The sequence below is a fragment of the Acidovorax sp. 100 genome (genome assembly GCF_003688355.1).
Lineage (GTDB): Bacteria > Pseudomonadota > Gammaproteobacteria > Burkholderiales > Burkholderiaceae_C > Acidovorax > Acidovorax delafieldii.
The window spans coordinates 2,782,864-3,234,905 of record NZ_REFD01000001.1 but is presented as its reverse complement, the minus strand read 5'-3'; the positions used below and the strand labels follow the sequence as shown (position 1 = coordinate 3,234,905).

Below are 452,042 nucleotides of genomic sequence, written 5' to 3'. Positions count from 1 at the left end.
GTGATCGTCGTCAACCTGGTGCTGGGGCTGATGACCCCACCCGTGGGCCTGAGCTTTTTTGTCGCGTCAGCCGTCACCGGGGCCAAGCCCGGAAAGATGTTCATCGTCACGCTGCCGTTTTTCATCATCAGCTGCGTGGCGCTGGTGATGTTGTCGCTGTTCCCAAGCCTGTCGCTCGGTTTGCTCAAGTAGACCGCCGCCCAGCAAATCCCCCGTCCCCTCCCAAAGTTCTTTCACACGGAGTTCACCATGACGACCCAGCCCGCCCGCACCCCCGCTGTCACCCGCCGCCATTTCATTCAGCGCCACGCCGTGGCCGCTGCCACCGTCACGGGGCTGGGCTTTCCGGCCCTGGTGCGTGCAGCCGATGCCAAGGAGTTTCGCCTGGGGCTGATCACGCCCGCAGGCCACTCATGGAACCGCGCTGCCGTGCAGTTTGGCGAGGCGCTGAAGAAGGAAACCGATGGCCGCCTGAGCGTCACGGTCTTCCACTCGGGCCAGCTGGGCAACGAGGCGGCGATGATGCAGCAGCTGCAGTCCGGCGCGCTCGACATGGGCTGGATCCAGGCGGCCGAGCTGGGCTCGCGCGTGTCCAGCATTGCAGCCATCAATGCGCCCTACCTGGTGCGCTCCACGCCTGCCGTGGCCAAACTCGTCAAACACCCCTCCGCCACCAAGCTGCTCGAAGTGCTGCCGCGCGAAACCGGCACCATTGGCCTGGGCTGGGGCATTACCGGCATGCGCGCCGTGTTCTCCACCAAGGACATCAACGTGCCCACCGACATCAAGGGCATGAAGCTGCGCATCAACCCCACGCCCGTGTACCGCGACTTCTATCAAATGCTCGGCGCCGCGCCCACGCCCATCCCCACGCCCCAGGTGTTCGACGCCATGAGCAACGGCCAGGTCGACGGGCTGGAGGCGGACATCGAGTTCTCGTGGAACCAGCGCTTCGACAAGGTGGCCAAGGCCCTGCTGCAGATGAACGCCCTGTTCATGCCGTTCGCGCCGCTGGTCTCCGGCCGCATCTGGCAAGGGCTGGATGCCAAGGACAAGGACATCATCCGCAAGCTGGTGGCCCAGTCGCTGGATGCGCAGATCAACGACATCGTGACCACCGAGGCCGGGCTGATCGAGAAGTTCAAGGGCACATCCATCGCCTTCAAGACGGCATCGTCGTTCAACCCCGACGGCATCATCCAGGAGTTCGACAAGCTGTGGCTGCCCAAGGCGCCGCAGATTGCCGAGCTGCGCAAGGCGGGCGCAAGCCTCTGACAGTCCGCAAGGGTCACCGGGGCCGCATCCCATAAGATGCGGCCTCCCGCAACGTCCTTCACGCCCGATGACACTCCGCCGCCCCTCCCCTCAGCAAGACCCCGCGCCCAAGCGGCGCGCGGCGGACGTGGCCTACGACGCCATCGAGACCATGATCTCCACGCTGCAGCTGCAGCCCGGCAGCCCCGTGGTGGAGGCCGAGATCGCCGAGAGCACGGGCCTGGGCCGCACTCCGGTGCGCGAGGCGCTGCTGCGCATGGTGTCCATCGGGCTCATCGTGCAGCAGCCCCGGCGCGGGCTGCTGGTGTCGCACATCGACCTGGCCGACCACCTGGACGTGATCCAGACCCGCCGCGTGCTGGAGCGCCTGCTGGCCTCCAACGCCGCACGCCGCGCCACCGCGCCGCAGCGCCAGGCCATCGTGCGCTGTGCGGAAAACATGGTGCAGGCCGCAGCGCGCGGCCACCTCGACGACTACATGCTGGCCGACCATGAGCTGGACCTCGTCACCCATCAGGCCAGCCAGAACCATTCGGCCGTCAAATGCGTGCAACCGCTCATCGTGCAGTGCCGCCGCTTCTGGTACGCCTACCAGCACGAAGGCGAGGTGTCAGAGGGTGCCCGCGCGCACATGCAACTGGCGCAGGGCATTGCCAGTGGCGACGAGGCCCAGGCCGTGGCGGGCGCGGAGCAGCTGATGGAGTACCTGGAGCGCTTTGCGCGGCGCATCATCGACCGCTAGGGACCCTCTGCACGAATCTCGCTGGCCAAGTGAGCGCAGCGGATCGGGAGGGGTTGCAAGGCGCAAAACGCAGCAATAGCCGTTGCTATTGCGAGTATTTGCAACGCTGCAGACCGCCCGAGCCCGCTGATGCACACGACGCGGTGATTCGTGCAGAGGGTCCCTATGGACCAGCCCCCCGGGCCACGGGCAGTTGCGTCAATCACTATCTATTTGATAGCAATCCAGGCATATTGCACTAGCGCATCCGCCCCAAAACGCTTCAAACCGCGTACTCAGGCCAGGGAACTGCCCTGTTCCGCCACCTGCTGGCCCATCTCGATGCGCTGCTCCAGAAAGCGCCACATCCGCTCGTCCTGGCTGAACGCCACGTTAAACCGCAGCCAGCCCGTAGGCCGGGGCTCCACCAGAAACAGCTGACCCGGCCCGAGCATGATGCCCGCACCGGTGGCCTCTTTCGACAGTTCGGCACTGTCGGGCAGGTCGGGGTGCCGGGCCCACAGGTACATGCCCGCCTCGGGCTCGTGGAACAGCTCGAACCCCAGGTTCAGCAAGCGCCGCCCCACCGTGCGGTGCGCCTCGGCCAGGCGTTCGCGCAGCGACTTGAGGTGCTTGCGCCAGCGTCCATCCGTCACCACACCAAACGTGATGCGCTCGGTGATCTCTGACGAGGTCAGGCCCGAGATCATCTTGAGCTGCACCAGCTCGTCGAGCAGGTCACGCCGCGCCGCCAGAAAGCCGGTGCGCAGGTTGGGCGAAATCGTCTTGGAGAAGCTGCCCAGGTAGATCACGCGGTTGAGCTGGTCCAGGCTGGCCAGCGAGGGACGCACACCGGGGTCCATGTCGGCGTAGATGTCGTTCTCCACCAGCATGAAGTTATGCTGCTCGGCCAGTTGCAGCAGCCGGTGCAGGTGCGCCACCGATGCCACCGAGCAGGTGGGGCTTTGCAGGCGCGGCTGCGTGAAGAACACCGTGGGCTGGCGCTCGGCCAGCAGAGCCTCCAGGGCGGGCAGGTCGTAGCCGGTGGCGGTGCGCGGCACACCCACCACTTGCGCTCCCGCAAAGCGCAACATGAACAGCAGGTTGGGGTAGCCGGGGTCGTCCACCAGCACCACATCGCCAGGCTTGACGAGACGACGCGCCACCAGGTCCAGCGCCTGGCTGGAGCCCTGCGTGAGCAGCACCTGGTCGGCGTCCACCGCCAGATGGTGCTCGGCCAGCGACTCGGCCACCACCATGCGCAGCGCCATGTGGCCGTGCGGCAGGCCATAGCCGTCCAGTTCGGGCCCGTCGGACGACAGCTGGCGCATGCTGCGTTTGACCGCATCGCCAAACAGCCAGTCGTGCGGCAGCCAGCCGCAGCCCGGTTTCATGGGCAGGTTGCGGTTTTCAAAAATTTGTTTGAGGTACCAGCGCGCATCAAAACGGGGCACGGCCCGCTCGGGCGCACCAGTGCCGGGCGCAGCGCCCTCGTCGCCCCGCCGCTTCACAAAAAAGCCCGCATTGGCCCGCGACACCAGCCAGCCCTGCGCCACCAGGCGGTCGTAGGCCTCGACCACGGTGAACACGCTCACGCCGTGCGCAGCGGCAAAAGCGCGGATGGACGGGAGTTTGCTGCCGGGTTTGAGCACCTGCCCGGCGATGAGCCCCCGCAGACCATCGACGATCTGGCTGACCAGAGGTGTCTGGAGGTCGGGGCTGAGAGTGAGCATCAGGGGAGCAAAAAAGGGGGCGAATTGTGCACTGGGTTGGCGCACACCAAATCAGGGATTGCCTGTACAGGATTCTAGACCTGCACAGTGCGCGCCAAACAGCGCTGCGCTGTACATGGACGGGCCGTGGCGTGGATTCCAGAATTCGCCCCATTCCTGGTTTTCATTCCCTTTTTTGTCCTTCACAGCCACCGCCCACACCATGCAGCAAGACCGCCATTTCACCAACGCCGCCCTCCTCACCCGCCGCCACGCCGCCGTGGCCCGGGGCGTGGGCCAGGCCCATGAACTCTTCATCCACAAGGCACGCAACGCCGAGCTGTGGGATGTGGAGGGCCGCCGCTTCATCGACTTTGCCGGTGGCATCGCGGTGCTCAACACCGGCCACCTGCACGCTGGCGTGATCGCCGCCGTCAAGGCCCAGCTGGACCTGTACACCCACACGTGCTTTCAGGTGGTGGCGTACGGACCCTACGTGGAAGTGTGTGAGCGCCTGAACACGCTGGCCCCCGGCGCGTTTGCCAAAAAGAGCCTGCTGCTCACCACCGGCGCCGAGGCCGTGGAAAACGCCATCAAGATCGCCCGCGCCTACACCAAGCGCCCTGGCGTGATCGCCTTCACGGGCGGCTACCACGGCCGCACCAACCTCACGCTGGGCCTCACCGGCAAGGTCGTTCCGTACAAGGTGGGTTTTGGTCCGTTCCCGGGTGAGACCTACCACGCGCTGTTCCCCAACGCACTGCATGGCGTGAGCGTGGAGCAGGCGTTGCATTCGGTGGAGCTGATCTTCAAGAACGACATCGAGCCCGAGCGCGTGGCCGCCTTCATCGTCGAGCCCGTGCAGGGCGAAGGCGGCTTCTATGTGGCCCCGCCCGAGTTCATCACCGGCCTCAAGGCCCTCGCAGACCGGTACGGCATCCTGCTGATTGCCGACGAAGTGCAGACCGGCGCGGGCCGCACGGGCACGTGGTTCGCCTGCGAACAATGGCCGGTGGCCCCCGACCTCATCACCACCGCCAAGTCGCTGGCGGGCGGCTTCCCCCTGTCGGGCGTGGTGGGCCGCGCTGACGTCATCGACGCGCCTGCAGCTGGCGGCCTGGGCGGCACCTATGCGGGCAGCCCGGTGGCCTGCGCGGCAGCCCTGGCGGTGATCGATGCGTTCGAGCAGGAAAACCTGCTGGCCCGCAGCCAGGACATGGGCGCGCTGCTGGTCAGTGCCCTGACAGCAATGGCCGCCAAAGTACCCGCCATCGGCGACGTGCGCGGCCTGGGTGCCATGGTGGCGATCGAGCTGTTTGAAAACGGCGATGTACACCGCCCCGACGCCGCACTGACCAAAAAGGTCGTGGCCGAAGCCGCGCGGCGCGGGCTCATCCTGCTGTCCTGCGGCACCTACGGCAACGTGATCCGCATCCTGGTGCCCCTGACGGCATCGGACGAACTGCTGCACGAAGGCCTGGCCATCCTGGCCGACAGCTTCGCGGCTGTGGGCTGAATCCCTTCTCCCTTGATTGCCTCCACCACCATGAACCACGCAGAACCCCTGGTCCGCTTCAGCGGCGTGCAAAAAACCTACGACGGCGAACAGCTTGTGGTGCGTGCGCTGGACCTGGACATCCAGCGCGGCGAGTTCCTGAGCCTGCTGGGGCCTTCGGGCTCTGGCAAGACCACCACGCTGATGATGCTGGCCGGCTTCGAATCGCCCACCGCGGGCGACATCCTGCTCGATGGCAAGCAGATCACGCGCACGCCGCCGCACAAGCGCAACTTTGGCATGGTGTTCCAGAACTACGCGCTGTTCCCCCACCTCACCGTGGGGCAGAACGTGGCTTACCCGCTCACCGTGCGCAAGGTGCCCAAGGCCGAGCAGGCCGAACGCGTGAAGAAGGCGCTGGACATGGTCCGCCTGTCGGGCATGGCCGACCGCCTGCCCGCACGCCTGTCGGGCGGCCAGCAGCAGCGCGTGGCGCTGGCCCGCGCCCTGGTGTTCAACCCCCAGCTGGTGCTGATGGACGAGCCCCTGGGAGCCCTGGACAAACAGCTGCGCGAGCACATGCAGATCGAGCTGAAAGAGCTGCACCGCCAGCTGGGTGTGACCTTTGTGTACGTGACCCATGACCAGGGCGAAGCCCTGACCATGAGCGACCGCGTGGCGGTGTTCAACGAAGGTGTCATTCAGCAGTTGGCCGATGTGGAGTCACTGTACGAGACCCCGTCCAACCGCTTTGTGGCGGGTTTTGTGGGCGACAGCACGGTCATCACCGGTACGCTGCAAGGCAATGGTACGGCGTGGGCACTGCAGTTGCCTGACGGCCAGCGCCTGCCCGGCCTCAATGTGAACCACCTGGCACCCGGCGCCCCGGCCGAGGCCTGTATCCGCCCCGAGCGCATTGCGCTGCATGCCGCCAGCGCTGCGCCCCAGGCCCCCGCCCTGCGCGCCACGGTGGCCCGTGCCATCTATTACGGCGACCACCTGCGCCTGATGTGCGACATCGGCGCCGGCCAGGCGCAGGCCACCGTCAAGCTGCCGCTGATCCGCGCCGACGCCAACCCGCACCCCGAACCTGGCGATGCGGTGCTGCTGGAGTTCCCCACGGAGTCCGTGCGCATCTACGCCCCGCCCACCGTTCACTGAACCGTATTTTTTGTTCCCCGTCCCCTTCCCTCAACCCCTAGGAAACCGCACCATGAAAAACAAGAGCCTGATCGCCTGCGCTGCCCTGTCTGCCTGCCTGGCCCTGCCCAGCCTGGCGCAGCAGCAACTCACCGTCGTCAACTTCGGCGGTGCCAACGCCAATGCGCAAAAGAAGGCCTTCTACGAGCCCTACGAAAAGGCCGGCAACAAGATCGTGGCCGTGGAGTACAACGGCGAGCAGGCCAAGGTCAAGGCCATGGTCGAGGCCAAGAAGGTGACCTGGGACGTGGTCGAGGTCGAATCGCCCGACGCCGCGCGCGGCTGCGATGAAGGCCTGTACGAAAAGCTGGACTACAGCAAGATCGTGCCCAAGGCCGACCTGCTGCCCGCTGCGGTGAACGAGTGCGCTGTGGGCATCTTTGTGTGGTCCACCGTCATGGCCTACAACGGCGACAAGCTCAAGACCCCACCCACCAGCTGGGCTGACTTCTGGGACACCAAGAAGATCCCGGGCAAGCGCGGCATGCGCAAAGGCGCGCGCTACAACCTCGAATTTGCGCTGCTGGCCGATGGCGTGAAGCCCGCCGACGTGTACAAGGTGCTGGCCACCAAGGACGGCGCCGAACGCGCGTTCAAGAAGCTGACCGAACTCAAGCCCAACATCCAGTGGTGGGAGGCCGGTGCCCAGGCGCCCCAGTTCCTGGTCGCAGGCGATGTGACCCTGACCACGGTGTTCAACGGCCGCATCGACGCCGCCAACCGCGAAGGCCGCAACCTCAAGATCTACTGGCCCGGCGGCATCTACGACCTGGACTACTGGGCCATCCCCAAGGGCACACCCAATAAGGATGCTGCTGTGAAGTTCATCGCCTTCACGATGCAGACCCCACAGCAAGCCGCCTATGCACAGAACATTGCCTATGGCCCGGCCAACACCAAGGCCCTGGCGTCGCTGGACAAGAAGGTGCTGGACGACCTGCCCACCTCGGCCACCAACGCCAAGGAGGCCCTGCAGTTCAGCGTGGGCTTCTGGGCCGACCAGGGCGAGGCGCTGGAAAAGCGCTTTGCCGCCTGGGCCACGCAGTAAGCCTGCGCCCGACCGCCTGAGCCATGAGCCCACACCAGCAGCAGACAGAGCCCACCACCATGCAAGCCCACTCCGGCGTGATCGCCATGAACGCCCCTGATATGGCCCCGCACCGCGCACAGGACAGCCACGCCCCCGGCGCGCTGCGCAAAGCCCTGGCCCGCGCCGAAGTGCGTCGCAAATGGCGGGCGTTCAGCCTCACGCTGCCCTTGCTGGTGTTTCTGCTGCTCACGCTGCTGGTGCCCATTGCCGCGCTGCTGCAGCGCGCGGTGGAGAACCCCGAAGTGGCCAACGCGCTGCCCGGCACCATGCGTGCCCTGGACGGCTGGGACCGACGGGACGCACCACCGGCGTCGGCCTACGCCGCGCTGGTGGGCGATCTCGCCCGCCTGCCCGACCGTTCGGACGCTGGCGCCCTGGCTCGCCGGCTCAACTCCGAGGTGCCGGGCGCACGCTCCATGGTGATGGGGGCCTACCGCGACCTGCCCTTTGAAGGTTCTGCCGACGCCATCAGGGAGCGCCTGCTGGGCGCCGACCCCCGCTGGGGCGAGGCACCCTTCTGGCGCGCCATTGCCAAGAACGGCGCCCGCTGGACGCCCGACTACCTGCTCGCATCGGTGGACCTGCAGCGCGACGCACTGGGCCAGGTCGAGCGCATGCCCGAGGAGCAGCGCGCCTTTGGGGGCATCCTGCTGCGCACGTTCCACATCAGCCTGGTGGTCACACTGGTGTGCCTGCTGGTGGGCTACCCGCTGGCCTGGTGGCTGGCCTCATTGCCTGCGCGTTCGGCCAACGTGCTGATGATCCTGGTGCTGGTGCCTTTCTGGACCTCGATCCTGGTGCGTGTGGCCGCATGGATCGTGCTGCTGCAATCCGAAGGCCTGGTCAACCGGGGCCTGATGGGCCTGGGCCTGATCGAACAGCCACTGGCACTGCTGTTCAACCGCACAGGCGTGGTGATTGCCATGGTGCACATACTGCTGCCGTTCATGATCCTGCCGCTGTACAGCGTGATGAAAAGCGTGCCGCCCACCTACCTGCGCGCGGCGGTGTCGCTGGGCAGCTCGCCGATTGCCGCGTTCTTTCGGGTGTATGTGCCGCAAACCTACCCCGGCATTGGCGCGGGTGCGCTGCTGGTGTTCATCCTGGCCATTGGCTACTACGTCACGCCCGCACTGCTGGGCGGGGCCGATGACCAGATGCTGAGCTACTACATCGCCCGCTACACCAATGTGGAAGTGAACTGGGGCATGGCCTGCGCGCTGGGTGCCCTGCTGCTGGCAGCCACGCTGCTACTGTATGGCGTGTACCGCCGCATTGGCAAGGCCGAATTGAGTCTGGGCTGATCACTCCCTCCTAAGCTGAAAGTCGCTGACCATGTTTCGCCTGCCCCAATTCCCCCTGTACGCCACGTTGGCCGACAAGCTCGGCTGGTGGGCCGTGCGCGCGCTGTGCGTGTCCGTGCTGGTGTTCCTGCTGGCCCCCATCCTGGTGATGGTGCCGCTGTCATTCTCCGAAAGCTCGTTCCTCGCCTACCCCATCCACGGCTGGTCGCTCAAGTGGTACCGCAACCTCTTCGAGTCGGCCGAATGGGCCCGTGCCACGCGCAACAGCTTCATCGTGGCGCCCGCAGCCACGCTGATTGCCACTGTGCTGGGCACCCTGGCCGCCGTGGGCCTGTCGCGGGCGGACTTCCGGTTCAAGGGACTGCTCATGGCCATCCTCATTGCCCCCATGGTGGTGCCCATCATCGTGGTGGGCGTGGCCACCTACCTGTACTTCGCGCCGCTGGGCCTGGCAGACAGCTACTTCGGCCTCATCATCGTGCACGCAGCCCTGGGCGCACCCTTTGTGCTGACCACCGTGCTGGCCACGCTGGCGGGCTTCAACCACAACCTGGTGCGCGCCTCGCTGAGCCTGGGTGAGACACCGCTCAACACCTTCTTCCGCGTCACGCTGCCGGTGATTGCGCCGGGCGTGATCTCCGGCGCGCTGTTTGCGTTTGCCACCTCCTTTGACGAAGTGGTGGTCACCCTCTTCCTGGCCGGGGCCGACCAGTCCACGCTGCCGCGCCAGATGTTCAACGGCATCCGCGAGAACATTTCGCCCACCATTGCCGCCGTGGCCACACTGCTCATCCTCTTCACCACCAGCCTCTTGCTGGCGCTGGAGTGGTTGCGCACGCGCAGGGGCTGAGCATGCGCCACGCTTTTGTGAAGCACGCCCTTGGGGTGTCGTGTGGCCTGGCCTTGACCGTAAGCCCCGCGCTCGGTCAGACGCTGACGGTGGCCAATTTTGGCGGCGCCAATGCCAAAGCCCAGCAACTGGCCTTCTATGCGCCTTTTGAAGCCACCCCCAACGCCAAGGGTGCCAAGGTGCAAGGCGTTGAATACACGGGCGACCTGGCCCAGGTGGGCGCCATGATCCAGCGCGGCAAGCCTGAATGGGATGTGGTGGAGGTGGAATCCGCCGACCTGGCAAATGGCTGCGCCGCAGGACACTTCGAGCGCATTGACCGCACGAGCGTGCCCCACGCCAGCATGCTTCTGCCCGGCACGGTGCAAGACTGCGGACTCGGGGCCTTCGTCTGGTCTACGGTGCTGGCCTTCGACAGCCAGCGGTTTGGCAAGGAAGCACCCAGGAGCTGGGCCGACTTCTGGGACACCAAACGCTTTCCCGGCAAGCGCGGCATGCGCAAAGGCCTGCGCTACAACCTGGAGATCGCACTGCTGGCCGACGGCGTGCACCGCCGCGATGTCTACGCCCAACTGAACAGTGAAGCCGGCTTGGCACGCGCGCTCAAGAAGCTGGAACAACTCAAGCCCCACATCGTGTGGTGGGAGTCGGGTGCACAAGGGCCGCAGAACCTGCTCGACGGCACGGTCGGCATGACAACGGCCTTCAATGGCCGCGTGGCTGCAGCCAATGCAGCCACCCAGTCCTCGCGCCTGTCCATCGTCTGGATGGATGCGATCTACGAGATGGACTACTGGGCCATTGTGCGGGGCACGCCACGGCAGGCGATGGCGCTGGACTTCATTCGCTTTGCCACCTCGGAGACTGCGCAGCTCACTTTTTCGCAGGCGATTCCCTACGGCCCCACCCACATGGGGGCCATCCTGCGCTATGAAGAAAATCGCCCCCGATCTGCAGAACCGGTAGGAGGTGGCTCAGCGCACACCCCGTTGGTCGACTTGTCGATGGCCCCCAGCGACCTGCCCTCCGCCCCCTCCAACCTGCGCAGATCGCTGGCTTTTGACGCCAGTTTCTGGCGCACGCACGGTGCGTCGGTAGAGCGCCGTTGGGCAGGAGGCGCACCATGATCCGCAAAACATTGCAATCGATCGCCGCCATGAAGGTCTGGGTGCGCCTGATGTGCACGCTGGGCTTGCTGCTGGCCCTGCTGGCGGGTGTGGGCCTGGTGGCAGCGCAGCGCATCCGCGTGCTCCATGAAACGCTGGACCACTACACACGCAATACCACGCCATCGCTGCAGGCCGTCAAGTCCTGGCAGGAAAAGCTGGCCGCCATCCGGATATTGCAGGCACAACACCTCATGACCGTCTCTGCCGCCGAGATGGACCTTCTGGAAAAGGGCATTGACGAAGCCCATGCCCAGCTGCGCAGCAGTCTCGCTGAACACGAGAAGCGCCTGACGGGTGAAGAAGACCGTGCCTTGTGGATGGCGGTGACCGACGTGACGCAAACGGCCATGGGCTACTGGGACAAGCTGCGCGCCGTATCGCGGGAGTCGCTCTCCGACCCCGCCCGGGCAGAAGAAGCGCGGCGCCTGTTCACCGGCCGGTCGCAGCGGTTGTTTGCGGCCAGTGCAGCGGCGGTGGAACAGCAATGGCAGTTCACCACCGACGCAGCGATCGCGTTGGCGGCCAAAGGTCGGGCCACCTATGTGTTCTCCATGGCCCTGCTCGCGGGCAGTTGCACCTTGGCGCTGCTGCTGGGCACAGGCCTGGCCGCGATGGTCATCCGCTCCATCACGCGGCAATTGGGGGGCGAGCCGGTTGATGTGGCGCACATGGCGCTGGTCATCGCCCAGGGCGACCTGAGCGCGGCAACTTCGGCCGGGTCGGCGCGCCCCCTGCCGGGCAGTGTCATGGCGGCCATGGACACCATGCGCGGCCACCTGGCGGCCCTAGTCGGCGATGTGCGCAACAGCAGCGAGAGCATCGCCACCGGCTCGGCAGAGTTGGCCACCGGCAACCTCCACCTGAGCCAGCGCACGGAAGAGCAGGCCAGCCATCTGCAGCAGACCGCCGCTGCCGTAGCGGTCTTGACCGATTCGGTGCGGGACAGCACAGTCAAGGCAGAGCAAGCCCACCGCCTCGCAGACGGAGCCTCTGGCGCAGCGGCAGACAGCGGACATGCCGTGCAGCAGATGGTGGCCACCATGGAGGACATCTCCACGTCGTCCAAGACCATCAGCGACATCACGGCAGTGATTGACGGTATTGCGTTCCAGACCAACATCCTCGCGCTGAACGCTGCTGTGGAAGCGGCGCGTGCTGGCGAGCAAGGTCGGGGCTTTGCGGTGGTGGCCACCGAAGTGCGCTCTCTGGCCCAGCGCAGCGCCGAGGCAGCCCGAGAGATCAAGCGGCTCATCCACCAGAACGTGGACAAGGTGGCACAAGGCCACCAGCATGTGCAGCAGGCAGGGGCTTCGGTGCACGCCATCGTTTCGCAGGTGCACGACATCAGCGCCATGATCGGTGACATGCACCACGCGATGACGCGCCAGTACGAAGGCATCCGCGAGATCAGCGGCACCATGGCACGGTTGGACGAAACCACCCTGCAAAACGCTGCCCTGGCGGAACAAGGCACAGCCGCCACCCAGAGCCTGCAAGGCCAGGCAGCGCGTCTGGCCGAGTTGGTTAGTATTTTTCAGTTGCCCAAGGCCCCTGCAACGCAGGCGACACTCGCCCGTACTGCCCGTGATAGCCTGTTCGTCGCCCCGCATCCACGCGCCGCACTGCCCGCACTTTGGCACTGAATTCGCCCTCTTTCTGCCCTTATTTCACCTGCATCCGGAGACCCCCATGGACATGAAGACTTCCCCCCTCGCACTGCTCAACGACCCCACGCTGCTCAAGACTGACGGCCTCATCAACGGTCAATGGGTGGCGGGCAGCAGCCGCTTTGACGTGAACGACCCAGCCACGGGCCTGAAGCTGGCCGACGTGGCCAATCTCGGTCCGCAGGATGCCGAGGCCGCCATTGCCGCCGCAAACGCCGCCTGGGGCCCTTGGAAGACCAAGACCGCCAAGGAGCGCAGCATCATCCTGCGCAAGTGGTTTGACCTGCTCATGGCCAACCAGGACGACCTGGGCCGCATCATGACCGCCGAACAGGGCAAGCCCCTGCCAGAAGCCAAGGGCGAGGTCGCCTACGGCGCGAGCTTTGTGGAATGGTTTGCCGAAGAGGCCAAGCGCATCAACGGCGAGACCCTGCCCCAGTTTGACAACAACCGGCGCCTGCTGGTGCTCAAGCAACCCATCGGCGTGTGCGCGGCCATCACGCCATGGAACTTCCCGCTGGCCATGATCACCCGCAAGGTCGCGCCTGCGCTGGCTGCGGGCTGCCCCGTGGTCATCAAGCCGGCCGAGCTGACGCCGCTCACCGCCCTGGCCGCCGCCGAACTGGCCATCCGCGCGGGCATTCCGGCCGGTGTGTTCAACATCCTGCCCGCAGACAGCGACAACTCGATTGCCATCGGCAAGGTGCTGTGTGCGAGCGACGTGGTGCGCCACATCAGCTTCACGGGCAGCACCGAAGTGGGCCGCATCCTGATGGCGCAGTCGGCCCCCACGGTCAAGAAGATGTCGCTGGAGCTGGGTGGCAATGCGCCCTTCATCGTGTTCGACGACGCCGATATCGACAGCGCCGTGGAAGGTGCCTTTGCCAGCAAATACCGCAACGCGGGCCAGACCTGCGTCTGCACCAACCGCTTTTATGTGCAGGAAGGCGTGTACGACGAGTTCGTGGCCAAGTTCGCCGCCAAGGTCAAGACGGCCAAGGTGGGCAATGGCTTTGAAGCCGGTGTGAACCAGGGCCCGCTGATCGAGGAAGCCGCGCTGGCCAAGGTGCAGCGCCACGTGGACGACGCGCTGGCCAAGGGCGGCCAAGTGGTGGCTGGCGGCCAGCGGCTCAAGAGTCTGGGCTCCGGGCAGTTCTTCGAGCCCACGGTGGTGGCCAATGCGTCGGCCGACATGCTGTGTGCCCGCGAAGAAACCTTTGGCCCGTTTGCGCCCGTGTTCAAGTTCAAGACCGAGCAGGAAGCCATCGACGCAGCCAACAACACCGAGTTCGGCCTGGCCAGCTACTTCTACAGCCGCGACGTGGGTCGCATCTTCCGCGTGACCGAGGCGCTGGAATACGGGATGGTCGGTGCCAACGTGGGCATTCTGGCCACAGAGCACGTACCCTTTGGCGGCGTCAAGCAGTCGGGCCTGGGCCGCGAAGGCTCGCACTACGGCATGGACGACTATGTGGAGATCAAATACCTGTGCCTGGGCGACATCCAGAGCGGCCAGTGAGCGGATGCCAGGGAGCTGTCGCTTCGCTCTGCCGGTGAATAGCTATTATTTTTATAGCATTACAGGCAAGTATCTCTAGCGCTTCGAGCCCAAAATATCTGAAAGCGCAGGTGCATTGCGTCCCTGCGCGCTTTGGCGCCCCAAGTCTCTTGCGCGTCTGCAGCGAGGGGCTTACACGCAGCGGTAGATCACTTCAAAGCGACTGACCTGGGCCGACAGTTCTGCCCCCAGGCCATATCGTGCGCAATGTTTTTCGGCCGCATTGAGGGCTCCGTCAGGGCCCAGCGTTGAATTTTCCCAGTTGATGGATACCGACTTCCCGTTGCCAACAACAACGAACGGCGCGGGGGGTGTGTAGGCGCAGCCAGCCACACCTGCGGCCAGCACCGCCCGCCAGAGCCAAGCCGTCAGAGTCATCGGTTTCATGTGCGCGTCCATGCGGCCCGCAGTGTATCGGATAGGACTGCGGGGTGGACTCAGCGTTGTTGCAGCCCCCCGCTCAGCCACAGCCGCTTGATCTGCAGACCGGACCACACCGCAAAAAATACGGACAGCCCAAACACCCAACCCGACAGCGCACCCGCCATGCCGCCGGACAGCAGCGTGCCAATGGTGCAGCCCAGCCCGGTCATCGCCCCCCAGCCCAGGAACACGCCGCCCGACAGGCCCCGTACAGCATCGCGCCACGTGGGCCAGCGCGGCACGAACTGGCGGCTGGCTGTAGCTGCCACGAACGCTCCCGCCACCAGGCCCACCAACAGCGCGGCATTGGGGGCAAACCAGGTGGCCTGCGGCACGGTAGCGCAACCCGCAAATCCATCGAGCCCATCGAGCCGGTCTGGAATCCAGCCCTGCCCTTGTGCCCACTGGCGTGCGGCGCTGCCCAGCGTGGCTGTCACGCCCAGGGGTCGCATGCGCACAATGGCAAATGTGCCAATCAGCCCCACGACCAACCCGCCTACCCAGTAGTGCCAGCGCCCGGTCCACAGGTTGCGCCACACGGCACGCAGTCCTGGTACGGCAGGGACTGCACCCGGCGATGATGATGCGGCGGCCTCCTGCGCAAAGCCCCGCCAAAGCCAGGCAGCCACCAGGGCCAACCCGACCAGTTGCACCAGCAAGGCGCCGCCATACCCCAGGTGGGCAGGCAGCCACACCACGGGCGCATCGGCCACACTCTGGCTGTACAAGGGGTTCCAGGTCTTGAAACCCAGGATGAAGCCCAGTGCCGACCCGGCCAGCGCGAACGGCGATACCGTGGCCCCCTCGGCCAGCCGGTACCAGTGCGCGCTGATGCACGAGCCCGACACCACCATGCCGATGCCAAACGACAGCCCAGCCGCTACCAGCACCCAGCTCACGGGGCCGATGTGCATGTCGGGCGGAAGCTTGCCCGGCTGGGGCACCGGCAACCAGCTGCCCAGCACCACGGTGTAGCCCACCACCCCCACCGCCAGCGCTAGCACGATGGCCAGCAGCCCGCGCGGATTGCGGTCTTCAAACCAGTCGCGCGCGTGGCAGTAAAAGCAAAAGCGCGAGCGCTGCAGCACGAGCCCCAGCACCGCGCCCGTGAACAAAGCAAAGACGAGCGTGCGCCCGCCTGGCAAGCCCTGAACCGCCTGGGCACCCCAACCCAATGCCACCAGCGCTGCGAGCGACGCCAGGGCTCCTGCGCCAGAGAAATTGATCTTGGATGTCATTGCACCGCACCCATAAAAAAAGCCCGCACCAGGCGGGCTGTAAAGGAGACCCCCTACCAAAACTCAAAAGATCTCTTTGTTTTGCATTGCACCTTCTTCCCAAAAGGTTCTGTCGGTCAGCCCAATCACTTCGCGGCCCAGATGGTGCCCGCCGGGTTGGTGATGGGCACGCCCACCGCATTGCCGTATTCCGTCCACGAACCGTCATAGTTCTTGACGCTGTAGCCCAGGATCTTGGACAGCGCAAACCAGGTGTGGCTGGAGCGTTCGCCAATGCGGCAGTAGGTGATGATGGGCTTGCTGCCATCCACGCCCGCGCTGGCGTAGAGCTTTTTGAGGTCCTCGGCGGACTTGAAGGTGCCATCCTCCTTGACCGCCTGGCCCCAGGGCACGTTAGCCGCGCCGGGGATGTGGCCAGCACGGATGCTCAGCTCGGGCACCCCGGCCGGGGCAAAAATCTTGCCCGCGTATTCGTCGGGCGACCGGATGTCCACCAGCTTTGCATTGCTCTTGCCCTCTACCGCGGCCAATGCATCGGACAGGCGGGCCCGCAGGTCGGTGTTCACCTTGGCCACCCGGTAGCTGGTGGTTGCAAACTCGGGCACGCGGTTGTTCAGCGGCTGGTTCTCAGCCTCCCACTTCTTGCGGCCGCCGTCGAGCAGCTTCACGTTCTTGACACCATAGATGTCAAACACCCACGCGCCCCAGGCAGCAAACCAGTTGTTGGTGTCGCCGTACAGCACCACCGTGGTGTCTTGCGAAACGCCCGCCTTGGACAACAGGGACTCAAACGCCTCCTTGCTCACGATGTCACGGCGCACCCGGTCGTTCAGGTCCTGGTGCCAAGAGAAGTTGACCGCACCCGGCACATGGCCGCGCTCGTACAGACCTGGGTTCACGCTCACCTCCACAATGCGCACCTGCTGGTTGTCCAGGTTCTGCGCCAGCCATTCGGTGGTGACCAGAGGGCCAGCGGGGATGGGGGTGGCAGCGAGCAAAGTTCCACCGAACAACGCTATGCAGGATGCCAAGGAGGCACGCATCCAGCGGCGTCCAAACCATTGTGATGAGAGAGTGCGTTGGGTTGTCATTGGCATCCGTTCCTTTTCTTTGAAGTGCCTGTGCAGTGCAGCAGGTGGAAGGAATTTAGAGCCCGACGCGATCACAACCAACCAACATGTTCGGCTATGGATATGCGTTTTGCACGCTTGCACAAAGCGCTTGCCAGACGGCTGGCGGATGCTGCCTATAATCCGGAGCGTCGCGGGTGTAGTTCAATGGTAGAACGGCAGCTTCCCAAGCTTCATACGAGGGTTCGATTCCCTTCACCCGCTCCAAATCAATAAAACCTGCCAGGCAGCAATGCCTGGCAGGTTTTTTCATGGGCTGATGTCTTTCTGTCGATGCTCTCTAGCCGCCGAGCTTTGGCACGGCACGGTCCGATGCAGGCACATGCATACGCGCCGTTGTCGCAACCTGGCCCAGGTTGAACCGCGCAATGGCCTCAACCATCTGCTGCGCCTGCGTGCGCAGGCTGCTGGCAGCCGCAGCCATTTCCTCCACCAGCGCCGCGTTCTGCTGCGTGGTCTGGTCGAGCTGTGTGACAGCCTCACCCACCTGGCCAACTCCGGCGGTCTGCTCGTTACTGGCCGCGCTGATTTCAGAGACCATGTCGGCCACGCGCTGGATAGAGCTGACGACTTCCTGCATCGTGGTGCCCGCCTGATCGGCCAGCACCGAGCCCTGTTGCACCATGGCGCTGCTGGCGCCAATCAGCTCCTTGATGGCCTTGGCTTCAGCTGCCGTGCGCTGGGCCAGGTTGCGCACCTCGGCGGCCACCACCGCGAAGCCGCGACCTTGTTCACCCGCGCGTGCTGCCTCGACCGCCGCGTTGAGCGCCAGGATGTTGGTCTGAAAGGCGATGCCGTCGATCACACCAATGATGTCGGCGATCCTCTGGCTGCTGTTGTTGATGTCCTGCATCGTGCGGACCACTTTGGACACCACCTCACCACCCTGCTGGGCAACCCGACTAGCCCCCACGGCCAGTTGGTTGGCTTGGCTTGCGCTGTCGGCGTTGTGGCGTATGGTGGCGCCCAGTTGCTCCATGCTGGCCGCCGTCTGCTCCAACGCACTGGCCTGACTTTCGGTACGGCCTGACAGGTCCTGGTTGCCCTGTGCAATCTCCGTACTGGCAGCGGATACGCTGACGGCACTGGTACGCACCGTGCCCAAACTTTCCACCAACCGGACGCGAAAGCCTTCCATGGCCTGGGCCAGAGAGCCGATTTCATCGCGCGACCGGACGGACACCGCGTGCGTGAGATCCCCCTGCGCCAGATAGCCAAGGGCTGTGCTTAGCTGCTGCACGGGGGCACCCACCAGCCTGCGCGTAGCCACCAACAGCACCACTGTGAGCAACGCGAGTGCCACCGCCACACCCAGCCAAAGCCAGGTGAGCACGCCGCGCGCCTCACTCATCATTTCTGTCAAAGGTGCCTCGGCAACGATGACCCAGCTCCAGGGTTTGTAGTGCTCAACCGCCACGTAGCGGGTGGCGGTATCACTCTCACCGCTGCGACGGGGCGACCAACCGGACTCCAGATCGCCAGAGGACTGAACCGCAGCCAACGACGCCAGCCAAGCCTTTGCGTTGTCGTCCTTGTCATCCAACTTCAGGGACTTGCCCGCGCCGGGCAACCCGAAAACACTGCCCCGTGCGGGGCCCGATGAGAGATTGACGGCATACACAGCACCCGAGGTAAACAATTTTTGTCCCGCCATCACGGTGTCGAGCTTGCCCAGAATGGCACCCATGTTGGAGCCAATGAACAGGATGCCGATGGTGCGAGTCCCGTCGCGGATGGGCTCATACACGGTCATGTACTCACGGCCAAACAGGCTGGCACGGCCGATATAGGTTTTGCCCTCATTCATGAGGGCATAGGCCGGGTGCTTACGGTCCAGCAGGGTCTTGTAAGCTCGCTCACCATCCTGCTTTTTGAGGGATGTGGTCACACGAATGAAATCGTCGCCGGTGCGCGCGAAAATCGTGGCCACGGCTCCCGTGCTGTCCTTGGAGAATCGGTCCACCACTTCAAAGTCGCCATTGACGGAGGCCCCCTGGAAAGACAGCACCGCCTCGGGCTTTCCATCGGCCCCAGGCGACTCTGCGACGGTGAATTGACCTGGGAAATTTGCCTTGAACAGGGTGAAGTCGCGCTTGGCCTGCTCTTGCGCCGTTTCATCAAAGGTCTGGACCAAAGTGCGTACCTGGGCGGCGTATTGCATGGCATCTCCACGCGCGAGGCGACCGAAGTCTTGCCAGAGCAGGGTACTGACGATGCCCATCGTGGCCAACAAAACCGCCAACAGACTGAGCAAAGCCGTCAAGGACAGCTTGAAGGCGACGGAATGGCGGGAGCTTGAGGGAATCATCTGGTGCTTTTGGGTAATTTATGCATCAACGTGCATACGGAGAACCAAAGTACCCGAAGTCGCGCAAAAACAAAACCATCGCCAGTGCAATGGCCTTTTCAGGCATAGGGAAAACCCTTGCAAAAAGCCACCGCAACAACAGCTCGCTGCAGCAGACACAGACGTCGTCATGCAAGTCTGCGTCGAGGTCCCAGCGTGTTCAAGGCAGGCTCAGCGCCTGTCTGCTTTCAAAAACCCTTTGTCCCCCAGTGACGGGATCCACAAACTCCAGAGACCGCGCCAACAGCTGCAGAGGCCGCGAGTAGTCGCCTTCGGGCGGGTCGTTGACGACGGGATAAAATGGGTCGTTGCGCAGTGGCAGCCCCAGGGCCGCCATATGCACGCGCAACTGGTGGCGCTTGCCAGTGACGGGCGACAGCAGGTACCGAGCCCAGTCGCCTGTGACCTCTAGCACCTGGATATGGGTGTAGCTATTGGGCTCGCCCGACACCTCCTGCATACGAAAGAACTGCGGACTCTCCTCCAACCGGCTGCGGTGGTCACGCGGGAAGGTCAGGTCGGCGCGCCACGGTGCAACGGCCTCGTAATGCTTGATGATCTGCCGGTCGCGGAACAGCGCCTGATACGCACCGCGCGTTGCCTGACGCACTGACAGCATCACCAACCCAGCCGTATCACGGTCAATGCGGTGCAATGGCGAAAGCTCGGGCAGCCCCAACCGGCGTTTGAGGCGTACCAGCAAGGTGTTATGCAGATACCGGCCTGAGGGCGTTACCGGCATGAAGTGCGGCTTATCTGCCACCACCAGATGCTCGTCCTGGTACACCACCGCTTCACTGAACGGCAAGGCGGGCTCGGAGGGAAGGCTACGATAGTAGTAAAGGCGCAGCCCTCCCTCAAAAGCCCGATCAGGCAACACGGCCCGCCCGCGTTCATCCACCACGACACCCGCCTCCATGCGCTCCTGCCACCCTTCACGGGATACGGCCGGCAGCCGCTCTGTCAAAAAATCCAGCATGCTGCCCTGCCCTCGCACAGGCAGTACCACGCAGCTGGGGCTCACCCCATCGCGCACGGGCAATACATGGGGATGGCGAGGGTTGTGCATGGCGTGCAAATTCTAGGGGGTTGGTCGGCGTCAAGATACGCCAGTCCCGACCGGGGATAGCGCTTCACCCGCGCATACAGGTGGAGCACAAAGCCCATGCAGAGCAGCGCTGTAGGACAAGCACGCCAAAAGGCCTGTTGACCAACGCAATCGACGCAAATTTGCGTTCTGCGGGCTAGCATGGCTGCTCTATGACAAGACCCCAAACGGACCAGCACACCACATCTGCACGCGCAACGGCGACGGCAATGGCACCAGCGGGAGTGACTTCAACGCCTCGCCCGAGGCAGGGCCAGAGCAGGGTCCGCATTGCCTGTGGCGTAGCGGGAGTCATGGTAGGACTGCTGCTGATAGGCGCTGTAACGCTGAGCCAGTGGGATTGGAACCGCTCCAAACCTTGGATCGACCAAACCCTCAGCGAGGCAGCCGGAAGACAGTTTGCGGTGGAGGGCGATTTATCCGCATCCTGGCACTGGCCACAGCCCCTTGAAGAAGGGTGGCACCGCTGGGTTCCCGGCATCACTGTGCAGGGAACCCAGCTGGTTCTGCAAGACCCGCCAGGATTTGCCCGTCCTGGCAAAGCCGCAACGCCCCAAACCACGGCACGCGCCGAGATGGCGCGCGCATCGCTCAAGCTTTGGCCACTACTGGCGAGGCAAGTGGTCATTGATACCCTGGAGCTATCTGGCCCGGACATCTCCCTCGCCCGCCTGCGCGACGGCAGCAACAATTGGACGCTGCTCCCAAAGAGGGATCCCGATGACGCCACGCCGCGCTGGGCGTTCAGCATTCATCAGCTATCGGTCCGCGGGGGGCATTTGGCATATAACGACGCCAAGCAAGACCTTGATCTGACCGTCCGCGTCGACACCCTGAGCGAAGGGCAGACAGTCGTTGCATCGGGGAATGCTGCATCGCCTGCGTCCGGCACGGCGAGTGCCTCTAGCACCCCAGTCTATGGCGTGCGCTTCGACCTCAAGGGCACGCTGGGCAAGGCGCGTATCGAGGGTCAGGGTCAGGCCGGCTCTGTGCTCTCGCTGCGCGACAAAGAGGTGAACTACCCCCTGCAATTCACCGCCAAGGCGGGCAGCGTAGAAACAGCCGTTCGGGGCATTCTGGCAAACCCTGGTGCGCTGTCAGGGATGGATTTCCAAGTCATGCTCAAAGGCGCCAGCATGGCAGACCTGTATGCACTCACGGGTCTTGTCCTGCCCAATACGCCCGCATTTCAGACCCAGGGACGATTGCAGGGCAGTCTGCAACCAGGCCGTGCTGTATGGGACTACCGTGACTTCACTGGTACGGTAGGCCAGAGCGATCTGCACGGCAATCTGCGCTTCGTGTCGGCTGCGCCACGCGGCAAACTTTCAGGCGCCATCACATCCAATCAGTTGCGCCTGGTGGACCTGGGACCAGTGCTCGGTACAGCCACCACGGCGACTGCCCAGCCTGGCCGCAATGGCAAGGTGCTGCCCAACGCTGCGTTTGCCACCGATCGCTGGAGCACCATGGATATGGATCTCAAGTTCGCGGGGCAGCGTGTGATCCGACCCAACAGCCTGCCGCTGGAGGACCTTAGCGTGCATGCCGTATTGGACGATGCCGTGCTGCGCCTGGAACCCTTGCATTTTGGTGTGGCCAAAGGCCAGATTGAATCCAAACTGGTGCTGGACAGCCGCAAACGACCGCTGACGGTACACATGGACACCCGCGTGCAAAACCTGCGGCTCGCTGCACTGTTTCCCGAGGTGGAACTGACCCAAAAAAGCCTGGGGCGACTCGATGGCGCCATGGCGCTGAATGGCCAGGGGAATTCCGTAGCGCAGTGGCTTGGCAGCAGCAGCGGCGAGGCCCGCCTGTATGTGCGCGATGGCACTCTGAGCCGCGAACTACTGGACCGCGCTGCACTCAACGTAGGCAGCATCGTGGTGGGCAAACTGTTTGGCGACAACAAAGAAGTGCAACTGCGTTGCGCGGTGGCAGATCTGGCGGTGCGCGAAGGCCTTGCCACGGTCCGCACCGCCAAGCTGAGCACCAACGAGGCGGTGGTGGATGTCACGGGCACCATCGACATGGCAGAGGAACGCCTGAACCTGAGCGTGAAACCAGCGTCGCTGGAGTGGAAGTTCTTCTCGCTGCGCACTCCGCTGTACGTGCGCGGCACGCTGGGCAAACCCGATGTGGGCGCAGAACCAGGCCCCCTGCTGTTGCGCGCCGGGGCAGCCATTGCCGCTGCGGTGGCCGCGCCTGCCGCCTTGGCATTGTTACCTGTAACGGTACCCGGAGCTGACGACGACGCGCAGTGCGCGCCCTTGCTTGCTCAGGCTACACAACCGGTCAAGGCAGGGCGCGCTGGCGCGCCGGTCGCACGCACGCCATCACGCTAAAAAACAGTTCAACACCGCCTCTGCGGGTGTGTGGGCCCCAGCGGCCATCGCCAATGAAAAAGCCCACGGCGTGAACCGTGGGCTTTTTGTGGATCTGCGAGGACCCGATGTCATTCGGCCGTCGCCTCTTCAGGCTCTGCAGGCTCGGACTTCGCTGAACGCTCCTTCTTTGGCAAAGGCTGGATATCCAGCAGCACATCGGGTGTTTCTACACCCTTGTCGTCCTTCTTCATCTCGATATCCACGGTCAGGCGTCCCCCTTCCGTCAGGCGGCCAAACAGCAACTCATCAGCCAAGGCGCGGCGGATGGTGTCCTGGATCAGGCGCTGCATAGGGCGCGCGCCCATCAGCGGATCGAACCCCTTCTTGGCCAGGTGCTTGCGCAGGGCATCGGTGAAGGTGACCTCCACCTTCTTCTCGGCCAGCTGCGTCTCCAGCTGCAGCAGGAACTTGTCCACCACGCGCAGGATGATCTGTTCATCGAGCGCTTTGAAGTTGACGATGGCATCCAGCCGGTTGCGGAACTCAGGAGTGAACAGGCGCTTGATATCACCCATTTCATCGCCCGCCTGCCGCGGGTTGGTAAAACCAATGGTCGCCTTGTTCATGGTCTCGGCGCCAGCGTTGGTGGTCATAATGATAAGCACGTTACGGAAGTCGGCCTTGCGACCGTTGTTATCCGTCAACGTGCCGTGGTCCATGACCTGCAGCAGCACGTTGAAGATGTCCGGATGTGCTTTCTCGATCTCATCGAGCAGCAGCACCGCGTGCGGCTTCTTCGTGATGGCTTCCGTCAGCAGACCACCTTGGTCGAAACCGACATAACCTGGAGGCGCGCCAATCAGGCGGCTCACGGCATGGCGCTCCATGTACTCGGACATGTCAAAACGGATCAGCTCGATGCCCATGATGTAGGCAAGCTGCTTGGCCGCTTCAGTCTTGCCAACGCCGGTGGGACCGCTGAACAGGAACGAGCCGATCGGCTTGTCGCCCTTGCCCAGACCCGAACGCGCCATCTTGACGGCACTGGCAAGCACTTCCAATGCCTTGTCCTGGCCAAACACCACGCTTTTCAGGTCACGTTCCAGCGTCTGCAACTTGCCGCGGTCGTCATTGGACACGTTGGCAGGCGGAATGCGCGCGATCTTGGCCACGATCTCTTCGATCTCGGCCTTGCCAATGGTCTTCTTGCGCTTGCTCGGCACCATGATGCGCTGGGCCGCACCGGCTTCATCGATGACGTCGATTGCCTTGTCGGGCAGGTGGCGGTCGTTGATGTACTTGGCGCTCAGTTCTGCCGCAGCCTGCAGGGCAGCTGCAGCGTACTTCACGCTGTGATGCTCTTCAAAACGAGACTTCAGCCCCTTCAGGATGTCGATGGTTTCGGCCACGCTGGGCTCCACCACGTCCACCTTTTGGAAGCGGCGCGACAAGGCAGCATCCTTCTCGAAGATCCCCCGGTACTCCGTGAAAGTGGTCGCACCGATGCACTTGAGCTGGCCGCTGGACAGCGCGGGCTTCAGCAGGTTGGAGGCATCGAGCGTGCCGCCCGAGGCCGCACCCGCACCGATCAAGGTATGGATCTCGTCGATGAAAAGGATGGCGTTGGGCTTGTCCTTGAGCGACTTGAGCACGCCCTTGAGGCGCTGCTCGAAGTCGCCACGGTACTTGGTGCCCGCAAGCAGCGCACCCATGTCCAGGGAGTAAACCGTTGCCTCGGCCAGGATCTCGGGCACATCGTTTTGCGTGATCCGCCAAGCCAGGCCCTCGGCAATCGCAGTCTTGCCCACCCCTGCCTCGCCCACCAGCAGAGGATTGTTTTTGCGGCGACGGCACAAAATCTGGATCGTACGCTCGACCTCGTAATGGCGGCCGATCAATGGATCGATCTTGCCATCCTTGGCGGCCTGGTTCAGGTTCTGGGTGAACTGCTCCAACGGCGACGCCTTTTCGTTACGCTCACCACCACCGCCCTCTTCGCCCTCGGCCTGATTCTCGGCCTTAGCGGGCTCGGGCGGCTCGCCCTTCTTGATACCGTGGGCAATGAAATTCACCACATCCAGACGCGTGACACCTTGCTGGTGCAGGTAGTACACGGCGTGCGAGTCCTTTTCGCCAAAAATTGCCACGAGCACATTGGCACCCGTCACCTCTTTTTTGCCGTTGCCCGTGGACTGCACGTGCATGATGGCGCGCTGGATCACGCGCTGGAATCCCAGCGTAGGCTGGGTGTCCACCTCGTCGGTACCCGCGACCTGCGGGGTGTTGTCTTTGATGAAATTCGCCAGCGATGAACGCAGATCATCGATATTGGCCGAACATGCGCGCAGCACCTCCGCTGCGCTGGGGTTATCGAGCAATGCAAGCAACAGATGCTCCACGGTGATGAACTCGTGGCGCTGCTGACGGGCCTCAACAAAGGCCATGTGCAAGCTGACTTCCAGTTCCTGGGCAATCATGTGAACTCCTTTGTGCTTGCGTGGAAGGGATAACTTTAGATCGGGACAAAAGACCTGTTATTCAACAGGCTCACTGACACATTGCAGTGGGTGGCCCGCCTTGAGGGCGGCGTCAAGCACTTGCTCTACCTTGGTGGCTGCCACATCGCGCGAATAAACGCCGCACACGCCTTTGCCATCGAGGTGGATCTTCAACATGATCTGGGTGGCAGTTTCGCGGTCTTTACTGAAAAACTCCTGCAGAACCACGATGACGAACTCCATGGGCGTGTAGTCGTCGTTCAGCATGACCACCTGGTACATCTGCGGCGGCTGGGTCTTTTGGGTGCGCCTCTCGAGCACGACCGAACCGCCATCATCCCGCGCAGGCCGGGTCACGGGCGGCGCGGTGGGGGGTGAAGGTGGTTTTGTTGCCATGAAAATCATTCTAGCGACCCGAACAGGGTGCCGCTGCAGGAGAAGCTGGTTGTTGACCAGGTATTTTTCAACCCACGGCTTACAGAAACTTCTGCGGGGAACTCAATCACTCGTACACCACATTGGCGGCACCGGCACCCACTTGGGCGGTCCATGCCGCCAACGCAGCATCGCTGGGGTAGAAACGCGCGTTTTCGCCCAGTTGCAACTCTGCCACTGCAGCAGCATCGTCCGACTTGCACCGCACGCCCATGCGCACGCGCAACCCGTGCACCAACTCCCCTTCGGCGACCTCTTCGCGCAACGGCGGAAACTCGCGCACCAAGCGCGGCACATCTGGCGCCTTATCACCCACGGTCACATGCAGGTATTTGCCAAACCGGCAACGCGCACCCGCCAGGTCCCACACCTGCTGCACCTTGACGCGCAGGCCGCCACTGAAGTGGTCCAGCTGCAGCCGGCCCATCATCACTACAAACTCATCTTCCTTGAGCTGATTGCGGTAGGTATTGAGCAACGCCTCATCGGCAGAAGCCTCAATCACAGCGGACTTGTCGTCCAGCTTGAAGAGTCCCAGCCTCCCGCGTTGCCCGTTGATGACCCGAAAGTCGCTGATGATGCCGGCGAGTACCTGGGGCTCACGGCTGTCAAGCAGCTCATCGATCTGGGTGCGCACAAAGCGGCGCACCTCGGTGGCCACTTCATCAAAAAGATGGCCAGACAGGTAGAACCCGACGGCGGTTTTCTCCAGCGTAAGCCGCTCCTTGATACCCCAGGGCGTTGCGTCCACCAGATCGGGCTCTTGGGTGCTGGAGCCATGGGCATCATCACCCATCATGTCAAACAAGCCGCCCTGATTGACGTTAGCCAGCGTTGCGGCAGCAAAGTCAAAGGCCCGATCAATAGAGGCCACCAGGGCCGCCCGGTTGAGATGGATCGAATCAAAGGCACCCGCCTTGATCAGGGCCTCGACCGTGCGCTTGTTCATGCGGGCCTTGTCCACTCGCACGCAGAAGTCAAACAGACTTTTGAAGGGCCCTTTGGTCGAACCCTGGGGGCCTTCACCGCGCCCTTCACGGGCCGCGACGATCGCTTCGATCGCCTGCTGTCCAGTGCCTTTCACCGCCCCCAGACCGTAACGGATGATCTTGTCGGTGACTGGTTCAAACCGATAAAAGCCCCGATTCACGTCCGGCGGCTCGAACGACAGCCCCATCTTGTGTGCATCCTCGAACAGCACCTTGAGCTTGTCGGTGTCGTCCATTTCCACAGTCATGTTGGCGCAGAAAAACTCGGCCGTGTAGTGCACCTTGAGCCAGCCAGTGTGGTACGCCAGCAGGGAGTAAGCAGCCGCGTGTGACTTGTTGAAGCCATAGCCCGCGAACTTCTCCATCAGGTCGAACACCTCGTCGGCCTTCTCCTGGCTGATGCCTTTCTCCGCTGCACCCTTGCGGAAAATGGCGCGGTGTTCGGCCATTTCCTCGGCCTTCTTTTTCCCCATGGCACGCCGAAGCATGTCGGCGCCACCCAAGCTATATCCCCCCAGCACCTGGGCGGTCTGCATCACCTGCTCCTGGTACACCATGATGCCGTAGGTCTCGGCCAGCACCGGCTCTACCAGCGGGTGGGGGTAGATGACCTCTTCCTTGCCATGTTTGCGGTTCACAAAGCTGGGAATCAGGTCCATAGGCCCCGGCCGGTACAACGCATTCAGGGCAATGAGGTCTTCCAGTCGACTGGGGCGCGCCTCTTTCAACATGCCCTGCATGCCGCGGCTTTCAAACTGGAACACTGCTTCGGTCTTACCCTCAGAGAACAGTCGATAAGTGGGTCCGTCGTCGAGGGGAATATTTTCGAACGCGAAATTCTCCTGGCCCTTGTGCCGCTTCATGATGAACTCGCGCGCAATTTCCAGAATGGTGAGCGTGGCAAGCCCCAAGAAGTCGAACTTCACCAAGCCGATGGCTTCCACGTCGTCCTTGTCATACTGGCTCACAGCGGACTCGCTGCCCGGCTGCTGGTACAGCGGACAAAAATCGGTGAGCTTGCCAGGCGCGATCAGAACGCCACCGGCATGCATGCCGATGTTGCGCGTCATGCCCTCAAGCTTTTGCGCCATCTCGATGACGGTCTTGACGTCTTCTTCCTTGCGCACGCGCTCGTAGAGCATGGGCTCCAGTTCCAGCGCATAGTTGTTCTTGTCGCCTTCCTTTTTCACCTCAGGCGGATAGGCCAGGGTGTAAGACATGCCAGGCTTGCCGGGCACCAACTTGGAGATGCCATCACAAAATGTGTAGCTCATGTCCATGACCCGGCCCACGTCGCGGATGGCCGCCTTGGCCGCCATCGTGCCGAAGGTAGCGATCTGGCTCACGGCGTTCTTGCCGTACTTGTCCTTGACGTAGTCAATCACCCGGTCGCGGTTGGATTGGCAAAAGTCAATGTCGAAGTCGGGCATCGACACGCGCTCCGGATTCAGGAACCGCTCGAACAGCAGGTTGTATTGCAGCGGGTCCAGGTCAGTGATTTTTAGCGCATAAGCGACCAGCGAACCGGCGCCGGAGCCACGGCCGGGCCCCACTGGGCAGCCGTTCTGCTTCGCCCACTGGATGAAATCACCCACGATCAGAAAGTAGCCCGGGAACCCCATTTTAAGGATGGTGCCCAGCTCGAACTCCAGGCGCTCGACATAGCGCGGGCGCTCCTTGTCCCTCTCAGCTTCGTTAGGAAAAAGATGTTTCAGGCGCTCCTCCAGCCCTTCGAACGACGCGTAGCGGAAATACTCGTCGATGGGCATGCCGTTGGGCGTCGGAAAATCCGGGAGCTGCGGCTTGCCCAGCACCAGGGTCAGGTTGCAGCGTTGTGCAATCTCGACCGTATTGGCGATGGCCGATGGCAGGTCGGCAAACAAGGCCTCCATCTCCGCCGAGGACTTGAAATACTGGTCGCGGGTGAACTTGCGGACACGACGCGGGTTTGCCAGGATTTCCCCCTCGGCGATACAGATGCGCGCCTCGTGGGCCTCGTAATCATCGGGCTCGGCAAACTGAACGGGGTGGGTCGCCACCACCGGCAGGTTCAACCGGGCAGCAAGCTGAGCGGCTGCCACCACATGGGCTTCATCGTCGTTTCGGCCGGCCCGTTGCAGCTCGATGTAAAACCGGTGTGGGAAAATGCGCGCCAAGCGCAACGCAACGTCGGCGGCACCTGACTCATCCCCCTTCATCAGCGCTTGCCCTACCGGACCCGCCTGCGCGCCAGACAGGGCAATCAATCCCTCTGACAGCTCTTCCAGCCACGTCCAAGTGCTCAGCGCCAGGTTCTTGACGATATTGCGCGTCCAGGCCCGGGCCAGCAGCTCCGACAGATTCAGATACCCCTGGCGACTCTGCACCAGGAGGATAAGGCGCGATGGGACACCTCCCGCCTCGCCTTCAAGAAAGATTTCTGCACCCAAGATGGGCTTGACACCTTTACCTCGCGCTTCCTTGTAGAACTTGATCGCCCCGAAGAGGTTATTGAGATCGGTGATGGCCAGAGCGGGCTGGCCGTCCTTGGCGGCCGCTTTGGCCACCTCGTCGATGCGATTGGTACCGTCAACGACGGAGAACTCGGTGTGCAGGCGCAAATGAACAAACATGCAGGCATTGTAGAAACCCCTGCGACTCTCCAACAGGACTTGCGTCGGCAGCGCCTTGGCGCTGCTGGCGCCACCAGTACAATGCTTTTTCGTGCCTGAAATGGCGCCGAAGGCTTCCGTGACGAGTACGCCAAGCGCACTCCCCTATGACTGAACCCTCGGGCCTTTTTTTGTGCACCTTTTTCCTTCTTTGCTGAAAGCTGCTTGCGATGCTGCGTGCCCCACTGCCCCTTGTTTCCGCCCTGCTGCTGGCTGGTTTGCTGGTTGGCTGCTCCAGCACCACAGTTGATAAAACGGCAGGCTGGAGTCCCAATCGCATCCACTCGGAAGCCCAGGACGAAATGAACAGCGGGGCGTATGACAAGGCCGTTCCTCTGCTGGAAAAGCTGGAAGGCCGTGCGGCAGGCACGCCACTGGCACAGCAGGCCCAGATTGACAAAGCCTATGCCCACTACAAGGCGGGCGAAAAGGCGCAAGCCGTCGCAACGCTGGACCGCTTCATGAAGCTGCACCCTGCCAGCCCTGCATTGGACTATGCGCTGTACCTGAAGGGCCTGGTCAACTTCAACGACAACTTGGGTCTGTTCTCATTTATCTCGCGCCAGGATCTATCAGAGCGTGACCAAAAGGCGGCCAAAGACTCCTTTGAAGCATTCAGCGAACTGGTCACACGCTTTCCTGAGTCCCGTTATGCGCAGGACTCGCGCCAGCGCATGACCTACATCGTCAACTCGCTGGCCCAATATGAAGTACATGTGGCGCGGTACTACTTCCAGCGTGGCGCCTATGTGGCTGCCATCAGTCGCGCGCAGGTCGCATTGGCAGACTACCAGGGCGTGCCCGCGCTGGAAGAGGCGTTGTACATCCTGATCCAGTCGTACGACGCGCTCGGAATGACCCAGCTGCGGGACGATGCACGCCGCGTGATGGACAAGTCCTACCCTCAAAGCGCCTATCTGAATGGCGGCGTCAAAGGCAAATCGGATCCGTGGTGGAAGGTTTGGTAAGCGCCATCAGCGCAGACTGAAACTCTTCTGGCGATTCCAGCCTGCGCATGGGGGGCAAAGTCGCCAGCAAGCGCTTGCCATAACCCATCGTGATGAGGCGCGTGTCGCCCACCACCAAAATACCCCGATCCGCTTCATGCCGGATCAAACGCCCGGCACCTTGCTTGAGTGCCACCGCCGCCTCTGGCAGAGCGTAGGCAGTGAACGCTTTGCCACCAGCCATTTCGATGTGTTGGGTGCGAGCCTCCACCAATGGATCTCCCGGGGGCGGAAAAGGCAGCTTGTCGATAACCACCAGTTGCAGAGCATCGCCTGGCACATCAAACCCCTCCCAGAAGGAAGCCGAAGCCACCAGCACGCAACCCTGCCGCCCGTCCGATGCCCCTTCGCGAAACCGCTCCATCAGGCGCCGCTTGGGCCACTCGCCCTGCACCAGCACCTCCAACGTGCCTGAAGCCTGCCAACGTGCTTTGAGTGCGTCGCCAATGGTGCGCAAGGCCTTGAGCGTGGTGGTCAGCACCAGCGTGCGCCCGCCCAGCGGCTCGGCGGCCAGTGCAACCCAGTCAGCCACGCTACGGCTGTGGGACGGATCTGCAGGCGACGGCAACTGGCGCGGCACATACAAAGCCGCCTGTCGCGCATAGTCGAAGGGGCTGGCCACCCGAAGGATGCGAGCATCCGTGAGCCCAGCTCGTTCGGTGAACCAGGTCAACGCCTCGTCCGCACCCAGGGTCGCAGAGGTGAAAATCCACGCCCTGCCGGCGTTTGCGCCAGGCTCCTCGGGCCAAGCTTCGCCGTCCAAGGTTTCAGCGGGCGACGCCAGAATCCGGGTGCGCATGGCGTCTGCAATGTCCAGCGGGGACTCGATCAGGCGCAACTGGTTACCCACATCGAGCCAACGCACCGCATCGGCCTGGCACGGGCCTGAAAACCTGGCCAGCCGGGCCAATAGTGCACTGCCCCGTTCGTACAGGCGCTCCAGATCGGGGGACATTTCGCTCACGGTGTCCAGGGCCTCCAGCGCCTGTGCATACGCAGAGGCCAGTGCGCGCAGCGCGGACTGCCATACGGCGCCCGAGACACCTTCGGGAGCCTCCTCCGTCCAGCGCAATCTGCCCCCTCCCGAAATGCCATTCAGCCCCTGGAAAGCAGCGGTACCCACGACCAGACGGAGGTCCCGTGCAGACAACTCCAGAAGCTGCGCCAGGCCTGTCCAGTCAGCCAGACCTCGCGCATGCTGCAGCCCGGCTATCAAAAGGTCACGGGCAAAGTCCAACCATTGCCCCGTGGAAATCTGCGTACCCAAGAACTGCACGCCAGTCTCATTGATCTGGTGGGCCTCATCAAAAACGACCACACGCACCGTCGGCAGCAACTCGGCCATGCCTGACTCGCGTACCGCCACATCCGCAAAGAACAGATGGTGATTGATGACCACGATGTCCGCAGCCAACGCCTCGCGCCGCGCCCGATGAACATGGCAATCCCGAAAACGCGGGCAGGAAGACCCCAGGCAGTTCTCACGCGTCGAGGTGACCAGGGGGATCACGGGCGATCGCTCGTCCAACCCTGTCAGCTCGGCCAGATCGCCGGATACGGTCTGGCGCGACCAGTCCTCCACCTTGGCCAGCACGCGGGCGACGCCTCGGTCCAAGGCCTGAGCATCCTGCCGTGCCTGCTCCATGCGGTGCAGGCACAAGTAACTAGCGCGCCCCTTGAGCAGGGCCATGCGAACGGGCAGCCCCAGGATGCGCGCCAAGCGGGGCAGATCGCGGGCGAACAACTGGTCTTGCAAGGCCTTGGTCGCGGTAGACAACAGCACCCGCTCGCCACTCAGCAAGGCCGGCACCAGGTAGGCAAAGGTCTTGCCCACTCCGGTGCCTGCCTCCACCACCAGCGCCCCTCCCTCTGTAATGGTCTGGGCCACCGCAATGGCCATCTGGGTCTGACCGTCACGCGGTTGAAAATGCCCATCCGCCCTCGCCAGCACACCATCGGGGGCAAACACCTCGGGCACCATGGCCTCCAGTGACATCAGGCGGGCTCTTGCGGTTGAAGTTGCCGCTCCAGCCGCTCCATCGCGTCACGCAACACGAGTCGGCGCTTTTTGAGACGGCGCAGGGTGAGTTCGTCGGGTGCCGCTTCGGGCTTACACCGGTCGATGAGTGCGTCGAGATCGGCATGTTCCATGCGCAGCTCGATCAACTGACGGTGGGGAGAGTGCAGGCTGGGTTTCAAGGCAGGAGGCCATGGGCATGGCAAAAATGCCACAGGCGGGCGGATAATACGCGCTTGGCCCGCTTTCCACGACAGGCGTTCGCGTAGGCGCCCCCACAATCTGCAGCATGACCAAAGCGTTTCGCCTCATCGCCTCCACCGGCATCCACAAGGGTGACCGCGAATACCAGCAAGACCAGGTGGCCCTGATCTCCCACGAGCGGCACAACGGCTGCGTTCTGGGTGTGGTTGCCGACGGGATGGGCGGCCGCAGCGGGGGGCGCAAGGCATCAGACCAGGTCATGATGACAGCACGGCAACTGTTCGAGCGGTACTCGCCCGACACCGATGACCCGGTGGCAATGCTCAAGAACATGGTTGAAGAGGCCCACATTGTTATCCGGTTGACGGCCATATCGGCAGAGCAGGAACCTCACAGCACCATCGCTGCGTTTCTCATCAATCCCCGGGGCGACTGCCATTGGGTGCATGCGGGCGACTCGCGCATCTACCACTTTCAAGGCTCACGGCTGGCATTCCGCACCAGCGACCACTCTTATGTGCAAGCCCTGGTGGACCGGGGTGAGCTGACGGAAGCCGAGGCCAACAACCATCCTCATTCCAACATTCTGGTGGGTTGCCTGGGCACAGAGAGTGACCCGCCCATCACTACCCACGTCATTCCGCAACTTCAGCCGGGCGATGTCTTGCTGGCCTGCAGCGATGGGGTTTGGCACTACTTTTCTCCCACCGAACTGGCATCGGTGGTCGATTCGCTGTCGCCCCGCGAAGCGACGGAGTTCCTGATTGAAAAAGCCCGCTCCCGGGCACGCGGAGGCGGCGACAACCTGTCGCTGGTGGTCGTCAAGATCGAAGCCCTGGCCGAAGAGAAAAAGATTGCGCGCCTGACGCCGCTGGACACGGGTCGGCCCTGAGGGTATTGTCCGCACCACCCATCGGAGCGTCGACGGGTGAGCGCAAACCCATCGAGCAACCAGCAGGTAGTCGCCGCTACCCTATCGTCAGCCACTCGGCCACTGATTGCTTGGCTCGGCGGCCCTTCCAAACTCAGCGAGGCGCAGAAGCAGCAGGCGCTGGCAAGGGCGCTGCAGGCTTGCGGCGCTGAGCCAGGGCATCAGCTTGAGATTTTTCGACCCGCGCGCGGCGCTCCTCCGCCGCTTGGAGCGCCTGGGCATGTTTGGCACGCGATTGGGCAGCGCGCTCGGCAGTCCCCGCAGCGCGGGCCGCCTGTTCACTGGCCTGAACCTGGGCACGGCTATTTTGTTGCTGCGCGCGTTGGTGTGCGTCCTGGTCCCGCTGTGCCTTGGCAACATCCGGATCGGCGGATGGCTTGCGAACCTGCGCGTCAGCGCGTTTGCTCGCTGGCGGTACGGCCATTTGCTTGTCTTCAATGGCCCGCAGGCGCTCCGCCGCTTTCTCCCTGCGCTCGGCATCGTTGAGTTCAATTTCCTGCGCACGCAATCGGTCGTGGGACTCCCGAGCCTTGGCACGTACACCGCGCAAGCAATCCTCCACGGCAAAACGTTGGTAGCACACCGCCTCATCCTGCTGCCGCCGGGCCGTCAGTGCCTCGCGCTCCATTTTGATTCGGTCACGCTCCACTTTGCGATGTGCAGCGGTCGACGCGGATGCGGCATCTACTTCTACCCCCGTCGCGGCCCAGGCCGGGGCGACCAGCACAGGCAGTGTTGAGCAAGCCAGCGCCAGCACTACCGCCAAAAAGCGACCACCGGTCTTGTTCATGTCAACCCCGTATCCACCATGCGGCGCTCCAGCGCCAGAAACTCCTTGGACTGCATCTCGTTGAGCCGGGACACTGTGCGCGGAAATTCGTGAGCCAAAGGCCCTTCGGTATACAACTGCTCGGGCGGCACAGCCGCCGACAGGATGAGTTTGACCCGGCGGTCGTACAGCACATCCACCAGCCAGGTAAAGCGCCGCGCAGGCGACGCCATGCTCACAGGCATGTAAGGAACATCGGACAGCAACACCGTGTGGAACTGCGTTGCAATTTCCAGGTAGTCGTTTTGCGATCGAGGACCACCACACAGTGTCTTGAAGTCAAACCACACCACCCCGCCAGCCTTGCGACGGGCGCGAATTTCGCGCGCCTCGATATGCAGCACGGGGTCTTCATCGTGCACTTCAGCGAGTTGGTCGAACGCCTGGTTCATCTCGGCATCCGCCTCTGCGCCCAGTGGCGTGTGATACAGCTTTACGTGCTCCAGCGTACGCCGGCGGTAGTCGGTGCCGTTGTCCACATTGACCACCTCCAGCCGCTCGTTGAGCAGTGCAATGGCGGGCAAGATACGGTCGCGATGCAAGCCACCGGGGTAAAGGTCGTCAGGCTTGAAATTGGAAGTGGTCACGAAGCCAACGCCGTTGTCGAACAACGCCACCAGCAATCGGTGCAGGATCATCGCGTCCGTGATGTCCGCCACATGGAACTCATCAAAACAGATGAGCTTGTAGCGTTTGGCAATGCGCTCGCCCAACACATCCAGCGGATTGACCGTGCCCTGAAGGGCTGCCAGTTCGCGATGCACTTCACGCATGAATTCGTGAAAGTGCAGGCGCACCTTTCGCTTCAGGGGCACAGCGTCAAAAAAGCACTCCATCAGAAAGCTCTTGCCGCGCCCCACCCCGCCATACATGTAGACACCGCGGGGAATCTCCGGGCGGTTGATCAGCTTCTTGATCGCGTTGGAGCGCCGAGCCTTGTACTGGGCCCACTCGTCAGCACAGCGCTGCAGGGCTTCCACTGCTCGCAGCTGGGCGGGGTCGCTTTGATAGCCTTTGGCGGCCAGCTCGGCCAGGTAAGCCTGTTTGACGGTCACTTTGCGGTTGCTCTGATACTACAAAATTGATAGCTGCAAGCGCATGTTAATCATACGCTTGCAGCCGATTGAGACCCAATATCAGAAGTTCAGCGTGCGCTTATCCACCGCCAGCGCTGCTTCCTTGGTGGCTTCGCTCAAGCTGGGGTGCGCATGGCAAATGCGTGCGATGTCTTCGCTGCTGGCCTTGAACTCCATGGCGACCACGGCCTCGGAGATCAGCTCGCTGGCCTGTGGACCCACGATGTGCACGCCCAGGATCTCGTCGGTCTCGGCATCCGCCAGCATCTTGACCATGCCGGTGGTGTCGCCCAGCGCACGTGCGCGGCCATTGGCCAGGAACGGGAAGCTACCCGCCTTGTACTTGACCCCATCGGCCTTGAGCTGCTGCTCAGTGCGGCCCACCCAGGCGATCTCGGGGCTGGTGTAGATGACCCAGGGGATGGTGTTGAAGTTGACATGGCCATGCTGGCCGGCAATGCGCTCGGCCACGGCAACGCCCTCTTCCTCGGCCTTGTGGGCCAACATAGGGCCGCGCACCACGTCGCCCACCGCCCAGACGCCGGGCAGATTGGTCTTGCAGTCAGCATCCACCACGATGGCGCCGCGCTCGTCGAGCTGCAGACCAACAGCTTCGGAGTTCAGGCCAATGGTGTTGGGCACGCGGCCGATGGAGACGATGAGCTTGTCCACGTCCAGCGACTGGGCTTCGCCCTTGGCGTTGGTGTAGGCAATGCTCACACCCTTTTTGCCGGTCTTGATCTCGCCGACCTTCACGCCCAGCTCGATCTTCAGGCCCTGCTTGTCGAAGGCCTTCTTGGCTTCCTTGGCGATCTGCTCATCCACCGCGCCCAGGAAAGTGGGCAGACCTTCGAGGATGGTGACTTCAGCACCCAGGCGGCGCCAGACCGAGCCCATTTCCAGGCCGATCACGCCCGAGCCGATGAGGCCGAGCTTCTTGGGCACGGCGCCAACGCGCAGCGCGCCATCGTTGGACAGCACCAGCTCTTCGTCAAACGGCGTGCCGGGCAGCGCACGGGCGTTGGAGCCGGTGGCGATGATGATCTGCTTGCCGGTCAGCGTCTCTTCAGCGGCACCTGCCACCTTGATCTCGTAACCGCCTTCGGCAGCCTTCACGAACGAGCCACGGCCATGGAAGAAGCTGACCTTGTTCTTCTTGAACAGGTACAGGATGCCGTCGTTGTTCTGCTTCACGACGGTGTCCTTGCGGGCAATCATCTTGGCCACGTCCATCTTGACGCCAGTGGCGGTGATGCCATGCTCGGCAAAGTGTTTGTTGGCATGCTCGAAATGCTCGGACGACTGCAGCAGGGCCTTGGAGGGAATGCAGCCCACGTTGGTGCAAGTGCCGCCCGGTGCGGGGCCACCCTTTTCGTTCTTCCATTCGTCGATGCACGCGACATTGAAGCCCAGCTGGGCGGCGCGGATGGCGGCGATGTAGCCGCCGGGGCCGCCACCGATGACGATCACATCAAATTGTTTGCTCATGGGAAATCTCGTTCAGTCAGTTGGAGAAAGACCCACCGGCGGGCAGGACCAGAGGCCGGGCCACGCGGGTGGGTCGATACAGTCAGGGGATCAGATGTCGAACAGCAGGCGCGATGGGTCTTCCAGCGCGTCCTTCATCGCCACCAGGCCCAGCACGGCTTCGCGGCCGTCGATGATGCGGTGGTCATAGGACATGGCCAGGTAGTTCATCGGGCGGATCACGATCTGGCCGTTTTCGACCACGGCGCGATCCTTGGTGGCGTGCACGCCCAGGATGGCCGACTGGGGCGGGTTGATGATGGGGGTGGACAGCATGGAGCCGAACGTGCCGCCATTGGAGATGGAGAACGTGCCACCGGTCATTTCTTCAATGCCCAGCTTGCCTTCCGCAGCCTTCTTGCCGAATTCGGCAATCTTCTTCTCGATGTCGGCGAAGCTCATCTGGTCTGCATTGCGCAGGATGGGCACGACCAGGCCACGGGGAGAGCCCACGGCGATACCGATGTCGAAGTAGCCGTGGTAGACGATGTCGTTGCCGTCCACCGAGGCGTTCAGCACAGGGTACTTCTTGAGGGCATGCACAGCAGCCTTGACGAAGAAGGACATGAAGCCCAGCTTGGTGCCGTGCTCTTTGGTGAAGCTGTCCTGGAACTTCTTGCGCAGCTCCATCACCGGAGCCATGTTCACTTCGTTGAACGTGGTCAGGATGGCGTTGGTCGATTGCGACTGCAGCAGACGCTCGGCCACGCGGGCACGCAGGCGGCTCATGGGCACGCGCTGCTCGGGGCGGCCACTCAGGTCTTCCTTGCCAGCGGGCGCTGCCACCTGGGGCAGTGTCTTGGAGGGCACACCGGTGGGGATCACGCTGGGGGCTGCCACGGCAGCCTTGGCGCCACCGGCCACAGCGGCCAGCACATCGCCCTTGGTCACACGGCCATCCTTGCCCGAACCGGCCACGGCCGACACAGACAGGTTGTTGTCGGCGAGCAGCTTGGCGGCGGCAGGCATGGCCACATCGCCCTTGGAGCCACCGGCAGCGGCAGCGGCAGGAGCAGCAACAGGCGCTGCGGCGGCAACAGGAGCTGCTGCTGCCGGAGCAGGAGCCGCGGCACCAGCCTTGCCTTCGGTGTCGATCTTGGCGATGAGCTGGTCGGCAACCACCGTGGCGCCGTCGCCCTGGATGATTTCAGCCAGCACGCCAGCGGACGGTGCGGGCACTTCGAGCACAACCTTGTCGGTTTCGATCTCGATCAGGATCTCGTCCACGGCCACGGCCTCACCGGCCTTTTTCTTCCAGGTCAGCATGGTGGCTTCGGCCACGGATTCGGACAGCTGGGGGACTTTGACTTCTACGATAGCCATATCAATTCTTTCGGAATGGGGTTTTGTTCTGTTGTCGGGTCGCAGCTGGCCTTACTTGGTCAGGACAAAACCCTTGAGCTTGGCAAACGCGCCGTCCACCAGCGCCTTTTGTTGTTCCTGGTGCAGGTGCGAGTAACCCACGGCTGGCGATGCCGAAGCAGCGCGGCCGGAGTAGCCCAGCTTCTGGCCTTCGAGCATGTTCTCGTGGATGTAGTGCTGCACGAAGAACCAGGCACCCTGGTTTTGCGGCTCGTCCTGGCACCACACCACGTCGGTAGCGTTGGGGTACTTCTTCAGTTCAGCGGCAAACGCCTTGTGCGGGAAGGGGTACAACTGCTCGACGCGCAGGATCACCACATCGTCGGCCTCCTTCTCTGCGCGCTTCTTCACGAGGTCGTAGTAAACCTTGCCAGAGCATGCGATCACGCGCTTGACCTTGGCAGCCTTCTTGACGATGGCTTCATCCTGCTCAGGAATCACCGTCTGGAAGCTGCCCTTGGTGAACTCGGACAGCGGCGAGGTCGCATCCTTATTACGCAGCAGCGACTTGGGCGTCATGATGATCAGCGGCTTGCGCAGATCACGCACCATCTGGCGACGCAGCACGTGGAAGATCTGGCTGGCCGTAGTGGGCTGCACGATCTGCATGTTGGCGTCGGCAGCCAGTTGCATGAAGCGCTCCAGGCGGGCAGAGCTGTGCTCTGGGCCCTGGCCTTCGTAGCCGTGGGGCAGCATCAGGGTGATGCCGTTTACCCGGCCCCACTTCACTTCGCCGGAGGCGATGAACTGGTCGATCACCACTTGGGCGCCATTGGCGAAGTCGCCGAACTGCGCCTCCCAGATCACCAGTGTATTGGGGTCGTTCGACGCATAGCCGTACTCGAAGCCCAGGACGGCCTCTTCGGACAGGATGGAGTCGATCACAACAAACGGGGCCTGGTTGTCGGCCACGTTCTGCAGCGGCACGTAGGTACCAATGTCCCACTTCTCGCGCTTTTGGTCATGAATCACGGCGTGGCGGTGCGTGAACGTGCCGCGGCCGCAGTCTTCACCGGACAGGCGCACGGGATAGCCGCTGGCCACCAGCGAGGCAAATGCCATGTGCTCACCCATGCCCCAATCCACAGGGATGTCACCACGGCCCATGGCCGCGCGGTCGTCATACACCTTCTTCACCAACTGATGCGGCGTCACGCTCTCGGGGATGGTGGTGATCTTCTCAGCCAGGCGCTTCCACTCGGCCAGAGGAATAGCCGTGTCTCCAGCATCGGTCCACTTTTTGCCCAGGAACGGGCTCCAGTCCACCGCGTACTTGCTCTTGAAGTTGGTCAGCACGGGATCGACCGTGTGCTTGCCCGCATCCATAGCAGCGCGGTAGGCCTTGACCATGTCGTCGCCCAGTGACTCGCCCAGACCCTGCGCCGCCAGCTTATCGGCGTACAGCTTGCGTGTGCCGGGGTGTGCGCCGATCTTCTTGTACATCAGCGGCTGCGTCAGAGCCGGGGTGTCCTGCTCGTTGTGGCCCAGCTTGCGGAAGCAGATGATGTCCACCACCACGTCTTTCTTGAACTCCATGCGGAACTCAAGCGCGAGCTGAGTGGCCAACACCACGGCTTCCGGATCATCACCGTTCACATGCAATACGGGCGACTCAATCATCTTGACGATGTCGGTGCAGTACAGCGTGGAGCGGGTGTCACGTGGATCGGACGTGGTGAAGCCGATCTGGTTGTTGATGATGATGTGCACCGTACCACCCGTGTAGTAGCCACGGGTCTGGGCCAGCGCCAGAGTTTCCTGATTGACACCTTGGCCTGCAAAGGCCGCGTCACCGTGCACCAGCACTGGCAAAACCTGCTTGCCGTGTGGATCGGCACGGCGGTCCATGCGAGCACGCACAGAGCCTTCGACCACGGGGTTCACGATTTCCAGGTGCGAGGGGTTGAATGCCAGCGACAGGTGAACCGGACCGCCGGGGGTCGTCACATCCGAGCTGAAGCCCTGGTGGTACTTCACGTCACCCGCAGGCAGGTCTTCGGGAGCGGTGTGATCGAACTCAGCGAACAGGTCCTTGGGCATCTTGCCCAGCGAGTTGACCAGCACGTTCAGGCGGCCGCGGTGGGCCATGCCGATCACGATTTCTTGTACGCCCTTGGCGCCTGCAGATTGGATGAGTTCATCCATCGCAGCAATAAAGCTTTCGCCGCCTTCCAACGAAAAGCGCTTCTGACCCACGTACTTGGTGTGCAGGAAGCGCTCCAGCCCTTCAGCAGCCGTCAGGCGGTCAAGGATTTGTTTTTTCTTGTCAGCACCAAAGCTGGGCTTGCTGCGGATCTTTTCCAGCTTCTCCTGCCACCAGCGCTTCTGGTTCTGGTCGGTGGCGTACATGTATTCAGCGCCGATGGAGCCACAATAGGTCTCACGCAGCGCGTTGATGAGTTCACGCAACGTCATCGACTCTTTGCCGAAGAACGTGTTGCTGGTGTTGAACACAGTTTCCTGATCAGCGTCGCTGAAACCGTAGAACGAAGGCTCCAGTTCAGGAATTGCGGGACGCTCCGTGCGCTTGAGCGGATCCAGATCGGCCCAGCGCTGACCCACATTGCGGTAGGCGGCGATCAGCTGCTGAACTGCGGTACGCTTGCGGCCCAGCTCAGAGTCGGCGCCCGTCGCAACCACAACCTTGGTGCCGCCTTGCTTGGCACGCTCGGCAAAGGCATTGATGACAGGCAGATGGGGAACGTCTTTGGCGTTGCTGCCATCCACGGCGGGGACATGCTGCAGCGCGTCAAAGTACTCGCGCCACGTATCTGGCACGCTACCGGGATTGGCGAGATAGTTCTCGTACATCTCTTCGACATAGGGCGCATTGCCGCCGAAGAGGTAAGTGTTGCCTTGGTAGGCTTGATAGACGGATGTCGTATCGCTCATATTCCGCTGACCTCCGCTTTCCTTGGGAAAGCATTAGCTGGTTGAGAAACCTTCCGCGACACGGCTGAACCGGTTGGCGGATGCGACTGTGGCTGGGGAAGGGCCTTGGTACGGGCGCCATTGTGCCACCGAACCGAAGTCCACCCCCAAAAAGTGGATCCAGACCATCGCCGCACAGCGCAAGAAGCTGCGCCGATCAGCGCCTCGCGTACATTCCGGGTATCCCATTGCAAACCCCACTCCATGCCGCATCAACACCTCCAGGACAAAGCCTTTTTGCTGCTGCTCACCCTCGTCACCGTCGCGTTCGGAGCGATCCTGTGGCAGTTTCACGGAGCCGTTTTCTGGGGCGTCATCCTCGCCATTCTTTTTGCTCCACTGCACCGCAAACTGCTGCGAAAAATGCCCAAGCGGCCCACGCTCGCGGCCTTATGCACACTCGGTTTGTGCCTTGTGGTGGTGATCTTGCCGATGACGGCCATCACGGTGTCGCTCATTCAGGAGGCCACCGCAATTTACGAACGGGTACGCTCAGGCCAAATCAATTTTGGGCTGTACCTGCAGCAGGTCATTGCTGCACTGCCAGCTTGGGCTGTCGGCCTGCTTGACCGCCTCCAACTGACCAGCGTAGGCGAGTTGCAGCAAAAGCTCTCGTCCTTCGCGGTACAGGCCAGTCAATTCGTTGCGACACAGGCGCTGAGCATCGGTCAAAACACCCTGGAGTTCATCGTCAGCTTCGGCATCATGTTGTACCTGTTGTTCTTCCTGCTGCGAGACGGAGCCAGTCTGGCACAGCGTATCGGGCAGGCCACCCCCCTGGAAGAAGCGCACAAGCGCCAACTGGTCGGTAAATTCACGACCGTGATCCGTGCCACGGTCAAAGGCAACATTGTGGTGGCAGCTTCTCAAGGCGCGCTGGGCGGCATGATTTTCTGGATCTTGGGCATCCAGGGACCGGTGCTGTGGGGGGTGCTCATGGCCTTCCTGTCCCTCTTACCAGCTGTGGGCGCCGGGCTGATCTGGGTGCCTGTGGCCATCTACTTTCTGGCAACAGGCGCTGTGTGGCAAGGCGTGGTGCTGACTGCATTCGGCATCTGCGTGATCGGACTCGTGGACAACATCCTACGCCCCATCCTAGTGGGCAAAGACACCAAGATGCCCGACTACATCGTGCTGATCTCTACACTGGGCGGCATGGCCTTGTTCGGACTCACTGGGTTTGTGATCGGTCCAGTGATAGCTGCACTGTTCATGGCCAGTTGGGACCTTTTTTCACCACCGCCGGAGACGGACGCACCCACCCGGTGATGCACCCCCAGCCTCGGCCACGTGTACCAGTCAGGGGCAACGATGGGCTTTGACTGGCGCTATAAATGACCGCAAAAAACAAAAGCCTCCCAAGGGAGGCTTTTGGCTGAAAACACATTCAATGATGCGCTTTGAATCGGGTGGTAGGACGTACAAGATTCGAACTTGTGACCAACGGATTAAAAGTCCGCTGCTCTACCAACTGAGCTAACGTCCCGACCGATTGCAGCTATCGTGTCGATTGCTGCAAAGCCTTGGATTATAGCGTCTTTTTTCCAGCCGATTTGGAATTGGTTGCAAGTTTATCGAGCACCCAGCCTGCGGCACATTGGCCGAAGGTCGCGGTCACAGCGACCACCGAGCCGTAGCCGTGGCAGTTCAAAGAACCATCGCCATCGATATTGCAGGAAGCATCTGGCGGAGCTACGGCCTCACGGCTGAAAACGCAGGTGACCCCGATCTTCTTGCCCTCCCGCGGTGCGCCGTGGTGTTTGCGCAGCTGATAGCGCATTTGGGCCAACAGCGGGTCATGGGTGGTCAGTGCGAGATCATCCACATCCACCTTGTGCGCATGCCGCTTGCCCCCTGCTGCACCCACGGTGATGTGCAGCACCCCATGGGCCTGCGCCCATATGGACAGTGCAGTTTTGGCTTTGATCTGGTCACAGGCATCAATGAGAGCGTCTACGGGCGTTTGCAGCAAGGCCGGCCAGTTTCCAGGCTCCACAAACTCCTCCACGCAATGAACGATGCAGTCCGGGTGGATTTGTGCGATGCGATCACGCATGGCCAAAACCTTGGCCTGTCCCACCGTATCGGTGAGCGCATGGATCTGTCGGTTGATGTTGGATTCAGCCACATGGTCCAAGTCGATCAGGGTAATTTGCGCGACGCCGCTGCGCGCCAGGGCCTCTGCGGCCCACGACCCGACTCCACCAATACCAACCACGGCCACGTGCGCGGAGCGAATTCTGGCTGCGCCCTGCACTCCGTAGAGCCGCTGAAGCCCACCAAAGCGGCGCTCCGAAGCGTACTCCGCACCACCATCTGGCGCAGCCTGCGAGGCAAAAGCCACATCACCCGCCATCACTTGAGCCGCGACAGGCGTTCTTTAGCGGCCACAGCGGCCTCAGACTGCGGATAAGCCCGGATGAGGTCTTCCAGTGTCTTGCGCGCGGTGCGTGTGTCTTTGAGCTCAATCTGGCAATTGGCGATGGACAGAGCTGCCTCAGGCGCACGGGCGTGCGTGGGGGCGTCGGTCAGCATTTGTTTGAAATTGCCGATGGCTTCTTTGTACTCACGCGTAGCGTACTGGGCATTTCCCAACCAGAAACGCGCAGAGGGCACGTAGCCGCTGCGCGGATACTGCCGCACAAAGCCCGCGAAAGCGACACTTGCATCAGGGAATTTGCCGGAGCGAAAGACAGCCAGAGCCGCCTCAAAATCCCGCTTTTCGGCAGGATCTGCCTGGAAATCGCGGCCATCCACATTGACCTTGATGGGCTCGAACTGCCGCAATCGCTCATCCACGCCCTGCGCGATGTCTTTCTGCCGACGCTGCAGTTCACCGACATCGCGCAACAGCTGCTCGTTCTGGCCGTTGAGTTTGGCTTGCTCGGCGCGCAAGGTCTCGATCTGCGTCTGCAAATCCAGCAGGCTGCGGCGCAACTGAGCGTTTTCTTCGCCCAGCTTGCGCACCTCTTCGGCAGAGCGCTGCTGAGACAACTGCAGACCATCAACGCGCTGTCGCATCTCCAGGATAGCCCGTCGCGCTTCGCCGTCTTCGAAGATGGCGGCATGGGCAGAAGACAGCGACACGGCGAGCAATGCCGCCGTGACCTGCGCCCGCAACGAGAAAACCGGTGCAGCGGATGTCATTAACGGTACGACAGTTCAGCGCGGCGGTTCTGGGCGCGTGCATCTTCGGTAGCGCCTTGGGCTGCTGGCTTTTCCTTGCCAAAACTCACGGCCTCGACCTGGCTGTCAGGCACGCCCAGCAAGCCCAGCGAACGGCGCACTGCTTCTGCACGCTTCTGGCCCAGTGCCAGGTTGTACTCGCGGCCACCACGGTCATCGGTGTGGCCTTCGATCATGACCTTGCGGTTGGGGGCCGCTTTGATGAAGCGGGAATGCGCTTCAATCAGCGACTGGAACTCAGGTTTGATCACGTAGCTGTCGTAATCAAAGTACACGACGCGCGCGACCCCCACGGGGCCTGCACCGTCACGGCCGGACTGGCCGAGGTCCACGCCCGCCACGCCGCTTTGCGAGGTATTGCCGGAGTTCGCACCGTTGTTGGCTCCACCCATGGTGGAGGTGGCATTTTTGTCTTCGACCGGCACATCATCCAGCTTAACGCCAGAGCTGCAGCCCGCCATAAGAGCGGCAACGGTGAGGGCAAGGGTAATACGTTTCATCATCCAAATTTCTCCTGAAGGCTTGATAACTGAAAGTGCAGATAAGTTCATTGCTTTTGGAACGGGCCCCAGTCCGGCTCGCGGATGTCGCCCGCCTGACCGGCGAGACGCGCCTTGATCTTGCCGTCCAGGGTGGTGGTCATGAGGGCTTCACGGCCCTGCTGTTGGGTCGCGTAAACAATGAGCCGGCTGTTGGGCGCAAAGCTGGGATTTTCGTCCGCCGTCGTATCTGTCACCGCATTGACGGTGCCCGTGGACAGATCCATCACATGCAGCTTGAATGCGCCACCCACGCGGGAGATGTAGGCCAGCCAGCGACCGTCGGGACTCACGCTGGGCGAGATGTTGTAGGTGCCAGTGAAGGTCACGCGCTCCGCATTGCCACCGGACGCACCCACCTTGTAGATTTGCGGGGCACCGCCCCGATCGCTCACAAAGAAAATGCTGCGGCCATCGCCCGAGAACACAGGCTCGGTATCGATGCCTGCGCTTTGCATCAGGCGGCGCGGCTCGCCGCCGTTGGCATCAATGGTGTACAGCTGCGAGCCGCCATCGCGGCTCAACGTGACTGCCAGCGTACGGCCATCCGGCGCCCAGGCTGGCGCACTGTTGGAGCCACGGAAGTTAGCGATCAGGCGCCTGCGACCTGTGGCCACATCGTGCACATAGACCACCGGCTTGCGCGACTCGAACGACACATAGGCCAGTTGCCCCCCGTTGGGCGACCATGCAGGCGAGATGATGGGCTCGGGGCTGGACAGTGCGGACTGGGCGTTCTCGCCGTCGGCATCCGCAACCCAAAGGCTGTAACGGGGGCCGGTTTTGGTCACATAGGCAATGCGCGTCGAGAAGATACCGCGCTCACCCGTGAGCTTTTCGTAAATGAAGTCGGCAATGCGGTGCGACACCAGGCGCAGGTCGCCCTGCGTGACCACAAAACTCTGTCCGCCCAGGTCTTGGCCCTTGACCACATCCCACAAACGAAACCGCACATCAAAACGCCCATCGGCCAAACGCGTGACGCTGCCAGTGGCCAGCGAATCCGCACTTTTCTGGCGCCACAGTGCGACGTCTGGCCGCGCGGTTTCGTCCAGCGCTGCGCCGGAGGCGTCAATGGCGCGGAACTGCCCGCTTCGCTCCAGGTCGGCCTGAACGATGGACGCAATTTTTTGGGGCGATTGCGCCTCGCCCCGGAACGGCGCAATGGCGATGGGCAATTGGGTCAGCCCAACGCCGGTGACCTCCACACGGAACTGAGCAAGCGCTGGAATGGATGGTGAGGCGATGAGTGCGGCCAGCAACTGGCGGCGCAGGGGAAGCAGCGGAGCTGCGGAAGATGGGTGTTGGGAGATTCGATCTGTGGTCATTGGCATCCAGCAGTGGCCGAACAAGTGCCGAAAGGGCAAACCCGAATGTTACACACAGCGGCGAGCCCCCTGTGACAAACTGTGCGCGACACACCGTGCCGGACAGGCTGCGCATGGCACAAACGTAGAATCCGGGCGACATGCAAGCCACCGACACGGGCACCAAGCCCGCCACAGCCCCTACTCCCCCCACAACCTTGATGGCGCGCCTGAAGCGGCTGTCGGTGTACTTTGGCGACCAGCGAATGGCCTGGAGTCTGGCCATTGTTGCAACCTTGGTGGGTGCAATCACCGAACCCCTCATCCCTGCCCTGCTGCAGCCGCTGCTGGACAAGGGCTTTACCCAAGGGACCTTGCAGCTGTGGATGGTGCCCCTGGCGATTCTGGGGGTTTTCTTCGTCCGCGGCGTAGCCCAGTTTGTGGGTCAATATGCACTGGCGCGCATCGCCAACGAAGGCATGCTGACACTGCGCCAGGCGCTGTTTGATCGTGTTCTGGCCGCAGAGATGGGATTGTTTGCGCGCCAGTCGGCCAGCGCCCTCTCCAACACCGTGGTCTATGAAGTGCAGACCGGGGCCACGTTGCTAGTGCAGGCCCTGCTCGGCCTGTCGCGCGATGGCTTCACGCTGGTCGCGCTGCTGGTCTATTTGCTGTACCTCAACTGGCAGCTCACACTGATTGTTGCCGTCGTCGTTCCGGGGGTCGCCTGGATCATGAAGACCCTGTCGCGACGGCTGTACCACTTGACCAAGAGCAGCCAGCAGGCCACGGATGAGCTGGCCTATGTGGTCGAAGAAAACGTGCTGGCGCATCGTATGGTGCGCCTGCATGGCGCGCAAGGCGGACAGGCGCAGCGTTTTGCCGACCTGAGCCGCAGCCTACGCCGCCTGGCCATCAAGTCCACCATCGCCTCCGCAGCCATGACACCGCTGACCCAGTTGCTGGCCGCCGCTGCGCTGTCGGTGGTGATCTGCATTGCGCTCTGGCAGAGCCGGGGTGCGGTCGATACGAAGGACGTGACCGTGGGCGGGTTTGTGTCCTTTATTACGGCCATGCTGATGCTGATCGCGCCCATCCGGCGCCTGGCTGATGTGGCCAGCCCCGTGACCAGGGGTGTAGCAGCTTTGGAACGCGGCCTTGGGCTGCTGGGCGACACGGGCGCAGAAACTGGTGGCACCTACCGCAAGGACCGCGTGCAAGGCGCACTCACGCTGAGCAATGTCACTGTATCGTTTGGCGCCGACCACGCCCCCGCCCTGGACGAGGTCAACCTGCAGGTGGCCCCGGGCGAGATCGTGGCACTGGTGGGGCCCTCTGGCGCCGGCAAGACCACGCTGGTCAACCTGCTCCCGCGTTTTGTCATGCCTTCGGCGGGCACCATCGCGGTCGACGGGCATGCCTTGCCGGACTGGGACCTGCCCTCCCTCCGGTCGCAATTTGCCATGGTGAGCCAAGACGTGGTGATGTTCAATGACACCATTGCCACCAATGTGGCGCTGGGCCAGGCCGTGAACGAAACCCGGGTGCGGGAATGCCTGGCTGCCGCCAACCTGACGGAGCATGTAGAAGGTCTGCCGCAGGGCATCCACACGGTGGTGGGACACAACGCCACGCAGTTGTCAGGTGGGCAGCGTCAGCGGCTGGCCATTGCGCGGGCCCTGTACAAGGACGCCCCCATCCTCATCCTGGACGAGGCGACGTCTGCCCTGGACACCGAATCGGAACGCCTGGTGCAAGAGGCCCTACAGCGCCTGATGCAGGGCCGCACGACCCTGGTCATTGCACACCGGCTGTCCACCATCGAGCATGCCGACCGCGTCGTGGTGATGGAGCGCGGGCGCATCGCCGAGCAAGGCACCCACAGCGAGCTGATGGCGCAGGGTGGGCTGTATGCGCGGCTGCAGACACGCGCCGCATCGGGCACAGGGACCATCGCCGAGTAACTAGGCGCGGCACGACCGGCGCTGGCCTTCGCTGACTTCTAACCAGTCCCGACGGCCCTCTTTGCACCAGCCCGCAATGTGCTGCTGTCGCCAGCCTTGGCTACCACTTGCCCCGGTTGGGCTGGCGCTTCCGAATAGCCGCAGCGATTCTCTCCGCAGACTCGGTACGGCTCACGCGCAAGGCGAAATCGGCGGCGGTCAAGCCCAGCTGGTTCTTGAGCGTAGGGTCGGCCCCTTCATCCAGCAGCAATTGCACGGCCTCGGTAGATCCGTAATGCGCCGCCATCATCAGCGGCGTGGTGCCGTTGGGCGATGCTGCATCGATGTAGGCGTGGTTTTCGAGCAGCAATGAAATGATCACGGCATGCTGCGGCGAACCTGCCGATGCGGCGTAGTGCAATGGTGTCCACCCCGTCTTGTTGACATCGGCATCGCGCGCGATGAGCGCCTTGACGGCCTCCACGTTGCCCTTGATGGCAGCCATCATCAACGGGCTTTCGTCCTTGGCATTGCGGGCCTCCACATTCAGCCGACGGGATGCCAGCAACGCAGCAACGGCCTTGTTCGCGCCGTTTTGCAGGGCAATCATGAGCCCCACCTGCCCCTTGGGATCACGGGTGTTCGGATCAAACCCCCGGCGCAGCAGCGCAGTGATTGCATCACCGTCATCGCGCAGGACGGCCACAAAAAAGTCTTCATAGGCACCGGCCCAGGCCCGGAGTGACACCAGGCCCAACGCCACGGCGGCCAAAGCAGAACGTCGTTGCAGGCTCATGCCATCACCTCAGGGAACAAGCGGTCGAAATTGCGGCTGGTGGCCTCCGCCACCACCTCCAGCGTGAGGCCCTTGGTCTCGGCCACCTGCCGGGCCACATGGGGCACATACGACGGATTGTTGGTCTTGCCACGGTAGGGCACCGGGGCCAGGTAGGGGCTGTCGGTCTCGATGAGCATGCGGTCCAGCGGCACAAAGGCCACCACGTCGCGCAGCTCCTGCGCGCTCTTGAAGGTGACGATGCCCGAGAACGAGATGTAGTAGCCCCGATCCAGCGCGGCGCGCGCGACCTGCATCGATTCGGTGAAGCAGTGGAAAACGCCGCCCGCCAGATTGCCTGCGCCATCCTCGCCCTCTTCCTGCAGGATGGCCAGCGTGTCGTCGGAGGCACTGCGCGTGTGGATGATGAGGGGCTTGCCACAGGCGCGCGCCGCGCGGATGTGGGTGCGGAAGCGGTCGCGCTGCCACTCCAGGTCGGCAATGCTGCGCCCGCCCTTGCGATCTTCCATGCCGTAGTAGTCCAGGCCGGTCTCGCCAATCGCCACCACGCGGGGCAGCGCCGCGCGGTCCAGCAGATCCTGCACGCTGGGCTCCGTCACGCCCTCGTTGTCGGGGTGCACGCCCACCGTGCTCCAGAAGTTGTCATGGGCCAGGGCCAGGGCGTGCACGCCCTCGAACTCTTCCATGGTGGTGCAAATGCACAGGGCCCGGGTGACCTGCGCCTCGGCCATGGCCTGGCGGATGGCAGGCAGCTGGCTGACCAGTTCCGGGAAGTTGAGGTGGCAGTGCGAATCAGTGAACATGTGATGAAAAACAAAAAAGCCGACCAGCCAGCGCGGGTCGGCACGGGGGCGGCGGTGGCGCGGTCAGATCGTCTGGGTAGGACGGTCGGAGCCCAGCGCAGTTCCCAGCAATTCCTCGATCTTGGCCTTGAGCTGGCGGGATTTTTCGTCCTTGGGGAACTGGATGCCTACGCCCTGGGTGCGGTTGCCTGCAGCACGGGCCGGTGTCACCCAGGCCACGCGGCCTGCCACGGGGTAGCGCTGCGTGTCGTCGGGCAGGGTCAGCAGCACATACACATCGTCGCCCAGCTTGTAGTCGCGCTGGGTGGGCACGAAGATGCCGCCTTCGGCAAAAAAAGGAATGTAGGCGGCGTAGAGAGCGGCCTTTTCCTTGATGGCCAGCTGCATGACGCTGGGACGGGGCGCGGTGGATGGACTGCTCATGGGTGGGTGTGCGGCTTAGTGTCTGGAGTGTAGGGTGTTTCGCGCCTGGGCGACAAGCGCCTCCAGCATGAGCCCGCCATTGAACGGGTGGTCTGCCGTGCGCGCCGCCTTGGACAGTGCGCGAGACCAACGTGTGAGCGCACCCAGTGGCGGCGTCTTGGGCAGGTCGGCCTGTGCAAAGTACCGCGGCGCGGCGCCCACGCTGGCGGCCAGCAGGTCGTGGCAGAGCTTTTGCAGCGCATCGATCACCTGGGCCGGGGCCCAGTCGCCCAGCGCCGTCACATCACCCCGCGCCACGGCCTGGGGCAAGGCGGACCAGGCCTGCGGGCTGCGGCCCGACTGGGCCAGCGCTAGGGCGTCCTCGGGCCGCCCGCCTGCTGCACGCAGAAACGACACTGCCGCATCCCGGGCCACGCCCTGGGCCTGCAACCAGGCCAAGCTGTCGGCCTCCACAGGCCAGACCATGGTGTGGCCCAGGCAGCGGCTGCGGATGGTGGGCAGCAGTTGGTGCGCAGCCTCGCTGGCCAGCACAAAACGCACGTCGCCCGGCGGTTCTTCCAGCGTCTTGAGCAGCGCGTTGGCCGTGACATGGTTCATCTGCTCGGCGGGGTAAACCAGCACGGCCTTGCCTTTGCCACGCGCCGAGGTGCGCTGCGAAAACTCCACCGCATCGCGCATGGCCTCCACGCGGATCTCGCGGCTGGGCTTGCGCTTTTTGTCGTCAATGTCGGCCTGGGCCTTCTCCGACAGGGGCCAGCCCAGCGCCATCATCTGCACCTCGGGCATCAGCACGCACAGGTCGGCATGGGTGCGCACGTCGACGGCGTGGCAGCTGCCGCAGTGGCCGCAGGCGCCCTGCTCTGTCGGCGCATCGCACAGCCACGCGCGCACCATTTCCAGCCCCAGGGTGTATTGCCCCAGACCCGACGGCCCCTGCAACAGCCACGCGTGGCCGCGCTGGGCCAGCAGGCTGGTGCGCTGCGCAGCGATCCAGGGCGCCAGGGCCACGGCGGTCTCGCTCATTGCGCCCCTCCCTGCGTAGCCACCATGATGGCAAGCCAGCCCTTGCGCACAAACACGCTGGTGAGCTGCTGCCACACGCGGTGGCGGTCCTGCGCCGCATCCAGGCGCGCAAACCGCTGCGGTGCAGCGGCTGCGCGGTCTGCATAACCCTGTGCGACGCGGCGGAAGAACTCGACCGGTTGGGCCTCGAAGCGGTCAGGCACACGCGCACCGGCCAGCCGCTCGGCCGCCACCTCGGGCGCCAGGTCAAACCACACCGTCAGATCGGGTTCACGCATCAAACTGGTCTCAGGCGCTAGTCCTGTCTGCGCCAGGCGCTCCAAAGTTGATAGCACACCCAGATCGAAGCCCCGTCCCGCGCCCTGGTAGGCAAAGGTGGCGTCGGTGAACCGGTCGCACAGCACCACGTCGCCACGGGCCAGCGCGGGCTCGATCACGTTGCGCAGGTGGTCGCGGCGGGCCGCAAAGATCAGCAGGGACTCGGTAAGCGCATCCATCGGGTCGTTCAGGACCATTTCGCGCAGCTTTTCGGCCAGCGGCGTGCCGCCGGGCTCGCGGCTCACGGTGACAGTACGGCCCTGGGTGCGGAAGGCCGCGGCCAGGCCTTCGATGTGCGAGGACTTGCCCGCACCGTCGATGCCTTCAAACGTGATGAACAGACCGGGTCGTGACATGGGCGCCTTGGTTCAAGAAACTGTTTACTGCTGCCCGCGCTGGTAGCGGTTGACGGCGCGGTTGTGCTCCTCCAGCGAGGCACTGAAATGGCTGGTGCCGTCGCCCTTGGCCACAAAGTAGAGCGCGCGCGTGGCCTGCGGCTGCACGGCGGCCAGCAGCGAGGCCTTGCCGGGCATGGCGATGGGCGTGGGCGGCAAGCCGGGGCGGGTGTAGGTGTTCCAGGGGGTGTCGGTCTGCAGGTCGCGCTTGCGCAGGTTGCCGTCAAACTTTTCGCCCAGGCCGTAGATCACCGTGGGGTCGGTCTGCAGCAGCATGCCCACCCGCAGGCGGTTGACGAACACACCCGCGATCTGGCCCCGGTCGCTGGCCTTGCCAGTTTCCTTTTCGACAATGCTGGCCAGCGTCAGCGCCTCGTCCGCCGACTTGAGCGGGGTGTCGGCCGCGCGCTGGGTCCAGGCCGCCTCCAGATGGCGGTCCATGGCGTGCATCGCCCGGCGCAGCAAGGCGATGTCGCTGGAGCCTTTGGCGTAGGTGTAGGTGTCGGGGAAGAACCGCCCCTCGGGCGCCACGCCGGGGCGGCCCAGCTGGGCCATCAGCGCCTCGTCGGTCAAGGCGGCAGCATCGTGTTTGATCTGCTCTTCCTTGGCCAGCGCCTGGCGCACCTGGCGCCAGTTCCAGCCTTCAACCAAGGTGAGTGCGCGCAAGGCCTCTTCGCCCCGGGCCAGCTTTTGCAGCAGGCTGATGGGCGTGGTGCCGGGCGGGATTTCGTAGTTGCCCGCCTTGATGGCGCGGTCTTGCCCCGAGACACGGAACCAGGCGTAGAGCAGGCGCGCGTCCGTCTTCACCCCGGCCGCCACCACATCGCGGGCCACGCCGCGCGGCGTGGTGCCGGGCTCGATGGCCAGCTCCAGCGGCTCGGGGCCCACGTCGAGCGGCTGGTGCAGCCACCAATACGCAGCGCCGCCCAGTGCGATCCCCACCAACACGATCAAAGCCAGTAAACGTCGCACAACCCTGCTACCAATATGTATGAATCAGGGCATCATAATTCAGCGATGACCTACCCCTTGAATGGCATAGCCCCCCTGTCCCACCTCGGCGTGATTCGCGTGGAAGGCGAAGACGCTGCCAAGTTTCTGCACGGCCAGCTCACCCAGGATTTCGCCCTGCTGGGCATGGACCAGGCCCGCCTCGCGGCCTTCTTGTCGGCCAAGGGCCGCATGCAGGCCAGCTTCATCGGCTTCAAGCGAAGCGCCACCGAGGTGCTGCTGGTCTGCAGCCGCGACCTGCTGCCTGCCACGCTCAAGCGGCTGTCGATGTTTGTGCTGCGCGCCAAAGCCAAGCTGACCGATGCCACCGCCGACATCGCCCTTTATGGTGTTGCCGGAGACGCTATCAACTCCGTAGCTGGCAGCGCCCAGCCTGCGTGGACCAAGGCCGATGTGGGTGCCACCACCGTGGTGCACCTGTACCCCGCCGACGGCACCCCGCGCGCCCTCTGGGTAGCCCCCGCCACAGAGCCCGCGCCCGCAGGCCCTGCGCTGGATGCCACGCTGTGGCTCTGGAGCGAAGTCATCAGCGGTGTCGCCACGCTGACCACGCCGGTGGTCGAAGCCTTTGTGCCCCAGATGCTCAACTACGAATCGGTGGGCGGCGTGAACTTCAAGAAGGGCTGTTACCCCGGCCAGGAAGTGGTGGCGCGTAGCCAGTTCCGTGGCAGGCTCAAGCGCCGCGCCTACATTGCCCATGCAGCAGCCGAGGTGGCGGTGGGCGCCGAGGTGTTCAGCACCAGCGACCTCGAACAACCCTGCGGCACCGTGGTGCAGGTGGCCGCTGCGCCGGGCGGCGGGTTTGACACCATCGTGTCGCTGCAGATCAGCGCTGCCCAAGAGGGCTCGCTGCAAGTGGGCGCAGAAGGCGGCGTGGCGCTGTCGCTACTGCCCCTGCCCTACCCGCTGCTGGATGATATTTGAGCCAAATCGGGCACAGGCGCTAGTCGAACATGCCCGAGTAGCTCCCCTTTTAATAGCAAACCATCAAAGCTTGCGGGCCATGGCGATGTGCGCAATGCCTGCCTCTTCGTACGGCTCGCCCACCACCGTGAACCCCGCGCGGCGGTAAAAGCCCTCGGCGCTGCGCTGGGCGTGCAATTGCACTTCGGCATCGCCCCGGGCACGCGCCGCGTCCACCAGCGCATCCAGCAATTGGCGGCCCCACTGCGCACCGCGCACCGACCGGTCCACCGCCATGCGGCCGATGCGGCCCACGCCGGGTGCGTGCTGCAGCAGGCGGCCCGCAGCGACGGGCATGCCCAGCCGGTTGTACAGCACAGCGTGGCGCGCCGAGATGTCGTGCCTATCGGCCTCGACCTCGGCCGGGATGCCCTGCTCGTGCACAAACACATCGGTGCGTACGCGGCCGGCATCGCGGCCCAGGGTGTTCCAATCGCCGGTGCGCACTTCGGCCATCTCGGCGCCCGCTTCAAAACCTTCAAAGATCGCACGCAGTGCGGGTGGCACCGGGCGCGAGGTCTGCGTGGCTGGGTCGGCAAACACATAGACCAGCTCGGCAGAGATCAGCAAGCGGTCACCACAGAAAATGCCCGCCGTGAACAGGCACGACGAATTGCCGATGCGCGCGCATTGCAGGCCCACGTCCAGCGTGTCGTCGAGCCGCGCCGAGGCGTGGTACTCCACCGTGGCCTTCTTGACATACATCTCGCCGCCCAGCGCCAGCATGCTCGCCTCGTACGGCAGCGCCAGCGCGCGCCAGTACTCGGACATGGCGGTATCCACGTACATGAGGTAGTGCGCGTTGAACACGATCTTTTGCATGTCCACCTCGGCCCAGCGCACGCGCAGGCGGTGGAAACAACGGAAATCACTGCGTTGCATGGGTTCGTTTACTCCAGATGAAAAGCCAGGCGCAGCGCGCGGGCTGCGTCGGCATGGGCCTTGCGCGCTTCGGGGATGGCGCGGCCCATCTTGATGAATTCGTGGGTCACGCCCCGGTAGATGTCCAGGTCCACGGGCACGCCCGCCAGGCGGAGCTTGTCGGCATAGTCAACGCCTTCGTCCACCAGCGGGTCGCATTCGGCCAGGCCGATCCACGCGGGTGCCACGCCCTCCACGTCCGGCGCCAGCAGCGGCGCAAAACGCCAGTCCTCGCGCTCCTCGCGGGTGGTCACGTAATGGCCAAAGAACCAGCTGATGGCGGGCTCCTCCAGCACCAGGCCGCGTGCAAAGGTGGCGTGTGAAGGCGTGTCCTGGTGCGCCGCGCAGCCGGGGTAGATCAGCAGTTGCAGCGCCAGCGGCAGGCCCGCATCGCGCGCCAGAATGGCGTTGACCGCGGCCAGCGTTCCCCCCGCGCTGTCGCCCCCCACGGCCAGGCGCTGCGGGTCGGCACCCAGGCGCTCGGCGTTGGCAGCCAGCCACTGCAGCGCATCCCACGCATCGTTGCTGGCCGTGGGAAAGCGGTGCTCCGGCGCCAGCCGGTAGTCCAGCGACACCACCATGCAACCCGCCAGACGCGCCAGCTCGCGGCACAGAATGTCGTGCGTGGCGATGTTGCCAATGGTGAAGCCGCCGCCGTGCGTGTACAGCAGCACGGGCAAGCCCTTGTCGGTGCTGGGCGCGTACAGCCGTGCGGGCAGCATGGCGCCGTCGCGGGCCGGGATCTGCAGGTCCTCCACCCGCGCCAGTGCGGCCTTGGGCACCTCCAGCACATCCGCGCCCGCCTGGTAAGCGATGCGTGCCTCCTGCGGCGTGCGCGTGTGCAGCGGTGGGTGCCCCGCGCGGGCCATGCGTTCGAGAACGCTGCGCATCTGGGGGGTGAGACGGGTGTGGTGGATGTGCAGGTCGGTCAACGGTTGGGGTCTCGGCAAAAAAACAAAACGGCCCGCACGGCGGCGGGCCGCTCATCGGTGGCTTACTTGAAGGTCACGCGCACCGGTGCGGCGCCGGGCAGGCCATCGTAGGTGGCCGTCACCGACAAACCGGCCTTGGGTGGCAGCAGGGGCGAGAATGAGCCCAGGCTGATCAGATCGCCCGGCTGCATGGCTAGGCCTTCTTGCGCCAACGCGCCCGCCAGCCACACTACGGCATTGAGCGGATGCTCCAGGATGTCGCTGCCCTTGCCACCGCCCAGGCGCATGCCCGCACCATCGGTCAGCGATACGTTCATGTCGGCCAGGGCCTGGAGCATGGCAAAACGCTCGCCCCGGTACGCCGGCACGGCAATCGGGGCACCCGCCACGCCCAGGCGCGCGCCCACATTGATGGCGGTCACGCCCGCACCGTTGAGCTTGGGCGGCGCCTGCACCATCAGGTCGGGCAGCTCGATAAAGGGAATGATCTGGTCCACGGCGTTCAGCACGTCCATGGGGGTCTTGGCCTGGTTGATGGCGGCGCTTTTCACGCGCACCAGCATGTCGGCCTCGTACAGGGGGCGGGCACCGAAGGCTGCATCCACCGTGGCGCCACTGGGCAGCACCATGCCCTCGTAGAGCTTGCCCCACACGGGCTTGTCGGTGTTGAAGCGCTTTTGCACGGCGGGGTTGGTCAGGCCCGCCTTGTAGCCAATCACCTTGCCCATGCGCTGGGCCAGCAAGGCGTTGACCTTGCCGCGTGTGCAGGAGCCGTCGGCGTCCGTCAGGTTCTCGGGGTTGGCTGCCGGGGTCTTGGCCACATAGTTGGCCACCAGGTCGGCGGCCTGCGCGTCCGTGAGGCACTGGGCCTGGGCGCTTGTTGTCACAGATGCGACGGCCACCAGGGCCGCCATCAGGGTTTGCTTCGTTTTCAAGGCTGTCTCCTCCTTATAAAGTGGGCTCAGAACCTTTTCAAAGGCTGGCGAGCTATCGTAATCGCTGGCACCCCCATTCACACATTCTGTTGCACCATGGCTTTCATCTACTACGTCACCCAGATCCAGTTTGAATTCGGCGCCGTCCAACTGCTGAAGCAGGAATGCGAGCGCGTGGGCATTACCCGCCCGCTGATCGTGACGGACCCCGGCGTGAAGGCCGCCGGCGTGCTGCAAAAGGCGCTGGACGCGCTGCCCGGCATGACGGTGGCCGTGTTTGACCAGACCCCCTCCAACCCCACGGAGGCCGCCGTGCGCGCCGCCGTGGACATATACAAGGCCCAGGGCTGCGACGGACTGATCGCCGTGGGCGGGGGCTCCGCCATCGACTGCGCCAAGGGCATCGCGATTGCGGCCACGCACGAGGGGCCGCTGACGCACTACGCCACCATCGAAGGCGGCTCGCCGCGCATCACCGACCGCGCCGCGCCGCTGATCGCCGTGCCCACCACCAGCGGCACGGGCAGCGAGGTGGCGCGCGGCGCCATCATCATCGTGGACGACCACCGCAAGCTCGGCTTCCACTCGTGGAACCTGGTGCCCAAGACCGCCATCTGCGACCCCGAACTCACCCTCGGCCTGCCCCCCATGCTCACAGCAGCCACGGGCATGGACGCGATTGCGCACTGCATGGAAACCTTCATGTCCGCCGCGTTCAACCCGCCCGCTGACGGCATTGCGCTGGACGGCCTCACGCGCGGCTGGGCGAACATCGAGCAGGCCACCAAGAATGGCAGCGACCGCGATGCGCGCCTGCACATGATGAGCGCCAGCATGCAGGGCGCCATGGCATTCCAGAAGGGCCTGGGCGCCGTGCACTCGCTCAGCCACAGCCTGGGCGGCGTGAATCCGCGCCTGCACCATGGCACGCTCAACGCCATGTTCCTGCCCGCCGTGGTGCGTTTCAACGCGCAGGCCGAATCGGTGCAAAAGGAAAGGCGCCTGGAGCGCATGGCCCACGCCATGGGCCTCCAATCTGCGGGCGATATCCCCGAAGCCATCCGCGACATGAACGCCCGCCTGGGCCTGCCCACGGGCCTGGCCGCCATGGGCGTGAACGAGGCGATGTTCGACGACATCATCAAGGGCGCGATGGCCGACCACTGCCACAAGACCAACCCGCGCATTGCCGCCCCCGAGGAATACCGCGACATGCTGGCCCAGTCGCTCTGAACCCAGCCGCGTCACCCTCTGTACCTCCGCCGCGCACCCTGGGCGCGGCAGCCGTCAGGCGCGCATTGCACGTGCTGGCAGCTCCGCAGTTTTACAAAACGTCACACATCAGCAACACCGCGCCGGGAGCGCGATGCAAAACCACGCTCACAACTTCTCACAAGATAGACTCGCCGCTGTCAACAATTAATTAACCATTCATTACCACTGGGGTTGTGGGGGAGGACCACCGTCAATGCGCACCGGAAATCTCACCACCTGGCTTCTGCGGGGCACCTACCCCCGGCTGTATGTGTCCATCGTGGCGATCATCCTGCTGGTCACTGGGGTGCGCTACCACTACCTGCTGGCCGCAGAAACCGACGAAGCCCTGCAGCAAGGCTCTACCGAACTGCGGCGCGCCAGCGATCCTTTGCAGCTGCGCCTGGCCGCCGTGCCCGCGCCCGATGCCGACACCGTGACCCGTATCCTGACCGAGGGGTTGGCGCAGGCAGCGCCGGCAGTGGCGTCCATCAAATGGCAGGCCGCCGACCAGCCCGCCATTGAGGTCACCGCCCTCCCCTACCCCGCCAATGCTCCGAAATGGTTTACCGATTGGCTGGACCTCTCCGCCCCTGTGCAGCAGTCCGGCCTCGCGCTGGCAGACGGCACATCGGGCCGACTGACGGTGACGGCCCACCCGCAGCCCCTGGCGGACCAGGTGTGGGCCACGGTGCTGGTACAGGCACGCATCTCGGCACTCAACATCTTCACCATCTTCTTTCTGCTGACGCTGCTGCTGCGGGCCAATGCCCGCATGCTGCAGCGCCTGGCCCAGGCCACCGACGCGTTTCGCCAGGGTTACCTGAGCACGCGCATGGAGGTCACCGGCACGCTCGAATCCCGTGCCATGGCCGAGACCTTCAACGACATGGCGGGCAAGGTGCAATCTCTGGTGCTGTCCTTGCATGAAACGCAGCGCCAGCAAAGCGAGCAACTGCACTTCACCCGCCAGCTGATCGATGCCCTGCCCCTGCCCGTGTTTGTGCGTCATGCCGACGGCACCTACCTGGACGCCAACCGCGCATGGCAGCGCCTGTTCCAGTCACAGCCAGGTGCTGACGGCGCTGCAGGGGCCAGCCTGCCGGCCGAACTGGCCCCGGAACGGTCGGCCCGCATCGCCAGCGCGCACGACAACGAGATCCGCATCCGCCCCCCCCACCAGCCCCCACTGGACATGGCCTATTTCGAAGCGCCCTTCACCAGCACCAACGGCGAACTGGCTGGCACCATCGGCACGCTGGTGGACGTGACCGAGCGCAAGCGCGCCCAGGAAGCCCTGCGCGCTGAAAAGGAACGTGCCGAGGTCACCCTCGCCTCCATCGGCGACGGGGTCATCACCACCGACCTGGGCGGGCGCATCGAGACCATCAATGAGGCCGCACAGCTCATGACCGGGTTCACGGCCGATCAGGCGCTGGGCCGGCAGCTGGACGACGTGTTTCGTCTGTACGAAGAGCCCGCCAGTCGCACCGCCAGCGCGGCCGCCGACCGCGACACCCAGCCGGGTGGGCTGCAGCAGGCGACCTACGAGGTGCTGATCCACCGATCGGGCGAGCGCTATGCCATCGAGTACACGGCAGCCGCCATCCGCGAAGGCAGCGGCCACGCGGCGGGCTGCGTGCTGGTGTTCCGCGACGTGACCGAAACACGCAACCTGCGCCACCAAATCTCGTGGCACGCCCGCCACGACGCGCTCACCGGTCTGTACAACCGTGCGGCCCTCGCCGAAAAGCTCACACACGCCCTGTTCGTGGCCCGCAACAAGCAGCTGCTGCTGGCGGTGTGCATGCTGGACCTGGACCACTTCCAGGCCGTGAACGACACCTTTGGCCAGCGCGTAGGCGACCGTCTGCTCAAGGAAGTGGCGCGGCGCCTGGGCGCGTTCATCACGGCCCACGAAGCCGTGGCCCGCATGGGCGGCGACGAGTTTGTGCTGCTGCTCGGCGAACAGCCCGATGTGCCCGCCATCGAGGCGCGCCTGGCCGTGCTGATGCAGCAACTGGCCGCGCCCTATGCGATTGACGACCGCCTGGTGAACATCACCGTCAGCATTGGCGTGGCCGTGTTTCCGCAAGACGACGCCAACCCCGACACCCTGCTGCGCCATGCCGACCAGGCCATGTGCCAGGCCAAGAGCTTCGGGCGCAACCAGCTGCACGTGTTCGACGTGCAACACGACCACGCCGTGCAGACCCAGCACACCCGCCAGACCCGGGTGGCCCGCGCACTGCACGCGGGCGAACTGGTGCTGCACTACCAGCCCAAGGTCAACCTGCGCACGGGCGAGATCATCGGGCTCGAAGCCCTGCTGCGCTGGCAACACCCGCAGGAGGGGCTGCTGGGCCCGCAGCACGTGCTGCCGCTGGTGGAGGACACGGACCTGCAGGTCGAACTGGGCGAATGGGTGCTGCGCCAGGCCTTGGCGCAGATGCGGGTATGGAGCGATGCAGGCATGGGTTGGGAGGTCAGCGTCAACATCGCGGCGCCCCACTTTCACCGGCCCAATTTTGTGCAGCGGCTCAAGGACATCCTGCACACCTGCCCCGAGGTGTCTCCCTCGCGGCTGGAGCTGGAGATCCTGGAATCCGCCGCGCTGGAAGACATGCAGTACATGCGCCGCATGATGCAAAGCTGCCAGGCCCTGGGCGTGCGTTTTGCGCTGGACGACTTTGGCACCGGCTTTTCGTCCCTTTCCTACCTCAAGCGCCTGCCTGCCGAGACCATCAAGATCGACCAGTCGTTCGTGCGCGGCATTCTGGAGGACGGCGACGACCTCACCCTCGTCCAAGCCATCGTGGCGCTGGCGGCTGCGTTCCACCGCCATGTGGTGGCCGAAGGCGTCGAAACCGCCGAGCACTGCGCCAAGCTGCTGGAGCTGGGCTGCGAACGCGCGCAGGGGTACGGTATTGCCAAGCCCATGCCTGCGGCCGATGTGCTGCCCTGGGCGCGCGACCACGCTGCACGCCATGCGGCCCGGGCGGTGCAAGAGGCAGCGCGCCGGTCTGCCTCGACCTGAGCATCCGGCAGCCAGCGCAGCGGTCCCGGCGGGTGACGATGGCGCTGCGGCCCCGCCGCACTACAACGGCTGCACCGCGCCCATGTCCGGCCGCTCCAGCCATTCGCGCCACTCATCCACCAGCTGCTGGCTGGCGCGCGTGGCCGTCAGCCACGCCTGCGCCCGGGCACGGCTGTCCGTGCCGTAGTGGGTGAAATCATTGCGGTCGGGCAGCTTGGCATTGGGCAAGCGGCGCACCCAGTCCGGGTCGGGCGACAGCACCACCATGTTGTCAAGCGCGGACGTGGCCTTGTGGCGCCACTTCAGCCCCTTGTCCAGCCAGCCCGGCACCACGCGGTGCTGGAAGTGGGGGTAGAGCACGAGGCTGCCAGCACCCGCGCGCAGCGCCTCAGCCGCAGTTTTTGAGCCTTTTCCGCTGGGAGCGCTAGTGCTTATTGTCTGAGCAGCTATCAATTCAGAAGCAACACCATTCGGCAAGCCATAGGCAAGATGCAGGTGGTAGTCGGTGATGCCGCCGTCCCAGTAAGCGCCCCGCGGGGCGCCCGGGATGTTGTGCACGGCCTGCAAGACAAACGGGATCGAGCAGCTGGCCTGCAGCGCCTGCATGAAATTGTCTGCGTTCAGCCCCACCTGCCGGGTGCGGTAGTCGGTCGTGGCAAAAGGCAAGGCCGCACCCGATGAGGAAAACACCACCCGCTCCAGCCAGGCCCCCATCGCCTTGCGGTGCACGGTGTTCGTCACAAACGCCCCCAGATACCCCAGCGGTGTGCCCAGCGCATGCTCGCGCCCCAGCACATGGCGGCCCCGGGACGTGACGATGTGCAGGCGGTAGCGGGGGTGGCTGAGCACTTCCTGCACCCGCCCGCCGTAGAAGGCCTCCAGGTTCTGGCCGAACCGCTCACTCACATGGGCGGCCGTGGGGCGCTTTTTGCCGGGTGGCAGCTCGTAGTCCTGGTGGATGTAGTCGTGCTCCAGCCGCTCAAAAGCCGCCACCGATTGCTGCAGGCAGGCCGTGGCCATGCGCCAGGCGCCAATCGAGGCGCCCACCAGGTGCACAGGCTGATCGGAGCGCGGCAGCCACTCCCCAAAAATGAACCGGTCCATCGGCCCCAGGATCAGTCCCTTGGGACCGCCAGCCGCTGCCGGGATTACGCCCACGTCAGCGGGCCGCAGGCCCTGTTGTTCCAGGTGTTGGCGGGCGCGGGGGCCGGCGTGGATGCGCAATGCTTTCATGGCGCTGATTGTCGCAAACAGCTGCGGTGAGACGGCCCACCATGGACATCGGCCGGTGGCTGCCTCTCCATGCCACCCCCGCTACGTTGGCGCAGGGTAACTAGACGATGAAATCCGCCGCCGCATCCGGTCGGGCGGTCCAGTCGATGGGGTCTTGCTGCAGCACCATGTCGATATCGAGCCCCAGGGCCAGCCCCACTTCGCCGGGGAAGGACACCGCCAGCTCTTTTTCGTTCAGCTCGGCCTCGCGCGCGCGGGCGCGCCAGGCGGCCAGGTGGATGACGCCCGCCAGGGGTTCGTAGACCTTGTTGTCAAACGGTGCGTGCTGGTGCTGCAGGGCGTCAATCACCACCTCGGGCAGTTGCCAGCGGCGCGCGCAGCCCGCCGTCACCTGGCCGTAGCTGTAGCCAAAGATGCGTTGCTCGATCTTGTCGCGGCGCAAGTCAAACGGGGCTACCAGGGTGTTGACCGACTGGGCCTTCTCGGGGTCCGCCAGATGGATCACCAGCTCGCCCAAGGCATGCAGCAAACCGGCGGTATAGGCCGCGATCTGGTTGTGGTGAACGATGCCAGCGAGCGACCGCGCGAGCTTGGCCGTGTTGAGGCTGTAGCGCCAGAACTGCTGCATGTTCACCCCGGGCACCGAGCGCGACGTGGTGCCCAGCGGCGCCGACGTGACCAACGTGCGCAGCTGTGCGGTGCCCAGCAGCGCCAGCGCCTCGGGGATGCCCGCGATCTGCCCGGGCAGCTGGAAGGTGGGGGAGTTGGCCAGTTCCAGCAAACGAGCCGCGAGGGCAGGATCGGTGCCAAACAGCTGGTTCAGGCGCCGCAAGCTGGGTTCGTTCTGGGCCAGCTCGCTCATCAGCAGCGCCACGGCGCGCGGAAGGCTGGGCAGTGCCACAGGTTGGGCCAGCAGTGCGTTCAACTCCATGGGGTAAGGCGCCGGTGGTTGGTTCAGGTGCTGGCGATTATGGGCCCCTGCACGGCCAAAAAACCACCGGCGGCACAGCCGGCTGCGTCAGCGGCCTTTGGCCTGTTGCAACTTCGCAAATGCCGACGCCATGGCCGACTGCTGCACAGGCTCGGGCCCACGGCGCTGGGGTTGTGCGTAGCCACGGCCTGCGCCCTCAAAGCGGTTGTCACGGGGTGCGCCCCGGTCGCCGCCCTGGCGCGGTGGCGCGGCATCCAGCTTCATCGACAGGCCGATGCGCTTGCGCTCCACGTCCACTTCCATGACCTTGACCTTGACGATGTCGCCGGTCTTGACCACCTCGCGCGCATCGTTCACGAACTTGTGCGCCAGCTGGCTCACATGCACCAGGCCGTCCTGGTGCACGCCCAGGTCGATGAAAGCGCCAAACTGGGCCACGTTGCTCACCGTGCCCTCCAGAATCATGCCTTCCTTGAGGTCCTTGATGTCTTCCACGCCGTCGTTGAAGCGCGCCACCTTGAAGTCGGGGCGCGGGTCGCGGCCGGGCTTCTCCAGCTCGGCCAGGATGTCCTTGACAGTGATCACGCCAAACTTCTCGTTGGCAAACAGCTCGGGCTTCAGGGTCTTGAGCATGTCGGTACGGCCCATGATCTCGGCCACCGGCTTGCCAGTCTTTTCCATGATCTGCTCGACCACCGGGTAGGTCTCGGGGTGCACGCCCGTCATGTCCAGCGGGTTGTCACCACCGCGAATGCGCAAGAAGCCCGCGCTCTGCTCAAAGGTCTTGGCACCGAGCCCGGCCACATCCATGAGCTGCTTGCGGCTCTTGAAAGCACCATTGGCCTCGCGCCAGCGCACCACGGCCTTGGCCACACTGCCGGACAGGCCCGACACGCGGCTGAGCAGCGGCACGCTGGCCGTGTTCAGGTCCACACCCACCGAGTTCACGCAGTCCTCCACCACCGTGCCCAAGGTGCGGGCCAGCTCGCTCTGGTTCACGTCGTGCTGGTACTGGCCCACGCCGATGCTCTTGGGGTCGATCTTCACCAGCTCGGCCAGCGGGTCTTGCAGGCGGCGGGCGATGGAGGCCGCACCGCGCAGGCTCACGTCCACATCGGGCATCTCTTGCGACGCATATTCGCTGGCGGAATAGACCGAAGCCCCCGCCTCGCTCACCACCACCTTCTCGATGGCGCGGTCGGCCTTGGCGGCCATCTTGATGAGGTCAGCGGCCAGCTTGTCGGTCTCGCGGCTGGCTGTGCCGTTGCCAATGGCGATCAGGTTCACGCCGTGTTTTTCCACCAGCTTGGCCAGGGTGAACAGCGAGCCATCCCAGTCGCGCTTGGGCTCGTGCGGGTACACGGTGGCCGTCTCCACCAGCTTGCCCGTGGCATCCACCACGGCCACCTTCACGCCGGTACGGATGCCTGGGTCCAGCCCCATCACCACGCGCGGGCCGGCCGGTGCGGCCAGCAGCAGGTCGCGCAAGTTGTCGGCAAACACCTTGATGGCGACCTTCTCGGCCTCGTCGCGCAGGCGGGCGAACAGGTCGCGCTCGGTCGAGAGGCTGAGCTTCACGCGCCAGGTCCAGGCCACGCACTTGCGGATCAGGTCGTCGGCCTTGCGGCCCTGGTGGCTCCAGCCCAGCTGCAGGGCGATCTTGCCTTCGGCGATGCTGGGCTTGCCGGGTTCGGGCTCCACCGGCAATACCAGCTTGGCTTCCAGAATTTCGAGTCCGCGCCCGCGAAACACAGCCAGCGCGCGGTGCGAGGGCACGCGGCCGATGGGTTCGTCGTAGTCGAAGTAGTCGCGGAACTTGGAGACCTCGGGGTCGTTCTCGTTCTTGCTGTCCACCTTCTTGCTGCGCAGCAGGCCTTCAGCCCACAGCCACTCCCGCAGGTTCTGCACCAGCGCCGGGTCTTCGGCCCAGCGCTCGGAGAGGATGTCGCGCACACCATCCAGCACAGCGGGCACGGTAGAGAAATCGGCACCGGGCTTGCCGTCATCCAGCACTTCGGGTGGCTTGGTGAACGCCGCAGCTTCGACGGCGGGGTCCAGTGTGGGGTCGGCAAACAGCTTGTCGGCCAGCGGTTCGATGCCGAACTCGCGGGCGATCTGGCCCTTGGTGCGGCGCTTTTGCTTGAACGGCAGGTAGATGTCTTCCAGCTCCTGCTTGGTCGGGGCGGCCGCAATGGCGGCACGCAGTGCATCGGTGAGTTTGCCCTGCTCGTCAATCGCCTTGAGCACGGCCACGCGGCGGTCTTCCAGCTCGCGCAGATAGGACAGGCGCGCCTCCAGCTCGCGCAGCTGAATGTCGTCCAGCCCGCCCGTCACTTCCTTGCGATAGCGCGCAATGAAGGGCACCGTGGCACCGCCATCGAGCAGCTCCACCGCTGCGCGCACCTGTTGTTCACTGACTTTGATTTCTGCGGCCAACTGCCGAACGATCTGCTGCATGGGTGGGGCGGACTCTCTGAGACTCGGTCAAACAAAAAAGCGAAGCGCGCGAGTTTGCCACAGGCGGTTTTGGCAGCCCTTAGACCGCTCGGCGGATTGTTCCCAATACTGGAACAGTTAGTTTGCGACTGGGTGGTTTTTCTCTAAACACCATCGGCGTACAGTTCAACCCATCGATGAGCCGAACCCGCAAGGCGACTCACCGAACCCGGTTCAGGAATGGTTTTTGACCCGGCTTTTTTGAGACGCTTTTTCAACTTCAAGGACTTATCCATCATGAACAACACCGCACGTTTCCTGTCTATCGCCGCTGTCGCCGCTTTCGCCGCTTTTGGCGCCCATGCCGATGAAGCCGATGGCTCGCAATTTGCCCTGAAGTTCGATACGAACCGCACCCGCGCTGAAGTGCAAGCCGAAGCTGTAGTGGAAGCCAAGACCCACAACATGGAACCCGCAGGCTCGCGTGTGGTGACCTACCAATCCACCGCTGACCGCGCTGCCGTGCGTGCACAGGCTGCTGAAGCCGTGCGCACCGGCCAGATCCCTTCGGGCGAATTCAGCGCCATGTAATTTGGCAGACCAACTGCTTGGGTTGGATTGAAGCAGTTGCGGGACTTCCCAGGGTGGTGGCACTTCGCGCGGTGCGGGTGCTGCTGCCATGGGGAGTGTTAACTGAACCGCAGGGGCGGGCAGGCAAAAAGGGCTCCTTTTGGGAGCCCTTTTTGTTGTTGGGCCGCATGGACTTGCGGGTGGCCACACGCTCGGCACGGTCAGCCCTTCATAGAATGAAGGACTGCTAGCACATCGCTCCATGTCCCTTCCCCCCTTCCCCATCCGCACCGAATGCCCTCCCGGCACCTGCGTGTGCGACCGGGATGCGCTACTCCAGACACCGGGCAGCGATGTGCGCATCCTGATGCTCACGCGCAGCGAAGAAAAGAAGATGCTGGAGCGCCTGGAGAACCTGGGCAGTCTTGCCGACCTGCGCAGGATGCAGGAGCGCATGGAGCAGCAACTGGGCATCCGCCTGTCCATCACCCAAAGCCCGAACGAGGTGCGCAGCCTGCGGGGCATTGCGATCCTGGTGCACGAACAGCCGGGCCTGTGCCGCAAGACACGGCAGGCCATCCCGGCTGCCATCAAGAAAAGCATGGACACCCATCCCCAGATCACGTTTGACCTGCTGGACGAGAGCGGGCTGTTTGGCAGCTCGTAGCGCAACCTACCCCGCCGTACCGCACCAAACCGCACCACCGCAGCGCATGCAAGACGATCTTTTTGGCGACACGCTGCCCAAGCCCCCGCCGGCAGATGTGCCGGCCAACGGGCCATCGGCACCATCACCCACGCAAGGCACTGAGTCCACTGCACGGCGTACCCGGTCTGGCACGGTAGCCCCCGTTGTTCCGGACGATGCTCTGAAAGCCTTGGCTGCCGCCCTGCCCCGCCAGTTGCGCCTGGGCACTTCGTCATGGACCTACCCCGGCTGGAAAGGCCTGGTGTGGGAGGGCGAGCATTCCGACACGCAGCTGTCCAAACAGGGGCTGGCCGTGTACGCCCAGCACCCGCTGATGCGCACGGTGAGCATCGACCGCAGCTTCTACCGGCCGCTCACGGTGAGCCAATACGAGCGCTATGCGTCGCAAGTGCCCGACGACTTCCGGTTTGTGGTCAAGGCGCCCAGCGTGGTGACGGATGCACTGGTGCGCAGCGAAGACGGACGCGGCCGCCAGCCCAACCCGGCGTTCCTCAGCCCCGAGCTGGCCCGCAGCGAATGTGTGGAGCCGGCGCTCCAGGGCCTGGGCCACAAGCTGGGCGCGCTGGTATTCCAGCTCAGCCCCCTGCCGCTGGCGCAGCTCGATCGCATGCCCGCCTTGCTGGATCGCCTGCGTGCCATGCTGCTGGCCCTGCCCCCGCTGGCACCACTGGCGCCCGATGGGGTGATTGCCGTGGAGGTGCGTGACCCCGAGTGGCTGACGCCCGACTTTGCGGCCGTGCTGCGTGAAGCGGGCGCCACCTATTGCCTGGGGCTGCATGCCAAGATGCCGCCGCTCCACGACCAACTGCCCCTGCTGCGTGCGCTGTGGCCCGGCCCGCTGGTGTGCCGCTGGAACCTGAACCCTGTGCACGGCCCGTACGGCTATGAAGACGCCGAGCGGATGTACGAACCTTACGACCGCCTGCACCACCCGGACCTGGACACCCGGGCGGCACTGGCCGCAGTGATCGCAGGCATCACAGGCCGTGGACAGAACGCCTTCGTGACCATCAGCAACCATGCCGAAGGCTGTGCGCCGCTCACGGTGCGGGGCGTGGCGGAAGAATTCGCTCGGCTGGCGGCCAGGTAAAACCCGACCCACCCCGCTTTATTGCTCCGGCGCCTGCTCGATGCGGTTGCGGCCGCCTTGCTTGGCACGGTACATCGCGCGGTCCGCGCGTCGTACCAGCTCTTCGGCCAACTGCTCGCGCTGTGGCGCCATGGTGGCCACGCCGAAGCTCACCGTCACGATGCCCCACGGCGCACCCTCGTGCGGCAAGGCCAGCGCCTGGATGGCTTGCTGGATGTGCTGGGCCATCTCCAGGGCGACCCGGGCATCGGCGCCAGGCAGCAGCACCACAAACTCCTCGCCGCCAAAGCGCGCCACCAGGTCACCGTCGCGCCGTCCCCCGGTCTGTGCCAGCGTCAGGGCCAGGGATTTCAGGCAGGCATCGCCCGCCAGATGGCCGTAGTGGTCATTGAAGTGCTTGAACACATCCACGTCCAGCATGATCAGCGACAGCGGTCCGTGGGCCCGTTGTGCGCGAGCCCATTCATGGGCCAAGGTCTGGTCAAAATGGCGGCGGTTGGCGATACCGGTCAGGCCGTCGGTGTTGCTGAGCAGCTGCAGCTGGTTGTTGGCCTGGGCCAGTGCCTGGGTGCGCTCATCCACCAACGTCTGCAGCTCCTGGTTGCGCTGCTGTAGGCGGCTGACGGGGTACACCTCGCCGTCTCGGGCCAGTCCATACGGGATGGAGATGCTGCTGTGCGCAATCTTCCAGTCGTCACCCTCTTGCCGAAAAACGACCACAAGACGAGCGGTTTCGCTGGCAAACAGCGGGTCGGGATGGGGCAAATGAATATGAAAAAACGCGGTCATGGCCAGCACATCGGCGCCCAGTTCCTGCGGGAACAGGTCCAGCACCTCGATGCCGATGCGCCCGGGCACCTGCGCAAAGTCGGTCTGCGTGATGTCCACCCATTCGCTGCGGGTTTTGATGAGCTTGTCGCTGCTGCCCGCAAAGCCGCTGAAGTTCTCGCTGAAGCGATCCACCAGCCGGGCATCGCGTCCGGCATACATCTCGATGTACTCGTCGAAGAGCATGCGGATGAGCCGTTGGCGATCTGGAGACATGCGACGGTTCCTCAGCGAAGACAGTGACATTCGGAAAACAGTCCAGCAAATGGCGCTCACTGCAGCGGATGCTACGGACAAATGTAACACTCGCAACCGCCATCTTGAGGCCTGCTGGCGCTGCGTCTGACAGGTCTCTATGCGCTGCCAGACGGTGATGAAGAGGTGCTGCGTCCAGACTGGGTCACTGTCCTGTCCACCCTGCAGAAGCTGGCGCCATGCTTTTGCGGTCTATGGCAGACACACCGGCGCGGCGCCAGTGCTGAGAGGTGCTCGCCCCACGCCGCGCGGTGTCGCCATCTGGCGGCGCATATGGGCCGCAAGCAAAGACCGTACGTACGGGGCAAGGTCTGGACAGCATCGGGGGCCCACGGGGCGCAGTTGAATGAAGCAATCCATGCAATCGCCAGCGGCCGATTTGTCTAAAAACCGTCGGGCAACCGCCGCTCGGTACCAGCACGGCAAAAGTCAGCGCCGGTCCATCACTGAACTACGAATTTTCAGAAGACACGTTGAACGCCCACCACCGTGCGCACACACCGCTCAGGCAACCTGGGCGGCCTCGCGCAGGCTGTCCACCAGCGCCCGCAGCCCGGCCAGGTAGGAGTGGGGACCGAAGCCCTGCACCGTGGCCTTGACGGCGGGCGAGATGATGGAATGCGCGCGCCAGGCCTCGCGCGCGGCGATGTTGGACATGTGCACTTCGATCACCGGGAAAGGCATGGCCTTAATGGCATCGTGCAGCGGCACGCCGTGCTGTGTCAGCCCCGCAGGATTCACGAGTGCGCCCTGCGCCACATCGATGTTGGCGTGCAGGAAGTCGATGAGCGCGCCTTCGTGGTTGGACTGCACGATATCGAGCTCCACACCCAGCTCCGCAGCGAGCTTGAGCAAACGCTCGTTGATCTGGGCCAGCGTGGTGGTGCCGTAGATGTGGGGTTCGCGGCGCCCGAACAGGTTGAGATTGGGGCCGTGGAGGATGAGGATTTTCATGGGGTGTTCAGGGTTGGGAGCGGCTGACAAAGCTCAGCGAAGCGGTTCTGGCTAGGCGCTGCGTCGCAGGCAGTGCGAATAGCACGACAAGACGCAGCAACGACGCCAGAAGAGTTTTGCCAGGCGCTCTTACTTGCGGATGCGGGCGAGTTCGTCGTTGTAGAGCTTCACAATCGCCGGGTCATAGGTGGCCGCGAACTTCTCGATCACGGGCTTGGCGATCTGCTGCATGCGGGCCAGCTCGGCGGGCGTGATCTCGTTGTAGGCCATGCCTTTGGCCTGCAGGTCACCCACCGAACGCTGCGCTGCAGCGCGGCTCACCTGGCGCTGGTAGCCACGCGACTCGTTGGCAGCGTCGTGCATCATCTTCTGCTCGGCAGGGGTGAGCTGGTCCCAGAACTTCTTGCTCACCAGCACGATGTTGGCGGCGTACACGTGGTTGGTGGCGCTCACGTACTTCTGCACCTCGAACATCTTGTTCGACAGGATCACGGCATAGGGGTTCTCCTGGCCGTCCACGGCCTTGGCTTCCAGCGCGCCGTACAGCTCGGCAAACGGCATGGGCACAGGGTTGGCCTTGAAGGCCTTGAAGGTCTCCAGGAACACCGGGTTGGGGATCACGCGCAGCTTGAGGCCATCAAAATCATCGGCCTTGGTGATAGGGCGCCTGCTGTTGGTCACGTTGCGAAAACCGAGGTCCCAGTAGCCCAGGGCCACCAGGCCCTTCTCGGGCAATCGGGCGATCAGCGCCTGGCCCAGGGGGCCGTCGAGCAGCGCATCGGCCTGCGCAAAGTTGGCCACAGAAAAGGGAAAGTCCACCAACCCGAATTCCTTGACGATGCCGGCCAGCGAGGTGGTGGCCGGTGCCGACATCTGCTGCACACCGCCCTGCAACGCCGACTGCTGCTGCATCTCGTTGCCCAGCTGCGAGGCGGGGAACTCCATCACCTTCATCTTGCCGCCGCTCTTGGCCGCCAGCAGTTCGCCAAAACGCTTGACGCCAAAGCTCACGGGATGGTCGGCATTGTTCAGGTGTCCGAAGCGGATCACGCGCTCCTGCTGCGCGGCGGCGGGTAGCGCCATCAAGAAGGACAGGCCAGCGGCCGCCAGAAGGCAAGCAGTTTTTTTCACAGGGACTTCTCCAACAAAAAGAGACCAGCAATGTGCACACCAGGCCCGGAGTGCATCGGGGACTGCATCGTATGAATAGAGTGGAAACTGTTTCCACAGTAGAAACCCTTTAACAATTTTTGATACATTGCGCCCGAAGAACCAGCGCTTGGGTATCCTGGAAAAACCGGTCCACGATCACGAAGAGCCCCCGCCATGAGCAGCATCCTTGAACGCAGTTTCAGAGTCCTGGAGCACCTCGCTCCACACCCTGAAGGCAAGGCCCTGTCGAGCCTGGCCTCCGAACTGGACATGCCACTGAGCGCCACGCACCGCCTGCTGGCCGAGTTGATCCGTTGCGGCTACGTGCGGCAGGACCAGAGCCAGGGCAACTACATGCTCACCATCAAGCTGGTGTCGCTGGGCCTGGGCTATCTGAGCGCCACGGGCGTGGTGGACATTGCCCAGCCCCTGCTGGACCGGCTGGCCGCCGAATCTGGCGAACTGGTGCGTCTGGCCGTGGTGGATGGCGACGCGCTGACCTTTGTGGCCAAGGCGCAAGGGGCCGTGCGCGGCCTGCGCTACGACCCGGACATGGGCCTGTCGGTCAACCTGTCGTGCAGCTCGGCCGGCCATGCCTGGCTGTCCACGATGAGCGATGAAGAGGCCCTGGCCCTGGTAGCGCGCCAGGGCTTTGGCAAACCCGAGGACTACGGCCCCAACGCCCCCACCACCGTGAAGGCCCTGCTGGCCTACCTGCGCACCGCACGGCAGCAGGGTTTCAGCACCATCGTCGAGGTGTTTGCTCCGGCCATGACGGCCATGGCCGCACCCATCCGGCAAGGCAACGGCCCGGTGATCGGGGTGGTGACCATTGCGGGCCCGCTGGTGCGCCTGACGCCCGAACGCATGCAGGCCCTGGGCCCCGCCCTGCTGAACACCACGCACGAGCTGGCCATGGCCAGCGCGGGGTCGCCCCTGCTCAAAAAGCGCGGCTGAACCCCTTCAGCCCCTGGGTGCAAACAGCGCCAGGGTCTCGTGCGCAAAGGCGCCCTCGATCTCCAGCATGCGTATCTTGGTGGTGGCGCCGCCACCGGCCGAAAAACCGCCCGTCTTGCCGTTCGCCGCCAGGATACGGTGGCACGGCACCACAGGCGCAAACGGGTTGTGGCCCAACGCCTGGCCCACGGCACGCGCAGCACCCGGCTCGCCCAATGCGGCAGCCATCTCGCCATAGGTCATGGTTTTGCCGGGTGGAATGCGGCGGGCCAGTTCGTACACGCGGGCGTGGAAGGGAGGCACGGCGTCGAGCGCCAAGGGCACATCACGCAGGTCGTCCTGCGCACCTTCAAGCAGGGCCACCACGCGTGCTGCCCAAGCTGCCACATTGGGTGGCATCGCACCTTCAGCGAGCTGCGGAAACCGGCGCTGCATGCGGGCACGCGTTGCCACCTCGCCCGCGTCTTCCGGCAACTGCACCCCCACCAGCAGCGCCCCCCGCCACGCAATGCCGCAGTGGCCAATGGCCGTGGGGAACAGCGCATAGCCGCCTGTGGGGCGGTGCGCCGTGTCGTTGGCGTGCAGCTCTGCGGCCATTTGCTACTCTTTGGATAGCATTCAGGGCATGTAAATCAAGCGCCTCTGGCTTAATCAGCCCTCAGCGCTGCCCGCAACTGTGCACCCAGCTCGGGCTTGGCGGCAAACGGGTCGGTGGGGTTGCGGCCTATCATCACGTCTTCCATGCGCGTCTGCACCGAGGCCAGGGCCTTGGGGTGGCTGTAGATGTAGAACTGGCCCTGGGCGGCGGCGTCGAAGACCTTTTGCGCGACCTCGGAAGCAGTCACCTTGCCACTGCCCACGGCCTTGTCGCTCATGGCCTGGCCGATGAGCTGGCTCTTGGTGGGCTTTTCGGCAGGCAGGTCGCCGGGGCGGTTGCGGTGGCTTTGGTTGATGCCGGTGGGCACAAAGAACGGGCACAACACGCTGGCGCCGATCTGGTCAGTGACCAGCGACAAATCCTGGTAAAGCGTTTCCGACAGGCTGACCACTGCGTGCTTGCTCACGTTGTAGATGCCCATGTTGGGCGCCGCCAGCAGGCCCGCCATGCTGGCGGTGTTGATGATGTGGCCGCGCCAAGTGGGGTCGGCCTTGGCCGCTGCCAACATCATGGGTGTGAACAGGCGCACGCCGTGCACCACACCCCACAGGTTTACGCCCAGCACCCACTCCCAGTCCTTGACCGAGTTTTCCCACACCAGGCCGCCCGCGCCCACGCCTGCGTTGTTGAACACCAGGTGCGGTGCGCCAAAGCGCTGCTGCACGTCGGCGGCGAGTTGCTCCATCTGGGCGGCGTTCGACACGTCCACCTTGCGCGCCAGCACCTGGGCGCCTGCGGCCTGCATCTCGGCCGTGGCGGCGTCGAGCGCGTCCTGCTGCACATCGACCAGCACCAGGTTCATGCCCAGGCGGGCGCCAATGCGCGCGCATTCCAGGCCAAAGCCCGAGCCTGCACCGGTGAGGACGGCGGTTTTGCCGGCAAAGTTGTCGATCATGTTTTGTGTCTCCTAGTGGTTATCGATGGATGATGGGGTGCGGTCGTGAAACACGGGACGGCTTTTATGCCGACACACGGCTTCGGCCAACGCCGCCCGAACACGCAGAGCGCATCGGGCGCAATGCGATCAAAAAGGCTGCCGTTGTTCAGGGCGCCACCGGCCGCAGCACGTAGCCAATGCGGGGGAAGTGAACGTGCACCGTGCCCGCGCGCGGATCGGTACGGCGCAGCGTGTAGCGGGTGCGGGTGGCGGCAATCAGCTCACCTTCCGTGGGCTCAGTGCCAAAGCTCTCGGCGGCAATCGTGACCTGGGTACCCAGCGGGATTCCGTGCTCGTCCTGGAACACGTCGTCGGTCAGCGGCAGCGGCTCCATGCCCGCGGCCACGGTGATGGCGTCAGCGGCACTGAACTTCTCCATGCGGCCGTGGCCCAGCGCAGCGATGCGGTCCATCCACTCCAGCACGGCGGGTGTGGCGGCAAAGATGTCGGCCATCACGGGCACACACTGGCGCGTGAACCACAGCGGGTGGTAGGCCGCAAAGTCGGCCAGGCAAGGCTCGGCGCCGAACAGGAAGTCGTGTTCCTCGGCCATGTGCGCAATGCGCCGCAGGTACGAGCGGTAGGCGGCCGTGGCATCGGCCGGTCGCAGGCGCTGCATGCCCGCGCTCATCTCGCGGCGGTCTTCGCCAAACACTTGCGCAGCCGCCGGCGGCAGGTTGGCAAACAACACGGCGGCGCCCTTGGGCTGCAGGTTGTAGGCCATGGCAGCCCAGAACAGCGTGGTGTCGGCCCACTGCGCAAACACGCGCGACACGCCTTTCAGATGCGGCGGATACAGCACGGGTTCGGGATGCTCATGCTCCAGCACATCGCAGATCAGGGCCGAGTCGCAATAGATATCGGCGCCGATCTGCAAGAACGGCGTCTTGCGATACCCGCCGGTCAGCGCCACCACATCGGGCTTGGGCATGACGCTGGGGATGATGACGGACTTCCAGGCCAGCTGCTTGAAGCCGAGCACCGCACGGATCTTTTCGGAAAACGGGGACGAGGGGTAGTGGTGCAGGATGAGGTGGGACATGGGTTTCTCCGCAAAATTCTGTGGGATGGCTCAGGCCGGAAGTGCGCGGTCCAAGATGGCGTCAAGGTTGACACCCGCGCCCAGCGTGCCAAAGCTGTAGCCCCAGTCACCAGAGAGGCGCGAGTCGCAAAACGCTCGGAACACTGCGCCGGGCGCACTGCGCAACAACAGGGCCGCCTGCACTGCCAACGCTACATCCTGGGCCAGTCGCCGGGCCTCGGCCTCGGTGGTCATGGCGTCTACACGCAGGGGAAGTGCGCCGGCCAGACGGTCCAGCGCCGGGTGGGCGCCGCGTGCGGGTGCCAGTTCGGCGTCCAGCGCGGCAGCGGTGTCGGCGCGGCGCACGGCGCGCATCAAATCCAGCGCCATGATGTTGCCCGCGCCTTCCCAGATGGAGTTGAGCGGCATCTCGCGGTAGATACGAGCCATCACGCCCTCGCCGCCCTCCTCCACATAGCCGTTGCCGCCCAGGCATTCCATGGCCTCTTGCGCAAACACGCTGCCGCGCTTGCACACCCAGAACTTAGCGACGGGCGTGAGCAGGCGGGCCATCACGGCTTCGTGCTCACTGGTGGCCTTCTTGTCGAAGGCGCTGGCCAGGCGGATTGACAGCGCGGTGGCGGCTTCGCTCTCCAGCGCCAAATCGGCCAGCACATTGCGCATCAGTGGCTGTTCAATCAGCTTCTTGCCAAAGGCCGAGCGCTGGCGCGTGTGGTGCAGCGCAATGCTGAGCGCCTGCCGCATGAGGCCGCTGGTGCCCAGCGCGCAGTCCAGCCGCGTCATGGTGCCCATCTCCAGGATCTGCGCCACACCCCGGCCCTCTTCGCCCACGCGCCAGGCCATCGCGCCGATGAACTCGACCTCGGAGCTGGCATTGGCGTGATTGCCCAGCTTGTCTTTCAGGCGCTGGATGCGGATCGCATTGACCGTGTCATCGGGCAGCACACGCGGCAGGAAGAAGCAGGTGAGCCCGCCGGGCGCCTGCGCCAGGATCAGGAAGGCATCGCACATGGGCGCCGAGAAAAACCATTTGTGGCCGGTGATGCGATAGCGCGCGCCCCAGGCATCGTCGCCGTCGTGGACAGCCTGTGTGGTGTTGGCACGCACGTCCGATCCGCCCTGCTTCTCGGTCATGCCCATGCCCATGGTGAGCGCGGATTTCTGCGAGAACAGCGCCAGGCGCGGGTCGTACTGCGTGCTTGCCAAACCCTTGCTCCAGTCCGCCCATACCGCTGAATTGCCTCGCAGTGCCGGGGTCACGGCGTAGCTCATCGACACGGGGCACAGCACCGAGGGCTCGGCCTCGGTGAACAGCATGAAGCCCGCCGCGCGCTCCACATGCGCGTGGCCCGTGTCCTGGCGCGACCAGGGCGTGGCATGCAGACCGTGGCGCAGCGCGGCGCCCATCAGCGCGTGGTAGCTGGGGTGGAACTCCACCACATCCGTGCGGTGGCCAAAGCGGTCGTGCGTGCGCAGCTGGGGCTTGTAAGTGTTGGCCAGGCGCGCGTGGGTCAGCATGTCGGCTGAGCCCATCTCGGCGCCCAGCGCGGTGAGGCCCTCCACGCGCAGGCCAGGTGCATGCAAGCTCAGCGCGTCCTGCAGCGGCTGGTTGGTGGTGAACAGGTTCACATCCGCCCACGGCGTGCTCTGGTTGAAGACGTCATGGGTACGCGCCAGGGTGGCGGTGGGCAAGGTCATGTCGGCTCCTTCACGGGTGGGCTGTGTGACTGGTCGAAGGGGCTGCGGCTGTGTCAGCCCGCCTTTCGCAGCATTTCAATGTGCGGGATATGGTCTTCCAGGTATTCGTCGGAGACCGCCTCAAAACCCAGGCTGCCGTAAAAGCCCCGCAGGTGCGCCTGCGCACTGATGCGGATGCCCCGGTCCGGCCACGCCTGGCTGCAGCGGGCAATGCCCTCCTGCATCAGCGCCCGGCCTGTGCCGTTGCCGCGCGCCTCCTTGGCGGTGACCACGCGGCCAATCGAGGGCTCGGGGTAGTTCACGCCCGGGTCCACCACGCGCAGGCAGGCTTGCAGCGCACCCGCCTCGTCGTAGCCCAGCAGGTGGTAGGACTTTTTGTCCGCTTCGTCCGGGTCCTGGTAGGGGCCCTGCTCCAGGATGAACACCTTGCAGCGCAAGGCCAGGGCGTCATGCAGCGCATGCACGCCCAGGTCATCGAAGCGGGCCCAGGTCCACGTCAGCATCATCAGATCAGCTTGACCAGTTGCTTGCCAAAGTTCTTGCCCTTGAGCAGGCCCAGGAAGGCCTCGGGCGCAGCAGCAATGCCTTGGGCAATGGTCTCACGCGGGCGCAGCTTGCCGGTGCCGACCAGCGTGCCCAGCTCCTTGAGGGCATCAGGCCAGACCTCCATGTGCTCGCTCACGATGAAACCTTCGACCTTCATGCGGTTGATGAGCATGAGCGCGGGGTTGGCCATGGGCAGCGGTGCGCCGTCGTAGCCGGCGATCATGCCGCACAGGGCGATGCGGCTGAAGGCGTTCATGCGCAGCATGACGGCGTCCATGATCCAGCCGCCCACGTTCTCGAAGTAGCCATCGATGCCGTTGGGGCACGCTTCCTTCAGGGCCTTGGACATGGCCTTCACGTCGCTGTGGGCACGATAGTCGATGCAGGCGTCAAAGCCCAGTTCTTCCACTGCGTACTTGCACTTGTCGGCACCGCCCGCAATGCCCACCGCGCGGCAGCCACGGGCCTTGGCGAGGGCCGCAAAAGCGCTGCCCACGGCGCCCGTGGCGGCGCTCACCACCACGGTGTCGCCTTCCTTGGGCGCAATGATCTTGACCAGGCCGTACCAGGCCGTGACACCCGGCATGCCCACGGCGCCCAGGTAGTGCGACAGCGGCACATGGGTCGTATCGACCTTGCGCAGCGCGCCGGGCTGGTCGGCATTGACCACGCTGTATTCCTGCCAGCCGCCCATGCCCACCACCTTGTCGCCCACGGCGTACTTGGGATGCTTGCTCTCGGCCACTTCACCCACGGTGCCACCGATCATGACTTCGCCCAGCGCCTGCGAGGCGGCGTAGCTCTTGCTCTCGTTCATGCGGCCGCGCATGTAGGGGTCCAGGCTCAGGTAGTGGTGGCGCACCAGCACCTGGCCGTCCTGCAGCGCGGGCGTGTCGGTCGCGACCAGCTTGAAGTTGCTGGCCACCGCTTCGCCCTGGGGACGGTTGTCGAGAACGATTTGTTGGTTGCGTGGCATGGAAAGCTCCTTCAGAAAATTAAACACTATGTTTTTGATAGCTGCCAGCACATATATCCATTGCGCTTGCAGGCAAAAAGGCTTTAAAACCTGTTGGCGACCTCAACCACTGGCTCAGTCGGTGGAGATGACCTTGAGATCATTCACATTGCGCCCGTCCACCGGCAGGCGCTTGACGTACTTGAACGTGCCGGTGGCGTGGCAGCACACCTTGCCTTGGGCGTCGTACACCGTGCCCTCGGTGAACGCCATGGTGGCCGTGCGGTGAATCAATCGCCCCTTGGCCACCAGCGGCCCGCGCGCGGGCTGCATGAAGCTGGTCTTCATCTCGATGGTGACCACCCCCATGTCCGGCGTCACGCTGCGCGCGGCCGTCGCCATGGTCACGTCCAGCAGCGTCATCGACGCGCCACCGTGGGTCACGGCAAACGAGTTCAGGTGCTCAGGCTTGGCTTCGTAACGCAGCTCGGACTCGCCGTCCTCCATGCGGTGCAGCGTGAAGCCCAGGTGGCTGACAAAGGGGATTTCGACACCAAAACTAATCAAGGTTTTTTCCTTTGGAAATGTAGGTCGCAACGGGCGCGGCGCAGGCGAGGGACGCAGAGCAAGGGCCGCCCCGCAGCGATTGCGTCGTCCCCCTTCCCGAATCGCTCAGCGATTCGAGAGAAGGGGGAAGCGGCGCAGCCGCTCAGGGGGATGTTCACCCTCCAGTCACAATGCTCACGCCGCCGTCCACCGCCAGCCATTGGCCGGTGATGTGCTTGCCCGCATCCGACGCATACAGCGCGCACAGGCCCTTCAGGTCTTCATCATCGCCCAGGCGACCCAGGGGGGCGTGGGCAGCCAGCGCTTCTTCGCCCATGGCCTTGAGTGTGCCCACCGTCATCTTGCTCGGGAAGAAGCCCGGGCAGATCGCGTTGACGCGGATGTTGTAGGCCCCCCATTCGGCCGCCAGCGCCCGGGTGAAGTTGATCACCGCGCCCTTGGAGGTGTTGTAAGCAATGGTGTTCATGCCCTTGGGGTTGCCGCCCAGGCCGGCGATGGACGCCACATTGATGATGCTTCCGCTGCGGCGGCCGATCATGCTGTGCTTGGCGATGTGCTGGCTCAGGATGAAGTACCCACGCACGTTGAGGTTCATCACCTTGTCCCAGGCCTCCACGGGGTGGTCTTCAGCCGGAGAGCCCCAGGCCGCGCCTGCGTTGTTGACCAGGATGTCCACATGGCCCAGGCGCTGCAAGGTCTCGTCGGCCAGGCGACGGATGTCCTCTTCCTTGGCGCAGTCGGCGGCAATCCAGCGCGCGTCGATGCCTGCGGCTTGCAGGTCGGCCGTGGCTTCTTCCAAGTCAGACGCCTTGCGCGAGCTGAGCACGATCTTGGCGCCCGCCTCGCCCAGCGCGTGGGCCAGTTGCAGGCCCAGGCCGCGCGAGCCGCCGGTCACCAGGGCGGTCTTGCCCGTCAGGTCAAACAGTTGTTGGATGGTGCGTGTCATGTGAATGTCTCCTTGGATTTTTGCCAGTCGATGGATGTTCTCGGACCACAGCCCGGCGCTGGGATGCGCCAGCCAGGGGGTGGAATACAGGCAGCCATTGTGCGGCGCCAGAAGGCTGCATTGTGTCGCCGCCGCGTCCGCTCCGCACGGGGCCGGCCAGGTGGCTACAGCGGTGCCGCAGCGTCAGCCCTGGGGGTCGGCCTTGAGCCGCGCACGCACGGCGATCAGCACCACGCCCACGGCAGCCACCACGCCCCCGCCCACCATCAGCACCCAGCCCGTGGCCGCATCGGTGCGGGCGGTGGCAATGCCCAGCACCAGCGTGAGCAGGCCGCCGTAGATCAGCACCCAGATGAGCTTTTGCAAGCGCTGCAACGTGCTCAGAGCCGCCATCAGAACGCCTCTTCAGGAAAGCTGGCGCAGGTCGCGTCGCGCGTGCTGACCACTTGAAGCCAGGCGCCGATCTTGGGCAGCTCGTAATGGAAAAAGAAGCGCATGGCGCCCATGCGGCCCACGCTGGCGGGCTGCGCCAGGGCTGCATCGGCCGCCAGGGTGGCCAGCGCCACGTCCAGCCACACCCAGGCCAGCACCGTGTGGCCAAAGGCCTGCATATAGGGCACGGCGTTGGACAGCGCATCAGCGGGTTGGCCCGTGGCCCAGGCGGCCTTGGTGGCCGCGCCCACGTCCTGCAGCGCCTTGCCCAGCGCGTTGGCGTGGGCAGCCAGCGCGGGCACCTGGATGGCGCGCTCGATGGTGGCGTTGATGCGCCCGGCCAGCAGTTGCAGGCCACGACCGCCTTCCATCAGCACCTTGCGGCCCAGCAGGTCCATGGCCTGGATGCCGTGGGTGCCTTCGTGGATCATGTTCAGGCGGTTGTCGCGCCAGTACTGCTCCACCGGAAAGTCGCGCGTGTAACCGTAGCCACCGTGGATCTGGATGGCCAGGCTGTTGGCCTCCAGGCACCATTCGCTGGGCCAGCTCTTGGCGATGGGGGTCAGCACCTCCAGCAGCAGGCGGGCTTCGTCGGCCGCAGCGGCATCGCCCGTGTGTTGCTCGTCCACCAGCCGCGCGCAGAACAGGTTGAGCGCCAAGGCGCCCTCGCCATACGATTTTTGCGCCAGCAGCATGCGTTTGACGTCTGCGTGCTCGACGATGCGCACCTGGGGCTGGGCGGCGTCCTTGACCACGGCAGCCGCGCCGTCCTTGGGGCCCTGCACGGGCCGGCCCTGGGGTCGGTTCTTGGCGTAGTCCAGGCTGGCGTAGTAGCCGGCCAGGCCCAGCATGGTGGCGGCCATGCCGATGCCAATGCGCGCCTCGTTCATCATGTGGAACATGCAGTGCAGGCCCTTGCCGGGCTGGCCGACCAGATAGCCAACGGCGCCTGCCTGGCCATCCACGGGGTACTTGCCCTCGCCAAAGTTCAGCAGCGTGTTGGTGGTGCCGCGCCAGCCCAGCTTGTGGTTCAGGCCCGCCAGCGCCACGTCGTTGCGCACGCCGGTCAGCTGGCCGTTGGTGTCCACCAGCTTCTTGGGCACGATGAACAGCGAGATGCCCTTGGTGCCCGGCACCAGCTTGCCGTCTGGCCCCGGGATCTTGGCCAGCACCAGGTGCACGATGTTTTCGGTCAGCTCATGGTCGCCCGAGCTGATCCACATCTTGTTGCCCTTGAGGCGGTAGCGGGGACCGAGCGGGTCGCTCTCAAAGCCCTCGCCATCCGGCACGGCGCGTGTGGCCACGTCGGACAGGGACGAGCCCGCCTGTGGCTCCGACAGGCACATGGTGCCCGACCAGCGGCCGTTGAATTCATTGAGCGCAAACACCTGCTTTTGCAGGTCGGTGCCATGCACCATGAGCAGGTTGGCATTGCCCGAGGTCAGCAGGTTGGACCCAATGCTGATCGAGGCGGCCGCGAAAAAGCTGTTGGCCGCAGCCTCCACCGTGTAGGGCAGCTGCATGCCGCCAATGTCGTAGTCCTGCGCGGCGCTCAGCAGGCCCGACTCGGCGTAGGCGCGCCGTGCTTCGTAGGTGGCTTGCGGCAGCACCACACGCAGCGTGCCGTCGGGCTCGGTCTCGGTGCGGGGTTCTTCGGTGTCCACCACGCGGTTGAAGGGCGCGTACTTCTCGCGGGCGATGCGCTCGGAGGTGTCGAGCACGGCATCGAAGGTCTCGCGGGAGTGGTCTGCAAAGCGCTCGCGGGCTTGCAGCTTCTCGGCGTTCAGCCACTGGTAGAGCAGGAAATCGACGGTGGGACGTAGGCTCATGGCATTTCAGGGTTAAAACAGCCCCAGGCGCAGATAAATCATGCGCCAGCAGCTATCAAATAAGGAGTAAACGGCGCAGGAGTGAGGAGGAACATGCTCCCATCCCTTGCCAACATCAGGCGCCAGCGGGCGACGGTGCCGCGTCTTCGCGCGGTGGCAGTGCGGCAATGGTGCCTTGCGCCACGGCGCACAGCTTTTCGGTGCCTGCCTGCACCACCAACACATCGCAGCGGCACACCGCCTGCGCACGGCCATGGTGCACCGCCTGCGCACGGGCGATGAGCAGTTCGCCCACCGCAGGGCGCAGGTAGTTGATCTTGAACTCGGAGGTCACCACGGGCACCCGCATGGCGGTGCCTCCCGCGTAGGTCAGGGCGTTGTCGGCCACATAGCTCAGCACGCCCCCGTGCACAAAACCATGCTGTTGCAGCAACTGGGGCGTGATGGGCAGGTGCAGCTCGCATTGCCCTGGGGACAAGGCATGCAGCCGCGCCCCCACCAGGATGCTGAACGGCTGCGATGCCAGTACCTCACGCCCCATGGCCAGGAAGACCTCGGGCGACACCACGACATCGGGGATGTCGGTGCGCGGTGGCGACGAGGCCTGCCCGGACATGGCTTACAGCACCTCGAAAATGCCCGCAGCGCCCATGCCGCCGCCAATGCACATCGTCACGCACACCTTCTTGGCGCCACGGCGCTTGCCTTCGATGAGGGCGTGGCCCGTGAGGCGCTGGCCCGACACACCGTAGGGGTGGCCCAGGGCGATGGCGCCGCCATTCACGTTCAGACGGTCCGCCGGGATGCCCAGCTTGTCGCGGCAGTACAGCACCTGCACGGCGAAGGCTTCGTTCAGCTCCCACAGATCGATGTCCTGCACCGTGAGGCCCAGATTCTTCAGCACCTTGGGCACGGCAAACACGGGGCCGATGCCCATTTCGTCAGGCTCGCAACCGGCCACTGCAAAGCCGAGGAAACGGCCCAGGGGCTTGAGGCCCTTCTTGCTAGCGTACTCTTCGCTGGTGATCACGCAGGCACCGGCGCCGTCAGAGAACTGGCTGGCATTGCCGGCCGAGATCAGGCCACCGGGCAGTGCCGACCGCAGGCCACTGATGGCCTCCACCGTCGTGCCTTCGCGTGTGCCTTCGTCCTTGCTCACCGTCACTTGCTTGGTGATCAGGCCCAGCGTCTTGTCAGCCACACCGGCCGTCACGGTGATGGGGGCGATTTCTGCATCGAACAAGCCGTTAGCCTGAGCGGCACAGGCCTTTTGCTGGCTGCCTGCACCGTACTCGTCCATGGCTTCGCGGCCGATGTTGTAGCGCTTGGCCACCTGCTCGGCGGTCTGCAGCATGCTCCAGTAAATCTCGGGCTTTTGCTTGGCCAGAGCCAGGTCCTGGATCATGTGCAGGTTCATCTCCTGCTGCACGCAGGAGATGCTTTCAACACCACCGGCCACGAACACATCGGCTTCGCCAGCGATGATGCGCTGGGCGGCCATGGCAATGGTCTGCAGGCCCGAAGAGCAGAAGCGGTTGACCGTGACGCCGGAGGCGGTGATGGGCAGACCGGCCTTCAAGGCGATCTGGCGCGCGATGTTGCTGCCGGTGGCGCCTTCGGGCGTGGCGCAACCCATGATGACGTCGTCCACGTCTGCACCGTCGATGCCGGCGCGCAACACGGCGTGCTGGACGGCATGGCCGCCCAGGGTGGCGCCATGCGTCATGTTGAACGAACCCTTCCAGCTCTTGGCGAGCGGCGTGCGGGCGGTGGAAACAATCACTGCGGAGGTCATGTGAATTCCTTTGATTCTGTAGATGGGTGCACGCGGCTATTTACTGGAAGGCCTTGCCTTCGGCGGCCAGCTTGGCCAGCAGCGGAGCGGGCTTCCAGAACGCTGCGTCATCCAGCGGGTTCTTGGCAAAACGGTCCATGGCCTGCACCACGTTGAACAGACCCACTTCGCTGGCGTAGTGCATGGGGCCGCCACGATGGATGGGGAAACCGTAGCCGGTCAGGTACACCATGTCGATGTCGCCGGACTTGCTGGCAATACCGTCTTCCAGGATGTGCGCGCCTTCGTTGACCAGGGCGAACACCAGGCGCTGCACGATTTCTTCGTCCGAAATCTTGCGCGGCGTGATGCCCAGCTCCTTGCGGTGGTCTTCGATCATCTTGTTGACCAGGTCGCTCGGGATCGCGTCGCGCTTGCCGGCCTGGTAGTCGTACCAGCCTGCGCCGGTCTTCTGGCCGAAGCGGCCCAGTTCACACAGCTTGTCGGCCGTGCGGCTGTACTTCATGTCGGCGCGTTCGACGGAGCGGCGCTTGCGAATGGCCCAGCCAATGTCGTTGCCCGCCAGGTCGCCCATGCGGAACGGGCCCATGGCAAAGCCAAACTTTTCGATGGCCTTGTCCACCTGCTGGGGCGTGCAGCCTTCGTCCAGCAGGAAGCCAGCCTGGCGGCTGTACTGCTCGATCATGCGGTTGCCGATGAAACCATCGCACACGCCCGAGACCACCGAGGTCTTCTTGATCTTCTTGCCGATGGCCATCACCGTGGCCAGCACGTCCTTGGCGGTCTCCTTGCCACGCACCACTTCCAGCAGCTTCATCACGTTGGCAGGGCTGAAGAAGTGCATGCCCACCACGTCCTGCGGACGCTTGGTAAACGCTGCGATCTTGTCCACGTCGAGCGTGGAGGTGTTGGAGGCCAGGATGGCGCCGGGCTTGGCCACAGCGTCGAGTTGCTTGAACACGGCTTCCTTGACGCCCATCTCCTCGAACACGGCTTCGATGATGAGGTCGCAGTCCTTGAAGTCGTCGTAGCTCAGCGTGGTGCTCAGCAGGGCCATGCGCTGCTCGTACTTGTCCTGCTTGAGCTTGCCCTTCTTGACCTGGGCTTCGTAGTTCTTCTTGATCGTGGCCACGCCACGGTCCAGGGCTTCCTGCTTCATTTCCAGGATCTTGACGGGGATGCCGGCGTTCAGGAAGTTCATGGAAATGCCGCCACCCATGGTGCCCGCGCCAATCACGCCCACCAGCTTGATGTCGCGCTTGGGGGTGTCGGAGGCCACATCAGGGATCTTGCTCGCCGCACGCTCAGCCATGAACAAATGGCGCAGTGCACGCGACTCGGGCGTCCACATCAGGTTGATGAAGATTTCGCGCTCGACCAGCATGCCTTCGGCGAACTTCTTCTTGGTGGCCGCTTCGACCGCGTCCACGCACTTGGCGGGCGCGGGGAAGTTCTTGGCCATGCCCTTGACCATGTTGCGCGCGAACTGGAAGTACGCGTCGCCTTCGGGGTGCTTGCAGGGGAAGTTGCGCACCAGGGGCAGCGGGCGGGCATCGGCCACGCTCTGGGCAAACGCCAGGGCTTCTGCGGCCAGCGATTCGGCCGACGCGGCCATCTTGTCAAACAGCTTCTGGCCGGGCACGGCGCCGATCATTTCGCTCTTGACGGGCTCACCGCTCACGATGAGGTTGAGCGCGGCTTCCACACCAATCACGCGGGGCAGGCGCTGCGTACCGCCTGCGCCGGGGATCAGGCCCAGCTTGACTTCTGGCAGTGCAATCGAGCAGCCAGGCGCCGCAATGCGGTAGTGGCAACCCAGGGCCAGCTCCAGCCCGCCACCCATGGCCACGCTGTGCATGGCGGCCACGACGGGCTTTGCCGAGTTTTCAATGGCGGCAATCACCGACAGCAGGTTGGGTTCTTGCAGCGACTTGTCGGTGCCGAACTCCTTGATGTCGGCGCCGCCAGAGAACGCACCACCGGCACCGGTGATCACGATGGACGTGACCGCTGCATCGGCATTGGCACGGCCAAGGCCGTCCACGATGCCCTGGCGGGTCGCCAGACCGAGTCCGTTGACGGGAGGGTTGGCCATGGTGATCACGGCAACGGAGCCGTGGACTTTGTATTCAGCGGTCATGGTGCTGTTGTTCCTTGGAAAGTGAAAAAGAACGATCGTGCGTTTTTATTGTAGAGACTTCAAACCCATTTGGCGTGTCAATTTGTCCCGGGCGGGACAAGGGGGTTTCAGACATTCCCTAAAGAGCACACTCCGACAGGCAAAAAAAAGAGGCACCACCGAAGACAGGGCACCTCTGCAGATCGACATGGGAGCAGCTTCTCAGGCTTCACCATGACCTCAGTCGGTGAAGCTGGCGCGCCGCAGGCCAGCGCCCCCGCGCAAGGGCCGCCCCGCCGCGCTGGGGGCGTCCCCCCAATGGGGGGAAGGCGCCGCCAGGCGACTCAGGGGGGGCTTCACACCTCAAGCCATTCCTTGCGGATGTAGTTGTCTGCCCGCAGGCTGTCCGGTGTGCCCTGGAACACGATGGAGCCGTGGCCCATCACCAGTGCGCGGTCCGAGATCTTCATCGCGATGGTCAGCTTCTGCTCGATCAGCAACACCGAGATGCCGCGCGACTTGATGGTCTGCAGGTACTGCCCCACCAGCTCGACGATCTTGGGTGCCAGACCCTCGGTGGGCTCGTCGATGATGATGAGGTCCGGGTCACCCATGAGCGTGCGGCACAGGGTCAACATCTGCTGCTCGCCGCCCGACATCACGCCCGCCTCGGTGTGCTGGCGCTCCTTGAGTCGGGGGAACATCTCGTACATATCGTCAAACGACCAGCGGCTGTTCTTGCCACTGCCCTTTTGGCCGAGCATCAGGTTCTGGTGCACGGTGAGGTTGGGGAACACATCGCGGCTTTCGGGCACATAACCCACCCCCAGGTGGGCGATCTCGTAGGCCTTCCTGCCATTGAGGTCCTGCCCCTTCCAGTTGAGTGTGCCCTCCCAGTCCACCAGACCCATGATGGCCTTCGCGGTGGTGGAGCGGCCCGAACCGTTGCGCCCCAGCAGGGCCACGATTTCACCGGGTTGTACATCAAAGGTCACGCCATGCAGCACATGGCTCTTGCCGTAATAGGCGTGGAGATTTTCGATTTTCAGCATGTCAGTGTCCCGCCCCTTGCTCGTCCGCAACGACCGAGCCCAGATAGGCCTCTTGCACGCGCTGGTTGGCGCGCACCTTGTCGGGCGTGTCAAAGGCAATCACCTCGCCGTACACCACCACAGCGATCTTGTCGGCCAGGCCGAACACCACGCCCATGTCGTGCTCCACCGTCAGCAGCGTGCGGCCTTCGGTCACTTCCTTGATGAGGTGGATGAAGCGTGAGGTCTCGGTCTTGCTCATGCCGGCCGTCGGTTCGTCCAGCAGGATCACATTGGCACCGCCCGCGATGGTGATGCCAATCTCCAGCGCGCGCTGCTCAGCGTAGGTCAGGTTCATCGCCAGCGTGTCGCGCTTCTTGTCGAGCTTGATCATCTCCATGAGCTGCTTGGCGCGCTCGTTGGCATCGTGCAGGTTCGACAGGAAGCGCAGGAACGTGTACTTGTAGCCCATGCTCCACAGCACGCCGCACCGCAGGTTTTCGAACACCGACAGCTTGGGAAAGATGTTGGTGATCTGGAAGCTGCGCGAGAGCCCGCGCCGGTTGATCTCGTACGGTGCCATGCCGTTGATGCGCTGGCCATTCAGGATCACATCGCCGCTGGTGGGCGCAAAGCGCCCGCTGATCAGATTGAACAGCGTGGACTTGCCCGCGCCGTTGGGGCCGATGATGGCCACGCGCTCACCGGGCGCGACGGCCAGGTTGGCGCCACGGATGATCTCGGTCTTGCCAAAGCTCTTGCGCAAGTCGCGCAGTTCGAGCGCATAGGTTGCGTTGTCAGCCGCCATGGTTACAAAGCCTCCCCGCGCTTGATTTCATGTTCTATTTCTTCCTGGATCCTGCTCCACTGGCGCACAAATTGGCGGCGGCAGAGTTCGAACAGGGCAAAGCCCGTCACCATCACAAACACCGCGCCAAACCAGCTGGTAAAGCCCTTGGCGTTGAGGGTGGCGCCCAGGAAGGTCAACTCTGGCCCCAGCGCGGCATTGAGCTGCAGGTGGTAGGTCATCTCGATCATGCAGGCCGCGCCCATCACACCCACCAGAGCAGTACCGCCCAGCGCGAGGTAAGAGGTCCACAGCTGGCGCAGCTTGCCAAACTTGGCCAGGCGCAGGTTCATCATGATCAGGCTGGCCACGCCACCGGGCGCATACATCACCATGAACAGGAACACCAGGCCCAGATACAGCAGCCAGGCCTTGGACAGCTCGGACAGCAGCACAGAAGCCAGCACCAGCAACACCGCACCAATGATGGGGCCGAAGAAGAAGGTGGCACCGCCCAGGAAGGTGAACAGCAGGTAGCCACCCGAACGCACCACGTTCAGGCTGTCGGCGCCCGTCACGATCTCGAAGTTGATGGTGGCCAGACCACCACCAATGCCGGCAAAGAAGCCCGCGATGATGAAGGCGAAGTAGCGCACCCGCTGCGTGTTGTAGCCAATGAACTCCACACGCTCGGGGTTGTCGCGCACTGCGTTCAGGATGCGGCCCAGCGGTGTGCCGGTGAAGGCAAACATCGCCGCAGTGCACACGAAGCAGTACACGGCGATCAGGTAGTACACCTGAATGGCAGGACCGAAGGTGATGCCGAAGAACGACTGGCCATACACGCGGTCGGTGGTGATGCCGCCTTCGCCCCCGAAGAACTCGGGGAACATCAGCGCCATCGAAGCCACCAGCTCGCCAATGCCCAGCGTGATCATGGCGAATGTGGTGCCCGACTTCTTGGTCGTGACGAAGCCCAGCAAGATGGCAAAGAAGGCCCCCGCCAGCCCGCCCACGATGGGGATCAGCACCAGCGGAATGCTGAAGCTGCCTTTGCTTGCCATGTTCATGGCGTGGATGGCTATGAACGAACCCAGACCGGTGTACACGGCATGGCCGAAGCTCAGCATGCCGCCCTGCCCCAACAACATGTTGTAGGACAGGCAGATGATGATGAGGTAGCCGATCTGCGAGAGCATGGTCAGCGCCAGGCTGCTGCGAAACAGCATGGGCGCCACGATCAGTGCTGCGGCAAACAGCGTCCAGATCACGAAGCGCCCGACGTTCCAGGGCTTGAACCGGTAGTGCGACGTGGCACTGGAGACAGGATGAGTGGTTGAATTCATGGCATCAGTCCTCCCGCGTGCCCAAAAGGCCCTTGGGGCGGAAGATCAGGATCAGCACAAGGAACAGGTACGGCAGGATGGGCGCCACCTGGGAAATCGTGAGCTTGAGCAAGGGATAGCCAAAGGTCTGGTCGGTCACCGCCACACCCACGGCCTTGAAGACGTGGATCAGCGAGTAGTCCAGCGCCACGGCAAAGGTCTGCACCACGCCGATCAGCAGCGAGGCAATGAAGGCCCCTGCCAGCGAACCCATGCCGCCCACCACCACCACCACGAAGATGATGGAGCCCACGGACGCCGCCATCGCAGGCTCGGTCACATAGGTGTTGCCACCGATCACGCCCGCCAGGCCCGCCAGCGCGGCACCGCCACCAAACACCAGCATGAAGACACGCGGCACGTTGTGGCCCAGCGCTTCCACCATTTCGGGGTACTTCAGAGCCGCCTGGATCACCAGCCCGATGCGGGTGCGTGTGAGCAGCAGCCACACCGACAGCAGCATCAGCAGCGCCACCAGCATCACAAACGAACGCGACTTGGGAAACTGCGTGCCGTACAGCGAGAACAGCGGGCCCTGCAATTGCTCTGGCAGGCCGTAAGGCACCGTGGAGCGACCCCAGACCAGCTGCACGACTTCCAAAATCAGGTACGACAGCCCGAACGTGACCAGCAGCTCGGGCACATGGCCAAACTTGTGCACCCGGCGCAGGGCGTAGCGCTCGAACGCAGCCCCCAGCACAAACACCACAAGCGGTGCCAGCACCAGCGCAGGCCAGAAGCCCACCACCCCGGAGATGGTGAACGCGAAATAGGCACCCAGCATGTAGAAGCTGGTGTGTGCGAAGTTGAGCACGCCCATCATGCTGAAGATCAGCGTGAGGCCGGAACTCAGCATGAACAGCAGGAGCCCGTAGCTCACGCCGTTCAGCAAAGAGATCACGAAAAACTCAGGATTCATTGGAATTTTTCATCACGGAGGGAAAAAAAAGGCCCGAGTACGTCGGGCCTCGAAGTTCTGGCGCCGAAACGCCAGCGCCGGATTTAGGGGCGCTTCATCTGGCACGACGTGGGCGTGCTGGCCACGTAGGGCTCGTAGTACTTCAGCGGCACGAAGGTGTAGCCGGTGTTTTCCGAGTCGATGGGGTACTTGCCGCCGGCCTTTTCCCACTTGGAAATGAACAGACCCTGCTGCAACTGGTGGTCGGTCTTGCGCATCTCGACTTCCCCGTTGAAGCTCTTGAACTTCATGCCTTCAAACGCTGCGGCCACCTTGACGGGGTCGGTGGACTTGGCTTTCACGAAACCTTCGGACAGCATGGTGAAGGCGTGGTACACGGCGCCGGTGTACATGTCGTCGTTGAACTTCTTCTTGTAGTCCACCACGATTTTGTTGAGCTCGCCCGGCAGGTTCATGTGGGCGTAAGCCACCATGTAAACGCGGCCTGCAGCGGCAGAGCCCATGGCAGTGGGGCTGCCGGTGACGGAGCCGTAGTAGGTGTAGAAGTTGACGTTGTTCAGGCCCGCGTCGTTGGCGGCCTTGATCAGCAGTGCCAGGTCAGAACCCCAGTTGCCGGTGATCACGCTGTCAGCGCCCGACGCCTTGATCTTGGCGATGTAGGGCGAGAAGTCGCGCACCTGGGCCAGGGGGTGCAGATCGTCACCCACAAACTGCACGTCGGGGCGCTTGCGCTGCATCATCTCCTTGGCGAACTTGGAGACCTGGTGGCCGTGCGAGTAGTTCTGGTTGATCAGGTAGACCTTCTTGACCTCTGGCAGGTCCTTCATGTAGGTCGTCAGCGCTTCCATCTTCATGGAGGTGTCTGCATCCAGACGGAAGTGCCAGTAGCTGCATTTGCTGTTGGTGAGGTCTGGGTCCACGGCAGCGTAGTTCAGGAACAGGACTTCCTTACCGGGATTGCGTGCGTTGTGCTTTTCGAGCGCGTCCATGATGGCCAGTGCGGGACCAGAGCCGTTGCCCTGCACCACGTAGCGCGCCCCCTGGTCCATGGCCGAGCGCAGGGCGCTGGTGGTTTCCTGCGGGCTGAGTTTGTTGTCGATGCCGATGATTTCAAATTTGACGCCGGCAGGGTTCTTCTTGTTGAACTCTTCAGCGATGAACTGGAAGCTCTTGAGCTGGTTCGTTCCCACGGCTGCCATCAGGCCAGACAGGGGGTCGAGCCAGGCGATTTTGACCGTCTCGCCCTTTTGAGCGAAGGCCCCGCCAGCGCTTGCCAAGATTACCGAGGCTGCTACAGCCTTAATAGCGAACTTCATGCTTTTGTCTCCTTGTAAATCGACACAACGCAGCGTACCGCGTTGCAACAAAGCGATGCTCAGGGATTGCCCCTACCAGCGTCGCACACGTGACTGGCGCTGCGCTCCCCCGAGCGCGCACCAGCCTGGGGCAGTGCAAAAAAAGGCGCTCGCAAGCGATGCGCGCACATGCATTGCCCCACCCTGATCACAGGCCGGGAAGCTTGTAATCCTTGAGCTGCTCACGCAGCTTGGTCTTGAGCATCTTGCCGGTGGCACCGAGCGGAATGGCATCGACAAACACCACGTCGTCAGGGATCTGCCACTTGGCCGTCTTGCCTTCGTAGAAGGCCAGCAGCGCTTCGCGCGTCACCTCTGCGCCAGGCCGCTTGACCACGGCCACGATGGGGCGTTCGTCCCACTTGGGGTGTGGCATACCCACACACGCTGCCATGGCAATGGCGGGATGGGCCATTGCAATGTTCTCGATGTCGATGGAGCTGATCCATTCGCCACCGGACTTGATCACGTCCTTGCTGCGGTCGGTGATCTGCATGAAGCCGTCGGCGTCGATGGTGGCCACGTCACCCGTGGGGAACCAGCCCCTGCCCTGCGCGTCGCGCACCAGCGGGTCACCGCCCTCGCCCTTGAAGTAGCTGCCCACGATCCAGGGGCCCTTGACCAGCAGATCGCCATAGGTCTTGCCGTCCCAGGGCAGCTCGTTGCCGTCGCCACCCACGATCTTCATGTCCACACCATAGATCGCACGGCCCTGCTTTTGCAGGATCTTCATCTGCTCGTCCTTGGACATGACGAGGTGTTTGTTCTTCAGCGTGCACAGCGTACCCAGCGGGCTCATCTCGGTCATGCCCCAGGCGTGCAGCACCTCCACACCGTAGTCTTCCTTGAAGGCGTGGATCATGGCGGGCGGGCAAGCCGATCCGCCGATCACCGTGCGGCGCAGTGTGGAGAACTTGAGGCCCCCAGGCTTCATGTGGCCCAGCATCATCTGCCACACGGTAGGCACACCCGCCGCATAGCTGACCTTCTCCGCTTCGATCAATTCGTAAATCGACTTGCCATCCATCGCCGGGCCGGGGAACACCAGCTTGCAGCCAGTGAGCGCGGCCGAGTACGGAATGCCCCAGGCATTGACGTGGAACATGGGCACCACGGGCAGCACCGAGTCGCGGGCCGAGAGGCACATGACATCAGGCAGCGCCGCAGCGTAGGCGTGCAGCGTGGTGGAGCGGTGGCTGTACAGCGCGGCCTTGGGGTTGCCTGTGGTGCCGCTGGTGTAGCACATGCTCGATGCTGAGTTCTCATCGAACTCAGGCCATGCGTAGTCCGAAGACTGCGCACCAATCCAGGCTTCGTAGCTGGTCAGGCCGGGGATGCCGGTGTCGGCCGGCAGCTTGTCGGCATCGCACAGGGCGACCCATTTCTTGACGGTGGGACATTTGGCGTGCACCGCCTGCACCAGGGGCAGGAAGGTGGTGTCAAAGCACATCACCTGGTCTTCTGCGTGGTTGATGATCCAGGCGATCTGGTCGGGGTGCAGGCGTGGATTGACGGTGTGCAGCACGCGGCCCGATCCGCTCACGCCGAAATACATCTCCATGTGGCGATAGCCGTTCCAGGCCAGCGTGGCCACCCGGTCGCTGAACTGGAGCTTCAGGTCATCCAGCGCGTTGGCCAGGCGGCGGGCACGTGCGGCGAGGTCGCGGTACGTGTAGCGATGGATGTCCCCCTCCACCCGTCGGGACACGATTTCGGCGTCGCCGTGGTGGCGCTCTGCGAATTCGATCAGCGACGAAATCAGCAATGGTTGACTCTGCATCAAGCCCAGCATGAATACTCCTTGGATGTTGTAGTGAATGGAACGGTCATCGTAGCGCGCGTACCGGCGTCCGGGTGTCGCCCGCGTCGTGCCCCCGCACGCCGCTGGGATGAACCCACACGCGCCGCACCACCACACTGGCATGGCATCGGCGGCGGGATGGTTGCGCTGTCGCTGGCCTCCGTGAACCGCAGCGGAGTGTGCGCCCGGCGGGCATGGCTGCCAACACTTGTCGTCCCACTGACAAAGGGCAAGGGAATACCCTGAACCGCTGGCACCGCTGCAGCGACAATCGGGCCCATGCTTTGCGCTGCCCCTTCTGCCCAACGATTCATTGCCGCCCAGCCCTGGTTCGCGGGCCTGCCTGCTGCCATGCAGGAGCGGCTGCGCGAAGAGGTGTTTGCCGAGCAGGCCGACAAGGGCGCGGTGATGATGCCCGCCGGCAGCGCCGTGCGGGGCTGGCATGCCGTGCTGTCGGGTCTGGTGATGCTGCAGAGCCCCACCAGCAAGGGCCGGTCGTCCGCCTTCATCGGCGTGCCTGACGGTGAATGGTTTGGCGAGGGCTCGGCCATGAAGCCCGAGCCCCGCCGGTACCACGTGGTGGCACTGCGCCCCACCACCCTGCTGTGCCTGCCCCTGCCGCTGTTTGCCACGCTGCGCGAGACCAGCCTGGCGTTCAACCAGTTCCTGGTGCTGCATCTGAACATGCGGCTGGGCCAGGCCATGACCATCATCGAAGCCGGGCGCACCCAGTCCACCGAGCACCGCGTGGCGCTGTACCTCAGCCGCCTGTTCTGGCGCAGCACCCGGCGGCTCAACCTCACGCAGGAAGAGCTGGGCCAGCTGGTGGGCCTGTCGCGGCAGACCGTGAACAAGGTGCTGCAGTCGCTGGAGGGCATGGGCATTGTGTCGCTGGACTTCGGGCGCGTGGCCATCGTGGACGACGAGGCGCTGAACGCATACCTCGCCGCCACGGCCGCGCACTGACCACCCGCATTCGGCCGAGGTCTGTTCGACATCTGCAGCGTGAGAGTCATTGCACGCTCAGGCGCACCGCCTTCTGGTCTGCATCAAAGATGAACTTGCGGGGCCACGGCTGCCAGGTCTGGCCCAGCGTGGCGTTGTTGGGATCGCCGGTGTGCACAAAGGCGCGCAGGCTGTCCATCATGGCCCGCGACAGGGCCAGGCGCCCCGGCTGGTTGGCGGTGCTGTTGGTCGCCTTCGCAAACACCGAGGGACCGAAGTTGCCAAACACAAAGGGGAGGTCGAACGCATGGGCCACGCCGTACACATCGTTCCACGGTGCGGGCTGCTGGGCCCAGTTGAACTGGTAGTTCCACACATTGCTCTGCTGGCTGCGCAGGGCGTTCAGCAGGTTGTCGCGGCTGGCGCCAATGAACACATTGCCCAGCATCTGGGTGCGTGCGTTATAGCCCGTGCCCGGGGCTGTCACCGGCAGGTAGGACGCATCCAGAATGTCCGCCGCAGTGAGGGTGGTGGGGGCATCGGGGTCGAAGCGCTGCATCATCGCAAAGCGCTCGGCATCGCCGATCTTCATGCCGGGCTTGCCGCCCAGCAGCACCAGGAACGGGGCAAACAGCTTGCCCTCCTCGGCCGTGTAGCCGGACAAAACAGGCACTTTCTGATAGCGGCCCGCAGAAATCTCCGTGATCGGATCGGCCGGAAGCACCACACCGTCCGGGATCGGGCCAGAACCAGTCAGCCCCTTTGCCAGCACCGTCTGCAAAACGACCCGCGCATCCTTGCCACGCAGGTAACTGGCCACCTGCGTGGGGGGCCAGCTGGCCACCAGGGCCTGGGCTTCGGGCAGGCCAGGTGCCAGGCCATCGGCCACGGCCAGATGCGCCAGCAACTGGCTGGCCTGTGTGGCGTAGCGGGAGACCGGGTTGAGTGTCGGAATGGACCCGGCGGGCAGGTTCGACGCCAAGGAGATCCCGCCACTGATCGGTACCAATTTGTGGAACAGCCCGGTGGCCTGCGGAGCGGTCAGCAGCGCCAAGGCATTGATGGCCCCCGCCGACTGCCCCATCAACGTGACGTTGCCCGCATTGCCGCCAAACCGGGCGATGTTGCCCTGGACGAACCGCAGCGCCTGCACGACGTCCAGCAGCGCGTAGTTGCCGGTATAGGTGCTGCCGCCTCCGCTGTTTCCATTGCCGTTGTTGCCGGCATGCAGGGCGGGCAACTGCAGATACCCCAGCACATCCAGCCGGTAGTTGGCTGTAACCACGATGGCATTGGCCGACTTGGCCAGCGCGGCGCCGTCGTACACCGGGTCGGCGGTGTAGCCCGAGATGGCACTGCCCCCGTGGATAAAGACCAGCACTGGCAGGTTGTCCTGCGCGGTGGCCGGACGCCAGATGTTGAGGGTCAGGCAGTCTTCGCTGCCCAGCGGGGTGTTCAGCGTCTGGCCAATCGTGTCGTCAAAGCGGTTGTTGGCGCCCGGGCCGTAAATGCGGCCCATCTGCAGGCACGCACTGCCAAACCGGGTGGCGCTGCGCTCGCCCGTCCAGGCGGCGGGCTCCGCGGGCGGCTGCCAGCGCAGGGCACCCACGGGGGGTTGGGCGTAGGGAACACCCTTCCAGGCATAAGTGCCGCTGGTGGCGCTGTCATCCGTGCCGCGCACCATGCCATAGCGGGTTTCGCGCAGTTCGGGCGGCGTACCGCCAGAACCACCACACGCCGTGGTCATCACAGCGGCGAGGCATGCTGCGCCCCAGCGCAGGCTCTTTGCAAAATAGGCCATGTTGTTTGTCTCCTTCGGGGTTTTCAGGAATGGGGCGGGCCTGCAGAACGCATCACACTCGCGCCTGGAACCGACCTCGGCGCCCATTGTGGAAACGCCCGGCCCACAACCCACTATCGCAACCACACCAAAACAGTGACTTCAGAACACCACCCGCGCGTAAACCCTGAGACAGGGGCCTGCCCATGAACCCACTGCCGCAGCGCACAAGCTCTGCCGCCTGGGTGCGCGGCATTGCGGAGTTGTTTGCAGCCGAAGGACTGCCGGTGCAAGCCCTGTGCGCGCAGGCCGACATCGACCTGGAGAGCCTGCAGCACACCCACACCCGCGTGGACGTGGACCGCGTCAGCCGCTTGTGGGAGGCCGCAGCCCAGCACTACGATCGCCCGGGGCTGGGCCTGGACCGCCAGCTGGCCGCGCGCTACGGCAAGCTGGACCTGGTCGGCCACGCACTGGCCTCGGGGCCCAACCCTCTCGAAGGCTTCAGGCACCTGGACCGGCACATGGCGCTGATCTCGGACGCCACCACGTTCTCGATGGAGCGAGACCCACGCGGTTACTGGATGGTGCTCAACCACATCGGCGCCTCGCGCCCCATACCGCGACAGCGGGTGGAGTTTGCGGTGCTGACCCTGCTGACGCTGTGCGATTGGCTCACCCGGCGCGACCTCACGCCCCTGGCTGTGGAGCTGGTCACCCCAGCGCCAGCCGACGACACGCGACACCGCGCGGCATTTGGCGTGCCCCCCCGCTTTGGCCAGCCGGTGAACCGCTTTCTGATGGCCGAAGCTGACCTGCTGCAACCCATTCCCACCCACAACCCGAGCCTGTGGGCGCTGCACGAACAACTGGTGGAGGCCGAGCTGGGACAACTGGGCCCGTTGGGCCAGTCGCTGGTCAGCGCCAAGGTGCGCACCGAGATATCGCGCGTGCTGCACCTCGGTGAACCCCGGCGCGAGGACGTGGCTGCGCGCCTGCACCTCACCGATCGCACCTTGCAGCGCCGGCTGCAGGCAGAGTCGGTGAGTTTTCAGCAACTGCTGGACGACACCCGCAGCGAGCTGGCCCGCCAATACCTGGCCGACCCGCGCCGCAGCCTGGCCGAGGTGGCGGACCAGCTGGGTTTCAGCGACCAGAGCAACCTGTTTCGGGCCTGCAAGCGCTGGTTTGGCATGCCCCCAGGCCAATACCGCCAGCAGCTGCTGCAGCCTGCGTCAGGCCCGGCCTGCCTGACGGCGGCTGCGTTGTTGTAGCGGTCGCGATGCAGGCCCTCCCCGCCCTGCCATGGCCCTGTGGGCGCCGGGGCATCCGGCCTGCGAGACAATCCAGCCCATGACCCTGACTGCCGACAGCGACGCCCACACCGACCTCGGCCTCGCCTGGGACCACCGCTTTGCCGCGCTGGGCACCGACTTTTTCACCGAACTGCGCCCCACCCCTCTGCCCACGCCCCATTGGGTAGGCACCAGCCCCGCCGTGGCGCAACTGCTCGGGCTGGATGAAGCCGCCGTGCGCAGCGATGAGGCCCTGCAGGCCTTCACTGGCAACCGCCTGCTGGCAGGCTCGCGCCCCCTGGCCAGCGTGTACAGCGGACACCAGTTTGGCGTCTGGGCCGGTCAGCTGGGCGATGGGCGCGCCATCATGCTCGGGGAGACGGCTACGGGGTGGGAAGTCCAGCTCAAGGGTGCAGGCCGCACGCCCTACTCTCGCATGGGCGATGGACGTGCGGTGTTGCGCTCCAGCATCCGGGAGTTTTTGTGCAGCGAAGCCATGCACGGACTGGGTGTGCCAACATCGCGCGCGCTGTGCATCACCGGCTCGCCCGCGTACGTCCGCCGCGAAGAAATCGAGACCGCTGCCGTCGTCACCCGCGTGGCACGCAGCTTTGTGCGTTTTGGTCATTTCGAGCACTTTGCTGCCAACGGCCAGGAGGCCGCGCTGCAAACGCTGGCCGACTACGTCATTGACCGCTACTACCCCGAATGCCGGGACAGCACCGACCTGGCAGGCAACCCGTACGCCGCCCTGCTGCAGGCCGTGAGCGAGCGCACCGCGCGCCTCATGGCGCAGTGGCAGGCCGTGGGTTTTTGCCATGGGGTGATGAACACTGACAACATGAGCATCCTGGGCCTGACGATTGACTACGGGCCCTTCCAGTTTCTGGACGCTTTTGTGCCCGGCCACGTGTGCAACCACAGCGACTCGCAAGGCCGCTACGCCTACAACCGCCAGCCCAATGTGGCGTACTGGAACCTGTTTTGCCTTGCACAGGCGCTGCTACCCCTGATCGGCGACCAGGATCTGGCCAAGCAGGCCTTGGAGTCGTACAAGACGGTTTTCCCAGAAGCCTTCATGGCCCAAATGCGCGCCAAGCTCGGGTTGGTGGAGTCCAGCGATGGCGATGGCGCACTCATCGACGGCATCTTGCTGCTGCTGGCCCAGAACGGGGTGGACTACCCCATCTTCTGGCGTCGCCTGTCGCACGCGGTGGGCACCCAAGGCATGGAGCCCGTGCGCGACCTGTTTGCGGACCGCGCAGGCCTTGACCAATGGCTGCTACTATATTCAGAGCATTCGAGGCATATGGATGTAGCGCATCAAGCCGATTTGATGCTCAAAACCAATCCCAAGTTCGTGCTGCGCAACCACCTGGGAGAACAGGCCATCCGTGCGGCGAAACTTGGCGACTTTGGCGAACTCCAAACCCTGCAGCGGCTGCTGGAGCGCCCGTTTGACGAGCACCCCGGGCACGACGCCTACGCCGCCTTCCCGCCCGACTGGGCGTCTTCCATCGAGATCAGCTGTTCATCATGACCCACCCTATCCAGAAGACAGATGCCGAATGGCAAGCCGTACTGCGCGAAAAAGGCGCCGAACCCGTGGCCTTCCAGGTCACGCGCCATGCCGCCACCGAGCGCCCCTTCACCGGAAAGTACGAAGCCCACTGGGCCGACGGCAGCTACCACTGCGTCTGCTGCGGCGCCAAGCTGTTTGACTCGGTCACCAAATTTGACGCGGGCTGCGGCTGGCCCAGCTTTTCCGAAGCCATCCCCGGCGCCATCACCGAAATCGTGGACCGCAGCCATGGCATGGTCCGCACCGAAACGGTGTGTGCACAATGCGGGGCGCACCTGGGCCATGTGTTTGAAGATGGCCCAGCGCCCACCGGGCTGCGGTATTGCATGAACTCGGCCTCGCTGGACTTCGAGTCCGGCGACCGCTGAAGCCCGGGACTCCTTGCTGACTCCATGAAAATTCTGATCGACTTTTTCCCCATCCTGCTGTTCTTCGGGGCCTACAAGTTCTACGGCATCTATGTGGGCACCGCCGTGCTCATGGCGGCCACGGCCTTGCAGATGGCCATCATCTACGCCATCGACCGGCGCCTGCAGACCATGCACAAGGTCACCCTGGTGCTGATCCTGCTGTTTGGCACGCTCACGCTGGTGCTGCAGGACGACCGGTTCATCAAATGGAAACCCACAGTGCTCTATGGCGCTATGTCGGTGGCCCTGGCGGTGGCGCTCTGGGCGCTCAAAAAGAATTTCCTCAAGATGCTGCTGGGTAGCCAGCTGGACTTGCCCGACGCCGTCTGGCAGCGGCTGAACGTGGCCTGGATCATCTACTGCGCCTTCATGTCCGCCATCAACGCGTACGTGGTGATGAACTTCAGCACCGAAGCCTGGGTGGACTTCAAGCTGTGGGGCTATGCGTTTCCGCTGGTCTTCCTGGTGGCCCAGGGCATCTACATTGCGCCCCACCTCAAGGGCGACGAGCCCACCACCTGAACGAGTGTGAAGCCCATGAACTCCATCGCAGACCAGATGCACCAGACACTGGCCGACCGCCTCACCCCCAGCCACTTGGAGGTGCTGGACGAAAGTGCCGCCCACGCAGGCCATGCGGGTGCCAACGGCACGGGATTCGGCACCCATTTTCGGGTGCGAATTTCGTCACCTTTCTTTACAGGACGCTCCCGCGTGGCCCAACACCGCCTTGTGTATGATGCGCTGCAAGAATTTATTGACCAAGGCGTTCACGCCCTCGCCATTGAAGTTCTCTGAGCCGGCCCCAAGTCAACATCTGCCGGATTTCAGTCGGCAAACAACCCCTCATTTTTTGGATTCCGCATGAAGAAACAGCTCCTGTCCGGCCTCGTCGCCGCTGCCGTGCTGGGCACGTTGGCCCTGCCCGTTTCCGCCCAGAATGTCGCCATTGTTAACGGCAAGGCAGTTCCCAAGGAGCGCGTCGAAGCGCTCAAGCAGCAGGTCGAACGCTCGGGCCGCCCCGTGACGCCCGACATCGAAGGCCAGATCAAGGAAGAAGTCATTGCCCGTGAAATCTTCATGCAGGAAGCTCAAAAGCGCGGCCTGGAAACCTCGGCAGACTACAAGGCCCAGCTGGACCTGGCACGCCAGGCCATCCTGATCCGCGAACTGTTCGCCGACTTCCAAAAGACGAACCCCGTCACCGACGCTGAAATCCAGGCCGAATACGACAAGTTCGTGGCAGCCAACAGCGGCAAGGAATACAAGGCCCGCCACATCCTGGTGGAAAAGGAAGCCGACGCCAAAGCCATCATCGCGTCCATCAAGAAGGGCGCCAAGTTTGAAGACATCGCCAAGAAGCAATCCAAGGACCCAGGCTCCGGCGCCAAGGGCGGCGACCTCGACTGGGCCAACCCATCGAGCTACGTGAGCGAGTTCACCGAAGCGCTGGTCAAGCTCGAAAAGGGCAAGATGACCGAAACGCCCGTGAAGAGCCAGTTTGGCTGGCACATCATCCGCCTGGACGATGTGCGCCAGGCCGAGCTGCCCAAGCTCGAAGAAGTCAAGCCCCAAGTGGCGCAGCAACTGCAGCAGCAAAAGCTGGCCAAGTTCCAGGAAGACCTGCGCGCCAAGGCCAAGGTGGAATAAGCCACCCGCCTCCCAGCCGTCATGGCCACAAAAAAACGCGACCTCGGTCGCGTTTTTTATGGCTCGGCCTGTTTAGCAAGGCCTGACAGATCGACGAGGCTCAGGTCCGCCCCATCAGCCACACCACAGCCATCAGCTGGCCGATCATCACCGGTTGGTGGAGCATGTAGTAGCTCAGGCTCCATCGCCCCAGTGTCGCCAGAGGCCGCACCACCACGGGTAGCTGCCATTGCAACCAGCCCCTGCGCGCGCGCATGGCCCATTGACCTGCAGCGAGCCCCCACCAGATCACACCCAACCACGGCAACACGGGCACATAGTCTTCCGTGAACGGCTTGCGGGACACCAACCCCAGCCAATTCAGGGCTCGCCCATTGAACCAGGGTGCGGCATCGGCCCATACCCCCGCCAGAAGCTGCTGCGCAGCCCACGGCAAGGCCACCGCCACCAGTCCGGCCAGCCACAGCCAGCGCCCCCACCCTGCCGTACAGCGCGCAATGAGCAACATCACCGCCATGCCATGCAGCACACCGAAATAGATGAAGCTGGCCGGAAACATCACAAACGACCCCGCGGACACCAGCAGCGCACACCCGGCGATCTGCACCCAGCGGCGCCCAAACCGGTGCCAGCCCTGCCCCTGATGCAACGCAATGGCCTGGCCCAGTCCCGCGCAAAACAGGAAAAGACTCACGATGAAGGTGCGCTGCGTGGTCCAGAACGGATCCACACGAAAGTTCTGTGACCACAAGCCGAAGTGGCTCAGATCAAAACAGAAGTGGAACACCGTCATCCACACCATGGCTACGCCCCTCAGAGCATCGACCGCGTCGTATCTCTGCACTGCAGGCAGGGCAAGCGCTTCGGACTGGGGCAACGGTGCGGCAGCGGCTTTAGGGAGCACAGAGAAGGTCATGGAGATACCAGCAAGCACCGTGCGCGGTAAACGGCAGGGGCGGTGCGAATGGGAGCCAACCGGCGATGGCCACAATGGTACGTAGATTCCGCGAGCCTGCTGGAAACGAAGGCGGTGAATAGCCCATTTCCGCTCGCCCCCGAGACCCCGATCGCCTCTGCGTTGAAAGGCACCAGGCGGGGCAAGAAAAAAGGCCTTGCAGCATTTGCTGCAAGGCCTTCAAACATTGGTCGGAGCGGCGGGATTCGAACTCGCGACCCTCTGCTCCCAAAGCAGATGCGCTACCAGGCTGCGCTACGCTCCGACAGCTCGAATTCTAACCCGCCAATTCCCCTGTTTTTGGCTCATCGCCTGCTTTTTTGACTTTTTTTAGAAAGTAGCAGGGCGAAGAGATCGCAGGAGGGAGCGGTCGCGCGAACGCGACGTGGCAAGAGACGAACCAGAAAAAACTATAAAACCGCCTCGGTCTGCCACGGACCGAAAACGGAAAGATCAGCGGCTGGAGGAAGGGCCAGGACCGCGACCGGCGAGGTGGCGGAACGTGATGCGGCCCTTGGTCAGGTCGTAAGGCGACATCTCCAGGGACACTTTGTCACCCGCCAGGATACGGATGTGGTGCTTGCGCATCTTGCCGCCGGTGTAGGCAATCAGTTGGTGGCCGTTGTCCAGCGTGACGCGAAATCGCGAGTCGGGCAAGACTTCCGTGACGGAGCCCTGCATTTCAATGAGTTCTTCTTTGGCCATGTGTTTCTCTATCTCTTCAAAGCAAATGTTCTGTGGTCGGCGCCTGAGCGGTTTTATTGCATTCACCACGGCAGCTGCAGCGTTGTCGAAACTCGACACACGGTGCATGGCGGGCGGTGGGAGTCGCTGCACCCAGGGCGCAGATCAGGCAGAGGGCCGGGAGACGGCTTCAATGAACAGGCGTCAGCGCTGTGCAAAGCCTGTCAATTGTACCGCGACAAGCTGTGTTTTGCCTATGGGACACCCGGTCTGCCCTGTGGTGCGGGCGCAGCGCTCCCAGCCAGAACCTCGAAAACCATCCGCTATCGGCCTTGCACCGCCGAGGCCAGGGTGCGCACGAGGTCGGTCTGGGTGATGATGCCAACGAGGTGATCTACATCATCCACGATGGGAATGTGATGGTGTCCGCCCTGCGAAAAGAGCGGCACGAGGTCCATCGCATGCTGGGCCGAGCGCGCCACCTGGACAGGGTGGGACATGATCTCGCCCACTGCCTGGGGTTGCCCACCACGCCCCATGACCAGTGTGCGCAACCGCTGCCCAAGCCCTTCATGGGTGTCCAGGTTGGCCAGCCGCATGAAGTCGGCCACCGTCACGATACCAATCACCTGGCGCTGCGCATCCACCACCGGCAGCGCCTTGATTTGCTGCAAACGCATCAGGGCCCACGCCTCCTTTAGCGACACGCCGGCCTCCACAGCGTGAGGCGGACTGGACATGATGTCCGCGCAGCGCAACTCTCCCAGGGTTCTCTGGAAAGCTGCACGGCCCGCCAGGTGCAACAACCCCTCTAAATCTGCCCGGCTCACGTCGAGCACCTGGTTGTAATGGGCCAGCGCCGCATCGACATCCGACGCAGTGAAAGCGCCCTGACTCGTTGCCACCCGCGGCGTGACACGCTGAGGATGTGGGTAGCGACGGCCTGTCAAACCGTTGTAGACCACGGCGGCGATCAACAGGAGTACGACGTTGAACAACACCGGGAATGCCGCAAGGTGCCACCCATCGCCAGAGGTCAACACCACGTACAACGCCATGGCCCCACCCGGAGGATGCAGACAACGCAATGGCACCATGAGCGCGATGGCCAGCCCCACTGCCACCGCCCCCGCCAGAGCCTTGTCCGGAATCAACGCACAGCAGACCGCCCCCACCAGCGCCGACAAGGTGCTGCCACCCAACACAGGCCAGGGCTGCGCCAGCGGGCTGGAGGGCATGCCAAACACCAGCACGGCACTGGCGCCCAGAGAAGCCACCATCCACGGCCCGGTGCCATTCCCCTGGGCCCACCAGCGGCTGAGCCATGCCGTGAGCAGCACCCCGATCACCGCGCCCACCACAAAGCGAAGGCGTTCTTTGCCATCAATACCCAGCGGGGCGGGCCAGAAATGCCGCAGCCATTCGGCCAGGCGCGCCACCAATGGCGGCCGGGACGGTACAGAAGGAGAAAGGTCGGAGGGGGAAGAAGGAGGCATACAGAATAAAAATGCGGATACAACCGCAAGCTGCATCAACTCGGCGCAGACTGGATGGTGGCGGGCGCCGTGCAGTCAACACGCTATCACCCCGGCAAGACGTCCTTCCATATGCGACGGGCCGATGATCAGCCCGCGATTGTGCAGGCAGAGCCATGCTGCAGGAGCGCGGGAGGTCATTGGTTCGATGGAACACCTGGCACCGGTCGGTGCCGCTGCCGACTCCCTGCTGGAAACTACCTACAACGCAGGCTCAAATCGGCCACCCGAATCCAAAAAACACGATCTATACTGCACAAAAATTCAATACATGCATTTTAATTCATGTTTCAAAGTTACCCTCTGGCTGCGGCAGCCATCAACGTTCGCAGCCACGTCACGCGGATTCGTCAGGCCTCTAGCAGCGAAGACAGAGAACCCACGGAAGCCACGCCCCATGCACGCGGAACCCCACGCCAGCACCGGTACGGGTAACCCATAGGTATTCACCACCGAACGCTTGCAGTAAATTACTTTAAGCCTAAACAAAGGAGACAAGCCCCATGACCACCCGCCGCCTCGTCATCAGCCGCAGTGCCGCCCTCGTTGGCGCAGCATCCACGGGCCTGCTGCTGCCCTCCATCGTGCGTGCTCAAAGCGGCAAGGTGCGCGTGGGGTTCATGTTGCCCTACACCGGCACCTTTGCCCAGCTGGGCGTGGCCATCGAAAACGGCGTGCGCCTGGCCATCGACCAGCAAGGCGGCAAGCTCGGCGGCCGCGAGATCGAATGGTTCAAGGTCGATGACGAGTCCGAGCCCAGCAAGGGCGTGGAAAACGCCAGCAAGCTGGTCCAGCGCGACAAGGTGGATGTGCTGATTGGCACTGTGCACTCGGGCGTGCAGATGGGCATCCAGAAGGTGGCGCGCGACACCGGTGTGCTCAACCTCATCCCCAACGCGGGCGTGCACGCCGCCACCCGCGCGCTGTGCGCGCCCAATGTATTCCGCACTTCGTTTAGCAACTCCCAACCCACCCTGGCGCTGGGCAAGGCCATGGTCGAAAAGGGCCACAAGAAGGCCGTATGGATCACCTGGAAGTACGCTGCTGGTGACGAGGCGTTTGAGGGCTTCAAGGAAAGCTACACCAAGGCCGGCGGCACCATCGTCAAGGAGCTGGGCCTGCCCTTCCCCAACGTCGAATTCCAGGCGCTTCTGACCGAGATCGCTGCCCTCAAGCCTGATGCCGTGGCCTGCTTCTTCGCCGGTGGCGGCGCGGCCAAGTTCATCAAGGACTATGCGGCGGCCGGCCTCAAGGACAAGATTCCGCTGTACGGCTCGGGCTTCCTCACCGAGGGCGTGCTGGACGCTGCCGGCCCCGCGGCCGACGGCATCATCACCACCATGCACTACAGCGATTCGCTGGACACGCCGCGCAATAAGCAGTTCCGCTTGGAATACGCCAAGGCCTTTCGCAGCCAGCCCGACGTGTATGCCGTGCAAGGCTACGACACCGGCCTGCTGCTGGTGCAGGGCGCCAACGCGGTCAAGGGCGACCTTTCTGCCAAACCGGCCGTCATCAAGGCGATGGAAAGCGCAGTCATCGACAGCCCACGCGGCAAGTGGACGATGAGCAAGTCGCACAACCCCGTGCAGGACATCTACCTGCGCCGCGTCGAGAACAAGGAAAACAAGGTGATCGGCGTAGCCGCCAAGGCGCTGGCCGACAGCGGCACCGGTTGCAGGATGGGATAACCCCCCTGAGCCGCGCGCCTTCCCCCCGCTCTCGCAGCGCTGCGCGCAGCGGGCGGGGGACGCAGCCCCCCGCTGCGGGGCGGCCCTTGCTCGGCTGCCCTCCATGGGGCCGCGCCAGTTACCAACTCCACGGGTACAACGCCCGCACAAAGCCCCTTTCACCAGTGGCTACCAGCCACATCGGCAGGCCGCCAACATCACCACAGTCATGGACTTCGCCACCTTTCTGATACAGCTGCTCAACAGCGTTCAATACGGCCTGCTGCTGTTCATGCTGGCGGCCGGGCTCACGCTGATCTTCGGGATCATGGGCGTGGTGAACCTGGCGCACGGCAGCTTTTACATGCTGGGTGCTTACCTCGCGTATTCGCTCTCAGGGCATTTCGGCAGCCTGGCGTTGGCCATCGTGGGTGGCGCGCTGCTGTCGGTGGTCTTTGGGCTTGCGCTTGAATGGCTGCTCTTTCGCCACTTCTACCACCGCGACCACCTGGACCAGGTATTGCTGACCTTCGGGCTGATCTACATCTTTGAAGAACTGCGCTCCATCCTGTGGGGCGACGATGTGCACGGCGTGCCCATCCCCCAAATGCTCGACTGGTCGATCCCGCTCACCGACACGCTCTCCTACCCGGTCTACCGGCTGTTCATATCGGGCGTGTGCATCGCACTGGCTGTGGCGCTGTACCTGCTGATCTCCAAGACGCGTTTGGGCATGAAGATCCGCGCGGGCGCCTTCAACCGCGACATGGCCGAGTCGCTGGGCGTGAACATCAAGCTCATCCATGCCATCGTCTTCGCGCTGGGTGTAGGCCTGGCGGCCGTCGCGGGCATGGTGGCTGCACCGGTGTCCAGCGTGTACCCGAACATGGGCTCGTCGGTCCTCATCATGTGTTTTGTGGTGGTGGTGATTGGTGGCATAGGCTCAGTACGAGGAGCACTGATTGCGGCGCTGCTGGTGGGCCTGGTCGATACGTTTGGCAAGGTGCTGCTGCCGCAGGCAGCGGGCATGCTGGTCTATATGCTGATGGCGGCCGTGCTGCTGTGGAAACCCGAAGGCCTGTTTAAACAATGACTACCCCCACGCTCGTCACTTGGTGTATCTCACTGCCCCCCAAGGGCGCCTTCGCTGCCTTGGGGCGGCCCGGCGGCCGCTCATGAGCACCCCGCGCGCCAATATCGAAGTGCTGCCGCGCAGCGTGCAGTTCGCCCTGGCATTGGGGCTGGCTGCGTTGCTGCTGTTCCCTGTGGTGGGCAGCGACTTTTACGTACAGATGGTCACCCGCATGATGATCATGGCCATCTTTGCCATGAGCCTGGATCTGCTACAGGGCGTGACCGGACTGGTATCACTGGGCCATGCTGCGTACTTTGGCGTGGCGGGCTACGCCCTGGCCTTTCTCACCCCTGCAGACATACCGGTCAGCCTGTGGTGGTCGCTACCGCTGGCCGTGGCTGTGTCCGGCCTGGTGGCACTGGTGATCGGGTTCTTTGTGGTGCGCACCCACGGCATCTACTTCATCATGGTCACCATGGCTTTTGCGCAGATGGTCTTCTACCTGTTCTTCGACAACAAGGTGCTGGGTGGCTCGGACGGGCTGTACATCAACTTCCGGCCCGATGCGTCGCTCTTCGGCTGGCTGCCGTTCGATCTGGAGGGACGCAAGACCTTCTACTACTTCACGCTGGCGCTGGTGGTGCTGGTGTACGTGCTGCTGCGCCGCCTGCTGTGGAGCCCGCTGGGCCGCGCGCTGGCGGGCATCCGCATCAACGAGCACCGCATGCGCGCCATGGGCTTCGGCACACGGGGCTACAAACTCAGCGCCTTCACCATCGCCGGGGCGCTGGCAGGCCTGGCGGGTTACCTGTGGGGCGCGCAGACCGGCTATGTGAATCCTGAGCTCATGGGATTTCACATGAGCGCGCACGCCATCATGATGGTCATTCTGGGCGGCATGGGTAACTTCGCAGGCGCCATCGTGGGTGCGTTTGCCTTCGAGTACCTGCTGCACGTGTTCAAGGACATCAGCAAACACTGGCAGCTTCTGATGGGAGGCTTCATCGTGCTGGTGGTGGTGGCCGCGCCGCGCGGGCTGCTGGGCATGTTTGCGCAGCGGAGCGCAGCCAAGGCTTCGGAGGGATCGCACCATGGCTGAAGTCCTGTTGTCTGCACAGAAGGTCACCAAACGCTTCGGCGGCCTGGCTGCCGTCAATGGTGTCTCGGTAGACCTTTGGCGGGGCAAGATCCATGCGGTGATCGGTCCCAATGGCGCTGGCAAGTCCACCCTGACCAACCTGCTCTCGGGCGACCTGCCTCCCACCTCGGGCCAGGTGCTGCTGGGCGGCACCAATGTGACCGGCTGGGCACCCGAACGCATCTCGCGCCAGGGCCTGGGCCGCAGCTACCAGAAGACCAACATCTTCCTGCCGCTCACCGTGCACGAAAACGTGCGCCTGGCGGCCCAGTCGCGCGATGCACAGCAGCCCTGGAACCCGTTGCGCTGGTGGCAGGACACCCGCTCGGACACTATCAAAAACAGAGCAACCAGCGCACGTCTTGAAAGCGCTATCGAGCTGTCCGGTCTCAAAGACCGGCGCATGGCCATTGCGGGTGCCATGAGCCACGGCGAGCAGCGCCAGCTGGAAATTGCCATGACCCTGGCCACCGAGCCGCAGGTGCTGCTGCTCGACGAGCCTCTGGCCGGCATGGGGGTGGCCGAGGCCGAACGCATGGTGGAGCTGCTGCAGCGACTCAAGCCTGCCCACGCCATGATGCTGGTCGAGCACGACATGGATGCCGTGTTTGCGCTGGCCGACCGCCTGACGGTGATGGTCAACGGCGAGGTGATTGCGCATGGCACACCGCCCGAGGTGCGCGCCGATGCCACCGTGCAGGCCGCCTACCTGGGGGAGGACCACTGAGATGACCACTCCATGGATCGATGCCAAGGGCATCCACACCTTCTACGGCAGCAGCCACATCCTGCACGGCATTGATTTCACCGTGGGCCGGGGCGAGACCATCGGCCTCATGGGCCGCAACGGCATGGGCAAGAGCACCCTGCTCAAGTCGCTGATGGGCCTGGTCAAGCCTCGCTCGGGCAGCGTGGCCGTGGCCGGCCGCGACATGACTGGCAAGCCGCCCTACGAAGTGGCCCGGCTGGGCATTGCCTACGTGCCCGAGGGCCGGGGCATCTTCGGCAACCTGAGCGTGGTCGAGAACCTGCAGATGGCCGCCCGCGCCGGCACGCGTGGGCAGCGCGACTGGACCTACGAGCGCGTGCTGGAGACCTTTCCGCGCCTGAAGGAGCGCCTGGGCCACGGCGGCCAGCAGCTCAGCGGTGGCGAACAGCAGATGCTCACCATCGGCCGCGCGCTGATGACCAACCCCGACGTGCTCATCCTCGACGAAGCCACCGAGGGCCTGGCGCCGCTGATCGCACGCGAGATCTGGCGCATCTGCAGCCTGATCAAGGACAGCGGCATCAGCAGCGTGATCGTGGACAAGAACTGGAGGCACGTCACGCAGATCACCGACCGCAACATCATCCTGGTCAAGGGCCAGGTGGTGTTTGACGGCAGCTCGGACGCACTGCATGCGCAGCCCCTCCTGCTGGAGCAGTACCTCGGGGTATGACCCTGCGCGGGCGATGGCGCACCGCCGATAGAATCGTCCGCTTTCGTCTTTGAGGGGTTCGCCCGTGTCTGATCGCCTGGCAGTTCTGCCGCAATACCTCCTGCCCAAGCAGGCACTGACCACCCTGGCTGGCAAGTTCGCATCGGCCCGCCTTGGCGGCCTCACGACCTCGGTGATCCGCTGGTTTGTGGGCCGCTACAACGTCAACATGGCCGAGGCGGCCAACCCCGACATTGCCAGCTACACGTCGTTCAATGACTTCTTCACGCGGGCGCTCAAGCCCGGCGCCCGCCCGCTGGCCTCAGCCGACCTGATCTGCCCTGTGGACGGTGCGATCAGCCAGTTTGGCCCCATCGCCAAGGACCAGGTTTTCCAGGCCAAGGGGCACACCTACTCCACCACCGCCCTGGTGGGTGGCGATGCGGCCGCCGCAGCCCGTTTTGACAACGGCCACTTCGCCACGCTATACCTGAGCCCGCGCGACTACCACCGCATCCACATGCCTTGCGCGGGCGAGCTCACGCGCATGGTGCATGTGCCGGGCGACCTGTTTTCGGTCAATCCCACCACGGCACGCGGCGTGCCCGGCCTGTTCGCGCGCAATGAGCGCGTGGTGTGCTTTTTTGAATCGGCCCAGGGCCCGTTTGTGCTGGTACTCGTGGGCGCCACCATCGTGGGCAGCATGGCCACCGTGTGGCATGGGCAGGTGAACCCGCCGCGCACCGGCACGCTGCGGCAGTGGGACTACGCCAAGGGCCAGGTGAGCCTGCAGCAAGGTGAGGAAATGGGCCGCTTCTTGCTCGGCTCCACCGTGGTGATGCTGTTCCCACAGGGGCCGCTGCAGTTCAACCCGCAGTGGTCGCCCACGCGCCCCATCCAGCTGGGCGAGTCGATGGCGCAGTGCACTGGCGGCTGACCTTCAGCCCATCAGCCCAGTAGCCCTTCGGCCGGGGCGCCGCGCTCACAAACGGTCTGGCGCGCGCGTGAGCCGGAAGGCGGTGGGTGCTAGGTGCAGCGCTTCAGGGTGAACGGGGGATTCATGCCCCACCAGATACACCATGAGAGAGTTGCGGCGCACCACCACATGGCTCACGGTTTCGCGCTGGTGGTTCCATTGCACAAACGCGCCGGGCTTGAACAGGGGCATATAGTAGTAAGCGGTGGGGTCCATGGGGCGCGGCTCCTCCCGCTGCAACGGGCCCTTGCGTGAATGCGGGCCCTGACGGCGGTCCATGGCGGACCGACCAGTTCATACTAGCACCGATCCCTCCCGCCGCGGGGTGCCCATTTCAAACTGATTGCGCTGCCGCAAAGGCCAGCGTGGCCTGCAGCATGCGGCGCAGGTGCGGCTGCACGCCTGCAGCCACATCGGGCAGATAGTCAAACGGCAAGGCTTCTTGCATGTAGCTGCACTGCGTCATCTCCAGCTGCACCGCGTGGATGTTCTGCGCGGGCTGCCCATAGTGGCGCGTGATGTGCCCGCCCTTGAAGCGACCGTTGAGCACTGCGGTGTAGCCCTGGGCCTCTTTGGCGATGGACAACAGCTCCTGCGCCAGCGCCGGATCGCAGCTTTCGCCGTTGGCTGTCCCCAGGTTCAGGTCGGTCAGCTTGCCTTCAAAGAAGCGCGGCAGCACCGAGCGGATGGAGTGGGCGTCCCACAGCACCGCCACACCATGCTGCGCGCGGATGCGGTCCAGCTCGGCACGCAGTTGCGCGTGGTACGGCGCCCAGACGGCATCGCGGCGCGCGGCCACCTCGGCATCATCGGGCACGTCGCCCCGGGCATAGATGGGCGTGTCGTCAAACGTATCGACCGGGCACAGGCCGGTGACACTTTGGCCAGGGTAGAGGCTGGTCCCATCGGGCGGGCGGTTCAGATCGACCACATAGCGCGAGTGCGTGGCCACGAGGATGGACGCGCCCAGGTCCTTGGCGAACGCATAGAGGCGCTCCATGTGCCAGTCGGTGTCGGGCACCTGGCGGGCCTCATCGGTGAAGCGCGCAGCCAGCGCTGGCGGCACGTAGGTGCCCGCATGGGGCATCGACACCAGCAGCGGCGCGGTGCCGGGGTAAAGGACAAAAGGAGGTGGAGAGGTATCTGTCATCACAAGCTCAGGGGTAGGAATTCAATCGGACGCGTCAATCGGGTGCAATGGTGGCCGAGCGCGCGGCCACGAACGCATGGGCCGCTGCGTCATGCAGCGTGTGCCGACCGCTGGCGATGCGCCGCTGCCCCGCCACCCACACGCTGTCGATGGCCGAGGTGCGGTGGCTGCCAAACACATGGGCCGACAGCATGCTGTGCGCAGGCAAATCGCGCAGCGCCAGGTGCTGCGAATCCAGCGCCACCAGGTCGGCCTGCTGGCCCACGGCGAGGCCACCAATGGCACGGCCCGCTGCCTGCGCCCCGCCCTGCACGGCCTGCAAGGCCATGGCCGTGGCCACCTCGGGTTGCGCAGCGGTGGCCAGCACATTGCGCTGGCGCAGCGACAGGCGCTGGCCGTATTCGAGCATCAGCAATTCCTCGGCCGCATTCACGCAGGCATGGCTGTCCGAGCCCACGCCCCAGCGCCCGCCGTGCTGAAGCCACAGCGGCATGTCGAAGATGCCATCGCCCAGGTTGGCCTCGGTGGTGGGGCAGATGCCCGCCACGGCGCCCGTGCGCGCTGCGTCCTGGTACTCCTGCGGGGTCATGTGCGTGGCGTGCACCAGACACCAGCGCTCGTCCACGGGGGCGTTCTCCAGCAGCCACTGCACCGGGCGCTGGCCGCTCCAGGCCACGCAGTCATCCACTTCCTGCGTCTGCTCGGCAATATGTATGTGAATGGGCGCCTGCGCATTGAGTGCCGTGAGGCCCTGTACCGCAACTTCCAGACTGCCGGGCGGCACCGCGCGCAGCGAGTGCGGCGCCAGTCCCAAAACGGCCGCTTGCGCTCTTGCAGCGGGTGCAAGGCGCTCCAGCAATGAGAGCATGTTGTCCGTGCTGCGAATGAAGCGGGCCTGGTCCGCACGCGGTGGCTTGGCACCAAAACCACTCGTCTGGTACAGCACCGGCAACAGCGTGATGCCGATGCCCGCATTCTGCGCCGCACGCAGCAGGGCCAGCGAGAGCGTGGCGTCATCGGCATAGGGCGTGCCGTCCTGGTCGTGGTGCACGTAGTGGAACTCGCACACGCTGGTGTAGCCCGCCTCCAGCATCTCCACGTACAGCCAGGTCGCAATAGCCTCCAGCGACTCGGGCGTAATGCGCGCCGCAAAGCGGTACATCAGGTTGCGCCAGCTCCAGAAGCTGTCCTGGCTTTCGCCCCGGTATTCGGTCAGGCCCACAAACGCGCGCTGGAAGGCATGCGAGTGCAGGTTGGGCATGCCGGGCAACACGGGGCCCGGGGCCATGGCGGCACCATTTGGCTGGGCGTTGGGCGCGACGGCAGTGATGCGCCCTGCCCCATCCCATGTGATCAGCACATTGCGCGCCCAGCCCGTGGGCAGCAGTGCATCGGCGGCGAACAGTTGTTGCGTCATGGCATGACTCCGTGAATGCGCCCTTGCCGCACGATGGTGCAGGCAGGCTTTTGGCCCAGCCAGTAGGCCAATTCGGCCGCCTCGCCCACCGGCCACAGCACAAAGTGAGCGGGCCTGCCGGATGCGATGAGGCCGTGGGTGTCTTGCAGGCCGAGCGCGCGTGCGGCGTGGGTGGTGATGCCCGCCAGCGCCTCGGGCACTGTCAGACGGAACAGCGTGCAGGCCATGTTGGCCATGAGCAGCAGGCTCAGCGCGGGCGAGGTACCCGGGTTGTGGTCGGTGGAGACAGCCATGGGCACACCCGCTGCGCGCAATGCCGCGATGGGCGGCAGGTGCGTATCGCGCAGCGTGTAGTAGGCGCCAGGCAGCAGCACGGCCACGGTGCCTGCGGCTTTCATCGCAGCGATGCCGTCGGCCGACAGGTGCTCGATATGGTCACACGACAGCGCACCGTAGCGCGCAGCGAGTGCCGAGCCGCCCATGTCGGACAGTTGCTCCGCATGCAGCTTGACGGGGATGCCGAGCTTGCGCGCGGCCTGGAAGACCTGCTCGGTCTCGGCCAGCGTGAAGGCGATGCGTTCGCAGAACACATCCACGGCATCGACCAGGCCTTCGGCGGCCAGGGCGGGCAGCATCTCGTTGCAGACAAGGTCGGTGTAGTCTTGGCTGCGCCCAGCGTATTCGGGCGGCAGCGCATGCGCGCCGAGGAAGGTGGTGCGCACCGTGACGCCAAAGGCCTCGCCCAGGCGGCGGGCCACGCGCAGCTGCTTGCGTTCGTACTCCAGCGCCAGTCCGTAGCCGGACTTGATCTCGATGGCACACACGCCCTCGTCCAGCAGCGCCTGCAGGCGCGGCGCGGCCAGGGCAAAAAGCTCGTCTTCGCTGGCCTCGCGCGTGGCGCGCACCGACGACACGATGCCCCCGCCCGCCTTGGCTACCTCTTCATACGTGGCACCCGCGAGCCGCATCGCGAACTCGTTGGCGCGCTGCCCACCGTACACCAGGTGGGTGTGGCAATCGACCAGACCGGGGGTGGTGACGGCGCCCCTGCCGTCAATGCGAGGCAAGGCCGCAAAGGCTGCTGGCACATGGGCCTGCGGGCCCACCCACTGCACGGTGCCGCCCTGCACCACCACACACGCCAGCGCGCCCTCAGGCACCGGCACATCCGTCGCCCACAACGCGGCCACGGGCCGCAGGTTGGTCCACACGCCATCGGCACTGGGTGCGGAAGATGCTGGCGGGACAACGCCCTGCTTGTTGCTACCTGCTGCTGTGTTCATGGATTGATTTGCTATTGTTTATATAGCTACTAGCGCATATTCCACTAGCGCTTGCAGCCCATTTGACCCAAATTATGGTGCAGAGCCCCTGCGTAAGGCCACCCAGGCCAGCACGGGTGCATCGTCGGCAGACCCACCGCTTTCGGCGCGGCGCACAGGGGTGATCGACGGCGCTGCTTCGCCCCCTTCGTTCACCCACCACAGGCCCTGCCCCGCTGCCAACATCCGCACTTGGTGGGTATCGCAGTCCTCGCATCGCCAGGTGCCCTGCAGCACCATGCACAGGCCCGCTGCAGCCCCCTCAGCGGGCGGCGGTGCATCGCGCAGCACCTTCAGTTTCCCGGTCCACTCACCCCGGCGCAGCATCAGGTTGAAGTCGGTGGAAACACCGCCCAGCATGCGGCAGTCCACCGGCTCTTCGCCGGAGAACGCAAACGGCTCCCAGCGGTTCGTCAGCGCATGCTGCCAATGTCCTTCTGCGCCTTGCAGATGTACGCCATCGCCATCCAGCAACATGATTTGCCGATCCACCCCCACAAACGCCGAGAACGGCCCGGGGCTTGCAATGGTGGCAACGCTCACGCGCCATGCAAAGCTGTCCATGCCCGCGCCGGGCGGCCAGCACGCCAGCTCGCGTGTGCTGCCGCCGCCGTTCTTCCACGGCACTGGGGGCGTGGAGGCCAAGTCCAGAAACTGCTTCACGCGCCTTCACCCTGCGGCACACCGTTCCCGTCCACCAGCAGCGGGAACAGCGGGTGGTCCATGGCTGCCCCAGCGGGCAGCTGGTCCGCCAGCCCCGGGAACTCGGGCGAGGTCTTCCACGGCCTTGGCGCGTGGCGCGTGTCGTCGCCCAAGAACCGCACCGAGAACACGCGGCGCCGGTTGGGCCCCTCCACCCCGCCGGACGCATGCAGCGTGAGCATGTGAAAACACACCACGTCGCCCGGCTCGATCTCCCAGCCCACGATGGGAAAAGCGTCGCGGTCGGCCTCGACGTTGGGCAGGTCCTGCAGGCTGCCTTCAGGGAACCACTTGGCCTGGTTGTCCATGAAGGTGCGCGGCATGAGCCAGGGGCCCTTGTGCGATCCCGCCACAAATTCGAGCGTGGCTGCGCGCGACACTGGATCGACCGGAATCCACATGCTCACGTTCTGCCTGCCTTCGATGTTGTAGTAAGGCTGGTCCTGGTGCCAGGGCGTCTTCTGGCGCGTGCCAGGCTCCTTCACCAGCACATGGTCGTGGTACAGCCGCACAGTGCGTGACTGCATCAGGCGCTGCGCGAACAGGGCCAGCGGCGTGTCGCGCACAAAGCGGCCAAACTGCGGGATGTCCTGCCAGTTGCAGAAGTCCTCGAAGAAGCGGCCCGGGTCATCCGGCCTGCTGGCCACCTTGGCGCGCGGGCTGGGCGCGGCCAAGTTGGCATCGATGCCGTCACGCAGCAGCGCTACCTCTTCAGGCGTGAGCAGCTGCTTGATGCAGATGGCGCCGTCGCGGTCAAACCGCACGATGTCGCCGGCGGTCAGGCGCTCCTGCAAGCGCTGTTGAAAGTGCTGTTGTTGGCTCAGGTCACTGGCAGGTGAAACCGGGTGCATACGAGCTGTCTCCTTGTAGGCTATTGACCGTTGTCGTCCATCACGCACACCCAGCCTCAGGCGCGCGTGAGCACCGCCTGCAGAAAGGAGCGCGTGCGCTCCTGCGTGGGGTTGGTGAAGATGGTGGCAGGCTGGCCGGACTCGATGATCCCGCCGCCATCCATCACCACCACCACGTCGCCCACCTCGCGTGCAAAGTCCATTTCGTGCGTCACGACCATCATGGTCATGCCTTCGCTGGCCAGTAGCTTCATGACTTGCAGCACCTCGCCCACGAGCTCCGGGTCCAGCGCCGACGTGGGCTCGTCGAACAGCATCACGCGCGGCTCCATGGCCAGTGCGCGGGCAATGGCCACGCGCTGCTTTTGCCCGCCCGACAGACTGGCAGGCATGGCCAAAGCCTTGTGCGCCAGGCCCACCTTGGTCAGCAGGGCCTGTGCGCGCTCTTCGGCGTCCTTGCGCGAGAGGCCGCGCAGCTTGCGCGGGCCCAGCGTGACGTTGTCGAGCACCGAAAGGTGCGGAAACAGGTTGAACGACTGGAACACCATGCCCACTTCTTCGCGCAGGGCGTTCAGGTCATGGTCGGGCAGCATGCGGCCGTCCTGCACCAGCGTGCGTCCGCAAATTTCCACGGTGCCGCCTTCGGGCTGCTCCAGCCCGTTGCAGCAGCGCAAAAAGGTGCTCTTGCCCGAGCCACTGGGCCCGATGACCACCACCACCTGCGACGGCAGCACGTCAAAGTCGATGCCATTCAGCACCACGTGGCTGCCAAACGACTTGCGCAGTCCGCGAATGCGCACGATCGGCTCGGCGGATGGGCTTGCTCCGGTCATCACAGAATTTTTCTTCATTGCACCATCCCCCCGGCACGCAGGCGCAGCTCCATGCGGCGCAGCACTAACGAAGTGACACCCGTGAGGATGAAATACACCACCGCAATCGCCAGGTACACCTCCAGCGAGCGGTACGACACGCTGATGATCTTCTGCCCTTCGTGCATCAGGTCGTGGATGGTGAGCAGCGACACCAGCGCCGAGTTCTTGATCAGCGCGATGAACTCATTGCCCAGTGGCGGAATCATGCGCACCACGGCCTGTGGCAGCACCACGGTGCGCATGGCCAGGCCCGAGGACATGCCAATGGAACGCGCCGCCTCCATCTGCCCCTTGTCAATGGACTGGATGGCGCCGCGCACCACCTCGGACACATAGGCGCCCGAGTAGATGCCCAGGCCGATCACGCCGCACACAAAAGCGGGCAGCAGGATGCCGAACTGCGGCAGGCCAAAGAACAGGATGAACAGCTGCACCAGCAGCGGCGTGCCGCGTATCGCGGCCACGTAGGCGGTGCACAGGGCGTAGACCACGCGGCGCTTGGGGTTCAGGCGGCCAATGCCCACCAGCAGGCCCATGACGCAGCCCAGCAGCAGCGAGGCAGCCGTGATTTCCACAGTGACCAGCGCACCCGCCAGCAACTGGGGCAACCCGGCCCAGACAGGAGAAAAATCGAGTTCCATGGCTCAGTTCGGCAACGTGTGGCTGCGGTTTACTTGGCAGCGCCGTTGCTGAACCACTTCTTGACGATGGCCGCATAGGTGCCATCGGCCTTGAGCTTGGTGATGGCACCGTTGACGGCCTTCGTCAGCTCAGGCGTGTCCTTGCGCAGGGCCATGCCGTACTCTTCAGTGGTGAGCTGCTCGTCGAGCACGCGCAGGCCAGGACGGGTGCGCACATACTGGAACGCGGCGGGCTTGCCGGTCACGGCAGCGTCGGCGCGGCCGATGTCCACCAGGTTGAACATCTCCTGGTTCTTCTCGACCTCGACACGCTGCACCTTGGGGAATTTCTCGGTCAGGTACGCCACCGACTTGGTGCCCACCTGCACGCTGACCTTCTTGCCGTCCAGGTCGGCCAGCTTGTTGATGGCCTTGTTGTCGGCCTTCACCATCACCACCAGGCCACCGGCATAGTAGGAGTCAGTGAAGTCCACCACCTTCTTGCGCTCGTCGGTGATGTAGATGGCCGAGACCGCCATGTCAAAACGCTTCGAGATCAGGCCGGGAATCAGGCCCTTGAAGTCGATGTCCACCCACTCGACCTGCTTGCCCATGGTCTTGGCAATGGCCTCCACCAGCTCGATGTCGAAGCCCGTGCGTTTGCCGTTTTCGACAAACTCCATGGGCGGGAACGTGGCATCGGTGCCCACACGCAGGACGTTGTCCTGGGCCTGTGCACCCATGGTGCAGAAGGCTGCGGCGGCCAGGCTGGCCAGAAGAAGGTTGCGGCGAAAATTCATGGGGAAAGCTCCTGAGGAGGGGTGAGGGAAAATCAGGGAGAAGTGAGTTGGCGGGAGATGCGCGCTGCGGCGACGACGGCCATGCCGGTGAGTGCGGTCTCCTGACCCTGGGCCCGCAAGATCGGGGCCATCAGGGTGATGGCCCCGGCGGCCTGCCGGGGAGAACCGAACACGGGCACGCTGACGCCCCAGACACCGGCATCCACTTCGCCAGAGCTGACGGCGTAACCCGCCTTGGCAATGCCCTCCAGCTCGGTCAGCGCCGCCTGGCGCTCAGCAGTGTCTGCGCCGTAGTGCAGGTCCAGAATGGCATTGCGCGTGGCCGGGGCCACATGGGCAAGCAGGCACTTGGCGGAGGCACCCGCGCGCAGCGGCACGCTGCGCCCTTTTTCAAACGAGCAGCGCAGGGCCTGCGTGCTGTCCACCATGTCCAGGCACACCACGCTGTCATTCACGGCCACCACCAGCCCCACACTCTCGTGGGACTGCCGGGCCAGGGCCTGCATGTCCGGCCGCGCGTGGTGCACCAGATGCGACGCCATGTCAAAGCCCAGGGCCAGTTGCAGGCTGAGCGGCCCGGGCGCGTAGTGCCCGCTGCTCTCCAGCACAAAGCCCCACAGCTTGAGCCGCGCCAGCTGCCGGTACAGCGTGCTGCGCGCCAGGCCCGTGGCCTCCACCAGCTCGGCAGCCGACATGGGCTGCCCGTGCTGCGCCAGCACCGCCAGCACGTGCAGAACACGGTCGGCGGCGGCAACGGAGGTGGGTCCACGGGTGGGCATGGACTCAGTATCAAAGGATTGCAGCGGCATTCAAACCCAACATTCCCAACGAATGGGAATGCAGTTCCCTTTTTTCACATTCCTGTCATTCCCTCCCTCGCCCCTTCACTTCACCATGGGCAGCTTCAGGCCCTGCTTCTTGGCCGTCTCCACCGCCAGCTCGTAGCCAGCATCGGCATGGCGCATCACGCCGCTGCCGCAGTCGTTGACCAGCACATTGGCAAGGCGCTGGGCCGCAGCTTCAGTGCCGTCGGCCACGATGACCATGCCCGAGTGCTGCGAGTAACCCATGCCCACGCCCCCGCCGTGGTGCAGGCTGACCCAGGTGGCGCCGCCCGAGGTGTTGAGCAGCGCATTGAGCAGCGGCCAGTCGCTCACGGCGTCGGTGCCGTCCTTCATGCCTTCGGTCTCGCGGTTGGGGCTGGCCACGCTGCCGGTGTCCAGGTGGTCGCGGCCGATCACGATGGGCGCCTTGAGCTCACCGTTCTTCACCATCTCATTGAAGGCCAGGCCCGCAATGTGGCGCTCGCCCAGGCCCAGCCAGCAGATGCGTGCCGGCAGACCCTGAAAGGCAATGCGCTCGCCCGCCATGTCAAGCCAGCGGTGCACGTGCTTGTTCTCGGGGAACAGTTCCTTGATCTTGGCGTCGGTCTTGCGGATGTCTTCCGGGTCACCCGACAGGGCCACCCAACGGAACGGGCCCTTGCCTTCGCAAAACAGCGGACGGATGTACGCAGGCACAAAGCCGGGGAAGTCGAAGGCGTCCTTCACGCCTTCGTCAAACGCCACCTGGCGAATGTTGTTGCCGTAGTCCACCACCGGGATGCCCATGTGCTGGAAGTCAAGCATGGCCTGCACATGCACGGCGCAGGACTTGGCAGCGGCCTTCTTCAGCACCTCGTGCTGTGTCACGTCCTGCTGCGCGGCGCGCCACTGGGCCACCGTCCAACCTGCGGGCAAGTAGCCGTTGACGAGGTCGTGGGCCGAGGTCTGGTCGGTGACCAAGTCGGGCTTGAGGCCACCGGCCTTGGCACGGCGCACCAGCTCGGGCAGTATTTCTGCGGCGTTGCCCAGCAGGGCAATCGACACGGCCTCCTTGGCCGCGGTGTGCTGCTGGATCAGCTCGAACGCGTGGTCAATGTCACGCGCCTGCTTGTCCACATAGCGCGTGCGCAGGCGGAAGTCGATGCTGCTTTGCTGGCATTCGATGTTGAGCGACACCGCGCCCGCAAAGGTAGCGGCCAGCGGCTGCGCGCCGCCCATGCCGCCCAGGCCAGCGGTCAAGATCCAGCGCCCTTCGAGCGAGCCGCCAAAGTGCTTGCGACCCGCCTCGGCAAAGGTCTCGTACGTGCCCTGCACGATGCCTTGCGTGCCAATGTAGATCCAGCTGCCGGCCGTCATCTGGCCGTACATGAACAGGCCCTTCTGGTCCAGCTCGCTGAAGTGTTCCCAGTTGGCCCACTTGGGCACCAGGTTGCTGTTGGCCAGCAGCACGCGGGGCGCGTTGGCATGGGTCTTGAACACGCCCACGGGCTTGCCGGACTGAATGAGCAGGGTTTCGTCGTCGTTCAGGTCCTTGAGCGAGGCGAGGATCTGGTCAAAACACTCCCAGTTGCGCGCGGCACGGCCAATGCCGCCGTACACCACCAGGTCCTGCGGGCGCTCGGCCACCTCGGGGTCGAGGTTGTTCTGGATCATGCGGTAGGCGGCCTCGGTGAGCCAGCTCTTGCAGGTGAGCTGGCTGCCGCGCGGCGCGCGGATCACGCGGCTGGCGTCGTGGCGGGGGTCGGTGTTGGAGGCGGCGGCGATGATGGCGTCGTTGGCGTTCATGGTGGGCTCCTGTGAATCAAGGGGTATGCGTAGAGAAAATCAGGCGAAGCTGGGCAGGCACTGGGTGAGCGCTGCAGGCCAGGTGGACTGCTGGGCCCATGCGCGCATGGCTTCGATGTCGGGGGCGAGGTAACGGTCCTGCTCCAGGTAGGCCACGCGCTCGCGGATGGCGGCGAATTGCGCTTCGATCAGCGGAGAGGATTTCAGGGTGCGGTCGAATTCCATGCCCTGCGCAGCGGCCATGGCCTCGATGCCGACCATCACCGCCGCATTGCGCACCATGTCGCCCAGGCGCCGCGCGCCGTAGGTGGCCATGGAGACATGGTCCTCCTGGTTGGCCGATGTCGGCAGGCTGGTCACGCTGCTGGGGTTGGCCAGGCACTGGTTCTCGGCCGCCAATGCGGCGGCGGTGACCTGGGCGATCATGAAGCCCGAGTTCACACCGCTGTCGAGGATCAGGAAGGCGGGCAGGCCTGACAGGCCTGGGTCCAGCAGCAGCGACAGGCGACGTTCAGAAATCGCACCGATCTCGGCCACGGCCAACGCAATGATGTCGGCCACAAAGGCCACGGGCTCGGCGTGGAAGTTGCCGCCTGAGATCACGTCGCCGTTGTCGAACACCAGGGGGTTGTCGGAAGCCGCATTGGCCTCAATGGTCAGCACGCGCGCGGCGTGGTGCAGGTTGTCCAGGCACGCGCCCATCACCTGCGGCACGCAGCGGATGGAGTACGGGTCTTGCACGCGGCCGCAGTTCGGGTGCGAAGGGTCGATGGCGCTGCCGTCGAGCAGCGCACGCACGGCAGCGGCCACGGCGATCTGCCCGGCCTGGCCACGTGCCTCGTGAATGCGTGCATCAAAGGGTTTGACCGAACCCTTAATGGCTTCGAGCGACAGGCAGCCCGCGACCAGCGCGGCGGCAAAGACGCTCTCGGCGCCAAACAGCCCGGCCAGTGCAAGTGCGGTGGACACCTGCGTGCCATTGAGCAGCGCGAGCCCTTCCTTGGGGCCCAGCACAAACGGCTGCAAACCGATGGAGCGCATGGCCTCTGCCCCCGGCACCACCTTGCCGTCCACCTTGGCCTGGCCTTCACCAATCAGCACACAAGCCATGTGCGCCAGCGGCGCCAGGTCGCCCGACGCGCCCACCGAGCCCTTGGCCGGAATCACCGGCAGCACGTTGGCGTTGGCCAGGGCCAGCAACGCATCCACCAGCTCGGGGCGCACGCCCGAGTGGCCGCGCGCCAAGCTCACGGCCTTGGTGGCCAGGATGAGGCGCACCACGTCGTCGGGCAGCGCATCGCCCGTGCCCACGCTGTGCGACAGCACCAGATTGCGCTGCAGCTCGGCCAGGCGCTCGTGCGCAATCTTGGTGCTGGCGAGCTTGCCAAAGCCGGTGTTGATGCCATAGACGACCTGGTCTTCATCAACGATGCGCTGCACCGTGGTCAGGGACTTCTGCAAACCCGCGCGGGCCGACGCATCGAGCACCAGTTGCACGGGGCCCGCGTGGATGCGGCGCAGCTCGGCCAGCGTGACGCGGCCGGGGTGCAGGGTGAGGGATGAAGCGTTGTGTGTCATGGCGTTGATCCTGTATATACAAGTAGGTACAAGCAAAAAATAAACAGCGTTAATTTGTTCTTCAAATCCTGTCAGCCAATCCCGCTACGGGTGAAACTGCCACGGCACCCGCGAGAGACGCCGAGCAAGGGCCGCCCCGCAGCGAGGGTGTAGTCCCCCTTGAGGGGGAAGGCGCGAAGCGACTCAGGGGGTGCTTCATATTCAACCGGCGACGGGATTGCCGTCGGCGCGGAAGCGGCTGCCCAGGCGGTAACGGGTGGCGGGGTGCAGGCAGCGCACCACGGTAATGGGCACGCCGCGCGACCAGGTGCGGCGGGTGAGCAGCAGGCAGGGCTCCTGCGGAGACATCTCCAGCAGCGCGGCCTGCTCGGCGGTGGGCATGACGGCATCGACCACATGCTCGATCTGGTCGAAGGGCACGTTGCGCACCAGGTATTCGGAGGGTTGCAGCAGTGTGAAGTCCTGCGCGACGAACTGGGGCACCTGGCGCGGGTTCACGTGGCGGTCTTCCAGTTGTACGGGCAGGCCATCTTCACGGTGGATGCACAGCGAGTGGAACACCGACTCGCCCGTGCGCAGGTCCAGCGCGGCGGCCACCTCCAGCGTGGCGGAGGTGCGTTCCACCGTGAGCACGTCACAGCGGTAGTCGTGCCCGCGCTGGCGGATTTCGCTGGCCAAATTGGCAATCTGCAACAACGTGGACTGGGGCTTGTCCTCGGCCACAAAACTGCCCACGCCCGCCACACGCACGATGCGGCCCTGCTCCACCAGCTCGCGCAGCGCGCGGTTCACCGTCATGCGCGAGATGCCGAACTGGGTGACCAGCTCGTTCTCGGATGGCAGGCGGTCGCCCGCGCGCCAGATGCCTTCCTGGATCTTGCGCGAGATGTGGTCCTTGACCTGCTCGTACAGCGCCATGGCTTGCGCGGGTGCAGCCACGGCGACCACCGCCTTGGCGGGCGTGGCGCTGCGCGGGGCAGTGGCTGCAGTGCGGCGGGAAGGACGGGCGCTCATGTGTGGATGCGGGGCTGGTGCAGGTTCAGATCAGTGCAGGTCCGCCGCCATGGATTCAGCGCGGATCTCTTCGGTGAGGCGCGCCTTGAGGTCCATGAACTCGGGGCTCGTTTTGATCGTGTAGTGGCGCGGGTGCGGCAGGTCCACCGCCAGCTCGGTCTTGATGCGGCCGGGCCGGGCGCTGAACACGGCCACGCGGTTGGCCATGAAAATGGCTTCGTCGATGTCGTGGGTGACAAACAGCACCGTCTTGCGCTCGGCCTCCCAGATGCCCAGCAGTAGCTCTTGCATGAGCACGCGAGTCTGGTTGTCCAGCGCGCCGAAGGGCTCGTCCATCAGCAAAATCTTGGGGTCGTTGGCCAGCGCGCGCGCAATGGCGGTTCGCTGCTGCATGCCGCCCGACAGCTGCTTGGGAAAGTGCTGCTCGAAGCCGCGCAGGCCGACCTTGGCGATGAAGTACGCGGCGCGTTCCTTTTGCTGTGCCTCGGGCATACCGCGTTCGCGCAGGCCAAAGCGGATGTTCTGCTCGATGGTGAGCCAGGGGAACAGCGTGTAGCTCTGGAACACCATGCCGCGGTCGGCGCCGGGGCCTTCGACAGGCGCCCCATCCAGCAGCACGCGGCCGCTGGTGGCATGGTCCAACCCCGCCACGATGCGCAGCAGCGTTGACTTGCCACAGCCCGAGGGGCCCAGGATGGTCACGAAGTCGTTGTCCTTCACCTCGAAATCGACCGGCTGCAGCGCCTGCGTGCGCTGGCCTTTGGCAGTCTCGAAGACACGCGAGACGGCTTGGATGGATACGCTGCTCATCGCACAAAACTCCAGGCAAACAGACGGTGGTTGAGCGCCTTGAAGGCGAAGTCGGACACCAGCCCGATGAGGCCGATGATGATGATGCCGAAGATGATCTGCCCGGTGTTGAGCAGCGACTGGCTGTCGGTGATCATGTGGCCGATGCCGCTGGACGAGCCGATCAGCTCGGCCACGATCACATAGGTCCACGCCCAGCCCAATACCAGGCGCAGGGTCTCGGCGATCTCAGGCGCCGCGCCAGGGATGAGCACGCGCGTGACGATGCCCTTGTGGCCCGCGCCCAGGGTGTAGGCAGCCTCGACCAGATCGCGCCGCGCGCCGCCCACGGTGACGGCGACCATCAGCGTGATCTGGAAGACCGAGCCGATGAAGATGACAAGGATCTTCTGCGCCTCGCCGATACCGGCCCACAGGATCAAGAGCGGGATGAAGGCAGACGCAGGCAGGTAGCGGCAAAACGACACGAAGGGCTCAAAGAATGCCTCGATGCCCTTGTACGCGCCCATCGCAATGCCCAGCGGCACGGCAATGATGGCGGCCAGGATGAAGCCACCGACCACACGCCAGATGGTCATGCCGATGTCTTTGATGAAGCCGTACTCGGTGAACAACAGCCAGCCTTCCTTCACCATGGTGACGGGGCTGGCCAGGAAGGTGGGCGACACGAAGCCGCCCAATGTGAAGAACGCCCACACCGCCACGAACAGGGCGAAAAAGGCCAGCCCGAGCATCCAGCGGGCGCTGCTGCTCACAGGCTCCAGCGGGGCCAGCGAGCGCCGGCGCGCGGGGGCATGTGGTCCGGCTTTTTGCTCGGGTTTTGGCTCGGTAACGGACAGGGGTTGCACGGCGGACATGGAGCGCTCTTCTTCCGTCTATTTACTTGATGAAGCTCGCGTCGAAGGTGACGGCCAGGTCTTCAGGCGCCTTGCGGATGATGCCGGCCTCCAGCAGGATGGCCGTGGCGTCCTTCATGAACGTGGTCAGCTCGCCCGCAAAGAACTTCTGGTTGGCGGCCTTGTCCTGCCAGCGCAGGAACGACGACGACTTGGCAAACTGCTCGCCCGTCTGCTTGACGGCGGCGCCCATGATTTCGTTGGATTTGGCCGGGTCGGCCTTGATCATGTCCAGGGCCTGGAAGTACGAGTTGGCCAGTGCCTGTGCGGCCTTGCCGTTGGCCTTGAGCCAGGTGGGGTCGCAGCCCACGGTGTCCATCACCATGGGGTAGTCGAGCGTGGTAGCCAAAATCTTGCCGGCCGCAGGGTTGTCGCGCACGGTGGACAGGTAGGGCTCGTAGGTCATGGCTGCGTCGTTCTGGCCGGCTACGAAAGCCTGCGCGGCCGCCTGGGGCGACAGCGTGGTGGTCTTCACGTCCTTGAGGCTCATGCCGTTCTTGCTCAGCATCCAGGCCAGGCCAAAGTACGGAGCGGTGCCGGGCGCATCCACGCCGATGGTCTTGCCCTTGAGGTCGGCAAAGCCCTTGATGTCGCCGCGCACCGCAATGCCGTCGGCGCCGTAGGACTTGTCCATCTGGAAGATCTGCACGATGGGCACGCCGTTGGCGTTCCAGGCGACATGTGTTTCGACCGTGGTGGCGGCGCACTGGATGGACTTGGAGGCCAGGGCCAGGTGGCGGTCCTTCTGCGGAATCATCTTGATCTCCACATCCAGGCCGTTCTTCTTGAAGATGCCAGCCTTGTCGGCCAGCGTGAGCGGTGCAAAACCTGTCCAGCCGGACATGCCCAGCACAATCTTGGTGTCCTGCGCCTGGGCCGGTGCGGCCAGGGCCATCATGCATGCTGCTGCCGCTGCCAGCGACGTCCATTTCACAACCGATCGAGTCATCATCTGCTCCTGTTTGAAGAAAGTACCTTGGCCCTGCCCACCGGAACGCACCTGCGTACCGGAAGCCATGATGACAGTTTCAGCATACCTGTATATACAGGGTAAACACTGAAAAATCCGACTCATGCGAGGGGGTGTCGATCTTCAGCAAGAACGGGGCCAGGGAGGATGGTGTCTTCTCTGGTGGTCCAGGGCACCATAAAAAACTCCTGATTTGATAGCTATCAGGTCAATAAACACCTGCGCCACAGCACAAAAAAGCCATCAATTTGCGTTGAGAAGCCGGACATGGCCGCTTGCAGGCCCACTTCCCCATTGCACCAGGCCTGTGCGCTGGCCTGGCCGCATCGGTGCGACGCCACCCGCCAGCGCAGAGGCCAACCTGTCTATGCCACCGGCTTGCGACCTATTCCACCACGGGCAAACGCACGGTGACCGACAGGCCGGGCTCTGCATTGCGCATGTGCAATTGCCCGTCGTGCGCCTGCGCCACCAGCCGGCACAGGTACAAACCCAGTCCGACGCCACCGGTGGCACGCTGGCGTGCGGTGTCCGGGCGGTAGAACGCCTGGGCCAGATGTGGCAGGTGCTCAGGAGGCACACCGCGCCCATGATCACGCACCTCCAATTCCAGCACCCTCCCCTCATCCGCCAGCCGTAAATGCAGCTCAGGGGGGAAGGCACCCGACTCACTGTGGCGCAGGCTGTTGTCCAGCAGGTTGCGCAGCAAAAGCCGCAGGCGGGACCGGTCCAGCCGCACCGAGGGCAAGTCCGGCGCCACGTGCAAGGCAATGTCGGTAGCCCCGGCATGGCGGGAGCACAGGTCGGCCACCACTTCGCGCGCCAGCTCGGTGACATCGGTGGGCTCGCGGTGCAGCGCCGCATGGCGGCCCGCCAGGCGCTCGCTTTCCAGCAGGTCGGTGATGAGGCCGGCCATTTCACCCAGGTCGCGCATGAGCGCCAGGCGCTGCGGCTGCACATCGGTCGTTTCGGGCAGCAGCTCCGTGTTCAGGCGGGCCCGCGTGAGCGGGCTGCGCAGCTCATGGCTCATCGCCAACAACAGTGCGCGCTTGGCCTCCAACATCTGGTGGATGTCATCCCCCATGGTGTTGATGGTCTCGGCCAGCTGGCCCAGCTCGTCCGGCCGGTGGGCATGCCGCACCGGTATGGGCTGGGCAAAGTTGCCGTTGCCAAAGCGCTGCGCGCCCTGGCGGATGTCGTCCAGCGGACGCAACAGATGCCGCACATATACATAGGCCAGCGCCGTGAGCAGCAGCAGCACGGTCAGCGTGCCCCACGCAATGCGCGGGCGCTTGTCCCAGGACAGCGCGTTCAGGCCGAACTCGATATGGTGCCCATCTGCCGTCGTGCGGCGCAGCAGGCTGTGCCCGTTCTCGTCCCCGGTCCAGCGGTCTTCCTGGCGGACCTTGTCGCTCACCCAGTCGGGGTTCTGCTGATCGGGGTGCGATGCCCAGTGGATCTGCGGCCCGTCGATGCGCAAGGTCAGTGGCAGGCGATTGGCAATCGCCTGCGCGCGCTCAATGCTCGGCGGGCTGCCAATCTCGGCGGCAAGGCGGTCCACATAGTCCATCAGCAGCGGCCGCGCAGCCTCGCGCCAGCCTACGGACACGGCCTTTTGCACCCCGCCCATGAACGTGACCGCCACAGTCACGGCCAGTGCCATGAACACCAGCACCAGCCGAATGCGCAGCGAATGCCCTACCGCGTGGCGCGCCCGGCGGTGCCAGGGGCAGTTCGGGTCGTGAATGGGAGAACAAATCTGCTTCATGGGGCAGCGCGGCGCAAAGCCAGGGAGTAGCCCACGTTGCGCAATGTCTTGATGCAGTCCAGCGGCTCCAGCTTTTTGCGCAACCGGCTCACTACGATGTCCACCGCGCGGGTGTACAGCTCGGCCTCATGACCACGCAGCTGGTTCAGGATGTCGTCGCGGCTGAAGACCTTGCCGGGCTCGCGCGCCAACAGGTGCAAGAGGTCGAACTCCGTGCCGGTCAGCTCCACCACCACACCATGGCGCTGCACACTGCGGCGCGCTGCGTCGATGGACAGGCCCTCGAACTCCAGCGCGCCCACGGCAACGCCCTGCCCCGGTGCCCTGCGCCGACGCAACACCGTCTGCAGGCGCGCCACCAGTTCACGTGGCTCAAAGGGCTTGGGCAGATAATCGTCAGCCCCCAGCTCCAGCCCCACCACCCGGTCCATCACTTCGCCGCGCGCGGTCAGCATCACGATGGGCAGGTCGCCCTGCTTGCGGATGGTGCGGCACAGCTCAAACCCGTCCATTTCGGGCAGCATCACGTCGAGGATGGCAGCGTCAAACCCGCCGACCGTCAGCTGTGCCAAGCCATCGCTGGGCCGAAGTGCATGAACGAGTTCCAGTTCAAAACGCTGGAAGTAAGTGGCCAAGGGAGCGCCCAACTGCGCGTCGTCGTCGATCAACAATATGCGATGCATGAGCAATTCTCACACCGTCAGGCGCGCTCCCCAAGGGCGGTATCGACAGAAGCGCCAGCCGCACACAATGCGCGGTGTCGCACGATGAGTCGCCGCAAACGGCCCTGCGCACCGGCATGGAGCGCATCAAAATGGTCGGCAGCCGCCAGCAAGGCAGGCAGCGTGTGGGCCGCCACCGAGGGCTGGCGGGCGACCAGGCCCATCGCATGCTCGCGGTCAAAGCGCGGCCCCCAGACCAGCGACATCAGCTCATCGTGAGGCTCTGGCATGCCCGACAGCAGCGCGGGCCCGTGCACACGAACGCCCTGGGCGAGGCGGTGGATAGGTTCCAGCGTGGGTGACATGCAATGCTCCCCGCCCATCACCCGCGGGCCATCCAGCCCTTGCGACGCTGCATCAGCTCGCGCACTTTGTGCTGCTGGTCAGGGTTCAGGCTGTCATAGAAGTCAGCCATCGCATTGACCACCGCGGGACTGTGGGCCTGCACCGCACGCGTCTTGTCTTCGAGCAGGGACTGCGCCCGCACCCGATCAAACTTGTCGCCCGCCACAATGGCCTGCACCTCGGCACGGGGGTCTGCCGTCTTGCCGACGAACGCTGCGCGCTGGGCTTCCAGTTGATCGGCCAAGGCATTGAGCTTGGTCTTTTGTGCCTCGTTCAGATCCAGCTTGCTGCTCACCCGGTCCACCATCTTGCCGCGCACTTCCGCCATCTTTTCCGCAGTCATCGGGCCACGCTGGTGGTGCCCGCTGGAGCAGGCCGTCAGCCCACCCACCGCGATGGACGCACCAAAAATGCCCATCAGCGTTTTCTTGATCCAGGGTTTCATGATGCTGTCCTTTCAAAGACGGTATGGAACATGACCCTGATGGTGCGCGCAGCGGCCTGGAACGTGGTCTCGAGCCAGTTTCGGTTTATTTCATTTTGTTTCTTGGGCGGTGTTGGCGAAGCACGTTGACAGGTGTTTGACTGCGCGGACGGCAGCGTTTTAGCCGATTTGGTCAGGGGTTTACAACGCGAAGCCGGGGATATACAGCCACTGCGGATTGCCGTTGAGGGACATGGTTCAAAGACGTCACGTCTCAGAAGCCAGGGGGTGCATCGAATCGTTCGGTAAGGGCGAACGGAAGCAACTATCCTTGCGCGGCAGTACAAAATCAGCGGGAAAAGAAAAACCCCCAACCGTTACCGGTTGGGGGTTTATGTTTGGTGGAGCTGGCGGGAATTGAACCCGCGTCCGCAAGCCTTCGTCAGGCAGATCTACATGTTTAGCGGTCTGATTTGGATCTCGCTACCCATGTCGCGCAGTCGCACGCTACATGGGCCGCCAGCACCCTATTTTCTCGCCTCCACCCAAGGTACCCGGATGGAAGCCAGCCCATGTAATTATCCTTGCAGCCGGGAGGCACTGATTGCTCAGAACCCCCTTGCCCAGCCCATCGGCCAACTGTTGCAAGGCTCACTGGCAATTAAGCAGCGAGTGCGAAACGTTCGTCGTTTGCAGTTAGTTTGTTAAATCGAGATTTACGAGCGTGACTCAAGCTCGACATGCACCACACTGATCCCGAACCCACGTCGAAACCAGGACAGCCCCTAGGCTTCCTATTTTAGGCGTTCGCGAGCAATTGCAAGAGCTCACTGGGAGATTTAATTGCGGCGTGCGCGCCCCACCCTGCAGGGTCGGTCTTGGCGCCCAAATAGCCGTAGATGGCGGCCACTGTACCCATGCCTGCCGCCAGACCAGCCGCGATGTCACGCTCGTCATCACCCACGTAAATGCACTGCTCCGGCGGCACACGCAACCGCGCAGCCGCTTCCAGCAGGGGCGCAGGATGGGGCTTGGCGTGTGACGTGGTGTCGCCACTGACCACTGCCGAAGCGGTGGCAAACAGCGGCATGGCCTGGGTCAGGGGTTCGGTAAAGCGGGCAGCCTTGTTGGTGACCACACCCCACGTCATGTTACGTTCGAGAATCTGGCGAACCAATTCAGGCACACCTTCAAAAATGGTGGTCTGCTCGGTCATGCGAGTTTCATAGTTCACGAAAAACTCTTCGCGCATGACGGCAAAGTCTGGGTGATCTGGCCCCATGCCAAAGGCTTCTGCCAGCATGCCACGGGCCCCTGCTCCCGCCATAGGGCGATATCGGGCCGAGGGCAGCGAAGGCAGGCCTCGGTCGGTGCGCATTTTGTCTGCGGCCGCCCCCAAGTCTGGTGCGCTGTCGATCAGAGTTCCATCCAAATCAAAAAGGACTGCGCGAATGCCATGAAAAACGGTAGCCATATCAGCCCAGGCGACGCGCGGCAAACAGGTAATTGACGCTGGTGTTGGCGCTGAGCCAATAGCGACGCGTGAGGGGGTTGTATTCCAGGCCCTTGGTGTGCAGAACATCCAAGCCCGCACTGCGACAATGCCCTGCAAGCTCGCTGGGGCGGATCATCTTGGCGTATTCGTGGGTACCGCGCGGCAGCATGTTAAGCACGTATTCCGCGCCCACAATGGCCAGCATAAACGCCTTGGCGTTGCGATTGATGGTGGAGAAGAAGACCCAGCCCCCGGGTTTGACCAACGTGGCGCACGCGCGGACCACCGAGGCGGGATCCGGAACATGCTCCAGCATTTCCATGCAGGTCACCACATCAAAACCAGCAGGTTGCTCCAAGGCCATCGCTTCAGCGCTGATTTCACGGTACTGCACATTTTGGGTTCCAGCCTCCAGAGCATGCAACTGCGCCACGCGCAACGCCTTGGTTGCCAGGTCAATACCCAGCACATCTGCCCCCTTGCGCGCCATGGAGTCGGCCAAAATGCCACCGCCACAACCCACATCCAGCACGCGTTTGCCGGTCAAGGCGCCCAGGCCGTGAATCCAGTCGAGCCGCAGCGGGTTGATCTGGTGCAAGGGACGAAATTCACTGTCAGGGTCCCACCACCGGTGGGCCAATTCGGAAAACTTGGCCAATTCGGCCGGATCTGCATTGACGGTTTCGATCATGTCGCTGATTGTCCATGAAGGGAGAGCACGAAAAGCCCTGGACGCAAAAAAGCCCCGCGAGCGGGGCTTTTTTGTGAAGCAATCCGAAGATTACTGAGCGGCGCGGGTGCCAACCACTTCGATTTCCACGCGACGGTTCTTCGCACGGCCTTCGGCGGTCTTGTTGTCAGCCACGGGTTGCTTTTCGCCCTTGCCTTCGGTGTACACGCGGTTCTTTTCGATGCCCTTGGACACCAAGTAAGCCTTCACGGCTTCAGAACGACGCACCGACAGCTTCTGGTTGTAAGCATCAGAGCCGACGGAGTCAGTGTGACCCACAGCAATGATCACTTCCAGATTGATGCCCTTGACCTTGGAAACCAGGTCGTCCAGCTTGGCCTTGCCTTCTGGCTTGAGCACCGACTTGTCGAAGTCGAAGAAGGCGTCAGCAGCGTAGGTCACCTTGGTGGCGACTGCAGGAGCTGGTGCGGGAGCGGGTGCAGGGGCGGCAGCAGGTGCTGGAGCAGCAGCAGGAGCTGGTGCAGCGGCAGGAGCGGGAGCAGCGATTGCGCCGTCGCAGCCAGGAGCTGCCGTAGCAGGCGTCCAGTTGGCATCGCGCCAGCAGTATTCGTTGGTACCGTTCTTCCAGACCAGTTGGCCAGAAGCATCGCGCCAGTTGTCAACGGTTTGTGCGCCAGCGGCGGTTGCGAGCGCTGCAGAGGCAAACAACATCGCCACTTTGTTCAGTTTCTTCATGGTTCTCCTCTTGGGGAAAAAGCCGCAGCCGCGCTGCGAATCAGGACGCCTGGGGTGACCACCACCCTAAGCGTTCAAACGATTGTGCCATACGTAACAGGGCAAAAGCTGCGCGCGCTGGTCGGGGCCCGTAGGACAAAACCTGAATTGCTTCGATATGTTGCGCCGTCGCTACACGGTCTTACGCCTAAAATGGCTCTCCTTTGCCGCCCCCGCCGTCCCAATGACCCAGTTTGCCAAAGAAACCCTGCCGATCAGCCTCGAAGAAGAGATGCGGCGCAGTTACCTCGATTACGCGATGAGCGTGATTGTGGGTCGTGCACTGCCCGACGCGCGTGACGGCTTAAAGCCTGTGCACCGCCGCGTTCTTTTCGCCATGCATGAACTCAACAACGACTGGAACCGGCCTTATAAAAAGTCGGCTCGTATCGTGGGCGACGTGATCGGCAAATACCACCCGCACGGGGACTCTGCGGTGTACGACACCATTGTGCGGATGGCGCAGGACTTCTCGTTGCGCCATATGCTGGTGGATGGACAGGGTAATTTCGGATCCGTGGACGGCGACAACGCTGCGGCCATGCGATACACCGAAATCCGCCTGGCCAAAATCGCGCATGAAATGCTGGGAGATATTGACAAGGAAACTGTCGATTTCGGCCCCAACTACGACGGCAGCGAGAAAGAACCGCTGGTATTGCCCAGCAAGCTGCCCAACTTGCTGGTGAATGGATCGGCGGGTATTGCGGTGGGTATGGCCACCAACATTCCGCCACATAACCTCAACGAAGTGGTCGATGCGTGTCTGCACATGCTGCGCAATCCCGAGACGACCATCGATGAGTTGATGGAAATCATCCCAGCCCCAGACTTCCCCACCGCCGGCATCATCTACGGCATCAACGGCGTGAAGGATGGCTACCGCACCGGACGCGGCAAGGTGGTGATGCGTGCCAAGTGCCACTTTGAGGACATCGACCGCGGCCAGCGCCAGGCGATCATCGTGGACGAGCTGCCCTACCAGGTCAACAAGAAGACGCTGCAGGAGCGTATGGCCGAGCTGGTGCACGAAAAGAAGATCGAAGGCATCAGCCACATCCAGGACGAGTCGGACAAATCCGGCATGCGCTTGGTGATCGAACTCAAGCGCGGTGAAGTGCCCGAGGTGGTGCTCAACAACCTGTACAAGCAGACGCAGCTGCAGGACACGTTCGGCATGAACATGGTGGCGCTGATTGACGGCCAGCCCCGCCTGTGCAACCTGAAGGATCTGATCAGCGTCTTCCTGCAGCACCGCCGCGAAGTGGTGACTCGCCGCACGGTGTTCGAGCTGCGCAAGGCACGCGACCGTGGCCATGTGCTGGAAGGCTTGGCCGTGGCCTTGGCCAACATCGACGACTTCATCGCCATCATTCGCAACGCGCCCACGCCGCCGGTGGCCAAGGCTGAGCTGATGGCCCGCCCCTGGGACAGCAAGCTGGTGCGCGAGATGCTCACGCGCACGCGTGCCGATGGCGGTGTGATCAACGCCGACGACTATCGCCCCGACGGCCTGGAAAAGGAATTCGGCATGGGCCAGGACGGCCTGTACCGGTTGTCGGAAACGCAGGCCCAGGAAATCCTGCAGATGCGACTGCAACGCCTCACGGGCCTGGAGCAGGACAAGATCGTCGCCGAGTACAAGGAAGTCATGGCGGTCATCGAGGATCTGCTGGACATCCTGGCAAAGCCCGAGCGCGTGTCGGTCATCATCGGCGACGAACTCACCTCCATCAAGCAGGAGTTCGGCCAGCACAAGCTGGGCGCACGTCGCTCCATCGTTGAATACAGCGCACAGGATCTCTCCACCGAAGACCTGATCACCCCCACCGACATGGTGGTGACGCTGTCCCACACCGGCTACATCAAGAGCCAGCCCCTGTCCGAATACCGTGCCCAAAAGCGCGGTGGACGCGGCAAGCAGGCGACCGCGACAAAGGAAGACGACTGGATCGACCAGCTCTTCATCGCCAACACACACGACTACATCCTGTGCTTCTCCAACCGTGGCCGCCTGTATTGGCTCAAGGTGTGGGAAGTGCCGGCAGGCTCGCGCGGCTCGCGTGGACGCCCCATCGTCAACATGTTCCCGCTGCAAGACGGCGAAAAGATCAACGTGGTACTGCCGCTCACCGGCGACATGCGCAGCTTCCCTGCGGACCGCTACGTGTTCATGGCCACCAGCATGGGCACCGTGAAGAAGACGGCATTGGACGAATTCAGCAACCCGCGCAAGGGCGGCATCATTGCCGTGAACCTGGATGACGGCGACTACCTGATCGGCGCTGCCCTCACCGATGGCAAGCACGACGTGATGTTGTTCAGCGATGGTGGCAAGGCCGTGCGCTTCGACGAAAACGATGTGCGCCCCCTGGGCCGTGCGGCACGTGGCGTGCGCGGCATGATGCTGGAAGACGGACAGAGCGTGATCGCCATGCTGGTCGCCGAGGACGAAACGCAGAGTGTGTTGACTGCTACAGAAAACGGCTACGGCAAGCGCACCAGCATCACCGAATACACCCGCCATGGCCGTGGTACCAAGGGCATGATTGCCATCCAGCAGAGCGAGCGCAACGGCAAGGTCGTTGCCGCCACGCTGGTGCATGCGGACGACGAGATCATGCTGATCACCGACAAGGGCGTGCTGGTGCGCACCCGCGTGAGCGAGATCCGCGAACTGGGTCGTGCCACACAGGGCGTGACGTTGATCGCACTGGACGAAGGCTCCAAGCTCAGTGGCTTGCAGCGCATCGTTGAGAACGACGCCAATGTGACGGATGCAGAAGCTGATGGGGATGCAAGCCCGGACAGTGGCACTTCCTCCGCACCTGAAGCCCCCGACGCCTGACCACCGCAGGGCGTGAAGACGCTCCGCCAACGCTATCAAAAGCGAAGCATCAGGCGCTTATTGAATAAGCGCCTGATGCATTTTTAGCCCCTAACATGACACGCCCTTACAACTTCTCCGCAGGCCCTGCCGCCATCCCTACCGAAGTCCTGGAACAAGCCGCCGCCGAGATGCTGGACTGGCACGGCAGCGGCATGGGCGTGATGGAAATGAGCCACCGCGGCAAGGAGTTTCTGTCCATCTACGAAAAGGCGGAAGCCGACCTGCGCGAGCTGCTGGCCGTGCCGTCGCATTTCAAGATCCTCTTCATGCAAGGTGGTGGCTTGGCCGAAAACGCCATCGTTCCGCTCAACCTGTCGCGTGCCGGCGTGGTCGATTTTGTGGTGACCGGCAGCTGGAGCCAGAAGTCGCAAAAGGAAGCACGCAAATATGCGTCCGAAGTCAACATTGTCGCTACGGGTGAAGACACGGGCTATACCACCGTGTCGGACCCAGCTTCGTGGACGGTGAGTCGGGGCGCGAGCTACCTGCACCTGTGCAGCAACGAAACCATCCACGGCACCGAGTTCCACCAGCTGCCCGACCTCAAGGCGCTGGGCAGCGATGCGCCGCTGGTGATCGACTTCTCCTCGCACGTGGCCTCGCGGCCCGTGGACTGGAGCCGTGTGGGCTTGGCTTTTGGCGGAGCGCAAAAGAACCTGGGGCCCGCAGGCCTCACGCTGGTGATCGTGCGCGAGGACCTGCTGGGCCATGCACTGCCCGCCTGCCCCAGCGCCTTCGACTACAAAATCGTGGCCGACAACCAGTCGATGTACAACACGCCGCCCACCTGGGGCATCTACGTCGCCGGACTGACCTTCCAGTGGCTCAAGCGCCAGACCGAAGGCAGCCTGACCGGCGTAGCCGCCATGGAGCAGCGCAACATTGCCAAGGCCACGCTGTTGTACAACGCCATCGACCAATCGCAGCTGTACGTCAACAAGGTGGCGGCCAACTGCCGCTCGCGCATGAACGTCCCGTTTTTCCTGCGTGACGAAAGCCGTAACGACGCCTTCCTGGCCGGTGCCAAGGAGCGCGGGCTGCTGCAGCTCAAGGGCCACAAGTCCGTGGGAGGCATGCGCGCCAGCATCTACAACGCCATGCCATTGGCGGGCGTGCAGGCGCTGGTGGACTACATGCGAGAATTTGAGCAAAAGCACGCCTGAGCGCGCACCCGACACGACAGCAACAAAAAAACGGCTCCCAGAGCACGCACTGCTACCCCACCGTCCATGAACAATCCGCAAGCCTCACCCGACCTCGCCAGCCTGCGCGTGCAGATCGACAGCATCGACCAGCAACTGCTCACGCTGCTGAACCAGAGGGCGCTGGTGGCCGAACAGGTGGGTGAAGTCAAGAAGCGTGAAGGCACGCCCTTCTTCCGCCCCGACCGTGTGGCGCAGGTCATCGACAAGATCACCAACGCCAACCCGGGCCCGCTCAAGGGTGCGCACGTGGCGGCGATCTGGCGCGAGATCATGTCTGCCTGCCTGGCCCTCGAATCACCCCAGCGTGTGGCCGTGCTGGGCCCCGAGGGCACGTTCTGCGAGCAGGCCGCGATTGAATTCTTCGGCGGTGCCGCCGACCTGATGTACTGCGCCAACTTCGACGAGGTGTTCCACGCCACGGCGGCGGGCAGTGCCCAATATGGCGTGGTGGGCGTAGAGAACTCCACCGAGGGCGTGGTCACCCGCTCTCTGGACCTGTTCCTGCACACCCCTACGCATGTGGTGGGCGAGGTCAGCCTGCTGGTGCGCCACAACCTGCTGCGCACCAGCAACTCGCTCGATGGCATCGAAGTGGTGCTGGCCCATCCGCAAGCACTCGCACAGTGCCAGGCGTGGTTGTCCAAGCACCTGCCGCATGCCGAGCGCCGCCCGGTGTCCAGCAATGCCGAAGGCGCGCGACTGGCCACCACCAACCCGGCCTGGGCAGCACTCTCCAGCGAGCGTGCGGCCACCCAGTTTGGCTTGCACATCGTCTCCCACGCCATCCAGGACGACGCCTACAACCGTACCCGCTTCGCCATCATCTGCCTGCCCCACACGCTGCAGACGCCGCCTCCTTCGGGCAAGGATTGCACCAGCCTCGTGGTGTCGGTGCCCAACCGCCCCGGCGCCGTGCACGACCTGCTGGTGCCACTCAAGACGCACGGCGTGTCCATGACGCGCTTTGAGTCGCGCCCTGCCCGCACGGGCCAGTGGGAGTACTACTTCTACATCGATCTCGACGGCCACCCCGCCCAGCCCCACGTGGCACGGGCGCTGGAAGAACTGCGCAGCCTGTGTGCGTTCTACAAGGTCCTGGGCACCTATCCCGTGTCATCCTGAGGAGCAGCCGCCATGTTTGAACAATTGGGACTGATCGGCTGTGGGCTCATGGGAGGCTCATTCGCCCTGGCCATGAAGAAGGCCGGGTTGGTCAAACGCGTGGTGGGCTACAGCAAGTCGCCCTCCACCACCGACCGCGCCCGCCAGCTGGGCGTGATCGACGTCGAGGCGCCTTCCGCGCTACTGGCCGTGGCGGGCGCAGACATTGTGCTGGTGGCAGTCCCCGTGGCAGCCACCGAGGCCACCCTCAAGGCCATCAAGCACCTTGTCACCCCCCAGATGCTCATCATGGACGTGGGATCGACCAAGTCCGATGTGGTGCAGGCCGCACAGCGTTCGCTGCGGGACCAGGTGGGCTCCTTCGTGCCCGCACACCCCATCACGGGGCGCGAGGTGTCGGGCGTGGAACACGCCGAGGCCGACCTCTACAGCGGGCGCCAGGTGATCCTGACTCCCACCGAGCGCACCCTGACGGCCCAGCTGCAGGATGCCGAAAAGATCTGGACGGCCTTGGGCTGCCGCGTGACCAGCATGTCGCCGGAGTCGCACGACGCGGCCTTTGCCGCCGTCAGCCACCTGCCCCATTTGCTCGCGTTTGCAATGATGAACAGCATCACGGGCCAGACGCACGGTGACGACTTTCTGTCCCTCGCAGGCCCCGGATTCCGCGACTTCACCCGCATTGCCGCCAGCGACCCCAAGGTGTGGCGCGACATCCTGCTGTCCAACCGGGACGAGCTGATTGCCCAGTCCAAGCTGTTCCAGCAGGCCCTGCGCAACATCGAGCAGGCCATGGAAAAAGGCAATGCCCAGGCGCTTGAAGACATGCTGACCCTGGCCAGCGAAACCCGTGCGCATTGGCGCATGGGCGCGAAGAGAAAGTAACCCCCTGAGCCGCCTGCGGCGCCTTCCCCCAAAGGAGACGCACCCGGTGGCCCGGCAAAGCCAGCTCCACGGGTACAATGGGATGGACCTGCGCCAGTAATGACGGGCGCTTGCACCCAATGGACGAAAGATACCGATGTACAGCACCGCATTCCTTGATCTGCCCCCTCTGCAAGCCGCTGCAGGCGAAGTCCACCTGCCGGGCTCCAAGAGCATCTCTAACCGGGTGCTGCTGCTGGCCGCGCTGAGCAACGGCACCACCACCGTGCACGACCTGCTGGCGTCCGACGACACGCGCGTGATGCTGGACGCTCTGCGCCAGATCGGGTGCACAGTGGATAAAGCGGGCAGCACGGTGCGCATCACCGGCCTGGGTGGCCGCCTGCCCCAGTCTCCCGCCAAGCTGTTCCTGGGCAATGCGGCCACGGCCATGCGCCCACTCACGGCAGCGCTGGCACTGCTTGGCGGCGAGTTCGAACTGTCGGGCGTGCCGCGCATGCACGAGCGCCCGATTGGCGACCTGATTGATGCCCTGCGCCAGCTGGGCTGCCAGATCGACTACCTGGGCAACGACGGCTACCCACCACTCAGGATCGCCCACGGCCAGGGCGTGCCTTCGCTGGCGCTGGCAGAGCCCATCCGCGTGCGCGGCGATGTGTCCAGCCAGTTCCTCACAGCCCTGCTCATGGCGCTGCCGCTGGCGGCTGGCGCACAGGCCATCGTGATCGAGGTGGTGGGCGAGCTGATCTCCAAGCCCTACATCGCCATCACGCTGCAGCTGCTGGCGCGGTTTGGCATCGTGGTCGAGCACCAGAGCTGGCAGCGCTTCACCATCGCGGCGGGTAGCCGCTACCAGTCGCCTGGCAGTATTCATGTAGAGGCAGACGCCTCATCCGCTAGCTATTTCATAGCGCTTGGAGCAATAGCGACTAGCGCTACTGGCCAAAAAGATGCCAAATCCGGCATCAAGATACAAGGCGTGGGCCTCGACTCGATCCAGGGCGATATTCGCTTTGTCGAAGCGGCCCGGGCCATGGGCGCGGTGATCACCGGGGGCCCCAACTGGCTGCAGATCGAACGCGGCGCCTGGCCCCTCAAGGCCATTGACCTGGACTGCAACCACATCCCTGATGCGGCCATGACGCTGGCCGTGATGGCCCTGTATGCCGAGGGCACGACCACGCTGACCAACATCGCCAGCTGGCGCGTGAAGGAAACAGACCGCATCGCCGCCATGGCCACCGAGCTGCGCAAGCTCGGCGCCACGGTGGAGGAAGGTGCGGACTACATCCGCGTGACGCCTCCCGCCCAGTCCGCCGACTGGAAAGCCGCCAGCATCCACACCTACGACGACCACCGCGTGGCCATGTGCTTCTCGCTGGCCGCCTTCAATCCGGCGCGTCTGCCGGTGCGCATCGAAGACCCCAAGTGCGTAGCCAAGACCTTCCCGGACTATTTCGAGGCGCTGTTCTCGGTCGCCCAGGTCGAAACCTCTCACATCCCGGTGATCTGTATTGACGGCCCCACAGCCTCGGGCAAGGGCACGGTGGCGGCAGCGGTGGCGCAGCGGCTGGGCTATCGCTTCCTCGACTCCGGCGCGATGTACCGCATCACCGCCCTCGCCGCGCTGCGGGCGGGGTTCGCCATCGATGCGGACCACGAAGCCCGTATCGCCACCCTGGCCCAGACGCTGCCTGTGCGGTTTGAGGGCGGCAAGGTGTGGCTGGGCAGCGACGACGTGACCGAGGCCATCCGCACCGAAGAAGCCGGTATGAACGCGTCCCGCGTGTCCGCCCTGCCTGCCGTGCGCACGGCGCTGGTGGACCTGCAACACAGCTTCCAGCGCCTGCCGGGGCTGGTGGCCGACGGGCGCGACATGGGCACCGTGATCTTCCCCGAGGCTCCCTTGAAGGTGTATCTCACGGCCAGCGCCGCCTGCCGCGCAGAACGCCGTTATAAGCAGTTGATTTCTAAGGGTTTTTCGGCTAATATCGAAGACCTTCGCGCAGATTTGGAGGCGCGCGACGCCCGGGACAGTTCCCGCAGCGTTGCTCCCTTGAAGCCCGCGCAAGACGCTCTGGTCCTGGACAACTCCGATTTGACGATTGAACAAGCCGTCGAAAAGGTCTTGGCTTGGTGGCAGGAGCGCCAGCCCTTCGCAGCTTCTGCGCAGCGCTGACAACGTGGAGCCTTCGGGCTCCAGGCAGTGCCGAAAGGCCTTGCCACAGGCCCATGCAGCCCCCATCGCGCGTCAGCGCACAGGTTGTGTGGATCGATAACCTAACCCGCGGCTCTGCCGCAAAAAACCACCGCAAGCAGCTATAAAAACGGTAGCAATGGTGCTGCCGGAATCCTGTTTGTGGCAAGGAAACACATGTCCGAATCTTTTGCCGCCCTTTTTGAAGAATCCTTGCAGCGCACGGAAATGCGCCCAGGCGAAGTCATCACCGCTGAAGTCGTGCGCGTTGAGCACAACTTCGTGGTCGTGAACGCTGGCCTCAAGTCCGAAGCCTACGTGCCGCTGGAAGAGTTCAAGAACGACAAGGGCGAAGTCGAAGTCCAAGTGGGTGACTTCGTGTCGGTGGCCATTGGCTCCATCGAAAACGGCTACGGCGACACCATCCTGTCGCGCGACACCGCCAAGCGTCTGGCTTCCTGGATGAGCCTGGAAAAGGCCCTGGAATCCGGCGAATTCGTCACTGGCACGACCAGCGGCAAGGTCAAGGGCGGTCTGACCGTTCTGGTCAACGGCATCCGCGCATTCCTGCCCGGTTCGCTGATCGATACCCGTCCGATCAAGGATCTGACGCCGTACGAAAACAAGACCATGGAATTCAAGGTCATCAAGCTGGACCGCAAGCGTAACAACGTGGTGCTGAGCCGCCGCGCTGTGGTGGAGGCCTCCATGGGCGAAGAGCGCGCCAAGCTGATGGAAACCCTGAAGGAAGGCTCCATCGTTCAAGGCGTGGTCAAGAACATCACCGAATACGGTGCGTTCGTGGACCTGGGCGGCATCGACGGCCTGCTGCACATCACCGACATGGCATGGCGCCGCGTGCGTCACCCCTCCGAAGTGGTGACCGCTGGCCAGGAAATCACTGCCAAGATCCTGAAGTTCGACACCGAAAAGAACCGTGTCTCGCTGGGTCTGAAGCAAATGGGCGACGACCCATGGATGGGCGTGAACCGCCGCTACCCCCAAGGCACCCGCCTGTTCGGCAAAATCACGAACATTGCCGACTACGGCGCATTCGTGGAACTCGAACCCGGCATCGAAGGCCTGGTGCACGTGTCTGAAATGGACTGGACCAACAAGAACATCGCTCCCGCCAAGCTGGTTTCGCTGGGCGACGAAGTCGAAGTCATGGTTCTGGAAATCGACGAAGACAAGCGCCGCATCAGCCTGGGCATGAAGCAGTGCAAGGCCAACCCATGGCAAGAATTCGCACAGGACACGAAGCGCGGCGACCGCGTCAAGGGTCCGATCAAGTCGATCACCGACTTCGGCGTGTTCGTGGGCCTGGCTGCCGGCATCGACGGCCTGGTGCACCTGTCTGACCTGTCGTGGAACGAACCCGGCGAAGCCGCTGTTCGCAACTACAAGAAGGGCCAGGAAGTGGAAGCGATCGTGCTGGCCGTGGACGTGGACCGCGAACGCATCTCGCTGGGCATCAAGCAGCTCGACGGCGACCCATTCACGACCTTCGTGACCGTGAACGACAAGGGCCAGACGGTGACCGGCAAGGTCAAGACCGTGGACGCCCGTGGCGCTGAAATCGACCTCGGCGAAGACATCGTGGGCTACCTGCGCGCTTCGGAAATCTCCCGCGACCGCGTGGAAGATGCCCGCAACGTGCTCAAGGAAGGCGACGAAGTCACGGCCGTGGTGGTGAATGTGGATCGCAAGACCCGCAACATCCAGCTGTCGATCAAGCAAAAGGACATGGCTGACGAACAAGGCGCCATGGCCAACCTGAGCCAGCAATCGAGCCGCGAAAGCGCCGGCACGACCAGCCTGGGCGCCCTGCTGCGCGCCAAGCTGGACAACTCGGAAAAGTAAAGCGCTGACCCGTTAAACGGTCAGACAGCGGGCGCCTCGGCGCCCGCTCTTTTTTCAGCCAAGACTGCCTATGTCCCAAGATTCCATGACCCGCTCAGACCTCGTCGAAGAACTGGCCGCCCGTTTCGGCCAGCTCACCCACCGCGATGCCGAATACGCCGTCAAGACCATTCTGGACGCCGTGGGCGAGGCCCTGGTACGCGGGCACCGCATCGAGATCCGGGGCTTTGGCAGCTTCTCGGTCAACCACCGCCCTCCCCGCATGGGCCGCAATCCACGCAGCGGCGAGGCCGTGGCCATTCCCGAAAAGCGTGTTCCCCATTTCAAGCCGGGCAAGGCCCTGCGCGAAGCCGTGGACAAACGCACGGCCGAAATGGAAGAAAAGGCCCCGCCTGCCACAGGTACCCTGGGCAACTGATATTAAATTGATAGCAGCAAGCGTATGATTCACTAGCGCCTGCTGCCGTTTTGGCTTGTATTGGCCTCCGTACAGCAATGCGCAGGCCTAATGCGCCAAGCTCTTAGAATCGCCCCACCACTGGGGAGACCGATGAAATACCTCCTGTGGCTGCTCAAGGCAGCCATTTTTTTTACGCTCTTCGCCTTCGCGCTGAACAACCAGCAGGACGCGACCGTGCACTTCTTCTTTGGCACGCAATGGCGCGCGCCGCTGGTACTGGTGGTGCTGACCGCGTTCGCCGCAGGTCTGGTCGTCGGGGCCTTGGGCATGGTGCCGCGCTGGTGGCGCCACCGCAATGCCGCACGCCGCGCCCAGGCCGCAGTCGTTGTGGCACCTGCGCCCGCAGCGCCTCCCGCCACCAGCGCCACCCCGGCAGTGCCCCCACCACCTCCTGACCTGCCCTCGATCCATGGAATTTGACCTGAGCTGGATACTGCTGGGCTTGCCCCTGGCCTTTGTGCTGGGCTGGCTGGCGTCGCGGTTTGACCTGCGCCAACTGCGCGCAGAAAACCGGCGGGCGCCCAAGGCCTACTTCAAGGGCCTGAACTTCCTGCTCAACGAACAGCAGGACCAGGCCATCGACGCCTTCATCGAGGCCGTGCAGAACGACCCCGACACTTCCGAGCTGCACTTCGCCCTGGGCAACCTGTTTCGCCGCCGGGGCGAGTACGACCGCGCTGTGCGGGTGCATGAGCATCTGCTCTCGCGCGGCGACCTCTCCCGTACCGACCGCGAGCGCGCCCAGCATGCGCTGGCCCTCGACTTCCTGAAGGCCGGGCTGCTCGACCGCGCCGAAGACGCGCTGCAGCGGCTGGAAGGCACCCCGTTCGAGGCCCAGGCCCGCCTGGCGCTGCTGGCCATTTACGAGCGCTCGCGCGACTGGCCCCATGCCGCCAGCATCGCCCGCAAGATGCACGCCGCAGACCAGGGCGACTTCAGTACCCGGCAGGCCCACTACCTGTGCGAGCAAGCCTTGGCGCTGATCGCGCAGGGCGACCTGCCCGGCGCCCAGGCCCTGCTGGACCAGGCCGTGGCTGCCGCCCCCGAGGCAGCGCGCGCGCGCATCGAACTGGCGCGCCTGCAACGCCTGATGGGCCAGCCGGCCGCCGTGCTGTCCACCCTCAAAACGCTGGGCGAGCGCAACCCCGCCGCTCTGCCCCTGGCGGCCCCGCTGATGGTCGAAGCCGCAACAGCCACCGGCCGTACCCCGGAAGTCCACACGCTGCTGCAGGCCCACTACGCGCAAGCGCCTTCGCTGGACGTGCTGGAAAGCATCGTGGCCATGGAAGCTACCGACGAGGCCACCCGCTCGTCTGCCCGCCAGCGCTACGTGGAGCACTTGGACAAGGAACGCTCTCTGGTCGCCGCCGCCAAATGGCTGGCCACCGAAAAGCTGGAACACGAAGAATTCCACCCCCAGGTTCAACGTGCGCTGGACCATGCCGTCAAGCCCCTCACCCGCTACCGCTGCGCGGCCTGTGGCTTCGAGGCGCGCCAGCATTTCTGGCAATGCCCCGGCTGCCAGACCTGGGACAGCTACCCCGCACGCCGGGTCGAAGAACTCTGACCCAAGCCTTCATCCCCAACGCTGTAAGACCCTTGCCATGCTGAAAAAACTGCTGACCCTGCTGCTTGCCACGCTGCTCGCTACCGCCGTCTGGGCCGCCGTGGACGTGAACACCGCTACCGAGGCCGAACTCGACGGCATCAAGGGCATCGGCCCCGGCCTGTCGGGGCGCATCTTGCAGGAGCGACAGAACGCTCCGTTCAAAGACTGGGCCGACTTCATCGGCCGTGTGGGTGGCGTGGGCAACAAGAGTGCCGTCAACTTCTCCAAAGAGGGCCTGACCGTCAACGGCAAGAAGTACAGCGCAGCAGCCGCTGCCAAGGCCGAAGCCAAATCCAGCAAAAAGCACAGCAGCACCCAGGCAGCAGACCGCAAGGCCCGTGGCAGCGCTGACAAGGAGGCCGCAACGGCAACCACGCCAGCCACACCACCCGCCACGGCGACTGCGGCACCGGCCGCGCCAGCACCGGCAACCGGCGCTAGCAAAAACTAAGCACGCTTCACAAGCAGCACCCCCGCTCCAGCGGGCTTGTTTTTTTGCGGCAGGGCATGCGCGACAGCAAGGGGCGGGCAGGGTTTTTAGGCGCTGCCCCCAGGGCGTGTCCCCTTTCAATTCCCCCACGCGAAAGCCATCCAGGCCGTGCAGTGCCAGGCGCCCTGAGCGCCGTGTAGCTTGGCTACACAAGCGAAGGGCAACGACGCAATGTGCGGCTTGGCTGGCTTTCCCTTCGGGCTGGCGGCGCAATGCGGCGTCTGCTTTGTCGGGCATCCATCCGCATTGCACCGCCAGCGCGTGGGGGAATTGAAGGGGGACACGCCCTAGAATCAATCGCGCATGCCCCTGATCACGCTCATCCTTCTCCCCTTCATCGGCAGCCTGCTGGCAGCGGTTCTACCCTCCAACGCCCGCAATACCGAGTCCACCCTGGCAGGACTCATCGCCCTGTTCTGCACCGTGCAGGCGGCGCTCTACTTCCCGCAGATTGCAGACGGCGGCGTGATCCGGCAAGAGCTGGCCTGGCTGCCCGCGCTGGGCCTGAACCTCGTCATCCGCATGGACGGCTTTGCCTGGATGTTCTGCATGCTGGTGCTGGGCGTGGGCAGCCTGGTGGTGCTGTATGCGCGCTACTACATGTCTGCGGCCGACCCGGTGCCGCGCTTCTTCTCGTTTTTTCTGGCCTTCATGGGTGCGATGGCAGGCGTGGTTCTGTCGGGCAACATCATCCAGATTGCGTTCTTCTGGGAGCTGACCAGCCTGTTTTCCTTCCTGCTGATCGGCTACTGGCACCACCGCAAGGATGCGCGGCGCGGTGCGCGCATGGCGCTCACCGTCACCGGCACAGGGGGGCTGGCCATGCTGGCGGGCATGCTGGTGCTGGGGCACATCGTTGGCAGCTACGACCTCGATCATGTGCTCGCCGCCGGCCAGCTCATCCAGAACCACACGCTGTACACCACCGCGCTCGTACTGATTCTGCTGGGCGCGCTCACCAAAAGCGCGCAGTTCCCGTTCCACTTCTGGCTGCCCCACGCCATGGCCGCGCCCACCCCTGTGTCGGCCTACCTGCATTCGGCCACCATGGTCAAAGCGGGCGTGTTTCTGCTGGCGCGCCTGTGGCCCGCGCTGGCGGGCACCGAGCAGTGGTTCTGGCTGGTGGGCGGCGCGGGCCTGGCCACCTTGCTGGTGGGCGGCTATGCGGCCATGTTCCAGAACGACCTCAAGGGGCTGCTGGCGTACTCGACCATCTCGCACCTGGGCCTCATCACCTTGCTGCTGGGCCTGAACAGCCCGCTGGCCGCCGTGGCTGCGGTGTTCCACATCATGAACCACGCCACCTTCAAAGCCTCGCTGTTCATGGCCGTGGGCATCGTGGACCATGAAAGCGGCACGCGGGACATCCGGCGCCTGTCGGGCCTGCGCACCATGATGCCGATCACCGCCACCCTGGCCATGGTGGCCAGCGCGGCCATGGCGGGCGTGCCGCTGCTCAATGGCTTCCTGTCCAAGGAAATGTTCTTTGCCGAGACGGTGTACGTGAACACCACGCCATTGCTCGAATGGCTGCTGCCGGTGGCCGCCACGGTGGCCGGCATGTTCAGCGTGGCGTACTCGCTGCGCTTCACGGTGGATGTGTTCTTTGGCCCGCCCGCCACCGACCTGCCGCGCCCGCCCCATGAGCCGCCACACTGGATGCGCGTGCCGGTGGAACTGCTGGTGCTGGCCTGCCTCGTGGTGGGCACCTTACCCGCATGGTCGGTGGGGGCCTACCTGGCCGCTGCCGCACGGCCCGTGGTGGGAGGCGAGCTGCCCACGTACAGCCTGGCGGTCTGGCATGGGTTCAACACCCCCTTTGTGATGAGCCTGGTGGCGTTGGGCGGGGGCATCGCGCTCTACGCACTGCTGCGCTGGCAGCGCGAAAAGGGTGCCATCGATGCGCCACCCGTCATGCGCCGCATCAGCGGCCAGCGGGCCTTTGAGGCCACGCTGGCCTTGCTCAGCCTGATGGGCCGCAATGGCCGCCGCCTGCTGGGCACCGGTCGCCTGCAGTGGCAAATGCTGTGGCTGGTGTGCGCCGCGCTGGTGGCAGGCACCCTGCCCCTGTGGGCGCGGGGCCTGCCCATTGGCGACCGGGTGCAGCTGCCGCTGTCCCCCGCCTTTGCGCTGCTGTGGTTGCTGGGTGCCGTGTGCGCCGTGGCGGCAGCCTGGCAGGCCAAATACCACCGGCTGGCGGCACTGACGCTGCTGGGTGGCTCCGGGCTGTGCGTGTGCCTGACCTTCCTGTGGTTCTCGGCGCCCGACCTCGCGCTCACACAGATCGTGGTGGAAGTGGTGACCACCATCCTCATTCTGCTGGGCCTGCGCTGGCTGCCGCGGCGCGACGAGAGCCTGCGCGTGCCCACGCTGGCCGAAGAGCGCCGCACCCAGCTGCGCCGCTACCGCGACATGGCGCTGACGTTGGCCGCAGGGGGTGGCATGGCGCTGCTGTCGTTCGCGATGATGAGCCGCCCGTTCCCCGACAGCACCTCCACCTTCTTCCTGGAGCGTGCGCTTACCGAAGGGGGCGGCACCAACGTGGTCAACGTTATGCTGGTGGACTTCCGGGGCTTTGACACCTTTGGCGAGATCGTGGTGCTCGGCATCGTGGCCCTCACGGTCTATGCGCTGCTGCGGCGCTTCCGCCCTGCGCGCGAGGTGATGGACCTGCCGCCCCAGCAGCGCGCACTGCCCGCCGATGTGGACACCGACCTCGCCAACCCACGCCAGACTGCCGACACCGCCGTGGGCTACCTCATGGTGCCCGCCGTGCTGGTGCGGCTGATGCTGCCGTTTGCCACGCTGGTGGCGGTCTACCTGTTCATGCGCGGCCACAACGAGCCCGGCGGCGGCTTTGTGGCGGGGCTGGTGTTCTCGGTGGCCCTGCTGCTGCAGTACATCGTCTCGGGCACCTCGTGGGTCGAGGCGCATCTGCCGCTGTACCCGCGCCGCTGGATCGGCGTGGGTCTGCTCGCCGCACTGGCCACGGGCCTGGGCGCACTGGCCTGGGGCTATCCGTTTTTGACCAGCCACACGGCGCATTTTTCGCTGCCCGTGGTGGGTGAGATCCACGTGGCCAGCGCGCTGTTCTTCGACATCGGCGTGTTCACCCTGGTGGTGGGCTCCACCATGCTCATTCTCACCGGCATTGCCCACCAGTCGGTGCGCAGCCACCGCTACAACAACGCACGCGCGGCCGAAGAAGCCCAGGCCGCCGCCACACCTGGAGAAGGTCCATGGAACTGATACTGGCCCTGGCCATCGGCGTGCTCACCGGCTCCGGCGTGTGGCTGCTGCTGCGGCCCCGCACCTTCCAGGTCATCATGGGCCTGTCGCTGCTGTCGTACGCCGTCAATCTCTTCATTTTCAGCATGGGCCGCCTGGGCCTCGCGATTGACAAGGAGCCCGTGCTGCAACCCGGGGTGCCGCAAGACCTGGCCCACTATGCCGACCCCATGCCCCAGGCACTCACGCTCACGGCCATCGTCATCGGCTTTGCCATGACCGCCCTCTTCCTCGTGGTGTTGCTGGCATCGCGTGGTATGGCGGGCACCGACCATGTGGACGGCACCAAGGGTAAAGACGTGCAGGAAATGCCATGACGGGAGGCACGAGCATCACCGCATCGATCACCGCGTGGCTGATGCCACACCTGATCCTCGCGCCCATTGCGCTGCCCCTGCTCACGGCCGGGCTCATGCTGCTGCTGCGCGAGGAACGCCAGCGCACCAAAGTCACGCTCAACATCACATCGACCCTGGTCGGCCTGGTGGTGGCTGTGTTGCTGCTGGTGCAGGCCAAGGAGCCCAGCGTGCAGACCAGCCTGGGCGTGTACCTGCCGGGCAACTGGCCGGCGCCGTTCGGCATCGTGCTGGTCATCGACCGCCTGTCGGCCATGATGCTGGTGCTGACCAGCACAGTGGCGCTCGCCACGGTGCTGTTCTCGGCCGCGCGCTGGCACCGGGCGGGTGTGCACTTTCACCCGCTGTTCCAGTTCCAGCTCATGGGGCTGGCCGGTGCGTTCCTCACGGCCGACCTGTTCAACCTGTTTGTGTTCTTCGAGATCATGCTGGCTGCGTCCTACGGGCTGCTGCTGCACGGCTCGGGCCGCCCGCGCGTGTCGGCGGGGCTGCACTACATCGCCATCAACCTCGCCGCCTCTTCGCTGTTCCTCATCGGGGTGTCGATGCTGTACGGCATCACCGGCACGCTCAACATGGCCGACCTGGCCCAAAGCATTGCGGGTGTGGCCGTGGCAGACCGGGGGCTGCTGCATGCGGCCGCTGCGATTCTGGCGGTCGCGTTCCTCATCAAGGCCGCCGTGTGGCCGCTCAACTTCTGGCTGGTGCCTGCCTACAGTGCGGCCACGGCGCCCGTGGGTGCGCTGTTCGCGCTCATGACCAAGGTGGGCGTGTACAGCGTGCTGCGGCTGTGGACACTGCTGTTTGGCGCCGAGGCCGGTGAATCCGCGCTGTTTGGCAGCCAGTGGCTCATTGGCGGCGGCATGCTGACCATGGCCTTTGGTGCCATTGGCATGCTGGGCTCGCAGCGGCTGGGGCACCTGGCAGGGTTCAGCGCCGTGCTGTCGTCGGGCACACTGCTGGCCGCCGTGGGCTTCGGGCAAAACCTGCTCACGGGCGGGCTGCTGTACTACCTGCTCAGCTCTACCCTGGCCGTGAGTGCGCTGTTCCTGCTCACCGACCTGATCGACCGCTGGCGCAACAACGGTGCCAACCTGGCTCCGTATGAGCAGACCGACGACGCACCCTTTCTGTCGGCCGACCTGGTGCCCACCGAGGGCATGAACCTGGACGACAAGGAACAGGCGCTGATCGGCCAGGTCATCCCCGCCGCAGCGGCCTTTCTGGGCCTGGCGTTCATGGCCTGCACGCTGGTCATTGCGGGCCTGCCGCCCTTGCCCGGTTTTGTGGGCAAGTTCGCCATGATCCACGCACTGCTCAACCCGCTGGGGCTGGGCGCGGCCCAGGGCATCCGCCTGGGCGCTGCGGGCTGGATGCTGGTGGCGTTGCTGGTGGGCTCGGGGCTGCTGGCGCTGCTGGCACTCACGCGCGCGGGCATTCGCCATTTCTGGTCGGCCCAGGGCCGCGCGTCACCGCAGCTTTTGGTGCTGGAGGGGCTGCCCATTGCGCTGCTGCTGCTGGCCTGTGTGGCGCTGGTATGGCAGGCTGGGGCGGTGATGCGCTACACCCAGGCCACGGCCGATGCCCTGCATGCGCCCGGCACTTACGTGCGTGCGGTGATGACCGCTGCGCCCGTCGCGGCTTCGCCTGCGGCGATGCCTGAAACCACGCCACCGGGGGACAAGCCATGACCCAACCTGCTCAACCTGCGGCGTCCAACGCCCCCGCCATGCCGCCACGCCCGGGTCCATTGCGGCGCCTGGTGCCTGCCCCGCTGCTCTCGCTGGCGCTCCTGGGCCTGTGGCTGCTGCTCAACCGCAGCCTGAGCGCGGGCCACTTCGTGCTGGGCACGGTGCTGGCACTGGCCATCCCGCTGCTCACCGCCGGGCTGCGCCCGCTGCCGGTGCGCATCCGCAAGCCGGGCACCGTCCTGCGCCTGGCACTCACGGTGGTGGCAGACACCACCCGGTCCAACCTCGCCGTGGCACGTCTGCTGCTGGCGCCCGGCCGCAGGCGCCACCCTGCGGGCTTTGTGCACATCCCGCTGGACGTGCGGGACCCCAACGCACTGGCCGTGCTGGCAATGATCGTGTGCATCACGCCCGGTACCGCGTGGGCCGAGATTTCTCTGGATCGCAGCATGCTGTTGCTGCACGTGCTGGAGTTGGACGACCCCGCCGCGGTGATCGCTGAGGTGAAGCAGCGCTACGAGGCGCCCCTGATGGAGATTTTTGAATGACCCCCGTGCTGGACTGGGCCCTGCCGGCCGCCCTGCTCATGCTCGCGCTGGCCATGGGCTGCGCGTTGATCCGACTGCTCAAGGGCCCTTCCGCACAAGACCGCGTGCTGGCGCTGGACTGCATGTACTTGAGCGGCATGCTGGTGATGCTCGTGCTGGGCCTGCTCTACGGCAGCAAGAACTACTTCGAGGCCGCACTGCTGCTGGCGCTGTTCAGCTTTGTCGGCTCCATGGCCATGGCCAAGTTTTTGCTGCGCGGCGAGGTGATCGAATGACCGAAGCCGCCACCACCGCCACCGCTGTTCTTCCGCTGTGGCTGGAAATCATCGTGGCCGTGCTGGTGCTGGCCGGTGCCGCGCTGGCCCTGCTGGGCTCCATCGGGCTGCTGCGGCTGCCCACGTTTTTTGAACGGGTACACGCGCCCTCCATCATTGCCACGCTGGGCTGCTGGCTGATCATGCACGGCACCGTGCTGTACTTCTCGGTGGCCCACCGCAGCCTGGCGCTGCATGCTTTGCTGATCGCCGTGTTCGTGGCGATCACGGTGCCGGTGATGTCGATCTTTCTCATGCGCGCGGCGCTGTTCCGAGCACGGCAGACCGGGCGCGACGTGCCGCCCAGCCTGAGCCAACCCAAGGTGGGTGTGAACACGGAAGTCAAAGACGCCTGATCAACCACTCCTGATTTGATAGCTGTAGGCGCATATAAAACATGCGCTTGTGGCATTTCTGGCTCTTACTTCGCCCCCGACACACCAAACCCGCCGCCGCCGGGGGTGTGAATCTCGAACACATCGCCCGGCAGCATCTCTGCCTGGCCGATGTGGTCCAGCAGCTCCACCCGGCCATCGCTGCGCACCACCTTGTTGATACCCACGGCACCCGGCTGACCACCCGCCATGCCAAACGCGCCATGGTGGCGGCCGTTCGACAAGATGCTGGCCGTCATGGGCTCCAGAAAGCGCACACGGCGCACGCCGCCGTCGCCACCTTTCCACTGCCCGGCGCCTCCCGAGCCCTTGCGGATCTCGTAGCCCTCCAGCCGCACCGGAAAGCGAAACTCCAGCACCTCGGGGTCCGTCAGGCGCGAGTTGGTCATGTGGCATTGCACGACGCTGGTGCCACCAAAACCGCCCACCAGCTGCCCGTTGGCATCCCACACACCGCCCGCGCCGCTACCGCCCGAGATGGTCTCGTAGTACTGGTAGCGCGTGCTGCCAAAGGTGAAGTTGTTCATGGTGCACTGCCCCGCCGCCATCAGGCCCAGTGCGCCGTACAGCGCGTTGGTGATGCAGGTAGAAGTCTCCACATTGCCCGCCACCACCGAGGCTGGCGGATTGGGGTTGAGCATGCTGCCCGGCGGGATGATGACGTTGAGCGGCTTGAGGCACCCCGCATTCAGCGGAATGTCGTCATCCACCAGCGTGCGGAACACATACAGCACCGCCGCCATGCACACCGCCGTGGGCGCGTTGAAGTTGTTGGTCTGCTGCGGGCTGGTGCCGGTGAAGTCGATGGTGGCGCTGCGGCTCGCTGCATCCACCTTCACGGCCACGCTGATCTGGGCGCCGTTGTCCAGAGGCAGCGTGAACGCACCATCCTTCAGCCGTGTGATGACACGGCGCACGGACTCTTCGGCGTTGTCCTGCACATGGCGCATATAGGCCTGCACCACGTCCAGCCCAAACTCGGCCACCATGCGGCGCAGCTCCTGCTGGCCTTTCTCGTTGGCGGCGATCTGCGCGCGCAGGTCGGCCATGTTCTGCTGGGGGTTGCGGCTCGGGTATTCGCCGCTTTCCAGCAGCGCAATCATCTCGGCCTCGCGCAGCACACCGCGTTCCACCAGCTTCACGTTATTGATCTGCACGCCCTCTTCTTCAATGCGCGTGGAGAACGGCGGCATGGAGCCCGGCGTGGTACCGCCCACATCGGCGTGGTGGCCCCGGCTGCCCACATAGAACGTGGGCTCGGCCTCGTTGGCGATGTAGACCGGCGTAATGACCGTGATGTCCGGCAGGTGCGTGCCACCGTGGTACGGGTCGTTGAGCACGAACACATCGCCGGGCTGCATGCGGCCCGCGTTCTCGCGGATCACGGTCTTGATGCTCTCGCCCATGCTGCCCAGGTGAACGGGCATGTGGGGCGCATTGGCAATCAGGTTGCCTGCGGTGTCAAATAGCGCGCAGCTGAAGTCCAGGCGCTCCTTGATGTTCACCGAGTACGCCGTATTCTGCAGCTGCAGCCCCATCTGCTCGGCAATGTTCATGAACAGGTTGTTGAACACCTCCAGCAGCACCGGGTCCACCGTGGTGCCCACGGCATGTTGCACGGCGCGCGCCACACGGCGGTTGAGCAGCAGGTGGTCCAGGTCGGTCAGCGCGGCCTCCCAGCCGGGCTCCACGATGGTGGTGGCATTCTTCTCGGCAATGATGGCCGGGCCGGGGATCACGTCGCCGGGGCGCAAATCCTCGCGCACCACCAGGGCGGCATCGTGCCATGCAGGCACGCCATCGATGCCACCGGTGTACATGCGCACGGTGCTGCGGCGCGGCACCTCGCGCGCGGGCTGTAGCGTGTGGCGTGGCTCCACGGGCGCGTCGCCGGGCACCACGGCCTCGACCGACACAGCCTCCACCACCAGGCCCTTGCCCTGCATGAGGAACGCAAAACGCTGGCGGTAGGCGTTCTCGAACGCGGCGGTGATTTCGGCCAGCGAGCCAAACGGCACGATGAGTGCCGAGTCGCTGCCCTCGTAGCGCACATGCACGCGGCGGTGCACCACCGCAGTGCCCGCGCCCACCTGCTGGCGCTCCAGCTCGGTGCGTGCGGTGGTGGCCAGTTGCTCCAGCGTGGCCTCGATGCCGGGCAACGCCTCGGGCACGAGCTTGGTCTCTACGGCCTGCTCACGGATCACGTTCTGGTCCGCCAGGCCCATGCCGTAGGCGCTGAGCACGCCCGCCAGCGGATGCACAAACACGCGCGTCATGCCCAGGGCATCGGCAACCAAACATGCATGCTGGCCACCCGCGCCGCCAAAACACTGCAGCGTGTAGCGCGTCACGTCATAGCCGCGCGCCACACTGATCTTTTTGATGGCGTTGGCCATCTGCTGCACGGCAATCTGGATGAAGCCGTGCGCCACATCCTCGGCCTTGCGTCCGGTCTGGGTGGCGAGGTCGCCAAACTTTTGCGCCACGGCATCACCGTCCAGGGCCTCGTTGGCCGCGTGACCAAACACCTTGGGAAAGTGCGCAGGCTGGATCTTGCCCACCATCACGTTCGCGTCCGTCACGGCCAGCGGGCCGCCACGGCGGTAGCTGGCGGGGCCAGGGTTGGCGCCCGCGCTTTCGGGGCCGACGCGGAAGCGTGCGCCATCAAAGCCGAGGATGGAGCCGCCGCCAGCCGCCACGGTATGGATGCTCATCATGGGCGCGCGCATGCGCACGCCGGCCACCTGGGTTTCGAACTCGCGCTCGAACTCGCCTGCGTAGTGGCTCACGTCGGTGCTGGTGCCACCCATGTCAAAACCGATGACCTTGTCGTGGCCCGCAAGGCCCGCGGTGCGCGCCATGCCGACGATGCCACCGGCGGGGCCAGAGAGGATCGCATCCTTGCCCTGGAATACCTGCGCGTCCGTGAGGCCGCCCGACGACTGCATGAAGAACAGCTTCACGCCTGGCATTTCGCTCGCCACCTGGTCCACATAGCGGCGCAGGATGGGCGACAGGTACGCATCCACCACCGTGGTGTCGCCCCGGCTTACCAGCTTCATCATGGGGCTGGTGGCATGCGATGCGCTCACCTGCGTAAAGCCGATTTCGCGCGCGATGCGGGCGGCGGCTTCTTCGTGCGCTGTGTAGCGGTAGCCGTGCATGAACACGATGGCCGCGCTGCGCAGGCCCGCGTCGTAGGCCGCCCACAGGCGTTCCTTCAGGTGGGCTTCGTCCAGCGGCTCGATCACTTCGCCCTGTGCCCCCATGCGCTCCTGCGCCTCGATCACGCGCTCGTACAGCAGCTCGGGCAGCACGATGTGGCGGTCAAACAAACGGGGGCGGTTCTGGTACGCAATGCGCAGCGCGTCCTTGAAGCCCTTGGTGGTGATGAGCAGCGTGGGCTCGCCCTTGCGCTCCAGCAGCGCGTTGGTGGCCACGGTAGTGCCCATCTTCACGCACTCCACCAGTTCGGGCGTCACGGGTTCGCCGGACTTCAGACCCAGCAGGTGGCGAATGCCCGCCACGGCGGCATCCTTGTACTGCTCGGGGTTCTCCGACAGCAGCTTGTGCGTGACCAAGTTGCCGTCCGAGCGCTTTCCCACCACGTCGGTGAAGGTGCCGCCCCGGTCGATCCAGAACTGCCAGCGGGACAAAGGAGAAACTTGTTGGGACATGATGATGCTATCTAATCAATAGCTGCCAGCGCATTGAATACCTGCGCTACAGCTGCATTTCATTCAAAAGAACCGGAAACCAGGGGCAGGTTGTCACAGCGACGCTGCGGAGCGCGCTGCCTGGTCATACATGCCCGAGAGCACACGCAGCAAACGGGCCAGTTCGCCGATGTCGCGGTTGAGCGCGTCATCAGCATTCAAGGCATCGATGAGGCAGCTCTCGCGGATCTCGCGGTAGCGCTGCACATAGGCGCGGCCGGTGTCGGTGGCTGCGTAGGTGACTTCCTTGCCGTTCTTCTGCGAGGCGACCACGCCCAGGGTCTGCAGCTTTTTGAGCGAGTAGTTCACTAGGTGCGTGTCTTCCACGTTCATGATGAAGCAGATGTCGGCCAGTCGCTTGTCGCGCGCACGGTGCGTGACGTGGTGCAGCACCACCACGTCGAGCGGCGTCAGGTCCTTGAGACCCGCCGCCGCCATGCAGTGCACCACCCAGCGGTGGAACGCGTTGCCCGCCACGATGAGGCCGAACTCGAACTCGCTCATCTCTGCACTCTGCGCCGACACCAGATGCGCCGAAGACACGATGGGACCGGAGTCGGTTTTGGCCTTGGGCTTGGCGTCAGATTTCATGGCGGGTTCAGGCCTGCGGGTTCTGTCATTGGCACGGGATATGCATGGGGCATTGTAGGCAAGTCGATGGTAATTTGTTGGCAATTTGTCAGCGTTTAGGCAAAACACCTATCGCAATCGGATCGGCTTCCGATACAGTGATTTGTTACATCCAACCTTGTACATACAACCCTGCGGAGCAATATCCATGAAGCGTCGAATCTTCCCCGTGACCGCACTCGCCCTGACCCTGGCTGCGGGCCTACCTGCCACCTCGGTATTCGCCCAGACCAAGTGGGACTTGGCCGCCGCCTACCCTGCCACCAACTTCCACACCGAAAACATGGTGCAGCTGGCCAGCGATGTGGACAAGGCCACGGGCGGCAAGCTCAAGATCACGGTGCATGCCAACGCCGCGCTGTTCAAGGCCCCTGAAATCAAGCGCGCTGTGCAAGGCGGCCAGGCGCAGATGGGCGAGATCCTGCTGGCCAACTTCCAGAACGAATGGCAGCTGTTTGGCGTGGATGGCCTGCCCTTCCTGGCCGATAGCTACGACGCCTCCAAGAAGCTCTACGCCGCCCAAAAGCCCTTCCTGGAAAAGAAGCTGGCTGAGCAGGGAATGATGCTGCTGTACGCCGTGGCCTGGCCTCCACAAGGCATCTACACCAAGAAGCCGCTGGCCTCTGCCGCCGACCTCAAGGGCATCAAGTGGCGCGCCTACAGCCCTGCCACCGCCCGCATTGCCGAGCTGGTCGGCGCCCAGCCCGTGACGGTGCAGGCAGCAGAGTTCTCGCAGGCGCTGGCCACGGGCGTGGTCGAATCGACGATGACCTCGGGCGCCACCGGTGTGGACAGCAAGCTGTACGAGCACCTCAAGTTCTACTACGACACCCAGGCCTGGCTGCCCAAGAACGCCGTGCTGGTGAACAAGAAGGCGTTTGATGCCCTCGACAAGCCCAGCCAGGACGCGCTGCTGAAGGCCGGTGCCGACGCCGAAGCACGCGGCTGGGCCAACAGTGCCAAGGTCAACACCGACACCGTCGCCAAGCTCAAGGCCAATGGCATGGACGTGGTGACCCCACCGGCCGCCCTGAAGGCCGACATGGCCAAGGTGGGTGACACCATGCTCAAGGAATGGCTGGACAAGGCCGGCCCCGAAGGCAAGGCGCTCATCGACGCCTACCGCAAGTAAGCCCAGGCGCCCACGCACATGCGTCGTCTGCTGGACTTTCTGTACGACAGCGCCGCCGCCCTGGCGGCGCTTTTCATGGTCGGCTTGTTGGGGATGGTGCTGCTGTCCATTGCCAGCCGCCAGTTCCACTTCCACGTGCCGGGCACGGATGCCTATGCGGGCTATCTGATGGCCGCATCGGGCTTCTTGGCGCTCGCCCACACCTTGAAGCGCGGCGAGCACATCCGCGTCACGCTGCTGCTCAACTTTCTGAAGGGCGGCGCCAAGAAGGCGTTCGAGATCTGGGCTTTGGCCATTGCTACCCTGCTGGCCGTGCTGTTCGCGGTGTACAGCTGCAAGCTGGCCTGGCAGTCGCACGAGTTCCACGACATCTCCACCAGCAGCGACGCCACGCCCCTGTGGATTCCGCAGATCGCCATGGCCTTGGGCACGGTGATTCTGGCGATCGCGTTCCTGGACGAGCTGGTGCTGGAGATGATGGGCAAGCGTGTGGATGCCTCCTCCGGCGAAGCATTGCGCAATGAATAAACCCGGCACGACCTACCATGAGTGATCTCGCCATAACCGGCCTGCTCGTACTGTCACTGTTCCTGATCCTGGGCAGCGGAGTATGGATCGGGCTCACCCTCTCCGGCGTCGCCTGGATCGCCATGCAGCTGTTCTCCGCCCGCCCGGCGGGCGACGCGATGGCCGTGACCATCTGGGGCAGCGCCTCCAGCTGGACCCTCACCGCCCTGCCCCTGTTCATTTGGATGGGCGAAATCCTGTTCCGCACCCGTTTGTCGCAAGACATGTTCAAGGGCCTGGCCCCGTGGGTACAGGCGCTGCCCGGCCGGCTGCTGCACACCAACGTGGTGGGCTGCACCATCTTTGCCGCCGTGTCGGGGTCCAGCGCCGCCACCTGCGCCACCATTGGCAAGATGACGCTGCCCGAGCTGACGCGCCGCGGCTACCCCGAGCACATGGTGGTGGGCACGCTGGCCGGTGCCAGCACGCTGGGCCTGTTGATCCCGCCGTCCATCATCATGATCGTATACGGCGTGTCGGCCGAGGTGTCGATCTCGCAGCTGTTCATTGCGGGTGTGCTGCCGGGCATCCTGCTGGCGGCGCTGTTCTCGGGCTACATCATGCTGTGGGCATTGCGCCACCCCGAACAGGTGCCCGCCGCCGATGTGCGCATGAGCTTCATGCAAAAGCTGTCCGAATCCCGCAGCCTGATCCCTGTGGTGTTGCTGATCGCGGCCGTGCTGGGCTCCATCTACACCGGCTTTGCCACCGCCACCGAGGCCGCGGCCGTGGGTGTGGTGGGCTCGCTGGTGCTGTCGGCCGTGCAGGGCTCGATGACTTGGGGCACGTTCAAGGACTCGCTGATGGGCGCCACGCGCCTGTACTGCATGATTGCGCTGATCCTGGCTGGCGCCGCTTTTCTCACGCTGGCCATGGGCTACATCGGCTTGCCGCGCCACCTGGCGGAATGGATCGCGTCGCTGGGCTTGAACCAGGCCCAGCTCATCGTGGCGCTGGCGGTTTTCTACATCATCCTGGGCTGCTTTCTCGACGGTATCTCGATGGTGGTACTGACCATGGGCGTGCTCATGCCCACGGTGCAGGCGGCCGGCATCGACACCATCTGGTTCGGCATCTTCATCGTGCTGGTGGTGGAGATGGCGCAGATCACGCCGCCCGTGGGCTTCAACCTGTTTGTGCTGCAGGGCATGACAGGCCGCCAGCTGCCCTGGATCGCCAAGGTGGCCATGCCCATGTTCTTCCTGATGTGTGGCGCCGTGGCGTTGATCTATGTCTTCCCCGGCATCGTGACCTGGCTGCCGCAGCAGATGTCGGCACGCTGAACGCACCTGCCGCCAGCAGGCACAGCCAAGCGGGGCGCCCCCACCGGGGACGCCCCGCTTGGCGTTTTGAGGGATGGAGAGGAGCCAGTCCGACGCTCCAAAAATCCGGCGACAATGGCCCGATGTTGAACGTTCTTGCCATCTGCATCGGCGCCTGTGTGGGCGCACTGGCGCGCTGGCGCCTGGGTCTGTGGCTCAGCCCCGGGGGCCTCATTCCCTGGGGCACCGTGGCCGCCAATCTGGTGGGTGGCTATCTCATCGGGGTGTGCGTCGCTGTGTTCCACGCCATGCCGCAACTCGACCCTGTGTGGCGACTGGCACTGGTCACAGGATTCCTGGGCGCACTCACCACGTTCTCCAGCTTCTCTGCCGAAGTCGTTGAGATGCTGATGGTGCAGCGCTACGCCATGGCGCTGGGCACCACTGCACTGCACCTGCTGGGCTCGCTGGGCCTCACGGTGCTTGGCATGCAAACTGCTTCGTATTTCATAGCATCTCGCGCTTGATGCTCCTGCACTAGCACGTCATTTCGTCATCCATTCACGCCACACTGCATGGGCCCTCACCCGCTGCTGCCGGTGCCGCCCCTTTCTTCTCTGTTCATCTACCGATACGCGAGCCCCTCATGGAATCCAACACCCAACTCAACGAACGCCGCCTGGCCGATGCCTGGGCCGAGCTGCACAACCACGCTCACAACGGCAACCCGCTGCAGGCCGATGCCAACCGCATGGCCTTTGCCGACCCCGAATTCATGTTCCGCCGCGAAACCCGGGGCATCCGCTTTCAGCTCGAAATGCTCAAGCCCGACCTGGGCCAGGCCGAACAAGGCATTGAAAGCACCGTGGTGGTGTACGGCAGCGCGCGCTTTGTGGCGCCCGACGAAGCCGCAGCACAGCTGGCCGAGGCCGAAGCCAGTGGTGACGCCGAACGCGTGCGCCGCGCGCGCCTGGCCGTGCGCAATGCGGGCTATTACGACCTAGCCCGCCAGTTCGCCAAGCTGGTGGCCGACTACAGCGAACGCCAGCGCCCTGCCGACCGGATCTACATCTGCACGGGCGGCGGCCCCGGCATCATGGAGGCCGCCAACCGGGGCGCCCACGATGCCGGCGCACTGAACGTGGGCCTGAACATCGCCCTGCCTCACGAGCAAAGCGGCAACCGCTTCATCTCGCCCTCACTGTCCTTCAAGTTCCACTACTTCGCGCTGCGCAAGATGCATTTCATGATGCGTGCCAAGGCGCTGGTGGCCTTCCCTGGCGGCTTTGGCACGCTGGACGAGCTGTTTGAAGTGCTGACCCTGGTCCAGACCAAAAAGGCCAAGCCTGTACCCATCGTGCTGTTCGGCACCGACTACTGGAAGCGCCTCATCAACTTCGACGTGCTGGTGGAAGAAGGCACCATCTCTGCGCAGGACCTCAACCTGTTTCACTACACCGATGACCCTCAGGAGGCCTGGGAATTGATCCGGGCGTTTTACAAGCTCTGACGGCCAACATAAGGCGGGACGGGTGCCTGAAGCACCTACCTACCCCGCAGGGCTCTCTTCATGGTTTGCGCCCCATCAGCCAGGCCTGGCGAGAGCCTAGCCCCACAGCGCAGCCCACCACCCAGAACAGCCCTCCCACCCCAATCACGGCCCCCGCAGAGCCAAACAGCATGGGCATGAGCACGCTGGATGCGTTGATGGCCATGAGCCGCAGACCCAGCGCCTCGCCATGGCGGGCCGGCGGCGTGATCTGGTGCAGCAGGCTCATCACCATGGGCTGCACCGAGCCCAGTGCAAACCCGAGCAGCACCGAACACGCGCCCATGGCCAGCGCGCTGTGCAGCAGCGGGTAGACGCCAAACAGCACGGCCGTAGCGACCATGGCGCCCGCCACCACCACCCGTTCGCGCAGGCGCTCTGCCACGATGGGCATGAGCACGCGGATGACGGCAGCGGCAATCGCAAACGCCCCCAGGATGGAGCCAATGACGGACGCCGACAGGCCCCGCTCGTGCCCCAGCAGCGGGACCACGAAGGTGTGCACGTCCCAGCACGAGGACAAGATCCAGTTGACCAGCAGCAAGCGGCGAAACGGAGGTTCGTTCATCAGGTCCCACGCGCGCTGCGGGGGGCCGCCCGCGGCGGCAATCACGGGCGGTAGCTCTACCGTGTCTCGCACCCAGAACCAGGTGAGCAGGGGCAACACCGCCATCAGGGCAAAGGCGGCGCGATAGCCCTCGGTACTGCCCGCAGCACTGCCCGCGTTGTCGATCATGAGCCCCGCGCAGAAAGGCCCGATGAAGTTGGACACCGCAGGCCCGATGGCCAGCCAGCTGAACACCTGCTTGAGCTGCGTGGCGTCGTGCGCAGCGCGCCCCACATGGCGCTGCAGTGCAATGGTGGCGGCCCCGGTGGCGCCACCGGTCATCAACGCAGCCACGCACAACACCGGAAAGACGGGGAACACCAGCGCCAGCGCAGCCCCTGCCGATGCAAGGGCCACCGCGTAGCCCACGGGGCGCTTCAAGCCGTGCCGGTCCGCATAGCGCCCGGCGGGCAAGGCCAGAAAAACCTGCGTGAGTGCGAACAATGCCAGCAACACCCCCACGGCTGCTGCACTGTGACCCTCGCGCAGCGCCAGCAGTGGCGCTGCCAGTCGCATGCCTGCCATGCAGGCGTGCACGCAGATCTGCCCCGCAATCAGGCGCGCCAGGGCCCAGTTCACGGCAGGTCGTCCTCGGAATCCAAACCAGGCAATGCCGATGGACCGGCCCCTGCCAGCGGCACGGCCGTGTCGGGCGCAGGCAGGTCCTGCACATCCCGCAGCTTGCGCTGGATGGCGCGGGTGCGCACCCCCACCTCGTCAAACTTCTTGGCGGCGGCATCGATGGATTTTTTGGTGGCCTCGACCACATCGCCAAACTTGGCGAACTCGGTCTTGACCATGCCCAAGAGGCTCCACACCTCGGACGAGCGCTTTTCGATCGCCAGCGTCTTGAAGCCCATTTGCAGGCTGTTGAGCATGGCGGCCAGGTTGGCCGGGCCGGTGATCATCACGCGGCACTCGTTCTGCACGGATTCGACCAGGCCGGGGCGGCGCATCACCTCGGCAAACAGGCCCTCGGTGGGCAGGTAGAGCACGGCGAAGTCGGTGGTGTGTGGGGGCGACACATACTTGGCAAAGATCTTCTTGGCCTCCAGCTTGATCGACGTCTCGAACGCATTGCCTGCCGACTGAATGGCTGCCTTGTCCGCCGCGTCCTGCGCGTCCAGCAGGCGCTGGTACTGCTCCACGGGGTACTTGGAGTCGATGGGCAGCCACACCGGATGCTCGTCGCTCTTGCCGGGCAGGCGGATCGCAAACTCCACCAGCTCATCGCTGCCCGGCACGGTCTTGACGTTGCGCGCGAACTGGTCGGGCGTGAGCACGTTATCGATGATGGCGCCCAGCTGCATTTCGCCCCAGGTGCCGCGCGACTTCACGTTGGTCATTACGCGCTTCAAGTCGCCCACGCTACCCGCCAGGGTCTGCATTTCGCCCAGGCCCTTGTGCACTTGTTCGAGCCGGTCGCTCACCAGCTTGAACGACTCGCCCAGGCGCTGCTCCAGCGTGGCGTGCAGCTTTTCGTCCACCGTGCGGCGCATTTCTTCGAGCTTGGTGGCGTTGTCGGCCTGGATGGCGGCCAGGCGCTCGTTGAGGGCGGTGCGCAGCTGCTCGGCGTTGTGCTGGCTGCCCTGCACCAGCCCGGTGAGCTGCTGCGACACGGCGTCTTGCAGCACCGCAAACTGGTTCTTGATCTGAAAGCCGTTGGCTTCGAGCTGGTCCTTGAGCGCTTGCGACATCACTCCCAGCTGCGACTGGGTATCGCCCTTGAGCGAATCGAGCGTGAGGCGTGTGGCCGCATCCAGGGCCGTGAGGCGCTGCTCCAGCCGCGCCTCGAATACGCCAAAGGCAGCCAACAGCTCGGCGCGGCCGTTGCGGGATTCGGCCACGGCCTGGGCCAAGCGTTCGTCCACGGCGTGGCGCAGTGTCTCCAGCGTGGACTGCGTGGTCTGGGTAAAGCCACGCAGCTGCTGGCCCATGCCGTCCAGCGCGCCATCATTCTTGGCCACCGCAATCTGCGTCGCCTGTGTGGTTTGCTCCAGCGACTGCAGGCGTGCCAGCCACTCGGGCGGCAGGTCCACGCGGGGACGGCGCAACAAGAGCACCACGAGAAGGACCAGCGCCAGTGCCAGCGCCGCCAAGAGAACAAGTGTGTCAGTGACCAAGGTTTACTATGTTTTTGATAGCTATCAGCGCATGATTGACTAGCGCATCCGGTCGAATGGACCCAAAATCCCGCATCAGCGCAGGGTGGAGGGCTGATTCACCGGCGTGAGCGGCCCCCGCCCGTCAAAGAAGGCAATCAGGTTATCCGCCGCCAGGTTGGCCATGGCGCGCCGGGTAGGCACCGTGGCGCTGGCAATGTGCGGCGTGAGCACCACGTTGGGCACTGTCAGCAGGTCGGGGTGCACGCTGGGTTCACCCTCAAACACATCCAGCCCCGCCGCCGCAATGCGACGCTCGCGTAGGGCCACAGCCAGCGCAGCGTCGTCCACGATGCCGCCACGCGCAATGTTGACGAGCGTCGCCGTGGGCTTCATCACCGCCAGCTCAGCCGTACCGATGGTGTGGTGCGAAGCGGGCGTGTAGGGCACCACCAGCACCACATGGTCTGCGGTGCGCAGCAACTCATGCTTGCCCACGTAGGTGGCCTTGCATTCGGCCTCCAGCTCGGCCGACAGGCGCGAACGGTTGTGGTAGACCACCTTCATGCCAAAACCATGCGCCCCGCGCTTGGCAATGCCCTGCCCGATGCGGCCCATGCCGATGATGCCCAGCGTGCTGCCGTGGATGTCGCTGCCCGCGAACATGTCGTAGCTCCACTTGGTCCACTTCCCGGCACGCAGGTAATGCTCGCTCTCGGTCATGCGGCGGGCCGTGGCCATCAGCAACGCAAAGCCAAAGTCGGCCGTGGTCTCGGTCAGCACATCGGGCGTGTTGGTGCCCAACACACCCGCGGCGGTCATGGCATCCACGTCAAAGTTGTTGTAGCCCACGGCCATGTTGGCGCAAACCTTCAGGCGAGGCGCAGCGGACAGCAGCGCAGCGTCGATGCGCTGGCTGCCGGTGGTCAGCACACCGTCCTTGTCGGCCAGGCGCGCGGCCAGCTCTTGCGGGGCCCAGATCACGTCGTCAGGGTTGGCCTCCACGTCAAAGTGCTCGCGCAGGCGTTCCACGATGTCAGGAAAGATCGCGCGGGCGACCAGGATGCGGGGTTTGCTCATAAGTCTTCAATCTCCAAACTATTCGCAAGGCACGTCGGCCTATAAAAACTGGCGTGGACCAAGCCAGCGGCCGCCGAGCAAAGGCCGCCCTGCAGCGAGGGCGGCGTCCCCCTTCCCGCAGCGCGCAGCGGTGCGAGAGAAGGGGGAAGCGGCGCAGCCGCTCAGGGGGATGTTCACTATCTAAACCAGATGAAAGTCATGACGATAAAGAGCGGCACCAGAATGCCCCCCGACCACAGCATGTAGCCGAAGAAGCTTGGCATCTTCACGCCGCGGTCTTCGGCAATGGCCTTGACCATCATGTTGGGCGCATTGCCGATGTAGCTGTTGGCACCCATGAACACCGAGCCCGCCGAGATGGCGGCCAGCGTGGGGGCCAGGGTGGTCATCAGCACGGCCGGGTCGCCCCCGGCGGTGTTGAAGAAGACCAGGTAGGTCGGCGCGTTGTCGAGGAACGAGCTGAGCAGCCCGGACGCCCAGAAGTACATAGCCGGGTCAGGTGTTCCGTCCGGCCGCGTGACGGCGGACACCACGGCACCAAAGGGGCCATTGACGCCCGCCTTGAGCATCGCGATCACCGGGATGATGGTGAGGAAGATGCCCGCAAACAGCTTGGCCACTTCCTGCATGGGGCCCCAGCTGAACTGGTTGTCTTCATGCACCTGCTTGGGCGTGATGCGCAGGGACACCAGCGCCACGATGATCAGGCCCACGTCCCGCACGATGCCGGGCAGGCCCACCTCGGCCCCGGCGATGGTGAACGCCACCTGCGACTTCCACAGGCCGCTGAGCAGCACTAGCGCCACCACCACGCCCAGCAGCGCAAAGTTGGCCTTACCGTCAAAGCCGATGGCTTTGGTGTCGGGCGTGGGGTCGGCCCTGAGCACCTCTTCGCGCCGGTGGTAGTACCAGGAATCCATCACGAAAAAGATGGCCAGCAGCGAGCCCACCAGAAACAGGGTCTCGGGGAAAATGTGGCTCACCGTCCAGAAGAAGTCCACCCCCTTCAGGAAGCCCAGGAACAGCGGTGGGTCACCCAAGGGCGTGAGCGAGCCCCCGGCGTTGGACACGATGAAGATGAAAAACACCACCACATGCGCTGTGTGCTTGCGGTTGTCATTGGCGCGGATCAACGGGCGGATAAGCAGCATCGACGCCCCCGTGGTGCCCATGACGCTGGCGAGCACCGCGCCAATGGCGAGGATGGCCGTGTTGAGCGCCGGGCTGCCGTGCAGGTTGCCCCGGATGTAGATGCCCCCTGCCACGGTAAACAGCGCGGTGAGCAGGATGACGAACGGAATGTATTCGGCCACCAGCGCATGCACAAAACTCGCGCCCGCCGCGCCGGGGCCAAACACCAGCGCAAACGGCACCAGAAAAGCCAGCGCCCAGCCCGCAGCCACCTTGCCAAAATGGTGGTGCCAGAAGATGGGCGCCAACAGCGGCATCAAGGCAATCGACAGCAGAATGCCGGCAAAGGGCACGCCCCACAGCACCGACAGCGCACTGCCGTCAATATCGGCCGCCAGTGCCAGTCCCGGCAACGCCGCCAGTAGGCCGGCCACTGCCAGCCCGCGCGAAAATTTCATGGTTCTTGTCTCCGTCTCATTGCTAAAAATCAGGGGACGCAGGGCCATGGCACCTGCGGGGCACGGTCACACCGGCGAAGGGATATCAAACACCTGGCGCAGGTAGGCCAGGTACTTCTCGTCATCACACATGCCCTTACCCGGCGTGTCCGACAGCTTGGCCACAGGCTGGTCATTGCAGCGCGTCATCTTGATGACGACCTGCAAAGGCTCATGGGCAGGCGGGCTGCCGAGGTCATTGGTCAGGTTGGTGCCGATACCAAACGCCAGCTGGCAGCGGCCCCGGAACTGCTGGTACAGCTCGATGGTGCGCGGGATGGTGAGCGCGTCGCTGAAGATCAGCGTCTTGGTCAGCGGGTCCACGCGGTTCTTGCGGTAGTGGTCCAGCAAGCGTTCGCCCCAGGCGAACGGGTCGCCGCTGTCATGGCGGGCGCCATCGAACAGCTTGCAAAAATACAGGTCGAAGTCGCGCAGGAAGGCGCTCATGCCGTACACGTCCGACAGCGCAATGCCCAGGTCACCCCGGTATTCCTTGGCCCACATCTCGAAGCCAAACACCTGGCTATCGCGCAGCCGCGGGCCCAGCGCCTGGCAGGCCTGCAGATATTCGTGCGCCATGGTGCCCAGGGGGGTCACGCCCAGCTTCATCGCGTACAGCACGTTGCTGGTGCCCGCAAACTGCCCGGGGCCTGCGGGCGCACCTGGGCGGCGGTCCCCGGTGCCGAGGCGTGCCACCAGCACGCGCAGCACTTCCTCGTGCCAGGCGCGCGAGAAGCGGCGGCGCGTGCCGTAGTCGGCAATCTTGAGGTCGGACAGGCCCTCGCCCTGCAGCAGCGCAATCTTGGCGTCGAGACGGCGGCGGCCTTCCGGAAAGTCGGGTACCTTCTGCGTGTTGCGAAAGTACACCTCGTTGATGATGGCCAGCACCGGGATCTCGAACAGGATCGTGTGCAGCCAGGGCCCGCGGATGGTGATGTCGATTTCACCGTTGTGCTGTGGCACTACGGTGATGTACTTCTCGTTGAGCTTGAACAGGCCCAGAAAGTCCACGAAGTCGCTCTTGATGAATCGCAGCGATCGCAGGTAGGCCAGCTCGGCATCCTGAAACTGCAGGCTGCACAACGAACGGATCTCGTCGCGGATCTCGTTGGCAAACGGTGCCAGCTGCACGCCGGGGTTGCGGCACTTGAACTTGTACTCGACCTGCGCCCCGGGAAACTGGTGCAGCACCACCTGCATCATGGTGAACTTGTACAGGTCAGTGTCGAGCAGGCTGGTGATGATCATGGACAGGGCACGCCTCAGAAACCGCGCACGCTGGGCACGCGATGCTCCGGCCGCAGACCGGACGATAAAGCCGCAAAGTGTAGGCCATCACGGCGCCCGGTGCGCGGCACTGCGGGCGGCGTCAGCCAGTGTTCAGCCGGCGCTGTGCATTCAAGCTGTTCAGGGCCCAGGCGCACATTGCAGCTGCGCCTGACGCTATCAAATCAGCAGCTACGGTTTGCAGCCACTGATCAGCCGCCAATCAACGACCCGTCAGCCGGGCATGACCAGCGCCTGCAGCACATTGCGCAATGCATCTGGCACGGCCACCGGGCGGCGGGTTTCGCGGTCCACGTACACATGGATGAAGTGCCCCGCCGCCGCCGTCAGCGGCTCGCCCTGCGCAAACAGGCCCACCTCGTAACGCACACTGGAGCCCCCCAGCCGCGCGACGCGGATGCCCGCCTCCACCGTCTGCGGGAACGCCAGCGGCGCGAAGTAATTGCATTGGGTCTCGATGACCAGGCCGATGGTCTGGCCCGCATGGATGTCCAGCACGCCCTGGTCGATCAGGTGGGCGTTCACCGCCGTGTCAAACCAGCTGTAGTACACGACGTTGTTCACGTGGCCATAGACGTCGTTGTCAGCCCAGCGTGTGGTGATGGGGCGGAATACGCGGTAGGCGCTGCGCGGCTGCGGAGCCGGGCGGACCGGCGCGGAAGAAGCGACAGGAGACGAGCTGGCGGCAGAGGTCATGGCCGCACATTCTGCCAGCGCTGGTGGTACTGCCAGGCCACGCGCCAGGTGGTGAGCTGCGCCTGCAGTGTGTCTTCCAGGTCGTTGCCATAGCCGCCCGCCATCACGAACACCGTGGGAATGCGCCGCTGCCAGGCCCAGTCAAACACCCGCCGGTCGCGTGCCTCCAGCCCGTCGTGGGTGACGGCGAGACGACCCAGGCGGTCGCCCACATGGGGGTCGGCCCCCGCGAGATAAAACACCAGGTCCGGTTTGCAGCGATGGTCCAGCGCCTCCAGGGCCTGGTCCAGGGCGTGCAGGTAGTCGTCGTCAGCGCATCCGTCTGGCAGTTCCACGTCCAGGTCACTCGGCTCCTTGCGAAAAGGAAAGTTGCGTGCACCATGCAGCGACAGGGTGAACACGCTGTCGTCGCCCTGAAAGATATGGGCCGTGCCATTGCCCTGGTGCACATCCAGGTCGATCACCGCCACCTGCAGCGGCCAGCCCGATCCATCGTTCAGGTGATCGGCCTGTGCCTGCTGGGCAGCCACCGCCACATCGTTGAACACACAAAAGCCACTGCCCTTGTCGGCATACGAGTGGTGGGTGCCGCCAGCCAAGTTGCCGGCCACACCCTCGCGCCAGGCGGCGCGGGTGGCCGCCAGAGTAGCGCCCACCGAGCGGCGAGCGCGCTCTGCCATGGCAGGACTCCAGGGAAACCCGATCTCCCGCTGCGCGGCGGGCGCCAGCGTGCCCTGGGCAATGGCGTCGATGTACTGCTGGCTGTGCACGCGCACCAGTGCCTCATCCGATGCTGGTAGGGCTTCTTTCAACAGCACGCCAGGCAGGTGCTGGGCGATCCGGTCGCGCAGCATGCGGTACTTGGCCATGGGAAAGCGGTGACCATCCGGCAAAGGCAACACGAAGTGGTCGGCGTAGTAGGCGTGCATGACGCAATTGTGGCAAGCCGGGGATTTCTGGGTGATCGTGTCTAATTTGCTGCAGTGCAACAAAAAGCCCTTGCAATAGCGCTGCAAGTCCCTAAAATTCAACCCATGCTGCACTGCAACATGACCAACAGGTCAAGGTCAGCGCAGATGTCTGTGAACCACCCGGCCCCTTGGGCCCTCATTTTTAGGAGATATGACATGTCGCTGACCGCAGAACAAATCCTGGCATCCCACAAGGCCAACATCGAAACCCTGTTTGGCTTGACCACCAAGGCTTTCGAAGGCGTGGAAAAGCTGGTCGAACTGAACGTGACCGCTTCGCGCGCTGCCCTGTCCGAAGCCGCCAACCACACGCAAGCCGTGCTGGGCGTGAAGGACGCACAAGAACTGCTGGCCCTGCAAGCTGGCCTGTTCCAGCCCCTGGCTGAAAAGACCGCCGCTTACAGCCGCCACCTGTACGACATCGCATCGGGCACGGGCGCTGAGTTCGGCAAGGCTTTCGAAGCCCAGGCCACCGACGCACAGAAGGCTTTCACCAACCTGGTGGACAGCGCCGCCAAGAACGCCCCCGCCGGTTCCGAAACCGCCGTGGCCGTGATGAAGAGCGCCGTGTCTGCCGCCAACAACGCGTTTGAGTCGGTACAAAAGGCTGTGAAGCAAGCGTCTGATGTGGCTGAAGCCAACTTCAACGCCGTGGCCAACACCGCTGCCAACGCTGCCAAGACGGCCGCTCCCCGCAAGCGTTAATCGCCCTACCTGCGGTCTGGAGTGCAACCTCTAGGCCGTGTTCAGGGAATACCCTGATAATTCAACCCATGCGCTGCTGACCTTGTCTACAGCGTCTCAGTTGTCTCCTTGGATCCTCTCGAAACCCCCGTTTCAAGGATCCTTTTAAAGCCCGGTTTTACGACCGGGCTTTTTTTTGGCCTGACCACACACAGACCGCAAGCGTGGGAACGGGCCCGCGCGGCGAACCGATCTTTTTACGGTGGTCCGGCATCCACGGCATGCGGCCCTTGCGCCACCTCAAACCCGGACCCGAAATCCGGCCTTTGCGCAAGACATTGATCAAGAATAATTCGCGTTTGCTTTATCATTGACGCAGTTTCAACCCCGAAAGACGCAACCCATGTCGAAGACTGTGAAAGCCTTGCTGAGCGCTTGTGCCCTGGCCGCCGCTGCAGGCGCCGTGCACGCCCAGGAACAAGTGGTCAACCTCTACTCGGCCCGCCACTACTCCACCGACGAAGCGCTGTACACCGGCTTTACCAAGGCCACGGGCATCAAGATCAACCGTGTGGACGCGGACGATGCCGGCATCCTGGCCCGGCTGAAGGCCGAAGGCACCGCCTCGCCCGCCGACGTGATCCTTCTGGTGGACGCAGCCCGCCTGTACAAGGGCGAGGTCGATGGCCTGTTTCAGCCCATCCAGTCCAAGGTGCTAAACGACGCCATCCCCGCTAATCTGCGCAGCCAGCCGGCAGCAGACGGAGGCATCTCGTGGTTTGGCCTGTCCACCCGCGCGCGCGTCATCGTCTACAACAAGGTCAAGATGCAGAAGGCCGATGTGGACACCTACGAAGAACTGGGTGACCCCAAGAACAAGGGCAAGCTGTGCATCCGCTCCGGCTCGCACCCCTACAACCTGAGCCTGTTCGGCGCTGTAACGGAACACATGGGCGAACAGAAGGCAGAAGCCTGGCTCAAGGGCATGGTGGCCAACCTGGCCCGCCCACCCAAGGGCGGCGACACCGACCAGATCAAGGCCGTGGCTGCGGGTGAGTGCGACATCGCCGTGACCAACACCTACTACCTGGCGCGCATGATGCGCTCCAACAAGCCCGAAGACGTGGCTGTGGTCAACAAGGTGGGCGTGGTGTTCCCCAACCAGGAATCCTGGGGCACGCACCTGAACATCGCCGGCGGCGCGGTGGCCAAGCACTCCAAGAACCAGGCCAACGCCATCAAGTTCCTTGAATATCTGGCCAGCCCCGAGGCACAGAACTATTTTGCAAACGGCAACAACGAGTGGCCTGCTGCCAAGGGCGTGGCACTGGACAACCCGGCCCTCAAGGCCATGACCGGCGGCAAGCCTTTCAAGAGCGAGACCATCCCGATCAGCGCGGTGGGCGCCAACACGACCAAGGTGCAGCAGATGCTAGACCGCGTGGGCTTCCAGTAAGCTGCCCCTGCCCTCACCCACCACAAGCCCGGCCTGGTCCGGGCTTTTTTTCGCGTTCAGCACGGTGAGGAGATGCGCCATAATTGACGTTTACGTTAACGTCACTTACTGGAGACAACCATGGACATCCAAGGCAAGGTATTCATCGTCACCGGCGGCGCTTCGGGCCTGGGCGAAGGCACGGCACGCATGCTGGCCGCCCAGGGCGGCACCGTGGTCATTGCCGACATGCAGGCAGAAAAAGGCGAAGCCGTGGCCAAGGAAATCGGCGGCGCGTTCGTGAAATGCGATGTGAGCAACGAGGCAGACGGCCAGGCCGTGGTGGCCAAGGCCGTGTCGCTGGGCAAACTGGTGGGCCTGGTGAACTGCGCCGGCATCGCCCCCGCCGAGAAGACGGTGGGCAAGAACGGTGCGCATGCGCTGGCCTTGTTCAGCAAGACCATCACGGTCAACCTGATCGGCAGCTTCAACATGATCCGCCTGGCCGCCGAGGCCATGAGCAAGAACGAGCCGGAATCCACCGGCGAACGTGGCGTGCTGATCTCCACGGCCAGCGTGGCCGCCTACGACGGCCAGATCGGCCAGGCCGCCTACGCAGCCTCCAAGGGCGGCGTGGTCGGCATGACCCTGCCGATTGCCCGTGACCTGGCGCGCAACGGCATCCGCAACATGACCATTGCCCCCGGCATCTTCGGCACACCCATGCTGTTTGGCATGCCGCAGGAAGTGCAGGACGCGCTGGCCGCTGGCGTGCCCTTCCCCAGCCGCCTGGGCACCCCCCAGGACTACGCCAAACTGGTGCGCCACATCCTCGAAAACGACATGCTCAATGGCGAGGTGATCCGTCTGGACGGTGCCATTCGCCTGGCACCACGCTGAGCTGGGGATTGAGTTAAAGAGGCATGTCTGAATGCTACTCTTTCAATAGCACCTCAGGCATATTCCTCTAGCGCATGGTGCCTGTTTGGCACAAAAAGTCGTCCACAAGGGGCCCGGAAAGGCCGCAGGGCTACTGAGAGCCAAACACTTTGCTGATGCCCACCCGACCGCCGCGCTCACAACGCGGCGGTTTCGTTGTGGCGGTGGCTTACCTCGGTCTCCCACCTCCTCAACCCAAGACTGTGTGGCCTTGAGTGAGAAGCCCCTCCAAGTCGGCAGCTGGCACGGGGCGGCTGAAGTGGTAGCCCTGCCCGGTGTCGCAGCCCAGTCCCCAAAGCACGTCACGCTGCGCAGCCGTCTCCACGCCCTCGGCAATGGTTTCCAGGCCCAGGCTTTGCGCCAGACCAATGATGGCCCGCACGATGTGGGGCGCACTAGGGTCGTCGCCCAGGTGGCGCACAAATGACTGGTCGATCTTGAGCTTGTGCACCTTGAGGCGCTGGATGTAACTGAACGACGAGTACCCGGTCCCAAAGTCGTCGATGGACAGCTGCACGCCCAGGTCATACAGCTGCTGCACGATGGCAATCACCTGTTCTGGCGCATCCATGGCAATGCCCTCGGTCAGCTCCAGCTCCAGCATCTGCGGCGGCACCTCACTGTCGGCCAGTGCACGGCCCACCATGTCCACCAGGCCCGGATGACGGAACTGCACCATCGACAGGTTCACCGCCACCACCAGCTCGGTGTGACCCGCATCGCGCCACTGCCGCGCCTGGGCCAGCGCGGTGCGCAGTACCCATTCGCCCATGCCCAGAATCTGGCCGCTGCTTTCAGCCACCGGGATGAACTCGGCCGGGCCGACGACACCCAGCTCAGGGTGGGTCCACCGCAGCAAGGCCTCCACCCCCACCAGTTGATGGTCCTTCAGCCGGATTTGCGGCTGGTAGTGCAGCGTCAGTTGCCCCTGCACCAGGGCACTGCGCAGGGCGTTCTCGATCTTCAGCACCCGGAGCGATTGCGCCTGCATGTCTGCCGAGAAAAAACGGTAGGTGTCGCGCCCAGATTCTTTGGCACGGAACATGGCGGCATCGGCACGCTGGGCCAGGGTTTCAAAGTCGCTGCCGTCCTCTGGGTACATCGCAATCCCAATCGACGATGTCACCACCAACTCGTGGTGTTGCAGCTTGCAGATGCGCCGCACCTGCGCTTGCAGCCCGTCGGCCACGTGGGCCGCCTGCTGGGCATCGGTGAGCGGCAGCACGATGACGAATTCGTCCCCACCCTGCCGGGACACCGTGTCTTCGTCGCGCACCACCGACTGCAAGCGCTGCGCAATCTCGATCAGCAGCCCGTCGCCCACCTGGTGGCCCAGCGAGTCGTTCACGTTCTTGAAGTGGTCCAGGTCCAGGTACAACAGGGCCAGCTGATGGCCGCTGCGCTGCGTCAATGCAAGAGCCTGGCTGAACCGAGAGGCGAACATCGTGCGGTTGGGCAAGCCGGTCAGCGCATCAAAGTTGATCAGCTTGCGAATCCGCTCCTCGTCACGCCTGCGTTCTGTCACGTCCTCCTGCACAGCCAGGTAGTGGGTGATGTGGCCCTGCTCGTCCAGCAGGGGCGAGATGATGGCGGACTCGTTGTACTCGCCGCCACCTTTGCGGCGGTTCACAAACTCACCGCGCCACGGACGGCCAGAGGTCAAATGGGCCCACAGGTCGGCATACACACTCGCAGGCGTGGCGCCCGCGCTCAGCAGACGTGGGTTGCGGCCAATCACCTCCTCGGGGCTGTAGCCCGTCGTGACCGTGAACGCAGGGTTCACGTATTCGATGTTGCCGTCGGCGCCTGCAATGAAGATGGAGTTGGGCGCCTGCTCCACGGCATGGCGCAACTTGCGCAAGGTGTCCAGCATCTGCACCCGCTGGGAGATGTCACGCGACAGCACCACAAAGTGATCGTCTGCGTCATCGTCCATCACCTTGCGCGCCACGGACAGCTCAAACCAGTGCGGGCCATCCGGCAAGTCCAGCACATACTGAAAATCGCGGGCCAGGCCATGCTCAGCCGCCGCATCGATCGCAGCTTGCGCCACGGCCGCCGCTGCTGGGGGCAGGATGTCGTGGATCGACCGGCCCACCACCTCGCTGGCCGGCATCAGCAGCAACTCGGGCTGGCGCGTATGGATCTGTACGTAACGGCCATCGCGGGTCACTTCAAACATCAGGTCGGGCACCGCATCCAGCACGGCGCGCATGGCCTTGTCGGACTGCTTGAGCACCCGGTATGGCGCCTCGATGGTGCCCACAAAGATGGCCCGATAGAGGTAGTAGTACCCCACCACCTTGTACAAATGGCCCAGCAGATTGAAGGGGTCGGTCGCGATGACGTAGAACGTGAAAAAGAACTCGCTCAGGGCCATCACCCACACGGCAGCAAACAGCCTGGCCACATCAAAGGCGGCACGCTCCCGCGCCCAGCGAAGCAACAGCACCAGCGACGCTGCATACAAGGCGACCACACCGTATTCGGAGGCGATCTTGAACCGCGTCAGCCCTTGGGCATCGTAAGTCTGCGGGTACCACTGCGGAAACCAGAAAACGATGGCATGGACAACAGCCACCACGGCCAAGACCAAGGCCACCACCGCAAACCTGCCGGGGCCTGGATCGGCAACATCACCCGGCTCGCGCCAATGCAACGCGACTGCACCCAGGAGCGTCAACGCCCCCAAATACCGGGCGGGTAACCAGAAATTGATCCCCTTGGCCACCGAATTGAGCGTGATGTAGTCGGGCATGCCGGCAAAGGACAGCATGTGCGAAAAATCCAGGACCGCCACCCCCAAAAAGCCGCAGGCCAGAAGAAGGACGTTCCGCTGGGGATTCAGGCTGTGCGCCTTCCACCCCACCGCAAACACCAACGCCGACACGGCAATGGACAGCGTCTCCAGCACTTGGTGCAATGTGAGGTAATGGCCCACACGCTGTGGAGTTGCCACCGAAAAATAGGCCCAGGCTGCAATCACTCCACCCGTCAACAGGTAGAGCACCGGGGCTACCGCTTTGAAGCTGGCCAAGTGTTGTGGGTGAATCTGCAACCGAAGAAGGTTCATGGGCGCCTGATGGTCTCTGAGAGGCACCTGAGTGGTGCGGTGGCATGCAGACGATTCTTGCACAGGCCTCACCACTTGTAACAAACCTGGCCACAACCATACGGTTCAAGCGCGGCTTTCGTGGCCTGCGGGTCAGTTAAGTCATTCATCAAGGCATAAAAAAACCGCTGCAGCCTTTCGACTACAGCGGTTTATGCTTGGCGGAGTGGACGGGACTCGAACCCGCGACCCCCGGCGTGACAGGCCGGTATTCTAACCAACTGAACTACCACTCCTGGTAGATAGCTTTTGCTTGTATCTCTGACACAAGCCAAGCGCTACAACTTGGCGACCCCACGGGGATTCGAACCCCGGTACTCACCGTGAAAGGGTGATGTCCTAGGCCTCTAGACGATGGGGTCAAAACCTTGGAACTAACCGAACTGATACTGACAAATTTGGTGGAGGTAAACGGGATCGAACCGATGACCTCTTGCATGCCATGCAAGCGCTCTCCCAGCTGAGCTATACCCCCACGGAACTTCAATTGCTTGAAGACCCAGCCTGAATGACTTCAGGCCCTGGATTTGGCGGAGTGGACGGGACTCGAACCCGCGACCCCCGGCGTGACAGGCCGGTATTCTAACCAACTGAACTACCACTCCTGGCAGGCAGCTTTTCGCTTGTATTTATCAACACAAGCCAAGTGCTACAAACTTGGCGACCCTACGGGGATTCGAACCCCGGTACTCACCGTGAAAGGGTGATGTCCTAGGCCTCTAGACGATAGGGTCAAAACCTTGGAACTAACCGTTATCAAGCGACGTGGTGGAGGTAAACGGGATCGAACCGATGACCTCTTGCATGCCATGCAAGCGCTCTCCCAGCTGAGCTATACCCCCACTGAATGACTTCAAACACTTTGTATTTGTTGTCATCACCTGAGCCTTGAATTATAGACAGATTTTTAGCGGTTTCGCAAACGCGCTATAACTTTTTCACGTCCGACCAGTTCCAGCACAGCATCGACCGATGGCGTGTGGGCGGTTCCGACCGTCAGGACACGCGCAGGCATCGCCAGCTGGGGCATCTTCAGACCCTGAGCCGTCAGCACCTGCTTGAACGCAGCACTGATGGACGCCTTGTCCCACTCGCAGGCGGACAGTGCATCAGCCAGTGCGTCCAGAGCGGGAGCAATGGCGTCGGTGACATGCTGAGCGCGCTCTGCATCCACCGGAGTCACGTCGCCATAGAACACCTGCGCCCAGTTGGCAAGCACGACGGTGGTGTCGCACCGGTCTTTGAACAGCGCACAGATCCGGGGCAGACGCCCATCGGCCAGCGCCTCAGCGGAAACACCACGCGCCTGCAATTGCGGCGCAACCAGCGCAGCCAAAGCGTCGTCAGCCATGGCTTTCAGGTGCTGGGCATTCACCCAGCGCAGCTTGGCTTCATCGAACTGCGCAGCGCTGCGGCCCAGGTGGTCGAGGTTGAACCACTGCAGAAACTGCTCGCGGCTGAAGATCTCATCGTCGCCGTGACTCCAGCCCAGACGCGCCAGATAGTTCACCATGGCATCGGGCAGATAACCTTCATCGCGGTATTGCGTCACCGGCTTGGCGCCATTGCGCTTGCTCATCTTCTCGCCCTGCTCGTTGAGCACAGTGGGCAAGTGGGCATACACCGGGGGTTCCTTACCCAGGGCGCGGAAGATGTTGATCTGACGCGGCGTGTTGTTCACATGGTCATCGCCTCGGATCACGTGCGTGATCGCCATGTCGATATCGTCGACCACCACGCAGAAGTTGTAGGTGGGCGTGCCATCGGGCCGTGCGATGACCAGGTCATCCAGCTCATCATTGCTGATCTCAATGCGGCCCTTGACCTTGTCGTCCCAGGCCACAACGCCGCCCTGTGGGTTCTTGAAGCGCAGCACCGGCTGCACGCCTTCAGGAATGGCTGGCAAGGTCTTGCCAACTTCAGGACGCCATGTGCCGTCGTAGCGAGGCTTCTCCTTGGCAGCCATCTGCCGCTCGCGCAGGGCATCCAGCTCAGCCACGCTCATGTAGCAGGGATACACGTGACCAGCGGCCTGCAACTCTGCAAGGACCGCCTTGTAACGATCCATGCGCTGCATCTGATAGAACGGGCCTTCGTCGTGGTTCAGACCCAACCAGGCCATGCCCTCGATGATGACGTCCACCGCCGCCTGGCTGGAGCGCTCCAGGTCGGTGTCTTCGATGCGCAAAATGAAATCCCCCCCCGTGGCACGGGCAAACGCCCAGGGGTACAGCGCCGAGCGGATATTGCCCAGGTGGATAAAGCCGGTGGGAGACGGTGCAAAACGGGTGCGTATGCGGCCCGTGCTGGTGGCAGTGGTTTCAGTCATAACAATCAATGCTGGCCCTCCATGGGGCCAGTTCAAACTAGGATCAATCCGTCGGGCGCAGCCCGACCCGGCTAGGGCATCACGCGCACAACCGGGGGCACAACATCGCGTGCGATGGTCTGCGGTGGCTGCGCAAGCCCTTGGCTACGCTTCCTGCGCATTGGGCAAAGCAAGGCGCGAGGTATCTTCCTCGCCCTCCTCTGCACCTACGCGCCCCTCATTCAGGCTGGCAATCCCTTCCGCAGTGATGTCACCCGTCACGTACACGCCGTCAAAACACGACGCATCGAACCCGGCAATGGCACTGTTGAGCGCACCCACAGCCCTCTTCATGCCATCTACATCCTGATAGATGAGAGCGTCGCAGCCGATGGCCTGGCGAATCTCTTCGACCGTGCGACCGTGGGCCACCAGTTCGCTGCTGGTGGGCATGTCAATGCCATACACGTTGGGGTAGCGCACGGGCGGCGCCGCGCTGGCGAGGTACACCTTGCGGGCACCCGCGTCACGCGCCATCTGCACGATCTCGCGGCTGGTCGTGCCACGCACGATGGAGTCGTCCACCAGCAACACGTTGCGGCCTTTGAATTCGCTGCCAATCACATTGAGCTTCTGGCGCACCGACTTTTTGCGCACGCCCTGCCCGGGCATGATGAAGGTGCGACCCACGTAACGGTTTTTGACGAAGCCTTCCCGGTACGGGACGCCGAGCAGATGTGCCAGCTGGGTAGCGCTGGGGCGGCTGGACTCGGGGATGGGGATGATCACATCGATCTCGTTGGGCGGCACGGTGGACACCACACGCTTGGCCAAGGCTTCACCCAGGTTCAGACGGGCCTGGTAGACCGAGATGCCGTCAAGCACCGAATCGGGCCGAGCAAGGTAAACAAACTCGAAAATGCAAGGGTTGAGCTGCGGATTCTCTGCGCACTGGCTGGCGTGAACCTGTCCGTCCAGCGTGATGAAAATCGCTTCGCCCGGATTGATGTTGCGCTCGAACACATGGGAGGTGCCCTCCAGCGCCACCGACTCACTGCCCACCATCACGGTGCCGTCCTGGCTGCGGCCCATGGCCAGCGGGCGGATGCCGTGCGGGTCGCGGAAGGCCAGCAGACCGTGGCCTGCGATCAGCGCGATCACAGCATAGGAACCCTTGATGCGCTTGTGCACCGCACGCACGGCAGTGAAAACGTCCTCGGGCTGCAGAGGCACGCCCCGCGTGGCGCGTTCGAGTTCGTGCGCAAACACGTTCAGAAGGACTTCCGAATCACTTTCCGTGTTGGTGTGGCGGTGGTCCGTCTGGAACAGCTCGGTGCGCAGTTCGCGGGCGTTCGTCAGATTACCGTTGTGCACCAACACGATGCCGAACGGGGCATTGACGTAAAACGGTTGCGCCTCTTCTTCGCTGTAGGCGTTGCCGGCGGTGGGGTAACGCACCTGGCCCAGCCCCACATTGCCCGGCAGAGCGCGCATGTTGCGCGTGCGAAAAACGTCGCGCACCATGCCCTTGGCCTTGTGCATGAAGAATTTGCGGCCCTGCTGGGTCACGATGCCAGCAGCATCCTGGCCACGATGCTGCAAGAGCAGCAAAGCGTCATAAATCAGCTGATTGACGGGCGCAGGACTGACGACGCCGACGATTCCACACATAGTTGTATTCCATCCGTTTGCGGGAACAGCCCCGCGGTCATCCAACGGCAGCAGCTTCTGGCCGCTACCGCTTCGATCTCACGAAGGCAGATGCCTTCCAAATTCGTCCGGCAGCGCCGGTTTCAACCCCTTGAGCACTTCGGCCAAGACCGGCGCGCCCCGCGACTCCTGCCACCACTGTGCCTCGTGCACGGGGGTGATGCCAGCCACCACGGCCACAGCAAGCAACAAAACGAGGCCGCGCAACACACCAAAAACAGCGCCGAGGGTGCGGTCCGCCGGGCGCAGCCCTACAGCTTCCACCAGCTTCTTGGCCAGCCATGCCAGAAAACCACAGGCAAAAACCGAAGCCACAAACACCACGACAAAACCGGCTGCATACCGCAGCGACTCGCCCGACCCACCCATGGGCAACAAGGCCGCTGCATCGGCCGCAAACCATTGCGCCACAAAAAAAGACGCCACCCAGCCCAACACCGACAGCACTTCAAACACCAGTCCGCGCCACGCACCTATCAGCATGGAGGCCAGCAACACGGCCACAAACACCCAATCCAACGCAGCCATGGACAAGCGGCAGCCTGATCAATGTTTACAGGGTGAGCACCGACGCCGACAGGTCCAGCGACTTGATGCGCGCCGCCGCCTTGTCTGCCTCTGCCCGGTTGGTGAACGGACCCACACGCACCCGGGTGCGCTTTCCGTCCTTGGTGTCCACCACCTGCGTATAGGTCTTGAGACCCGCCCGTTCCACCTTAGTACGTGCTTCGCGGGCCTTTTCGGCATCTGCAAAGGCCCCCACCTGCACGATGAAGCGCGCCTCCTCGGCACTGGCGGCGGCTGGCGCCTCGGTGCTGCGGCCTTCCAACAGGGCGCGGGCACGTGCCGAATCGTCAGCACGTGCAGGCTTGGGTTCAGGGACGGGAGAAGGTGCGGGAGCAGCGGGCGGCTTGGCCTCGTGTTTCAACTCGGGCTTTGGGGGGGCAACCGCTGGGGCTGGCGCAGGTTTGGCCGCTGCTGTACGAGCGCTAGGCACCAGTTCTTCACCGTCCGCCAAGCCATTGGCTGCGGCAGTGCGCGAAGGCGCAGGCCGCTGCGCAGCAGCCGTCGGGGCTGGCTCTTGGGTGGAGGGTGCAGCAGGCTTGGCGGCGATAGGTTCAGCCACTGGCGCAGGCACCACCAGGGGAGCCACCTTGTTGCGGTCTGGGATCTCGATGGGAATGTCCACAGGGATAGGCCGTGGCTGGGTATCAAACAGCAACGGAAACCCGATGACCCCCACCAGCACCAGCACTGCAGCGCCAATCAAACGGTGCCGGGCGCGGCGGCGCATCACTTCGATGCTCTCAGCCTGTGGTGTGCGCGAGCGCTTGGACGGCTTTTCGGCCTGTTGCTGCTCACCCTGACCGGGCCACCGGAACTTGAAAAATGCCATGGACTAAGGACTCGTGAGGCGCTCAGGCGCCCATATGTTTGGCGTGCAAGCGGGGTGTTCCATTGATCAACACCCCACCCACCGTGTAGAACGAGCCAAAGACCACGATTCTATCAGCGGGGTCTGCGGCGGCCACCGCCGCTTGCAGGGCCTGCAGTGGGTCGGCATGCAAGCTGGATGCAACGTCCCGACGACCGCCCGCCACCATATGCACGGCATTCCACTTCTGCTGCAACACGGCGGCCGACTCAGCGCGCGGAGTGGGCAGATCGGTGAAATACCAACGGTCCACCAGAGGCCCGACCTTGGCCAGCATGGGCGCCAGGTCCTTGTCCGCCATGGCGCCAAACACCGCGTGGGTGACTGGGAAGAACCCCATCGCATCCAGGTTGGCCGTGAGCGCTGCCACGGAGTGCGGGTTGTGCGCCACATCCAGCACCAGGGTCGGTTGCCCCGGCACAATCTGAAAACGTCCCGGCAACTCCACCAGGGCCATACCGTTGCGCACGGCCTGGGCGGTCACCGGCAGCCGATCACGCAATGCCTCGAAAGCCGCCAGCACGCCCGAGGCGTTCACCAGCTGGTTAGCCCCACGCAGAGACGGATAAGCCAGCCCGGCATAGCGCCGCCCCCGGCCAGCCCAGCTCCACTGCTGCTTGTCGCCCGAGAAATTGAAATCGCGCCCAAAACTCCACAAATCGGCGCCGATCTCCCGCGCGTGATCCACCACGCTCTGCGGGGCCATGGGGTCGCTCACGACGGCTGGGCGCCCCGTGCGCATGATGCCCGCCTTTTCGCGGCCAATGCTCTCGCGGTCCGGGCCCAGAAATTCTGTGTGGTCGATATCGATGCTGGTGATGATGGCGCAGTCGGTGTCGATCGCGTTCGTGGCATCCAGACGCCCTCCGAGGCCGACTTCGAGAATTGCCACATCCAGCAACGCATGGCTCATCAAGCGCAGGATGGCCAGGGTGGTGAACTCAAAGTACGTGAGAGACACCTCGTTGCCGTTCTGGGTTCTGGCGCTCTCCACCGCCTCGAAATGGGGTACCAGGTCCGCCGCCGACACGATTTCGCCATGCACACGACAGCGCTCTTCAAAGTGCACCAAATGCGGTGAGGTGTACACGCCGGTGCGATAACCCGCCTGCAGCGCCACCGCTTCGAGCATGGCGCAGGTCGATCCTTTTCCGTTGGTGCCCGCCACCGTGATCACCGGGCACTCGAACCGCAGCGCCATGCGGCGGGCGACTTCGGCGACCCGATCCAGGCCCATATCAATGTTGCGGGGATGCAGCTGCTCGCAATGGCGCAGCCAGCCTTCCAGGGTGTGGGGTTTGGTTTGCATACAGCCGGGGATTGTCGCCGAGCCAGCATTCACCCCCGCGATTTCGAGGATGATGCGCGGCATGAATACCGCCATCACCGTCTACGGCATCCCCAACTGCGATACCGTCAAAAAATCCCGCACCTGGTTTGCAGAACAAGGGCTGGAAGTCCAGTTTCATGACTTCAAAAAGCAAGGCGTTCCCACCGAGCTGCTCCCTGGCTGGCTGAAGGCCGTGGGCTGGCAGAAGCTGGTCAATCGTCAAGGGACCACCTGGCGCAAGCTGGACGCAGCCACACAGGCATCGGTGCAGGACGACGCGAGCGCCAGTGCGCTGATGCAGCAACAAACCAGTGTGATCAAGCGCCCCGTGGTGCAGTGGCAGGACGCCCAAGGCCTGCATGTGACCGTCGGATTTGTGCCGGAGCAGTGGCCTGGCGGGCTGAATGGCGCATCCAAGGGCTGACTTGGGACGGGGAACGCGGGAAAATCGCACAAATCTTTACGCAGATTTACGGCGTCCGGGCCCCGAATTGACCTTGCGGGCCTAAACTTTTCTGCAGTCTGGTGCGTTATGTACCGACCCGAAAGGAGTTTCTCCATGAAAAAGATCGTCATTTTTTCTGCCCTGGCAGCCGTCGCCGTCGTGGCCAGCGCTCAGGAACAAGGCCGTGTGCTGTCTGCCACGCCCATCATTCAGCAGGTCGGCGTTCCGCAGCAGGTGTGTGGCAACGAGACCGTCTACAACGGCAACCGCACGACGGGCGCCGGCGCTGTGATTGGCGCGATTGCCGGGGGCGCGGTGGGCAATACCATCGGCAAGGGCAGCGGTCGCGCAGCAGCCACCGCCATCGGGGTGCTGGGTGGCGCCGTAGTAGGCAACCAGATCGAGGGCAACGGCCAGCCGCAATACCAGAACGTGCAGCGTTGCTCCACCGAGACGTACTACGAAAACCGTACCGTAGGCTACAACGTGGTGTATGAATACGCAGGCCGCCAGTACACCACCCGCACCCAAAACGACCCAGGCCGCTGGATCCCGGTGAATGTGCAGCCCGCTGGCCAGACCTATTCCACACAACCCGACCCGTATGCGGCCCAGGGTGTTTACAGCCAACCGGGTGTGGTGACCTCCACCTACCCCGTGCAGCCGGTGTACCAGGCGCCCCCCACCTATGTGACGCCCCCGGTGACGGTGATTGAATACGGCTACGACAGCGGCCGCCCCTACTACCCGCACCACCGCAACCCTTACTGGCGTTGAAGGCTGGCAGCGTGGCCGCACAAGCCAGTGAACAAAGAGCCCTTCGGGGCTCTTTTTCTTGGTGCAAGCGGCGGCGGGCATGGGTTTCGTTGGTTCGCACAGCCCAATGCGTCAGCACCCTGCCCTAAAATCGCGGGTTTCCTCCATTCCTACCCGCGCATCCATGACCACCGAAAAAATCGACGGCGTGTCCGTCACCACCCAGGCCAATGTGTACTTTGACGGCAAGTGCGTGAGCCACGGCATCACCTTCCCGGACGGCACGAAGAAGTCGGTGGGCGTGGTGCTGCCCGCAACGCTCACGTTCAACACCGGCGCCCCTGAAATCATGGAATGCGTGGCGGGCTCGTGCGAATACAAGCTGGCTGGTACCGACGCATGGGTGAAATCGTCCGCAGGCGAGAAGTTCAGCGTGCCCGGCAATTCCAAGTTCGACATCCGCGTGACCGAGGCCTACCACTACATCTGCCATTTCGGCTGAGATTTTCGGGCTGAAATTTGATTGATTTTGGCCTCTAGCGCTAGTCCACAATGCGCTGGCAGCTATCATTTTTGAAGAAAATTCCATGGCAACCATCCTTCAGAACCTCCCCCTCGGCCAAAAGGTCGGCATCGCCTTCTCCGGCGGCCTGGACACCAGCGCCGCACTGCACTGGATGAAGCTCAAGGGCGCCGTGCCCTACGCCTACACCGCCAACCTGGGCCAGCCCGACGAGCCCGACTACGACGCCATCCCGCGCAAGGCCATGGAGTACGGCGCCGAGAAGGCCCGCCTGGTGGACTGCCGCACGCAACTGGCCCACGAAGGCATCGCCGCCCTGCAGGCTGGCGCCTTCCACATCAGCACCGGCGGCCTGACCTACTTCAACACCACCCCCCTGGGCCGCGCCGTCACCGGCACCATGCTGGTGGCCGCGATGAAGGAGGACGACGTCAACATCTGGGGCGACGGATCGACCTTCAAGGGCAACGACATCGAGCGCTTCTACCGCTACGGCCTGCTCACCAACCCCTCGCTCAAGATCTACAAGCCGTGGCTGGACCAACTGTTCATCGACGAGCTGGGCGGCCGCGCCGAAATGTCGGCGTTCATGACCCAGGCCGGCTTTGGCTACAAGATGAGCGCCGAGAAGGCCTACAGCACGGACAGCAACATGCTGGGCGCCACGCACGAGGCCAAGGACCTGGAGTTCCTGTCCAGCGGCATCCGCATCGTCAACCCCATCATGGGCGTGGCGTTCTGGAAGCCCGAGGTCGAAGTGAAGGCCGAGGAAGTGTCCGTGACCTTCAACGAAGGCCAGCCCGTGGCGCTGAACGGCAAGGAGTTCAACGACCCCGTCGAGCTGATCCTTGAAGCCAACCGCATCGGTGGCCGCCATGGCCTGGGCATGAGCGACCAGATCGAAAACCGCATCATCGAAGCCAAGAGCCGCGGCATCTACGAAGCCCCCGGCCTCGCGCTGCTGCACATCGCCTACGAGCGCCTGGTGACCGGCATCCACAACGAAGACACCATCGAGCAGTACCGCATGAATGGCCTGAAGCTGGGCCGCCTGCTGTACCAGGGCCGCTGGTTCGACCCCCAGGCCATCATGCTGCGCGAAACCGCCCAGCGCTGGGTGGCCCGCGCCGTGACCGGCACCGTGACACTGGAACTGCGCCGTGGCAACGACTATTCGCTGCTGAATACCGAGTCGCCCAACCTGACCTACGCCCCCGAGCGCCTGTCGATGGAAAAGGTGGAAGACGCGCCGTTCAGCCCGCTGGACCGCATTGGCCAGCTGACCATGCGCAACCTGGACATCTCGGACACGCGCGGCAAGCTGGGCGTGTACTCGCGGGCGGGCCTGCTGTCGCTGGGAGGCAATGCCGCCCTGGCCCAGCTGGACAACGACCGCAAGTAAGGCAGCACTCGCCCCATGGGCCCCAAGCCTCCCAGGTTGCCACCGGGAGCAGCTTGGCGGCTCATTTGGAGCAAAAATGGCTGATAGCGCTCGTACAATTTGCCTCTCCAGCTATCAATAGATGAGCAAAAGCCACCCTTGGGGTGGCTTTTTCATGGGGGTCTCGTACCAGGCGCGACACCGGCCCTTTCGAGGCGCAGCGGTCGCCTCAGACTTCGCGCTACACCACCACCGGCTCGGGCTCCAGCCGGATGCCAAAGCGCTCGTACACACTCGTCTGGATGGCCTTGGCCAGGGTCATGACCTCGCCCCCCGTCACGCTGTCAGCGCCCTGCCCCCGGTTGACCAGAACAAGGGCCTGCTTCTCGTACACCCCGGCCTTGCCGATGGATTTGCCTTTCCAGCCGCAGGCATCGATCAGCCAGCCCGCCGCCAGCTTGATGCTGCCGTCGGGCATGGGGTAGTGCACGATCTTGGGCTCGCGGGCGATGATGTCGGCGCACTGGTCGGGCGACACGGTGGGGTTCTTGAAGAAGCTGCCCGCGTTGCCCACCACGGCAGGGTCGGGTAGTTTCGCGCGGCGGATGTCGCAGACCCAGTCAAAAATTTGCTGGGCACTGGGGTGTTCCACCCCCGCCTCGGCGCGGCGGCGCTCCAGGTCCAGGTAGCCCAGTACCGGCTTCCACGGCTTGGGCAGTCGAAAGCGCACATGGGTGATCACCGCCCGGCCTGCCAGACCCATGCCGCGCGGCAGCCCGCTGCCATCCTGCGCTTCGGAAGGTGCATGCTTGAAAACGGAATCACGGTAGCCAAAACCGCATTGCGCAGCATCCAGGCTGAACGACTGGCCCGTAGCCAGGTCGATGGCGTCGAGCGACTCAAAACGGTCCTGCAGCTCCACGCCATACGCGCCAATGTTCTGGACGGGCGATGCCCCCACCGTGCCCGGGATCAGGGCCAGGTTCTCCAATCCGGGATAGCCGTGCGCCAGCGTCCAGGCCACGGCGTCGTGCCAGACCTCGCCAGCACCCGCCTCCACGACCCAGGCCTTGGGCGTTTCATCCACCAGGCGCAGGCCCTTGATTTCCATCTTGAGCACGACGGACTTCACGTCACCGGTCAGGATGATGTTGCTGCCACCACCCAGCACAAATTTCGGTGCGGGCGCGAGCTGGGGGTCTGCCAGCACAGCCCGCAGATCGTCCACCAAGTGCACTCGCACCAGGGTTTGGGCGCGCGCGGCAATGCCGAAGGTGTTGCAGGGCTGTAAAGGGGCGTTTTTCTCGACTACCATTGGCCCGATTGTCGCACCCGGCCTTTTGGCTCCCCGCGATCCGCCCCCATATCTGCACCTGTTTTCCCCGAGATAGAGACCCACCATGCCATCTTTTGACACCGTCTGCGAAGCCAATCTGGTTGAAGTGAAAAACGCCGTCGAGAACACCGCTAAGGAAATCGCCACCCGTTTCGACTTCAAGGGCACCTCTGCCAGCATCGAGATCAAGGACAAGGACATCACGCTGATCGGCGATGCTGATTTCCAGCTCACCCAGATTGAAGATGTTCTGCGCAACAAGCTCACCAAACGCAGCGTGGATGTGCGTTTTCTGGACATGGGCGATGTGCAGAAAATGGGCGGTGACAAGGTCAAGCAGGTCATCAAGGTGCGCAACGGCATCGAGAGCGAGCTGGCCAAGAAGATCCAGAAGCTGCTCAAGGAAAGCAAGCTCAAGGTGCAAGGCGCTATTCAGGAAGACAAGGTGCGCGTGACTGGTGCCAAGCGCGACGACCTGCAGGCCGCCATGGCCTTGATCCGCAAGGATGTGACGGACGTGCCGCTGTCGTTCGACAACTTCCGCGACTGATATGAAGCGACACCCCGCTGAGGTCCTGCGGGCCCTCCCCCCGCTCTCGCAGCGCGGAGCGCTGCAGGCAGGGGGACGCCGCGAGCGCGGCGGGGCGGTCCTTGCGTGGCGGCTCTCACCAGGGCTGCGCCGGTATCAGCGCCTCCTCGCCCTGTGCATCGGGTTGCTGCTGGGCCCCACCTGGGCGCATGCGCAGGCTGTGGCGCTGGCGGGTGTACTGGGCAGCAAGGCGCTGATTGTGGTGAATGCCAACCCGCCCAAGGCGGTGGGCGCGGGGGATGAGTTCCAGGGGGTGAAAGTCATCGCCGTCGCCAAGGACGAAGCCACCGTGGAGATCCAGGGCGCACGGCGCACGCTGCGACTGGGCGAGGCGCCCGTGAGTGTGGGCGGACGCAGTGGCAGCGGCAAACGCATTTTGCTGGTGGCAGATGGCAGAGGCCATTTTGTGAACAGCGGCACCATCAACGGGCAGGTGATGCAGTACATGGTAGACACCGGGGCCTCCACCGTCGCCATCGGGCGGCCGGATGCAGAGCGTATGGGCCTCAACTACCAAAGCGGCCAGCCGGTGCGCGTGAACACGGCCAATGGCATCGCCCAGGGCTGGCGCATGAAGCTCGACTCCATCCGCATCGGTGACGTCGAGGTCTTTGGGGTAGAGGCCATCATCACCTCGCAGCCCATGCCCTATGTGCTGCTGGGCAACAGCTTCCTGAACGAGTTCCAGATGACCCGCACCAACGACCAGATGGTGCTCGAAAAGCGCCACTGACGCCTGTACACCCGCAATGTCCGCACACCCCTCCTCCACCCACGCGCACTCCGAAGGGGAGTACGAAGACCTGCTCAGCCTCTGGTCCGACCTGGAGTCGGCCCTGTCGGTGCTGCTGAGCCGGCCGCTGCAAGTGCAGGACTTTCCGGGCAAGGTGCGGCAGTTTGATGCCTGGCTGCAAGACCTGGTGGCGCACGACATCGACGCGGCGCTGTACCTGATGTTCCAGCACGCCTCCACATCCACCGTGGGCTACAGCGCATCGCACGCGCTGGTGTGCGGCACGCTGTGCCACATCATGGCGCTGGAGCTCAAGCTGCCGCAGCGTGAGCGCGACAGCCTGGTGCGGGCGGCACTCACCATGAACATTGGCATGACGACCCTGCAGGACGAACTGGCCGTGCAGCGCGAGCGCCCCACGGCGGAGCAGCAGGAGGCCATCAAGAGCCACCCCGAAGACAGCATGCTGCTGCTGGAACGCCTGTTCATCAACGATCCGCTCTGGCTGGACGTGGTGGGGCAACACCATGCCAGCATTGCCGAACGCGTGCCTTTGGCCAACCAGGAGCCGATAGACCGGCTCACCCGCATCCTCGGCACCATTGACCGGTATGCCGCCATGATCAGCCCGCGCAAATCCCGCGCCGGGCGCAGCGCCACCGATTCGGTGCGTGCCATCGTGGGACAAGAGGTGGACCAGCGCGACGAGGTCAGCTACACCCTGGTGCGCTCCATCGGCCTGTGCCCCCCAGGTACGTTTGTGAAACTGGACAATGGCGAAACCGCCATCGTGCTGCGCCGCAGCGACAAGGCCAACCACCCGCTGGTGGCCAGCCTGCTGGACAGCACCGGCAACCACCGCAGCCAGCCCAGCCTGTACCAGACCGCGAGCGGCAAGCCCCGCATCCAGTCTGCCCTGGCCCGGTCCGCAGTGAGCCTGGAACTCAACCACCGCACCATGGTGCGGCTGGGGCTGTACGCCGCCCAGCACAGCGCAGGGTTGCGCGGGCTGGTGACTGCGCCCGGCGCGCTCTGACACGGGGCACGCGCCCAACCGGGCGCGTGGCTTTATCAGTGTTTGGCCTTGGCTTTTGCGGTGGGCTTTGCCTTGGCGCTCTCTTCGCCCTCGGCAGGTTTCGCCTTCTTGCTGCCCAGGCGTGATTCCGTGCCGGCAATCAGGCGCTGGATGTTCTCGCGGTGCCGCCAGGCAAGCAGCAGCGCCATCACCACGATCGAGGCGGCAATCGTGCCCTCGGCATACCAGACCACGCCATCCACCAGCAGGTAGTACACCGGAGCAAACGCGGCGGCCACCAGCGAGGCGAGCGACGAGTACCGGAAGAAGAACGCAATGATGAGCCAGGTGGCCGCCGTGGCCAAGCCCAGCCAACCGCTGATGCCCACCAGCACGCCCAGTGCCGTCGCCACGCCCTTGCCGCCTTCAAACCGGAAAAACACTGGCCACAGGTGCCCCAGGAAAGCGGCCAACCCCACCAGCGCCACGGTGCCGTCTTCGAGCCCATAGGGGTGGCCAAACCACATCACCAGCGCCACGGGCAGCCAGCCCTTCATCGCATCGAGCAGCAGGGTCACGATGGCCGCCGCCTTGCTGCCCGAGCGCAGCACATTGGTGGCGCCGGGGTTCTTGCTGCCATAGGTGCGTGGATCGCTCAGGCCCATGACACGCGTCACGATGACGGCAAACGACAGCGAGCCCAGCAGGTAGGCGGCCACGGTGGCAAGAACGGGATAGACGGCGGTCAAAGCAACTCCTTGGAAATCAAATGGTCAGCCTTCTGACGGGCTGTATCGCGCGGCGGCCTATTCTGCCAGCGCGCACTGCACCGGTTTGGCGCCCAGCAACTGCACACACACCTGCGGGTCCAGCTGCACCAGAAAGCCCCGGCGCCCGCCGTTGATGGCAATGCGGGGCAACGCGAGGATGGTTTCTTCGATATAAACCGGCATGGTGCGCCGCGTGCCAAACGGAGACGTCCCCCCCACCAGGTAGCCACTGTGCCGGTTGGCGACCTCGGGGGCACAGGGCTCGACCGACTTGGCGCCGATCTGGCGTGCGAGGTTCTTGGTGGAGACCTTGCGGTTGCCATGCATCAGCACCAGGAGCGGCTTGGCGTCCTGGTCCTGCATGACGAGGGTCTTGACCACGGTGAACGGGTCCAGACCCAGCACCTCGGCGCTGTGCATCGCGCCGCCGTGCTCCAGGTACTCATACGGGTGTTCGGTGAACGCCACCTTGTTCGCCTTGAGCAGCTGGGTGGCTTGGGTCTCGGAAACGTGTTCTTTCTTGGCCATGGTGTGGTGCGGATAGGGCACCGATGGTATCCGTATCCAAATGTGAGCGAGCTGGAATCTGCGGCAATGTGTCAGAACACCGAGGCAGGCGCTGCGGCGGCCTTGCGGCGCCGCCCGACCTTGCGCTTGCCGTATTCCTCGATGGCGATCACCAGCGCTTGCGTGAACTGCTGCACCAGGGCGGACTGGCTACGGCCCTCGGCTGCCAGCACCTGCAGGCGCCGTTGCTGCAGCTGGGTTTCGTCAAATGGCCGGGCAGCCAGCAGGCCCGCCTCCACCCATCGCGCCGCCGTGAGGTAGCTGGCCAGCACCACATCCTGCCCGCTCAGCAGCGGCAACAAGGCCGACGAAAAATTGCTCTCCACAGCGGGCACATAGCGAAGGCCCTGCACCGCACAGCTCAGGTCAAACAGCTGCCGCCCCGTGGTGTTGGCGGCCCCCAGCAGCAGTGGGTAGCGCACCACGTCAGCCACGCTCACACTGCGCTGGCGCGCCAGCGGGTGCTGTGCGGGCATGACGGCATAAATGGGTGCGATGGCCGAGTGCAGCACCTGCAGGCCCTTCTCGGGCGCCGTGCTGTACTTCAGCGCCAGATCGGCCTCGCCGCGCAGCACCAGGGCCGACACCTCCTGCGGCACGGCCACCTGCAACTGCAGCTGCACCTGCGGGTGCGCCTGCCGAAACCCGCCCATGACCAGCGGCATGAAGGCTGCCGCAAACCCTTCGGTGCAGGCCAGCCGCACCCGCAGGGCACCTTGGGCCGACAGATCCTGCAATTGCTCGACCAGCTCCAGCGCCTGCGCATCGTGTGCACTGGCATGGGCCAGCAGGCGGGTACCCGCCTCGGTCAGGTTCATGCCGCGCGCCTGGCGCTCGAACAGCACCACACCCAGGCTGTCTTCCAGCTTGCCCAGCTGCCGGCTCACGGCCGAAGCGGCTACGTGCAGGCGCTGCGCGGCCTGGTTGACGGAGCCGGTGCGCGCGACCTCCAGAAAGTAGCGCAAGGGCAGGCTGAGCAGTGAAATGGCCATGGCTGTTTAAATCACAAAAAGGCAATGGTCAGTTGCCAAATCTCTATTCCAAGCAATGGTAAACCAGCATCCATCTTGCATGGCTTGAGGCTCCAATTCACCCATGCCCTTGCGCGGGCGCCACGTGGCCATTGCTCCCACGCCGCCCGCTGCCGGGGCCCTACCACCGGAGTCCGCATGAAACGCCTTGTTCGAGCCTCTTTCCTGTCTGCCACCCTGGCAGTTCTTGCCGGCCCTGCCAGCCTGGCCTGCGCCCAGGCAGCAGCCCCTGCCGACGCCTGGCCCCAGCGCCCCGTGCGCATGGTGGTGCCCTTCCCGCCCGGTGGCGGCACCGACGTGGTGGCACGCGCGCTCGCACAGAAGCTGGCCAGCCGCCTGGGCACGCCGGTGGTGATCGACAACAAGCCGGGTGCCTCCACCATCATCGGCACCGAAGCCGTGGTGCGTTCCGACCCCGACGGCTACACGCTGCTGGTTTCGGGCTCCACCAGCTACACGGTCAACCCGGCGCTGCGCAGCAAGCTGCCCTACGACCCTGCCAAGGACCTCGTGCCCGTGGCCACCGTGGCCCGGGCCCCCCTGGTGCTGGTCGTCAGCGTCAGCGCGCCGTACAAGGACCTGAACGCACTGATCGCCGCAGCCAAGGCAAAGCCCAAGAGCATCCACTACGCCACCTTCGGCTCGGGCTCCGGCCCGCACCTGGCGGGCGCGCTGCTGGAGCAGGCGGCCGGGATCCAGCTGCAGGACGTGCCCTACCGGGGCAGCAGCCAGTCGCTGATCGCCCTCATGGGCGGCGAAATCCAGTTGGGTATCGACACCGTGGCCGCTGCGGCGCCGCAAGTGAAGGCCGGCAAGCTGCGCGCCCTGGCCATTGCGGGCAAGTCGCGCTCCAGCATGCTGCCGGGGGTGCCCACCGTGGAGGAACTCAAACTGCCGGACGCTGTGTTCGACGCCTGGTATGCCATCGCCGCCCCCGCCAAGACGCCACAGTCTGTCATCCGAAAGCTGGTGACCGAGGTGGAAGCCGTCACCCGCGACAGTGGTCTGCAGGAACAGATGCGCACCCAGGGCATGGAACCCGTGCACCTGGGGCCGGTGGCCACGCGCGCCATGATCGATGACGAGATCGGCCGCTACCGCGCGCTGGCCCACCGCGCCAAGATCGTGGTGGACTGACGAACACCCAACAAGGACCTGCACGATGAACCGCCAACAACTCATTCAAGACGTCCAGCGCTACTTTGACGATGGCCGCTTCGCCACCGACCTGCGCCGCCGCGTGGCCTGGCGCACCGAAAGCGACACTGGCAAGCTGCCGCCCGAACTGCACACCTACCTCACCGACGAAATGGTGCCCTGGCTCGCGCCCCTGGGTTTTGAATGCGAGGTGCTCGACAACCCGTCGCCACGCGGCGGCCCCTTCTTGGTGGCCCGCCGCGTGGAAGACCCTGCGCTCCCCACCGTGCTCACCTACGGCCACGGCGATGTGGTCAACGGGCAGGACGCGCAATGGCGCGAGGGCCTCTCGCCCTGGGAGCTCACCATCGAAGGCGAGCGCTGGTATGGCCGAGGCACGGCCGACAACAAAGGCCAGCACACCGTGAGCCTGGCCGCACTCGCCCACACCATCGAGGCCCGGGGCGGCCGCCTGGGCTACAACGTGACGCTGCTCATGGAGATGGGCGAAGAGGCGGGTTCGCCCGGCCTGGCCGCCTTCTGTGAGCGGCACAGCGACGCGCTGAGAGCCGACCTTTTTTTGGCCAGCGACGGCCCCCGCGTGAACGCGGGCCACCCCACCCTCTTCCTGGGTTCACGCGGAGCCATCAACTTCTCACTCGCGGTGCGCAGCCGCGACAAGGCCTACCACTCCGGCAACTGGGGCGGCGTGCTGGCCAACCCGGCCACCGTGCTCACCCACGCCCTGGCCACGCTGGTGGACGCGAAGGGCCGCATCCTCGTCAAAGGCCTGCTGCCGCCTGCGGTGCCCGACAAGCTGCGCACTGCCCTCAAGGACGTGGTGATTGGCACCGGCGCCGATGACCCCGCGCTCACCCCCGGTTGGGGCGAGCCCGGCCTCACCCCCGCAGAACAGCTGGTGGGCTGGAACACGCTGGAGGTGCTGGCGCTGGGCGCGGGCAACGCGCAGCGGCCCATCAACGCCATCCCCGCGCAGGCCGTAGCGCACTGCCAGCTGCGCTTTGTGGTGGGCACCGATTGGCAGAACGTGCAGGCCACGCTGCGCGAACACCTGGATGCGCATGGCTTCAGCCAGGTCGAGATCACCATGGGCATGCACTGCGGCGCCACGCGGCTCGATCTGCACAACCCCTGGGTGGACTGGACGATGGCCTCGCTGCAGGCCAGCGCAGGCCAACCCGCCACGCTGCTGCCCAACCTGGCAGGCTCGCTGCCCAACGACATCTTTGCCGACCAGCTCGGTCTGCCCACGCTGTGGGTGCCGCACTCGTACCCCGCCTGCGCCCAGCATGCACCCAACGAACATTTGCTGGCGCCCGTGGCACGAGAAGGTCTGGCGGTGATGGCCGGGCTGTTCTGGGACCTGGGTGAGGCCCAAGGGACGCCGTGGACTGAAGGGCGCACCACCCGGCGGGAGGCAACTGCCTGACAGCAGCCCGCACAAACTCGCAGAAAAACAAAGGGGCCTGCACGGCCCCTTGGTTTGATCTTGCCGATTCGCAGGGCCACGCCCTGCCCCGGTCACAACGCAGGGTCGCGCAGCTCCCAGCGGATCGCATCGATGGCCTTCAGCACCTCGGGCGACAGCGTGGTGCCCCAGGCATTCAGGTCTTCCTCCAGCTGCGCCACCGACGTCACGCCGATGATGGTGCTGGCCACTTGCCACTTGGTGTAGCAGAACGCGAGGGCCATCTGCGTGGGTGTCATGCCGTTGGCACGCGCCAGTGCGTTGTAGCGGCGCGATGCCTCCAGCGCCTCAGGGCGGCCCCAGCGTTGTTTGCGCACGGATTCATACGATGCAATGCGAGCACCTTTTGGGGCGGTCGGGCCGGTGATGCCGCTTTCGTCGTACTTGCCCGTCAGCAGACCAAAACCCAGCGGCGAATAGGCCAGCAGCGACACATCCAGGCGGTGGCAGGTTTCATCCAGTCCGTTTTCCCAGGTGCGGTTGATCAGGCAGTACGGGTTCTGCACCGTGGCCACACGCGGCAGCCCGTGCTGCTCGGCCAGGCGCACGAACTCGTGCACGCCATACGGGGTTTCGTTTGACAGGCCGATGTAGCGCACCTTGCCCGCCTTCACCAGGCCGGCCAGCGCTTCCAGCTGCTCGCGGATGGGGGTTTGCGAGGTTTCCTTGGAAGGGTCGTAATACAGGTTGCCGAACGCTGGCACATGGCGCTCGGGCCAGTGGATCTGGTAGAGATCGATCACATCGGTCTGCAGGCGGCGCAGGCTGGCCTCGCACGACGCCACGATGTCGGCCGGGGTCATGCCCTTGCCCTCGCGCACCCAGGGCATGCCGCGCGAGGGGCCGGCCACCTTGGTCGCCACCACCAGCTTCTGGCGCGCGCCAGGGTTCTTGGCAAACCAGTTGCCGATGATGGTTTCGGTGGCACCAAAGGTCTCGGCCTTGGCGGGCACGGCGTACATCTCGGCCGTGTCGATGAAGTTCACGCCGCGCGCAAGCGACTGGCTCAGGATGGCATGCGAGTCGGCCTCATTGACCTGCTCGCCGAAGGTCATGGTGCCCAGGCAAATGGGGGTGACAAGCAGGTCACTCTGACCCAAGCGGACGGTGTTCATGCGGTGAAGGCTCCAGAAGATGGAAAAGTAATCAGGGCCTGCTGCGGCCCCGGCTGGCGATGGTACAAGCGATCGCCAAAACCTGCCGGACGCCGGACTCCTTGGTGACACCGCAGGGCGCCCCGCCAGCGTGGCGGCAACGTAACATTGGCACAGCATGTACCAAGTCCTCACCCCTTCGCGCAGCAGCACACTGGCGCTGCGGCACCTCAACTACCACGTCCGCCACTGGGGCCCCGAGCAAAGCGACCTGCCCACGCTGGTGCTTCTGCATGGCTGGATGGACGTCAGTGCCTCCTACCAGTTCACGGTGGACGCGCTGCGGCAACCACGCCGCATCATCGCGCCGGACTGGCGCGGTTTTGGCCTCACCACCGGTGCACCGGTGGACCACTATGTGTTTGCCGACTACCTGGCCGACCTGGACCTGCTGCTGGACCACTACGCCCCCGGCGAAGCCATCGACCTGGTGGGCCACAGCATGGGCGGCAACGTGGCCATGATGTATGGCGGTGTGCGGCCCGAGCGCGTGCGCAAGCTCGTCAACCTGGAAGGTTTTGGCCTGCCCGCCACACGCCCCGCGCAGGCGCCCACCCGCTACGCGCAATGGATCGACGAAATCAAGCAGCTGCACCAGGGCACCAAGGAGCTCAAGACCTATGACAGCGCCGACGGCGTCGCCCGCCGCCTGATGAAGACCAACCCCCGCCTGTCCGAAGACAAGGCCCAATGGCTGGCCCAGCACTGGGCGCGGCCCAACGCGCAAGGGCAGTGGGAAATCCTGGGCGACCCCGCCCACAAGATCACCAGTGCGCAGCTGTACCGCGCGGACGAAGCCCTGGCCATCTACGAGCGCATTACCGCACCCGTGCTGGCCATCGAGGCCAGTGGCGACAGCCTGGGCCAGTGGTGGAACGGCCGGTACACCCTGGACGAATACCACCAGCGCCTGACCCATGTGCGTACCTGCAGCACCGCCGTCGTGCAAGACGCGGGCCACATGCTGCACCATGACCAGCCGGAGCAGGTGGCCCAGCTGATCGAAGCGTTTTTGGATGCTGCCTGAGGCAATTTGAAGTCCTTGCGCCCGCAAGCGATAGTGGATATTGCCTGAGCAGCTATCATTTTTGATATGAATGCCACTCAGAGCCCACACGCCGGCCTGCGCAGATCCGGCGGCGGTCTGGCACAAAGGGCATTAGCAGGGCACCTGCCCGTCCCATGAGAAAATCGCGGGTTATTCCACAGAACACGCAGGACAAGAATCATGGACGCAGAACGCATCAACCTCATCGGCACCACCCTCAGCGACCTGGCTCTGCGCACGCAAGAGTTACGGAGGTATCTTTGACTTCGATGCCAAATTTGAACGCCTGCGCACGGTAAACGCATCGCTGGAAGACCCCTCCGTCTGGAACGACCCCAAGAAGGCCCAGGAGCTGGGCAAGGAACAAAAGTCGCTCTCCAGCGTGGTCGTCACGCTGGACAAGCTCACCCGCGATCTGGCCGACAACGCCGAGCTGTATGAGATGAGCAAAGAGGAAGGCGATGAAGCCGGCCTTTTGACCATCGAGTCGGAAGCCGCCACGATGCGCGCAGCGGTGGAAGAGCTGGAGTTCCGCCGCATGTTCCGCAACGAGGCGGATCCGCTCAATTGCTTTGTGGACATCCAGGCAGGCGCTGGCGGCACGGAAGCCTGCGACTGGGCCAGCATGCTGCTGCGCCAGTACCTCAAGTACGCCGAACGCAAGGGCTTCAAGGCCACGGTCGAAGAAGAAACCCCGGGCGACGTGGCCGGCATCAAGAGCGCCACGATCAAGATCGAGGGTGAGTACGCCTTCGGCCTGCTGCGCACCGAAACCGGTGTGCACCGCCTGGTGCGCAAGAGCCCGTTCGACAGTTCAGGCGGCCGCCACACATCGTTCGCCTCGCTGTTCGTGTACCCCGAAATCGACGACTCCATCGAGATCAACATCAACCCTGCCGACGTGCGCACCGACACCTTCCGCGCATCCGGCGCGGGCGGTCAGCACATCAACAAGACCGACTCGGCCGTGCGACTCACGCACATCCCCACCGGCATCGTGGTGCAGTGCCAGGACGGTCGCAGCCAGCACAGCAACCGCGACGTGGCATGGCAGCGCCTGCGCAGCCGCCTGTACGACTTCGAGATGCGCAAGCGCATGGAAGAGCAACAGAAACTGGAAGACACCAAGACCGACGTGGGCTGGGGACACCAGATCCGCAGCTACGTGCTGGACAACAGCCGCATCAAGGACCTGCGCACCAACGTTGAAATCTCGGCCACGCAGAAGGTGCTGGACGGCGACCTGGACGCTTTCATCGAAGCTTCGTTGAAGCAAGGCGTCTGAGCGATGCGGATGCGCACCGACGCCATCATCTTCGACATGGACGGCACCATGATCGACTCCATGCCCTGGCACGCCCAGGCGTGGGTAGAGTTTGCACGCCGCCGGGGCATGGACATCGACGTGCCCGACCTCATGGCCCGCACCACGGGCCGCAATGGCACCGAGTGCATCGTGGAACTGTTGGGACGCCCCGTGTCGCAGGACGAGGCCGACGCGCTCACGCACGAAAAAGAAACCATCTACCGCGAGCTGTTCGCCCCGCGTTTCTCCGAAGTGGCGGGCTTTCGCCAGTTTGCGGCCCAGGTGCGCGCGCGTGGTCTCAAGGTGGCGGTGGGCACCGCGGGTGACATCGGCAACGTGGAATTCGCACTGGGCCACCTGGGCCTGGAACCCGCGCCCCAGGCCATCGTGCGTGGCGATGAGGGCCTGCCCGGCAAGCCCCAGCCCGCGATTTTCCTGGAGGCGGCACGCCGCATCGCGGCAGCGCCCGAGCATTGCATCGTCTTTGAAGACGCGCCTTTCGGCATCGAGGCAGCGCGCCGCGCGGGCATGCGTGCCGTGGCCATCTGCAGCACCCACACGCCCGAACAACTGGCCGGGCCCCATGTGCTGGCCGCCGTGCGCGACTACACCGAACTCATGAACACCGACTTTCTGGAGAGCATCCATGTTGCAACTGCATAAAGCCGACGGAAGCGGAGACGGCGCGGCCCCGGCCATCGCCATCCGCCGCGAGGACTACACCGCCCCCGCCTACTGGATCGACAGCGTCGAGCTGACCTTCGACCTGGACCCGAACAAGACACGCGTGCTCAACCGCATGACGCTGCGGCGCAACCCCGACGTGGCGGTGCAGCCGCTCAAGCTCGATGGCGATGACCTGAACCTGGCACGTGTGCTGGTCAACGGCCAGGGCACCTCGTTCAAGATGGAAGGCACCCGCCTGGTGCTGGAGAACCTGCCAGAAGGCTCCGAGCCCTTTGCGCTCGAAATCTTCACCACCTGCTGCCCCGCCAAGAACACGCAGCTGATGGGCCTGTATGTGAGCCAGGGCACCTTCTTCACGCAGTGTGAGGCCGAGGGCTTTCGCCGCATCACCTACTTCCTGGACCGCCCGGACGTGATGGCCAGCTACACCGTCACACTGCGCGCCGACAAGGCCCAGTACCCGGTGCTGCTGTCCAACGGCAATCTGGTGGACAGCGGCGACCTGGAAGACGGCCGCCACTTTGCCAAGTGGGTGGACCCGCACAAGAAGCCCTGCTACCTGTTCGCCCTGGTGGCAGGCAAGCTGGTGGCCCGCGAGCAGAAGATCAAGAGCCGCTCGGGCACCGACCACCTGCTGCAGGTCTACGTGCGCCCCGGCGATCTGGGCAAGACCGAACATGCCATGAACTCGCTGATGTACAGCGTGGCCTGGGACGAAGCCCGCTTCGGCCTGCCGCTGGACCTGGAGCGCTTCATGATCGTCGCCACCAGCGACTTCAACATGGGCGCCATGGAGAACAAGGGCCTGAACATCTTCAACACGAAGTACGTTCTGGCCAGCGAATCCACGGCCACCGACACCGACTTCGCCAACATCGAAAGCGTGGTGGGCCACGAGTACTTCCACAACTGGACGGGCAACCGCGTGACCTGCCGCGACTGGTTCCAGCTCAGCCTGAAGGAAGGCCTCACGGTCTTCCGCGACCAGGAATTCAGCATGGACCTCGCGGGCAGCCCCTCCGCCCGCGCCGTCAAGCGCATCGAGGACGTGCGCGTGCTGCGCACCGCCCAGTTCCCCGAAGACGCGGGCCCCATGGCTCACCCGGTGCGGCCCGACAGCTACGTCGAGATCAACAACTTCTACACCGTCACCATCTACGAAAAGGGTGCGGAAGTGGTGCGCATGCAGCACAACCTGGTGGGCCGCGAAGGCTTTGCCAAGGGCATGAAGCTGTACTTTGAACGCCACGACGGCCAGGCCGTGACCTGCGACGATTTTGTGCGATCAATAGCCGATGCCAACCCGGGCAGCCCGCTCACGCAGCACCTTGGGCAGTTCAAGCGCTGGTACAGCCAGGCCGGCACGCCCCGCGTGCGCGCCACGGGCCGCTACGACGCTGCCACGCGCTGCTATGCACTCACGCTGTCGCAAAGCTGCGCCCCTACGCCCGGCCAAAGCGAGAAGTTGCCCTTCGTCATCCCGGTCGAGCTGGGCCTGATCGATGCCGCCACCGGTGCCGCCCTGCCCTTGCACCTCGCAGGTGAAGGCGCTGCAGAAGGCGCAGTCCACGCCACCTCGCGCGTGGTCGTGCTCACCGAGGCATCGCAGACCCTGACCTTCACCAACCTGGACAGCGAGCCTGTGTCATCGCTGCTGCGCGGGTTCAGTGCCCCCGTGGTGCTGGACATCGACTACACCGACGCGCAGTTGCTCACGCTGCTGGCGCACGACGCCGACGCTTTCAACCGCTGGGAAGCTGGACAGCGCCTGGCACTGCGAATTGCTATTAATACAATAGCTAATGAAGCATATGCAACAGGCGCTACCGGCCGATTTGAGCAAACCATCCTGTCGACAGCGTTTGTAGAGGCGATGCGCAGCGTGCTGCGCAACCCGGCCCTGGATGCGGCGTTCAAGGAGCTGGTGCTCACGCTGCCCTCCGAGACGTACATCGCCGAGCAGCTGGACGTGGTGGACCCGCAGCGCATCCACGCGGTACGCGAAGCCATGCGCGAAGAGCTGGCACTGGCGCTGCAGGCCGACTGGGAAACCGTCTGGGAACAGAACCAGGACACCGGCGGCTACCGCCCCGACCCCGTCTCCTCCGGCCGCCGCGCACTCAGTGGCCTGGCGCTACACATGCTGTGCATTGCCGCGCAAAAGACAGGCGATGTGGTCTGGCCTGGCAAGGCGTACCAGCGCTTCAAGGTCGCGGGCAACATGACCGACCGGTTCAATGCCCTCACGGCCCTGGTGGCCAGCGGCAGCGAACTGGCCACACCCGCCCTCGCCCGCTTCCATGCGCTGTTCAAGGACGAGCCCCTGGTCATCGACAAGTGGTTTGCACTGCAAGCGGGTGCGCCCGACCGTGGCGGCAACGTCTTGCCCGCCGTGCGCCAGCTCATGCAGCACCCGGACTTCAGCCTGAAGAACCCCAACCGGGCGCGCAGCGTGATCTTCAGCTACTGCAGCGCCAACCCCGGTGCTTTCCACCGGTCGGACGCTGCGGGCTACGTGTTCTGGAGCGACCGCGTGATCGAGCTGGACGCCATCAACCCGCAGGTTGCGGCCCGCCTCGCGCGCGCGCTCGACCGCTGGAAGAAGCTGGCGGACCCCTGGCGCAGCGCCGCGCGCGAGGCCATTGCTCGCGTGGCCGCCAAGCCTGATCTGTCCAACGACGTGCGCGAGGTAGTGACCCGCGCACTCGCCGAATAAACCACGACCGAGAAGAGACTGACATGGCAAAAAGCATCAGCCTGACCCGCTACCTTGTTGAACAACAACGGGTGGACGGACTCATTCCCTCGCAACTGCGCCTGCTGCTGGAAGTGGTGGCCCGCGCGTGCAAAAGCATCAGCCACGCCGTGAACAAGGGCGCACTGGGCGGTGTGCTGGGCACAGCCAGCAGCGAAAACGTGCAGGGCGAGATCCAGAAAAAGCTCGACATCATCGCCAACGAAGTGCTGATCGAAGCCAACGAATGGGGCGGTCACCTGGCGGCCATGGCGTCTGAAGAAATGGACGGCATCTACCTGGTGCCCAACCGCTACCCCCAGGGCGAATATTTGCTGCTGTTCGATCCCCTCGATGGCTCCAGCAACATCGATGTGAACGTGAGCATCGGCACCATCTTCAGCGTGCTGAAAAAGCCCGACGGCGACCGTGGCGTGGAGGAAGGCGACTTCCTGCAGCCCGGCACCCAGCAAGTGGCCGCGGGCTACTGCATCTACGGCCCGCAGACCACCCTGGTGCTCACCGTGGGCGATGGCGTGGCCATGTTCACGCTCGACCGCGAACAGGGCTCCTTCGTGCTGACCGAGGAGAACGTGCGCATCCCCGAGGACACCAAGGAATTCGCGATCAACATGAGCAACATGCGCCACTGGGACGAGCCCGTGAAGCGCTACATCGACGAATGCCTGCAGGGCAGGGAAGGCCCGCGCGGCAAGGACTTCAACATGCGCTGGATCGCCAGCATGGTGGCCGATGTGCACCGCATCCTGACCCGTGGTGGCGTCTTCATGTACCCGTGGGACAAACGCGAGCCCAACAAGCCCGGCAAGCTGCGCCTGATGTACGAGGCCAACCCCATGGGCTGGCTGGTAGAACAAGCCGGAGGCGCTGCCACCAATGGCAAGCAACGCATCCTCGACATCCAGCCCACTCAGCTCCACGAGCGCGTCAGCGTGATCCTCGGCTCAAAAAATGAGGTGGAGCGCGTGACCAGCTACCATTCCACGCTATAATCCAAGGCTAAGCCGGTGTAGCTCAGTCGGTAGAGCAGCTCATTCGTAATGAGAAGGTCGGGTGTTCGATTCATCTCTCCGGCACCAAATGAAAAGCCCTGATTCGCAAGAGTCAGGGCTTTTTCATTGGCTGCTCAGGAGTAACAACTTCGCCCACCGCTGGACAACAAGAACTGGCGGTGCGACCAATGGGTGGCGCAGATCAACCCACTGCCGGAACATGCGATACAGCGTTGCCAACTGGAAGCGCCGCCACTTGGCGCGGCCACCGCCATCGTCAACAATGGTGTCGCGCGTGTGTTGCATCCGCCAGATGGCAGCTTAGGTGTTTGCAAACATCGGCAACTGATGCAGACTGTGCGCTTCAGCTTGCCACCACAGGTTGCCTGGTCAACTGGCAACAGACCGCACACCAAAGTCTCACACCTCCACTACCAGCACCATCATGAGTGTCGAACGCAGAGGCAGCATGGACCGCCGCACTGGCAAGGATCGCCGCCAGGAAGAAAAAGGTCCTCCCACCAATTTCGAGCGGCGCCGAGCCATCGAGGCGCGCCAGCCCGAATTGACAGAACTACACATGAGCGAGGATGAGCTCAAGGCATTGGGCTTTGCGCCCACCCCCAAAGGCAGCCCTCGCAAGACAGGCTAGGTACAGCGCCTGGTCCGGGTGCGCTTGTGGGCGCGCCCTGCTGCGCGTGTCATCCCATGGCACAGCTTGCGCTGCATATGCCTACTGCTCGATGCCAGAGAGCGGCAGGCTGATCAACCGGTGTGCCACCATATCCAGCGCGGGCCTCGCGTTGCCTTGTTTGTCCGTCCAGACACGAGGATTCAAGCTGCCGGAAAGCGCCACCGAATCACCGTCGCGCAACTGGTGAAGCGACGCGCAGAGACCCTCGTCAAAGGCGATGACGTTGATGAAAAGCACTTCGCCCTCTGCCGTGCTGGCTCTCACCTTCGCCAGTGTGTAGGCCTTGCCCGCTTTGTCCGTGCGGCCCTCCGCCTCACCGTAAAGCCGTCCGGCTACCAAGCCATCAATCATGAAGGTCTCCATGCCCATCGTGGGCGTATTGTTGCGCCCCTCCCAGGCCCCGTCATCACTGCACTGCCGATGCCACCGGCAAGGGCGCCTGACGTCGCCGCACGCACGGCACGCAAGCACAGTGTGTGCATGGAGCGATGCGCCACCACCGAACCGCAACGCTGACGCCGTTAAAACCAGCGGAGGAGAAAAGCAAAAAAGCCCAGAACCTTTCGGCTCTGGGCTTTTGCTATCAATGGTCGGCGTGGCGGGATTCGAACTCGCGACCCCTTGCACCCCATGCAAGTGCGCTACCAGGCTGCGCTACACGCCGACAAGACTTAGATTATATGCAGAAAAAAGCTCAGTTCAGAGAAAGTAGCGCACGAATTTCAAATAATTCTTGGCGCACTGCGTTGGAGTCCAGGGAGAAGCCCGCAGCAACGATGGAAAGGTCGCGCGCGCTGTCCACCAGCATGCTGGGTGGCTCTGCGTCCTGCGGCAGAGAAGCCTCGTCCGACCCAACAACTTCTCGCGCAGCATGTGCAAGCTCTTGCAGGCGATTGCGCGCTCCACTGATGGTGAAGCCCTGGTCGTACAGCAGATCACGGATGCGGCGAATCATCAGCACCTCATGGTGCTGGTAATAACGCCGGTTGCCACGCCGCTTCATGGGCCGCAGCTGCGTGAACTCCTGCTCCCAGTAACGCAAAACATGCGGTTTGACGCCGCACAGCTCCGCAACCTCACCAATCGTGAAGTACCGCTTGGCGGGAATGGAAGGGAGGGTGGTGCCCATGAGATGCGTGTTCAAACGGGAAAGCTTTCAAGCGTACTGCAGACCAGCCTGCACCGCCAGCCACCAAGAACATCTTGGCAACAAAAACAGCACAAACTCACGCAACAGCGGCCGTCTGAATCTGCTCCTTGAGCTTGCTGCTGGCATGGAAAGTCACCACGCGACGCGCCTTGATGGGGATGGCCTCGCCTGTGCGGGGATTGCGCCCGGGACGGGGAGCCTTGGTCCGGATCTGAAAGTTACCAAACCCCGAAAGCTTCACGTCCTTGCCTTCGACAAGGCTTTGGGCAATCAGGTCGAAGAAGGCATCGATCATGTCCTTGGACTCGCGCTTGTTCAAGCCGATCTGATCGAACAACAGATCCGCCAACTGCGCCTTGGTCAGTGCCGGTGTTTCCAGGCTTTCAACTGCGAATTCGATCATGGCTCGTCACTCCCCTTGGACATCATCACACCCGCAGACGGGCGCCCGTGCGCTGCGTCAACTGAGTGATCACGGATTGCATCGCTGCGTCGATTTCTGCCTCGGTGAGCGTGGCTTCATCGCGCCCCAGAGTGAGGCGCACGGCCAGGCTCTTCTCGCCGGGGGCCAAGCCACCCGCAGGCGCCTCTTCGCCCGCCCGCAGCGCCTTGGGCCGATACACGTCAAACAGCACGGCAGAGCGGAGCATGCCACCCGGAACGGCCTGCTCTACCGCACCCATGATGTCGGCGTGCGTCACGCGCTCTGCCACCACCACGGCCAAATCGCGCTCGACAGCCTGGTGTTTGGTCACCGGCTTGAACTGAGGCACCACACGCTGCAGCACGGCGTCAAGCTCCAGTTCGAACATCACAGGCGCCTGAGGCAGGTCCCACGACTGGCGCCACTGTGGATGCAATTCGCCCACGAAGCCGATAGCACGCCCATCGACCAGCACGCGGGCGCAACGGCCAGGGTGCATGGCAGGGTGGGTGCCGGGCTCGAACGTTGCGCGCAGGGGGGCCAGAAGCGCTTCCACGTCCCCCTTCACATCAAAGAAGTCGATGGCCTGGTCCTTGCGCCCCCACTGCAGCATGTCGTTCGGACCATACGCCAGGCCCGACACGCGCATGGGCTGGTGAAAGCCTTCGACCGTGGTGTCGGTGTTGCGCACGCCGCCGTCGCGCAGGAACACACGGCCCAGTTCGAAGACGCGCACCCGCTCGGCCTTGCGGTCCAGGTTGAACTTCAAAACTTGTAGCAGAGAACCCAATAAAGTCGAGCGCATCACGCTCATCTGACTTGCGATCGGATTGAGCAGCTTGATGGGTTGCGGGTTGGCGGCCAACTCGTGCTCCCAACGCTCTTCCACAAAGCTGAAATTGATCGTTTCCTGATACCCCAGTGCTGCCAGCGAACGGCGCACGGCAAACGGGCTGCGCGTGGCCTCAAGTGCCAGCTTGGGCGTAATGGGTGCCAGCGGTGGAGTGGTCGGAAGGTTGTTGTAGCCCACCATACGGGCCACTTCTTCGATCAGGTCTTCCTCGATGGTGATATCGAAACGGAACGACGGCGGCGTGACCGTGAGCGCACCTTCGCCCTGCACCACCGGCAGGCCCAGGCGGGTCAGCGCGTCGGCGCATTGCACCTGCGTCAGCGGCATGCCGATGACTTTGGCAGCACGCGCCACGCGCAGCGTGACGGGCTGTGGCACTGGCAAGTTCACCACTTGGTCGTCCATAGGGCCGCATGCCGTATCGGCCGTACCGCAGATGTCAATGACGAGTTGGGTAATGCGCTCGATGTGCTCCACCGTGAGGCTCGGATCCACGCCGCGCTCAAAACGATGGCCAGCATCCGTCGAGAAGTTGAAGCGGCGCGAACGGCCTGCCACCGCCTTGGGCCACCAGAAAGCCGCCTCGATATAGATGTGCCGGGTGTCATCAGACACCGCCGTGGCGTCTCCGCCCATGATGCCCGCCAGCGATTCCACCTGGCTGTCATCGGCGATCACGCCCACCTTGTCATCCACTGTGATGGTGTTGCCATTGAGCAGTTTCAGCTGCTCACCCGGCTTTCCCCAGCGCACGTCCAGGCCACCATGGATCTTGTCCAGGTCAAAAATGTGCGAAGGACGCCCCAACTCAAACATCACATAGTTGGAAATGTCTACCAGCGGCGACACACCACGCTGGCCACAGCGTGCCAGGCGATCGAGCATCCACTGAGGCGTGGCAGCCCGCGTATTCACGTTGCGCACGATACGGCCGGAGAAACGGCCACACAGGTCAGGCGCGCTCACTTTGACGGGCAGTTTGTCCGCCAGCTTTGCGGCCACGGCAGGGAACGATGGATTTTTCAGCGGCGTACCCGTCAATGCGGACACTTCCCGCGCGATGCCATAGACGCTCAGGCAATGCGCAAGATTGGGCGTGAGCTTGAGCGTGAACAGCGTGTCGTCCAGGTTCAGGTGTTCGCGGATGTCCTGGCCCACGGGGGCTGAGGCGTCGAGCTCGAGCAGACCGCCATGGTCCTCTGACAGTTTGAGCTCACGGGCGGAGCACAACATGCCTTGGCTCTCCACACCGCGCAGTTTGCCCACCTTGATGAGGAAAGGTTTGCCATCGTCACCCGGCGGGAGCTCGGCACCCACCAGTGCGCAAGGCACCTTGATACCCACGCGGGCATTGGGCGCGCCACAAACGATGTTCAGCAGGGCGCCCTGCCCCACGTCCACCTGGCACACACGCAGGCGGTCGGCGTCTGGGTGCTGTACCGCCTCCTTGATCTCACCCACCACGATCTTGGTGAAAGGCGGGGCGACGGGGCGCAGCTCCTCCACCTCGAGGCCGGCCATGGTCAGCGTTTCGGCCAGCTCGGCCGTCGTCAAAGGGGGGTTGCAGAACTCACGCAACCAGGATTCAGGAAATTGCATAGTCGGACACTCTTGTACGGAAGGTGCGCAGCACGGCCACAGGGCACGCGCGCGGCGCGAAGTCGGCGGGCTTTACTGGAACTGCGACAGGAAGCGGATGTCGCCGTCAAAGAACAGGCGCAGGTCATTGACGCCATAGCGCAGCATGGTCAGGCGGTCGGGTCCCATGCCGAATGCAAAGCCGATGTACTTCTCAGGGTCAAGACCCATGTTGCGCACCACGTTGGGGTGCACCTGGCCCGAGCCCGCCACTTCGAGCCAGCGGCCTGCCAGCGGGCCCGTCTGGAACTGGATATCGATCTCGGCGCTGGGCTCTGTGAACGGGAAGAAACTGGGACGGAAGCGCAACACAAGATCGTCGCTCTCGAAGAACGTGCGGCAGAAATCCGTGAAGATGACTTTCAGGTCCTTGAAACTCACGTTCTCACCAATCCAGAGACCTTCGCACTGGTGAAACATGGGCGAGTGCGTAGCGTCGCTGTCCACGCGGTAGGTACGGCCGGGGGCAATGACGCGGATCTCGGGCATCGCCTGACCGGCATCGAGCGCAGCCCGATGCTTTTTGACATGCTGGACCGCATGACGGATCTGCATGGGGCTGGTGTGTGTGCGCAGCAGGTTGGGGGCGGTGGCAGTGCCGCCCTCCACATAGAACGTGTCATGCATGGACCGCGCAGGATGGTCTTCCGGCGTATTCAGTGCAGTGAAGTTGAACCAGTCGGTCTCGATCTCAGGGCCTTCGGCGACGTCAAAACCCATGGAACCGAAGATGCCCTGGATGCGTTCAAGCGTGAGCGACACCGGGTGCAAACCACCCTGCCCGCGCTGGCGGCCTGGCAGGCTCACGTCCAGTGCTTCGGCCTTGAGCTGCAATTGAAGTTCGGCATCGGCCAGAGCTTGGCGGCGAGCGGTCAGTGCAGCCTCGATGGCCTGCTTGGCAACGTTGATGGCTGCGCCGCGGGATTTCTTTTCCTCGACGGACAGCTGCGCCATGCCCTTCATGAGCTCGGTCACGCGACCTGACTTGCCCAGAAACTGCGCCTTGGCGTTTTCGAGGTCAGCAGGGGTTGCGCTTTGGGCAAACAGTTGCGTCGCGCTCTCGACCAGGGAATCCAACTCGTTCATATCGACTCTTGAAAATGAACAAGGGCTAGTGCCTTTTCAAGCCCTAGCCCTTGCTGTTATTGCGCAAGCAGCTATCAGAACGATAGCCGCTCATCGTGAACTCAAGCAGCCAGCTTGGCCTTGACTTGCTCCACGATGCTGCCAAAGGCAGCCTTGTCGTGCACTGCGAGGTCGGCCAGCATCTTGCGGTCGATCTCGATGGATGCCTTCTTCAGGCCGTTGGCGAACTGGCTGTAGGTCAGGCCCAGTTCACGGGCAGCGGCGTTGATACGGGCGATCCACAACTGGCGGAACACGCGCTTCTTGGTGCGGCGGTCACGGTAGGCATATTGCCCAGCCTTCATTACCGCCTGTTTGGCGATACGGAAGACGTTACCGCGGCGACCACGGAAACCCTTGGCAAGGGCGAGAACTTTCTTGTGACGGGCACGGGCCGTTACACCACGTTTGACGCGAGGCATGTATGTACTCCTTGTTCGTCAGTAAATTAAACGCCCATGCCGGGCAGCATCTGTGAAATCGAGCCCATATTGGTCTCGTGCACAGCAACCGCACCACGCAGATGGCGCTTGTTCTTGGTGGTCTTCTTGGTCAAGATGTGACGTTTGAAGGCTTGACCGCGCTTGACGGTACCACCTGGACGAACGCGGAAACGTTTTTTCGCGCTGCTCTTGGTCTTCATTTTGGGCATGTGAATGCTCCTTTTTCGTTGTGCTCGTGAGGCGTTTGCAAACCGATCTGCAAACTTGTTGGCCCCGAGCCACTTTTATCGAAAGGCTTTCACCTTCCGGTCGGCAGTGCTCGAAAGCCCCACCTTTTCAAACACCCCGCCCCTTCGGGCGTGGCGCTCAAAATCTGACACTGACTGGCAAACCTACGCCGCCGCACCCGTTGCAGGGGCCGCGCCTTCAGCCGCTGGCTTGGCCGCGGGCTTCTTCTTGCCCGGAGCAATCATCATGATCATCTGGCGGCCTTCCAATTTAGGAAACTGCTCAATGATGATGCTGTCAGCCAACTCGTCACGAATCCGGTTCAGCAAAGCCAACCCGAGTTCCTGGTGCGTGATTTCACGCCCGCGGAACCGCAGCGTGATCTTGCACTTGTCGCCATCCGCCAAAAAGCGGCGAATGTTGCGCATCTTGATGTTGTAGTCGCCATCGTCCGTCCCGGGGCGGAACTTGACTTCCTTGATCTCAATGACCGTCTGCTTGGCTTTGGCTTCTGCCGCACGCTTTTGCTCTTGGTACTTGAACTTGCCGTAGTCCATGAGGCGGCATACTGGTGGATTCGCCGTAGCGGCGATTTCCACCAGATCCACGTCCAGCTCACCGGCCATGCGCAAGGCCTCCATGAGGCTGACAACACCCAAAGGCTCGTTGTCTGGCCCGGACAGGCGGACTTCCGGGGCCATGATTTCACGGTTCAGGCGGTGCTTGCGCTCTTCCCGGTGGCGACGATCACGAAATTCAGTAGCGATGGCTATCTTCCTTGAATCAAAATGCTACAAATAAAGTAGCTACTTCCGCACAGTCCGCGAGCGGCAAAGCAGTTTTGTGTTCAAAATCAGGCTTTGGTGGCGATGTCACTAGCGATCAATTCAATGAACGCATCCACAGACATCACGCCGAGATCACGATTACCCCGGGCTCGCACTGCGACGGCGCCGGCTGCCTTTTCCTTGTCGCCTGCGACGAGGATGTAGGGCAGCTTTTGCATCGAATGCTCCCGTATTTTATACGTAATCTTCTCATTGCGCAGATCCAAGGCCACCCTAAGGCCTTGATTGGGCAGCGCTTTTTGCAGTTTTGCTGCGATTTCACGACAGTAATCGGACTGAGCGTCCGTGATGTTGAGCACCGAAACCTGCACGGGAGCGAGCCATGTAGGCAAGGCACCCGCGTGCTGCTCGATCAGAATGCCAATGAAGCGCTCCAAGCTACCCACGATGGCGCGATGCAGCATGATGGGCCGATGGCGGGCGCCATCTTCGCCCACAAACTCTGCGTCCAAACGCTCGGGCATATTCGGATCCACCTGAATCGTGCCGCACTGCCAGGGGCGCCCCAGCGCGTCCTTGAGCGTGTATTCGATCTTGGGACCGTAAAAGGCGCCCTCTCCGGGCAGGTATTCAAATTCGCAACCGGATGCCCTTAGACCCTCAGCCAAGGCGTTCTCGGCGCGGTCCCAGCTTTCCTCACTACCGATTCGCTTCTCAGGCCGTGTGGACAGCTTGTAGATGATGTCCGTGAACCCGAAGTCCTTGTAAACCTTCTGCAGCAACGTGGTGAACGCCACGACTTCGGACTGGATCTGATCTTCGGTACAAAAGATATGGCCGTCGTCCTGCGTGAAAGCACGCACGCGCATAATGCCGTGCAGCCCCCCAGTCGGCTCGTTGCGGTGGCATTGGCCGAACTCGCCAAACCGCAAAGGCAGGTCGCGGTAGCTCTTGATACCTTGCTTGAAGATGATGATGTGCCCAGGGCAGTTCATCGGCTTGAGCGCGTAGTCGCGCTTTTCCGACTCCGTGACAAACATGTTCTCGCGGTATTTGTCCCAGTGCCCGGTTTTCTCCCACAGGCCCTGGTCCAGGATCTGCGGCCCCTTGACCTCCTGGTAGCCGTTGTCGCGGTACACCCGGCGCATGTACTGCTCCACCTCCTGCCACACCGTCCAGCCCTTGGGGTGCCAGAACACTGTGCCAGGCGAGTGTTCGTCGATGTGGAACAGATCAAGCTCGCGGCCGAGTTTGCGGTGGTCGCGCTTTTCGGCCTCCTCCAGCATCGTCAAATACTGCTGCAGCTCATCCTTGGTAGCCCAGGCCGTGCCATAGACCCGCTGAAGCATCTCATTACGATGATCGCCACGCCAGTAGGCGCCAGCCACCTTCATGAGCTTGAAGAACTTGAGCTTGCCGGTGCTGGGCACGTGGGGGCCGCGGCACAGATCTTCGAAATTGCCTTCGCGGTACAGGCTCACGTCTTCGTTGCTGGGGATGCTGGCAATGATTTCGGCCTTGTAGTGCTCACCCAGGCCCTTGAAATACGCCACGGCCTCGTCACGCGGCAGCACGCGGCGCACCACGGGCTCGTCCTTGGCCGCCAGTTCGGCCATGCGCTTTTCAATCGCCACCAGGTCTTCAGGCGTGAAGGGGCGTTTGTAGGCAAAGTCGTAATAGAAACCGTTTTCGATCACCGGGCCGATGGTGACCTGCGCATCAGGAAACAGCTCCTTGACGGCATAAGCCAACAAGTGCGCGGTGGAGTGCCGGATCACCTCGAGACCGTCAGCATCCTTGGCAGTGATGATGGACAGCGGACGGTCGGCCGTGATCTGGTAGCTGGTGTCTACCACCTTGTCACCGATCTTCCCCGCCAAAGCAGCTTTTGCCAGACCCGAGCCAATAGAGGCAGCCACTTCGGCCACCGTGACAGGGCCCGGAAATTCGCGCTGCGAACCGTCAGGAAGCGTGATGTGAATCATGGAAGTAACTCTTTCTTTTCAATCAGTGCAATGGGTGCGGGCACGCGCCAGGCCCAGGAAACAAAAAAGCGCGGAACAGGTCCGCGCTTTTTGGAGGTGTGTGCAATCTCGTGCAGGCGCGAACAGCCGGCCTCAACGGCCGGTCAACATCTCCGATGTAGTTCGCGGTGTCATAACCAGATTGCCTTTCTCGCTCTTATTCAATGAAACAGTGCTTCATTTTACCCTCGACTAGAAATCGGCATTCAAACGCTGCGCATTTACCTCTCTCGAATGGCGTTTGTGCTACAGAGTAACGTGTCGTCAACACCGCGCGCGAATCAGGCAAAGACCATCCGGGCGTGGAGCAACAGTCGCCTCGTCGGATTTCGGCACACTCGACAGCGATGAGTTTGCGATCCCCCGCGTTTTGGCCCGATAGGTGCCGCGACCCAGAATCCCCCCCGCACCAGAGCACACCGCGAATGCCACGCACATAACCACCTGCAGGCGAGAGCAAATATCAAGCCTCCTTCACTCAACGCCGCAACTTAGCGATCAGTCGGTGCAAGAACCCAGGGGACGCCCTGGGCGCGGTGTCGAACCAGTCGGCAACACTCCAAGGCATTGACATTCCACGGTCGCCGCGAAACTTCTCATCCTGCGCACTGCGTCCAACGTCAAATCCAGCTGACGCATCTACATCGGTGGCGTAAATATCGCGCCGTCGCCACAGGTCGGAATACCCACTACCACCGGCAACCCCGAAGTCCAACAGACCTGGCGACCCCATCCGCTTTCTTTTGACGGCAACGATCCCATCACGCAAGATCAAACAATGCGCCTTTTCATCGGTAGGGAGATCAATGTCTCGGGCGGCTCTCGCGACCAGGTCTTTGCCGACCAGACCCGCTACACCCGTGACAAGATCTTGGGGCTCGCACACCATGGCCAACGCCTTGCCAAAAAGCGCTGGCCCCGTGGGACACAGCGGTGTATTCCCATAGTAGCCGCGACGCACGTTAGCGCAGATCATCTGGATGGCAGCTTCGAAGACCTTGTGTTTAGGGGGAGCGGAAAACACGCCATTGCTTGTATCCCACGGCGACGACCACATGAAATCGCGGAACACGATTACACGATGCGCGTCAACGGGCAGTGAACGCAAAAAATAATACGAGAGATCTGCGTAGACACCGCCATGTTCATACATGACGCAGTAACGAGCCAAGTCCGCCTTGTACGCCAAGGGCTTCAGCTGCACAAAAGCGTTCACTACCTCCGAAGAGAATTTTTGCTCGATGAATGCCGTCAGCTCTTCCTGCCCAAACAACTTGTGAGGGATTCGGGAATGCCTCTTCTGGAACGACCGGATGTTTTCAAGGATCAGCGGTGGCAAGGGCTCCCCATCAGACAGCCCTGACGGGCTGAGAAAAATACTGGTCAACAGCATTTCTCACCCGTCACCCAGAAGTGCCCGAAGACCGCAGGCGATCAACATCCGTGCCCATCGCTACAACAGTTGCAGCCGCAAGATCTTCGGCATGTTTCACGGATGCGCCGCATCCCAATCCTGCAGCCTTGCAAAATTACCAATCTCCATTGCCCTTGTCAGCGACCGGTGGTGCGCACCCAGCACTGTGGAGAGCAAGATTTTATGAGCCCCCCCAAGGTACACGGTCCTGGCCAGCTCTTCCTCCGACGAGCCACAATGTGGCAGCCTGATATCCATCAAGATCACGTCTCCCGCCTCCACAAAGAGGGACTGAATCAGCGCTGAGTCAGCGGGCTCGCTGGCGGAGTCCTTGTCGAGTGAACGCGGAACCACATGGGCACCGGGTACGACCTTCAGGCTTTTGCCAGCCTGCAAGTACACCAGCGCTTTGTACACGCCGCCGCCCTCGGCCCCCCAACACAAATCTGTAGTGAGGTGATGCTGATATTTCCCCCTCAGCAAATCCACATGCCACGCTTGTGATCGGTTGACGGTGATATCGCTCAGACCGATTGATCGCGGCCTTCCCGCGCCTGAGGCCGCACCCAGCACTTCCAGTATCTGTGCGTTTCCAGAGATCCAGGTGTGAAGCGGCTCCAGATCCGGATACCGATGAAAACCTGCAAGATGACGCGCCGATGGATGGGGACGTGTTTGCTTCAGAAAACCAAGGTTGCCCAAGACCAACGCCCTGGCCCACTCGACTTGACTCAACGGGAACAACCCCGGCAACACGACACATCCCTGCGCCCGAAGGGTCTCCGCTTTTTCCGCTACCTCACTCGGGGTCATCCGCAATATCTTTCGATCAAAAGCCGCCAGGATCAACGGGTCATACACGGTTGCAAAAGCACCCTCTAGCGCAGCTCTGCTTCGCTTTGGTTCGATGTAACTCGAAATGGGGAGTGGCGCTTGGTGGTTATATCAGTCGGAGGAACAAAAGCATCCAATTCTGCATTCGCGCTGGAAGGACAGCACCTTTTCATGACGCCAGTTCACAACAAAAAAGCCCGGGGGTCGCCCGGGCTTCCAGCTTCCCCCTGCCGATAGGCAGAGGCTGAAACTCCATCTCAGTGGAACTGCTCTTCTTCGGTCGAACCCGTCAGGGCCTTCACGCTGGATGAACCGCCCTGGATCACCGTGGTCACATCGTCGAAGTAGCCTGCACCCACTTCCTGCTGGTGCGACACGAAGGTGTAGCCCTTTTCGCGTGCTGCGAATTCTGGCTCTTGCACCATTTCGGTGTAGTGCTTCATGCCTTCGCCCTGGGCGTATGCATGGGCGAACTGGAAGGTGTTGAACCAGTTGATGTGGATACCGGCCAGCGTGATGAACTGGTACTTGTAGCCCAGAGCCGACAGGTCTTCCTGGAACGACGCGATCTGCTTGTCGTTGAGGTTCTTCTTCCAGTTGAACGATGGCGAGCAGTTGTACGACAGCAGCTTGCCAGGGCAGGCAGCGTGCACAGCTTGCGCGAATTCACGGGCAAAGCCGATGTCTGGCACGCCGGTTTCGCACCACACCAGGTCGGCATAGGGAGCGTAGGCCACGCCGCGGCTGATGGCTTGTTCCAGGCCGTTCTTCACGCGGTAGAAGCCTTCTTGCGTGCGCTCGCCGGTCAGGAAGGGCTTGTCGTTGGCGTCGTGGTCGGACGTGATCAGGTTGGCAGCTTCGGCATCGGTGCGGGCGAGCACGATGGTGGACACGCCCATCACGTCAGCGGCAAAACGTGCGGAGATCAGCTTTTCGCAGGCTTCTTGTGTAGGCACCAGCACCTTGCCACCCATGTGGCCGCACTTCTTGACAGCGGCCAGCTGGTCTTCGAAGTGAACGCCTGCAGCGCCCGACTGGATCATGTTCTTCATCAGTTCGAAGGCGTTCAGCACACCACCGAAACCGGCTTCTGCATCGGCCACGATGGGCAGAAAGTAGTCGATAAATTCCTTGTCGCCGGGGTTGATGCCACGGCCCCACTGGATTTCGTCGGCGCGCTTGAAGGTGTTGTTGATGCGGCGAACCATGGTGGGCACCGAGTCGTAGGCGTACAGCGACTGGTCGGGGTACATGGTCTCGGACGTGTTGCCGTCAGCGGCCACTTGCCAGCCCGACAGGTACACGGCTTCGAGGCCTGCCTTGGCCTGCTGCATGGCCTGGCCGGCGGAGATCGCGCCGAATGCGTTCACATAGCCCTTCTTGGCGCCGCCGTTGATCTTGTCCCACAGCTTTTCAGCGCCGCGCTTGGCCAGCGTGTGCTCGATAGGCAGCGAACCACGCAGACGCACCACGTCGGCAGCGGAGTAACCGCGCTTCACACCCTTCCAGCGGGGGTTAGTCGCCCAGTCTTTTTCCAGGGCGGCAATTTGCTGTTCGCGGCTCAGTTGTTCGTTGAGGGATTGGGGCATGAGATCACTCCAGGGGTTGGTTGAAAACGCCGGGCTGCTGTGTGCCGCCCTTGAAGACAACTTTAAGTCTTCTATAAGACTTGCGCAAGCTCTTATGTCTTATAGAAGAGATAAATTTTCTTCTTTCAAAACAACCACTTAACCACGTGATTTCTCAATACAGAAATTGATTTCTCATATCGAGAAAAATTGCGGCAATGCAACATCTATCGCATTCCACATCAAGAAATTTTACTTTCGTATTATGAAAATTCAGAAAGGCGTAGTGCCAACTACCCTGAGCCAGTCGCCATGCTCGATCCGGCGTACGCCCTCTGCGTATCGGGGATGGATCTCGTACACCAGACAAGACAGCCGTTGGCCCTCAACTGTCACCACGATCTCGCGCTTGAGGTATTCGTCGATGGGGTGATCTCCGGTCAACCCTTCAATGGCATCCAGAACCTCCTCCAGCGCAGGCTCGATGGCGTACACCTCGCCATGCACCGGCTGATCGCCCCCCAGCGTCATGCCCGGATAAGCCCCCAGGTGAAACAACACTCCCGGCACATGCGCAAAACCAACCCAGTGTGGCGCAGGCAACAAGCGCGTGATGTCGTTCGACCCACCGCGGCGCAAGGTGCCGTATACAAACACATGGCGTGGGGTGCCAGCAGGCAAAGAAGGCTCGGGCATGATGCGCAGTCTTTTTTGATTGAACAGCGCCCCAGTCTAGTGAATACGCCCGCTCCCAGCCGCCCTTTCGCCTATTTGTGCCTGGCCCTCAGCATGTCGCTGGTGGGCAGTTATGTGGCACTCTCCAAACCCCTGGCAGCCGTGCTGCCCGTGCTCTTGCTGGCCTGGATGCGCTTTGGCATCGGGGGCATCGCCATGCTGCACTGGCTCAAGAAGCCCGCCAACGAGCCGGCACTGACACCGCAAACCAAACGGCTGCTGTTCCTGGAGTCCTTTCTGGGCAACTTTCTGTTCACCATCTGCATGATCTATGGCGTGAGCCTGACCGACGCTGTCTCCGCAGGGGTGACCATGGCAGCCATTCCTGCAGCCGTGGCATTGATGGGATGGGCATTTCTGGGTGAACGGGTGGCGCCTCGCACCTGGATGGCGGTGCTCTGTGCGGTGATTGGCATTGCCCTGTTCTCACTATCAAAACCAGAGCACGCAGCGCATATGGAACCTGCACTTGGAGCCAAAAACACTGCAAACCATGCCTGGTGGGGCCAAATGCTGCTGCTGGGGGCAGTGATTTGCGAGGCCGCCTACACGGTGATCGGCAAGAAGCTCACCGGCAGCCTGGGGCCCAAGCGCATCACCTCGCTCATCAACCTGTGGGGCTTTGTGCTGACGACACCGTTTGGCCTGTACCTGGCGCTGGACTTCCCGTTTGCCTCGGTGGGATGGGGCACCTGGCTATTGCTGCTGTTTTATGCGCTGGCCGCCTGCATGTGGACGGTGTGGCTGTGGATGACCGGGCTCAAGGCCGTGCCCGCTGCGCAAGGCGGTGTTTTCTCGGTCATGCTGCCGGTGAGTGCTGCACTGGTGGGCGTGCTGTTTTTGGGCGAGGTATTGACGGGCCTGCAACTGGTCGCCTTTGTCATTGCCCTGGCCAGCGTGTTGCTGGCCACCCTGCCCTCGCGCGCGGCGCTGCGCGTAGGGCGGCGGAGCGGCGGCGCCGACTGACTGGCCCTTCGGCAACCGTCTTCACTATCCCACCACGGGGACTGGAGAGACTGGGCAGGACCAGAGAAGGCCGGACTCAGGCGTGCAAGGGCTGCGCACTGACCACGATGCCATCGGCATCGGCATACAGCCAGTCGCCGGGGCGCACGGGCACGCCCTGGATCGACACAGCCACATCGCGTTGCCCCTCGCCACGCCGCTCGGTGGGCAGCGGCATCAGCGCCAGCGCGCGGATGCCGACGGCTTCCGCGTTCAGCTCGGCCACGTCACGCACACAGCCGTCCACCACGATGCCGGCCCAGCCATTGCGGGCGGCGGCTGCCGCGAGGTTGCCGCCCACCAGGGCCCGGCGCAGCGAACCGCCGCCATCCACCACCAGCACCCGGCCCTCGCCTGCTGACTCGACAGCCGCCTTGACCTGGGTGTTGTCCTCGTGGCACTTTACGGTGGTGACGGGGCCCGCGAACGCGGCAACGCCACCAAAGCTCTGGAACACCGGGGGCAGCACGCGGAACGCACCGCTGGTGTCGCCCTTGTGGACGTCACAAAAGTCGCAGGTGGCAAACGGCGTGAGGGGAAGAGACGAAGCTGCAGCCATTCCAAGATCCTTTCAGTCAAGCAGACGGTTTCAACAATCAAACCCGCCCCAATGGCAGCGGCGAGCACGAACCCCACACCGAACGCCCCCCGCCGGGGTACACGCCTGCGGGCGAGCCGCGTTCGTTGAGCGGCAAATCTGTTGTGCAAGATTGTGCTGCAGCAGCAACCACCCCAGACGCGGTGCCCAACGCCGCCCCCAGAAGATGCCCCCGGGGAACCACACTTGAAACCCGCCCTCTGCCGCGTCTTTGTCAAGCCTGGCGCGCCTTGGCGGCCTATTTCTGCGGGGTGCGCGGCGCCACCGCTACAAATCGAGGCAAAAAAAGCCGTTTCTCCCTTGGAAACGCGTTTTTTTCCCATTAGCATCAGCCTGCCAGTGGGAAAGCGTCGTTTTCGCTGGTAAAAATTTATTCCCAACAAGGACAACCCAACATGGCAACTGCAAAAAAAGCTCCGGCAACCACAGCCCCAGCAGCCAAGAAGGCCGCTGCACCCGCCAAGAAGCGGACCCCTAACGCCGCTTTCATGAAGGCGCTCACGCCCAGCCCTGCGCTGGCCGCTGTGGTGGGCTCGGCACCTCTGCCGCGCACGGAGATCATCAGCAAGCTGTGGGTCTACATCAAGGCCAACAACCTGCAGGACGCCACCAACAAGCGCAACATCAACGCCGACGCCAAGCTCAAGGAGCTGTTCGGCAAGCCCCAAGTCTCCATGTTTGAACTGGCTGGCCTGATTGGCAAGCACGTCAAGTAAGCCCTGGCGCTTTGCGACCCGCGTCGCACCCGTAAAAGAACCGGCTCTGCCGGTTTTTTTACGCCCATACCCTGTCGAAGTGTGGCGCGCCCGCATCAATGCAAATGAGAATGACCCGCATTTGATGTAACATAAAGCTGCACGACGACGCACAGCCATGTTGATCTAGCCACTGCCTCTCGCCTGCTCTTGGTGCCCCTGCGCGCCACCTGCACACCCCTATTGACGGAGGCCCTCTTGGCTAAATCTCGCGCCCAGCGCCGCAGCGGCATGCTGCGTTCTTCTCCCGCATTCGTTGCTTCTCCCGCCACCCTGTCGCCCCAGGCTTCGCAATCCGACAGGGCTTTGCTGCCACTGGGCGCGCTGATGCTGGCCGCCTCGATGGGCGCCATGGCGCAGACCGGCACGTCCGAGACCACCCTGTCCACCGTGACGGTGAAGGAAGCCGCTGAAGTCCAGGGCAAAGACACCCTGCTCATCAAGAAGACCACCGTGGGCAAGGGCAAGCAGGACATCAAGGACATCCCCCAGTCCGTGACGGTGTTCACCGAAAAGCTGATGAACGACCGCAACCAGGACGACTTCCGCGAAGTGCTGCGCACCACGGCGGGCGTGACCTTCCAGTCCGGCGAGACCGGTGAAGAAGACGTGCGCCTGCGCGGCTTCTCGCTGGGCCTGGCGGGCGACATCTACGTGGACGGCATGAAGGACGCTCCGCTGATCGAGCGCGACACCTTCAACAACGACCGCATCGAAGTGCTCAAGGGATCGGCCTCCATGCTGTTCGGCAAGGGCTCGACCGGCGGCGTGGTCAACCAGGTCAACAAGTACCCGCTGCTGATCGACCAGCACGAAGCCGGCTACACACTGGGCACCGGCAAGTACCACCGCGCCACCGGCGACTTCAACTGGGTGACGGGCGAGAACTCGGCCTTCCGCCTGAACGCCATGGTGCAGGAGTACGACAACTACGGTGCCAAGCAGGACAAGCGCGGCATTGCACCCACCTTTGCCTGGGGCATCGGCACGCGCGACGAGTTCTCCGTCGGGCTGTACTACCTCGAATCCAAAGGCCGCCCGCTCTACAACCACCCCTGGCGCCTCTCGGCCGACGGCAAGATCAACATGCCGCTGGAAGCCGGCAAGTACTACGGCCTGGCCAGCGACCACAACGACACCACATCGCAGTACGTCACGCTGGGCCACATCCACCGCTTTGACGACAGCGGCGAGCTGACCACGCGCCTGCGCTACGGCAAGTACGAGCGCGACCTTCTGGCCAGCACCATCGGCTTCCAGAACAGCGCCATCACGCTGGACCAGATCAACAGCAACACCGTGCTGACCCGTGGCTCCAAGGGCCGCGTGGGCGAGAGCAATGTGCTGCAGGTGCAAAGCGACTACAGCAACACCTACAACTGGGGTGGCAAGAAGCACGCGGTGCTGACCGGCGTGGACTACTACGACGACGACGCCAAGCGCAACCAGAACTACGCCAACACCACCACCCGCCCCACCACCACCGTGGGCACGCCCAACGACGGCGCATGGGTGGCCGACGGCCGTGCGCCGGTGCAGTGGAACACGTTCACATCGCGCAACCTGGGCCTGTACTTCCAGGACACGGTCTCGCTGAGCGACACGCTCAAGCTGGTTGGCGGCCTGCGCTACGACAACTTCCGCGCCGCGTACCACAACGCCGCAGGCAGCCTGAGCAACTCGCGCTCCGACAGCCTGTTCAGCCCCCGCGTGGGCATGATCTTCCAGCCTGATGAGCTGACCTCGTACTACCTGTCGTACGGCACTTCGTACAACACCTCGGGCGACACCTACCAGTTTGGCAACCCCGGCACCACCACGGCACGCACCGCCAACACCGACCCAGAAAAGAGTCGCAACATCGAAGTCGGCGGCAAGTTCGAGCTGTTCGAGCGCCGCGCCCTGCTGGGTGTGGCCGCCTTCTACAGCCAGAAGTACAACGAGCGCAACACCGACCCCGACACCGCCGCCGCGCAGGAACTGCTCTCGGGCAAGCGCCACGCCACCGGCATGGAGTTCAACCTGGCGGGCCGCCTGACGCCGAAGTGGGAACTGTTCTTCAACCACACCTGGATCCCGTCGGCCAAGATCGACAAGAGCAACGTGGTGCTGGCCGCCAACGGCGGCGGCGCGCAGGTGCAGGGTGACCGACCCGGCCTCACGCCCAAGCACAGCGGCAGCGTGTGGAGCACCTACGCCGTCACCTCCAAGCTGCGTGTGGGTGCTGGCCTGACATACCGCGCCAAGCAGAACCCCGAGGGCTCGCGCGCCGTGTACGCCAGCGGCTTTGCCGTGGTGGACGCCATGGCCGAGTACGCGTTTGACGACAAGACCTCGCTGAAGCTGAACGTCAGCAACCTGTTCGACCGCACGTATGCCGAAGGCCTGTACCGCGGCTTCTACACGCCCGGCGCCCCGCGCGCTGTGCAGCTGACGCTGAAGACACGCTTCTGACGCACCTCTGAAGTCCCTCGAATGAACCGGCCCCGGCACTGCCCGGGGCCGGTTCACAATGGCTCCATGTTCCTGCACATCCAAGACGTTCTCACCGCCGACGAGGTCGCGTTCTTCCGGCAAAAGCTCTGGGCGGCCGACGCCCCCTGGGTGGACGGCGCCCGCAGCGCGGGCGGCCAGGCGGTGCACCAGAAAAACAACCTGCAGCTCGCACAAGCCAGCGAGCTGTCCGCCCAGCTCCAGGGCCTGGTCAAGGCCGCGTTGAATCGCAACGCCCTCTTCTTTTCGGCCGCACTGCCGCGCCGCATCTACAACCCGCTGTTCAACAAATATGGCGATGGCGCCAACTACTATGGCAACCATGTGGACAGCGCCGTCATGCACTCCCGCGCCGACAGCTGCTGGGTGCGCAGCGACCTGTCGTGCACGCTGTTCCTCACGCCGCCCGACGACTACGACGGTGGCGAGCTGGTGATCGCCGAAGCCCTGGGCGAGAAGCGCATCAAGCTGCCTGCGGGCGACATGATCCTGTACCCCAGCAGCACCGTGCACCAGGTCGCGCCGGTCACGCGCGGGCACCGCGTGAGCAGCTTCTTCTGGGTGGAGAGCATGGTGCGCGGGCTGGAGCAACGCCAGTTGCTGTTCGACATGGACATGGCCCTGCTCAAGCTGCGCCAGACCCACGGCGACACCGACCCGTCGGCCATCGCGCTGTCGGGCACGTACCACAACCTGCTGCGCATGTGGGCCGATGTGTGAACCGCAGGCCCCTACCCCACGGCTGCGACCGAGGGTATGAGACACCCCGCAAGAACTATTATTTTGATAGCACCCAGCGCATGATCCACTAGCGCTTGGTGCTATTTTTGTTTGTATGACCCAATTTCCTGCACGGCACACCATCCCCCCGGGCCTGGTCACCCTGGCCGACCACGAGCAACACGCGCGCACGCAGCTGGACGACAACGCCTGGGCGTACTTCAGCGGCGGCGCGGCCGACGAGATCAGCCTGCACGCCAACCGCAGCGCCTGGGACGCCCTGCCCCTGTGGCCCCGCGTGCTGCGGCCGCTGGCGGGTGGGCACACCCGGGTGCCCCTGCTGGGCCGCACGCTGGCGCACCCCATCCTGCTCGCACCCGTGGCCTTCCAGCGCCTGGCGCACCCCGACGGCGAACTGGCCATGGCCTATGCCGCAGCGGCGCTGGGCGCGGGCGTGGTGCTCAGCACCCAGGCCAGCGTGTCGCTGGAGAGCGTGGCCCAGGCCGTCCTGCCCGACCCGGGGCGCGGCCCGCTGTGGTTTCAGCTCTACCTGCAACCCGACCGTGGCTTCACCCAGGCACTGGTGCAGCGTGCCGAAGCGGCTGGCTATGAGGCCCTGGTGCTCACGGTGGATGCCCCCACCAGCGGCGTGCGCGACCGCGAACGGCGTGCGGGCTTTCGGCTTCCGCCCGGCGTGGGCCCCGTCAACCTGGCAGGCCTGCAGGCACCCACCCCTTCTGCGTTGGGCCCCGGCCAGAGTGCCTTGTTCGACGGCCTGCTCCACCATGCGCCCACGTGGGACGACATCGCGTGGCTGCAGTCCATCACCCGGCTGCCGGTGCTGCTCAAGGGTGTGCTGCACCCCGCCGACGCGCGCCAGGCCGTGTCGCTGGGCGCTGCGGGCCTCATCGTGTCCAACCATGGCGGGCGCACGCTGGACACGGCCCCTGCCACCGCCACCGCGCTGCCCCGTGTGGTGCAGGCCGTGCAGGGCAAGGTGCCGGTGCTGGTGGACGGCGGCATCCGGCGCGGCACCGATGTGCTCAAGGCCATGGCGCTGGGCGCATCGGCCGTGCTGGTGGGTCGCCCTGCCATTTGGGGCCTGGCCAATGCGGGCGCGGCGGGCGTGGCCCATGTGCTGCGCCTGCTGCGCGACGAATTGGAGGTCGCCATGGCCTTGACCGGCTGCTCCACCCTTGCCGAAGCGACTTCCGCGCTGTTGGACAGCCACGACGAGCCTGCAGCGGGCGCGATCTGAGGCCCGGGGTGTCGGCAGCTCCACACGGGCAGGTGTGCCTTCCCCCTGTCGGCAGGAATGATTTATTGCAAATGCGATAGATTCGTATTTATAATCTCAATCATCCTTTCAACAGCCAGCCACACTGCCTGCCGCCATGATCGTCTGTGTTTGCCGCCGGGTTTCGGACCGTGAGATTGCCCGCCATGCCCGTGCCGGCATGAGCTTCGATGAGATCCAGTTCGAACTGGGCGTGGCCACCCAATGCGGATGCTGCGAAAGCTGCGCCCGCGACGTGGTGGCGCAGTGCAGTGTCTCGAACCCGGTAGCCGCCTTGCGCAACGATGCGGCGCCGCAGACGATCCAGCTTGCCAGCTCCATCCTGGAAAGCAAGTCATGGAACTCCTCTCTACCCTCGCAGGCAGCCTGATCCTGGTCGCAGGTTCGGCCTGGTGGATCTTTCGCAAATAATCCGGGTTTACCCGGCAACGTCCGCCCTATGCTAGGGGCGGCGCTGCCCTTCCTTTCTATTTATGTCTCACCCTGATCGTTTCGCCCCCCCTGGCGGTGTGAGCCGCAATGCCGTGATCGTCGGCTCCGTGGTGGCGCTGCATGTGGCGGGCATCTGGGCCCTGCAGTCCGGCCTGGTGCGCAAGGCGGCCGAGGTGATCGTGCCGGCCGAACTGCTCAGCGAATTCATCGCGCCGCCCGCCCCGCCCAAGGTCACCCCGCCGCCACCGGCACCACCACCCCCTCCCAAGCCAGCGCCCAAGGCCGCGCCGCGCCCGGCACCGATGCCCGTCGCCATTGCCGACCCCACGCCAGCGCCCAATGCCCCCACCGGCATCACCACGCCCCAGCCGCCCGCACCGCCCATCGAGGCCCCCGTGGCGCCCCCGGCCCCCGCGCCTGCGCCCCCGGCACCACCCGCACCACCCAAGATCGAGCTGCCGTCCAGCGACGCGGCCTATCTCAACAACCCCAAGCCCAGCTACCCGGCCATCAGCAAACGCATGGGCGAGCAAGGCAAGGTGGTGCTCAGGGTGCTCATCGGCACCGATGGCGTGCCGCAAAAGGTCGAGGTCAACAAGTCCAGCGGCTTTGACCGGCTGGACCGCCAGGCCCAGGACGCCGTGATGCGCTGGCGCTTTGTGCCCGGCAAACGCAACGGCGTGCCCGAGGCCATGTGGAACCTCGTCCCCGTCAACTTTGTTCTCGAATAAACCAATCACCGCTCAGGGAGTTTTCATGGAATCGCAATTCGGCATCGCCAACGTCTGGATCCAGGGTGACTTTGTCACCCGCGCCGTCGCCATCCTGCTGCTGGCCATGTCGCTGGCCTCGTGGATCGTCATCCTCATCAAGGCACTGGACATCATCAAGTTCAAAAAACACGCCCGCGCCGCCCAGGACTTCTGGCACAGCGAGGACTTTGCCGCGGGCTTGACCAAGCTGGGCGCCGACCCGACCAACCCCTTCCGCCACCTGGCGCTGGAAGGCCGCGAAGCCACCGCCCACCACCGCAACACCAAGGCCCACCTGCACGACAGCCTGGACGTGAGCGACTGGGTCACCCGCTGCCTGCGCAACTGCATCGACGAGTTCACCGCCCGCCTGTCCTCGGGCTTGGCCATCCTGGCGTCGGTGGGCTCCACCGCCCCGTTCATCGGCCTGTTCGGCACCGTGTGGGGCATCTACCATGCGCTGCTGGCCATCGGCACCTCGGGCCAGTCCACCATCGACAAGGTGGCCGGCCCCATCGGTGAAGCGCTGATCATGACCGCGCTGGGCCTGGCCGTGGCCATCCCGGCGGTGCTGGGCTACAACGCGCTGGTGCGCGGCAACAAGTCCATCTTGAATGGCCTGAACAGCTTTGCCCATGACCTGCACGCCTACTTTGTGACCGGCGCCCGCGTGAACGCTGGCGAGCCCGGCAAGGTGCTGCCCATGAAGAAAGGCGGCTAAGCCATGGCCTTTGGAACCCAAGACGACACCGATGACGTGATGAACGAGATCAATATGACGCCCCTGGTGGACGTCATGCTGGTGCTGCTCATCATCTTCATCATCACCGTGCCGGTGATGAAACACGCGGTGAACGTGGACCTGCCCCGCGCCACCAACCAGCCCGAAAACGTCAAGCCCGAGACTGTGCGCCTGTCGGTGTCGGCCGATGGCAAGTTCTTCTGGAACGAGTCCCAGGTGTCGGAAGAAGAACTCTTCCCCCGCCTGCAGGCCGAAGCCGCCAAGGAGCCCCAGCCGGACCTCCACATCCGTGGCGACAAGAACGTGCGCTACGAATTTGTGGCCCAGGCCATGGCGGCCGCGCAACGCGCTGGCGTGCGCAAGATCGGGTTTGTAACCGACCCGCAGGGCCAGTAAAGACACGGCGAAAGTCACCGGCACAGTCCCTGCCCATCTTGGCCAGCCCACCCGTCGTGGGCGCGCTGGCGGGCACCAGGGAACGCAGGGCCCGTGCAGCGGGCTCGCAGCCCCCTGCACTGCGCCCAGGGCGCACGAACCCTTGCCCCGCGCCCAGGGCGCTGCTCAACGCCTCGCCCTTGCATCGGATGCAGGGCGGAACCAAGAACAAAAAGAAACACACCGTTCGCTTGACTTGTAATTGCGAATCGTTATCATTAACAAAACGCACTGCAATGACCCAGGAAAACTCCATGCAAGCCTCCCTGACCTCCGCCCCGCTCCGCCGCGCCGCGCCGGCTGACTCCGCAGACGCCTCGGCATCTGGCGAGGCCCCGTCGTCCGGTGCGCATTGCGCCACTGCTGCACTGGACAGCAGCGTGCTGCTGCAAGGGCACAAGACCGTCGCCATCAGCCACAACGGCTCGGTGTACCGCCTGCAGGCCACCAAGCTGGGCAAGCTCATCCTGACCAAATAGTTTCATCGTGGGGCGACTCCCGGGCTTGCAACAAGCTCGCAAGGGTCGTTTTTGCCAGCCAACGGGTTTGCTCCCGCGTAGCCAGGCTTTTTTTGCTGCCCCCGACCCTGCCAACAAAAAACCGGCCCACAGGCCGGTTTTTTCATGCTCACAGAGGGTTTTGAAGCGTTTTCAGCCCCATGCGCTGATGGAACATGCGCTCGAAGCTATCAAAATAATAGCAACCACACTCCCTGCAAGGAGCCCCCGAATCAGAGGCCCAGGGCTGCAATGCCCGCGCGGGCGATCTGTGCATCTTCGGTGGACTTCACGCCGCTCACGCCCACCGCACCCAGGCACTGGCCGTCCTTCATGATCGGCACGCCGCCTTCGAGCAGGCCGTCAATGGTGGGCGCGCTCAGGAACGAGGTACGGCCGCCGTTGATCACGTCCTCGTAGACCTTGCTTTCGCGGCGGCCCAGAGCGGCCGTGCGGGCCTTGGAAGGAGCGATGTGCGATGACACGGCTGCGGCACCGTCCAGGCGCTGCAGCCACAGCAGGTGGCCGCCATCGTCCACGATGGCGATGGTCACAGCCCAGTTGTTCTTGAGGGCCTCGGCTTCAGCGGCGGCGGCCACGGCCTTGACGTCGGCCAGTTCGAGTTCGTGCTTGGTTTTCATGAAAGGATCCGAAAGTGGGAGAGGAAACCGGGCCGCACAGGCCGCCCCGGCACGCAAAGAGAGCCGAGCATACCGGCATCCCCGGCGCCGTTGCCCTCAGCCAGGGTGAAAGTATCCTTACCAAAAGTAGGTGACCGGGTGCGGTCATTGCAAAGCAAAAAAGCATCACCACCTAGAATTTGTGATGTCTGCGTCGTGCAGGCCAACAAGGAGAGACACAAGATGAATGACCAAGTCACCACCCTGGGCCACTCTGCGGGCTATGGCATCTCGCAGGAAGAGCGCCACAAGGTGCTTCGCAATACGTACTGGCTGCTGGCCCTGAGCATGATCCCCACGGTGCTGGGCGCCTGGATCGGCGTGGCCACCGGCATCACCCGCTCGCTGACCGGCGGCCTGGGCCTGATCGTGTTCCTGGGCGGCGCGTTCGGCTTCATGTTCGCCATCGAAAAGACCAAGCGCTCGGCCGCTGGCGTGCCGGTGCTGCTGGCCTTCACGTTCTTCATGGGCCTGATGCTGTCGCGCATGATCGGCATGGTGCTGGGCTTCAAGAACGGCACCGACCTCATCATGACGGCCTTTGCCGGCACGGCCGGTGTGTTCTTCGTGATGGCCAGCCTGGCCAGCGTCATCAAGCGTGACCTGTCGGGCATGGGCAAGTGGCTCATGGTGGGCGCCCTGGTGCTCATGGTGGGCGGCATCATCAATGTGTTCGTGGGCTCCGGCGCGGGCATGATGGTGATCTCGATGCTGGCCATCGGCATCTTCAGCGCCTACATGCTGTATGACCTGAAGCAGATCCTGGACGGTGGCGAAACCAACTACATAAGCGCCACGCTGGCCCTGTACCTGGACATCTTCAACGTGTTCCAGAGCCTGCTGGCCCTGCTGGGCATCATGGGTGGCGAGCGCGACTGAGCCCTCCCAGTCCCTTGACCTCCATCAAAAGGCTCCCTCGGGAGCCTTTTTTGTGGGCCATGCGCCAAGATCAAGCCTCAATAGCGCGGCCAGTGTGCCGATAATGCAAGTACATGTATCCACAAAGCCCCTCCACCGCATTGCGCCTGATGGTTCTGGCGGGCCTGTTGCTGCTTGCTGGCTGCGACAAGATCCCGGGCCTGGGCCCTGACCCGCGCGTGGCGCAACGCGATGCCGAGGCCAAGGCCATTGGCGGTGCCTGCCGCCACGCACTGCGGGGGCTGGAAGACTGCTACACCCTCAACCCCAAGGCGTCCAAGGCCTCGGTGTTTGCAGGCTGGAAGGACATGGACGCCTACATGCGTGAGAACAAGATCGAGGGCACGCCCTCGGTGCTGGGCAAGGTGGAAAAGCCCGAACGCAGCGAACGCGCACCCGACATCGAAACCGAACCCCGCGACCCCGCAGCCAGCCGCAACCGCAGCTGATATCGCGCGGGGGAGGCAAGGCTACGGGACGGAGGGCTGCGCCCTACCCTTCCTGAAGCCTCTTTATGGCAACCGGACTCAGACCCGCTCGAACACCGCCATGCTCTCCACATGGGCCGTGTGCGGGAACATATTGATCATGCCCGCCGCCGTGCACCGGTAGCCGGCCAGATGCACCAGCAGCCCGGCATCGCGCGCCAGGGTGGCTGGGTTGCAGCTCACGTACACAATGCGCTTCGGGGGCGTCCAGCCTTCGGCCCCTGCGGGCAAGGGGCCAGAGCCCTCGGCGCCAATGCGGGCCTGTTCAATGTCCGCCAGCGCCTTGGCCAGCGCAAACGCCCCTTCGCGTGGCGGGTCCACCAGCCACTTGTCGGCAGCGCCGTCGGCCACCAGCATCTCGGGCGTCATCTCGAACAGGTTGCGCGCTACAAAATCCGTAGCTGCCAGCGCTTTGTGGTCCGGCGCTTGGGCCTGATTCAATGCATAGTTCTCACGCGAGCGGGCCACCAGGGCCTCGCTGCCCTCGATGCCCAGCACCTCGCGCGCCTGCGTGGCCAGGGGCAGCGTGAAGTTGCCCAGGCCACAGAACCAGTCGATCACGCGTTCGCGCGGTTGCACGTCCAGCAGGCGCAGCGCGCGGCTCACCAGCACGCGGTTGATGTGCGGGTTCACCTGGGTGAAGTCCGTGGGCTTGAAAGGCATGGTGATGCCGAAGTCCGGCAGTGCGTACGACAGCTGCTCGCCGCCCTCGTCCAGCAGCTTCACCGTGTCCGGGCCCTTGGGCTGCAGCCACCATTGCACATGGTGCTCCGCCGCAAAGGCGCGCAGCCGGGCGATGTCATCGGTGCTCAGCGGCTCCAGGTGGCGCAGCACCAGCGCGGTCACGGTGTCGCCGCAGGCCAGTTCGATCTGTGGGCAGGTGTCGCGGGCATCCAGGCTGGCAATCAGTGCGCGCAGGGGCATCAGCATGGCATCGACATGCGGGGGCAAGATCTTGCAGGTCTGCATGTCGGCGATGTAGCGGCTCTTGCGCTCATGAAAGCCCACCAGGACCTGGCCCTTCTTGATCACGTGGCGCACCGCCAGGCGGGCACGGTAACGGTAGCCCCAGGCGGGCCCTTCGATGGGACGCAGCATGGTCTCGGCCTTGACCTTGCCCAGATGCCAGAGGTTGTCTTCCAGCACCCGCTGCTTGACGGCCACCTGCGCGCCCACGTGCAAGTGCTGCATCTTGCAGCCGCCACAGGCGCCTGCGTGCAGGCCAAAGTGGGGGCAATCCGGCCGCACGCGCTGGGACGACTCGCGGTGGATCGCTACCAGGCTGGCCTGCTCCCAGTTGTTCTTCTTGCGGTGGGTGTTGGCGGTGACCAGCTCGAATGGCAAGGCACCATCGATAAAGACCACCTTGCCGTCGGGCTTGCGGGCAACGCCCTGGGCGTCCAGGTCCATGGACTGCACGTGCAGCCAGCCTTCGGGCAGGTCGCTTTGGGAATTCTGCTCGGTGGGTTCAAACGAGGGGGATAGTTCTTTCGGTTCGCTCATCCCCCGATTGTCTCAGGCGCGGCACGCCCACTGGCCGCACCCCTGCGAACTGTCCGTTTCAGCCCCGGTCAGCGCGCGCAGGCCGCATGCCCCCGGGCGCGGACACGGCCGTGAGTGGCAGCTTGTTGATGGTGAGCTCGCAGCCAAAGTTGTCGGGCGAAAACACGAGGGTCGAGCCCGGGGCCACCAGGGGCAGGGTTTCGTGGATCTGCCGTGACATGTCCACCGGCGGCACCGGAGCACGGTACACGATGTCCTTGTCAGGGCCATAGACGACGTAGCAGGATGCAGCGGCCGTCTGGCTGAACAGGGCAGCCACCAGGGCTGCGGCGGCATAGGGGAAAGCGGTCGTCATGTTGTAGCTCCTCATGCAAGCAGATCTGCCGAGAATTATGCGGGCTTCTGCCAGCACCGCCAATCCGGTGGGTGTACGCGCATGGTGTGGAGTCAGCGCAGGTACAGGTGGTTGGTGTGCTTGACCTCTTCCATCACCGCATAGGTCCGCGTCTCGCGCACGCCGGGCAGTTGCCACAGCACATTGCCCGCAAACACGCGGTAGGCATTCATATCGGCCGATCGCGTCTTGAGCAGGTAGTCAAACCCGCCCGCCACCATGTGGCACTCCATGATCTCGGGGTGCACCTGCACGGCGGCCTTGAACTGGTCGAACACGTTGGGAGTGGTGCGGTCCAGCAGCACCTCCACAAACACCAACATGCCCGCGCCCAGCTTCAGAGGGTTCAGGCGCGCCTCGTAGCCCAGGATGAAGCCATCGCGCGTGAGGCGCTGCACGCGCGCCAGCACGGCCGTGGGCGACAGGGCCACCGCCTCGGCCAGTTTGAGGTTGGCAATACGGCCGTCCTCCTGCAGGATTGACAGTATCTTGCGGTCAATCCGGTCCAGATCGGGTTCTGTTTGCATGTTGATTAGATTTTTATTCGGCTTCAATGCCAATTTTCGACCATTTATTCATCGCCAACCCAAGGATCATCGCCAATAACGCGCCCAACCAACACTTCCCACCGTGTTGGGCTCCGCCAAATCCCTGAAAGACACCGCCATGACGCAGCCCTCCGCCCCGTTTGCCGACTTCGCGCCCCGCACACCGCTGAACAACCCGCTGCGCGCTGCCATCACCGCCGCCACCCGCCGCCCCGAGCCCGAGGCCCTGGCCCCGCTGCTGGCCCAGGCCCGCCTGCCTGCCGATCAAGCGGCGTCCGCCGAGCAATTGGCGCTGCGCATTGCCAAGGCGCTGCGCGAACGCAAGGCCAGCGCCGGGCGCGCGGGCATCGTGCAGGGGCTGCTGCAGGAGTTTTCGCTGTCGTCGCAAGAAGGCGTGGCGCTGATGTGCCTGGCCGAGGCGCTGCTGCGCATCCCCGACAAGGCCACACGCGATGCGCTGATTCGCGACAAGATCAGCCACGGCCAGTGGGATGCCCACCTGGGCAAGAGCCCGTCGCTGTTCGTCAACGCCGCCACCTGGGGCCTGCTCATCACCGGCAAGCTGGTGGCCACGCACAGCGAAGGCAGCCTGGGCAACTCGCTCAGCCGCCTGATCGGCAAGGGCGGCGAGCCGCTGATCCGCAAGGGCGTGGACATGGCCATGCGCATGATGGGCGAGCAATTTGTGACCGGCGAGACCATTGATGAGGCCCTGCGCAACGCACGCATGATGGAGGCCGAGGGCTTTCGCTATTCGTACGACATGCTGGGCGAGGCCGCGCTGACCAGCGAAGACGCCAAGCACTACTACGCCTCGTACGAGCAGGCCATCCATGCGATTGGCAAGGCCTCTGCCGGGCGCGGCATCTACGAAGGCCCAGGCATCTCCATCAAGCTCTCGGCCCTGCACCCGCGCTACAACCGCGCACAGTTTGGCCGTGTGATGGATGAGCTGTACCCGCTGGTGTTGCGCCTGACCGCGCAGGCCAAGCAGTACGACATTGGCCTGAACATCGACGCCGAAGAAACCGACCGCCTGGAGCTGTCGCTGGACCTGCTGGAGCGCCTGTGCCACGAGCCCACGCTGGCGGGCTGGAACGGCATTGGTTTCGTCATCCAGGCCTACCAAAAGCGCTGCCCCTTCGTCATCGACTACGTGGTGGACTTGGCCCGCCGCACCCAGCGCCGGCTGATGGTGCGCCTGGTCAAGGGCGCGTACTGGGACAGCGAAATCAAGCGTGCCCAGGTCGATGGGCTGGAGGACTACCCCGTCTACACCCGCAAGGTGCACACCGACATTTCGTACATCGCCTGCGCACGCAAGCTGCTGGCCGCGCCCGAGGCCGTGTACCCCCAGTTCGCCACCCACAACGCCGAGACGGTGGCCACCATCTACCAACTGGCAGGCAGCAACTACTACGCAGGGCAATACGAATTCCAGTGCCTGCACGGCATGGGCGAGCCGCTGTATGAGCAGGTGGTGGGTGCCATCACCGCGGGCAAGCTCGGCCGCCCCTGCCGCATCTACGCCCCCGTGGGCACGCACGAAACCCTGCTGGCCTACCTGGTGCGCCGCCTGCTGGAGAACGGCGCCAACACCTCGTTTGTGAACCGCATTGCCGATGAAACGATTGCGCTGGATGAGCTGGTACGCAGCCCCGTGCAAGTAGTAGACCAGCAAGCTGCGGCAGAAGGCACTGCGGGCTTGCCTCACCCGCGCATTGCCACGCCCCAGGGCCTGTATGGCGCGCACCGCAGCAACTCCCGCGGGCTGGACCTGTCGAACGAAAACACGCTGACCGAGCTGGCCACCACCCTTCAAGCCACTGCCACCCATGCCTGGACCTCCGCCCCCCTGCTGGGCGCCGATGCCCCCGCAGGCCCCATGCAGCCCGTGCGCAACCCCGCCGACCACAGCGATGTGGTGGGTACCGTGCAAGAAGCCACTACCGCCGATGTGGACCAGGCACTGGCCCACGCCCAGACCGCCGCAGCCCCTTGGGCCGCCACACCACCCGTGGCACGCGCCGCCGCCCTGCTGGCCACCGCTGACCTTCTGGAGGCCCGCATGCAGCCCCTGCTGGGCCTGCTGATGCGCGAAGCGGGCAAGAGCGCCAGCAACGCCATCGCCGAGGTGCGCGAGGCGGTGGACTTTCTGCGCTACTACGCGGTCCAGGTGCAAAGCACCTTCGACAACACCACCCACCTCCCGCTGGGCCCCGTGGCCTGCATCAGCCCCTGGAACTTCCCGCTCGCCATCTTCATGGGCCAGGTGGCGGCAGCGCTGGCCGCAGGCAACCCCGTGCTGGCCAAGCCCGCCGAGCAAACCCCGCTGATCGCCGCCGAGGCAGTGCGCCTGCTGTGGCAGGCCGGTGTGCCCCGTGCCGCCGTGCAACTGCTGCCCGGCCAGGGCGAGACCGTGGGCGCCCGCCTGATTGGCGACGCCCGCGTGATGGGCGTGATGTTCACCGGCTCCACCGAAGTGGCACGCATCCTGCAGCGCACCGGGGCCGGGCGCTTGGACGCTGCAGGCCGCCCCATCCCGCTGATTGCCGAAACGGGTGGGCAGAACGCGATGATCGTGGACTCATCCGCCTTGGTGGAACAGGTGGTGGGCGACGCCGTGTCGTCCGCCTTTGACAGCGCAGGCCAGCGCTGCTCCGCGCTGCGTGTGCTGTGCGTGCAGGAAGAAGCCGCCGACCGCGTGGTCGAGATGCTGCAAGGCGCCATGGGCGAACTGCGCGTCGGCAACCCCGCCGAGTTGCGTGCGGACGTGGGCCCCGTCATTGATGCCGAGGCACAGGCAGGCATCGCCCAGCACATCGACAAATTCAAGGCCCAAGGCCACCGCGTGTTCCAGCACCCGAATCACGTTTCTGCCGTCAGTGCACAGGGCACTTTTGTGCCCCCTACCCTGATCGAGCTGAACCACATCGGCGAGCTGCAGCGCGAAGTGTTCGGCCCGGTACTGCACCTGGTGCGCTACGCCCGCAACGACCTGGACCAGCTGCTCGACCAGATCAACGCCACCGGCTACGGCCTGACGCAGGGCGTGCACACCCGCATCGACGAAACCATTGCCCGCGTGGTCAACCGCGCCCATGCTGGCAACGTGTACGTCAACCGCAACATGGTGGGCGCCGTGGTGGGCGTGCAGCCCTTTGGCGGCGAAGGCCTGTCGGGCACGGGGCCCAAGGCAGGTGGGCCGCTGTACCTGCTGCGCCTGCTATCGCAGCGCCCGGCCGATGCGCTGGCCCGCACCTTTGCCGAGGCCGACCGCACCAGCCCACCCGACACAGAGCGACGCGAGCGCCTGCTGGCACCGCTGACCACGCTGGAGCAATGGGCGCTGCAACAAGGCAATACCGCGCTGACCGCCACCTGCCAGCGCTTCGCCCAGCAAACCCAAAGCGGCACCGCTCGCACCCTGCCCGGCCCCACCGGAGAGCGCAACGTCTACACCCTGGCGCCCCGTGCCCGCGTGCTGTGTCTGGCGCAAAGCACGGACGACCTCCTGGTGCAGACGGCTGCCGTGCTTGCCAGCGGCGGCACCGCCCTGTGGCCCACGGCCCAGGCCCACCTCCGCACACAGCTACCCACGCTGGTGCAGGCGCAGGTTCTGCTACAAGACAACACACTGAACGACGGCACGCAGGCGCTGGACGCCGTGCTGCACCATGGCGACGCCCCATCCCTGCATGCGGTGTGCACCGCCCTCGCTCGCCGCACCGGACCCATCGTGGGCGTGACTGCGCTCCAGCCCGGCGCGACCGATATCCCGCTGGAGCGCCTGCTCATCGAACGCGCGTTGAGCGTGAACACGGCGGCGGCAGGGGGCAATGCGAGCCTGATGACCATTGGATGAGCGCACGGCACTTGGTTGTCATCCGTCAGGGAGAAATTTGAATCAAATTGGCCGCTAGCGCATATTTTTCATGCGCTAGCAGCTATTGATTCAATAGCAATCAAGATGGCGATGCCAGCGGCAGATTGAGCAAGAGGTTCTGCGGCTTGATGCGCATCACACCCTCGGCGTTGGTCGCCAACCCCAGATACACCGGCTTGCCCGCCACATCGGCGCGCATCTCGGCCGGGTTGGCAAAGGTCAGCGTGAACAGGCTCACCAGCCGCGCCATGCGCTCAGACTCCACGGGCCGGTCCTGGTACAGGTCGTTGAGGATGGCGGTGGACTCCACATCCAGCCCCACATGCCAGCGCCAGGCGCTGTCGGTGACCTCGTGCACAGGCTCGATCAACACCTGCACGCCCAGCAGGTGGGCGACCCAGCGCTCCAGCACCCGCGCCAGCGCCTTGAGGCCCGAGCGGGCGCGGGTCATCTTGAAGGTCAGGCCATGGCTCAGGTCCTGTGTCAGCTCATGGGTCAGGTCGAGCAGAAAGTGGTGGCGGTCACTCTCCCGCCAATATTGCGCCGCGTTGTCGGCCGACAGCACCTTGACCTGCGCGGTGGGCTGTAGCGCACCGCTTTGCAACAGCAAGCGTCCCACCTCGCCCAGGCCCGCAGTTTCGTTGAGCATGTCGAGCGTCGCACGGTCGCCTGCCAGCATTTGCCCGTCTTGCAAGGTAATACGTTGCGGGCGAAACAGCATCTCGGCGGCGCGGGCTTCGAAGGCGTCGTTGCGGTCATCCAGCACGTTGCGCAGCAGGGCCTGCACCACAGCGTCAATGAACACGACGGGCACGTTCACCGACCCACTGCGCATGAGCTGCAGGTAGTAGGCCTCCAGCGTGCCGGCGGCCAGCAGGCCATCGCGGAAGCGCAGGAACACGGTGTAGTTTTCGCGGGCGTCACTGTCCTGCAGAGCCGCAAGTTCTTCTCCAGATACCTTGCGCGCAGGGGTAACACCCAGTGATGCGTTCAATGCCCGCTCCGCCGCGCAGGACTCGGGCACCAACGCCAACTCTGGGCGGGCCAGCAGCCAACACAAGTATTCATCGGTCGGTACCAACCATCCCCGCGTATCGCGCAACAGGGCAGAAAACCCGCAACCAGGCCAGAAATCTGTGGAAGTCATGTTCATGGAATGAGCGCTCGCGCGCACGGCAAAGCAGCGTTGATGAGGCAGGAAGGAGGCGCCAGGAATCGAGGGAAGGAGGCCGGACCGGCGGCGCGAGGGGGTGAAAAAGCTCCCAGGCCGCAATGGGTGCCGCCCCTGGCTAAAAACATCACCCACCAATCCCCATATTTTGCCCGGCTCCACACGACGCGCGAACAGCAATGTCAAAGCCCTGCGCGCAGGGGCGTCAATTCACGGCACGCAGGCGTGCACACCAGATGTCATCCCTAAAAGCCAAACAGGCCCGGTTTTATGGCGCTTACTGAAAAGACAGCGAACGGCAGCTGGAGGACCATAGGGCCAATAACCGCATAACCACCCTGGCACGTTGCCAGCGGGTGAATGATCGTTCCTCAGAAGGAGTCGCACAATGCTCGATATCTCAAAAGCTACCAACATGCTGACTTCGTTGGGCGTCTCCAGCACACTGGCGGCCAAGGTTGCCGAGCGAACGGCACAAAGCCAGGGAGGTACCGACGCTCTCGCGTTCCTCAAAGAACTCCAGACCACGTTGAAAGAGTTCTCCTCCGAGAGTGCGGCTGGCAGCAGTACAGCGAGCGCCACGTCTACAACGACGGCGTCAACCAAACCCTATCAATCCACCTCAGCCCTGTACAAGACAGGCACGGAGACTGGCGAAGCCACTGAATCCACCGCCAAGGCGCCCTTCAACAACCTCACGGAGTTCCGTGCCTGGGAAAAGGGCCTGGGAGACACACTGGCAGAAGACTACGAGGTTCCAGACTACGTACGGATGATTTCGACCTCACTCGGTGGAGGCGATGAGGCTGTCGTGAGCCGCTACATGTTCTTCAAGAACAACCCGGAGTTCGCCGCCGACTACGCGGCGATCCGCAGCGGCGAATTGTCGAAATTCCCCACGGATGGTTCCACACTGGTCAAAAGCGACCTGTCCACTATGCCCACTGAGACTGCGGCGTACTACAAGGGACATACCGCCGAGTTATTGGCAGCCGAGGGCTTCAACATGGACCCCACGCTCGCCAAAATGCGGATGGAAGGCAAAGTGGAAATCCCCGAAGGCGCAAACCCATCAGAATGGCTGATGAGCAACAAATGGACTGCCAACGGCATCGTGGCACAGGACAATCGCACGGTCTTCGCACATGCACCCTACATCGGCCTGGACGGCAAAGGCTCCGATACCTACCGCAGAACAACCTACGATGCGACAACCAACAGCATCATCGACCATGAAGGCGTCGCTTACGACCCAGTGACTGGTGAGGCCAAAGCTTGAGCAAAATCCCCTCGCTCATCACCTGACGTCATAGTACTCCTGAGCGAAGCCAAAAAGATCACAGCAGGCGTTTCAGCAGAGGCCCGGCGCAATCAGCGCCGAGAGTCCGGGACTAGACCGGTCGCCCCGCCTTTCCCGCTGGGCCGCTTACCCCGTGCAATGTTCACACCCTCAGGGCAGGCGCCATGCCTACCGCACCAAAGCATCTCCCCATGCTCCCTACCAGCGTGTTGCCAGTACGGGTGCAGAGGGATATGAGGACATGAGGGATAGCTATTATTCCCACTCAATCGTCGCTGGCGGCTTGCTGCTCACGTCGTATGTCACGCGGTTGATGCCACGCACCTCGTTGATGATGCGGCCGGACACCTTCTTGAGCAGCGCATAAGGCAGTTCAGCCCAGTCGGCGGTCATAAAGTCGCTGGTCTGCACGGCGCGCAGGGCCACCACGTAGTCATAGGTGCGGCCATCGCCCATCACGCCCACGCTCTTCACGGGCAGGAACACAGTGAAGGCCTGGCTGGTGAGGTCGTACCAGGTCTTTCCTGTAGCTTCGTCCTTGAAGTTACGCAGCTCTTCGATAAAGATCGCGTCGGCACGGCGCAGCAGGTCGGCGTATTCCTTCTTCACCTCGCCCAGGATGCGCACGCCCAGGCCGGGGCCGGGGAAGGGGTGGCGGTAGACCATGTCGGGCGGCAGGCCCAGGGCTACGCCCAGTTCGCGCACTTCGTCCTTGAACAGGTCGCGCAGGGGTTCCAGCAGCTTCAGGCCCAACTGCTCGGGCAGGCCGCCCACGTTGTGGTGGCTCTTGATGGTGACGGCTTTCTTGCTCTTAGCGCCGCCGGATTCGATCACGTCGGGGTAGATCGTGCCCTGGGCCAGGAAGGTGGCACCCTTGTGGCCACCGGTGCCTGCCTTGAGCTTGGCGGCCTCGGCCTTGAACACGTCCACAAACAGGCCGCCGATGATCTTGCGCTTTTGCTCGGGCTCGCTCACCCCGGCCAGCTTGCCCAGGAACAGGTCACTGGCGTCCACGCGGATGACCTTGGCGTGCAGCTTGCCCTCGAACATGTCCATGACCATGTCGCCTTCGTTCAGGCGCAGCAGGCCGTGGTCCACAAACACGCAGGTGAGCTGGTCACCAATGGCGCGGTGGATCAGCGCGGCAGCCACGGACGAATCCACGCCGCCCGACAGGCCGAGGATCACCTCCTCATCGCCCACCTGCTCGCGGATCTTTTGCACAGCCTCTTCGATGTAGTCGCCCATGACCCAGTCGGCACGGGTGCCGCAGATGCCCAGCACAAAACGCTCCAGCAAGGCGCGGCCCTGCACGGTGTGTGTGACTTCAGGGTGGAACTGCACGGCGTAGTAGTGGCGGCTTTCGTCGGCCATGCCAGCGATGGGGCACGAGGGTGTGGAGCACATCACCTTGAAGCCCGGGGGCAAGACAGTGACCTTGTCGCCGTGGCTCATCCACACCTTGAGCATGCCGTGGCCTTCGGGCGTGGCGAAGTCTTCGATGCCCTTGAGCAGTTCGGTGTGGCCATGGGCGCGCACTTCGGCGTAGCCAAATTCGCGGGTGTTGGAACCCTCGACCTTGCCGCCCAACTGCTGGGCCATGGTCTGCATGCCGTAGCAGATGCCCAGCACGGGGATGCCGAGTTCAAACACCGCATCCGGCGCCTTGTCATCCACCTCGTACACACTGGCGTGGCTGCCCGACAGGATCACGCCCTTGAGCGAGCCGTCCTTGGCGTAGTCGCGGATCCACTCGTCGGTCACGTCGCAGGGGTGCACCTCGCAGTACACATGGGCCTCGCGCACGCGGCGGGCGATGAGCTGGGTGACTTGCGAGCCGAAATCGAGGATGAGGATTTTCTGGTGTTGCATGGTGGTGGTCCGTCAGAGGCTGGAGAGATCAAGAAGCGGGACGCCGCTGCGCTGGGCGGCAGCGATCTGGTGAGAATCAAAGGTGGCCAAAGGCAGGCGCAGCGAGCGCGCCAGCCACAGGTATGCAGCATCAAAGGTGGGCAGGCCGGTTTCCAATGCCACATCGAGCACGGCTTTGTGCTGGGCAGGGGCCAGTTCGTGCAATTCGACGCGGTGACGAATGGCTTCGAGCACGCCCCACAGGCCTTCGACTGAAGCGGCTGGAATGCGCCTGCTGTTCACACCGGTGGCCAGTATGTTGTGACACTCCCAGTGCCAGAGGTTGGGCGCCTGCGGCTCGACCTCATCGCGGCGGATCAGGGCGTACAGGCGGCGGGTGTGTTCGCTGGCCGCGTCAGGCAGCAGCCAGGCGGCAGTGACCGAGGCATCGAGCACGAAGGCGGTCATGCAGTGCTCCGCCCTGCACGGCGCAAGCCATCCACTGTTGTTGACCCAGCGGGTTGAATGCTGGCATGCAACACGTCCATCTGGCCCAGTTCGCGCGCAATCTGTTCGTCAGAAATCACTGGGCGGCGGCGCACCGGCAGCATGCGCACCACCTCTTTGCCATGGCGGGTGATGCGCACTTCCTCGCCCTGCTCGACCAGTTCGATCAAGGCAGAGAACTTGCTTTTTGCTTCGTAGATGCCAACGGACTGCATAAATAAAAAAGTCTGGCCTGAATGGTGAATTCAGACCAGACTATATCAGTCTGACCAGATTTTTTCAATCAGGCCAGATCGGCTTGCAACGATCAGTCAGCGCGGTAGTTAGGCGCTTCCTTGGTGATCTGCACATCGTGCACGTGGCTTTCGCGGATACCAGCAGTGGTGATCTCGACGAACTCGGCCTTGTTGTTCATCTCTTCGATCGTGGCGCAACCGCAGTAGCCCATGGAGGCACGCACGCCGCCAGCCATCTGGTAGACGATGCTGACCATGGAGCCCTTGTAGGGCACGCGACCTTCGATGCCTTCAGGCACCAGCTTGTCGGCATTGGGATTGCCGGTGCTCGATTCCTGGAAGTAGCGGTCGGCACTGCCCTGCTGCATGGCGCCAATGGAGCCCATGCCGCGGTAGCTCTTGTAGCTGCGGCCCTGGAACAGGATGACTTCGCCCGGCGCTTCTTCAGTGCCCGCAAACATACCGCCCATCATCACCGTCCCAGCGCCAGCGGCCAGGGCCTTAGCGATGTCGCCGCTGTAGCGAATACCGCCGTCCGCGATCAGCGGCACGCCGGTGCCCTTGAGGGCCGTGGCCACGTTGTCGATGGCCATGATCTGGGGCACGCCCACACCCGCCACGATGCGGGTGGTACAGATGGAACCGGGGCCGATACCGACCTTGACCGCATCCGCACCGGCCTCAACCAGTGCCAGGGCTGCAGCGCCGGTCGCGATGTTGCCGCCGATCACGTCGATCTGCGGGTAGTTCTGCTTGACCCAGCGCACGCGGTCGATCACGCCCTTGCTGTGGCCGTGGGCCGTGTCCACCACGATGGCATCCACACCGGCCTTGACCAGGGCTTCGACGCGTTCTTCGGTACCCTCACCCACACCCACCGCCGCGCCTACGCGCAGGCGGCCTGCGGCATCGCGGGCCGCGTTGGGAAAGCTGGTCTGCTTGGTGATGTCCTTCACCGTGATCAGGCCCTTGAGTTCAAAGGCGTCGTTCACGACCAGGATGCGTTCGAGCTTGTGCTTGTTGAGCAGCGCCTTGGCTTCGGCCGGCGTGGTGCCCTCTTTTTCATTGACCGTGATGAGCTTCTCGCGCGGGGTCATGATCTGGTGGACCTTGACGTCGTAACGGGTCTCGAAGCGCAGGTCACGGCCAGTGACAATGCCCACCACCTTGCCGCCGTCGCACACGGGGAAGCCAGAGATGCCCAGCTGTTCGGACAGCTGGAGCACCTGCAGCACCGTGTGCTCGGGGGTGATGACCACGGGATCACGCAACACGCCAGACTCGTAGCGCTTGACCTTGGCCACATGAGCAGCCTGCTCTTGCGCCGTGAGATTCTTGTGCACGATGCCGATGCCGCCCTCCTGGGCAATGGCAATGGCCAGACGCGCCTCGGTCACGGTGTCCATGGCGGCGGACACGAGCGGCAGGTTCAGTTGGATATTGCGGGAGAGTTTCGTCGCGAGGGACGTGTCCTTGGGCAGGACCTGGGAGTACGCTGGCACCAGCAACACATCGTCGAAGGTGAGCGCTATTCCAAGAAGGCGCATGAGAAAGCTCCAAAAAACGGATTGTACCCGCGCCGCGTGTGGTGAAAACGCGCCCACCCGTCTGCAACGCACTGGCGGGGGGGGAATCACATGGATAAACTTGTCCGCATGAAAATGCACAAGCTTCTCCTGCTGGCCGTGGCCTGCACCTGGGCCATGGGCGCGGCTGCGCAATGGCAGTGGACAGACAAAGACGGGCGCAAAGTCTTCAGCGATCGTCCGCCACCACCCGATATCCCCGAAAAAAGCATCCTGAAACAGCCTGGGGGCAACCGCCCGGCACGGACTGCCGTCCCGGCCGCGCCAGCAGCCTCTGACGCGGCGCCCGCAGCAGCAGCAGCAGCGCCCAAAACCGCTGCCAGCGCCCCTGGTGCTGGCAAGGACAAGGAGCTGGAAGAGAAGAAAGCCCAGGCCGAGGCCGCAGAAGCCGCCAAGAAAAAGGCCGAGGACGAAAAGATCGCCAAGGCCAAGGCTGAAAACTGCACCCGCGCACGCGCAGCCAAAGCGGCGTTCGATGCTGGCAAGCCCATCACACAAGCGAACGCCCAGGGCGAAAGAATCTTCCTGGACGGCCCCGCCCGCGCGGCCGAAGCCAAGCGCATCGACGAGATTGTCGCGGCCGACTGCGTACGCTGAGCTGCATGCTGCTCCGCTACCGCGCGGATCAACTCAGCAGTATCAGTAGCCTGACTTACCCCCTGGTCGGCGGCGCGCAAAGAGTCCTGTAGTGCGCGCCCCTTGTCGGGCAAAGCGCTCCCGCCGTGCTACCTTGGGGTCCACCTTCAAGGGTCGGTAGATTTCTACGCGGTCCTGGGGCTGCAACACCACATCCAGATTGGCGGCACGGCCCCAGATACCGACGCACGGTGCGCCCCCCTCCTCCAGCGCGGACAGCGTGGCCATACCGCAGCTGGCGTGCAGGGCATCCGCTACCGTGGCGCCCACCGGCAAATCCAGAGTCCACTCACGCACCTCGCGCGGAGCCAGGCAGACGACGACGGTGATAGCGATGGTCGCCGAGGCACCTCCACCCACCTCAGCCATAGACCTGCTCCGCTCGCTTGACGAAGGCATCGACCATGCTCCCTGCGATGCGGTCAAACACCGGCCCCACCAGCGTGGCCAACGCGGCACTGTCAAACCCGTAGTTCAGCATCAACTCCACCTTGCACGCACGCTGCGTGCCGTCCCCCACGGGATGAAAGTGCCAATCCCCGTCCAGCCGTGAGAACGGTCCTTTCACCAGATGCATCTGCACACGCCTGCCCACTTCGTGCGTGTTGCGCGTGACAAAGGTCTGGCGAATGCCGCTGAATGCAATGCCCACCTCGGCGGTCATGCCCTCTTCGGTCTGCTCCAGCACTGCGGCGCGGTCGCACCAGGGCAGGAACTGCGGGTAGTGCTCCACCCCGGTGACCAGGGCAAACATCTCTTCGGGGCTGTACCAAATGAGGACGGACTTGTGGACGGTTTTCATGCAGGCAACTGGCGCGGGGCTTTCGAAGGGGAAAGGCGGGCCGGGGAAACTAGAATCACGGGTCTCTGAACGGCCACAATTGTATGTAGGGAGACCTTTTATCTCCCGCAGGGCGCCGCATCTGATCTACATGGCCAAAAAACCCGATCCCACCTCCCGCATTGCCGACAACAAGAAAGCGGCCTACAACTACTTCTTCGAGGAGCGCCACGAGGCGGGCATGGTGCTGCACGGCTGGGAGGTCAAGGCGCTGCGCGAAGGCAAGGTGCAGCTGACCGATGGCTACGTGCTGATCCGCGATGGCGAGCTGTATCTGCTCGGCTGCCTGATCATGCCGCTCAAGACAGCGTCCACCCATGTCAACCCCGAATCGGCACGCACCAAGAAACTGCTGCTCAAGAAGGACGACATCAAGCGCCTGATTGGCAAGGTCGAGCAAAAGGGCTACACGCTGGTACCCATCAACCTGCACTGGAAGAACGGTTTCGTGAAGTGCGAGATCGCCCTGGCCAAAGGCAAGGCCGAGCACGACAAGCGCGACACCATCAAAGACCGCGAAGGCAAGCGCGAGGTGGAGCGCGCCATGAAGAGCAGGAACAAATAGTCCCCAAAGTTGCTGAGCGATGTCCCCCAAGAGGACCGCATACGGGGAGGCGGAGCAGCCTTGACAGGATGCGCCGGCCCGGGCTGTGCCAGTTTCGAAGGCCCTGCGCGCTGCTGGTCACTATTTTTTCAGTTGTGATGGAATAAATCACCACGTCCGGGTGTTCATCCCGGTGCAAGGCAGCATTCGCCTCCGCCTGCACCACCCTCTGGAGAAACCCATGAAGAAACTGATCTCGATGGCCGCATTCGTCGCAGCCGCTGCACTGGCTGGCTGCGCCACCATGGACGACTCGCCCGTGAAGACCATGGACGGCGTACTGGTCGGCGTGGGCGGCATGACGCTCTATACGTTTGACCGCGATGCTGCAGGCAGTGGCAAGTCAGTGTGCAACGGCGCCTGCGCCACCAACTGGCCGCCGCTGATGGCCAGCAAGGCCCCTGGCGGCGACTACAGCGTCGTCACCCGCGACGATGGCAAGACCCAGCTGGCCTACAAGGGCAAGCCGCTGTACTACTGGATCAAGGACACCAAGCCCGGAGACAAGACGGGCGAAGGCGTGAACCAGTTGTGGCGCACCGCACGGCCGTAAGAGCCCACGCAGCGCAACACAGCCCCGCACGGCATGAATCGCTCCCAGGTCATCGAACAGCTGCCGGGCCTGCGCCGCTACGCGCGGGTGCTGACGGGCGATGCCTGGGCGGCTGATGACCTCGTGCAGGACACGCTGGAGCGGGCCTGCAGCAAATGGATGCTGTGGCGCACCGGCAGCGACCTGCGCGCATGGTTGTTCACCCTGATGCACAACCTGTATCTCAACCAACGCCGCGCGTTGCCCGCGCTGCCCCCTCTGGACATCGATGAGGTTCAAGACCAGCTGCAAGGCGCCCGTGCGCCCTCGGATGACGCCCTGGACCTGGAGCGCTGCCTGCAGCGCCTGCCCGCCGACCAGCGGGCCGTGCTGCTGCTGGTGGCGATGGAGGACATGAGCTACGAAGACACCGCACGCATCCTGAGCATTCCGGTGGGTACCGTCATGTCACGCCTGTCGCGGGCCCGCATGCGCCTGCGAGTGCTGATGGACCGGGAGCCTACATCAGGCACCGCACCGGCTGTTCCGGCCGCCCAGGCGGGCGCAGTCACAGGCACGACGCCTGCACTGCGCCGTCTCAAATAGCCACCCTGACCCGATCCTCCACCATGGACCCGACATACCCAGCCCCCCCAGCACCCGCAGAAGAGAGCAGCGCCTGGCATGCCCTTGTGGACGGCCAGTTGTCGCCCGCCCAGGCACAGGCGCTGCGCGAGCAACTGCGGGACGATGAGGAGGCACAGGCCACACTGGCCCACTGGCAGGCGCAGCGGCAGCGGCTGCACGACCTGCACCAGGACCTTCTCCACGCCCCCGTTCCCGATGCCTTGCTGGCCGCAGCATTGCGCGCCACAGACCGCAGGGAGCAACAGGCGCAGTGGTGGCGTTGGGGTGGCATGGCCGCATCGGTCCTGCTGGCCTTTGTGCTGGGTTGGACGGGCCGCAGCCAGTGGCCCGCAGGGCTACCCGGCAAAACGCTGGCGACTGGCCAAGGAGCCGCGCTGGTGGTAGCCGAACCCGCACAGCGCTTCGCACAGCAGGCCTCGGTGGCCCATGCGGTGTACCAACCCGAAGTGCGTCACCCCGTAGAGGTCACGGCTGCCCAGCAAGACCACCTGGTGCAATGGCTGTCCAAACGGCTGGACCGACCGCTGAAAGTCCCTGTGCTGGGCGCCCAGGGCTATGAACTGGTGGGAGGCCGGTTGTTGCCCGGCGATACCGGAGTGCGCGCGCAGTTCATGTACCAGAACAGCGCAGGCCAGCGAATCACGCTGTACCTGGGCGCTCTAGCTCCCACCCCGTCCCGCCCTGCCAGTGACAACCAGGGCGGCACCAAAGCGCGCACGGAAGCACCGGCGGCAGCACCCACCACCGCGTTCCAGTTCACACACGAAGGCCCGGTGCCGGGCTTTTACTGGACGGATGCCGGCTTTGGCTACGCCCTGAGCGGACAGTTGTCACGCCCCGAGTTATTGAGCCTGGCCACAGCGGTGTATCAGCAGCTGAACCCCTGACGCGCCGCCGGGGGCCTGGCCCGACCATGTCCGTATGCGGTCAGGACAAATGGGCCAGCGGATGGGCGTGTGCGGGCCAGGGGCTGGCAAAGAACGGTGCCACCATCTCCAGCGTCACATCTTCAATGCGGCCTGGATTCCACTGAGGCGCATGGTCCTTGTCCACGGCCAGGGCGCGGATGCCTTCCACGGTCTCACTCTGTCCTGGGCGCAGGAAAAAGCAGTGGCGCACCATATCGCGCTCCATGCGCAGGTCGTCGGCCAGGCCCATCGCACGGGCGCGGCGAATCTGCTCCAGCACCACATGCAGCATCAGTGGCGAACGCTTGCGCAGCGTGGCGGCCGTGGTGCGTGCCCAGTCGCTGTCGGCGGCCTCGAGTGCCCGCACGATCTCGCCAACGGTCGGTAGCGCAAAATATTGGTCAATATCAGCCAGAGCGCCAGTACCGCTTGCCTGAGATGCTACAAATTGAGAAGCAACATAGGCCTTGATGGCCGCGCCATCCGCAAAGTTTTTGGTGGCCAAAGCATCCCACACCGCGGCCTGCCGGTCTGACGGCAGGCAGCCATCGGCCAGCAGGTAGGCAATGGCATCTCCCGCGCCGATGGTGTCGCCAGTCAGTGCCAGCCACTCGCCCACGCGGCCCGGGCAGCGGCTTAAGAAGTAACCCCCGCCCACGTCCGGGAACAGGCCAATCGCCGTCTCGGGCATGGCCATCTTGGTGCGCTCGGTTACTACGCGCAGGGCGGCGCCCTGGCTGATGCCCATGCCGCCCCCCATCACGATGCCATCCATGAAGGCGATGTAGGGCTTGGCGTAGTTGTGGATCAGGTGGTTGAGCGCGTATTCCTCGGTGAAGAAGTCCTCGATCAGCGGGTTGCCCTGGCTACCCGCCTGGTGCAGAAAGCGGATATCTCCCCCTGCGCAGAAAGCACCAAACGGGCCTTCCTTGTTGCTGCCACGGATGGCCACGGCCAGCACCCGCGCATCGTTCTGCCATGCCAGCAGAATGCCCATCAGGTCACGCACCATACCCAGCGACAAGGCATTGAGCGCACGCGGGCGGTTCAGGGTAATGAAGCCCACCTGGCCACGCACTTCGCTCAACACTTCAGACACGACCGTCTCCGTCATTTTTGTTCCTTCCAACCCAACAGTTCATTGAAAACCAGCGCACCAATCACCAGTGCGCCCCCCGTCAGCACCGCCGTGCCAGGCTTTTCGCCCGCGCCCAGCCATGCCAGCAAGATGCCAAAGATCACTTCAAGCAGCCCGAGCAGCGCCATCTCGGGCGCCTTGAGCACGCGCCCGCAGCGCACGGCTAGCACACAAGGGATGGCCAATTGCACCACGCCCAGCAAGGCCAGCAGGCCCAGGTCGTGGGCCGACGCCTGAAAAGGCAGCGCCAGTGGCAGCGTGGCCACCACCGAAATCACTGCGCCGACCAATACCGCAGGCACAAGGTCCACCGCATGGCCATGGCGCTGCGAATGTTGTACCACCGTCCAGTTAATGGCGGCAGCCACAGGCACACACAGCGCCACCAGCGTGCCCGCCAGAGGGAGGCCCGCCATCTGCGAACCATACATCCACGCAATACCCAGCCCCGCCACGGCAATCGCAGCCCAGGTGCGCGGGGCGATGTGATGGCCGATGAACACCCTTGCAAACAGCGCTGTGAGCAGCGGCCCCACGGCCATCGTGACCAGCACATTGGCCACCGGCATGAGAACCAGCGCCACCATGAACGCCGTGAACATCACGCTCCAGCACACGCCAGAGATCCACAACGCACGGCCACTGTGGCGCATGGAGGCAAACACCGCCCTGCCCTGCAGCGCGGGCAAGATGACCAGCAGCGACAGCAACGTGAAAAAGCTGCGCCAGAAGGTCACTTCAAAACTTGCCGCATGCTCCAGGTGGCGGGTGACCACGCCGGCGATGGACCACATCAGGGTCACCGCCACCATCAGCAGCACCGCCCGGGTATGGGTGAGTTTCAACATGGTTTGTGCAGGGTTCAGACGGAAAAAAGGCCACTGCGTGGCAGTGGCCCTTTCGGAAACGCTGAGCTTATCAAGAACGGGAGGCGCGCTTGCGCTCGTTTTCGGTCAGATAGCGCTTGCGCAGGCGCACGGACTTGGGCGTGATTTCGACCAGTTCGTCGTCCTCGATGAACTCCACGCCGTATTCGAGCGTGAGGTCGATCGGGGGCGTGATCTTGATCGCGTCTTCCTTGCCGGACACGCGGAAGTTGGTCAGTTGCTTGGTACGTGTGGCGTTCACCACCAGGTCGTTATCACGGCTGTGGATGCCGACGATCATGCCTTCATACACAGGGTCGTTGGCCTTCACGAACATGCGACCACGGTCGTCCAGCTTGCCCAGCGCGTAGGTAAAGATTTCACCGTCGTCCATGGAGATCAGCACGCCGTTTTTGCGGCCGCCGATGTCGCCCTTGTGCGGCTCGTAGCTGTCGAAGATGTTGCTGATGAGGCCGGAGCCGCGCGTCAGGTTCAGGAATTCGTTGGTAAAACCGATCAGGCCACGGGCCGGGATGCGGTACTCCAGGCGAACGCGGCCACGGCCGTCGGACTCCATGTTCACCAGCTCGCCCTTGCGCTCGCCCAGGGCCTGCATCACGCCGCCCTGGTGGCCTTCTTCGATGTCGGCCGTCACCAGCTCGATAGGCTCGTGCTTGACACCGTCGATGTCCTTGAACACCACGCGGGGCTTGGACACGGCCAGCTCGTAACCTTCGCGGCGCATGTTTTCCAAGAGGATGGTCAGGTGCAATTCACCACGGCCCATCACTTCGAAGATGCCTTCTTCGTCGGTTTCGTTCACGCGCAGGGCCACGTTGTGCTGCAGTTCCTTTTGCAGGCGGTCCCAGATCTGGCGGCTGGTCACGAACTTGCCTTCGCGGCCAGCCAGCGGGCTGGTGTTCACGCAGAAGTTCATGGTCAGCGTGGGCTCATCCACCTTCAGCATGGGCAGCGGCGCGGGGTTGGCGGGGTCGGTCACGGTCACGCCGATACCGATGTCTTCAATGCCGTTGATCAGCACGATGTCGCCAGGGCCCGCCAAGGGGGTCTGCATGCGATCGAGGCCCTGGAATGTCAGCACCTGGTTCACACGGCCCTTCACGGCCTTGCCATCAGGGCCTTCCATGACGATCACGTCCTGCATGGGCTTCAGGGTACCCTGGCTGATGCGGCCCACGCCGATGCGGCCCACGAAGCTGGAGAAGTCCAGCGCAGAGATCTGCAGCTGCAGCGGCGCATTGGCATCGCCCGTGTTGGGCGGAACGTGCGAGAGGATGGTGTCGAACAGGGCCGACATGTCGGGGCCCCACTGCTCACCGGGCGCGCCTTCTTCCAGCGATGACCAGCCGTTGATGCCCGAGGCGTACACCACGGGGAAATCGAGCTGTTCATCGGTAGCACCGAGCTTGTCGAACAGGTCGAACGCGGCGTTCACCACCTTGTCGGGGTTGGCACCGGGCTTGTCCACCTTGTTCACCACCAGGATGGGGCGCAGGCCCAGCGCCAGGGCCTTCTTGGTCACGAAACGCGTCTGGGGCATGGGGCCTTCTTGCGCATCGATCAGCAGCACCACGCTGTCCACCATGGACAGCGCACGTTCCACTTCGCCACCGAAGTCCGCGTGGCCGGGGGTGTCCACGATGTTGATGTGCGTGCCCTTCCAGCTCACGGCGCAGTTCTTGGCCAGGATGGTGATGCCGCGTTCCTTTTCGATCGCGTTGTTGTCCATCACGGTATCGACGACCTTTTCGTGGTCGGCGAAGGTGCCGGACTGGCGCAGCAGCTGGTCCACCATGGTGGTTTTGCCATGGTCAACGTGGGCAATGATGGCGATATTGCGGATTTGTTTAGTCATAGTTTTTCCAATATGCCGCTGTGCGCCATGGACGCGGAATGCGGCGTGCTTTCCAAAATTTGTTGAATTTCCAGCGGACTCAGGAGCCTGTCCGGCACCAGCTCCCCGCCCACGATGTGGCCCACCCCCAGCAGCGCCGGGGGATTCTCGCCAAACACCGCCACGGCACTGGCATCGGGCCAGTTGCCACGGCGACGCACGCCCGACAGGAATCGGGCTGCATTCTCACCGTCCAGCGTGACACGCATGTGTTGTGCCAGCAGTGACTCGGGCGCTTCCAGACTGGCCAGGCGTTCTGCCTCGGGCATGGCCTCCAGCTGGGCCAGCGTGACACAGCGCTCCACACCAATGCCCCCAGTGTCGATGCGGCGCAAGAAGGTCAGGTGAGCCCCGCAGCCCAACGCCGCACCAATGTCTTCACCCAACGTACGGATGTAGGTGCCCTTGCTGCAGGTCACTATCATTTTAATAGCTGCCTGCGCTTGATCCGTCTGCACCAGCGTCAGCTTGAGGGCATGAATGATCACGTCCCGTGCTTCGCGCTCCACCGTGACACCGGCGCGTGCATATTCGTACAGCGCCTTGCCGTCCTTCTTGAGCGCGCTGTGCATCGGCGGCACCTGGCGGATGGGACCCGTGAACTGTTGCTGCACAGCCGCCAGGCGCTCTGGCGTGAGTTGGGCAGCATCTACGTCGCAGCGTTGCACCAGGTCCCCTTCGGCATCGCCGGTGGTCGTGGTGGCGCCGAGCAGCGCAATCGCCTCGTAGGTCTTGGCGGCATCCAGCTGCAGCTGGCTGAACTTGGTGGCGGCGCCGAAACACAGAGGCAACACGCCCGTGGCGAGCGGATCCAGCGTGCCCGTATGGCCCGCTTTCTCGGCGCGCAGCAGCCATTTCGCCTTTTGCAAGGCGTCATTGCTCGAAAGGCCGAGCGGTTTGTCGAGCAGCAACACCCCATGCACAGGGCGCCGCTGCACCCTGGTGCGTGGCGCGTGCATGGACTAATCCTCTTTGGCGCGCGAAGACACCGCCTTGGCGATCAAGGCGTTCATGTCGGCCGCACGCTCGGAGGTGCGGTCGAACACGAAGTGCAGCGTAGGCACGGTGTGGATGTGCAGGCGCTTGAACAAGCCATTGCGCAGGAATCCAGCCGCCTGGTTGAGCGCCGCCTGCGTTTCCACAGGGTCGCCCGTCAACAGACTGAAGAACACCTTGGCATGGGCGTAGTCGGGAGTCACCTCCACGCCCTGCAGCGTCACCATGCCCACGCGCGGGTCTTTCAACTCGCGCGCGATCAGCTCCGTCAGATCACGCTGGATCTGGTCGGCCACCTTGAAGGCGCGGTTGGGGGTGGAAGATTTCTTCGCAGCCATATCGTCGTCACCGAGGCTTTACAGCGTCCGGGCGATTTCCTTGATGTCAAAGAACTCGAGTTGATCGCCTTCCTTGATGTCGTTGTAGTTCTTGAGCTTGATACCGCACTCAAAGCCTTCCTTGACATCCTTGACATCGTCCTTGAGGCGCTTGATCGAGTCGACTTCGCCGGTGTAGACCACCACGTTGTCGCGCAGCAGACGGAACTTGGCGTTGCGATGGACCATGCCGGACGTGATGTACGAACCCGCCACAGTACCGATCTTGGAGGCCACGAACACGGTGCGGATCTCGGCCGTACCAATGACTTCTTCGCGCTGCTCGGGAGCCAGCATGCCGGACATCGCCACACGCAACTCGTCCACAGCGTCGTAAATGATGCTGTAGTAATGCAGGTCCACGCCATTGCCTTCGGCCAGCTTGCGCGCACCGGCATCGGCACGCACGTTGAAGCCGATCACGATGGCCTTGGAGGCGATCGCCAGGTTGATGTCGGACTCGCTGATGGCGCCCACAGCGGCGTACACCAGTTGCACCTTGACCTCGTCGGTCGAGAGCTTGAGCAGCGACTGGGCCAGCGCTTCCTGCGAGCCTTGCACGTCGGCCTTGACGATGATGGGCAGGGTCTTGACCTCACCCGCCGTCATGTCGGCGAACATGTTTTCCAGCTTGGCGGCTTGCTGCTTGGCCAGCTTGGTGTTGCGGAACTTGCCTGCACGGTACGTCGCGATCTCACGGGCACGGCGCTCGTCCGTCAACACCATGAATTCGTCACCCGCCTGCGGCACTTCTGTCAGACCCTGGATTTCGACAGGAATCGATGGACCAGCCGTCTTGGCGACCTTGCCGTTTTCGTCCAGCATGGCGCGCACGCGGCCATAGGTCTGGCCAGCCAGCACCACATCACCCACCTTCAGCGTACCGGACTGCACCAGCACCGTGGCCACAGGGCCGCGGCCCTTGTCCAGCTGGGCTTCGATCACGAGACCCTTGGCCAGCGAATCCACCGGCGCCTTGAGTTCCAGCACTTCGGCCTGCAGCAGCACTTGCTCCAGCAGGGTGTCGATGCCCATGCCGGTCTTGGAGGACACGGGCACAAAGGGCGAATCGCCACCGTATTCTTCAGGCACCACCTCTTCGACCACCAGCTCCTGCTTGACGCGGTCGGGGTTGGCATCAGGCTTGTCAGCCTTGGTGATGGCCACCACGATCGGAACACCCGCCGCCTTGGCGTGCTTGATGGCTTCCTTGGTCTGGGGCATGACGCCGTCATCGGCGGCCACTACCAGAATCACGATGTCGGTGGCCTGTGCACCACGGGCACGCATGGCCGTGAAAGCCTCGTGACCCGGGGTGTCGAGGAACGACACCATGCCGCGTGGCGTTTCCACGTGGTAGGCACCAATGTGCTGGGTAATGCCACCGGCTTCACCCGCAGCCACCTTGGCGCGGCGGATGTAATCCAGCAGCGAGGTCTTGCCATGGTCCACGTGACCCATCACGGTCACGACCGGAGCGCGCGGCAACAGTTCTGCGTTTTGCTGGCCTGCATCTTCGTCGGTAAAGGCTTCCGGGTCGTCCAGCGCAGCCACGACGGCCTTGTGGCCCAGCTCTTCCACCACGATCATGGCCGTGTCCTGGTCCAGCGGCTGGTTGATGGTGACCATCTGGCCCATCTTCATCAGCGCCTTGATGACCTCGTTGGCCTTGATGGACATCTTGTGCGCCAGTTCAGCCACGGTAATGGTCTCGGGCACATGCACTTCGATGATGCGTGCTTCGACCGGTGCGGCCTGCTGGTGATCATCACGGTGGTCGCGGTTGTCGCCACGGCGGCCACGCGGGCCACCACGCCAGTTGTTGCGACCGACACCGCCGCTGCTGTCGCCGCGGGTCTTGATTTCTTTTTTCTTGGCCGTGTCATTGGCCCAGCTGGAGGACAGCTTGGCTGACTTCACTTCCTTGCCAGCGCCAGGCGCACCCGCGCCCGCTCCAGCAGCAGCGGGAGCACCGGCGCGCGCCACGCCAGTGCCAACTGCCGGCTTGTGCAAAGTACCCTTCTTGGCGTCGCCCACGGCAGCAGGCTTGGCCACTGGCTTGGGTTCCTCGGGCTTCTTGGCGACCATGACCGCCTTCTTGGGCGTGGCCATCATGGAGCGAATGGCGGCAGCTTCTGCCTCGGCCTTGCGGCGACGTGCATCCAGGTCGGCCGCACGGGCGGCCTCTTCGTCAGAGCGGGCCTTGGATTCGGCAGCAGCCTTTTCGCGGGCTTCGTTCTGTGCTGCCGTGCGTGCAGCGGCTTCGGCAGCCTGCTCGCGGGTGGCTTCCTGCTTGACGGCAGAAGCCTGGGCCTTCTTCTCAGCTTCCTGAGCAGCGTAGGCGGCAGCACGCTCTTCGGCTTCGCGCTCGCGCTTTTCGCGGGCTTCGCGCTCGGCGCGCTTTTCGGCCAATTCCGCCTCCTGGCGGCGGATCAGCTCGGCCTGGCGGCGGGCTTCTTCCTCGCGGCGGGACAGCTCAAGGTCTTCACTCGACACAGCGGGTTCTTCCACCGCCGCGGGTGCGTGCGACTCTGCAGCAGCCTCTGCACCTTCGTCGCGCTGAATGAACGTGCGCTTCTTGCGCACTTCCACCTGGATGGTACGGGCCTTGCCCGTAGCGTCCGCCTGCTTGATTTCGCTGGTGGACTTCTTGACCAGCGTGATCTTCTTGCGATCGGCCGAGGCCGTACCGTGGCTGGCCTGCAGATAAGCAAGCAGCTTTTGCTTGTCCGACTCGGTCAACGCGTCAGAAGGAGCAGCCTTGCCCACGCCGGCAGCCTTGAGCTGGTCGAGCAGGGTTTCAGGCGATTTTTTGAGTTCGGTAGCGAACTCGGCGACAGTGTTACTGGACATATGTGGTTCGTGCCTCCCTGACCTTTACTCTTGCCCCGCGAACCAGTGTTCGCGCGCCTTCATGATCAAGGCTTTGGCTTCCTCTTCAGACTGTCCGGTCAGGTCGGTCAGTTCATCAATGGCCAGATCGGCCAGGTCGTCACGTGTGTGCACACCGCCTTCGGCCAATTTGGCAATCAGCTCAGGGGTGAGGCCTTCGAGGTCGCGCAGGTCCTGGGAGACCTCTTCCACGCTTTCCTCACGGGCAATTTCCATGGTGAGCAGCGCGTCCTTGGCACGGGCCCGCAGCTCGTTGACGGTGTCTTCATCGAAGCTTTCGATCTCCAGCATTTCCTGCAGGGGAACGTAGGCCACTTCTTCGAGGCTGTTGAAGCCTTCGGAGATCAGGATGTCGGCGATTTCCTCGTCCACATCGAGCTTTTCCATGAACAGCTTGCGGGCCGTATCGGTCTCGTTGGCCTGCTTTTGCGCGCTTTCGGCGGCGTCCATGATGTTGATCTTCCAGCCGGTTAGGTCGGACGCCAAGCGCACATTCTGACCACCACGGCCGATGGCGATGGCGAGGTTTTCCTCGTCCACGACCACATCCATGGCGTGCTTTTCTTCATCGACCACGATGGAGGACACGTTGGCCGGAGCCAGCGCGCCAATCACGAACTGTGCGGGGTCTTCGGACCACAGCACGATGTCCACGCGCTCGCCAGCAAGCTCGTTGGTCACCGCGTTCACACGGGTGCCACGCACGCCGACGCAGGTGCCGATGGGGTCCACGCGCTTGTCATGGGACAGCACGGCGATCTTGGCACGCGAGCCGGGGTCACGGGCGCAGGATTTGATCTCCAGCAGGCCTTGCTCGATCTCGGGCACTTCCTGGCGGAAGAGTTCGATCATGAACTCAGGCGCCGAACGCGACAGGATGATGGGAGCGCCGCGCAGCGTCAGGTCCACTTCCATGATCATGGCCCGCACGCGGTCGCCGCTGCGCAGGTTTTCCTTGGGGATCATTTCGCTGCGGCGCAGACGGCCTTCCACGCGGCCGGACTCGACAATGATGTCGCCCTTGTCCATGCGCTTGACGGTGCCGGTGAAGATCTTCTCGCCGCGCGACATGAAGTCGTTGAGCAACATTTCGCGTTCAGCGTCGCGGATCTTCTGCAAGATGACCTGCTTGGCAGCCATGGCGCCGATGCGACCGATGGGCACCGACTCGACACCCTCTTCGATGTACTCGCCGACTTCGATGTCTGGGATGCGATCCTTCGCATCCATCAGCAGCTCTTCGGCTTCGGGGTTTTGCAGGCCCGCATCGTCGGGCACCACCAGCCAGCGACGGAAAGTCTCGTAGTTGCCGCTGTCGCGATCCACGGACACGCGAATGTCCACCTCGCCCTGGTACAGCTTCTTGGTAGCCTGGGCCAGGGCCGACTCCACGGCGCCCAAGACCACATCACGCTCCACGTTCTTTTCGCGCGAAATGGCCTCAACCAACATCAACAATTCGCGATTCATGCGACGACTCTCCTGTTTTCAATCACCCGAGGGCAAGGCAACGCACTGCAGCCACCCACCCCACAATTTTCAGCAGCAAATCAGGCAGGTGCAGCCCCGGCCTTGCCTGCGCGCCCCTTGAAGTCCACGATGGGCGCAAGGCGCACATCCCGGCATTCGTCCAAGGTGAAGCCCATCGCCTGCAACGGGGCAGGCACGCGTTTCTTGCTGACTCTTTGTCCTGGCTTGACCGGCGGCTCGTCGCTCCAGACGATCTGCCAGCCTCCGGCCTCGGCCCGCTCCAGCGTGCCGCGAAATTTCTTGCGGGTGGCGTTGACCTGGCCTCCCGCTGCTGCGGCGCCGATGGGCGCCTTCAGGGTGATGTCGATGACAGAGCCTTCAAAGCGCACGAAGTCTTGCTCGTGGCGCAAGGGCCGGTCGATACCAGGAGATGACACTTCGAGGCGCTTGTACTCGACGCCATCGACCTCCAGCGCAAACTGCAGCTGACGGGTGACCTTCTCGCAATCCTCGACCGTCACGAACTGCTCGATCACGGGCTGGGGCGCATCAGCGGCCGGCTGCACCCAAGGCAAGTCGATGGTGACGCGCAACAGGCCGCCGGCAGAGCGCTCGATCTCCACCAGGTCATATCCCAGTCCCGTCACAATTTGTTCAACGACTTGCTGCAATGCCACGTGTTCAGTTCAATCCCGGATAAACCACACAACTTGCGCCAATCAGGACCAGGCCACCAGCCCGCCCACCGGGAGCACTGTTTGTGCCCCCTCATTTGCGCAAATCCAAAACAAAAAACCCGATAACCCCCGGAGACTCTTCCCCGACAGCTTCGAGCTCCAAAAGCGTTCGACCAAAAAAAACGGGCGGTTGGTACCCGCCCGTTTGGTCGTGAGATTCGTATTGTAGCGTGCAAAGTGTTGATTTGCAAAGGCGCAGACAGGGAAAACTGTTGTCAACACGCTCAGGCAGGACGCCCAAGCCAGCGTCCATGCGGCCTTCCGGGCGGGGCCCTGACTCAATGGCACCACGCGCTTGTCCAACCTGCACCAGCAGCTATGACAGTGATAGCGGCTGCAGCAGTTCTGCCAGATCGTTTTCGGTGAAGAGCGGCTCCTTGCGGGCAGCAGCTCCGCTGTACAGGCTGCCCGCCAGCTGCGCCTTGCGCTCCTGCAGGGCCAGGATGCGCTCCTCGATCGTCCCCTGCGCCACCAGCTTGATCACCCACACGCTTTGCGTCTGACCCATGCGGTGCGCACGGTCGGTGGCCTGGTTTTCCACCGCCGGGTTCCACCAGGGGTCGAAATGGATCACCGTGTCGGCCTGCGGCAGGTTCAGCCCCACCCCGCCCGCCTTGAGGCTGATGAGAAACAAAGGCACTTGACCGCTGGTGAACTGCTCGATGATCGCGTCGCGCCTTTGGCTCTGCCCCGTGAGCTTGACCCAGGGCAGGTCGCGCTTTTTCAGCTCGGTCTCTATCAGCCTGAGCATGCTGGTGAACTGCGAGAACAGCAAAATGCGCCGCCCCTCGGCCAACATTTCGGGCAGCAGCGTCATCAAATGGTCCAGCTTGGCCGAGGTCTCCACGGCCTTGGCTGCGTCCAGCGGCACCAGCTGCGGGTGGCAGCACACCTGCCGCAGCTTGAGCAGCGCATCCAGGATGGTGATCTGCGATGGCGCCAGCCCCTTGGACTGCAGCGCTTCGCGCACGGTTTTCTCCATGCCCAGGCGGATGGTTTCGTACAGGTCCGCCTGCGCGCCGGTCAGCTCCACAGGCATGACCGATTCGACCTTGGGCGGCAGCTCCCCTGCCACCAGCGCCTTGGTCCGCCGCAGCATGAAGGGGGTGATGCGGGCGCGCAACTGGGCCATGCGCGCACCGTCGCCCTGCTTTTCGATGGGCGTACGAAACACCTCCTTGAAGCGCGTTTGGCTGCCCAGAAAGCCCGGCATCAAGAAGTGGAACAGGCTCCAGACCTCGCCCAGGTGGTTTTCCATGGGCGTACCCGACAAGCACAGCCGGTGGCGCGCCTGCAGTTCGCTGACCACCTGTGCGGCCTGGCTGCTGGCGTTCTTGATGTTCTGGGCCTCGTCCAGCACCACCAGGTGCCACTGGTGCGCCAGCCAGCGGTCTCGGTCGCGTTGCAGCAGCGAATACGGCGCGATGACCAGGTCGTGCTGGGTGACTTCATCGGCCACTTCATGGCGATCCGCGCCATGCAGCACCAGGCACCGCAGGCCCGGGCAAAAGCGAGCGGCCTCGCGCTGCCAGTTGCCCATCAGGCTCACGGGCGCAATGACCAGCGCAGGGCACGTCAGCCGCCCAGCGTCCTTTTCGACCTGGATGTGCGCCAGGGTCTGCAGGGTCTTGCCCAGGCCCATGTCGTCGGCCAGCACACCGGCCAGGCCGTGGGCCCGCAAAAACTGCAGCCAGTTCAGGCCTTGCTGCTGGTAGGGCCGCAGCGTGGCACGCACGCCGGCGGGCAGCGGCACCTCGGGCAAGGCGCTGGCGCCCCGCAGCTGGGCCAGCATGTCGCGCAAGGCACCGGCGCCCTGCCACACCGCGCCCTCGCCCAGCGCAGCACTGGTGCGCAGGGCATCCAGGCGCGAGAGCTTCAGGCGGTCGGCGTTGAAGTCACGCGCGCGGTCGCCCGCGAGATCGAGCAGCGCTGCCATCCAGGGCCGCAGGGTATCTGTCGGCAGGCGCACAAACCCGGCACCGGTCAACGAGGGCATGTAGACATGTCCCGGCAGCTGGGGCAAACCCGTCGCTGGGTCCAGCGGCTGGGCCGCCGCAGCGGCAATCAGATCGGGCAGCCAGGGCAGGATGTTGTGGCGCACACCATTGATCTCCATGCCCAGCGACAGCGCAAACCAGGGCGATGTGGTCGCGTCATCCCCCTCAGGCTGCAGCACCACATCCAGTCGGTCGGCGTGCTGGACCCAGCCATGCAGCGCCGCGTCCAGCGTGACATCAAAACCCGCGTCGCGCAGCCCTGCAAAGCCGTTGTCTGCCCAATGCATCCAGTCATCCTGCGCACGCTCGCCAGGGATGCCGAACAGGCCGTCGTCGGTGGCCAGGAGACCCAGACCTTCCAGACGCTCGACGGCATGGCGCTCAGCCACCGCATCGCGCTGCAGCAGCACCTGGCCGCCGTCGGCACCGGGCACCAGCACCGCCAGCTCCTGCCCAGCCCACCAGCCCACATGGCCCTGGTAGTCAAAACGCAAGTGCGCGGTGATAAGCCCCATTTCAGCCACCTGGTTCGGAGATGACGGAGCCAGATGCAAGCGCGCCACAGGCTTCACCCCCCGCACCTGCGTGAGCGGACCCAGCGCCGGCGGCAACGGCAACACCCCGCCAATGCGGCGCACCACCTCAGCATGGTGTTTTTGCAGCGCCGCAGCACTGAGCGCGGGGGCCTTGAGCAGCATGGCCACCTGGGCCGGGCTCAGGCCCTCGGCGTGCACCGGGCCGCAGACGCCCTGGACTGCGTCCAGGTACAAGGGCGGATGGTTGTCGCACAGGACGGCGGTGTCGCCTGGCAGACTGGCCCGCAGGCCCCAGACGGCCTCGCCGCCTTGCGCGGGCGTAGACGCCTGCCATGCCCACGCGATGGGCAGCGGGTCGCCCCATCGCAAAGGCTCGCCCACGGTGGACCCACCCGCATCCACAAACAGGCGGCCTGTGGCCGCTGCCTGCTCCAGCGCCAGCAAGCCCACCGCACCCTCCAGCACCCCAATGGGCGCGACGCTGTAGGCCGAGTAGTACCCCACGCTGCGGGGCATGGCACGCAGCAGCTGCAGCACCTGGCGGTCGGCATCGCTGGCGCGGTCGTACACCGCCTGGCCGGGCGCGGGCTGGGTGCGGATCTGTTGCGGCTTGGCCCAGCCCCCCGTGAGCTTGGGGTACGACACCACGGCCTCCAGCTGCAACTGCGGCACGCTGGTGCGCGCCCGCCCTACGGTAGAGACAAGATAGAGATAACACTCGGGCCGCCCCGGTCGTGCGACTGGCTCCTGCGGCACAGCACCGCCCAGAGCGCGGTCCCACTCCTGCAGCCAGTGCACCAGCCGCGCCTCGGCCTCGGCGCGCGCCAGGGCCTCTTTGCGCTCCTGCATGGTCTTGAGCGCATCGGCGGCCCGCGTGGACGACGGGCTCTGCGCGGGGTCGCGGTGCGCGGCCTCCAGGGTCAGGGCCACGGCGTGTTTGCAATCTGCCCCCACGGGGCAACTGCAATCGCCCGACCATTGCTTGACCTGACCATTGGGCGCAAGCACCAGTTGCACAGACACTTCGTACGGGTCGGGCGAGCTGCCCTGCACTTCACCCGCCAAGGCCCAGCGGCCCTCGGCCTGTTGCTGGATCCCCACGCGCACCACGTCTGCCTGGCGGTACAGCTCCATGCCCCGCTCCCAGGAGCCCTTGTCGCACTGGGCCTGCAGCGAGTTGAGCGGGAACCAGGGTGAAGGGGGTGTGGACACAGATTTCGAGCAAAAAGTGGCTGTAGCGCTAGTGGATCATGCGCCGTCAGCTATCAAAAAAAGAGCATTCAAGATGTGGGCGATGGTACGGTAGCCACCGCTGCCAGCCCGCAAGACCGCCCGCTAGGCGCGACGTGCTGCGCGCACCCGCTCGAAAACGCTCTGGGCCTCGCCCCCCGCCCCGGCACTGCCGGGCGCTGCCGCCTGCAGGCTGGTCAACAACCGCGTGAGCACTGGCGCCTGCGGCAACAACGGGCCCAGGAACAGGGCCCGCTCGCCGTCGGCAATCAGCAGGGTGGGAAAGGTTTCCACATCCAGGTCCCCGACCAGATCGGATTCGTCTTCGATGTCCACCCATTCAAACCGCACGTCCGGGTGTGCACGGGCCAATTCGTCGAACAAGGGGCGATAAATGCCGCAGGTGCCACACCACGCAGCACACAGGCACACGGCCCACCAGCCGCTGGGCGTGGCGGCACCAGGGCTCGTGGGGGTGGGTTCGGGCAGTGCGGCGGGACTGGACATCAAAAGGGCTCCTGGAGGGCCGCGCTGCAGGGCGGCTGGCGCGGGCCCCGGGCCTGGCGCTACATGCCGCGGCGCTCGCGCGCGCGATAGACCTCGATGGTACCCACACCTGGCGCCTGGTTGCCCCAGCTGTTGCGCACAAACGTGGTCACCGCCGCCGCCTCCTCGTCCGACAAGGTCTGCTGAAACGGCGGCATGCCGTGCGGACGCGGGTTGCCTGCGGTGGCGGGCAGGTAGCCGCCCTGCAGCACCACGCGCACCAGGTTGGTGGGGTCGGCCAGCGTGATGGCACGATTGCCCGCCAGTGCCGGAAACGCGCCGGGTTCGCCCTGCCCCCGGTCGCCATGGCACTGCGCGCACTGCTGCTCGTACACCTTGCCGCCCCGCGCCATCGCGCTGGCCAGGGGGGCGGCCACGGTGGCAGGCGCCTTGCGATCCTGCTGCGGCAGGCCCTGCAGGTACACGGCCATGGCGCGCGCATCGGCGTCGCTCAGGTACTGCGTGCTGCGAAACACCACCTCGGCCATGGGGCCCAGCACCGAGCCCTGCGGGGCCACGCCGGTCTTGAGCAGTGCCACCACGTCGTCGGTGCGCCACTCCTTCACGCCCGCCTCGTGCGCCGCATTGAGTGCGGGGGCATACCAGTTCTGCACCGGGATCAACCCGCCGGTGAAGGCCTTGGCGTCCGACGTTGCGCCCAGCGCATTGCGCGGCGTGTGGCAGGCGGTGCAATGGCCCAGGCCGTTGACCAGATAGGCGCCCCGGTTGTATTCGGCCGTCTGCGCGGGTTCGGCGCTGGGCGCTCCGGGTGCGAAGAACAGCGCACGCCACACGGCCAATGCCGCCTGCGTGTTGTACGGAAAACGCAGCGCATGGGCGCGGTTGGCGTCGGGCGCAGCGGGCACGCTTTGCAGATAGGCAAAGATGGCGTCCGAATCCTCGCGCGTCACCTGCGTGTAGTTGGGGTATGGGAAGGCCGGGTACAGCAGCCGCCCGTCCTTGCTGCGGCCATGGTGCATGGCACGCCAGAACTCGGCCGAGGTCCAGTTGCCAATGCCTTGCACCCTGTCGGGCGTGAGGTTGGAGCTGTGCACCACGCCAAACGGCGTCTCGATGCCGCGCCCGCCTGCAAACGGCGCGCCGCCCTGGGTGGTGTGGCAGGCCATGCAGTTGCCGACGCGGGCCAGGTATTCGCCGCGCTGCACCAGCACCGGTGTGGATTGCAGCGTCTCGACGGTGGGCAGCGGCTCTTCGCCACGCAGGTTCAGGGTGATCAGCACGGCGGCGGCAATGCCGAGCGCCGCCAGCACGGAAGAGAGGGTCCAGAGGATGCGTTTCATCGGTGCATCCCTTCTCAGCGTGCCGCTGCAGCAGCGACGGGAACCTCAGCCACACCGCCGCAGCGCGCCGGCATGGCGGCGGGCAGCGCGCGGGCTGGCTTGCCACCCGCCGCCACGGGCTGGGCGGCCAGCCAGGCCGAGACAGCGCTCACGTCATCGGGCGTGAGCTGGCGGGCAATATCGGCCATGCAGTCGGGCACGTGCGCGCGGCGCTGGCCGGTCTTCCAGGCGCCCAGCTGGCTGTTGAGGTAGTCACGCGGCAGGCCCAGCAGGCCGGGGATGGACGGTGCCACGCCCGTCATGGCCGCACCGTGGCAGGCCACACAGGCGGGAATGCGGCGCGCCGCGTCGCCCTGCTGCACCAGCTGGCGGCCCTGCTCCAGTGCGGCGGCGGGCGCTTGTGGTGCGGGCGGCGGTGGGTACGGCAAGTCGAGCGCGGCAAAGTACTCGGCCATCTCGCGCAGGTAATCGTCCGTCAGGTGCTCGATGAGGTAGCCCATCTGCGGGTAGCTGCGCCGCCCGTCCCGAAAGTTGAGCAGCTGGTTGGCCAGATAGCCCGCCGGCTTGCCCGCAATGCGCGGAAAGTAGCCGTCGGGCGTGGCACGGCCTTCCTTGCCGTGGCAGGCGGTGCAGGCCAGCACGCGTGAAGACATGGAAGACGCGGGCACCGCGGCCGCAGCGGATGCAGTGGCCACCGGGGTTGCAGAGGTGGTGCTGGCAGGCACCGTCTGGGCCACAGCGCCAGCGCTCCAGGCCAGCGCCAACAGGGCAGTGGCCGCAGGCAGGCTGAGAACGGGGCGCAGCAAGCTGCGCAGGCAATCGGTCATGAGGATCTTTTTGTCCGGGAAAGAAACGGTTGGGCGGCCCACAGCGGCCAAACACGCAAGGCGTGCGCCCACACAGTCCGCCACTCTACGCCCGCCCCCAAAAACAGTACAGATTCAGTTTCGAGTTAAAAATACAGATCAGTTTGCCCTGCATCAACCCCGCCCTGCCCATGAAGCGCTACGAACGCCACGCCGACGCCATTGCCCAGCTCATCCACAGCGGCGCCCTGCGTCCCGGCGACCGCGTGCCCTCGGTGCGCGAGGCCAGCCGCACACGGGGCATCAGCCCGTCCACCGTGTTCGAGGCGTATTACCTGCTGGAGGCCCAGGGCCTGATCCATGCGCGCCCGCGCTCGGGCTACTACGTCAGCGCCCGGCTACCGGGTACGGCCGAGGTTCGCCCCGGGGAGCCCCAGCCCTCGCAGCCCGCCGCCACCTCCACCGGCGTGGCCATCAGCGACCTGGTGTTCGAGGTGCTGGGCCTGGCGCGCGACCGCGACCTGGTACCGCTGGGCTCGGCCTTTCCAGGGCTGGAGCTGTTTCCACTGGAGCGCCTGGCGCGCTGCCTGGGCAGCGGCATGCGCAAGCTCGACCCTTGGACCATCGTGCAAAGCCTGCCGCCCGGCGACGAACGCCTGCGCCAGCAGATTGCCCTACGCTACGGCGTGCACGGCATGGCGGTGGATATGGAAGAAATCATCATCACCAACGGCGCCATGGAGGCGCTCAACCTCTGCCTGGAGGCCGTCACCCAGCCCGGTGACGTGGTGGTGGTCGAATCGCCCACCTTCTACGCCGCGTTGCAGGCCCTGGAGCGGCTGAACCTGCAGGCGCTGGAAATCGCCACCCACCCGCGCGATGGCATCGACCTGGCAGCGTTGGCGCAAGCACTGGAGCGGCAAACACCCTGCCAGCCCATCAAGGCCTGCTGGCTCATGCCCAGCTTTCAGAACCCGCTGGGCAGCCTGATGCCCGAGGACAAGAAGCGCGAGCTGGTCGCCCTGCTGGCGCGCCACGGCGTGCCGCTGATCGAGGACGACGTGTATGGCGAGCTGCACTTTGGCCCCCAGCGCCCGCCACCAGCCAAGGCGTTTGATACCGAGGGGCTGGTGATGCACTCCAGCTCATTCAGCAAAAGCCTGGCGCCCGGCTACCGGGTGGGCTGGGTGGCGGCGGGCCGCCAGGCCAAGGCGGTGCAGCGGCTCAAGCTGATGACCACGCTATCGGCTGCCACGCCGTCACAGCAGGCGCTGTCTGAATACCTGGCCCAGGGCGGCTACGACCGGCACCTGCGCCAGCTGCGCCGCAGCCTGGCCGAGCAGCAAGCGATGGCCCTGGCGGCCGTAGCGCAGCACTTCCCACCCGGCACCCGCGTATCGCGGCCTGAGGGTGGGTACTTCTTGTGGGTGGAGCTGCCGCCTGAAGTGAACGCGCTGGAACTGCACCGACTGGCACTGCAGCAGGGCATCAGCCTCGCGCCTGGGCAGATCTTCTCGGCCGACCAGCGGTTTGCGCACTGCGTACGCATCAACTACGGGCATCCAGCGCACGGGCGGCTGGAACCAGCACTGCGCACCGTGGGCCAACTGGCCACGGGCTTAGCGACCGCAGTGACAGAGAGGCCGGCGCGGCCAAAAATGCTATCAAAACACTAGCCACAAAGACATACCGGCCTAGCGCACAGGCCGATTTTTATCAAAACCCTGACCCCAAACCCGGCGCGCAGCCCCCTCGCCCGACCACACTGCATCGCACAACCCAACACACGCTGCGCCTGCCTTGCACCAGGCTGACATCCCACGCACCGCGTTGGAAAAGCCCAACCTCGGGTTCTCCCGCAGCAGGCACGGCGCTTGCAGCGGCATACTGGCGCCCGCCCGTACCCTGGGCAGTGCACCACGGCGGACCACCCGCCCCGCCCTCCAACCCCAACGCCCAGCACCATGGCCGCACCCCAGCATGTTCCGTTTGTGACGGTGGAAGACGAAGACGACTGGGTGATTTCGTTCGCCCTGGGCCCCCGAGGGACCGACCGCCTCACCCTCGTGCGCACCCCCCACCTTGAATTCATGCTGCGGCCCGAGCAACGCGGCGTGTCGGTGGGTGCCGAGGCAGGCCAGCGCCCCGCCCTGCTGGTCGCGGTGCAATGGGGCCACAAATGTGTGGACGTAGTGTCCACCGCCAAGCGCTACAGCCTGGACATCAGCAAGGTGGACAACGCCACCCGCAACGCAGCGCTGCGCGTGCTGGGCAAGATGAACTTTGACCAGCGGTTTCAGCTGGCGGACGGCTACCCCTGATTTCAGAGCCTGTTCAGGTTCTCAGCCGACCTGGAGCCAGGTCAACCCACCGCCGTCCACTTCTGCTCACTGGCAGCAGATGCCAACACCCGCTCGATAAAGTGCACCCCACGCGCCCCGTCTTCCACGCGCGGGTAGTCGGCGTGCAGCCGGTCGGCCGCCGTGCCGGCCTGCCGCGCGCGGATGTCGGCAGCAACACCCAGGTAGACGTTGGCAAAGGCTTCGATGAAGGCCTCGGGGTGGCCCGCAGGAATGCGCCCGGCCTGCAGCGCCGCCGGGCTGAGCCAGGGCGAGCCGCGCGTGAGGATGCGGCGCGGGCCGTCCACGGGGGAGTGGATAAGCTGGTTGGGCTCTTCCTGCCGCCAGGTGATGGTGCCCAGCGTGCCGGACACCTGCAAGCGCAGGTCGTTCTCCAACCCCGCTGCCACCTGCGATGCCACGATGAAGCCGCGTGCGCCGCTGTCGTAGCGCAGCAGCAACTGGGCGTCGTCGTCCAGCTGCCGCCCGGCGCCAAAGGTGGTGAGGTCGGCGCACACCCAGGCGGGGTGCTGTCCGGTGACGGTGGCGGCCAGGTTTTCGGCATGTGATCCGATGTCGCCCAGCGTGCCTGCGCTGCCGCTGCGCGCCGGGTCCAGCCGCCAGTCGGCCTGCTTGTTGGCGCCGCCCTCTTCCACGGCGGTGGCCAGCCAGCCCTGGTTGTATTCGACGGTGATCTTGCGGAGCTGGCCCAGCACACCGCTGCACACCAGGTGGCGCGCCTCACGCACCATGGGGTAGCCGGTGTAGTTGTACGTGACGCCAAACACGGTGCCCGCCTTCTTCACGGCGGCCACCAGCTCGTCGGCCTGCGCGCGGGTGTGCACCAGCGGCTTGTCGCACACCACATGAAAGCCCGCCTGCACAAACGCCAACGCCACCGGGTGGTGCACATGGTTGGGGGTGACGATGCTCACCAGATCGATGCGCTCATGCGCCGGGCGGCGCAGTTCGTCGGCCAGCAGGTCCTGCCAGCTGCCGTGGTTGCGCTCGTCCGCCAGGCCCAGTTCGGCGCCGGATGCGCGCGCCCGCTCGGGCGATGACGAGAGTGCACCCGCCACCAGTTCAAACTGGCCGTCGAGCGCCATGGCCTTGCGGTGCACCGCGCCGATGAAGGCGCCGTGGCCGCCGCCGACCATGGCGTAGCGGAGCTTTCTAGGACTGGACATACGAAACGCCTTTGCTCGCTGTGTGTTGTTGTTTTCGGTTTTGTGGACGGCGTGCGGCTAGGCCTGCTTGTCGCGCGCAAACACGGCGTCGAATGCGCCCGCTGCGGGCTTGAAATCCAGCCGCTTGCAGAACGCCGCGCTCTCGGTGGCGCCGTGCACGCGGTCCATGCGGCTGTCTTCCCACTCCACCGAGAGCGGGCCCTGGTAGCCGATGTCGTTGAGCGCCACGATGATGGATTCGAAATCGATCATCCCGCGCCCCACGCTGCGAAAGTCCCAGTTGCGGCGCGCATCGCCAAAGCTGGTGTGCCCGCCGAAGGTGCCCACCGTGCCGTCGCCCTTGCCCCACCACACGTCCTTCATGTGGGCGTTGTAGATGCGATCGCCAAACTGGCGGATGAACTTGACGTAGTCCACGCCCTGGTAGGCCAGATGGCTCGGGTCGTAGTTGAAGCCGAAGCGCTTGTTGCCGCCTACGGCTGCAATTGCGCGCTCGGCCGAGGCGATGTCGAACGCGATCTCGGTGGGGTGCACTTCGAGCGCAAAGTTGATGTCGTGCTGCTCGAACACATCGAGGATGGGACCGAAGCGCTTCGCAAAATCGGCAAAACCCTTGTCCCAGTACGCCTGCGTGGTGGGCGGAAAGGCATAGATCGAATGCCACACCGACGAACCCGTAAAACCGGTGACCGTCTTCACACCGAACTTGGCCGCTGCACGCGCGGTGTCGGCCAGCTCGGCAGCAGCGCGCTGGCGCACGCACTCGGGCTCGCCATCGCCCCACACATGAGGCGGCAGGATGGACTGGTGGCGCTCGTCGATCAGGTCACACACGGCCTGGCCCACCAAGTGGTTGCCGATGGCAAAACATTGCAGGCCGTGCTGGGCCAGCAGTGCGTGCTTGTCTTTGACGTACTGGGGCGACGACAGCGCCTCCTGCACGTTGAAATGGTCGCCCCAGCAGGCCAGCTCCAGGCCGTCGTAGCCCATGCTTTTGGCCAGGGGCGCGAGTTGCGCCAAAGGCAGGTCGGCCCACTGGCCGGTGAAGAGGGTGACGGGTCTTGGCATGGTGGCTCCAAGGGGCGTGTGGTTGCGGATGTACAAGCGGCAAGCAGCTATCTTTTCAATAGCCGCTTGCGCTTTATGAATAGGCGCTAGCTGCCTATTTGGTTCAAAAAAACCATCAGAATGGAGAGTCCGGGAAGTAGAAGTCCTTCGCCGTTTCCTTGGTGATCAGCACCGACGGAATGATGGTGTTGGCGGGCAGTTTCTCGCCCTTGATCCGCGCCTCGGCCGTGAGCTTGATCGAGTCGTAGATGAACTTGGGGCTGTACGACACGTTGGCCTGGATGAGCGGGTTGCTGCCGTCCATCAGCGTCTTGATCATGCCCTTGGCCCCCGCGCCACCAAACACCAGCTTGATGTCCTTGCGCTTGGCCTGCTCGATGGCCTTGAGCACGCCCACGGCCATGTCGTCGTCGGCGGCCCACACGGCGTCGATCTGTGGGAAGCGGGTGAGGTAGTCCTGCATCACCTTGAAGGCGTCGTCGCGGTTCCAGTTGGCGTACTTGGCGTCCAGCAGCTTGATGCCGGGGTGGTTCTTCAGCACGCTGTTGAACGCGTCCATGCGCTCGTTGTCCAGCGTGGTCGCAATGCCGCGCATGGCCACCACGTTGCCCTTGCCGTTCAGCGCCTTGGCGATGTACTCGGCCGGAATCTTGCCGAAGGCCGTGTTGTCACCCGCCACATATGCGTCCTGCGCGCTGGTGTCGGTCAGACCCCGGTCCACCACCGTCACGTACACGCCCTTGGCCTTGACCTGGGCCACGGGCTTGGTCAGCGCGGCGGATTCGAACGGGAAGATGACCAATGCGTTGATCTTGTTCACCGTCACCAGGTCTTGCAGCTGGTTGGCCTGCTCGGGCGCACCGCCTGCCGTCTTCACGATCACCTGCAGGCCGGGGTGGGCCTTTTCCAGATCCTTCTTGGCCTGGTTGGCCCAGTACACGATGCCGCCGGTAAAGCCGTGCGTGGCCGACGGAATGGCCACGCCCACCACCGTCTTGTTGGCCTGCGCCATGGCGGGGGCGGCCAATGCCAAGGCGGCGGCGCCCACGGCCGAGAGGGTCAAGCGGCGGGTGAAAGAAAGTTGGCTGTTCATGCGTTGTCTCCTGTTGCTTTGGAATATGGCCATGGAAGCTGGCCGGCTGGGGAACACCTCGAAAAACAAATGCACGCAAAGAGTGGCTGGAAAACTCAGCGAAGCGGTCCTGGCTAGGCGCTGTGTCGCAGACAGTGCGAGTAGCACGGCAAGACACAGCAACAACGCCAGGAGAGTTGTTCCGGCCACTCCGTCACCTCTTGCCGCGCTGCATGAAGGCGACCGCGATGATCACGAAGCCCTGCACCGCCGCATTCAGGTACACGCTGATGATGCTGGTCAGGTTCAAGATGTTGCTGATGACAGAGAGCAAGATCGCGCCCACCACCGTGCCGGTGATGCTGCCCGCCCCGCCCTTCAACACCGTGCCGCCCACGATGACGGCGGCAATCGCCTCCAGCTCCCACAGCAGGCCCGTGGTGGGCGATGCAGAGCCCAGGCGCGGCACATACAGCAGCGTGGCAATGCCCACGCACACGCCAAGCAGCATGTACGTCAGGATCTTGATCTTGTGCACATCCACCGCCGCGTACTGCGCCACCTGCTCGTTGGAACCGATGGCCTGCACATAGCGGCCATAGGCCGTGCGGTTCAGGATGACGCCGCCGATGACAGCCACCAGCAGGAAGATCCACACCGGAATCGGCACGCCCAACAGATTGGCGTAGTACACCGGGCTGTAGATGTCCGACAGGTCGTTCTCCAGCGTGATGGCCCCGCCGTTCGAAAAGTACGTGAGGTACGCACGGAAGATGCCCAGCGTGCCCAGCGTCACGATGAAGGGCTCGATGCGCCCCTTGGTGATCAAGAGGCCGTGCACCAGCCCGAACACCGCGCCCAGCACCACCGCCAGCAGCATGCCCACCACCACGGCCGCCATAGGCGATCCCAGCACGGGCGCCATCGCGTTCATGAACAAGATGACCGAGCCCGCGATCAGCGCCGCCATCGACCCCACCGACAGGTCGATGCCGCCCGAGATGATGACGAAGCACATGCCCACCGCGATGATCCCGATGAAGGCCGTGCGCGTGAGCACGTTCATCACGTTGTCGTAGGTGGCGAAATTGCTGTTGAGCAGCGTGCCGGCAATGCACAGCAGCACCAGGCCGATGACAGGGCCCAGCCCGTGCAGCTTGCCCCACCAGGCCGTAGCGCCGCCGTGGCGGCCTGCACCGGGTACAGCGGGTGCTGCGGCAGCCGCTGCGGTGGGTGCGTTTTCAGCGGGTGCCTGTGGCATGTGCGATCAACTCCTCTTCGGTCAAATTAGGCTCTTGGAGCGTGGTCTGCAGCCGCCCGGCGCGCATCACCGCCACGCGGTGGCACAGGCCAATCAGCTCCATCAGTTCGGACGAAATCACCACCACCGCCAGGCCCTGCTCTGCCAGGCGCTGCACCAGGTGATAAATCTCGCGCTTGGCGCCCACGTCCACGCCGCGCGTGGGCTCATCCAGCACCACCACGGTAGGGCCGGGGTGCAGCACCTTGGCCAGCGCCAGCTTTTGCTGGTTGCCACCGGACAGCGACGACGCGCGCACATCGAGCGACCCGGTGCGGATGCCGAACTCCTGCACCGCATCGCGCAGCGCAGCCTGCTCGGCCGCCGGGTCGAGCCAGGGCTTGGCATAGCGCTCCAGCGCCATCAGCGTCAGGTTGGGCCGCAGGCCAAAGTGCACATGCAAGCCCTTGCCCTTGCGGTCTTCGCTCAGGTACGTGAGGCCATGGCGCGCCGCGTCGCGCGGGCTTTTCAAATGCACGGGTTTGCCAGCAATCTCCACCGTGCCGGCCGAGCGCGGGCGCAGGCCCAGCAGGCCTTCAAACAGCTCGGTGCGGCCAGCCCCCACCAGCCCGGCAAAACCCAGAATCTCGCCACGCCGCACGTCAAAGCTCACATCCTCGGCCCAGCCGGGCACCGTGAGGCCACGCACCTGGATGGCGGGCTCTCCACCCGCAGGCGCGGGCAGCTTGGGTGGGAACAAATCGGCCAGCTCGCGGCCCACCATCAGGTTGGCCATCTGCCGCCGCGTCACGCTGGCCGTGGCCTCGCGCGCCACCAGCAGGCCGTCGCGCATCACCACCACCTCGTCGGTGGTGCGCTCCACTTCGTCGAGCTTGTGCGATATGTAGATGATGGTCACACCCGCGGCCTTCAGCCCGGCCATCAGCGCAAACAGGCGCTCCGTCTCGCCCGGGGTCAGCGTGGCGGTGGGCTCGTCCATGATGAGCAGGCGCGCATTGCGGGCCAGCGCGCGGGCAATCTCCACCAGCTGCTTTTCTGCCACGATGAGCTTGCGCACCCGCGTGTCCGGGTCCAGCGGCAAACCCACCTGTGCCAAGGCAGCGCGCGTCCTCTCGCGCATCGCCTTGTCGTCAAGGAAGGGGCCCTTCTTGATCTCATGGCCCAGGAAGATGTTCTGCGCAATCGTCAGGTCGTCCGCCAGGTTGAACTCCTGGTGGATGAGCACAATGCCCTGCGCCTCGGCCGCGCGCGATCCGCCACCGGGGGCGCGCACCGCGCCGTCCACCACCACCTCGCCGGTGGTCGGGCTCTCGTACCCCGCCAGAATCTTCATCAGCGTGGACTTGCCCGCGCCGTTCTCGCCCAGCAGGCCATAGACGCGGCCCGGCTGCAGCGCAAAGCCCACCCCGTGCAGCACGCGCACGGTGCCAAACTCCTTGGTGACGTTGCGGAACTCGACGGCTACGCTCATCGCGCTGCCCCTGTTCCTACAACTGCTCCAACGCCCGCACCCGCCACCGAGCCAGCACGCGACAGGCTCTCCTGCATGGCCAGCACGCCCGCGCCCACCACACCGGCATCGTCGGCCAGCGGCGCGTACTGAATCTCCAGGTGCCGCGTAGACAGCGCCAGCGACCGGTGGTACACGCTCTGCCGCACCGACGCAAGGAACAGCGGCCCCATGTCCGTCACCCGCCCGGCAATGAATACATGCGATGGGTTGAAGAAGTTGACGATGGACGCCAGCATCTGCCCCACCAGGCTGCCCGCGCGCTGGATGATGGCGTTGGCCGCCACATCGCCCGTGCGGCTGGCCTGGGCCACGTCTTCAATGGTCAGCGTGCCGGTGCTTTGCAGCCGCTCGGCCAGCAGCGCGCTTTCGCCGCGCTGCGCCGCCTCGATGGCCATGCGCGCCATGGCGGGCGCTGCGGCCATCGCCTCCACGCAGCCCTGGTTGCCGCAGTGGCAGCGCGGGCCGTGCTGGTCCACGCAGATGTGGCCCACATCGCCCGCCGAGCCATTGGCGCCCCGGTACACCTGCCCGTGGCACACGATGCCGCAGCCAATGCCCGTGCCCACCTTGATGACCAGAAAGTTGGGCAGATTGCGCTGCAGCCGGTACATCTCGCCCAGCGCCATCAGGTTCACGTCGTTGTCCACAAACACCGGCGCGGCAAACGCCTCGCGCAGGTAGTCGCGGATCGAAAAGCCGTCCCAGTCGGGCATCAGCGGCGGGTTGACGAGCTGCCCGCTTTCAAAATCCACCGGCCCCGGCACGCCCATGCCGATGGCAATCACTTGGTTAGGCGCCAGGCCGCAGCGCGCCAGCAGCTCGCGCATCAGCCCCCGCACCCGCGCCAGGATCACGCCCGGCCCCTGGCGCACATCAATCGGCTCGCGGTGCCGCGCCAGCACCGTCATGTCGGGCCGCATCACCGCAATCTGCATGCTGGTCGCGCCCAGGTCGGCGCCAATCACCACGCCCAGGGTTTCACTTAAACGGAGGGTTTCGGCCCGCCGGCCGCCAGAGGATTCCTGCAGGCCCACCTCGTCGAGCAGGCCTTCGTCCAGCAGCGCCGCGACCATGGCGTTGGCCTTGCTCTTGGAATAGGCCAGGCGCTGCGCCAGCGCATTGCGCGACGCGCCTGCGGACCAGAAGATGGTCTGCAAGACGCTCAGGTCTTCGGCGCCGCAGTGACTCCAGCGGGTGGATGGCAAGGCTTGTCTCCTGTCATGGTTTTGTGCAGCACCTCATGGGGGTGGGTGCTTGACAGGGATGCTATGCGGTCATCTTTGACCGGGCAAGACTGAACTTTGACCTAATTCCAATCAAAGAAGATCCGCATGAGCGCCAAACTGCAGCGCAGACACTTAAAGGTGAAATCACAGTTCCCAGATTGAGGCACAACTAATTACCCGGTAATTTAAATTAATTCACCAATCTTCCAATGGGATTAATTTTTATTAAATCGACTGCATGCTCAATCCCATACGCCAGTAAAAATCCCGTGTTGTACGCCACAGTCATGCCATTAGGCTCGCCATCACCACCAATCACTTTTTCATATTCAGTTTTAAAGCCGGAAACCACTCCCAAAAATTTTAAATCATTAAATGGAGCACCAATTTTTGAAAAAACCAAAGGCCCGCCAGAAAACCCCTAGTTATTAATGGCATCAACATATATATGCCGCACATCCTTTGAAAAATCAAATGCAGACGAAAGGGTTCCCTTCTTAATAAATGGAACTGGTCGATTTGCCATAATAGCACCTAAATTTGCCCACATCTTATAAGGGAAGCCGACAAAATATACATCTTGCCCTAGCGTCGCCCCTGCAGATGTTGCTGGAACTACATATTCCCTTGGCGTCAAACCAATCCCGACAACGAAGACCGCGATATCGACTTCGCCTCGACAGGCTCCCACGAGTTGCACCTCAACATCAAGCCATTTGTTGTCATGCATGAGTTTAATCATCTTAACGTTTTCCGGCGACTCAAAAAGGTGTTTGGCACTCACCAAATACTCTCGCCCATCAACTTCAATCGAAAACGCAGTCCCATATCGGTCCGCCTTTATGAAAAATACTCGATTGAACACATTAGCTGTAATCATATTCACATCAGAAATCAAGAGACAAAACAAAAGCACGACCGCTGCATAGAATAAAGCGTGGCTCAGGAAGATTTAAAATCAACAAAAAACCTTTGAATTCCAGCAATATGCCCGAGCTTTCTCTTCCATGAAATCGAGCCTACCAAGGTATTTTCACATATAGCCAATCGCAAATTGATCGAGCCCGAGCAAAGTTATAAAAAGGTTTTTACGACTAGGGACTCGCTAATCATCCTCTGAACGCCAGTCCATGTAAAACATCCGCACACCGCTGAACCCTGCCGCCCCAACAACGGCCGCATCCTCCTGTCGCCTCAGCACGGCCAGCTACCCAGCAATCTGTCCCGCACCCTGGCCGTACGCTCCGGCGCTACGCCGGACGTAACCTGAAAAGCGGTATGGCGCTGCAGCTGCAAATCGCGCCCCCCTGCCCGTGTTCGTCGGCAGCACCTTCAAACATCCGCCACGCCCAGATGCGCCATCACCAGCGGCGCTCCGGGCTTCAACCGCCGCCAGCACGCGGCGGTGGGGGGTAAGGAATATGCTCTTATTTTTATAGCTACCAGCGCCTTACCAATAAGCGCTGGAGCCTGTTTTCAGTCATATTTCTGCAGGACATGTGCTGGCCTGCGCTGCATAGCGTGCCCCTCCCGACTGGGTCCCTAGCAAAGTTCACGCGGCACCGCCCCCACCGCGTCGCACCAGCGTCGGTAATCCGCCCGCCGATCAGCCGTGGCAATCCGCTGCAGCACCGTATGGTGCCCCCCCAGGTATTCCACGCTGCCCTTGACCACCACATGCACCAGCAGCTCCTCCGTGCCGGTGGCCTCCCACCAGTCCACATTGCCGGCGGGCTCGTGGATGTAGTCGCCCGGCCGCACCACGCGGCCATCGTTCAGGCGGCGTTCACCCGCCAGCGTCAGGGCGTGCACTTCGCCCGTGTGGCGGTGCAGGCCCAGGCGCGTGCCGGGTGACAGCCGCATCAGTTCCACCCACCCAGCGTCGTCGGGCAAAAACTGGATGGGCAGGGACCACTTGCCTTCGCCTTCAGGTATCCAGTCCGCCAGGCCCGCGCGCTCCAGCGCCTGGGCCACGATCACGTCGGCAAGGTGATTGTTCGTTGTCGTCATCGTCATGTCGGTGCTCCTAGTTAGCTATTGGTTGATGGCTTGCTTGATTGCTTGACCGCTTATTGCTCGGGGTGCTGGTGGCGGTACTCCTGCGTGCGGCCGCCAAAGCCGTACGCGGTGGCGCGCACGTCCTGCACGTAGACATAGCTTTCGGGGTGCAGCGTGCCCAGCAGGCCTTCGAAGGCTGCGAACGCCTCGGCGATGTAGCGCGCCTTTTCGGCCTTGGTGTTGGTCTCGTCCACCACTTTGACGTCGAAGTAAAAGCTCGACTGTTTCAGGTCGGCCAGCGAACGGCCGGCGACGTACCAGTCGGCCGGGTCCACAAAGGTGATGACCACGGCCGTGAGGTCGCGCCGCTTGCCGAGCACGCGGGTGGTCAGGTCCAGCAGGGTTTCTGCAATGCGGGCAGACAGCTCGGGCGTGCGTTGGGCGGACACTTTGACGTTGAGGATGGGCATGGAGGGCTCCTGTTGAATGCGTTGGGTTGAACGAGCCTTCACTGTAGAAATTGCGCCCCGCCACGGAAACCGCCCGTGGCGATAATGGCTTTTGCTCCGCACGCAAAGGCGCGCACGATGAAACAAGAACCCCGCTCCTTCCTCCCCGATCCGGACGACCTGCGGTGGCTGGTGCGGTCGCTCGACCTGCGCTCGTTTTCTGCAGCGGCGCGCGAGATGGATGTGGCGGTGTCGGTCGTCGCGCGCGGTGTGGACCGGCTGGAGGCCGGCTACGGCGTGCGCTTGCTGCGCCGGTCCACACACGGCCTGTCGGCCACGCCCGAGGGCGCAGAACTGGCGCAGGAAGCGCGTGCCTTGCTGGCGCAGTTGGAGGACATCGGGGCATTGCTGTCGGACCAGCGCAGCCGCGTGGCGGGCACCTTGCGCCTGGCCTCCAGCCAAGAGATTTGCGAGGCGCTGGTGCTGCCCCACCTGGCGGACCTGCAGGCGCGCTACCCCGCGCTGCGGGTGGAGCTGCTGGCCGATGACCGCGTGGCCGACCTGGTGACGGATGGCATCGACGTGGCGCTGCGCACAACCGTGGGCCACAGCGACCTGGTGGTGGCGCGCGAACTGGGCCGGTTTGAGCGGCGTCTGTACGCGGCCCCTGCGTATTTGGAACAGCACGGCACGCCCGCCGAGCCTAGCGAGCTGCAGCAGCACCACACCGTCACGCACACCGCGCAGGGGCCGGCGGTGACCTGGGCATTTCTCAATCCACACGGCAATGCACAAGGCAAGCCGCTGGAGGTGACCGTGCGCTCGCGCCTGGCCGCCAGCAGTTCGGCCCTGGTGCACCACGCATTGGTGGGCGGCGCGGGGATCGGCATGTTGTCCGCCCCACTTGCGGCGGCCGATGTGGCGCAAGGCCGGTTGGTGGAGGTGCTTGCGCCTTTTGCGTCCCGCACCGTGCACACGCTGTACGCGGTGTCGTCACCGGGCCGGCGCAATGCGGCCAGGGTGAAGGCGGTGATTGATTTTTTGGTGAAGGCGTCGAAGGACCGGTGGGCGCTGGCGCCTGTGCGTTGAGGGTTGACGCAAACGGCTGGCACGGGCGTTGGCTGCCCCGCTGCGCGGCAGCATGTGGCGGCCATTACTCCGACGGCCAGCACTCGATGCAAGATGGGTGAAGTCCTGGCGCGCAAGCTGCGGCAAACTCTGTGGGCAAAGCCCCTGTGATTTTCCACCGCGCCAGCACATCACCATGACCTTTTCATCGCTGCTTCGCCTTCGTTCCAGCTCTCCTTCACGCATCGGCCTCGACATGCGCTGGCTATTGGCCGCAGCGCTTGGCTGCGCCGCCACCGTGGCCCAGGCAGCAGGCTTTGCCTTCATCGAGGTGCCTGCGGACAAGGACGGCCCCGCGCTGCGCGGTGCGGTGTGGTCGCCCTGCAGCACGCCACCGGGTCGCATTGACCTGGCGCCGCTGGTGCTGCAAGGCACGCGCGACTGCCCCGTTGCCGGACAAGGCCTGCCGCTGGTGGTGGTGTCGCACGGCGCGGGTGGCTCGGCCTTGGGGCACCACGACACGGCGGCCACGCTGGCCGATGCGGGCTATGTGGTGGCCGCCATCAACCACCCGGGCGACAACTTTCAGGACATGAGCCGCCAGGGCCACCTGTCGGCCTTTGCCACGCGGCCGGTGGACATGCGGCGGCTGACGGACTACATGCTGGGCGCGTGGCCCCATCGCGCGCAGCTGGACGCGGACAAGGTGGGCTTTTTTGGCTATTCGCGCGGCGGCTACACGGGGCTGGTGGCCATCGGTGCCAGGCCAGACTGGACGCTGCGCCCGGACCTGTGCCCGCCGCTGTCCATGCGCCCCCTGTGCGGCGAGATTCGGCGCAATGAGATCCCCGCCACGCCCGCACCGGACCCACGCATCCGGGCGGCGGTCATCGTGGACCCGTTGAGCGTGTTTGATGCCAAGGGGCTGGGGCAGGTCAGCACGCCAGTGCAGCTGTGGGCCTCAGCGCTGGGTGGTGATGGCGTCACGCCCCAGAGCGTAGAGGTGGTGCGCAATGGCTTGCCCCGCGCACCCGAATGGCAGGTGGCCGCCCACGCAAGGCACTATGCCTTCCTGGCGCCCTGCTCGCCCGCGCTGGCAGAAGTGGCGCCCGATATCTGCCGCGATGCGCCGGGGTTTGACCGGGCTGCATTTCACCAAGGGTTCAATGCGCAGGTGGTCGCGTTCTTTCAGCGGCACATCGCTGTAGCCAAAGCGCCCTGAGCGCAGCTCGGCATTCTCCGGGCCTCCCAAGCCCGTAGGTTGACCCAACCTCCGCCAGCCGCCTACACTGCCCCACTTGCTTCTTGATCTTTGGATCGGAAGCGATCCGCAAAGCCCTCCACCACCGTTGAGGGCTTTTCTTTTTGGTCCATCGCATTGAAGGCTCTCCCTGCTTGCAGAGAGGGCTTTTTGCATTTCTGGAGCCCTTCTTGATGCACGCCACTTCCACACACACGGCCCCCGCAGACGCCGCCCCCTCCCCCTGCGTTCATCTGGTCATCGGGCCCGTGGGTGCGGGCAAGTCCACCTTTGCCCGCCAATTGGTGCACCAGCACCGCGCCGTGCCGCTGAACCTGGACGACTGGATGGCCACACTGTTCTCGCCAGACCGGCCCGATGCGGCGGACGTCATGGCCTGGTATGTGCCACGCACGCTGCGTTGCTTGGCGCAGATCTGGAAGACGGCCGAGGCCGTGCTGCACGCGGGTGGCGATGTGGTGTTGGAGGTGGGCCTGATCCAGCAGCACCAGCGCGATGCGTTTTACGCCCGCATGGGGCCATGGGCCGATGCCATGGTGGTGTATGTGCTGGACGCACCGCGCGAGGTGCGGCGCGCGCGTGTGTTGCGGCGCAATGCTGAACAGGGCGCAACGTTTTCGATGGTGGTGCCGCCGCACATCTTTGAGCTGGCCAGTGACCTGTGGCAGCCGCCGGACGAAGTGGAGTGCGCGAACCACACCGTGGTGTGGGTGCCCGTGGCGGACCACGGGGCTTGAGGACGTGGTGCAGGTCTGGTTGCAATTTGCGCTGTGGGCAACGGCGCAGCCCGAGCCGCACCGTCCCAGCCACGCCGCTCAGGCCTGGGCCACCTGCTGCAGCAATGCATCGAAATTGTCGTGCAGGGCCTGGCTGCCCAGCACGCGGCGGCGGCCGGTGGCGGCGTCACCCACTGCCAGTTGTGGCACGCCTTGCGCACCCAGGGCTTGCATGTCGGCACGGGCGGCGGCCACGCGCTGCAGCATGGCGGCGCGCAGGGCATCGGTGGGCTGGCGTACCAACTGAGCGACTGCATGCAGGCCCAGGGCGCTCAGCACATCGGCCAGCACGGTGGGCGCCGTGGTGTCACGCCCGTCCACATACCGTGCGTGCTGCAAGGCGTGCAGTGCCTCCAGCTCGCGCGCGGGCTCGGTCTGCGCGACGGCGGTGAGGGCCAGCGTGGCAGGGCCCGAGTCAAAACGCCCGGCCGGCTGGCCCAGCACCTGCTCTCGATAGGCTTGGCTGAACGGCTGGCCGGTGAGCTGCGCGATGCGCTGGTCGTTGGACCAGGCGTAGGCGGCAAATTGCGCGTCCATGGGCCGGGCGCCTGCGCCTGCAAACAAGCCCGTGGGCGCCAGCACCACCTGCAGGCCGGGCGTGGCTTGCAAGCGGGCCAGCACGGGTGCGGCGGCGTAGCACCAGCCGCACAGGGGGTCGAACAGGTACGTCACGGTGACGGTGGGCGTGGAGGACATGGATCAGGGTCTCTCTTCAGAATCTTCAGAATCGGGCAGCGTGGAGGCGGCTGGTGCCCCTGGGGGCGCGGCCTGGGCAAGTTGGGCAACGTGTGCGGCCAGCGCGGCTTCCAACGCTGCAATTTCTTCGGCCAGCGTGCCCCGGCTGCGGAAATGGCGGGCGGCGCGGTCGTACCAGTTTTCGGCGTCTTCCAGGTCGCCCTCTTGCAGGTGCAGGATGCCGTGAAGCCATGCGCCGAGCATGGAGCCGTCGTGCTGCACCAGATCGTGCGCCGCATTCCAGCGCCCGGCGTGCAGGTGCTGCAGGACCTGGTGAAGGGGGTGGGTGGTGGTCACGATCGGGTGCTCCTACTTTGGTTTAGTTCGCAGGCGTGGTGAACATGGGGTTGCCGCTGGCGGTCGGGGTGACCTCTTGCTGCAGCACGTCCCAGTGCTCGACGATCTTGCCACCGGATAAGCGGAAGATGTCCACCCCGACCATGGGCTTGGGGCCCATGCCGGAGTAGCGGCCGTGCATCATGACCAGGTCGCCCTCGGCCACCACCATGCCGGGCTCGTACTTGAAGTCGAGCGGCAGGCTTTTGATCCATCCGCGCAGCACCTCGGCCCCATTGGGCACGGCGGGGTTGTGCTGGATGTAGCCGGGCGACCAGTACTTGTCGATGACCGACGCGTCACGCGTGATGAACAGGCCTTTCATGCCGGCCACCACGATCTCTTTGTTGGTGGTCTGGGCAAAGGCGCTGGCCGACGCAAAGGCTGCCACGAGCGATGCGGCAACGAGCAAGGTCTTGACGGGCTTCATGGGAACTCCTTGGTTTGGGACGGGGACTTGAAGGACGGAACGGGAAAGCTGTGTGCGTGGCAGTCTGAGGGTTGGCTTACCACTTCATTTCACCCTTGTTCACCTTGGCGCCTATGTCCAGCGACAGGCCCATGGGCGCTGCGGGGTAGGCCTTCTTCATCGCGTCGATGAGTTCGGCGCTCGTCTTGGTGGCGGCGGCGTTTTTCTCAAACGCTTGCAGGTAGCCCTTGGTGTAGCTGATGTTGGCGGCATCCAGCGCGCCACCGGCGGGCATGTGGCCGGGCACCACCACGGTGGGCTGCAGGGCGGCCATTTCGTCGAGCTGGGCCACCCAGGCGCTGCGCTCGGCCACGGTTTGGGTGTCGGCCGTCCACACATGGGTGTTGGTGCCAAACACGCCGATGGTGCCCACCACGGCCTTGATGGACGGAATCCACGCATACGGGCGATGCGCCAGCAGGTCGGTGGTGCCGCGGATCTCGACCGTCTGGCCGTCCACGCTCAGCGTGTTGCCAGCAATCGCCTTGGGCAGCACGGGCGTGCGCGGTGCGTTGGCGCCCATCTTGGGGCCCCAGAAGGCGAGCTTGCCAGCCAGCTTGGCGTTGATCTTCTCCAGCACGGCGGGCGTGGTCACCACGTCGGCCTTGGGGAAGATTTCTTTCAGCGTCTCCACGCCAAAGTAGTAGTCAGGGTCGGCCTGGCTCACGTAGATGGTCTTGAGCTCTTTGCCCGTGTCGAGCACGTTGGCTGCAATGCGCAGCGCGTCGGCACGGGTAAAGCCGGCGTCGATGACCATGGCCTCCTTCTCGCCATAGACCAGCGTGGAGTTCACGTTGAAGCTGTTGCCGTCGGCGTTGTAGACCTTGACCTGCAGCGGCTGGGCGGCCTGGGCGCCGGTGAAGGCAACGGCGAGGGTGGCGGCGATGAGGGTGGTGCGGAACATGGTGGTTTCTCCGGTGTGTTGAGCGGTGGTGCAGATGACGGAATGGAGTTTATTTGCGCCAATCGATCCAATAAACCCGATAATTCGCGCATATTTGTTTCACCAGTCGATCAAATAACCCCTTATGGACCGCCTGACCGCCATGCGTGTGTTTGCCGAAGTCGCCACCAGCGGCAGCTTCAGCGCCACGGCCGACAAACTGGAGATGTCGCGAGCCATGGTCACGCGCTATGTGGGCGAGATGGAGCAGTGGCTGCAGGCGCGGCTGCTGCAGCGCACCACCCGCAGCGTGACGCTGACCGACGCGGGCGAACACGCGCTGCGCCGCTGCCAGCAGATGCTGGCGCTGTCGCAAGACCTGGAAGAAGAAACCGCCACCACCACCGAGGGCGCGCTGCGCGGTCAGCTGCGGCTGACCTGCAGCGTGTCGTTTGCGTTTGCGCAGATGGGTGCGGCGATTGCGGACTTTCTGGCACAACACCCGCAGCTCAAGATCGACCTGGACGCGAGCGAAGGCTCTCTGAACCTGGTGGAAAAGCGCATCGACCTGGCCATCCGTATCAGCGCCGAGCCCGACCCGTTGCTCATCGGCCGGCCACTGGTCCGCTGCGATTCGGCCCTGGTGGCATCGCCCGCCTACCTGGCCACCCACGGTGTGCCGCAGCAACCTGCCGACCTGGCGCAGCACCGGTGCCTGAGCTACGCCAACTTTGGCAAAAGCGTGTGGCAGCTGACGCGCGGCGAGGTGGTGGAGCGTGTAGGCGTGAGCGGCCATTTCAGCGCCAACGAGGCCACCACGCTGATGCGCGCCGCGCTGGCGGGCGGCGGCATTGCGATGCAGCCGACGTATCTGGTCAACCCGTATCTGCACAGCGGCGAGCTGCAGGCCGTGTTGCCGGGCTGGGACTTGCCGGTGATGACGATCTATGCGCTGTACCCATCGCGCCGGCACTTGTCGCCTGCGGTGCGGGCGCTCCTGGATTTTTTGGTGGAACGGTTTGCGGGGGTGCCGTGGTGAGGGCGGCTGGACAGCCAGCAAACGCTACGCTTTTGATAGCTACTTAGGCATATTCCAATAGCGCATCCGGCCACTTTGGCTAAAAAAATGGCCCCAACCCTCATGCGACAGGGTTTGGGGGCCTGCAGGGGACAGCACGGCACGGGGCCGTGCGGGTCGTCACGTCACCTCAGGGCAGCACGGCAGCGGCCTTGGCGCGCGCAATCTGCAGGTTCGCATCGCGCGGCAGCAACAGGCGCTGTGCCACCAGGTCATTGGCGGCCTGCGTCACCGCAGCCACATACCCCTCCTGCGTACCATACAGCTCCTCCAGCGACGGCCGTGCGTCGCCCGCCGCCAGCCGCGCGGCGCGCGTCTTGTGGAAGGGGATGAAGCTGCCCGTGAGGTTGGCCAGGTCGGTGATGCCGGGTGTGGCCACGTAGTTGAACTCGATGCTGGTGCCCAGCGGCGCACGCGCCTCCACGCTGCGGATGCCGGCGCGGGTGAGGCCCGTGGAAGCATCGACCTGCGGCACCAGGATGGCGTAGTCGCGGCCCAGGTTGCGCGGAGGCAGCACGGTGGCAATGCCGGCCTCGTCCTGTGGGATGTACTGCGGGCCAAAGTCGAACAGCGGGAAGTTGTTGTACAAGCCCCGGTAGCTGAAGTCCGGGATGGGTGTCTGCACGCCGCCCACTGCCCAGGTCAGCCCCTTCATGGCCGGGAAGGCCAGCGCCTCGGGCCGCACCAGCGTGCCGTCGGCCAGCTTGGGCACCTGGCTGGCGGGCGGCAACGTGCCGCGCACCACCCAGTCTTCGAGGTTCAGGAACAGCGCGCGGAAGGTGTCGTTGAACTGCACCACCGTGCCCGTGGGGTACGTGGCGCGCGTGGGTGCATAGGCAATGCTGGCGGTGCCCCCTGCCCCGCCGTGCTGGGTGCTGGAGTAGTAGTAGATGCGGGCGTTGTCGGGCTGCGCCAGGTCCTTGGTGCCAGAGGCGTCGGTCAGCACGGGCGAGCCCTGCAACTGCCAGAACTCCGTGCCCGACAGGCCCAGGAAGAACTTGGGGCAGGTGTTGGTGGCGGCGCAGCGCTTCATCACGCCGCCCTGGCGGCCGCTGATGTCGTCCTGGTAGTCCTTGTCCAGCCCGCGCGGTGCCGTCTGACCGAAAGCAGTGTGGTCGGTACGCAGGCCACCGCCGCCACCGGGCACGGCAAAGCGGGTGTTGATGTTGGTCTGGCGTGCCGCCACGTGGGCGTACATGCCGTCGAACACCTTGCCGCCATCCAGCGCCTGGTTGAAGCCCAGGTGCAGAAAGGTCTTCATCGCGTTGCCCGACTGCGAGGTGCCCTGCCCTAGCGTGTACTGGATGCGGCCCGCCAACGGGTTGGGAGTGCCATTGGAATCGGCCGCCTTGCTGCGGAAGAAGCTCACCGTGTCGCGCAGCGCAGCCAAGCCCACGCCCATCACTTTGGGGTCTTTGGCAACATAGACCAGTTCGTACAGATAGGCTGGGTCAAACCCGCCCTTGAGGCACACGCTGGTGGGGCTGAGTGTGCCGGGGAAGGCGTTGGTGCCCGTGTCGCAGGTGGCGAACTTCCAGTCGCTGGCGGGCACAGGCACGCGCGCATCCGTCTCGTTGGCACGGCGGGTGAGTGAATAGCCGGGCTGCGTGTTGTCCAGGCTGGCGGGTTCGTACGGAATCATGGTGCCGTTGAACACGCCGCCGGGCAGCGTCATTGCAGGGCTGGCGGCCGTGGGCACCAGCTCGGCGCGGTAGGGGCCGGTGATGCTGCTGCCGTCCTTGTTCTTGGCCACGGGCACCGTCACCGTCAGGCGCGCGGCGGTGCTCTTGGGCACATCGCCCTGCCAAGCCGAATACAGCATCACATAGCCGCGCTCCAGGTACACCGCATCGCTGGGCGTGGCCGTGGGGTTGAGCATGGTGAGGATGTTGCCGCGATTGGGTGCGTCGTAGCGCAGCACGCCGCTGGCCTTGGCCATGTTCTTGGGCTTGAGCATGACGAAGTCGGCCTGGTACTCGACCATGCCGTTGGCGTTGGTGGGCGCCAGGGCCAGGTCCTGGATGACGGCGTTCTTGGGGTCCTTGGGGTCGACCTCGCCGCTGATGGTACCGGTCACGCGCTCGTATTCACCCACGTCGCCATAGGTGCCTGGGAAGGCCTCGGTGACGGTGATGGCCAGCTTGAGTGCGGGGCCCTTGGGCGCATCGTTGCTGGAGCCCCCGCAGGCCGTGATGGCGGCTGCAGCGGCGGCCGTGAGCGCGAGTTTTCCGAATGCACGAAGAGGTTTCATGGTGTCTGTCTCCTTGGATGGATGGTGGTGCGGGCCGCTGGAACGGCTCTGGAACAAAACGGCAGCGTCTGGTGCGCCGCGCGCGGGCAAGGCTTCGCCCAGACCTGCCAGCAAAGGCAGGCTGAGAGAAGCTAAAACGGGAATGAAACGGTCCGGTGGGTGGGCCTGGCTGGTGAGCCGGTGGATGGGCCGGTGGCTTATTCGGCCTCGATACCTGCGGCCTTGATCACCTTGCCCCACTTCTGGGTTTCGGCGGCCTGGAACTTGGCGAGTTCATCGGGCATGGTGGTCCAGGCTTCGGAGCCGGCGTTGTCATAGAAGCTCTTGGCCGCAGCGCTCTTGGTGGCGGCTGTCAGCAGCTCGTTCAGGCGCGCCACCACCGGCGCGGGCGTGCCTGCTGGCACGTAGGCCGCGAACCAGTAGCCCATGTCGTAGCCCTTCACACCGGCTTCGTCGATGGTGGGCACGTCGGGCAGCTGGGTGCTGCGCTTTTGCGTGGAGTAGCCCAGCGCACGCAGCTTGCCCGCCTTGACCTGGGGCACGCCGGTGGAGGTGTCGGTGATCATCAGGTCGATCTGCCCGCCCAGCAGGTCGGTGATGGCCAGCGGGTTGCTCTTGTAGGGCACGTGCAGGATGTCCACGGCCGCCAGCTGCTTGAGCATTTCGCCCGCCATGCGGCTCGATGAGCTGCCGCTGCCAAAGCTGAGCTTGCCGGGGTTCTTCTTGGCAAAGGCCAGCAGCTCGCCCACGTTTTTGTACGGTGCGCTGGCGTTGACCACCAGCACCTGCCCCCCTTTGCCCAGGCCAGTGACGGGGGCGAAGTCCTTCACCGGGTCGTACGAGAGCTTTTTATACAGGTGCTCGTTGGCAGCATGTGTGGTGTTGGTGGTGATGAGCACGCTGTAGCCGTCGGCCGCAGACTTGGCCACGGCCGACGCGGCGATCATGCCGCTGGCGCCGGCCTTGTTGTCGATGACCACGGGCTGCTTGGTGTCGCTGGTGATGGACTGGCCCAGCGCGCGCGCCAGTTGGTCGGTGGCGCTGCCTGCGGCAAAGGGCACGACAAAGGTGATGGCCTTGGCCGGGTAGGCACCAGCCGCCTGGGCCAAGGCTGCTGGGGCGTGCAATGCGCCCAGCGCCAGTGCGGCGGCAGTGGCGAGCAGAGCGCGGCGGGGGGATGAAGGGGTCATGTTGTCTCCTGGTGTTGGTATGGATGGGAAAGAAAAGACGGGCTACACGGAAGGGCCGCCAAAGTGCGTTGCCAGGTACGCGGGCACGGTGACGGGCATATCGAGCAGCAGGTAGCTCAGTGCCTTGCCGTGGCTGTCGAGGTTGAGCGAGTCGTTCACGCCGCCGTCGAGCACGTCGTCCAGCACGAGGTTCATGGCCTGCAGTTGCGGCAGCAGGTAGCGCGTGACATGGCGCGGGCGGCGCTGCGCGAACTGGCGTGCCACGGCGGCCTCGGTGACCTGATCGACCAGCACGTCCCACAGCGCGGGATGCCAGGCGATGACGCTGATGTTGGAGCGGTTGCCTTTGTCGCCGGTGCGGCTATGGGCAAGGCGATACAAGGGAACAGTGACGGTAAGGTTTGTAGTGGTCATAGCTTGAGTCCTCAATCCACCGTCTCGAAGTAAACGGACACGGCCTCACGCGGCACCAGGCACGAGACGGTACCCAGGCGCGGCCGCATCGCCGTGCGCACGCCACCACCGCCCGCGGGGCCGCAGGTGTAGAGCGCGGTCACCTCGCGCACCAAGCGCTGGGCGCTGGCGTGGTCGCGGTGCTGCAGGGCCACGCGCAGGCGCACATCGCGGGCTTCATCGTTGCTGCAGGCGGGTGCATCCAGCCAGCGGCTGGTGTCGTCGCCAAAGATGCTGGTCACACCAATCAGATCGATACGCAGCGGGCCCAGGCCCTGCAAGCGCTCGCGCAGCACCTCGCCCGCCAGGCGCGCACGGGCTTCGGCGCGCGGGCCGGCGTAGGAGATTTCGCCCTCGGCAAACCAGCCCGATTCAAAACACACGTTAACCTTGAGCGTGGCGGGCTGCGCATGGCCCTGCACGCCCTCCAGCCGCACCGCGTCAGCGCCCACTGTGGTCACGCGGGCGGTGGTGATGTCGGCCACCACATCGGGCGTGAGATACGCCGCCGGGTCGTGCAGCTCGTACAGCAGCTGTTCCTTCACCGTGCGTTCGGTGATGCAGCCCCCCGTGCCCGGGGGCTTGGTGATGGTGCAGTGGCCGTCGGCGTCGATCTCGGCGATGGGGTAGCCCAGTTGCGCCAGGCCCGCCACATCCTTATAGCCAGGGTCGGCAAAGTAGCCGCCTGTGACCTGCGCGCCGCATTCCAGCAGATGCCCGGCCATGGTGGCGCGCGCCAGCCGGTCCCAGTCGTCCAGCGCCCAGCCATAGTGCGCCAGCGCAGGGCCCAGCACCAGCGACGGGTCGGCCACACGGCCACACACCACGATATCGGCGCCAGCGCGCAGCGCATCGGCAATGGCCTGCGCGCCGATGTAGGCGTTGGCGCTGACGATGGGCTCAGTGGGCATGGCGCTGCCCAGCGCACCCTGCAGCAGCGCGCGGTGTTCGGGGCCGCTCAGGTCGTCGCCCTGCAGCACGGCAATGCGCGGGCGGGCCAGGCCCAGCTCGGCCGCCAGCGCGTGGATGCGGTGCGCGGCGCCTTGCGGGTTGGCCGCGCCAAAGTTGCTGACGATGCGCACGCCGTGGGCCAGGCACTGTGCCAGCACGGGGCGCAGCAGGTCGGCCAGCAGCGGCTCGTACCCTGCATCGGGGTCGGTGCGGCGCGCCAGCTGGGCCAGGGCCAGCGTGCGCTCGGCCAGCGTCTCGAAGATGAGCACCGCAGGCTGGCCGCTGGCGATGAGCGCCTGCACCACGGGCAGGGCCGCGTCGGTGCGGTCGCCCGAGAAGCCGGCGGCGCAGCCCACCAGCAGGTTGGTTTTTTGGTCGTTCGGCATGAATCCGTTGTCTCCTGACCGTGAATGTAGGAACATGGCTGTATTCTGTAAAATCGATTGTTACGATGAATCCATCTGAAAACCAGATGAATCACACCCACCCCGCATGAGCGCCCCCCATCTCTCCAGCCGCCAGCTCGATGCGTTCCTCGCGCTGGCCGAGCAGCGCAGCTTCACGCGCGCCGCCACGTTGTGCCACCTGTCGCAGCCCGCGTTCAGCGCCCTCATCCGCGCGCTGGAGGACGACCTGGGCCTGCGCCTGTTCGACCGCAGCACGCGGCATGTGGACCTCACGCCCGAGGGGCAGAACTTTCTGGAGTCGGCCCGCCGCATCCGCGCCGAAATCACCAGCGCCCTGGCCGCCGTGCGCAGTGCCGCCACACTGCAGCGCGGGCGTGTGGCCGTGGCGCTGCTGCCGTCACTGGCGGCGGGCTGGCTGCCCGGTGTGCTGGCGCAGTACCGCACGGCGCACCCGGGCATCGAGATCGACATTGCCGATGTGCTGTCCGAGCCCTGCATCGACCGCGTGGCCAGCGGCCATGCCGACTTTGCACTCGCCGCCATCCGCGCCGACACGCCCGCGCTGCAGGCCGAGCCGTTTTGCAGCGACAACTTCTACCTGGTGTGCCCGGCCGACCACCCGCTGGCGCGCAGGCGCAAGGCCATCACTGCGCAGGACCTGGCCGCCTGGCCCTTCATCCACCTCGCGCGCACCAGCAGCGTGCGCCAGTACCTGGAGGCCGCGCTGCACCCGCAGGCCATGCACACGCTGATGGAGGTGGAGCAGCTCGCCACCGTGATGGGCATGGTGCGCGCGGGGCTTGGCATCAGCGTGGTGCCAGCGCTCACGCTATTCCACTTTGACCAGCCGGGGCTGGTCACACGGCCGCTGTCGCTGCCGGGGCTGACGCGACAGATCTATCTGGTGCGGCGGCGGGACGAGAGCCTGTCGGTGGCGGCGCAGGCGCTGTATGCGCTGGTGATGGCGCAGCGGCCTTGAGGCGGCCTGCCATCTGCTATCCATTCAATAGCTGCCAAGGCATATTGAATAAGCGCTTAGCGGTCATCCGGCTCAACTTTTTGCAGCGATGACTTCGCAGTACTCCATGCGCAGCTCAATCCGGAACACGGTCGCGCGCCAGCACCTCCAGCTCCTGGTGCAGCAGCAGTTCCACCTCCACCGGTTCAAACTGGTCCTTCAGCAGCGGGATAGCAAAGCGGTATTCACCGCCCTCGTGTTTGCGCAGCACATAGGCCAGCTGCAGGCGTGCCAGTGACTGGCGCAGGGCCTGCGCGTCGCCCGCGATGCCGTGGCTTTGCAGCAGCTGGGCCAGGGTGACCAGGCTGGACTGGCCCGCCTGGGCGGTGTGGTAGACCACGATGCGGTCGAGGCGGCAGGCGGCTTCGTCGTGGCTCAGGCGGCCCCAGCCGGCCAGTGCGTCCTGCACGGCCTGCGAGGCCAGGGCCTGGTCGAGATGGCGCTTTTCGATCACGCGTTCGCCGGGCGCTAGCGCCTCCAGGCATTCCTGGCACAGGATGGCGACCAGGTTGGCGCGCTGGCCGCTGGCGTCCACCAGGCGGTTCACCAGGTGCTCGTTGTCAAAACCCAGCCGCAGCTTGCGCAGTGGCTCGGTGGCCAGTTCGCGGCAGGCATCGCGCTCCAGGCCGCCGATGGTCAGCACCTCGCCAAAGTTGCGCAGCGGGCTTTGGTAGTCCAGCACGGCGGTGGCGTACAAGTCCCAGAAGCCCGCGAGCATGAACCAGCAGCGGCCCTCCTCGCTGAGCGCGCGCAGGGTGGACAGCTGCACATAGCCATTGGCCGATTCGTCACGGAAGAACAGGTCGGCCTCGTCGATGAGCAGCACCAGGCGCTTACCCTGGTACTGCGCCTGCAGGTGGTCCACGATGGCTTCGAGCGGTGTGTCGGCGGGCAGGCCAAACTGCAACGCCATGCGTGGCGCCAGGCGGTGGTCGCGCAGCGAGACGTAGTGGCACACAGTGTGCGGGTGGCCCGCCATGCGGCGCTGCACGGCCTTGAGCAGACTGCTTTTGCCCAGCTGGCGCCCACCCACCACCAGGTAGTTGGCGGGCTCGCGGTTGATGACGCGGGCCAGCAGTTGCGCACGGCCGAAGAAGGCGCCTTCACGTGTGACACCGCCGCGCGTCTGGTAGGGCGAGATGCGGGTGATGCGCAGCTGCGCGGCCAGCAGGCGCAGCAGCACTTGCAGGGCGTCGCCTCCAATCAGCCATTCGGTCTGGCTGGCGCTGTCGGCCATCACATGCAGGTTGGCGCGGTCTTGTGCATGCGCGTGCAGCAGCGGCCAGGGGGTGTCCACGCTGTGCTCGCTCAGGATCAGCAGCACGTCGCTGCCGGTCTGCACGGCGCGCAGCTGGCGCAGCACGGTGGCTTCGTCGATGCCGTGCGTGGGCACAAAGACCAGGCAACGGTCCAGCGACACGGGCAGGTCGGGCGGGAACGACCACTCAAACACCGCACCGGGCAGCGCCCAGTCGGTGCTGGGCTGGCAGCGGGCGGACACGCGTTCGGCCAGCGCGCGGGCCAGGGCCGGGGCGCGCTCGCCGCCCGTGGCCTGGGCGCAGGCCACCGCGCGGCGCCAGTCCACCAGGCGGACATCGGCGGCCTGCAGCGTGGGTTCCAGCCGCCGCAGCCAGCGCAGCAGCCGGTCGATGTGCGGCAGTCGCGCCAAAGGCGTGCGGCGCAGGCGCGCAGGGCGCAGCTGGCCCGCACCGATGAGCGGGTGGCGCACCACCCACAGTACGGCGCCCACCCCAAAGATCACCGCGCACCACGCAATCAGCGAGCGCATCCAGCCAAAGGGGTCGGCGTCTGGCGCGGGCTTGGCGGGCTCGAAATCGTCGGTGCTGCCTTGCTGGCAGTTGATGGGCAGGTAGCCCTGCGGGATGGGCGGGTTGCCGGGGCGGCAGGTCCAGGTGTGGGTACCAGGCTGCAGCTCCACCACCACCTGCGTGCCCGCCAGCTTGCCAAATTCGGGGTTGCGGGCAATGTCGGCTTGCAGCACATTGGGGCGCGGGGAGGTAACGCGCAGCTGCGGGTTGGCAATGGGCGGCGCGTACTTCTGAATGTCCGTGGGCCAGGCATCCAGCTCGTTGCGGGCGTTGACCATCGCTACACGCCACTGCACCAGCTCGCCCCACAGCGGCCCCACATTCATCGCCGCCATGAACCTGCCCCGCGTGGCCGGGTTGTGCTGGGGCGTGAACACGGCGCTGGCCACAAACAGCGTGACCAGCGCAATGACAACGGCGCGCACCACGGGCCGGGACAGCCAGGGCGTCAGTCGGCCGAGCATGAATCCAGCACCATCCAGCCGGCCTCGCGCACCGTGGGGCTGCGCCAGTGCAGCCGCGCTGCGTCCCCCACGCCGCGCGCAAGGATGAGGTTGCCCCAGAACAGGCTGCGCAGGTCGTCGTCCTGCAGGTAGGGTCGTGCGCGGCCGAGGTCGTCCGCGCCCAGCAACTGCTGCAGGCGCGCCCGGCTGGCTGACACCTGCGCCAGCGGCAGGAACGTTTGCCACAGGCGCGGGCTGCTGGCCAGGTGGGTGCGCAGGGCGCTGAAGGCGGGCTGGCCTTCGTGCAGGCTGGTGCCCGCGCCGGGGTGGTCCACCAGCCATTGCAGGCCTTCTTCAAACAGCGCGGGGTGGCCGCCGCTCAGGGCCTGCAGTGCAGCCACCACCGGCTCGGACCAGGGCTGCTCGGGCCAGCGGTGGCGGGCCAGTTGCAACAGGTCGGCAAGCGACGGGTCGGGCCAGTGGTGGACCTGGGCGATGTTGAGCAGCGACAGGTCGCCACTGCGGTACTTGAGGTCGGCCAGCGCCTGCCCTCCGCACAGCAGCAGGTGCAGGCGGCCGCTATGCATTTCGCTCAGGCTGCGCAAAATGCCCGCCAGGGTTTCGCGCAGCGCGGGCGTGCCCTGCTCGAAGCGGCTGACCAGGCAGAAGATGCGCTCGCCCGCCAGCAGGCGGCGCTCCAGCGCGGATTCAAACTCGTAGTCCGACGCCACATCGCCCAGCCCGCATTGGCGGCCGATGGCCGCGAAGTATTCGGCAGGCACCGTGCTCACGCTGTAGGGCGGCTGGATGTGCAGCACCGAGCCTTCGCCGTATTGCGCGCGGGCGCGCTGCAGCAGCTCGTGCCGGAACGGCGGCTGCCCCCAGTGCGCGGGCGACAGCAGCAACGAAATGGGGTACGGCACCGCCTGGGCCAGTTGCGCAAACACCTTGTCCTGGAACGCAGCAAACGGCTGCGCACCGGTGGATTCGGCCTGCAGGGGAAATTCTGGCGCAAACCCTGCGGCGCTGAGCAGGCGGTTGGCCTCACTCTCCGTCAGGCGCAGGTACCGGGTGCAGGCCACCAGCTTGTCGCGCGAGCGCGGGTTGGGCATCGAGATGCCGTTGCGCCAGTTGTTGACGGCCTCACGGCTCAGGCCAATTTCGGTGGCCACGCCGGAGGCGCTGGCGCGGATGCGCCGCATGTAGACCGACAGAAGATCGGCAAAGGAATCGGGGGACATGGAGTTGTGGACTAACGAAGGCGGGTACACCGAGCCAAAACCAAGGGCTGCGAAAAACATGGGGATGGTGGGCAGGCATTGTCAGCCTTGCCAGACCACTGCCATCCCACTGCGCACTGCGGATGCACTACGCCAGGCGCTGCACCATGGGCCAGGCCTTGTAGCTGGCGAGGCCACAGGCCGTGAGCACCGGGCTGTACAGCACCATGGCGCCGACCACCGACATCAGCCAGCCGGGCTCTTCGTACTCGTCGGTATCGTCGGCCTTGGCTGTCGCGCCCTCCGTCAAGGGCTCCTTGCTGCGCCCCTCTTCTTGGCCCTCGCCCGAATCGCCGGTCATCTCCTGCACCAGCATCACGGCCACCACCAGCAGCGAGACGGCCAGCAGCGCCAGGTAGCCGTATTGCAGCGCGGGCTGCGTGAGCGGGTAGAAGTAGCCCGCCAGCAGCGCGGCCGGGGCCAGAAAGAACACGTGCATCATGAGCCGGTACCAGGGAATGCCGTCCGTCGGCCTTTCCAGCGCCCCCATGACCATGCGGTAGGTCAGCGCCCCCAGCACAAAGATCACCCCACCCCACCATTCGATTTGCGTCAGCATGTTGTTGTTCTCCTGAGATGCTTTTACTGGGGTGCCATCACCGTGGCGGGGCCATCGTCGCCAGGCGGGGCGGCGTCATCGTCTCCGTCGTCCCCGCGCAGCGCCTTGTGTTCGGTGGCCATGTAGTACAGCGGCAGCGCCACGGCCAGCACCAGCCCCAGGCCCATCCACAGCCAGAAGCCCTTGAACAGCAGCACGGTGACCACCGTGAAGACCACTGCGTGCACCAGCCCCTTGAGCCCGGCGCGCAACAGCAGCACGGCCATCAGGCCCTGCAAGGGCGACTTGCCGCTTTTGCCCATCGCCTTCGCCATCTCGACAAACGCTTCGGCCGCCTCCTGGGCCTCGCGCTTGCGCTTTTCTTCCTGCTGGCGCAGCTTGGCCACAGCCAGCGGCTTGGCCGGGTCTTTGGAACAGGCGTAGCGGTCTTCGGCCTCCCCGTCCTGGCCTTCGCCGTCCTGGTGCGCGGGCTCCACCACAGCGCGCCACTGCGGGTTGGCGTCCATGAACGCCCGGCGCGACACCCACTGGCCCCGGTCAAAGTGCATGCGCTCGGTTTCACCGACCTGGTCGTAGAACACCTCCAGCACCGCAGCCCGCAGGCCGTGGGCGAACAGGGTCTCCAACGCGCGCAGCGGCAGGTCGTCGTGCGTGCCGGTGTCGAACCGCAGCGTGAGGTGACCGGGTTCGGCAACCGCCTCCTGGTTGAACCATTGGGCATCCCACAGCGCATCGAGATCGGCGCCGCCAAGCTTGTCGGCCCAGCGCCGTGCCTGCTCGGTGTTGCCCGTGGCAAGGTACTGGTAGACCAACTGGCCCATCTTGAGCTTGATCGGGTCTTCGAAGAAGAGGTGCAGGGCATGGGTGTTTTGCGACATGGCTCTGGGGATGGGGTGGGTCCGTGTGAAAGTGCACGAATTGTTACCGCCCGATCAGGACCTGTCCCTCGCGACGTTGTCCACCCCCCACACCCTGTGCACTGGACAGGATGTCAACCGCCCACACCACCCACGCCGCCCGCAGGTGCGGCGCACCGGGCGCGCTCAGCCCTGTGCGCGCTGGGCCGGTAAGCGCGCCCGCGTGCGCAGCGCCACGTCCTTCACCCAGGGTTGGGCAGCCCAGTGGCGCTGGGCAAAGGCCTGTATCTGATCGGCATACGCCAGCGATGCGCCGATCACATCTTGTCCCTGCAGGAACATGCTCTGGTGCCGGTCTGACAGCACAAACTGCGCGCTGTGCCCCGCGCTGCGCACCATGCGCTGCTGCACATCAATGGTGATTGCCAGGGGGCCCTGCAGCTGCGCAGCCTGCGCCTTGAAGGCCTGCACATCCGCCTCGGAAACCATGGCCAGCAGCAGGCGGTTGTTGAGCGCATTGGAGTAGAAGATTTCGCCGAAGCTTGACGCCACCACGGCCCTGAAGCCGTACTGCTGCATGCCCCACACCGCGTGCTCGCGACTGGAGCCGCAGCCATAGTTGGAGCCCGCGATGAGCACATCCACCCCCTGGAAAGCCGCCTGGTTGAGGACGAAATCCGGGCGTGGCAATCCTTCCCCGTCAAAACGCAGGTCGTAAAACAGACCGGGAGCCAGACCCGACTTGTCGATTCCACGCAGGAACTGCTTGGGCATGATCTGGTCGGTGTCGAGGTTGGCAATGTCGAGCAGGGCCGCCTGGCCGTGCACGATGGTGTGGTGATCGGCGCTCATGCTGGCACCTCCAGGGTACGGACGTCAGTGATGCAACCGGTGACGGCGGCTGCTGCAGCCATGGCCGGGCTCACCAGGTGGGTGATGGCGCCCCGGCCCTGGCGGCCTTCGAAATTGCGGTTGGTGGTGGATGCGCAGCGCTGGCCGGGGGCGAGCACGTCGTCGTTCATGGCCAGGCACATGGAGCAGCCGGGCTGGCGCCACTCAAAGCCTGCAGCCACCAGGCGCTCGGCAATGCCTTCCGCCTCGGCCTGGGCCTTCACTGCGCCGGAGCCGGGCACCACCATGGCGCGCACGCCGTGGGCCACGTGGCGGCTGCCCACAATGCGGTCCACCTCGCGCAGGTCTTCGATGCGCGCATTGGTGCAGGAGCCGATGAAAACATGCTGCACGGGCACACCCTGCAGGGACTGGCCGGCGACGAGCCCGGTGTAGCGCAGCGCTTGCTCGGCGCTGCTGCGCTGCACGGCATCGGCCATTTCTTCGGGACGGGGAACCGTGGCGTTGATGGCCATGGCCTGGTCGGGGCTGGTGCCCCAGGTGACGAACGGGGCGACGTCAGCCGCGTCAAACACATGTTCCGCATCGAATGCCGCGCCCTCGTCACTGTGCAGGGTGGCCCAGTGCGCCAGTGCCTGCGCGCGCACGTCGCCCGCAATGTCGGGGGCCTTGGCCAGCACGTAGTCAATGGCGGTGGCGTCGGGTGCGATCAGTGCGCCTCGGGCGCCCGCCTCCACGGCCATGTTGCACAGCGTGAAGCGCGCCTCCACCGACAGCGCGCCAATGGCGCTGCCGCTGAACTCCACCACGTAGCCGCGTGCGCCCTGCGCACCGATGCGGCTGATGACCATGAGGATCAGGTCCTTGGCCGTGGTGCCGCTGGGCAGCGCGCCGTCCACGCGGATGCGCATGTCCTTGGCCAGGCGGTAGACCAGCGTCTGGGTGGCCAGCACATGCTCGACCTCCGAGGTTCCGATGCCAAAACCCAAGGCACCCAGTGCCCCGTAGGTGGTGGTGTGGCTGTCGCCGCAGATGATGACCATGCCCGGGCGCACCATGCCGTGTTCGGGCGCGATCACGTGCTCGATGCCCTGCAACGGGTCGTTGGTGTCGAACAGCGGGATGCCGTGGCGGTCGCAGTTGGCCTTGAGGTTGGTGGCCTGCAGGGCCGAGGGCGGGTCCTGGATGGTGCGCCAGCGCACCGGGTGCGTGGGGATGATGTGGCTTACCACCGCCACGTTCTGCCCCGGCACGGGTACGCCGCGCCCGGCCTCGTGCAGGCCGGCGAAGGCCTGGGGGCTGGTGTATTCGTTCATCAGGTGCAGGTCGCAAAACAGCAGAACGTTCTGTTCGTCCAGAACGGCCACGGTGTGCGATGCCACCAGCTTCTGGTAGAGCGTTGAGGGAGTGGTCATGGTCAGCGTCGGGGGTTGTCGTTGGGTGCGGCCTTACCGGTCGGCCAGCAGGAAGGGCAGCGCCGCGTCAAGCAGCGCATCAGGGGCCTCCTCGGCGATGTAGTGGCCACAAGGCAATGCATGGCCGCGCACGTCGGCCGCCACGCGCTGCCACTCGGCCAGGGGCTGGAAGCACTGGTGCACCACGCCCTGCTCGCCCCACAGCGCCAGCAAGGGCATGGGCAACTGGCGGCCCGCATCGCGGTCGGCACGGTCGTGCACCAGGTCGATGCCCGCAGAGGCGCGGTAGTCCTCGCAGATGCCGTGGGCCGTGCCGGGCAAGGTCAGGCAGCGCACGTACTCGGCCAGGGCGCGTGGATCGAACGGGGCCAGGCCCGCGCTGCGCCGACCCATCACGTCGCGCAGGTAGGCTGCGGGGTCGGCCTCGATCAGGCGCTCGGGCAGCGGCGCGGGCTGGATCAGGAAGAACCAGTGCCAGTAGGCACGGGCAAAGGCGTTGCTGGCCTGTTCGTACATGGCCAAGGTGGGCGCTATGTCCAGCAGCACCATGCGCTGCACGGCCGCCGGGTGGTCGGCCGCCAGGCGGTGCGCCACGCGGGCGCCCCGGTCATGGGCCAACACGGTGAAGCGCGGGTGGCCCAGGTGCTGCATCACAGCCAGCATGTCGGCGGCCATGGTGCGTTTGCTGTAGAGCAGGTGCTCCGCGTCGCCCTCGGGCTTCGCCGATTCGCCATACCCACGCAGGTCCGCCAGCACCAGCGTGAAATGCTGCGCCAGCTTTGGCGCCACCTTGTGCCAGATGGCCGAGGTCTGCGGGTGCCCGTGCAGCAGCAGCAAGGCAGGGCCTGTGCCGCCCACCAGCGTGTGGATGTGCTGGCCGTCCGGCGTAGGCACGCGGCGGGCGGTGAAGCCGGGGAAAAGCGGGGTCGTCGTGGTCATGGTCATGGGTGTCAGTGGGTAGTGCAGCGCAGGCGTGTTCACTCTGCCGTGATGCCCCGCTCCTTGATGAGCTTGGCCCATTGCGGCATTTCCTGCTCCAGCCGGGCGCGGGCCTGCTCTGGCGTCGAAGGCGTCGGGTCGAAGCCATCCCTGGCCATGCGTTCTCTCAGGGCGGGGGCGTTGAGTGCCTGGTTCAGGCTGGTGTTGAGCTTATCGATGACTGGCTTGGGTGTGCCGGCCGGCGCAAACACGATGAACCAGGTTTCAAACGTGTAGCCCGGCAGGCCAGCCTCGGCAATGGTGGGCACATCGGGCATCAGTGGCGAACGCTTCGTGCCCGTGACGCCCAATGCGCGCAGCTTGCCCGCCTGCACATGCGGCTGCGCTGCAGACAGCACCGGGAAGCTCATGGCCACCTGGCCGGACATGGTGTCGATCATGGCCGGGCCGCCACCACGGTAGGGGATGTGCACGATGGGCGTGCCTGCCACGGCCTTGAACAGCTCGGCTGACATGTGGAAGGTGCTGCCCGCCCCCGCTGAACCATAGGAGTATTGCCCCGGCTTGGCCTTGAGCAGGGCCACCAGTTCCTTGACGTTCTTGGCTGGCAACGCGTTGTTGACCACCAGCACATGCTGCGAACTGGCCACCATGCCGATGGGCGCCAGGTCCTTCAGGGTGTCGTAGGGCATCTTGGCCGTCAGGCTGGGGTTGATGGCCAGGGACACGGTCTGCAGGCCGATGGTGTAACCGTCCGGTGCGGACTTGGCCACCATGTCCACGCCGATGTTGCCGCCCGCGCCGCCCTTGTTCTCGATGAACAGCGAGCCGCCCAGGGCCTTGCCCCATTCGTCGGTGATCAGGCGGGCCGCAATGTCCGCGCTACCGCCGGGTGCATAGGGCACCACGAGCTTGATGGCCTTGGCGGGGTATGCCTGGGCCCATGCGCCAGCGGCGGCAGACAAGGCCAGTGCGGCCGTGGCCACGACGCGCCATGTTCGTAACCGCCGGGGATGGGATGTGTTCATGGGTTTGTCTCCTGCAAGGTTCTTGTGTTGTGTTGCAGTGGCATCTTATGAGTGAGCAGGATTCACATAAAGTCATTCAAAATTACTTCATTCGTAAATCAAACACACTAATCACCCACAAGCCCATGGACGCTTTTTCCGACTTGCGGTTTTTTGCACTTCTGATGAAGGAAGGCAGCCTCGCGGCTGCCGCCCAGCAGATGGGCATCACTCCGCCGGCCGCCAGCAGGCGCCTGGCGCAGCTGGAACGGCGGCTGGGCGTGCGGCTGCTGCGCCGCACCACGCGACGCATGAGCCTGACGCCCGAGGGTGAGACCTACCTGCTCGACGGCGCGCGCATCCTCGGCGACCTGGATGCGCTGGAGCGCACCGTGGCTGGCGCGCGCAGTTCGCCACGCGGGCTCATCAAGCTGGCAGCCACGCTGGGTTTTGGCCGAATGCATATTGCCCCCGCCCTGTCGGCGTTTGCACGCGCCTACCCCGAGGTGGAGGTGCAGTTGCACCTGACCGACCGGCCCGTGAATCTGGTGGAACAAGGCTTTGACGCCGCCGTGCGATTTGGTGACCTGCCGGACTCACGCCTCACGGCCCGCAAACTGCTCGCCAACCGGCGTGTGCTGTGCGCATCGCCCACCTACCTTGCCCAGGCAGGCGAGCCCGTGCAACCGGCAGACCTGCTGGCCCACCAGTGCATCGTGATCCGCGAAAGCGACGAGACCTACGGCACCTGGCATCTGCGCCAGGGCGAGCGCCAGGAGACGGTGAAGGTGCGCGGCATGCTGAGCACCAACGATGGCGCAGCTGCCACCACCTGGGCACTGGAGGGCCACGGCGTGCTGATGCGATCCGAATGGGACGTGGCGATCCACCTTTCTGCAGGCCGCTTGCTGCGCGTGCTGCCAACATGGTCGCTGCCGGCGGCCGACGTGACGCTGGTCTACCCCACACGCAGCGATCTGTCGGCCAAGATGCGCGCGCTGACAGACTTCCTGCGGGAGTGGTTCTCGGCACCGCCGCATGCATGAAGGCCCGCAGGCTGAAGTCATCGCACGGGCCACGGCTTGAGATTTCTGCGGATGTGCCGATAACACAGCATGCAGATCTCAAGTGCAACCCCTTCGACGGGCACAGCGTCCAGCGCCAGTGCAGCCAGCAACATCAACAAGCTGCAAAAACGGATGCGCGAACTGACCGACGAACTGCGCAACGTCGCCGGACAGGACATGGAGCCCAAGGCCAAGCAGGAGAAGGTCAAACTGCTGCAGGCCCAGATCCAGATGGTGCAGCAACAGATAGCAGCCATCCAGCGCCAGATGCAGCAAGAGCAGATGGACCGAGCCCAGGCACAGCAACAAGCCAAGGCCAGCCAGCAGCCACGATCCACCCCGGCGAACAAGCCGCAGAACCTGCCTGGGTTGGGAGAGTCGGTCGATACTTTTGCTTAGTGCTCTGGCACTGCGCGAGGACATGCTGCGGAGCGTGCAGTCTCATGCAGTTTTGGAGAACGACTAGGGCTTGTTCACCAGGGTCAGCGTGGCAAACGGCAGGTGGTGCATCAGCTCGCGCAACACCAGCAGCGTGCCCGCAAAGACAGGATCCTCCGGCAGGCCTTCGTGTGCGGCCGGGCGCCCCTCGGCCACAGCGGCCAGGCGGTTGAAAAGACGCTCCATGGCCTCCAGCGTCAGCACGCGCTGGGCTCCCGGCGGTACGCCCGCCAAGGTGGCCAGGTCATGCAACGCCGCATCTGTAGACCATGGGGCCCACACCTGCCCGCCGGGCAACAGGCCTTGCAGTTGCTGGTGTCCCACATGGATCTCATCCTCCACTACCGCAATGGCGGTCTCCAGTTCCAGAGGTGTGGGCACGGCATGGCGGAAAAACTGGCGCGCCGTGCGCTCGCCACCCAGCGGCAGAGTCAGCCGCACGGACGGCATGGGGGTATCTGCCCCCGCAGCCCAGAGCACCTGGTGAGGCCCCAGGTGCAAGCCACAGCTCCATGCACCCGGCAGGCCGTTGCGCCGCGCCTGCTGGTAGCTGCGTGTGGCCGGGTCGTCGGCAGCAAGACTGTGTTGCTGCGCCTGTGCCGAGGAGGCAGGGAGCGCAGAAAGGGATGGAGAGCTGGGATGGTTCACGGGACCTCCTTGACAACATAACGGCCGAACGCAGGAGGGGTGGAGAGGCCCCACTGCCGTTGCCCTGCAGCACTCTAACCCCGCACGGGGCAGACTGCATGCATACATCGGTGACAACGCACAGGACATGCGGCACGCGGGCTGCTCAATGCCCACGCCACGGCGCCAGTGACCGGACAGGGACACCAGACCCGCCACACCGCCGACACCGGGCGCCAGCGCCTTCCTACACCGGGCGCATTCCACGGTCCCTACAGTCGGTTGCGAGGAGAAGGGCACAGCCAGCGCGCTGGCCCCACCACCAGAACCCACCCACAGGAGAACCCGCCATGCAAGCCATCCGCACCGCACCTCGCCGCTCCCCCTGGCCGCTCATCATGGGCGCGGCTGCGTTGATGGGCGTGCTGGTGCTGTCAGCGTGCTCGACGCCACGCACACCGGATGGCGTGCAACCCGTCACGGGCTTTGATGTGGACCGGTATGCAGGGCACTGGCACGAGCTGGCGCGCATTGAAAACTCGTTTGAGCGGGGGCTGACCCAGGCCAGCGCCACGTACAGCCGCAACGCGGACAACACCATCAAGGTGGTGAACCGAGGGTATGACCCGGTGCGCAAGCAGTGGAGAGAGGCCGAGGGCCGGGCAGAGTTTGTGGACAGCCCCGACCGGGCCGCACTCAAGGTGTCGTTCTTCGGACCGTTCTATGGCGGCTACAACGTGGTGGCGCTGGACGAAAACTACCAGTGGGCGATGGTGGTGGGCTCCAGCACCGACTACCTATGGGTACTGTCACGCACCCCCACCCTGCCCTGGCATGTGCGCGAACACCTGATGGAGCGCGCTAAGGCCCTGGGGGTGGATGTGAGCAAGATCGTCTGGGCGCAGCCCGGTGCAGAGCAACATGCGCGCCGGGTGGCGGTCAGAACCTGATGACAGCGCAGCAGGGCCTGAAGGCTTGCGGCGCCCAGTCAACAGCTCGGCGCCGACGGCACCAGATTATCAAAATTGATAGCAACCGGCGCATTTTGCACTAGCGCCTGCGGCAGATTTGGCCTGAAACTCACCCACCAGGCACTGTGGCGGCAGCTACCAGACGCTGGGTGTACGAGTGCTGGGGGGCATCCAGCACATCGGCCACGCTGCCACTTTCTAGCACCGCGCCGTCCTTCATCACCACCACATCGTGCGCCATGGCGCGGATCACGTCCACGTCGTGGGTGATGAGCAGGTAGCTCAGGCCCTTTTCTTTTTGCAAGCGCTGCAGCAGGCCCAGCACCTGCTGCTGGATGGTCACATCGAGCGCGCTGGTGGGCTCGTCCAGCACCAGCACCTGGGGCTGCACGATCAGGGCACGCGCAATGGCCAGCCGCTGGCGCTGGCCGCCGGAGAATTCATGCGGGTAACGCTCGAGCAAACGCGGGTACTGAGTCTCGGCCAGGCCCACCTCGTCCAGCGCGGCCTCGACGCGCACGCGGCGCTGGGCCACGGTCAGTGTGGGCTCGTGTACCTTCAGGCCCTCGCCCACGATCTCTTCGACTGTGAGACGCGGTGACAGCGATGAAAACGGGTCCTGAAACACCACCTGCACCCGGCGGCGCAGCTGCTGGTTGGCTGGTGTGTTGCGCGTGGCAGGCTGTTGCCACGCCTGCCCTCCCACCTGCAACTCACCTGCGTATGGCAGCAGCCCCAGGATGGCCTGTGCCAGCGTGGACTTGCCCGAGCCGGATTCGCCCACTACGCCCAGCGTCTGGCCGGGCAGCAGTTGCAGCGTGGCACCTTGCACGGCCACAAACTCGCCCTTCTTGAACCAGCCCCTGATGCCCGGCAATGGCGTGGGGTAGACCACGCGCAGATCCTGTGTCTGCACCACCAGCGCAGTGCCTGCGGGTGGGTCGGCCTCGACCACATCGCGGCGCGGCTGGCTGGCGATCAGACGGCAGGTGTAGGCATGCTGGGGCGCGCCGAACACCTCGGCCACTGGCCCCTGCTCTACCAGCACCCCCTGCTCCATCACGGCCACGCGGTCGGCAAAGCGGCGCACCAGGTTCAGGTCGTGCGTGATCAGCAGCACCGCCATGCCGGTCTGGCGCTGCAAGTCGCTCAGCAGGTCCAGGATCTGGCCGCGCAAGGTCACGTCAAGTGCTGTGGTGGGCTCGTCGGCCAGCAAAAGCTTGGGGCTGCTGGCCAGGGCCATGGCGATCATGGCGCGCTGGCGCTGGCCGCCCGAGAGCTGGTGTGGAAAGCTGTTGGCGCGGCGCGCGGGTTCGGGGATGCCGGTTTGCGCCAGCAGCTCGATGGCGGCTTGCGCGCACTGGGCGCCGGTGAGCCCCTTCTTGAGCAGCAGGATTTCGGCGATCTGCTGGCCTATCGTCATCAGCGGGTTGAGCGCGGTCATGGGCTCCTGGAACACCATGGCGATGTCGCCGCCGCGCACGCCGCGCATCTCGCGCTCGGTCATCGCCAGCAGGTCGCCCCGCCCTTGCAGCAGGGCCTGGCCGGTGATGGCGGCATTGCCCGCCAACCGCAGCAGGCTCAACGCCGTGATGGTCTTGCCCGAGCCGGACTCGCCCACCAGTGCCAGCTTTTCACCCGCAGCCAACGTGAAGTTGACGCCGCGCACCACCTCTTTGGAGCCAAAGCGCACATGCAGGTCGCGGACACTCAACAGCGGCAGACCTGCAGCCGAGCCGCCGCCGGGCCGTCCCAAGGCGGCGAGAGCCCCCTCGGGGGGCAGCGAGGACACGCCAGTGCCGAGCGTGGGGGACGTCATTGGTCTGCCTTTCGCGGGTCGAGGGCATCGCGCAGCGCGTCCCCCATGAAGGTCAGCAACAACAAGGTGACCACCAGCACGCCGAAGGTGGACAAAGATATCCACCACGCATCAATGCTGTTCTTGCCCTGGCTGAGCAACTCGCCCAGCGAGGGCGTGCCGGGCGGCACGCCCAGGCCCAGAAAATCTAGCGATGTGAGCGCCAGGATGGCCCCGCTCATGCGGAAGGGCAAGAACGTGACCACGGGCGTCAAGCTGTTGGGCAGGATGTGGCGCCAGATGATCTGGGCATTGCTCACCCCCAGGGCGCGCGCCGCCTTCACATAGTCAAGCTGGCGGTTGCGCAAGAACTCGGCCCGCACATAGTCCGACAGCCCCATCCAGCCAAACAGGCTCAGCAAGATGAGCAGCAGCGCAATGCTGGGCGCGAATACCGCGCTGAAGATGATGAGCAGATACAGCTCGGGCATGGAGCCCCAGATCTCGATGAAGCGCTGGAACGCCAGGTCGGTCTTGCCGCCAAAAAACCCCTGGATGGCGCCGGTGAGCATGCCCAGCAACACGCCTGTAATGGTGAGCGCCAGACCAAACAGCACACTCACGCGGAATCCGTACAGCAGCTGCGCCAGAAGGTCACGTCCGCGGTCGTCCGTACCCAGCCAGTTGTCTGACGTGGGCGCCGAGGGGTTGGGTGCCTTGGCGAAGTAATTGAGCGTGTTGGGGCCGTAGGGGTTCAAGGTGTAAAGCGCCCAGTTGCTGCCAGAGGAGAGGCGCTCCTTGATGAAGGGGTCCAGGTAATCGGTTGGTGTCTCGAAGTCTCCGCCGAAGGTCTTTTCGGGGTAGTCCTTGAGCATGGGGAAGTAGGTTTGCCCCTCGTAGCGCACGATAAGAGGTTTGTCATTACTGACCAGCTCGGCGCACAGGCTCACCAGCACCAGGGCGCAGAAGATCAGCAGGCTCCAGTACCCCAGGCGATTGCGCTTGAAGCGCAGCCACGCGCGGCGGGAGGGCGAGAGCGAAGGCGATGCGGGAGCAGAACTCATCAGGGCCATGGGTTCGTTCGGGCTAGTCAAACTTCACGCGCGGGTCCACCCACACATAACAAAGGTCGCTGACGAGCTTGGTGACCAGCCCGATCAGCGTGAACAAATACAGCGTGCCCAGCACCACGGGGTAGTCGCGGCGGATCACGCTCTCGTAGCTGAGCAGGCCCAGGCCGTCGAGAGAGAACAGGGTTTCGATGAGCAGCGAGCCCGCAAAGAACGCACCGATGAAGGCAGCGGGGAACCCGGTGATGATGGGGATGAGCGCGTTGCGGAACACATGCTTCCACAGCACCTGCCGCTCGCTCAGGCCCTTGGCACGGGCCGTCAGCACGTACTGCTTGCGGATCTCTTCGAGGAACGCGTTCTTGGTCAGCATGGCCGTCACGGCAAAGCTGCCCAGCACCATGGCGATCACCGGCAGCGTGATGTGCCACAGATAGTCCACGATACGCGCGCCCCAGGACAGCTCGTCCCAGTTGGCCGACGTGAGCCCCCGCAGCGGAAACCACTGCAGCTGCCCGCCAAAGATGACCAACAACGCCACACCCAGCACAAAGCCCGGAATGGCGTAGCCCAGCAGGATGAGCAGCGTGGTCACCAGGTCAAACCGCGACCCGGCCCGCACCGCCTTGGCCACGCCCAACGGCACGGCGACGAGGTAGCTGATGAAGAAGGTCCACAGGCCCAGGCTGATGGAGACGGGGAGCTTCTCGACCACCAGTTGCCACACGTCCTTGTTCTGAAAGAAGCTCTTGCCCAGATCAAAACGCGCGAACTGGCCCAGCATCTGAAAAAAACGTTCATGTGCAGGCTTGTCAAAGCCGTACAAGGCCTTGATCTGCTCCAGCCGCTTGGGGTCCACGCCCTGCGCGCCCCGGTAGCTCAGGCCGCCGCCTTCGGCACCACCGCCCCCGCCAACGCCAGCCTTGGCTTCGGCCATGTACTGCTCCACAGGGCCGCCCGGCACAAACTGGATCACCACAAAGGTCAGCAGCAGCACGCCCAGCAAGGTAGGGAGCATCAGCAACACGCGTTTGAGGATGTAGGCAAACATGGGTGGGCTGGCGGGTGGTTATTTTTTGTCGGGCGCGGTCTGTGGCGGTATGCGTGCCCACCAGGTGTCAATGACCCAGCCCTCGCCGCTGGAGTACGGCGGCACCATGGCGGGCTTGGCCAGTCTCCAGGCGTTGTAGGCCATGCGGTGCGTGGCCGCCGTCCATTGCGGAATGAGGTAGTGGCTGTGCGCAATGATGCGCTCCAGCGCGTGGCAGGCGGGCAGCAGCTGGGCTTCGGTTTTGGCCGAGGTCATGGCCTTGATCATGGCGTCCACCGCAGGGTTCTTCACGCCCGCAAAGTTGCCGGAGTCTTCCACGTCGGCCGCCTGGCTGCCGAACATGTCGGCAAACTCCTGCCCCGGGTTGTGGGTGCCCTGGAAGGCCATCGAGGTGATGTCGAAGTCAAACTTCTGCAGGCGCTGCTGGTACAGCGCAAAGTCCACGGAGCGGAAGCGCAAGGTGACACCGATCTTTTCGAGGTTGCGCATCCAGGGGGTGATGGTGCGCGCTCCACCTTCGTTGCTGTCCATGTATTCCAGCACCATGGCCTCGCCCTTCGCGTTGCGCAGGGCGCCATCGCGCACCTCCCAGCCCGCCTGTTTGAGCAGGGCCTGCGCGCGGCGCAGGTTGGCACGCAATGACGAATCGCCGTCGGTGCGCGGGGGCACGGTCATGGGGCCAAAGGCGGTTGCGGGAATGTCTTTGCGGTAGGGCTCCATCAGCGCAAGCTCCTCGGGCGACGGGCTGCCCCTGGTTTCGCACGCGGTGTTGCCAAACAGGCCGTTCACGCGCTGGTAGGCGCCGTAGAACATCTGGCGGTTCATCCACTCATAGTCCATCGCTAGGCCCAGGGCCTCTCGCACGCGCGCATCCTGCAGCAGCGGGCGGCGGGTGTTGAGCACGTAGCTCTGAAAGCCCGACGGCAGCTTGTGCTTGAACTCGCCCTTGACCAGCTCGCCGGTGTCGAATTTTTTGCCCGTGACGCGGCGGGCCCAGTCGCCCGCGCTGAAGAACCGCATGAGGTCGAACTCGCCCGCCTTCAGGGCCTCCAGCCGCGCCGTGTTGTCCTTGTAGATCTTGACGAGGATGCGGTCGAAGTTGGCCGTGCCCTTGCGCACATTGAGGTCGCGCGCCCAGTACTGCGGGTCGCGCACATAGGTGATGTCCTTGCCAAACCGCACGGGCCCGATCTTGTAGGGGCCGCTGCCGATGGGGATGTCCATCACCACCTGGTCAAAGGGCTTGGCCTTGCCGTTTTCCACCCCCCAGTCGCGGCTGAACACCGGCAACCCGCCCACGGTGATGGGAAGCTCGCGGTTGGGTTGCTTGAAGCGGTAGCGCACGGTGCGGTCGTTGATCACATCCACGCCCGCCACCTCGATCAGCAAAGTCTTGTACGCAGGCGAGGTGAAGGGACCCACCAGCGTTTCGTAGCTGTGCTTCACGTCCTGTGCCAGCACTGGCTTGCCGTTGTGAAACCGCGCCTCGGGCCGTAGGCGGAAGGTGGCAGACAGCCCATCGGGGGCGACTTCCACGTCCTCGGCCAGCAGACCATAGCCGGTCGCGGTCTCGTCCATGGAGCCCACCAGCAGCGAGTCGAACATCAGCGACGACAGGTAGGCGGGTGCGTTGCCCTTGATGGTGAACGGGTTGTACTTGTCGAAGGTGGAGACGCGCAGGTTGCTGACCAGCCGCAACTCGCCGCCCTTGGGGGCGTCGGGATTCACGTAGTCGAAATGCGCAAAACCCGCCGGATAGCGCGGCGCGCCCCACAAGGCATACGCATGCGCTGCCCACGCTGGAACAGCACACCCCATCAGCAACAAAGCCAGCCAAAACCGCATGCGACAATTCTGCACTACGTTCGCAGGGGCTTGCAGCCAAAGCCGCATATCCACATGCACCGGGCGCCAAGCCTGCATTCCGCTATTCCACAAGGAGATTTCACATGGGTTTTCTGACCGGCAAGAAGCTGCTCATCACGGGCGTGCTGTCCAACCGCTCCATCGCCTACGGCATTGCCAAGGCCTGCCACGAGCAAGGCGCCGAACTGGCGTTCAGCTACGTGGGCGAGCGCTTCAAGGACCGCATCACCGACTTTGCGGCCGAGTTCAATTCCCAGCTGGTGTTTGACTGCGATGTGGCCAGCGACGAGCAGATCGCGCGCATGTTCGCGGATCTGTCGCAGACCTGGCCGAAGTTTGACGGCTTTGTGCACAGCATCGGCTTTGCACCGCGCGAAGCGATTGCGGGCAACTTTCTGGACGGCCTGAGCCGCGAAGGCTTCCGCATTGCACACGACATCAGTGCCTACAGCTTCCCGGCCATGGCCAAGGCGGCCCTGCCCTATCTGAACGACAAGTCGTCGCTGCTGACACTGAGCTACCTGGGCGCGCTGCGCTCCATCCCCAACTACAACACCATGGGTCTGGCCAAAGCCAGCCTGGAAGCCAGCGTGCGCTACCTGGCAGAGGCCGTGGGCCGCACCGAAGACGGCCGCAGCATCCGCGCCAACGGCATCAGCGCAGGTCCCATCAAGACGCTGGCTGCCAGCGGCATCAAGGACTTTGGCAAGCTGCTCAGCCGCGTGGCCGATGCCTCACCCCTGCGTCGCAACGTCACGATTGAAGACGTGGGCAATGTGGCGGCCTTCCTGCTGTCGGACCTTGCCTCGGGCATGACCGCCGAGATCACCTATGTGGACGGCGGCTTCAGCCAGACGGCGGGCCTGAGCGCCGACCAGGTGTAAATCCTCGCCAGGGCTGCACGCTCACTACGTAATTGGCTTCTAGCGCACATAAATCATGCGCTAGAAGCTATTTTTTTGATAGCACCACCTACCTATGCTCCGCAGACACTGGCTGGCCTGTATGGGCCTTGCACCCCTGGCGGCACTTGCAATACCCCAGGCCTGGGCCGCCGACGCGCCCGCCCTGTTGCTGGCCAATGTGTACCGCCCCGGCATGCGGCTGGCGGACTACTGGGTGAGCGAAAAATACGATGGCGTGCGCGGCTTTTGGGACGGCCACACACTGCGCACGCGGGGCGGCGAGACCGTGGCGGCCCCGGCATGGTTCACCGCCGGCTGGCCTGAAACTCCCATGGACGGCGAGCTGTGGGCAGGACGCGGCCGGTTCAGCCACGCCCAGTCCACCGTGCGCCAGCAGCAGCCGGACGATGCCGCATGGCGCGAGATGCGCTTTATGGTGTTTGACCTGCCCGCCCATAGCGGCACGTTTGACCAGCGCCTTCCTGCACTGAACAAGCTGGTCGAAGCGCTGGACCAGGCTTGGGTGCAGGCGGTGCCACAACAGCGTGTGGCGAGTGACGCAGCACTCCAGAAGTTGCTGCTGCGCACCGTGCGTGCGGGTGGCGAAGGACTGATGCTGCACCGTGGCGCATCCATGTACCGAGCAGGTCGCAGTGACGATCTCATCAAGGTCAAGACCCACGAAGACACCGAGGCCCGCGTGGTGGCCCATCTGCCCGGCCAAGGCCGCCACGCGGGGCGGCTGGGTGCCTTGGTGGTGGAGATGCCTTCGGGCCAGCGGTTCCGGCTGGGCGCAGGGTTGACCGACGCCGAGCGCGACCACCCGCCGCCCGTGGGCAGCTGGGTGACCTACCGCTTTCGGGGCTCCCACGACAGCGGAGTGCCGCGCTTCGCGAGTTTTGTGCGGGTGCGAGAGGACATGCCGCCGATCCGCTGACAGCGGCCACAGCGACCCCTGGCCGATCCCGGCCCTGCGATGCGGCGGCCATGCCAGCGGGCGGGCCGCCCCTCCCATCAGTTGCGCAATCAGTTCGGCAGCAGGACCTTGTCCACCACGTGGATCACGCCGTTGGACTGGTACACGTCGGCAATCGTCACCGTCGCCGTACCGCCCTTTTCGTCCGTCACCATGACGGCATTGCCGCTGGCCTTGGCGGTGAGCGTACCGCCCGCCACCGTCTTGAGGCTGGCCATGCCTTTGCCGTCAGCAATCATCTTGGACAATGCAGCAGCGTCGTACTTGCCCGCCACCACGTGGTAGGTGAGCACCTTGGTCAGGGTGGGCTTGCTCTCGGGCTTGAGCAGCGTATCCACCGTGCCGGCGGGCAATGCGGCAAACGCCGCATTGGTGGGCGCAAACACGGTGAACGGACCGGGGCCCTTCAGCGTCTCTACGAGGCCTGCCGCCTTGACCGCCGCCACCAGGGTGGTGTGGTCCTTGGAGTTCACGGCGTTGTCGATGATGTCCTTGCTGGCCAGCATGGGCGCACCGCCCACCGTGACCTGTGCCGCGGCAGGCATTGCGGCAGCAGCCACGGCTGCGGTGAGGGCGATGGTGGCAAGGCGGGCGTTGAATCGAAGGGTCATGGGAATCTCCTGAGAGGTGTGTGAAGACAGTCGTCACCGCATGAAAACCACGCGGCTGACAGTCAATACGGCAGCACCACAACAGCGGATTCAAATGCACAAAAAAATCGCTCCGCCAGCCATGCCGGGGGAGCGATTTTCGAGAGGCTGGTGCACCCACACACCAGCGCGAAGACGTGCTTACACGTTGCGCCCGTACGGACCGTCGTCGCCCACCTGCACCAGGTTCTTGGCGGTCGCCAGTGGCTTGGGGTTCTTGCCGGTCTTACCTTGCTCTGCCACGCAGTCGGCGTAGTAGCGCACCTGGCCGTTCTCGTCTTCCACTTCCACCAGGCCGTGGATATCGGTCTCAAAGCCCGGACACAACTTGGCGAATTCGCGCGCGAACTTGAGGTAGTCCACGATCTTCTTGTTGAACACCTCGCCCGGGATCAGCAGCGGAATGCCTGGGGGGTACGGTGTGACCAGGCCCACGGTGATGCGGCCTTCCAGGTGGTCGATCTCCACGCGCTCGGTGGTGCGGTGCGCAATGTGCGCGTACGCATCCGAGGGCTTCATGGCGGGCGTGAGGTCCGACAGGTACATCTCGGTGGTCAGGCGCGCGATGTCGTACTTGGCGTACATCTCGTGCACGTGCTGGCACAGGTCCTTGAGACCCATGCGTTCGTAGCGCTTGTGCTGCTGGCAGAACTCCGGAAGGATGCGCCACATGGGCTGGTTCTTCTCATAGTCGTCCTTGAACTGCTGCAGCGCAGTCAGCAGCGTGTTCCAGCGGCCCTTGGTGATGCCGATGGTGAACATGATGAAGAAGCTGTACAGGCCCGTCTTCTCCACCACCACGCCGTGCTCGGCGAGGTACTTGGTCACGATGGACGCGGGGATGCCGGTCTTGTCGAACTTGCCGTCCAGGCTCAGGCCCGGCGTGACGATGGTGGACTTGATCGGGTCCAGCATGTTGAAGCCGTCAGCCAGCTGGCCAAAGCCGTGCCACTTGCTGCCCTTCTTGCTCTTGCTGTCGCTGCGGATGATCCAGTCTTCTGCGCGACCAATGCCCTCGTCGGTGAGCTTTTCGGGGCCCCAGACCTTGAACCACCAGTCGTTCTTGCCGAACTCTTCTTCCACCTGGCGCATGGCGCGGCGAAAGTCGAGTGCCTCCAGAATGCTTTCTTCCACCAGCGCGGTGCCGCCGGGCGGCTCCATCATCGCAGCGGCCACATCGCAGCTGGCGATGATGCTGTACTGAGGGCTGGTGCTGGTGTGCATCAGGTACGCCTCGTTGAACAGGTGGCGGTCGAGCTTGGTGGTCTGCGAGTCCTGCACCAGCACATGCGATGCCTGGCTGATGCCGGCCAGCAGCTTGTGGATGGACTGTGTGGCGTACGTCACCGAATGCTTGGGGCGCGTGCGCTTTTTGCCCATGGCGTGGTAGCTGCCATAAAACGGGTGGAACGCCGCGTGCGGCAGCCAGGCCTCGTCAAAGTGCAGGTTGTCCACATAGCCATCGAGCATGCCCTTGATGGTCTCGGTGTTGTACAGCACGCCGTCGTAGGTGGACTGCGTGAGCGTCAGCACGCGGGGCTTGACCTTCTTGGCATCCACGCCTTTGAGCAGGGGGTTGGCCTTGATTTTGGCCTCGATCGCCTTGGGCTCGAACTCGCTTTGCGGGATGGGGCCGATGATGCCGAAGTGGTTGCGCGTGGGCTTCATGAACACAGGGACGGCCCCGGTCATGATGATGCTGTGCAGGATGGACTTGTGGCAGTTGCGGTCCACAACCACCACATCCCCGGGCGCCACAGTGTGGTGCCACACCATCTTGTTGGATGTGGACGTACCGTTGGTCACAAAGAAGCAGTGGTCGGCATTGAAGATGCGCGCGGCGTTGCGCTCGCTCTCGCCAATGGCGCCGTTGTGGTCCAGCAGCTGGCCCAGCTCTTCCACCGCGTTGCAAACGTCGGCGCGCAGCATGTTTTCGCCATAGAACTGGTGGTACATCTGGCCCACGGGGCTCTTCAAGAACGCGACGCCGCCGGAGTGACCGGGGCAGTGCCAGCTGTACGAGCCGTCTTCGGCGTAGTCCAGCAGCGCCTTGAAGAACGGTGGCTGCACGCTCTCCAGGTAGCTCTTGGCCTCGCGGATGATGTGGCGCGCCACGAATTCGGGGGTGTCCTCGAACATGTGGATAAAGCCGTGCAGCTCGCGCAGGATGTCGTTGGGCAGGTGGCGACTGGTCTTGGTCTCACCGTGCACATAGATGGGCACTTCGGCGTTCTTGCGGCGCACCTCGCCAATGAAGTTGCGCAGGCTCAGCACGATGGGGTCCAGCCCTTCGCCCTCGGAGAATTCTTCATCGTCGATGGACAAGATGAAGGCACTGGCGCGGCTTTGCTGCTGCGCAAACTGCGAGAGATCGCCATAGCTGGTGACCCCGACCACTTCAAAGCCCTCGGCCTCAATGGCCTGTGCAAGCGCACGAATGCCAAGCCCCGAGGTGTTCTCGGAACGATAGTCTTCATCGATGATGATGATGGGAAAGCGAAACTTCATGCGCAGCCTCCAAGGAGCCGTGGCCTGCCCGGCCAAAAAACGAAATAGGCGCGAAGTGTAAGGAATAACGTTGACGCGCCTTTGAACTGCCATCCTTTTGACCCAGAATGTGGTGCACTAAACACAACCACACAAGGAGGTTCTACATGGAGGCATCCACCATCTGGTGGCTGGCAGCAGGGGCCGTGGTCGTGGCAGAACTGCTCACCGGCACGTTCTATTTGCTGATGGTGGCCCTGGGGCTGGTAGCCGCCGCCGTGGCCGCCCACCTGGGCCTGGCGTCCGCAATGCAGATGGTGTCGGCCGCCATCGTCGGCGGCGGGGCCGTCGTGGCCTGCTACCTGCTGCGGAGAAAGCGCCCCGGCGATCCGTCTGCACGTGCGGACCGCAGCGTGAACATGGACGTAGGCGAAACCATCCTCATCGAAAGCTGGAGCCCCGACGGCACCACCACCGTGAAGTACCGGGGCGCCCAATGGACGGCCATGCACCGCCCCGGCGTCACCCCGTCTACTGGCATGCATCGCGTCGCCGAGCTGGTGGGCAACCGCCTGCTGGTGGACCCGCTGTAAACACCGCAGACTCCCTGTCGATCACCCCAGAAAGGCTTCCCATGGAAATTGCCATCGTCATCCTGATCATTGCCGTGATCTTCATCGCCCGCTCGGTCAAGGTCGTGCCCCAGCAAAACGCCTGGGTCAAGGAACGCCTGGGCAAATATGCGGGCACGCTGACCCCCGGGCTGAACTTTCTGATCCCCTTTGTGGACAAGGTCGCCTACAAACACAGCCTGAAGGAAATTCCGCTCGATGTGCCCAGCCAGGTCTGCATCACGCGCGACAACACGCAGCTGCAGGTGGACGGCATCCTGTACTTTCAGGTCACCGACCCGATGCGCGCCAGCTATGGGTCGAGCAACTACATCATGGCCGTGACCCAGCTGGCGCAGACCTCGCTGCGCTCGGTCATCGGCAAGCTCGAACTCGACAAGACCTTCGAAGAGCGCGACATCATCAACGCGCAGGTGGTGCAGGCCATCGACGAAGCCGCCCTGAACTGGGGTGTGAAGGTGCTGCGTTATGAAATCAAGGACCTGACCCCGCCCAAGGAAATCCTGCACGCCATGCAGGCCCAGATCACTGCGGAGCGGGAGAAGCGCGCACTGATTGCCGCCTCAGAAGGCCGCCGCCAGGAGCAGATCAACATCGCCACCGGCGAGCGTGAGGCCTTCATCGCCCGCTCCGAGGGCGAAAAACAGGCTGTCATCAACAAGGCCCAGGGCGAGGCCGAATCCATCAAGGCCGTGGCCGAAGCCAACGCCCAGGCTATCGAACGCGTGGCCGCAGCCATCCGCCAGCCCGGTGGCGAGCAGGCCGTGCAGCTCAAGGTGGCTGAAAAAGCCGTGGATGCCTACAGCCAGGTCGCGTCGGACGCCACCACCACCCTCATCGTGCCCAGCAACATGACCGAGGTGTCGGCACTGATCGGCTCGGCGATGAAGATGGTGCAGACATCCCAAAAGGCAGGCTGACAACGTGTCGGCCCACTGAAATTTTCAGGCGATACCGATCAGTGGCCGGAATGCACCCAATCCTGTGGCTATAATCGAGGGCTTCGGAGAGGTGGATGAGCGGTTTAAGTCGCACGCCTGGAAAGCGTGTGTGGGCTAATCCCCACCGCGGGTTCGAATCCCGCCCTCTCCGCCACATATCAACCCAGGTGATTTCGGTCACCTGGGTTTTTTGTTGTGGGGGCTGGCTTTTGCACACAGGACCCCGGCGCTTTGGGCTGAACATCAACGACTTTGCGCCCCGCTCGGCGCATGGCAGTGTCTGCGACAGCCATGGCCATTCATGTCGACGACCCAGCGATTGCGGGGCTGGGGCTGACCTCCAGCGTGGTGCGCAGGAGCACACCGGGTGCAGTGCCCACACAGGACCTTGAGGCCATACAGGTCCCGGTGCTGGTCTACCACCATGCCAGGGACGGCTGCGAACACTGCCAGGCCAGCGATACGCCCGCCATTCTGAGAGGGCTGGCGCGGGCGCCGGTCAAAAAGCTCATGGTGGTCCATGGCGTCGCCAACCCCCATCGGTGATGAGTGTGCTGGCCAACATTGGCACGGCTTCATTGGCATCGAGCAGGAGGCCATTGCCCAGATCACCGCGTGGATTCAAAAGCCCGCGCCCTGATCTATTCATGCCGCGATGACCGCTGGACGGCTCCACAGGAGCCCTCTGCAGTCCGTCCGCTTGGCACTCCATCCGCCTCCCACTCAAGGCCCTGAACCGGACCTCCGGACGCTTGCAGGGCGCGGAACGTTTCTGGCAGGTTTGTAAAGGCAACAGGCCGTAACAGTTGCCCATGGAGCCCTGTTATGGCACTTGTCTTACACGCGGAACTGCGGCACTTTGCTGAAATCCTAGCCAGCAGCCATTGAGGTTGCACCGGGAGGTCATTGCGGCCCCCACCCCTTTTTTCAGAAGGACTTCACCATGAAACGCCATTCCTTACCGCCGGGAGCGCGCGCGTTGATAGCGTTCATCGGAACCGTGGTGCTGGCAGTGCTGGCGGCGGTGTCATTGCTGATGCCGGACGTGGCCGTACAGTCTGTGGATTCGATGTCGCACGGGCTTACCGGGCTTGACCAGATTTTGTCCACCAGCTTTCTGGACCACTGAGTTGTGATGCGTGCAGGAGTGGCTGGCGCTGCGCTGCAGCGCGTGTGGGTCCAAACAGCAACACAGTAGTAAAAAGCATAGCATCGGAGTACCATTCGGCGCTGCACACCGGCACTTTTCGGTGGCATTCTGGAATGGAGGACGATCGTGACCACACGTTTTCGCATCTCTGCAAACCGTTTTTCCTTGATTCACTCCCCGAAATTCTGGGGATCGATGGTGTTGCTGGCCGCTGTGGCGGGCTGTTCCAGTCCCCGCGACAACGCCTTGGACGAGTTCTCGCGCTGGTACGACGGTGCCAGGGCCCAGGCCCAGGCAGGGGCCATGAGCTGGAGCGAGCTGTACAAGCAAAGCTTTGACCGCCTGACCGCCCTGCCCCCCTCCCTGCAACAAGACACGCGTCTCGAAAACACGGTGCTGCTGCTGTCTGTGGCCCGCAAGCTGGAGTCCAACGAGATCAGCCCCCAGCAGTTCGCCACGGAGCGAGACGACATCGAGACCCAGTTGCAGGCTCGCCTGCGCTGACGAAGCCACCAGTAGCGGCAGTTCAGCTTCTGGCGGCCTGGTCAATGGCTTGAGTAGCGGTTGCTGAAGCGACTGGGGCAGCTTTTTTGCCCGCGCCACGGCTCGTTACCTGCCTCCTCCCTAGCGTGGCGGCCAACGCTATCGAGACGTAGACCTCGACTGCTCCACCACCCCCACGCGACGGCGCAACGCATCGGCTGCCGCAGTGTCCCCGGTAGCCTCTGCCCTTTGCACCTGCAGCAGCAACCATGCCATCAGCGGCCTGCGCCAGCCCTGTGCCGACGCGGTATCGGTGGCTGTGGTGATGACTGCGGGGCTGGCGTGCCCCGTCTGCAACAACACGCCCGCCGCCACCAGGCGCGAAAGGGGGTCGGCAATGCCTGCCAAGCTGGCAGCGTTGCCTGCCGTGGCGACCGCACGCTGCGCCGGTGGCAACAGCGCCACCTGGCTGGCCTGCACGCGGCCCGCCAGATAGTCGGCGTAGGCCTGCTCGGGCGCAGCGGCGTCGGCGCGCAAGGCCTCAAAACGCTCGCACGGTTCGGTGACCAGACTCGCCACCTGGGCCGCGCAGCGCATCAGCTCCAGGCGCGCCAGCAGATCGGGGCGACCCGTGCGCGCCACTTCGGCGCGGGCCCGGTCCCATTCGAGCTTCTCCACCCGCGCGTTGCCGGACAGGTAGGCCTCGATGGCCTTCTGGGACGCGCCCTGGGCATTCATCTGCCAGTCAGGCACCGGGGGTTGGCTGGAACACGCAGCCAATGCGAAGGCACAGCCGATGGACAGGAGCCGCAATGCAGCCCGCAAACGAGGTGCAGCAGAGGGGTTCATGGCAGCTTCAGCTCCGTGTCGCGTGCAAAGGGCCATTTGCGGTTGATCTCGTTGACCAGGCTTTCCACCTTGCGCAGATTGCTTTCCACCTCGGCGCGCAGCGCGCCCAAGTCCGTCGTGGCTTCGCGGGCATTGGCGCCGATGGCCTGGGCCTCCACCAGCACGGCATCCACCTTCTTGAGGCTGGTGCGGGTGTCGGACAACAAGCCATTGAGCTGGGCCACGGTGGCGCGCACCTCAGGCACCACCGCGTCCTTGTTGCCCTCGCTGCCAAACACCTGTTTGTCGGCGCGGGCGGCCATGCCGTCCAGGCGCGCCAGCAGCGCGTTGGTGCGCTCCAGCGTGGCCACAATCTTCTTCGCATCGGCTTCGTTGCCCATCAGCACGCCCAGGGCGCCGCCCGGCCCGTTCAGGCGCTCCGTGAGGGCCTTGACGTTGGTCAGGGTGTTGCCCAGCGCGGTGTCGGGCGACGTCAGGGCGTTCAGGTTGGTCAGCAGCTCGCGCGCGGTGGCCATGAGCTGCGGGATCTCCGCCGTGGCATCCCCGCGCAACACCGGCCGCACGGCGCCATCGGGCAGTGCGGGGTCGGTCAGGATGCCGGAGTACGCCCGGATGTTGGTGCCCCCCACCAGACCGCGTACCAGCGTGAACACGCTGGACTCGCGCAGCCAGTGCGCGTCCTTGCGGGGCACGTCCACCAGGATGCGGGCATTGCCCGATTCGGCCAGCTCGATGCGCCGCACGCGGCCAATGGGAAAGCCCGAGAAGGTCATGTCCATGCCCACCACCACGCCTTCGGAGTCATCGGCCGTCAGCACCAGCGTCTGCGTGGGCTCAAAAGCACCCCGCGCATACAGCAGGTACAGGCCCGAACCCACGATGAGGGCCAGGGTGAACAGCAGCAGCGCCGCAGCCTTGAGTTCCAGATAGGCCACCGGGCGCAGGGTCTCGACCGGAGGCGCGTCGGCCCCGGCGGGGCCATGCGATGGGGGAGGAGGATGGTCGTTCATGTCGTGGGTTTATGCGGGTGGGTGCGACCGGCGCGGGCCGTCAGTAGTAATTGCCCATGAGCGAGGCGACCTCGATCAGCAGCAGCACCGCAAACATGCGGGCCAGGCCGCCCAGTTCCGAGTCGGGCTGGGTGCGTTCGCCGCTGTCATACAGCCCGGCAGCCATGGGGATCAGCGCCACGGCCAGGCTGAAGAACAGGGTCTTGAGCACAAACACCATGGTCACGCTGGGCGAAAACACCTGGCCGAACATGCGCGTATAGCTCGGCAGCCCCGCCATGTTGAAGCCGTACACCCCCAGGTACGCCAGCACCAGCGCCACCACGCAACTGAGCGCAGCCAGCGTGACGCAGGCAAACACCCCGGCAATCACGCGGGGCAGCAGTTCGATGCGCACCGGGTCAGAGCCCTGGCGGCGCAGCGCCTCGAACCGGCCCGTGAGCCGCAGGTGCGCCAGTTGCGAGCCGTTGGGAATGGTGCAGCGCATGGCCACAAACAAGGCGGCTGTGAGCGGGATGAGCTCCAGCACCAGCACGCGGATCACCATCTCCAGCGCATAGCGCGACAGCCCGTAGCTCAGCGCCGTGACCACCACAATGCGCGTGAGCACCAGGCTGATGAGCGCCGCCAGCACCGTGAAGCCCAGCAGCACTGGCGCCGTGTCCAGATACAGGTGCCGGGCCAGCGCGCGGCGGGTGCCCTTGCCGTAGCTGGACGGCGACAACACCAGCACCAGCACCACCGCGCCCAGGTACAGGATGCGCCACCAGGCCACCGCCCAGCGCCGCGCCGTGTTCCACACACGTTCGGGCAGGGAGAGGCCGGGAAGGCGCGAGATCATGGGCGGATCATAGCGGGGGCATGCGCCAGGGCAGCCCATGGCAGACTTCTGGAGATATTTGGGCCATTTTCGGACGGTAGCGCTACAAAAATACGCCTAAGCAGCTATCAATTAAATAGCAAATAGCACACACGCAGCCACGCCGTACAACAACTGCTCACACATGGCGCTTGCCCTGGCCGGGAGGGGCGTTGACGCCCACGGGCTGCGCGTCAGCCCGCGCATGCAGCGCTTCGATGATGTGGCAGGTGGCGTCCGCTCCGTCGCAGCGGCTGCGCAGCGCCTGCAAGTCGGCCTCCAGCGCCTGCAGCTCGGCCAGGCGGGTGCGCACATGCACCAGGTGTGCATCCAGCGTGTCGCAGGCGGCATGGCAGTCGGTCTTGCTGTCCCAGTCCAGCGCCAGCAAGGTCCTGACCTCGTCCAGCGACATGTCCATGGCGCGGCACAGGCGGATGAAACGCAGCTGGTGCACGTCGGCGCTGCTGTACAGGCGGTAGCTGTTGTCGCCGCGCGCACCGGGCGGCAGCAGCCCCTCTTTTTCGTAGTACCGGATATTGGCGGCCGACACGCCGGACTGCTGGGCGGCCTCGCCAATGCGGAACTGTGCAGCGTTGGGATCCATGGGCTTGACCTTCAAGTGACTTTAAGGTTTCCAATGATGCCATCGCTTTCCAAAACCGCCAGGAGAAAACACCATGTCCGCCCATTGCCATCACGACCACAGCGCCCCCGGCCACAGCCACGATGCCCCCGCCAGCGCAGACCCGCGCTACCGCCGCATCCTGTGGATTGCGCTCGTCGTCAACGCCGCCATGTTTGTGGTGGAACTGGGCGCGGGCACCCACTCGGGCTCGGCGTCGCTGCTGGCCGATGCCATCGACTTTCTGGGCGATGCGGCCAACTATGGCCTGTCGCTGTGGGTGCTGGCCATGGCGCTGACCTGGCGCGCACGCGCCGCCCTGCTCAAAGGCGCCAGCATGCTGGCGTTTGGCGTGTTCGTGATCGGCCGAGTGGCCTGGGGGGTGTGGCAAGGGGTTCCGCCCGAGCCCTTCACCATGGGTGGCGTGGGCCTGCTGGCGCTGGCGGCCAACCTGGGTGTGGCCGCCCTGCTCTACGCCTGGCGCGAGGGCGACGCCAACATGCGCGGCGTGTGGCTGTGCACCCGCAACGACGCGCTGGGCAACCTGGCCGTGATGGCGGCCGCGCTGGGGGTGCTGGGCACGGGCACGGCCTGGCCCGACCTGGCGGTGGCGGCCGTCATGGCGGGCCTGGCCATCAGCGGCGGCTGGAGCGTGATCCGCCACGCGCGGCAGGAGCTGGCCAGCACCGCCGGCGTCCCCGCAGCACACGGGCACTGATCCATGCGCGTACGCCTGTCCACTCCGCTCCATGCACCGCCCGAATGGGTGGCTGCGCAACTGCAAAGCACATCAGTGTTCCGCCACATCACGGCGCCTCTGGTGCGGTTCAAGCGCCCTGGCGGCGCGCCCTGGCCCACCCACTGGTCTCCCGGTGATCTGCCGTTGCAGATGCGGCTGCTGGGGCTGCTGCCCATGGGCTCGCAAACCGTGCGCATCTCCATCGAGCCATCTGCCCAGGCCGGTGCCTGGCCCACGCTGCGCGACAACGGCGAGGGCACGCTGATGCGGCGCTGGGACCACCGCATCACGCTGCAGCCGCTGCCGGACGGCCGCACGCTCTATACCGACGACATCGAAGTGGTCGCGCGCCACCTGCCCTGGCTGATGACGCCGCTGAGCGCGGCGTTTGCCCAGGTGTTCTACAGGCACCGACAACGGCGCTGGCGCCAGCTGGCGGCGCGCCACGCAGCAGCACCCATGGCTGACCCCTTGCAGAGGGAGCGCGCATTCGACCACCTGCTGGCAGCGTTTGCGCGCGATGCCGACGCACCGCCTGCCACCCGCTGGCATTGGCTGGAGGCCGCGCACGTGCTGGGGCAGACCACGCTGTCCCTGCATTGGCGGTCACACAGGGCCATGCTGCGCTACGCACTGCAGTTGCGCGACCTGCGCGAGGCCGGCGGACAGGTACTGCGGCTGGCACTGGTGCCCCTGGGCCACGCGCTGGCGCGGCTGCCCATCGGCAACACGGGCCGGGCGCAGATCAGTGCGCTGGCGCCCATGGCGCCGCAGCCGCACATCACGCAGCTGATCGACGGGGCGTTGGCAGCTGTCAGCCTATCGGCCACCCAATTTCAGCCAAAAAACGATGCTAGCGCTTGAATCATATGTGCTGGTAGCTATCAAATCAGGAGTAACCGGCTGACTGGTGCGATGGCAAGTTGGCACTCGGAAGTTGACGCACGACAAGCCCGGTATGGAGCTTGCATGGTCAAATCCCATGCCTGTGCGCCGCCCTCTGCTCCGGGGGCCGCGAGCACAGCCTTCATCCCTTTGCCCTTTGCCCATGCCATCCCGCTCCCCTGCCGCCCCCACAGCCCCCGCCCCGCTGGTCGTGCCCCACAGCCTGACGGAAGACGCCGTGGCCATCTTCACCGGGGTGCTGCTCATCTCGGTGGGGGTGGCGTTTTTCACCAGCGCGGGGTTGCTCACGGGTGGCACGGCGGGGCTGGCGTTTTTGCTGCACTACGCCACGGGCATTGGCTTTGGCAAGATCTTCTTTGTGCTCAACCTGCCGTTTTACTGGCTGGCGCTGCGCAAGCTGGGCCGGGCCTTCACCGTCAAGACTTTCATCGCGGTGCTGCTGTTGTCGCTGCTGACCGAGCTGCAGTCGCAACTGCTGCAGTTCGCGCAGTTGCAGCCGCTGTATGCCGCCATTGCGGGCGGGCTGATCACCGGCACGGGGTTTCTGGTGCTGTTCCGCCACCGCTGCAGCCTGGGCGGCGTGGGCATTGCGGCGCTGTACCTGCAGGACCGCTACGGCTGGCGCGCAGGCAAGGTGCAGATGGGTGTGGACTGCTGCATCGTGCTGCTGGCCCTGTGGACGGTGGAGCCCGTGCGCGTGGCCTGGTCCATTGCGGGCGCCGTGGCGCTCAACCTGGTGCTGGCCATGAACCACCGGCCGGGCCGCTACATGGCGGTGTAGGCCCCGGCCAAGGGCGGTTGAGCACCCTGCAGAGACACACCTTCTACGTGGACACCTGCCAGCCCAGCCCACTGTGCAGCCGGTGCTCCAGCACCTCGATGGGCACCGGGCGGCTGAACAGGTAGCCCTGCCACAGCGTGCAGCCGTGGCGCTCCAGAAACGCGCGCTGCGCCTCGGTCTCCACCCCCTCGGCAATCACGTCGATGCCCAGGCTCTGCGCCATGCCGATGATGGTCTGCACGATGAGCGCGTCGGTGTGCTGGATGCCAATGTTGCGCACAAAGCTCTGGTCGATCTTGAGCTGGTCCAGCGGCAGCCGCGTGAGGTACGACAGCGACGACTGGCCGGTGCCGAAGTCGTCCATCGAAAAGCGCAGGCCCAGCGCGCGCAGTGCATTCATCTTGGCGATGGTGTCGTCCACGTTGTCCAGCGCCAGACTCTCGGTCAGCTCCAGCTTCAGGCGGTCGGGCCGCGCGCCGGTCTGCCGCAGCACGGCCACCACCTGCTCCATGAAGTCGGCCTGGCGGAACTGGCGGGCGCTCACGTTCACCGCCAGTTGCAGGTCGGCCGTGGCAGGGTGGTCCTGCCAGCGGCGCAGCTGGCTGCAGGCGGTCTGAAGCACCCACAGGCCGATGGGCAGGATCAGCCCGGTCTCTTCGGCCAGCGGGATGAACTCGAACGGCGGCACCATGCCGCGCGCCGGGTGGTTCCAGCGGATCAGCACCTCGGCCCCCACCACATGCTTGCCGCAACCCACCTGCACCTGGTAGTGCAGTGTGAACTGGCCCTGTTCCAGGGCCGTGCGCAGGTCATTCTCCAGCGCCGCGCGGGCAGTGACGGCGGCCTGCATGCGCGGATCAAAAAAACGGATGCCATTGCGCCCGGCGGTCTTGGTGGCATACATGGCCAGGTCGGCGTGCTTGACCACATCTTCCACCGTCTGCGCCTGGCCGCTGAACAGCACGGCGCCCACACTGGTGGTGCTGTGCACATGGTGTGATGCGAGCTGGTAGGGCTGGTTGAGCGCGGCCAGAATCTTTTCGCCCACCATCTGCGCCTGCTCGGCAGCGTCGGTGGCGAGGGCGCCCAGGTCTTCCAGCAGCACCAGAAACTCGTCACCACCCAGCCGCGCGACGGTGTCACCTTCACGCACACAGGCCGTCAACCGCTGGGCCACCTGCTGCAGCAGCACATCGCCCATGTCGTGGCCCAGGGTGTCGTTCAGGGTCTTGAAGTGGTCCAGGTCCAGGCACAGCAGCGCCCCTTGCAGGCCAGCGCGCGCACTGGTGGCAAACGCCTGCTGCAGGCGGTCCATCATCAGGCGGCGGTTGGGCAGGTGGGTGAGCGGGTCGTAGAACGCCAGGTGCTCGATCTCCCGCGCCGCAGCCGCGCTCTGGGTGATGTCATTGAGGGTGGCGACATAGTGCGTCAGCACCCCGTGCTGGTCCGTCACGGCGGTGATGGCCATGAAGTGCAGGTTCACCTCGCCGCTCTTGCAGCGGTTCCACAGCTCGCCCTTCCACTCGCCGGTGCTGGCCAGGCTGGCCCACATGGCATCAAAAAATGCCTTGTCATGGTGGCCCGAGGCCAGCAGGCTGGTGCGGCGGCCCACCACCTCGTCGGCGCTGTAGCCGGTGATGCGGCTGAACGCGCGGTTGGTGCGCAGGATGAGGGTGTCCGCGCCGGTGACGATCATGCCCTCCTGCGACTCAAACGCAATGGCGGCAATGCGCAACTCGTTCTCGTCGCGCTTGCGGGCGGAGATGTCCTTGCCCACGCCCCGATAGCCACAAAACACACCGTCTTCATCAAACACGGGCGTGCCGCTGATGGACACCCAGTACGAGCAGCCCTGCTGGTCGCGGCGCTCGAACTCGAAGTCGCGGAACTCCTGGTGGCGCTCCAGCAGCGCGCGGTGCTCTTCCCACAGCGCGTCGCTCATGCCCGGTGCAGCCAGCTCCCAGCGCGTCTTGCCCATGTGCAGCGCGGCCTCCTGCACCAGCCGGTCATCGGCCCGGCCTTCCACATGCGTGAGGCGAAACTGCGCGTCCTGCTCCCAGTACCAGTCGGACGACAACGCGGTGAGGGTGCGAAAACGCGCCTCGTTGTCCTCCAGCTTGCGGCGCACGCGGTAGGACTCGCTCACGTCGCTGAACACCAGCACCACCCCCACGATCTGCCCCTGGGAGTTGCGAATGGGAGCGGCGCTATCGGCAATGTGGTACTCGGCGCCATGCCGGGCCTGCAGGGTGGTGTGGTTGCTCAATGCCACCACCTGGCCCCGGTCCATCACCAGCTGCACCGGGTCCACCTGCGGCTCGCGGGTACCGGTGTTGATGATGCGGAACACCTCGGGCAGCGGCTGGCCCATGGCCTGTGCCAACGGCCAGCCTGTCAGGCGCTCGGCCACCACGTTCATGCGGGTGATGCGGCCTTGCGCATCGGTGGCGATCACGCCATCGCCGATGGAAAGCAGCGTGATGGCCAGGTTTTCTTCGCTCTGGCGCAGTTCGGCCTCGGCTTTCTGTCGCGTCACGGCCATGCGGTCAAAGCGGCGGCCCAGCTCGGTCAGCTCCTGCAGCCCCGTGGCGGGAACGCGCGATACATAGCGCCCCTCGGCCAGCTCGTCCGTGGCGTGCATCAGGCGCCTCAGGGGCCGCATCACGCCGCGCCGCACGCCCACCTGCGCCACGGCAAATGACAGCACCAGGCCGCCCAGCAAGAACGCCATCTCGGTCCACATGCGGCTGTTGGCCGCGGCGTACAGGTTGTCCAGCGGCACGGCCAGGCTCATGGTGGCCACCGGTTTGCCGCCTGCCTCGATCAGCGGCTGGAACACCACCAGCTCGGGCGCGCCATCAGGGCGGTACCGCTGGCGCTGCCCCTGGGGCGTTTGCAGCACCAGGGCGCGGAACTCGGCATCGGCAAACGGTGCCCCCAGCTCGCTGGCATCGGGCGGGTAGCGCGCCAGCACGCGCCCCTCAGGGTCGGACACCCGGGCCACCGCGCCGTCCGGCAGCCCTAGGTCGGTGAGCCGCCGGCTCCACCACTCCAGCGACACCACCGCCACGGCGGCCGCCACCACCTCCTGCGTGCCGGGCGGTATCACCGGGTAGGCAAAGTTGACACTGGCCACCTGGGCGGCGCGGTCCACCTGGAAGCTGCCCACTGCAAAGTCCCGCCCCGAAATCGTCTGCTGAAAATATGGGCGGTTGGCGACGTTGACAGGCGCCTTGAGCGGACGCGCATTGCACAGCAGCTCGCCGTCCGCCCGTGGCACGCCAATGTTGACGTAGGTGGCATTGAGCGACAGTACTTCGGCCAGGTAGCGCCCGCACTGGGGCGCTGAAGGGTCGTGCACCTGCGGCATGGCGGCCAGCTGCTGCAGAAACTGGCGGGTGTTCTGGATCAGCCGCTGCTGGGTGCCAGCCACCGACTGCAGGGTCTGCAGCGCGCGCTCTTCGGCCGCAGCAATCGCGTCTGTGCGGTGGGCCCGTGCCTGGTACACCACCAGCAACACCGCTGGCAGCGTGGCCCACAGCACCAGCCAGCGAATCCGCGCGGACAAGGTGCTCCACATTCCAGCGACCCATGAGGGCATACCGACCTTTCTGTGCAAGAGAAAGAACGCTTGAGCACATATCTGCCAACAGCCGCTGACAAACGCGCAGACATGTTTCGTCACATGTTACTGCCCATGGTCGGAAAAGGCATTCAAGATTTGCGCAGGGTTGCCCGCAGCGCCAGAAAGTGGTTACCTGCGGAACCTTGAGCGGCTCCGCCGTATCATTGAAGGATGCGTCGCGGCTTCTTCTTCCTGCTGATGGTGGTGCTGGTCCTTCGGGGCCTGACGGGCACGGCCATGGCGGCGGGCATTGTGGCTCCGCTGCTGCCTGCAGGCGCCGCGCAGCATACCGAGGCCCATCAGCCTACGGCGGAAGGCATGGTCCACGACCACGACCAGGGCCATCCCCACGATCATTCCGCAACCCTTGCGCAGGCGGAGGGCGTGGCACCCGCCGACGCCCATGCCCACCATGGCGCCCCGGCCGCCGAGCCCGGCATCGACCACACTGCCAGCCACTCTACGGCCTGCCAGAACCCCGATGCGGGCTGCAAATCGGGCGACGACCACGACCACCATAGCGCCAGCTGCTCGGCCTGCGAAATCTGCCACTCGGCCATGCTGGGCCTGCCCGCATCGCTGACCCCTGCCCCCCTGCCCGCCGGAGCCTTGCTGCCCCTGGCCTCTGCGCAGTTTGACAGCGCCCCTGCGGCGCTGGCCATCAAACCACCCATCGCCTGATCTCCGACGCCCGAAGTGCGTCTGCCATAGCCTGATAGCCCCTGAACAACGGGGTTCGTCGGACGGCAGTGCACTGTTTTTTCGTTCGTTGTCTGGAGATCGCCATGCGCGCCCCTGCCATTTTTCTCTCCTTGCCATCGCCCGGGCCATCGTGGCCGATGCGATTGGCTTGTCTTGCCCTGTTGTCGCCCTTGCTGGCGCAAGCCCAGGGCCCATCTGCATCCGACGCTACCCGCGCCGATGCGCCCACGGCCCCCCTGCCGTACACGGCCATGCCGCCGCAGCCCCCGCTGGTGGACGCCTTGCCCACCCCCAAGGCCTGGCGCCAGGCGCACGAGGCCGTGGGCGCGTTCCCGCGCGGCCATGTGGACATCTTGGCCTGGGAGGCGCAAAAAGGCTCAGCACCTACTCCCACGCCCGCAGCCTCCACCGCTACCTCCATGCCACACCATCCCCAGGGCATGCAGGACGGCATGCCGCATGGGAAGCAGCACGGCACACGCCATGAAATGCATCACGGAAGCCCGGGGAGTGCCCACCCCGCCCACCACCCCGAGCAGAAGGGCAAGCCATGATCAGCACCCATCGCCTCTCCATACTGGCTGCCGCCACCCTGCTGGCGGGCTGCGCCAGCGTGTCGCCCGATGGCCTGCGCAGTGATGTCGCGGCCCTCACTACGGGCCGTACCGCCGGTGTGCCCCAGGCGGCCTTGCCCGCGATGAACCCGAGCGCCCGCGCAAAGGCCCAGCAGTCCATCGACGGCTGGCTCGCCCAGCCCCTGACACAAGACGCCGCCGTGCGCATTGCCCTGCTCAACAACCCCGGCCTGCAAGCCCGGCTGGCCGCACTGGGCGTGGCCGATGCCGAGCGGGTGCAAGCCATCTCGCTGCCCAACCCGCACCTGACCCTGGGGCGTTTCACCAACAGCCAGGAGCGTGAGATCGAACGCACCCTGGCCTTTGGCCTGATGGATCTGATCACCCTGCCTTGGCGCATCCAGCGCGAGGCCGAGCGCCTGCAGATCGCCACGCTGCAAGCCGCACAGGACGTGGTGCAACTGGCCGCAGACACCCGCCGTGCCTGGCTGCGGGCGGTGGCGGCCGAGCAGGTGGCCGCCACGCACGACCGCATGGTGGAAGCCGCCGAGGCCGGGGCCGAGCTGGCGCACCGCATGGCGCAGGTCGGCAACTGGAGCCGCCTGCAACAAGCCCGCGAACAGGCCGTGCTGCACGATGCCACCCGCCAGCGTGCCCGCGCCCGCCTGGCCGCAGCCACCGAGCGTGAGCAGCTCAACCGCCGCATGGGCCTGTGGGGGCAGCAAACCCAATACCAACTGGCCCAGCAGCTGCCGCCCCTGCCCACCACCGCCTTACCCGCCGATGGCATCGAAGCCACCGCGCTGCGCGAGCGGCTGGACGTGCAAGCTGCCCGCCGCCAGCTGGACACCCAGGCCACGCGCCAGGGCTGGAGCCGTGCGGGCGCCGTGTTTGGTGACATTGGGCTGGCATACAGCCGCAACACCGCGACCGAACGCGACACCGGCCGCAGCGACATCAAGCGCGGCTGGGAGATCGAGCTGCCCCTGCCCCTGTTCGACTGGGGTGGTGCAGCCCGCACCCGCGCCCAGGCCGAGGTGGAGCAAAGCGCCGCCCAGCTGCAAGACACCGCCGTGCGCGCCCGCAGCGAGGTGCGCGCCGCCTGGCTCACCTACCGCACGGCCCTCGACCTGGCGCGCCAGCAGCAGGCTGAAGTGGTGCCCCTGCGCCAGCTCATCGCCGACGAGACCACGCTGCGCTACAACGGCATGCTGGCCAGCGTGTGGGACATGCTGGCCGAAGCGCGCAACAGCACACAGGCCGTGGCCAACGCCATCGAAGCGCAGCGCGACTTCTGGCTGGCCGAGACCGACCTGCAACTGGCGCTGACCGGCACCTCGCCCGGCGCACTGCAGGGCCTCGCCTCCGGCGCCGCAGCCTCCACCCCCCCACAAGGCCACTGACATGAATCGCCGCAATTTCTTTTCTGGCGCCGCCACGGCCGTGGCCGCAGCCTCCGTCAGCCGCGTGGCCCTGGCCGCGCTGCCCGAGCCCGCCACACAGTCCAGCGCCGACACCGCGCCACCGCTGCACCCGCCCACCGGCCGCCCCTACAACCCCGTGGTCACCCTGAACGGCTGGACCGCCCCCTGGCGCATGAACGCGGGCGTAAAGGAGTTCCACCTGGTGGCCGAGCCCGTGGTGCGTGAGGTGGCGCCCGGGTTCATGGTCAACATGTGGGGCTACAACGGCCAGAGCCCCGGCCCCACCATCGAGGTGGTCGAGGGCGACCGCGTTCGCATCTTCGTCACCAACCGCCTGCCCGAGCACACCACCATCCACTGGCACGGCCAGCGCCTGCCCAACGGCATGGACGGCGTCGGTGGCCTCACCCAGCCCGCCATCCAGCCCGGCAAGACCTTCGTGTACGAGTTTGTGGCGCGCCGCCCCGGCACCTTCATGTACCACCCGCATGCCGACGAGATGGTGCAGATGGCCATGGGCATGATGGGCCTGTGGATCACCCACCCCAAGGGCAGCCATCCGCAGATCGCCAAGGTGCAGCGCGACTACGCGTTTCTGCTCAACGCCTTTGACGTGGAGCCTGGCAGCATGACCCCCAAGGTCAACACCATGCTGGACCACAACATCTGGTGCTGGAACAGCCGCGTGTTCCCCGCCATCAGCCCGCTGGTGGCGCGCCAGGGCGAGCGCGTGCGCATCCGCGTGGGCAACCTCACCATGACCAACCACCCTATCCACCTGCATGGGCACGAGTTTGAAGTGACCGGCACCGACGGCGGCCCCGTGCCCAAGAGCGCGCGCTGGCCGGAGGTGACCACCGACGTGGCCGTGGGCCAGATGCGGCAGGTGGAGTTCATCGCCGACGAGCCGGGCGACTGGGCCCTGCACTGCCACAAGAGCCACCACACCATGGGCGCCATGGGGCACGCCGTGCCCACCATGATCGGCGTGGACCACCGGGGCCTGGTCGGCAAGATCCAGAAGATCGTGCCCGACTACATGGTGATGGGCGAGCGCGGCATGGCCGACATGGGCTCCATGGAGATGCCGCTGCCCGACAACACCTTCCCGATGATGACCGGCACCGGCCCCTTCGGCCCGCTGGAGATGGGCGGCATGTTCACCACGCTCAAGGTGCGCGCTGACCAACCCGCAGGCGGCTATGCCGACCCCGGCGACTTCAGGCAGCCACGCGGCACCCAGGCCTTTGAATGGCAAGGCGCACCGGCCGCCACACCACGCCCTGCACGCACCGACACCCCAGGCACCGCCCCAGGCGCGGCCAATGCACGCAAGCCCGCTGCCAGCGGCCACCAACATTGATGCCAACGATCACCATGAACACTATTAAATTCATAGCTGCCTGGGCAATATGCACTAGCGCATTCGGCACTTTTTCTGCCTATGGGCATGAAAACATGCCCCACCGCACCTCCACAGCCCCCGTGGTCAAAGAGCAAAAAGACTGGGGCATTGCAGGCGATGCCCAGCAGGTGCGCCGCACGATCACCGTGCGCATGGGCGACGACATGCGGTTCAGCCCCCGCCACATCGAAGTGCGCGAGGGCGACACCGTGCGGCTGCGCGCACAGAACAAAGGCCAGGTGCTGCACGAGATCGTGATCGGCACCAAGGCGGAGCTGGACCAGCACGCCGAGATGATGAAAAAGCACCCGGGCATGGAACACGACGAGCCTTACATGGCCCATGTGGCGGCGGGCAAGGCCGGCGACATCGTGTGGCACTTCAACCGCGCAGGCAGCTTTGACTTTGCCTGCCTCATCCCCGGCCATTACCAGGCCGGCATGACCGGCACCATCACCGTGCTGCCCCGCCATCCATAACGCCAGGAGAAACACCATGACCCTCCAACGCCCTCGGGCTGCATCCGCATCCATGACCGCGCTCCCCAGCCCTGCCCGCCGCCAATGGCTGGCCACTACTCTGCCTCTGCTGGGCGCGGGGTTGGCCGTCGCTTTGCTGCCGGTTGGGTCCCGCGCCGCCACCAACACGCCCACACCGCTGGAAGTGTGGAAAGACCCCAACTGCGGCTGCTGCCAGGACTGGGTGGACCACATGCAAGCCAACGGCTTTACCGTGAAGGTGCATGCCACCGGCAACAACGCCGTGCGTGCCCGCCTGGGACTGCCGCCAAAACTGGGTTCGTGCCACACCGCGCTGGTGGGCGGCTACCTGGTGGAAGGCCACGTGCCCGCCAGCGATGTGCGCAAGCTGCTGCAGCAAAAGCCCAAGGCCCTGGGCCTGGCCGTGCCGGGCATGCCCGTGGGATCGCCAGGCATGGACGGCGCCGTGTATGGCGACCGGCGCGACCCGTACGACGTGCTGCTGGTGGCCCACGACGGCAGCACGCGCATCTTCAACAGCTACAACAAAAAGGCATCCACATGACCCAGCACTTCTTCTCCATCCCGCTGGCTGCCGCCCTGTTTGTCCTGGTTGCAGGGCCAGCCCTGGCGCAGGCGCCCGCAGGGGCTGCCGCAGACAGCCACAGCAGCCACCACCCCGCCGCCACCGCACCGTCCACGCCACAGGCGGAGCTGAGCGAAGGCGAAATCACCCGCTGGGACCCGCGCACCCTGCGCCTGACCCTCAAACACGGAGAGATCAAGAACCTGGAGATGCCGCCCATGACCATGGTGTTCCGCGTGGCAGACGCCAGCGTAGTCGGCGACCTGAAACCGGGTGACAAGGTACGCTTTCGGGCCGAACAGGTCAGCGGGGCCTACCATGTCCAGCGGATCGAGAAAGCGCCCTGAAGCGGCTCCGCGCGCGGCACCGGGGCGCTGATACTGCGCAAGTGCAGCAAGGCTGCCCGGGCACCATAATCAACGGCCATGACTTCCTCCAACACACTGGCTGGCGACGCTGGCAGCATCACTCGCGTGGCCGGCATCGAGGTCGGCCACTTCACCGAAACCCGCCGCCCCACGGGCTGCACCGTCATCATCACCCGCGAGGGCGCTGTGGCCGGGGTGGATGTGCGCGGTGCCGCACCCGGTACGCGCGAGACGGATTTGCTCCACCCCTCCAACCTGGTGGACAAGGTGCACGCCATCATGCTCGCGGGCGGCAGCGCCTGGGGGCTGGATGCCGCCACCGGCGCCGTGCGTTGGCTGGAAGAGCGCGGCGTGGGTTTCGACGTGGCCGTGGGCCGCCTGCCCATCGTGCCCGCCGCCGTGCTGTTCGACCTGCTGGTGGGCGACATGCGCGTGCGCCCCGATGCTGCGGCGGGCTACGCGGCGTGCGAGGCCGCCTCCACCGCAGACCCGGCCGAAGGTAACGTGGGCGCGGGCACCGGTGCGGCGCTGGGCAAGATCTTCGGCATCCACCGTGCGATGAAGGGTGGCATCGGTACCGCCTCCGTCACCGTGGACGGCGTCACGGTGGGTGCCCTCATCGCTTGCAATGCGCTGGGCGACGTGATCGATCCCGACACCGCACAAGTGATTGCAGGGGCACGCACCGACGACGGCCTGCGTTTGCGCGACACGCGCCGCGCCCTGCTGCGCGGCGACCCGCCCCAGCCCCTGCTGGCGGGCACCAACACCACCATCGGGGTGGTCGCCACTGACGCGGTCATCACCAAGGTGCAGGCCCACCGCCTGGCCGTGGCCGCGCACGACGGGCTGGCCCGCAGCATCAACCCCGTGCACACCATGTCCGACGGCGACGCCCTGTTCAGCCTGGGCACGGGCCGCAGCGGCAAGAGCCCGGGCATGATGGTGCTGGCCACCATGGCGGCCGAGGCCACAGCCATCGCCACGGCGCGGGCAGCACGGGCTGCGCGCGCCATCACTACCGCCGAGGGGTTGTACCTGCCCTCGGCCGCCGATCTGGGCTGAAGCACAAAAATCGGCATGCGCCACGCTGACGGTGCGTGGCGTCTCCTTCCCGTTGGCATCGGCTGGCGTTGACTGGTGTCAGTTGCCGGCTTCGTCCCATGCCCTGGAGCTGGCGGCTTCCGACCCCGCGCCAGCCCTCAGGCGTATTGCGCCAGCCCGTGGCCGAAGGACCAGTTCTCCTTGGCCACCTCAACAATGTTCACGAACACATCTTCCGGCCTGAGGCCTGGGCTTTCGCCCAGAAGCTGGGCGATGCGCTGAAACAGCGCCTTCTTCTGCTCCAGCGTGCGTGTGTTGTTGGCAGTGATCTGGATGAACACCACATCGTCGCTGCGTGCCACACCCAGGTACGACGGGCTGTAGCGGAAATTCTCGGCATCGTGCTCGGTCAGGGTCATGAACTGATCGTCCTCGGGCACATTGAAGGTCTCGCGCATGGCGCGGTACAGCGTGTCGAAAATCGCTTGCCGGTAGGCAACGGGCTTGCCGGCACGCATGGCAATGTGGATGAGCGGCATGGAGGGTCCTTTCGTGAAAAAGCTGGTGCCATGCTATCCATATTGATATGCTATTTATACTTATATCAACAATAACAAAAACATATCATGCAACGCCCTCTGGATCTGGATGCCGTCGAGGCTTTTGTCCGTGTTGCCGAGCTGGAGAGCTTTACCCGAGCAGCCGAGGCCATGCAGACCAGCCAGGCCGCTGTGAGCCTCAAGCTCAAGCGGCTGGAGGACCGGCTGGGCTGCCGGCTGCTGGAGCGCACCCCCCGGTACGTGGAACTGTCAGCGCAGGGAGCCGCCTTCCTGGACCATGGTCGCGCACTGCTTGCTGCACATGAGCTTGCCCTGGCTGCACTGGGTGAAGCACCGCAGCGTTTGGCCATCGGCATCAGTGACCACGTCGCCGGGCCTGAACTGCCTGCACTGATTGCTCGCATGAACGCACAAGACCCTCAGCTGTTGATCGACATCCGGATCGGCTCGTCGGGCGACCTGCTGCAAAGCTTTGACCGGCGCGAACTCGACGCGGCCATGGTCCGCATGCATGCCGGGCGCAGCGATGGCGAAGTGCTGGCCGAAGAGCGATTTGGCTGGTTTGCCGCGCCGCACTGGCAGCACCGCACTGGTGCCCCCCTGCCGCTGGCCACCCTGGCAGAGCCCTGCGGCGTGCGTGCGATGGCTGGAAAACTGCTCGATGCAGCCGCCATCCCCTGGCGCGAGGTGTTTGTGGGCGGCGGCGTGGCGGCAGTGTCCGCAGCCGTTGTTGCAGGACTGGGCGTAGCCGCACTGGCACCCCGCATGTTGCCCTGGGGCGCGGTGGACGTAGGTGCCCGGCTTGGGCTTCCTGCACTGCCAAGCCTGCCGGTGGTGCTTCACAGCCGGGCCCCGGATGGCCGACCCAGTGATGCCATTGCAGCACTGTCTGCCGCATTCAGAAGTGCGGTGCGCGGTTAGGGCAGGTCACGCCCGCCCTCGCTTACCCCTGCACAAGCAGGGTGCCCAGCGCGCCTTTCGCACCTTTCGGTCAAAAACTTCTTGACGCGCGCCGGAACCCCCAGAAGATCAGGGCCTGTGCACCATCGTGCGCCCAAGGCGGCGGCTGCGCACCGCCGCATCGATATCGCCAGAACGCCGCAGGGTGGCGGTGGCAACGTGTTGCGCCCCACGTTACGAAATGGTAAACACCGGTTTCCTGCTGCTCCTGCGTGCTCCGAAAAAGCGCCTCATCCCGTATCACCAGCTGGAGGGTCCATCGCATGAATGTCCTGCAGAACCTGAGCATCAAGACGCGTCTTGGTATTGGATATGTTGTCCTGACCTGTGCACTGATCCTGGTCGCCATCATGGGTATCCGTGGCGAGTCCATGACACAGGAGAGCCTGGACAACCAGGTCAATCACCTGAACGTGATCAAAAGCCTGGGCAACCGGGTGCTGGATACAGCCAATGCGAGGGCCGTGTCTGCCCGCAACCTGGTGATCGCGGGCTCCAAGGAAGATGCCGACGCGGAAACACGTCGCATTGGAGTCGCACATGAAGGCATGGGCAAGGCACTCCAGGGAGTCGAAGATGCCCTCAAGGTCGGCCCGCCTGAAACCGCCCCCCTCAACAAGCTGCTGGCCCAGATCAAGAACACCGAAGCGGCCTATGGCCCCGTGGCGCTGGAGATCACCCGACTGGGGAGCCAAGGGGAAAAAGATGCGGCGATCAAGAAAATCAACGAGCAATGCCGCCCCCTGCTGACCAGGCTGGTGGCCGACATCGAAGCCTTCCTGGCCGAGAGCGACGCCATCAGCAAACGTGCCAGCCAGGAATCGATGCGCCAGTTTGAATCGCTGCGGCTACAGCTGATCTTGCTCAGCGTGGCCATGGTAGTGTTTGCCTGCGTGCTGGGTGTGGCCACCACCCGCTCCATCGTCCGGCCCCTGAACGAGGCAAGCCAGGCGACGCGGGAGTTTGCGCGGGGCAACCTGGCCACCCCACTGGTGGCGCAGGGCAAGAACGAAATTGCTTCGGTAGTCACTTCGATGGAAGCCATGCGGCTGAGTCTTTCCAACCTGGTGGCAGGGGTGCGCCAGGGATCAGAAAGCGTATCGACCGCCAGCGCCGAGATCGCGCAAGGCAACCACAACCTGTCGATGCGCACGGAACAACAGGCTAGCGCGCTGCAGCAAACCGCTGCCTCCATGGAGCAACTGGGCTCCACCGTGAAGCAGAACGCAGACAACGCGATTCATGCCAACCGCCTGGCGCATTCAGCGTCGACCGTTGCGCAACAAGGCGGTGACGTGGTGGCCATGGTGGTGGCCACCATGAAGGACATCAACGACTCCAGCCGCAAGATCAATGACATCATCAGCGTGATCGACGGCATTGCATTCCAGACCAACATCCTGGCGCTGAACGCGGCCGTGGAGGCTGCCCGTGCCGGTGACCAGGGGCGGGGCTTTGCCGTGGTGGCCAGCGAGGTGCGCAACCTGGCCCAGCGCAGCGCGGCTGCGGCCAAGGAGATCAAGCAGTTGATCACGGAAAGTGTCGGCCGCGTGGAACACGGCACGGCTCTCGTGGACAAGGCCGGCCACACCATGACAGAGGTGGTTGCCAGCATACGCAACGTCACCCACCTCATGGGGGAGATCAGTGCTGCCAGCTCTGAGCAAAGCTCGGGGGTCACGCAGGTGAGCGAGGCCGTCACGCTGATGGACCAGGCCACGCAGCAGAATGCGGCCCTTGTGGAGGAGATGGCTGCTGCTGCATCCAGCCTGCGTGGGCAGGCCGATGACCTTGTGAGTGCTGTGGCGGTGTTTCGTATTCACGGCAGCGGATCGGCGCTGCTGATCAAGTAGAGTCCCCCATCCCCTGCCGCGCCATCCAACAGGGCGGGATCAATCTTGCGCCGAGCCACGTGGTGAAACGGCTGGCTGCGGGCGCATGCCGGCCAGCAGATCATTCAGCGGCATGGCACGGGCAAACTTCCAACCCTGGGCCTGGCGCACACCCCGGGCAATCAGGAAGTCCACCTGGTCCTGAGTCTCGACGCCCTCGGCAATCAGTGCCAGCTTGAGCATGTGGGCCATTTCGATGATGTGGGTAGTCACCGGGCTGATGGCGGCTTGCGCGCCGATGCTGGCGATGAAGATGCGATCAATCTTGAGGGTGTCGATGTCGATGGACTCCAGCATGGACAGGCTGGAGTAACCCGTACCGAAGTCATCCAGCGCAATCGATGCACCGATCTGCCGCGCAGCCTGCAGCGCGGGCCGTGCAGCCTCGATGTCCACCAGCCCGCGCTCGGTGACCTCCAGCATGAGCGCGCCCGGCGGCATCTCCATGGCGCTGAAGCGCCGCTGCAGGTACTGCACGGGTCCGTCGGCCACCAGATCCTGGGGGGAGAGGTTCAAACTCACATGAAAACCCGGGCGTGCCTTGAGCATCTCGGGCAAGTCGGCCAGCACCACATCCATCACGTACCGCGTGATGTGCGCGATCACACCGGCCTTCTCCGCTTCTGCAATGAATTCATCCGGGGGCACCAGGGTGCCGTTGCGGCGACGCCAGCGCAGCAGAGCCTCCGCCCCCACCCACTGGCCGGTTTCCAGATCCACGATGGGCTGATAGAGCACGAAGAACTCGCGCCGGCGCAGGGCCGCCCGCAGTCTGACGCGTGGCGACAACTGCCACCGGGTGAGCATCGCCACGCCCAGCGCAAACAGGGCACTGGCCACCAGCCCCAGGGGTGCCAGGATCAGCGCCTGGGCCTTGAGCCCTTCGTGGGCCAGCGCCTTGGGAGCCGCCGCGACCGCCGCCACATTGTTTTCCTTCGACACCCGAAAGACGATGTAGTGGGTCTCGCTTTCAGCCACGTTGTTCACATGGGGCGTGTAGAGGTTCAGCCACTGGGTATCCAGCGGACCTTTGGACCGGATCAGCGCCCGGGGCGTGCTGATCAGAAGCCCCAGCGCGACATCCGCATGAAGCACAGGCATGTCAATCACGATGCCCGGGTGAATGATCACCGCATGGCCGTTGCGGGCGTAGATGTTGAAAGGCTGCTCCGGGGCAAAGGGCAGGCGGGCGCCAATCCAGGTGGAGATACCCGTCGAGGTGACCATGTGGTTGCCGGTGAGCGGTACCACCTCATTGCCCGTGGTGAGCGTGCTGCAGACCAGCGCTCCGTCCCTGACTGCCCCCATGCCCTGCAGATAGAACGAGGTGCCCACCAGCTGCTGCATGCGTGTGAGGCTGGCCTGGCTGCAAGCGGGGTGCGGATCTCCGTCCAGATCGTTGAGCGCCGCCACCAGCTGCTGGCGCGAGGCCACGCCGCGTCGCAGCACCTCGTCCGCCAACGAGGTCAGATAGGCGACCTGGTCTTCCTTGGCCTGGCGGTGGGCCACCCACAGGGATGCAGCAATGGGGATGAGCGCAGCCAGCAGCAGTGGGATGGAGGCAACGACATAGAAGCGTTTCATCGGACACGGCAGTGGGTGGTTAGTACACAGGCAGACAAGGGGCTGCCCCAGCGCGACGCCATCATGCACGAACAGCCCCCGCTGCTCCAGCGAGATTTCAACCGATGGCCCCCTGTCGCCGGGCGCACAAGCATCAGACCGTCCTATGATGCCGGTGACGGTTGGTGCCCTGGGCCGGGGCCCACTGCGCTACACCCATCCCCATGGCCCCTGATCGGAACAAGGAGAGTGAACCCATGAGAGACCAGGCCTTTCGGAAACATGCATGGCTGCTATGCCTGCCATTGCTCGTGAGCACCCCGGCGGCACAGGCGCAGGACCAGTTGGTGGATTTGCAGTCCAGCGGCGGCTACACCTCCTACCGCCTCGCGGACGACGTGACCCAAGTGGATCTGGTGGAACAAACCCAGGGGGCCTGCCGCTTCAACCGCACCTGGGGCTACGACCTGACCAATCGCGAGCTGTGGACCAACGGTGGTTGCGGGGGACGTTTCAAGATCACACGCACCTATGCAACCGGTAGCAGCAGCGGCTCCAATGCCGGAGCAGCTGTGGCGGCCGTGGCGGCCATTGCCGGCATCGCGTTGCTGGCCAACCACAACCGGCACGACAACGACCGTCGCCCCGAGTACCCGGACTACCCCGGCCAGGGCGGGGACTGGGGGCGCGAGATCCGGGTGGACGGCCGTCTGTGCCTCGACGTGAGGGGTGGCAAATTCCAGCCCGGCACCACCCTGCAGGTGTACGAATGCAACGGGACGGCGTCCCAGCGTTTTGCGGTGGGGCGCGGCGGCGAGATCCGGGTGCGCGACCTGTGCGTGGACGTGGACCGAGGCGACCCACGGGACGGCGCGCGGGTGGTGCTGTGGTCCTGCTCGGGCTCGCGCAGCCAAATCTGGTCTACCCTGGGCGGGCAGATCGTGAGCCAGCTCACCGGCAAATGCCTGGATGTAGACGCAGGCCAGGTCCGCCCTGGGGCACACACCATGGTCTGGCCCTGCAACCGCAGCCCCAGCCAACGCTGGTGGTGGTAAGGAGGTCCCATGCAAACAACTCTTCACTGGATCTGTGCAGGCGCCTGCGCCCTGGTGCTGGCAACAACGACGCACGCGGCCAATGCGGCCGACACCTCCATATCGTCGCCCACCACGCCACCACGCCCTGCCAAGGCGCACAAACCGGTGGCGCCAACCCTCACCCACCGGCTGCAGGCCATCTGCTCGGCAGCCGATCTCAATCACGACGGCAACGTGTCCCTGGACGAGTTCCACCAGGACATCGTGCAGAGCTGGCACAGCCTGGGGCCCGATGCAGAGGGCTACGTCCATCTCTCCCAGCTGGGCCAATTGCCCCGCATCGGCAAAGGCCAGCTGAGGCGGCTGGCAGCAGCCGACAAGGACGGGGACGGAAAGCTGTCGTTCAAGGAGGTGGTACAGGCACGCATGTCCTACTTCGAGGCGGCGGATGTGGACCAGAACGACATGCTCTCGCTGCAGGAATGCATGGCCTATGAGCGCCAACGCAGGCGCCTGCCGCAGTAGGAGCCCTCGCTGGCCGGCGGTTTCAGTCCTCCAGCTATCTGAGACCTGGGCGACTCCCGGTGCGGGATGCCCGGAGCTGGTGCGCGTCGCCGCCACGCCTGCCTGGATAATCCACCGGCTCGCTGATAGCGAGATATGGCTCCGGGACCACCCAGGGGCCCCGTCACCCCATCCAGGCATACCACCGCCCCGTTTCGCTCTGTTTGTCCATCCCCAATGCCCAAGGCCTTTCGCAACACTTTCCTCACCCTGCGCGATCTGATTGTGTCGGCAGGCCCCCTCGCCTTCTTGGCGGTCGGCCTGCTGGTGCTGGCCTATTGGTGGCTCAACCCCAATCCCCCCAAGACGGTGACCCTGGCCACAGGCCCTGCCCAAAGTGCCTATGAGGAGTTTGGCAAACGCTACCAGAAGGCGCTGGCGGCCGACGGCATTGATGTGGTTTTGCTGCCCAGCGAGGGCTCATCGCACAACCTGCAGCTTCTGCGCGACGGCCAGGCCGATGTCGCTTTTGTACAGGGCGGCACAGCCGAACTGCAACCCGATGATCCGGACAACCTGGTATCGCTGGGCAGCCTGTTTGTAGAGCCGCTGTGGCTGTTCTACCGCACCGATACAGCAGAGCGCATGCACAACGCACCCCGGCTCGATGGCCTGCGGCAGCTACGCGGCTGGCGGGTCAATGTGGGGTCGGAGGGCAGCGGCGTGCCCACGCTGATCGAGCGGCTGCTGCAGGCCAATAAGGTGGAGCCCAGCGCAGTCAAGCTATCGCACCTGGAACAGACGCCCGCGACGGTGGAGTTTTTGGCGGGGAGGCTCGACGCCTTGGTATTTGCCTCGGCGCCTGAATCCCTGATGGTGCAGATGCTGCTGCAAACGCCTGGCGTGCAGCTGCTGGATTTTGCGCAGCACGAGGCCTACGCACGGCGGTTTCCGTTCCTCACCCCCGTGACCTTGCCACGCGGGGTGGTGGACCTCGCGGCCAACGTGCCCCAGCGCGATGTTCGGCTCGTGGCCACCACCACGTCCCTGCTGGCGCGCGACGGCACGCACCCCGCCCTGCTGACCCTGTTCGCCCAGAACGCACAAAAGCTGCACAGCGGCGCAGGCTGGTTCAACCGGGCGCGTGAGTTTCCCAACACGCGCGGCAGCGAGCTGCCGATTGCCAAGGAGGGCGACCGCGCCATGAACGAGCCGGTGCCCATGCTGCAACGCTACCTGCCGTTCTGGATGGCCAACCTGATTGAGCGCATGTGGCTGGTGCTGGGCATCTTGCTGGCCATCATGCTGCCGCTGTCGCGCATCGTGCCGCCGCTCTACCAGTTCCGGGTGCGGTCACGGGTGTTCCGCTGGTATGGCCGCCTGCGCGAGATCGAAAACGACCTGGAAATGGGCAAAAGCGACCCCGCAACCCTGCTGCGCACCCTCGACGGACTGGAAGCCCAGGCCGAAAAGGTGAGCGTGCCTCTGTCGTATGCGGACGAGCTGTATGCCCTGCGCAACCACATCCACCTGGTGCGCAAAAAACTGCTGCGTGCGTCGGAAGGGGCTGGTGGATCTGCTGACCACAGCACGCCGGGCGAAGGGATGACGAACAACAGCGTGACGGAAACAGGGAGTGCAGCAGGAACTGGGCGTTGACCAGCTCTACAGCGGCACAAGGCCGCTCGCGGCCTCAAGGTGGCACCCGCAGCGCGCGTGTCTGTGCGATCAGCGATTCTTGGGCGACTTGGCACCCGAAGCCGGGGCCAGGGGGGCGGATTTGGACAGCGGCGCCATTTTTGAGCCGAAGCCCGTACGGCCCTCGGACGACTTGCGATCTGCCCCGCCCGTTTCCGTAGAGCCCGAAGCGCGGACCGCAGGCTTGGCGGGCTTGGGCGGCTGGGCCGGCACCACGCGCAGCGAGCCTTCGGCGGCCAGCTTGTCGCGCATGCGGCGGGTCATAGATTGGGTGCTGGCATCCGGCGCAGTGAACAAAAACAGGGTGCCATGCGGGCTGGCCCAGGTCAGCTGGGTGCGCACCACCCGGCCATTGGTCACCAGCTCCACCCAGGCCCCGATAACAAAATCAGCGTAAGGGTCCGGGGTGTCCAGCGGCGCCTGGGCACTGTCCTGCGGTGCAGGAGCGGACGCTTCTGCCGATTCGGACAGCTCTGTCGCCTCCGGGGCCACTTCGGGCTCTCCCGCAGGGGCGGACACTGGGGCAGGAGCCGGTTTTTCAAAAGCGGCCTGGTGCAACGCCACCAGTCGCTGCAAGAATGCGCTGGTCTGCACCGCGGGGTAGTTGATGGTCTTGAGGCCCTTGCGCAGCTTGGCCAGCAGGCCAGGGATGGCGTCGTTGAGCCGGTCCGTCTCCTGGCGCGTGAGGTCAGGCTGCGCAGTCCACAGCAACACAGGAACCAGCGCCAGGTAACCGCTGGGGTCATCTTCCTGGCTATCGTCACTGCGCATCACCTGCGCCAGCGCCACCACATCAGCCCAGGGGCCCGCCGCAAAATCCAGTACGTCCGACGGCACCTTGTCCACATCCGGCAGCTTGCGAATATCGGCTGCGATCTTCTCGGCCAGCAGTTCGCGCTGCTCCGCCTGCAATTTGGCTTTCTGCTCGGCCTCCTGCTGGGCCTTGATCTTTTGCTCCTGGGTGTCCCAGGCAGACTGCAGCGCCTTGAGCACGGTGTCGAACGGCCCCGCGTCCTTGACCTCATGGGCAGACAGGTGGCCCACAGCCTCGGTCACCAGTCGCATGAAGCGGCTGAAGCCAGGCTCTGTCTCGGCGGTGAATGCCAAGCTGCGCTGCGTAAGCTCGTCAAGCAGGCGGCGCGCAGGGTGGCTGCTGTCGGTAAAAAACCGGCCGTCGTGGTGCACCAATTGCTTGAGCGCAGGCTCCAGGCTCTTGACGGCCTGCTGCACAGGGGGCAGCAAACGGGCGTCCTGGGAGATGTTGGCCATCATGCGCCCCACCACCTCCACCGCCATGGCGGTGGACTGGGTAGCAGCCTCCATGGGCATGGCTGCATAGACCACCGGCGCAACGCCAGGCCCACGCCAGCCTGCGAGAGGCACGGGCAAAGAGCCCGCCTGGCTGACCGTGCCCCCACCGGCAAGACGGCCCACCAGGCGCTCCAGCTGCGCCATGTCTTCAATCGCTTCAGCGGCCGCACCCGACGGGTAGTAGCCCCCGGCCAACGATGACTGAGCGCTGGCGGCTCCCGCGCGGGGGTCCACCCAGCCCGGCTGACCCGCGCCGCTGGGCATGACCACCGCCTGTGCGGGCACGGCGCCGTAGACCGGAGGAGGGGCAAATGGATCACCGCCCGCCAACATCTGGCGCAGGATGCCGACCGTGAGCAATGCCTCTTCGGCAGCGTCCACGGGCACAGGCACCATGGCACCCTGCTGGGAGTCGCCGCTCCAGCCTGTGCTGGGACCCATACCACGCCCATAACCTGTGTTGCCATAGTCGCTCATGGGCGCGTTCATTGAGGGGCCGTACCCGGAATAACCGCCCCCGTAACCCGTACCGGGCCCGCCATAGCCAGACCCACCGTAACCGGTGCCTTGGCCGCGACCGCCGCCCGCAGGCGTGCCCAGCACTGCGTAGCCCACCGGCTGTACGCCATGCTCACGCAAGCTCTGGGCGGTTTTTTTGTATTCTTCGGCCAGCAGCTTCCCGAGCAGGTCGCGCATGTGCTGCATCCACAGCTGCCGTACCTCGGCCGAGACGCCGGTCTCACCCACCACCTGCTGCAATGCACGGATGTAGCTCTCGGGCCGCAGAGGGTTGCGCTCGGGTTGCACGCTGCGCAAACCTTGCGCAGCGCTCACCAGGGTGTTGAGTTCGGCCAGTACGGCGTCGGTAGCATGCAGCGCAGACTGCTGGGCCTTGGACAGTTCCACCTGGGCCTGCATCTCGCTTTCGTCCATGAGCGAAAGCTCGCCAAAGTCCATGCCGGTGTCATCGGCCGAACTGCGCCCCTTGGCGACCGCAGGGCCTTCGGCAAATATTTCCAGCAAGGCCATGGGATAGCCCTTGACCAGCGCAGCCTCGTGCTCGTTGAGCAGCCGCAGTGCATCGCTGAACAAATTGCGCTGCTGGATGTTGCGGCTGGCCGACTCCTCGCTGGTCAAGGCACTTTGGGTGACCTTGACGAGCTGCCCCATCAGGGCCTCGCCACCGCGAACGGCGTTGACAACGCAGGCGCGGAAAACGGCTCTCAGACGCGATGCGGGCAGGGACATGGTGGGAGGGAGGAATCGGACAAGAGGTTTCCAGATGCAATCCTACTTGACCTCGGCCTTTATTTGAGGGCCTTGAAACGCATCCGCTTGGGCTTTGCACCTTCTTCACCCAGCCGCTTCTTCTTGTCGGCCTCGTACTCCTGGTAATTGCCGTCAAAGAACGTCCACTGGCTGTCACCTTCGGCGGCCAGAATGTGCGTGGCGATCCGGTCCAGGAACCAGCGATCGTGGCTGATAACCAACACTGTGCCCGCGTATTCGAGCAAAGCGTCTTCCAGAGCGCGCAGGGTTTCCACGTCCAGGTCGTTCGAAGGCTCGTCCAGCAGCAGCACGTTGCCGCCAGCAATCAGTGTCTTGGCCAAGTGCAGACGGCCACGCTCACCGCCCGACAGCATGCCCACCTTCTTTTGCTGGTCGCCACCGTTGAAGTTGAAGCGCCCTGCGTAAGCACGGCTGGCCATGGTGAACTTGCCGATGTTGATCATGTCCAGGCCGCCGGAGATGTCTTCCCACACGGTCTTGTCGTCCGACAGGGCATCGCGGTGCTGGTCCACAAAGGCCATCTTCACGGTCGAGCCGATCACCACCTCACCGCTGTCCGGTTGCTCGCGGCCCGCGATGAGCTTGAACAGGGTCGATTTACCGGCCCCGTTCGGACCGATGATGCCCACGATGGCACCCGCAGGGATGGTCATGGACAGGTTGTCGATGAGCACACGGTCGCCGAAAGACTTGGTGACGTTGTGGAACTCAATGACCTGGGTGCCCAGGCGCTCGGCCACAGGAATGAAGATTTCCTGCGTTTCGTTGCGCTTTTGGTATTCGTAGTCGCTCAGTTCCTCGAAACGGGCGATACGCGCCTTGCTCTTGGCCTGACGGCCCTTGGCGTTCTGGCGCACCCATTCCAGTTCCTTCTTCAGGGCCTTGGCGCGTGCCTCCTCACCCTTGTTTTCAGATTCCAGACGGGCCTGCTTCTGGTCGAGCCAGGTGCTGTAGTTGCCCTTGTAGGGGTGACCGTAGCCGCGGTCCAGTTCCAAAATCCACTCCGCGGCGTTATCGAGGAAGTAGCGATCGTGGGTGATGGCCACCACGGTGCCCGGAAAGCGGTGCAGGAACTGCTCCAGCCAGTCCACCGATTCAGCGTCCAAGTGGTTGGTGGGTTCGTCGAGCAGCAGCATGTCGGGCTTGGACAACAGCAGGCGGCACAGCGCAATGCGGCGCTTTTCACCACCAGACAGCAGCCCGACCTTGGCGTCCCAAGGAGGCAGGCGCAGGGCATCGGCAGCGATTTCGAGCTGGTGCTCGGAGTCAGTCCCCGCCGTCGCAATGATGGCTTCCAGGCGAGCCTGTTCAGCGGCCAGTGCGTCAAAGTCTGCATCGGCCTCGGCGTAGGCGGCGTACACCTCTTCCAGCTTGGCCTTGGCGGCAAACACCTCGCCCATGGCCTCTTCCACGCTTTCGCGGACTGTGTGCTCCGAGTTGAGCTGAGGCTCCTGGGGCAGATAGCCGATCTTGATGCCCGGCATCGGAATGGCTTCGCCTTCGATTTCCTTGTCCACGCCGGCCATGATCTTGAGCAGCGTGGATTTGCCCGAGCCGTTCAGACCCAGCACACCAATCTTGGCGCCTGGGAAAAAGCTCAGGGAGATGTCCTTCAAGATCTGCCGCTTGGGCGGCACGGTCTTGGAGACGCGATTCATCGAATAAACGTATTGGGCCATGGAGGGTTCTAGCTTGCGAAAGTGGGCAGGAAGTCTGCATCCGAGCAGGTTCAGAGGGCCATTTGGAGCATTCCAAAAAGACGCCGAACGCGCTCTCAAACCCTAGATTATCGGTCCATGCGACAATACCCCCGGTGTGGGCTCCAGTTGCCCGCCACATCAGCACACTGCTGGGGACGAAGGAAGCCACGCTTCCGGGCTCCCAATCCTGAACCTCATCAGCCTGAGACTGGCTCAGCAACCTCCCGGTTGCACGACAGGCGGATACCCAGCGCCCCGGACGGGCGCATCCAACGACATGACATTTGACGAACTGAACCTGGCTCCTGCCATCCTGAAAGCCGTGCACGAAACGGGCTATGAAACCCCCACGCCCATTCAGGCCCAGGCCATTCCCGCCGTTCTGGAAGGCCACGACCTTCTGGCCGGCGCGCAGACTGGCACCGGCAAGACCGCTGCGTTCACCCTGCCCATGCTGCACCGCCTCTCGCAAGGCACGGCACCCAAGAACAAGTTTGGCGGCAAGGGCATCCGCGCCCTGGTGCTGACCCCTACCCGTGAGCTCGCGGCCCAGGTCGAAGAATCGGTGCGCGAATACGGCAAGTACCTGGACATCAACTCCACCGTGGTCTTCGGTGGTGTGGGCATGAACCCGCAGATCGACCGCATCAAGCGCGGCGTGGACATCCTGGTGGCCACCCCTGGCCGTCTGCTGGACCTGCAGCAACAGGGCTTCCTGGACCTGTCCACCGTGCAGGTGCTGGTGCTTGACGAAGCCGACCGCATGCTCGACATGGGCTTCATCCACGACGTGAAGAAGGTGCTGGCCCTGGTGCCCAAGGACAAGCAAAGCCTGCTGTTCTCGGCCACCTTCAGCGACGAGATCCGCGAGCTGGCCAACACCCTGCTCAAGAACCCGCAGAGCATCCAGGTCACCCCGCGCAACACCACGGTGCAGCGTATTTCGCAAGTGATCCACCCCGTGGGCCGCGGCAAGAAAAAGCAGGTGCTGCTGCACATCATCCAGCAACACAACTGGAGCCAGGTGCTGGTGTTCACGCGCACCAAGTTCGGCGCCAACAACGTGGCCGAGTTCCTGACCAAGAACGGTGTGCAGGCCATGGCCTTGCACGGCAACAAGAGCCAGAGTGCCCGTACGCAGGCCTTGGCGGGCTTCAAGAGTGGCGAGATCCGTGCCCTGGTGGCCACCGACATCGCCGCACGTGGCATCGACATCGATGACCTGCCGCACGTCGTCAACTACGAAATCCCCAACGTCTCCGAAGACTACGTGCACCGCATCGGCCGTACGGGCCGCGCAGGCGCTACGGGCGAAGCCGTGAGCCTGGTCTGCATGGACGAAGAAGGTTTCATGATGGACATCGAGCGCTTTACCAAGCAGCAGATTCCTGTCCAGGTGATCGAAGGTTTTGGCCCAGAACCCGGCGAGAAGGCGGAACCCATCGCCATGGGCCGCCAGACCATCTGGGGCGGCGCAGGCAAGCCCCCGAGCCGTGATGTGATGCAGGCAGCCGCCAAGGCCGCCCGCAGCGAAATGATGGAGCGCATCCGCACCAACAAGGCAGGCCAGGGCGGCGGCCAAGGTGGGGAGCGCGGCCCCCGTGCAGGCAACGGTGGTGGCGGTGGTGGCCGTTCCGGTGGCGGAGCTCCACGCAACGCCCAGGGTCCAGCCGGCGGCGGCCGCGGAGGCCAGGGTGGTGGTCGGGGTGGTGCCCGTGACGGCGCCGCCCAGGCACCTGCGCGCAGCCGAGGCCCACGCCCCGAAGGCGGCGGTGGTCATCGCTACGATGACGCACAACCCCCCCGCGCCAATGCGCACCTGGGCACACACCTGGGTCACAGCAGCCCAGGCCATCGCAGCTCGGGCCACGGTGCGGGCGGTCAGCCCGACCCCATGCGCACCAGCGTGGACAGCATGGCTGAACGCGGCCGCCGTGGCGGCGGCGGTGGTGGTGGTGGGTATCGCAACTCTGGAGGTGGCGGCTATGGTGGCGGATCAGGCACGGGTGGCGGTGGTGGCCGGGGCAACGGGCCTCGTGGGCCAGGCGGTCCTCGCGGCTCTTTTAACCGCTAATACGCGCAAAGCGCCCCCTGCCAACACCACGGACGCAGCGGGCGCCAGCATCCATGTGCTGCACGCCAAAGGGCGGCGTGCGCCAGCGCTGAACCATCCCCGCCTGCAACTGCACGCGGTGGATTTTGCGGCGATGCCCGCCTTGCCGCACGTCGATGATGTTTACATCACCCTGGGCACCACCATGGCTGCAGCCGGCAGCCAGAGCGCGTTCCGTGCGGTGGACTATGACGCCGTGATGGCCACGGCCCGCGCAGCGCGCGCGGCGGGCGCCACCCGCTGTGGCGTGGTCACCGCCATGGGGGCCAATGCGCAATCGCGCATTTTTTACAACCGCGTCAAAGGCGAGGTCGAGCGCGACCTTCAGCAGCTGGGTTTTGAGACGCTGGTCATTGCACGCCCATCCCTGCTGATGGGCGAACGCCGGGCGCTGCAACAAGCCCACCGGCCCGCAGAGTCCCTGTCGCTCAAACTGTTTCAGTGGCTGAACCCGGTCCTGCCCGCCAACTACCGTGCCCGCCCCGGGGCGGAGGTGGCCCGTGCGCTCGTCCGTGCCGTACAGTTGGGCCGACCCGGGCTGCAAGTGCTGTCCGGCCGCGCGCTGCAGGCCAGTTGATACAGGGTGCAGCCGTCGTGACCCCGCCTACGCTGTACGCCCTTCATGCGCCCCAACGAACTCCCCCAACCGCTGGACACCCTCATGGTGGCCACTTGCAATGTGCTCAACCTGGCCAATCCGGGACGCCTGTTCTACGAGAACCAGGACCCCTACAGCCAGACCGAGTTTGAACGCAAGATCACCTGGCTGGGCGAGCGCTTTCGGGCACTGAACGCCGATGTACTGGCGGTGCAGGAGGTCTGGGACGACGCGGCCTTCAAAGGGGCGCTGGGTCGGGGTGGCTTGCGCTACGACTTTGTCGCCGTGCCAGGGGCCGAGAACAACGACACCCAACAGGGCGCACAGGGAACGCCCCGTGTGGGCCTGGCCACGCGGCTCAAGGTCGAGGCATTGCAGTCCTTTGCCGACTTCCCACCGGGCTTTCAGGTGAATGTGCCTGGCATTGGCGAACACACGCGCTTCGAGCGCCCACCCCTCGTGGCCACGTTGCGGATGAAGCATGGCCAAACCCTCAACGTCCTCACTGCCCACCTCAAATCCAAACGTCCCAAGTTTCTGCAGGATGCCCTAGGCCAGCCCACCGAGGACCGGGACGACCGCAAGGTGGTCGCACTGGCATCGCTGCGCTCGCTGATCATGCGCGGCGCCGAGGCCATGGCGCTGCGGTGCCTGGTGATCGACCTGCTGCACCGCACCAGCGTGCCCCTGGTGGTGCTGGGCGACTTCAACGACACCCCCGACAGCGTGACCACGCAATTGATCTGCGCCACCACCGATATTGCCTACGACCGGTCAGCCCGTGATGTGGCCCTGTTCAATGCGTACGACCTGCAGGGAGATTTCGCCTTGAAAAAGGACGTGGCCTACTCCCATATCCACCAGGGTGCGCCCTATGTGCTGGACCAGATCCTGGTCAGCGAGGAGTTCCTGCCCAATGGGCGCAACAGCGTGGGCGATGTGCGCCGGGTGGACTATTTCAACGACCACCTGCATGAGGGACGCGACCGCACGCGCTCGGACCACGGCTTTGTGCGCGCCTTGCTGCGCCTGAAACTGCCCAGTTCTCCTCTGGCCCAGAGCATCTCGCCGCCGCCGACCGACGTGAGCGCACCCAGCGACGCCCCTCGCTGATCACTGCGGCAGCCCACGGCGCCACGGGTTTGCAACGGGATGTACGCTGACAAGGAGAGGCGGGTGCGCGCAGGTAACATCCACGTACAAAGCGCCCCACTCGCCCCACACCAGGGGCTCTCTCTGGCAGCCCACACCATGACCCAGCACAATTTCCTGCGCCGCAGCGCCGATACCGCCCCGCTTTCCCGTCCTGAACCACGGATTGCGCGTTGGGCCGCCCCGGCCACGCTGGCAGCACTGCTGCTGACAGCCTGCGGCAGCAACCCGCTGCCCCCTTGGCCATCCACCCCCACTGCCCAGCAGCGCAGCGCCCCCGCGCCACTGCCGCGCGTACAACAAGGTACGGTGGTACCCGCACCGCTGGGACAGCAGACGCCCTCGCAGCTGCCTCCACAACGGGCTGCCGTGGTGGCCAGCCCCCTGCCCCCGTCCGCGCCGCTCTTGGTGCGCGACGAGGCGCCCATGGCGCCGCCCTATGGCGATGCGGTGGCCGCGCGGTTCCCCAACCCTTCTGTGGTCTACAGCACACCCGGCCTGGGTGCCGACCGCAGGGCCTTCACCACCAATGCCGAGCTGGGCCAATGGCTGCGCGGGCTGAGCGAAGGCGTGCCCCGTGGCGGCACACGCGCGCAGTTGCTGCAGATTGGCACCTCGCAACGCGGCGAGCCCATCCAGGGCCTGCTGCTTACCCGTGCCCCAGGCACAGACCCTGCCAGCCTGGACAAGAGCGGCCGCCCCACCGTTGTGCTGATCGGCCAGCAGCATGGCGACGAACCCGCAGGCAGTGAGGCACTGCTGGTCATCAGCCGTGAGCTGGCCCAGGGCCTGCTAGAGCCGTTGCTGGACCGCATCAACGTGGTGGTGGTGCCCCGCGCCAACCCCGATGGCGCCGAGGTGGGCACCCGCGTCACCGCCAATGGCGTGGACCTGAACCGCGACCACCTGTTGCTCAACACGCCCGAGGCCCGCGCCATTGCGCAGGTCATCAACGACTACCGCCCCATCCTGGTCGTGGATGCCCATGAATACACCGTGGTGGGCCGCTACCTGCAGAAGTTCAACGCCATCCAGCGCTACGACGCACTGCTGCAATACACCACCACTGCCAACTATCCGGAGTTCCTCACCAAGGCATCGCAGGAATGGTTTCACCAGCCCATGGTGGCAGCCCTCAAGGCCCAGGGCCTGACGAGTGACTGGTACTACACCACCTCGACCAACCTGCAGGACAAGCGCATCTCCATGGGGGGCACCCAGCCCGACACGGGGCGCAACGTCCATGGCCTCAAGAACACGGTCAGCCTGCTGATCGAGACCCGTGGGGTGGGCATTGGTCGCATGCACATCCAGCGCCGTGTGCATGCCCAGGTCACCGCCATCACCAGCGCCCTGCGGACCACCGCCGAGCGGGCTGCCAACCTGGAGCAGGTACGCTCGTTCGTGGCCCGCGACGTCAGCGCCCTGGCCTGCCGCGACCAGGTGGTCATTGAAGCGGAGGCCACGCCCACCCAGCGCGACCTGGATTTTCTGGACCCCGAGACCGGCGCCGATCGCAGCATTCGCGTGGACTGGAACTCGTCGCTGACGCTGCGCAACACCAAGGTGCGTGCGCGGCCCTGCGGCTATTGGCTGTCGGCAGACGCCAGCGGTGCAGTGGAACGCCTGCGCCAGCTGGGCATCCAGGTCATGCGGGTGGCAGAGCCCGGTTCTGTCCTGGCCGAGAGCTACCGCGAAACCGCACGCGAAACCGGCAACCGCCAGGATGTGATCGGCACCATTGCCGGTGGTGGCGACATCGTGCGTGTGCAAGTGTCTGCCGTACGCAGCGCCATTGATGCACCTGCTGGCAGCTTCTATGTGCCCCTGAACCAGACGCGTGCCAATCTGGCCGTGGCAGCGCTGGAGCCCGACACGCAGAACAGCTACTTTGCCAACCACCTGATCCAGGACCTGGGCCAAAGCGCCCGCGTGATGGCCGTGCCATCTCTGGTGTTTGAAGAAACAGATTGATCCGTGCCTTGCGGCAGGTCGCTGCATGGCGCGAGGCTGAGGTCTGCGTTCTTGGCGGGGTCAGATGGGACGCTCCGTGAGGACGCCGCCCGGATGCTGCGCTGTGACTGTGGCCGCGGTCGCAATTTCGCTATCAATTCAATAGCTATTTAGGCATATTCTTCTAGCGCTACAGGCAGATTTCTTTCAAATCATGCCGGTCCATGCAGTGGCGCAGGCCGCGTGGCGCGGGTCTGGCGGTCCCGGGCACGCTCCAGCACATGGCGTGCCATGGCCTGTGCCAAGGCATCTTCTGCCAGGAACACCTGGGCATGGCTGCATTCCTGCACCAGCCGCTGGGCCTCGTCCTCGTTGTGGCTGCGCACCACGATGTCGATGCCCGGGTTCAGGGTCTGCGCCGTCTCGATCATCTGGCGCACCTGCAGCGCGTCCGGGGTAGCCACCACCAGCATGGCGGCCCGTGCAATGTGGGCCTGGATCAGCACGGCAGGCTCCACCGCGTCACCAAACACGGCGGCCACGCCATCGGCCCGCAAGGCTTCCACCAGCTCCCGGTTCTGCTCCGCCACCACAAACGGAATATCGTTGGCCGCCAGCGTTGCCGCCACACGCCGCCCTACCCGGCCGTACCCCACCAGAACCACCTGCCGCGCGAGGTAACGCGAATCGGTGCTGGTGGGCAGTTCGGCCAAAGGGTCATCCCGCTGCTCCAGCCGCCGCGCAAGCGCCGATCGGGCGCGCAGCCAGCCCTGCAACGGCGCAATGGCATGGAACAACAACGGGTTGAGCGCCATGGAGAACAGGGCCCCCGCCAATACCAAGCTGGCCCCCTCTGGCGGCAGCAGCCCCAACGAAGAACCCAGTGCGACCAGAATGAACGAGAACTCACCAATCTGCGCGAGGCTGGCCGATACGGTGAGCGCTGTGTTGAGCGGGTAACGGAACGCCAGCACCAGGCCCGCAGCGGCCACCGTCTTGCCCAGCATGATGATGGCGACCACTGCCAACACTTGCAGTGGGCGTTCCCACAAGACGGCGGGGTTGAAGAGCATGCCGACCGACACGAAAAAGAGTACGGCAAAGGCATCGCGCAAAGGCAGCGACTCATGCGCAGCGCGGTGGCTGAACTCGGACTCGCGCATCACCATGCCGGCAAAGAAGGCCCCGAGCGCAAACGATACGCCAAACAGCGCAGCCGACCCGAACGCAATGCCCACCGCTGCGGCCACCACGCACAGCGTGAACAACTCACGCGAGCCTGTGCGAGCCACCTGCCATAACAGCCAGGGAAACAGCCGGCGCCCGACCAGCAGCATCAGCACCACAAACGCGCCGACCTGCAGCAGGGTCCAACCCAGCGTGCGCCAGAGCTGCGCAGCATCCAGGTCGGCCCCGGTGCCGCCTCCCAGCCATCCCCCCAGCGGGGGTAGCAGCACCAGTACCAGCACCATGGCGAGATCCTCCACCACCAGCCAGCCCACTGCGATGCGTCCGGTGTAGCTGTCCAGAATCCCCAGGGTCTCCAGCGCACGCAACAGCACCACCGTGCTGGCCACCGACAGTGCCAGACCAAAAACCAGGGCACCACCCATGCCCCAGCCCCACCACAGGGCCAACGCCATACCCAGCGACGTCGCCACGATCATCTGCACCACAGCACCCGGCACGGCAATCTTGCGCACGGCCAGGAGGTCGCCCCACGAGAAATGCAGGCCCACGCCAAACATCAGCAGCATCACACCAATCTCCGCCAGCTGGCTGGCCAGGGCCGCATCTGCGACAAAACCGGGAGTGAACGGGCCGATGGCCACCCCTGCCAGCAAGTACCCCACCAATGCTGGCAGCCGCAGACGGGCGGCCAGAAAGCCCAGCACCAACGCCAGGCCCAAGGCGGCAGCAATGGTGTGGATCAGCGTGACGCTGTGTGGCATGGGCAAATGCTCCAGTGAGGCGGGCAGTCAAGGGGGATGGCCCGGTTATAACCGCATCACCATCCCGGCAGCAAAATCGCCCCTGCAGCAGCGCCAAGAGCACGGGCCAGGGCGGGTATGATTAGCGTCCTGCGTCACGCAGATGCGGACACTCCGCAAGCCCGTCCGGCCACACAGCCGGCCAACATCCATCTGCCCGTAGCTCAACTGGATAGAGCAATAGCCTTCTAAGCTATAGGTCGGGGGTTCGAGTCCCTCCGGGCAGGCCAAATAGACGTTTCACGCCGACTCAGAACAGATCACAAACCCGCATGCCTATTGGCATGGCGGGTTTTTTGTTGTCTCACAGGGTCTCACTACGTACCATGACATACCAACAAAATCATGGTACTTCTGCTGGTATCTCGACATAGCGACACCACAGATACCAACAACAAGGGCGCGCATGCTAACCGACACTTTCGTGAAGAGCGTCAAACCGACCGGCTCTCCCACGGGCGAGAAACATTCCGATGGGCACGGCCTGTACCTTCTTGTCAAACCTGCGGGGCGGTACTGGCGCCTGAACTACCGCTACATGGGCAAGCAAAAGACGCTGGCCCTGGGCACGTACCCCGAGGTCTCGCTTGCGCAGGCACGTAAGCGGCGAGACAAGGCGCGCGAACTGCTGGCCGAAGGGCTAGACCCAAGCGCAGCGAAGAAGGCCGAGAAGCTGGCAACGAGGGTCGCAGCGGCCCACACCTTTGAGGCAGTGGCCCGGGAGTTCCACGCCACCCAGGCCAGCGGCTGGAGCCCCCGCTATGCAGCGCGGTGGATCGAGCGCATGGAGAAAGACCTGTTCCCGTACATCGGCAAGCTGACACTGCCCGCCATCACCGCCCCCGTGCTGCTGGATGCGCTGCGCAAAGTAGAGAAACGCGGCGCCAACGAAACCGCCCACACCCTACGCCAGACAGCCGGGCAAGTGTTCCGCTACGGTGTGCAAACGGGGCGCTGCGAGCGCAGCCCTGTGACCGATCTGCACGGCGCATTGAAGCCCATCGTGGTCAAACACATGGCTGCAGTGCTAGAGCCCACCAAGGCGGGCGAACTGCTGCGGGCCATTGATGGATACACCGGCCAGCCCATGACCAAGGCGGCGCTGGCACTGTCCGCCCTGCTCTTTCAGCGCCCCGGCAATATCCGTCAGATGGAATGGGCGTGGATCGACTTTGACAAGGCCATGCTGACGATCCCATCCCAAGACATGAAGCGGCGGCTGGCGCAAAAGATCAACGGCAGGCCGCACTTTGTGCCGCTGGCGCCCCAAGCCATCGCCGTCCTGAAAGAGCTGCAGCCTCTCACCGGCCACGGGCGGTTTGTGTTTCCCTCCCTGCGCACAGGCGAGAGGGCAATGAGCGATAACACCATCAATGCCGCCCTGCGGCGCATGGGTTTCGCCTCCGACGAGATGAGCGCCCACGGGTTTCGGGCCATGGCGCGGACGTTGATGATTGAGCGCATCCATGGCATATCTGCCGACGTGATCGAGGCTCAGTTGGCCCACGGCAAAAGCGGGCCGCTAGGCGCTGCCTATGACCGCGCGGAATACATGGGGCAGCGGCGACAAATGATGGACACATGGGCCGACTACCTGGACCGCCTGCGCCGTGGTGCTGATGTGGTGCCCATTGGTGCGAGGGCGGCATGAGCGAGTTGCTCAAAGAAGCCCAAGAGGCGTACAACGAATACGAGGCGATGACTGAGCAAGAGCGGGCGGATCATGACGCGCTGACCGCCCGGCTCGCTGCAGGGGCACACAAAGAACATTTGCGCCTGCTGACGCTGGGCGTGCGCCTGATTGTCGAGAACTCGCAAGAGTGCGCCGAAGACGCCCACATGAACTTGCGGAGGGCGTTGATGGTTTTAGTTGACGGCAAGCACGCTTTCAACGACGCCCGCCCACCCGGCTCCACCATCCCCGGAAAAATCTCCACACCCAAAACGGCCTTTGCAGATTTGAAGCGTTGCGCGAAGGAGGCGTTTTCGGAGAGCCCCACGGACGAGGAAATCCTGGCGAACTCAGCCACCCCGGACTTGGTGCGCTATCTGTTATGGGCGTTGCGTGCGTATGACGACGAGCCCTCTAACCTCGCTACCGCTTTCGGAGCCAAAAGCCGGAAGGGGACGACTGAGCTTTGGCGTAAACGCCATATTTTTATCCCTGCCGCTGATATGGAGCACAACAAACAATTGCTACTAAACGCGCCCTATGCCGCCCGCATGCAGGCCGTCGTAGACGCGGCCTATGCGAAGTTTGTGAGCGAGAAGAAGTACCAAATTCTGCCAGAGGCCAAGGGAAAGAAGGGGTCGAGGGGAGAGGGTGAGCTGCGCAGCGAAATCCTCGACATCCTGAGCCAACGGTACGGATGGGGCTAGGAGGAGGGGGCTAGAAATGATTTCTAGCCCCCTCCTCCCGAAAGAGACATCCTGAATTAATAGAGCCTTCTTAACAACTAAGGAGTTCGTATGGAAGGCATCGTATGGCGGCCCAAGCAAGTTGCTGTGCTTTTGGATATCAGTCGCGCCACCCTTTCGCGGTGGCGAAAAACCCCGGGGTTCCCCCAGCCCGTGCAGCTTGGCCCCAGGTGCGTGGGGTTTCTTCGCAGCGACATTGACGCTTGGTTGGCTAGCCGGAAGGGGGCCTGCTGATGACAAGCAACCAATCCCAAAAGAGCACCATGGTGCAGACGCAAATCATGGACCTGTTTGCGAACCTCGACCGGGAGTTGCTGCTGTTGATGGGCGGCCTTGTTCCTGGTGATGAGCTGAACGCAGCTGCTGCAGCCGCTGGTGCGGAGGCGAGGCGCACAGCTTCGTTCATCAACTGCCTGATGGGGTCAGAGCCATGCAAGTGAGCTACCTGGACATTGAGCAGCTTGGGGACATGTTGAGTACGGGCGAGCGCATCACAACCCTGGACCATCCCACACAGCAGGTGCATGTTCTGCACTGGGGCGGCGTTGATCTGTTGGCGGTTGTGGACCCAGTGACGGGCGGCGCGGTGGTGGTAAGCCCCTGCTCTGAGGATGCAGACTCAGGGGGCAGCATTCACGCCCACGCCCGGCAGGCGTTCGCCGCTGCATGAGCACGCATCCGGCGATTGACCTGGACACTAAAGAGGCCGCCGAGTGCGGCCTTTTTTCCGTCCCAGAGCTGGTGGCGCGCAAGCGTGGCGCAGAGTTGGAGCGATTCAATGCGCGTGTGAAGGCGCTGGCCGAGCGAGACACCCTGGATTTGCGCGCCAGCGTTGGGACGTGCGCCGATCCGGCGATGCTCTGGTCGCTGCACATGGAACTGATGGGGCGCGGCTTACCGCCCATCTTGCGCGGGCAGCGACCGTGGCACCTGGGCACTCAAGGGCGGCTTGTGGAGTTCGCGGCCGATGTGGCATGGCTGCAGGCCACCGAGCCGGGGCACCGTGGACGATATGGGCTGGCGCGGGCCATCCTCAAGACCCCTTGGGGCTCTGATGGATGGTGGCGACTGGTACTGCGACAGTTTGGCCGATCCGGCGACGTACGTGGGCTTGTCCTAGCGTTCGGGCTGACCGAGCCCCAGCGGTTTCACCTAAGAACCGTCCAGACAGCGCACCGAGCGCAGATTTTTGAACGGTTGCATGGCGATGGTTTCGGGAAACTGGTGGGCGTCATCGAGGATGCGGTAAGGGCTGCCCCAGACCTAAGCGGGCGCACAGACCCTCGTGCCACGGCCATACGGCGTGCCCAGCTTTGGCGCGTGCATCGCTTGCTGGACGAGGGCCCAGCCAGAACGGCCTACTCTTGGGCGCGGCTCAGTGGCGAAGAGTTGAACCGCTGGCAAGTCGCAAAGCAGCTGGCCGCAGTGAAGGACGTGGCGCTTGCGTTTGAACGATTCCGTGTTGACGCCGAAGCACTGGAGTAACTTGCGTTTCCGGACATGTCGCAAGCAAGCGCAGATTTCTTTTGCGTTAAAGGCGCGGTCCGGGAACTGCCCGTGCTGTTAGCAGCAGTATGGGCACCAGCAGGCGCCGTGAGCTTATAGGGCGTGGCTCTCAGCCCCAAAAAACTCCGACAAGGGCATCGACCCCAACCGCAATTTGAATAGGGGGTACAAGGTCGCGGACGCGCACTGCCTGCGTGCTTCCCACATTCTCACGGCCTATGTCGGTAGACTTCCGGCTTCGCGCTACGTACGGCGCAGGTTTACCAGGGCATATAGGCCCACGCGGGGAAATCCAATGAGTCTTGATGCAATTGTCACACGGGCGGACCAACTGATTGCCCTGGGACAACAGGTGATCGCAACGCGGAAACGGAGTGACTACGACGTAGAGTACGTGGATGGGGCGCAGATGAAAGGCTTCCGTGTAGCCGTGCTGTCGTTTATCGACCGAGTCTATGGCCGGGAACATCCGCACTTCACTGAATTTCAAGGCAGCACTGACGGCGACTCTCTGCGCCACGCTGAAAGCGTGGCTGTCCATCATTCGCATCATCCGGGACGAGATTGCTGGCGGATGGCTATTCACTGTTCGCGGACTTGTCGCGGCAGAGGTATTCGCTGACTTTCTTGAAATGGCAGAACACCTCCTGGAGTCGGGCTACAAGGACCCGGCAGCAGTAATGGGCGGTAGCGTTTTGGAGGAGCACATAAGACAGCTCTGCAACAAGCATGCGATTGCCATTGATGAGGAGAAGAACGGTAAGCAGGTTCCCAAGAGAGCTGACCGCCTAAACGCTGAACTCGCTGCAGCCACGGCCTATTCCAAGCTCGACCAAAAACAGATCACCGCTTGGCTTGACTTGCGAAACAGCGCCGCGCACGGCAAGTACAACGCCTACACCGATGAGCAAGTCGGGCAGTTACTCGCGGGCGTGACAGGCTTTATGGCCCGCGTGCCTACATAGCGTCGCGATTAACAATTCTCCCAGGCTGCGCCCGCTTCATGGCGCGCCTCAACCTAATTTGCCCCCTAGAGGCGAGTCGCAAATGGGCCACTGAAGGGGGCACAAAAGATCACGGCAAAAAGAGCGTTTGAGCCCCCTTCCGTGCGAATTCTGTGGCCCCTTCCGCTCCCATGAAGGCAAGGGGCCACGAAAGCCACACTGACCTTTGGTCAGTGAGCGGGGTACAGGTAGATGGAACGGGTACGCACCGGCGTGGTGCCCCGGGGGTGCCAGACCGGCCCGGGCATGGATCGATACAATCACGCCCCTGCCCCTGCCCCTGCCCCTGCCCCTGCCCCTGCCCCTGCCCCTGCCCTGGTCCTGGCCCTGGAGCAGAATGCTGTGCTGACCGCGCCGGGCCCGTCTGATGGGCACCACAGCGGGACACAATCGAAAAAGCTGGTACTTTCGTTGGTACTTTCTAAAATGCAATCCAGAAAACCCAATATCCATGCGGTTTTTAAGCCAGTTTTAGAACTCCTCCGGGCCCAGCTGGTAGCTTTCAATCTCCCCACTCATACCCGTCGATCCATTCTGACGAGTGTGGAATAGCCAAGCAATGCGCGCGCGGGCTGGATAACGGATGTGGATCAAGCACCTCGTTGCGTACAGCCCCAACCCTAACGATTGGGCTGCGGCACAGCAGCGTAATTCATGGCAATGGCCTGCACCACGGCGCCAATCAATGCCGCATCGCCAGCGCTCTGCGGCAACACGTCGCGCACGATCTGGACCGCGTATTGAAGTTGCTCTTTGGCCAAGGCCGCAGACATGGCGTTGCCGCGCTTTTCACTGGGCGACGCGTCGCGAATCACAAGGCTCATCAGAAACTCCCAAAAAGTGGAGCATGCAGTATGCGCCGTGTGGGGCTGTGGTGAGCGAGAGGCGGGGCTTTGATGGTGAGAAAACCCCCTTGACGCACAACGCTGCACAGGGGGGCATGCGCAAGGCGAGATTCCATACAGCCCCAAAGCAAAAAGCGCTGCAACATTTCTGCTGCAGCGCTTTGCTATTTTGGGGTGGCTGATGGGGCTCGAACCCACGACAACAGGAATCACAATCCTGGACTCTACCAACTGAGCTACAGCCACCGTAGCTTTGTATTATAGCCCGGGATTTTGGCCCCGGACATCAAATCGCTTAATTTTCTGCAGTCACTGTTGCCGCTGCCTCAGGACGTGGTGCCTTGATCTGCACCTTGAAGCGCTGCTTGAGCAGTTCATAGTACGCCAGCCCTTCGGCCGTGGCCAACCACTGCACGTATTGTTGGCGCTCCTGCTGCGCACGCTGCGCATCCGGTGCCTGGCGCGGCACGACGCGGTTGACCTTGACCACGGCATAACCCGCAGCGCCCAAATCCACCCCCGTCCAGCCTGGCAGCGTTTCGGAGGGAGCCCGCAGTGCGGCGTCGATCAGGGCACGCGGCAGGTTCTGGGTCTGTTCGCGGGAGACTTCGGTCGCTGCGGCCAAGCCTGTGGCAGAAGATGGGGCAGCCTTCCATGCATTGAGCTTGGCCTCGCCCTCCTTGCGTGCGAGTTCGGCAGATTTCTCAGCCACATACAAGGTGCGAACACGGGCCTTCACTTCGTCGTAGGGCAGTGTCAATGCAGGGGTGTAGGTGGTCACACGACCGGCAGCCATCTGGCTGGGGCCCACTTCCACCGCCTCGGTGTTGCGCTTGTTTTGCAGCGAGTCGGTAGCAAAAAGTGCTTCGAGGAACTTGGCGTTGGCCAGAGGGCCCTTGGCACCTGCGGCAGGGGTCCGGGTTACGCCCTTGGCAGTCTGGATCTTCAGCTTGAGCTTGTCGGCCACGGGCTGGAGGCTGTCTGCCTGCTCATACACACCGTTGGTGAAGGACTCTGCCACCTCGGCAAACTTGCGCTGCGCCTGCTGCTGCTTGAGCTCTGCTTCCATGGTGGGGCGCAGTTCTTCAAAGCTGGGCTGGCGGGGTGTCTTGATGTCGGTGAGCTGGATGATGTGATAACCAAACTCGGTTTCCACCAGATCACTGATTTCGCCCTTTTTCAGCGCAAAAGCAGCTTCTTCAAAGGGCTTGACCATCGCACCTCGGGCAAAGAAGTTCAGGTCTCCGCCCGCAACGGCCGAGCCTTTGTCGTCAGAGGATTTCTTGGCCACATCAGCAAAGCTGCCAGGAGCCTTGCGCACCTGGGCCAGCAGTTCAGTGGCACGGGCCTTGGCCTTCTCGCGGTCCGCAGCGGATGCATCCTTGGGAGCGTTTACCAGGATGTGGCTGGCGCGGCGCTCTTCCTTCGCCGTCATGCGAGCCACATTCTCTTTGTAGTAAGTACGCAGGTCGTCTTCACCCAGGGTGATGGACGCCCGCACGCTGTCGAGATCCAGCACCACGTATTCGATGGCTGCCTGTTCCAGTTGCTGGAACAGGGCGGGATGGGCCTTGTAGTAGGCCTCCAGGTCTGCATCTGTCGGGGTGACTTTGCTGGCGAAGTCGGCAGCGTTGAATCGGGCCACCTGGATCTCACGGCGCTCATACAAAGCGTCGAGCGCAAGTTTGACCTGCGCATCGGAGCCAAACGCGGAGCTCATCACGCCACCCATCACTTGGTTCACCGAGATGTCGCGGCGCACATTGGCTTCGAAACCTTCGGGCGTCAGGCCTTGAGCAGCGACCAGTGCGCGATAGGCATCGGCGTCCAGCGTACCGTCCGGGCGCTTGAGTCCCGCAATGGCGGGAATCTCCTGCAGGCTGCGGGCCAGGCGCGCATCGCTGGTCACGAGGTGCATCTTTTGCGCGGCAGCCGCCAGCACACGGTCACGCACTAGGCGCTCCAGCGTGGCATACCGGGCGCTGGGAGAGTCCAGCAACTTGGGATCGACCGAGGGAGACTGGGCGCGAATGCGGTCTGTCTCCATGCGATGGGCATTGTCCCAGTCCGTCTGGTTGATGTTGTTGCCATCGACACGGGCTACCACAGGGCTCTTTTCAGAGAAATAGTTGCGGTCGATGCCTACCAGCACAAACGAAGGAATGATCAGCAAGAACAAGAAGATCATCACGATCTTGGAGTGCTTGCGGATGGATTCAAACATGGTCGATCTTTCAGAAGGCAAAAAACAAAAGGCGAACTTGCGTTCGCCTTTGTTCGGTGATGGTGGGTCCTGACGGTCTCGAACCGCCGACCTACTCCGTGTAAAGGAGCCGCTCTACCAACTGAGCTAAGGACCCCACCTAAACTGATCCTCAGTTCAAGGCATCTTTCAATGCCTTGCCAGGACGGAACTTCGGAACTTTAGCAGCTTTGATTTTAATCGTAGCGCCAGTACGGGGATTGCGACCGGTACGGGCAGCACGCTTGCCCACAGCGAAGGTACCGAAACCGACGAGCGACACGGTGCCGCCCTTCTTGAGAGTCTTCTTGACAGCCTCGATCGTGGATTCCAGGGCACGCGCAGCAGCGGCCTTGGAGATGTCGGCGTTGGTAGCGATGTGCTCAATCAATTCGGTTTTGTTCACAAGAAGCCTCTCGGAAAAGAGTTAATGGAATGTCTCGAGGATATCTGGTCTTCACACGCCTGAAAGCACAGCCGTGGGCTGGTGGAGAACAGGCGGGGGAATGACTGGCATACACAGCAGTGGCTGCTGCATCAGATTAAAGCCATCGAGTTTCAGAGTGTCAATACAACACGCTGTTTTGCGTCAGCGTTGTTTTGAATTCTAGTCGTATTTCACGCTGCGACAGGGCTTGGCGGGGGTTTTGTCTCAAACACGCCGTATCGGCAGCACTCCGTATTGACACCCCGCAGCCAGCCGTACTCAACGAGCAGCGAGTGCCTGAGCAATGGCTTTGCCCACATCCTGCGTGCTGCCCGTGCCGCCCAGGTCCGGGGTGCGCGGAGCACCACTGCCGGGTTGCAACACGGCTTCGATAGCGGCCAGAACGGCGTCGTGCGCGGCGCGATAACCCAGGAAGTCCAGCATCATTGCGCCGCACCAGATCTGCCCGATGGGGTTGGCGATGCCCTTGCCCGCGATGTCGGGCGCCGAACCATGCACCGGCTCAAACAGCGACGGCATGGTGCGCGTGGGGTTGAGGTTGGCGCTGGGCGCGATGCCGATGGTGCCGGTGCACGCAGGTCCCAAGTCCGAGAGGATGTCGCCAAACAGGTTGCTGGCGACCACTACATCAAAGAAGTCCGGCCGTTGCACGAAGTGGGCGGTGAGGATGTCGATGTGGAACTTGTCCACCGTCACATCGGGGTAGGCCTTGGCCATCTCGGCCACGCGCTCGTCCCAGTAGGGCATGGTGATGGCGATGCCGTTGGACTTGGTGGCGCTGGTCAGGTGCTTCTTGGGGCGCGACTGGGCCAGTTCAAACGCAAACTTCAGCACACGGTCCACGCCGTGGCGCGACATCACTGTCTCCTGCATCACGATCTCACGCGGAGTGCCTTCGTACATGCGGCCACCGATGCTGGAGTATTCGCCTTCGGTGTTCTCGCGCACGATCAGCATGTCGATCTCGCCGGGCAGGCGCGGGCTGCCGTCTCGGCGCACCACAGGGGCGATCACGCCTGGCATGAGGCGCGCGGGCCGAAGGTTGATGTACTGATCGAACTCGCGGCGGAACAGCAGCAGCGAGCCCCAGAGCGAGACATGGTCAGCGATCTTGTCGGGCCAGCCCACCGCGCCGAAGTAAATGGCCTCATGGCCGCTGATCTGGTCCTTCCAGTTATCGGGCAGCATCTTGCCGTGCTTTTCGTAGTAGTCCCAGCTCGAAAAGTCGAAGTGGTCGAAATGCAGGTCAATGCCAAACTTGCGGGCGGCCTCGTCCAGAACGCGGAGGCCCTCGGGCATGACCTCTTTGCCAATGCCGTCACCGGCAATGACTGCAATGCGATGCTTCGCCATTCAGATGCTCCTGAAAATATAGCTGCCTGCGCTTATTCATCCAGCGCTCCAGGCATCAAAGACTTGAAAACTATTTGACGCGTGCCCGGATCTCGGGCAACGCCTTCTGCAGGTAGTACACCATCGACCAGACGGTGAGTACCGCCGAGGCCCAGATGAGCCAGGTGCCCCACACGCCGGTATCGATCACGCCAAACAGGCGCCCGTCGTACAGCAGAAAGGGGATGGCCAGCATCTGCACCGTGGTCTTGACCTTGCCGATCATGTGCACGGCCACGCTCTTGCTGGCGCCGATCTGCGCCATCCACTCGCGAAGGGCCGAGATCGCGATCTCGCGGCCGATGATGATGAGCGCCACAAACACGTCGGCACGTTGCAGGTGCACCAGCACCAGGAGCGACGCACACACCAGAAACTTGTCGGCCACCGGGTCCAGAAAAGCCCCGAAGGACGAGGTCTGGTTGAGCTTGCGGGCCAGGTAGCCGTCCAGCCAGTCGGTGGCCGCGAACACCACGAACATCACGGTGGCGATGAGATTGCGCGTGGCCGGGTCCAGCGGTGCGTAGAACACCCCCACGATCAAAGGTATCGCGACGATGCGCGTCCAGGTCATCAAGGTGGGGATAGTCCAGAACATGGCGGCGATTGTGTCACGGCGCGGCCGTGGAACGGCACATGGGGCTTATCTCAATGCCTTGTAAATTTCTTCTGCCAATTCATGCGAGATGCCATCCACGGTGGCCAGGTCCTCCACGCTCGCGGATGCCACACCACGCACCCCGCCAAAACGTTGCAACAGTCGCGCTCGCTTCTTGGGCCCCACCCCCGCAATTTCTTCCAGTTGCCCGCCCCCCACGCGCACCTTGGCCCGTGCCGCGCGCATGCCGGTGATGGCAAAGCGGTGCGCCTCATCGCGGATCTGCGCCACCAGCATCAGCGCGGCCGAATCCTTGCCCAGGTAGACCTTCTCACGCCCGTCGGCGAACACCAGCTCTTCCAGGCCCACCTTGCGGCCCTCGCCCTTCTCGACCCCCACGATGCGGGTCAGGTCCAGCCCCAGTGCCGTGAACACCTCACGCGCCACGCCCACCTGGCCCTTGCCGCCGTCGATGAGCACCAGGTCTGGCAAACGTGCCTGGCCCTTGGGCCGGGCTGCGGCTTGCGCCTCGGGCGATTGCGCATAGTCGATGCCGCCCTCCTCGCGCTGCGCCTCCACCACCTTGCTGTAGCGGCGCGTGAGCACCTGGCGCATGGCGGCATAGTCGTCGCCCCCCGTGATGCCCTCGATCTTGTAGCGGCGGTATTCGCTGCTTTGCATCTTGTGGTGGTGAAACACCACACACGATGCCTGGGTGGATTCGCCTGCCGTGTGCGAGATGTCGAAACACTCGATGGTGAGCTGGTCCAGGTCTTCGGGCGGCAGGTCCAGCGCCTCTGCCAGCGCCCGCGTGCGGGCCTGCTGCGAGCCCTCCTCGGCCAGCAGACGGGCCAGTTGCAGATCGGCGTTTTTCTGCGCCATGTCCAGCCACGCGCGGCGCTGTTCGCGCGGCTGGTGGATAGCGTTCACGCGCAAGCCACTTTGTTCGGTCAGCGCGTCCAGCAAGGCCTTGTCCACCGGCACACTGGTCACCAGCAGCGGTGGCACGGGCACACCGATGTAGTGCTGGGCAATGAAGGCCTCCAGCACCAGGGCCTCCACGGGGCGAACCGGACGAGACGGGGTAGCCACCGTTTCATCCGCACCGTCCCCGCCCTCTTCTTCGAACACCGCCGCAGCGTCCTCGACATGCACCGGAAAGTACGGCCGGTCGCCCAGGTGGCGGCCACCGCGCACCATGGCCAGGTTCACGCAGGCGCGGCCACCTTGCACGCGCACCGCGAGGATGTCCACATCCTTGTCATCCACCGTCTCGATGGACTGCTGGTGCAGCACGCGCGACAGCGCCTGGATCTGGTTGCGCACCTCGGCAGCCTGCTCAAACTCCAGCTTGTCCGAGTGCGCCATCATCCGCGCCTCCATGGCTTGCAGCACCTCCTGCGTTTCACCACGCAGCAATGCCTCGGCGTGCTGCACGTCAGCCGCATAGGCCTCGGGCGAGATCAAGTCCACGCACGGCCCGGTGCAGCGCTTGATCTGGTACAGCAGGCAGGGCCGTGTGCGGTTGGCAAACACCGTGTCTTCGCAGGTGCGCAGCCGGAACACCTTTTGCAACAGCTGAATGGTTTCCTTCACCGCCCAGGCGCTTGGATAGGGGCCAAAGTAGCGGTGCTTCTTGTCCACCGCGCCCCGGTAGTAGGCCATGCGCGGAAACACCTGGCCCGGCGCATCGCCCCGCGTGTGGGCGCCCGGTGTGCCGGTGATCTTGAGGTAGGGATAGCTCTTGTCGTCGCGGAACAGGATGTTGAACTTGGGGTTCAACGTCTTGATGAGGTTGTTTTCCAGCAGCAGCGCCTCGGCCTCGGAGCGCACCACCGTGGTCTCCATGCGCACGATCTTGCTGACCATGTGACCGATGCGTGTGCCGCCATGGTTCTTCTGGAAGTAGCTGGACACCCGTCGCTTGAGGTTGAGCGCCTTGCCCACATACAACAGCGCATCCTGCGCGTCGAAATAGCGGTACACACCCGGCAGCGCGGGCAGCGCAGCCACCTGCGCCAGGAGTTCTTCGGAATGCACATCAGACATGGCGCGTATTGTGGCCCCGCGCGCAGCCTGCCCAATTCACTATCAAATAAATAGCTGCTAGCGCTTAACCATCAAGCGCCAGCGGCCATTTTCATCAAAACACCCGAATCATTCCGCCTCGATCTTCGAGGTCTTCACCACCGTGGCCCAGTTGGCCAGATCGGCCTTCACCTTGTCACCCAGCTGCGCAGGGGTCTGGTAGTCCGCCGTGGCACCCTGCTCCTGCGCCTTTTGCTGGAAAGCCAGGTTCTGCACCACGGTGCGGATGTCGGCCGTGAGTTTGTCCACCACGGCCTTGGGCACGGCGGCCGGGGCAAACACGGCAAACCACGAGGTGGCATCGACTCTGGGGTAGCCGGCCTCGGCCGTGGTGGGCACGTCGGGCAGGCTGGGCAGGCGCTGTTTGCCCGTCACGGCCAGCACGCGCAGTTTGCCGCTGGCAATGTGGGGCATGAAGGGAGGCGCGGTGCCAAAAGTCAGGTCCACCTGGCCGCCCAGAAGGTCCTGCAGTGCGGGGCCCGTGCCCTTATAGGGCACGTGGACCATCTTGATGGCGCCCTGCTGCTCCAGCATGGCACCGGTCACGTGCTGCAGCGAGCCGTTGCCCGACGAGGCATAGTTGAGCTTGCCGGGGTGGGCCTTGGCGTAGGCGATCAGCTCGGGCAGCGTTTTCACCGGCAGGTCGGCACGCACCACGATGATCTGCGGGGCCGAGATCACGTTGGCCACGGGTTGGAAGTCACCCTGCTCCCACTGCTTTTGTTTGGTGATGTGGGGCGAGATGACGTGGTAGCCCGAGTACTGCATCAGCAGCGTGTAGCCATCGGCCTCGGCCCGCTTGACGGCGCTGGCCGCGATGTTGCCGTTGCCCCCGCCCTTGTTGTCTGCGATGACCGATTGGCCCAGCACCGGCGCAAGCGCCTGCGCCAGCATGCGGGCCGACAGGTCGGTAGTGCCACCGGCGGCGGTGGGCACCACCAGGGTCACATTCTTGGACGGGTAGGCGCCCTGCGCCGCTGCGAGGCCGATGAAGCCGGTGGCCAGCGCGGTCAGGGCGAGGGTGGTGAACTGCTTGCGGGTGGTTTTCATGAAAGGGATGTCTCCGTCGTTGTCGTTGTTGTCAAAAAATCTGAGTTGCGAGAAGCAGGAAGGCACAGAGAAAGCACCCGGTCAATCGACCGTGGCGCCCGTGTCCTTGACCACGCGGCTCCACTTGGGCAGGTCGGACTGCACCAGCGCCGCCAGCTGCGCCGCCGTGCCCTTGAAGGGCTCGCAGCCCACGGTGGCCAGCTTGTCCACCACGTCCTTGTGCTCCAGCGCGCGCGCCACCTCGGCCTGCAGCTGCGCCACGATGGGCGCGGGCGTGCCAGCCGGGGCAAACAGCGCATACCACGGCGCCTGGCCAAAGCCCTTGATCGTCTCGCCAATGGTGGGCGCATCGGGCAGCGCGGCCACGCGCTTTTCATTGACCACCCCCAGCACCTTGAGCTTGCCTGCCTTGATGAACGCAATGGCTGACGGCAGGCTTTGCACCGACAGCGGCACTTGCCCGCCCACCACGTCCGTGGCGGCTGCCGCCGAACCCTTGTACGGAATGTGCTGCAGCTGGATGCCCGCCGCCTTTTGCAGCATCTCGCCAATCAGGTGGTTCAGCGTGCCGTTGCCCGCCGAGGCAATCGAATACTTGCCGGGGCTGGCCTTGGCCAAAGCCACCATTTCGGCCACGGTGTTGGCCGGGAAGGATGGATGCGCCACCAGCACATAGCCCGCCGTGGCCACAGGCGCCACGGGCGCGAAGTCCTTGACCGGATCGAACCCCGGGTTCTTGTACAGCGCAGGGCCAATCACATGGGCGCTGTCGGCCGTCAGCAGCAGGGTGTAGCCATCATTGCGCGCGCGGGCCGTGGCGCCGGTGGCCAGGGTGCCGCCCGCACCAGGGCGGTTGTCCACGATCACGCTCTGGCCCAGCTGCTCGCTGAGTTTTTGCGCCACCACGCGCGCAATGGCGTCGTTGGCACCACCCGCAGCCTGGGGCACGACCACGGTGATGGGCTTGGAGGGGTATTTGTCCTGCGCCCCCGCTGCGAAGGCAGCGGAGCACAACACGGCGGCGGTGAAGATGCGGCGGGACAGTGGGGCGGGGAAAGTCATGGCTTTTGTCTCCTGGTGTTATGTATGAATGCAGGCTCGCCCGCATTCAGCGGGCCAGCGCTCTGTCGCGAATGGCCTCGAAATCGGCAGGCACCGGGTGCAGCGCCAGGCGCGGGCCCGCCTTGGCGATCTGGCTGGGAATGTCGTGGCCGATCAACGCAGGCAGTTGCTGCGCAGCGGCCACCAGTTGTGCCAGATCCACCCCGGTGTCATAGCCCATCAGCGCCAGCGCATGCACGATCTCCTCGCTGCACACATTGCCGCTAGCGCCCGGCGCATAGGGGCAGCCGCCCAGGCCGCCCAGCGAGGCGTCGAACCGGTCTGCGCCTGCGTCAATGGCCGCCAGCACATTGGCCAGCCCCATGCCGCGCGTGTTATGGAAATGCAGGGTGAACTCCACCCCCGGCCAGCGCGCGCGGGCTGCCGCCGTGAGCTGGTGCACCTGCGTGGGGTAGGCCATGCCCGTGGTGTCGCACAGCGTGACGCCGCGCACACCCAGGTCCACAAAACGCTGCACCCAGCCGAACACATCGGCCTGTGCCACATCGCCTTCCATGGGGCAGCCGAACACGCAGGACAGCGACACATTCACCGCCACGTTGGCGCCCTGCGCCAGGGCCACCACCTGCGCCAGCGCCGCGAACGACTGTTCCTGCGTCATGCGCAGGTTGGCCAGATTGTGGGTAGCGCTGACCGACATCACCAGGTTCAGCTCGTCCGTGCGCGACTCGATGGCGCGCTCGGCGCCGCGCAGGTTGGGTACCAGCGCGGTGTAGACCGCGCCGGGGCGGCGGGTGATCTCGCGCATCACGACCTCGGCGTCTTTGAGCGCAGGAATGGCCGTCGGCGAGGTGAACGAGGTCACCTCGATCTTGGCCAGGCCTGCCGCCGACAGCGCATTGCACAGCGCGATCTTGTCGGCTGTGGGCACAAAGGCCTTTTCCATCTGCAGGCCGTCGCGCAGGCCGACTTCCTGCATGTGGATGCGGCGGCCTGCGCCCTGCCATACCGTGTTGGATGCAGTCATTGAATCACCCCCTTGCTGCGCAGCAGCGCGATCTGTTCGGCCGTCAAACCCACCTCGGCCAGCACCGCATCGGTGTCGTCGCCCAGGTGCGGCGCGCTGCTGCGGATGCTGCCCGGCGTGGCAGAGAGCTTGGGCACGATGCCCGGCACTTCTACGCTGTAGCCGTCGCGTGTCTGCTGGGTTAGCAGCATGTCGCGGGCGCGGTAGTGCGGGTCTTCGGCAATGTCTTTGGCGGTGTAGACCTTGCCCGCCGGCACGCGGGCGGCGCCCAATGCATCCAGCACGTGCTGCACAGTGCGCTGCGCGCTCCAGGCGCCAATGGCGGCGTCGATCTCTTCCACACGCGCCACGCGGCCGGTGTTGTTGGCGAGGTCCGGCGCGGCGCCCAGGTCCGGCCGGCCGATGGCGTCCATCAACCGCTTGAAGATGCTGTCGCCATTGCCCGCCACCAGCACCCAGCCGTCCGTGCAGGGGTAGGCGTTGCTCGGTGCAATGCCCGGCAGCGCGCTGCCTGCGGCCTCGCGGACGGCGCCGAAGGCGCTGTATTCGGGGATCAGGCTTTCCATCACGTTGAACACCGCCTCGTGCAGCGCCACGTCAATCACCTGGCCCTGGCCGCCGTTGACCTTGCGGTGGTACAGCGCCGTGAGCACGCCGATGGTGCCGTGCAGTGCCGCCAGCGTGTCGCCGATGGACACGCCCACACGCACCGGCACGCGGCCGGGCTCGCCCGTCAGGTGGCGTAGGCCGCCCATGGCTTCGCCGATGGCGCCAAAGCCTGGCAGGTCGCGGTACGGCCCCGTCTGGCCGTAGCCAGAGATGCGCAGCATCACGAGGCCGGGGTTGAGTTGGTGCAGCTCCTCGGGCGACATGCCCCAGCCTTCCAGCGTGCCGGGGCGGAAGTTCTCGACCAGCACATCGGCTTCTGCAATCAGCTGACGAGCGATGTCCTGCCCCTCCTTTTGCCGCAGGTCCAGCGCCACCGAGCGCTTGTTGCGCGACTGCACCTGCCACCAGACAGAAGTGCCTTCCTTGATCAGGCGCCAGTTGCGCAGCGGGTCGCCGGTCTCGGGCGCCTCGATCTTGATCACATCGGCGCCAAACTCGCCCAGCGTCTTGCCGCAGAAAGGCCCGGCAATGAGCTGGCCCATTTCGATGACGCGCACGCCTTGCAACGCGGCGGGGGAAGCAATGGAATCCATGGGTGGGGTTATCTCCTGCGGCCAGCCCCACGCCGGGGCGGCTCGGGGCGAATGATGCGCAGGGTGTGCGGGGCCGTAAATCGCTCAAGCAACAAGATGCCATCGCAAACCGGCATGGCAGCTTGTTACCATCAGGCCCCCATGAAACTTGACCCCGTCTCCCTGCGCCTGTTTGTGGCCGTGATGGAAGAAAGCACCATCGCTGCCGCCGCCGCGCGCGAGCACCTGGCCGCCTCGGCCGTGAGCCGCCGCCTGGCCGACCTGGAAGACGCGTTGCATGTGGCCCTGTTCACCCGCAGCAACAAGGGCACCGAGCCCACGGCCGCCGCATTTGCGCTGCTGAACCTGGCGCGCGGCGTACTGAATGACCTGGACGGCATCGCCACCCAGATGCGCGAATATGGCACCGGAGTGCGCGGCCACGTGCGCGTGGTGGCCAACATCTCGGCCATCACGCAGTTTTTGCCGGGGGAACTGCAGAGCTTTCTGGCACAACACCCGCAGGTGGATGTGCGGCTGCAGGAGCAGATCAGCAGCGCGATTGCGCATTCCGTGGCCGAGAACGCGGCCGACGTGGGCATCCTGAACGAAGGCCACTACGGCGAACGGGTGACGCTGCTGCCCTACCGCACCGACGAGCTGGTGCTGGTGGTACCCACCGGTCATGCGCTGGCGCGGCGCAAGTCCGTGCGGCTGGCAGACGCCCTGCCCTATGACTTTGTGGGCGCGCACCCCAACAGCGCCATCAACAACCAGCTCACCCGCGCATCCGCCGAGGCTGGCCTGCCGCTTCGACTGCGCATGCAGGTCACCAGCTACGACGCGCTGTGCCTCATGGTCAACGCCGGCCTGGGTGTGGGCGTGATGCCGCGCGGCAGTGCGCGGCTGTACCAGGGCGCGCTGCAGATCCGCACCGTCACCCTGAACGAGCCCTGGGCCCACCGCCGCCTGTCGCTGTGCGTGCGGTCGGAAGAATCCCTCTCCACCGTGGCCCGGCTGCTGGTGGACCACTTGCGCACCCAGCCCGCCACACCATGACCCCCGACCGCCAGCCCCTGCAGTGGGATGTGTTCTGCCGCGTGATCGACAACTTTGGCGACATTGGCGTGTGCTGGCGTCTGGTGGCGCAGCTGGCCGCGCTGGGCCACCGCGTGCGCCTGTGGGTGGACGACGCCTCGGCGCTGCAATGGATGGCCCCTGGGGGCTGCCCCGGGGTGGAGGTGCGGCCCTGGGGCGCGCCGCCGCCGGGCCCCAACGAGCCGCCACCCGATGTGATGGTGGAGGCCTTCGGCTGCGATATTGCTCCTGAATTCATAGCGTATAGCGCATATTCCACTAGCGCTTCTGGCCAAAATCGCTCCAAACCTGTCTGGATCAACCTGGAATACCTGTCTGCAGAGGCCTACGTCGCACGCACCCACCGCCTGCCGTCCCCCATCCTGTCCGGCCCGGCATCGGGGTGGACGCGCTGGTTTTTCTACCCCGGCTTCACCACCGGCACCGGCGGCCTCCTGCGCGAGCCCCATCTGATGGCGCGGCGCGAGGCCTTTGACCGCAGCGCCTGGCGCACGGAGCACCGGGCACTGTTTGGCAGGGGCGAAGAAATACCGGGCAGCCGCTGGGTGTCGCTGTTCTGCTACGAGCCCCCGGCGCTGGCCCACCTGCTGCAACAGTGTGCGCTGCAACCCACCGAGCTGCTGGTCACGCCTGGCCGCCCGGCCGCTGCTGTGCGGGCGACACTGGCCGAGCCCTCCGGAAACGAAGGAGGTCCGCAAGCGCATGACCAGCGGGGGCTGCTGTCCTTGTCCTACCTTCCCCACCGCCCCCAGCCAGCGTTTGATGAGATGCTGTGGGCCTGCGACTTCAATGCGGTGCGGGGCGAGGATTCGCTGGTGCGTGCGCTGTGGGCGGGTCAGGCCTTTGTCTGGCAGATCTACCCGCAGCACGACAACGCCCACCACGACAAGCTCTGGGCCTTTCTGGACTGGCTGCAGGCGCCTGCGTCGCTGCGGCAGTTCCACGCCACCTGGAACGGGCTGGACGCCGCGCCGCTGCAATGGCCGGACGACAACACGCTGGCAGAGTGGACCGCCTGCACCCTGGCTGCCCGTGCGCGCCTGCTGACGCAGGACAACCTCGTCGCACAACTTTTGGGCTTTGTCGCCGAAAAACGGTAAAATCCGAGGTTTTGCGCAAATCAGGTGCGGCATGTCAGTGCCTGCTCCCCGCGCACTTTCGCCGCAGAACATGCACCGGCGCGCAAACCAGATGGTTTGCCAGCCCGCGCGTTGAGCGGCCCCAACCCAAGCAACTTGCTATGAAAATCGCTCAAGAAATCCGCGCCGGCAACGTCATCATGCACGGCAAGGACCCCATGGTGGTCCTGAAGACCGAATACGCCCGCGGCGGCCGCGGTGCAGCCACCGTGCGCATGAAGCTCAAGAGCCTGATCGGCAACTTCGGCACCGAAGTCGTGTTCAAGGCCGACGACAAGATCGACAACGTGATCCTGGACAAGAAGGAGTGCACCTACTCCTACTTTGCCGACCCCATGTACGTGTGCATGGACACCGAGTACAACCAGTACGAAGTGGAAGCCGAAAACATGGGCGACTCGCTGAACTACCTGGAAGACGGCATGACCGTGGAAGTGGTGTTCTATGACGGCAAGGCCATCTCGGTCGAACTGCCCACCAGCGTCGAGCGCGAAATCACCTGGACGGAACCCGCCGTCAAGGGGGACACCTCCGGCAAGGTCATGAAGCCAGCCAAGATCGCCACCGGCTTCGAAGTGCCCGTGCCCCTGTTCGTCAGCCAAGGCGACAAGATCGAAATCGACACCCGCACTGGCGAATACCGCAAGCGCGTCTAAGGGCGGCAAGGGCTCGCTGCCCTCTCTCCCTCCCAGGAGATCCCCCAAAGAAAAAGGCTTCCCCCGGGAAGCCTTTTTTTATGATTCAGAGCCAATGCGCTAGTGCTGCATGGGTCTAACGCTATGAATTAAATAGCAATCAGATAGGTTGCGCCACCAGGTCGTGCCCCTGCACGCCCACGATACGTGCCTTGGTGAACTCCCCCACCTTGAGCTGCTTGCTGATTTTCTCGGGCGGCAGCAGCTGCACGGTGCCGTCGATCTCGGGCGCATCCGCATAAGTGCGGCCCCCCCCCCCCTTGCGGCCCAGGGCAGGGGCATGGTCCACCAGCACCTGCATGGTGGCCCCCACCCGGCGCTGCAGCCTGGCGATCGAGACCTCTTCCGCCACCGCCATGAAGCGGGCACGGCGCTCTTCGCGCACCTCCATCGGCAGCATGCCGGGCAGCTCGTTGGCCGCAGCACCATTCACATCGCTGTAGGCGAAGCAGCCCGCACGGTCAATCTGCGCCTCGCGCACGAAGTCGAGCAGGTGCTGGAACTCTTCTTCCGTCTCGCCCGGAAAGCCCGCAATGAAGGTGCTGCGGATGACCAGCTCGGGGCAGGCTTCGCGCCAGCGCAGGATGCGCTCCAGGTTGCGCTCGCCACTGGCGGGGCGCTTCATGCGCTTCAATACGTCAGGGTGGCTGTGCTGGAAAGGCACGTCCAGGTACGGCAGCACCTTGCCTGTGGCCATGAGTGGGATCACCTCGTCCACGCTGGGGTACGGGTACACATAGTGCAGGCGCACCCAGGCACCATAGGGTTCTGCAATCTCGCCCAGCGTCTGCACCAGCTCCAGCATGCGGGTCTTGACGGGCTTGCCGTCCCAGAAGCCCGTGCGGTACTTCACGTCCACGCCATAGGCCGAGGTGTCCTGGCTGATCACCAGCAACTCTTTCACACCGCCTTCAAACAAGGCCTTGGCCTCGCTCAGCACGTCGCCAATGGGGCGCGACACCAGATCGCCGCGCATGGACGGGATGATGCAGAAGGTACAACGGTGGTTGCAGCCTTCGCTGATCTTGAGGTAAGCGTAATGCTTGGGCGTGAGCTTGATGCCCGCGATGCCGAAGCTGCCGGGCACCAGGTCTACGAACGGGTCGTGGGGCTTGGGCAGGTTCAGGTGGACCGCATCCATCACCTCTTGCGTGGCATGGGGCCCGGTCACGGCCAGCACGCTGGGGTGCATCTGGCGCACCATGTTGCCGCCATCGTCACCCGTGCGGGCGCCCAGGCAGCCGGTGACGATGACCTTGCCGTTCTCGGCCAGGGCTTCGCCAATGGTGTCCAGGCTTTCTTTCACGGCATCGTCAATGAAGCCGCAGGTGTTGACGATGACCAGGTCTGCACCCTGGAAGGTCTTGGAGGTTTCGTAACCCTCGGCGCTCAGCTGCGTGAGGATCAGCTCGGAATCGGTCAGCGCCTTGGGGCATCCCAGGCTGACGAATCCGACTTTGGGTGTTTTGGTGGGGGCAATTGCTTCGCTCATATCCCCGTATTGTCCCAGTTCCGGCGTTGAGCGGTCAGGATTGCCGATTCATCGCAAGGTTTGCCACCTGCCGCAACCTGCGCAACCGGTGCTGCACTAGCCCGCAGCCGCCATTCAAAGGCAGCACCACCGCTCTAGCGGCGCCGCCCAGGGGCAAGGCGCCGCAGGCGCCTCGGGGGTTATCTTTTCAGTCCAAATGCGCCCAGCATCTGCTCCGTCTGCTTTTGCATCTGCTCCTGCATCTGGGCCAGCATGGTCTGCGACTGCTCGACATAGTTGCCCATCATGCCCTTGAGCATGGGCGACTGCAGGCTCATGAACTGCGCCCACATCTCGGGCGTCACGCTTTGGGACTGCTCGGCCAGCTTGGTCTGCACGTCGGTGAAGGCCTGGACGTTCTTCTCCAGGTACGCACCCATGAATCCCTGCATGGCATGGCCGTAGAACCGGATGATATTGGCTAGCACCGCCTCGGTGAACATCGGGGCGCCGCCCGCCTCCTCTTCCAAAATGATCTGCAGCAGGATGCTACGTGTGAGGTCTTCGCCCGTCTTGGCGTCGCGCACCACGACGTTCTGGTGGTCCATCACCAACTGGCGCACCTCGGCCAGCGTGATGTAGGTGGAGGTGTCTGTGTCGTACAGACGGCGGTTGGGGTACTTCTTGATGACGCGCTGGGCCGATTTGGACGCAGCGGTTTTCGGTTCGGACACAACGAACTCCTCGGGCTCAAAACCCATGTATTGCAGTGCAGCACATTCTAGGGAGACTGCCGCGCCGCAGCGGCAAAGGAATACCCTGATGATGTCGGGCACCAATGTGTCGCGTGGGCGACTGATGCTTGCGGCGCCGTATGCCGTGCGGCCTTTTACGCACAACGCCCCAGCAACAGCCCTTGGCGAGGGAAGAAAGAAGCAGAAACAAAAAAGCCACCTTGCGGCGGCTTGCTCTGTGAACACCAAGGGTGGTGTTGTTGCCAAGTTTTTATGGATCTGAAAGCTGGTTTCTTTCAGCGAAAAACTTGGTAGGCGCGATTGGACTCGAACCAACGACCCCCACCATGTCAAGGTGGTGCTCTAACCAGCTGAGCTACGCGCCTGTCGTTATCAAGACCACGATTATAGCCATAAAAATCGCCCCCTCGAGCACGGCAGGCTACAAATCACACGACGCGCGCGAAGCGGGCTCACAGGCAAGGCCCGCGCGCGTCTCGCCTCAACGACGGCGGGCAGAACGAACGCCCGGCACCCCAGCCACGATGCCGAGCACCTTATTCAGGCGGCCTGAGTCGGACACTTCTACTGTGAACGTCATCCACGCCGTGCCTTTGACGGACTGGGTCTGCACACCGATCACATTGGTTTTTTCGCGGGCGAACACCTCAGAGATGTCGCGCAGCAGGCCCTGGCGGTCGGCGGCCTCCACCGCGACGTCCACCGGGTACACCGCCGTGGATGCCGATGGCTTGGGCACGCCCCACTCCACCTCGATCACACGCTCGGCATTGCGTGCCGCCATCTCGCGGAAGTTGCTGCAGTCGGCACGGTGCACGCTCACCCCTTTGCCGCGCGTGACAAAGCCACGGATGGTGTCCGGCGGCGCGGGCTTGCAGCACTTGGCCAGCTGCGTCATCAGCGAGTCGATGCCCACCACCAGCACACCGCCCTTGGGGGCCGCGTCGTTGGTTCGTGTTTTCTTGAGCAGCAGATAGTCGTCGGGCTGCAGCACGGGCTCGGGCGGGCGCAGCACCGTTTCAATGTTGCGGAGCGAAAACTCGTCCTTGCCCACCACCTCAAACAGCGCGTCGGCCGACTTGAAGCCCAGTTGCACTGCCAAATCGTCGAGCTTGATGGCGGTCTTGCCTTCGCGCTGCAACAGCTTTTCAACCGCCTCGCGACCCCGGGCCACTGTCTCGTGCGTGGCCTGTGCGTTGAACCAGGCACGCACCTTGGCCTTGGCGCGGTTGCTGGTGAGATAGCCCAGCTCGGTATTGAGCCAGTCGCGCGATGGGCGCCCTTCCTTGACCGTGGAGATTTCGACCGTCTGCCCGTTTTGCAACGGGGTATTGAGCGGCACCATCACACCATCGACCTTGGCGCCCCGGCAGCGGTGGCCCAGGCTGGTGTGGACGGAGTAGGCAAAGTCCACCGGGGTGGCGCCCTGGGGCAGCTCCACCACGGCGGCATCGGGGGTCAACACGTAGATGCGGTCCTCGAACAAGCCCCGGTTGGGCAACGCGCCCGCCAGGTCCCGCTCCCACGCCAGCAGCTGGCGCAGCACGGCAATCTTGGCGTCGTACTCGCCCGTTGCAGACACACCCGCATAACCTTTGGCCCCGGCCTCCTTGTAGGCCCAGTGCGCTGCCACGCCATGCTCGGCGTGTTCGTGCATGGCCTGGGTGCGGATCTGGATCTCGATGGGCTTGCCGTTGTCGTCCCGCACGATGGTGTGCAGCGACTGGTAGCCGTTGGGCTTGGGCTTGGCGATGTAGTCGTCAAACTCCTCCACGATGGGCTTGAACTGCTCGTGCACCCAGCTCAGGGCGGCGTAGCAGTCCTTCACCGTGGGCACCACCACACGCAGCGCGCGGATGTCGAACACCTGGTCGAAGTTGAGCGACTTGCCACGCATCTTCTTGACGATGCTGTAGATGTGCTTGGGACGGCCCGCCACGGTGGCGCTGATGCTGCGCGCGCGCAAGTCGGATTCGAGCCGCGCGCGCAGCTGCTCCATGTAGACCTCGCGCTCGCCACGCTTTTCGTCGAGCAGGCGGGCCACTTCCTTGTAGGTGTCGGGCTCCAGGAAGCGGAAGGACAGGTCCTCCAGCTCCCACTTCACCTGCCAGATGCCCAGGCGGTTCGCCAGCGGCGCAAACACCTGCAGCGACTCGCGCGCCAGGCTGGGCGACACGGGGCGCTTGCTGGCCGCATGAAAACGGAGCGTCTGCAAGCGCGAGGCCAGCCGCAGCATCACCACACGCAGGTCGCGCGAGAACGCCAGCAGCATCTTGCGCACGTTCTCCGTCTGCACGGCCGGGTCGTCCAGCGGCGCAGCCGCGCGGGCCTGCTGCTGCACGCGCATCAGCTTGGTGGTCTCCACCGCAAGCGCCGCAAAGTTCGCGCCAAAGGCCTTGGCGATCACCTCCTCGGGTTTGTTCAGATGGATGCAGGCGTGCACCAGATAGCTGGCCGCCTGCATGGCTTCGGAACCGCCAATACCCTTGAGGATGGCGGCCACGGCATCGGCATGGGCCAGCGTGTTCTCGCCGGAGTCGAGCGTTTCGCCCGCCATCAAGGGTTCGGCAAAAGCGCGCGCGCGGGCCAGTGCGTTCACCTGCTCCGGCAGGGTGTGCGCCGTGGCAGCGATGAGCTGGGGGACAGCGTCGGCCTGGGGGGTGAGAGACGCTGGTGCAGGAGGGTTGGTTTTCATCCGGCCACAGCACCTTCTGCCGCCAGCAGGAAATCCGCGACTGCGGCGACCTGATCTTCCGCCACCAGCGTGGGCGCGTGGCCCACACCGTCGAACTCCACCACGCGGGCCCGGGGCCCGCGCTGCGCCATGGCCTGCGCCGTATCGCGTGAGAGCAGGTCGGACTGCGCACCGCGCAACAGCAACGTCTGGGCCGTGATGTGGTCATACAGCTGCCACAGTGCCGCCTCGCCCGCCGCCGCAGCCTCCTGCGTCAACGTCTTGAACGGCACGGCAATCGCCGGGTCATAGTGCAGCGCGAGGCCGCCTCCGGCGGACTGCGGCAGCGCGCGCACCATGGCGCGCGACAGCTCCAGCCACTGGGCGGACGTGTGGGGGCCAAAGCTGGTGGAGATGGCCCACATTGCATCGGCCGCCTGCTGCAGCGATGCAAACCGCGCGGGCTGCCCCAGATACTGTCCGATGCGCTGCAGCGCCTGCCACTGGATGACAGGCCCCACATCGTTCAGCACCAGCCGGCGCACAGGCACCGGCAAGGGCAGGCCCGGCTGGCCGGTGATGCCCATGCCGATGAGTCCACCCATGCTCGTGCCCACCCAGTCCAGCGTGGTGATGGGGGCTTGCTGGTGCAACTGCGCAAGCAATGCCAGCATGTCCGCCGCGTATTGGGGAATCTGGTAGCCCATGGGGTCGGCCAGCCAGTCGCTACGCCCCCGGCCCACCACGTCGGGGCAGATCACTCTTGCATGCTGGCTCAGCACGCGGGCCAAGGTATCAAAATCGCGCCCCTGGCGCGACAGGCCGTGCACGCAGACGATGACGTGCGGGTGCGCCGGGTTGCCGGTGGCGTTCCACTCCCAATACGCCATGCGGTGCTGCTGTGCGGGAGCGGGTGCGCGGTCTGGAGTCTCCGGCGAGGCCGCGGGGCCTGGGCACAGTACGTAGTTCAGCGTAGGTTCAATCATGGGTGCGAAATCCGGGGGCAGCGCTCGATAATGCTGTGGTCGTTGGCACCCATCGCTTGCCCCTGAGTGCCGACTTTTTCTTGTCGTCGCATCGTAATTCATTCGGAGAGACTCCCATGCTGAAAGGCAAAACTGCCCTCGTCACCGGCTCCACCAGCGGCATTGGTCTTGGCATCGCCAAGGCCCTGGCGCGCCAGGGTGCCAACATCGTGCTCAACGGCTTTGGCGATGTGGATGGCCCCCGTGCCGAGGTGCTGACGGCCGGCGAGGCTGCGGGCGCCCAGGTGGCTTACCACGGCGCAGACATGAGCCGTGTGGCCGACATCGAAGACATGATGAAGTACAGCGCCAGCCAGTTTGGCCGCGTGGACATCCTGATCAACAACGCAGGCATCCAGCACGTGGCCAATGTGGAGAACTTTCCCGTCGAACGCTGGGACTCCATCATCGCCATCAACCTGACCAGCGCCTTCCACACCTCGCGCCTGGCCCTGCCCGCGATGAAGAGCGCCAACTGGGGCCGCATCATCAATGTGGCGTCGGTGCACGGCCTGGTGGGATCGGCCCAGAAGTCCGCCTATGTGGCCGCCAAGCACGGCATCGTGGGCCTGACCAAGGTCACCGCTCTGGAAAACGCCACCACCGGCGTGACCTGCAACGCCATCTGCCCCGGCTGGGTGCTGACGCCACTGGTGCAAAAGCAGGTGGACGCCAAGGCCGCCGAACACGGCATATCCAATGAAGAAGCCAAGAAGCTGCTGCTGGGGGAGAAGGAGCCTTCGATGCAGTTCACCACGCCCGAAGAGCTGGGCGAGCTGGCCGTGTTTTTCTGCTCCCCCGCCGCCAACAACGTGCGTGGCGTGGCGTGGAACATGGACGGCGGCTGGGCTGCTCAGTAAGCCGGCGCTGAGCAATCGCTCTGCTTTTGATAGCTGCCAGCGCTTATTCCACTAGCGCTTGCAGCCGTTTTTATTTCAAACAGGGCACACCCAGCGACTCAGGGGGCTCAGAGGCCTCAGCGCATCTGCACCGAGCCCGACACGTTCACCGTGACCTGGGCCTTGCCCGCTTCCACCGGCACGGCTGAGTCCGAGAACGACGCCGCCTTGGCCTCGGCGGCCATCATGCGGGGCCGGGGGCCGGGCGACATTTCATTGCTGTTCACGGCCACTTCGCGCAGGCTGTAGTTGGCAAATCCAAAGCCCTTGGCCAGCTCGGCGGCCCGGGCCTTGAACTGCTCGATGGCCTGGGTCTGGGCCTCGGATTCCACCTTGGCGCGGGCTTCGCGCGACAGGCCAAACGCCACCTGGCTGATCGCCAAGGTCTGGATCTTGCCGGCAGTGGCCGTGATGCGTGCAAAGTCACGCCCCTCCAGCACCAGTTCGGCACGTCCCTGCCAGCCGTTGATCTTGCCGTCCTTGCCGTAGCGCGGGTACAACCCGAACGGGCCGGTGCGCACATCCAGCTGACCGGGCTGCGCATTGCGCTTGGCCTCAGTCAGTGCAGCATCCAGCGCCTGCTTGAGTTGGGTTTGCACGGTAGCGGCATCGGCGGCCTCTTTGCTGGTGGCAAGGTTGAGCACCAGCAGGTCTTGCTGCACCTCCACCGTGCCCGTGGCCGACAGCTGCACCACGTTGCGCAGCTCAGGGGCCGGTGTATTTTGGGCAAAAGCGGCGCTTGCGCAGGCGATCAATGCACTGGCAGCTATCAATTTGGTAGTGTTTTTCATCATCACACGGTCCTTGTCATTGGTGCACGCCCCGGTTGCCAGGGGTGCGGGCCCCCACCTTAACCGCAGTGCGCTACGCCCTTGACAAAGCCATGTCGCACGAGGTGCGAAGCTGGGCAAAACTTGTAACAGTTGGTCAAACCCGGCCTCCAAACCCGAACTTCGGCGTTCCAACTGGTCAGAATTGGCTCTGTTACAAATTGGACTTGAGATCAACATGGCCACAACACCCAATCGCACCGACAAAGTTCTGGTAGTGGACGACGACGCTCGCATCCGCGACCTGCTGCGCCGCTACCTCACCCAAGAGGGTTTTGAAGTCATGGTTGCCGAAGACGGCAAGGCCCTCAACCGCCTGCTGCTGCGCGAGACGGTGGACATCATCGTGCTGGACCTGATGATGCCCGGCGAAGACGGTTTGTCGATCTGCCGCCGCCTGCGCGCCGCCAACGACCGCACCCCCATCATCATGCTCACTGCCAAAGGCGAGGACGTGGACCGCATCGTGGGCCTGGAAGTGGGTGCCGACGATTACCTGGGCAAGCCCTTCAACCCCCGCGAACTGCTGGCCCGCATCCACGCCGTGCTGCGCCGCCGCCCCGCCCAGGAAGCCCCGGGCGCCCCCTCGGGCGACAACGAAGTCGTCACCTTTGGCCCCTTCACCTTCGATCTGGGCACGCGCGCACTGCAGCGCAATGGCGAAGAACTGCCTTTGACCACCGGCGAATTCGCCATGCTCAAGGCCCTGGTGCGCCACCCGCGCCAGCCCCTGTCGCGCGAAAAGCTGGCTCTGCTGGCCCGCGGCCGCGAGTTCGAGCCCTTCGACCGCAGCCTGGACGTGCAGGTCTCTCGCCTGCGCAAGCTGGTGGAAGTGGACGCCGCAGCGCCCCGCTACATCCAGACCGTCTGGGGCGTGGGCTACGTGTTTGTGCCGGACGGAACGAGCTGATAGTTCATGGCCAACACTGAGGGCAAGCCGAGATCTTCGTCCCGCAAGTCTGTCACCGCGCCCTCCGACGCCACCAGCCCTGCCCCGCTGGAGGCCATTCGGCGGGCGCGGGAACAGCGTGCACGCGTCGGTCTGAACCTTTTCTGGCGCACGTTTTTTCTGCTGGCCCTGCTGCTGGTGGGCAGCATCCTGGCGTGGCTGCAAACCCTGCGCGCGCTGGAGTTTGAACCGCGCACGCTGCAGACCGCGCAGCAGATTGCATCGCTGGTCAACCTGAGCCGCGCCGCGCTGGTGCACTCCGACGCCATCGCGCGCGTGTCGCTCATCAAGACCATGGCCGACCAGGAGGGTGTGCGCATCCTGCCGCGCGAGCCCAAGGACAAGTACGCGCTGCTCGACCCGACGGCCCTGGGCAACCGCCTGACCGACGAGCTGACCATGCGCCTGGGCCCGGACACCATCGTGGCGCAAAGCGTGAACGGAGAAAACGGCCTGTGGGTCGGCTTCAACATCAACGGCGACCCCAACTGGCTGCTGATGGACCGCTCGCGCTTCAGCCCGGCAGGGGGACGCACCTGGCTGATCTGGCTGATCACGGCCGCCGCGCTGTCGCTGGCCGGTGCCGCGGCCATTGCCCGGCTGATCAACCGCCCGCTCAAGCAGCTGTCCTATGCGGCTAACCGCGTCAAAGACGGTGACTTTGCCGCCAGCCACCTCGACGAAGAAGTGGTGACCAGCGAAATCCGCGAGGTGAACATCGGCTTCAACCGCATGGCCCAAAAGCTGGCCAAGCTGGAACAGGACCGCGCCGTGATGCTGGCAGGCATTTCGCACGACCTGCGCACGCCGCTGGCGCGCCTGCGGCTGGAAACCGAGATGAGCGTGACCGACGAAGTGGCCCGCGAGCACATGGTGGCCGACATCGTGCAGCTAGACGCCACCATCGACAAGTTTCTGGACTACGCACGGCCCGACCACGTGACGCTCACGCCGGTGAACCTGCATGCGGTGGTGTCGTCATGTGTGTACGCGGTGCAGGACCACCGCGAGCTGCAGATCACCATGGTGGTGCCTGAGGACCTGAACGTGCTGGCAGACGAGGTGGAATTGGCCCGTGTGATCTCCAACCTGCTGGAGAACGCCCGGCGCTACGGCAAGAACGAGGACACGGGCATCACCAACGTGGACATCGCCGCCAAGAGCCGCGAAAACTGGGTGCTGATCAAGTTGCGCGACCACGGCGCTGGCGTGCCGCCTGAGCAGCTGTCCAACCTCACCAAGCCGTTCTTCCGGGGCGACTCGGCGCGCACGGCGGCGGCGGGTGCGGGCCTGGGGCTGTCGATTGTGGACAAGACGGTGCAGCGCATGGGCGGCATTTTTGCGCTGGCCAACTCCAGCACCGGAGGCCTGGTGGCCCACCTGCAACTGCAGCGCGCCACCAGCCTGCCCGAAGGCGTGGACCCCAAGCAGCGCCTGCAGCGCCCATCCGTCAAGCGCCAGCTGCCCCGGCGACGGGCGGAAGACAGGATGGCCTGATCCCCTGCCCTGCCCCCAACACAAAGCCCTCCACTGGAGGGCTTTGTGTTTTGGAACCGCCTCAGCGCACCATGCAAGGTGACTTGTTGTTGAACTTCCAGCCGGGGATCAGGTACTGCATCGCAATCGCGTCGTCGCGTGCCCCCAGGCCGTGCTGCAGGTACAGGCGGTGGGCGCGCTCAACCTCGTCCATGTCCAGCTCTACCCCCAGACCGGGCTTCTTGGGCAGGTCAATGAAACCATTCCTGATCTGGAACGGCTGCTTCGTCAGGCGCTCGCCGTCCTGCCAGATCCAGTGCGTGTCGATCGCGGTCACGCGGCCCGGGGCAGCGGCGCCCACGTGGGTGAACATGGCCAGCGAAACATCGAAATGGTTGTTGGAGTGCGAGCCCCAGGTCAGGCCGAAGGCCTGGCACATCTGCGCCACACGCACTGATCCGGCCATGGTCCAGAAATGCGGGTCTGCCAGCGGAATATCCACCGACTGCAGCGCCAGGCTGTGCGCCATTTCGCGCCAGTCGGTGGCCACCATGTTGGTAGCGGTCGGCAGGCCGGTGGCGCGGCGGAACTCGGCCATCACCTCGCGGCCCGAGAACACGCCTTCTGCGCCGCAGGGGTCTTCGGCATAGGCCATCACGCCATGCAGGTCGCGCGTGAGGCGGATGGCGTCTTTCAACAGCCAGCCGCCATTGGGGTCCAGCGTCACGCGCGCTTCGGGGAAGCGCTCGTGCAGCGCGCGGATGGCCTCGACCTCTTCCTCGCCACGCAGCACACCGCCCTTGAGCTTGAAGTCAGCAAAGCCATAGCGCTGGTAAGCGGCCTCGGCCAGGCGCACGATGCCCTCAGCCGTCATCGCCTTTTCGTTGCGCAGGCGGAACCAGTCGTTGTCAGCGCCGGGCTCGGTGCGGTAGGCCAAATCGGTCTTGGTGCGGTCGCCCACATAGAACAGGTAGCCCAGCATTTGCACCGATGTGCGCTGAATGCCGTCGCCCAGCAGCGCGGCCACGGGCACGCCCAGGTGCTGGCCCAGCAGATCGAGAAAGGCCGACTCCACCGCCGTCACGGCATGGATGGTGATGCGAAGGTCAAAGGTCTGCAGGCCACGCCCGCCCGCATCGCGGTCGGCAAACTGGGCGCGCATGGCATTGAGCACGGCGTTGTGGTGACCCACGGGCTGGCCCACGATGAGCGGTCGCGCATCTTCGATGGTCTGGCGGATCTTCTCGCCGCCGGGTACTTCGCCCACGCCTGTGTTGCCCGCGCTGTCACGCAGGATGAGCAGGTTGCGCGTGAAGAACGGACCGTGCGCGCCGCTCAGGTTCATGAGCATGCTGTCGTGGCCCGCTACAGGCACCACGCGCAGCTCGGTGATAACGGGGGTGCTGGTGGCAGATGGATTGGAAGAGTTGGTCATGGTGGTCAGAAAACGAGGATGAGGCGCGCCCGGCGCCTCGTGGCAGGGCTCAATCAGCGGTGATTTTTCGGGTCTCGATCACGGTCTTCCAACGGGCGAATTCGCGCGCTTGGTAGGCGGTGAAGGCTTCGGGCGTGCTGCCGACAATCTCCAGGCCCTGGTCCAGCATGCGCTTTTTCACGGCAGGGTCGTTGATGGCCGCGATGGCGGCGTCAGCGAGCTTCTTCTTGAGTGCTGGCGGCAGGCCCTTGGGTGCGGCCATGCCCTGCCAGGAGTACACCTCAGCACCGGTCACGCCCGCTTCGGCCAGCGTGGGTACATCCGGCAGCACAGGGCTGCGCTTGTCGCCCGTCACAGCGATGGCGTGCAGCTTGCCCGCACGGATGTGCTGCAACACGGCGTTCACGTTCTGGAACGAGAACTCCACCTGCCCGCCCAGCAGGTCGTTGATGGCCGGTGCGCCACCCTTGTAGGGAATGTGCAGGCCTTCGGTGCCACTCTGCTGCCAGAACACTTCGGCAGAAAGGTGGTCTGACGAGCCGTTGCCCGAGCTGGCAAAACTCACCTTGCCCGGGTTGGCCTTGAGCTGGGCGATCACCTCCTTCACGGTGCGCGCCTTCTGCCCGGGGGCTGCGACCAGCACGTTGGGCGCCTGTACCGGCACGGTGATGTAGTCAAAGTCCTTGAGGGCGTCGTATGGCACGCTCTTGAGCAAATGCGGCGCCACGACAAAGGCACCCAGCGACGACACCAGCAGCGTGTAGCCATCGGCTGGCGCGCGCTTGACCATGCCCGCGCCCAGTGTGCCCGTGGCACCCGGGCGGTTGTCCACCACGAAGTTCTGGCCCAACTTGTCGCCCATGTGCAGGGCTATGGCGCGGGCCACCATGTCGGTGGAACCGCCGGCCGGGAACGGCACGACGATGGTCACGGGTTTATCGGGCCAGGTGGCAGCAGCGGGCGCGGCGGTCTGCGCAGATGCGGCAAAAGCAAGGCCACAGGCGGCAGCAACAAGCAACAGTTTCTTGGCAACGAACATGAGGGTGTCTCCGAAAGCAGTAATGGCAGGCCCTCTGCGGGGCCTCGGGGGTGGATGAGAAAAGGAAGGAATCAGTCGGCCGCGCTTACTGCGGCCCGAGCTTGTCAATCAGCGCCTTGAGCTCTTCCATCTCATGGGGCTTGAGGTCCGTCAGCGGCGCCCGCACCGGCCCGCCGTCATGGCCCACGATGCGCGCCCCCGCCTTGATGATCGATACGCCATAGCCCTCCACCCGGTTGCGGATGGCCAGGTACGGCATGAAGAACGACTTGAGCAGCCGGTGCTGCGTGGCCGTGTCATCGCTGGCCACCGCCTTGTAGAACGCCATCGCCGTCTTGGGGATGAAGTTGAACACCGCCGACGAATACACCGGCGTGCCCAGCGCCTTGTAGGCAGCGGCATACACCTCCGCCGTGGGCAGACCGCCCAAGTACGAGAAGCGGTCCCCCATCTTCATGTAGATGGAAGACATGGTCTCGATGTTGCCCACACCGTCCTTGAACCCCACCAGGTTCGGACAACGCTCGGCCAGGATGGCCAGGGACTCGGCCGTGAGCTTGGTGCGGTCGCGGTTGTAAACGATCACACCGAACTTCACGCTCTTGCAGACCTGCTCCACATGGGCGATCAGGCCTTCCTGGCCAGCTTCGGTCAGGTAGTGGGGCAGCAGCAGGATGCCATGGGCGCCCAGGCGCTCGGCCTCCTGGGCATGGGCAATGGCCGTGCGGGTGGGGCCACCGGCCCCGGCAATGATCGGCACCTTGCCCCGGCAGGTATCCACGGCCGTCTTGATGACCTCGCTGTACTCGGAGCCCGAGAGCGAGAAGTACTCACCCGTGCCACCGGCGGCAAACAGGGCGCTGGCGCCGTAGGGGGCGAGCCACTCCAGGCGCTCGATGTAGGTCTTGGGGCGGAAGTTGCCCTGCTCGTCGAAGTCGGTGATGGGGAACGAAAGCAGGCCGGAGCCCATGATGGTTTTGAGTTCTTGCGGGGTCATGGTGAAAAGCGGGCGGTGGGTAAGAGGTCTTTAAAGGTCGTACAAGTCACAGAGTTTTTGCTCTATATGGGGAAATTTCTGCGATTTATGCAAATGTTAACGTTAACATCATCAGACAACATAGTGAAAACCCTTGGTTTGTGAATTTCACTTGGGTGCCGTCGCACAGGGGCGTGCACGGTGCCAACCCGAAGTCACGCGCCCTTTAGACTCCACCACCATGCAAGCTCCTGATCCGGCCCGCACTGCCCCACCCTCCGGCCGCGACCGCTCGGCGGTCACGCTGCGCGAGGTGGCAGAACGGGCAGGCGTGTCGATGATTACCGTGTCGCGCGCCATCAACACGCCGCAGCAGGTGTCTGAGCGCACACGGCAACGGGTTCAGGAAGCCGTTTCCGCCTTGGGCTATGTACCCAACCTCGTGGCAGGCGGGTTGCGTTCGGCGCGCAGCCACGTGGTGACGGCACTGGTCCCCACGCTCACGGGGCCACTGTTTGGTGAAATGGTGCAGGCCCTCACCGATGCGCTGGAACTGCGCGGCTTTCAGGTCATGGTGGGCCAGGTGGGCTACGCCCGTTCACGCGAAGACGAGTTGCTGCGCGCCATCGTGGGCCGGCGGCCCGATGGGATCGTGCTTACGGGGGTCATGCACTCACCCGAGGGGCGGCGGTTGCTGATGGCCTCGGGCATTCCGGTGGTGGAAACCTGGGACTTCACGGACACCCCGATCGACATGCTGGTCGGCCTGCGCCACGAAGCGCTGGGCGCCGCCGTGTGCGAGCACCTGTTCGCCAGGGGACGGCGACGGCTGGCGCTGCTCAGTGGCGGAGACGAGCGCGCGGCGCGGCGCGCTCAGGGCTTTGCCGACGCCGCCGCGCACCTGGGTCTGCGCCCGCCCGCCGTGCGACTGGGTAAATCACCCACTACCCACGCAGATGGCCGTGCCGGGCTCGCAGCCCTGCTGGCCGACGTGCCCGATATCGACGCAGTGTTCTGCAGCTCCGACATGCTCGCCCTGGGCGTGCTCACCGAAGCCAGGGCCCGCGCAATCGCAGTGCCTCAGCAACTCGCGGTGATGGGGTTTGGCGACATCGACTTTGCCGAGACCGTCAGCCCGGCTCTTTCCAGCGTGCGCATCGATGGCACACGCATAGGCCAGACAGCAGCTCAGTGGATTGCCGACCGGGCCGAGGGCAAGGCAGTCGCCCAGCCCGTGGTGGACATCGGCTTTTCCATCGTGGAGCGCAGCAGCAGCTGAGCGCTGCAAGACACTGCGGCAAAGGCCGGGCCAATCCCCTGCGGCTTACGCCCGGTAGACCAGCGCTATGGCCCGTGCCTCCATGGCCAGCCCCTGCCCCACCGGGCCCAGGCGCTCGGCCGTCTTGGCTTTCACATTGACCTGGTCCTCTGCCACACCCACCGCGCGGGCGATGGCGGCCCGCATGCCGGGGATGTGCGCCGCCAGGCGTGGGGCCTGGGCGATAACCGTGCTGTCGATGTTGCCGATCTCAAAGCCCGCTGCGCGCACCCGCCGCGCCGCCTCGGCCAGCAGCACGCCCGAGTCTGCGCCCCGGAACGCGGCATCGGTGTCGGGGAAATGGCGGCCAATGTCTCCCAGTGCCGCCGCGCCCAGCAGCGCGTCAGTGATGGCGTGCAGCAATACGTCGGCGTCCGAGTGGCCCAGCAGGCCTGTCGGGTGAGGGATCTCCACCCCACCAATCACCAGGCGGCGGCCGGGCACCAGCGCATGTACGTCCCAGCCTTCTCCAATCCTGAAATTCATTTGTCTGCCTTTGTGAAGGTTTGTGTGAGGAGTCGCGGGGAACGTCGGACGGTTTCCCCCGATGAGCAACGCAGGCAGCGCACCGGTGATGCCGGCAGCGCCATGCGCAGCGGACTAAAAAAGATTCTTCTTGCCTGGGGCCGTACTCACCTGCCCCCGCTCCCCGCCAAAGCGCTCCAGCGTGGTGCTGTGCGCCCGCTGGGCCAGCACCGCAGCTGCCAGCGCGAAATCGTCCGGGTAAGTGACCTTGAAATTCTGCGCCCCGCCGGGCACCAGCCGGGGGTGAAAACCCAGGGCCTCCATCGCACTGGCTTCATCGGTCACGTTGGAGCCCACCTTGTCGATGGCCTCCATCAGCGGGCCGATGCGGAACATCTGCGGCGTCTGCGCCAGCCACTTGTCGCTGCGGTCCACAGTGGAGGCCACGCGCACGCCGCCCGGGCCGTCGATGGAAGTCTTGAGCGTGTCGGCCAGCTTGTGCGCCAACAGGCCACCCACACTGTCGCCCGCGCATTGGTCGATGAGCGCATCGATCTGCTCTGAGGTCACGAGGCAGCGCGCTGCGTCATGCACCAGCACCCAGTCGCCAGGTTGGGCGCCACGATCCAGCAGCGCCCTGAGGCCACCCAGCACCGTGTCGGCACGCGTGGGGCCACCACACTCCACCACAAAAAATGCGGGATGGGCATGGGCAACCAGAAAGTGATCCCCCGGCGCCACGGCCACCAGCGTCCCCAGCAAGCGCCCGACTCCGGCAAACGCAGCCAGTGTGTGCAGCACCATCGGATGGCCTGCCACCAGGTGGTATTGCTTGGGCAACGGGGCAACCGCCACGGGTGCATTGGCAGACAGCGCTGAGGTGGGCGAAAAAGCCGCCACGGTCGATGCCTGCACAGGCTGTGCTGAAGGGGCCATGCCTGCGCCTGCCGGCACGGCCCGCGACCCGACCCCTGCACAGGGCACCAAGGCCCAAAAACGCCCTTGGGCCGACAAGGGGGTGAGCGAAGGGTGCAACAGAGGAGCAGTCATGGAGCGCTCATTCTAAAATCTCCCGTTGCCCCCGATCCAGCCCGTGCGTGTTTCGCGCCCCTGGGGATGCGGTGGGCCCACTGACGACACCGTCCGCATGGAACTCCCCAAACTCTCCCCCGGAAAACGCTTTGCCCTGCCCCGCCCCGTGGGCAGCGCCGACTCCCTGCTGCTGGCACGCCTGGCCGAGCGCGACAAGGCCGCTGGCCACACCACCGCCATCGTCACGTCCGACGCCACCGATGCACAGCGGCTCATCGACGAAATGGCCTTTTTTGCGCCGGGCCTGCGCTGCGCACTGTTCCCCGACTGGGAGACGCTGCCTTACGACACCTTCTCCCCGCACCAAGACCTGATCAGCGAGCGGCTGGCCACGCTGTGGCGCATTTCGCAAGGCGAAGCCGATGTCGTGCTGGTGCCCGCCACCACCGCGTTGTACCGGCTCGCGCCGCCCTCCTTCCTCGCGGGCTACACCTTCCACTTCAAGGTCAGGCAAAAGCTCGACGAGGCGAAGTTCAAGGCCCAGCTCACGCTGGCGGGGTACAGCCATGTCTCGCAGGTGGTGAGCCCGGGCGAGTACGCCGTGCGCGGCGGGCTGATCGACCTGTTCCCCATGGGCTCGCTCGTACCCTTCCGCGTGGATTTGTTCGACGACGAGATCGACAGCATCCGCACCTTCGACCCCGACAGCCAGCGCAGCCTGTACCCCGTGCCCGAGGTGCGCCTGCTGCCCGGGCGCGAGTTCCCCATGGACGACGAGGCGCGCGCCAAGTTCCGCAGCCGCTGGCGCGAGATGCTCGAGGGCGACCCGACCAAGAGCCGCATCTACAAGGACATGGGCGCGGGCGTGGCCACGGCCGGCATCGAGTACTACCTGCCGCTGTTCTTCGACGAGACCGCCACCGTGTTCGACTACCTGGGCGGCGAAGCCACCGTGGTGCTGCACGGCGACCTGGAGCCCGCCTTCCAGCGCTTCTGGCAGGACACGAAAGACCGCTTTCGCCTGGTGCAGGGCGACCCCGAGCGCCCGGTGCTGCCACCCGAGGCGCTGTTCCTCTCGGCCGACCAGTTCTACACGCGCGCCAAGGAGCATGCCCAGCTGTCCATCCGCCCCGGCGTGGAGGACATTGCCGACAACCCGCACTTCCAGAAGCTGGGCGACCTGTCGGTGGTGCGTGGTGCCGAAGACCCGCTGGCCCGTCTGCACGCCCACATCCGCAACACGCAAAACCGCGTGCTGCTGCTGGCTGAGAGCGATGGCCGGCGCGAGAGCCTGCTCGACTTTCTGCGCGCCAGCGGGGTGAACCCACCGGCCTTCGACTCGCTGGCCGAGTTCCAGGGCGCGGACGATGAGAAGGTGGGCATCGCCACCGCCGGCCTCACCGTGGGCTTCAGCTGGATCGAGGACGGCATCGACTTCGTCACCGAGACCGAACTCTTCGCCGCCGGCCCCACCACGCGTCGGCGCAAAAAGCAGGAGCAGGTGAGCGACGTTGAGGCGCTGATCAAGGACCTGGCCGAGCTCAACGTGGGCGACCCCGTGGTCCACAGCGCGCACGGCATCGGCCGCTACCGCGGCCTGGTCAACATGGACGTGGGCAACAAGAACCCCGACGGCACGCCCGCCATGCAGGAGTTCCTGCATCTGGAATACGCCGACAAGGCCGTGCTCTACGTGCCCGTGAGCCAGCTACAGCTCATCAGCCGCTACACCGGCGTCAGCGCCGACGAAGCACCGCTGCACAAGCTGGGCAGCGGCCAGTGGGAAAAGGCCAAGCGCAAGGCCGCCGAGCAGGTGCGCGACAGCGCGGCCGAGCTGCTCAACATCTATGCCCGCCGCGCGGCGCGCGAAGGCCACGCCTTCCGCTACAGCCCGCAGGACTACGAGACCTTTGCCAACGACTTCGGCTTTGAAGAAACGGCCGACCAGAACGCGGCCATCCACGCGGTGATCCAGGACATGATCAGCCCCCGCCCCATGGACCGCCTGGTCTGCGGCGACGTGGGCTTTGGCAAGACCGAGGTGGCCCTGCGCGCGGCCTTCGTGGCCGTCACGGGCGGCAAGCAGGTGGCCTTCCTCGCGCCCACGACCCTGCTGGCCGAGCAGCACTACCAGACGCTGGTAGACCGCTTCAGCAAATGGCCGGTGAAGGTGGCCGAGGTGTCGCGCTTTCGCTCGGGCAAGGAGATCACCGCCGCCATCAAGGGCATCGGCGACGGCACGGTGGACATCGTGGTGGGCACGCACAAGCTGCTGTCTGAGTCCACCAAGTTCCACAACCTGGGCCTGCTCATCATCGACGAGGAGCACCGCTTCGGCGTGCGCCACAAGGAGCAGATGAAGGCCCTGCGCGCCGAGGTGGACGTGCTCACCCTCACAGCCACGCCCATCCCGCGCACGCTGGGCATGGCGCTGGAAGGCCTGCGCGACCTGTCGGTCATCGCGACCGCACCGCAGCGGCGCCTGGCGATCAAGACCTTCGTGCGCAACGAGGGCACGGGCGTGATCCGCGAAGCGGTGCTGCGTGAATTGAAGCGTGGCGGGCAGGTGTACTTCCTGCACAACGAGGTGGAGACCATCGAGAACCGCCGCCAGAAGCTCGAAGAAATATTGCCCGAGGCCCGCATCGCCGTGGCCCACGGCCAGATGCCTGAGCGCGAACTGGAGCGCGTGATGCGCGACTTCGTCGCCCAGCGCTACAACATCCTGCTGTGCTCGACCATCATCGAGACCGGCATCGACGTGCCCACGGCCAACACCATCATCATGAGCCGCGCCGACAAGTTCGGCCTGGCGCAGCTGCACCAGCTGCGCGGCCGCGTGGGCCGCAGCCACCACCAGGCGTACGCCTACCTGATGGTGCCCGACACCGAGGGCCTGACCAAGCAGGCCGCGCAGCGGCTCGACGCCATCCAGCAGATGGAGGAACTGGGCAGCGGCTTCTACCTGGCCATGCACGACCTGGAGATCCGGGGCGCCGGCGAGGTGCTGGGCGAGAACCAGAGCGGCAACATGCTGGAGGTGGGCTTTCAGCTGTACAACGAGATGCTGAACGAAGCCGTCAAGGCGCTCAAGGCCGGCAAGGAGCCGGACCTGCTCAGCCCGCTGAGCGTCACCACCGACATCAACCTGCACGCCCCCGCCCTGCTGCCCGACGACTACTGCGGCGACGTGCACCTGCGCCTGTCGTTCTACAAGAAGCTGGCCACGGCCAAGAACCCCGACCAGATCGACAGCCTGCTCGAAGAGATCGTGGACCGCTTCGGCAAGCTGCCCCCGCAGGCCCAGACCCTCATCGACGTGCACCGCCTGCGCGTGCTTAGCCAGCCCTACGGCGTGGTCAAGGTGGATGCCGCGCCGGGCGTGATCAACATCACCTTCAAGCCCCAGCCGCCCATCGACCCGATGCGCATCATTGAACTGATTCAGAAGAACAAGCACATCAAGCTGGCGGGCAACGAGAAGCTGCGCATCGAGCGCGAGCTGAAAGAGCCCAAAGACCGCGCACAGATGGTGCGGGACATTCTGCGCAGCCTGGGGCAACCCGTGGTGGCTGCATAGCACTTTACAAGCCAGAGAGGTCACAAGCGCTAGTAAATCATGCGCTGGTAGCTATCAAAAGAGAAGCAAAAAAATGTGGCTGGAGTCTCTTGTCGCGCTGGTGGCCCTGACGACCGCCTTGGTCACGCGGCCCTGGCGCTTGCTGGCCAGCCGCACGCCGCTGGAGCACGAGTCCCATGGCGCGGCGTCCCCGCTGTGGACACCATTGCTCGCCACGCTGGTGTTTCTGCCCTGGCTGTGGGCGCTGCCCACGCTGCACGCCATGCCGCTGCAATTGCAATGGTCGGGCGCGTGCCTCGTGGTGCTGATGCTGGGCTGGCCGCTGGCCATCCCGGTGCTGCTGGCGGTGGGCGCCATTGCGGGCCTGCTCTCACCCGCCCTGGACTGGGCCGATGCCCTGGGCGCTGCCATCTGGCTGGGGGTCGTGCCCGCCACGCTGGCCCTGGCGCTGGGCGCGCTGGTGCGGCGCTTTGTCGGTACGCAGCCGTTTGTGTACGTGTTGGGCCGGGCGTTTCTGGGCACTGTGGCCTGCGTGTTTGCGGCAGGCGTGCTCTCGCAATGGACCGGGCACCAGTTGCCCGGTGTGGGCGACGAACTGTCGCTGGTGGCCCGCTGGCTCATGGCATGGGGCGACGGGTTTGTGACGGGCATGCTCACCGCGATTTTTGTGGCCTTCAAGCCCGAGTGGCTGGCCACCTGGTCCGACCAGCTCTATCTGAAGCGCCCTCCGCAGTAGCGCAGTGTTGCCAACGCACACCACAGGCACTGCAGACACGCACCGATACGAAACGTATATGTTTCGAATACAATTCGCTGCATGGGTATTGTCAAAATTTCAGACCAAATGCACGAGAACCTGCGCGTTGCCAGCAACGCCCTGTCTCGCTCCATCAACGCGCAGGCAGAACACTGGATGCGCATCGGCATGCTGGCCGAGCTGCACCCCAACCTCGACCACAGCGACATCTGCCAGCTGCTGATCCGCGCCGAACAGGCCGGGGGCTTCGATCTGGACACGGTGGCGGCCTCCGTGGCCGCCAAGCCGGGCCACAGCGGGCGGCGCGTTCAATGAAATCGTCCCGCGTCACCCTGCGCTCCCCCGCCGAAATCGCCCAGGCGCGTGAGGCCGGCCACCTGGCCGCCCGCGTGCTGCACATGATCACGCCGCACGTGCAGCCCGGCGTCAGCACCGAGGCGCTGGACCGGCTCTGCCACGACTACATCGTGAACGAACTGCAGGTCACCCCCGCCAACGTGGGCTACCTGGGGTATCCCAAAACCGTGTGCACCTCGGTCAACCACGTGATCTGCCACGGCATTCCGTCGCCAGGGCAGGTGCTCAAGGCGGGCGACATCATCAACATCGATGTGGCCATCATCAAGGATGGCTGGTTTGGCGACACCAGCCGCATGTACTTTGTGGGCGAGCCCAGCCCGCTGGCGCGCCGCCTGGTGGACACCACCTACGAGGCCATGTGCGCCGGCATTGCCCAGGTACGCCCCGGCGCCACGCTGGGCGATGTGGGCCATGCCATACAGACCGTGGCCCACCGCGAGCGGTTCAGCGTGGTGCGCGAATACTGCGGCCACGGGATCGGGCAGATCTACCACGACGAGCCCCAGGTGCTGCACTACGGGCAGCGTGGCCAGGGCCTGCGGCTGGAGGAAGGCATGGTCTTCACCATCGAGCCCATGATCAACGCCGGCAAGCGCGATACGCAGGAGCTGGCCGACGGCTGGACCGTGGTCACCCGCGACCGCTCGCTGTCCGCCCAGTGGGAACACATGGTGGCCGTGACGGCCGATGGGTTCGAGGTGCTCACGCCCTGGCCCGAAGGCACTGGCCGCTATCCCGCCATGGTTTGACCTGCATCTTGCCCGCACGCCGCAGTCTTTGACACAGCACAAGCAGCCGCCGCAGGGACCATCCGATAGTGGTGAACACCACCATAAGGAGGGTCTCCATGAAGCTGCTGAACGATCTGTTTTCTACCGACTACGGCCTGATGAGCATCATCGGCATCGGGTTCATGATCTGCATGGCCGCATTTTTTGTGCGCATGTTCCTGGTCAAGATGAACGAGCCGCCCCAGCCCAACCCAGCCGCCAAGGCCCTCAAAGGCGGCGGCCAGAACCTGCCGCATCCCCGCTGAGGCACAGGATCTGACGAGAGCCGCGCACGGGGCGCGGCCTCTGCCGCCCAGTCTCCGGGGTAGCGCCTGGAGCGAGCGTGGCGGGCACGGCGGGAACAAAAGCCTGCCAGGGATACCATTGCGGGTTCTTACCCCGCATTTGTTCCCCCTTTTTCTGCCATGACCCACGCAACCGAATTCGCCCCTGGCCTCGTCATCCAGGGCATCGAGCCTCCGCTGTCCCTGTCCGCCTACAAGCTCATCGCTTTTGACATGGACTCCACCCTCATCAACATCGAGTGCGTGGACGAAATCGCCGATGCCGCCGGCCGCAAGGCCGAGGTGGCCGCCATCACCGAGGCAGCCATGCAGGGCGTGATCACCGACTACAAGGAGAGCCTGCGCCAGCGTGTGGCCCTGCTCAAGGGCGTGACGGTACAGCACATGGAGCAGGTGTTCACCGAGCGCCTGCGCTTCAACCCCGGTGCCAAGGAGCTGATCACCGCCGCCAAGGCTGCGGGCCTCACCACGCTGCTGGTCTCGGGCGGCTTCACCTTTTTTGCCGACCGCGTGAAGGCGGGCCTGGGCATCGACTTTGCGCGCTCCAACATGCTGGAAGTGCAAGACGGCCAGCTGACGGGCCGCATGGTGGACCAGGCCTGGGGCGACATCTGCGACGGCGCAGAAAAGCGCCGCACGCTGCTGGAAGTGGCCTCGCTCATGGGCATTTCGCCGCAGCAGGCGATTGCCGTGGGCGACGGCGCCAACGACCTGCCGATGATGGGTGCCGCCGGCCTGTCGGTGGCCTACCACGCCAAGCCCGCCGTGCGTGCACAGGCCAAGGTGGCTATCAACCAGGGCGGGCTCGACCGCTTGCTGGAAGTGCTGCGCTGAGCGGCGTGGCGCCTCAGTACGTACAGGGCGCCACTGGATACTATTAATTTGATAGCTATCCAGGCATGTAGCACTAGCGCATCACGCCGTTTTTATTCAAACCCAGGTGCATCGGGCAATCCGGGCACCAACGACGCCCTGCGGCGGGCACTGCCGGCGCGCGGGGCGGCCACCGTGGCCAGCAGCGCCACACTCTGGGGTGACGTGGGCGCCACCAGGTCCGCCAGCGTCACGCCATCCAGCACCTCCAGATAGGCCTGCATGGCCTGGCCCAGCACCCCTTTGAGCCGGCAGTGGCTGCTCAGGCGGCACTGGCTGGAGGCAGGGTCAAAACATTCCACCAGGTTGAAGTCCGTCTCGGTGGCACGCACCACCGCGCCAATGTGGATGGACGACGCCGGCACCATCAGCCGCATGCCACCGCCCCGCCCGCGCGTGGTCTCCAGCAGGCCCTGCGCCGACAGCTGCTGCACGATCTTCATCAGGTGGCTGCGCGAGATGCCATAGCCCTCGGCCACCTCCGTGATGGTGACGGGCTGCGCCCGCCCCTCGGTGGCGGCGCAATACATCAGCACGCGCAGCGTGTAGTCGGTCCATTGGGTCAGTCGCATGGGTTTGCCGCAGATCAATCAAAAAGATGCATACATCCTGAATTTTATTCGCTAAAATATTCACACGATATGAATCTTTAAAGGACCACCATGAACGCCCGCATCGACACCCTGCACGCCACAGCCCCCACCACCCCACTGCCGCTGAGCGCCGAGCAGCAGATCGGCCAGATCGCCGTGCAGTTGCCGGGCGCCACGGCGGTGTTTCGGCGCCTCAAGCTGGACTTCTGCTGCGGTGGCCAGGTGAGCCTAGCCAAGGCGGCTGCCGACAAGGGGCTGGACGCCGACGCCGTGCTGGCCGAGCTGGCGGCCCTGCAGCGCAGCGACGCCGTGCCCGAGGCAGCGTCGCCCAGCGCGCTCATCGACCACATCCTGGCGCGCTACCACGAGGTGCACCGCCAGCAGCTGCCCGAGCTGATCCGCATGGCCCGCCGCGTGGAGGCCGTGCACCGCGACCACCCGCAGGTACCGGTCGGCCTGGCCGACCACCTGGAGGCCATGCACGAGGAGCTGCTGTCGCACATGCTCAAGGAAGAGCAGGTGCTGTTCCCCATGCTCAAGAACGGCGGCAACCCGTTTGTGGGCCAGCCCATCGGCATGATGCGCGCCGAACATGTGGACCATGGCGAGGCGCTGGACAAGCTCAACGCGCTGACGAATGACGCCACGCCTCCCCAAGGTGCATGCAACACCTGGCGCGCGCTCTACGCGGGCATTGCCCAGCTGGGCGACGACCTCATCAACCACATCCACCTGGAAAACAACGTGCTGTTTCCGCGGTTCGAAGCCAGCGCTGCACCCGCGCAAGCTTGTGCCACGTCAGCCTGCGGCTGCCAGTGAGCCAGCACACTGCCGCCATGACCGAAGAAGCCCACCCTACACAGACCGCCGGCAAGCTCGCCCCCAGCGCGGAGAGCATCACGCAACTGGTGCACGGCTTTTACGGGGATGTGCGGCGCGACCCGCTTCTGGGCCCGGTGTTTGAAAAGGCCCTGCACGGCCAGTGGGACGCCCACCTGCAGCGCCTGGTGGACTTCTGGAGCACCGTCGCGCTAGGCGCCCGCAGCTTCAAAGGCGATGTCTTCGGCAAACACATGGCGCTGGAGGGCGTCACACCCGCCCACTTTGCGGCCTGGGTGGCGCTGTGGCAACAGCACACCAATCGCTTGTTTGCGCCGGAGGTGGCGCACGACCTGCAGGTGGCGGCCCATGGCATTGCACGCAACCTGTTCCGGGGCTACTTTGCGAACGACCCCGGTTTTGTGCAGCCCCGCGACGAGGGCCATGGGCGCCATGGGCGCGATGAGCACGGCGCCCGCCACCAGGGCAGCGGAGAAACCCAGCGAGGTTGAAGACTGCCGGCTGGCAACGCGGTCGCCAGCGCCCGCTACTGGCTTATTTGCCCTTGTTGCCCGGCGTGAAGAACAGCGCCAGACCCACTGCTATCAGTGCCACAGGCCACCACACCCGCAGCAGCTCGCGAAGGCTGATGCTGATCAGTCCCAGGTTGGTCAGCAGAAAAAACACGCCCAGCACGACCAGAACGATCGCAGCGATATTGCCCTTCATGTGCATTCCCTCGGTGTGGTTGTTGGTATGGCCGCGATTATGGCGGGCTGGACAACTGCGCGCCCAGGTAATCCACCCACACGCGCACCTTGGGCGACAGATGGCGGCTGGAGGGCCACAGTGCCCGGAACTGGCGGGCCGGGCCCAGGTGCGGCTCTAGCACGCTCACCAGTCGCCCCTCAGCCAGGGCATTGCGCACCAGAAAGTCGGGCATACAGGCAATACCGATCCCCCGCAGGGTGGCACCCAGAACGGCTTCGATGTTGTTGCAGGCCAGCACCGTGCGAAGGCGTGGTTCGTCGCTGGCCAGGTCCTCGCGCCACGGCCAGTCGAGCAGCTTGCCGGAATCCGGGTGGCGAAAGCGCACGCAGGCATGCCGCTCCAGGTCGCGCAGTGCAGCGGGCGTGCCGTGGCGCTCCAGGTAGCTGGGCGCAGCGCACAGCAGCAGCCGAAAGGTCTGCAAGGGCCGCGACACCAGGCGTGAATCGCGCAGGTCGCCACTGCGAATCGCCACGTCAATGCCTTCGTCAATCAGGTCGATCGCTCGGTCGCTGAACGTGATGTCCAGCTCCACCTCGGGGTAGCGCGCCAGAAACTCCGGCACCAAGGGGATCAGGAAGTGGTAGCCCACGATGGGCGCACTCACCCGCAGCTTTCCCCGTGGGGTCTCCCGAGAGAGCGACAGCATGGCCTGCGCGTCGTCCAGGTCGTCCAGCACGCGCCGGCAGCGCTCATGGAACAGGCGCCCCTCTGCCGTCAGCTGGATGCGCCGGGTGCTGCGCTGCAATAGGCGCACGCCCACCTCCTGCTCCAGCCGCGCCACGCCCTTGCCCACCGCAGACGCCGATATCTCCAGCGCCCGTCCGGCGGCCACAAAGCTGCCCAGCTCCGCCGTTTTCACAAAGGCCAACATGCCACTGAGCTTGTCCATCTGCGTTGTTTACTCCGGTTGAGCACGGCCAATTCAATCTTTTCATTCCGCAATAAAAGGAATGAAAGCCACTTTTTGGCTGATTCGATCCAGTCTAACCTTCTTGCACTTCCATACATCCACGCCATGCCGAACCCGTCATTCCTTCGCGCCGACTCCGCCAGCACCTGCGAAACCCGAAAGTCGCTGATGGGTTTGCAGGCTGAATATCTGCGCTGGGTGCATGGCGAAATAGCCCGGTGCTTTCCGGCCCTCTCCCCGCGTGCCAGCTTGCCGCTGCCACCGGAGGACCTGCCCGGATTGAAGGTCTCACAGACCGGAAACCGGCCAAACAGCGCGTACTACCTGATCGCCGTGAATGGCGAAGCCGCAGGCATGTGTGGCCTGCGGCCCTTGGGCGCAGGCACCGTCGAAGTCAAGCGCCTGTACGTCCGCCCCGCCTACCGGGGCCTGCATCTCGGTTCGTCGGCACTGCGCAAGCTGTACGCAGATGCCTGTCAGGCGGGCTACACCCGCATTTGCCTGGACACCGCCCTTTTCATGCAGGCAGCACACCGCCTGTACGAAGCCCACGGCTACGCCGACTGCGCGGCCTACGAAGGCACCGAGGTGCCGCTGGCACTGCACAGCCACTGGCGCTTCATGCAGCGTCCCGTCCACCGCCCCAGCCACGGCATCACCCATGAGCACGATCTTCGAACGGCGTAGCACGCAAGCAGGCCTGGTCCTCGCAGTGCTCCTGCTGCCCCTGGTACTGCAACCCTTCGGCCACCACTGGGTGCGCGTTGCTGACGTCAGCCTGCTGTACGTCATGCTGGCACTAGGCCTGAACGTGGTGGTGGGTTATGCAGGCCTGCTGGACCTGGGGTATGTGGCCTTCTACGCACTGGGTGCCTACCTGTTTGCCCTGCTGACCTCACCCCACCTGACCGACCACTTTGCGTGGATCGCTGCGCTGTTCCCGCAGGGGCTGCACGCCCCCTGGTGGGTGACCATCCCGCTGGGCGCGGCATGCGCGGCCCTGCTCGGCATGCTGCTGGGAGCCCCTACCCTCAAGCTGCGGGGGGACTACCTGGCGGTGGTCACCCTGGGCTTTGGCGAAATCGTGCGCCTGCTGGTCATCAACATGAGCCACCCCGTCAACATCACGCAGGGCGCCCAGGGTCTGGGCTTGATTGACCCGGTGCACATCCTGGGGGTGGACCTGGGCCGACCCCTGGTGGTGGCGGGCCATGAGGTGGCGTCGGTCACGCTGTACTACTACCTGTTTCTGGCGCTGGTGACGCTCACCATCGTTGTCTGTCTGCGCCTGCAACACTCCCGCATCGGCCGCGCATGGATGGCTATCCGCGACGATGAAACCGCAGCCCGGTCCATGGGCATCAACACCCGCAACCTCAAGCTGCTGGCCTTCGGCGTGGGCGCCAGCTTTGGCGGAGTGACTGGCGCCATGTTTGCGGCTTTTCAGGGCTTCGTTTCCCCCGAGGCCTTCAGCCTGCAGGAGTCTGTGCTCATCGTTGCCATGGTGGTGTTTGGCGGCATGGGGCATATCCCCGGGGTGGTCCTGGGAGCCGTGCTGCTCGCAGCGCTGCCAGAGGTACTGCGCTATGTGGTCGGCCCCCTGCAGGCAGCAACGCACGGACTACTGGATGCGGGCGTGATGCGCCCGCTGCTGATTGCCTTGGCCATGATCGTCACCATGTTGTGGCGCTCCAGCGGCCTGTGGCCAGCGCCCGACGCAGCGCAGGCACTGGGGAAGAATCACCGCCCCCGCAAGGGCCGCAGCAGGTCCGACAGCCCGTTGTGATCAATCTCGTGCATCAGCGCCAGCAACTGGCCCAACTCGCCCTTGGGAAACCCCTCGCGCGCAAACCAGTTGAGGTAGTTGCCCGGCAGGTCCGCCAGCAGCGTGCCTTTGTGCTTGCCGTACGGCATCTCGGTGGTGACCAGGCGTTGCAGTTTCTCTGCGTCCATTGCCCTGGGCTCCTCAACCGCCTGCGCGCTTGACCTTGTGGCCCAGCTTCTGCAGCGCGGCCATCACGCGTTCCACGTGGTCGCCCTGCACCTCGATCACGCCGTCCTTCACCGTGCCGCCGCTGCCACAGGCGGCCTTGAGCTGCTTGCCTAGCTGCTCCAGCGCAGTCTCGTCCACCAGCACGCCTTTGACCAGGGTGACCGCCTTGCCGCCGCGCCCTTTGGTCTCGCGCGATACGCGCACGATGCCATCACCCGTGGGCAGGGGCTTGTTCTGCTTGCAGGTGCACTGCGCCACCGGCTGGCGGCAGGTGGGGCACATGCGGCCCGACTCGGTGGAATACACCAGGCCGCCCAGGTCTGCCAGGGACTTCATGGCTTCTTCCCTTCTACCTCTTGCTGCAGCATGTGAAAGTCGAGCAGGCGCGTGGCCAGCAGCGTCTCGGTCAGAAAACACACCAGCGCCAGCAAAAAGCACGCAACGCCCGCCAGAAACCCGCCCACCGCAAGGCGACTGGACTGAAAGTCGGTGGTTTCGCCCAGGAACAGCAGGATGATGGTCGTGCCAATGAGGAAGGCACAAAACGTCAGCAGCGCAATACAACCGTTGGCCAGCCGTCCACGCAAACGCAAGTCCGCCAGCTCCTTGTAGGCACGGGCCAGAAACTCGGGTTCGGCATTGACGCGCGCGCGGTCTTCCACCACACGCGCCCGGTCGATGATCCGGGCCAGGCGGCCGGCCACCGCGCCGATCATGCCGGACACCGCAGTGAGCAAAAACACGGGCGCCACCGCCAGCTGGATGCCGTGGGTGATGGCGGAGGTATCTAGGGGCAAAGCCATGGGGTTCGGGTCCGGGAAAACTGTCAACGAAAAACGGGACGGCCCGATTATCGGTTGCCCAACGCAGGGGCCGAGCACTCGCATTCCCTGCAATCTTGCAGGTGCAAGGCGCGCATTGCTGGCCTGTGAGAAGGCACCGGGCAAGAGGGCATCGGGCAAACGCGGCGACAATGCGGGCCATTACTGCTTTGTCCGCGCTGCATTGCGTGCCCTCCTCAACGCATTCCCAGCGCCTTTCCATGCCTTTTGCCTCCCTCGGTCTGTCCCCCGCCCTCGTCCATGCCGCCGCCCAGGCGGGCTTTGTGGCGCCCACGCCCATTCAGGCGGGCGCCATTCCGGCCATCCTGCAGGGGGTAGATCTGCTGGGTGCCGCACAGACGGGCTCGGGCAAGACGGCGGCATTTGCCCTGCCCTTGCTGCAGCAGCTGCAGCTCAGCGCCACTGGCGGCCCGCGCCGGGTGCGCGCCCTGGTGCTGGTGCCCACCCGTGAACTGGCAGCGCAGGTGGGAGAAGTGCTGCGCAGCCTGGCGCAGCACCTGCAGCAACCGCTCAAGATCGCCATCGTGTTCGGCGGCGTGTCGATCAATCCGCAGATGTTGGGCCTGCGCGGCGGCGCCGACATTGTGGTGGCCACGCCGGGCCGCCTGCTGGACCTGGTGGACCACAACGCGCTGCGCCTGTCGGCCGTGGCACACCTCGTGCTGGACGAAGCAGACCGGCTGCTGGACCTGGGCTTTGCCGAGGAACTGCAGCGCGTGCTGGCGCTGTTGCCAGCCCGGCGGCAGAACCTGTTTTTCTCGGCCACATTCCCAACCGCAGTGCAGGCGCTGGCCGATGGCCTGCTGAAGCAGCCGGTGCGCGTGGAGGTGCCCCACACGCCGGGTAACGAGCCCGCCATCGAACAACGCGCCATTGCGGTGGACGCCAGCCGCCGCACCCGGTTGCTGCGCCACCTGGTCAAGGAGCACAACTGGTCGCGCGTGCTGGTGTTTGTGGCCACGCAATACGCGGCCGAGCATGTGGCCGAGAAGCTGTACAAGGCGGGCATCTTTGCATCGCCCTTCCACGGCGGCCTGAGCCAGGGCGCGCGCAACCAGGTGCTGCAGGAGTTCAAGGACGAGCGCTGGCAGGTGGTCGTGACCACCGACCTCGCAGCACGCGGCATCGACATTGCGCAGTTGCCTGCCGTGGTGAACTACGACCTGCCCCGATCGGCCGTGGACTATGTGCACCGCATCGGCCGCACCGGCCGGGCGGGCGAGAGCGGCATGGCCGTGAGCTTTGTGACCGCCGATGCCGAGGCGCATTTCCGGCTGATCGAAAAACGCCAGCACCTCACCATCCCACGCGAGCAGATTGCGGGCTTTGAACCCACCGAAGCTCCCGCGCCCGCACCATCCACCGACCCCGGGGGCACCGGCGGTATCAAGGGCAAACGCCCCAGCAAAAAGGACAAGCTGCGCGCAGCAGCGGCGCAGGCAGCCGATGCCCCCGCTGCCCACAAAAAAGGCCCCTGAAAGGGGCCTGCAGTGCTTGACTGAGGGTGAGCGGGGTGGCATCCACCCAGCGCCGGGCTTACGCGCCTTCTTCGTCGTCCACGTCCAAGCCATCTGGCCCGCTGTGTGAAGCCTCACCAGCCGGACGGGGCGTGCGCTTGCCGGGCTTGGCCAGAATTTCCACATAGAACTGGGCGCCGCCCTCGGCGGCCACGCCGTTGATCAACCCGGTCAAGGCGGCCAGGTGCGCCACGGCGGCGTCTTCCTTGGTGCGGCCAAACTGGCAGTCAAAGTCCCAGAAATCGGCGCCTTCGGGCAGGTCGCGGCGCCGTTCGCGCTTGATGTACTTGCGGATTTCGTGCTTGACGGCATCCAGAACGCGATCGCGGTTCTTGCCTTCAACGTGGAGTTGGAAAGTTTTTCTCATGGGCGATAGTACCGCCTGCGACAGGTGCCGTTTCACACCTGCGCATCCAGGTGCCACAATGGTGCATTACTTTTGGTTACCACCAGCCCATGAACCACGACCTGCGCCTGCTGCACCTGTTGCCAGCGGCTGTGCTCGTCACACAACAGGGCGCCATCCGCTTTGCCAACGCCGCCAGCATGGAGTTGCTGGAGGCGCCCAGTATCGACAGCCTGATCGGGCGGCTGTCTGGCGACTTTGTGCACCCCCTGGACCAGGTGCGCTCCACCAACCGCATCCAGCAGGTGGCCGTGCCCGAGCAGGCCGGACGGCCCAACAAATCCTCCGAGTTCCGCATCCGCACCGAGCGCGGCAACTTGCGCATGGTGCTGATCAGCAGTGTGGCCATTGAATGGGACGGTGCCCCCGCGGTACTCATGTGCGGCATGGACATGACACACCAGAGCGAGATCGAGGCCCAGCTGCGCGAGAGCGAGCAGAACTTCCGGCGCCTGTTCGAGAACATGCAGGACGTGTACTACCGCACCGATGCGCAGGGCATCGTGCAGCATGTGGGCCCGGGCGTGCGCAGGGTGCTGGGCTACGAGCCCCACGAAATCGAAGGCCGCACGGCCGAGTCGTACTACCCCCAAAGCAAAGACCGCGACGCGTTCAAGGCCGCGATCATGGAACACGGCGAGGTGTCGGACTTTCCGGGCCAGATGGTGCGGCGCGATGGCACGGTGATCGACATCTCCATCAGCAGCCATGCGCTGTACGACCATGCAGGCAATTTTGCGGGGGTCGAAGGCATCTACCGCGACGTCACGCAGCGCAAGAACCTGGAGCGCGAGCTGCAGCGTCTGGCCACCACCGACATGCTGACGGGCATTGCCAACCGCCGCGCGTTTCTGGAATGCGCCGAGTCGGCCTATGCCCATTCACGCAGCAACGGCGAGCCGCTGACCTTGCTGATGCTGGACCTGGACCACTTCAAGGCCATCAACGACCGTTTTGGCCACCTGGAAGGCGACCGGGCGCTGATGGCATTTGCGCAGGCCATCAAGGGCCAGTTGCGCGCCAGCGATGCCGTAGGCCGGCTGGGCGGCGAAGAGTTTGGCGTGCTGTTGCCCCTGACCACACTGGCCGAGGGCCTGGAGGTGGCCACGCGCATGCTGCGTAGTGTTAGCGCGCTGGAACTGACGGACGAAGCAGGCCACTGCTACTGCGTGACCACCAGCCTGGGGGTGAGCACCTTCCGCCAGAGCGATCGCAGCCTGCGCGACATGCTCGACCGCGCCGACCAGGCGCTGTACCTGGCCAAGCACCGGGGGCGCAACCAGGTGGCTTCGCTCGAGACGCTGGACGAGTGATCATTTCAGTCGCCCTGATCGGTGAGAGATCAGGGCCATGCGGCATGCCAAGGCACCTGTTCAAAGGCGCATGCGTTCCTGCTGCAGGTTCCACAGGCAGGCGGCGATGCGCAGCAGCATCTCCATCACCTGCTCCGAGCCGCTGCAGGACAGCTCCAGATCATCAATGAGCATCGCCAGCTGGGAGATGGCGTCTTCGGGTGCGGCAGCGCCACCACTGCGCGCCACCTCGGCAATCGCGATCAATACGTCGGTGCGGTTCATGGCGCAGGTCTTGGCGTGGTGGGTGGCAATGCCTCGGTCATTGGCTGCATAGGCCACGCGATGCAGAGACCACGCCGCCGCCGGGCTAGCGGGCCGAGATGGCCAGTTGCGCGCGACTGCCAGCCCCGCCCTCCAGAGCCACAGCAGGGGGCAACCCTGCCGTTTCCAGCAAGGGTGCGCCTGCACCAGGCAGGGGCATATCCGGCGTCAGGCGGAACTGGTGAATCACCTCCAGCAGGCGCCTCACCTGATTCTTCATGCCGGTCGAGGCGGACGAACTGTCATCCACCAGCGCAGCGTTCTGCTGCGTGGCCGCGTCCAGCTGGCGCACGGCCTCTCCGATCTGGGCAATGCCCCGGGCCTGCTCCTGCCCGGCATCCTTGATGGCGGTGATGAGCGACACCACCTGGTTCACATGGTGCACGGTGTTGGCCACGCGCTCGCCCGCCTGCCCCACCAGGGTGGACCCGCGCTCCACACCCTGCACGCTGGCCGAGATCAGGCCGCGAATCTCCCGGGCCGCCATGCTGCTGCGCTGCGACAGGCCCCGCACCTCGCCAGCCACCACGGCAAAGCCCCGGCCCTGCTCACCCGCACGCGCGGCCTCCACCGCCGCATTCAACGCCAGCAGATTGGTCTGGAAGGCGATGTCGTCGATCACCTTGATGATGTCCGTGATCTTCTGCGACTGCGTCTTGATCTCCTGCATGGTGGCGATCACATCGCGCATCACGCTGCCGCCTTCGTTGGCCACGCTGCTGGCCTCCTGCGCCAGCGCGGTGGCACGTTGGGCGTTGTCGGTGTTGTGCTGCACCGTGATGGTCAACTGCTCCATCGATGCGGCCGTCTCCTGCAGATTGGATGCCTGCACCTCGGTGCGGCGTGCCAGGTCTTCGGTGCCGCCCGCCATCACCACGGCCTCGTGGGCGACCGTCTCGGTGCTGGCGCGCACCTCGGTGATCACGCGCACCAGCTGGTGGTTCATCTCGCGCAGGGCCCCCAGCAGCTCGGCGGTCTCGTCGTTGCCACGCACATCGATCTGCGCCGTCAGGTCGCCTCCCGCCACGGTGCGTGCCAGCACCACGGCTTGACGCAGCGGCCGCGAGATCGAACGGGTGATGACCCAGGCCATCGCAGCACCTGCCAGCAATGCGAGGGCGGTGGCGGCCAGCATCCACCAGTGGATGGTGTCGCTCATGGCGCGCGCCCCTGCAAACTCTGCCGCAGCCACGTTGATCTGCAGCGCCACCAGGCGCTCGATGGCGTCCTGCACCTTGAGCGCATTGGGGCGGATCTGGGTGATGTACAGCTCCGAGCCGTCGTCGTACTTGCCGGCCACCAGCGCGGCCGACGCCGGGATCAGGCCCTTGTCCAGATAGGTGGCGTTGGCATCGGCAAAGGCCTGCGCCAGGGCCTGCTCCTCGGCCCCCAGGGGCTTGGCGGCGTACTCCTTCCACAGGGCCTGGATGCGCTCGACATTGGCAGTCAGGGCCGCGTGGCTGGCCTCCAGGTTGCTGGTGCCGGGGTCCATCAGCATGTCCATCACCAGCACGCGGTTGCGCTGCGTCAGGTGGCTGATCTCGGCCAGCACGCCCATGGGCACGGTACGGTCGCCATACAGGGCAGCGCTGCGCTCGGTCAACCGCTTGGCCCCGCTGATGCCACCGGCCGCCAGGGCCGATATCAGCAACAGCAGCACGGCAAAGGCCAGGGCCAGGCGGGTACCAATTTTCATTTTTTGAAGCATCTGAATCTTTCGTGAAGGTCCACCAGGGCGCCGCCGCCTTGTGGGAGCGAACGCGTGTTGCTGCAGGGGGTAAGCCAACCACCCGCCGTGCACCAAGCCCCCGATGGGATGCGAAAGATACTAATTGTTTCAAATGACAGATTAGTGACTCCACGAGAAACCTTCGCCGTTCAGGCCAATGCTTCAAATCGCTGTCATTTTGCTAGGATCGGCACCGAAATCTGCCTGTCCTCTCAATAAACACGCGTGGATTTCACTGCACCTGAAATCGTGCATGGCATATCGTTATTCATAAAAACCATTACATAAAACACATGAAATATATTTACTTTCTTTTGCTGGTGACCGTGGCCCTTGTGCAGGCGGGCCTGGCCAGCGCACAGACCGTGACGGGCGCTGGTTCGTCGGCGGCGGCGCCCATCTACCGCAGCTGGGCCAAGGCCTATGCCAAGGCCACTGGCAGCGCGGTGGACTACGACCCGGTGGGTTCCAGCACGGGCATGAAAAAAATCCAGCAGCAGGCCGTCGGTTTTGGCGCGACGGACGTGTACCCCGCAGAAAAGGACTTGCTGGAGCACGGCCTGCTGGCGCTGCCCGTGGCCATCACCGGCATCAGCCCCATCGTCAACCTGCCCAAAGTACAAAACACCCAGCTGCGCCTGACGGGTGAGGCTCTCAGCCGCATCTTCATGGGCGAGATTACCCGCTGGAACGCGGCAGAGATCGCCGCACTGAACCCCGATGTCTCCCTGCCCGACCTGCCGATCAAGGTGGTGGTGCGGGCCGATGGGTCGGGCACCACCTACAACTTTGCAGACTACCTGGGCAAAGTGAGCCCACAATGGAAATCATCGTACGGCGCCAAAACCAGCATCGCCTGGCCTGTGGGTGTGCTGGCCTTCAAGGGCAGCGACGGCGTGGCCAAGGGCGTGCGCGACACGGTGGGCGCCATCGGGTATGTGGACCACGGCTATGTGGCCGAATACGGCCTGACCACCGTGCAGATGAAAAATGCCGACGGCAGTTTTGTCAAACCCTCCATCGATGCCTTCAAGGCGGCACTGGCCAACAGCGAATGGTCGGCCACCGGAGTTTTCCACAGCACCTTGACGCAGCGGCCCGGTAAATCGGCCTGGCCCATCACCATGGGCACGTTTGTGGTGTTCCCCAAGGTCACGCAGAACCCCGACCAGACAGCCCAGGCGATCCGGTTCATCCTCTGGTCGTTTCTCAATGGCGACACCTTGGTGCAAGAAAATAATTTTGTCCGCCTGCCAGACCGGGTTCAGGCGTCGGCATTCAAAATCATCACCTCCATCCGGGATAATCAAGGAAAACCGCTGGGCATGAGCTTGATATCCTCCTTCAATCGCCCTTCATAATCAATCCACCCTCTCTTGAATCATTGATTTTCTATTATTGGCGGATAACCGCCGCGCGCCCTTCATCCGGCGCGGCCCTGCGATGGGGATACCACAGGATAATGCCGCCACCATGGAAATCGAATTCAAGTTCTGCATCCCGCCCGACCGCCTGGCCGCTGTGCAAGCGGCAGTGCGCCGGGGCCGGTGTGTCGCCATCCGCATGGAGGCCCGCTACTTCGACACGCCCGACGGCGCACTGGCGTCACGCGGCATTGCGTTTCGCCTGCGGCGCGAGGGTGACCAGTGGGTGCAAACCGTCAAGGCGCTGGGCGATGGCCCGCTGGACCGGCAGGAGCACAACGTCGCACGCGGCCCCGCCATAGAAGGCATCGCGCCCGAGCCCCTGCCCCAGTTGCACAGTGGCACCGTGGCGGGCGCCCGGCTGCAGCAGGCCCTGCAAACCGCTGGTGGCCCCCTAGTCGAAACCTATGGCACCGAGATGGACAGGCTGACGCGCGACATCACCCGCCAGGGAACCGTGGTCGAGCTGGCGTTGGACACCGGCCGGGTGGTGGCTCAGCGGGGCACTCCCCAGCAGGCCGAGGCCCTCATTTGCGAGCTGGAGCTGGAACTCAAGGCCGGCCCGGTGACGGGCCTGGCAGCGCTCGCCGCGCAGTGGGCCACGCGGCTCGGGCTGTATCTGAGCACCGTGTCCAAGGCCGAACGGGGCGAGCGCCTGCTGGCACCAGCTGGCAGTCCATCGGGCATTCCCATTCCATCTGACAGCCCAGCCAGCAGTGGTTCGCTCCGCAAGGCCCGACCCCGCTCCCCCCTGTACCAGCAACTGCCCGCCGGGCAGGCCCTGCAGCGCGCCGTGGTGGCGCAGTGCCTGCAGCAGATCCTCGGCCCCGCCAGCGACATTGCCGAAGGTGCGAGTGATGAGGAGCAGCTGCACCAGCTGCGCATCGGCATCCGCCGCCTGCGCACCGCCCTGCGCGAGCTGGCGCCGCTGGCCCCAGGCAACTTTGACCCCGCCTGGGAGCCGCCCCTGGTCCAGGTGTTCCAGCAGCTCGGCCACCTGCGGGACCGCAGCCAGGTGATGCAACGCATCGGTGCCGAACTGCAGGCCGCCGGAGCGCCGCCCCTGTCCACCCACCCGAACGACACCGCCGGGCTGGTGGCCCAGGCCGCACAACAGACCGTGCGCGATGCGGCCTTTCAGGAAGCGCTGGTGTATCTGATGGCCTTTACCACCCCAGGGCTGGACGCCACGGGCGACGCCGCAGCAGGCCTGGACGCCCGTGCCACGCGCCACCTGCTGCAGCAGCGCCTGCGCGCACTGCATGCCCAGGTGCAAAAAGGCGCACGGGGTTTTGCCACGCGCACGCCCCAGGCACAGCACCGGCTGCGCAAACGCCTCAAACGCCTGCGCTACCTCACAGAGTTCGTGGCGCCCGCGCTGGATGCACACAGCGCCCGGTTTCTGGACAGCCTGCAGCCAGCGCTGTCGGCATTGGGCCGCCTCAATGACGAGCGTGTGGCGGCAGCGCTGTACCGCGAGCTTGCAGAGTCCGGCGACCTGAAGGCCTGGTTTGGCGCAGGCTGGCTGGCGGGACGGCAGGCCCATTCGGTGGCGGCTTGTGAGCAAGCCCTGGGCCAGATGGAGGACGCCCCCCGCTTGCGCAAAACTGGCAAACGCTGAAGGGACACCCACACGGCACAATGGCCCGCATGACGGCCTCTCCTCCTTCGCGGCGCCAGCCGCCCTCCGCGCCCCGCCACCCCTCGGCGCGCACCACCCAGCGCCCCACGCCAGACAAAGACCAGATCGCGCTGCTGGAACCCTTTGAACGCCTGGGCATGGACCGCATTGCGCTGGTCGCCACGCCTGCACAGGCCGACCAGGCTTGCCAGGCGCTGGCCAGCGCCAGTGCCTGGGGTTTTGACACCGAATCCAAACCCACCTTTGTGCGCGATGAGCCGTCGGACGGGCCGCACATCGTGCAACTGGCTACGCTGGAGCGGGCCTGGGTGTTCCAGCTGCACGACCCCGGCTGCCGAGCGCGCGTGGCCGAGCTGCTGGCCCTGCAGGGTGTGACCAAGGCGGGCTTTGGGCTGGGTGACGACACCAAACGCATCCAGCACAAGCTGGGCGTGCAACCAGCCGATGTGCTGGAGCTGAACACCGTGTTCCGCCAACGCGGCTACCGCAAGGACATGGGCGTGAAAGGGGCTGTGGCGGTGCTGTTCAACCGGCGCTTCATCAAGTCCAAAAAAGCCGCCACCTCCAACTGGGCCAACGCCCGGCTGAGCGAGGCCCAGCTGGTCTATGCGGCCAACGACGCGTGGGCAGCGCTGCGGGTGTTCAACGCCTTGAATCTGTCCGCCTGAGGGATAAGGAGGGCACAACCGCCGTGACCCATCACGGCCGTCGCCATCCTGTATTCACTATCAAAAATATAGCTGCTCAGGCATATTCCACTAGCGCTACTAGCCAAAAATACTTCAACAACACGCCTGACAGGCCCTGTGAGGCCCTGCAGGCGAGTACGCACTGCTCTACAGCCGGGCTGCCAGCCGCGCCGCCTGGTCGATGGCGCGTTTGGCGTCCAGCTCGCCGGCCTCCAGCGCACCACCGATGAGGTGGGGCTTGCGGCCCTGGGCCTCCAGGTCCTGCGCCAGGCTGCGCAACGGCACCTGGCCCGCGCACAGGACCACGGTGTCGCAAGGGATCCAGGTCGGGTCTTCGCGCTTCTCGCCGTACGAGACCAGCAGTCCTTCGTCGGCAATGCGCTCGTAGTTCACGCCACCCACCATCTCCACCGCTTTCATCTTGAGCACGGTGCGGTGGATCCAGCCCGTGGTCTTGCCCAGGCCGCCGCCCAGCTTGCCCTTCTTGCGCTGCAGCAGCGTCACCTGCCGTGCAGGGGGCGTCACACGCGGGCCGCTGGCGGCCAGGCCACCGCGCGCCTCGGCCGGGTCGGTGATACCCCATTCGGCCTTCCAGGCGGGCAAATCGAGCGTGGTGGAGGGGTGCTCACCATGCGTGAGGAACTCGGCCACATCAAAGCCGATGCCGCCCGCGCCGATGATGGCCACGCGCTCGCCCACCGGCTTGCCGTGGCGCAGCACGTCGATGTAGCTCAGCACCTTGGGGTGGTCCTGGCCGGGGATCTTCGGGTCACGTGGCTCCACGCCCGTAGCCACGATGACCTCGTCAAAGCCAGCCAAGTCGGCGGCTGCGACCTTGCGGTTCAAGTGGAGCTGCACGCCCGTGTCTTCCACGCGTGTGGCCAAGTAGCGCAGCATCTCGTGGAACTCTTCTTTGCCCGGAATCACCTTGGCCATGTTGAGCTGGCCGCCGATGGCGGGCGCCGCATCAAACAGATGGACCTCGTGGCCACGCTCGGCAGCCACCGTGGCAGCGGTGAGGCCTGCAGGCCCCGCGCCCACCACCGCGATGCGCTTGCGCGACGACACAGGGCGGTACACGAGCTCCGTCTCATGGCAAGCACGCGGGTTGACGAGGCAGCTGCTGGTCTTGTTCTGGAACACATGGTCCAGGCAGGCCTGGTTGCAGGCGATGCAGGTGTTGATGCGGTCGGCCCGTCCTTGCGCAGCCTTCTTCACAAACGCCGCATCGGCCAGCAGGGGCCGCGCCATGGACACCATGTCGGCACAGCCATCGGCCAGCACCTGCTCGGCCACCTCGGGCGTGTTGATGCGGTTGGATGTGACCAGCGGCGTGGTGATGCCCGCCGCCGCAAACTCGGCCTTCATCTTTTGCGTGACCCAGGCAAACGCTGCGCGCGGCACGCTGGTGGCAATGGTGGGCACCCGCGCCTCGTGCCAGCCAATGCCGGTGTTGACGATGTTCGCCCCGCCCGTGGCCACGGCCTTGCCCAGGGTGACGATCTCGTCCCACGCGCTGCCGCCGGGCACCAGGTCGATCATCGACAGGCGGTAGATGATGATGAAGTCCGGTCCCACGGCCTCGCGCATGCGGGCCAGAATCTCCACCGGCAGTCGCATGCGGTGGCTGTAGTCGCCGCCCCAGGCATCGCGCCGCAGGTTGGTGGCTTGCGACAGAAACTGGTTGATGAAATAGCCCTCCGAGCCCATCACCTCCACGCCGTCGTAGCCCGCCTCGCGCGCCTTCACCGCGCAGCGCACGAACGCGCGGATCTGGCGCTCCACCCCCCGTGCCGACAGCGCGAACGGCGTGAACGGCGAAATCGGCGACTGCAGCCGCGACGGCGCCACCGCCAGCGGGTGGTAGGCATAGCGGCCCGTGTGCAGGATCTGCAGGGCGATCTTGCCGCCCGCCTCGTGCACGGCCTCGGTCACCACGCGGTGGCGCTTGGCCGCGCCCGAGGTCGCCAGCGTGCCCGCAAACGGTTTGGCCCAGCCCGCGATGTTGGGAGCGAACCCGCCCGTCACGATCAGGCCCACATCTCCCTCGGCCCGCTCGCGGAAGTACGCCGCCATGCGAGACAGGTCGCGCCCGTCCTCCAGCCCGGTGTGCATGGAGCCCATGAGCACACGGTTCTTGAGGGTGGTGAAGCCCAGATCGAGCGGGGCAAGCAGGTGCGGGTACAACGCGGCACCGGGCATGGAGGCAGCGGCTGCAGCGACGGCAGGAGCGGCCATGGGAGGAGAGGAATGCATGGAAGGATCGTGAACTAGAAGTATTTTCTAGAACTTTATTCTAGAATCCCGTTCCATGGCAAGCCGCAATTCCCCGCCCCCCACCTCATCCCCTGCCGAAGCAACCACCGACCGCCGCCAGGACATCCTGAACGCCGCCCTGGCATGCGCGGCCGAAGGCGGCGTGGATGCAGTCACCATCGACGGCGTACGGGCGGGCTGCGGGGCCAGCGTGGGCAGCATCTATCACCACTTTGGCAACCGCGACGGCATCGTGGCAGCGCTGTTCTTCGAGATCTTTCACGACCAGTCGCGCAGCGTGCAGGCGCACCTCGATGCCGCCCAGGGCGTGGAGGCGGGCGTGTTGGCCCTGGTCACGGGCTACCTGGATTGGGTGGTGGCGCAGCCCGAACGGGCGCGGTTCATGTTCCAGGCGCGCAGCGCAGTGGCAGCGGGCCCGCGCACGCCCGACCTGGCCGAGGCCGCACGGCGCCGCAACCAGGCGCTGGTGGCCTGGTTCGAGCCGCACCGCCGATCCGGCGCGCTGCGCGACCTGCCGTGCGAGCTGATGCCATCGCTGGTGATGGGGCCGGTGCAGAGCTATTGCAGGGCCTGGCTGTCGGGCAACGCTGCCCAGGGCGGCCTGCCGTCACCCACCACCTACCGCACAGAACTGGCGGACGCAGCCTGGCGGTCCGTGAAAGCCTAGATCTCTAGATCAGTAATGCGGCGGCAGCTCGTCGCGCAGGTTCCGCGGGCCGTTCGAGCCGCCTTCGGGCGCCTGCTGGCGCAGCTGGATGACCTCGTGCGTCAACCGATCGATCAGTTGCTGCTGCTGGTAGATGGTCATGTTCAGCTGGTCCAGCAGGTCTTCGGTAAAGCTGGCCTTGATCTCCAGGCTTTCGAGACGCTGGAGAACGTTGGCGAGATCGTTGGTGTCAGACATGGAGGCGTCAGATCGCCTGGCCCAGGCGCGCGACGCCTTCGCGGATCTTGTCCACATCGGCCGTGGCAAACGACAGGCGGAAGGTGGCGTGGTCCGGGTTGGCGCAGAAGAACGGCGTGCCGGGCACAAAGGCCACACCCTTTTCAATCGCGCGCTTGGCCAGCACGTTGCCATCGGCCACCTTGCCGCCTGCACCCGTGAGGCGCGCCCACACGAACAGGCCGCCCTGGGGCTGCACAAATTCGATGGCGTCGCCCAGCTCCTTGCGCAGCGCATCGCCCATGGCCTGGGCGCGCTCGGCGTACACCTTGCGCACATGGGCCAGCGTGCCAGGCATGCGGCCGGCCTTGAGGTACTGCGCGGCCGTGGCCTGCGCAAAGGTGCTGGTGTGTGCATCGCTGAACTGCTTGCACATGGTGGCCTTGCCCAGCAACTCGGCCGGGGCAATCATCCAGCCCACGCGCAGGCCGGGCGAGAGCACCTTGCTCAAGCTGCCGCAGTGCACCAGCAGCTCTCGGCTGCAGGGCACAGTGGCCGACAGGTTCAGCAGGCTGGGGGGTGGCGCATCGCCAAAGTACAGGTCGCCGTAGGGGTCGTCCTCGACGATCAGGGTGTTGTGCTTCACCGCCATCTCCAGCACGGCCTTGCGGCGCTCCAGACTCAGCATGGCGCCGCTGGGGTTGCCGAAGGTGGGGATCAGGTAAACGAATTTCGGCTTGTGTTCGGCAATGAGCTTTTCCAGCTCGTCGGTCTTCACGCCATTGCCATCGATGGGCGCGCTGATGAGTTCGGCGCCGTACAGGCGAAAGCACTGGATGGTGGCGAGGAAGGTCGGGCCTTCCACAATCACCTTGTCGCCGGGGCTGACGAGGGTCTTGCCCAGCAGATCCAGCGCCTGCTGGCTGCCGGTGGTGACGATGAGGTTGTCGGCCGCCACATCCTTGGCGCCCTTGCTGGTCATGAAGGCGGCCAGTTGCTCGCGCAGCGGGTTGTAGCCCTCGGTGGCGCCATATTGCAATGCTGCGCCGGGCTCTTCGGCCAGGGCGGCGTTGCTGGCTGCGCGGATGCCTTCCACGTCAAACATCGCGCTGTCCGGAAAGCCACCCGCAAAGCTGATGATGCCGGGCTTGCCCAGCAGCTTGAAAAGCTCGCGGATGGCGGAGGTTTCTACGTTGTTCAGGCGGTCGGCAAATTGCATGGCGTGGACAGAAGTGGTTGGCAACAAACTTTGCATTGTCGCCAATTGCGACGCAGGATTCATGCGGTGTCTTTCCAAGAGGCTCTAAACTGGGTTTTCCGTCCACCGCCACTGCCCTGCCCGCCATGACCCTGACCCTCCGCACCCTGCCCCGCATGCGCCTTGCCACCATGCGCCACACCGGCGCCTACGGCCACCCGGGCCTGACCGAGTTGTGGGAGCGTTTTGGCAGCTGGTGTGCCGCCCATCGGCTGAATGATCCGCGCCCCAAGTTCTATGGCTTCAGCCACGACGACCCGGGCTGCACGCCGCCCGAGCAGTGCCGCTATGACGCAGCGGTGCAGATTGGCGTGGGCCTGCGCACCGGGCCCGATGTGCAGGTGATGGACTACGAAGGCGGCGACTACGCCTGCATGCACTTTGTGGGCACGGGGCCAGAGATCGGCGCCGCCTGGGCGCAGATGGGCACGCCGGGCCAGATCCCCGACGGCTGGGAATGGGCGCCCCGCGCTGCGCTGGAGATCTACGACGAGGACTTTGCGGTGGACCCGGCCACGGGGCGCTTTCCGTGCTGGCTGTGTATTCCGGTCAAGCGGACGCGCTGAATCCCATCGGGTTGCGCTGACGGGCCGGGTAGCCCTTTTCAGCGCCGACCGTCAATCCACCCGGATATCCGCCCGTGCCGCCACGGCACGCATCAGTGGCAGCTCGCGCTCAATGCGTGCGCGCAGCGCGTCCCCATTGCCACCCAGCGGCGTCAGGCCGATGTCCACCATCTTCTTCTTGAACTCCGCCGAGGCCATGGTCTCGGCCAGGGCCTTTTCCAGTTTCTTCTGCACGGGTGCGGGCAGGCCTGCCGGGCCTACGAAGGCAAACCACGATCCCATGTCAAAGCCGGGGTAGCCGCTTTCGGCCACCGTGGGCACGTTGGGCAGCAAGGCCAGGCGCTGCGGGCTGAGCGCCGCAATCGCCTTGATCTTGCCGGACTTGATGAGCGGGGTGGATGCCACCACGGTGTCCACCGCCAGTTGCACCTGCCCGCCCATCAGCGCCGTGAGACTGGGCGAGCTGCCGTTGAAAGGCACATGCATCATCGGAAAACCTGCGGTGGTCTTGAGCATCTCGGCGCCAAAGTGCACCGACGAGCCCGTGCCATAGGAGCCGTACGAGAACTTGTCCGGCGCGGCCTTGGCCTGGGCCACGATGTCCTTGAGCGACTGCCCCGGGGTGTCGTTGTGGGCCACCAGCAGCAGCCCCATGTCGGCCACCAGGGCCAGGGGCGTGAAGCTTTTGATGGGGTCGTACGGCAGGTTGGTGCGGATGGCCGGGTTCATGGTGAGCGTGGTGTTGGACCCGAGCAGCAGCGTGTACCCGTCAGCGGGCGCCTTGGCCACCATGGACGCCGCCACCACGGTGCCCGCGCCGGGCCGGTTCTCGACCACCATGGGCTGCCCCAGGCGCTCCCCCAGGGCTGTGGCCAGCAAACGTCCCAGGATGTCGGTGGCTCCGCCCGGGGCAAAAGGCACGACCAGCTTGATAGGCCGGTCGGGGTAATTCTGTGCCTGCGCCAGGCCGGGCGCGCCCAGCACCAGGGCGCTGAGCAGAAGACTCGATACGAAGCGGGAACGCAGCATGGTGAAGCTCTCCAGAAAGCACGTTGACAAAAGTTGGGGGGTAGCGGGGGTTCGCGGTGGGAGATGGAATGGCGAGCAGCGAGGCCCAGGTCACCCCAGCAAGGGGCTGCGCTGGCGCGCGTACCCACTGGCCTGGTCGTAGGCATGGCCGATCTGCAGCACGGCGGCGTCAGACTGTGCCGGGCCGATGATCTGCAGCCCCGCAGGCAGGCCGCCGGGGCCAAAACCTGCGGGGGCTGCCAGCGCGGGCAGGCCGGCCATGGTGGCGGGCACCACGGTCTCCATCCAGCGGTGGTAGGTGTCCATGGTGCGGCCGCCGACCTCGTGGGGCCAGTCCAGCCCTGCATCGAACGGGAAGACCTGGGCAGCGGGCAACACCAGAAAATCGAATTGCTCGAACAGGCCGCGCAGCACCTGGTACCACGCGCTGCGCACGCGGGCCGCGTCGTATACCTGCAGGGCCGTCAGGCGCATGCCACGCTCGATCTCCCACACCGCCTCGGACTTCAGCAGTGCATGCGTGGCCGGGTTGCGATACAGGGCCGCATTGGCCCCTGCCACGCTGAAGCTGCGCAGGTCGATCCAGGCGTTCCACAGCTGTTCCAGATTGAATGCGGGCGCCACAGATTCCACGGTGCAGCCCACCGTGCGAAAGTGCTCCAGCGCCTGCTCGCAGGTGGCCAGCACGCCGGGCTCGGTGGGCAAGTGGCCACCCAGGTCACCCAGCCAGCCGATGCGGGCACCGCGCCAGTCGCGCTCCAGCGGCTGGCTCAGCAGGGCCACATCCTCGTGCCGGCGCGTGAGCGGCAGCCGCGCATCAAAACCCGCCTGCACCGACAGCAGCAGCGCCAGGTCCGGGATGTTGCGTGCCATGGGCCCGGCCACGCTGAATTGCTGGAAGAACACTTCCTCCGTCGGCCCGTGCGGCACCAGGCCGAACGAGGTGCGCAGGCCGTATACGTTGTTGAACGCCGCTGGCGTGCGAAGCGAGCCCATCATGTCCGATCCATCGGCCACAGGCAGCATGTGCAGGGCCACTGCCACGGCTGCGCCGCCACTGCTGCCCCCCGCCGACACAGCCGGGTTGTGGGCGTTGCGCGTGGTGCCATACACCGGGTTGTAGGTGTGCCCGCCCAGGCCAAACTCGGGCGAGTTGCTGCGGCCGATGAACAGTGCGCCGCCTGCGCGCATGCGCTCGAACACCACCGCATCGGTGGTCGAGACCTGCCCGGCAAAGATGGGCGAGCCCCGCGTGGTGACCATGCCTGCGGCGGGCATGATGTCCTTGGGCGCCTGCGGAAACCCATGCAGCGGGCCCAGGCTCTCGCCACGCGCCAGTTGCGCATCGCGCTCTGACGCCTGCGTGCGCAGGACGTTGCGGTCCACCATCGCCACCAGGGCATTCACCACGGGGTTGAGCCGGTCTACCTGGGCCAGGTAGGCGTCCAGCACCTCGGTGCAGGAGACCTCCCGCGCATGGATGGCGCGCGACAGTCCGGTGGCCGTAAGGTCCACGATGGGGCTGGGGGTACCACCCGGGGTGACGCTGTTTGCAGAAGGCATGGGGGCTGGGGTCGGTGAATGTGTCATTGGTGAGTCAGCATAAGCAGCCCGCTGCGTTTCGACAATCAACGATTTCTGGAGTTATCTTTGCGTTTTACGCAATCCACACCCCGAAAGGCCCCCCATGCTTTCCAGCCGCTTGCAGGACACGGCGCTGCGCTACTTTCTGGAGGTGGTGCGCAGCGGTTCGGTCAGCGAGGCCGCCACGCGCCTCAATGTGTCGCCCTCGGCCGTGAGCCGCCAAGTCGCCGCCCTCGAAGACCTGCTGGGCGTGCCGCTGTTTGACCGGCGCCCACGCGGCATGGCGCCCAGCGCGGCGGGCGAGCTGCTGGCCGCCCATGCCCGGCGCGGCGCGCTGGAGGCCGACCGCGTGGTCTCCGACATCCAGGCGCTGCAGGGCCTGCGCACGGGGCTGGTGCGCATCTGCAGCTCTGCAGGTTTTGCCATCGAGTTCCTGCCCCGCGTGATGGCGCAGTTCCGCCTGCAGTACCCCGGCATCCAGTTTCACCTGCGCGTGGCCAGCCCCGCAGCTGTGACCGTGGCGGTGCTCAACGGCGATGCGGACATTGGCCTGACCTACAGCCGCTCGGCCGAGCGGGACATCACCGTGCAGCACCGCCAGGCCGCGCCCGTCATTGCCATCATGCGGCCGGACCACGCGCTGGCACGCGCCCACTCCGTCACGCTGGCGCAGATGCACGCCTACCCCATCGCCCTGCCCGAGCGCGACAACACCGTGCGCCAGCTGTTCGACATCGGCTGCAGCCAGCGGGGCCTGGTCTTTGAGCCCGCGCTGGTGTGCAACCACTTCGAGACGCTGATGCACTTTGTGCTGCATGGCGGCGGCCTGTCCATCTCGGGCGAGGTGACGGTGCGCGATCGGGTGCAGCGCGGCGAAATGCATGCCGCTCAGATCCGCGAGCCCGGCATGAGCGCCCGCGCCGCCGAGCTGCAGACCCTGAGCGGCCGCACCCTGCCCGCTGCCGTGCGCATGTTCCTGGAGTTCCTGCAGGCGCAGCTGCGGGACAATGCGCCACCGGCCACGCCCGCCAAAAGAAGCCAGCCCCCTGCCCCACCCCGCCAACGATGATGATGAAAACCGCCCAGATCGAGCCCTTCTTCACCACCCTGAAGGCAGCCAACCCGATGCCCAACACGGAGCTGGAATACACCACCCCGTTCGAGCTGCTGGCCGCCGTGCTGCTGTCGGCCCAGGCCACCGACGTGGGGGTGAACAAGGCCACGCGCAAGCTGTTCCCCGTGGCGGGCACGCCCCAGGCCATCCTGGATTTGGGACTGGAGGGGCTGGAGGGTTACATCAAGACCATCGGCCTGTACCGCACCAAGGCCAAGAACCTGATGGAAACCTGCCGCATCCTGGTGGAGCAGCACGGCAGCGTGGTGCCCCGCACGCGCGAGGCGCTGGAGGCCCTGCCCGGCGTGGGCCGCAAGACGGCCAACGTGGTGCTGAACGTGGCCTTTGGCCAGCCCACCATGGCGGTGGACACGCACATCTTTCGCGTGAGCAACCGCACCGGCCTGGCACCGGGCAAGAACCCGCTGGCGGTGGAGCTGCAGCTGATGAAGCGCGTGCCTGCGGCCTATGCGGTGGATTCGCACCACTGGCTCATCCTGCTGGGCCGCTATGTATGCCAGGCGCGCAAGCCGCGCTGCTGGGAATGTGTGGTGAGCGAGTATTGCGACTACCGGCCGAAGACGCTGGCGCCCTAACGCGCAGAAAGCACAGCGCTTCAAATTTCATAGCAACCAGCGCATATTCTTCTAGCGCATCCAGCCAAAAACACTCAAAACCTGCGCTCTGGCAGAGATTTCGAGCCCTTGCGCAACCGCCAGCCCACAAGGCCGGGTCAGCCAACGCAGCGGGTGCCCAGCGCCGCCATCTCTTGCGACACCCCCACCCAGGCCACATCAAACCCCGCCACCTTGCGCTCCGGCGGCACGGGATGCGCGCGCAGCGCCCAGGTGGCACCGGCCACCACGCTGTCGATCACGGGCACCGACACCTGCGGCTGCACGGCGGCAGCCATGCCTGCCAGCCCGGCGCCACCCAGAATGACGGCCTGCACCCCCATCTGGCGCACCACGTCCCTGCAGGCCTGGGCCAGCAATGCGCGCGCCGCTTCGGGGTCGGCAGCCAGTTGGGCACCGGTGGGCGCCACGGTGTGAATGCCTGCCAGTGCGTGGGCGTGGCCCAGCGCCTGGGCCAGGCGCTGCAGCATGGGGCCCCAGCGCTCGCCGCCGGTGACGATGGCAAAGCGGCCGTGGCGCGCAGCCTCGATGAATGACGCTTCGGCCAGGCCGGTGACAGGCACGGGGCTGCTCTCGCGCAGCGCCATCAGGCCAGGGTCGCCAAAGCAGCCGATCAGCACCGCGTCGGGCGCGGTCTGCGGCTGTGCAATCTCATGCGCCCACACATCGAGCGCGGCGTGGGCCGCCACGGCATAGCTCGCCTCGCACGCGATGTACGGTGCGCCAAAGCGGGCCGTGGCCGTGCGCACCGCCACATGCGAGCCCGCAGCCCCCTGCACATGCCGCTGCAGCAAGGCACTGACATGGGCCGACATGTTGGGGTTGATGACGAGCAGTTGGCGCATGGGCAAGCGTGTGAAAAAACCGTCAGACCCCGCCCAGCAACCGCGCCAGATCGGGCGCCTCTGCCGCAGGCGGCGTGAACTCCAGCTGCGACTCGATCCGCGCCAGGTGGGCCAGCATCAGCCGGGGCGCCTCGCGCGCGTCACGCAGGCGGATGGCGTCGATCAGCGCCCGGTGCTCGCGGCAGCCGCAGGCCGTGGCCTCTTCGCGGGTTTGGGCGTGGCTGGGGCTGTAGGTCATCAGGATGAGCGAGGTGCGCGAGACCAGCTCGCGCAGGATGCGCCCCAGTGTCTGGTGCCCGGCCGCCTGCGCGATGTGCAGGTGAAAGTCGCCCGACAGGCGGATGGCGCGGCGCATGTCGCCGCTGGCGCGGGCGGCCTCTTCGTCGTCGATGCAGGTGCGCAGCGCGGCAATGTCGGCGTCGGTGGCGTTGGCGATGAACAGCTCCACCAGGCGCGGCTCCAGCAGGCGGCGGGCCTCGAACACCTCCAGCGCCTCTTGCGGCGTGGGCTGGGCAATGGATGCGCCCCGGTTGGGCGTGAGCGTAACGACCTGCTCGTTGGCCAGCCGCACCAGCACAGGCCGCACGCGGGTGCGGGAGACCCCGAAGGCAGCCGCCAGCTTGTCTTCCACCAGCTTGGTGCCGGGCGGCAGCCGGTGGTCGAGGATGGCCGACACCATGCGGTCGTACATGTCGTTGTCGCTGAGCTGGCCGGTCGTGTCGGGCTGCACGGGCGGTTCGGTGACCGCAGCGCGCGCGCGCCGGGGCTTGGGGAGGGTGGTCGTCATAAGGGTGCCGTTTTTACCCCGAACGGCCCTTGCTCCTGCGGCCCAAAGCCCACACCAGCGCCAGCGTGATGCCCATGACGATGAAAGACACCACCGTGGTCAGCGTGCCCAGCGCGTAGATGGACGGCGTGGTCACCGTGCTGGTCAGGCCCTGCAGCTCCAGCGGCAGCGTGTTCACGTCGCCAATGGCCTGCGAGGTACGGGCGATCTCGTCCCAGCTGAGCGTGAAGCCAAACATGCCAATGCCCACGACCGACGGTGCAATCAGCGGCAGCACCACATGCGCAAAGCCCTGCCAGGGCGTGGCGCCCAGGTCGCGTGCGGCTTCTTCGTACGCCGGGTTGAAGCGGTTGAACACCGCAAACATGATGAGCAGGCCGAACGGCAGCGTCCAGGTCAGGTGGGCGCCCAGGGCCGAGGTGAACAGGCCCAGCGACGTGCCATAGCCCTCCAGCGCACCCTCCATGCCCAGCCATTCCAGTGCCGCCTTGATGCCGTTGTCGATGAGCCGGAACTCCAGCCCGATGCCCAGCGAAACGATGATGGACGGCATGATGAGGCTGGCCACGACGATGAAGAACAGCGTGTTGCCGCCCGCCAGCCGCTTGCGAAACGCCAGACCGGCCAGCACCGACAGCACCACCGTGCACAGCATCACCGCCACCCCCAGGCCCAGCGAGCGCCACAGCGCCGCGCCAATGTCCACCACACCCAGCCCTTCGGCCAGCTTGGCGAACCAGTGCAGCGACACGCCGCGCATGGGGAAAGTGAGCCCGCCCTCGGGGCCCTGGAAGCTCAGGATGAAGATGACGAACATGGGCCCGTACATGAACAGCACGAACAGCGCAAAGAAGATGGCCAAGGGCCAGAAGCTGGCGGGACGAGATTCACGGACTTTCATCTCACAGCTCCTTGCGAATGTCGACGAGGCGCGTGAGGCCCCAGATGATCATCAGCACCACGGCCAGCAGGATCACGGCATTGGCCGCCGCCAGCGGGAACTGCAGGTAAGACGTCTGCACCTGGATGATCTTGCCAATCGATGCGATCTGCTGCCCGCCCATCACGCCGATGGTCACGAAATCTCCCATGACGATGGTGATCACAAAGATCGAGCCGATGATGATGCCGGTGCGCGACAGCGGCACGATCACGTTCCATAGCGTCTGCCAACCACTCGCGCCGCTATCGCTGGCCGCCTCGATGAGGCTGCGGTCGATGCGCATCATGCTGTTGAAGATGGGCACGATCATGAACATGGTGTACAGGTGCACGAAGGCCAGCACCACCGAGAAGTCCGAGAACAGCAGCCACTCCAAAGGCGTCTCGATCAGGTTCATGCCCATCAGCGTCTGGTTGACCAGCCCATTGCGCCCCAGCAGCGGCACCCACGAGATCATGCGGATCACGTTCGAGGTCCAGAACGGGATGGTGCACAGCACGAACAGCAGGGTCTGCATGCCCGAAGAGCGCACGTGGAAAGCCAAAAAATAGGCCACGGTGAAGCCGATCACCAGTGTGATCAGCCACACCAGAAAGCTGAACTTGAGCGTGGAGTAATACGTCTTGAGCGTGACACACAGGCCCTCCGACGCATCGCCACAGCCCGCGAAGATCGACACGTAGTTCTTGAACGTGAAGCCCGGCAACAGCTCGTACTCGTTGAAGTCCCAGAAGCTGACCATCACGATCAGCGCCAGCGGAATCAGGAAAAACAGCGCGAACACCAGTGTGAACGGCGCCGCCTGCCACCAGGCGGCAATGCTGCGGCCGGGGACAGCTGCAGCGGGCAAGGTCGGTGTGTTGGTCGTGCTCATGGTGTTTGCATTCAGATATCAGCAGCGCTGCACGCTGCCCTTGAAACCGGCGCGGCCAGAGGCCAGTGCTCCCGCGCAAGGGCCGCCAAGCTGCGAATGCAGCGCTTCGCTTGCGTGCGCTGGGAGCGTCCCCCTCCCGAACCGCGCAGCGGGTCGAGAGAGGGGTGAAGGCGCGCAGCGCCTCAGGGGGTGCACTCCTTACGCCGCCACGAATTCATTCCATTTTTGGACCATGTAGTTGTTCTCGTCCATCAACGCGTTCCAGCAAGCGATGCCGCCCATGCGCGACTCATAACTGCCGCCGTCGCGCACTGCACCGGCCTTGGCCAGCACGTCGCCATTGGGGCTCTTGATGTCCTGCGTGGCGGGCTTGCCTTCCATCCAGTAGGCCCACTCGTAGGCTTCCATCTTGGACTTGGCGGTCTCCAGCACGGCGCTGTAGTAGCCCTGGCGGTTCAGGTAGGCACCGGCCCAGCCGTCGAGGAACCAGTTGATGAACTCGTAGGCGCCATCGAGCTTGCGGCCGCTCAGCGTGGCGGGCAGGCCAAAGCCTGCGGCCCAGGCGCGATAGCCTTCCTTCAGGGGCTGGAAGTTGCAGGCGATGCCCTTGGTGCGCACGGCCGTCACAGCCGGGCTCCACATCGACTGAATCACCACCTCGCCCGACGCCATCAGGTTCACCGACTCGTTGAAGTCCTTCCACAGCGCGCGGAACTGGCCCTGCTTCTTGGCTTCGATCAGGGTCTTGATCGTGAGATCAATCTCCTTCTTGGTCATGTTGCCCTTGTCGGGGTACTTGTAGATGCCCATGGCCTCGACCACCATGGCGGCGTCCATGATGCCGATGGAGGGGATGTTCAGGATCGCGGTCTTGCCCTTGAACTCGGGGTTGAGCAGCTCGGCCCACGAGTTGATGGGGCGCTTGATCAGGTCGGGGCGGATGCCCAGCGTGTCGGCGTTGTACACAGTGGGGATCAGGCTCATGAACTGCGTGGGCGCCGTCGCGAACTTCTTGGACTTTTCACCTTCCAGGTAGATCACCTTCTTGGGCGCGGTGCCCTGGTCGCCCACGGCTTTGCCAGCCACCTGGCCGGTGGTGAACAGCGTGGTGATCTTGTCGGCGTTCTTGATGCGCTTGGTGTCGATGCCCTTCAGGTTGCCCGTGGGTACGATCTTTTTCAGCGAGAAGTACTCGGTGTCGATCAGGTCAAAGCTGTTGGGCGCGGTGACGGCGCGCTTGGTCACGTCGTCCGTGGTCACGGCCACGTACTGGATCTCGATGCCGGTGTCGGCCTTGAACTTCTCGGCAATCGCCTTGTCCTGGTTCACCGCCGTGCCCAGGTAGCGCAGCACGATCTTCTCTTGCGAATGCACGGCCGGGAACATGCCAGCGGCCAGGATGCCCGCCGTGCCCTTGAGCAACGAGCGGCGCGCCACTCCAGTGGCATCGGAGACAACAACAGGGGAATCAGCACGGGAAGCATCGGACATGGGAAAACTCCTTGGGTTGCGGAAGGGGACGGGTGGAAAAAGAGGTAAAGCGGCGGCGCGGTCAGGCGGCGACGGCCACTGCGGGAGCGGGCACGGACAGCGGGTGCGCCTGGTCGGGCGTCCAGTGCAATTGCACGCCCTGCCCCACTTGGTAGGGCTGCGCAGCAAAGGCGGCCTCGGACACCATCACCGAATACGCCGCCGTGGCGTTGGCCGACAGAACTGCGCCGTGCTTTTGCAGGCCCACCAGCACATAGGTGCCTTGGTATTCCACATCGGTCACCACGGCCTGCATGCGCTGGGCACCCCAGGGCAACTCGGCACTGGCGGGGGCAATCTGCAGGTGGTCGGTGCGCACGCCCACCTTGCCTTCGGGCGTGTCGATCACGTTATGCCCGCCCATGAAGCGCGCCACGAATTCGCTGGCGGGCCGGTTGTAGACCTCGTGCGGGCTGCCCACCTGCTCGATCACGCCATGGTTCATCACCACCATGGTGTCGGCCAGGGCCATGGCTTCTTCCTGGCTGTGGGTCACATGGATGAAGGTCAGGCCCAGCTCCTTTTGCCAGCGGCGCAGCTCGGCGCGCATCTGGATGCGCAGGAAGGGGTCGAGCGCGGACAGCGGCTCGTCGAGCAGCAGCACACGCGGCTGTGTGATGAGCGCACGCGCCAGCGCCACACGCTGCTGCTGCCCGCCGGAGAGTTCTGCGGGCTTGCGCTCGGCCAGGTGCCCCAGGGCCACACGCTCAAGCAGGTCGCGCGCCTTGGCCTGGCGTTCGGCCTTGGCCACGCCTTTCATCTTCAGGCTGAAGGCCACGTTGTCCAGCGCCGAGAGGTGCGGGAACAGCGCAAAGCTCTGGAACATCATGGCCGTGCCGCGTGCGGCGGCGGGCAGGTCGGTGATGTTGCGGTTTTCCAGCAGGATGTCGCCGCTCGTCACCGATTCGTGCCCAGCGATCATGCGCAACGTGGTGCTCTTGCCGCAGCCCGAAGGCCCCAGCAGGCAGCAGTAGCTGCTGCTGGCAATGCGCAGGTTGATCGCATCCACGGCGGGCTTGCCTTGGGCGTAGCGTTTGGTCAGCGCCACGATTTCAATGGCGGCGGAGGCGGGCGCAGGGTGGGTGCTTTGCATGGCGTATGCCCTACGCAAGGCCCATGCCAACTTTGTACACAATGTTTTATGAACTTTGCATACAAAATGCACCAACACGGCGCACATTGCCGCCCCATACCGGTCCACACCCGCGCTGCCCCTGGTCCAACCTCGGGCAAACCATGCACCGAAACAGCGCTGAGCACTGCGGGTGCGTGGCTATACTGGCTTCGCCTTTGAAACAATTTATTACGTAGGCACGTCCTTCCCCCTCCTCTTGCCTGCCGCATGACGAACCTCGACCCGCGCTCCATGATCGCCCTGGCGGGCTTCATGTCTGCCGTCATGGCCCTGGTGCTGCTGTTCATGCGGCGGCACTACCCGCCCAGCATCCGGGGCGTGGGCGGATGGGCGGCGGCGCCATTGCTGTGGCTGCTGTCTACCGTGCTGTTTGGCGCGCGTGGCGCCATCCCCGACTGGCTGGGCCTGGTGCTGGCCAACCAGCTGCTGGTGCTGGGCTCGGTCACTTATTACATGGGCACCCGCCAGTTCATGGGCCAGCCCGCCACCTGGCGCACCTGGAACTGGGTAATGGCCGGCACCACGGTGGTGTTTGCCTGGCTGACCTACGGGTGGCCCAACTATGCGGTGCGGGTGGGGTTTTTCACCGTGGTGATGGGGGCGCTGTACGCCGCGCAACTGCGTTTCATGCTGCGCCACGGAGGGCGCAACTTCCCGGTGCGGCTGGTGGAGGTGATGCTGGGCCTGCACATGCTGGTACTGGGGGTCAGGCTGGGTTCCATCCTGGCTGGGCACGCGGGCAACGACCTGATGGAGCCATCGCTGTTCCAGACCCTGTACATCGGTGCCTATGCGCTCACCGTGCTGATGCTGTCCATTGGCGCGGTGCTGATGGCCACAGACCGCTTGCGCACCGAGCTGGAGCACCTGGCCACCTACGACTCGCTGACCCAAACCCTCAACCGCCGTGCCTTGCTGCAGCGCTGCGAGGACGAGCTGGAGCGCGCGCAGCGCTACGGCGGCGGTCCGTCCATCATGATGGTGGACCTGGACAACTTCAAGGCGGTGAACGACACGCGCGGCCACCAGCACGGCGATGCGGTGCTGGTGCACTTTGCCGAGCGCACCCGGCAAGTGCTGCGCCGCGCTGACCGCCTGGGTCGCTACGGGGGCGAGGAATTTCTGGTGCTGCTGCCGGGAGCCGACGCGCAAGCAGCCCTGGCCGTGGCCCAGCGCATCCACGCCACGCTGGCCTCGGGGCACCCGCTGGACTGCGAGGTGAGCATCGGGCTGACCAGCTGGAGCGGGTCACACGAGACCCTGGACGCGATGCTCTCCCGCGCCGACGCCGCGCTGTACCGCGCCAAGGAAGAAGGCCGCAACCAGACCGTCGTGGGCTAGCGCCTGCCCAAGCAGGGCGGCTCAGGCCGTCTGCGTCGCCACGCCAGCCGATTCAAAACTCGCCATCTCGCGCAGCACGGCGCAGGCCGATTGCAGCAACGGCCAGGCCAGCGCCGCGCCCGACCCCTCGCCCAGGCGCAGGCCCAAGTCCAGCAAGGGCTCTGCCTGCATCTGCGCCAGCATCAGGCTGTGGCCCCGTTCGCCCGAACGGTGGGCAAACACGCAGCGCTGCAGCACCTGCGGCGCGATGCGGCTGGCCACCAGCACGGCCGCGCTGGTGATGAAGCCGTCCACCACAATCACGCGCCGCTCGGCCGCTGCCTGCAGCACTGCGCCCACCAGCGTGGCCACCTCGTAGCCACCCAGGGCAGCCAGGGCCTCCAGCGGGCTGGTGGCGCCCGCATTGGCATCCAGCGCCTGCTGCAGCACGGCGCGCTTGCGTTCGATGCCCGCAGCATCCAGCCCCGTGCCCGCGCCCGTCACCTCGGCCAGCGGCAGCCCCGCCAGGCGCGCCAGCAGCAGCGACGCCACCGAGGTGTTGGCAATCCCCATCTCGCCCAGCAGCAAGGCGTTGCCTGGCAGGGCACGCACCACCTCCACCCCGTTGGCCAGCGCTTGGGCGCATTGCTCGGCACTCATGGCCGGGCCGACGGAGGCATCCTGCGTGCCGGGTGCCACCTTGCGCAGCAACAAGCGCGGCTGGCCGGGCGCCGCATCGCGCGCAGCAATGGGCTTGGCCACACCACAGTCCACCACCGTGAGGCCCAGGCCATGCTGGCGCGCAAGCACGCTCACGGCCGCGCCACCCGCCAGAAAGTTCTCCACCATCTGCCAGGTCACATCGCTCGGGAACGCCGAGACACCCCGCGCGGCCAGGCCGTGGTCGCCCGCGCACACCAGCATCTGGGGGGCATGCAGCACGGGGGATTCGGTGCCCAGAATCACGCCCAGGCGCAGCGCCAGGCGCTCCAGCAGGCCCAGCGACCCCAGGGGCTTGGTCTTGTGGTCAATGACGTGCTGCAGGCGGCTGGCCAACGCGGCATCATGCAGGTCAGCAACGGATGGAAGTACGAAAGGTGAGGTCATGGTGATGGAGAACACAAAGAACGCCGTGCACAAAGCGGCACAGCAGGGTTTTGAAAAAGAAGCGCAGGCCTACGCGCGCGGCAGGCCGGACTACCCGGCGGCGCTGTCGGCCTGGCTGGCACAGACGTTGGGACTGGGCCCCGGTCGTGAGGTGGCCGATGTGGGCGCGGGCACCGGCAAATTCACCGCGCTGCTCGCAACCACCGGGGCCAGGGTGTTGGGCGTGGAACCCGTGGACGCCATGCGCGCCAAGATCGAAGCGTTGCAACTGCCCACGGTGCGCGCCGTGGCGGGCACGGCACAGGCCATTCCACTGCCGTCCGGCACGCTGGATGCCGTGGTCTGTGCACAGGCCTTCCACTGGTTTGCCGCCCGCGAAGCCCTGGACGAATTCCACCGCGTGCTGCGGCCGGGCGGCAAGCTGGGACTGGTGTGGAATGTGCGCGATGAGTCGGTGGACTGGGTGGCGGAGCTCACCACCATCATCACGCCCTACGAAGGCGATGCCCCGCGCTTCTACAAGGGCGACTGGCGCAAACCCTTTCCACACCCCGGTTTCGGCCCGTTGGTCGAGACCCGGCTGACCCACGAGCATGTGGGGCCACCCCAGCAGGTCATCGTGGACCGTTTCATGTCGATCAGTTTTATCGCGGCCCTGCCGGATGCTGAACGCGCTGCGGTGCGCGCCCAGATCGAGGCTTTGATAGCCCGACACCCCGCGCTGCGCGGGCAGGACACCGTGCGCTTTCCGTACACCACCCTCGCCTGCCACTGCGAACGGGTGTGAGGGGCTGAATGGCGCCACGGTATCCGGCGTGCTAAGGCGCCACCAGCGCATCCAGCACGCCTGGTGTGAAGCTGGTGCCCAGGAAGCCCGCGAGTCCGTCAAACACGCTGTCCAGCGTGGGCACCTGCGCGCCAAACAGCGCGTGCAGCACCGCAGCATCCTCGAACAAGCCGTGCAGGTACACACCCAGCACGTTGCCTGCCGGGTTCTGCCAGGCGATGCCGGGGATGACCTCGCGCGCCACATCGCCCTTGGCAGCCATGGCCGGGTGCTGGGCCGTCTGGCCGTGGTGGATTTCGTAGCCCGTGACAGACACACCCGCCAGCGCAGCCCAGGCCCCCAACACCGCACCAAAATGCGCCTGGGTGCGTTGCACGGTCTTGGCAACCTCGAAGGTGGTGACCAGCGGCAGCAGGCCCAGGCCCGGCGCATTGCCGTCGATGCCTGCGGTGTCGATCAATGCCTCGCCCAGCATCTGCAGGCCGCCACACACGCCCAGCACCGTGCCGCCCTGCCCCGCATGCTGGGCGATGGCCTGGTCCAGCCCCTGCGCACGCAGCCAGGCCAGGTCGGCAGCGGTGGACTTGGAGCCCGGCAGCACCACCCAGTCGGTGGTCTTGAGGCCCGCCAGGTCGGCCGGGCTGCGCGCCCAAAGCAGGCGCACGCCGGGCACGTTCTTGAGCGGCTGGAACTCGTCGAGGTTGCTGATGCGCGGGTAGGCGATGACGGCCACAGTGGTGTGCACGGCGCCTGCGGACAAGGTGCGGTCGTCAAACACGCCGTCTTCCTCCGGCAGCCCGTGGCGCCACTGCATGGGGATGGTGGCCACGGTGGGCACGCCGGTCAGCTCTTGCAGCATCTGCGGCGCAGGCGCCAGCAGGCTGGCATCGCCGCGAAACTTGTTGAGTACAAAGCCTTGGATCAGCGCGCGCTCGTCCTCGGGCAACAGTGCCCAGGTGCCGTACAGGTGGGCGAACGCGCCGCCCCGGTCGATGTCCGTCACCAGCAGGCAGCGCGCATCGGCATGGCGGGCCACACGCATGTTCACGATGTCGCTGGCGTGCAGGTTGATCTCGGCGGGCGAACCGGCGCCCTCAATCACCACCACGTCGTTCTCGGCGCGCAATGCATCGAGCGCTGCGGCGATCTGCGGCCACACCTTTTCGCTGCGGCCGCGCCAGGGCATGGCCGTGAGCTCGGCACTCACCTGCCCCATCAGCACGACCTGGCTGTGCGTGTCGGCCTCGGGCTTGAGCAGCAGCGGGTTCATGCGCACCTCAGGCTCGGCACGCGCAGCCAGGGCCTGGAAATACTGCGCGCTGCCGATTTCACCCATCACACCCGCAGGGCCCGACACCACACGTGCGTTGTTGCTCATGTTCTGCGCCTTGAACGGAGCAACCTTCAGACCCTGGTTGCTGTAGTAGCGGCACAGCGCGGTGGTGAGCCAGCTTTTGCCGGCGCCGCTGGTGGTGCCCAGCACCATCACGCAGCGGGCCAGTGGGGAGGATAGGGTCAAAGTCACGGCAGTGGGCGGACCATGCGGTCCATGATGTGTTCGAGGGCTGCCGCCGCATCGGTGCAGCGGCCGGTGTGCACAGGCGAGGTCTGGATGATGGCGCTGCGTTTGGCGGTGAGCCAGTGAAAGCGCTGGCGATACGGCAGGCGCGCAATGGGGCCACAGCCTTCGTCGCCCGCACAGATGGCCACGATGGCGGCCAGATGGCGGCGCACGGTATCGATGTCGGCGTGCGGGTCCATGGCCAGCAGACGCGCTTCATCGAGCGCGATGGCGGCCTGCAGAAAGCCGGTGCGCTGGCACGACAGGATCACGCCCGCGTTGATGAATTCCTCGCGCTCCACGCGCGGCACCACGCGCACGATGGCGTAGTCATACACCTCAGGCGCGTGCATGGGCGGCCTCCTTCAACGCATTCACCCAGGTGGCGCGTCCGGCCAAGCGGGCGCAGAAGTAGTCCACATAGGCCTGGCGGTGGGTGGCGGCGGCGGTCAGCAGGCCTTCTTCGTGGTCGGCGCCGGCCAGCAACAAGAACTCGTCGGGCACCTCGGCCAGGATGCCAACCACCACCTCGGGCGTCAGACGTGCAGCCAGCTCGGCATCCACCTGCGTGAGCTGCGTGGCCCGGGCCAGCAGCACATGGTCGGCAATCGGCGCAAAGGGCTTGGCAGGTTGTGCCACCGTGCCGTTCCACGCATGGTGAAAAGTCAGCGCCGCACCGTGGTCGATGAGCCAGGGCTGGCGGTGCCACATCAGCAGATTGGTGTTGCGCGCAGTGCGGTCCACATTGCCCACCAAGGCATCGAACCACACGAGGCGCGAGGCAAAATCATCTGACACCACATCCACCGCCGGGTCGAAATTGAGCGCGCCCGACAGGTAATCCAGCCCCACGTTCAGGCCACCGCTGGCCCGTACCAGGTCCTGGATTTCGGGATCGGGCTCGGTCTGCGCCAGGGCGGGGTCGAGCTGGGCCAGCACGATCTCGGGCACGGGCAGGCCCAGCGCCCGGGCGATGCCGCCCGCAATGATCTCGGCCAGCAGTGCGCGCACGCCCTGCCCGGCGCCACGGAACTTGAGCACATAGGTGCCCAGGTCGTCGCCCTCGACGATGGCGGGCATGGAGCCACCTTCACGCAGCGGCGTGACGTAGCGATTGACGGTGATGGTTCTCACAAGGTCTCCCTCGATCCGATGGAATGCGGGATGGTACGGCCCGCAGGGCCCAAGACGGCCTGCCATGCGGCCTGCAGCGCATCTTGAGCGGCGGGCGCCAGCACCCCCAGGCGCACGGTGCCGGGCAGGCCGAACGACGCCGCATCGCGCAGCTTGATGCCACTGGCGCGCAGCGCAGCCAGATCGCTCTGCAACGTGTGGGTAGCAGGCTGCACGCAGAAATAGTTGGCCAAGCTGCCCGCGTGCACAGCCCAGCCCAGATCGGTGCACAGCGTCTGCTGGCGCGCCTTCCAATCGCCCAGAGTGCGCAGGCTGTGCACCAGCCATTGCTGCACGGCGGCCTGCGTCCACGCCTGCAGCAGTGCCACGCCGTGGGCACCCACAGGCCAGGAAGACGCCAGGGCCGTCAGCCCCAGCGCCTGCTCTTCACAGTCTGGCGGCGCAATCGCATAGGCGGCACGTACACCCGTCAGCCCCAGGGCCTTGTTGGGGGTCCAGAGCTGCCAGCAGGCCGAAGGCATGAGCGGCGACGGCGCGCCAGCCCATGCGCCCTCCGCGCCGAGCCGCAGGGGGACATACGCGCAGTCGAGCACACGCCAGGCAACGTCCGCATCGCTTTGTCGCCAACCGCGCAACGAGGGATCTTCCACACCCAGAGGGCTGGAGGGCTCGCACGCCCATTGCAGACCCGCTGCGGCGCCGCCGCCCCGCAGCACCTCCAGCCCGCGCACCTGCGCGGCCTGGGCGTAGTCGCCATAGCTGTGTGGCGGCACGGCCACCTGCACCGCGCCCTGCTGTGCGGCCAGCGCGGTGATGCGGTGGATGAACTCGCTGGCACTCGCGGCCAGCACGATGCGCCCCGGCACCACGCCATGGAAGGCGCCGAGGGCCTCGCGCAGCGCCGTGTAGGCCGGGTCGGGGTAGCGCGTGGCGTCGGCCGCCTGCACGGCGTGCAGCGCCTCGGGGCATGGCCCGCAGGCGTTGCTGTTGGTCGAGAAATCAAACACCGGAACGCCCGCGGCGTCCGGGCCACCGTGCAACGGCGTGGGCGCAGAGAAACGACGCGGCGAGCTCATGCATGCGCCCAAGCAAACACCACCAGCACCAGCAACTGCAGGCCCGCCACCACGGGCACCATGACAAGCACCACCTGCGTGCCCAGGCGTGCAGCGCGCCGCGTATCGAGCGGCCCCGCCCGGCGGCCCTTGCTGTGCAGCGTGTACACCCCGGGCTTGGCCAGGCGCACGTTCAACGCCAGTGCCATGGCCGCCATGGGCCAGCCGCTGTTGGGCGATGGCGTCTTGCGCGCCTGGCGGGCCAGCGTGGAAAACGGCAGTCCCCTGGAGACCACCGCCAGCAACAAGGCGGTGATGCGGGCCGGCACCCACGACAGCACATCGTCCGCCCGCGCCGCCCACTTGCCCGCCCATTGCCAGTAGCGCCCGCTGCGCATGCCGGGGTAGCCCCACATGGCGTCGGCCGTATTGGCCATGCGGTACAGCGCAGCCCCTGGCAGACCCAGCAGCGCAAACCAGAACAGCGGCGCCACCACGGAATCGTTGATGTTCTCGGCCAGCGACTCGATGGCCGACTCGCGCACCTGCACGGCGGTGAGAGCGCTCACGTCCCGGCTCACCAGCCGGGCCAGTTGCGCGCGCCCGGCGGGCAGCGACTGGCCCAGCGCCACCTCCACCGCCAGCACCTCGTCGTGCAGCATGCGCCAGGCCAGCAGGGGCTTGAGCAGCAGCGCCAGCATGCCGAGGGCAAGCCAACCCATCAGCGTCAACGCCAGGTGCTGCAACCACCAGGAAACTATCAAAACAATAGCAGCCAAGGCAATCCACACTAGCGCCCCCAGCCAAAAACGCCGAAAGTCCTGTGCCACAGGCGTCAGCGGGGCCACCCGCTCGCCCCCCCAGTGCAAGGCCGTGCCCATCCACACCACCGGGTGCCAGCGGGTGGGCGGCTCCCCCAACCACCAGTCAATGGCCAGTGCCAGCAGCGGCACTCCCATCCACACCGCCGCCGCAGGCCAGCCCAGGCCAGGGAGCAGTAGCAAGGACCAGTGCTCGGACACAGTGGCTCAGTCTTCGATGCCGCGCTGCGCGGGAATGCCCGCCTTGAACGCGTGCTTGATCAGCTGCATCTCGGTCACGGTGTCGGCCAGCTCGATGATCTCGGGGGGGCAGCGGCGGCCGGTGAGGCACACGTGCACATCCTTGGGCCGATCGCGCAGGGTCTGCAACACGCCGTCGAGCGGCAGCCAGCCGTAGATCAGCGGGTAGGTGATCTCGTCCAGCACCACCAGAAAATGCTCACCCGACAGGATGGCGGCGCGCGCCTTTTCCCAGCCGTCGCGCGCGAGCTGGGCCGAGTGCTCCAGGTCATTGCTCTTCCAGCTGAAGCCGTCCCCCAGCCCCTCGATGGGCAGGCCGATCTGCTCGAACATGCGGTGCTCGCCAAAGCGCGCGGTGGGCACCTTCATGAACTGGAAGATCTTCACGGCCTTGCCCCGGCCATGGGCGCGCAGCGCCAGGCCAAAGGCGGCCGTGCTTTTGCCCTTGCCGTCGCCGGTGTTGACGATGACAAGGCCCCGGCGTTCGCCCTCGGGCTTTTCGTAGCGTTTTTCGGTGGGCGGGGTTTCGATCTGCATGGTGTCGATTCTTTCAGAGAGGCCAGGCATCAAACGCCGGCCGGTTGCAACGGGGAAGACAACGAGGACGGACGGCGCGCCTGCCACGCGGCGCCCGCCATCGCCACCAGGGCCATGACCAGCAGGGCCACGATGCCGGCCATGCGCTCCACGGGGCTGGGCTCGGTGGCGCTGTCAGAAGGGGCTGGCTCGGGCTGCCGCTCCAGCAATACGCCCATGGTAGGCACGGCGGGCGCGGAAGGTGGTGCTTCTGCCTGGGCGGGCGGCGCAGGCAGGTCAGCGGCGGGGGACGCAGGCTGTGGCGCCGCCAGGGCTGGCGACTGCGGCGCGGCAATGGCCATGCCAGCAGGCGGGGTCAGCTCTACGGACTCACCACGAGCCGCTCGCTCCACCCAGCGGCGCACGCTGGGCAGCTCGGCCGCCAGCGGCGCGGCACGCGTCAGCTCCTGGTACATCTGCGCCAGTTGTTTTTGCGTGTCGGCATCGGCCTGCCAATAGCCCTGGCGCTGCGCCTGCACCAGGCGCTCCAGGGACTGGGCATAGGCCTGCGGATGCTCTTTGAGCCACTCGGGCAGGCCCAGCTGGTGCTTGTCGCGCACCAGCACGTCATAAAAGCTTTGCCAATGGTCGCTGCGCACCGTGTCGGGCGCCACGGCCTGCCAGCCCCAGGCGAACTGCACGGCCTTGAGCACCTGCAGCGTGCCCGAATAGCCCTCGGCCTTCTGCGCCTGGAGCCAGCCCGGGTGCAGGTAGCGCGACTGCATCTCCAGCGCAATGGCGCGCTGCGCGGTCTCGGTAGTGGGCTCGCCTGCATCCTGCAGCTGGGCCACATGCAGCTCCAGCCCCTGCGCTCGCCCGGCCACGCGGGCTGCGGCCGACAGACCACCCAGGTACTGGAAAGGGTCGTCCGAGCTGACCATGGCATACAGGTGCGAGCTGCGCGACAGGATGGCGGCATCGGTGCGGCGCAGGTGGGCACCCAATGCCTGGGCCGCCACACCGCCCGCAACGCCCGTCACCGGCTCGCCCTCCAGATAAGGCTGGCTCATGCGTTCGAGGAACATCTGACCCAGGCGCGCATCGTTGGTTTGCAGCCCGTCACTTTGCACCGCGTCCGACAGGCCGGTGCCATAGTCGCCCACCGCATTGCCGAACGACCGCACGCGTGCCAGTTGCTCTGCCTGCGCGCGGGGCACGCCCTGCTTGCGCAGCTCCTGGCCGATCTGCGCGGTATTGCGAGCGATCACGTTGCCAGGCTCGGCCGTGGCGGCCTGGGCCACCGCACGGTCCAGCAGCGCCATCAGCGCGGGGAACTGGTCACGGTACGAGCCGGTGATGCTCATGAGCACATCGACGCGCGGGCGTTTGAGCTCTTCGGCGGCAATGGTCTCGACGCGCACCGGGCGGCCCGAGTCATCCCACACCGGGCGCATGCCCAGCGCCACGAGCGCCTGCGCTTCCATGATGCCCTGGTGGCGCAGCGTTTCACCCGCCCACAGCGACAGCGCCAACCGCTGCGGCGCCTGGCCGCCATGGCGCGCCTGGTAGTCCTTGAACCAGTCGTTGAACAGCGTCTGCGCCACGGCATAGGCCTGGCGCGTGGGCAGGCGGCTCGGGTCCAGCCCCGTGAGGTTGCGGCCTGTGGGCAGGCTCTCGGGGTTGCGGATGGGGTCGCCGCCGTACGCAGCGGTGAGAAAACGGCCCTCCAGCCCTGCGAGCAGGCCGGGCATTTCGCCTTCGGTGGCCAAGAGGCGCTCCAGCTCCTGCGCGCGCTGGGCCAGCTGCAGCAGCGCGGGCGTGTCGATGGGCTTGCGCGCGGCGCGGTTGGGCACATGGTCTTCGGCGCGCACCAAGCCGTCCTGTGCTGGCGGCGCATCGGGCAGCGCGGGGCGCAGGTCCAGCACGCTGGCGGCCTGCGCGTCGGTCAGCGCCACTTCCAGCCAGCGCGCGGGGCGTGCAGCCAGCACCGCGTCGTGTTTGATGAGAAAGGCCTCATCGATGTCTTCGCCCAGCGCCTCGATCAGCGGCTTGCGCAGCGCCTGCAGGATGGTCTCGCGCCGCTGCTCGGGCGCGGGCACGCGGCCGAACACGGCCAGGCCCTTGGGCTGCGAGCTTTGTGCGAGCTGGTCCAGGTAGGGGTGCAGGATTTCAAGAAAGCCGTGGAAGTCGGCCGCGATGCGCTCGGCGCTCCAGCCCAGGTCGCGGTGCAGCTGGTGTTCTACAAACTGCGCCACCAGCTGCTTTTCGAGCGCGCGGCGCGTGGGGCCTTCGTCCACGGTTTCCCATTCGTGCATCACCTCGTGCATGTGGGCCATGCGCGCCTCGAAACCTGCCGGGGCGAACACGGGCGTGCGGTGGCTCACCAGCACGGCGCGGCCCCGGCGCTTGGCCGTGAGGGCCTCGCCCAGGTTGTCCACGATGTAGGGATAGACCACGGGCAGATCGCCCAGGGGCAGCAGCGCGTCGTCGTGCACATCCAGCGCACGCGCCTTGCCACCGGCCCACTCCTGCGTGCCGTGCGTGCCGAAGTGGATGAGCGCATCGGCCTCCAGCTGCGCCCACAGGTACACCGCCAGGTAATGGTGCGACAGCGGCGCCTTGCTCTTGTGCATGAACGGGTTCTGGCCCAGGCGCAGTGTTTCCTCGCGCGGGGGTTGGGGCAATACCGAGAGCTTGCCCACCTGCAGGCGCGGGATGACGAACACCTTTTCGCCCTGCCAATCGACCACGTAGCGGCTCTTTTCGGGAAGGCCCCAGTGCGCGTTCATGCGATCGCGCACGGCCTTCGGCAGCGTGGCCAGGTGCTGCTCGTAGCGCGCCAGCGGCAGCGCGGCGGCCTGCCCGCTTTGCAGCAGCGCGCGCACATCGGCGCCGGGGTAATAGGCGGCCAGCAGCGGCTTGAGCCCGTCGATCCAGCCCTGTTCGGGCACCTGCTGGGTGCGGTAGCCCGCCTGGGCCAGGCCGCCCGACACCTGCTCCAGGCTGCGCGGCACGTTGAGGAACGAGGCGCCAAAGTTGGTGCCCCCCGGCGGGTAGTTGTAAACCATGGCCACCAGGCGCTTATCGGCAGCGGGTTTAGTCTGCAGTGCGATCAGCCGCCGCGCCTTCGCGGCCACAGCCTGGGCCTGGCGCTCGATGAGGCGAAAGTCCTGCCCCTCGGCGCCGTGGGCAGCGACCAGGACCGGATCGATGGCGCCCGCCGCCTCGGGCTGCGCCAGGTAGAACGGCACATCGGACAGCGACAGGCCCGTGTCGCTGGCTTCCCACGCAGCGGCATCACCCGCGCGGTAGGGCTGCGTGCCGAGCAGCGGCACGCCCCAGCGCGCCAGCAGCGGCTGCAGCGCAGCGGCCTGGGGCACGAGCTGGTGCAGCACCAGGGCAGAGGCATGCAGGCGGCCCGGGCCGGTGCCGCTTTCGGGGGGCAACTCCAGCACCTCGGCCAGCGTCTGCGCCGTGACCTGCTGACCGAAGGCCGCATAGGTGAACAGGCCTTGCTGGCGGAAGGTGTGCAACCAGGCATCGAGCCACTCCGTGCTGCCGTCGATGAAGTGGTGGCGGTGCACCAGCACGGCCACGGCGGGCAGGCTGCGCAGCGCGGGCTGGCCCTGGCGCCAGGCCTCCAGCGCGGCGGCGTTGGGCAGCAGACGGGGCGCGTCGGGGTGGTAGATGCCCCGGGGGGGCAGGATGTCGGGCGCGGGCAAGGTCGGCATCGCAACACCCACCACCGTGGCGCGCGCCAGGGCGATGGCGTTCTTGAGATTGCGCGGGCCGCCCGCCTGCAGGTAAGCCATCATGCGGGCAGGAGCCTCCAGCGCAGACAGGTCCACAGCGGGCGTGCCCGCAGGCACCCAGACCACGCGGCCGGGGAAACGTGAGGCGCGGGCATCGAGCTGCGCGCCGACCATGCGGCGCAAGCGCGCCTCCACACTGGCATGCGGTGCATCCACCCACACCATGGCAGCGCCTGCCAGTGCACGCTCCAGCTTCTGGGCCTGGGCCGCGTCCAGTACCGCCGGGCCGGCCAGCGGGTAGTCGATGTGCACAAAGCCCAGGCCAGCGTCGGAGGCCAGGCGCTGCACCATGGCCGTGCGTGGGGCCGTGGTGATGTCGGAGGTGAGCCACAGCAGCACGGGCGCTGTCTTATCGGCGTTGCCCGCTGCCTGGGTCTTCTCAGCCTGGACGGCATGCACCAGCGGCGCAGCCAGCAGCAGGCACCACAGTGCCGTGCGCAGAATCAGCGCCGTCATGGCTTGGCGGGTGCCGGCGTGGCGGCGCCACCCGCGCCACCGGCCGAAGCGCTGGCAGGAGCAGCGCCCGTTTCAGGGATGTAGACGATATTGCCGTCTTCCAGCTTGTAGGCCACGCCCGCGCGCACGCCCTGCCCTTGCGCTGCGCTGCCAGCTCCCTTGAAGCGCACCTCCTTGCCCTGCTCGCGCACGACCACTTCCATATCGGGCTGGCCGGGGTTGCGGATGATGGTGACGCTTTCGTTAGCGCTGGTCTGGGTCTGCACGGCCACGGCCGTGAGCAGCGCCACCACCAGCACCAGGAACACGTCCACCAGGTTCACGGCGGACAGCATCGGATCGTCATCGTCCTCGGCCAGGACGTTCAAGTGGCGCAAGCTCATTGCGCCACCCCACGCTCCTTGCGCACCACCAGCAGCTCGGCCAGCAGCCAGCGGCGGCGCACCGAGTACACCACCAGGCCCACCGACGCGGCGGCCAGCGCCAGCACCACGCCCGCAAAGGCGCCGCTGAAAACGGCCAGCGCCTGCTGGCCGTTGCCCGCAGCCACGCTCTGCAGCGCGGGGCCCAGCGGGATCATCGTGGCGATCAGCCCCAGCATGGGCGACAGGCGGCTGAGCAGGCGCACGGGCTCCACCTGGCGCACCAGTTGCAGCTCCAGCTCTTCCATCGACAAACCCGGCGCCACGCGCAGCGAACGGTATTGCGGCTGGCGCCAGCGCTGCCACGCCTCCATGAGCGTGGCGCCGCCCGACCACAGCGCGTAGACAAACGCCAGCCCCACCAGCACCAGCACCGGCCACAGCAACGACTGCGCGACCTGCGAAAAACCCGATTCGATGTTCATGCTTCCACTCCCTCAATCCATGTGTTGTTTCATTGGCTGTGCTTGCGCTGCATCGATGGCAGCGCCATCCACATGCCATCCAGATGCCGCACGTGGATGCGGTGGTCAAACACGCTCTCCAGCGCCGCGTGCGTGGCGGGTGCATCGCAGGCGCCCTGGTGCAGCACGCGGCCTTGTGCCATCACCACCATGTCGTCGGACTGCAGTGCCAGCGACACCTCGTGCAGCACGCTGACCACCGTGCCCCCCGCATCGACCAGTGCACGCATGGTGTGCAGCCAGTCGGTCTGGTGCGGCGGGTCGAGGTTGGCCAGGGGCTCGTCCATCAGCAGCACCTGCGCCTGCACCGCCAGGGCGCGGGCCAGCAGCACGCGCTGGCGTTCGCCGCCCGACAGCTGCGACAGCGGGCGGTGGCGCCAGTCCCAGGCCTGCGTGGTGCGCAGCGCCTGCTCCACCGCTGCGTGGTCGGCCGCACCCGGCGGTGCCAGCCAGGCCTGGTGCGGCAGCCGGCCGAGCATGGCCACGTCATAACTGGTCAGGTCGTCGGCCGAGCCTTCGTTCTGCCCCAGCCAGGCGAGCTGGCGGGCGCGTTCGCGCGCAGGAATCTGCACCAGCGGGCGGCCGAGCAACAACACGTCGCCCTGCACCGCCACACGCGGCAGCAGGCCCGCCAGCACCTTGAGCAGGGTGGACTTGCCCGCGCCGTTGGGGCCGACAATGCTGGTCCAGCGCCCGGCGGGCAATTGCAGGTCAATGCCCTGCAATATCGAGCGATTCCCGATGCTGGCGCTTATTCCATTTGCACTGATAGCTATTGATTTCATAGTGCGCCCCCCTGCGAGGTGCGCCGGTGCATGAGCCACAGCAGATAGGTGCCGCCCAGGGCCGCCGTGAGGACGCCCACGGGCAGCTCCTGCGGCGCCAGCAGCCAGCGCGCCAGGATGTCGGCCGCCATGAGCAGCACCGCGCCCATCAGGCTGGAGAGCACGATGTGCCGTTCGTGTGTCACGCGCACGATGGAACGCACCAAGTGCGGGGCGGCCAGCCCCACAAAGGCGATGAGCCCCGTCTGCGCCACCGCCGTGCCCGTGGCCAGCGCCATGGCAGCCACCAGCCCCACACGCATGGGCATGAGTGGCAGGCCCAGGCTGGCGGCCGTGGCCTCGCCCAGCGTGAGGCCGTCCAGCGCACGTGCCAGCATCCAGGCAACCACCGAGCACAGCGCCCAGGCCACGGCCATCAGCAAGCACGCCGCCCAGCCCACAAAAGCCGTGCTGCCCAGCGTGAAGGCCTGCATGGCCTGCAGGATGTCGGGCGAGGCCAGTTCCACCAGGTCACGCAGCGCACCCAGCACCACGCCCACAATCACCCCCGCCAGCAACAAGCGCAGCGTGTGCTGCACGCCCTTGGCGAGCAGCAGCGTGAGCACCACCGCCCCCGCCGCGCCCAAAAATGCCATGCCCGTGATACCGATGCGGGCCATCCACTGCGCCGCCACCGGCGACACCCCGAAGAGCGCCATGGCGACAGCCCCGCCCAGCGCTGCGCCCGAGGCGCTGCCCAGCAGGTACGGGTCGGCCAGCGGGTTGCGAAACAAACCCTGCGCCACCGCGCCCGACAGGCCCAGCAGCGCCCCCGCCAGCCACGCACCCGCCGTGCGCGGCAGGCGGATGTCCCACACGATCTGCCAGGCCACAGGGTCACCGTGCATGCGCAGCACGCTGTCAAAGCCCGTGCTGCCCACGCTGGCGCCACACACCGCCAGCAACGCGCTGGCGAGCAACAGCCAGGCGGCACACCATGCGGCGCGGCGGCTGGCGGAACCCGTGGGCAAGTCGATCGCAATGCTGGTCATGACGCTTTGTCCACCAGACACCGCGCCATGATGCGGGCCGCCTCGGCCATGCGCGGCCCAGGGCGCACCACCACATCGGAATCGCCGGGGCCAAACACGCACAGCCGGTTCTCGCGGATGGCACGCATGGAAGCCCAGCCGGGGTACGGCACCATGGCCTGCATGCTGCGGTTGCCGATCATGATGATGTCGGGGTTGGCGCGCACCACGAACTCGGGGTTCAGGCGCGGAAACGGCCCCAGCGACGCTGGCACCACGTTGCGCACGCCCAGCCGGGTGAGTGATTCGCCAATGAACGACGCCTCGCCCGCTGCATAGGGCCCACGGCTCACCTCGAAGTACACACGCACATTTTTGGCCTTGGGCGGCAGGGACTGTGCAGCCGCCAGCACGCCCGCGTCGATCACACGCCAGAGGCGGTCGGAGCCTTGCGCGCGGGGCACGCCCAGCAGGTCGCTGACAGTGCCCAGCACGCGGCGCACGTCGGCATGCGTCTTGGGCTCCAGCTGCACCACGGTGAGGCCGAGCGCCTCCAGCCGGTCACTGGCGCGCGAGCTGACGGACATCAGCACCACATCGGGCTTGAGTGCCACGACGGCCTCGATGCTCGGGTCCAGCCCGCCCCCCACCTTGGGCAGCTTGGCAATCACGGCCTCCGGCCAGTTGGAGTAGCGGTCCACACCCACCAACCGGTGGCATTGCTCCAGTTCGCACACGCTTTCGGTCAGCGAGGGCAACAGGCTGACGATGCGCTGGGGGGGGCGGGGCAGCGAGACCTCGCGGCCCCGGTCGTCCCGGATGTGCACCGGCTGCGCACGGGCGAGGCCAGCCATCAGCAGGCCCAACAGCACCAGGATGGCGATGACCCACAGGATGCGGCGCACAGGGGTTGGTTTCATCAGCAGGGTTCCTTCAAAGTGAGAGGCAGACCGGCAGCCATCAACGTGACCCGTGGACACACCTGCGCCACCTGCTGGTTGAGCATGCCCAGCGCATCGACAAAGGCGCGCACCTCGCGCCCCATCGGGATGACCCCCAGGCCAATTTCGTTGCCCACCAGCACAACGGGCCCGGGGGACTGCCGAATTGCTTCCAAAAACATAGCAGCCTGGGCATTCCACTCTAGCGCTTGCGCCTGTTTTTGCTTCAAATCCATGGTTTCGAACCCCAGGGGCATGGTCCAGTGGGTGAGCCACAGCGTGAGGCAGTCCACCACCACCAGGGTTTGCGGCGCGCTGTGCCGCGCAACGGCAGCGGCCACATCGCGCGGCTCTTCCACCGTCCGCAAACCTGGCACGCGCTCGGCGCGGTCGCGCTGGTGGCGGGCAATGCGGTCGCGCATCTCGTCGTCCCAGGCCTGCCCGGTGGCGATCAGCACGGCGCGGTGGTCGGCGGATCGGGCCAGCCAGTCGCGTGCCAGCAGCTCAGCGCGGCGGGATTTGCCGCTTTTCTGACCGCCCAGGATGAGCTCGGTAGTGATGGGGTGCGACGCGGATGTCATGCTTTGCTCTGGCCGCCCAGCAGATGCGCAACCGCCTCGGGGCTGGACGGGAACCACGCATGGAAGTAGCTGGCATGGATGCTGCCCTGCTGGTACAGAGCCTCACCCGCATCCGGCGCAACCGCCTCGTGGGGCCGCGCCGTGCGGGCCACCACGGGAGCGCTGCTGTCGCTGGTCGAATAGTGGAAGGTGTGGCCGCGCAGCGTATGTCCTGCCACGGTCAGCTGCTGCGGCCCCAGGGCCGCCAGGCGCTTTTGCATGGTCACGCGGCCCGGCAGCAGGCCCCACAGCGGAGCCGCGCTGCCATCGGCCAGCGTGATGGAATCGAACAGCGCCATCATGCCTCCGCACTCAGCCCACAGGGGTTTGCCCGCGGCCACATGGGCGCGCAGGCTGGCCAACATGCCGGTGTTGGCCGCGATCTGCGCGGTGTGCAGCTCGGGGTAACCACCGGGCAACCACACGGCATCGCAGTCCGGCAACGCCGTGTCTTGCAGGGGCGAGAAGAACGCCACGCGGGCGCCCATCTGTTCCAGGCATTGCACATTGGCGGCGTAGGTAAAACAGAACGCCGCGTCACGCCCCACGGCCACGGTGCGGCCCGCGAGCAGCGCTGGCGCAGCAATCTTCGAGGCGGGCGCCGGAAAGTCCACGGCCCAGCGCTGCATATCCTCCAGCGTCATCTGGCCCAGGGGGGTAGCGGCCAGGGCATCGGCCGCTGCGTCCAGCCGCTGCAGGCTGTCGTCCAGCTCGTGCGCGGCCACCAGGCCCAGGTGGCGCTCGGGCAGTAGCGCGGCGCCAGCCTTACCCGCAGCAGAGGCAGCACCAGACTGCACCCGCATCAGCGCCCCCATCCAGTCATCCACATCGTGCAAGCCGTCACGCAACATGTCGGCATGGCGGGCACTGCCTACACGGTTGGCCAGCACACCGGCCCAGGGCAGGCCCGGGCGGTAGTGGCGCAGGCCATAGGCCAGCGCGCCAAACGTGCCCGCCATGGCGGAGGCATCGACCACCGCCAGCACCGGCACCGCAAAGTACCGGGCCAGGTCGGCTGCGCTGGGGTTGCCGTCAAACAGACCCATCACGCCTTCGATGAGGATCAGGTCCGACTCGCGCGCAGCGTCGTGCAGACGCTGCGCGCAGTCGGCCTCACCGTTCATCCACAAATCGAGCTGGTGCACCGGCGCACCACTGGCCAGCTGGTGCCAGTGCGGGTCCAGGAAATCCGGCCCGCACTTGAACACCCGCACCCGCCGGCCCTGGCGCGCATGCAGGCGCGCCAGGGCGGCAGTGACGGTGGTCTTGCCCTGCCCGGAAGCCGGGGCTGCAATCAGCAGCGCGGGACAGCGTGTCACACCCCACCCCCAGCGCGGTACTCACCCAGCGGCCGACGAAACTGGCGCGCCCCAAGCCAGTGCCACCGTGGAACTGGCTCCGCCAGGCCACGGGTGGCGTCCCCCCTCCGGGGGGAAGGCGCGCAGCGACTCAGGGGGGGCTTCATTGAGGCGCCCACTTCACACCGACGTACACCGTGCGGCCTGCGGTGGCGTAGGTGCGGGCCAGCTGGTAGTCCTTGTCGGCCAGGTTGTCGATGCGGGCCAGCAGCGTGTAGTCGCGTGCAAGGCGGGTGCTGGCATACAGGTTGACCAGCGCATAGCCGCCCAGCACGTTGGTATTGGCCACGGTGTCGAAGCGGCGGCCTGATGCTTGCACTTCGGCGCCCACGGTCCAACCCGCCAGGCGGGTGTCGGCGCCGAAGGTGGCGTGCTGCTTGGCGCGGCGCGCCAGCTGCTTGCCAGTGTCCAGATCACGCGGGCGTTGCAGGTCAATGGAGCCATGCAATTGCACGTCGCCCACGCGGTGCGAGCCTGCAAACGTCACGCCCTTGTATTCGGCGCGGGCTGTGTTGGCGTAGCAGCCAAAGTCCGACAGGCACGTGCCTGGGCCAGAGAACGAAATCAGGTTGCTGACACGGTTGCGGAACAGCGTGGCAGAGAAGGTGCTGTTGCCCTGGGCGTAGCGCAGCGCCACTTCGGCATTGCGGCTGCTTTCGGGGCGCAGCGTGGCCACGCCATATTCGCTGAAGCGGTGGTACAGCGTGGGCGCACGGAAGGCCGTGCCCACCGACGCCGTGGCGCGCCACTGCGGGGTGATGGCGTAGCCGTAGGCCACGCTGCCAGTGCTCTTGCCACCGAACTCGCTGTCCGAGTCGTGGCGCAGGTTGAGCTGCACCGTGTGGCCTGCAGCGTTGTAGCCATAGCCCAGCGCCAGCGCGTCTTGCGAGCGTTTGGCGTCGATGGGTTTGTTCTCCAGCCGGTCTTCGCGGCGCTCCAGGGCCGCCGTGACCAGGTGCGCGCCCTGGCGCCATTCATTCTGGAAGTAGTAGCCGCGCAGGCGCGTGTCGCTCAGGTAAGGCGAGGGGCGGGTTTCGTATTCGTCGCGCGAGTCGGTGATGGAAAAGCGCGTCTTGTAGGCACTGCTCCACTGCGCGATCCAGTTGAGGCCCAACGCGTGCATGGTGTGCAGGTTGCGGTCGTCCTTGCCCAGGCCGCTGTCGTAGCCGCTGTTGGTGTCGTTCAGCATGAGGGTGCCTTCGAGGCGATGCACTGCGTTCACCTGCAGGCCTACCCGCGCGTGGCCTGCCGTGCTGCGGTAGCCGTCACGGTCGGGGTTCTGTCCAGCGATGGGGCGCGCGTTGAAGCCCTTGCTGTCATCACGCGCCAGTCCCAGGGCGTAGTCCAGCGTGCCGCTGGCACCACTGATCCCTGCCTCGAGCTTGGTGGTGTTGTGGCTACCCACGCCCACGCCCACGTAGGGCGCCGTGCCGTTTTCACCGCGCTTGGTGAAGATCTGCACCACGCCGCCCAGGGCGTCCGAGCCATAGACAGCACCTGCCGGACCGCGCAGCACTTCAATGCGGTCGATGAGGCCCAGCGGAATGCTCTCCCAGGGCGCGCCACCGGTGGATTGCGAGTCGATGCGCACCCCATCGATGTACACCGCAGTAAAGCGCGATTCCGCGCCACGCAAAAACACGCCAGTGGTGGTGCCAGGGCCACCGTTGCGCGAGAACTCCACACCGGGCAGACGGGCCAGCAAGTCGGCCAGACCGGTGGCGCCACTGCTTTCGATGGTTTCGCGGTCCACGATGGAGATGTCGGCCACCAGATCGGCCAGCGGCTGCGGGGTGCGCGTGGCTGCCACCACCGTTTCAGACAACGACGGTGCGCGCAGGTTTTGCGCCAGCAGCTCGCCGGTGGCCGGGGCGGTCTGTGCGAAAGCGCCGCAGGCGCTGCCAGCCAACAGTGACAGCAGCGCCAGGCGTGGGGCGGGCAGGCGCAACGACGCCACAGGGCGCGCACGAAGGGTACGGATTTTCATGGGGATCAAGGTCAACAAACAACCCGGGCCGGCCTCCCGCCAGCATGTGGGTGATACAGCCGCGCAGCGCCAAAAAAAGGGCGCACGCAGCCACCGTGTTGGCCGGTATCCGGGCTGGCGGAACACCCCCCCAATGCCTTCCCAGGCGCTTGTTCAAGGCGCCCAGTGGCTTATGGATGGAGAGAGAATCGGGTGATTCGTCCGCTGACCGTTGCGGGGGCAGCGCAGGCTGGGCGGGTACCGGTGGTACGGCGCCTCCCTGCTTCCCGTTGAACTGCGGCATGTGAACCACACCGCGAGCACCAACGTCGGGATTTTACGACCGTTTACAAGCTGCTCCCAGAGCGCCAGATCAATCGGGCAACTCCGCATGGCACCCACGCGGCCGACAATGCACTTGTATCTGTTGCGCATTGCACACCACTGCAGCTTGGGGCCAGGGACCGCTCGGTGTCACACCGCCTACAATCCAAGGCTGTATGGCAATACCGTCCCCCACCGACCAGATCGCCGAGCGCGTGGAGCGCCTGCTGCTGCGACATGCGGAGTTGCAGCGCACCAATGCCCTGCTGGCTGATCAAGTTGCGGCACTGACGCAGGAGCGCGACTCGCTCAAATCCCGCTTGAGCGCAGCACGCGCCCGGGTGGATGCGCTGCTCGAACGCCTGCCCGCCGCCGCGCCGCTCACGAAAGAAGCCGAATGAAGCAAATCGAGGTGCAGATCCTGCAGCAAAGCTATCTGCTGACCTGCCCCGAGGGCCACGAAAGCCGCCTGCTGGACGCCGTGGAGCGCGTGGACACCGCGATGACGCGCATCCGCGATGCGGGCAAGGTCCGGGCGCGGGAACGTATCGCCGTACTGGCCGCGCTGAACCTGGCCTTCGAGATCGCCGACCGCGAAGCCGCAGACCTTGCGGCTGCAGCACAGCCCGTGGCAAGTCCATCTGGCAGTGCCAGCGCTCCCGTGGTGGGGCACCAGGAAAGCCTGCTGCCGGATACCGACCAGCAGCGCCTACAAAGCCTGGTACAGCGTCTGGACGACGCTCTGGGCGACGACGGACGCCTTCTCTAGTCCTTGGTGTGCTGAGGCACACCGCTCCTCTTGCCCGTCCGTCACAGCCGCTTGCGGGCTTTACATCACCCCGAGCGCGCAGCGCCCGCTGGCAGCACCTACAATTGGCGTGTCTGCGAAGCTGTCGGGCTTTATATTTCCTTGAACCAATGCTCATTGAGCTCGGGCTTGGTACATCGTCCGGTGAGCGTGATCATCTCGCGTCAGATGAACCCAACGCCAGGCTGCCCTCGCCCACCTGAACCCCCGGTTCAGGATGAGAGTTCGGTGGTATTCGCAGACACCCTCTTCCCCATGCCCTGTCATTGCAAGCACTTGTTGCTGCGTCCGTGACAGGGCATTTTTCGCGGCTCTCCGCGTGCTTTGTTGTCCTTTGTTGCCTGATATCCCGCCATGCTCGATCCCTTGCTGATTGTTGAACTCGGTGTGCTCGGCCTGGCCACAGGTTTTCTGGCGGGGCTCTTGGGCATTGGAGGCGGCATGCTGCTGGTGCCGTTCCTGACCTACATCCTGGGCGCTCGTCAGGTGGCGCCTGACTTGGCGGTGAAGATGGCGATTGCCACCTCCATGGCCACCATCATGTTCACCTCCATCTCCAGCGTGCGTGCCCATCACCGGCGCGGCGCCGTGCGGTGGGACATCGTCCAGCGCCTGGCGCCCGGCATTGTGCTGGGGGGTTTCGTCGCCAGCCTGGGTGTGTTTGCACTGCTGAAGGGCTCGTTTTTGGCGATTTTCTTCGCGCTGTTTGTGAGCTTTTCTGCCACGCAGATGTTTCTGGACAAGAAGCCCGCGCCCACGCGCCAGATGCCGGGTGGCGCAGGCCAGGTGGCGGCAGGCGGCGTGATCGGCTTTCTGTCGGGTCTGGTCGGCGCGGGTGGCGGGTTTGTCAGCGTGCCCTTCATGACCTGGTGCAATGTGCCCATCCACAACGCGGTAGCCACCAGCGCCGCGCTGGGTTTTCCCATCGCGCTGGCCAACGTGATCGGCTACGCCATTGGCGGACAGAACGTGAGCGGCTTGCCACCGGCATCGCTGGGCTATATCTGGCTGCCGGCACTGGGGGTGATTGCCAGCTGCAGCGTGCTGACGGCCCCGCTGGGAGCCAAGGCGGCGCACAATCTTCCCGTCAAGCAGCTCAAGCGCGTGTTTGCCTCGTTGCTGTTTGGCCTGGCGGCCTACATGCTTTGGAAGGGCGTTTCGGCCGTATAAGGCCGACACAGAGGCGGACTCTCGGCCATCTGCCGAGCCGCAGCCTCCGGTCGCTGAGCGCTGGAGCTTCAGGTGCTCAGCGGTCGGTGACGCCCCTGCGCCTTCAGCGGCAGGGGTTGGCTCAGCATAGCGCGGAACTGGTCTGCCGGCAGCCCCGGTGCACACAAAAAGCCCTGGTAGTGCTCGCACTGCATTTGCTGCAGCACCGCCTGCTGGGTTTCAGTCTCCACCCCTTCGGCCACCACTTCGATGTGCATGGCGCGACCCATGCTGATGATGGCGCTGACAATCGCACGGTCGCCATCGTCGTCGGGCAGGCCGCGCACAAAGGACTGGTCGATCTTCAGCTTGTGAATGGGTAGTTTCTTGAGATAGGCCAGGCTCGAATAGCCGGTGCCGAAATCGTCGATCGCCAGGCCAATGCCCAGGTCGGCCAGCACGCGCAGGCGCTGCTCCATCTCCTGTGCGTCCTGCAGCAGGATGGTTTCTGTCAGTTCCAGCTCCAGCAACGTCGGTGGCAGCTGATGCACCGCCAGCAGGCGCGTGATGCGATCCACAAAATCGGGCTGGCGAAACTCCAGCGCAGACACGTTCACGGAAATCATGATGGGCGTGCCGCTGTGCATCCACAGGGCGGCCTCGCGCACCGCTTGCTCCATCACCCAGGCGCCCAGCGTCACGATGTAACCTGATTCTTCGGCCAAGGGAATGAACACGGCAGGCGAGACGGCGCCGAACTCTGCATCCGTCCAGCGCAACAGCGCCTCGGCGCCGGTGATGCGCCCGGTCGCCATATTGACCTGAGGCTGGTAGTGCACAGCCATGCGCTGCAGACCCAGCGCCTGGCGCATCGCATGTTCCATCTGCATGCGCGCGAGCAGGTTGGCGTTCATCTGCGGCTGGTAGAAGCCATAACTGCCGCGCCCCCGCTCCTTGACGCGGTACATCGCGGTGTCGGACTGCTTGATGAGGTCGTCCAGCGTAGCGCCATCTTGCGGGTACAGCGCAATACCGATGCTGCACTGGATCGAAAAGCCCATGCTGTCGAGCATGAAGGGCTTGAGCATGTCGTCCAGAATCCGGCGCGCCACGCTCTCCGCAACGGATGCGTCGCCACCGTGCAGGTAGATGACAAATTCATCCCCCCCCAGGCGGCACAGCATGTCGGTTTGCCGCAAACAGGTCTGCAGACGCTCGGCCACCAATTGCAGCACCCGGTCCCCAAAGGGGTGCCCCAGGGAGTCATTGATGATCTTGAATCGGTCCATGTCCAAAAACAGGATCGCAAAGCCGGTATCGCTCTGGCGTGCTCCCTGAATGGCGGTATCCACGCGCTGAGACAGCAGCAGGCGGTTGGGCAGACCGGTGAGGGCATCGCTGTAGGCCAGCTCTTCGATTCGCTTTTGTGCGGCGTGCTGCAGTGTGAGGTCGCGCATAAAGCCAATGCTTTGCACCAGCCGCCCTTCATCATCCCGCAGGGCCACCCAGGACAACTGGACAGCACAATACGCGCCGTTGTCACGGGGCAGCCACAACTCGCCTTCCCAGAAGCCATCCTGCGCCCAGCCCTGCAGGACCTGCTCCATGAACGAGGCATCCGAGCCACCGCCAAAGAGCGAGGCCGCCACACAGCCTTCAAAACCCTTGGCCGTGGGCCCCACGAGCCGCTCACACCCCGGGTTCATGCGCATGATGCGGTGCTGGCTGTCTGCGATGAAGATCGCATCCAGACTGGACTCGAACACGCGCGCGGCCAGGCGAAGGCTGGCCTGGATCTCCGTCTGGCGGGTGATGTCCCGGAACGAATACACCCGGCCCACCGCACGGCCCTGGCTGAACTGCGGCACCGTGCGCATCTCCAGCACCACACCATTGCGCAACTCGACGATGTCGGTGCTCTCTTGCGTCGGCTCGCGGTCGATGGCTGCCAAGCGTTCGGCATACAAACGGGCGTCTGCGACCTGGTCCGCCATGAAGGCGTATACCGCAGCATCGTCACGCTCTACGAGCAGCTGGCGCGGCAGGTTCCACAGCTGCGCCAGGCGCTGGTTGAATGCCCGCACACCGCGGTCCAGTCCACACACCAGCATGCCGTCGGCAGCGGAATCCAGCGTGGCACGCAACTCAGAAAGCAATGTCTCCAACTCGCGCTCGGTGGTCTCCTGGCGGCTGCGGTCCAGCATGGTCAGCAGCAGCACCGTGCTACCACCCTCCCCCCATGGCACTCGCCGGACGCAACGCTGCACCGGTACCAGACTGCCATCGGCACGCAGCAAACTGGTGTGGGCGGGAACGCCTCGGGCAATCACATCGGCCGGCTCGGACCAGAACGCCAGCTCCTGGGGCGTGCTGGCGAGATCCAACACAGACCGCCCCTGCATGTCGGCGGCAGACAGCCCTGTCAGACGCTCGGCGCCTGCGTTGGCTTGCAGAATGTGCTGGTTTGTCTCATCCAGCAGCCACACGGCCTCCTGCAGGCCATCCAGCCATCCGAGCGATTGCAAGTCGTTCACGCCGAGGCCTCGTCAGGGCCGGGACTGACCGCTCGCTCAAAAAAATAACAGATCCGCTGTCGAGGCGACAGGTAGTCCAGCGCGTCACGCGGGAGCTGCGCGGGCTTGAGGCTGCGCCGTATGCCCAGTTCAGGTACGGTTTCCAGATCCAGTATCGGCGCTTCATCCTTCGGTACGCGCGGGTCGTGCACGATGACCTTGGGCCGCAGGGGCCGCGACGAGTTGACCGATGCCACGATGGCATACCGGTCGTTGACCAACTGCACGATGGAGCCAGGCGGGTACACCCCCATCATGCGAATGAAAGCCCCCAGGACCACGGAATCAAACCGCGCCTTGAGCTGGGCAAAGATGACGGATAGCGCCTCATGCGGGGTCAGCGCCGTCACACCCATGGCCGGGTTGCACATCCGGTCGTATTGATTGACCAGGGCCAGGACCTGGCTCATGCGCCCCAGGTCAGGCCCCTTCAAGCGCTGGGGAAACCCGCTGCCGTCACACATCTCGTGGTGCCGGGCCACTGCAGTCAGTACCGCATCGGCAAACCCCATACGTTTGGCCAAGGCCACGGATTCCACCACGTGGGTCTCGTAGCGCGTGCGCTCCATGGGGATCATGGAGGGCGTAGGCTGACGCAGATTGGGCGGCAGCTTGAGCTTGCCGATGTCATGGATCAATGCGGCAACACCCAGATCGTGCAGCTCCTCGCTTTTCATGCCCAGGGACCGCCCCAGCAGCAGCGAAATCACCATCACATTGATCGGATGCAACCCGTTGCGCTCGCCCACGCCCTCGGATAGCAGCCGGATGACGGAGTCGCCGTTTTCCAGCAGTTCGGTCACGCATCCAGAGACCAGCGCCTCCCCCTTGGCCCTGGCCTGGTCCGGGTGCTCTGACACCGTGCGCTCCATGGACTGGTACTGCCGCGTGGCTTCCGAGAAACGCTGGTTGCAGGCGGCCAAGGCCCGGTTTTGCGCCTCCAGCAGCTCACGGCGACGCTGTGCCTCGGGGTCCGCGACAGTGGTCGTGCCAGGCCCGGGCGCATCCAGGCCGTTGGGCGGCGGCACTGTCATTTCAGGCACGCTCCAGGCGGCCGGCACCAGCTCCTGGAGTTCAGGATCGCTCTTCTTGGGGACGTAACGCACCTCGGTCAGTCCCAGCTCACGCAAGGTGGTGATCTGATCCGACGACGCCACCCGAAAACTGCTGGTCGGGAACGGATGATGCATCCAGCCCACGTCGAGCTGGATGTACATGCCGACACGCAGTTGGCTGATGTCGATGAGGATGGATGAGTTCACGTCAGGCGCACGATACATGGCGACATCAATGCCACCAATAGTTACGCAGATTATCACCAGTTCCAGTGACGTGGCGAAGAACCGACAGGCCGCGCAGCGATCCGGCAACACTTGACTGAAAGCGGCCTGGCTGGACCGTCCCAGTCCCCGCGACAAAGGCATCGCCCACCTTCCAGCCACGGGGCGACTGGGGTGATGTGGACGGATCAGCGCCGCGCGCTCAGCGGCACCAGAGCGACGGCTTGTAAATGAGATCCATCCACAGCGCCCAGGCAGCTACCGCGCACAGCATGGCGCCTGCGGCCCTCGTGCCCCACTGCGCCCGCGCGAGATTCAGGCGGTTGCGAAGGCTGCTCCAAGCCCAGGGGCCGCCCACCAGCCACACCCCGCTGCCCACGGCAAACAGCGCCATGGTGAGGGCCCCCTCCAGCGCCCCCCCGCTGAGCGCCGCGACCAACAGGGCCGAATAGAGCAGTCCACAAGGCATCAGGGCCCACAGGACCCCGGCCGCCATCACTCCGCCCGGAGCCCCGACCAGCGGACGAACACGCGCCCACACGGAACGGCCCGCCTGGTCCACCCAAGCAGGCTGCCGCGACTGCACCATCATCATGAGCCCCCAGGCCATCACCGCCACATGCATGAGTGTCCAGGCGGGGCGCAGCGCGCTGGTCTGCTGGGTCAGCCATGCCAGACTGTCCATGGCCAAGGCCGCCAGTGCACCTGCGCTGGCATACCCAACCAGGCGCCCTGCGTGAAAGGCCATGGTGCGCTGCAGCGCACCGCCACGCGGCGCCCAGCGCACCTCCTGCTCAGCACCACCGTCCGCCTGTGGTGCGCCGCCCTGCCGCACCAATGCTCCGCACGGCGCGGAACACATGGCCAAGCAATGGGACCCGCCAGCGAGTCCCATGAACAAAGCAGTCCAGCCAACAGTAGCAAGCATAGGTGTCAGATGATGCGCGAAAACCGGGCGCGGTTGCGGTCCGCCTGCAGATAACGGTCAAAAACCATGGCGATACCGCGCACGAAGAACCACCCGGTGGCGGTCACTTCAATGCCCTCCGGACCCACCCGTACCAACCCCTGCTCCTGCATACCCTCCAGCTGCGCCAACTCCGCTGCGAAGTACTGGCGGAAATCGATCAACCACGCCTGCTCCATCGGCTCGAACAGCAGCTCGCCCTGGCACATCAGGGCCATGATGGCCGCGCGGCGCACCAGGTCGTCGCGGGTCAGGGCCAGCCCGCGGACCACAGGCAGCCGCCCCTGGTCCAGGAAGTCGTAGTACTCGTCCAGCGTCTTGGAGTTCTGGCTGTAAGTCGCCCCTACCCGGCCGATGGCCGATACGCCCAGCCCAATCAGGTCGCAGTCTGGCTGCGTGCTGTAGCCCTGGAAGTTGCGGTGCAAGCGTCCCTGGCGCTTGGCCACAGCCAGTGCGTCGGTAGGCAGAGCAAAGTGGTCCATACCCACATAGACATACCCAGCGTCCATGAACGCATCGAGTGAGCGCGAGAGCATGGACAGCTTGCTCGCGCCCGTGGGCAATTCGGCGGAGATGATGCGACGCTGTGGCTTGAAACGCTCCGGCAAGTGTGCATAGGCATACAACGCAATGCGGTCAGGCCGCAGCTGCGCCACCTGCGCCAGCGTGCGGTCAAAAGACTCTGGCGTCTGGCGCGGCAGGCCGTAGATCAGGTCCACGTTCACCGAATCAAAGCCCAGCGAGCGGGCGGACTCCACCAGCGCAAAAACCTGCTCCGCAGGCTGAATGCGGTGCACGGCCTTTTGCACTTCGGCATCAAAGTCCTGCACGCCAAAACTCAGGCGGTTAAAACCCAATTCAGCCAGGAGCGCCAGACGCTCGGAGTTGACCGTGCGCGGATCCACTTCGATCGAGTATTCGCCCCCGGGCGCCAGCGTGAAGCTGCGCTTGAGCATGGCCATCAGCTCCCGCAAGCCCGCATCTGAGAGGAAGGTGGGCGTGCCACCGCCCAGGTGCAATTGACTCACCACCTGTCCTACGCCACAGTGCGCGGTGTGCAGGTCGATCTCGCGGCTCAGGTAGCGCAAGTAGACCTCGGCGCGGTCATGGTGTTTGGTGATGATCTTGTTGCAGGCGCAGTAGTAGCACAGGGATTCGCAAAACGGGATGTGCACGTACAGGGACAGCGGCATGGCCTTGGCCAGCGTGCCCGAACGGCGCTGTTGCAGCGCCAGCACATAATCTTCCTGACCGAAGGCCTCCACAAATCGGTCGGCCGTTGGATAGGACGTATAACGGGGCCCTGGCACGTCAAAGCGGCGCAGAAGATCTGGCGAAACAGCAGTCATGGGGAAATTTCCTTGCGTACACCTTGACTGTGCCGTAGGCTCCCGGACATGTCCTTGACCTGTATCAAGTGAACCAACAAGCGATACGGCGACAATTTGATGAAGGTCAGCCGCTCGCCCGCGCCCTGTATTCAGGTTCGTGTACTGCAAGCACGATATGCTCGACCAACAACCCAAGTCCATGTGCCTATGAACCCGCTCACCATCAAAGTCGCCTGCTCCAACTGCAACCTCCGCGAGCTTTGCATGCCCGTGGGCTTGAATGAAGAGCAGCTCCAGCGCATTGACGAGGTGGTTGCCGTCCGTCGCAAAGTCAAACGCGGAGGCACGCTGTTTCGCAATGGCGAGTCATTCACGTCCCTGTATGCCATCCGCACCGGGTTCTTCAAGACCTGCGTGGCCACAGAAGACGGTCGCGACCAGGTCACGGGCTTTCAGATGGCGGGCGAGATCATCGGGCTCGACGGCATCGTCAATGACCACCATACCTGTGATGCGGTGGCACTTGAAGACGCCGAAGTGTGTGTCATGCCCTTCGACCGCATTGAAGAGCTGTCACGCGAAGTCACAGCCCTGCAGCACCACGTGCACAAAATCATGAGTCGCGAGATCGTGCGCGAGCACGGCGTGATGTTGCTGCTGGGCAGCATGCGTGCCGAGGAACGCCTGGCCGCCTTTTTGCTGAACCTGGTGCAGCGCCTGCATGCACGGGGCTTCTCGCAGTCGGAACTGGTGTTGCGCATGACGCGCGAAGAAATCGGCAGCTACCTCGGTCTCAAACTCGAAACGGTCAGCCGGACCTTCTCCAAGTTTGTGGAAGAAGGGATCGTGGAAGTCAAACAGCGCCATGTGCGCATTCTCGACACCGATGCCCTGCGACGCATTGTGAACAGCCAGCAGACCTGCCACTGACGACACTGACACTGAGCCACTTCCACGCAGAGAGTCGGTTCCGCACAAAGTACAACCATCTCTTGCGAAACGGCATGCATTGCATGCCCAGGCAAGCAGGCGAAAAGGACTCAGGGGCAGGACGATGTCTTGCGGCAATCGTCGGGGCGCTCCCCATCGGGCACCGGGCACCGGTTGACCTCGAACGGAGACATGGACAGCAGTGTCGTCAATGCGCTCGTGGTCATGGTGATGGCCCAAAACACAAAAAATGCGAGGGTGTACACCCCTTGCCGTGACAGCGCCAGGGGCTGGCCGAACCAGTGCAGGTCCTGGGGGTCCACCATGGCAAAAACCAGCATCTCCAGCACGCCCGCCATCAAGAAGGCGGGCCATGCAATCCACATCAGGCGTTGCGTCCACATATCGGTTCTGTCTCCTGGTGCTGCCTGGGGTCGCTGGGGGCAGCGACCGGCGGGTTGTCAGCGTGGTTGGTCTTGCACGGGGGTGGCCGCATGGTTGCGGGCCTTGAGTGCCGGTGCCAGGCTTTTCTCCGGCGCCACCAAGGTCTTGTTGATCTCAATGCCCTGGCGGTAGTAATCCTCGGCCACCACCGGGTCAGGCCGAGAAATCGCCAGCCACAGCGTCACAAAGCCAGCCACGATCACGATGGCAGGCCCGGCAATCACCAGCCACACATGGCCGAACCTCCACCAGGGCACGGGAACTGCCGGTGTCGCGATGGCAGGGTTTGAAGACATGGTGCTCTACTCCTCAACAATATCGGTCAAAGTGCGGCCCTGAAAGGCCCCACCGGGATGCCGCTCAACGCGGCACAAGAAACACGGATTTTTCCGTCACGTGGGCAGCTGCCCCTACGGCCTGCACGTCAAACTGAACCGCATGCGAGCCCGACGTGGCGGAACCGTACGGA

General features: G+C 64.8%; 415 protein-coding genes, 16 tRNA genes, 1 other RNA gene and 1 riboswitch (2 of these 433 only partly in view). Of the genes, 175 read left to right on the top strand and 257 right to left on the bottom strand.

From position 1 onward, the window contains the following. The 3 genes from C8C96_RS14965 to C8C96_RS14955 all read left to right on the top strand — a co-directional run. A protein-coding gene (locus tag C8C96_RS14965) for a TRAP transporter large permease (protein WP_121942798.1) crosses the window boundary here: on the top strand, positions 1–192 show its 3' portion. It extends 1,074 nt beyond the left edge of the window; the window shows 192 of its 1,266 coding nt (coding positions 1,075–1,266); its start codon lies off the left edge, out of view; the stop codon is at positions 190–192. A gap of 57 nt (positions 193–249) precedes the next feature. Then, a complete protein-coding gene (locus C8C96_RS14960) occupies positions 250–1,275 on the top strand; it encodes a TRAP transporter substrate-binding protein (RefSeq protein ID WP_121942797.1) in 1,026 nt (341 codons plus the stop codon). Positions 1,276–1,342: 67 nt separating this feature from the next. Continuing rightward, a complete protein-coding gene (locus C8C96_RS14955) occupies positions 1,343–2,017 on the top strand; it encodes a GntR family transcriptional regulator (protein WP_056744569.1) in 675 nt (224 codons plus the stop codon). Positions 2,018–2,292: 275 nt separating this feature from the next. Here C8C96_RS14955 and C8C96_RS14950 read toward each other — a convergent pair whose 3' ends face one another. Further along, the gene (locus C8C96_RS14950) at positions 2,293–3,729 is read right to left on the bottom strand and encodes a PLP-dependent aminotransferase family protein (RefSeq protein WP_056065047.1); all 1,437 of its coding nucleotides are present in this window, start codon (positions 3,727–3,729) and stop codon (positions 2,293–2,295) included. A 202-nt stretch (positions 3,730–3,931) separates the two neighbouring features. Between C8C96_RS14950 and gabT the strand changes: the two genes are divergently transcribed. From gabT to C8C96_RS14910, 8 genes are all read left to right on the top strand, one after another. Next, positions 3,932–5,224: a 4-aminobutyrate--2-oxoglutarate transaminase gene (gene gabT / locus C8C96_RS14945; RefSeq protein WP_121942796.1), complete on the top strand. Its 1,293-nt coding sequence runs from the start codon at positions 3,932–3,934 to the stop codon at positions 5,222–5,224. A gap of 30 nt (positions 5,225–5,254) precedes the next feature. Then, positions 5,255–6,364: an ABC transporter ATP-binding protein gene (locus C8C96_RS14940; RefSeq protein ID WP_121944030.1), complete on the top strand. Its 1,110-nt coding sequence runs from the start codon at positions 5,255–5,257 to the stop codon at positions 6,362–6,364. A 52-nt stretch (positions 6,365–6,416) separates the two neighbouring features. After that, positions 6,417–7,451: an ABC transporter substrate-binding protein gene (locus C8C96_RS14935; RefSeq protein WP_121942795.1), complete on the top strand. Its 1,035-nt coding sequence runs from the start codon at positions 6,417–6,419 to the stop codon at positions 7,449–7,451. 101 nt (positions 7,452–7,552) lie between these two features. Next, entirely contained in the window at positions 7,553–8,797 is a 1,245-nt protein-coding gene (locus C8C96_RS14930) for an ABC transporter permease (RefSeq protein WP_121944029.1), read from the top strand. A gap of 31 nt (positions 8,798–8,828) precedes the next feature. Continuing rightward, the gene (locus C8C96_RS14925; RefSeq protein ID WP_116749982.1) at positions 8,829–9,647 is read left to right on the top strand and encodes an ABC transporter permease; all 819 of its coding nucleotides are present in this window, start codon (positions 8,829–8,831) and stop codon (positions 9,645–9,647) included. A gap of 2 nt (positions 9,648–9,649) precedes the next feature. Continuing rightward, on the top strand, positions 9,650–10,774 hold the full coding sequence (locus C8C96_RS14920; protein WP_233584241.1) for an ABC transporter substrate-binding protein: 1,125 nt from the start codon (positions 9,650–9,652) through the stop codon (positions 10,772–10,774). After that, positions 10,771–12,459 (top strand): methyl-accepting chemotaxis protein, encoded by a 1,689-nt coding sequence (locus C8C96_RS14915; protein WP_121942793.1) that lies wholly within the window; start codon positions 10,771–10,773, stop codon positions 12,457–12,459. The genes C8C96_RS14920 and C8C96_RS14915 overlap by 4 nt, the downstream gene beginning before the upstream one ends. 46 nt (positions 12,460–12,505) lie before the next feature. Further along, positions 12,506–14,002 (top strand): NAD-dependent succinate-semialdehyde dehydrogenase, encoded by a 1,497-nt coding sequence (locus tag C8C96_RS14910; protein WP_121942792.1) that lies wholly within the window; start codon positions 12,506–12,508, stop codon positions 14,000–14,002. A gap of 171 nt (positions 14,003–14,173) precedes the next feature. On the opposite strand, the gene C8C96_RS14905 is transcribed toward C8C96_RS14910, so the two are convergent. From C8C96_RS14905 to C8C96_RS14895, 3 genes are all read right to left on the bottom strand, one after another. Next, positions 14,174–14,440 (bottom strand): hypothetical protein, encoded by a 267-nt coding sequence (locus tag C8C96_RS14905; protein ID WP_147455685.1) that lies wholly within the window; start codon positions 14,438–14,440, stop codon positions 14,174–14,176. A gap of 38 nt (positions 14,441–14,478) precedes the next feature. Continuing rightward, positions 14,479–15,702 (bottom strand): YeeE/YedE family protein, encoded by a 1,224-nt coding sequence (locus tag C8C96_RS14900; protein WP_121942791.1) that lies wholly within the window; start codon positions 15,700–15,702, stop codon positions 14,479–14,481. A gap of 125 nt (positions 15,703–15,827) precedes the next feature. Continuing rightward, the gene (locus tag C8C96_RS14895) at positions 15,828–16,745 is read right to left on the bottom strand and encodes a sulfurtransferase (protein WP_121942790.1); all 918 of its coding nucleotides are present in this window, start codon (positions 16,743–16,745) and stop codon (positions 15,828–15,830) included. 220 nt (positions 16,746–16,965) lie between these two features. On the opposite strand from C8C96_RS14895, the gene C8C96_RS14890 reads away from it, so the two are divergent. Continuing rightward, a tRNA-Gly gene (locus tag C8C96_RS14890) sits at positions 16,966–17,039 on the top strand. Positions 17,040–17,112: 73 nt separating this feature from the next. Here the strand turns inward: C8C96_RS14890 and C8C96_RS14885 are convergent. Beyond that, complete coding sequence (locus C8C96_RS14885) at positions 17,113–19,140, bottom strand: Cache 3/Cache 2 fusion domain-containing protein (RefSeq protein ID WP_121942789.1); 2,028 nt, start codon at positions 19,138–19,140, stop codon at positions 17,113–17,115. A gap of 199 nt (positions 19,141–19,339) precedes the next feature. After that, positions 19,340–20,248: a pseudouridine synthase gene (locus tag C8C96_RS14880; RefSeq protein ID WP_121942788.1), complete on the bottom strand. Its 909-nt coding sequence runs from the start codon at positions 20,246–20,248 to the stop codon at positions 19,340–19,342. Between the two features lie 191 nt (positions 20,249–20,439). On the opposite strand from C8C96_RS14880, the gene C8C96_RS14875 reads away from it, so the two are divergent. Beyond that, entirely contained in the window at positions 20,440–22,635 is a 2,196-nt protein-coding gene (locus C8C96_RS14875; RefSeq protein WP_370107359.1) for an AsmA family protein, read from the top strand. A 110-nt stretch (positions 22,636–22,745) separates the two neighbouring features. On the opposite strand, the gene clpA is transcribed toward C8C96_RS14875, so the two are convergent. The 3 genes from clpA to dnaE form a co-directional block, all read right to left on the bottom strand. Further along, positions 22,746–25,094: an ATP-dependent Clp protease ATP-binding subunit ClpA gene (gene clpA / locus C8C96_RS14870; protein WP_121942786.1), complete on the bottom strand. Its 2,349-nt coding sequence runs from the start codon at positions 25,092–25,094 to the stop codon at positions 22,746–22,748. 57 nt (positions 25,095–25,151) lie between these two features. After that, positions 25,152–25,520 carry an ATP-dependent Clp protease adapter ClpS gene (gene clpS, locus C8C96_RS14865; RefSeq protein ID WP_015013909.1) on the bottom strand — a complete coding sequence of 123 codons (369 nt, stop codon included), beginning with the start codon at positions 25,518–25,520 and terminating at the stop codon, positions 25,152–25,154. 97 nt (positions 25,521–25,617) lie between these two features. Next, the gene (dnaE, locus tag C8C96_RS14860) at positions 25,618–29,151 is read right to left on the bottom strand and encodes a DNA polymerase III subunit alpha (protein WP_121942785.1); all 3,534 of its coding nucleotides are present in this window, start codon (positions 29,149–29,151) and stop codon (positions 25,618–25,620) included. 209 nt (positions 29,152–29,360) lie between these two features. On the opposite strand from dnaE, the gene C8C96_RS14855 reads away from it, so the two are divergent. Continuing rightward, positions 29,361–30,158, top strand: a complete 798-nt coding sequence (locus tag C8C96_RS14855; RefSeq protein WP_056744462.1) for an outer membrane protein assembly factor BamD — start codon at positions 29,361–29,363, stop codon at positions 30,156–30,158. On the opposite strand, the gene C8C96_RS14850 is transcribed toward C8C96_RS14855, so the two are convergent. Together C8C96_RS14850 and C8C96_RS14845 are read right to left on the bottom strand one after the other, a co-directional pair. After that, positions 30,121–32,193, bottom strand: a complete 2,073-nt coding sequence (locus C8C96_RS14850) for an ATP-dependent DNA helicase (protein WP_121942784.1) — start codon at positions 32,191–32,193, stop codon at positions 30,121–30,123. The genes C8C96_RS14855 and C8C96_RS14850 overlap by 38 nt on opposite strands. After that, positions 32,193–32,396: a YdcH family protein gene (locus C8C96_RS14845; protein WP_108499247.1), complete on the bottom strand. Its 204-nt coding sequence runs from the start codon at positions 32,394–32,396 to the stop codon at positions 32,193–32,195. Before C8C96_RS14845 ends, C8C96_RS14850 begins: the two co-directional genes overlap by 1 nt. A gap of 107 nt (positions 32,397–32,503) precedes the next feature. Between C8C96_RS14845 and C8C96_RS14840 the strand changes: the two genes are divergently transcribed. After that, the gene (locus C8C96_RS14840; protein ID WP_056063373.1) at positions 32,504–33,310 is read left to right on the top strand and encodes a PP2C family serine/threonine-protein phosphatase; all 807 of its coding nucleotides are present in this window, start codon (positions 32,504–32,506) and stop codon (positions 33,308–33,310) included. A 133-nt stretch (positions 33,311–33,443) separates the two neighbouring features. Here the strand turns inward: C8C96_RS14840 and C8C96_RS14835 are convergent, their stop codons facing one another. From C8C96_RS14835 to C8C96_RS14815, 5 genes are all read right to left on the bottom strand, one after another. Then, positions 33,444–34,139, bottom strand: coding sequence for a hypothetical protein (locus C8C96_RS14835; RefSeq protein WP_121942783.1), 696 nt, complete (start codon positions 34,137–34,139; stop codon positions 33,444–33,446). Beyond that, positions 34,136–35,233 (bottom strand): cell division protein ZapE, encoded by a 1,098-nt coding sequence (zapE, locus tag C8C96_RS14830; RefSeq protein ID WP_056063379.1) that lies wholly within the window; start codon positions 35,231–35,233, stop codon positions 34,136–34,138. The genes C8C96_RS14835 and zapE overlap by 4 nt, the downstream gene beginning before the upstream one ends. 81 nt (positions 35,234–35,314) lie before the next feature. Beyond that, positions 35,315–36,742, bottom strand: a complete 1,428-nt coding sequence (lpdA, locus tag C8C96_RS14825; RefSeq protein WP_056063383.1) for a dihydrolipoyl dehydrogenase — start codon at positions 36,740–36,742, stop codon at positions 35,315–35,317. 90 nt (positions 36,743–36,832) lie between these two features. Beyond that, positions 36,833–38,104 (bottom strand): 2-oxoglutarate dehydrogenase complex dihydrolipoyllysine-residue succinyltransferase, encoded by a 1,272-nt coding sequence (gene odhB / locus C8C96_RS14820; RefSeq protein ID WP_121942782.1) that lies wholly within the window; start codon positions 38,102–38,104, stop codon positions 36,833–36,835. Positions 38,105–38,155: 51 nt separating this feature from the next. Further along, positions 38,156–41,035: a 2-oxoglutarate dehydrogenase E1 component gene (locus tag C8C96_RS14815; protein WP_056063390.1), complete on the bottom strand. Its 2,880-nt coding sequence runs from the start codon at positions 41,033–41,035 to the stop codon at positions 38,156–38,158. Between the two features lie 243 nt (positions 41,036–41,278). On the opposite strand from C8C96_RS14815, the gene C8C96_RS14810 reads away from it, so the two are divergent. Continuing rightward, the gene (locus C8C96_RS14810) at positions 41,279–42,343 is read left to right on the top strand and encodes an AI-2E family transporter (protein WP_121942781.1); all 1,065 of its coding nucleotides are present in this window, start codon (positions 41,279–41,281) and stop codon (positions 42,341–42,343) included. A 141-nt stretch (positions 42,344–42,484) separates the two neighbouring features. Here the strand turns inward: C8C96_RS14810 and C8C96_RS14805 are convergent. The 5 genes from C8C96_RS14805 to tolB all read right to left on the bottom strand — a co-directional run bounded on the left by C8C96_RS14805 (position 42,485) and on the right by tolB (position 46,127). Continuing rightward, positions 42,485–42,560 (bottom strand) — tRNA-Lys (locus tag C8C96_RS14805). 42 nt (positions 42,561–42,602) lie between these two features. After that, positions 42,603–43,430, bottom strand: a complete 828-nt coding sequence (locus C8C96_RS14800; RefSeq protein ID WP_121942780.1) for a ThiF family adenylyltransferase — start codon at positions 43,428–43,430, stop codon at positions 42,603–42,605. Beyond that, positions 43,430–44,221, bottom strand: a complete 792-nt coding sequence (gene ybgF / locus C8C96_RS14795; protein ID WP_121942779.1) for a tol-pal system protein YbgF — start codon at positions 44,219–44,221, stop codon at positions 43,430–43,432. Before ybgF ends, C8C96_RS14800 begins: the two co-directional genes overlap by 1 nt. Further along, positions 44,221–44,763: a peptidoglycan-associated lipoprotein Pal gene (gene pal / locus C8C96_RS14790; RefSeq protein WP_056063400.1), complete on the bottom strand. Its 543-nt coding sequence runs from the start codon at positions 44,761–44,763 to the stop codon at positions 44,221–44,223. Before pal ends, ybgF begins: the two co-directional genes overlap by 1 nt. Before the next feature lie 44 nt (positions 44,764–44,807). Continuing rightward, positions 44,808–46,127 carry a Tol-Pal system beta propeller repeat protein TolB gene (gene tolB, locus C8C96_RS14785; protein WP_121942778.1) on the bottom strand — a complete coding sequence of 440 codons (1,320 nt, stop codon included), beginning with the start codon at positions 46,125–46,127 and terminating at the stop codon, positions 44,808–44,810. Positions 46,128–46,267: 140 nt separating this feature from the next. Here tolB and msbA point away from each other — a divergent pair, with 140 nt between their 5' ends. Continuing rightward, the gene (msbA, locus tag C8C96_RS14780) at positions 46,268–48,070 is read left to right on the top strand and encodes a lipid A export permease/ATP-binding protein MsbA (protein WP_121942777.1); all 1,803 of its coding nucleotides are present in this window, start codon (positions 46,268–46,270) and stop codon (positions 48,068–48,070) included. A gap of 100 nt (positions 48,071–48,170) precedes the next feature. Here msbA and C8C96_RS14775 read toward each other — a convergent pair whose 3' ends face one another. The 6 genes from C8C96_RS14775 to mltG form a co-directional block, all read right to left on the bottom strand. Further along, entirely contained in the window at positions 48,171–48,845 is a 675-nt protein-coding gene (locus C8C96_RS14775; RefSeq protein ID WP_121942776.1) for an ankyrin repeat domain-containing protein, read from the bottom strand. Further along, positions 48,842–49,648 carry a TatD family hydrolase gene (locus C8C96_RS14770; protein ID WP_056744435.1) on the bottom strand — a complete coding sequence of 269 codons (807 nt, stop codon included), beginning with the start codon at positions 49,646–49,648 and terminating at the stop codon, positions 48,842–48,844. The genes C8C96_RS14775 and C8C96_RS14770 overlap by 4 nt, the downstream gene beginning before the upstream one ends. 63 nt (positions 49,649–49,711) lie before the next feature. After that, entirely contained in the window at positions 49,712–50,071 is a 360-nt protein-coding gene (locus C8C96_RS14765) for a PilZ domain-containing protein (RefSeq protein WP_015013859.1), read from the bottom strand. A 15-nt stretch (positions 50,072–50,086) separates the two neighbouring features. Continuing rightward, positions 50,087–51,094, bottom strand: a complete 1,008-nt coding sequence (locus C8C96_RS14760) for a DNA polymerase III subunit delta' (protein WP_121942775.1) — start codon at positions 51,092–51,094, stop codon at positions 50,087–50,089. After that, on the bottom strand, positions 51,091–51,768 hold the full coding sequence (gene tmk, locus C8C96_RS14755) for a dTMP kinase (protein ID WP_121942774.1): 678 nt from the start codon (positions 51,766–51,768) through the stop codon (positions 51,091–51,093). The genes C8C96_RS14760 and tmk overlap by 4 nt, the downstream gene beginning before the upstream one ends. Positions 51,769–51,792: 24 nt before the next feature. Continuing rightward, on the bottom strand, positions 51,793–52,779 hold the full coding sequence (gene mltG, locus C8C96_RS14750; RefSeq protein WP_305000500.1) for an endolytic transglycosylase MltG: 987 nt from the start codon (positions 52,777–52,779) through the stop codon (positions 51,793–51,795). A gap of 45 nt (positions 52,780–52,824) precedes the next feature. Between mltG and C8C96_RS14745 the strand changes: the two genes are divergently transcribed. After that, entirely contained in the window at positions 52,825–53,742 is a 918-nt protein-coding gene (locus C8C96_RS14745; protein ID WP_121942772.1) for a folate-binding protein YgfZ, read from the top strand. 63 nt (positions 53,743–53,805) lie between these two features. On the opposite strand, the gene C8C96_RS14740 is transcribed toward C8C96_RS14745, so the two are convergent. The 3 genes from C8C96_RS14740 to C8C96_RS14730 all read right to left on the bottom strand — a co-directional run bounded on the left by C8C96_RS14740 (position 53,806) and on the right by C8C96_RS14730 (position 56,569). Then, on the bottom strand, positions 53,806–54,663 hold the full coding sequence (locus C8C96_RS14740; protein WP_121942771.1) for a YbgC/FadM family acyl-CoA thioesterase: 858 nt from the start codon (positions 54,661–54,663) through the stop codon (positions 53,806–53,808). 8 nt (positions 54,664–54,671) lie between these two features. After that, positions 54,672–55,592: an alpha/beta hydrolase gene (locus C8C96_RS14735; protein WP_199737540.1), complete on the bottom strand. Its 921-nt coding sequence runs from the start codon at positions 55,590–55,592 to the stop codon at positions 54,672–54,674. Between the two features lie 104 nt (positions 55,593–55,696). Further along, on the bottom strand, positions 55,697–56,569 hold the full coding sequence (locus C8C96_RS14730) for a 2-keto-4-pentenoate hydratase (protein ID WP_121942769.1): 873 nt from the start codon (positions 56,567–56,569) through the stop codon (positions 55,697–55,699). Positions 56,570–56,665: 96 nt separating this feature from the next. Between C8C96_RS14730 and C8C96_RS14725 the strand changes: the two genes are divergently transcribed. Continuing rightward, a complete protein-coding gene (locus C8C96_RS14725) occupies positions 56,666–57,802 on the top strand; it encodes an iron-containing alcohol dehydrogenase (protein ID WP_121942768.1) in 1,137 nt (378 codons plus the stop codon). Positions 57,803–58,037: 235 nt separating this feature from the next. Continuing rightward, positions 58,038–60,860 carry an EAL domain-containing protein gene (locus tag C8C96_RS14720; RefSeq protein WP_121942767.1) on the top strand — a complete coding sequence of 941 codons (2,823 nt, stop codon included), beginning with the start codon at positions 58,038–58,040 and terminating at the stop codon, positions 60,858–60,860. 60 nt (positions 60,861–60,920) lie between these two features. On the opposite strand, the gene C8C96_RS14715 is transcribed toward C8C96_RS14720, so the two are convergent. From C8C96_RS14715 to C8C96_RS14705, 3 genes are all read right to left on the bottom strand, one after another. After that, positions 60,921–62,093: a patatin-like phospholipase family protein gene (locus C8C96_RS14715; protein WP_121942766.1), complete on the bottom strand. Its 1,173-nt coding sequence runs from the start codon at positions 62,091–62,093 to the stop codon at positions 60,921–60,923. Between the two features lie 100 nt (positions 62,094–62,193). Continuing rightward, on the bottom strand, positions 62,194–63,024 hold the full coding sequence (locus C8C96_RS14710; RefSeq protein ID WP_056063447.1) for an HDOD domain-containing protein: 831 nt from the start codon (positions 63,022–63,024) through the stop codon (positions 62,194–62,196). Between the two features lie 87 nt (positions 63,025–63,111). Beyond that, positions 63,112–65,481 (bottom strand): Tex family protein, encoded by a 2,370-nt coding sequence (locus tag C8C96_RS14705; RefSeq protein ID WP_121942765.1) that lies wholly within the window; start codon positions 65,479–65,481, stop codon positions 63,112–63,114. Between the two features lie 276 nt (positions 65,482–65,757). Here C8C96_RS14705 and C8C96_RS14700 point away from each other — a divergent pair, with 276 nt between their 5' ends. From C8C96_RS14700 to C8C96_RS14690, 3 genes are all read left to right on the top strand, one after another. Beyond that, the gene (locus tag C8C96_RS14700) at positions 65,758–66,051 is read left to right on the top strand and encodes a DUF4148 domain-containing protein (RefSeq protein ID WP_121944028.1); all 294 of its coding nucleotides are present in this window, start codon (positions 65,758–65,760) and stop codon (positions 66,049–66,051) included. Positions 66,052–66,292: 241 nt separating this feature from the next. Further along, entirely contained in the window at positions 66,293–66,697 is a 405-nt protein-coding gene (locus C8C96_RS14695; protein ID WP_121942764.1) for a hypothetical protein, read from the top strand. A 46-nt stretch (positions 66,698–66,743) separates the two neighbouring features. Beyond that, the gene (locus C8C96_RS14690; RefSeq protein WP_121942763.1) at positions 66,744–67,829 is read left to right on the top strand and encodes a DUF72 domain-containing protein; all 1,086 of its coding nucleotides are present in this window, start codon (positions 66,744–66,746) and stop codon (positions 67,827–67,829) included. A gap of 18 nt (positions 67,830–67,847) precedes the next feature. Here the strand turns inward: C8C96_RS14690 and C8C96_RS14685 are convergent, their stop codons facing one another. From C8C96_RS14685 to C8C96_RS14675, 3 genes are all read right to left on the bottom strand, one after another. Beyond that, positions 67,848–68,873, bottom strand: coding sequence for a diguanylate cyclase (locus C8C96_RS14685; protein WP_121942762.1), 1,026 nt, complete (start codon positions 68,871–68,873; stop codon positions 67,848–67,850). 543 nt (positions 68,874–69,416) lie between these two features. Continuing rightward, a complete protein-coding gene (locus C8C96_RS14680; RefSeq protein ID WP_056063471.1) occupies positions 69,417–69,866 on the bottom strand; it encodes a type II 3-dehydroquinate dehydratase in 450 nt (149 codons plus the stop codon). Positions 69,867–69,995: 129 nt separating this feature from the next. Next, positions 69,996–70,949, bottom strand: a complete 954-nt coding sequence (locus C8C96_RS14675) for a TRAP transporter substrate-binding protein (RefSeq protein WP_099732131.1) — start codon at positions 70,947–70,949, stop codon at positions 69,996–69,998. Between the two features lie 243 nt (positions 70,950–71,192). Here C8C96_RS14675 and C8C96_RS14670 point away from each other — a divergent pair, with 243 nt between their 5' ends. After that, entirely contained in the window at positions 71,193–71,975 is a 783-nt protein-coding gene (locus C8C96_RS14670; protein WP_121942761.1) for an IclR family transcriptional regulator, read from the top strand. A gap of 6 nt (positions 71,976–71,981) precedes the next feature. On the opposite strand, the gene C8C96_RS14665 is transcribed toward C8C96_RS14670, so the two are convergent. The 19 genes from C8C96_RS14665 to C8C96_RS14575 form a co-directional block, all read right to left on the bottom strand. After that, entirely contained in the window at positions 71,982–72,572 is a 591-nt protein-coding gene (locus C8C96_RS14665; protein ID WP_121942760.1) for a methylated-DNA--[protein]-cysteine S-methyltransferase, read from the bottom strand. 50 nt (positions 72,573–72,622) lie between these two features. Continuing rightward, on the bottom strand, positions 72,623–73,528 hold the full coding sequence (locus C8C96_RS14660) for an SDR family oxidoreductase (RefSeq protein ID WP_121942759.1): 906 nt from the start codon (positions 73,526–73,528) through the stop codon (positions 72,623–72,625). A 148-nt stretch (positions 73,529–73,676) separates the two neighbouring features. After that, complete coding sequence (locus C8C96_RS14655; protein WP_056063482.1) at positions 73,677–74,612, bottom strand: glutathione S-transferase family protein; 936 nt, start codon at positions 74,610–74,612, stop codon at positions 73,677–73,679. A 30-nt stretch (positions 74,613–74,642) separates the two neighbouring features. Next, positions 74,643–76,310: an isovaleryl-CoA dehydrogenase gene (locus tag C8C96_RS14650; RefSeq protein WP_199737477.1), complete on the bottom strand. Its 1,668-nt coding sequence runs from the start codon at positions 76,308–76,310 to the stop codon at positions 74,643–74,645. Between the two features lie 53 nt (positions 76,311–76,363). Next, complete coding sequence (locus C8C96_RS14645; protein WP_121942758.1) at positions 76,364–76,816, bottom strand: GNAT family N-acetyltransferase; 453 nt, start codon at positions 76,814–76,816, stop codon at positions 76,364–76,366. Beyond that, entirely contained in the window at positions 76,816–77,832 is a 1,017-nt protein-coding gene (locus tag C8C96_RS14640) for an NADP-dependent oxidoreductase (RefSeq protein ID WP_099732133.1), read from the bottom strand. The genes C8C96_RS14645 and C8C96_RS14640 overlap by 1 nt, the downstream gene beginning before the upstream one ends. 114 nt (positions 77,833–77,946) lie before the next feature. Next, positions 77,947–78,378 (bottom strand): PaaI family thioesterase, encoded by a 432-nt coding sequence (locus C8C96_RS14635; RefSeq protein ID WP_056063497.1) that lies wholly within the window; start codon positions 78,376–78,378, stop codon positions 77,947–77,949. A gap of 154 nt (positions 78,379–78,532) precedes the next feature. Beyond that, complete coding sequence (locus C8C96_RS14630; protein ID WP_056063500.1) at positions 78,533–79,324, bottom strand: SDR family oxidoreductase; 792 nt, start codon at positions 79,322–79,324, stop codon at positions 78,533–78,535. A 183-nt stretch (positions 79,325–79,507) separates the two neighbouring features. Then, positions 79,508–79,717 carry a hypothetical protein gene (locus tag C8C96_RS14625; RefSeq protein ID WP_121942757.1) on the bottom strand — a complete coding sequence of 70 codons (210 nt, stop codon included), beginning with the start codon at positions 79,715–79,717 and terminating at the stop codon, positions 79,508–79,510. Next, a complete protein-coding gene (locus C8C96_RS14620; RefSeq protein WP_121942756.1) occupies positions 79,717–81,585 on the bottom strand; it encodes an acyl-CoA dehydrogenase in 1,869 nt (622 codons plus the stop codon). Before C8C96_RS14620 ends, C8C96_RS14625 begins: the two co-directional genes overlap by 1 nt. 115 nt (positions 81,586–81,700) lie before the next feature. Then, positions 81,701–82,201, bottom strand: a complete 501-nt coding sequence (locus C8C96_RS14615) for a PaaI family thioesterase (protein ID WP_233584239.1) — start codon at positions 82,199–82,201, stop codon at positions 81,701–81,703. A gap of 3 nt (positions 82,202–82,204) precedes the next feature. After that, a complete protein-coding gene (locus C8C96_RS14610; RefSeq protein WP_121942755.1) occupies positions 82,205–83,380 on the bottom strand; it encodes an acetyl-CoA C-acyltransferase in 1,176 nt (391 codons plus the stop codon). Between the two features lie 40 nt (positions 83,381–83,420). Beyond that, positions 83,421–85,520: a 3-hydroxyacyl-CoA dehydrogenase NAD-binding domain-containing protein gene (locus C8C96_RS14605; RefSeq protein WP_121942754.1), complete on the bottom strand. Its 2,100-nt coding sequence runs from the start codon at positions 85,518–85,520 to the stop codon at positions 83,421–83,423. A 335-nt stretch (positions 85,521–85,855) separates the two neighbouring features. After that, positions 85,856–86,551: an ABC transporter ATP-binding protein gene (locus C8C96_RS14600; protein WP_056063513.1), complete on the bottom strand. Its 696-nt coding sequence runs from the start codon at positions 86,549–86,551 to the stop codon at positions 85,856–85,858. Position 86,552: 1 nt separating this feature from the next. Next, entirely contained in the window at positions 86,553–87,338 is a 786-nt protein-coding gene (locus tag C8C96_RS14595) for an ABC transporter ATP-binding protein (RefSeq protein ID WP_015014388.1), read from the bottom strand. A gap of 2 nt (positions 87,339–87,340) precedes the next feature. Continuing rightward, entirely contained in the window at positions 87,341–88,663 is a 1,323-nt protein-coding gene (locus C8C96_RS14590) for a branched-chain amino acid ABC transporter permease (protein ID WP_056746259.1), read from the bottom strand. 4 nt (positions 88,664–88,667) lie between these two features. Then, positions 88,668–89,621 (bottom strand): branched-chain amino acid ABC transporter permease, encoded by a 954-nt coding sequence (locus tag C8C96_RS14585; protein ID WP_056063520.1) that lies wholly within the window; start codon positions 89,619–89,621, stop codon positions 88,668–88,670. A gap of 83 nt (positions 89,622–89,704) precedes the next feature. Continuing rightward, positions 89,705–90,937 carry a branched-chain amino acid ABC transporter substrate-binding protein gene (locus tag C8C96_RS14580; RefSeq protein WP_056063523.1) on the bottom strand — a complete coding sequence of 411 codons (1,233 nt, stop codon included), beginning with the start codon at positions 90,935–90,937 and terminating at the stop codon, positions 89,705–89,707. A gap of 187 nt (positions 90,938–91,124) precedes the next feature. Then, positions 91,125–92,768: a 3-(methylthio)propionyl-CoA ligase gene (locus C8C96_RS14575; RefSeq protein ID WP_121942753.1), complete on the bottom strand. Its 1,644-nt coding sequence runs from the start codon at positions 92,766–92,768 to the stop codon at positions 91,125–91,127. A gap of 288 nt (positions 92,769–93,056) precedes the next feature. On the opposite strand from C8C96_RS14575, the gene C8C96_RS14570 reads away from it, so the two are divergent. Continuing rightward, complete coding sequence (locus C8C96_RS14570) at positions 93,057–93,743, top strand: Crp/Fnr family transcriptional regulator (RefSeq protein WP_056063530.1); 687 nt, start codon at positions 93,057–93,059, stop codon at positions 93,741–93,743. A 46-nt stretch (positions 93,744–93,789) separates the two neighbouring features. Here the strand turns inward: C8C96_RS14570 and C8C96_RS14565 are convergent, their stop codons facing one another. Then, positions 93,790–95,523, bottom strand: a complete 1,734-nt coding sequence (locus C8C96_RS14565) for a carboxylesterase/lipase family protein (RefSeq protein ID WP_121942752.1) — start codon at positions 95,521–95,523, stop codon at positions 93,790–93,792. A gap of 185 nt (positions 95,524–95,708) precedes the next feature. On the opposite strand from C8C96_RS14565, the gene C8C96_RS14560 reads away from it, so the two are divergent. The 6 genes from C8C96_RS14560 (at position 95,709) to C8C96_RS14535 (ending at position 100,439) form a co-directional block, all read left to right on the top strand. Further along, entirely contained in the window at positions 95,709–96,776 is a 1,068-nt protein-coding gene (locus C8C96_RS14560) for an AraC family transcriptional regulator (RefSeq protein WP_121942751.1), read from the top strand. A gap of 79 nt (positions 96,777–96,855) precedes the next feature. Next, on the top strand, positions 96,856–98,337 hold the full coding sequence (locus tag C8C96_RS14555; protein WP_121942750.1) for a YdiU family protein: 1,482 nt from the start codon (positions 96,856–96,858) through the stop codon (positions 98,335–98,337). Then, positions 98,334–98,747, top strand: a complete 414-nt coding sequence (msrB, locus tag C8C96_RS14550; protein WP_056063540.1) for a peptide-methionine (R)-S-oxide reductase MsrB — start codon at positions 98,334–98,336, stop codon at positions 98,745–98,747. Before C8C96_RS14555 ends, msrB begins: the two co-directional genes overlap by 4 nt. A gap of 24 nt (positions 98,748–98,771) precedes the next feature. Further along, positions 98,772–99,311, top strand: coding sequence for a septation protein A (locus C8C96_RS14545; protein ID WP_056063543.1), 540 nt, complete (start codon positions 98,772–98,774; stop codon positions 99,309–99,311). Between the two features lie 15 nt (positions 99,312–99,326). Further along, positions 99,327–99,587 carry a BolA family transcriptional regulator gene (locus tag C8C96_RS14540; protein ID WP_056746271.1) on the top strand — a complete coding sequence of 87 codons (261 nt, stop codon included), beginning with the start codon at positions 99,327–99,329 and terminating at the stop codon, positions 99,585–99,587. Positions 99,588–99,653: 66 nt separating this feature from the next. Continuing rightward, entirely contained in the window at positions 99,654–100,439 is a 786-nt protein-coding gene (locus tag C8C96_RS14535; RefSeq protein ID WP_056063551.1) for a peptidylprolyl isomerase, read from the top strand. Between the two features lie 100 nt (positions 100,440–100,539). Here the strand turns inward: C8C96_RS14535 and C8C96_RS14530 are convergent, their stop codons facing one another. The 4 genes from C8C96_RS14530 to C8C96_RS14515 all read right to left on the bottom strand — a co-directional run bounded on the left by C8C96_RS14530 (position 100,540) and on the right by C8C96_RS14515 (position 103,574). Next, complete coding sequence (locus C8C96_RS14530) at positions 100,540–101,355, bottom strand: heparan-alpha-glucosaminide N-acetyltransferase (protein WP_255424903.1); 816 nt, start codon at positions 101,353–101,355, stop codon at positions 100,540–100,542. Between the two features lie 227 nt (positions 101,356–101,582). Further along, positions 101,583–101,659: transfer RNA gene (locus tag C8C96_RS14525), tRNA-Pro, on the bottom strand. Between the two features lie 188 nt (positions 101,660–101,847). Continuing rightward, positions 101,848–102,099: a translation initiation factor IF-1 gene (gene infA, locus C8C96_RS14520; RefSeq protein ID WP_015014402.1), complete on the bottom strand. Its 252-nt coding sequence runs from the start codon at positions 102,097–102,099 to the stop codon at positions 101,848–101,850. 302 nt (positions 102,100–102,401) lie between these two features. After that, entirely contained in the window at positions 102,402–103,574 is a 1,173-nt protein-coding gene (locus C8C96_RS14515) for an HPP family protein (protein WP_121942748.1), read from the bottom strand. 542 nt (positions 103,575–104,116) lie between these two features. Here C8C96_RS14515 and C8C96_RS14510 point away from each other — a divergent pair. The 6 genes from C8C96_RS14510 (at position 104,117) to asd (ending at position 109,854) form a co-directional block, all read left to right on the top strand. Then, positions 104,117–105,304, top strand: coding sequence for an ABC transporter substrate-binding protein (locus C8C96_RS14510; RefSeq protein WP_121942747.1), 1,188 nt, complete (start codon positions 104,117–104,119; stop codon positions 105,302–105,304). 208 nt (positions 105,305–105,512) lie between these two features. Further along, positions 105,513–106,376 carry a branched-chain amino acid ABC transporter permease gene (locus tag C8C96_RS14505; RefSeq protein ID WP_056063561.1) on the top strand — a complete coding sequence of 288 codons (864 nt, stop codon included), beginning with the start codon at positions 105,513–105,515 and terminating at the stop codon, positions 106,374–106,376. Between the two features lie 82 nt (positions 106,377–106,458). Further along, the gene (locus tag C8C96_RS14500; protein ID WP_121942746.1) at positions 106,459–107,457 is read left to right on the top strand and encodes a branched-chain amino acid ABC transporter permease; all 999 of its coding nucleotides are present in this window, start codon (positions 106,459–106,461) and stop codon (positions 107,455–107,457) included. After that, positions 107,450–108,223, top strand: coding sequence for an ABC transporter ATP-binding protein (locus tag C8C96_RS14495; protein ID WP_056063566.1), 774 nt, complete (start codon positions 107,450–107,452; stop codon positions 108,221–108,223). Before C8C96_RS14500 ends, C8C96_RS14495 begins: the two co-directional genes overlap by 8 nt. A 1-nt stretch (position 108,224) precedes the next feature. Continuing rightward, positions 108,225–108,938 carry an ABC transporter ATP-binding protein gene (locus C8C96_RS14490; RefSeq protein WP_121942745.1) on the top strand — a complete coding sequence of 238 codons (714 nt, stop codon included), beginning with the start codon at positions 108,225–108,227 and terminating at the stop codon, positions 108,936–108,938. A gap of 64 nt (positions 108,939–109,002) precedes the next feature. Next, positions 109,003–109,854 carry an archaetidylserine decarboxylase gene (gene asd / locus C8C96_RS14485; protein ID WP_121942744.1) on the top strand — a complete coding sequence of 284 codons (852 nt, stop codon included), beginning with the start codon at positions 109,003–109,005 and terminating at the stop codon, positions 109,852–109,854. Positions 109,855–109,899: 45 nt separating this feature from the next. On the opposite strand, the gene C8C96_RS14480 is transcribed toward asd, so the two are convergent. From C8C96_RS14480 to ompA, 24 genes are all read right to left on the bottom strand, one after another. Continuing rightward, on the bottom strand, positions 109,900–110,109 hold the full coding sequence (locus C8C96_RS14480; RefSeq protein WP_056063577.1) for a hypothetical protein: 210 nt from the start codon (positions 110,107–110,109) through the stop codon (positions 109,900–109,902). Between the two features lie 118 nt (positions 110,110–110,227). Continuing rightward, positions 110,228–111,043 (bottom strand): N-formylglutamate deformylase, encoded by an 816-nt coding sequence (gene hutG, locus C8C96_RS14475; RefSeq protein WP_121942743.1) that lies wholly within the window; start codon positions 111,041–111,043, stop codon positions 110,228–110,230. Positions 111,044–111,077: 34 nt separating this feature from the next. Continuing rightward, positions 111,078–112,460, bottom strand: coding sequence for a formimidoylglutamate deiminase (locus C8C96_RS14470; protein WP_121942742.1), 1,383 nt, complete (start codon positions 112,458–112,460; stop codon positions 111,078–111,080). Then, on the bottom strand, positions 112,457–113,743 hold the full coding sequence (gene hutI, locus C8C96_RS14465; RefSeq protein ID WP_121942741.1) for an imidazolonepropionase: 1,287 nt from the start codon (positions 113,741–113,743) through the stop codon (positions 112,457–112,459). The genes C8C96_RS14470 and hutI overlap by 4 nt, the downstream gene beginning before the upstream one ends. A 72-nt stretch (positions 113,744–113,815) precedes the next feature. Next, a complete protein-coding gene (locus C8C96_RS14460; RefSeq protein ID WP_121942740.1) occupies positions 113,816–114,445 on the bottom strand; it encodes a HutD family protein in 630 nt (209 codons plus the stop codon). Further along, on the bottom strand, positions 114,442–115,335 hold the full coding sequence (locus C8C96_RS14455) for a phytanoyl-CoA dioxygenase family protein (protein WP_121942739.1): 894 nt from the start codon (positions 115,333–115,335) through the stop codon (positions 114,442–114,444). Before C8C96_RS14455 ends, C8C96_RS14460 begins: the two co-directional genes overlap by 4 nt. 56 nt (positions 115,336–115,391) lie before the next feature. Further along, positions 115,392–116,186 carry an amino acid ABC transporter ATP-binding protein gene (locus C8C96_RS14450; RefSeq protein WP_305000499.1) on the bottom strand — a complete coding sequence of 265 codons (795 nt, stop codon included), beginning with the start codon at positions 116,184–116,186 and terminating at the stop codon, positions 115,392–115,394. Then, positions 116,183–116,851: an amino acid ABC transporter permease gene (locus C8C96_RS14445; RefSeq protein WP_010465675.1), complete on the bottom strand. Its 669-nt coding sequence runs from the start codon at positions 116,849–116,851 to the stop codon at positions 116,183–116,185. The genes C8C96_RS14450 and C8C96_RS14445 overlap by 4 nt, the downstream gene beginning before the upstream one ends. A 29-nt stretch (positions 116,852–116,880) precedes the next feature. Continuing rightward, complete coding sequence (locus C8C96_RS14440; protein WP_121942738.1) at positions 116,881–117,630, bottom strand: glutamine ABC transporter substrate-binding protein; 750 nt, start codon at positions 117,628–117,630, stop codon at positions 116,881–116,883. Positions 117,631–117,662: 32 nt separating this feature from the next. Then, the gene (locus C8C96_RS14435) at positions 117,663–118,409 is read right to left on the bottom strand and encodes an IclR family transcriptional regulator (protein WP_085943596.1); all 747 of its coding nucleotides are present in this window, start codon (positions 118,407–118,409) and stop codon (positions 117,663–117,665) included. A 105-nt stretch (positions 118,410–118,514) separates the two neighbouring features. Next, positions 118,515–120,239, bottom strand: coding sequence for a urocanate hydratase (gene hutU, locus C8C96_RS14430; RefSeq protein ID WP_121942737.1), 1,725 nt, complete (start codon positions 120,237–120,239; stop codon positions 118,515–118,517). 39 nt (positions 120,240–120,278) lie between these two features. Next, positions 120,279–121,817, bottom strand: a complete 1,539-nt coding sequence (gene hutH, locus C8C96_RS14425) for a histidine ammonia-lyase (RefSeq protein WP_121942736.1) — start codon at positions 121,815–121,817, stop codon at positions 120,279–120,281. Between the two features lie 201 nt (positions 121,818–122,018). After that, positions 122,019–122,831, bottom strand: coding sequence for a histidine utilization repressor (gene hutC / locus C8C96_RS14420; RefSeq protein WP_108497401.1), 813 nt, complete (start codon positions 122,829–122,831; stop codon positions 122,019–122,021). 30 nt (positions 122,832–122,861) lie between these two features. Then, entirely contained in the window at positions 122,862–123,641 is a 780-nt protein-coding gene (locus C8C96_RS14415) for an ABC transporter ATP-binding protein (RefSeq protein ID WP_121942735.1), read from the bottom strand. After that, positions 123,638–124,498 carry an ABC transporter permease gene (locus tag C8C96_RS14410; protein WP_056063616.1) on the bottom strand — a complete coding sequence of 287 codons (861 nt, stop codon included), beginning with the start codon at positions 124,496–124,498 and terminating at the stop codon, positions 123,638–123,640. Before C8C96_RS14410 ends, C8C96_RS14415 begins: the two co-directional genes overlap by 4 nt. A 22-nt stretch (positions 124,499–124,520) precedes the next feature. Next, entirely contained in the window at positions 124,521–125,486 is a 966-nt protein-coding gene (locus C8C96_RS14405) for an ABC transporter substrate-binding protein (RefSeq protein WP_121944024.1), read from the bottom strand. A 406-nt stretch (positions 125,487–125,892) separates the two neighbouring features. Next, positions 125,893–127,275, bottom strand: a complete 1,383-nt coding sequence (locus tag C8C96_RS14400) for a HAMP domain-containing sensor histidine kinase (protein WP_121942734.1) — start codon at positions 127,273–127,275, stop codon at positions 125,893–125,895. Then, a complete protein-coding gene (locus tag C8C96_RS14395) occupies positions 127,272–127,958 on the bottom strand; it encodes a response regulator transcription factor (protein WP_099730461.1) in 687 nt (228 codons plus the stop codon). The genes C8C96_RS14400 and C8C96_RS14395 overlap by 4 nt, the downstream gene beginning before the upstream one ends. Positions 127,959–127,975: 17 nt before the next feature. Then, positions 127,976–128,302 carry a hypothetical protein gene (locus C8C96_RS14390; protein ID WP_056065068.1) on the bottom strand — a complete coding sequence of 109 codons (327 nt, stop codon included), beginning with the start codon at positions 128,300–128,302 and terminating at the stop codon, positions 127,976–127,978. Positions 128,303–128,319: 17 nt separating this feature from the next. After that, entirely contained in the window at positions 128,320–128,787 is a 468-nt protein-coding gene (locus C8C96_RS14385; RefSeq protein ID WP_121942733.1) for a Spy/CpxP family protein refolding chaperone, read from the bottom strand. 378 nt (positions 128,788–129,165) lie between these two features. Next, positions 129,166–129,552: a transfer-messenger RNA gene (gene ssrA / locus C8C96_RS14380) on the bottom strand. Positions 129,553–129,565: 13 nt separating this feature from the next. Further along, positions 129,566–130,240: an HAD family hydrolase gene (locus C8C96_RS14375; RefSeq protein ID WP_121942732.1), complete on the bottom strand. Its 675-nt coding sequence runs from the start codon at positions 130,238–130,240 to the stop codon at positions 129,566–129,568. Between the two features lies 1 nt (position 130,241). Continuing rightward, positions 130,242–130,952, bottom strand: coding sequence for a bifunctional 2-polyprenyl-6-hydroxyphenol methylase/3-demethylubiquinol 3-O-methyltransferase UbiG (gene ubiG / locus C8C96_RS14370; RefSeq protein ID WP_121942731.1), 711 nt, complete (start codon positions 130,950–130,952; stop codon positions 130,242–130,244). A gap of 90 nt (positions 130,953–131,042) precedes the next feature. Further along, positions 131,043–131,687 carry an outer membrane protein OmpA gene (gene ompA / locus C8C96_RS14365; RefSeq protein WP_015014428.1) on the bottom strand — a complete coding sequence of 215 codons (645 nt, stop codon included), beginning with the start codon at positions 131,685–131,687 and terminating at the stop codon, positions 131,043–131,045. A gap of 223 nt (positions 131,688–131,910) precedes the next feature. Between ompA and gyrA the strand changes: the two genes are divergently transcribed. The 16 genes from gyrA (at position 131,911) to mnhG (ending at position 151,000) form a co-directional block, all read left to right on the top strand. Beyond that, entirely contained in the window at positions 131,911–134,574 is a 2,664-nt protein-coding gene (gene gyrA, locus C8C96_RS14360; RefSeq protein ID WP_121942730.1) for a DNA gyrase subunit A, read from the top strand. 95 nt (positions 134,575–134,669) lie between these two features. Further along, on the top strand, positions 134,670–135,779 hold the full coding sequence (gene serC, locus C8C96_RS14355; RefSeq protein WP_121942729.1) for a 3-phosphoserine/phosphohydroxythreonine transaminase: 1,110 nt from the start codon (positions 134,670–134,672) through the stop codon (positions 135,777–135,779). Between the two features lie 66 nt (positions 135,780–135,845). Continuing rightward, on the top strand, positions 135,846–136,943 hold the full coding sequence (pheA, locus tag C8C96_RS14350; RefSeq protein ID WP_056063641.1) for a prephenate dehydratase: 1,098 nt from the start codon (positions 135,846–135,848) through the stop codon (positions 136,941–136,943). 12 nt (positions 136,944–136,955) lie between these two features. Further along, complete coding sequence (locus C8C96_RS14345; RefSeq protein WP_015014432.1) at positions 136,956–137,828, top strand: prephenate dehydrogenase; 873 nt, start codon at positions 136,956–136,958, stop codon at positions 137,826–137,828. A gap of 136 nt (positions 137,829–137,964) precedes the next feature. Further along, positions 137,965–140,007 (top strand): bifunctional 3-phosphoshikimate 1-carboxyvinyltransferase/cytidylate kinase, encoded by a 2,043-nt coding sequence (locus tag C8C96_RS14340; RefSeq protein ID WP_121942728.1) that lies wholly within the window; start codon positions 137,965–137,967, stop codon positions 140,005–140,007. A 195-nt stretch (positions 140,008–140,202) separates the two neighbouring features. Beyond that, positions 140,203–141,888: a 30S ribosomal protein S1 gene (gene rpsA, locus C8C96_RS14335; protein WP_056063647.1), complete on the top strand. Its 1,686-nt coding sequence runs from the start codon at positions 140,203–140,205 to the stop codon at positions 141,886–141,888. 70 nt (positions 141,889–141,958) lie between these two features. Next, entirely contained in the window at positions 141,959–142,306 is a 348-nt protein-coding gene (locus tag C8C96_RS14330; RefSeq protein WP_192421921.1) for an integration host factor subunit beta, read from the top strand. Between the two features lie 132 nt (positions 142,307–142,438). After that, positions 142,439–142,768 carry a lipopolysaccharide assembly LapA domain-containing protein gene (locus C8C96_RS14325; RefSeq protein ID WP_121942727.1) on the top strand — a complete coding sequence of 110 codons (330 nt, stop codon included), beginning with the start codon at positions 142,439–142,441 and terminating at the stop codon, positions 142,766–142,768. Then, positions 142,758–143,915, top strand: coding sequence for a lipopolysaccharide assembly protein LapB (gene lapB / locus C8C96_RS14320; RefSeq protein ID WP_121942726.1), 1,158 nt, complete (start codon positions 142,758–142,760; stop codon positions 143,913–143,915). Before C8C96_RS14325 ends, lapB begins: the two co-directional genes overlap by 11 nt. A 37-nt stretch (positions 143,916–143,952) precedes the next feature. Then, positions 143,953–144,408: a helix-hairpin-helix domain-containing protein gene (locus tag C8C96_RS14315; protein WP_121942725.1), complete on the top strand. Its 456-nt coding sequence runs from the start codon at positions 143,953–143,955 to the stop codon at positions 144,406–144,408. A 342-nt stretch (positions 144,409–144,750) separates the two neighbouring features. After that, positions 144,751–147,696: a monovalent cation/H+ antiporter subunit A gene (locus C8C96_RS14310; protein ID WP_121942724.1), complete on the top strand. Its 2,946-nt coding sequence runs from the start codon at positions 144,751–144,753 to the stop codon at positions 147,694–147,696. Continuing rightward, positions 147,687–148,052, top strand: a complete 366-nt coding sequence (locus tag C8C96_RS14305; protein WP_015014440.1) for a Na+/H+ antiporter subunit C — start codon at positions 147,687–147,689, stop codon at positions 148,050–148,052. Before C8C96_RS14310 ends, C8C96_RS14305 begins: the two co-directional genes overlap by 10 nt. After that, on the top strand, positions 148,049–149,782 hold the full coding sequence (locus C8C96_RS14300) for a monovalent cation/H+ antiporter subunit D (RefSeq protein WP_121942723.1): 1,734 nt from the start codon (positions 148,049–148,051) through the stop codon (positions 149,780–149,782). Before C8C96_RS14305 ends, C8C96_RS14300 begins: the two co-directional genes overlap by 4 nt. A 38-nt stretch (positions 149,783–149,820) precedes the next feature. Next, positions 149,821–150,330, top strand: coding sequence for a Na+/H+ antiporter subunit E (locus C8C96_RS14295; RefSeq protein ID WP_121944023.1), 510 nt, complete (start codon positions 149,821–149,823; stop codon positions 150,328–150,330). Next, on the top strand, positions 150,327–150,605 hold the full coding sequence (locus tag C8C96_RS14290; RefSeq protein WP_056063664.1) for a K+/H+ antiporter subunit F: 279 nt from the start codon (positions 150,327–150,329) through the stop codon (positions 150,603–150,605). Before C8C96_RS14295 ends, C8C96_RS14290 begins: the two co-directional genes overlap by 4 nt. After that, the gene (gene mnhG / locus C8C96_RS14285) at positions 150,602–151,000 is read left to right on the top strand and encodes a monovalent cation/H(+) antiporter subunit G (RefSeq protein ID WP_121942722.1); all 399 of its coding nucleotides are present in this window, start codon (positions 150,602–150,604) and stop codon (positions 150,998–151,000) included. The genes C8C96_RS14290 and mnhG overlap by 4 nt, the downstream gene beginning before the upstream one ends. A gap of 65 nt (positions 151,001–151,065) precedes the next feature. On the opposite strand, the gene C8C96_RS14280 is transcribed toward mnhG, so the two are convergent. Together C8C96_RS14280 and C8C96_RS14275 are read right to left on the bottom strand one after the other, a co-directional pair. Then, the gene (locus tag C8C96_RS14280) at positions 151,066–154,716 is read right to left on the bottom strand and encodes a hydantoinase B/oxoprolinase family protein (protein ID WP_121942721.1); all 3,651 of its coding nucleotides are present in this window, start codon (positions 154,714–154,716) and stop codon (positions 151,066–151,068) included. Between the two features lie 93 nt (positions 154,717–154,809). Further along, the gene (locus C8C96_RS14275) at positions 154,810–155,346 is read right to left on the bottom strand and encodes a winged helix DNA-binding protein (protein WP_056063673.1); all 537 of its coding nucleotides are present in this window, start codon (positions 155,344–155,346) and stop codon (positions 154,810–154,812) included. 187 nt (positions 155,347–155,533) lie between these two features. Between C8C96_RS14275 and C8C96_RS14270 the strand changes: the two genes are divergently transcribed. The 5 genes from C8C96_RS14270 (at position 155,534) to C8C96_RS14250 (ending at position 159,856) form a co-directional block, all read left to right on the top strand. Next, positions 155,534–156,517 carry a TRAP transporter substrate-binding protein gene (locus tag C8C96_RS14270; RefSeq protein WP_121942720.1) on the top strand — a complete coding sequence of 328 codons (984 nt, stop codon included), beginning with the start codon at positions 155,534–155,536 and terminating at the stop codon, positions 156,515–156,517. An 18-nt stretch (positions 156,518–156,535) separates the two neighbouring features. Beyond that, a complete protein-coding gene (locus C8C96_RS14265; protein ID WP_056746372.1) occupies positions 156,536–157,045 on the top strand; it encodes a TRAP transporter small permease in 510 nt (169 codons plus the stop codon). A gap of 17 nt (positions 157,046–157,062) precedes the next feature. Next, positions 157,063–158,367, top strand: coding sequence for a TRAP transporter large permease (locus C8C96_RS14260; protein WP_099730478.1), 1,305 nt, complete (start codon positions 157,063–157,065; stop codon positions 158,365–158,367). A gap of 122 nt (positions 158,368–158,489) precedes the next feature. Continuing rightward, positions 158,490–158,873 (top strand): fluoride efflux transporter CrcB, encoded by a 384-nt coding sequence (gene crcB, locus C8C96_RS14255; RefSeq protein ID WP_121942719.1) that lies wholly within the window; start codon positions 158,490–158,492, stop codon positions 158,871–158,873. Positions 158,874–158,992: 119 nt separating this feature from the next. After that, complete coding sequence (locus tag C8C96_RS14250; protein WP_121942718.1) at positions 158,993–159,856, top strand: TIGR00730 family Rossman fold protein; 864 nt, start codon at positions 158,993–158,995, stop codon at positions 159,854–159,856. A 58-nt stretch (positions 159,857–159,914) separates the two neighbouring features. Here C8C96_RS14250 and C8C96_RS14245 read toward each other — a convergent pair whose 3' ends face one another. The 7 genes from C8C96_RS14245 to C8C96_RS14210 form a co-directional block, all read right to left on the bottom strand. Next, a complete protein-coding gene (locus C8C96_RS14245; protein ID WP_121942717.1) occupies positions 159,915–161,081 on the bottom strand; it encodes an MFS transporter in 1,167 nt (388 codons plus the stop codon). Beyond that, positions 161,078–162,625 (bottom strand): DNA recombination protein RmuC, encoded by a 1,548-nt coding sequence (rmuC, locus tag C8C96_RS14240; protein WP_121942716.1) that lies wholly within the window; start codon positions 162,623–162,625, stop codon positions 161,078–161,080. Before rmuC ends, C8C96_RS14245 begins: the two co-directional genes overlap by 4 nt. A 75-nt stretch (positions 162,626–162,700) precedes the next feature. Next, entirely contained in the window at positions 162,701–163,684 is a 984-nt protein-coding gene (locus C8C96_RS14235; protein WP_121942715.1) for a D-glycerate dehydrogenase, read from the bottom strand. Between the two features lie 176 nt (positions 163,685–163,860). Continuing rightward, positions 163,861–165,273, bottom strand: coding sequence for a sodium:proton antiporter (locus C8C96_RS14225; protein WP_056746386.1), 1,413 nt, complete (start codon positions 165,271–165,273; stop codon positions 163,861–163,863). 66 nt (positions 165,274–165,339) lie between these two features. Next, positions 165,340–166,560, bottom strand: a complete 1,221-nt coding sequence (gene pncB, locus C8C96_RS14220; protein ID WP_056063706.1) for a nicotinate phosphoribosyltransferase — start codon at positions 166,558–166,560, stop codon at positions 165,340–165,342. 252 nt (positions 166,561–166,812) lie between these two features. Then, positions 166,813–167,295, bottom strand: coding sequence for a thioesterase family protein (locus C8C96_RS14215; protein WP_121942714.1), 483 nt, complete (start codon positions 167,293–167,295; stop codon positions 166,813–166,815). After that, the gene (locus C8C96_RS14210) at positions 167,292–168,224 is read right to left on the bottom strand and encodes a histone deacetylase (protein ID WP_121942713.1); all 933 of its coding nucleotides are present in this window, start codon (positions 168,222–168,224) and stop codon (positions 167,292–167,294) included. The genes C8C96_RS14215 and C8C96_RS14210 overlap by 4 nt, the downstream gene beginning before the upstream one ends. 198 nt (positions 168,225–168,422) lie before the next feature. Between C8C96_RS14210 and C8C96_RS14205 the strand changes: the two genes are divergently transcribed. The 3 genes from C8C96_RS14205 (at position 168,423) to C8C96_RS14195 (ending at position 171,285) form a co-directional block, all read left to right on the top strand. After that, positions 168,423–168,971, top strand: a complete 549-nt coding sequence (locus tag C8C96_RS14205; protein ID WP_056063715.1) for a phasin family protein — start codon at positions 168,423–168,425, stop codon at positions 168,969–168,971. Between the two features lie 382 nt (positions 168,972–169,353). Next, positions 169,354–170,406 (top strand): extracellular solute-binding protein, encoded by a 1,053-nt coding sequence (locus tag C8C96_RS14200; protein WP_056746389.1) that lies wholly within the window; start codon positions 169,354–169,356, stop codon positions 170,404–170,406. A 120-nt stretch (positions 170,407–170,526) separates the two neighbouring features. Then, positions 170,527–171,285 (top strand): 3-hydroxyacyl-CoA dehydrogenase, encoded by a 759-nt coding sequence (locus tag C8C96_RS14195; protein ID WP_015014461.1) that lies wholly within the window; start codon positions 170,527–170,529, stop codon positions 171,283–171,285. 229 nt (positions 171,286–171,514) lie between these two features. Here the strand turns inward: C8C96_RS14195 and C8C96_RS14190 are convergent, their stop codons facing one another. The 12 genes from C8C96_RS14190 to folC all read right to left on the bottom strand — a co-directional run bounded on the left by C8C96_RS14190 (position 171,515) and on the right by folC (position 181,198). Then, complete coding sequence (locus C8C96_RS14190; protein WP_121942712.1) at positions 171,515–174,397, bottom strand: EAL domain-containing protein; 2,883 nt, start codon at positions 174,395–174,397, stop codon at positions 171,515–171,517. 198 nt (positions 174,398–174,595) lie between these two features. Further along, positions 174,596–174,672, bottom strand: a tRNA-Asp gene (locus tag C8C96_RS14185). A 50-nt stretch (positions 174,673–174,722) separates the two neighbouring features. Beyond that, positions 174,723–174,798 (bottom strand) — tRNA-Glu (locus C8C96_RS14180). Positions 174,799–174,835: 37 nt separating this feature from the next. After that, positions 174,836–174,911, bottom strand: a tRNA-Ala gene (locus tag C8C96_RS14175). A gap of 53 nt (positions 174,912–174,964) precedes the next feature. Further along, a tRNA-Asp gene (locus C8C96_RS14170) sits at positions 174,965–175,041 on the bottom strand. A 53-nt stretch (positions 175,042–175,094) separates the two neighbouring features. Next, positions 175,095–175,170, bottom strand: a tRNA-Glu gene (locus C8C96_RS14165). A 32-nt stretch (positions 175,171–175,202) separates the two neighbouring features. Next, positions 175,203–175,278 (bottom strand) — tRNA-Ala (locus tag C8C96_RS14160). 65 nt (positions 175,279–175,343) lie between these two features. Next, complete coding sequence (gene gltX, locus C8C96_RS14155) at positions 175,344–176,765, bottom strand: glutamate--tRNA ligase (RefSeq protein WP_121942711.1); 1,422 nt, start codon at positions 176,763–176,765, stop codon at positions 175,344–175,346. A gap of 144 nt (positions 176,766–176,909) precedes the next feature. Next, entirely contained in the window at positions 176,910–178,415 is a 1,506-nt protein-coding gene (gene purF, locus C8C96_RS14150; protein ID WP_121942710.1) for an amidophosphoribosyltransferase, read from the bottom strand. Positions 178,416–178,493: 78 nt separating this feature from the next. Then, positions 178,494–178,982, bottom strand: a complete 489-nt coding sequence (locus C8C96_RS14145) for a CvpA family protein (protein ID WP_121942709.1) — start codon at positions 178,980–178,982, stop codon at positions 178,494–178,496. A gap of 25 nt (positions 178,983–179,007) precedes the next feature. Then, a complete protein-coding gene (locus tag C8C96_RS14140; protein ID WP_121942708.1) occupies positions 179,008–179,850 on the bottom strand; it encodes an SPOR domain-containing protein in 843 nt (280 codons plus the stop codon). A gap of 22 nt (positions 179,851–179,872) precedes the next feature. After that, positions 179,873–181,198, bottom strand: coding sequence for a bifunctional tetrahydrofolate synthase/dihydrofolate synthase (folC, locus tag C8C96_RS14135; protein WP_121942707.1), 1,326 nt, complete (start codon positions 181,196–181,198; stop codon positions 179,873–179,875). Between the two features lie 61 nt (positions 181,199–181,259). Here folC and C8C96_RS14130 point away from each other — a divergent pair, with 61 nt between their 5' ends. The 4 genes from C8C96_RS14130 (at position 181,260) to argG (ending at position 184,345) form a co-directional block, all read left to right on the top strand. Then, a complete protein-coding gene (locus C8C96_RS14130; protein WP_121944022.1) occupies positions 181,260–181,643 on the top strand; it encodes an arsenate reductase in 384 nt (127 codons plus the stop codon). 135 nt (positions 181,644–181,778) lie between these two features. Then, positions 181,779–182,441 (top strand): glycine zipper 2TM domain-containing protein, encoded by a 663-nt coding sequence (locus tag C8C96_RS14125; RefSeq protein ID WP_056063736.1) that lies wholly within the window; start codon positions 181,779–181,781, stop codon positions 182,439–182,441. Positions 182,442–182,604: 163 nt separating this feature from the next. Further along, the gene (locus C8C96_RS14120; protein WP_015014470.1) at positions 182,605–182,922 is read left to right on the top strand and encodes a pyrimidine/purine nucleoside phosphorylase; all 318 of its coding nucleotides are present in this window, start codon (positions 182,605–182,607) and stop codon (positions 182,920–182,922) included. An 85-nt stretch (positions 182,923–183,007) separates the two neighbouring features. Next, a complete protein-coding gene (gene argG, locus C8C96_RS14115; RefSeq protein ID WP_056063739.1) occupies positions 183,008–184,345 on the top strand; it encodes an argininosuccinate synthase in 1,338 nt (445 codons plus the stop codon). 220 nt (positions 184,346–184,565) lie between these two features. Here the strand turns inward: argG and murB are convergent, their stop codons facing one another. Continuing rightward, positions 184,566–185,639, bottom strand: a complete 1,074-nt coding sequence (gene murB, locus C8C96_RS14110) for a UDP-N-acetylmuramate dehydrogenase (protein WP_121942706.1) — start codon at positions 185,637–185,639, stop codon at positions 184,566–184,568. An 85-nt stretch (positions 185,640–185,724) separates the two neighbouring features. On the opposite strand from murB, the gene C8C96_RS14105 reads away from it, so the two are divergent. Genes C8C96_RS14105 through C8C96_RS14095 form a run of 3 tightly spaced genes read left to right on the top strand, consistent with a single transcriptional unit; the run spans position 185,725 to position 188,018 of the window. Then, positions 185,725–186,210, top strand: a complete 486-nt coding sequence (locus C8C96_RS14105; RefSeq protein WP_056063745.1) for a YajQ family cyclic di-GMP-binding protein — start codon at positions 185,725–185,727, stop codon at positions 186,208–186,210. 1 nt (position 186,211) lies between these two features. Further along, positions 186,212–186,982 (top strand): TIGR02281 family clan AA aspartic protease, encoded by a 771-nt coding sequence (locus tag C8C96_RS14100; RefSeq protein WP_233584238.1) that lies wholly within the window; start codon positions 186,212–186,214, stop codon positions 186,980–186,982. 16 nt (positions 186,983–186,998) lie between these two features. Next, positions 186,999–188,018: an HD-GYP domain-containing protein gene (locus C8C96_RS14095; RefSeq protein ID WP_056063748.1), complete on the top strand. Its 1,020-nt coding sequence runs from the start codon at positions 186,999–187,001 to the stop codon at positions 188,016–188,018. A gap of 35 nt (positions 188,019–188,053) precedes the next feature. Here the strand turns inward: C8C96_RS14095 and plsY are convergent, their stop codons facing one another. The 3 genes from plsY to C8C96_RS14080 all read right to left on the bottom strand — a co-directional run bounded on the left by plsY (position 188,054) and on the right by C8C96_RS14080 (position 190,326). Beyond that, entirely contained in the window at positions 188,054–188,746 is a 693-nt protein-coding gene (gene plsY / locus C8C96_RS14090) for a glycerol-3-phosphate 1-O-acyltransferase PlsY (RefSeq protein ID WP_056746399.1), read from the bottom strand. A 57-nt stretch (positions 188,747–188,803) separates the two neighbouring features. Beyond that, positions 188,804–189,295 (bottom strand): aminoacyl-tRNA deacylase, encoded by a 492-nt coding sequence (locus tag C8C96_RS14085; protein WP_056063754.1) that lies wholly within the window; start codon positions 189,293–189,295, stop codon positions 188,804–188,806. A gap of 71 nt (positions 189,296–189,366) precedes the next feature. Next, on the bottom strand, positions 189,367–190,326 hold the full coding sequence (locus C8C96_RS14080; protein WP_121942705.1) for a LysR family transcriptional regulator: 960 nt from the start codon (positions 190,324–190,326) through the stop codon (positions 189,367–189,369). A 177-nt stretch (positions 190,327–190,503) separates the two neighbouring features. On the opposite strand from C8C96_RS14080, the gene C8C96_RS14075 reads away from it, so the two are divergent. Both C8C96_RS14075 and C8C96_RS14070 read left to right on the top strand, forming a co-directional pair. Further along, positions 190,504–191,502 (top strand): tripartite tricarboxylate transporter substrate binding protein, encoded by a 999-nt coding sequence (locus C8C96_RS14075; protein WP_121942704.1) that lies wholly within the window; start codon positions 190,504–190,506, stop codon positions 191,500–191,502. 25 nt (positions 191,503–191,527) lie between these two features. Beyond that, entirely contained in the window at positions 191,528–192,952 is a 1,425-nt protein-coding gene (locus tag C8C96_RS14070) for a M20 family metallopeptidase (protein WP_121942703.1), read from the top strand. A 92-nt stretch (positions 192,953–193,044) separates the two neighbouring features. On the opposite strand, the gene C8C96_RS14065 is transcribed toward C8C96_RS14070, so the two are convergent. Next, positions 193,045–194,106, bottom strand: a complete 1,062-nt coding sequence (locus tag C8C96_RS14065; protein ID WP_121942702.1) for an aldo/keto reductase — start codon at positions 194,104–194,106, stop codon at positions 193,045–193,047. Between the two features lie 157 nt (positions 194,107–194,263). On the opposite strand from C8C96_RS14065, the gene C8C96_RS14060 reads away from it, so the two are divergent. The 7 genes from C8C96_RS14060 (at position 194,264) to C8C96_RS14025 (ending at position 201,585) form a co-directional block, all read left to right on the top strand. After that, complete coding sequence (locus C8C96_RS14060) at positions 194,264–195,172, top strand: alpha/beta fold hydrolase (RefSeq protein WP_121942701.1); 909 nt, start codon at positions 194,264–194,266, stop codon at positions 195,170–195,172. A 201-nt stretch (positions 195,173–195,373) separates the two neighbouring features. Next, positions 195,374–196,478 (top strand): peptide chain release factor 2 gene (gene prfB, locus C8C96_RS14055; RefSeq protein ID WP_099730502.1). Its coding sequence is split into 2 segments (ribosomal slippage): positions 195,374–195,454 and positions 195,456–196,478, totalling 1,104 coding nucleotides; the frame shifts between segments, so codons are not numbered across the junction. A 9-nt stretch (positions 196,479–196,487) separates the two neighbouring features. Then, entirely contained in the window at positions 196,488–197,162 is a 675-nt protein-coding gene (locus C8C96_RS14050) for an HAD family phosphatase (RefSeq protein ID WP_056746407.1), read from the top strand. Continuing rightward, positions 197,146–199,902, top strand: coding sequence for an aminopeptidase N (pepN, locus tag C8C96_RS14045; RefSeq protein WP_121942700.1), 2,757 nt, complete (start codon positions 197,146–197,148; stop codon positions 199,900–199,902). The genes C8C96_RS14050 and pepN overlap by 17 nt, the downstream gene beginning before the upstream one ends. Positions 199,903–199,925: 23 nt before the next feature. Continuing rightward, a complete protein-coding gene (locus C8C96_RS14040) occupies positions 199,926–200,933 on the top strand; it encodes a class 1 fructose-bisphosphatase (RefSeq protein ID WP_121942699.1) in 1,008 nt (335 codons plus the stop codon). An 11-nt stretch (positions 200,934–200,944) separates the two neighbouring features. Further along, positions 200,945–201,020, top strand: a tRNA-Thr gene (locus C8C96_RS14035). 358 nt (positions 201,021–201,378) lie between these two features. Then, on the top strand, positions 201,379–201,585 hold the full coding sequence (locus tag C8C96_RS14025; protein WP_225581271.1) for a hypothetical protein: 207 nt from the start codon (positions 201,379–201,381) through the stop codon (positions 201,583–201,585). Positions 201,586–201,666: 81 nt separating this feature from the next. Here C8C96_RS14025 and C8C96_RS14020 read toward each other — a convergent pair whose 3' ends face one another. The 14 genes from C8C96_RS14020 to C8C96_RS13955 form a co-directional block, all read right to left on the bottom strand. Beyond that, complete coding sequence (locus C8C96_RS14020) at positions 201,667–201,978, bottom strand: single-stranded DNA-binding protein (protein ID WP_121944021.1); 312 nt, start codon at positions 201,976–201,978, stop codon at positions 201,667–201,669. A 236-nt stretch (positions 201,979–202,214) separates the two neighbouring features. Beyond that, positions 202,215–202,291, bottom strand: a tRNA-Pro gene (locus C8C96_RS14015). Positions 202,292–202,321: 30 nt separating this feature from the next. Then, on the bottom strand, positions 202,322–202,756 hold the full coding sequence (locus tag C8C96_RS14010) for a MerR family transcriptional regulator (RefSeq protein ID WP_056746443.1): 435 nt from the start codon (positions 202,754–202,756) through the stop codon (positions 202,322–202,324). Positions 202,757–202,853: 97 nt separating this feature from the next. Beyond that, positions 202,854–203,180: an integration host factor subunit alpha gene (locus tag C8C96_RS14005; RefSeq protein ID WP_056063789.1), complete on the bottom strand. Its 327-nt coding sequence runs from the start codon at positions 203,178–203,180 to the stop codon at positions 202,854–202,856. A gap of 25 nt (positions 203,181–203,205) precedes the next feature. Continuing rightward, complete coding sequence (pheT, locus tag C8C96_RS14000) at positions 203,206–205,653, bottom strand: phenylalanine--tRNA ligase subunit beta (RefSeq protein ID WP_121942697.1); 2,448 nt, start codon at positions 205,651–205,653, stop codon at positions 203,206–203,208. 72 nt (positions 205,654–205,725) lie between these two features. After that, positions 205,726–206,778 carry a phenylalanine--tRNA ligase subunit alpha gene (gene pheS / locus C8C96_RS13995; protein WP_056063795.1) on the bottom strand — a complete coding sequence of 351 codons (1,053 nt, stop codon included), beginning with the start codon at positions 206,776–206,778 and terminating at the stop codon, positions 205,726–205,728. A 101-nt stretch (positions 206,779–206,879) separates the two neighbouring features. Continuing rightward, positions 206,880–207,239 carry a 50S ribosomal protein L20 gene (gene rplT, locus C8C96_RS13990; protein WP_005795139.1) on the bottom strand — a complete coding sequence of 120 codons (360 nt, stop codon included), beginning with the start codon at positions 207,237–207,239 and terminating at the stop codon, positions 206,880–206,882. Positions 207,240–207,265: 26 nt separating this feature from the next. Further along, positions 207,266–207,469, bottom strand: coding sequence for a 50S ribosomal protein L35 (rpmI, locus tag C8C96_RS13985; RefSeq protein ID WP_008904041.1), 204 nt, complete (start codon positions 207,467–207,469; stop codon positions 207,266–207,268). Positions 207,470–207,652: 183 nt separating this feature from the next. After that, complete coding sequence (gene infC, locus C8C96_RS13980) at positions 207,653–208,261, bottom strand: translation initiation factor IF-3 (protein ID WP_082522461.1); 609 nt, start codon at positions 208,259–208,261, stop codon at positions 207,653–207,655. Between the two features lie 80 nt (positions 208,262–208,341). Beyond that, entirely contained in the window at positions 208,342–210,261 is a 1,920-nt protein-coding gene (gene thrS / locus C8C96_RS13975) for a threonine--tRNA ligase (protein ID WP_121942696.1), read from the bottom strand. A 517-nt stretch (positions 210,262–210,778) separates the two neighbouring features. Next, entirely contained in the window at positions 210,779–211,693 is a 915-nt protein-coding gene (locus C8C96_RS13970; RefSeq protein ID WP_121942695.1) for a glycosyltransferase family 32 protein, read from the bottom strand. Positions 211,694–211,789: 96 nt separating this feature from the next. Continuing rightward, positions 211,790–212,575 carry a hypothetical protein gene (locus tag C8C96_RS13965; RefSeq protein WP_147455684.1) on the bottom strand — a complete coding sequence of 262 codons (786 nt, stop codon included), beginning with the start codon at positions 212,573–212,575 and terminating at the stop codon, positions 211,790–211,792. Between the two features lie 230 nt (positions 212,576–212,805). Beyond that, positions 212,806–214,137, bottom strand: a complete 1,332-nt coding sequence (gene aceA / locus C8C96_RS13960; RefSeq protein ID WP_055402695.1) for an isocitrate lyase — start codon at positions 214,135–214,137, stop codon at positions 212,806–212,808. Between the two features lie 252 nt (positions 214,138–214,389). After that, positions 214,390–214,812 (bottom strand): gamma-glutamylcyclotransferase, encoded by a 423-nt coding sequence (locus tag C8C96_RS13955; protein ID WP_121942693.1) that lies wholly within the window; start codon positions 214,810–214,812, stop codon positions 214,390–214,392. 93 nt (positions 214,813–214,905) lie between these two features. On the opposite strand from C8C96_RS13955, the gene C8C96_RS13950 reads away from it, so the two are divergent. Further along, positions 214,906–215,817: a DMT family transporter gene (locus C8C96_RS13950; protein WP_233584324.1), complete on the top strand. Its 912-nt coding sequence runs from the start codon at positions 214,906–214,908 to the stop codon at positions 215,815–215,817. 76 nt (positions 215,818–215,893) lie between these two features. On the opposite strand, the gene rraA is transcribed toward C8C96_RS13950, so the two are convergent. Then, positions 215,894–216,415 (bottom strand): ribonuclease E activity regulator RraA, encoded by a 522-nt coding sequence (rraA, locus tag C8C96_RS13945; protein WP_121942691.1) that lies wholly within the window; start codon positions 216,413–216,415, stop codon positions 215,894–215,896. 434 nt (positions 216,416–216,849) lie between these two features. Between rraA and C8C96_RS13940 the strand changes: the two genes are divergently transcribed. From C8C96_RS13940 to hemP, 9 genes are all read left to right on the top strand, one after another. Next, the gene (locus C8C96_RS13940) at positions 216,850–217,170 is read left to right on the top strand and encodes an SWIB/MDM2 domain-containing protein (RefSeq protein WP_015014555.1); all 321 of its coding nucleotides are present in this window, start codon (positions 216,850–216,852) and stop codon (positions 217,168–217,170) included. 270 nt (positions 217,171–217,440) lie between these two features. After that, positions 217,441–219,663: a TonB-dependent siderophore receptor gene (locus C8C96_RS13935; RefSeq protein ID WP_056063815.1), complete on the top strand. Its 2,223-nt coding sequence runs from the start codon at positions 217,441–217,443 to the stop codon at positions 219,661–219,663. A gap of 66 nt (positions 219,664–219,729) precedes the next feature. Continuing rightward, a complete protein-coding gene (locus C8C96_RS13930; protein WP_056063818.1) occupies positions 219,730–220,422 on the top strand; it encodes a Fe2+-dependent dioxygenase in 693 nt (230 codons plus the stop codon). A gap of 115 nt (positions 220,423–220,537) precedes the next feature. Further along, a complete protein-coding gene (locus C8C96_RS13925; protein ID WP_121942690.1) occupies positions 220,538–221,680 on the top strand; it encodes an alpha-hydroxy acid oxidase in 1,143 nt (380 codons plus the stop codon). 136 nt (positions 221,681–221,816) lie between these two features. Next, positions 221,817–222,089 carry a bacterioferritin-associated ferredoxin gene (locus C8C96_RS13920; protein WP_056063825.1) on the top strand — a complete coding sequence of 91 codons (273 nt, stop codon included), beginning with the start codon at positions 221,817–221,819 and terminating at the stop codon, positions 222,087–222,089. A gap of 103 nt (positions 222,090–222,192) precedes the next feature. After that, entirely contained in the window at positions 222,193–222,882 is a 690-nt protein-coding gene (locus C8C96_RS13915; protein WP_056063828.1) for an energy transducer TonB, read from the top strand. 25 nt (positions 222,883–222,907) lie between these two features. Further along, positions 222,908–223,624, top strand: coding sequence for a MotA/TolQ/ExbB proton channel family protein (locus tag C8C96_RS13910; protein WP_056063831.1), 717 nt, complete (start codon positions 222,908–222,910; stop codon positions 223,622–223,624). 3 nt (positions 223,625–223,627) lie between these two features. Further along, positions 223,628–224,041 carry a biopolymer transporter ExbD gene (locus C8C96_RS13905; protein ID WP_015014562.1) on the top strand — a complete coding sequence of 138 codons (414 nt, stop codon included), beginning with the start codon at positions 223,628–223,630 and terminating at the stop codon, positions 224,039–224,041. A gap of 293 nt (positions 224,042–224,334) precedes the next feature. Further along, positions 224,335–224,559 (top strand): hemin uptake protein HemP, encoded by a 225-nt coding sequence (gene hemP / locus C8C96_RS13900; protein WP_056746730.1) that lies wholly within the window; start codon positions 224,335–224,337, stop codon positions 224,557–224,559. Positions 224,560–224,810: 251 nt separating this feature from the next. Here the strand turns inward: hemP and C8C96_RS13895 are convergent, their stop codons facing one another. After that, complete coding sequence (locus C8C96_RS13895) at positions 224,811–225,218, bottom strand: heme-binding protein (RefSeq protein WP_015014564.1); 408 nt, start codon at positions 225,216–225,218, stop codon at positions 224,811–224,813. Positions 225,219–225,440: 222 nt separating this feature from the next. Between C8C96_RS13895 and C8C96_RS13890 the strand changes: the two genes are divergently transcribed. After that, positions 225,441–226,136, top strand: a complete 696-nt coding sequence (locus tag C8C96_RS13890) for a Bax inhibitor-1/YccA family protein (protein WP_121942689.1) — start codon at positions 225,441–225,443, stop codon at positions 226,134–226,136. Between the two features lie 113 nt (positions 226,137–226,249). Next, a complete protein-coding gene (locus C8C96_RS13885; RefSeq protein WP_056063836.1) occupies positions 226,250–226,624 on the top strand; it encodes a hypothetical protein in 375 nt (124 codons plus the stop codon). A 78-nt stretch (positions 226,625–226,702) separates the two neighbouring features. Here the strand turns inward: C8C96_RS13885 and rlmD are convergent, their stop codons facing one another. The 3 genes from rlmD to C8C96_RS13870 all read right to left on the bottom strand — a co-directional run bounded on the left by rlmD (position 226,703) and on the right by C8C96_RS13870 (position 229,087). Further along, entirely contained in the window at positions 226,703–228,166 is a 1,464-nt protein-coding gene (gene rlmD, locus C8C96_RS13880) for a 23S rRNA (uracil(1939)-C(5))-methyltransferase RlmD (RefSeq protein WP_121942688.1), read from the bottom strand. 58 nt (positions 228,167–228,224) lie between these two features. Continuing rightward, positions 228,225–228,521 (bottom strand): hypothetical protein, encoded by a 297-nt coding sequence (locus tag C8C96_RS13875; RefSeq protein ID WP_099730513.1) that lies wholly within the window; start codon positions 228,519–228,521, stop codon positions 228,225–228,227. Positions 228,522–228,613: 92 nt separating this feature from the next. Beyond that, positions 228,614–229,087, bottom strand: coding sequence for an Lrp/AsnC ligand binding domain-containing protein (locus C8C96_RS13870; protein WP_015014569.1), 474 nt, complete (start codon positions 229,085–229,087; stop codon positions 228,614–228,616). Positions 229,088–229,226: 139 nt separating this feature from the next. Here C8C96_RS13870 and putA point away from each other — a divergent pair, with 139 nt between their 5' ends. Further along, positions 229,227–232,973 (top strand): trifunctional transcriptional regulator/proline dehydrogenase/L-glutamate gamma-semialdehyde dehydrogenase, encoded by a 3,747-nt coding sequence (putA, locus tag C8C96_RS13865; protein ID WP_121942687.1) that lies wholly within the window; start codon positions 229,227–229,229, stop codon positions 232,971–232,973. 100 nt (positions 232,974–233,073) lie between these two features. Here putA and C8C96_RS13860 read toward each other — a convergent pair whose 3' ends face one another. Continuing rightward, entirely contained in the window at positions 233,074–234,141 is a 1,068-nt protein-coding gene (locus C8C96_RS13860; protein WP_121944020.1) for a DUF6352 family protein, read from the bottom strand. Positions 234,142–234,553: 412 nt separating this feature from the next. Between C8C96_RS13860 and C8C96_RS13855 the strand changes: the two genes are divergently transcribed. Next, a complete protein-coding gene (locus C8C96_RS13855) occupies positions 234,554–235,444 on the top strand; it encodes a hypothetical protein (RefSeq protein WP_121942686.1) in 891 nt (296 codons plus the stop codon). A gap of 276 nt (positions 235,445–235,720) precedes the next feature. Here C8C96_RS13855 and guaA read toward each other — a convergent pair whose 3' ends face one another. From guaA to guaB, 4 genes are all read right to left on the bottom strand, one after another. Further along, a complete protein-coding gene (guaA, locus tag C8C96_RS13850; RefSeq protein WP_121942685.1) occupies positions 235,721–237,337 on the bottom strand; it encodes a glutamine-hydrolyzing GMP synthase in 1,617 nt (538 codons plus the stop codon). Between the two features lie 12 nt (positions 237,338–237,349). Then, positions 237,350–237,784, bottom strand: coding sequence for a type II toxin-antitoxin system VapC family toxin (locus tag C8C96_RS13845; protein WP_121942684.1), 435 nt, complete (start codon positions 237,782–237,784; stop codon positions 237,350–237,352). Further along, positions 237,781–238,038, bottom strand: a complete 258-nt coding sequence (locus tag C8C96_RS13840) for a type II toxin-antitoxin system Phd/YefM family antitoxin (RefSeq protein ID WP_056746479.1) — start codon at positions 238,036–238,038, stop codon at positions 237,781–237,783. Before C8C96_RS13840 ends, C8C96_RS13845 begins: the two co-directional genes overlap by 4 nt. A gap of 92 nt (positions 238,039–238,130) precedes the next feature. Beyond that, a complete protein-coding gene (gene guaB / locus C8C96_RS13835; protein ID WP_121942683.1) occupies positions 238,131–239,606 on the bottom strand; it encodes an IMP dehydrogenase in 1,476 nt (491 codons plus the stop codon). 108 nt (positions 239,607–239,714) lie between these two features. On the opposite strand from guaB, the gene C8C96_RS13830 reads away from it, so the two are divergent. Next, a complete protein-coding gene (locus tag C8C96_RS13830; protein ID WP_121942682.1) occupies positions 239,715–240,242 on the top strand; it encodes a DUF4124 domain-containing protein in 528 nt (175 codons plus the stop codon). Between the two features lie 42 nt (positions 240,243–240,284). Here C8C96_RS13830 and C8C96_RS13825 read toward each other — a convergent pair whose 3' ends face one another. Beyond that, positions 240,285–240,650, bottom strand: coding sequence for an RnfH family protein (locus C8C96_RS13825; RefSeq protein ID WP_121942681.1), 366 nt, complete (start codon positions 240,648–240,650; stop codon positions 240,285–240,287). Then, positions 240,643–241,083: a type II toxin-antitoxin system RatA family toxin gene (locus tag C8C96_RS13820; protein ID WP_056746485.1), complete on the bottom strand. Its 441-nt coding sequence runs from the start codon at positions 241,081–241,083 to the stop codon at positions 240,643–240,645. The genes C8C96_RS13825 and C8C96_RS13820 overlap by 8 nt, the downstream gene beginning before the upstream one ends. A gap of 130 nt (positions 241,084–241,213) precedes the next feature. On the opposite strand from C8C96_RS13820, the gene smpB reads away from it, so the two are divergent. The 4 genes from smpB (at position 241,214) to C8C96_RS13800 (ending at position 243,793) form a co-directional block, all read left to right on the top strand. Further along, complete coding sequence (gene smpB, locus C8C96_RS13815) at positions 241,214–241,687, top strand: SsrA-binding protein SmpB (RefSeq protein WP_056746487.1); 474 nt, start codon at positions 241,214–241,216, stop codon at positions 241,685–241,687. Positions 241,688–241,907: 220 nt separating this feature from the next. After that, positions 241,908–242,279, top strand: a complete 372-nt coding sequence (locus C8C96_RS13810; protein WP_121944019.1) for a hypothetical protein — start codon at positions 241,908–241,910, stop codon at positions 242,277–242,279. A 33-nt stretch (positions 242,280–242,312) separates the two neighbouring features. Further along, positions 242,313–242,864, top strand: coding sequence for an RNA polymerase sigma factor (locus tag C8C96_RS13805; protein WP_121942680.1), 552 nt, complete (start codon positions 242,313–242,315; stop codon positions 242,862–242,864). Between the two features lie 23 nt (positions 242,865–242,887). Further along, positions 242,888–243,793, top strand: coding sequence for an anti-sigma factor (locus tag C8C96_RS13800; RefSeq protein WP_121942679.1), 906 nt, complete (start codon positions 242,888–242,890; stop codon positions 243,791–243,793). A gap of 40 nt (positions 243,794–243,833) precedes the next feature. Here C8C96_RS13800 and C8C96_RS13795 read toward each other — a convergent pair whose 3' ends face one another. From C8C96_RS13795 to C8C96_RS13740, 12 genes are all read right to left on the bottom strand, one after another. Beyond that, positions 243,834–244,928 carry an enoyl-CoA hydratase/isomerase family protein gene (locus C8C96_RS13795; protein WP_121942678.1) on the bottom strand — a complete coding sequence of 365 codons (1,095 nt, stop codon included), beginning with the start codon at positions 244,926–244,928 and terminating at the stop codon, positions 243,834–243,836. Beyond that, positions 244,925–245,800 carry a DMT family transporter gene (locus C8C96_RS13790; protein WP_056063881.1) on the bottom strand — a complete coding sequence of 292 codons (876 nt, stop codon included), beginning with the start codon at positions 245,798–245,800 and terminating at the stop codon, positions 244,925–244,927. Before C8C96_RS13790 ends, C8C96_RS13795 begins: the two co-directional genes overlap by 4 nt. Positions 245,801–245,870: 70 nt before the next feature. Further along, on the bottom strand, positions 245,871–247,694 hold the full coding sequence (typA, locus tag C8C96_RS13785; protein WP_056063883.1) for a translational GTPase TypA: 1,824 nt from the start codon (positions 247,692–247,694) through the stop codon (positions 245,871–245,873). Next, positions 247,691–248,692, bottom strand: a complete 1,002-nt coding sequence (gene truB, locus C8C96_RS13780) for a tRNA pseudouridine(55) synthase TruB (RefSeq protein ID WP_056746492.1) — start codon at positions 248,690–248,692, stop codon at positions 247,691–247,693. The genes typA and truB overlap by 4 nt, the downstream gene beginning before the upstream one ends. A gap of 3 nt (positions 248,693–248,695) precedes the next feature. Next, a complete protein-coding gene (rbfA, locus tag C8C96_RS13775) occupies positions 248,696–249,067 on the bottom strand; it encodes a 30S ribosome-binding factor RbfA (protein WP_008904004.1) in 372 nt (123 codons plus the stop codon). Positions 249,068–249,085: 18 nt separating this feature from the next. After that, positions 249,086–251,959: a translation initiation factor IF-2 gene (gene infB / locus C8C96_RS13770; protein WP_056746494.1), complete on the bottom strand. Its 2,874-nt coding sequence runs from the start codon at positions 251,957–251,959 to the stop codon at positions 249,086–249,088. Between the two features lie 24 nt (positions 251,960–251,983). Then, positions 251,984–253,468, bottom strand: a complete 1,485-nt coding sequence (nusA, locus tag C8C96_RS13765; protein ID WP_056063891.1) for a transcription termination factor NusA — start codon at positions 253,466–253,468, stop codon at positions 251,984–251,986. Positions 253,469–253,548: 80 nt separating this feature from the next. Next, on the bottom strand, positions 253,549–254,145 hold the full coding sequence (gene rimP / locus C8C96_RS13760; protein WP_056063893.1) for a ribosome maturation factor RimP: 597 nt from the start codon (positions 254,143–254,145) through the stop codon (positions 253,549–253,551). Between the two features lie 376 nt (positions 254,146–254,521). Continuing rightward, positions 254,522–257,950, bottom strand: a complete 3,429-nt coding sequence (locus C8C96_RS13755; protein ID WP_370107358.1) for an SNF2-related protein — start codon at positions 257,948–257,950, stop codon at positions 254,522–254,524. 123 nt (positions 257,951–258,073) lie between these two features. After that, complete coding sequence (locus C8C96_RS13750; protein WP_121942676.1) at positions 258,074–258,475, bottom strand: thioredoxin family protein; 402 nt, start codon at positions 258,473–258,475, stop codon at positions 258,074–258,076. Positions 258,476–258,534: 59 nt separating this feature from the next. After that, positions 258,535–259,815: a cytochrome c gene (locus C8C96_RS13745; protein ID WP_121942675.1), complete on the bottom strand. Its 1,281-nt coding sequence runs from the start codon at positions 259,813–259,815 to the stop codon at positions 258,535–258,537. A 14-nt stretch (positions 259,816–259,829) separates the two neighbouring features. Next, positions 259,830–260,642 carry a c-type cytochrome gene (locus tag C8C96_RS13740; RefSeq protein WP_121942674.1) on the bottom strand — a complete coding sequence of 271 codons (813 nt, stop codon included), beginning with the start codon at positions 260,640–260,642 and terminating at the stop codon, positions 259,830–259,832. Positions 260,643–260,812: 170 nt separating this feature from the next. Between C8C96_RS13740 and C8C96_RS13735 the strand changes: the two genes are divergently transcribed. Then, on the top strand, positions 260,813–262,297 hold the full coding sequence (locus tag C8C96_RS13735) for a PLP-dependent aminotransferase family protein (protein ID WP_121944018.1): 1,485 nt from the start codon (positions 260,813–260,815) through the stop codon (positions 262,295–262,297). Positions 262,298–262,585: 288 nt separating this feature from the next. Further along, the gene (locus C8C96_RS13730) at positions 262,586–262,942 is read left to right on the top strand and encodes a hypothetical protein (protein WP_121942673.1); all 357 of its coding nucleotides are present in this window, start codon (positions 262,586–262,588) and stop codon (positions 262,940–262,942) included. A 41-nt stretch (positions 262,943–262,983) separates the two neighbouring features. Here the strand turns inward: C8C96_RS13730 and C8C96_RS13725 are convergent, their stop codons facing one another. From C8C96_RS13725 to C8C96_RS13690, 10 genes are all read right to left on the bottom strand, one after another. Beyond that, positions 262,984–264,147: a Gfo/Idh/MocA family protein gene (locus C8C96_RS13725; RefSeq protein WP_121942672.1), complete on the bottom strand. Its 1,164-nt coding sequence runs from the start codon at positions 264,145–264,147 to the stop codon at positions 262,984–262,986. A 57-nt stretch (positions 264,148–264,204) separates the two neighbouring features. Then, entirely contained in the window at positions 264,205–265,215 is a 1,011-nt protein-coding gene (locus C8C96_RS13720) for a sugar phosphate isomerase/epimerase (RefSeq protein ID WP_121944017.1), read from the bottom strand. Between the two features lie 115 nt (positions 265,216–265,330). Beyond that, a complete protein-coding gene (locus C8C96_RS13715; RefSeq protein ID WP_121942671.1) occupies positions 265,331–266,308 on the bottom strand; it encodes a substrate-binding domain-containing protein in 978 nt (325 codons plus the stop codon). Between the two features lie 193 nt (positions 266,309–266,501). Next, positions 266,502–267,548: an ABC transporter permease gene (locus C8C96_RS13710; RefSeq protein WP_199737475.1), complete on the bottom strand. Its 1,047-nt coding sequence runs from the start codon at positions 267,546–267,548 to the stop codon at positions 266,502–266,504. After that, on the bottom strand, positions 267,529–269,019 hold the full coding sequence (locus C8C96_RS13705) for a sugar ABC transporter ATP-binding protein (protein ID WP_121942670.1): 1,491 nt from the start codon (positions 269,017–269,019) through the stop codon (positions 267,529–267,531). The genes C8C96_RS13710 and C8C96_RS13705 overlap by 20 nt, the downstream gene beginning before the upstream one ends. Next, entirely contained in the window at positions 269,016–270,266 is a 1,251-nt protein-coding gene (locus C8C96_RS13700) for an ROK family protein (protein WP_370107357.1), read from the bottom strand. The genes C8C96_RS13705 and C8C96_RS13700 overlap by 4 nt, the downstream gene beginning before the upstream one ends. A gap of 211 nt (positions 270,267–270,477) precedes the next feature. Beyond that, the gene (locus C8C96_RS24670; RefSeq protein ID WP_147455683.1) at positions 270,478–270,690 is read right to left on the bottom strand and encodes a hypothetical protein; all 213 of its coding nucleotides are present in this window, start codon (positions 270,688–270,690) and stop codon (positions 270,478–270,480) included. Between the two features lie 18 nt (positions 270,691–270,708). Further along, positions 270,709–271,173, bottom strand: a complete 465-nt coding sequence (locus C8C96_RS24665) for a hypothetical protein (protein ID WP_158605762.1) — start codon at positions 271,171–271,173, stop codon at positions 270,709–270,711. Positions 271,174–271,829: 656 nt separating this feature from the next. Then, entirely contained in the window at positions 271,830–272,303 is a 474-nt protein-coding gene (locus tag C8C96_RS13695; protein ID WP_121942669.1) for a cupin domain-containing protein, read from the bottom strand. 53 nt (positions 272,304–272,356) lie between these two features. Next, the gene (locus tag C8C96_RS13690) at positions 272,357–272,755 is read right to left on the bottom strand and encodes a 4-oxalocrotonate tautomerase family protein (RefSeq protein WP_121942668.1); all 399 of its coding nucleotides are present in this window, start codon (positions 272,753–272,755) and stop codon (positions 272,357–272,359) included. A 117-nt stretch (positions 272,756–272,872) separates the two neighbouring features. Between C8C96_RS13690 and C8C96_RS13685 the strand changes: the two genes are divergently transcribed. The 3 genes from C8C96_RS13685 to C8C96_RS13675 all read left to right on the top strand — a co-directional run bounded on the left by C8C96_RS13685 (position 272,873) and on the right by C8C96_RS13675 (position 275,800). Next, complete coding sequence (locus C8C96_RS13685) at positions 272,873–273,823, top strand: LysR family transcriptional regulator (protein WP_121944015.1); 951 nt, start codon at positions 272,873–272,875, stop codon at positions 273,821–273,823. Positions 273,824–274,058: 235 nt separating this feature from the next. Next, on the top strand, positions 274,059–275,024 hold the full coding sequence (locus C8C96_RS13680) for a serine aminopeptidase domain-containing protein (protein WP_121942667.1): 966 nt from the start codon (positions 274,059–274,061) through the stop codon (positions 275,022–275,024). Between the two features lie 212 nt (positions 275,025–275,236). Next, positions 275,237–275,800, top strand: coding sequence for an ATP-binding protein (locus C8C96_RS13675; RefSeq protein WP_233584237.1), 564 nt, complete (start codon positions 275,237–275,239; stop codon positions 275,798–275,800). Positions 275,801–275,878: 78 nt separating this feature from the next. Here the strand turns inward: C8C96_RS13675 and C8C96_RS13670 are convergent, their stop codons facing one another. The 4 genes from C8C96_RS13670 to C8C96_RS13655 all read right to left on the bottom strand — a co-directional run bounded on the left by C8C96_RS13670 (position 275,879) and on the right by C8C96_RS13655 (position 278,283). Then, a complete protein-coding gene (locus tag C8C96_RS13670; RefSeq protein WP_121942665.1) occupies positions 275,879–276,535 on the bottom strand; it encodes a DsbA family protein in 657 nt (218 codons plus the stop codon). A gap of 3 nt (positions 276,536–276,538) precedes the next feature. Continuing rightward, the gene (locus C8C96_RS13665) at positions 276,539–276,874 is read right to left on the bottom strand and encodes a hypothetical protein (RefSeq protein WP_370107393.1); all 336 of its coding nucleotides are present in this window, start codon (positions 276,872–276,874) and stop codon (positions 276,539–276,541) included. 19 nt (positions 276,875–276,893) lie between these two features. Continuing rightward, positions 276,894–277,340, bottom strand: a complete 447-nt coding sequence (locus C8C96_RS13660; protein ID WP_121942664.1) for a nuclear transport factor 2 family protein — start codon at positions 277,338–277,340, stop codon at positions 276,894–276,896. A gap of 76 nt (positions 277,341–277,416) precedes the next feature. Further along, complete coding sequence (locus C8C96_RS13655; protein ID WP_121942663.1) at positions 277,417–278,283, bottom strand: MBL fold metallo-hydrolase; 867 nt, start codon at positions 278,281–278,283, stop codon at positions 277,417–277,419. 124 nt (positions 278,284–278,407) lie between these two features. On the opposite strand from C8C96_RS13655, the gene C8C96_RS13650 reads away from it, so the two are divergent. Continuing rightward, a complete protein-coding gene (locus C8C96_RS13650; RefSeq protein ID WP_121942662.1) occupies positions 278,408–279,301 on the top strand; it encodes a LysR family transcriptional regulator in 894 nt (297 codons plus the stop codon). Positions 279,302–279,470: 169 nt separating this feature from the next. On the opposite strand, the gene C8C96_RS13645 is transcribed toward C8C96_RS13650, so the two are convergent. The 4 genes from C8C96_RS13645 to C8C96_RS13630 form a co-directional block, all read right to left on the bottom strand. Beyond that, a complete protein-coding gene (locus C8C96_RS13645) occupies positions 279,471–281,591 on the bottom strand; it encodes an alpha/beta hydrolase domain-containing protein (RefSeq protein ID WP_121944014.1) in 2,121 nt (706 codons plus the stop codon). A 197-nt stretch (positions 281,592–281,788) separates the two neighbouring features. Further along, positions 281,789–282,781: a tripartite tricarboxylate transporter substrate binding protein gene (locus tag C8C96_RS13640; RefSeq protein WP_121942661.1), complete on the bottom strand. Its 993-nt coding sequence runs from the start codon at positions 282,779–282,781 to the stop codon at positions 281,789–281,791. A 42-nt stretch (positions 282,782–282,823) separates the two neighbouring features. Then, complete coding sequence (locus C8C96_RS13635; RefSeq protein WP_121942660.1) at positions 282,824–283,195, bottom strand: hypothetical protein; 372 nt, start codon at positions 283,193–283,195, stop codon at positions 282,824–282,826. Positions 283,196–283,206: 11 nt separating this feature from the next. After that, positions 283,207–284,571 (bottom strand): acyclic terpene utilization AtuA family protein, encoded by a 1,365-nt coding sequence (locus C8C96_RS13630; protein ID WP_121942659.1) that lies wholly within the window; start codon positions 284,569–284,571, stop codon positions 283,207–283,209. Between the two features lie 106 nt (positions 284,572–284,677). On the opposite strand from C8C96_RS13630, the gene C8C96_RS13625 reads away from it, so the two are divergent. Continuing rightward, positions 284,678–285,571 (top strand): LysR family transcriptional regulator, encoded by an 894-nt coding sequence (locus C8C96_RS13625; RefSeq protein WP_121942658.1) that lies wholly within the window; start codon positions 284,678–284,680, stop codon positions 285,569–285,571. 115 nt (positions 285,572–285,686) lie between these two features. Here C8C96_RS13625 and C8C96_RS13620 read toward each other — a convergent pair whose 3' ends face one another. The 8 genes from C8C96_RS13620 to C8C96_RS13585 all read right to left on the bottom strand — a co-directional run bounded on the left by C8C96_RS13620 (position 285,687) and on the right by C8C96_RS13585 (position 294,812). Then, positions 285,687–287,903: an ATP-binding protein gene (locus C8C96_RS13620; RefSeq protein ID WP_121942657.1), complete on the bottom strand. Its 2,217-nt coding sequence runs from the start codon at positions 287,901–287,903 to the stop codon at positions 285,687–285,689. Then, a complete protein-coding gene (locus tag C8C96_RS13615) occupies positions 287,888–289,123 on the bottom strand; it encodes a hypothetical protein (RefSeq protein ID WP_121944013.1) in 1,236 nt (411 codons plus the stop codon). Before C8C96_RS13615 ends, C8C96_RS13620 begins: the two co-directional genes overlap by 16 nt. Positions 289,124–289,250: 127 nt before the next feature. Next, positions 289,251–289,721, bottom strand: coding sequence for a hypothetical protein (locus tag C8C96_RS13610; RefSeq protein ID WP_121942656.1), 471 nt, complete (start codon positions 289,719–289,721; stop codon positions 289,251–289,253). Between the two features lie 23 nt (positions 289,722–289,744). Then, entirely contained in the window at positions 289,745–290,599 is an 855-nt protein-coding gene (locus C8C96_RS13605) for a hypothetical protein (RefSeq protein WP_121942655.1), read from the bottom strand. Positions 290,600–290,764: 165 nt separating this feature from the next. Further along, positions 290,765–291,430, bottom strand: coding sequence for a 3-isopropylmalate dehydratase small subunit (leuD, locus tag C8C96_RS13600; protein WP_121942654.1), 666 nt, complete (start codon positions 291,428–291,430; stop codon positions 290,765–290,767). Then, the gene (leuC, locus tag C8C96_RS13595; protein ID WP_121942653.1) at positions 291,427–292,845 is read right to left on the bottom strand and encodes a 3-isopropylmalate dehydratase large subunit; all 1,419 of its coding nucleotides are present in this window, start codon (positions 292,843–292,845) and stop codon (positions 291,427–291,429) included. Before leuC ends, leuD begins: the two co-directional genes overlap by 4 nt. Positions 292,846–292,878: 33 nt before the next feature. Beyond that, positions 292,879–293,784, bottom strand: a complete 906-nt coding sequence (locus C8C96_RS13590) for an alpha/beta fold hydrolase (protein ID WP_121944012.1) — start codon at positions 293,782–293,784, stop codon at positions 292,879–292,881. Between the two features lie 38 nt (positions 293,785–293,822). Continuing rightward, positions 293,823–294,812 carry a tripartite tricarboxylate transporter substrate binding protein gene (locus C8C96_RS13585; protein WP_121942652.1) on the bottom strand — a complete coding sequence of 330 codons (990 nt, stop codon included), beginning with the start codon at positions 294,810–294,812 and terminating at the stop codon, positions 293,823–293,825. Between the two features lie 125 nt (positions 294,813–294,937). Here C8C96_RS13585 and C8C96_RS13580 point away from each other — a divergent pair, with 125 nt between their 5' ends. Both C8C96_RS13580 and C8C96_RS13575 read left to right on the top strand, forming a co-directional pair. Then, entirely contained in the window at positions 294,938–295,837 is a 900-nt protein-coding gene (locus C8C96_RS13580) for a LysR substrate-binding domain-containing protein (RefSeq protein WP_056746571.1), read from the top strand. Between the two features lie 69 nt (positions 295,838–295,906). Next, entirely contained in the window at positions 295,907–296,257 is a 351-nt protein-coding gene (locus C8C96_RS13575) for a FlxA-like family protein (RefSeq protein ID WP_121942651.1), read from the top strand. Positions 296,258–296,320: 63 nt separating this feature from the next. Here C8C96_RS13575 and C8C96_RS13570 read toward each other — a convergent pair whose 3' ends face one another. Further along, on the bottom strand, positions 296,321–296,944 hold the full coding sequence (locus tag C8C96_RS13570) for a hypothetical protein (RefSeq protein ID WP_121942650.1): 624 nt from the start codon (positions 296,942–296,944) through the stop codon (positions 296,321–296,323). A 329-nt stretch (positions 296,945–297,273) separates the two neighbouring features. Here C8C96_RS13570 and C8C96_RS13565 point away from each other — a divergent pair, with 329 nt between their 5' ends. Next, positions 297,274–297,873, top strand: a complete 600-nt coding sequence (locus C8C96_RS13565; RefSeq protein WP_121942649.1) for a lipocalin family protein — start codon at positions 297,274–297,276, stop codon at positions 297,871–297,873. Positions 297,874–298,003: 130 nt separating this feature from the next. Here C8C96_RS13565 and C8C96_RS13560 read toward each other — a convergent pair whose 3' ends face one another. The 4 genes from C8C96_RS13560 to C8C96_RS13545 are packed head-to-tail and all read right to left on the bottom strand — an operon-like array spanning position 298,004 to position 303,658. Next, a complete protein-coding gene (locus tag C8C96_RS13560) occupies positions 298,004–299,713 on the bottom strand; it encodes an ABC transporter ATP-binding protein (RefSeq protein WP_233584235.1) in 1,710 nt (569 codons plus the stop codon). Continuing rightward, positions 299,710–300,756: an ABC transporter permease gene (locus C8C96_RS13555; RefSeq protein WP_121944010.1), complete on the bottom strand. Its 1,047-nt coding sequence runs from the start codon at positions 300,754–300,756 to the stop codon at positions 299,710–299,712. Before C8C96_RS13555 ends, C8C96_RS13560 begins: the two co-directional genes overlap by 4 nt. A 22-nt stretch (positions 300,757–300,778) precedes the next feature. Beyond that, positions 300,779–301,813: a microcin C ABC transporter permease YejB gene (locus C8C96_RS13550; RefSeq protein ID WP_099730569.1), complete on the bottom strand. Its 1,035-nt coding sequence runs from the start codon at positions 301,811–301,813 to the stop codon at positions 300,779–300,781. A gap of 18 nt (positions 301,814–301,831) precedes the next feature. Next, positions 301,832–303,658, bottom strand: a complete 1,827-nt coding sequence (locus tag C8C96_RS13545; RefSeq protein ID WP_121942648.1) for an extracellular solute-binding protein — start codon at positions 303,656–303,658, stop codon at positions 301,832–301,834. Positions 303,659–303,762: 104 nt separating this feature from the next. Between C8C96_RS13545 and fabI the strand changes: the two genes are divergently transcribed. Then, positions 303,763–304,563: an enoyl-ACP reductase FabI gene (gene fabI / locus C8C96_RS13540; protein ID WP_056064037.1), complete on the top strand. Its 801-nt coding sequence runs from the start codon at positions 303,763–303,765 to the stop codon at positions 304,561–304,563. A gap of 94 nt (positions 304,564–304,657) precedes the next feature. Then, positions 304,658–305,521, top strand: a complete 864-nt coding sequence (locus C8C96_RS13535) for a DNA ligase (RefSeq protein ID WP_121942647.1) — start codon at positions 304,658–304,660, stop codon at positions 305,519–305,521. An 89-nt stretch (positions 305,522–305,610) separates the two neighbouring features. Here the strand turns inward: C8C96_RS13535 and C8C96_RS13530 are convergent, their stop codons facing one another. Further along, positions 305,611–306,171 (bottom strand): fasciclin domain-containing protein, encoded by a 561-nt coding sequence (locus tag C8C96_RS13530; protein WP_121942646.1) that lies wholly within the window; start codon positions 306,169–306,171, stop codon positions 305,611–305,613. 180 nt (positions 306,172–306,351) lie between these two features. Beyond that, the gene (locus C8C96_RS13525; protein ID WP_056064046.1) at positions 306,352–308,718 is read right to left on the bottom strand and encodes an arginine/lysine/ornithine decarboxylase; all 2,367 of its coding nucleotides are present in this window, start codon (positions 308,716–308,718) and stop codon (positions 306,352–306,354) included. A 146-nt stretch (positions 308,719–308,864) separates the two neighbouring features. Here C8C96_RS13525 and C8C96_RS13520 point away from each other — a divergent pair, with 146 nt between their 5' ends. From C8C96_RS13520 to C8C96_RS13495, 6 genes are all read left to right on the top strand, one after another. Beyond that, positions 308,865–309,290: an NfeD family protein gene (locus tag C8C96_RS13520; protein ID WP_056746584.1), complete on the top strand. Its 426-nt coding sequence runs from the start codon at positions 308,865–308,867 to the stop codon at positions 309,288–309,290. Between the two features lie 41 nt (positions 309,291–309,331). Next, positions 309,332–310,249 (top strand): SPFH domain-containing protein, encoded by a 918-nt coding sequence (locus C8C96_RS13515; protein WP_056064052.1) that lies wholly within the window; start codon positions 309,332–309,334, stop codon positions 310,247–310,249. Positions 310,250–310,334: 85 nt separating this feature from the next. Further along, positions 310,335–310,424: transfer RNA gene (locus C8C96_RS13510), tRNA-Ser, on the top strand. A 137-nt stretch (positions 310,425–310,561) separates the two neighbouring features. Then, positions 310,562–310,816 (top strand): hypothetical protein, encoded by a 255-nt coding sequence (locus C8C96_RS13505; RefSeq protein ID WP_121942645.1) that lies wholly within the window; start codon positions 310,562–310,564, stop codon positions 310,814–310,816. A gap of 397 nt (positions 310,817–311,213) precedes the next feature. Then, the gene (locus tag C8C96_RS13500; RefSeq protein WP_056064060.1) at positions 311,214–311,399 is read left to right on the top strand and encodes a hypothetical protein; all 186 of its coding nucleotides are present in this window, start codon (positions 311,214–311,216) and stop codon (positions 311,397–311,399) included. A 147-nt stretch (positions 311,400–311,546) separates the two neighbouring features. Further along, positions 311,547–311,924 (top strand): hypothetical protein, encoded by a 378-nt coding sequence (locus tag C8C96_RS13495; RefSeq protein WP_121942644.1) that lies wholly within the window; start codon positions 311,547–311,549, stop codon positions 311,922–311,924. 138 nt (positions 311,925–312,062) lie between these two features. Here the strand turns inward: C8C96_RS13495 and C8C96_RS13490 are convergent, their stop codons facing one another. The 4 genes from C8C96_RS13490 to C8C96_RS13475 form a co-directional block, all read right to left on the bottom strand. Then, positions 312,063–312,752, bottom strand: a complete 690-nt coding sequence (locus tag C8C96_RS13490; RefSeq protein ID WP_370107356.1) for a hypothetical protein — start codon at positions 312,750–312,752, stop codon at positions 312,063–312,065. Continuing rightward, a complete protein-coding gene (locus C8C96_RS13485) occupies positions 312,749–313,762 on the bottom strand; it encodes an MlaD family protein (protein WP_121942642.1) in 1,014 nt (337 codons plus the stop codon). Before C8C96_RS13485 ends, C8C96_RS13490 begins: the two co-directional genes overlap by 4 nt. 40 nt (positions 313,763–313,802) lie before the next feature. After that, positions 313,803–314,603 (bottom strand): ABC transporter permease, encoded by an 801-nt coding sequence (locus C8C96_RS13480; protein ID WP_015014693.1) that lies wholly within the window; start codon positions 314,601–314,603, stop codon positions 313,803–313,805. A 157-nt stretch (positions 314,604–314,760) separates the two neighbouring features. Then, a complete protein-coding gene (locus tag C8C96_RS13475; RefSeq protein WP_121944009.1) occupies positions 314,761–315,225 on the bottom strand; it encodes a Cd(II)/Pb(II)-responsive transcriptional regulator in 465 nt (154 codons plus the stop codon). Between the two features lie 73 nt (positions 315,226–315,298). Between C8C96_RS13475 and C8C96_RS13470 the strand changes: the two genes are divergently transcribed. The 3 genes from C8C96_RS13470 to C8C96_RS13460 all read left to right on the top strand — a co-directional run bounded on the left by C8C96_RS13470 (position 315,299) and on the right by C8C96_RS13460 (position 317,669). Next, complete coding sequence (locus tag C8C96_RS13470) at positions 315,299–315,961, top strand: cation transporter (protein ID WP_121942641.1); 663 nt, start codon at positions 315,299–315,301, stop codon at positions 315,959–315,961. A gap of 3 nt (positions 315,962–315,964) precedes the next feature. Further along, a complete protein-coding gene (locus C8C96_RS25150) occupies positions 315,965–316,846 on the top strand; it encodes a DUF3703 domain-containing protein (RefSeq protein ID WP_233584233.1) in 882 nt (293 codons plus the stop codon). A 184-nt stretch (positions 316,847–317,030) separates the two neighbouring features. Beyond that, positions 317,031–317,669, top strand: a complete 639-nt coding sequence (locus C8C96_RS13460) for a YitT family protein (protein WP_121942640.1) — start codon at positions 317,031–317,033, stop codon at positions 317,667–317,669. Between the two features lie 43 nt (positions 317,670–317,712). Here C8C96_RS13460 and C8C96_RS13455 read toward each other — a convergent pair whose 3' ends face one another. Further along, complete coding sequence (locus C8C96_RS13455; RefSeq protein WP_233584232.1) at positions 317,713–321,270, bottom strand: EAL domain-containing protein; 3,558 nt, start codon at positions 321,268–321,270, stop codon at positions 317,713–317,715. 195 nt (positions 321,271–321,465) lie between these two features. Between C8C96_RS13455 and C8C96_RS13450 the strand changes: the two genes are divergently transcribed. The 8 genes from C8C96_RS13450 to C8C96_RS13415 all read left to right on the top strand — a co-directional run bounded on the left by C8C96_RS13450 (position 321,466) and on the right by C8C96_RS13415 (position 327,898). Next, positions 321,466–321,975, top strand: a complete 510-nt coding sequence (locus C8C96_RS13450) for a hypothetical protein (RefSeq protein ID WP_121942638.1) — start codon at positions 321,466–321,468, stop codon at positions 321,973–321,975. 104 nt (positions 321,976–322,079) lie between these two features. Then, positions 322,080–322,550, top strand: a complete 471-nt coding sequence (locus C8C96_RS13445) for a hypothetical protein (protein WP_147455680.1) — start codon at positions 322,080–322,082, stop codon at positions 322,548–322,550. After that, entirely contained in the window at positions 322,547–323,974 is a 1,428-nt protein-coding gene (locus C8C96_RS13440) for a TolC family protein (RefSeq protein WP_121942636.1), read from the top strand. Before C8C96_RS13445 ends, C8C96_RS13440 begins: the two co-directional genes overlap by 4 nt. Before the next feature lies 1 nt (position 323,975). Continuing rightward, positions 323,976–325,358, top strand: coding sequence for a multicopper oxidase family protein (locus C8C96_RS13435; RefSeq protein ID WP_121942635.1), 1,383 nt, complete (start codon positions 323,976–323,978; stop codon positions 325,356–325,358). Positions 325,359–325,372: 14 nt separating this feature from the next. After that, positions 325,373–325,879: a plastocyanin/azurin family copper-binding protein gene (locus tag C8C96_RS13430; RefSeq protein WP_116750092.1), complete on the top strand. Its 507-nt coding sequence runs from the start codon at positions 325,373–325,375 to the stop codon at positions 325,877–325,879. A 16-nt stretch (positions 325,880–325,895) separates the two neighbouring features. Then, positions 325,896–326,444, top strand: coding sequence for a DUF411 domain-containing protein (locus C8C96_RS13425; protein ID WP_233584231.1), 549 nt, complete (start codon positions 325,896–325,898; stop codon positions 326,442–326,444). Next, positions 326,441–326,812, top strand: a complete 372-nt coding sequence (locus C8C96_RS13420) for a copper-binding protein (protein WP_121942634.1) — start codon at positions 326,441–326,443, stop codon at positions 326,810–326,812. The genes C8C96_RS13425 and C8C96_RS13420 overlap by 4 nt, the downstream gene beginning before the upstream one ends. A 78-nt stretch (positions 326,813–326,890) precedes the next feature. Beyond that, positions 326,891–327,898, top strand: a complete 1,008-nt coding sequence (locus C8C96_RS13415; RefSeq protein WP_121942633.1) for a P1 family peptidase — start codon at positions 326,891–326,893, stop codon at positions 327,896–327,898. Positions 327,899–328,035: 137 nt separating this feature from the next. Here the strand turns inward: C8C96_RS13415 and C8C96_RS13410 are convergent, their stop codons facing one another. Continuing rightward, positions 328,036–328,416, bottom strand: a complete 381-nt coding sequence (locus C8C96_RS13410) for a tautomerase family protein (protein ID WP_121942632.1) — start codon at positions 328,414–328,416, stop codon at positions 328,036–328,038. 84 nt (positions 328,417–328,500) lie between these two features. Here C8C96_RS13410 and C8C96_RS13405 point away from each other — a divergent pair, with 84 nt between their 5' ends. Continuing rightward, complete coding sequence (locus tag C8C96_RS13405) at positions 328,501–329,358, top strand: LysR family transcriptional regulator (protein WP_121942631.1); 858 nt, start codon at positions 328,501–328,503, stop codon at positions 329,356–329,358. A 302-nt stretch (positions 329,359–329,660) separates the two neighbouring features. Then, positions 329,661–331,250, top strand: a complete 1,590-nt coding sequence (locus tag C8C96_RS25345) for a methyl-accepting chemotaxis protein (protein WP_121942630.1) — start codon at positions 329,661–329,663, stop codon at positions 331,248–331,250. A gap of 39 nt (positions 331,251–331,289) precedes the next feature. Here C8C96_RS25345 and C8C96_RS13395 read toward each other — a convergent pair whose 3' ends face one another. Further along, positions 331,290–332,873, bottom strand: coding sequence for an EAL domain-containing protein (locus C8C96_RS13395; RefSeq protein ID WP_121942629.1), 1,584 nt, complete (start codon positions 332,871–332,873; stop codon positions 331,290–331,292). A gap of 236 nt (positions 332,874–333,109) precedes the next feature. On the opposite strand from C8C96_RS13395, the gene C8C96_RS13390 reads away from it, so the two are divergent. From C8C96_RS13390 to C8C96_RS13380, 3 genes are all read left to right on the top strand, one after another. Beyond that, complete coding sequence (locus C8C96_RS13390) at positions 333,110–333,907, top strand: lectin (RefSeq protein WP_121942628.1); 798 nt, start codon at positions 333,110–333,112, stop codon at positions 333,905–333,907. Positions 333,908–333,916: 9 nt separating this feature from the next. After that, positions 333,917–334,414, top strand: a complete 498-nt coding sequence (locus C8C96_RS13385; protein ID WP_121942627.1) for an EF-hand domain-containing protein — start codon at positions 333,917–333,919, stop codon at positions 334,412–334,414. Between the two features lie 216 nt (positions 334,415–334,630). Further along, positions 334,631–336,052, top strand: a complete 1,422-nt coding sequence (locus C8C96_RS13380) for a TAXI family TRAP transporter solute-binding subunit (protein ID WP_121942626.1) — start codon at positions 334,631–334,633, stop codon at positions 336,050–336,052. Positions 336,053–336,121: 69 nt separating this feature from the next. Here the strand turns inward: C8C96_RS13380 and C8C96_RS13375 are convergent, their stop codons facing one another. Then, positions 336,122–338,650, bottom strand: coding sequence for a DUF1631 family protein (locus tag C8C96_RS13375; RefSeq protein WP_121942625.1), 2,529 nt, complete (start codon positions 338,648–338,650; stop codon positions 336,122–336,124). Positions 338,651–338,709: 59 nt separating this feature from the next. Continuing rightward, positions 338,710–340,371, bottom strand: coding sequence for an energy-dependent translational throttle protein EttA (gene ettA, locus C8C96_RS13370; protein WP_056064117.1), 1,662 nt, complete (start codon positions 340,369–340,371; stop codon positions 338,710–338,712). Positions 340,372–340,669: 298 nt separating this feature from the next. On the opposite strand from ettA, the gene C8C96_RS13365 reads away from it, so the two are divergent. From C8C96_RS13365 to C8C96_RS13350, 4 genes are all read left to right on the top strand, one after another. Then, the gene (locus C8C96_RS13365; protein WP_121942624.1) at positions 340,670–342,466 is read left to right on the top strand and encodes a DEAD/DEAH box helicase; all 1,797 of its coding nucleotides are present in this window, start codon (positions 340,670–340,672) and stop codon (positions 342,464–342,466) included. Further along, positions 342,378–343,082 carry a nucleoside-diphosphate sugar epimerase gene (locus C8C96_RS13360; protein WP_121942623.1) on the top strand — a complete coding sequence of 235 codons (705 nt, stop codon included), beginning with the start codon at positions 342,378–342,380 and terminating at the stop codon, positions 343,080–343,082. Before C8C96_RS13365 ends, C8C96_RS13360 begins: the two co-directional genes overlap by 89 nt. 45 nt (positions 343,083–343,127) lie before the next feature. Next, positions 343,128–344,216, top strand: coding sequence for an endonuclease/exonuclease/phosphatase family protein (locus C8C96_RS13355; RefSeq protein WP_121942622.1), 1,089 nt, complete (start codon positions 343,128–343,130; stop codon positions 344,214–344,216). Positions 344,217–344,354: 138 nt separating this feature from the next. Beyond that, positions 344,355–346,229, top strand: coding sequence for a M14 family metallopeptidase (locus C8C96_RS13350; RefSeq protein ID WP_199737474.1), 1,875 nt, complete (start codon positions 344,355–344,357; stop codon positions 346,227–346,229). Between the two features lie 191 nt (positions 346,230–346,420). Here the strand turns inward: C8C96_RS13350 and ybaL are convergent, their stop codons facing one another. Continuing rightward, positions 346,421–348,160, bottom strand: coding sequence for a YbaL family putative K(+) efflux transporter (gene ybaL, locus C8C96_RS13345; RefSeq protein ID WP_121942621.1), 1,740 nt, complete (start codon positions 348,158–348,160; stop codon positions 346,421–346,423). Positions 348,161–348,352: 192 nt separating this feature from the next. Here ybaL and C8C96_RS13340 point away from each other — a divergent pair. From C8C96_RS13340 to C8C96_RS13305, 8 genes are all read left to right on the top strand, one after another. Further along, a tRNA-Arg gene (locus tag C8C96_RS13340) sits at positions 348,353–348,429 on the top strand. Positions 348,430–348,605: 176 nt separating this feature from the next. Beyond that, on the top strand, positions 348,606–349,850 hold the full coding sequence (locus C8C96_RS13335) for an integrase arm-type DNA-binding domain-containing protein (protein ID WP_121942620.1): 1,245 nt from the start codon (positions 348,606–348,608) through the stop codon (positions 349,848–349,850). Beyond that, positions 349,847–350,578 carry a hypothetical protein gene (locus C8C96_RS13330; RefSeq protein WP_121942619.1) on the top strand — a complete coding sequence of 244 codons (732 nt, stop codon included), beginning with the start codon at positions 349,847–349,849 and terminating at the stop codon, positions 350,576–350,578. The genes C8C96_RS13335 and C8C96_RS13330 overlap by 4 nt, the downstream gene beginning before the upstream one ends. A gap of 90 nt (positions 350,579–350,668) precedes the next feature. Further along, entirely contained in the window at positions 350,669–350,851 is a 183-nt protein-coding gene (locus C8C96_RS25420) for an AlpA family transcriptional regulator (protein ID WP_121942618.1), read from the top strand. 29 nt (positions 350,852–350,880) lie between these two features. Then, on the top strand, positions 350,881–351,057 hold the full coding sequence (locus tag C8C96_RS24865) for a hypothetical protein (protein WP_158605761.1): 177 nt from the start codon (positions 350,881–350,883) through the stop codon (positions 351,055–351,057). Further along, positions 351,054–351,287, top strand: a complete 234-nt coding sequence (locus C8C96_RS13315) for a hypothetical protein (RefSeq protein WP_147455679.1) — start codon at positions 351,054–351,056, stop codon at positions 351,285–351,287. The genes C8C96_RS24865 and C8C96_RS13315 overlap by 4 nt, the downstream gene beginning before the upstream one ends. Further along, entirely contained in the window at positions 351,284–352,102 is an 819-nt protein-coding gene (locus C8C96_RS13310; RefSeq protein WP_121942615.1) for a hypothetical protein, read from the top strand. The genes C8C96_RS13315 and C8C96_RS13310 overlap by 4 nt, the downstream gene beginning before the upstream one ends. Positions 352,103–352,578: 476 nt before the next feature. Beyond that, a complete protein-coding gene (locus tag C8C96_RS13305; protein WP_199737473.1) occupies positions 352,579–353,088 on the top strand; it encodes a hypothetical protein in 510 nt (169 codons plus the stop codon). 659 nt (positions 353,089–353,747) lie between these two features. On the opposite strand, the gene C8C96_RS13295 is transcribed toward C8C96_RS13305, so the two are convergent. The 12 genes from C8C96_RS13295 to C8C96_RS13240 form a co-directional block, all read right to left on the bottom strand. Further along, positions 353,748–353,951, bottom strand: a complete 204-nt coding sequence (locus tag C8C96_RS13295; RefSeq protein ID WP_056064167.1) for a hypothetical protein — start codon at positions 353,949–353,951, stop codon at positions 353,748–353,750. A gap of 191 nt (positions 353,952–354,142) precedes the next feature. Continuing rightward, a tRNA-His gene (locus C8C96_RS13290) sits at positions 354,143–354,218 on the bottom strand. Positions 354,219–354,267: 49 nt separating this feature from the next. Next, on the bottom strand, positions 354,268–356,196 hold the full coding sequence (locus tag C8C96_RS13285; RefSeq protein WP_056746623.1) for a SurA N-terminal domain-containing protein: 1,929 nt from the start codon (positions 356,194–356,196) through the stop codon (positions 354,268–354,270). Between the two features lie 60 nt (positions 356,197–356,256). Continuing rightward, positions 356,257–356,332, bottom strand: a tRNA-Val gene (locus C8C96_RS13280). Positions 356,333–356,347: 15 nt separating this feature from the next. Further along, positions 356,348–356,620, bottom strand: coding sequence for an HU family DNA-binding protein (locus tag C8C96_RS13275; RefSeq protein ID WP_008906675.1), 273 nt, complete (start codon positions 356,618–356,620; stop codon positions 356,348–356,350). A 300-nt stretch (positions 356,621–356,920) separates the two neighbouring features. Next, positions 356,921–358,015: a tartrate dehydrogenase gene (locus C8C96_RS13270; protein WP_121942613.1), complete on the bottom strand. Its 1,095-nt coding sequence runs from the start codon at positions 358,013–358,015 to the stop codon at positions 356,921–356,923. A gap of 70 nt (positions 358,016–358,085) precedes the next feature. After that, positions 358,086–358,652: a CDP-diacylglycerol--glycerol-3-phosphate 3-phosphatidyltransferase gene (gene pgsA / locus C8C96_RS13265; protein ID WP_026436902.1), complete on the bottom strand. Its 567-nt coding sequence runs from the start codon at positions 358,650–358,652 to the stop codon at positions 358,086–358,088. A gap of 45 nt (positions 358,653–358,697) precedes the next feature. Next, positions 358,698–360,701, bottom strand: coding sequence for an excinuclease ABC subunit UvrC (gene uvrC, locus C8C96_RS13260; RefSeq protein ID WP_056746627.1), 2,004 nt, complete (start codon positions 360,699–360,701; stop codon positions 358,698–358,700). Positions 360,702–360,809: 108 nt separating this feature from the next. Further along, the gene (locus C8C96_RS13255; protein ID WP_121942612.1) at positions 360,810–361,790 is read right to left on the bottom strand and encodes a tripartite tricarboxylate transporter substrate binding protein; all 981 of its coding nucleotides are present in this window, start codon (positions 361,788–361,790) and stop codon (positions 360,810–360,812) included. 81 nt (positions 361,791–361,871) lie between these two features. Beyond that, entirely contained in the window at positions 361,872–362,852 is a 981-nt protein-coding gene (locus C8C96_RS13250) for a tripartite tricarboxylate transporter substrate binding protein (protein WP_121942611.1), read from the bottom strand. 46 nt (positions 362,853–362,898) lie between these two features. Then, positions 362,899–363,879: a hydroxymethylglutaryl-CoA lyase gene (locus tag C8C96_RS13245; protein WP_121942610.1), complete on the bottom strand. Its 981-nt coding sequence runs from the start codon at positions 363,877–363,879 to the stop codon at positions 362,899–362,901. Then, positions 363,876–365,081 carry a CaiB/BaiF CoA-transferase family protein gene (locus tag C8C96_RS13240; protein ID WP_121942609.1) on the bottom strand — a complete coding sequence of 402 codons (1,206 nt, stop codon included), beginning with the start codon at positions 365,079–365,081 and terminating at the stop codon, positions 363,876–363,878. Before C8C96_RS13240 ends, C8C96_RS13245 begins: the two co-directional genes overlap by 4 nt. A 141-nt stretch (positions 365,082–365,222) precedes the next feature. Here C8C96_RS13240 and C8C96_RS13235 point away from each other — a divergent pair, with 141 nt between their 5' ends. From C8C96_RS13235 to efp, 3 genes are all read left to right on the top strand, one after another. Then, positions 365,223–366,119 carry a LysR family transcriptional regulator gene (locus tag C8C96_RS13235; protein WP_056064190.1) on the top strand — a complete coding sequence of 299 codons (897 nt, stop codon included), beginning with the start codon at positions 365,223–365,225 and terminating at the stop codon, positions 366,117–366,119. Continuing rightward, positions 366,116–367,258, top strand: coding sequence for an elongation factor P maturation arginine rhamnosyltransferase EarP (gene earP / locus C8C96_RS13230; protein ID WP_121942608.1), 1,143 nt, complete (start codon positions 366,116–366,118; stop codon positions 367,256–367,258). The genes C8C96_RS13235 and earP overlap by 4 nt, the downstream gene beginning before the upstream one ends. A gap of 140 nt (positions 367,259–367,398) precedes the next feature. After that, complete coding sequence (gene efp / locus C8C96_RS13225) at positions 367,399–367,953, top strand: elongation factor P (protein WP_008906801.1); 555 nt, start codon at positions 367,399–367,401, stop codon at positions 367,951–367,953. A 139-nt stretch (positions 367,954–368,092) separates the two neighbouring features. On the opposite strand, the gene rimO is transcribed toward efp, so the two are convergent. Continuing rightward, entirely contained in the window at positions 368,093–369,484 is a 1,392-nt protein-coding gene (rimO, locus tag C8C96_RS13220) for a 30S ribosomal protein S12 methylthiotransferase RimO (protein ID WP_121942607.1), read from the bottom strand. A 179-nt stretch (positions 369,485–369,663) separates the two neighbouring features. Next, positions 369,664–370,224 (bottom strand): polyhydroxyalkanoate synthesis repressor PhaR, encoded by a 561-nt coding sequence (phaR, locus tag C8C96_RS13215; RefSeq protein WP_056064204.1) that lies wholly within the window; start codon positions 370,222–370,224, stop codon positions 369,664–369,666. Between the two features lie 61 nt (positions 370,225–370,285). Here phaR and C8C96_RS24655 point away from each other — a divergent pair, with 61 nt between their 5' ends. Beyond that, entirely contained in the window at positions 370,286–370,480 is a 195-nt protein-coding gene (locus C8C96_RS24655) for a hypothetical protein (protein ID WP_158605760.1), read from the top strand. 26 nt (positions 370,481–370,506) lie between these two features. Here C8C96_RS24655 and C8C96_RS13210 read toward each other — a convergent pair. The 3 genes from C8C96_RS13210 to C8C96_RS13200 all read right to left on the bottom strand — a co-directional run bounded on the left by C8C96_RS13210 (position 370,507) and on the right by C8C96_RS13200 (position 373,878). After that, positions 370,507–370,583 (bottom strand) — tRNA-Val (locus C8C96_RS13210). Between the two features lie 116 nt (positions 370,584–370,699). Then, positions 370,700–372,913, bottom strand: coding sequence for a bifunctional (p)ppGpp synthetase/guanosine-3',5'-bis(diphosphate) 3'-pyrophosphohydrolase (locus C8C96_RS13205; RefSeq protein ID WP_121942606.1), 2,214 nt, complete (start codon positions 372,911–372,913; stop codon positions 370,700–370,702). Next, on the bottom strand, positions 372,910–373,878 hold the full coding sequence (locus C8C96_RS13200) for an alpha/beta fold hydrolase (protein WP_121942605.1): 969 nt from the start codon (positions 373,876–373,878) through the stop codon (positions 372,910–372,912). The genes C8C96_RS13205 and C8C96_RS13200 overlap by 4 nt, the downstream gene beginning before the upstream one ends. Positions 373,879–373,994: 116 nt before the next feature. Here C8C96_RS13200 and C8C96_RS13195 point away from each other — a divergent pair, with 116 nt between their 5' ends. After that, on the top strand, positions 373,995–374,777 hold the full coding sequence (locus C8C96_RS13195) for a 3-hydroxybutyrate dehydrogenase (RefSeq protein WP_121942604.1): 783 nt from the start codon (positions 373,995–373,997) through the stop codon (positions 374,775–374,777). A gap of 116 nt (positions 374,778–374,893) precedes the next feature. Here the strand turns inward: C8C96_RS13195 and C8C96_RS13190 are convergent, their stop codons facing one another. After that, entirely contained in the window at positions 374,894–375,607 is a 714-nt protein-coding gene (locus C8C96_RS13190; RefSeq protein WP_121944006.1) for an SIMPL domain-containing protein, read from the bottom strand. Positions 375,608–375,824: 217 nt separating this feature from the next. On the opposite strand from C8C96_RS13190, the gene ompR reads away from it, so the two are divergent. Continuing rightward, positions 375,825–376,556, top strand: a complete 732-nt coding sequence (ompR, locus tag C8C96_RS13185; protein ID WP_015014739.1) for a two-component system response regulator OmpR — start codon at positions 375,825–375,827, stop codon at positions 376,554–376,556. A 6-nt stretch (positions 376,557–376,562) separates the two neighbouring features. After that, positions 376,563–378,092: a sensor histidine kinase gene (locus C8C96_RS13180; RefSeq protein ID WP_121942603.1), complete on the top strand. Its 1,530-nt coding sequence runs from the start codon at positions 376,563–376,565 to the stop codon at positions 378,090–378,092. Between the two features lie 61 nt (positions 378,093–378,153). On the opposite strand, the gene gudD is transcribed toward C8C96_RS13180, so the two are convergent. From gudD to kdgD, 3 genes are all read right to left on the bottom strand, one after another. Further along, positions 378,154–379,506 (bottom strand): glucarate dehydratase, encoded by a 1,353-nt coding sequence (gudD, locus tag C8C96_RS13175; protein ID WP_121942602.1) that lies wholly within the window; start codon positions 379,504–379,506, stop codon positions 378,154–378,156. Between the two features lie 49 nt (positions 379,507–379,555). Then, the gene (locus tag C8C96_RS13170) at positions 379,556–380,545 is read right to left on the bottom strand and encodes a tripartite tricarboxylate transporter substrate binding protein (protein WP_199170823.1); all 990 of its coding nucleotides are present in this window, start codon (positions 380,543–380,545) and stop codon (positions 379,556–379,558) included. A gap of 85 nt (positions 380,546–380,630) precedes the next feature. Beyond that, positions 380,631–381,542, bottom strand: a complete 912-nt coding sequence (gene kdgD, locus C8C96_RS13165) for a 5-dehydro-4-deoxyglucarate dehydratase (protein WP_121942601.1) — start codon at positions 381,540–381,542, stop codon at positions 380,631–380,633. Positions 381,543–381,762: 220 nt separating this feature from the next. Here kdgD and C8C96_RS13160 point away from each other — a divergent pair, with 220 nt between their 5' ends. After that, complete coding sequence (locus C8C96_RS13160; protein WP_121942600.1) at positions 381,763–382,800, top strand: LacI family DNA-binding transcriptional regulator; 1,038 nt, start codon at positions 381,763–381,765, stop codon at positions 382,798–382,800. A gap of 45 nt (positions 382,801–382,845) precedes the next feature. Here C8C96_RS13160 and ispF read toward each other — a convergent pair whose 3' ends face one another. Further along, on the bottom strand, positions 382,846–383,325 hold the full coding sequence (ispF, locus tag C8C96_RS13155; protein ID WP_121942599.1) for a 2-C-methyl-D-erythritol 2,4-cyclodiphosphate synthase: 480 nt from the start codon (positions 383,323–383,325) through the stop codon (positions 382,846–382,848). A 114-nt stretch (positions 383,326–383,439) separates the two neighbouring features. After that, on the bottom strand, positions 383,440–384,354 hold the full coding sequence (locus C8C96_RS13150) for a 2-C-methyl-D-erythritol 4-phosphate cytidylyltransferase (protein WP_121942598.1): 915 nt from the start codon (positions 384,352–384,354) through the stop codon (positions 383,440–383,442). A 97-nt stretch (positions 384,355–384,451) separates the two neighbouring features. On the opposite strand from C8C96_RS13150, the gene mfd reads away from it, so the two are divergent. From mfd to serB, 6 genes are all read left to right on the top strand, one after another. Beyond that, the gene (gene mfd, locus C8C96_RS13145) at positions 384,452–387,916 is read left to right on the top strand and encodes a transcription-repair coupling factor (RefSeq protein WP_121942597.1); all 3,465 of its coding nucleotides are present in this window, start codon (positions 384,452–384,454) and stop codon (positions 387,914–387,916) included. 73 nt (positions 387,917–387,989) lie between these two features. Further along, positions 387,990–388,652 carry a hypothetical protein gene (locus C8C96_RS13140; protein ID WP_121942596.1) on the top strand — a complete coding sequence of 221 codons (663 nt, stop codon included), beginning with the start codon at positions 387,990–387,992 and terminating at the stop codon, positions 388,650–388,652. A gap of 81 nt (positions 388,653–388,733) precedes the next feature. Further along, positions 388,734–388,988: a ParD-like family protein gene (locus C8C96_RS13135; protein ID WP_015014749.1), complete on the top strand. Its 255-nt coding sequence runs from the start codon at positions 388,734–388,736 to the stop codon at positions 388,986–388,988. Continuing rightward, positions 388,985–389,782 carry a type I methionyl aminopeptidase gene (gene map, locus C8C96_RS13130; protein ID WP_060985958.1) on the top strand — a complete coding sequence of 266 codons (798 nt, stop codon included), beginning with the start codon at positions 388,985–388,987 and terminating at the stop codon, positions 389,780–389,782. The genes C8C96_RS13135 and map overlap by 4 nt, the downstream gene beginning before the upstream one ends. A gap of 98 nt (positions 389,783–389,880) precedes the next feature. Further along, the gene (locus C8C96_RS13125; protein WP_056747190.1) at positions 389,881–390,069 is read left to right on the top strand and encodes a DUF3149 domain-containing protein; all 189 of its coding nucleotides are present in this window, start codon (positions 389,881–389,883) and stop codon (positions 390,067–390,069) included. Positions 390,070–390,228: 159 nt separating this feature from the next. Continuing rightward, complete coding sequence (gene serB, locus C8C96_RS13120; RefSeq protein ID WP_056747189.1) at positions 390,229–390,942, top strand: phosphoserine phosphatase SerB; 714 nt, start codon at positions 390,229–390,231, stop codon at positions 390,940–390,942. A gap of 92 nt (positions 390,943–391,034) precedes the next feature. Here serB and C8C96_RS13115 read toward each other — a convergent pair whose 3' ends face one another. Next, on the bottom strand, positions 391,035–391,553 hold the full coding sequence (locus C8C96_RS13115) for an Rrf2 family transcriptional regulator (RefSeq protein ID WP_121944005.1): 519 nt from the start codon (positions 391,551–391,553) through the stop codon (positions 391,035–391,037). 90 nt (positions 391,554–391,643) lie between these two features. Between C8C96_RS13115 and ytfE the strand changes: the two genes are divergently transcribed. Then, entirely contained in the window at positions 391,644–392,393 is a 750-nt protein-coding gene (gene ytfE, locus C8C96_RS13110; protein WP_056064247.1) for an iron-sulfur cluster repair protein YtfE, read from the top strand. A 17-nt stretch (positions 392,394–392,410) separates the two neighbouring features. Continuing rightward, positions 392,411–392,905 (top strand): group III truncated hemoglobin, encoded by a 495-nt coding sequence (locus C8C96_RS13105; RefSeq protein ID WP_121942595.1) that lies wholly within the window; start codon positions 392,411–392,413, stop codon positions 392,903–392,905. Positions 392,906–392,948: 43 nt separating this feature from the next. Here C8C96_RS13105 and C8C96_RS25020 read toward each other — a convergent pair whose 3' ends face one another. Together C8C96_RS25020 and C8C96_RS13100 are read right to left on the bottom strand one after the other, a co-directional pair. Further along, positions 392,949–393,122 carry a LiaI-LiaF-like domain-containing protein gene (locus C8C96_RS25020; RefSeq protein ID WP_165836502.1) on the bottom strand — a complete coding sequence of 58 codons (174 nt, stop codon included), beginning with the start codon at positions 393,120–393,122 and terminating at the stop codon, positions 392,949–392,951. A 37-nt stretch (positions 393,123–393,159) separates the two neighbouring features. Beyond that, positions 393,160–394,053 (bottom strand): LysR family transcriptional regulator, encoded by an 894-nt coding sequence (locus tag C8C96_RS13100; protein WP_116747399.1) that lies wholly within the window; start codon positions 394,051–394,053, stop codon positions 393,160–393,162. A gap of 126 nt (positions 394,054–394,179) precedes the next feature. Between C8C96_RS13100 and C8C96_RS13095 the strand changes: the two genes are divergently transcribed. Both C8C96_RS13095 and C8C96_RS13090 read left to right on the top strand, forming a co-directional pair. Continuing rightward, positions 394,180–394,761: a GNAT family N-acetyltransferase gene (locus C8C96_RS13095; protein ID WP_121942594.1), complete on the top strand. Its 582-nt coding sequence runs from the start codon at positions 394,180–394,182 to the stop codon at positions 394,759–394,761. Beyond that, positions 394,736–395,860 carry a branched-chain amino acid ABC transporter permease gene (locus C8C96_RS13090; protein WP_099730623.1) on the top strand — a complete coding sequence of 375 codons (1,125 nt, stop codon included), beginning with the start codon at positions 394,736–394,738 and terminating at the stop codon, positions 395,858–395,860. Before C8C96_RS13095 ends, C8C96_RS13090 begins: the two co-directional genes overlap by 26 nt. Here the strand turns inward: C8C96_RS13090 and C8C96_RS13085 are convergent. From C8C96_RS13085 to C8C96_RS13075, 3 genes are read right to left on the bottom strand one after another with little or no spacing between them, the layout of a single operon-like run. Beyond that, positions 395,815–396,027 carry a DUF3820 family protein gene (locus C8C96_RS13085; RefSeq protein WP_015014757.1) on the bottom strand — a complete coding sequence of 71 codons (213 nt, stop codon included), beginning with the start codon at positions 396,025–396,027 and terminating at the stop codon, positions 395,815–395,817. The two genes, C8C96_RS13090 and C8C96_RS13085, sit on opposite strands and share 46 nt — an antisense overlap. A gap of 13 nt (positions 396,028–396,040) precedes the next feature. Continuing rightward, positions 396,041–396,403 carry a translation initiation factor Sui1 gene (locus tag C8C96_RS13080; protein WP_121942593.1) on the bottom strand — a complete coding sequence of 121 codons (363 nt, stop codon included), beginning with the start codon at positions 396,401–396,403 and terminating at the stop codon, positions 396,041–396,043. After that, positions 396,400–396,870 carry a DUF2721 domain-containing protein gene (locus C8C96_RS13075; protein WP_056064262.1) on the bottom strand — a complete coding sequence of 157 codons (471 nt, stop codon included), beginning with the start codon at positions 396,868–396,870 and terminating at the stop codon, positions 396,400–396,402. The genes C8C96_RS13080 and C8C96_RS13075 overlap by 4 nt, the downstream gene beginning before the upstream one ends. A gap of 239 nt (positions 396,871–397,109) precedes the next feature. Between C8C96_RS13075 and C8C96_RS13070 the strand changes: the two genes are divergently transcribed. After that, complete coding sequence (locus C8C96_RS13070) at positions 397,110–398,387, top strand: DEAD/DEAH box helicase (protein ID WP_121942592.1); 1,278 nt, start codon at positions 397,110–397,112, stop codon at positions 398,385–398,387. Positions 398,388–398,445: 58 nt separating this feature from the next. On the opposite strand, the gene C8C96_RS13065 is transcribed toward C8C96_RS13070, so the two are convergent. Further along, positions 398,446–398,793 (bottom strand): DUF6172 family protein, encoded by a 348-nt coding sequence (locus tag C8C96_RS13065; protein ID WP_121942591.1) that lies wholly within the window; start codon positions 398,791–398,793, stop codon positions 398,446–398,448. Between the two features lie 89 nt (positions 398,794–398,882). Between C8C96_RS13065 and C8C96_RS13060 the strand changes: the two genes are divergently transcribed. Then, a complete protein-coding gene (locus tag C8C96_RS13060; protein ID WP_121942590.1) occupies positions 398,883–400,145 on the top strand; it encodes a sensor domain-containing diguanylate cyclase in 1,263 nt (420 codons plus the stop codon). 60 nt (positions 400,146–400,205) lie between these two features. Here the strand turns inward: C8C96_RS13060 and C8C96_RS13055 are convergent, their stop codons facing one another. Beyond that, positions 400,206–400,409: a hypothetical protein gene (locus C8C96_RS13055; RefSeq protein ID WP_056747226.1), complete on the bottom strand. Its 204-nt coding sequence runs from the start codon at positions 400,407–400,409 to the stop codon at positions 400,206–400,208. 85 nt (positions 400,410–400,494) lie between these two features. Beyond that, a complete protein-coding gene (locus C8C96_RS13050) occupies positions 400,495–402,144 on the bottom strand; it encodes a methyl-accepting chemotaxis protein (RefSeq protein WP_233584230.1) in 1,650 nt (549 codons plus the stop codon). Positions 402,145–402,470: 326 nt separating this feature from the next. Between C8C96_RS13050 and pstS the strand changes: the two genes are divergently transcribed. The 3 genes from pstS (at position 402,471) to C8C96_RS13035 (ending at position 405,911) form a co-directional block, all read left to right on the top strand. After that, the gene (pstS, locus tag C8C96_RS13045; RefSeq protein WP_121942588.1) at positions 402,471–403,538 is read left to right on the top strand and encodes a phosphate ABC transporter substrate-binding protein PstS; all 1,068 of its coding nucleotides are present in this window, start codon (positions 402,471–402,473) and stop codon (positions 403,536–403,538) included. 112 nt (positions 403,539–403,650) lie between these two features. After that, the gene (locus C8C96_RS13040; protein ID WP_121942587.1) at positions 403,651–405,222 is read left to right on the top strand and encodes a CYTH and CHAD domain-containing protein; all 1,572 of its coding nucleotides are present in this window, start codon (positions 403,651–403,653) and stop codon (positions 405,220–405,222) included. 20 nt (positions 405,223–405,242) lie between these two features. Continuing rightward, positions 405,243–405,911 carry a 3'-5' exonuclease gene (locus tag C8C96_RS13035; RefSeq protein ID WP_116747409.1) on the top strand — a complete coding sequence of 223 codons (669 nt, stop codon included), beginning with the start codon at positions 405,243–405,245 and terminating at the stop codon, positions 405,909–405,911. A gap of 168 nt (positions 405,912–406,079) precedes the next feature. On the opposite strand, the gene C8C96_RS13030 is transcribed toward C8C96_RS13035, so the two are convergent. After that, positions 406,080–408,134 (bottom strand): NADPH-dependent 2,4-dienoyl-CoA reductase, encoded by a 2,055-nt coding sequence (locus C8C96_RS13030; RefSeq protein WP_121944004.1) that lies wholly within the window; start codon positions 408,132–408,134, stop codon positions 406,080–406,082. Positions 408,135–408,243: 109 nt separating this feature from the next. Between C8C96_RS13030 and C8C96_RS13025 the strand changes: the two genes are divergently transcribed. Next, positions 408,244–408,876: a TetR/AcrR family transcriptional regulator gene (locus C8C96_RS13025; protein WP_121942586.1), complete on the top strand. Its 633-nt coding sequence runs from the start codon at positions 408,244–408,246 to the stop codon at positions 408,874–408,876. A gap of 9 nt (positions 408,877–408,885) precedes the next feature. Here C8C96_RS13025 and C8C96_RS13020 read toward each other — a convergent pair whose 3' ends face one another. Both C8C96_RS13020 and C8C96_RS13015 read right to left on the bottom strand, forming a co-directional pair. Next, positions 408,886–409,113 carry a SlyX family protein gene (locus tag C8C96_RS13020; RefSeq protein ID WP_008906148.1) on the bottom strand — a complete coding sequence of 76 codons (228 nt, stop codon included), beginning with the start codon at positions 409,111–409,113 and terminating at the stop codon, positions 408,886–408,888. A 7-nt stretch (positions 409,114–409,120) separates the two neighbouring features. Continuing rightward, positions 409,121–410,311, bottom strand: coding sequence for a PLP-dependent aminotransferase family protein (locus C8C96_RS13015; protein WP_121942585.1), 1,191 nt, complete (start codon positions 410,309–410,311; stop codon positions 409,121–409,123). A gap of 125 nt (positions 410,312–410,436) precedes the next feature. On the opposite strand from C8C96_RS13015, the gene C8C96_RS13010 reads away from it, so the two are divergent. Continuing rightward, positions 410,437–410,916, top strand: coding sequence for a GyrI-like domain-containing protein (locus C8C96_RS13010; protein WP_121942584.1), 480 nt, complete (start codon positions 410,437–410,439; stop codon positions 410,914–410,916). A 51-nt stretch (positions 410,917–410,967) separates the two neighbouring features. Here C8C96_RS13010 and C8C96_RS13005 read toward each other — a convergent pair whose 3' ends face one another. Together C8C96_RS13005 and C8C96_RS13000 are read right to left on the bottom strand one after the other, a co-directional pair. Beyond that, positions 410,968–411,945: a tripartite tricarboxylate transporter substrate binding protein gene (locus C8C96_RS13005; RefSeq protein WP_121942583.1), complete on the bottom strand. Its 978-nt coding sequence runs from the start codon at positions 411,943–411,945 to the stop codon at positions 410,968–410,970. 90 nt (positions 411,946–412,035) lie between these two features. Then, the gene (locus C8C96_RS13000; RefSeq protein WP_121942582.1) at positions 412,036–413,508 is read right to left on the bottom strand and encodes an amidase; all 1,473 of its coding nucleotides are present in this window, start codon (positions 413,506–413,508) and stop codon (positions 412,036–412,038) included. Positions 413,509–413,632: 124 nt separating this feature from the next. Between C8C96_RS13000 and C8C96_RS12995 the strand changes: the two genes are divergently transcribed. Together C8C96_RS12995 and nth are read left to right on the top strand one after the other, a co-directional pair. Then, positions 413,633–414,598: a LysR family transcriptional regulator gene (locus C8C96_RS12995; RefSeq protein WP_121942581.1), complete on the top strand. Its 966-nt coding sequence runs from the start codon at positions 413,633–413,635 to the stop codon at positions 414,596–414,598. A 2-nt stretch (positions 414,599–414,600) separates the two neighbouring features. Continuing rightward, positions 414,601–415,239, top strand: a complete 639-nt coding sequence (nth, locus tag C8C96_RS12990; RefSeq protein ID WP_121944003.1) for an endonuclease III — start codon at positions 414,601–414,603, stop codon at positions 415,237–415,239. A gap of 137 nt (positions 415,240–415,376) precedes the next feature. On the opposite strand, the gene C8C96_RS12985 is transcribed toward nth, so the two are convergent. The 6 genes from C8C96_RS12985 to C8C96_RS12960 all read right to left on the bottom strand — a co-directional run bounded on the left by C8C96_RS12985 (position 415,377) and on the right by C8C96_RS12960 (position 421,350). Further along, positions 415,377–416,123, bottom strand: a complete 747-nt coding sequence (locus C8C96_RS12985; RefSeq protein WP_121942580.1) for an aspartate/glutamate racemase family protein — start codon at positions 416,121–416,123, stop codon at positions 415,377–415,379. A gap of 22 nt (positions 416,124–416,145) precedes the next feature. Next, positions 416,146–416,910 carry a GntR family transcriptional regulator gene (locus tag C8C96_RS12980; protein ID WP_056747172.1) on the bottom strand — a complete coding sequence of 255 codons (765 nt, stop codon included), beginning with the start codon at positions 416,908–416,910 and terminating at the stop codon, positions 416,146–416,148. Positions 416,911–416,923: 13 nt separating this feature from the next. Continuing rightward, entirely contained in the window at positions 416,924–417,811 is an 888-nt protein-coding gene (locus tag C8C96_RS12975) for an ABC transporter permease (RefSeq protein ID WP_121942579.1), read from the bottom strand. Position 417,812: 1 nt separating this feature from the next. Further along, positions 417,813–418,727: an ABC transporter permease gene (locus C8C96_RS12970; protein WP_121942578.1), complete on the bottom strand. Its 915-nt coding sequence runs from the start codon at positions 418,725–418,727 to the stop codon at positions 417,813–417,815. Positions 418,728–418,925: 198 nt separating this feature from the next. Next, positions 418,926–420,218, bottom strand: coding sequence for a PotD/PotF family extracellular solute-binding protein (locus tag C8C96_RS12965; protein WP_116747419.1), 1,293 nt, complete (start codon positions 420,216–420,218; stop codon positions 418,926–418,928). A gap of 61 nt (positions 420,219–420,279) precedes the next feature. Next, positions 420,280–421,350 carry an ABC transporter ATP-binding protein gene (locus C8C96_RS12960; RefSeq protein WP_121942577.1) on the bottom strand — a complete coding sequence of 357 codons (1,071 nt, stop codon included), beginning with the start codon at positions 421,348–421,350 and terminating at the stop codon, positions 420,280–420,282. A 249-nt stretch (positions 421,351–421,599) separates the two neighbouring features. Between C8C96_RS12960 and C8C96_RS12955 the strand changes: the two genes are divergently transcribed. After that, positions 421,600–422,733: a GGDEF domain-containing protein gene (locus tag C8C96_RS12955; protein WP_233584229.1), complete on the top strand. Its 1,134-nt coding sequence runs from the start codon at positions 421,600–421,602 to the stop codon at positions 422,731–422,733. A gap of 21 nt (positions 422,734–422,754) precedes the next feature. Here the strand turns inward: C8C96_RS12955 and cobT are convergent, their stop codons facing one another. Then, entirely contained in the window at positions 422,755–423,819 is a 1,065-nt protein-coding gene (gene cobT / locus C8C96_RS12950; RefSeq protein WP_121942576.1) for a nicotinate-nucleotide--dimethylbenzimidazole phosphoribosyltransferase, read from the bottom strand. Here cobT and C8C96_RS12945 point away from each other — a divergent pair. Beyond that, the gene (locus C8C96_RS12945) at positions 423,818–424,606 is read left to right on the top strand and encodes a class I SAM-dependent methyltransferase (RefSeq protein WP_121942575.1); all 789 of its coding nucleotides are present in this window, start codon (positions 423,818–423,820) and stop codon (positions 424,604–424,606) included. The genes cobT and C8C96_RS12945 overlap by 2 nt on opposite strands. Before the next feature lie 31 nt (positions 424,607–424,637). Here the strand turns inward: C8C96_RS12945 and C8C96_RS12940 are convergent, their stop codons facing one another. From C8C96_RS12940 to C8C96_RS12870, 15 genes are all read right to left on the bottom strand, one after another. Continuing rightward, positions 424,638–426,092, bottom strand: coding sequence for a cobyric acid synthase (locus C8C96_RS12940; protein WP_121942574.1), 1,455 nt, complete (start codon positions 426,090–426,092; stop codon positions 424,638–424,640). Positions 426,093–426,127: 35 nt separating this feature from the next. After that, a complete protein-coding gene (locus C8C96_RS12935; protein ID WP_055395250.1) occupies positions 426,128–426,520 on the bottom strand; it encodes a DUF3037 domain-containing protein in 393 nt (130 codons plus the stop codon). Beyond that, positions 426,507–427,301 (bottom strand): HipA family kinase, encoded by a 795-nt coding sequence (locus C8C96_RS12930; protein ID WP_121942573.1) that lies wholly within the window; start codon positions 427,299–427,301, stop codon positions 426,507–426,509. Before C8C96_RS12930 ends, C8C96_RS12935 begins: the two co-directional genes overlap by 14 nt. Further along, positions 427,298–428,377: an aminotransferase class I/II-fold pyridoxal phosphate-dependent enzyme gene (locus C8C96_RS12925; protein WP_121942572.1), complete on the bottom strand. Its 1,080-nt coding sequence runs from the start codon at positions 428,375–428,377 to the stop codon at positions 427,298–427,300. The genes C8C96_RS12930 and C8C96_RS12925 overlap by 4 nt, the downstream gene beginning before the upstream one ends. Next, the gene (gene cbiB / locus C8C96_RS12920; RefSeq protein WP_121944002.1) at positions 428,374–429,315 is read right to left on the bottom strand and encodes an adenosylcobinamide-phosphate synthase CbiB; all 942 of its coding nucleotides are present in this window, start codon (positions 429,313–429,315) and stop codon (positions 428,374–428,376) included. The genes C8C96_RS12925 and cbiB overlap by 4 nt, the downstream gene beginning before the upstream one ends. Before the next feature lie 69 nt (positions 429,316–429,384). Next, on the bottom strand, positions 429,385–429,954 hold the full coding sequence (cobO, locus tag C8C96_RS12915) for a cob(I)yrinic acid a,c-diamide adenosyltransferase (RefSeq protein WP_121944001.1): 570 nt from the start codon (positions 429,952–429,954) through the stop codon (positions 429,385–429,387). A gap of 29 nt (positions 429,955–429,983) precedes the next feature. Continuing rightward, positions 429,984–434,201: a cobaltochelatase subunit CobN gene (gene cobN / locus C8C96_RS12910; RefSeq protein WP_121942571.1), complete on the bottom strand. Its 4,218-nt coding sequence runs from the start codon at positions 434,199–434,201 to the stop codon at positions 429,984–429,986. Then, positions 434,198–434,584, bottom strand: coding sequence for a DUF2149 domain-containing protein (locus tag C8C96_RS12905; protein WP_056064344.1), 387 nt, complete (start codon positions 434,582–434,584; stop codon positions 434,198–434,200). Before C8C96_RS12905 ends, cobN begins: the two co-directional genes overlap by 4 nt. Beyond that, complete coding sequence (locus C8C96_RS12900) at positions 434,581–435,048, bottom strand: hypothetical protein (protein WP_008906167.1); 468 nt, start codon at positions 435,046–435,048, stop codon at positions 434,581–434,583. Before C8C96_RS12900 ends, C8C96_RS12905 begins: the two co-directional genes overlap by 4 nt. Positions 435,049–435,077: 29 nt before the next feature. Then, on the bottom strand, positions 435,078–435,872 hold the full coding sequence (locus tag C8C96_RS12895; RefSeq protein ID WP_116747428.1) for an ABC transporter ATP-binding protein: 795 nt from the start codon (positions 435,870–435,872) through the stop codon (positions 435,078–435,080). Then, positions 435,869–436,903, bottom strand: a complete 1,035-nt coding sequence (locus C8C96_RS12890; protein ID WP_121942570.1) for an iron ABC transporter permease — start codon at positions 436,901–436,903, stop codon at positions 435,869–435,871. The genes C8C96_RS12895 and C8C96_RS12890 overlap by 4 nt, the downstream gene beginning before the upstream one ends. Next, the gene (locus C8C96_RS12885) at positions 436,900–437,802 is read right to left on the bottom strand and encodes an ABC transporter substrate-binding protein (RefSeq protein WP_116747430.1); all 903 of its coding nucleotides are present in this window, start codon (positions 437,800–437,802) and stop codon (positions 436,900–436,902) included. Before C8C96_RS12885 ends, C8C96_RS12890 begins: the two co-directional genes overlap by 4 nt. Next, entirely contained in the window at positions 437,802–438,404 is a 603-nt protein-coding gene (locus C8C96_RS12880) for a bifunctional adenosylcobinamide kinase/adenosylcobinamide-phosphate guanylyltransferase (RefSeq protein ID WP_121942569.1), read from the bottom strand. The genes C8C96_RS12885 and C8C96_RS12880 overlap by 1 nt, the downstream gene beginning before the upstream one ends. Further along, complete coding sequence (locus C8C96_RS12875; RefSeq protein ID WP_121942568.1) at positions 438,401–439,762, bottom strand: cobyrinate a,c-diamide synthase; 1,362 nt, start codon at positions 439,760–439,762, stop codon at positions 438,401–438,403. Before C8C96_RS12875 ends, C8C96_RS12880 begins: the two co-directional genes overlap by 4 nt. A 142-nt stretch (positions 439,763–439,904) precedes the next feature. Next, the gene (locus C8C96_RS12870; protein ID WP_099730646.1) at positions 439,905–441,788 is read right to left on the bottom strand and encodes a TonB-dependent receptor domain-containing protein; all 1,884 of its coding nucleotides are present in this window, start codon (positions 441,786–441,788) and stop codon (positions 439,905–439,907) included. An 82-nt stretch (positions 441,789–441,870) separates the two neighbouring features. After that, positions 441,871–442,110: riboswitch (cobalamin riboswitch) on the bottom strand. 157 nt (positions 442,111–442,267) lie between these two features. Between C8C96_RS12870 and C8C96_RS12865 the strand changes: the two genes are divergently transcribed. From C8C96_RS12865 to C8C96_RS12855, 3 genes are all read left to right on the top strand, one after another. Then, a complete protein-coding gene (locus C8C96_RS12865) occupies positions 442,268–442,492 on the top strand; it encodes a hypothetical protein (RefSeq protein ID WP_015014799.1) in 225 nt (74 codons plus the stop codon). After that, positions 442,489–442,860 (top strand): cell division protein ZapA, encoded by a 372-nt coding sequence (locus C8C96_RS12860; protein WP_060987382.1) that lies wholly within the window; start codon positions 442,489–442,491, stop codon positions 442,858–442,860. The genes C8C96_RS12865 and C8C96_RS12860 overlap by 4 nt, the downstream gene beginning before the upstream one ends. Before the next feature lie 393 nt (positions 442,861–443,253). Further along, the gene (locus tag C8C96_RS12855; RefSeq protein ID WP_121942567.1) at positions 443,254–444,069 is read left to right on the top strand and encodes a sulfite exporter TauE/SafE family protein; all 816 of its coding nucleotides are present in this window, start codon (positions 443,254–443,256) and stop codon (positions 444,067–444,069) included. Between the two features lie 68 nt (positions 444,070–444,137). On the opposite strand, the gene C8C96_RS12850 is transcribed toward C8C96_RS12855, so the two are convergent. From C8C96_RS12850 to hemN, 4 genes are all read right to left on the bottom strand, one after another. Continuing rightward, positions 444,138–446,582 carry an EAL domain-containing protein gene (locus C8C96_RS12850; RefSeq protein WP_121942566.1) on the bottom strand — a complete coding sequence of 815 codons (2,445 nt, stop codon included), beginning with the start codon at positions 446,580–446,582 and terminating at the stop codon, positions 444,138–444,140. Continuing rightward, a complete protein-coding gene (locus C8C96_RS12845; RefSeq protein ID WP_121942565.1) occupies positions 446,579–447,901 on the bottom strand; it encodes an HD-GYP domain-containing protein in 1,323 nt (440 codons plus the stop codon). The genes C8C96_RS12850 and C8C96_RS12845 overlap by 4 nt, the downstream gene beginning before the upstream one ends. 202 nt (positions 447,902–448,103) lie before the next feature. Continuing rightward, positions 448,104–448,829, bottom strand: coding sequence for a sulfite exporter TauE/SafE family protein (locus C8C96_RS12840; protein WP_121942564.1), 726 nt, complete (start codon positions 448,827–448,829; stop codon positions 448,104–448,106). 5 nt (positions 448,830–448,834) lie between these two features. Further along, positions 448,835–450,217: an oxygen-independent coproporphyrinogen III oxidase gene (gene hemN, locus C8C96_RS12835; protein ID WP_056064378.1), complete on the bottom strand. Its 1,383-nt coding sequence runs from the start codon at positions 450,215–450,217 to the stop codon at positions 448,835–448,837. A gap of 189 nt (positions 450,218–450,406) precedes the next feature. Between hemN and fnr the strand changes: the two genes are divergently transcribed. Beyond that, positions 450,407–451,129 carry a fumarate/nitrate reduction transcriptional regulator Fnr gene (gene fnr / locus C8C96_RS12830; protein ID WP_015014806.1) on the top strand — a complete coding sequence of 241 codons (723 nt, stop codon included), beginning with the start codon at positions 450,407–450,409 and terminating at the stop codon, positions 451,127–451,129. A 110-nt stretch (positions 451,130–451,239) separates the two neighbouring features. On the opposite strand, the gene C8C96_RS12825 is transcribed toward fnr, so the two are convergent. The 3 genes from C8C96_RS12825 to ccoG form a co-directional block, all read right to left on the bottom strand. Beyond that, entirely contained in the window at positions 451,240–451,533 is a 294-nt protein-coding gene (locus C8C96_RS12825; RefSeq protein ID WP_121942563.1) for a hypothetical protein, read from the bottom strand. A gap of 57 nt (positions 451,534–451,590) precedes the next feature. Then, on the bottom strand, positions 451,591–451,869 hold the full coding sequence (locus C8C96_RS12820) for a FixH family protein (protein WP_121942562.1): 279 nt from the start codon (positions 451,867–451,869) through the stop codon (positions 451,591–451,593). Positions 451,870–451,933: 64 nt separating this feature from the next. Beyond that, positions 451,934–452,042: the final stretch of a cytochrome c oxidase accessory protein CcoG gene (gene ccoG, locus C8C96_RS12815; RefSeq protein ID WP_121942561.1), read on the bottom strand. Its footprint extends 1,337 nt past the window's final position; the window shows 109 of its 1,446 coding nt (coding positions 1,338–1,446); the start codon falls outside the window, past its right edge; it ends in the stop codon at positions 451,934–451,936.

Excerpts from the sequence above, each read along its gene's own strand:
- C8C96_RS13140 (WP_121942596.1), top strand. The coding sequence starts at position 387,990 with ATGTGGCTGGAGTCTCTTGTCGCGCTGGTGGCCCTGACGACCGCCTTG.
- C8C96_RS14455 (WP_121942739.1), bottom strand. The coding sequence starts at position 115,335 with ATGCACCCGGTTTCACCTGCCAGTGACCTGAGCCAACAACAGCACTTT.
- C8C96_RS13565 (WP_121942649.1), top strand. The coding sequence starts at position 297,274 with ATGCAAGCCATCCGCACCGCACCTCGCCGCTCCCCCTGGCCGCTCATC.
- C8C96_RS14300 (WP_121942723.1), top strand. The coding sequence starts at position 148,049 with ATGACGGGAGGCACGAGCATCACCGCATCGATCACCGCGTGGCTGATG.
- C8C96_RS12925 (WP_121942572.1), bottom strand. The coding sequence starts at position 428,377 with ATGAGCTCGCCGCGTCGTTTCTCTGCGCCCACGCCGTTGCACGGTGGC.
- C8C96_RS13460 (WP_121942640.1), top strand. The coding sequence starts at position 317,031 with ATGCCATCCCGCTCCCCTGCCGCCCCCACAGCCCCCGCCCCGCTGGTC.
- C8C96_RS14555 (WP_121942750.1), top strand. The coding sequence starts at position 96,856 with ATGACCCTGACTGCCGACAGCGACGCCCACACCGACCTCGGCCTCGCC.
- C8C96_RS13270 (WP_121942613.1), bottom strand. The coding sequence starts at position 358,015 with ATGGCGAAGCATCGCATTGCAGTCATTGCCGGTGACGGCATTGGCAAA.
- C8C96_RS13115 (WP_121944005.1), bottom strand. The coding sequence starts at position 391,553 with ATGCGACTGACCCAATGGACCGACTACACGCTGCGCGTGCTGATGTAT.
- C8C96_RS13610 (WP_121942656.1), bottom strand. The coding sequence starts at position 289,721 with ATGCTGACGCAAATCGAATGGTGGGGTGGGGTGATCTTTGTGCTGGGG.
- C8C96_RS14620 (WP_121942756.1), bottom strand. The coding sequence starts at position 81,585 with ATGAGCCTACGTCCCACCGTCGATTTCCTGCTCTACCAGTGGCTGAAC.
- C8C96_RS13305 (WP_199737473.1), top strand. The coding sequence starts at position 352,579 with ATGGCCGGGAACATCCGCACTTCACTGAATTTCAAGGCAGCACTGACG.
- C8C96_RS13440 (WP_121942636.1), top strand. The coding sequence starts at position 322,547 with ATGATCAGCACCCATCGCCTCTCCATACTGGCTGCCGCCACCCTGCTG.
- C8C96_RS14385 (WP_121942733.1), bottom strand. The coding sequence starts at position 128,787 with ATGAAACCCTGGATCAAGAAAACGCTGATGGGCATTTTTGGTGCGTCC.
- C8C96_RS13075 (WP_056064262.1), bottom strand. The coding sequence starts at position 396,870 with ATGGCTTTGCCCCTAGATACCTCCGCCATCACCCACGGCATCCAGCTG.
- C8C96_RS14905 (WP_147455685.1), bottom strand. The coding sequence starts at position 14,440 with ATGGACGCGCACATGAAACCGATGACTCTGACGGCTTGGCTCTGGCGG.
- ybgF (WP_121942779.1), bottom strand. The coding sequence starts at position 44,221 with ATGACATCCGCTGCACCGGTTTTCTCGTTGCGGGCGCAGGTCACGGCG.
- C8C96_RS14915 (WP_121942793.1), top strand. The coding sequence starts at position 10,771 with ATGATCCGCAAAACATTGCAATCGATCGCCGCCATGAAGGTCTGGGTG.
- C8C96_RS13070 (WP_121942592.1), top strand. The coding sequence starts at position 397,110 with ATGCCTTTTGCCTCCCTCGGTCTGTCCCCCGCCCTCGTCCATGCCGCC.
- C8C96_RS12865 (WP_015014799.1), top strand. The coding sequence starts at position 442,268 with ATGGCAATACCGTCCCCCACCGACCAGATCGCCGAGCGCGTGGAGCGC.
- C8C96_RS13090 (WP_099730623.1), top strand. The coding sequence starts at position 394,736 with ATGAGCACGATCTTCGAACGGCGTAGCACGCAAGCAGGCCTGGTCCTC.
- C8C96_RS13875 (WP_099730513.1), bottom strand. The coding sequence starts at position 228,521 with ATGACGACCGCTTTCCCCTATGCCGCCGCAGCCCTGGTGGCTGCCCTG.
- C8C96_RS13670 (WP_121942665.1), bottom strand. The coding sequence starts at position 276,535 with ATGTCCTCCACGCCCACCGTCACCGTGACGTACCTGTTCGACCCCCTG.
- C8C96_RS14775 (WP_121942776.1), bottom strand. The coding sequence starts at position 48,845 with ATGAGCCTGCAACGACGTTCTGCTTTGGCCGCCGTGGCGTTGGGCCTG.
- C8C96_RS13860 (WP_121944020.1), bottom strand. The coding sequence starts at position 234,141 with ATGACTTCCACAGATTTCTGGCCTGGTTGCGGGTTTTCTGCCCTGTTG.
- C8C96_RS14935 (WP_121942795.1), top strand. The coding sequence starts at position 6,417 with ATGAAAAACAAGAGCCTGATCGCCTGCGCTGCCCTGTCTGCCTGCCTG.
- C8C96_RS14305 (WP_015014440.1), top strand. The coding sequence starts at position 147,687 with ATGGAACTGATACTGGCCCTGGCCATCGGCGTGCTCACCGGCTCCGGC.
- C8C96_RS14040 (WP_121942699.1), top strand. The coding sequence starts at position 199,926 with ATGGCAAAAAGCATCAGCCTGACCCGCTACCTTGTTGAACAACAACGG.
- C8C96_RS13240 (WP_121942609.1), bottom strand. The coding sequence starts at position 365,081 with ATGGATTCCATTGCTTCCCCCGCCGCGTTGCAAGGCGTGCGCGTCATC.
- C8C96_RS13740 (WP_121942674.1), bottom strand. The coding sequence starts at position 260,642 with ATGACCGATTGCCTGCGCAGCTTGCTGCGCCCCGTTCTCAGCCTGCCT.
- C8C96_RS14720 (WP_121942767.1), top strand. The coding sequence starts at position 58,038 with ATGCGCACCGGAAATCTCACCACCTGGCTTCTGCGGGGCACCTACCCC.
- ubiG (WP_121942731.1), bottom strand. The coding sequence starts at position 130,952 with ATGATCGAAACCGTCAATGCAGATCCGGCCGAATTGGCCAAGTTTTCC.
- C8C96_RS13805 (WP_121942680.1), top strand. The coding sequence starts at position 242,313 with ATGAATCGCTCCCAGGTCATCGAACAGCTGCCGGGCCTGCGCCGCTAC.
- C8C96_RS12975 (WP_121942579.1), bottom strand. The coding sequence starts at position 417,811 with ATGAAAGTCCGTGAATCTCGTCCCGCCAGCTTCTGGCCCTTGGCCATC.
- C8C96_RS13055 (WP_056747226.1), bottom strand. The coding sequence starts at position 400,409 with ATGAACCGCACCGACGTATTGATCGCGATTGCCGAGGTGGCGCGCAGT.
- C8C96_RS13825 (WP_121942681.1), bottom strand. The coding sequence starts at position 240,650 with ATGGCTGAGGTGGGTGGAGGTGCCTCGGCGACCATCGCTATCACCGTC.
- C8C96_RS14120 (WP_015014470.1), top strand. The coding sequence starts at position 182,605 with ATGACCACCGAAAAAATCGACGGCGTGTCCGTCACCACCCAGGCCAAT.
- C8C96_RS14855 (WP_056744462.1), top strand. The coding sequence starts at position 29,361 with ATGCTGCGTGCCCCACTGCCCCTTGTTTCCGCCCTGCTGCTGGCTGGT.
- cobN (WP_121942571.1), bottom strand. The coding sequence starts at position 434,201 with ATGACGGCGCTGATTCTGCGCACGGCACTGTGGTGCCTGCTGCTGGCT.
- C8C96_RS14330 (WP_192421921.1), top strand. The coding sequence starts at position 141,959 with ATGTCCCAAGATTCCATGACCCGCTCAGACCTCGTCGAAGAACTGGCC.
- C8C96_RS14395 (WP_099730461.1), bottom strand. The coding sequence starts at position 127,958 with ATGCATCGCATATTGTTGATCGACGACGACGCGCAGTTGGGCGCTCCC.
- C8C96_RS13810 (WP_121944019.1), top strand. The coding sequence starts at position 241,908 with ATGAAGAAACTGATCTCGATGGCCGCATTCGTCGCAGCCGCTGCACTG.
- C8C96_RS14585 (WP_056063520.1), bottom strand. The coding sequence starts at position 89,621 with ATGAATCCTGAGTTTTTCGTGATCTCTTTGCTGAACGGCGTGAGCTAC.
- C8C96_RS14575 (WP_121942753.1), bottom strand. The coding sequence starts at position 92,768 with ATGCTGGGCTTGATGCAGAGTCAACCATTGCTGATTTCGTCGCTGATC.
- C8C96_RS12880 (WP_121942569.1), bottom strand. The coding sequence starts at position 438,404 with ATGACATCCGCGTCGCACCCCATCACTACCGAGCTCATCCTGGGCGGT.
- C8C96_RS13795 (WP_121942678.1), bottom strand. The coding sequence starts at position 244,928 with ATGACGGAGACGGTCGTGTCTGAAGTGTTGAGCGAAGTGCGTGGCCAG.
- C8C96_RS13205 (WP_121942606.1), bottom strand. The coding sequence starts at position 372,913 with ATGAAAACCAACCCTCCTGCACCAGCGTCTCTCACCCCCCAGGCCGAC.
- C8C96_RS13245 (WP_121942610.1), bottom strand. The coding sequence starts at position 363,879 with ATGACTGCATCCAACACGGTATGGCAGGGCGCAGGCCGCCGCATCCAC.
- purF (WP_121942710.1), bottom strand. The coding sequence starts at position 178,415 with ATGTGTGGAATCGTCGGCGTCGTCAGTCCTGCGCCCGTCAATCAGCTG.
- C8C96_RS13790 (WP_056063881.1), bottom strand. The coding sequence starts at position 245,800 with ATGTTGAAACTCACCCATACCCGGGCGGTGCTGCTGATGGTGGCGGTG.
- guaB (WP_121942683.1), bottom strand. The coding sequence starts at position 239,606 with ATGCGCCTTCTTGGAATAGCGCTCACCTTCGACGATGTGTTGCTGGTG.
- C8C96_RS13950 (WP_233584324.1), top strand. The coding sequence starts at position 214,906 with ATGTCGCTGGTGGGCAGTTATGTGGCACTCTCCAAACCCCTGGCAGCC.
- C8C96_RS25020 (WP_165836502.1), bottom strand. The coding sequence starts at position 393,122 with ATGAAGGGCAATATCGCTGCGATCGTTCTGGTCGTGCTGGGCGTGTTT.
- C8C96_RS12825 (WP_121942563.1), bottom strand. The coding sequence starts at position 451,533 with ATGTGGACGCAACGCCTGATGTGGATTGCATGGCCCGCCTTCTTGATG.
- C8C96_RS13375 (WP_121942625.1), bottom strand. The coding sequence starts at position 338,650 with ATGTCCCTGCCCGCATCGCGTCTGAGAGCCGTTTTCCGCGCCTGCGTT.
- C8C96_RS14875 (WP_370107359.1), top strand. The coding sequence starts at position 20,440 with ATGACAAGACCCCAAACGGACCAGCACACCACATCTGCACGCGCAACG.
- C8C96_RS13725 (WP_121942672.1), bottom strand. The coding sequence starts at position 264,147 with ATGTCCAGTCCTAGAAAGCTCCGCTACGCCATGGTCGGCGGCGGCCAC.
- phaR (WP_056064204.1), bottom strand. The coding sequence starts at position 370,224 with ATGGGTTTTGAGCCCGAGGAGTTCGTTGTGTCCGAACCGAAAACCGCT.
- C8C96_RS14205 (WP_056063715.1), top strand. The coding sequence starts at position 168,423 with ATGTCGCTGACCGCAGAACAAATCCTGGCATCCCACAAGGCCAACATC.
- C8C96_RS14910 (WP_121942792.1), top strand. The coding sequence starts at position 12,506 with ATGGACATGAAGACTTCCCCCCTCGCACTGCTCAACGACCCCACGCTG.
- C8C96_RS13545 (WP_121942648.1), bottom strand. The coding sequence starts at position 303,658 with ATGCGGTTTTGGCTGGCTTTGTTGCTGATGGGGTGTGCTGTTCCAGCG.
- C8C96_RS14930 (WP_121944029.1), top strand. The coding sequence starts at position 7,553 with ATGGCCCCGCACCGCGCACAGGACAGCCACGCCCCCGGCGCGCTGCGC.
- ybaL (WP_121942621.1), bottom strand. The coding sequence starts at position 348,160 with ATGCCACACAGCGTCACGCTGATCCACACCATTGCTGCCGCCTTGGGC.
- C8C96_RS13475 (WP_121944009.1), bottom strand. The coding sequence starts at position 315,225 with ATGGATCCCAACGCTGCACAGTTCCGCATTGGCGAGGCCGCCCAGCAG.
- C8C96_RS13445 (WP_147455680.1), top strand. The coding sequence starts at position 322,080 with ATGCGCGCCCCTGCCATTTTTCTCTCCTTGCCATCGCCCGGGCCATCG.
- C8C96_RS14695 (WP_121942764.1), top strand. The coding sequence starts at position 66,293 with ATGTCCCTTCCCCCCTTCCCCATCCGCACCGAATGCCCTCCCGGCACC.
- leuC (WP_121942653.1), bottom strand. The coding sequence starts at position 292,845 with ATGACCACTCCCTCAACGCTCTACCAGAAGCTGGTGGCATCGCACACC.
- C8C96_RS14895 (WP_121942790.1), bottom strand. The coding sequence starts at position 16,745 with ATGCGTGCCTCCTTGGCATCCTGCATAGCGTTGTTCGGTGGAACTTTG.
- C8C96_RS13150 (WP_121942598.1), bottom strand. The coding sequence starts at position 384,354 with ATGACTGCTCCTCTGTTGCACCCTTCGCTCACCCCCTTGTCGGCCCAA.
- C8C96_RS13050 (WP_233584230.1), bottom strand. The coding sequence starts at position 402,144 with ATGAAAATTGGTACCCGCCTGGCCCTGGCCTTTGCCGTGCTGCTGTTG.
- C8C96_RS14610 (WP_121942755.1), bottom strand. The coding sequence starts at position 83,380 with ATGACCTCCGCAGTGATTGTTTCCACCGCCCGCACGCCGCTCGCCAAG.
- C8C96_RS13925 (WP_121942690.1), top strand. The coding sequence starts at position 220,538 with ATGACCCAATTTCCTGCACGGCACACCATCCCCCCGGGCCTGGTCACC.
- C8C96_RS13555 (WP_121944010.1), bottom strand. The coding sequence starts at position 300,756 with ATGAGTTCTGCTCCCGCATCGCCTTCGCTCTCGCCCTCCCGCCGCGCG.
- C8C96_RS14950 (WP_056065047.1), bottom strand. The coding sequence starts at position 3,729 with ATGCTCACTCTCAGCCCCGACCTCCAGACACCTCTGGTCAGCCAGATC.
- hemN (WP_056064378.1), bottom strand. The coding sequence starts at position 450,217 with ATGACTGCTGTTTCGCCAGATCTTCTGCGCCGCTTTGACGTGCCAGGG.
- mfd (WP_121942597.1), top strand. The coding sequence starts at position 384,452 with ATGGAACTCCCCAAACTCTCCCCCGGAAAACGCTTTGCCCTGCCCCGC.
- gltX (WP_121942711.1), bottom strand. The coding sequence starts at position 176,765 with ATGACTGAAACCACTGCCACCAGCACGGGCCGCATACGCACCCGTTTT.
- guaA (WP_121942685.1), bottom strand. The coding sequence starts at position 237,337 with ATGCAACACCAGAAAATCCTCATCCTCGATTTCGGCTCGCAAGTCACC.
- C8C96_RS13365 (WP_121942624.1), top strand. The coding sequence starts at position 340,670 with ATGACATTTGACGAACTGAACCTGGCTCCTGCCATCCTGAAAGCCGTG.
- hemP (WP_056746730.1), top strand. The coding sequence starts at position 224,335 with ATGCAAGCCTCCCTGACCTCCGCCCCGCTCCGCCGCGCCGCGCCGGCT.
- C8C96_RS13410 (WP_121942632.1), bottom strand. The coding sequence starts at position 328,416 with ATGCCGCTCATCCACATTGCCATGCGTGCCGGCAAGCCCGTTGCCTAC.
- C8C96_RS13060 (WP_121942590.1), top strand. The coding sequence starts at position 398,883 with ATGAACCACGACCTGCGCCTGCTGCACCTGTTGCCAGCGGCTGTGCTC.
- C8C96_RS14675 (WP_099732131.1), bottom strand. The coding sequence starts at position 70,949 with ATGGCGCTACCCGCCGCCGCGCAGCAGGAGCGCGTGATCCGCTTCGGA.
- C8C96_RS13910 (WP_056063831.1), top strand. The coding sequence starts at position 222,908 with ATGGAATCGCAATTCGGCATCGCCAACGTCTGGATCCAGGGTGACTTT.
- C8C96_RS14310 (WP_121942724.1), top strand. The coding sequence starts at position 144,751 with ATGCCCCTGATCACGCTCATCCTTCTCCCCTTCATCGGCAGCCTGCTG.
- C8C96_RS14190 (WP_121942712.1), bottom strand. The coding sequence starts at position 174,397 with ATGAACCTTCTTCGGTTGCAGATTCACCCACAACACTTGGCCAGCTTC.
- C8C96_RS14770 (WP_056744435.1), bottom strand. The coding sequence starts at position 49,648 with ATGTTCACTGATTCGCACTGCCACCTCAACTTCCCGGAACTGGTCAGC.
- C8C96_RS13655 (WP_121942663.1), bottom strand. The coding sequence starts at position 278,283 with ATGTTCCGCACCACCCTCATCGCCGCCACCCTCGCCGTTGCCTTCACC.
- lapB (WP_121942726.1), top strand. The coding sequence starts at position 142,758 with ATGGAATTTGACCTGAGCTGGATACTGCTGGGCTTGCCCCTGGCCTTT.
- C8C96_RS13920 (WP_056063825.1), top strand. The coding sequence starts at position 221,817 with ATGATCGTCTGTGTTTGCCGCCGGGTTTCGGACCGTGAGATTGCCCGC.
- C8C96_RS13095 (WP_121942594.1), top strand. The coding sequence starts at position 394,180 with ATGCCGAACCCGTCATTCCTTCGCGCCGACTCCGCCAGCACCTGCGAA.
- rimO (WP_121942607.1), bottom strand. The coding sequence starts at position 369,484 with ATGAGCGAAGCAATTGCCCCCACCAAAACACCCAAAGTCGGATTCGTC.
- C8C96_RS13820 (WP_056746485.1), bottom strand. The coding sequence starts at position 241,083 with ATGAAAACCGTCCACAAGTCCGTCCTCATTTGGTACAGCCCCGAAGAG.
- C8C96_RS14560 (WP_121942751.1), top strand. The coding sequence starts at position 95,709 with ATGAACCCACTGCCGCAGCGCACAAGCTCTGCCGCCTGGGTGCGCGGC.
- C8C96_RS13455 (WP_233584232.1), bottom strand. The coding sequence starts at position 321,270 with ATGCCCTCATGGGTCGCTGGAATGTGGAGCACCTTGTCCGCGCGGATT.
- gabT (WP_121942796.1), top strand. The coding sequence starts at position 3,932 with ATGCAGCAAGACCGCCATTTCACCAACGCCGCCCTCCTCACCCGCCGC.
- cbiB (WP_121944002.1), bottom strand. The coding sequence starts at position 429,315 with ATGGGAGTGCCGCTGCTGGCACTGGCCATTGACTGGTGGTTGGGGGAG.
- C8C96_RS13085 (WP_015014757.1), bottom strand. The coding sequence starts at position 396,027 with ATGGACGCAGAGAAACTGCAACGCCTGGTCACCACCGAGATGCCGTAC.
- mnhG (WP_121942722.1), top strand. The coding sequence starts at position 150,602 with ATGACCGAAGCCGCCACCACCGCCACCGCTGTTCTTCCGCTGTGGCTG.
- C8C96_RS13695 (WP_121942669.1), bottom strand. The coding sequence starts at position 272,303 with ATGACGATGACGACAACGAACAATCACCTTGCCGACGTGATCGTGGCC.
- clpA (WP_121942786.1), bottom strand. The coding sequence starts at position 25,094 with ATGATTGCCCAGGAACTGGAAGTCAGCTTGCACATGGCCTTTGTTGAG.
- C8C96_RS14105 (WP_056063745.1), top strand. The coding sequence starts at position 185,725 with ATGCCATCTTTTGACACCGTCTGCGAAGCCAATCTGGTTGAAGTGAAA.
- hutI (WP_121942741.1), bottom strand. The coding sequence starts at position 113,743 with ATGAACACAGCAGCAGGTAGCAACAAGCAGGGCGTTGTCCCGCCAGCA.
- C8C96_RS13195 (WP_121942604.1), top strand. The coding sequence starts at position 373,995 with ATGCTGAAAGGCAAAACTGCCCTCGTCACCGGCTCCACCAGCGGCATT.
- nth (WP_121944003.1), top strand. The coding sequence starts at position 414,601 with ATGAAAACCGCCCAGATCGAGCCCTTCTTCACCACCCTGAAGGCAGCC.
- rpmI (WP_008904041.1), bottom strand. The coding sequence starts at position 207,469 with ATGCCCAAAATGAAGACCAAGAGCAGCGCGAAAAAACGTTTCCGCGTT.
- C8C96_RS14690 (WP_121942763.1), top strand. The coding sequence starts at position 66,744 with ATGCAAGACGATCTTTTTGGCGACACGCTGCCCAAGCCCCCGCCGGCA.
- C8C96_RS13200 (WP_121942605.1), bottom strand. The coding sequence starts at position 373,878 with ATGATTGAACCTACGCTGAACTACGTACTGTGCCCAGGCCCCGCGGCC.
- uvrC (WP_056746627.1), bottom strand. The coding sequence starts at position 360,701 with ATGTCTGATGTGCATTCCGAAGAACTCCTGGCGCAGGTGGCTGCGCTG.
- C8C96_RS14500 (WP_121942746.1), top strand. The coding sequence starts at position 106,459 with ATGAGCACCCCGCGCGCCAATATCGAAGTGCTGCCGCGCAGCGTGCAG.
- C8C96_RS14145 (WP_121942709.1), bottom strand. The coding sequence starts at position 178,982 with ATGGCTGCGTTGGATTGGGTGTTTGTGGCCGTGTTGCTGGCCTCCATG.
- C8C96_RS12940 (WP_121942574.1), bottom strand. The coding sequence starts at position 426,092 with ATGGTGCTGGGCACCACCAGCGGCGCCGGCAAAAGCTGGCTCACCACC.
- C8C96_RS12945 (WP_121942575.1), top strand. The coding sequence starts at position 423,818 with ATGGTGATGGAGAACACAAAGAACGCCGTGCACAAAGCGGCACAGCAG.
- C8C96_RS13715 (WP_121942671.1), bottom strand. The coding sequence starts at position 266,308 with ATGAACAGCCAACTTTCTTTCACCCGCCGCTTGACCCTCTCGGCCGTG.
- C8C96_RS13065 (WP_121942591.1), bottom strand. The coding sequence starts at position 398,793 with ATGAGAAAAACTTTCCAACTCCACGTTGAAGGCAAGAACCGCGATCGC.
- C8C96_RS14655 (WP_056063482.1), bottom strand. The coding sequence starts at position 74,612 with ATGTCCCACCTCATCCTGCACCACTACCCCTCGTCCCCGTTTTCCGAA.
- smpB (WP_056746487.1), top strand. The coding sequence starts at position 241,214 with ATGGCCAAAAAACCCGATCCCACCTCCCGCATTGCCGACAACAAGAAA.
- C8C96_RS14955 (WP_056744569.1), top strand. The coding sequence starts at position 1,343 with ATGACACTCCGCCGCCCCTCCCCTCAGCAAGACCCCGCGCCCAAGCGG.
- kdgD (WP_121942601.1), bottom strand. The coding sequence starts at position 381,542 with ATGACCCCGCAAGAACTCAAAACCATCATGGGCTCCGGCCTGCTTTCG.
- odhB (WP_121942782.1), bottom strand. The coding sequence starts at position 38,104 with ATGGCTATCGTAGAAGTCAAAGTCCCCCAGCTGTCCGAATCCGTGGCC.
- C8C96_RS13690 (WP_121942668.1), bottom strand. The coding sequence starts at position 272,755 with ATGCCCATCCTCAACGTCAAAGTGTCCGCCCAACGCACGCCCGAGCTG.
- C8C96_RS14280 (WP_121942721.1), bottom strand. The coding sequence starts at position 154,716 with ATGTCCCAACAAGTTTCTCCTTTGTCCCGCTGGCAGTTCTGGATCGAC.
- C8C96_RS14375 (WP_121942732.1), bottom strand. The coding sequence starts at position 130,240 with ATGGCTACCGTTTTTCATGGCATTCGCGCAGTCCTTTTTGATTTGGAT.
- C8C96_RS14470 (WP_121942742.1), bottom strand. The coding sequence starts at position 112,460 with ATGACGCAACAACTGTTCGCCGCCGATGCACTGCTGCCCACGGGCTGG.
- C8C96_RS14940 (WP_121944030.1), top strand. The coding sequence starts at position 5,255 with ATGAACCACGCAGAACCCCTGGTCCGCTTCAGCGGCGTGCAAAAAACC.
- infA (WP_015014402.1), bottom strand. The coding sequence starts at position 102,099 with ATGGCCAAAGAAGAACTCATTGAAATGCAGGGCTCCGTCACGGAAGTC.
- infB (WP_056746494.1), bottom strand. The coding sequence starts at position 251,959 with ATGTCCAGTAACACTGTCGCCGAGTTCGCTACCGAACTCAAAAAATCG.
- C8C96_RS14070 (WP_121942703.1), top strand. The coding sequence starts at position 191,528 with ATGAACCGCCAACAACTCATTCAAGACGTCCAGCGCTACTTTGACGAT.
- C8C96_RS14250 (WP_121942718.1), top strand. The coding sequence starts at position 158,993 with ATGGAATCCAACACCCAACTCAACGAACGCCGCCTGGCCGATGCCTGG.
- C8C96_RS13625 (WP_121942658.1), top strand. The coding sequence starts at position 284,678 with ATGAGCGCCCCCCATCTCTCCAGCCGCCAGCTCGATGCGTTCCTCGCG.
- C8C96_RS13530 (WP_121942646.1), bottom strand. The coding sequence starts at position 306,171 with ATGACCCTTCGATTCAACGCCCGCCTTGCCACCATCGCCCTCACCGCA.
- C8C96_RS13915 (WP_056063828.1), top strand. The coding sequence starts at position 222,193 with ATGTCTCACCCTGATCGTTTCGCCCCCCCTGGCGGTGTGAGCCGCAAT.
- C8C96_RS14660 (WP_121942759.1), bottom strand. The coding sequence starts at position 73,528 with ATGATCGACAACTTTGCCGGCAAAACCGCCGTCCTCACCGGTGCAGGC.
- C8C96_RS13360 (WP_121942623.1), top strand. The coding sequence starts at position 342,378 with ATGGTGGCGGATCAGGCACGGGTGGCGGTGGTGGCCGGGGCAACGGGC.
- C8C96_RS13100 (WP_116747399.1), bottom strand. The coding sequence starts at position 394,053 with ATGGACAAGCTCAGTGGCATGTTGGCCTTTGTGAAAACGGCGGAGCTG.
- C8C96_RS13940 (WP_015014555.1), top strand. The coding sequence starts at position 216,850 with ATGGCAACTGCAAAAAAAGCTCCGGCAACCACAGCCCCAGCAGCCAAG.
- C8C96_RS12855 (WP_121942567.1), top strand. The coding sequence starts at position 443,254 with ATGCTCGATCCCTTGCTGATTGTTGAACTCGGTGTGCTCGGCCTGGCC.
- C8C96_RS13645 (WP_121944014.1), bottom strand. The coding sequence starts at position 281,591 with ATGAAACCTCTTCGTGCATTCGGAAAACTCGCGCTCACGGCCGCCGCT.
- C8C96_RS14725 (WP_121942768.1), top strand. The coding sequence starts at position 56,666 with ATGGCTTTCATCTACTACGTCACCCAGATCCAGTTTGAATTCGGCGCC.
- C8C96_RS14085 (WP_056063754.1), bottom strand. The coding sequence starts at position 189,295 with ATGGCCAAGAAAGAACACGTTTCCGAGACCCAAGCCACCCAGCTGCTC.
- C8C96_RS13500 (WP_056064060.1), top strand. The coding sequence starts at position 311,214 with ATGAAACGCCATTCCTTACCGCCGGGAGCGCGCGCGTTGATAGCGTTC.
- C8C96_RS13385 (WP_121942627.1), top strand. The coding sequence starts at position 333,917 with ATGCAAACAACTCTTCACTGGATCTGTGCAGGCGCCTGCGCCCTGGTG.
- C8C96_RS14265 (WP_056746372.1), top strand. The coding sequence starts at position 156,536 with ATGCGTCGTCTGCTGGACTTTCTGTACGACAGCGCCGCCGCCCTGGCG.
- murB (WP_121942706.1), bottom strand. The coding sequence starts at position 185,639 with ATGGTAGTCGAGAAAAACGCCCCTTTACAGCCCTGCAACACCTTCGGC.
- C8C96_RS14080 (WP_121942705.1), bottom strand. The coding sequence starts at position 190,326 with ATGGCCATTTCACTGCTCAGCCTGCCCTTGCGCTACTTTCTGGAGGTC.
- C8C96_RS13415 (WP_121942633.1), top strand. The coding sequence starts at position 326,891 with ATGACTTCCTCCAACACACTGGCTGGCGACGCTGGCAGCATCACTCGC.
- C8C96_RS12885 (WP_116747430.1), bottom strand. The coding sequence starts at position 437,802 with ATGAAACCAACCCCTGTGCGCCGCATCCTGTGGGTCATCGCCATCCTG.
- C8C96_RS13720 (WP_121944017.1), bottom strand. The coding sequence starts at position 265,215 with ATGCCAAGACCCGTCACCCTCTTCACCGGCCAGTGGGCCGACCTGCCT.
- rbfA (WP_008904004.1), bottom strand. The coding sequence starts at position 249,067 with ATGGCTGCGAAGAAATCTTCCACCCCCAACCGCGCCTTCAAGGTGGCC.
- C8C96_RS13635 (WP_121942660.1), bottom strand. The coding sequence starts at position 283,195 with ATGACCACTACAAACCTTACCGTCACTGTTCCCTTGTATCGCCTTGCC.
- C8C96_RS13525 (WP_056064046.1), bottom strand. The coding sequence starts at position 308,718 with ATGAAGTTTCGCTTTCCCATCATCATCATCGATGAAGACTATCGTTCC.
- C8C96_RS13310 (WP_121942615.1), top strand. The coding sequence starts at position 351,284 with ATGAGCACGCATCCGGCGATTGACCTGGACACTAAAGAGGCCGCCGAG.
- C8C96_RS14540 (WP_056746271.1), top strand. The coding sequence starts at position 99,327 with ATGAACTCCATCGCAGACCAGATGCACCAGACACTGGCCGACCGCCTC.
- C8C96_RS25150 (WP_233584233.1), top strand. The coding sequence starts at position 315,965 with ATGCGCGTACGCCTGTCCACTCCGCTCCATGCACCGCCCGAATGGGTG.
- C8C96_RS14600 (WP_056063513.1), bottom strand. The coding sequence starts at position 86,551 with ATGCTGAAAATCGAAAATCTCCACGCCTATTACGGCAAGAGCCATGTG.
- pstS (WP_121942588.1), top strand. The coding sequence starts at position 402,471 with ATGAAATATATTTACTTTCTTTTGCTGGTGACCGTGGCCCTTGTGCAG.
- C8C96_RS12955 (WP_233584229.1), top strand. The coding sequence starts at position 421,600 with ATGACGAACCTCGACCCGCGCTCCATGATCGCCCTGGCGGGCTTCATG.
- C8C96_RS13390 (WP_121942628.1), top strand. The coding sequence starts at position 333,110 with ATGAGAGACCAGGCCTTTCGGAAACATGCATGGCTGCTATGCCTGCCA.
- C8C96_RS14510 (WP_121942747.1), top strand. The coding sequence starts at position 104,117 with ATGACCACCCGCCGCCTCGTCATCAGCCGCAGTGCCGCCCTCGTTGGC.
- C8C96_RS14590 (WP_056746259.1), bottom strand. The coding sequence starts at position 88,663 with ATGAATTCAACCACTCATCCTGTCTCCAGTGCCACGTCGCACTACCGG.
- hutH (WP_121942736.1), bottom strand. The coding sequence starts at position 121,817 with ATGACACACAACGCTTCATCCCTCACCCTGCACCCCGGCCGCGTCACG.
- rraA (WP_121942691.1), bottom strand. The coding sequence starts at position 216,415 with ATGGCTGCAGCTTCGTCTCTTCCCCTCACGCCGTTTGCCACCTGCGAC.
- C8C96_RS13730 (WP_121942673.1), top strand. The coding sequence starts at position 262,586 with ATGGCCGCACCCCAGCATGTTCCGTTTGTGACGGTGGAAGACGAAGAC.
- C8C96_RS12870 (WP_099730646.1), bottom strand. The coding sequence starts at position 441,788 with ATGAAAATCCGTACCCTTCGTGCGCGCCCTGTGGCGTCGTTGCGCCTG.
- C8C96_RS14325 (WP_121942727.1), top strand. The coding sequence starts at position 142,439 with ATGAAATACCTCCTGTGGCTGCTCAAGGCAGCCATTTTTTTTACGCTC.
- C8C96_RS13040 (WP_121942587.1), top strand. The coding sequence starts at position 403,651 with ATGGAAATCGAATTCAAGTTCTGCATCCCGCCCGACCGCCTGGCCGCT.
- C8C96_RS14010 (WP_056746443.1), bottom strand. The coding sequence starts at position 202,756 with ATGGGCACCACCCTCCCTTCCATTCCCGCCAAGCGGTACTTCACGATT.
- fabI (WP_056064037.1), top strand. The coding sequence starts at position 303,763 with ATGGGTTTTCTGACCGGCAAGAAGCTGCTCATCACGGGCGTGCTGTCC.
- C8C96_RS14480 (WP_056063577.1), bottom strand. The coding sequence starts at position 110,109 with ATGGACCCCACCGCTTACTACTATATGCCCCTGTTCAAGCCCGGCGCG.
- C8C96_RS14490 (WP_121942745.1), top strand. The coding sequence starts at position 108,225 with ATGACCACTCCATGGATCGATGCCAAGGGCATCCACACCTTCTACGGC.
- C8C96_RS14595 (WP_015014388.1), bottom strand. The coding sequence starts at position 87,338 with ATGGCGGCTGACAACGCAACCTATGCGCTCGAACTGCGCGACTTGCGC.
- C8C96_RS13750 (WP_121942676.1), bottom strand. The coding sequence starts at position 258,475 with ATGTCCAGTCCCGCCGCACTGCCCGAACCCACCCCCACGAGCCCTGGT.
- C8C96_RS14700 (WP_121944028.1), top strand. The coding sequence starts at position 65,758 with ATGAACAACACCGCACGTTTCCTGTCTATCGCCGCTGTCGCCGCTTTC.
- C8C96_RS14060 (WP_121942701.1), top strand. The coding sequence starts at position 194,264 with ATGTACCAAGTCCTCACCCCTTCGCGCAGCAGCACACTGGCGCTGCGG.
- C8C96_RS13680 (WP_121942667.1), top strand. The coding sequence starts at position 274,059 with ATGCGCTGGCTATTGGCCGCAGCGCTTGGCTGCGCCGCCACCGTGGCC.
- C8C96_RS13395 (WP_121942629.1), bottom strand. The coding sequence starts at position 332,873 with ATGAAACGCTTCTATGTCGTTGCCTCCATCCCACTGCTGCTGGCTGCG.
- C8C96_RS14885 (WP_121942789.1), bottom strand. The coding sequence starts at position 19,140 with ATGATTCCCTCAAGCTCCCGCCATTCCGTCGCCTTCAAGCTGTCCTTG.
- C8C96_RS13105 (WP_121942595.1), top strand. The coding sequence starts at position 392,411 with ATGACCGAAGAAGCCCACCCTACACAGACCGCCGGCAAGCTCGCCCCC.
- C8C96_RS14505 (WP_056063561.1), top strand. The coding sequence starts at position 105,513 with ATGGACTTCGCCACCTTTCTGATACAGCTGCTCAACAGCGTTCAATAC.
- C8C96_RS14715 (WP_121942766.1), bottom strand. The coding sequence starts at position 62,093 with ATGAAAGCATTGCGCATCCACGCCGGCCCCCGCGCCCGCCAACACCTG.
- C8C96_RS13745 (WP_121942675.1), bottom strand. The coding sequence starts at position 259,815 with ATGAAACGCATCCTCTGGACCCTCTCTTCCGTGCTGGCGGCGCTCGGC.
- C8C96_RS12980 (WP_056747172.1), bottom strand. The coding sequence starts at position 416,910 with ATGACGACCACCCTCCCCAAGCCCCGGCGCGCGCGCGCTGCGGTCACC.
- tmk (WP_121942774.1), bottom strand. The coding sequence starts at position 51,768 with ATGTCACGACCCGGTCTGTTCATCACGTTTGAAGGCATCGACGGTGCG.
- C8C96_RS14390 (WP_056065068.1), bottom strand. The coding sequence starts at position 128,302 with ATGTCACCCACGCTGGAACCTATCCACCGCCTCGCCCAGGGCGTTCGT.
- nusA (WP_056063891.1), bottom strand. The coding sequence starts at position 253,468 with ATGAATCGCGAATTGTTGATGTTGGTTGAGGCCATTTCGCGCGAAAAG.
- C8C96_RS13355 (WP_121942622.1), top strand. The coding sequence starts at position 343,128 with ATGCGCCCCAACGAACTCCCCCAACCGCTGGACACCCTCATGGTGGCC.
- ettA (WP_056064117.1), bottom strand. The coding sequence starts at position 340,371 with ATGGCCCAATACGTTTATTCGATGAATCGCGTCTCCAAGACCGTGCCG.
- C8C96_RS13575 (WP_121942651.1), top strand. The coding sequence starts at position 295,907 with ATGCAGATCTCAAGTGCAACCCCTTCGACGGGCACAGCGTCCAGCGCC.
- C8C96_RS14065 (WP_121942702.1), bottom strand. The coding sequence starts at position 194,106 with ATGAACACCGTCCGCTTGGGTCAGAGTGACCTGCTTGTCACCCCCATT.
- C8C96_RS14605 (WP_121942754.1), bottom strand. The coding sequence starts at position 85,520 with ATGACCGCTGAATACAAAGTCCACGGCTCCGTTGCCGTGATCACCATG.
- C8C96_RS13010 (WP_121942584.1), top strand. The coding sequence starts at position 410,437 with ATGACCCTGACCCTCCGCACCCTGCCCCGCATGCGCCTTGCCACCATG.
- C8C96_RS13025 (WP_121942586.1), top strand. The coding sequence starts at position 408,244 with ATGGCAAGCCGCAATTCCCCGCCCCCCACCTCATCCCCTGCCGAAGCA.
- C8C96_RS13840 (WP_056746479.1), bottom strand. The coding sequence starts at position 238,038 with ATGCAGTCCGTTGGCATCTACGAAGCAAAAAGCAAGTTCTCTGCCTTG.
- C8C96_RS14025 (WP_225581271.1), top strand. The coding sequence starts at position 201,379 with ATGAGTGTCGAACGCAGAGGCAGCATGGACCGCCGCACTGGCAAGGAT.
- C8C96_RS13845 (WP_121942684.1), bottom strand. The coding sequence starts at position 237,784 with ATGACCGCCTTCGTGCTCGATGCCTCGGTCACTGCCGCCTGGCTGCTG.
- lpdA (WP_056063383.1), bottom strand. The coding sequence starts at position 36,742 with ATGAGCAAACAATTTGATGTGATCGTCATCGGTGGCGGCCCCGGCGGC.
- serB (WP_056747189.1), top strand. The coding sequence starts at position 390,229 with ATGACCCACGCAACCGAATTCGCCCCTGGCCTCGTCATCCAGGGCATC.
- C8C96_RS14340 (WP_121942728.1), top strand. The coding sequence starts at position 137,965 with ATGTACAGCACCGCATTCCTTGATCTGCCCCCTCTGCAAGCCGCTGCA.
- C8C96_RS13705 (WP_121942670.1), bottom strand. The coding sequence starts at position 269,019 with ATGAGCGTAGCCGTCGAGTTCCGCAACGTCACCAAGGAGTTTGGCACC.
- dnaE (WP_121942785.1), bottom strand. The coding sequence starts at position 29,151 with ATGTTTGTTCATTTGCGCCTGCACACCGAGTTCTCCGTCGTTGACGGT.
- C8C96_RS13855 (WP_121942686.1), top strand. The coding sequence starts at position 234,554 with ATGCTCGATATCTCAAAAGCTACCAACATGCTGACTTCGTTGGGCGTC.
- gyrA (WP_121942730.1), top strand. The coding sequence starts at position 131,911 with ATGACCCAGTTTGCCAAAGAAACCCTGCCGATCAGCCTCGAAGAAGAG.
- ompR (WP_015014739.1), top strand. The coding sequence starts at position 375,825 with ATGGCCACAACACCCAATCGCACCGACAAAGTTCTGGTAGTGGACGAC.
- C8C96_RS13890 (WP_121942689.1), top strand. The coding sequence starts at position 225,441 with ATGAATGACCAAGTCACCACCCTGGGCCACTCTGCGGGCTATGGCATC.
- C8C96_RS14810 (WP_121942781.1), top strand. The coding sequence starts at position 41,279 with ATGCCGCATCAACACCTCCAGGACAAAGCCTTTTTGCTGCTGCTCACC.
- C8C96_RS14315 (WP_121942725.1), top strand. The coding sequence starts at position 143,953 with ATGCTGAAAAAACTGCTGACCCTGCTGCTTGCCACGCTGCTCGCTACC.
- C8C96_RS14415 (WP_121942735.1), bottom strand. The coding sequence starts at position 123,641 with ATGAGCAGCGTATCCATCCAAGCCGTCTCGCGTGTCTTCGAGACTGCC.
- C8C96_RS14735 (WP_199737540.1), bottom strand. The coding sequence starts at position 55,592 with ATGCGCAGCGTTCTCGAACGCATGGCCCGCGCGGGGCACCCACCGCTG.
- C8C96_RS14290 (WP_056063664.1), top strand. The coding sequence starts at position 150,327 with ATGACCCCCGTGCTGGACTGGGCCCTGCCGGCCGCCCTGCTCATGCTC.
- ispF (WP_121942599.1), bottom strand. The coding sequence starts at position 383,325 with ATGAATTTCAGGATTGGAGAAGGCTGGGACGTACATGCGCTGGTGCCC.
- C8C96_RS13615 (WP_121944013.1), bottom strand. The coding sequence starts at position 289,123 with ATGTCCCCCGATTCCTTTGCCGATCTTCTGTCGGTCTACATGCGGCGC.
- C8C96_RS14050 (WP_056746407.1), top strand. The coding sequence starts at position 196,488 with ATGCGCACCGACGCCATCATCTTCGACATGGACGGCACCATGATCGAC.
- C8C96_RS13190 (WP_121944006.1), bottom strand. The coding sequence starts at position 375,607 with ATGAAAAACACTACCAAATTGATAGCTGCCAGTGCATTGATCGCCTGC.
- C8C96_RS14215 (WP_121942714.1), bottom strand. The coding sequence starts at position 167,295 with ATGACCTCTGCCGCCAGCTCGTCTCCTGTCGCTTCTTCCGCGCCGGTC.
- C8C96_RS14960 (WP_121942797.1), top strand. The coding sequence starts at position 250 with ATGACGACCCAGCCCGCCCGCACCCCCGCTGTCACCCGCCGCCATTTC.
- C8C96_RS12890 (WP_121942570.1), bottom strand. The coding sequence starts at position 436,903 with ATGACCAGCATTGCGATCGACTTGCCCACGGGTTCCGCCAGCCGCCGC.
- C8C96_RS14225 (WP_056746386.1), bottom strand. The coding sequence starts at position 165,273 with ATGAAATTTTCGCGCGGGCTGGCAGTGGCCGGCCTACTGGCGGCGTTG.
- C8C96_RS12985 (WP_121942580.1), bottom strand. The coding sequence starts at position 416,123 with ATGCGCCAACTGCTCGTCATCAACCCCAACATGTCGGCCCATGTCAGT.
- C8C96_RS13000 (WP_121942582.1), bottom strand. The coding sequence starts at position 413,508 with ATGCCTTCTGCAAACAGCGTCACCCCGGGTGGTACCCCCAGCCCCATC.
- C8C96_RS14685 (WP_121942762.1), bottom strand. The coding sequence starts at position 68,873 with ATGTCTCCAGATCGCCAACGGCTCATCCGCATGCTCTTCGACGAGTAC.
- C8C96_RS14195 (WP_015014461.1), top strand. The coding sequence starts at position 170,527 with ATGGACATCCAAGGCAAGGTATTCATCGTCACCGGCGGCGCTTCGGGC.
- C8C96_RS14275 (WP_056063673.1), bottom strand. The coding sequence starts at position 155,346 with ATGAAATCTGACGCCAAGCCCAAGGCCAAAACCGACTCCGGTCCCATC.
- C8C96_RS13125 (WP_056747190.1), top strand. The coding sequence starts at position 389,881 with ATGAAGCTGCTGAACGATCTGTTTTCTACCGACTACGGCCTGATGAGC.
- cobT (WP_121942576.1), bottom strand. The coding sequence starts at position 423,819 with ATGACCTCACCTTTCGTACTTCCATCCGTTGCTGACCTGCATGATGCC.
- hutC (WP_108497401.1), bottom strand. The coding sequence starts at position 122,831 with ATGAGCGCCCGTCCTTCCCGCCGCACTGCAGCCACTGCCCCGCGCAGC.
- C8C96_RS14680 (WP_056063471.1), bottom strand. The coding sequence starts at position 69,866 with ATGAAAATCCTCATCCTCCACGGCCCCAATCTCAACCTGTTCGGGCGC.
- C8C96_RS13935 (WP_056063815.1), top strand. The coding sequence starts at position 217,441 with ATGCTGCGTTCTTCTCCCGCATTCGTTGCTTCTCCCGCCACCCTGTCG.
- C8C96_RS13235 (WP_056064190.1), top strand. The coding sequence starts at position 365,223 with ATGAAACTTGACCCCGTCTCCCTGCGCCTGTTTGTGGCCGTGATGGAA.
- C8C96_RS14100 (WP_233584238.1), top strand. The coding sequence starts at position 186,212 with ATGAAGCGACACCCCGCTGAGGTCCTGCGGGCCCTCCCCCCGCTCTCG.
- C8C96_RS12960 (WP_121942577.1), bottom strand. The coding sequence starts at position 421,350 with ATGCAAAGCACCCACCCTGCGCCCGCCTCCGCCGCCATTGAAATCGTG.
- pheT (WP_121942697.1), bottom strand. The coding sequence starts at position 205,653 with ATGCAATTTCCTGAATCCTGGTTGCGTGAGTTCTGCAACCCCCCTTTG.
- C8C96_RS13550 (WP_099730569.1), bottom strand. The coding sequence starts at position 301,813 with ATGTTTGCCTACATCCTCAAACGCGTGTTGCTGATGCTCCCTACCTTG.
- C8C96_RS13885 (WP_056063836.1), top strand. The coding sequence starts at position 226,250 with ATGTATCCACAAAGCCCCTCCACCGCATTGCGCCTGATGGTTCTGGCG.
- C8C96_RS13430 (WP_116750092.1), top strand. The coding sequence starts at position 325,373 with ATGAACACTATTAAATTCATAGCTGCCTGGGCAATATGCACTAGCGCA.
- pgsA (WP_026436902.1), bottom strand. The coding sequence starts at position 358,652 with ATGTTCTGGACTATCCCCACCTTGATGACCTGGACGCGCATCGTCGCG.
- C8C96_RS14760 (WP_121942775.1), bottom strand. The coding sequence starts at position 51,094 with ATGAGCGAGACCGCCGTGGCCCTGGCGCCCTGGATCGCTGCGCAGCGC.
- C8C96_RS13585 (WP_121942652.1), bottom strand. The coding sequence starts at position 294,812 with ATGAACACATCCCATCCCCGGCGGTTACGAACATGGCGCGTCGTGGCC.
- C8C96_RS14650 (WP_199737477.1), bottom strand. The coding sequence starts at position 76,310 with ATGACCTTGCCCACCGCCACCCTGGCGCGTACCCATGACGTCTTCAAC.
- C8C96_RS14815 (WP_056063390.1), bottom strand. The coding sequence starts at position 41,035 with ATGAGCGATACGACATCCGTCTATCAAGCCTACCAAGGCAACACTTAC.
- C8C96_RS12965 (WP_116747419.1), bottom strand. The coding sequence starts at position 420,218 with ATGTCCGATGCTTCCCGTGCTGATTCCCCTGTTGTTGTCTCCGATGCC.
- putA (WP_121942687.1), top strand. The coding sequence starts at position 229,227 with ATGACGCAGCCCTCCGCCCCGTTTGCCGACTTCGCGCCCCGCACACCG.
- hutU (WP_121942737.1), bottom strand. The coding sequence starts at position 120,239 with ATGAACGCCAACGACGCCATCATCGCCGCCGCCTCCAACACCGACCCC.
- C8C96_RS13590 (WP_121944012.1), bottom strand. The coding sequence starts at position 293,784 with ATGACCACGACGACCCCGCTTTTCCCCGGCTTCACCGCCCGCCGCGTG.
- C8C96_RS13905 (WP_015014562.1), top strand. The coding sequence starts at position 223,628 with ATGGCCTTTGGAACCCAAGACGACACCGATGACGTGATGAACGAGATC.
- ytfE (WP_056064247.1), top strand. The coding sequence starts at position 391,644 with ATGAACGCCCGCATCGACACCCTGCACGCCACAGCCCCCACCACCCCA.
- C8C96_RS13955 (WP_121942693.1), bottom strand. The coding sequence starts at position 214,812 with ATGCCCGAGCCTTCTTTGCCTGCTGGCACCCCACGCCATGTGTTTGTA.
- C8C96_RS12895 (WP_116747428.1), bottom strand. The coding sequence starts at position 435,872 with ATGAAATCAATAGCTATCAGTGCAAATGGAATAAGCGCCAGCATCGGG.
- C8C96_RS13800 (WP_121942679.1), top strand. The coding sequence starts at position 242,888 with ATGGACCCGACATACCCAGCCCCCCCAGCACCCGCAGAAGAGAGCAGC.
- C8C96_RS24865 (WP_158605761.1), top strand. The coding sequence starts at position 350,881 with ATGGTGCAGACGCAAATCATGGACCTGTTTGCGAACCTCGACCGGGAG.
- C8C96_RS14880 (WP_121942788.1), bottom strand. The coding sequence starts at position 20,248 with ATGCACAACCCTCGCCATCCCCATGTATTGCCCGTGCGCGATGGGGTG.
- C8C96_RS14615 (WP_233584239.1), bottom strand. The coding sequence starts at position 82,201 with ATGTCCGGGCAGGCCTCGTCGCCACCGCGCACCGACATCCCCGATGTC.
- C8C96_RS14095 (WP_056063748.1), top strand. The coding sequence starts at position 186,999 with ATGTCCGCACACCCCTCCTCCACCCACGCGCACTCCGAAGGGGAGTAC.
- C8C96_RS13450 (WP_121942638.1), top strand. The coding sequence starts at position 321,466 with ATGCGTCGCGGCTTCTTCTTCCTGCTGATGGTGGTGCTGGTCCTTCGG.
- C8C96_RS14535 (WP_056063551.1), top strand. The coding sequence starts at position 99,654 with ATGAAGAAACAGCTCCTGTCCGGCCTCGTCGCCGCTGCCGTGCTGGGC.
- C8C96_RS14705 (WP_121942765.1), bottom strand. The coding sequence starts at position 65,481 with ATGCAGCAGATCGTTCGGCAGTTGGCCGCAGAAATCAAAGTCAGTGAA.
- argG (WP_056063739.1), top strand. The coding sequence starts at position 183,008 with ATGGCAACCATCCTTCAGAACCTCCCCCTCGGCCAAAAGGTCGGCATC.
- C8C96_RS13830 (WP_121942682.1), top strand. The coding sequence starts at position 239,715 with ATGAAAATGCACAAGCTTCTCCTGCTGGCCGTGGCCTGCACCTGGGCC.
- C8C96_RS13330 (WP_121942619.1), top strand. The coding sequence starts at position 349,847 with ATGAGCGAGTTGCTCAAAGAAGCCCAAGAGGCGTACAACGAATACGAG.
- C8C96_RS13335 (WP_121942620.1), top strand. The coding sequence starts at position 348,606 with ATGCTAACCGACACTTTCGTGAAGAGCGTCAAACCGACCGGCTCTCCC.
- tolB (WP_121942778.1), bottom strand. The coding sequence starts at position 46,127 with ATGACCACAGATCGAATCTCCCAACACCCATCTTCCGCAGCTCCGCTG.
- C8C96_RS14445 (WP_010465675.1), bottom strand. The coding sequence starts at position 116,851 with ATGGAACTCGATTTTTCTCCTGTCTGGGCCGGGTTGCCCCAGTTGCTG.
- C8C96_RS12905 (WP_056064344.1), bottom strand. The coding sequence starts at position 434,584 with ATGAGCTTGCGCCACTTGAACGTCCTGGCCGAGGACGATGACGATCCG.
- ompA (WP_015014428.1), bottom strand. The coding sequence starts at position 131,687 with ATGAAGAAACTGAACAAAGTGGCGATGTTGTTTGCCTCTGCAGCGCTC.
- C8C96_RS14140 (WP_121942708.1), bottom strand. The coding sequence starts at position 179,850 with ATGGCATTTTTCAAGTTCCGGTGGCCCGGTCAGGGTGAGCAGCAACAG.
- C8C96_RS14400 (WP_121942734.1), bottom strand. The coding sequence starts at position 127,275 with ATGAAGCAGATTTGTTCTCCCATTCACGACCCGAACTGCCCCTGGCAC.
- C8C96_RS13020 (WP_008906148.1), bottom strand. The coding sequence starts at position 409,113 with ATGTCTGACACCAACGATCTCGCCAACGTTCTCCAGCGTCTCGAAAGC.
- pal (WP_056063400.1), bottom strand. The coding sequence starts at position 44,763 with ATGATGAAACGTATTACCCTTGCCCTCACCGTTGCCGCTCTTATGGCG.
- C8C96_RS13480 (WP_015014693.1), bottom strand. The coding sequence starts at position 314,603 with ATGATCTCGCGCCTTCCCGGCCTCTCCCTGCCCGAACGTGTGTGGAAC.
- C8C96_RS12840 (WP_121942564.1), bottom strand. The coding sequence starts at position 448,829 with ATGCTTGCTACTGTTGGCTGGACTGCTTTGTTCATGGGACTCGCTGGC.
- pheS (WP_056063795.1), bottom strand. The coding sequence starts at position 206,778 with ATGAACGAGTTGGATTCCCTGGTCGAGAGCGCGACGCAACTGTTTGCC.
- C8C96_RS13135 (WP_015014749.1), top strand. The coding sequence starts at position 388,734 with ATGGGTATTGTCAAAATTTCAGACCAAATGCACGAGAACCTGCGCGTT.
- hutG (WP_121942743.1), bottom strand. The coding sequence starts at position 111,043 with ATGACAGATACCTCTCCACCTCCTTTTGTCCTTTACCCCGGCACCGCG.
- crcB (WP_121942719.1), top strand. The coding sequence starts at position 158,490 with ATGTTGAACGTTCTTGCCATCTGCATCGGCGCCTGTGTGGGCGCACTG.
- C8C96_RS13180 (WP_121942603.1), top strand. The coding sequence starts at position 376,563 with ATGGCCAACACTGAGGGCAAGCCGAGATCTTCGTCCCGCAAGTCTGTC.
- C8C96_RS14840 (WP_056063373.1), top strand. The coding sequence starts at position 32,504 with ATGACCAAAGCGTTTCGCCTCATCGCCTCCACCGGCATCCACAAGGGT.
- C8C96_RS14925 (WP_116749982.1), top strand. The coding sequence starts at position 8,829 with ATGTTTCGCCTGCCCCAATTCCCCCTGTACGCCACGTTGGCCGACAAG.
- C8C96_RS12900 (WP_008906167.1), bottom strand. The coding sequence starts at position 435,048 with ATGAACATCGAATCGGGTTTTTCGCAGGTCGCGCAGTCGTTGCTGTGG.
- aceA (WP_055402695.1), bottom strand. The coding sequence starts at position 214,137 with ATGCCCCAATCCCTCAACGAACAACTGAGCCGCGAACAGCAAATTGCC.
- cobO (WP_121944001.1), bottom strand. The coding sequence starts at position 429,954 with ATGCAGATCGAAACCCCGCCCACCGAAAAACGCTACGAAAAGCCCGAG.
- C8C96_RS14515 (WP_121942748.1), bottom strand. The coding sequence starts at position 103,574 with ATGCCTCCTTCTTCCCCCTCCGACCTTTCTCCTTCTGTACCGTCCCGG.
- C8C96_RS24655 (WP_158605760.1), top strand. The coding sequence starts at position 370,286 with ATGATGTCGGGCACCAATGTGTCGCGTGGGCGACTGATGCTTGCGGCG.
- C8C96_RS13035 (WP_116747409.1), top strand. The coding sequence starts at position 405,243 with ATGGCCCGCATGACGGCCTCTCCTCCTTCGCGGCGCCAGCCGCCCTCC.
- C8C96_RS14630 (WP_056063500.1), bottom strand. The coding sequence starts at position 79,324 with ATGACACGCACCATCCAACAACTGTTTGACCTGACGGGCAAGACCGCC.
- C8C96_RS14410 (WP_056063616.1), bottom strand. The coding sequence starts at position 124,498 with ATGTCCGCCGTGCAACCCCTGTCCGTTACCGAGCCAAAACCCGAGCAA.
- C8C96_RS14450 (WP_305000499.1), bottom strand. The coding sequence starts at position 116,186 with ATGAAGAAAAATTCTGTGATGACCGGAGCAAGCCCATCCGCCGAGCCG.
- thrS (WP_121942696.1), bottom strand. The coding sequence starts at position 210,261 with ATGATTCACATCACGCTTCCTGACGGTTCGCAGCGCGAATTTCCGGGC.
- C8C96_RS14800 (WP_121942780.1), bottom strand. The coding sequence starts at position 43,430 with ATGGCGGGTGATGTGGCTTTTGCCTCGCAGGCTGCGCCAGATGGTGGT.
- C8C96_RS13930 (WP_056063818.1), top strand. The coding sequence starts at position 219,730 with ATGTTCCTGCACATCCAAGACGTTCTCACCGCCGACGAGGTCGCGTTC.
- C8C96_RS14200 (WP_056746389.1), top strand. The coding sequence starts at position 169,354 with ATGTCGAAGACTGTGAAAGCCTTGCTGAGCGCTTGTGCCCTGGCCGCC.
- C8C96_RS14235 (WP_121942715.1), bottom strand. The coding sequence starts at position 163,684 with ATGAGCAAACCCCGCATCCTGGTCGCCCGCGCGATCTTTCCTGACATC.
- C8C96_RS14580 (WP_056063523.1), bottom strand. The coding sequence starts at position 90,937 with ATGAAGTTCGCTATTAAGGCTGTAGCAGCCTCGGTAATCTTGGCAAGC.
- C8C96_RS13350 (WP_199737474.1), top strand. The coding sequence starts at position 344,355 with ATGACCCAGCACAATTTCCTGCGCCGCAGCGCCGATACCGCCCCGCTT.
- C8C96_RS13380 (WP_121942626.1), top strand. The coding sequence starts at position 334,631 with ATGCCCAAGGCCTTTCGCAACACTTTCCTCACCCTGCGCGATCTGATT.
- C8C96_RS13425 (WP_233584231.1), top strand. The coding sequence starts at position 325,896 with ATGACCCTCCAACGCCCTCGGGCTGCATCCGCATCCATGACCGCGCTC.
- C8C96_RS13505 (WP_121942645.1), top strand. The coding sequence starts at position 310,562 with ATGGCCATTCATGTCGACGACCCAGCGATTGCGGGGCTGGGGCTGACC.
- C8C96_RS13605 (WP_121942655.1), bottom strand. The coding sequence starts at position 290,599 with ATGTCGCAAAACACCCATGCCCTGCACCTCTTCTTCGAAGACCCGATC.
- pncB (WP_056063706.1), bottom strand. The coding sequence starts at position 166,560 with ATGATCATCACCAGCCTGCTCGACACTGACCTGTACAAGTTCACCATG.
- C8C96_RS13535 (WP_121942647.1), top strand. The coding sequence starts at position 304,658 with ATGCTCCGCAGACACTGGCTGGCCTGTATGGGCCTTGCACCCCTGGCG.
- folC (WP_121942707.1), bottom strand. The coding sequence starts at position 181,198 with ATGCAAACCAAACCCCACACCCTGGAAGGCTGGCTGCGCCATTGCGAG.
- C8C96_RS13435 (WP_121942635.1), top strand. The coding sequence starts at position 323,976 with ATGAATCGCCGCAATTTCTTTTCTGGCGCCGCCACGGCCGTGGCCGCA.
- C8C96_RS13970 (WP_121942695.1), bottom strand. The coding sequence starts at position 211,693 with ATGCTGTTGACCAGTATTTTTCTCAGCCCGTCAGGGCTGTCTGATGGG.
- C8C96_RS14765 (WP_015013859.1), bottom strand. The coding sequence starts at position 50,071 with ATGAGCAGTCCATCCACCGCGCCCCGTCCCAGCGTCATGCAGCTGGCC.
- C8C96_RS13520 (WP_056746584.1), top strand. The coding sequence starts at position 308,865 with ATGGAGGCATCCACCATCTGGTGGCTGGCAGCAGGGGCCGTGGTCGTG.
- C8C96_RS14640 (WP_099732133.1), bottom strand. The coding sequence starts at position 77,832 with ATGCCACGCAACCAACAAATCGTTCTCGACAACCGTCCCCAGGGCGAA.
- C8C96_RS13870 (WP_015014569.1), bottom strand. The coding sequence starts at position 229,087 with ATGCAAACAGAACCCGATCTGGACCGGATTGACCGCAAGATACTGTCA.
- C8C96_RS12845 (WP_121942565.1), bottom strand. The coding sequence starts at position 447,901 with ATGTATCGTGCGCCTGACGTGAACTCATCCATCCTCATCGACATCAGC.
- C8C96_RS13580 (WP_056746571.1), top strand. The coding sequence starts at position 294,938 with ATGGACGCTTTTTCCGACTTGCGGTTTTTTGCACTTCTGATGAAGGAA.
- C8C96_RS14565 (WP_121942752.1), bottom strand. The coding sequence starts at position 95,523 with ATGGCCTATTTTGCAAAGAGCCTGCGCTGGGGCGCAGCATGCCTCGCC.
- C8C96_RS14125 (WP_056063736.1), top strand. The coding sequence starts at position 181,779 with ATGAAAAAGATCGTCATTTTTTCTGCCCTGGCAGCCGTCGCCGTCGTG.
- C8C96_RS13620 (WP_121942657.1), bottom strand. The coding sequence starts at position 287,903 with ATGCTCGGCCGACTGACGCCCTGGCTGTCCCGGCCCGTGGTGCGCGCC.
- C8C96_RS13255 (WP_121942612.1), bottom strand. The coding sequence starts at position 361,790 with ATGAAAACCACCCGCAAGCAGTTCACCACCCTCGCCCTGACCGCGCTG.
- C8C96_RS14745 (WP_121942772.1), top strand. The coding sequence starts at position 52,825 with ATGACCTACCCCTTGAATGGCATAGCCCCCCTGTCCCACCTCGGCGTG.
- C8C96_RS14850 (WP_121942784.1), bottom strand. The coding sequence starts at position 32,193 with ATGTCACTGGAGGCCATGGTGCCCGAGGTGTTTGCCCCCGATGGTGTG.
- C8C96_RS14495 (WP_056063566.1), top strand. The coding sequence starts at position 107,450 with ATGGCTGAAGTCCTGTTGTCTGCACAGAAGGTCACCAAACGCTTCGGC.
- C8C96_RS13295 (WP_056064167.1), bottom strand. The coding sequence starts at position 353,951 with ATGAGCCTTGTGATTCGCGACGCGTCGCCCAGTGAAAAGCGCGGCAAC.
- C8C96_RS13015 (WP_121942585.1), bottom strand. The coding sequence starts at position 410,311 with ATGCAATTTGCCGACCGCCTGAACAACGTAGAAACCTCCGCCATCCGC.
- C8C96_RS14710 (WP_056063447.1), bottom strand. The coding sequence starts at position 63,024 with ATGGAGTTGAACGCACTGCTGGCCCAACCTGTGGCACTGCCCAGCCTT.
- rpsA (WP_056063647.1), top strand. The coding sequence starts at position 140,203 with ATGTCCGAATCTTTTGCCGCCCTTTTTGAAGAATCCTTGCAGCGCACG.
- C8C96_RS14005 (WP_056063789.1), bottom strand. The coding sequence starts at position 203,180 with ATGATCGAATTCGCAGTTGAAAGCCTGGAAACACCGGCACTGACCAAG.
- C8C96_RS14545 (WP_056063543.1), top strand. The coding sequence starts at position 98,772 with ATGAAAATTCTGATCGACTTTTTCCCCATCCTGCTGTTCTTCGGGGCC.
- pepN (WP_121942700.1), top strand. The coding sequence starts at position 197,146 with ATGTTGCAACTGCATAAAGCCGACGGAAGCGGAGACGGCGCGGCCCCG.
- C8C96_RS14020 (WP_121944021.1), bottom strand. The coding sequence starts at position 201,978 with ATGATTGATGGCTTGGTAGCCGGACGGCTTTACGGTGAGGCGGAGGGC.
- C8C96_RS13285 (WP_056746623.1), bottom strand. The coding sequence starts at position 356,196 with ATGTTTGAATCCATCCGCAAGCACTCCAAGATCGTGATGATCTTCTTG.
- C8C96_RS13030 (WP_121944004.1), bottom strand. The coding sequence starts at position 408,134 with ATGCCCGGTGCCGCGTTGTACCCGCACCTGCTTGCCCCGCTCGATCTG.
- C8C96_RS14835 (WP_121942783.1), bottom strand. The coding sequence starts at position 34,139 with ATGAACAAGACCGGTGGTCGCTTTTTGGCGGTAGTGCTGGCGCTGGCT.
- C8C96_RS13675 (WP_233584237.1), top strand. The coding sequence starts at position 275,237 with ATGCACGCCACTTCCACACACACGGCCCCCGCAGACGCCGCCCCCTCC.
- serC (WP_121942729.1), top strand. The coding sequence starts at position 134,670 with ATGACACGCCCTTACAACTTCTCCGCAGGCCCTGCCGCCATCCCTACC.
- C8C96_RS14260 (WP_099730478.1), top strand. The coding sequence starts at position 157,063 with ATGAGTGATCTCGCCATAACCGGCCTGCTCGTACTGTCACTGTTCCTG.
- C8C96_RS13250 (WP_121942611.1), bottom strand. The coding sequence starts at position 362,852 with ATGACTTTCCCCGCCCCACTGTCCCGCCGCATCTTCACCGCCGCCGTG.
- C8C96_RS14295 (WP_121944023.1), top strand. The coding sequence starts at position 149,821 with ATGCCGCCACGCCCGGGTCCATTGCGGCGCCTGGTGCCTGCCCCGCTG.
- C8C96_RS14075 (WP_121942704.1), top strand. The coding sequence starts at position 190,504 with ATGAAACGCCTTGTTCGAGCCTCTTTCCTGTCTGCCACCCTGGCAGTT.
- C8C96_RS13420 (WP_121942634.1), top strand. The coding sequence starts at position 326,441 with ATGACCCAGCACTTCTTCTCCATCCCGCTGGCTGCCGCCCTGTTTGTC.
- C8C96_RS12860 (WP_060987382.1), top strand. The coding sequence starts at position 442,489 with ATGAAGCAAATCGAGGTGCAGATCCTGCAGCAAAGCTATCTGCTGACC.
- C8C96_RS13735 (WP_121944018.1), top strand. The coding sequence starts at position 260,813 with ATGAAGCGCTACGAACGCCACGCCGACGCCATTGCCCAGCTCATCCAC.
- C8C96_RS14270 (WP_121942720.1), top strand. The coding sequence starts at position 155,534 with ATGAAGCGTCGAATCTTCCCCGTGACCGCACTCGCCCTGACCCTGGCT.
- C8C96_RS13470 (WP_121942641.1), top strand. The coding sequence starts at position 315,299 with ATGTCCGCCCATTGCCATCACGACCACAGCGCCCCCGGCCACAGCCAC.
- C8C96_RS14920 (WP_233584241.1), top strand. The coding sequence starts at position 9,650 with ATGCGCCACGCTTTTGTGAAGCACGCCCTTGGGGTGTCGTGTGGCCTG.
- pheA (WP_056063641.1), top strand. The coding sequence starts at position 135,846 with ATGAACAATCCGCAAGCCTCACCCGACCTCGCCAGCCTGCGCGTGCAG.
- C8C96_RS13485 (WP_121942642.1), bottom strand. The coding sequence starts at position 313,762 with ATGAACGACCATCCTCCTCCCCCATCGCATGGCCCCGCCGGGGCCGAC.
- C8C96_RS25420 (WP_121942618.1), top strand. The coding sequence starts at position 350,669 with ATGGAAGGCATCGTATGGCGGCCCAAGCAAGTTGCTGTGCTTTTGGAT.
- C8C96_RS12970 (WP_121942578.1), bottom strand. The coding sequence starts at position 418,727 with ATGAGCACGACCAACACACCGACCTTGCCCGCTGCAGCTGTCCCCGGC.
- C8C96_RS13630 (WP_121942659.1), bottom strand. The coding sequence starts at position 284,571 with ATGCCGAACGACCAAAAAACCAACCTGCTGGTGGGCTGCGCCGCCGGC.
- C8C96_RS14405 (WP_121944024.1), bottom strand. The coding sequence starts at position 125,486 with ATGACTCGATCGGTTGTGAAATGGACGTCGCTGGCAGCGGCAGCAGCA.
- C8C96_RS12935 (WP_055395250.1), bottom strand. The coding sequence starts at position 426,520 with ATGCACGCGCCTGAGGTGTATGACTACGCCATCGTGCGCGTGGTGCCG.
- C8C96_RS13710 (WP_199737475.1), bottom strand. The coding sequence starts at position 267,548 with ATGCCACAGGCACCCGCTGAAAACGCACCCACCGCAGCGGCTGCCGCA.
- truB (WP_056746492.1), bottom strand. The coding sequence starts at position 248,692 with ATGCACGCGCCACGCACCAGGGTGCAGCGGCGCCCTGTGCATGGGGTG.
- C8C96_RS14665 (WP_121942760.1), bottom strand. The coding sequence starts at position 72,572 with ATGGCCGCAGAGCTGCACGCCAACGACACGGCGCACCGCCCCACAGGC.
- C8C96_RS14670 (WP_121942761.1), top strand. The coding sequence starts at position 71,193 with ATGAGCAGCATCCTTGAACGCAGTTTCAGAGTCCTGGAGCACCTCGCT.
- C8C96_RS12820 (WP_121942562.1), bottom strand. The coding sequence starts at position 451,869 with ATGTCTTCAAACCCTGCCATCGCGACACCGGCAGTTCCCGTGCCCTGG.
- C8C96_RS14345 (WP_015014432.1), top strand. The coding sequence starts at position 136,956 with ATGTTTGAACAATTGGGACTGATCGGCTGTGGGCTCATGGGAGGCTCA.
- C8C96_RS13080 (WP_121942593.1), bottom strand. The coding sequence starts at position 396,403 with ATGAAGTCCCTGGCAGACCTGGGCGGCCTGGTGTATTCCACCGAGTCG.
- C8C96_RS13660 (WP_121942664.1), bottom strand. The coding sequence starts at position 277,340 with ATGAAGCCCGTCAAGACCTTGCTCGTTGCCGCATCGCTCGTGGCAGCC.
- C8C96_RS14900 (WP_121942791.1), bottom strand. The coding sequence starts at position 15,702 with ATGACATCCAAGATCAATTTCTCTGGCGCAGGAGCCCTGGCGTCGCTC.
- map (WP_060985958.1), top strand. The coding sequence starts at position 388,985 with ATGAAATCGTCCCGCGTCACCCTGCGCTCCCCCGCCGAAATCGCCCAG.
- efp (WP_008906801.1), top strand. The coding sequence starts at position 367,399 with ATGAAAATCGCTCAAGAAATCCGCGCCGGCAACGTCATCATGCACGGC.
- C8C96_RS14530 (WP_255424903.1), bottom strand. The coding sequence starts at position 101,355 with ATGACCTTCTCTGTGCTCCCTAAAGCCGCTGCCGCACCGTTGCCCCAG.
- fnr (WP_015014806.1), top strand. The coding sequence starts at position 450,407 with ATGAACCCGCTCACCATCAAAGTCGCCTGCTCCAACTGCAACCTCCGC.
- msbA (WP_121942777.1), top strand. The coding sequence starts at position 46,268 with ATGCAAGCCACCGACACGGGCACCAAGCCCGCCACAGCCCCTACTCCC.
- C8C96_RS13650 (WP_121942662.1), top strand. The coding sequence starts at position 278,408 with ATGGACCGCCTGACCGCCATGCGTGTGTTTGCCGAAGTCGCCACCAGC.
- rlmD (WP_121942688.1), bottom strand. The coding sequence starts at position 228,166 with ATGAGCGAACCGAAAGAACTATCCCCCTCGTTTGAACCCACCGAGCAG.
- clpS (WP_015013909.1), bottom strand. The coding sequence starts at position 25,520 with ATGATTTTCATGGCAACAAAACCACCTTCACCCCCCACCGCGCCGCCC.
- C8C96_RS13160 (WP_121942600.1), top strand. The coding sequence starts at position 381,763 with ATGCAAGCTCCTGATCCGGCCCGCACTGCCCCACCCTCCGGCCGCGAC.
- C8C96_RS14130 (WP_121944022.1), top strand. The coding sequence starts at position 181,260 with ATGAATACCGCCATCACCGTCTACGGCATCCCCAACTGCGATACCGTC.
- C8C96_RS13515 (WP_056064052.1), top strand. The coding sequence starts at position 309,332 with ATGGAAATTGCCATCGTCATCCTGATCATTGCCGTGATCTTCATCGCC.
- msrB (WP_056063540.1), top strand. The coding sequence starts at position 98,334 with ATGACCCACCCTATCCAGAAGACAGATGCCGAATGGCAAGCCGTACTG.
- gudD (WP_121942602.1), bottom strand. The coding sequence starts at position 379,506 with ATGACCAACTCTTCCAATCCATCTGCCACCAGCACCCCCGTTATCACC.
- C8C96_RS25345 (WP_121942630.1), top strand. The coding sequence starts at position 329,661 with ATGAATGTCCTGCAGAACCTGAGCATCAAGACGCGTCTTGGTATTGGA.
- C8C96_RS13490 (WP_370107356.1), bottom strand. The coding sequence starts at position 312,752 with ATGAACCCCTCTGCTGCACCTCGTTTGCGGGCTGCATTGCGGCTCCTG.
- C8C96_RS14740 (WP_121942771.1), bottom strand. The coding sequence starts at position 54,663 with ATGCAACGCAGTGATTTCCGTTGTTTCCACCGCCTGCGCGTGCGCTGG.
- leuD (WP_121942654.1), bottom strand. The coding sequence starts at position 291,430 with ATGAGCGCCGATCACCACACCATCGTGCACGGCCAGGCGGCCCTGCTC.
- rplT (WP_005795139.1), bottom strand. The coding sequence starts at position 207,239 with ATGCCTCGCGTCAAACGTGGTGTAACGGCCCGTGCCCGTCACAAGAAA.
- C8C96_RS13170 (WP_199170823.1), bottom strand. The coding sequence starts at position 380,545 with ATGTTCGTTGCCAAGAAACTGTTGCTTGTTGCTGCCGCCTGTGGCCTT.
- C8C96_RS14440 (WP_121942738.1), bottom strand. The coding sequence starts at position 117,630 with ATGAATTTTCGCCGCAACCTTCTTCTGGCCAGCCTGGCCGCCGCAGCC.
- C8C96_RS13640 (WP_121942661.1), bottom strand. The coding sequence starts at position 282,781 with ATGACCCCTTCATCCCCCCGCCGCGCTCTGCTCGCCACTGCCGCCGCA.
- C8C96_RS14210 (WP_121942713.1), bottom strand. The coding sequence starts at position 168,224 with ATGCACGCCTACTACGCCGACCACTTCGTGTTGCCTTTGCCGGATGGT.
- C8C96_RS12995 (WP_121942581.1), top strand. The coding sequence starts at position 413,633 with ATGCTTTCCAGCCGCTTGCAGGACACGGCGCTGCGCTACTTTCTGGAG.
- C8C96_RS14645 (WP_121942758.1), bottom strand. The coding sequence starts at position 76,816 with ATGATGCTGACGTGGACCTGGGCCCGCTTCGATGACCTGGGCGTGCAT.
- C8C96_RS13560 (WP_233584235.1), bottom strand. The coding sequence starts at position 299,713 with ATGACGTCCCCCACGCTCGGCACTGGCGTGTCCTCGCTGCCCCCCGAG.
- C8C96_RS13685 (WP_121944015.1), top strand. The coding sequence starts at position 272,873 with ATGAAACAAGAACCCCGCTCCTTCCTCCCCGATCCGGACGACCTGCGG.
- C8C96_RS14570 (WP_056063530.1), top strand. The coding sequence starts at position 93,057 with ATGCTTTGCGCTGCCCCTTCTGCCCAACGATTCATTGCCGCCCAGCCC.
- C8C96_RS14625 (WP_121942757.1), bottom strand. The coding sequence starts at position 79,717 with ATGGCGGCTCTGAGCACGTTGCAGCGCTTGCAAAAGCTCATCTGGGTG.
- C8C96_RS13005 (WP_121942583.1), bottom strand. The coding sequence starts at position 411,945 with ATGCTGCGTTCCCGCTTCGTATCGAGTCTTCTGCTCAGCGCCCTGGTG.
- C8C96_RS14435 (WP_085943596.1), bottom strand. The coding sequence starts at position 118,409 with ATGCCCACCCGTGGACCCACCTCCGTTGCCGCCGCCGACCGTGTTCTG.
- earP (WP_121942608.1), top strand. The coding sequence starts at position 366,116 with ATGACCCCCGACCGCCAGCCCCTGCAGTGGGATGTGTTCTGCCGCGTG.
- C8C96_RS13895 (WP_015014564.1), bottom strand. The coding sequence starts at position 225,218 with ATGAAAACCAAGCACGAACTCGAACTGGCCGACGTCAAGGCCGTGGCC.
- typA (WP_056063883.1), bottom strand. The coding sequence starts at position 247,694 with ATGACTAAACAAATCCGCAATATCGCCATCATTGCCCACGTTGACCAT.